This window comes from Cytobacillus solani (assembly GCF_006704205.1).
In the GTDB taxonomy this organism is placed as follows: domain Bacteria; phylum Bacillota; class Bacilli; order Bacillales; family Cytobacillaceae; genus Cytobacillus; species Cytobacillus solani.
Window position 1 is genome coordinate 57672 of the sequence record NZ_CP041305.1, and the last position, 461373, is coordinate 519044.

The 461373-nt window shown below is 36.6% G+C and carries 469 protein-coding genes, 1 tRNA gene, 10 pseudogenes, 1 riboswitch and 1 other annotated feature (2 of these 482 running past the window's edge); of the genes and pseudogenes, 134 read left to right on the top strand and 346 right to left on the bottom strand.

The genetic code is table 11. The features are described 5' to 3' along the window. The 3 genes from FI644_RS00320 to FI644_RS00330 all read right to left on the bottom strand — a co-directional run. Nucleotides 1-23, bottom strand: partial view of a TRAP transporter permease gene (locus tag FI644_RS00320; protein ID WP_181758201.1) — the 5' end (the start) only. It extends 1924 nt beyond the left edge of the window; 23 of the gene's 1947 nt are visible here — the first part of the coding sequence; its start codon is at nt 21-23; its stop codon lies beyond the left edge, outside the window. Between the two features lies 1 nt (nt 24). Further along, nucleotides 25-555 carry a DUF1850 domain-containing protein gene (locus tag FI644_RS00325; protein ID WP_142107853.1) on the bottom strand — a complete coding sequence of 177 codons (531 nt, stop codon included), beginning with the start codon at nt 553-555 and terminating at the stop codon, nt 25-27. Nucleotides 556-679: 124 nt separating this feature from the next. Further along, nucleotides 680-1687 carry a TAXI family TRAP transporter solute-binding subunit gene (locus tag FI644_RS00330; protein ID WP_053475289.1) on the bottom strand — a complete coding sequence of 336 codons (1008 nt, stop codon included), beginning with the start codon at nt 1685-1687 and terminating at the stop codon, nt 680-682. Between the two features lie 395 nt (nt 1688-2082). Between FI644_RS00330 and FI644_RS00335 the strand changes: the two genes are divergently transcribed. The 3 genes from FI644_RS00335 (at nt 2083) to FI644_RS00345 (ending at nt 3991) form a co-directional block, all read left to right on the top strand. Further along, on the top strand, nt 2083-2808 hold the full coding sequence (locus tag FI644_RS00335) for an alpha/beta hydrolase (protein WP_053475288.1): 726 nt from the start codon (nt 2083-2085) through the stop codon (nt 2806-2808). Nucleotides 2809-3049: 241 nt separating this feature from the next. Continuing rightward, nucleotides 3050-3562, top strand: a complete 513-nt coding sequence (locus FI644_RS00340; protein ID WP_053475287.1) for a YjcG family protein — start codon at nt 3050-3052, stop codon at nt 3560-3562. Nucleotides 3563-3568: 6 nt separating this feature from the next. Then, a complete protein-coding gene (locus tag FI644_RS00345; RefSeq protein WP_053475286.1) occupies nt 3569-3991 on the top strand; it encodes a GNAT family N-acetyltransferase in 423 nt (140 codons plus the stop codon). Nucleotides 3992-4049: 58 nt separating this feature from the next. On the opposite strand, the gene FI644_RS00350 is transcribed toward FI644_RS00345, so the two are convergent. Next, complete coding sequence (locus FI644_RS00350) at nt 4050-4337, bottom strand: hypothetical protein (protein WP_053475285.1); 288 nt, start codon at nt 4335-4337, stop codon at nt 4050-4052. Between the two features lie 122 nt (nt 4338-4459). Between FI644_RS00350 and FI644_RS00355 the strand changes: the two genes are divergently transcribed. Next, nucleotides 4460-6766 (top strand): UvrD-helicase domain-containing protein, encoded by a 2307-nt coding sequence (locus FI644_RS00355; RefSeq protein WP_053475284.1) that lies wholly within the window; start codon nt 4460-4462, stop codon nt 6764-6766. 38 nt (nt 6767-6804) lie between these two features. Here the strand turns inward: FI644_RS00355 and spoVIF are convergent, their stop codons facing one another. From spoVIF to FI644_RS00390, 7 genes are all read right to left on the bottom strand, one after another. Continuing rightward, complete coding sequence (gene spoVIF / locus FI644_RS00360; RefSeq protein WP_053475283.1) at nt 6805-7059, bottom strand: sporulation-specific transcription regulator SpoVIF; 255 nt, start codon at nt 7057-7059, stop codon at nt 6805-6807. A 112-nt stretch (nt 7060-7171) separates the two neighbouring features. After that, nucleotides 7172-7309 (bottom strand): YjcZ family sporulation protein, encoded by a 138-nt coding sequence (locus FI644_RS00365; protein ID WP_075209115.1) that lies wholly within the window; start codon nt 7307-7309, stop codon nt 7172-7174. Between the two features lie 86 nt (nt 7310-7395). Continuing rightward, a complete protein-coding gene (gene spoVAE, locus FI644_RS00370; RefSeq protein WP_053475282.1) occupies nt 7396-7752 on the bottom strand; it encodes a stage V sporulation protein AE in 357 nt (118 codons plus the stop codon). A gap of 15 nt (nt 7753-7767) precedes the next feature. Then, the gene (gene spoVAD, locus FI644_RS00375; protein WP_053475281.1) at nt 7768-8781 is read right to left on the bottom strand and encodes a stage V sporulation protein AD; all 1014 of its coding nucleotides are present in this window, start codon (nt 8779-8781) and stop codon (nt 7768-7770) included. After that, nucleotides 8781-9260 (bottom strand): stage V sporulation protein AC, encoded by a 480-nt coding sequence (gene spoVAC, locus FI644_RS00380; protein WP_053475280.1) that lies wholly within the window; start codon nt 9258-9260, stop codon nt 8781-8783. The genes spoVAD and spoVAC overlap by 1 nt, the downstream gene beginning before the upstream one ends. Nucleotides 9261-9275: 15 nt before the next feature. Continuing rightward, nucleotides 9276-9743 carry a YhcN/YlaJ family sporulation lipoprotein gene (locus FI644_RS00385; protein ID WP_053475279.1) on the bottom strand — a complete coding sequence of 156 codons (468 nt, stop codon included), beginning with the start codon at nt 9741-9743 and terminating at the stop codon, nt 9276-9278. 371 nt (nt 9744-10114) lie between these two features. Then, nucleotides 10115-10471 (bottom strand): DUF1360 domain-containing protein, encoded by a 357-nt coding sequence (locus FI644_RS00390; RefSeq protein WP_053475278.1) that lies wholly within the window; start codon nt 10469-10471, stop codon nt 10115-10117. 140 nt (nt 10472-10611) lie between these two features. On the opposite strand from FI644_RS00390, the gene FI644_RS00395 reads away from it, so the two are divergent. Beyond that, nucleotides 10612-11118, top strand: coding sequence for a CotY/CotZ family spore coat protein (locus tag FI644_RS00395; protein ID WP_053475277.1), 507 nt, complete (start codon nt 10612-10614; stop codon nt 11116-11118). Between the two features lie 54 nt (nt 11119-11172). Here the strand turns inward: FI644_RS00395 and FI644_RS00400 are convergent, their stop codons facing one another. The 4 genes from FI644_RS00400 to mgtE form a co-directional block, all read right to left on the bottom strand. Next, nucleotides 11173-11751 (bottom strand): CotO family spore coat protein, encoded by a 579-nt coding sequence (locus FI644_RS00400; protein ID WP_053475276.1) that lies wholly within the window; start codon nt 11749-11751, stop codon nt 11173-11175. A gap of 123 nt (nt 11752-11874) precedes the next feature. After that, on the bottom strand, nt 11875-12645 hold the full coding sequence (gene fabI, locus FI644_RS00405) for an enoyl-ACP reductase FabI (protein ID WP_053475275.1): 771 nt from the start codon (nt 12643-12645) through the stop codon (nt 11875-11877). A gap of 145 nt (nt 12646-12790) precedes the next feature. Next, entirely contained in the window at nt 12791-14653 is a 1863-nt protein-coding gene (locus tag FI644_RS00410) for a monovalent cation:proton antiporter family protein (RefSeq protein ID WP_053475274.1), read from the bottom strand. A 74-nt stretch (nt 14654-14727) separates the two neighbouring features. Then, a complete protein-coding gene (gene mgtE, locus FI644_RS00415; protein ID WP_053475273.1) occupies nt 14728-16104 on the bottom strand; it encodes a magnesium transporter in 1377 nt (458 codons plus the stop codon). Between the two features lie 226 nt (nt 16105-16330). Between mgtE and prpE the strand changes: the two genes are divergently transcribed. Beyond that, complete coding sequence (prpE, locus tag FI644_RS00420) at nt 16331-17068, top strand: bis(5'-nucleosyl)-tetraphosphatase PrpE (protein ID WP_053475272.1); 738 nt, start codon at nt 16331-16333, stop codon at nt 17066-17068. A gap of 303 nt (nt 17069-17371) precedes the next feature. Here the strand turns inward: prpE and FI644_RS00425 are convergent, their stop codons facing one another. The 4 genes from FI644_RS00425 to FI644_RS00440 form a co-directional block, all read right to left on the bottom strand. Further along, nucleotides 17372-18256 (bottom strand): RluA family pseudouridine synthase, encoded by an 885-nt coding sequence (locus FI644_RS00425; RefSeq protein ID WP_053475271.1) that lies wholly within the window; start codon nt 18254-18256, stop codon nt 17372-17374. A gap of 189 nt (nt 18257-18445) precedes the next feature. Beyond that, nucleotides 18446-19240: an NAD kinase gene (locus FI644_RS00430; protein WP_053475270.1), complete on the bottom strand. Its 795-nt coding sequence runs from the start codon at nt 19238-19240 to the stop codon at nt 18446-18448. 47 nt (nt 19241-19287) lie between these two features. Then, a complete protein-coding gene (gene yjbM / locus FI644_RS00435; RefSeq protein ID WP_053475269.1) occupies nt 19288-19920 on the bottom strand; it encodes a GTP diphosphokinase in 633 nt (210 codons plus the stop codon). 80 nt (nt 19921-20000) lie between these two features. Then, complete coding sequence (locus tag FI644_RS00440) at nt 20001-20372, bottom strand: UPF0738 family protein (RefSeq protein ID WP_053475268.1); 372 nt, start codon at nt 20370-20372, stop codon at nt 20001-20003. 124 nt (nt 20373-20496) lie between these two features. Between FI644_RS00440 and FI644_RS00445 the strand changes: the two genes are divergently transcribed. The 5 genes from FI644_RS00445 (at nt 20497) to FI644_RS27530 (ending at nt 23822) form a co-directional block, all read left to right on the top strand. Beyond that, nucleotides 20497-21084: a CYTH domain-containing protein gene (locus FI644_RS00445; protein WP_053475267.1), complete on the top strand. Its 588-nt coding sequence runs from the start codon at nt 20497-20499 to the stop codon at nt 21082-21084. Nucleotides 21085-21102: 18 nt separating this feature from the next. Continuing rightward, a complete protein-coding gene (locus FI644_RS00450; protein ID WP_053475266.1) occupies nt 21103-21741 on the top strand; it encodes a lytic transglycosylase domain-containing protein in 639 nt (212 codons plus the stop codon). A 313-nt stretch (nt 21742-22054) separates the two neighbouring features. Further along, the gene (locus FI644_RS00455) at nt 22055-22462 is read left to right on the top strand and encodes a globin domain-containing protein (protein WP_053475265.1); all 408 of its coding nucleotides are present in this window, start codon (nt 22055-22057) and stop codon (nt 22460-22462) included. Continuing rightward, nucleotides 22459-23346, top strand: a complete 888-nt coding sequence (locus FI644_RS00460; RefSeq protein ID WP_053475264.1) for a ClpXP adapter SpxH family protein — start codon at nt 22459-22461, stop codon at nt 23344-23346. The genes FI644_RS00455 and FI644_RS00460 overlap by 4 nt, the downstream gene beginning before the upstream one ends. Nucleotides 23347-23720: 374 nt before the next feature. Next, on the top strand, nt 23721-23822 hold the full coding sequence (locus tag FI644_RS27530) for a hypothetical protein (protein WP_501162001.1): 102 nt from the start codon (nt 23721-23723) through the stop codon (nt 23820-23822). Between the two features lie 165 nt (nt 23823-23987). On the opposite strand, the gene pepF is transcribed toward FI644_RS27530, so the two are convergent. The 6 genes from pepF to FI644_RS00495 all read right to left on the bottom strand — a co-directional run bounded on the left by pepF (nt 23988) and on the right by FI644_RS00495 (nt 31194). Continuing rightward, a complete protein-coding gene (pepF, locus tag FI644_RS00470) occupies nt 23988-25805 on the bottom strand; it encodes an oligoendopeptidase F (protein ID WP_142107854.1) in 1818 nt (605 codons plus the stop codon). A 132-nt stretch (nt 25806-25937) separates the two neighbouring features. After that, entirely contained in the window at nt 25938-27134 is a 1197-nt protein-coding gene (locus tag FI644_RS00475; protein WP_053475261.1) for a competence protein CoiA, read from the bottom strand. A 95-nt stretch (nt 27135-27229) separates the two neighbouring features. Further along, nucleotides 27230-28747, bottom strand: a complete 1518-nt coding sequence (gene cls / locus FI644_RS00480) for a cardiolipin synthase (RefSeq protein ID WP_053475260.1) — start codon at nt 28745-28747, stop codon at nt 27230-27232. An 83-nt stretch (nt 28748-28830) separates the two neighbouring features. After that, the gene (gene mecA, locus FI644_RS00485; protein ID WP_053475259.1) at nt 28831-29493 is read right to left on the bottom strand and encodes an adaptor protein MecA; all 663 of its coding nucleotides are present in this window, start codon (nt 29491-29493) and stop codon (nt 28831-28833) included. A gap of 392 nt (nt 29494-29885) precedes the next feature. Further along, on the bottom strand, nt 29886-30281 hold the full coding sequence (gene spxA, locus FI644_RS00490) for a transcriptional regulator SpxA (protein ID WP_053475258.1): 396 nt from the start codon (nt 30279-30281) through the stop codon (nt 29886-29888). 337 nt (nt 30282-30618) lie between these two features. Next, on the bottom strand, nt 30619-31194 hold the full coding sequence (locus FI644_RS00495; RefSeq protein WP_053475257.1) for a GNAT family N-acetyltransferase: 576 nt from the start codon (nt 31192-31194) through the stop codon (nt 30619-30621). A gap of 183 nt (nt 31195-31377) precedes the next feature. On the opposite strand from FI644_RS00495, the gene FI644_RS00500 reads away from it, so the two are divergent. Continuing rightward, nucleotides 31378-31563 carry a hypothetical protein gene (locus FI644_RS00500; RefSeq protein WP_053475256.1) on the top strand — a complete coding sequence of 62 codons (186 nt, stop codon included), beginning with the start codon at nt 31378-31380 and terminating at the stop codon, nt 31561-31563. A 207-nt stretch (nt 31564-31770) separates the two neighbouring features. Here FI644_RS00500 and FI644_RS00505 read toward each other — a convergent pair whose 3' ends face one another. From FI644_RS00505 to FI644_RS00525, 5 genes are all read right to left on the bottom strand, one after another. Then, on the bottom strand, nt 31771-32706 hold the full coding sequence (locus FI644_RS00505) for an ABC transporter ATP-binding protein (RefSeq protein ID WP_053475255.1): 936 nt from the start codon (nt 32704-32706) through the stop codon (nt 31771-31773). 2 nt (nt 32707-32708) lie between these two features. After that, nucleotides 32709-33776, bottom strand: a complete 1068-nt coding sequence (locus FI644_RS00510; protein ID WP_053475254.1) for an ABC transporter ATP-binding protein — start codon at nt 33774-33776, stop codon at nt 32709-32711. Between the two features lie 139 nt (nt 33777-33915). Next, complete coding sequence (locus FI644_RS00515) at nt 33916-34833, bottom strand: ABC transporter permease (RefSeq protein WP_053475253.1); 918 nt, start codon at nt 34831-34833, stop codon at nt 33916-33918. Then, the gene (locus tag FI644_RS00520; RefSeq protein WP_053475252.1) at nt 34834-35769 is read right to left on the bottom strand and encodes an ABC transporter permease; all 936 of its coding nucleotides are present in this window, start codon (nt 35767-35769) and stop codon (nt 34834-34836) included. It abuts the gene before it with no gap. Between the two features lie 216 nt (nt 35770-35985). Then, on the bottom strand, nt 35986-37632 hold the full coding sequence (locus tag FI644_RS00525; RefSeq protein WP_053475251.1) for a peptide ABC transporter substrate-binding protein: 1647 nt from the start codon (nt 37630-37632) through the stop codon (nt 35986-35988). Between the two features lie 574 nt (nt 37633-38206). After that, nucleotides 38207-38423: a binding site (T-box leader), on the top strand. Between the two features lie 134 nt (nt 38424-38557). Here FI644_RS00525 and trpS point away from each other — a divergent pair. After that, entirely contained in the window at nt 38558-39547 is a 990-nt protein-coding gene (gene trpS / locus FI644_RS00530) for a tryptophan--tRNA ligase (RefSeq protein WP_053475250.1), read from the top strand. Nucleotides 39548-39577: 30 nt separating this feature from the next. Here the strand turns inward: trpS and FI644_RS00535 are convergent, their stop codons facing one another. From FI644_RS00535 to FI644_RS00575, 9 genes are all read right to left on the bottom strand, one after another. Continuing rightward, nucleotides 39578-40324, bottom strand: coding sequence for a YjbA family protein (locus tag FI644_RS00535; protein ID WP_053475249.1), 747 nt, complete (start codon nt 40322-40324; stop codon nt 39578-39580). 164 nt (nt 40325-40488) lie between these two features. Next, complete coding sequence (gene opp4C / locus FI644_RS00540; protein ID WP_053475248.1) at nt 40489-41403, bottom strand: oligopeptide ABC transporter permease; 915 nt, start codon at nt 41401-41403, stop codon at nt 40489-40491. 12 nt (nt 41404-41415) lie between these two features. Then, a complete protein-coding gene (locus tag FI644_RS00545; RefSeq protein WP_053475247.1) occupies nt 41416-42366 on the bottom strand; it encodes an ABC transporter permease in 951 nt (316 codons plus the stop codon). A 139-nt stretch (nt 42367-42505) separates the two neighbouring features. Further along, on the bottom strand, nt 42506-44176 hold the full coding sequence (locus FI644_RS00550) for a peptide-binding protein (protein ID WP_053475246.1): 1671 nt from the start codon (nt 44174-44176) through the stop codon (nt 42506-42508). Between the two features lie 196 nt (nt 44177-44372). Continuing rightward, a complete protein-coding gene (locus tag FI644_RS00555; RefSeq protein WP_053475245.1) occupies nt 44373-45395 on the bottom strand; it encodes an ABC transporter ATP-binding protein in 1023 nt (340 codons plus the stop codon). Then, nucleotides 45392-46372 carry an ABC transporter ATP-binding protein gene (locus FI644_RS00560; RefSeq protein ID WP_053475244.1) on the bottom strand — a complete coding sequence of 327 codons (981 nt, stop codon included), beginning with the start codon at nt 46370-46372 and terminating at the stop codon, nt 45392-45394. The genes FI644_RS00555 and FI644_RS00560 overlap by 4 nt, the downstream gene beginning before the upstream one ends. A 326-nt stretch (nt 46373-46698) precedes the next feature. Then, nucleotides 46699-47478 (bottom strand): DUF2268 domain-containing putative Zn-dependent protease, encoded by a 780-nt coding sequence (locus FI644_RS00565; RefSeq protein ID WP_075209114.1) that lies wholly within the window; start codon nt 47476-47478, stop codon nt 46699-46701. Between the two features lie 341 nt (nt 47479-47819). Further along, nucleotides 47820-49058: a beta-ketoacyl-ACP synthase II gene (fabF, locus tag FI644_RS00570; protein ID WP_053475243.1), complete on the bottom strand. Its 1239-nt coding sequence runs from the start codon at nt 49056-49058 to the stop codon at nt 47820-47822. A 66-nt stretch (nt 49059-49124) separates the two neighbouring features. After that, entirely contained in the window at nt 49125-50057 is a 933-nt protein-coding gene (locus FI644_RS00575; protein WP_053475242.1) for a beta-ketoacyl-ACP synthase III, read from the bottom strand. A gap of 234 nt (nt 50058-50291) precedes the next feature. On the opposite strand from FI644_RS00575, the gene FI644_RS00580 reads away from it, so the two are divergent. Further along, entirely contained in the window at nt 50292-50633 is a 342-nt protein-coding gene (locus FI644_RS00580) for a hypothetical protein (protein WP_142107858.1), read from the top strand. A 194-nt stretch (nt 50634-50827) separates the two neighbouring features. On the opposite strand, the gene FI644_RS00585 is transcribed toward FI644_RS00580, so the two are convergent. From FI644_RS00585 to FI644_RS00600, 4 genes are all read right to left on the bottom strand, one after another. Further along, nucleotides 50828-51022, bottom strand: a complete 195-nt coding sequence (locus FI644_RS00585; protein WP_053475240.1) for a ComZ family protein — start codon at nt 51020-51022, stop codon at nt 50828-50830. Between the two features lie 22 nt (nt 51023-51044). Next, entirely contained in the window at nt 51045-52004 is a 960-nt protein-coding gene (locus tag FI644_RS00590) for a BMP family ABC transporter substrate-binding protein (protein ID WP_053475239.1), read from the bottom strand. 132 nt (nt 52005-52136) lie between these two features. Continuing rightward, entirely contained in the window at nt 52137-52637 is a 501-nt protein-coding gene (locus tag FI644_RS00595) for a hypothetical protein (RefSeq protein ID WP_053475238.1), read from the bottom strand. Between the two features lie 80 nt (nt 52638-52717). After that, nucleotides 52718-53461 (bottom strand): alpha/beta hydrolase family protein, encoded by a 744-nt coding sequence (locus FI644_RS00600; RefSeq protein ID WP_053475237.1) that lies wholly within the window; start codon nt 53459-53461, stop codon nt 52718-52720. A 214-nt stretch (nt 53462-53675) separates the two neighbouring features. Between FI644_RS00600 and FI644_RS00605 the strand changes: the two genes are divergently transcribed. Then, nucleotides 53676-53867 (top strand): DUF2929 family protein, encoded by a 192-nt coding sequence (locus FI644_RS00605; RefSeq protein ID WP_053475236.1) that lies wholly within the window; start codon nt 53676-53678, stop codon nt 53865-53867. A 228-nt stretch (nt 53868-54095) separates the two neighbouring features. Here the strand turns inward: FI644_RS00605 and clpB are convergent, their stop codons facing one another. Next, entirely contained in the window at nt 54096-56702 is a 2607-nt protein-coding gene (gene clpB / locus FI644_RS00610) for an ATP-dependent chaperone ClpB (RefSeq protein ID WP_053475235.1), read from the bottom strand. Between the two features lie 140 nt (nt 56703-56842). Further along, entirely contained in the window at nt 56843-57022 is a 180-nt protein-coding gene (locus FI644_RS00615) for a YjzC family protein (protein WP_053475234.1), read from the bottom strand. Nucleotides 57023-57199: 177 nt separating this feature from the next. Here FI644_RS00615 and FI644_RS00620 point away from each other — a divergent pair, with 177 nt between their 5' ends. Then, complete coding sequence (locus tag FI644_RS00620; protein WP_053475233.1) at nt 57200-58012, top strand: undecaprenyl-diphosphate phosphatase; 813 nt, start codon at nt 57200-57202, stop codon at nt 58010-58012. A 41-nt stretch (nt 58013-58053) separates the two neighbouring features. Here FI644_RS00620 and argF read toward each other — a convergent pair whose 3' ends face one another. From argF to argC, 7 genes are all read right to left on the bottom strand, one after another. Then, complete coding sequence (gene argF / locus FI644_RS00625; RefSeq protein WP_056683514.1) at nt 58054-59010, bottom strand: ornithine carbamoyltransferase; 957 nt, start codon at nt 59008-59010, stop codon at nt 58054-58056. Further along, entirely contained in the window at nt 59010-62123 is a 3114-nt protein-coding gene (gene carB / locus FI644_RS00630; protein WP_142107859.1) for a carbamoyl-phosphate synthase (glutamine-hydrolyzing) large subunit, read from the bottom strand. The genes argF and carB overlap by 1 nt, the downstream gene beginning before the upstream one ends. Next, nucleotides 62116-63198, bottom strand: a complete 1083-nt coding sequence (locus tag FI644_RS00635) for a carbamoyl phosphate synthase small subunit (protein WP_053475231.1) — start codon at nt 63196-63198, stop codon at nt 62116-62118. The genes carB and FI644_RS00635 overlap by 8 nt, the downstream gene beginning before the upstream one ends. A 74-nt stretch (nt 63199-63272) precedes the next feature. Beyond that, nucleotides 63273-64430, bottom strand: a complete 1158-nt coding sequence (gene argD / locus FI644_RS00640; protein WP_053475230.1) for an acetylornithine transaminase — start codon at nt 64428-64430, stop codon at nt 63273-63275. Next, nucleotides 64427-65200 carry an acetylglutamate kinase gene (gene argB / locus FI644_RS00645; protein ID WP_053475229.1) on the bottom strand — a complete coding sequence of 258 codons (774 nt, stop codon included), beginning with the start codon at nt 65198-65200 and terminating at the stop codon, nt 64427-64429. Before argB ends, argD begins: the two co-directional genes overlap by 4 nt. A 14-nt stretch (nt 65201-65214) precedes the next feature. Further along, nucleotides 65215-66447 carry a bifunctional ornithine acetyltransferase/N-acetylglutamate synthase gene (gene argJ, locus FI644_RS00650; RefSeq protein WP_142107860.1) on the bottom strand — a complete coding sequence of 411 codons (1233 nt, stop codon included), beginning with the start codon at nt 66445-66447 and terminating at the stop codon, nt 65215-65217. A 13-nt stretch (nt 66448-66460) separates the two neighbouring features. Beyond that, nucleotides 66461-67492, bottom strand: coding sequence for an N-acetyl-gamma-glutamyl-phosphate reductase (gene argC, locus FI644_RS00655; protein ID WP_053475227.1), 1032 nt, complete (start codon nt 67490-67492; stop codon nt 66461-66463). A gap of 192 nt (nt 67493-67684) precedes the next feature. On the opposite strand from argC, the gene FI644_RS00660 reads away from it, so the two are divergent. Next, on the top strand, nt 67685-68377 hold the full coding sequence (locus tag FI644_RS00660; protein ID WP_053475226.1) for a Crp/Fnr family transcriptional regulator: 693 nt from the start codon (nt 67685-67687) through the stop codon (nt 68375-68377). A gap of 45 nt (nt 68378-68422) precedes the next feature. Here the strand turns inward: FI644_RS00660 and FI644_RS00665 are convergent, their stop codons facing one another. From FI644_RS00665 to FI644_RS00675, 3 genes are all read right to left on the bottom strand, one after another. Further along, nucleotides 68423-69139: a YwiC-like family protein gene (locus FI644_RS00665; protein ID WP_053475225.1), complete on the bottom strand. Its 717-nt coding sequence runs from the start codon at nt 69137-69139 to the stop codon at nt 68423-68425. 124 nt (nt 69140-69263) lie between these two features. Then, nucleotides 69264-69785, bottom strand: coding sequence for a molybdopterin-guanine dinucleotide biosynthesis protein B (mobB, locus tag FI644_RS00670; RefSeq protein WP_053475224.1), 522 nt, complete (start codon nt 69783-69785; stop codon nt 69264-69266). Further along, entirely contained in the window at nt 69779-71044 is a 1266-nt protein-coding gene (locus tag FI644_RS00675) for a molybdopterin molybdotransferase MoeA (protein ID WP_053475223.1), read from the bottom strand. The genes mobB and FI644_RS00675 overlap by 7 nt, the downstream gene beginning before the upstream one ends. 211 nt (nt 71045-71255) lie before the next feature. Here FI644_RS00675 and ric point away from each other — a divergent pair, with 211 nt between their 5' ends. Further along, nucleotides 71256-71954 carry an iron-sulfur cluster repair di-iron protein gene (gene ric, locus FI644_RS00680; RefSeq protein WP_053475222.1) on the top strand — a complete coding sequence of 233 codons (699 nt, stop codon included), beginning with the start codon at nt 71256-71258 and terminating at the stop codon, nt 71952-71954. 141 nt (nt 71955-72095) lie between these two features. Here ric and moaA read toward each other — a convergent pair whose 3' ends face one another. From moaA to FI644_RS00700, 4 genes are all read right to left on the bottom strand, one after another. Continuing rightward, nucleotides 72096-73112: a GTP 3',8-cyclase MoaA gene (gene moaA / locus FI644_RS00685; RefSeq protein WP_056683489.1), complete on the bottom strand. Its 1017-nt coding sequence runs from the start codon at nt 73110-73112 to the stop codon at nt 72096-72098. A gap of 292 nt (nt 73113-73404) precedes the next feature. After that, entirely contained in the window at nt 73405-74532 is a 1128-nt protein-coding gene (locus FI644_RS00690; protein WP_053475220.1) for a TIGR04053 family radical SAM/SPASM domain-containing protein, read from the bottom strand. Between the two features lie 247 nt (nt 74533-74779). Further along, nucleotides 74780-76069, bottom strand: a complete 1290-nt coding sequence (locus tag FI644_RS00695) for a methyl-accepting chemotaxis protein (protein ID WP_053475219.1) — start codon at nt 76067-76069, stop codon at nt 74780-74782. A 129-nt stretch (nt 76070-76198) separates the two neighbouring features. Continuing rightward, complete coding sequence (locus FI644_RS00700) at nt 76199-76690, bottom strand: YajQ family cyclic di-GMP-binding protein (RefSeq protein ID WP_053475218.1); 492 nt, start codon at nt 76688-76690, stop codon at nt 76199-76201. Nucleotides 76691-76833: 143 nt separating this feature from the next. Between FI644_RS00700 and FI644_RS00705 the strand changes: the two genes are divergently transcribed. After that, on the top strand, nt 76834-77700 hold the full coding sequence (locus tag FI644_RS00705) for a CvfB family protein (protein WP_053477485.1): 867 nt from the start codon (nt 76834-76836) through the stop codon (nt 77698-77700). A gap of 36 nt (nt 77701-77736) precedes the next feature. Here FI644_RS00705 and FI644_RS00710 read toward each other — a convergent pair whose 3' ends face one another. Both FI644_RS00710 and FI644_RS00715 read right to left on the bottom strand, forming a co-directional pair. Then, the gene (locus tag FI644_RS00710; protein ID WP_075209113.1) at nt 77737-77868 is read right to left on the bottom strand and encodes a DUF3941 domain-containing protein; all 132 of its coding nucleotides are present in this window, start codon (nt 77866-77868) and stop codon (nt 77737-77739) included. 151 nt (nt 77869-78019) lie between these two features. Continuing rightward, nucleotides 78020-78880: a DegV family protein gene (locus tag FI644_RS00715; protein WP_053475217.1), complete on the bottom strand. Its 861-nt coding sequence runs from the start codon at nt 78878-78880 to the stop codon at nt 78020-78022. Nucleotides 78881-79004: 124 nt separating this feature from the next. Between FI644_RS00715 and FI644_RS00720 the strand changes: the two genes are divergently transcribed. Both FI644_RS00720 and FI644_RS00725 read left to right on the top strand, forming a co-directional pair. Next, nucleotides 79005-79835, top strand: coding sequence for a YitT family protein (locus tag FI644_RS00720; protein WP_053475216.1), 831 nt, complete (start codon nt 79005-79007; stop codon nt 79833-79835). 20 nt (nt 79836-79855) lie between these two features. Further along, the gene (locus FI644_RS00725) at nt 79856-80266 is read left to right on the top strand and encodes a Gmad2 immunoglobulin-like domain-containing protein (protein WP_142107861.1); all 411 of its coding nucleotides are present in this window, start codon (nt 79856-79858) and stop codon (nt 80264-80266) included. Between the two features lie 41 nt (nt 80267-80307). Here the strand turns inward: FI644_RS00725 and FI644_RS00730 are convergent, their stop codons facing one another. The 3 genes from FI644_RS00730 to FI644_RS00735 all read right to left on the bottom strand — a co-directional run bounded on the left by FI644_RS00730 (nt 80308) and on the right by FI644_RS00735 (nt 81593). Then, nucleotides 80308-80493, bottom strand: a complete 186-nt coding sequence (locus tag FI644_RS00730; protein WP_053475214.1) for a DUF3813 domain-containing protein — start codon at nt 80491-80493, stop codon at nt 80308-80310. 1 nt (nt 80494) lies between these two features. Continuing rightward, entirely contained in the window at nt 80495-80647 is a 153-nt protein-coding gene (locus FI644_RS26150; protein ID WP_162840473.1) for a hypothetical protein, read from the bottom strand. Between the two features lie 127 nt (nt 80648-80774). Then, a complete protein-coding gene (locus tag FI644_RS00735; protein ID WP_053475213.1) occupies nt 80775-81593 on the bottom strand; it encodes a Cof-type HAD-IIB family hydrolase in 819 nt (272 codons plus the stop codon). Between the two features lie 226 nt (nt 81594-81819). Here FI644_RS00735 and FI644_RS00740 point away from each other — a divergent pair, with 226 nt between their 5' ends. The 3 genes from FI644_RS00740 to FI644_RS00750 all read left to right on the top strand — a co-directional run bounded on the left by FI644_RS00740 (nt 81820) and on the right by FI644_RS00750 (nt 83362). Continuing rightward, nucleotides 81820-82587: an alpha/beta fold hydrolase gene (locus tag FI644_RS00740; protein ID WP_053475212.1), complete on the top strand. Its 768-nt coding sequence runs from the start codon at nt 81820-81822 to the stop codon at nt 82585-82587. Nucleotides 82588-82710: 123 nt separating this feature from the next. After that, nucleotides 82711-83019, top strand: a complete 309-nt coding sequence (locus FI644_RS00745) for a metal-sulfur cluster assembly factor (RefSeq protein ID WP_053475211.1) — start codon at nt 82711-82713, stop codon at nt 83017-83019. 4 nt (nt 83020-83023) lie between these two features. Then, nucleotides 83024-83362, top strand: coding sequence for a DsrE family protein (locus FI644_RS00750; RefSeq protein WP_053477484.1), 339 nt, complete (start codon nt 83024-83026; stop codon nt 83360-83362). A 59-nt stretch (nt 83363-83421) separates the two neighbouring features. Here FI644_RS00750 and FI644_RS00755 read toward each other — a convergent pair whose 3' ends face one another. Then, on the bottom strand, nt 83422-84921 hold the full coding sequence (locus tag FI644_RS00755) for an alpha-amylase family glycosyl hydrolase (RefSeq protein WP_053477483.1): 1500 nt from the start codon (nt 84919-84921) through the stop codon (nt 83422-83424). Between the two features lie 297 nt (nt 84922-85218). Between FI644_RS00755 and FI644_RS00760 the strand changes: the two genes are divergently transcribed. Further along, nucleotides 85219-85782 (top strand): DUF2777 domain-containing protein, encoded by a 564-nt coding sequence (locus FI644_RS00760; RefSeq protein ID WP_053475210.1) that lies wholly within the window; start codon nt 85219-85221, stop codon nt 85780-85782. 105 nt (nt 85783-85887) lie between these two features. On the opposite strand, the gene FI644_RS00765 is transcribed toward FI644_RS00760, so the two are convergent. The 4 genes from FI644_RS00765 to FI644_RS00780 form a co-directional block, all read right to left on the bottom strand. Beyond that, the gene (locus FI644_RS00765) at nt 85888-88809 is read right to left on the bottom strand and encodes a bifunctional diguanylate cyclase/phosphodiesterase (RefSeq protein ID WP_053475209.1); all 2922 of its coding nucleotides are present in this window, start codon (nt 88807-88809) and stop codon (nt 85888-85890) included. A gap of 150 nt (nt 88810-88959) precedes the next feature. Then, a complete protein-coding gene (locus FI644_RS00770) occupies nt 88960-89307 on the bottom strand; it encodes a DUF1516 family protein (RefSeq protein ID WP_053475208.1) in 348 nt (115 codons plus the stop codon). An 84-nt stretch (nt 89308-89391) separates the two neighbouring features. Continuing rightward, nucleotides 89392-90297 carry a fumarylacetoacetate hydrolase family protein gene (locus FI644_RS00775; RefSeq protein WP_053475207.1) on the bottom strand — a complete coding sequence of 302 codons (906 nt, stop codon included), beginning with the start codon at nt 90295-90297 and terminating at the stop codon, nt 89392-89394. Nucleotides 90298-90351: 54 nt separating this feature from the next. Further along, nucleotides 90352-91539, bottom strand: a complete 1188-nt coding sequence (locus tag FI644_RS00780; protein ID WP_053475206.1) for a DUF418 domain-containing protein — start codon at nt 91537-91539, stop codon at nt 90352-90354. A gap of 211 nt (nt 91540-91750) precedes the next feature. On the opposite strand from FI644_RS00780, the gene FI644_RS00785 reads away from it, so the two are divergent. From FI644_RS00785 to FI644_RS00810, 6 genes are all read left to right on the top strand, one after another. Then, nucleotides 91751-91972 (top strand): spore germination protein, encoded by a 222-nt coding sequence (locus tag FI644_RS00785; RefSeq protein ID WP_053475205.1) that lies wholly within the window; start codon nt 91751-91753, stop codon nt 91970-91972. A gap of 17 nt (nt 91973-91989) precedes the next feature. Next, nucleotides 91990-92214 carry a spore germination protein GerPB gene (locus FI644_RS00790; RefSeq protein ID WP_053475204.1) on the top strand — a complete coding sequence of 75 codons (225 nt, stop codon included), beginning with the start codon at nt 91990-91992 and terminating at the stop codon, nt 92212-92214. Nucleotides 92215-92286: 72 nt separating this feature from the next. Continuing rightward, complete coding sequence (gerPC, locus tag FI644_RS00795; protein WP_246066985.1) at nt 92287-92913, top strand: spore germination protein GerPC; 627 nt, start codon at nt 92287-92289, stop codon at nt 92911-92913. Then, nucleotides 92910-93086 carry a spore germination protein GerPD gene (locus FI644_RS00800; RefSeq protein ID WP_053475202.1) on the top strand — a complete coding sequence of 59 codons (177 nt, stop codon included), beginning with the start codon at nt 92910-92912 and terminating at the stop codon, nt 93084-93086. The genes gerPC and FI644_RS00800 overlap by 4 nt, the downstream gene beginning before the upstream one ends. Nucleotides 93087-93091: 5 nt before the next feature. After that, nucleotides 93092-93475 (top strand): spore germination protein GerPE, encoded by a 384-nt coding sequence (locus FI644_RS00805; protein WP_053475201.1) that lies wholly within the window; start codon nt 93092-93094, stop codon nt 93473-93475. Nucleotides 93476-93515: 40 nt separating this feature from the next. After that, nucleotides 93516-93734 (top strand): spore germination protein, encoded by a 219-nt coding sequence (locus FI644_RS00810; protein ID WP_053475200.1) that lies wholly within the window; start codon nt 93516-93518, stop codon nt 93732-93734. A gap of 63 nt (nt 93735-93797) precedes the next feature. Here the strand turns inward: FI644_RS00810 and addA are convergent, their stop codons facing one another. The 6 genes from addA to FI644_RS00840 form a co-directional block, all read right to left on the bottom strand. Then, a complete protein-coding gene (gene addA / locus FI644_RS00815; protein ID WP_142107862.1) occupies nt 93798-97562 on the bottom strand; it encodes a helicase-exonuclease AddAB subunit AddA in 3765 nt (1254 codons plus the stop codon). Next, nucleotides 97559-101047 carry a helicase-exonuclease AddAB subunit AddB gene (gene addB / locus FI644_RS00820; RefSeq protein ID WP_053475198.1) on the bottom strand — a complete coding sequence of 1163 codons (3489 nt, stop codon included), beginning with the start codon at nt 101045-101047 and terminating at the stop codon, nt 97559-97561. Before addB ends, addA begins: the two co-directional genes overlap by 4 nt. A 347-nt stretch (nt 101048-101394) precedes the next feature. Next, complete coding sequence (gene lepB / locus FI644_RS00825) at nt 101395-101949, bottom strand: signal peptidase I (RefSeq protein ID WP_053475197.1); 555 nt, start codon at nt 101947-101949, stop codon at nt 101395-101397. Between the two features lie 20 nt (nt 101950-101969). Next, on the bottom strand, nt 101970-102590 hold the full coding sequence (locus tag FI644_RS00830) for a TVP38/TMEM64 family protein (RefSeq protein ID WP_053475196.1): 621 nt from the start codon (nt 102588-102590) through the stop codon (nt 101970-101972). Between the two features lie 105 nt (nt 102591-102695). Then, nucleotides 102696-103631 carry an LCP family protein gene (locus FI644_RS00835; protein ID WP_075209112.1) on the bottom strand — a complete coding sequence of 312 codons (936 nt, stop codon included), beginning with the start codon at nt 103629-103631 and terminating at the stop codon, nt 102696-102698. Nucleotides 103632-103947: 316 nt separating this feature from the next. Then, entirely contained in the window at nt 103948-105939 is a 1992-nt protein-coding gene (locus FI644_RS00840; RefSeq protein ID WP_053475194.1) for a S9 family peptidase, read from the bottom strand. Nucleotides 105940-106131: 192 nt separating this feature from the next. On the opposite strand from FI644_RS00840, the gene FI644_RS00845 reads away from it, so the two are divergent. Continuing rightward, nucleotides 106132-106518, top strand: a complete 387-nt coding sequence (locus FI644_RS00845) for a YhjD family protein (protein ID WP_053475193.1) — start codon at nt 106132-106134, stop codon at nt 106516-106518. A gap of 33 nt (nt 106519-106551) precedes the next feature. Here the strand turns inward: FI644_RS00845 and FI644_RS00850 are convergent, their stop codons facing one another. Beyond that, nucleotides 106552-107130, bottom strand: a complete 579-nt coding sequence (locus tag FI644_RS00850; protein WP_053475192.1) for a competence protein ComK — start codon at nt 107128-107130, stop codon at nt 106552-106554. Nucleotides 107131-107316: 186 nt separating this feature from the next. On the opposite strand from FI644_RS00850, the gene FI644_RS00855 reads away from it, so the two are divergent. Next, nucleotides 107317-107553: an IDEAL domain-containing protein gene (locus FI644_RS00855; protein ID WP_053475191.1), complete on the top strand. Its 237-nt coding sequence runs from the start codon at nt 107317-107319 to the stop codon at nt 107551-107553. Between the two features lie 90 nt (nt 107554-107643). Here the strand turns inward: FI644_RS00855 and FI644_RS00860 are convergent, their stop codons facing one another. From FI644_RS00860 to FI644_RS00870, 3 genes are all read right to left on the bottom strand, one after another. Beyond that, complete coding sequence (locus FI644_RS00860; protein ID WP_053475190.1) at nt 107644-108924, bottom strand: M48 family metallopeptidase; 1281 nt, start codon at nt 108922-108924, stop codon at nt 107644-107646. 153 nt (nt 108925-109077) lie between these two features. After that, nucleotides 109078-109383, bottom strand: a complete 306-nt coding sequence (locus FI644_RS00865; RefSeq protein WP_053475189.1) for an AzlD domain-containing protein — start codon at nt 109381-109383, stop codon at nt 109078-109080. Beyond that, nucleotides 109376-110104 (bottom strand): AzlC family ABC transporter permease, encoded by a 729-nt coding sequence (locus FI644_RS00870; protein ID WP_053475188.1) that lies wholly within the window; start codon nt 110102-110104, stop codon nt 109376-109378. Before FI644_RS00870 ends, FI644_RS00865 begins: the two co-directional genes overlap by 8 nt. Nucleotides 110105-110249: 145 nt before the next feature. Here FI644_RS00870 and FI644_RS00875 point away from each other — a divergent pair, with 145 nt between their 5' ends. Then, entirely contained in the window at nt 110250-110801 is a 552-nt protein-coding gene (locus tag FI644_RS00875) for a helix-turn-helix domain-containing protein (RefSeq protein ID WP_053475187.1), read from the top strand. Between the two features lie 146 nt (nt 110802-110947). Here the strand turns inward: FI644_RS00875 and FI644_RS00880 are convergent, their stop codons facing one another. From FI644_RS00880 to FI644_RS00920, 9 genes are all read right to left on the bottom strand, one after another. Then, nucleotides 110948-111742: an ABC transporter ATP-binding protein gene (locus tag FI644_RS00880; RefSeq protein ID WP_053475186.1), complete on the bottom strand. Its 795-nt coding sequence runs from the start codon at nt 111740-111742 to the stop codon at nt 110948-110950. Further along, nucleotides 111717-112718: an ABC transporter permease gene (locus FI644_RS00885; protein ID WP_053475185.1), complete on the bottom strand. Its 1002-nt coding sequence runs from the start codon at nt 112716-112718 to the stop codon at nt 111717-111719. The genes FI644_RS00880 and FI644_RS00885 overlap by 26 nt, the downstream gene beginning before the upstream one ends. A 35-nt stretch (nt 112719-112753) precedes the next feature. Then, a complete protein-coding gene (locus FI644_RS00890) occupies nt 112754-113770 on the bottom strand; it encodes an ABC transporter substrate-binding protein (protein ID WP_053475184.1) in 1017 nt (338 codons plus the stop codon). Nucleotides 113771-113947: 177 nt separating this feature from the next. Next, the gene (locus tag FI644_RS00895) at nt 113948-114724 is read right to left on the bottom strand and encodes an enoyl-CoA hydratase-related protein (protein WP_053475183.1); all 777 of its coding nucleotides are present in this window, start codon (nt 114722-114724) and stop codon (nt 113948-113950) included. Between the two features lie 122 nt (nt 114725-114846). Then, a complete protein-coding gene (locus FI644_RS00900) occupies nt 114847-116397 on the bottom strand; it encodes a fatty acid--CoA ligase family protein (protein WP_056683449.1) in 1551 nt (516 codons plus the stop codon). Nucleotides 116398-116604: 207 nt separating this feature from the next. Next, nucleotides 116605-117492, bottom strand: a complete 888-nt coding sequence (rsiV, locus tag FI644_RS00905) for an anti-sigma-V factor RsiV (RefSeq protein ID WP_056683446.1) — start codon at nt 117490-117492, stop codon at nt 116605-116607. 1 nt (nt 117493) lies between these two features. Next, entirely contained in the window at nt 117494-118009 is a 516-nt protein-coding gene (sigV, locus tag FI644_RS00910) for an RNA polymerase sigma factor SigV (protein ID WP_053475180.1), read from the bottom strand. 140 nt (nt 118010-118149) lie between these two features. Further along, nucleotides 118150-119139, bottom strand: a complete 990-nt coding sequence (gene lplA / locus FI644_RS00915) for a lipoate--protein ligase (RefSeq protein WP_053475179.1) — start codon at nt 119137-119139, stop codon at nt 118150-118152. Between the two features lie 13 nt (nt 119140-119152). After that, nucleotides 119153-119887 carry an MBL fold metallo-hydrolase gene (locus FI644_RS00920; protein WP_053475178.1) on the bottom strand — a complete coding sequence of 245 codons (735 nt, stop codon included), beginning with the start codon at nt 119885-119887 and terminating at the stop codon, nt 119153-119155. A gap of 210 nt (nt 119888-120097) precedes the next feature. On the opposite strand from FI644_RS00920, the gene yhfH reads away from it, so the two are divergent. After that, nucleotides 120098-120232, top strand: a complete 135-nt coding sequence (gene yhfH, locus FI644_RS00925; protein WP_075209111.1) for a protein YhfH — start codon at nt 120098-120100, stop codon at nt 120230-120232. Nucleotides 120233-120539: 307 nt separating this feature from the next. Here yhfH and FI644_RS00930 read toward each other — a convergent pair whose 3' ends face one another. The 6 genes from FI644_RS00930 to hemE form a co-directional block, all read right to left on the bottom strand. Further along, the gene (locus FI644_RS00930; RefSeq protein ID WP_142107863.1) at nt 120540-121421 is read right to left on the bottom strand and encodes a helix-turn-helix domain-containing protein; all 882 of its coding nucleotides are present in this window, start codon (nt 121419-121421) and stop codon (nt 120540-120542) included. 1059 nt (nt 121422-122480) lie between these two features. Continuing rightward, nucleotides 122481-124646, bottom strand: a complete 2166-nt coding sequence (locus tag FI644_RS00935) for a YhgE/Pip domain-containing protein (RefSeq protein ID WP_053475176.1) — start codon at nt 124644-124646, stop codon at nt 122481-122483. Between the two features lie 66 nt (nt 124647-124712). Beyond that, the gene (locus tag FI644_RS00940) at nt 124713-125288 is read right to left on the bottom strand and encodes a TetR/AcrR family transcriptional regulator (RefSeq protein WP_053475175.1); all 576 of its coding nucleotides are present in this window, start codon (nt 125286-125288) and stop codon (nt 124713-124715) included. 150 nt (nt 125289-125438) lie between these two features. Further along, on the bottom strand, nt 125439-126875 hold the full coding sequence (gene hemY, locus FI644_RS00945) for a protoporphyrinogen oxidase (protein WP_142107864.1): 1437 nt from the start codon (nt 126873-126875) through the stop codon (nt 125439-125441). Between the two features lie 26 nt (nt 126876-126901). Continuing rightward, on the bottom strand, nt 126902-127837 hold the full coding sequence (gene hemH, locus FI644_RS00950; RefSeq protein WP_056683432.1) for a ferrochelatase: 936 nt from the start codon (nt 127835-127837) through the stop codon (nt 126902-126904). 87 nt (nt 127838-127924) lie between these two features. Further along, nucleotides 127925-128971 (bottom strand): uroporphyrinogen decarboxylase, encoded by a 1047-nt coding sequence (gene hemE / locus FI644_RS00955; protein WP_053475172.1) that lies wholly within the window; start codon nt 128969-128971, stop codon nt 127925-127927. Between the two features lie 231 nt (nt 128972-129202). On the opposite strand from hemE, the gene FI644_RS00960 reads away from it, so the two are divergent. Then, nucleotides 129203-129703 (top strand): antibiotic biosynthesis monooxygenase family protein, encoded by a 501-nt coding sequence (locus tag FI644_RS00960; RefSeq protein ID WP_053475171.1) that lies wholly within the window; start codon nt 129203-129205, stop codon nt 129701-129703. Nucleotides 129704-129922: 219 nt separating this feature from the next. Here the strand turns inward: FI644_RS00960 and FI644_RS00965 are convergent, their stop codons facing one another. Beyond that, entirely contained in the window at nt 129923-132163 is a 2241-nt protein-coding gene (locus FI644_RS00965) for an AAA domain-containing protein (protein ID WP_142107865.1), read from the bottom strand. 81 nt (nt 132164-132244) lie between these two features. Continuing rightward, nucleotides 132245-132877, bottom strand: coding sequence for a phosphatase PAP2 family protein (locus FI644_RS00970; protein WP_053475169.1), 633 nt, complete (start codon nt 132875-132877; stop codon nt 132245-132247). A gap of 118 nt (nt 132878-132995) precedes the next feature. Here FI644_RS00970 and FI644_RS00975 point away from each other — a divergent pair, with 118 nt between their 5' ends. Next, nucleotides 132996-134165, top strand: a complete 1170-nt coding sequence (locus tag FI644_RS00975; protein ID WP_053475168.1) for a M20 family metallopeptidase — start codon at nt 132996-132998, stop codon at nt 134163-134165. Between the two features lie 217 nt (nt 134166-134382). On the opposite strand, the gene FI644_RS00980 is transcribed toward FI644_RS00975, so the two are convergent. The 3 genes from FI644_RS00980 to FI644_RS00990 form a co-directional block, all read right to left on the bottom strand. Then, complete coding sequence (locus FI644_RS00980) at nt 134383-135108, bottom strand: EcsC family protein (protein ID WP_053475167.1); 726 nt, start codon at nt 135106-135108, stop codon at nt 134383-134385. Between the two features lie 79 nt (nt 135109-135187). Further along, nucleotides 135188-136399: an ABC transporter permease gene (locus FI644_RS00985; RefSeq protein WP_053475166.1), complete on the bottom strand. Its 1212-nt coding sequence runs from the start codon at nt 136397-136399 to the stop codon at nt 135188-135190. Beyond that, complete coding sequence (locus FI644_RS00990) at nt 136392-137132, bottom strand: ABC transporter ATP-binding protein (RefSeq protein WP_053475165.1); 741 nt, start codon at nt 137130-137132, stop codon at nt 136392-136394. Before FI644_RS00990 ends, FI644_RS00985 begins: the two co-directional genes overlap by 8 nt. Before the next feature lie 632 nt (nt 137133-137764). On the opposite strand from FI644_RS00990, the gene FI644_RS00995 reads away from it, so the two are divergent. Beyond that, nucleotides 137765-138184 carry an HIT family protein gene (locus FI644_RS00995; RefSeq protein WP_053475164.1) on the top strand — a complete coding sequence of 140 codons (420 nt, stop codon included), beginning with the start codon at nt 137765-137767 and terminating at the stop codon, nt 138182-138184. Nucleotides 138185-138313: 129 nt separating this feature from the next. Here FI644_RS00995 and FI644_RS01000 read toward each other — a convergent pair whose 3' ends face one another. Next, on the bottom strand, nt 138314-138664 hold the full coding sequence (locus tag FI644_RS01000) for an acylphosphatase (RefSeq protein WP_142107866.1): 351 nt from the start codon (nt 138662-138664) through the stop codon (nt 138314-138316). 354 nt (nt 138665-139018) lie between these two features. Between FI644_RS01000 and FI644_RS01005 the strand changes: the two genes are divergently transcribed. Next, nucleotides 139019-140434 carry a PQQ-dependent sugar dehydrogenase gene (locus FI644_RS01005; protein ID WP_053477482.1) on the top strand — a complete coding sequence of 472 codons (1416 nt, stop codon included), beginning with the start codon at nt 139019-139021 and terminating at the stop codon, nt 140432-140434. A gap of 64 nt (nt 140435-140498) precedes the next feature. Here FI644_RS01005 and FI644_RS01010 read toward each other — a convergent pair whose 3' ends face one another. Continuing rightward, complete coding sequence (locus tag FI644_RS01010; RefSeq protein WP_053475162.1) at nt 140499-140888, bottom strand: cupredoxin domain-containing protein; 390 nt, start codon at nt 140886-140888, stop codon at nt 140499-140501. A gap of 326 nt (nt 140889-141214) precedes the next feature. On the opposite strand from FI644_RS01010, the gene serC reads away from it, so the two are divergent. Next, nucleotides 141215-142294 (top strand): 3-phosphoserine/phosphohydroxythreonine transaminase, encoded by a 1080-nt coding sequence (serC, locus tag FI644_RS01015; protein WP_142107867.1) that lies wholly within the window; start codon nt 141215-141217, stop codon nt 142292-142294. A 121-nt stretch (nt 142295-142415) separates the two neighbouring features. Beyond that, nucleotides 142416-142952, top strand: coding sequence for a tryptophan transporter (locus FI644_RS01020; RefSeq protein WP_053475160.1), 537 nt, complete (start codon nt 142416-142418; stop codon nt 142950-142952). A gap of 34 nt (nt 142953-142986) precedes the next feature. Here the strand turns inward: FI644_RS01020 and yhzF are convergent, their stop codons facing one another. Next, a complete protein-coding gene (gene yhzF / locus FI644_RS01025) occupies nt 142987-143178 on the bottom strand; it encodes a membrane protein YhzF (protein WP_053475159.1) in 192 nt (63 codons plus the stop codon). Between the two features lie 207 nt (nt 143179-143385). On the opposite strand from yhzF, the gene FI644_RS01030 reads away from it, so the two are divergent. After that, on the top strand, nt 143386-143748 hold the full coding sequence (locus FI644_RS01030) for a YtxH domain-containing protein (protein WP_053475158.1): 363 nt from the start codon (nt 143386-143388) through the stop codon (nt 143746-143748). A gap of 304 nt (nt 143749-144052) precedes the next feature. Further along, a complete protein-coding gene (locus FI644_RS01035) occupies nt 144053-144628 on the top strand; it encodes an HTH-type transcriptional regulator Hpr (RefSeq protein WP_053475157.1) in 576 nt (191 codons plus the stop codon). Nucleotides 144629-144630: 2 nt separating this feature from the next. Here FI644_RS01035 and FI644_RS01040 read toward each other — a convergent pair whose 3' ends face one another. Next, complete coding sequence (locus tag FI644_RS01040; RefSeq protein WP_231690039.1) at nt 144631-144966, bottom strand: DUF1878 family protein; 336 nt, start codon at nt 144964-144966, stop codon at nt 144631-144633. 171 nt (nt 144967-145137) lie between these two features. Between FI644_RS01040 and FI644_RS01045 the strand changes: the two genes are divergently transcribed. After that, nucleotides 145138-145686, top strand: coding sequence for a DUF3267 domain-containing protein (locus FI644_RS01045; RefSeq protein WP_053475155.1), 549 nt, complete (start codon nt 145138-145140; stop codon nt 145684-145686). 158 nt (nt 145687-145844) lie between these two features. Continuing rightward, nucleotides 145845-146024, top strand: coding sequence for a hypothetical protein (locus FI644_RS01050; RefSeq protein WP_053475154.1), 180 nt, complete (start codon nt 145845-145847; stop codon nt 146022-146024). 92 nt (nt 146025-146116) lie between these two features. Here the strand turns inward: FI644_RS01050 and FI644_RS01055 are convergent, their stop codons facing one another. Next, on the bottom strand, nt 146117-146212 hold the full coding sequence (locus tag FI644_RS01055) for a YjcZ family sporulation protein (RefSeq protein ID WP_053475153.1): 96 nt from the start codon (nt 146210-146212) through the stop codon (nt 146117-146119). 22 nt (nt 146213-146234) lie between these two features. Further along, nucleotides 146235-146324, bottom strand: coding sequence for a YjcZ family sporulation protein (locus tag FI644_RS01060; protein ID WP_075209110.1), 90 nt, complete (start codon nt 146322-146324; stop codon nt 146235-146237). Between the two features lie 275 nt (nt 146325-146599). Between FI644_RS01060 and FI644_RS01065 the strand changes: the two genes are divergently transcribed. After that, on the top strand, nt 146600-147496 hold the full coding sequence (locus tag FI644_RS01065; protein WP_142107868.1) for a peptidylprolyl isomerase: 897 nt from the start codon (nt 146600-146602) through the stop codon (nt 147494-147496). 66 nt (nt 147497-147562) lie between these two features. Here the strand turns inward: FI644_RS01065 and FI644_RS01070 are convergent, their stop codons facing one another. From FI644_RS01070 to FI644_RS01095, 6 genes are all read right to left on the bottom strand, one after another. Beyond that, on the bottom strand, nt 147563-147739 hold the full coding sequence (locus FI644_RS01070; RefSeq protein WP_053475151.1) for a sporulation YhaL family protein: 177 nt from the start codon (nt 147737-147739) through the stop codon (nt 147563-147565). Nucleotides 147740-148008: 269 nt separating this feature from the next. Further along, on the bottom strand, nt 148009-148953 hold the full coding sequence (yhaM, locus tag FI644_RS01075; protein ID WP_053475150.1) for a 3'-5' exoribonuclease YhaM: 945 nt from the start codon (nt 148951-148953) through the stop codon (nt 148009-148011). Between the two features lie 84 nt (nt 148954-149037). Next, the gene (locus FI644_RS01080) at nt 149038-152037 is read right to left on the bottom strand and encodes an ATP-binding protein (protein ID WP_142107869.1); all 3000 of its coding nucleotides are present in this window, start codon (nt 152035-152037) and stop codon (nt 149038-149040) included. Between the two features lie 12 nt (nt 152038-152049). Continuing rightward, nucleotides 152050-153273: a metallophosphoesterase family protein gene (locus FI644_RS01085; protein WP_053475148.1), complete on the bottom strand. Its 1224-nt coding sequence runs from the start codon at nt 153271-153273 to the stop codon at nt 152050-152052. Between the two features lie 129 nt (nt 153274-153402). Further along, nucleotides 153403-154656 (bottom strand): ABC transporter permease, encoded by a 1254-nt coding sequence (locus FI644_RS01090; protein ID WP_053475147.1) that lies wholly within the window; start codon nt 154654-154656, stop codon nt 153403-153405. After that, nucleotides 154649-155548 (bottom strand): ABC transporter ATP-binding protein, encoded by a 900-nt coding sequence (locus FI644_RS01095; protein WP_053475146.1) that lies wholly within the window; start codon nt 155546-155548, stop codon nt 154649-154651. Before FI644_RS01095 ends, FI644_RS01090 begins: the two co-directional genes overlap by 8 nt. A gap of 159 nt (nt 155549-155707) precedes the next feature. Between FI644_RS01095 and FI644_RS01100 the strand changes: the two genes are divergently transcribed. Continuing rightward, nucleotides 155708-155893: a YhzD family protein gene (locus FI644_RS01100; RefSeq protein ID WP_053475145.1), complete on the top strand. Its 186-nt coding sequence runs from the start codon at nt 155708-155710 to the stop codon at nt 155891-155893. Nucleotides 155894-155952: 59 nt separating this feature from the next. On the opposite strand, the gene FI644_RS01105 is transcribed toward FI644_RS01100, so the two are convergent. The 4 genes from FI644_RS01105 to FI644_RS01120 all read right to left on the bottom strand — a co-directional run bounded on the left by FI644_RS01105 (nt 155953) and on the right by FI644_RS01120 (nt 161650). Next, the gene (locus tag FI644_RS01105) at nt 155953-156741 is read right to left on the bottom strand and encodes an enoyl-CoA hydratase (RefSeq protein WP_053475144.1); all 789 of its coding nucleotides are present in this window, start codon (nt 156739-156741) and stop codon (nt 155953-155955) included. A 136-nt stretch (nt 156742-156877) separates the two neighbouring features. After that, entirely contained in the window at nt 156878-158500 is a 1623-nt protein-coding gene (locus tag FI644_RS01110) for a long-chain fatty acid--CoA ligase (RefSeq protein ID WP_053475143.1), read from the bottom strand. Nucleotides 158501-158948: 448 nt separating this feature from the next. Next, entirely contained in the window at nt 158949-160460 is a 1512-nt protein-coding gene (locus FI644_RS01115) for a coproporphyrinogen III oxidase (protein ID WP_053475142.1), read from the bottom strand. Between the two features lie 323 nt (nt 160461-160783). Continuing rightward, a complete protein-coding gene (locus FI644_RS01120) occupies nt 160784-161650 on the bottom strand; it encodes a Cof-type HAD-IIB family hydrolase (RefSeq protein WP_053475141.1) in 867 nt (288 codons plus the stop codon). 343 nt (nt 161651-161993) lie between these two features. On the opposite strand from FI644_RS01120, the gene FI644_RS01125 reads away from it, so the two are divergent. Further along, nucleotides 161994-163769, top strand: a complete 1776-nt coding sequence (locus FI644_RS01125) for a methyl-accepting chemotaxis protein (RefSeq protein ID WP_246066987.1) — start codon at nt 161994-161996, stop codon at nt 163767-163769. 89 nt (nt 163770-163858) lie between these two features. Here FI644_RS01125 and FI644_RS01130 read toward each other — a convergent pair whose 3' ends face one another. Beyond that, nucleotides 163859-164773, bottom strand: a complete 915-nt coding sequence (locus FI644_RS01130; protein WP_053475139.1) for a TIGR01777 family oxidoreductase — start codon at nt 164771-164773, stop codon at nt 163859-163861. A gap of 157 nt (nt 164774-164930) precedes the next feature. Here FI644_RS01130 and FI644_RS01135 point away from each other — a divergent pair, with 157 nt between their 5' ends. After that, nucleotides 164931-165131 (top strand): alpha/beta-type small acid-soluble spore protein, encoded by a 201-nt coding sequence (locus FI644_RS01135; protein ID WP_053475138.1) that lies wholly within the window; start codon nt 164931-164933, stop codon nt 165129-165131. 74 nt (nt 165132-165205) lie between these two features. On the opposite strand, the gene FI644_RS01140 is transcribed toward FI644_RS01135, so the two are convergent. Then, the gene (locus tag FI644_RS01140; RefSeq protein ID WP_053475137.1) at nt 165206-165556 is read right to left on the bottom strand and encodes a YlbF/YmcA family competence regulator; all 351 of its coding nucleotides are present in this window, start codon (nt 165554-165556) and stop codon (nt 165206-165208) included. 75 nt (nt 165557-165631) lie between these two features. Then, on the bottom strand, nt 165632-166771 hold the full coding sequence (locus tag FI644_RS01145; protein WP_142107870.1) for a DUF445 domain-containing protein: 1140 nt from the start codon (nt 166769-166771) through the stop codon (nt 165632-165634). Nucleotides 166772-166897: 126 nt separating this feature from the next. On the opposite strand from FI644_RS01145, the gene FI644_RS01150 reads away from it, so the two are divergent. From FI644_RS01150 to FI644_RS01165, 4 genes are read left to right on the top strand one after another with little or no spacing between them, the layout of a single operon-like run. Then, nucleotides 166898-168271, top strand: a complete 1374-nt coding sequence (locus FI644_RS01150) for a YheC/YheD family endospore coat-associated protein (protein WP_231690037.1) — start codon at nt 166898-166900, stop codon at nt 168269-168271. Further along, on the top strand, nt 168271-169374 hold the full coding sequence (locus FI644_RS01155; protein ID WP_246066988.1) for a YheC/YheD family endospore coat-associated protein: 1104 nt from the start codon (nt 168271-168273) through the stop codon (nt 169372-169374). Before FI644_RS01150 ends, FI644_RS01155 begins: the two co-directional genes overlap by 1 nt. After that, nucleotides 169343-170704 (top strand): YheC/YheD family endospore coat-associated protein, encoded by a 1362-nt coding sequence (locus tag FI644_RS01160; protein WP_142107871.1) that lies wholly within the window; start codon nt 169343-169345, stop codon nt 170702-170704. Before FI644_RS01155 ends, FI644_RS01160 begins: the two co-directional genes overlap by 32 nt. After that, nucleotides 170701-171777, top strand: coding sequence for a YheC/YheD family endospore coat-associated protein (locus FI644_RS01165; RefSeq protein ID WP_142107872.1), 1077 nt, complete (start codon nt 170701-170703; stop codon nt 171775-171777). The genes FI644_RS01160 and FI644_RS01165 overlap by 4 nt, the downstream gene beginning before the upstream one ends. A 21-nt stretch (nt 171778-171798) precedes the next feature. On the opposite strand, the gene FI644_RS27070 is transcribed toward FI644_RS01165, so the two are convergent. Next, the gene (locus tag FI644_RS27070; RefSeq protein WP_256376276.1) at nt 171799-171930 is read right to left on the bottom strand and encodes a hypothetical protein; all 132 of its coding nucleotides are present in this window, start codon (nt 171928-171930) and stop codon (nt 171799-171801) included. A gap of 259 nt (nt 171931-172189) precedes the next feature. Between FI644_RS27070 and FI644_RS01170 the strand changes: the two genes are divergently transcribed. Together FI644_RS01170 and FI644_RS01175 are read left to right on the top strand one after the other, a co-directional pair. Next, entirely contained in the window at nt 172190-172402 is a 213-nt protein-coding gene (locus FI644_RS01170; RefSeq protein WP_053475132.1) for a YheE family protein, read from the top strand. A 60-nt stretch (nt 172403-172462) separates the two neighbouring features. After that, nucleotides 172463-172648: a hypothetical protein gene (locus FI644_RS01175; RefSeq protein ID WP_053475131.1), complete on the top strand. Its 186-nt coding sequence runs from the start codon at nt 172463-172465 to the stop codon at nt 172646-172648. A gap of 57 nt (nt 172649-172705) precedes the next feature. Here the strand turns inward: FI644_RS01175 and FI644_RS01180 are convergent, their stop codons facing one another. Further along, nucleotides 172706-172969: a hypothetical protein gene (locus FI644_RS01180; protein ID WP_380000142.1), complete on the bottom strand. Its 264-nt coding sequence runs from the start codon at nt 172967-172969 to the stop codon at nt 172706-172708. A gap of 269 nt (nt 172970-173238) precedes the next feature. On the opposite strand from FI644_RS01180, the gene FI644_RS01185 reads away from it, so the two are divergent. Further along, nucleotides 173239-173454 carry an alpha/beta-type small acid-soluble spore protein gene (locus FI644_RS01185; RefSeq protein WP_053475130.1) on the top strand — a complete coding sequence of 72 codons (216 nt, stop codon included), beginning with the start codon at nt 173239-173241 and terminating at the stop codon, nt 173452-173454. A gap of 59 nt (nt 173455-173513) precedes the next feature. Here FI644_RS01185 and fumC read toward each other — a convergent pair whose 3' ends face one another. From fumC to FI644_RS01235, 10 genes are all read right to left on the bottom strand, one after another. Beyond that, nucleotides 173514-174887, bottom strand: a complete 1374-nt coding sequence (fumC, locus tag FI644_RS01190; protein WP_056683394.1) for a class II fumarate hydratase — start codon at nt 174885-174887, stop codon at nt 173514-173516. 389 nt (nt 174888-175276) lie between these two features. Continuing rightward, entirely contained in the window at nt 175277-175591 is a 315-nt protein-coding gene (locus tag FI644_RS01195; RefSeq protein ID WP_053475128.1) for a YbjQ family protein, read from the bottom strand. Then, entirely contained in the window at nt 175572-175775 is a 204-nt protein-coding gene (locus FI644_RS01200) for a hypothetical protein (RefSeq protein ID WP_142107873.1), read from the bottom strand. The genes FI644_RS01195 and FI644_RS01200 overlap by 20 nt, the downstream gene beginning before the upstream one ends. Beyond that, complete coding sequence (locus FI644_RS01205; RefSeq protein WP_142107874.1) at nt 175775-175990, bottom strand: sigma-Y antisigma factor component; 216 nt, start codon at nt 175988-175990, stop codon at nt 175775-175777. Before FI644_RS01205 ends, FI644_RS01200 begins: the two co-directional genes overlap by 1 nt. Further along, nucleotides 175987-176334: a YxlC family protein gene (locus tag FI644_RS01210; protein ID WP_053475125.1), complete on the bottom strand. Its 348-nt coding sequence runs from the start codon at nt 176332-176334 to the stop codon at nt 175987-175989. The genes FI644_RS01205 and FI644_RS01210 overlap by 4 nt, the downstream gene beginning before the upstream one ends. Further along, nucleotides 176327-176851 carry an RNA polymerase sigma factor SigY gene (gene sigY / locus FI644_RS01215; protein WP_053475124.1) on the bottom strand — a complete coding sequence of 175 codons (525 nt, stop codon included), beginning with the start codon at nt 176849-176851 and terminating at the stop codon, nt 176327-176329. Before sigY ends, FI644_RS01210 begins: the two co-directional genes overlap by 8 nt. Nucleotides 176852-176953: 102 nt before the next feature. Then, entirely contained in the window at nt 176954-177421 is a 468-nt protein-coding gene (locus FI644_RS01220) for a helix-turn-helix transcriptional regulator (protein WP_053475123.1), read from the bottom strand. Nucleotides 177422-177556: 135 nt separating this feature from the next. Continuing rightward, on the bottom strand, nt 177557-177721 hold the full coding sequence (locus FI644_RS01225; protein ID WP_053475122.1) for a FeoB-associated Cys-rich membrane protein: 165 nt from the start codon (nt 177719-177721) through the stop codon (nt 177557-177559). 32 nt (nt 177722-177753) lie between these two features. Next, nucleotides 177754-179757, bottom strand: coding sequence for a ferrous iron transport protein B (gene feoB, locus FI644_RS01230; protein ID WP_142107875.1), 2004 nt, complete (start codon nt 179755-179757; stop codon nt 177754-177756). Beyond that, complete coding sequence (locus tag FI644_RS01235; RefSeq protein ID WP_053475120.1) at nt 179757-179981, bottom strand: FeoA family protein; 225 nt, start codon at nt 179979-179981, stop codon at nt 179757-179759. The genes feoB and FI644_RS01235 overlap by 1 nt, the downstream gene beginning before the upstream one ends. A gap of 235 nt (nt 179982-180216) precedes the next feature. Between FI644_RS01235 and FI644_RS01240 the strand changes: the two genes are divergently transcribed. The 6 genes and pseudogenes from FI644_RS01240 to FI644_RS01260 all read left to right on the top strand — a co-directional run bounded on the left by FI644_RS01240 (nt 180217) and on the right by FI644_RS01260 (nt 185485). After that, nucleotides 180217-181344 carry a histidine kinase N-terminal domain-containing protein gene (locus FI644_RS01240; protein ID WP_053475119.1) on the top strand — a complete coding sequence of 376 codons (1128 nt, stop codon included), beginning with the start codon at nt 180217-180219 and terminating at the stop codon, nt 181342-181344. A gap of 127 nt (nt 181345-181471) precedes the next feature. Next, complete coding sequence (locus FI644_RS01245) at nt 181472-182014, top strand: GNAT family N-acetyltransferase (RefSeq protein ID WP_053475118.1); 543 nt, start codon at nt 181472-181474, stop codon at nt 182012-182014. A 150-nt stretch (nt 182015-182164) separates the two neighbouring features. Beyond that, a complete protein-coding gene (locus FI644_RS01250) occupies nt 182165-183469 on the top strand; it encodes a hemolysin family protein (RefSeq protein ID WP_380000152.1) in 1305 nt (434 codons plus the stop codon). 248 nt (nt 183470-183717) lie between these two features. Beyond that, nucleotides 183718-183810, top strand: a pseudogene (locus tag FI644_RS26670) (MerR family transcriptional regulator); the annotation flags it as partial. Between the two features lie 21 nt (nt 183811-183831). Beyond that, entirely contained in the window at nt 183832-184077 is a 246-nt protein-coding gene (locus FI644_RS26675; RefSeq protein WP_053475117.1) for a MerR family transcriptional regulator, read from the top strand. 61 nt (nt 184078-184138) lie between these two features. Beyond that, nucleotides 184139-185485 carry a hemolysin family protein gene (locus FI644_RS01260; protein ID WP_053475116.1) on the top strand — a complete coding sequence of 449 codons (1347 nt, stop codon included), beginning with the start codon at nt 184139-184141 and terminating at the stop codon, nt 185483-185485. Nucleotides 185486-185729: 244 nt separating this feature from the next. Here the strand turns inward: FI644_RS01260 and FI644_RS01265 are convergent, their stop codons facing one another. Both FI644_RS01265 and FI644_RS01270 read right to left on the bottom strand, forming a co-directional pair. Next, nucleotides 185730-187139 carry an ATP-binding protein gene (locus tag FI644_RS01265; RefSeq protein WP_053475115.1) on the bottom strand — a complete coding sequence of 470 codons (1410 nt, stop codon included), beginning with the start codon at nt 187137-187139 and terminating at the stop codon, nt 185730-185732. After that, entirely contained in the window at nt 187129-187830 is a 702-nt protein-coding gene (locus FI644_RS01270; RefSeq protein WP_053475114.1) for a response regulator transcription factor, read from the bottom strand. The genes FI644_RS01265 and FI644_RS01270 overlap by 11 nt, the downstream gene beginning before the upstream one ends. A gap of 176 nt (nt 187831-188006) precedes the next feature. Between FI644_RS01270 and FI644_RS01275 the strand changes: the two genes are divergently transcribed. Next, entirely contained in the window at nt 188007-188633 is a 627-nt protein-coding gene (locus FI644_RS01275) for a hypothetical protein (protein ID WP_053475113.1), read from the top strand. A gap of 84 nt (nt 188634-188717) precedes the next feature. Here FI644_RS01275 and FI644_RS01280 read toward each other — a convergent pair whose 3' ends face one another. The 3 genes from FI644_RS01280 to FI644_RS01290 all read right to left on the bottom strand — a co-directional run bounded on the left by FI644_RS01280 (nt 188718) and on the right by FI644_RS01290 (nt 191680). Next, nucleotides 188718-190013 (bottom strand): NCS2 family permease, encoded by a 1296-nt coding sequence (locus FI644_RS01280; protein ID WP_053475112.1) that lies wholly within the window; start codon nt 190011-190013, stop codon nt 188718-188720. 136 nt (nt 190014-190149) lie between these two features. After that, nucleotides 190150-190251: riboswitch (purine riboswitch) on the bottom strand. 114 nt (nt 190252-190365) lie between these two features. Then, nucleotides 190366-191292, bottom strand: a complete 927-nt coding sequence (locus FI644_RS01285; protein ID WP_053475111.1) for a cyclic di-GMP-binding domain-containing protein, MshE-related — start codon at nt 191290-191292, stop codon at nt 190366-190368. After that, the gene (locus tag FI644_RS01290; protein ID WP_053475110.1) at nt 191285-191680 is read right to left on the bottom strand and encodes a response regulator; all 396 of its coding nucleotides are present in this window, start codon (nt 191678-191680) and stop codon (nt 191285-191287) included. Before FI644_RS01290 ends, FI644_RS01285 begins: the two co-directional genes overlap by 8 nt. Nucleotides 191681-191922: 242 nt before the next feature. On the opposite strand from FI644_RS01290, the gene FI644_RS01295 reads away from it, so the two are divergent. Beyond that, entirely contained in the window at nt 191923-192819 is an 897-nt protein-coding gene (locus FI644_RS01295) for a YitT family protein (RefSeq protein ID WP_053475109.1), read from the top strand. A gap of 45 nt (nt 192820-192864) precedes the next feature. On the opposite strand, the gene FI644_RS01300 is transcribed toward FI644_RS01295, so the two are convergent. Continuing rightward, nucleotides 192865-193302 (bottom strand): hypothetical protein, encoded by a 438-nt coding sequence (locus FI644_RS01300; RefSeq protein WP_142107876.1) that lies wholly within the window; start codon nt 193300-193302, stop codon nt 192865-192867. A gap of 255 nt (nt 193303-193557) precedes the next feature. On the opposite strand from FI644_RS01300, the gene FI644_RS01305 reads away from it, so the two are divergent. Beyond that, complete coding sequence (locus tag FI644_RS01305; RefSeq protein WP_053475107.1) at nt 193558-194424, top strand: YitT family protein; 867 nt, start codon at nt 193558-193560, stop codon at nt 194422-194424. A gap of 87 nt (nt 194425-194511) precedes the next feature. Here the strand turns inward: FI644_RS01305 and FI644_RS01310 are convergent, their stop codons facing one another. From FI644_RS01310 to FI644_RS01320, 4 genes are all read right to left on the bottom strand, one after another. Then, entirely contained in the window at nt 194512-195147 is a 636-nt protein-coding gene (locus FI644_RS01310) for an O-methyltransferase (RefSeq protein WP_053475106.1), read from the bottom strand. Next, nucleotides 195134-195481, bottom strand: coding sequence for a hypothetical protein (locus tag FI644_RS01315; protein ID WP_053475105.1), 348 nt, complete (start codon nt 195479-195481; stop codon nt 195134-195136). Before FI644_RS01315 ends, FI644_RS01310 begins: the two co-directional genes overlap by 14 nt. Before the next feature lie 316 nt (nt 195482-195797). After that, nucleotides 195798-195974, bottom strand: coding sequence for a hypothetical protein (locus FI644_RS26155; RefSeq protein WP_156319093.1), 177 nt, complete (start codon nt 195972-195974; stop codon nt 195798-195800). Between the two features lie 174 nt (nt 195975-196148). Continuing rightward, nucleotides 196149-197000 (bottom strand): VOC family protein, encoded by an 852-nt coding sequence (locus tag FI644_RS01320; protein WP_053475104.1) that lies wholly within the window; start codon nt 196998-197000, stop codon nt 196149-196151. 152 nt (nt 197001-197152) lie between these two features. On the opposite strand from FI644_RS01320, the gene FI644_RS01325 reads away from it, so the two are divergent. Then, nucleotides 197153-197485, top strand: a complete 333-nt coding sequence (locus tag FI644_RS01325) for a winged helix-turn-helix transcriptional regulator (protein ID WP_102271967.1) — start codon at nt 197153-197155, stop codon at nt 197483-197485. Nucleotides 197486-198001: 516 nt separating this feature from the next. On the opposite strand, the gene FI644_RS01330 is transcribed toward FI644_RS01325, so the two are convergent. The 18 genes from FI644_RS01330 to FI644_RS01410 all read right to left on the bottom strand — a co-directional run bounded on the left by FI644_RS01330 (nt 198002) and on the right by FI644_RS01410 (nt 219202). Further along, nucleotides 198002-199414 (bottom strand): SpoVR family protein, encoded by a 1413-nt coding sequence (locus tag FI644_RS01330; protein ID WP_053475102.1) that lies wholly within the window; start codon nt 199412-199414, stop codon nt 198002-198004. A 158-nt stretch (nt 199415-199572) separates the two neighbouring features. Continuing rightward, nucleotides 199573-201072: a UDP-glucose--hexose-1-phosphate uridylyltransferase gene (galT, locus tag FI644_RS01335; protein ID WP_181758159.1), complete on the bottom strand. Its 1500-nt coding sequence runs from the start codon at nt 201070-201072 to the stop codon at nt 199573-199575. A gap of 49 nt (nt 201073-201121) precedes the next feature. Further along, entirely contained in the window at nt 201122-202105 is a 984-nt protein-coding gene (gene lacD, locus FI644_RS01340; protein WP_142107878.1) for a tagatose-bisphosphate aldolase, read from the bottom strand. Nucleotides 202106-202120: 15 nt separating this feature from the next. Further along, nucleotides 202121-203056 (bottom strand): tagatose-6-phosphate kinase, encoded by a 936-nt coding sequence (gene lacC / locus FI644_RS01345; RefSeq protein ID WP_142107879.1) that lies wholly within the window; start codon nt 203054-203056, stop codon nt 202121-202123. A gap of 22 nt (nt 203057-203078) precedes the next feature. Then, nucleotides 203079-204227, bottom strand: a complete 1149-nt coding sequence (gene nagA, locus FI644_RS01350) for an N-acetylglucosamine-6-phosphate deacetylase (protein WP_142107880.1) — start codon at nt 204225-204227, stop codon at nt 203079-203081. Between the two features lie 45 nt (nt 204228-204272). Beyond that, nucleotides 204273-205439, bottom strand: a complete 1167-nt coding sequence (locus FI644_RS01355; protein WP_053475097.1) for an AgaS family sugar isomerase — start codon at nt 205437-205439, stop codon at nt 204273-204275. A gap of 19 nt (nt 205440-205458) precedes the next feature. Continuing rightward, nucleotides 205459-206325 carry an ROK family protein gene (locus FI644_RS01360; RefSeq protein WP_142107881.1) on the bottom strand — a complete coding sequence of 289 codons (867 nt, stop codon included), beginning with the start codon at nt 206323-206325 and terminating at the stop codon, nt 205459-205461. Nucleotides 206326-206597: 272 nt separating this feature from the next. Next, complete coding sequence (locus tag FI644_RS01365; RefSeq protein WP_082620698.1) at nt 206598-207356, bottom strand: carbohydrate ABC transporter permease; 759 nt, start codon at nt 207354-207356, stop codon at nt 206598-206600. Between the two features lie 89 nt (nt 207357-207445). After that, the gene (locus FI644_RS01370; RefSeq protein WP_053477479.1) at nt 207446-208366 is read right to left on the bottom strand and encodes a carbohydrate ABC transporter permease; all 921 of its coding nucleotides are present in this window, start codon (nt 208364-208366) and stop codon (nt 207446-207448) included. Nucleotides 208367-208451: 85 nt separating this feature from the next. After that, complete coding sequence (locus FI644_RS01375; RefSeq protein WP_142107882.1) at nt 208452-209696, bottom strand: ABC transporter substrate-binding protein; 1245 nt, start codon at nt 209694-209696, stop codon at nt 208452-208454. Between the two features lie 67 nt (nt 209697-209763). Further along, nucleotides 209764-211059 (bottom strand): Gfo/Idh/MocA family protein, encoded by a 1296-nt coding sequence (locus FI644_RS01380; RefSeq protein ID WP_142107883.1) that lies wholly within the window; start codon nt 211057-211059, stop codon nt 209764-209766. A gap of 85 nt (nt 211060-211144) precedes the next feature. Then, nucleotides 211145-212194: a LacI family DNA-binding transcriptional regulator gene (locus FI644_RS01385; protein WP_142107884.1), complete on the bottom strand. Its 1050-nt coding sequence runs from the start codon at nt 212192-212194 to the stop codon at nt 211145-211147. A gap of 374 nt (nt 212195-212568) precedes the next feature. After that, nucleotides 212569-213300 carry a GntR family transcriptional regulator gene (locus FI644_RS27225; RefSeq protein WP_053475091.1) on the bottom strand — a complete coding sequence of 244 codons (732 nt, stop codon included), beginning with the start codon at nt 213298-213300 and terminating at the stop codon, nt 212569-212571. A 150-nt stretch (nt 213301-213450) separates the two neighbouring features. Further along, the gene (locus FI644_RS26160) at nt 213451-213618 is read right to left on the bottom strand and encodes a DUF6903 family protein (protein WP_172797627.1); all 168 of its coding nucleotides are present in this window, start codon (nt 213616-213618) and stop codon (nt 213451-213453) included. Continuing rightward, nucleotides 213608-215779, bottom strand: coding sequence for a 1,3-beta-galactosyl-N-acetylhexosamine phosphorylase (gene gnpA / locus FI644_RS01395; RefSeq protein WP_053475090.1), 2172 nt, complete (start codon nt 215777-215779; stop codon nt 213608-213610). Before gnpA ends, FI644_RS26160 begins: the two co-directional genes overlap by 11 nt. Nucleotides 215780-215789: 10 nt before the next feature. Further along, nucleotides 215790-216671 (bottom strand): carbohydrate ABC transporter permease, encoded by an 882-nt coding sequence (locus FI644_RS01400; RefSeq protein WP_053475089.1) that lies wholly within the window; start codon nt 216669-216671, stop codon nt 215790-215792. Between the two features lie 12 nt (nt 216672-216683). After that, on the bottom strand, nt 216684-217574 hold the full coding sequence (locus FI644_RS01405) for a carbohydrate ABC transporter permease (protein ID WP_142107885.1): 891 nt from the start codon (nt 217572-217574) through the stop codon (nt 216684-216686). Between the two features lie 281 nt (nt 217575-217855). After that, nucleotides 217856-219202, bottom strand: a complete 1347-nt coding sequence (locus FI644_RS01410; protein ID WP_246067058.1) for a carbohydrate ABC transporter substrate-binding protein — start codon at nt 219200-219202, stop codon at nt 217856-217858. A 177-nt stretch (nt 219203-219379) separates the two neighbouring features. On the opposite strand from FI644_RS01410, the gene FI644_RS01415 reads away from it, so the two are divergent. Next, the gene (locus tag FI644_RS01415) at nt 219380-220237 is read left to right on the top strand and encodes an AraC family transcriptional regulator (RefSeq protein ID WP_142107887.1); all 858 of its coding nucleotides are present in this window, start codon (nt 219380-219382) and stop codon (nt 220235-220237) included. Nucleotides 220238-220302: 65 nt separating this feature from the next. Here the strand turns inward: FI644_RS01415 and galE are convergent, their stop codons facing one another. The 8 genes from galE to FI644_RS01455 form a co-directional block, all read right to left on the bottom strand. Continuing rightward, the gene (galE, locus tag FI644_RS01420; protein WP_142107888.1) at nt 220303-221274 is read right to left on the bottom strand and encodes a UDP-glucose 4-epimerase GalE; all 972 of its coding nucleotides are present in this window, start codon (nt 221272-221274) and stop codon (nt 220303-220305) included. A gap of 79 nt (nt 221275-221353) precedes the next feature. Further along, on the bottom strand, nt 221354-222460 hold the full coding sequence (locus FI644_RS01425) for an ABC transporter ATP-binding protein (protein WP_142107889.1): 1107 nt from the start codon (nt 222458-222460) through the stop codon (nt 221354-221356). Between the two features lie 107 nt (nt 222461-222567). After that, complete coding sequence (locus FI644_RS01430) at nt 222568-223485, bottom strand: PucR family transcriptional regulator (RefSeq protein WP_142107890.1); 918 nt, start codon at nt 223483-223485, stop codon at nt 222568-222570. Between the two features lie 90 nt (nt 223486-223575). Beyond that, nucleotides 223576-224121, bottom strand: a complete 546-nt coding sequence (locus FI644_RS01435; RefSeq protein ID WP_142107891.1) for a PepSY domain-containing protein — start codon at nt 224119-224121, stop codon at nt 223576-223578. Nucleotides 224122-224221: 100 nt separating this feature from the next. Beyond that, nucleotides 224222-224788 (bottom strand): PepSY domain-containing protein, encoded by a 567-nt coding sequence (locus tag FI644_RS01440; RefSeq protein WP_142107892.1) that lies wholly within the window; start codon nt 224786-224788, stop codon nt 224222-224224. A gap of 63 nt (nt 224789-224851) precedes the next feature. After that, nucleotides 224852-226204, bottom strand: a complete 1353-nt coding sequence (locus FI644_RS01445) for a sensor histidine kinase (protein WP_142107893.1) — start codon at nt 226202-226204, stop codon at nt 224852-224854. After that, a complete protein-coding gene (locus FI644_RS01450) occupies nt 226201-226896 on the bottom strand; it encodes a response regulator transcription factor (RefSeq protein ID WP_246066990.1) in 696 nt (231 codons plus the stop codon). The genes FI644_RS01445 and FI644_RS01450 overlap by 4 nt, the downstream gene beginning before the upstream one ends. 110 nt (nt 226897-227006) lie before the next feature. Then, a complete protein-coding gene (locus FI644_RS01455; protein ID WP_142107894.1) occupies nt 227007-227327 on the bottom strand; it encodes a DUF3889 domain-containing protein in 321 nt (106 codons plus the stop codon). Between the two features lie 187 nt (nt 227328-227514). Between FI644_RS01455 and FI644_RS01460 the strand changes: the two genes are divergently transcribed. Beyond that, nucleotides 227515-227766 carry a YhdB family protein gene (locus FI644_RS01460; RefSeq protein ID WP_053475079.1) on the top strand — a complete coding sequence of 84 codons (252 nt, stop codon included), beginning with the start codon at nt 227515-227517 and terminating at the stop codon, nt 227764-227766. Between the two features lie 80 nt (nt 227767-227846). On the opposite strand, the gene FI644_RS01465 is transcribed toward FI644_RS01460, so the two are convergent. The 3 genes from FI644_RS01465 to FI644_RS01475 all read right to left on the bottom strand — a co-directional run bounded on the left by FI644_RS01465 (nt 227847) and on the right by FI644_RS01475 (nt 231681). Then, on the bottom strand, nt 227847-228488 hold the full coding sequence (locus FI644_RS01465; RefSeq protein ID WP_053475078.1) for a response regulator: 642 nt from the start codon (nt 228486-228488) through the stop codon (nt 227847-227849). A gap of 12 nt (nt 228489-228500) precedes the next feature. Further along, nucleotides 228501-229616, bottom strand: coding sequence for a GAF domain-containing sensor histidine kinase (locus FI644_RS01470; protein WP_053475077.1), 1116 nt, complete (start codon nt 229614-229616; stop codon nt 228501-228503). Nucleotides 229617-229935: 319 nt separating this feature from the next. Next, entirely contained in the window at nt 229936-231681 is a 1746-nt protein-coding gene (locus FI644_RS01475; RefSeq protein ID WP_053475076.1) for a phospho-sugar mutase, read from the bottom strand. Between the two features lie 256 nt (nt 231682-231937). Between FI644_RS01475 and FI644_RS01480 the strand changes: the two genes are divergently transcribed. Continuing rightward, nucleotides 231938-232375, top strand: coding sequence for a disulfide oxidoreductase (locus FI644_RS01480; RefSeq protein ID WP_053475075.1), 438 nt, complete (start codon nt 231938-231940; stop codon nt 232373-232375). Beyond that, a complete protein-coding gene (locus FI644_RS01485; protein WP_142107895.1) occupies nt 232376-232846 on the top strand; it encodes a thioredoxin family protein in 471 nt (156 codons plus the stop codon). Nucleotides 232847-232894: 48 nt separating this feature from the next. Here FI644_RS01485 and FI644_RS01490 read toward each other — a convergent pair whose 3' ends face one another. Then, a complete protein-coding gene (locus FI644_RS01490) occupies nt 232895-233293 on the bottom strand; it encodes a YhcU family protein (RefSeq protein WP_142107896.1) in 399 nt (132 codons plus the stop codon). Nucleotides 233294-233466: 173 nt separating this feature from the next. On the opposite strand from FI644_RS01490, the gene FI644_RS01495 reads away from it, so the two are divergent. Next, nucleotides 233467-234372, top strand: a complete 906-nt coding sequence (locus FI644_RS01495; RefSeq protein ID WP_142107897.1) for an RluA family pseudouridine synthase — start codon at nt 233467-233469, stop codon at nt 234370-234372. A gap of 30 nt (nt 234373-234402) precedes the next feature. Here FI644_RS01495 and FI644_RS01500 read toward each other — a convergent pair whose 3' ends face one another. Further along, nucleotides 234403-234663, bottom strand: coding sequence for a GlsB/YeaQ/YmgE family stress response membrane protein (locus tag FI644_RS01500; protein WP_053475071.1), 261 nt, complete (start codon nt 234661-234663; stop codon nt 234403-234405). Nucleotides 234664-234962: 299 nt separating this feature from the next. Continuing rightward, nucleotides 234963-236027 carry a cytochrome-c peroxidase gene (locus FI644_RS01505; RefSeq protein WP_142107898.1) on the bottom strand — a complete coding sequence of 355 codons (1065 nt, stop codon included), beginning with the start codon at nt 236025-236027 and terminating at the stop codon, nt 234963-234965. A gap of 327 nt (nt 236028-236354) precedes the next feature. Here FI644_RS01505 and FI644_RS01510 point away from each other — a divergent pair, with 327 nt between their 5' ends. From FI644_RS01510 to FI644_RS01525, 4 genes are all read left to right on the top strand, one after another. Then, nucleotides 236355-236972, top strand: coding sequence for a DUF47 domain-containing protein (locus FI644_RS01510; RefSeq protein WP_053475069.1), 618 nt, complete (start codon nt 236355-236357; stop codon nt 236970-236972). A 13-nt stretch (nt 236973-236985) separates the two neighbouring features. Next, complete coding sequence (locus tag FI644_RS01515; protein ID WP_053475068.1) at nt 236986-237984, top strand: inorganic phosphate transporter; 999 nt, start codon at nt 236986-236988, stop codon at nt 237982-237984. Nucleotides 237985-238147: 163 nt separating this feature from the next. Next, nucleotides 238148-239449, top strand: a complete 1302-nt coding sequence (locus tag FI644_RS01520; RefSeq protein WP_142107899.1) for an NCS2 family permease — start codon at nt 238148-238150, stop codon at nt 239447-239449. A 573-nt stretch (nt 239450-240022) separates the two neighbouring features. Continuing rightward, nucleotides 240023-241396: a peptide MFS transporter gene (locus FI644_RS01525; RefSeq protein WP_053475066.1), complete on the top strand. Its 1374-nt coding sequence runs from the start codon at nt 240023-240025 to the stop codon at nt 241394-241396. A gap of 43 nt (nt 241397-241439) precedes the next feature. On the opposite strand, the gene FI644_RS01530 is transcribed toward FI644_RS01525, so the two are convergent. Continuing rightward, entirely contained in the window at nt 241440-242828 is a 1389-nt protein-coding gene (locus tag FI644_RS01530; RefSeq protein ID WP_056683364.1) for an L-cystine transporter, read from the bottom strand. Nucleotides 242829-243142: 314 nt separating this feature from the next. On the opposite strand from FI644_RS01530, the gene FI644_RS01535 reads away from it, so the two are divergent. Beyond that, on the top strand, nt 243143-243328 hold the full coding sequence (locus FI644_RS01535; RefSeq protein ID WP_053475064.1) for a hypothetical protein: 186 nt from the start codon (nt 243143-243145) through the stop codon (nt 243326-243328). 61 nt (nt 243329-243389) lie between these two features. Here FI644_RS01535 and proC read toward each other — a convergent pair whose 3' ends face one another. From proC to FI644_RS01560, 5 genes are all read right to left on the bottom strand, one after another. Beyond that, nucleotides 243390-244208, bottom strand: coding sequence for a pyrroline-5-carboxylate reductase (proC, locus tag FI644_RS01540; RefSeq protein ID WP_053475063.1), 819 nt, complete (start codon nt 244206-244208; stop codon nt 243390-243392). A 38-nt stretch (nt 244209-244246) separates the two neighbouring features. Continuing rightward, nucleotides 244247-244858: an NUDIX hydrolase gene (locus FI644_RS01545; protein ID WP_053477476.1), complete on the bottom strand. Its 612-nt coding sequence runs from the start codon at nt 244856-244858 to the stop codon at nt 244247-244249. A gap of 104 nt (nt 244859-244962) precedes the next feature. Continuing rightward, complete coding sequence (locus FI644_RS01550; protein WP_142107900.1) at nt 244963-245913, bottom strand: MBL fold metallo-hydrolase; 951 nt, start codon at nt 245911-245913, stop codon at nt 244963-244965. Nucleotides 245914-246197: 284 nt separating this feature from the next. Beyond that, entirely contained in the window at nt 246198-246830 is a 633-nt protein-coding gene (gene kynB / locus FI644_RS01555; RefSeq protein WP_142107901.1) for an arylformamidase, read from the bottom strand. A 117-nt stretch (nt 246831-246947) separates the two neighbouring features. Continuing rightward, the gene (locus tag FI644_RS01560; protein WP_142107902.1) at nt 246948-248564 is read right to left on the bottom strand and encodes an ABC1 kinase family protein; all 1617 of its coding nucleotides are present in this window, start codon (nt 248562-248564) and stop codon (nt 246948-246950) included. 228 nt (nt 248565-248792) lie between these two features. On the opposite strand from FI644_RS01560, the gene FI644_RS01565 reads away from it, so the two are divergent. Then, a complete protein-coding gene (locus tag FI644_RS01565) occupies nt 248793-249209 on the top strand; it encodes a hypothetical protein (RefSeq protein ID WP_053475060.1) in 417 nt (138 codons plus the stop codon). 38 nt (nt 249210-249247) lie between these two features. Then, entirely contained in the window at nt 249248-249637 is a 390-nt protein-coding gene (locus FI644_RS01570) for a RidA family protein (RefSeq protein WP_142107903.1), read from the top strand. Nucleotides 249638-249800: 163 nt separating this feature from the next. On the opposite strand, the pseudogene FI644_RS01575 reads toward FI644_RS01570, so the two are convergent. The 3 genes and pseudogenes from FI644_RS01575 to FI644_RS26165 all read right to left on the bottom strand — a co-directional run. Then, nucleotides 249801-249950 (bottom strand): annotated as a pseudogene (locus FI644_RS01575) (sporulation protein YhbH); the annotation flags it as partial. 86 nt (nt 249951-250036) lie between these two features. After that, nucleotides 250037-250504, bottom strand: coding sequence for a hypothetical protein (locus FI644_RS01580; protein WP_053475058.1), 468 nt, complete (start codon nt 250502-250504; stop codon nt 250037-250039). A gap of 127 nt (nt 250505-250631) precedes the next feature. Beyond that, nucleotides 250632-250790 carry a hypothetical protein gene (locus FI644_RS26165; protein ID WP_181758160.1) on the bottom strand — a complete coding sequence of 53 codons (159 nt, stop codon included), beginning with the start codon at nt 250788-250790 and terminating at the stop codon, nt 250632-250634. A gap of 528 nt (nt 250791-251318) precedes the next feature. Between FI644_RS26165 and FI644_RS01585 the strand changes: the two genes are divergently transcribed. Both FI644_RS01585 and FI644_RS01590 read left to right on the top strand, forming a co-directional pair. Next, nucleotides 251319-251645 (top strand): hypothetical protein, encoded by a 327-nt coding sequence (locus FI644_RS01585; RefSeq protein WP_053475056.1) that lies wholly within the window; start codon nt 251319-251321, stop codon nt 251643-251645. A gap of 53 nt (nt 251646-251698) precedes the next feature. Beyond that, complete coding sequence (locus FI644_RS01590; protein WP_142107904.1) at nt 251699-252052, top strand: hypothetical protein; 354 nt, start codon at nt 251699-251701, stop codon at nt 252050-252052. A 323-nt stretch (nt 252053-252375) separates the two neighbouring features. On the opposite strand, the gene FI644_RS01595 is transcribed toward FI644_RS01590, so the two are convergent. The 6 genes from FI644_RS01595 to queG form a co-directional block, all read right to left on the bottom strand. Continuing rightward, nucleotides 252376-252555, bottom strand: a complete 180-nt coding sequence (locus tag FI644_RS01595; RefSeq protein WP_142107905.1) for a hypothetical protein — start codon at nt 252553-252555, stop codon at nt 252376-252378. Nucleotides 252556-253023: 468 nt separating this feature from the next. Further along, the gene (yhbH, locus tag FI644_RS01600) at nt 253024-254193 is read right to left on the bottom strand and encodes a sporulation protein YhbH (protein WP_053475053.1); all 1170 of its coding nucleotides are present in this window, start codon (nt 254191-254193) and stop codon (nt 253024-253026) included. A gap of 1010 nt (nt 254194-255203) precedes the next feature. Further along, nucleotides 255204-257099 (bottom strand): PrkA family serine protein kinase, encoded by a 1896-nt coding sequence (locus FI644_RS01605; RefSeq protein ID WP_142107906.1) that lies wholly within the window; start codon nt 257097-257099, stop codon nt 255204-255206. Nucleotides 257100-257711: 612 nt separating this feature from the next. Next, on the bottom strand, nt 257712-258185 hold the full coding sequence (gene trmL, locus FI644_RS01610) for a tRNA (uridine(34)/cytosine(34)/5-carboxymethylaminomethyluridine(34)-2'-O)-methyltransferase TrmL (RefSeq protein ID WP_142107907.1): 474 nt from the start codon (nt 258183-258185) through the stop codon (nt 257712-257714). 58 nt (nt 258186-258243) lie between these two features. Continuing rightward, complete coding sequence (locus FI644_RS01615; RefSeq protein ID WP_142107908.1) at nt 258244-259122, bottom strand: amidase domain-containing protein; 879 nt, start codon at nt 259120-259122, stop codon at nt 258244-258246. 195 nt (nt 259123-259317) lie between these two features. Further along, the gene (queG, locus tag FI644_RS01620) at nt 259318-260463 is read right to left on the bottom strand and encodes a tRNA epoxyqueuosine(34) reductase QueG (protein WP_056683358.1); all 1146 of its coding nucleotides are present in this window, start codon (nt 260461-260463) and stop codon (nt 259318-259320) included. A gap of 98 nt (nt 260464-260561) precedes the next feature. Between queG and FI644_RS01625 the strand changes: the two genes are divergently transcribed. After that, nucleotides 260562-261230: a B3/B4 domain-containing protein gene (locus FI644_RS01625; protein WP_142107909.1), complete on the top strand. Its 669-nt coding sequence runs from the start codon at nt 260562-260564 to the stop codon at nt 261228-261230. An 82-nt stretch (nt 261231-261312) separates the two neighbouring features. Here FI644_RS01625 and FI644_RS01630 read toward each other — a convergent pair. Then, nucleotides 261313-261386: transfer RNA gene (locus FI644_RS01630), tRNA-Gly, on the bottom strand. Between the two features lie 183 nt (nt 261387-261569). On the opposite strand from FI644_RS01630, the gene FI644_RS01635 reads away from it, so the two are divergent. Then, on the top strand, nt 261570-262769 hold the full coding sequence (locus FI644_RS01635; protein ID WP_142107910.1) for an iron-containing alcohol dehydrogenase: 1200 nt from the start codon (nt 261570-261572) through the stop codon (nt 262767-262769). A 638-nt stretch (nt 262770-263407) separates the two neighbouring features. Here FI644_RS01635 and nagE read toward each other — a convergent pair. Beyond that, complete coding sequence (nagE, locus tag FI644_RS01640; RefSeq protein ID WP_142107911.1) at nt 263408-264856, bottom strand: N-acetylglucosamine-specific PTS transporter subunit IIBC; 1449 nt, start codon at nt 264854-264856, stop codon at nt 263408-263410. Nucleotides 264857-265042: 186 nt separating this feature from the next. Next, on the bottom strand, nt 265043-265501 hold the full coding sequence (locus FI644_RS27275) for a PTS glucose transporter subunit IIA (protein WP_369692290.1): 459 nt from the start codon (nt 265499-265501) through the stop codon (nt 265043-265045). 253 nt (nt 265502-265754) lie between these two features. On the opposite strand from FI644_RS27275, the gene FI644_RS01650 reads away from it, so the two are divergent. The 6 genes from FI644_RS01650 (at nt 265755) to FI644_RS01675 (ending at nt 273120) form a co-directional block, all read left to right on the top strand. Then, complete coding sequence (locus tag FI644_RS01650) at nt 265755-267983, top strand: YcdB/YcdC domain-containing protein (protein WP_181758161.1); 2229 nt, start codon at nt 265755-265757, stop codon at nt 267981-267983. A 475-nt stretch (nt 267984-268458) separates the two neighbouring features. Continuing rightward, nucleotides 268459-269436 carry an ABC transporter substrate-binding protein gene (locus FI644_RS01655; protein ID WP_380000235.1) on the top strand — a complete coding sequence of 326 codons (978 nt, stop codon included), beginning with the start codon at nt 268459-268461 and terminating at the stop codon, nt 269434-269436. A gap of 21 nt (nt 269437-269457) precedes the next feature. Further along, nucleotides 269458-270465 carry a FecCD family ABC transporter permease gene (locus FI644_RS01660; RefSeq protein ID WP_053477474.1) on the top strand — a complete coding sequence of 336 codons (1008 nt, stop codon included), beginning with the start codon at nt 269458-269460 and terminating at the stop codon, nt 270463-270465. Next, nucleotides 270458-271489 carry a FecCD family ABC transporter permease gene (locus FI644_RS01665; RefSeq protein WP_380000196.1) on the top strand — a complete coding sequence of 344 codons (1032 nt, stop codon included), beginning with the start codon at nt 270458-270460 and terminating at the stop codon, nt 271487-271489. The genes FI644_RS01660 and FI644_RS01665 overlap by 8 nt, the downstream gene beginning before the upstream one ends. A gap of 15 nt (nt 271490-271504) precedes the next feature. After that, nucleotides 271505-272305 (top strand): ABC transporter ATP-binding protein, encoded by an 801-nt coding sequence (locus FI644_RS01670; protein WP_142107914.1) that lies wholly within the window; start codon nt 271505-271507, stop codon nt 272303-272305. An 8-nt stretch (nt 272306-272313) separates the two neighbouring features. Next, nucleotides 272314-273120, top strand: a complete 807-nt coding sequence (locus FI644_RS01675; RefSeq protein WP_142107915.1) for an alpha/beta hydrolase — start codon at nt 272314-272316, stop codon at nt 273118-273120. Nucleotides 273121-273164: 44 nt separating this feature from the next. Here the strand turns inward: FI644_RS01675 and FI644_RS01680 are convergent, their stop codons facing one another. Beyond that, a complete protein-coding gene (locus FI644_RS01680; RefSeq protein ID WP_142107916.1) occupies nt 273165-274748 on the bottom strand; it encodes a bifunctional metallophosphatase/5'-nucleotidase in 1584 nt (527 codons plus the stop codon). 193 nt (nt 274749-274941) lie between these two features. On the opposite strand from FI644_RS01680, the gene FI644_RS01685 reads away from it, so the two are divergent. The 4 genes from FI644_RS01685 to phnE (FI644_RS01700) all read left to right on the top strand — a co-directional run bounded on the left by FI644_RS01685 (nt 274942) and on the right by phnE (FI644_RS01700) (nt 278305). Next, nucleotides 274942-275859: a phosphate/phosphite/phosphonate ABC transporter substrate-binding protein gene (locus FI644_RS01685; protein ID WP_142107917.1), complete on the top strand. Its 918-nt coding sequence runs from the start codon at nt 274942-274944 to the stop codon at nt 275857-275859. An 81-nt stretch (nt 275860-275940) separates the two neighbouring features. Further along, nucleotides 275941-276711, top strand: coding sequence for a phosphonate ABC transporter ATP-binding protein (gene phnC, locus FI644_RS01690; protein ID WP_142107918.1), 771 nt, complete (start codon nt 275941-275943; stop codon nt 276709-276711). Next, nucleotides 276708-277505 carry a phosphonate ABC transporter, permease protein PhnE gene (phnE, locus tag FI644_RS01695; RefSeq protein ID WP_056683347.1) on the top strand — a complete coding sequence of 266 codons (798 nt, stop codon included), beginning with the start codon at nt 276708-276710 and terminating at the stop codon, nt 277503-277505. The genes phnC and phnE (FI644_RS01695) overlap by 4 nt, the downstream gene beginning before the upstream one ends. Then, nucleotides 277502-278305, top strand: coding sequence for a phosphonate ABC transporter, permease protein PhnE (phnE, locus tag FI644_RS01700; protein ID WP_142107919.1), 804 nt, complete (start codon nt 277502-277504; stop codon nt 278303-278305). Before phnE (FI644_RS01695) ends, phnE (FI644_RS01700) begins: the two co-directional genes overlap by 4 nt. A gap of 67 nt (nt 278306-278372) precedes the next feature. On the opposite strand, the gene pdxR is transcribed toward phnE (FI644_RS01700), so the two are convergent. Beyond that, nucleotides 278373-279761, bottom strand: coding sequence for a MocR-like pyridoxine biosynthesis transcription factor PdxR (gene pdxR, locus FI644_RS01705; protein ID WP_142107920.1), 1389 nt, complete (start codon nt 279759-279761; stop codon nt 278373-278375). Between the two features lie 129 nt (nt 279762-279890). On the opposite strand from pdxR, the gene FI644_RS01710 reads away from it, so the two are divergent. Next, nucleotides 279891-280817: a DMT family transporter gene (locus tag FI644_RS01710; RefSeq protein ID WP_056683340.1), complete on the top strand. Its 927-nt coding sequence runs from the start codon at nt 279891-279893 to the stop codon at nt 280815-280817. Between the two features lie 47 nt (nt 280818-280864). Here FI644_RS01710 and FI644_RS01715 read toward each other — a convergent pair whose 3' ends face one another. The 4 genes from FI644_RS01715 to FI644_RS01730 all read right to left on the bottom strand — a co-directional run bounded on the left by FI644_RS01715 (nt 280865) and on the right by FI644_RS01730 (nt 285516). Continuing rightward, the gene (locus tag FI644_RS01715; protein ID WP_142107921.1) at nt 280865-281725 is read right to left on the bottom strand and encodes a YitT family protein; all 861 of its coding nucleotides are present in this window, start codon (nt 281723-281725) and stop codon (nt 280865-280867) included. Nucleotides 281726-282302: 577 nt separating this feature from the next. Further along, complete coding sequence (locus tag FI644_RS01720) at nt 282303-283466, bottom strand: DUF4317 domain-containing protein (protein WP_142107922.1); 1164 nt, start codon at nt 283464-283466, stop codon at nt 282303-282305. 185 nt (nt 283467-283651) lie between these two features. Continuing rightward, complete coding sequence (locus tag FI644_RS01725) at nt 283652-284911, bottom strand: mechanosensitive ion channel family protein (RefSeq protein WP_142107923.1); 1260 nt, start codon at nt 284909-284911, stop codon at nt 283652-283654. 26 nt (nt 284912-284937) lie between these two features. After that, nucleotides 284938-285516: a TetR/AcrR family transcriptional regulator gene (locus FI644_RS01730; protein WP_142107924.1), complete on the bottom strand. Its 579-nt coding sequence runs from the start codon at nt 285514-285516 to the stop codon at nt 284938-284940. A 157-nt stretch (nt 285517-285673) separates the two neighbouring features. Between FI644_RS01730 and FI644_RS01735 the strand changes: the two genes are divergently transcribed. Further along, nucleotides 285674-286435, top strand: a complete 762-nt coding sequence (locus tag FI644_RS01735; protein ID WP_142107925.1) for an SDR family oxidoreductase — start codon at nt 285674-285676, stop codon at nt 286433-286435. 1006 nt (nt 286436-287441) lie between these two features. Here FI644_RS01735 and FI644_RS01740 read toward each other — a convergent pair. The 11 genes and pseudogenes from FI644_RS01740 to FI644_RS01790 form a co-directional block, all read right to left on the bottom strand. After that, nucleotides 287442-288147: pseudogene (locus FI644_RS01740) on the bottom strand (DNA alkylation repair protein). A 119-nt stretch (nt 288148-288266) separates the two neighbouring features. Beyond that, nucleotides 288267-288662: a VOC family protein gene (locus FI644_RS01745; RefSeq protein WP_053475030.1), complete on the bottom strand. Its 396-nt coding sequence runs from the start codon at nt 288660-288662 to the stop codon at nt 288267-288269. A gap of 128 nt (nt 288663-288790) precedes the next feature. After that, nucleotides 288791-289246: an SRPBCC family protein gene (locus FI644_RS01750; protein WP_056683327.1), complete on the bottom strand. Its 456-nt coding sequence runs from the start codon at nt 289244-289246 to the stop codon at nt 288791-288793. A 161-nt stretch (nt 289247-289407) separates the two neighbouring features. Next, complete coding sequence (locus tag FI644_RS01755; protein ID WP_056683324.1) at nt 289408-290580, bottom strand: macrolide family glycosyltransferase; 1173 nt, start codon at nt 290578-290580, stop codon at nt 289408-289410. A 2-nt stretch (nt 290581-290582) separates the two neighbouring features. After that, nucleotides 290583-291017 (bottom strand): helix-turn-helix transcriptional regulator, encoded by a 435-nt coding sequence (locus FI644_RS01760; RefSeq protein WP_056683321.1) that lies wholly within the window; start codon nt 291015-291017, stop codon nt 290583-290585. Nucleotides 291018-291240: 223 nt separating this feature from the next. Further along, complete coding sequence (locus FI644_RS01765; protein WP_056683316.1) at nt 291241-291837, bottom strand: class I SAM-dependent methyltransferase; 597 nt, start codon at nt 291835-291837, stop codon at nt 291241-291243. A gap of 24 nt (nt 291838-291861) precedes the next feature. Then, on the bottom strand, nt 291862-293268 hold the full coding sequence (locus FI644_RS01770) for a sensor histidine kinase (protein ID WP_142107926.1): 1407 nt from the start codon (nt 293266-293268) through the stop codon (nt 291862-291864). Nucleotides 293269-293270: 2 nt separating this feature from the next. Then, complete coding sequence (locus FI644_RS01775) at nt 293271-293978, bottom strand: response regulator transcription factor (protein ID WP_053475024.1); 708 nt, start codon at nt 293976-293978, stop codon at nt 293271-293273. Nucleotides 293979-294050: 72 nt separating this feature from the next. Beyond that, nucleotides 294051-294413: a YxeA family protein gene (locus FI644_RS01780; protein ID WP_172797626.1), complete on the bottom strand. Its 363-nt coding sequence runs from the start codon at nt 294411-294413 to the stop codon at nt 294051-294053. A gap of 16 nt (nt 294414-294429) precedes the next feature. Beyond that, nucleotides 294430-296355 (bottom strand): ABC transporter permease, encoded by a 1926-nt coding sequence (locus tag FI644_RS01785; RefSeq protein WP_053475022.1) that lies wholly within the window; start codon nt 296353-296355, stop codon nt 294430-294432. Continuing rightward, complete coding sequence (locus tag FI644_RS01790; RefSeq protein ID WP_053475021.1) at nt 296356-297111, bottom strand: ABC transporter ATP-binding protein; 756 nt, start codon at nt 297109-297111, stop codon at nt 296356-296358. A gap of 192 nt (nt 297112-297303) precedes the next feature. On the opposite strand from FI644_RS01790, the gene FI644_RS01795 reads away from it, so the two are divergent. From FI644_RS01795 to FI644_RS01805, 4 genes and pseudogenes are all read left to right on the top strand, one after another. Then, on the top strand, nt 297304-297738 hold the full coding sequence (locus FI644_RS01795) for an NUDIX hydrolase (protein ID WP_053475020.1): 435 nt from the start codon (nt 297304-297306) through the stop codon (nt 297736-297738). A gap of 36 nt (nt 297739-297774) precedes the next feature. Continuing rightward, nucleotides 297775-297927, top strand: coding sequence for a hypothetical protein (locus FI644_RS26170; RefSeq protein ID WP_156319092.1), 153 nt, complete (start codon nt 297775-297777; stop codon nt 297925-297927). A 164-nt stretch (nt 297928-298091) separates the two neighbouring features. Then, nucleotides 298092-298418: pseudogene (locus FI644_RS01800) on the top strand (isocitrate lyase/phosphoenolpyruvate mutase family protein); the annotation flags it as partial. Nucleotides 298419-299243: 825 nt separating this feature from the next. After that, complete coding sequence (locus FI644_RS01805; protein WP_053475019.1) at nt 299244-300482, top strand: hypothetical protein; 1239 nt, start codon at nt 299244-299246, stop codon at nt 300480-300482. Nucleotides 300483-301247: 765 nt separating this feature from the next. Here FI644_RS01805 and FI644_RS01810 read toward each other — a convergent pair. The 3 genes from FI644_RS01810 to ltrA (FI644_RS01820) all read right to left on the bottom strand — a co-directional run bounded on the left by FI644_RS01810 (nt 301248) and on the right by ltrA (FI644_RS01820) (nt 304798). Then, the gene (locus FI644_RS01810) at nt 301248-302393 is read right to left on the bottom strand and encodes an MFS transporter (RefSeq protein ID WP_053475018.1); all 1146 of its coding nucleotides are present in this window, start codon (nt 302391-302393) and stop codon (nt 301248-301250) included. Between the two features lie 63 nt (nt 302394-302456). Next, a complete protein-coding gene (locus tag FI644_RS01815) occupies nt 302457-303053 on the bottom strand; it encodes a TetR/AcrR family transcriptional regulator (protein WP_053475017.1) in 597 nt (198 codons plus the stop codon). A gap of 416 nt (nt 303054-303469) precedes the next feature. Continuing rightward, complete coding sequence (gene ltrA / locus FI644_RS01820) at nt 303470-304798, bottom strand: group II intron reverse transcriptase/maturase (RefSeq protein WP_142107928.1); 1329 nt, start codon at nt 304796-304798, stop codon at nt 303470-303472. 613 nt (nt 304799-305411) lie between these two features. On the opposite strand from ltrA (FI644_RS01820), the gene FI644_RS01825 reads away from it, so the two are divergent. Next, entirely contained in the window at nt 305412-305885 is a 474-nt protein-coding gene (locus FI644_RS01825) for a hypothetical protein (protein WP_053475016.1), read from the top strand. A gap of 391 nt (nt 305886-306276) precedes the next feature. Here the strand turns inward: FI644_RS01825 and lepB (FI644_RS01830) are convergent, their stop codons facing one another. From lepB (FI644_RS01830) to FI644_RS01880, 9 genes are all read right to left on the bottom strand, one after another. Further along, nucleotides 306277-307062, bottom strand: coding sequence for a signal peptidase I (lepB, locus tag FI644_RS01830; protein ID WP_053475015.1), 786 nt, complete (start codon nt 307060-307062; stop codon nt 306277-306279). After that, complete coding sequence (locus tag FI644_RS01835) at nt 307049-307591, bottom strand: sigma-70 family RNA polymerase sigma factor (protein WP_053475014.1); 543 nt, start codon at nt 307589-307591, stop codon at nt 307049-307051. The genes lepB (FI644_RS01830) and FI644_RS01835 overlap by 14 nt, the downstream gene beginning before the upstream one ends. 318 nt (nt 307592-307909) lie before the next feature. After that, nucleotides 307910-308998 (bottom strand): DUF1835 domain-containing protein, encoded by a 1089-nt coding sequence (locus tag FI644_RS01840; RefSeq protein WP_056683286.1) that lies wholly within the window; start codon nt 308996-308998, stop codon nt 307910-307912. A gap of 885 nt (nt 308999-309883) precedes the next feature. Next, nucleotides 309884-311740, bottom strand: a complete 1857-nt coding sequence (locus FI644_RS01855) for an alpha/beta fold hydrolase (RefSeq protein WP_142107929.1) — start codon at nt 311738-311740, stop codon at nt 309884-309886. A 57-nt stretch (nt 311741-311797) separates the two neighbouring features. Beyond that, nucleotides 311798-312364 carry a TetR/AcrR family transcriptional regulator gene (locus FI644_RS01860; RefSeq protein WP_142107930.1) on the bottom strand — a complete coding sequence of 189 codons (567 nt, stop codon included), beginning with the start codon at nt 312362-312364 and terminating at the stop codon, nt 311798-311800. A 356-nt stretch (nt 312365-312720) separates the two neighbouring features. Then, entirely contained in the window at nt 312721-314049 is a 1329-nt protein-coding gene (gene ltrA / locus FI644_RS01865; protein ID WP_056683281.1) for a group II intron reverse transcriptase/maturase, read from the bottom strand. 586 nt (nt 314050-314635) lie between these two features. Then, nucleotides 314636-315238 (bottom strand): nucleotidyltransferase domain-containing protein, encoded by a 603-nt coding sequence (locus tag FI644_RS01870; protein ID WP_142107931.1) that lies wholly within the window; start codon nt 315236-315238, stop codon nt 314636-314638. Between the two features lie 435 nt (nt 315239-315673). After that, on the bottom strand, nt 315674-317245 hold the full coding sequence (locus FI644_RS01875) for a DNA cytosine methyltransferase (protein ID WP_053475009.1): 1572 nt from the start codon (nt 317243-317245) through the stop codon (nt 315674-315676). A gap of 552 nt (nt 317246-317797) precedes the next feature. Beyond that, on the bottom strand, nt 317798-318541 hold the full coding sequence (locus FI644_RS01880; protein ID WP_053475007.1) for a Cthe_2314 family HEPN domain-containing protein: 744 nt from the start codon (nt 318539-318541) through the stop codon (nt 317798-317800). A 211-nt stretch (nt 318542-318752) separates the two neighbouring features. Here FI644_RS01880 and FI644_RS01885 point away from each other — a divergent pair, with 211 nt between their 5' ends. Both FI644_RS01885 and FI644_RS01890 read left to right on the top strand, forming a co-directional pair. Beyond that, nucleotides 318753-319574, top strand: coding sequence for an ATP-dependent DNA ligase (locus tag FI644_RS01885; RefSeq protein ID WP_053475006.1), 822 nt, complete (start codon nt 318753-318755; stop codon nt 319572-319574). Nucleotides 319575-319720: 146 nt separating this feature from the next. Then, nucleotides 319721-320116, top strand: coding sequence for a hypothetical protein (locus tag FI644_RS01890; protein WP_056683264.1), 396 nt, complete (start codon nt 319721-319723; stop codon nt 320114-320116). A 50-nt stretch (nt 320117-320166) separates the two neighbouring features. Here FI644_RS01890 and FI644_RS01895 read toward each other — a convergent pair whose 3' ends face one another. Further along, the gene (locus FI644_RS01895) at nt 320167-320604 is read right to left on the bottom strand and encodes a YndA family protein (RefSeq protein WP_053475004.1); all 438 of its coding nucleotides are present in this window, start codon (nt 320602-320604) and stop codon (nt 320167-320169) included. Between the two features lie 151 nt (nt 320605-320755). On the opposite strand from FI644_RS01895, the gene FI644_RS01900 reads away from it, so the two are divergent. Both FI644_RS01900 and FI644_RS01905 read left to right on the top strand, forming a co-directional pair. After that, nucleotides 320756-321277, top strand: coding sequence for a zinc metalloprotease (locus tag FI644_RS01900; RefSeq protein ID WP_142107932.1), 522 nt, complete (start codon nt 320756-320758; stop codon nt 321275-321277). Nucleotides 321278-321287: 10 nt separating this feature from the next. Next, nucleotides 321288-321806 (top strand): hypothetical protein, encoded by a 519-nt coding sequence (locus tag FI644_RS01905; protein ID WP_053475002.1) that lies wholly within the window; start codon nt 321288-321290, stop codon nt 321804-321806. 179 nt (nt 321807-321985) lie between these two features. Here FI644_RS01905 and FI644_RS27280 read toward each other — a convergent pair whose 3' ends face one another. The 4 genes from FI644_RS27280 to FI644_RS26175 form a co-directional block, all read right to left on the bottom strand. Further along, nucleotides 321986-322078, bottom strand: a complete 93-nt coding sequence (locus FI644_RS27280; protein ID WP_369692261.1) for a putative holin-like toxin — start codon at nt 322076-322078, stop codon at nt 321986-321988. A 218-nt stretch (nt 322079-322296) separates the two neighbouring features. Next, nucleotides 322297-322536: a hypothetical protein gene (locus FI644_RS01910; RefSeq protein WP_053475001.1), complete on the bottom strand. Its 240-nt coding sequence runs from the start codon at nt 322534-322536 to the stop codon at nt 322297-322299. 137 nt (nt 322537-322673) lie between these two features. Further along, nucleotides 322674-323315 (bottom strand): Fic/DOC family protein, encoded by a 642-nt coding sequence (locus tag FI644_RS01915; RefSeq protein ID WP_053475000.1) that lies wholly within the window; start codon nt 323313-323315, stop codon nt 322674-322676. A 4-nt stretch (nt 323316-323319) separates the two neighbouring features. Continuing rightward, nucleotides 323320-323475, bottom strand: a complete 156-nt coding sequence (locus FI644_RS26175) for a hypothetical protein (RefSeq protein WP_172797625.1) — start codon at nt 323473-323475, stop codon at nt 323320-323322. Between the two features lie 261 nt (nt 323476-323736). Between FI644_RS26175 and FI644_RS01920 the strand changes: the two genes are divergently transcribed. Both FI644_RS01920 and FI644_RS01925 read left to right on the top strand, forming a co-directional pair. Further along, nucleotides 323737-323988, top strand: a complete 252-nt coding sequence (locus FI644_RS01920; RefSeq protein WP_053474999.1) for a hypothetical protein — start codon at nt 323737-323739, stop codon at nt 323986-323988. A 227-nt stretch (nt 323989-324215) separates the two neighbouring features. Continuing rightward, nucleotides 324216-324641: a hypothetical protein gene (locus tag FI644_RS01925; RefSeq protein WP_142107933.1), complete on the top strand. Its 426-nt coding sequence runs from the start codon at nt 324216-324218 to the stop codon at nt 324639-324641. Nucleotides 324642-324670: 29 nt separating this feature from the next. On the opposite strand, the gene FI644_RS01930 is transcribed toward FI644_RS01925, so the two are convergent. After that, nucleotides 324671-325936: a SpoIID/LytB domain-containing protein gene (locus FI644_RS01930; protein ID WP_053474997.1), complete on the bottom strand. Its 1266-nt coding sequence runs from the start codon at nt 325934-325936 to the stop codon at nt 324671-324673. A 383-nt stretch (nt 325937-326319) separates the two neighbouring features. Between FI644_RS01930 and FI644_RS01935 the strand changes: the two genes are divergently transcribed. Further along, nucleotides 326320-327114 carry a serine hydrolase gene (locus FI644_RS01935; protein ID WP_053474996.1) on the top strand — a complete coding sequence of 265 codons (795 nt, stop codon included), beginning with the start codon at nt 326320-326322 and terminating at the stop codon, nt 327112-327114. 87 nt (nt 327115-327201) lie between these two features. Then, a complete protein-coding gene (locus FI644_RS01940; RefSeq protein WP_053474995.1) occupies nt 327202-327879 on the top strand; it encodes a GNAT family N-acetyltransferase in 678 nt (225 codons plus the stop codon). A 281-nt stretch (nt 327880-328160) separates the two neighbouring features. Here FI644_RS01940 and FI644_RS01945 read toward each other — a convergent pair whose 3' ends face one another. Next, complete coding sequence (locus FI644_RS01945) at nt 328161-328577, bottom strand: topoisomerase C-terminal repeat-containing protein (RefSeq protein ID WP_053474994.1); 417 nt, start codon at nt 328575-328577, stop codon at nt 328161-328163. Here FI644_RS01945 and FI644_RS01950 point away from each other — a divergent pair. The 3 genes and pseudogenes from FI644_RS01950 to FI644_RS01960 all read left to right on the top strand — a co-directional run. Then, nucleotides 328576-329022, top strand: a pseudogene (locus tag FI644_RS01950) (isocitrate lyase/phosphoenolpyruvate mutase family protein); the annotation flags it as partial. The gene FI644_RS01945 and the pseudogene FI644_RS01950 sit on opposite strands and share 2 nt — an antisense overlap. Nucleotides 329023-329337: 315 nt before the next feature. Further along, nucleotides 329338-330096 carry a TerC family protein gene (locus tag FI644_RS01955; protein ID WP_053474993.1) on the top strand — a complete coding sequence of 253 codons (759 nt, stop codon included), beginning with the start codon at nt 329338-329340 and terminating at the stop codon, nt 330094-330096. Between the two features lie 175 nt (nt 330097-330271). After that, a complete protein-coding gene (locus FI644_RS01960; RefSeq protein WP_053474992.1) occupies nt 330272-330643 on the top strand; it encodes a VOC family protein in 372 nt (123 codons plus the stop codon). Between the two features lie 201 nt (nt 330644-330844). Here FI644_RS01960 and FI644_RS01965 read toward each other — a convergent pair whose 3' ends face one another. Further along, the gene (locus FI644_RS01965) at nt 330845-331903 is read right to left on the bottom strand and encodes an ABC transporter permease (RefSeq protein ID WP_053474991.1); all 1059 of its coding nucleotides are present in this window, start codon (nt 331901-331903) and stop codon (nt 330845-330847) included. A 6-nt stretch (nt 331904-331909) separates the two neighbouring features. Then, nucleotides 331910-333409 (bottom strand): sugar ABC transporter ATP-binding protein, encoded by a 1500-nt coding sequence (locus tag FI644_RS01970; RefSeq protein WP_053474990.1) that lies wholly within the window; start codon nt 333407-333409, stop codon nt 331910-331912. A 325-nt stretch (nt 333410-333734) separates the two neighbouring features. Between FI644_RS01970 and FI644_RS01975 the strand changes: the two genes are divergently transcribed. Then, the gene (locus FI644_RS01975) at nt 333735-334289 is read left to right on the top strand and encodes a hypothetical protein (RefSeq protein ID WP_056683247.1); all 555 of its coding nucleotides are present in this window, start codon (nt 333735-333737) and stop codon (nt 334287-334289) included. A gap of 102 nt (nt 334290-334391) precedes the next feature. On the opposite strand, the gene FI644_RS01980 is transcribed toward FI644_RS01975, so the two are convergent. From FI644_RS01980 to FI644_RS02005, 5 genes are all read right to left on the bottom strand, one after another. Further along, nucleotides 334392-335375 carry an ABC transporter substrate-binding protein gene (locus FI644_RS01980; RefSeq protein WP_142107934.1) on the bottom strand — a complete coding sequence of 328 codons (984 nt, stop codon included), beginning with the start codon at nt 335373-335375 and terminating at the stop codon, nt 334392-334394. 119 nt (nt 335376-335494) lie between these two features. Further along, nucleotides 335495-336490 (bottom strand): Gfo/Idh/MocA family protein, encoded by a 996-nt coding sequence (locus FI644_RS01985; RefSeq protein ID WP_142107935.1) that lies wholly within the window; start codon nt 336488-336490, stop codon nt 335495-335497. Between the two features lie 10 nt (nt 336491-336500). Continuing rightward, on the bottom strand, nt 336501-337307 hold the full coding sequence (locus tag FI644_RS01990; RefSeq protein ID WP_053474986.1) for a sugar phosphate isomerase/epimerase family protein: 807 nt from the start codon (nt 337305-337307) through the stop codon (nt 336501-336503). Between the two features lie 305 nt (nt 337308-337612). Further along, nucleotides 337613-338620 (bottom strand): Gfo/Idh/MocA family protein, encoded by a 1008-nt coding sequence (locus FI644_RS02000; protein WP_053474985.1) that lies wholly within the window; start codon nt 338618-338620, stop codon nt 337613-337615. Nucleotides 338621-338634: 14 nt separating this feature from the next. After that, the gene (locus FI644_RS02005; protein WP_053474984.1) at nt 338635-339624 is read right to left on the bottom strand and encodes a LacI family DNA-binding transcriptional regulator; all 990 of its coding nucleotides are present in this window, start codon (nt 339622-339624) and stop codon (nt 338635-338637) included. 376 nt (nt 339625-340000) lie between these two features. Between FI644_RS02005 and FI644_RS02010 the strand changes: the two genes are divergently transcribed. Continuing rightward, nucleotides 340001-340969, top strand: coding sequence for a sugar phosphate isomerase/epimerase family protein (locus FI644_RS02010; RefSeq protein WP_142107937.1), 969 nt, complete (start codon nt 340001-340003; stop codon nt 340967-340969). 428 nt (nt 340970-341397) lie between these two features. Here the strand turns inward: FI644_RS02010 and FI644_RS02015 are convergent, their stop codons facing one another. Further along, complete coding sequence (locus tag FI644_RS02015) at nt 341398-342063, bottom strand: putative endonuclease domain-containing protein (RefSeq protein ID WP_142107938.1); 666 nt, start codon at nt 342061-342063, stop codon at nt 341398-341400. A 472-nt stretch (nt 342064-342535) separates the two neighbouring features. On the opposite strand from FI644_RS02015, the pseudogene FI644_RS02020 reads away from it, so the two are divergent. Beyond that, nucleotides 342536-342707, top strand: a pseudogene (locus FI644_RS02020) (IS1595 family transposase); the annotation flags it as partial. Then, nucleotides 342700-342798: pseudogene (locus FI644_RS26690) on the top strand (IS1595 family transposase); the annotation flags it as partial. The pseudogenes FI644_RS02020 and FI644_RS26690, both read left to right, overlap by 8 nt. Nucleotides 342799-342968: 170 nt before the next feature. On the opposite strand, the gene FI644_RS02025 reads toward FI644_RS26690, so the two are convergent. From FI644_RS02025 to FI644_RS26180, 10 genes are all read right to left on the bottom strand, one after another. After that, complete coding sequence (locus FI644_RS02025; RefSeq protein ID WP_053474981.1) at nt 342969-343997, bottom strand: YheC/YheD family endospore coat-associated protein; 1029 nt, start codon at nt 343995-343997, stop codon at nt 342969-342971. An 87-nt stretch (nt 343998-344084) separates the two neighbouring features. Beyond that, on the bottom strand, nt 344085-345308 hold the full coding sequence (locus FI644_RS02030; protein ID WP_056683226.1) for an ATP-grasp domain-containing protein: 1224 nt from the start codon (nt 345306-345308) through the stop codon (nt 344085-344087). A gap of 430 nt (nt 345309-345738) precedes the next feature. Continuing rightward, on the bottom strand, nt 345739-346317 hold the full coding sequence (locus FI644_RS02035) for a hypothetical protein (protein WP_231690034.1): 579 nt from the start codon (nt 346315-346317) through the stop codon (nt 345739-345741). 784 nt (nt 346318-347101) lie between these two features. Continuing rightward, on the bottom strand, nt 347102-347467 hold the full coding sequence (locus FI644_RS02040; RefSeq protein ID WP_053474979.1) for a cupin domain-containing protein: 366 nt from the start codon (nt 347465-347467) through the stop codon (nt 347102-347104). A gap of 152 nt (nt 347468-347619) precedes the next feature. Then, nucleotides 347620-348516 carry a DUF2268 domain-containing putative Zn-dependent protease gene (locus tag FI644_RS02045; RefSeq protein WP_142107939.1) on the bottom strand — a complete coding sequence of 299 codons (897 nt, stop codon included), beginning with the start codon at nt 348514-348516 and terminating at the stop codon, nt 347620-347622. Between the two features lie 350 nt (nt 348517-348866). Beyond that, on the bottom strand, nt 348867-349889 hold the full coding sequence (locus FI644_RS02050; RefSeq protein ID WP_056683222.1) for an NAD(P)H-dependent amine dehydrogenase family protein: 1023 nt from the start codon (nt 349887-349889) through the stop codon (nt 348867-348869). Between the two features lie 97 nt (nt 349890-349986). Next, nucleotides 349987-350835 carry a MerR family transcriptional regulator gene (locus FI644_RS02055; RefSeq protein WP_142107940.1) on the bottom strand — a complete coding sequence of 283 codons (849 nt, stop codon included), beginning with the start codon at nt 350833-350835 and terminating at the stop codon, nt 349987-349989. Nucleotides 350836-351044: 209 nt separating this feature from the next. Further along, complete coding sequence (locus FI644_RS02060) at nt 351045-352292, bottom strand: Zn-dependent hydrolase (RefSeq protein WP_142107941.1); 1248 nt, start codon at nt 352290-352292, stop codon at nt 351045-351047. Between the two features lie 380 nt (nt 352293-352672). After that, nucleotides 352673-353839 carry an ankyrin repeat domain-containing protein gene (locus FI644_RS02065; protein WP_142107942.1) on the bottom strand — a complete coding sequence of 389 codons (1167 nt, stop codon included), beginning with the start codon at nt 353837-353839 and terminating at the stop codon, nt 352673-352675. 104 nt (nt 353840-353943) lie between these two features. Further along, nucleotides 353944-354087: a hypothetical protein gene (locus FI644_RS26180; RefSeq protein WP_181758162.1), complete on the bottom strand. Its 144-nt coding sequence runs from the start codon at nt 354085-354087 to the stop codon at nt 353944-353946. A 321-nt stretch (nt 354088-354408) separates the two neighbouring features. Here FI644_RS26180 and FI644_RS02070 point away from each other — a divergent pair. Then, nucleotides 354409-355541, top strand: a protein-coding gene (locus FI644_RS02070; protein WP_142107943.1) for an IS3 family transposase whose coding sequence is annotated in 2 segments (ribosomal slippage) — nt 354409-354643 and nt 354643-355541 — 1134 coding nt in all. Because the reading frame shifts where the segments join, the coding sequence is not laid out codon by codon here. Nucleotides 355542-355592: 51 nt separating this feature from the next. Here the strand turns inward: FI644_RS02070 and FI644_RS02075 are convergent. The 3 genes from FI644_RS02075 to FI644_RS02085 form a co-directional block, all read right to left on the bottom strand. Beyond that, nucleotides 355593-356252 carry a hypothetical protein gene (locus FI644_RS02075; RefSeq protein WP_142107944.1) on the bottom strand — a complete coding sequence of 220 codons (660 nt, stop codon included), beginning with the start codon at nt 356250-356252 and terminating at the stop codon, nt 355593-355595. Nucleotides 356253-356273: 21 nt separating this feature from the next. Next, nucleotides 356274-357026, bottom strand: a complete 753-nt coding sequence (locus FI644_RS02080) for a hypothetical protein (protein ID WP_142107945.1) — start codon at nt 357024-357026, stop codon at nt 356274-356276. Nucleotides 357027-357088: 62 nt separating this feature from the next. Continuing rightward, nucleotides 357089-358384: a reverse transcriptase/maturase family protein gene (locus FI644_RS02085; protein ID WP_142107946.1), complete on the bottom strand. Its 1296-nt coding sequence runs from the start codon at nt 358382-358384 to the stop codon at nt 357089-357091. Nucleotides 358385-358570: 186 nt separating this feature from the next. Here FI644_RS02085 and FI644_RS27075 point away from each other — a divergent pair, with 186 nt between their 5' ends. Beyond that, entirely contained in the window at nt 358571-358693 is a 123-nt protein-coding gene (locus tag FI644_RS27075) for a hypothetical protein (protein WP_256376277.1), read from the top strand. Nucleotides 358694-358704: 11 nt separating this feature from the next. On the opposite strand, the gene FI644_RS02090 is transcribed toward FI644_RS27075, so the two are convergent. From FI644_RS02090 to FI644_RS02150, 13 genes and pseudogenes are all read right to left on the bottom strand, one after another. Further along, a complete protein-coding gene (locus FI644_RS02090) occupies nt 358705-359082 on the bottom strand; it encodes a hypothetical protein (protein WP_212139247.1) in 378 nt (125 codons plus the stop codon). A gap of 310 nt (nt 359083-359392) precedes the next feature. Then, complete coding sequence (locus FI644_RS02095; protein WP_142107947.1) at nt 359393-359683, bottom strand: hypothetical protein; 291 nt, start codon at nt 359681-359683, stop codon at nt 359393-359395. A gap of 17 nt (nt 359684-359700) precedes the next feature. Continuing rightward, on the bottom strand, nt 359701-360486 hold the full coding sequence (locus tag FI644_RS02100; protein WP_246067059.1) for a recombinase zinc ribbon domain-containing protein: 786 nt from the start codon (nt 360484-360486) through the stop codon (nt 359701-359703). A 48-nt stretch (nt 360487-360534) separates the two neighbouring features. After that, nucleotides 360535-360639: pseudogene (locus FI644_RS26695) on the bottom strand (hypothetical protein); the annotation flags it as partial. A 272-nt stretch (nt 360640-360911) separates the two neighbouring features. Then, nucleotides 360912-361364, bottom strand: coding sequence for a RadC family protein (gene radC, locus FI644_RS02105; RefSeq protein WP_142107948.1), 453 nt, complete (start codon nt 361362-361364; stop codon nt 360912-360914). A gap of 118 nt (nt 361365-361482) precedes the next feature. Further along, complete coding sequence (locus FI644_RS02110; RefSeq protein ID WP_142107949.1) at nt 361483-364452, bottom strand: type I restriction endonuclease subunit R; 2970 nt, start codon at nt 364450-364452, stop codon at nt 361483-361485. Nucleotides 364453-364509: 57 nt separating this feature from the next. Next, nucleotides 364510-365847: a restriction endonuclease subunit S gene (locus tag FI644_RS02115; protein WP_142107950.1), complete on the bottom strand. Its 1338-nt coding sequence runs from the start codon at nt 365845-365847 to the stop codon at nt 364510-364512. Nucleotides 365848-365851: 4 nt separating this feature from the next. Then, entirely contained in the window at nt 365852-367978 is a 2127-nt protein-coding gene (locus FI644_RS02120; RefSeq protein ID WP_142107951.1) for a type I restriction-modification system subunit M, read from the bottom strand. A gap of 152 nt (nt 367979-368130) precedes the next feature. Then, nucleotides 368131-369642, bottom strand: coding sequence for a protein kinase domain-containing protein (locus FI644_RS02125; RefSeq protein WP_142107952.1), 1512 nt, complete (start codon nt 369640-369642; stop codon nt 368131-368133). A gap of 19 nt (nt 369643-369661) precedes the next feature. After that, nucleotides 369662-370201: a hypothetical protein gene (locus FI644_RS02130; RefSeq protein WP_142107953.1), complete on the bottom strand. Its 540-nt coding sequence runs from the start codon at nt 370199-370201 to the stop codon at nt 369662-369664. Nucleotides 370202-370284: 83 nt separating this feature from the next. Continuing rightward, on the bottom strand, nt 370285-370653 hold the full coding sequence (locus tag FI644_RS02135; RefSeq protein ID WP_142107954.1) for a GIY-YIG nuclease family protein: 369 nt from the start codon (nt 370651-370653) through the stop codon (nt 370285-370287). Between the two features lie 50 nt (nt 370654-370703). Continuing rightward, nucleotides 370704-371003, bottom strand: coding sequence for a nucleotide pyrophosphohydrolase (locus FI644_RS02140; protein ID WP_142107955.1), 300 nt, complete (start codon nt 371001-371003; stop codon nt 370704-370706). Nucleotides 371004-371665: 662 nt separating this feature from the next. Further along, nucleotides 371666-371890 carry a helix-turn-helix domain-containing protein gene (locus tag FI644_RS02150; protein ID WP_142107956.1) on the bottom strand — a complete coding sequence of 75 codons (225 nt, stop codon included), beginning with the start codon at nt 371888-371890 and terminating at the stop codon, nt 371666-371668. 204 nt (nt 371891-372094) lie between these two features. On the opposite strand from FI644_RS02150, the gene FI644_RS27460 reads away from it, so the two are divergent. Continuing rightward, nucleotides 372095-372358, top strand: coding sequence for a Spo0E family sporulation regulatory protein-aspartic acid phosphatase (locus tag FI644_RS27460; protein ID WP_379999777.1), 264 nt, complete (start codon nt 372095-372097; stop codon nt 372356-372358). A 257-nt stretch (nt 372359-372615) separates the two neighbouring features. Here the strand turns inward: FI644_RS27460 and FI644_RS02160 are convergent, their stop codons facing one another. From FI644_RS02160 to FI644_RS02200, 9 genes and pseudogenes are all read right to left on the bottom strand, one after another. Continuing rightward, on the bottom strand, nt 372616-373260 hold the full coding sequence (locus tag FI644_RS02160; protein ID WP_246066991.1) for a DedA family protein: 645 nt from the start codon (nt 373258-373260) through the stop codon (nt 372616-372618). A gap of 197 nt (nt 373261-373457) precedes the next feature. Beyond that, complete coding sequence (locus FI644_RS02165) at nt 373458-373757, bottom strand: nucleotide pyrophosphohydrolase (RefSeq protein ID WP_142107957.1); 300 nt, start codon at nt 373755-373757, stop codon at nt 373458-373460. A gap of 349 nt (nt 373758-374106) precedes the next feature. Next, nucleotides 374107-374409, bottom strand: a complete 303-nt coding sequence (locus FI644_RS02170) for a YjcN family protein (RefSeq protein ID WP_142107958.1) — start codon at nt 374407-374409, stop codon at nt 374107-374109. A 69-nt stretch (nt 374410-374478) separates the two neighbouring features. Beyond that, the gene (locus FI644_RS02175) at nt 374479-375240 is read right to left on the bottom strand and encodes a TraX family protein (protein ID WP_053474945.1); all 762 of its coding nucleotides are present in this window, start codon (nt 375238-375240) and stop codon (nt 374479-374481) included. A 41-nt stretch (nt 375241-375281) separates the two neighbouring features. Next, nucleotides 375282-375817: pseudogene (locus FI644_RS02180) on the bottom strand (DUF3267 domain-containing protein). Nucleotides 375818-375973: 156 nt separating this feature from the next. Beyond that, nucleotides 375974-377106 (bottom strand): IS3 family transposase gene (locus tag FI644_RS02185; protein ID WP_439952621.1). Its coding sequence is split into 2 segments (ribosomal slippage): nt 375974-376872 and nt 376872-377106, totalling 1134 coding nucleotides; the frame shifts between segments, so codons are not numbered across the junction. 386 nt (nt 377107-377492) lie between these two features. After that, nucleotides 377493-377711 (bottom strand): hypothetical protein, encoded by a 219-nt coding sequence (locus FI644_RS02190; protein ID WP_142107960.1) that lies wholly within the window; start codon nt 377709-377711, stop codon nt 377493-377495. Nucleotides 377712-378301: 590 nt separating this feature from the next. Next, nucleotides 378302-378598 (bottom strand): nucleotide pyrophosphohydrolase, encoded by a 297-nt coding sequence (locus FI644_RS02195; RefSeq protein ID WP_053474942.1) that lies wholly within the window; start codon nt 378596-378598, stop codon nt 378302-378304. A gap of 168 nt (nt 378599-378766) precedes the next feature. Beyond that, nucleotides 378767-379276, bottom strand: a complete 510-nt coding sequence (locus FI644_RS02200) for a hemerythrin domain-containing protein (RefSeq protein WP_142107961.1) — start codon at nt 379274-379276, stop codon at nt 378767-378769. Between the two features lie 462 nt (nt 379277-379738). Here FI644_RS02200 and FI644_RS02205 point away from each other — a divergent pair, with 462 nt between their 5' ends. Then, on the top strand, nt 379739-380950 hold the full coding sequence (locus FI644_RS02205) for a helix-turn-helix domain-containing protein (protein WP_142107962.1): 1212 nt from the start codon (nt 379739-379741) through the stop codon (nt 380948-380950). Nucleotides 380951-380975: 25 nt separating this feature from the next. Beyond that, nucleotides 380976-381125, top strand: coding sequence for a hypothetical protein (locus FI644_RS26190; protein WP_181758164.1), 150 nt, complete (start codon nt 380976-380978; stop codon nt 381123-381125). Nucleotides 381126-381237: 112 nt separating this feature from the next. Here FI644_RS26190 and FI644_RS02210 read toward each other — a convergent pair whose 3' ends face one another. The 25 genes from FI644_RS02210 to FI644_RS02330 form a co-directional block, all read right to left on the bottom strand. Continuing rightward, the gene (locus FI644_RS02210; protein ID WP_181758165.1) at nt 381238-383127 is read right to left on the bottom strand and encodes a carbamoyltransferase C-terminal domain-containing protein; all 1890 of its coding nucleotides are present in this window, start codon (nt 383125-383127) and stop codon (nt 381238-381240) included. Nucleotides 383128-383224: 97 nt separating this feature from the next. Then, entirely contained in the window at nt 383225-383983 is a 759-nt protein-coding gene (locus FI644_RS02215; RefSeq protein ID WP_142107964.1) for a phytanoyl-CoA dioxygenase family protein, read from the bottom strand. Between the two features lie 74 nt (nt 383984-384057). Beyond that, nucleotides 384058-385671, bottom strand: a complete 1614-nt coding sequence (locus tag FI644_RS02220; protein WP_142107965.1) for a carbamoyltransferase N-terminal domain-containing protein — start codon at nt 385669-385671, stop codon at nt 384058-384060. A 29-nt stretch (nt 385672-385700) separates the two neighbouring features. Further along, nucleotides 385701-387461 carry an ABC transporter ATP-binding protein gene (locus FI644_RS02225; protein ID WP_142107966.1) on the bottom strand — a complete coding sequence of 587 codons (1761 nt, stop codon included), beginning with the start codon at nt 387459-387461 and terminating at the stop codon, nt 385701-385703. Next, a complete protein-coding gene (locus tag FI644_RS02230; RefSeq protein ID WP_053474934.1) occupies nt 387458-389197 on the bottom strand; it encodes an ABC transporter ATP-binding protein in 1740 nt (579 codons plus the stop codon). The genes FI644_RS02225 and FI644_RS02230 overlap by 4 nt, the downstream gene beginning before the upstream one ends. A 27-nt stretch (nt 389198-389224) precedes the next feature. Next, complete coding sequence (locus tag FI644_RS02235; RefSeq protein ID WP_142107967.1) at nt 389225-390361, bottom strand: glycosyltransferase; 1137 nt, start codon at nt 390359-390361, stop codon at nt 389225-389227. A 13-nt stretch (nt 390362-390374) separates the two neighbouring features. Next, a complete protein-coding gene (locus tag FI644_RS02240) occupies nt 390375-391475 on the bottom strand; it encodes an aminopeptidase (protein ID WP_142107968.1) in 1101 nt (366 codons plus the stop codon). A gap of 4 nt (nt 391476-391479) precedes the next feature. Beyond that, nucleotides 391480-392436: a hypothetical protein gene (locus FI644_RS02245; RefSeq protein WP_142107969.1), complete on the bottom strand. Its 957-nt coding sequence runs from the start codon at nt 392434-392436 to the stop codon at nt 391480-391482. Nucleotides 392437-392454: 18 nt separating this feature from the next. After that, on the bottom strand, nt 392455-393234 hold the full coding sequence (locus FI644_RS02250) for a phytanoyl-CoA dioxygenase family protein (RefSeq protein ID WP_142107970.1): 780 nt from the start codon (nt 393232-393234) through the stop codon (nt 392455-392457). A 121-nt stretch (nt 393235-393355) separates the two neighbouring features. After that, nucleotides 393356-394348 carry a Gfo/Idh/MocA family protein gene (locus FI644_RS02255; protein WP_142107971.1) on the bottom strand — a complete coding sequence of 331 codons (993 nt, stop codon included), beginning with the start codon at nt 394346-394348 and terminating at the stop codon, nt 393356-393358. Then, nucleotides 394349-394543 carry a hypothetical protein gene (locus FI644_RS02260; protein WP_142107972.1) on the bottom strand — a complete coding sequence of 65 codons (195 nt, stop codon included), beginning with the start codon at nt 394541-394543 and terminating at the stop codon, nt 394349-394351. It lies immediately after the preceding gene. Further along, complete coding sequence (locus FI644_RS02265; protein ID WP_142107973.1) at nt 394536-396314, bottom strand: CRTAC1 family protein; 1779 nt, start codon at nt 396312-396314, stop codon at nt 394536-394538. Before FI644_RS02265 ends, FI644_RS02260 begins: the two co-directional genes overlap by 8 nt. Beyond that, nucleotides 396295-397326 carry a DUF1702 family protein gene (locus tag FI644_RS02270; RefSeq protein WP_053474926.1) on the bottom strand — a complete coding sequence of 344 codons (1032 nt, stop codon included), beginning with the start codon at nt 397324-397326 and terminating at the stop codon, nt 396295-396297. Before FI644_RS02270 ends, FI644_RS02265 begins: the two co-directional genes overlap by 20 nt. A 2-nt stretch (nt 397327-397328) precedes the next feature. Further along, nucleotides 397329-397568: an acyl carrier protein gene (locus tag FI644_RS02275; protein WP_053474925.1), complete on the bottom strand. Its 240-nt coding sequence runs from the start codon at nt 397566-397568 to the stop codon at nt 397329-397331. Between the two features lie 18 nt (nt 397569-397586). Next, on the bottom strand, nt 397587-398333 hold the full coding sequence (locus FI644_RS02280; RefSeq protein ID WP_142107974.1) for a 3-oxoacyl-ACP reductase family protein: 747 nt from the start codon (nt 398331-398333) through the stop codon (nt 397587-397589). Nucleotides 398334-398338: 5 nt separating this feature from the next. After that, nucleotides 398339-399571, bottom strand: coding sequence for a beta-ketoacyl synthase N-terminal-like domain-containing protein (locus tag FI644_RS02285; RefSeq protein WP_142107975.1), 1233 nt, complete (start codon nt 399569-399571; stop codon nt 398339-398341). Beyond that, nucleotides 399552-400256: a beta-ketoacyl-[acyl-carrier-protein] synthase family protein gene (locus FI644_RS02290; protein WP_142107976.1), complete on the bottom strand. Its 705-nt coding sequence runs from the start codon at nt 400254-400256 to the stop codon at nt 399552-399554. The genes FI644_RS02285 and FI644_RS02290 overlap by 20 nt, the downstream gene beginning before the upstream one ends. 10 nt (nt 400257-400266) lie before the next feature. After that, nucleotides 400267-401097: an RnfABCDGE type electron transport complex subunit D gene (locus FI644_RS02295; RefSeq protein WP_142107977.1), complete on the bottom strand. Its 831-nt coding sequence runs from the start codon at nt 401095-401097 to the stop codon at nt 400267-400269. 14 nt (nt 401098-401111) lie between these two features. After that, nucleotides 401112-402266 (bottom strand): beta-ketoacyl-[acyl-carrier-protein] synthase family protein, encoded by a 1155-nt coding sequence (locus tag FI644_RS02300; protein ID WP_053474920.1) that lies wholly within the window; start codon nt 402264-402266, stop codon nt 401112-401114. A 12-nt stretch (nt 402267-402278) separates the two neighbouring features. Beyond that, nucleotides 402279-403205: a tetratricopeptide repeat protein gene (locus tag FI644_RS02305; protein WP_053474919.1), complete on the bottom strand. Its 927-nt coding sequence runs from the start codon at nt 403203-403205 to the stop codon at nt 402279-402281. 15 nt (nt 403206-403220) lie between these two features. Beyond that, nucleotides 403221-403853 carry a helix-turn-helix transcriptional regulator gene (locus FI644_RS02310; RefSeq protein WP_142107978.1) on the bottom strand — a complete coding sequence of 211 codons (633 nt, stop codon included), beginning with the start codon at nt 403851-403853 and terminating at the stop codon, nt 403221-403223. A 209-nt stretch (nt 403854-404062) separates the two neighbouring features. Further along, the gene (locus FI644_RS02315; protein ID WP_053474917.1) at nt 404063-404983 is read right to left on the bottom strand and encodes a hypothetical protein; all 921 of its coding nucleotides are present in this window, start codon (nt 404981-404983) and stop codon (nt 404063-404065) included. A gap of 5 nt (nt 404984-404988) precedes the next feature. Beyond that, nucleotides 404989-405348 carry a cupin domain-containing protein gene (locus FI644_RS02320; protein ID WP_053474916.1) on the bottom strand — a complete coding sequence of 120 codons (360 nt, stop codon included), beginning with the start codon at nt 405346-405348 and terminating at the stop codon, nt 404989-404991. A gap of 13 nt (nt 405349-405361) precedes the next feature. Next, a complete protein-coding gene (locus tag FI644_RS02325) occupies nt 405362-406687 on the bottom strand; it encodes an aminotransferase family protein (RefSeq protein WP_231690033.1) in 1326 nt (441 codons plus the stop codon). A gap of 14 nt (nt 406688-406701) precedes the next feature. Beyond that, entirely contained in the window at nt 406702-407592 is an 891-nt protein-coding gene (locus FI644_RS02330; RefSeq protein WP_053474915.1) for a glycosyltransferase family 2 protein, read from the bottom strand. Between the two features lie 145 nt (nt 407593-407737). Here FI644_RS02330 and FI644_RS02335 point away from each other — a divergent pair, with 145 nt between their 5' ends. Then, nucleotides 407738-408586: a PDZ domain-containing protein gene (locus FI644_RS02335; RefSeq protein WP_053474914.1), complete on the top strand. Its 849-nt coding sequence runs from the start codon at nt 407738-407740 to the stop codon at nt 408584-408586. A gap of 306 nt (nt 408587-408892) precedes the next feature. Here FI644_RS02335 and FI644_RS02340 read toward each other — a convergent pair whose 3' ends face one another. The 37 genes from FI644_RS02340 to FI644_RS02515 form a co-directional block, all read right to left on the bottom strand. Further along, nucleotides 408893-409492 carry a 2OG-Fe(II) oxygenase gene (locus FI644_RS02340; RefSeq protein WP_142107979.1) on the bottom strand — a complete coding sequence of 200 codons (600 nt, stop codon included), beginning with the start codon at nt 409490-409492 and terminating at the stop codon, nt 408893-408895. A 70-nt stretch (nt 409493-409562) separates the two neighbouring features. Then, entirely contained in the window at nt 409563-409691 is a 129-nt protein-coding gene (locus FI644_RS27080) for a hypothetical protein (protein WP_256376278.1), read from the bottom strand. After that, the gene (locus FI644_RS02345; protein ID WP_142107980.1) at nt 409681-410313 is read right to left on the bottom strand and encodes a beta-sandwich domain-containing protein; all 633 of its coding nucleotides are present in this window, start codon (nt 410311-410313) and stop codon (nt 409681-409683) included. Before FI644_RS02345 ends, FI644_RS27080 begins: the two co-directional genes overlap by 11 nt. After that, nucleotides 410303-411778 (bottom strand): amino acid adenylation domain-containing protein, encoded by a 1476-nt coding sequence (locus FI644_RS02350; RefSeq protein WP_053474911.1) that lies wholly within the window; start codon nt 411776-411778, stop codon nt 410303-410305. Before FI644_RS02350 ends, FI644_RS02345 begins: the two co-directional genes overlap by 11 nt. 23 nt (nt 411779-411801) lie before the next feature. After that, nucleotides 411802-413019 carry an ATP-grasp domain-containing protein gene (locus FI644_RS02355; protein WP_053474910.1) on the bottom strand — a complete coding sequence of 406 codons (1218 nt, stop codon included), beginning with the start codon at nt 413017-413019 and terminating at the stop codon, nt 411802-411804. A gap of 51 nt (nt 413020-413070) precedes the next feature. Then, nucleotides 413071-414174, bottom strand: coding sequence for an aminopeptidase (locus FI644_RS02360; protein WP_053474909.1), 1104 nt, complete (start codon nt 414172-414174; stop codon nt 413071-413073). 16 nt (nt 414175-414190) lie between these two features. Continuing rightward, nucleotides 414191-414670 carry a glutathione peroxidase gene (locus FI644_RS02365; protein WP_053474908.1) on the bottom strand — a complete coding sequence of 160 codons (480 nt, stop codon included), beginning with the start codon at nt 414668-414670 and terminating at the stop codon, nt 414191-414193. A gap of 17 nt (nt 414671-414687) precedes the next feature. Further along, on the bottom strand, nt 414688-415632 hold the full coding sequence (locus FI644_RS02370) for a cysteine peptidase family C39 domain-containing protein (protein ID WP_142107981.1): 945 nt from the start codon (nt 415630-415632) through the stop codon (nt 414688-414690). Next, on the bottom strand, nt 415622-416170 hold the full coding sequence (locus FI644_RS02375; RefSeq protein ID WP_053474906.1) for a hypothetical protein: 549 nt from the start codon (nt 416168-416170) through the stop codon (nt 415622-415624). The genes FI644_RS02370 and FI644_RS02375 overlap by 11 nt, the downstream gene beginning before the upstream one ends. Nucleotides 416171-416302: 132 nt before the next feature. Beyond that, a complete protein-coding gene (locus FI644_RS02380; RefSeq protein ID WP_053474905.1) occupies nt 416303-416533 on the bottom strand; it encodes an acyl carrier protein in 231 nt (76 codons plus the stop codon). 23 nt (nt 416534-416556) lie between these two features. Further along, entirely contained in the window at nt 416557-417495 is a 939-nt protein-coding gene (locus tag FI644_RS02385; RefSeq protein ID WP_053474904.1) for a 3-oxoacyl-[acyl-carrier-protein] synthase III C-terminal domain-containing protein, read from the bottom strand. 18 nt (nt 417496-417513) lie between these two features. Next, nucleotides 417514-418371, bottom strand: coding sequence for a hypothetical protein (locus tag FI644_RS02390; protein ID WP_142107982.1), 858 nt, complete (start codon nt 418369-418371; stop codon nt 417514-417516). 5 nt (nt 418372-418376) lie between these two features. Continuing rightward, nucleotides 418377-418625: a phosphopantetheine-binding protein gene (locus FI644_RS02395; protein WP_053474902.1), complete on the bottom strand. Its 249-nt coding sequence runs from the start codon at nt 418623-418625 to the stop codon at nt 418377-418379. Between the two features lie 11 nt (nt 418626-418636). Then, a complete protein-coding gene (locus FI644_RS02400; RefSeq protein ID WP_053474901.1) occupies nt 418637-419668 on the bottom strand; it encodes a major tail protein in 1032 nt (343 codons plus the stop codon). A gap of 17 nt (nt 419669-419685) precedes the next feature. Further along, nucleotides 419686-420711 (bottom strand): LLM class flavin-dependent oxidoreductase, encoded by a 1026-nt coding sequence (locus FI644_RS02405; protein WP_053474900.1) that lies wholly within the window; start codon nt 420709-420711, stop codon nt 419686-419688. A 5-nt stretch (nt 420712-420716) separates the two neighbouring features. Then, nucleotides 420717-420974 carry an acyl carrier protein gene (locus tag FI644_RS02410; protein WP_142107983.1) on the bottom strand — a complete coding sequence of 86 codons (258 nt, stop codon included), beginning with the start codon at nt 420972-420974 and terminating at the stop codon, nt 420717-420719. Further along, complete coding sequence (locus tag FI644_RS02415; protein ID WP_181758166.1) at nt 420967-422520, bottom strand: class I adenylate-forming enzyme family protein; 1554 nt, start codon at nt 422518-422520, stop codon at nt 420967-420969. Before FI644_RS02415 ends, FI644_RS02410 begins: the two co-directional genes overlap by 8 nt. A gap of 23 nt (nt 422521-422543) precedes the next feature. After that, complete coding sequence (locus FI644_RS02420; RefSeq protein ID WP_142107985.1) at nt 422544-423266, bottom strand: phytanoyl-CoA dioxygenase family protein; 723 nt, start codon at nt 423264-423266, stop codon at nt 422544-422546. 14 nt (nt 423267-423280) lie between these two features. Continuing rightward, on the bottom strand, nt 423281-424066 hold the full coding sequence (locus tag FI644_RS02425; RefSeq protein WP_142107986.1) for a sugar phosphate isomerase/epimerase family protein: 786 nt from the start codon (nt 424064-424066) through the stop codon (nt 423281-423283). Between the two features lie 199 nt (nt 424067-424265). Continuing rightward, a complete protein-coding gene (locus FI644_RS02430) occupies nt 424266-425111 on the bottom strand; it encodes a serine aminopeptidase domain-containing protein (RefSeq protein ID WP_142107987.1) in 846 nt (281 codons plus the stop codon). A 15-nt stretch (nt 425112-425126) separates the two neighbouring features. Then, entirely contained in the window at nt 425127-425903 is a 777-nt protein-coding gene (locus tag FI644_RS02435) for an alpha/beta fold hydrolase (protein WP_053474894.1), read from the bottom strand. A 1-nt stretch (nt 425904) separates the two neighbouring features. Further along, nucleotides 425905-426348, bottom strand: a complete 444-nt coding sequence (locus tag FI644_RS02440) for an ApeI family dehydratase (RefSeq protein WP_082620636.1) — start codon at nt 426346-426348, stop codon at nt 425905-425907. Further along, the gene (locus tag FI644_RS02445) at nt 426278-426712 is read right to left on the bottom strand and encodes an ApeP family dehydratase (protein WP_142107988.1); all 435 of its coding nucleotides are present in this window, start codon (nt 426710-426712) and stop codon (nt 426278-426280) included. Before FI644_RS02445 ends, FI644_RS02440 begins: the two co-directional genes overlap by 71 nt. After that, a complete protein-coding gene (locus FI644_RS02450) occupies nt 426709-427461 on the bottom strand; it encodes a class I SAM-dependent methyltransferase (RefSeq protein ID WP_142107989.1) in 753 nt (250 codons plus the stop codon). The genes FI644_RS02445 and FI644_RS02450 overlap by 4 nt, the downstream gene beginning before the upstream one ends. A 4-nt stretch (nt 427462-427465) precedes the next feature. Next, nucleotides 427466-428845 (bottom strand): class I adenylate-forming enzyme family protein, encoded by a 1380-nt coding sequence (locus FI644_RS02455; protein ID WP_053474890.1) that lies wholly within the window; start codon nt 428843-428845, stop codon nt 427466-427468. Beyond that, complete coding sequence (locus FI644_RS02460) at nt 428832-429092, bottom strand: acyl carrier protein (RefSeq protein WP_053474889.1); 261 nt, start codon at nt 429090-429092, stop codon at nt 428832-428834. Before FI644_RS02460 ends, FI644_RS02455 begins: the two co-directional genes overlap by 14 nt. After that, nucleotides 429082-429975, bottom strand: coding sequence for a PDZ domain-containing protein (locus tag FI644_RS02465; protein WP_053474888.1), 894 nt, complete (start codon nt 429973-429975; stop codon nt 429082-429084). The genes FI644_RS02460 and FI644_RS02465 overlap by 11 nt, the downstream gene beginning before the upstream one ends. Beyond that, nucleotides 429975-431138, bottom strand: a complete 1164-nt coding sequence (locus FI644_RS02470; RefSeq protein ID WP_053474887.1) for an NAD(P)/FAD-dependent oxidoreductase — start codon at nt 431136-431138, stop codon at nt 429975-429977. The genes FI644_RS02465 and FI644_RS02470 overlap by 1 nt, the downstream gene beginning before the upstream one ends. A gap of 53 nt (nt 431139-431191) precedes the next feature. Continuing rightward, on the bottom strand, nt 431192-431710 hold the full coding sequence (locus FI644_RS02475; protein ID WP_053474886.1) for a hypothetical protein: 519 nt from the start codon (nt 431708-431710) through the stop codon (nt 431192-431194). Between the two features lie 92 nt (nt 431711-431802). After that, complete coding sequence (locus FI644_RS02480) at nt 431803-432429, bottom strand: AraC family transcriptional regulator (protein WP_053474885.1); 627 nt, start codon at nt 432427-432429, stop codon at nt 431803-431805. Nucleotides 432430-432447: 18 nt separating this feature from the next. Beyond that, nucleotides 432448-432825 carry a holo-ACP synthase gene (acpS, locus tag FI644_RS02485; RefSeq protein WP_053474884.1) on the bottom strand — a complete coding sequence of 126 codons (378 nt, stop codon included), beginning with the start codon at nt 432823-432825 and terminating at the stop codon, nt 432448-432450. Between the two features lie 14 nt (nt 432826-432839). Then, nucleotides 432840-434048, bottom strand: coding sequence for a glycosyltransferase (locus tag FI644_RS02490; protein ID WP_053474883.1), 1209 nt, complete (start codon nt 434046-434048; stop codon nt 432840-432842). Next, nucleotides 434049-434762, bottom strand: a complete 714-nt coding sequence (locus FI644_RS02495) for a glycosyltransferase family 2 protein (RefSeq protein ID WP_053474882.1) — start codon at nt 434760-434762, stop codon at nt 434049-434051. Further along, nucleotides 434759-435112, bottom strand: coding sequence for an HAD hydrolase family protein (locus FI644_RS02500; protein ID WP_053474881.1), 354 nt, complete (start codon nt 435110-435112; stop codon nt 434759-434761). Before FI644_RS02500 ends, FI644_RS02495 begins: the two co-directional genes overlap by 4 nt. A 5-nt stretch (nt 435113-435117) precedes the next feature. Further along, a complete protein-coding gene (locus tag FI644_RS02505; protein WP_053474880.1) occupies nt 435118-436068 on the bottom strand; it encodes a hypothetical protein in 951 nt (316 codons plus the stop codon). A 4-nt stretch (nt 436069-436072) separates the two neighbouring features. Beyond that, nucleotides 436073-437650 (bottom strand): gluzincin family metallopeptidase, encoded by a 1578-nt coding sequence (locus tag FI644_RS02510; protein WP_053474879.1) that lies wholly within the window; start codon nt 437648-437650, stop codon nt 436073-436075. Between the two features lie 418 nt (nt 437651-438068). Beyond that, on the bottom strand, nt 438069-438587 hold the full coding sequence (locus FI644_RS02515; protein ID WP_053474877.1) for a GNAT family N-acetyltransferase: 519 nt from the start codon (nt 438585-438587) through the stop codon (nt 438069-438071). 177 nt (nt 438588-438764) lie between these two features. Between FI644_RS02515 and FI644_RS02520 the strand changes: the two genes are divergently transcribed. Both FI644_RS02520 and FI644_RS02525 read left to right on the top strand, forming a co-directional pair. Next, nucleotides 438765-439436 carry an RNA polymerase sigma factor gene (locus tag FI644_RS02520; RefSeq protein WP_053474876.1) on the top strand — a complete coding sequence of 224 codons (672 nt, stop codon included), beginning with the start codon at nt 438765-438767 and terminating at the stop codon, nt 439434-439436. A gap of 76 nt (nt 439437-439512) precedes the next feature. Further along, a complete protein-coding gene (locus tag FI644_RS02525; protein WP_053474875.1) occupies nt 439513-439884 on the top strand; it encodes a VOC family protein in 372 nt (123 codons plus the stop codon). A 1151-nt stretch (nt 439885-441035) separates the two neighbouring features. Here FI644_RS02525 and FI644_RS27085 read toward each other — a convergent pair. The 3 genes from FI644_RS27085 to FI644_RS02535 form a co-directional block, all read right to left on the bottom strand. Beyond that, nucleotides 441036-441170, bottom strand: coding sequence for a hypothetical protein (locus FI644_RS27085; protein ID WP_256376279.1), 135 nt, complete (start codon nt 441168-441170; stop codon nt 441036-441038). 396 nt (nt 441171-441566) lie between these two features. Next, nucleotides 441567-441800 (bottom strand): DUF3953 domain-containing protein, encoded by a 234-nt coding sequence (locus tag FI644_RS02530; RefSeq protein ID WP_142107991.1) that lies wholly within the window; start codon nt 441798-441800, stop codon nt 441567-441569. A 122-nt stretch (nt 441801-441922) separates the two neighbouring features. Next, nucleotides 441923-442456, bottom strand: a complete 534-nt coding sequence (locus tag FI644_RS02535; protein WP_142107992.1) for a ClbS/DfsB family four-helix bundle protein — start codon at nt 442454-442456, stop codon at nt 441923-441925. A 184-nt stretch (nt 442457-442640) separates the two neighbouring features. Here FI644_RS02535 and FI644_RS02540 point away from each other — a divergent pair, with 184 nt between their 5' ends. Beyond that, entirely contained in the window at nt 442641-443129 is a 489-nt protein-coding gene (locus FI644_RS02540; RefSeq protein WP_053474872.1) for a pyridoxamine 5'-phosphate oxidase family protein, read from the top strand. A gap of 270 nt (nt 443130-443399) precedes the next feature. Here the strand turns inward: FI644_RS02540 and FI644_RS02545 are convergent, their stop codons facing one another. Further along, on the bottom strand, nt 443400-444005 hold the full coding sequence (locus FI644_RS02545; protein ID WP_246066996.1) for a TetR/AcrR family transcriptional regulator: 606 nt from the start codon (nt 444003-444005) through the stop codon (nt 443400-443402). A gap of 341 nt (nt 444006-444346) precedes the next feature. Between FI644_RS02545 and FI644_RS02550 the strand changes: the two genes are divergently transcribed. Both FI644_RS02550 and FI644_RS02555 read left to right on the top strand, forming a co-directional pair. Then, the gene (locus FI644_RS02550) at nt 444347-445273 is read left to right on the top strand and encodes a YiiX/YebB-like N1pC/P60 family cysteine hydrolase (RefSeq protein WP_142107993.1); all 927 of its coding nucleotides are present in this window, start codon (nt 444347-444349) and stop codon (nt 445271-445273) included. A 288-nt stretch (nt 445274-445561) separates the two neighbouring features. Continuing rightward, a complete protein-coding gene (locus FI644_RS02555; protein ID WP_053474870.1) occupies nt 445562-446761 on the top strand; it encodes a hypothetical protein in 1200 nt (399 codons plus the stop codon). 247 nt (nt 446762-447008) lie between these two features. Here the strand turns inward: FI644_RS02555 and FI644_RS02560 are convergent, their stop codons facing one another. Beyond that, nucleotides 447009-448028, bottom strand: coding sequence for an alpha/beta fold hydrolase (locus FI644_RS02560; RefSeq protein WP_053474869.1), 1020 nt, complete (start codon nt 448026-448028; stop codon nt 447009-447011). 144 nt (nt 448029-448172) lie between these two features. On the opposite strand from FI644_RS02560, the gene FI644_RS02565 reads away from it, so the two are divergent. Next, on the top strand, nt 448173-449081 hold the full coding sequence (locus tag FI644_RS02565) for a LysR family transcriptional regulator (RefSeq protein ID WP_053477465.1): 909 nt from the start codon (nt 448173-448175) through the stop codon (nt 449079-449081). Nucleotides 449082-449382: 301 nt separating this feature from the next. Here the strand turns inward: FI644_RS02565 and FI644_RS02570 are convergent, their stop codons facing one another. Continuing rightward, complete coding sequence (locus FI644_RS02570) at nt 449383-450105, bottom strand: class I SAM-dependent methyltransferase (RefSeq protein WP_142107994.1); 723 nt, start codon at nt 450103-450105, stop codon at nt 449383-449385. A gap of 152 nt (nt 450106-450257) precedes the next feature. Here FI644_RS02570 and FI644_RS02575 point away from each other — a divergent pair, with 152 nt between their 5' ends. From FI644_RS02575 to FI644_RS26195, 6 genes are all read left to right on the top strand, one after another. Continuing rightward, nucleotides 450258-450887, top strand: coding sequence for a TetR/AcrR family transcriptional regulator (locus FI644_RS02575; protein WP_053474867.1), 630 nt, complete (start codon nt 450258-450260; stop codon nt 450885-450887). Nucleotides 450888-450909: 22 nt separating this feature from the next. Beyond that, complete coding sequence (locus tag FI644_RS26710; protein ID WP_082620633.1) at nt 450910-451074, top strand: DUF2197 domain-containing protein; 165 nt, start codon at nt 450910-450912, stop codon at nt 451072-451074. Between the two features lie 136 nt (nt 451075-451210). After that, the gene (locus FI644_RS02585; protein WP_053474866.1) at nt 451211-451645 is read left to right on the top strand and encodes an SMI1/KNR4 family protein; all 435 of its coding nucleotides are present in this window, start codon (nt 451211-451213) and stop codon (nt 451643-451645) included. Nucleotides 451646-451751: 106 nt separating this feature from the next. After that, nucleotides 451752-452243, top strand: a complete 492-nt coding sequence (locus FI644_RS02590) for a type II toxin-antitoxin system HicB family antitoxin (RefSeq protein ID WP_231690032.1) — start codon at nt 451752-451754, stop codon at nt 452241-452243. Nucleotides 452244-452310: 67 nt separating this feature from the next. Next, entirely contained in the window at nt 452311-452712 is a 402-nt protein-coding gene (locus tag FI644_RS02595; RefSeq protein ID WP_053474864.1) for a hypothetical protein, read from the top strand. Nucleotides 452713-453200: 488 nt separating this feature from the next. Beyond that, nucleotides 453201-453377 (top strand): putative holin-like toxin, encoded by a 177-nt coding sequence (locus FI644_RS26195; protein WP_156319088.1) that lies wholly within the window; start codon nt 453201-453203, stop codon nt 453375-453377. A gap of 65 nt (nt 453378-453442) precedes the next feature. Here FI644_RS26195 and FI644_RS02600 read toward each other — a convergent pair whose 3' ends face one another. Together FI644_RS02600 and FI644_RS02605 are read right to left on the bottom strand one after the other, a co-directional pair. Beyond that, a complete protein-coding gene (locus FI644_RS02600) occupies nt 453443-453565 on the bottom strand; it encodes an FbpB family small basic protein (protein WP_142107995.1) in 123 nt (40 codons plus the stop codon). A 254-nt stretch (nt 453566-453819) separates the two neighbouring features. Continuing rightward, nucleotides 453820-455247, bottom strand: a complete 1428-nt coding sequence (locus FI644_RS02605; protein WP_053474863.1) for a dipeptidase — start codon at nt 455245-455247, stop codon at nt 453820-453822. 397 nt (nt 455248-455644) lie between these two features. Here FI644_RS02605 and FI644_RS02610 point away from each other — a divergent pair, with 397 nt between their 5' ends. Both FI644_RS02610 and FI644_RS02615 read left to right on the top strand, forming a co-directional pair. Further along, entirely contained in the window at nt 455645-456355 is a 711-nt protein-coding gene (locus FI644_RS02610) for an anthrax toxin lethal factor-related metalloendopeptidase (RefSeq protein ID WP_082620631.1), read from the top strand. Nucleotides 456356-456654: 299 nt separating this feature from the next. Beyond that, a complete protein-coding gene (locus FI644_RS02615; protein ID WP_053474862.1) occupies nt 456655-457143 on the top strand; it encodes a pyridoxamine 5'-phosphate oxidase family protein in 489 nt (162 codons plus the stop codon). 185 nt (nt 457144-457328) lie between these two features. Here the strand turns inward: FI644_RS02615 and FI644_RS02620 are convergent, their stop codons facing one another. From FI644_RS02620 to FI644_RS27285, 7 genes and pseudogenes are all read right to left on the bottom strand, one after another. Next, on the bottom strand, nt 457329-457664 hold the full coding sequence (locus tag FI644_RS02620; RefSeq protein WP_053474861.1) for a DUF6054 family protein: 336 nt from the start codon (nt 457662-457664) through the stop codon (nt 457329-457331). A gap of 137 nt (nt 457665-457801) precedes the next feature. Next, nucleotides 457802-457972: a hypothetical protein gene (locus FI644_RS26200; RefSeq protein WP_156319087.1), complete on the bottom strand. Its 171-nt coding sequence runs from the start codon at nt 457970-457972 to the stop codon at nt 457802-457804. 234 nt (nt 457973-458206) lie between these two features. After that, nucleotides 458207-458434, bottom strand: a complete 228-nt coding sequence (locus FI644_RS02625; RefSeq protein ID WP_053474860.1) for a DUF2651 family protein — start codon at nt 458432-458434, stop codon at nt 458207-458209. 233 nt (nt 458435-458667) lie between these two features. Continuing rightward, complete coding sequence (locus FI644_RS02630) at nt 458668-459432, bottom strand: DUF4085 family protein (protein ID WP_053474859.1); 765 nt, start codon at nt 459430-459432, stop codon at nt 458668-458670. Nucleotides 459433-459540: 108 nt separating this feature from the next. Then, a complete protein-coding gene (gene satA, locus FI644_RS02635) occupies nt 459541-460062 on the bottom strand; it encodes a streptothricin N-acetyltransferase SatA (RefSeq protein ID WP_053474858.1) in 522 nt (173 codons plus the stop codon). A 302-nt stretch (nt 460063-460364) separates the two neighbouring features. Next, nucleotides 460365-460823: a S4 domain-containing protein gene (locus FI644_RS02640; RefSeq protein WP_053474857.1), complete on the bottom strand. Its 459-nt coding sequence runs from the start codon at nt 460821-460823 to the stop codon at nt 460365-460367. 443 nt (nt 460824-461266) lie between these two features. After that, nucleotides 461267-461373: pseudogene (locus FI644_RS27285) on the bottom strand (hypothetical protein); its annotated part runs 193 nt beyond the window's last position; the annotation flags it as partial.

Consider the following 461373-nt stretch of genomic DNA (forward strand, 5'->3'; position numbering starts at 1 on the left):
TCTTCTAATGATAACGATTCCATATTATTGCTCAAGGATGTTCACTCCTTTCAATTGCTGAAAAAGACTTATTTTTTTAATTTTTATTCGTACCCAAGTGCCTGCTTCTAAATAATCAGCAAGCTGGTATTCTTTATTTTTGTATATAACCCGATGATTGGCCCTTACCTTGCCAATTCTAAGATCAAATAAGGGAAATATGCGTTTCATATTTTTGATATAATATTTGCCGTCTTTCTGTTCAAATATTTCTCCATCAAAGGCATTTTCAGGCATTCCAATCGCAAAATCCTCATACATAAGCTCATATTGCTTTATTCTTTTTTCTTTCGTTACAGTATAGCTTTCAACTACATCTGAAAGATGAATAGAATGAGTATATTTGATTTTAAAATTCTTTTCCTTAGAAAAGGGGATATATGCAAGCACCTTCCCAGTATTCTGGTATTCAAACACCAATGCTTGCTTAATAGGAATGAAAAGCATAATTGCGTTGGATATAAAGATGAGGAGGAGCAGGATTAATATCTGTCTGCCCAGCTTTCTGACTATCATGTAAACCCCACCTAATAAATTTACGTTTTACACAAAATGAATCTATGAAAGAGAACTTGACCGGTGTAAGAACCTCCTGAGGTTTTACAGCCGGTCAAGTCTTTACTTATTAGGTTTTACTAGTCTACTCAGCTTTAATGCCCTTTTCATCATAATATTTCTTAGCGCCAGGGTGAATCTCAATCCCTACACCTTTCACAGCATTTTCAGCTTTAATAAGTTTCCCTTTTGCATGAGTAACTTTATCAAGGTTTTCAAAAATTGCCTTTGTCACATCGTAAACAACGTCTTCAGAAAGGTCGCTTGAAACAACGAGCATCGCCTGAACAGCAACTGTTGGCACAGCATCTTTTAACTTGTATGTGCCTGCTGGAACCTCGTCTTGAATGTAGTAAGGATATTTCTCGATTAACGCATCTATTTTGTCTTGTGCAATAGGAATGATGACGATATCTTCTGTTGCAGATAATCCTTCAACAGCACCTGTTGGTGTTCCAGCAGTTACGAAAGCAGCATCAATCGTACCGTCTTGAATACCAGCTGTTGATTCATCGAAGGAAAGGTCTTGCTTATTAATATCATCAAAAGTCATTCCATGAACTTCAAGAATTTGTTCAGCATTTGGGTTTGTTCCAGAACCAGGAGCTCCGACAGAAACCTTTTTGCCTTTTAAATCCTCGACAGATTTAATGCCTGATTTAGCAGTTGTTACAATTTGGATCGTTTCAGGATATAGGGTACCAATCGCACTTACATTGTCTACTGCAGCACCTTCAAACATTAATTTGCCATCTTTCGCATATGACGCAATATCAGTTTGAGAGAAAGCGATTTCAGCAGAGCCATCCTTTAATGTGTTCATATTCTCTGCAGAAGCACCTGAAACCTCAGCATTTGTCTGAATGCCTGTTGCATCAGAAATAATTTCTGCAAATGCTCCACCAAGAGGATAGTATGTACCACCTGTACCACCTGTGACAATACTCATAAACTTAGGCTTATCTGAACCTTTCTTTTCACCATCGTCAGTGCCCTTTTCACCAGAACTTTCCTCAGAAGCCCCGCATGCAGCAAGAAACATAGAAAGTGCTAATAGTAAAACAGCTGTGAGAAGAAAACTTTTCTTTTTCATATTTTTGCCCCCTTTGATAGTTTTACAGATTCTCAGTCTATATATTAACACAAATATTTTCTAAATTGTTAATAAATACTCAATTTACTAAGTAGTTTGTATAACCGAATATTTTGTATTATCTGGTTTTTAACACTCTTTACGCTTTATTATGCAGTTTTTATACAAAAAACCTGCATCAAAAAAATTATATTTTTTTTCGAGCCTCAGTTTAAAGTTATCAATTTTCTAGGCATGTTTTTCCGCTATTATATCCATATTATAACAGACTTGTTTTTTTCTGGTGTTAAATGTAAATATAGCTCCTATTTTAGAATCTGAAAAAAGCATTTCCACTTATATTATGTTAAAATATCATGCAAAGCTTTACATATCATCAAATGGAGGAATCATCAATGGAAAATTCTAGAGGATCAATTAGAGATGTAACATTTTCAAGTAAAGAGTTGGGGGAAGATGTTGAATTGCTCATCTACTTGCCTGCTACCTTTACTCCTTTATATAAGTATTCAATTTTAATTGCTCCTGATGGCAAGGATTATTTTCAGCTAGGAAGAATTGGTAGAACTGCTGATGAATTATTAAAGAATAGAGAAATCGAGAACATCATTATTGTTGGAATCCCATACAAAAATGTAGACGATCGCTGGAAGAAGTATCATCCGAACGGAGAACAAAACAAAGCATTTATACGTTTCTTAGCACATGAGCTTGTGCCATATTTAGATCAGGAATTCCCTACGTATCAAATGGGAATGGGCCGTGCATTAATTGGTGATTCACTTGCTGCAACTGTATCAATAATGGCTGCTTTAGAGTACCCGCATACGTTTGGAAAAGTAATACTTCAGTCACCGATGGTTGATGAGAAAGTCATGAATGCTGTTAAAGAAGTAACTCAGCCACATTTAACAAGTATTTATCATGTCATTGGGAAGCAAGAAACCGCTGTTCAAACGACTAAAAAAGAAGAAAAGGATTTCCTTACACCAAATAGAGTGTTATCTAAGCTGTTTAGTGAAAAGGGGTTCCCTTACTTCTACGATGAATTTGACGGTGACCATACATGGACACATTGGCAACCTGATTTAAAACGTGCATTAAAGAAAATGTTTTCTTAATATAATCGCTAAGCAAGCTTAGGATGATATTTATTAAGGAATGAGCGAAGCCTCGCTTTTAGGCGTGCTTCGCTTTTCTCTAAACTTTTTTAGATATTCCTTCTACCTATATTTGAAAATTAAGCATTCCTATACTTTATATTTGGAAAATTTGTTATAATGGGCATATACATTTTTTTCATATTGATTGCTGTTGCCCATTCAAATGAAGATTATAAAATCTATTTATGGAGGTTATGTTATGAAGCTAGGTATCGTTATTTTCCCTTCAAAAAAATTGCAAGATGAAGCTAACTCATATCGAAAACGATATGACCCAAATTATTCGTTAATTCCTCCTCATTTAACTCTCAAACCAAGTTTTCACGCTTCCGAAGATCAAATTGAGCAGTTAACCGTCATTTTAGATGAGATTTCTAATCGTTTTGAACCTTTTCAAATAAAGTCCACAAAATTTAGTTCATTCAAACCAGTGAATAATGTCATTTACTTTAAATTTGAGGCTTCAGAAGTGCTTGAAGAACTGCAAAAAGTAATCAATGATAACATTTCTGGGGATATGCCTGAATATGCCTTTGTCCCTCATATTACCATTGGGCAGGAATTATCCAATGACGAGCATTCAGATGTATATGGATCGTTACGAATGAACCAATTTAATTATGAAGAAACAGTCGATCGTTTCCACCTGTTGTATCAGCTTGAAAATGGCTCTTGGACAGTTTATGAAACATTTCGGCTTGGAAAGGAATAAAAAATTGTGGAAGTAAAAATTGTATCAAATGATAATCAATTGCAAGAAGCTTTTTCTATTCGTAAAAAAGTCTTTGTTGAAGAACAGCAAGTACCGTTAGAAGAAGAAATTGATCAATATGAAGATGAGGCGGTTCACTTTCTTCTTTATGATCAGAACCTTCCAATTGGTGCTGGCAGATTTCGTCCAGTAGATGGCTTTGGAAAAGTTGAAAGAATTTGCGTTTTGGAAGATCATCGTAAATCAGGCTCAGGAAAAGCCATCATGGATAAAATAGAGGAATACGGAAAAAGGGAAGGTTATAAAAAATTAAAGCTAAATGCCCAAACTCATGCGATTCCCTTTTATAACAAACTTGGTTATGAAATTGTTTCAGAGGAATTTTTGGATGCGGGGATTCCACATCGCACAATGATAAAAAAGATTTAAAAAACTTCTGTCCAATGGGCAGAAGTTTTTTCATGTAAAGAAAGAGATTAAAAGTTGTTTATACAGACTCATTATAATAAATACCCTTTCCAGTTAGTTGGCTTTGCAGCTTTTCTATTTGTTCTTTTTTGTGCACACTTTTAGAATGAATTTGTTCTTGAACCATTTTTGTCCTTTTTATAGGAAGAATCTGCCCGTTTAGTGTCGGATGATCATATTCTCGAGGATTCGTTGTGGGTTTTATTCTATTGATTGGCACAAAACGATAAGGATCATACCCTTTGCTAATTACTCTCTCTACATACTGGCTATATTGATAATTTGTAATAGGTGCGATATACCCCATTAAACTCCCCTCCTGTTATATAGACATACGATCAAACATTTGATTTTATGTTCCCTTTCGTAATTTCTTTAATTTTGTTATGATAAGGTTTGTCTTAATTGTGTTGAAAAAGAGGAACTAAAATGAAAACAGCCATGTTACATAATAAAATCATAAATATTAATAGAGTTAGTAGGGAAATGTTTCAGTCCCTGTATGACAATGGAAAAAAGGGACACTTGCAATGCCCGGTTTGCAAAGAAAAAGTGCGATTTTATATAGGAATTAATCAGGAACCTCATTTCTATCATATTCCTGAGCTTAATCATACGTGTAAAGATCCAGATGATTCTCCTTCTATTCCACAAGAAAAAGTTGAGTATGAGGAGCGGAATGGATTTAGACTCCCTGTTTCGCGCACCATAACAGCCGTTCAAGAGTCAGATAGTAAAATTAAACAAGCTCAGATGGTGAAAAACATTCCTCCCTTCATCCCTGAAACTATGAGCAAATACAATTGTTCCTTCCATTATTTACGTACATTAGCACAATCCGGAGTTATTCTTGATAGTGAGCAAGCAGATGCAGTGTGTCGTACAGAGGGTCCGCTTCTTGTGCTTGCTGGGGCTGGCAGTGGAAAAACAAGGGTTTTGACAACTCGAACAGCATTCATGATTCAAGAAAAAGAAATTGACCCAAAATCAATTATGCTTGTTACTTTTACCGCAAAGGCCGCTGCTGAGATGAAGGAAAGACTTTCCCGTTACCCCAATATGGAAAGACTGCAAATCCGGCAAATTGTTTCCGGAACCTTCCATAGCCTTTTTTATCGGATATTATCCTTTCATGCCCCAGAGAAGTGGTCCTCTGATAAATTATTAAGCAAAGGCTGGCAGCGTGAACAAATGATTAAGCATGCTGGAAGAGAATTACATTTAGATGAAAAAGAGTTCGCTTACGATCTTGCTCTTCAACAAATAGGTTTTTGGAAGAATACGCTTATTTCCCCTGAACAGGTTAGGCCCACATCATCATGGGAGGAAAGTGTTGTTAACCTGTATAAGAAGTATGAACAAGCAAAGGAAAAAGAAGGTTTATTCGATTTCGATGATATGCTGACAGGGTGCTATGACCTTTTTCTGCATAATCCTGCTATTCTCGAAAACTATCAAAATCGTTTTCAGTATTTCTTAATTGATGAGTTTCAGGATATTAACAAAGTTCAGTATGAACTGATAAAAATGCTATCGGCCAAGTCGAAAAATGTTTGTGCTGTAGGGGATGATGATCAATCTATTTATGCATTTCGCGGCAGTGACCCCGAATACCTGCTAGATTTTGAAAAAGATTTTCCTGGTGCAGAGGTTATTGCTTTAAAACAAAATTATCGATCCACTCACGAAATCGTTTCGACAGCAAATCAAGTGATTTTACAAAATAAGAAAAGACGAGCAAAAAAAATGAAAGCTCAATATACTGGAGAGAAGTTCCCTTGCTTGTTTTTTCCTTTTGATGAAGAAGAAGAAGCAACATCCATTGTAACTGATATACAGGAGAAAATTGAGGAAGGCTTTGAACCAAAAGACTTTGCCATCCTGTTTCGAACGAATACAGGCAGCCGTGCTGTTTTTGAACGCCTTGCCAACTCAAGTCTTCCTTTTAGAATTGATCAGGATGCTGAATCCTTCTATGATCGGTTTATAGTGAGAAGTATGCTTTCCTTTTTGAAATTGTCTTTAAATGAAGATGAGAAGGGAGCCATGCAAAATATCCTTCCTGCCCTTTTTATGAAGCAAACCGTTATTAAGGATATGATGGCAGAAAGCATTTTAAATGACTGCACCCTTCTTGAATGCTTAAAACATGTAAAGACTGGCTTTGCTTTTCAAGAAAGAAAATTTAAAAAAGTAGTTCCCGTTATTCGCTCCATTGCCCACCTTTCTCCCATTATGGCGATTGAAAAAATTGAAAAAGAACTAGGCTTTCAAGACTTCATCAAAAAACGCGGCAATGAAGGGAATAAAATTGAAAAGGGCTCTGATGATCTTAAAGACTTGAAAGTAGCGGCTAAAAGCTTTACATCTATCCTAGACTTTTTAGAACATACGGAACATATGAGGGCCATGAATAAGGAGATTAAGCAACAAAGTAAGAAAAATCAAAACGCAATCACTTTAAGTACAGTTCACCGTGCAAAAGGGCTAGAATATAAGGTCGTTTATATAATCGGTGCTGTTGATGGCAGCCTGCCACACGACCATGCCCTAGAGGCATATAGAAATGGAGATTTTGCCCCGATTGAGGAAGAACGCCGCCTGATGTATGTTGCAATTACACGAGCAATGAATCATCTCTACATTTCTGTTCCTGAAAAAAACCGTGGGAGGAAAGCTTATCCATCCAGATTTCTATCACCATTAATAAGAGAAAAAGCAAACCAAAATCAATAAAAAAATAGACCTGGTATTTTGCCAGGTCCATTTTTTACTTACTTCTTATTAATCATTTTTGAAATTGTACCGAAATCAAGCTGTTTTCCTTCAGTAACAATTGATTTTACAATTTTATCTTCTGTTTCCTTAGAAACTGGTTTATTGGCAATTTGTGAAACCCTTCTAATAACACCTCTAACCGTTTTTTCATCTTTGAAATTAGCACTTTGCAGTGAATTAGCTAATTCAAACACATCATTCATATTCACGCCTGTTTTCTTTTCCAAGTTTTTAAAGAAGTTATTATCCATGTAAAGATCACGCCCCTTTTAGTAAGCTACTTTATATAGTATGAAGGAGCGTGAAAAATGTGAGAGGCAACTTACTATTATTACAGCCAGCTGCCAGCCCTTTTGAGTTCTGCTAATTATAGAAGCTCGCACCAACTATAATTAGAAGAATAAACAATACGACAATAAGCACAAATGTAGATCCTGCGTAGCCGCCACCGCCATATCCATAACCGCCGTAGCCGCCGCATCCTCCAAAGCCAAAGCCCATACCTATCACCTCACTTTTTCAAGTCTTTACAACATATGTAAAATAACTAAAAGGTGTATAGGCAAGCCCCTAAATAAGATATTTCTTTAGCCCTTTGGTTTAAAGATGAGTGCACCAATAAATCCAAAAACAATCGCTGCTGATATACCTGAGCTTGTTACTTCAAACATTCCGGATAGGACGCCAACTAGCCCATGCTTTTCTGCTTCAGCCATCGCTCCATGTACAAGGGAGTTACCAAAGCTTGTAATTGGAATCGTTGCTCCAGCACCTGCAAAATCAATTAATGGCTCATATAATCCAACACCATCTAAGATTGCACCGATAACAACAAGTAAACTTAAAGTATGCCCTGGTGTTAGTTTTGCGACATCAAATAATAATTGACCAATAACACAGAAAACCCCGCCAACAACAAATGCCCAAAAGAACATTGCAAGCATATATCTCCCTCCTTATTATTCCATCTCAATTGAGACCGCATGTGCGATGCAAGGGATGGTTTCGTTTTGCTGAAAAGTTAATGGGGATAGAAGCGCACCTGTGGCCACAACAAGAATTTTTTTATACACCCCTTGCCTCATTTGATTCAATAAATGGCCATAGAGAACGGTTGCGGAACATCCTGCACCACTTCCTCCAGCATTGACAGGCTGGTCCTCTTTATAAATCAATAATCCGCAATCCTGAAATTTTCCCCGTTCTATTTTCAAACCGGCGGTTGTTAATAATTCATAGGTAGTATTCTGCCCGATTTCTCCCAAATCCCCAGTAACAATGAGATCATAATAAGAAGGATCGATCTGTAAATCTTTAAAATGAGCAGTTATCGTATCAGCCGCCGCTGGAGCCATAGCGCCACCCATATTAAACGGATCAGTCAACCCCATATCAACGACTTTCCCGATTGTTGCTGAAGTTGTAACAGGCAAACTTTTTACCCCTCCGTTTGCTGATAATATTGCCATACCTGCTCCTGTTATTGTCCATTGTGCAGTTGGCGGCTTTTGTCCGCCATATTCAGTCGGATATCTGAATTGCTTTTCAACAGCCGCATTATGGCTTGAAGCTCCAGTCAAAATATGCTTGGCACCTTGATAATTAATCATAAAAGAACCGAGAGCAAGCCCTTCCATTGAAGTGGAACAGGCACCAAATATTCCGAAATATGGAATTTGATTTGTACGTGCACTCATACTTGATGGAGTAATCTGATTGATTAAATCTCCTGCGATAAAGAAATGGACATCTTCCTCCTGTAACTTTGCCCGTTGAAGCGCAACTTGACTAGCTTCCTCAATTAAAACACGATGGGCTTTTTCATACGTATCCTGTCCCATCCATAAATCGTCATGGAGAACATCAAAATCACTGGCAAGCTTCCCATTCGCTTCAAATGGACCGCCTGAAACTCCAGTTGCTGTGATCACAGGGCGATTATTAAAGATCCAGGTTTGTTTCCCTTTCAGCATTACAAAACCCCCCATTGGATTAATATTGTTTTGATCAGCGCCACGACAAATGCTGAAAATACACCAAATAGAATAACGGCACCAGCCAGTTTAAACATATTTCCCCCAACTCCTAGGACAAACCCTTCTGTGCGATGCTCAATTGCAGCTGAAATGACGGCATTTCCAAAGCCCGTAACCGGTACAGCACTTCCTGCTCCTGCATACTGCCCAAGATGGTCATAGATTCCAAACCCTGTCAGAAGCATAGAGAAAAACACCATTGTGGCCACTGTAGGATTCCCTGCTGTTTGTTCAGTAAAGTTAAAGAAATAAATGTAGAAGTATGTGACTGCTTGGCCAATTGTACAAATTAAGCCGCCCACCCAAAATGCTTTTATACAGTTTTTTAAAACGGGGCGTTTCAATTCATGTTTTTGTTGAAGCCCTTGATATTTTTGCTGAGCAGGAGTCAAATTTTTCTTTTTTTTATCCGCCATTGCCAGTTCTCCTTTCTATGCCATTTCATTTTTCAATTCAATAATTTCCTTTAACCTCTTATTTGCCTTTTTCTCAGAGTAATCCGGATTTTGCATTTTTTCATTTAGCTTAACAGCCTCTAAAAAAATCTTATAATCACTTGAAACAGTAAATTTTTCGTCCGGAAATTTCTTATCAAGCCTCCCCTTTATTTTCTTTTCAATCTTCTTCATATGAAAACGTTGAAGATGCTTTACCTTATACACAACAAGAGTGTCTTTTTTTCCTTTCACAACCGCCACATCATATATTTCCTTATACGATGCGATTTCTTCTTTAATGTTTGTAACTAAATCTAAGTTGCCTTCTGTATTTTCATCAATTAAAACGGGATTAGGATCCGTCTTTTTGATTAGAGCCAGTTCACTCTCTTTTGATTCATTTTGACTGCAGCCAGCTAACCCCAGCAAAATAAAAATAACGATATACACAGATATTCTCATGATTTAACCCTTCCTATTCAGAATTCATTTATGATTATTGTCCACGAAAAAATGTGAAATTATGAATGAATTCCCATAGGCTCTTATTTCCAATTTCAAAAAAAAATCAGCCGGCTTCTGCCGGCTGATTTTAGCTCATTTTCTTTTTTCCACATCCACAGCCTTTTTTCTTCTTTTTTACCGGCTGTGGCTTTATTTTGTCTGGTTGAACATATTTATTTAACAAAACTTTCGCCTCCCCTTATAATTGTTTATCACTTAAATTGCTGCGGCCAATCCAGATTAAATAAGTATTTATATTAATGTATGAAGATTGATTTTTCTTGTGTAACACAGATGCCTATGGAAACAAGTATTATTAGGTAGCAGGGCTAATTTTCCATCCAATTCTGTATAGCTGTTTCAATCAATGCTGCTAAGCCAGCAACAGCTAAAACAAGAAGGATTGGCAATGTAAGGGGCATATTGAATAAATACAATAAACATAAAATGATAGAGGACCATACACCCGTACACCAGTAACAGCTAAGCAAATTACCGAAGAATCCGCGAATGCCCCCTTTTTTAGGAACTAAATAAATTTCTACCTCCCCATCCTTATTTGTCTCTTCTAGTTCTTCAAAAAATGGCCGTCTAATAAATTCAGTTATTTTATCATAGACAAGCAGTCTTGTTAGGCGAAAGCTAGCCAATGCTAATATAAGCAATTCCATAAATGAAATATACATATTCAATACCTCCAGCACTTATTTATTTCGAAAAAACGCCTATTTTTTCATAAAACAAGGCGTTTGTCCGTTACCCATTGGGTACTTCGGCAATATGTTATTAGTGTAGTATCACAAGAATTAAACAAGGAGGAAATAAAATGGGTTGTGGAAAAAAAGGCGACTTCAAAGGCAACAGCTGTGTGTGCGAAGTAGTTCGTGCAATAAAAGATATTCAAGATAATGCAGAAGATGTATGTGAATGTCCTTCCAACTGTTTCTTAGAGCCACTTGGGCATATCTCACCTGGAAAAAAGAAACATAGACATCCAGATACTCGTGTTTTTGTTTTAAAAACTGCTGACGGATCACCGTTTCATGCATTTTTCACAGGAAACGAGTGTGCATGTGTTTCAATCTTCTTCCGAGTAGAAGATATCTTTGATAATTGCTGCGCAGTACTTCGTGTTCTTGAACCGGTAAATAGAATTCCTGGACCAGATAACGATAGAACAGTTGACTTAGCAAAAAATTGCTGCATTGATCTTGAAAAGGTTTGTAAAGTTGACTACTTCCGGGCTACAGATAGTTGTATTACTGTAGATCTAAGCTGCTTCTGTGCAGTTCAATGTATCGATGACGTCTTTCTTGGCATTTGTGAAGATTAAATTTCAATCGAAATGTAGCCAGTCGTTAAATATACGACTGGCTTTTTTCATCGATCATCTTCGTAAACCGATCATTTTGATATCCTCTAACTCACTTAACGAAATCTTCATAGTCTCTCCATTGAGCAGTTTAATTTCAATAAACTCATTTAATTGATCGTTTAGAAACCCCTTAACCGTATTCCCATTTGCAATAAATAAACACGGAACTGGCGGCAGCTGCTTTGGAAACTCCATTAAATATTGGAGCCGCTCCATAATATTCATTTCTTTAAAGCTTTTTACTCTTTGAAATGAAGGCTTTCGTTCTGTACGAAATGATAATGCAGTGTTTTCCTCTTTTTTTCTGCGATCTGTTTCAAACTCTTCCAGAGTATCCTGGATCTTTTCCTCTTGGAATAAGTCAGCTTTAATTAATTTTTCTCCATGGGCTTCTTTTTGAAACTTCGTGCCAGATAACTTTTCCTCTTCTACTTCTTGTTTTGCTTTCGTCTCTATCGATTCGTTCATTTGAGCCTCTTTTAGTGATTCAGCTCTTTTACTGGAGTAAGTTTCCTGCATTTTTATGGTAGGAAATTGAAAGGTAGGCTGTTGAATGTAAAACAATGGTTCCTTCTCTTTCCTTTTTGTCATTATCATCCACCTCCAAGACATATGTGTTCACCCTATATGTATGCAAAATGGCTGATGACGTTGCTTGAGGAATGAAAAAAACCTGCTTCACTATGTGAGCAGGTCGTTTTTTTGCTTTATTATTTAGACGATATGGAAACCAGAATCAACGTGAATATTTTCTCCTGTAATTCCTCGTGATAACTCACTAAATAAGAATACAGCTGTATCGCCAACCTCTTCAGGAGTGGTTGTTCTGCGAAGTGGTGAACGTTCTTCAATCTCTTTCAAAATTGAATTGAAATCACTTACCCCTTTAGCAGATAATGTACGGATTGGTCCAGCAGAAATTGAATTAACTCTGATTCCATCTTTTCCTAAGTCTGCTGCTAAATATTTCACACTTGCATCAAGAGATGCTTTTGCAACGCCCATGACATTATAATTTTTGATTGCGCGCTCCCCGCCAAGATACGTTAATGTCACAATACTTCCGCCTTCAGTCATTAACTTCTTAGCTTCCTTTGCAACAGCAGTTAAGGAATACGAGCTGATATTATGTGCCAGCAAAAAGCCATCTCGAGTTGTATTCATGTAATCGCCTTGAAGCTCTTCCTTATTTGCAAACGCAATACAATGTGCCACTCCGTGGATTATACCAGCCTTCTCTTTAATTTCCCCAAAGCATTTTGCAATTTCTTCATCGACTGTTACATCACAAGGAAGGACTAGAGATTGTCCATCCCCTAGTGATTCCGCTAGCTCTCGAACGCCTTTTTCCATTCTTTCACCTGCATATGTGAAAATTAAGCGTGCTCCAGCTGTATGAAGCGATCTAGCAATTCCCCATGCAATACTGCGTTTATTGGCAACACCCATAACAACAAATGTTTTCCCATTTAATGAAAGTGTCATTTTAAATCCTCCTGAATTATTACAAGTTATTAGTACCTAGTGCTAATTTTACTATACATTCGATAAAAAGAAAAGGAATCTTGCTGAAAAAAGACAGTAAAAAACTAGTCTGCCGTTTTATCTAGCAGACTAGCTCACAACAACTTTAACACCACTCGCAAAACTCCAGCTCACGTTTGAGCTCATCAACATATTCCTTCGTTCCTGTAACAATTAATCGGTCATTTATTTGAAGCTCTGTATCCCCATGCGGAACAATGGAGTCATGTCCACGGAATATCCGTACGAAAATAACATCACCAGTGAACGGGAATGCTCTTAAGGACATCCCTTCAAACTGGTTATTTAACAGCTTAATTTCATAAAGAGCGGTTTCCTGATTCGTTAATATATTCATCACGCTTGGTGATTCAATCAAAGCTCTTAGCAAGGTTTTTTGCGACATTAATACTGAAAATACTTCGATGTCATGGTCCCACAAACTTTCCTGCAAATCAGGACTTTCAAGACGGCAAATCACCCGATCCACTCCATATTCCTTAAATGCAATCGCAAGAGTGGCATTTGCCTCCTCTTCTCCAGTGGAAATAACAACAATATCGGAATGAATCGCCTCTGTTTGCTCGAGCGTTTGAAGAGAGTAATCCTCCAATTCGATAATTTCAAATAAGGAATCCGAGATACCCTTATCTGCCTTTTCTAGTTTTTTATGATACAGGATTGGTTCATATAAACCCGATTTCAGCTCGCTATAGACTGGCAACGTCAGCTGATTCGCTCCTATAAATGCCACTTTCAATTTCTTTTCAATATTATTTTCCTTAGGGAAAAACTTCTTAAAAACAATTGGTGTGAAAATACTTGTAATGACCGCTACCAAAATTAAAGTTCCGCTCATTTCAGAAGTTATGACCCCAATTCTTTCACCAATCGTTGCGGCTGCAATGACTAATGATAAGGTAGATGTTAATAAGAATGCCGAAGCGATAACAGTATTTTTGTCATACCACCGTTTTAATAAATAAACGGGAAGAATTTTCGATATTAGCAGTCCAATTAGTAATAGTGGAATTAACATCAGCATTTTTTTATCGCTTAATAAGGACCATACATCTAAATCTACGCCAACCATTACAAAGAATATTGGGATTAAGAAACCATAACCGAATGAATCCAGCTTATGGACGAGTTCTTGGTTTGGTGCTAATAAGGATACGAGTACTCCTGCAAGGAAAGCTCCCAAAATATTCTCTGCCCCTACTGTTTCTGAAAGTGCTACAAGGAAAATTATGAGTGCAAATACAGCCCTTGTTCCAATTTGCACGGTTCCAGTTGACATCGCCTCAATAAATTTACGATTTTTGAATCGTCTCCCGATAAAATACAGTAGGACTCCAGCTGCAAAGAGAATAAGCAACAACCATGTATTACCCTGTCCTCCATCATATAAAGAAACAAAAACAGCAAGTAAGATCATTGTTACAAGATCAGCAATGACCGCTACTAATAAAATAATTTGGCCAATTGTCGTTTTCATAAGATGTGCTTCCTTTAACGTTGGAACGACAACACCTAATGAAATTGTTGATATAATTAAGGTCATTAAGAATACATTATCGATAAAGCCCATCAGGACGAACAGATACGACAATCCTAATGAAACAGCAAAAATACCTGTAAAAATAATCGTTGATGCTAAGAAAGCATTCGGTTCTAATTTCCCACTCGGCAGCTTATCTCTCTTTTTCTTCCCAGAGAATGCAGTAAAATCTATTTCTAACCCACTGAGGAACATGAGAAAAATAAATCCAAGCGTTGATAAAGTCTCAAGCCACATATCGGGATGAACAAGATTAAATCCGCTTTTTCCAATGATTAAGCCCATTAATATTTCTGCTACAACGACAGGCAGAAAATTCATCTTCAACCGATGCAGCAGAATGGGAGTCAGAAAAGCAACAATAATAACTATTACTAATGATGCAACCGATGCGCCATGTTCTTCCATCAAATCTCCCCTTTCGAAAAAATAAGTAAATCAGTTTTGTCCACTAATGATGCTATGCGCCTTATATTAAAAACCTAAAGCAGATAACTCATGAATAAAGTAGCCATACCAAAATAAATTAATATGCTGATTAAATCATTTATTGTTGTAATGAATGGACCTGAGGCAACAGCTGGATCAATCTTAAACTTATGCATAATCAGTGGAATTAGAGCGCCAGCTAAAGTAGCTACAATTAAAGTACATAAAATAGAAATACCAACGAGTATGCCTAGAAAAATATTCCCCTTCCAAATAAAAATGATAATTGATACAAGAACTCCGCAAATCGCACCTGTTATCAGTCCGGTACCGGCTTCTCTTACAATCAACTTCCATTTATTTTCCTTTTCCAAATCACCTGTCGCAATCCCACGGACAGCAACCGCAAGAGCCTGGGTTCCAGTATTCCCAGCCATACCGGCAATTAACGGAATAAAAACTGCTAAAATAGCTACTTTATTTAAGGTTTCCTCAAATCGTCCAATTAAGCTTGCTGTCATCATTCCGAGAAACAACAAGATAATCAGCCATGGGAGCCGCTTTCGTGCCGCTGAGAGTGGATTACGGTCGATCGTATCCATATCCGATACAGCAGCAAGCTTGGAATAATCATCAGATGCTTCTTCTTCCATGACATCCATAACATCATCAACCGTAATAATTCCTAATAAGTGATTTTGAAAATCGACTACAGGCAAGGCTAAGAAATTATAATCCTTTATTTTACGGGCAACCTCTTCCTGGTCATCCCCAACCGAAACAGAAACAATTCGGTCATTGGTTATATCTGCAATCATTGTGTCATCATCATTAACAATTAAATCTCTTAATGAAATGACACCTAATAATCGTCTGTGCTCATCTAAGACATAGATATAATAAATCGTCTCCGCTTTTGGAGCCTCATTTTTTAAAATATACATCGCTGAACGTACCGTTTGATTGGCTGATATTGAAACGAAATCAGTTGTCATGATACTTCCAGCTGTATACTCTTCATAATGAAGAAGATCCTTTATTTCCTGGGCTGCTTCTTCATCCATAATGGTTAAATAGCTAACTACCTGTTCCTTTTCAAGCTCATTTAATACGTCTACTGCATCATCGACATACATCTTTGAAATCATGTCAGCAGCGTAATTCGGATTCATTTCTGCAAGGACATCTTTATATTCATCATCATCTATTTCTAGGTTTTCAAATAGTGTTGCCATTTCCTCAGGCGAGAGGTAATGATAAATTTTCTCACGATGCTCCTCATCCAATTCCTTAAAAAATGAAGCCTGGTCATAAGGATGCAATTCCAAAAATTCTCCACGAAATCCTTCAATATCTTCATTTTTTAAAGAATCGATTAGTATTTCCTTATTTATGTGATGGACCGCATGCTCTTCTTTTACTTCTTCCATCTCATTCCCTCCTTCCTTATTGCCTTCAATACCTCATAATACTAGCAAATCTTTACTTTTTTGTCGCTTACTATTAATTAAATTCCATATTTTTTATTTACTTTCCCCTGAAAAAGGCATTTAAATCATCAGGAGATTTAGGTCTTGTAAGACAATGGAATAGAACAATTGTAGAAATGAAATGATAAAATGGACTACATAAGAATAGCCAAGGTAGGTGTAAGTGATGGAATTAGATATTATTGGAGATATACATGGATGCTATCAAGAATTTCAGGAGCTAACAAATAAGCTCGGATATAAATGGGATTCTGAAGGGATTCCTATAAATTCTAATGGAAGAAAATTAGCCTTTGTCGGTGATTTAACGGATCGTGGACCCCATTCTCTGAAGGTTGCTGAAGCGGTTTCGGCCATTGTCAATAAAGGGTTAGGTTACTATGTTCCAGGGAATCACTGCAATAAGTTGTATCGATTCTTTTTAGGCAATAAAGTGCAGCACACACACGGTCTCGAGACGACAGTTGCCGAATATGAAGCACTTGATCAAAAAGAAAAGAAGAGGATTCGCGATAAATTTATTCATCTATACGAAAATGCCCCATTACATTTGATTCTTGATAACGGGAAGCTCGTTATTGCCCATGCAGGTATCCGCGAAGATTTAACTGGGAAACACTCAAATAAAGTCAAAACCTTTGTTTTGTATGGAGATATAACGGGGGAAAAGCATCCCGATGGTTCTCCTGTAAGGCGTGACTGGGCCAAACAATATAAAGGTGATGCTGTCATCGTTTACGGACATACACCAGTTAAAGAAGTTCGCATCGTAAACAATACATACAATATTGATACCGGTGCGGTTTTTGGCAACAAATTAACCGCTCTGAAATACCCCGAAATGGAAATCGTTTCAGTTCCATCAACGATACCGCTTGTGGAGGAGAAATTTCGAGAAATTTAACTTCTTTGAGTAATAGTTAATAATTTTTTTCTAAATTGAGTTTTAGAATAATTTTATGTGACCACTTTTCCTAGTTTTTTACTTTTTCGGGCTGTAAAATAATTTTATGTGACCGCTTTCCTAGTTTTTTTACTTTTTCGGGCTGCAAAATAATTTTATGTGACCGCTTTTTCTGGGTTTTTACTTTTTTAGGTGCTTAACGTATTGTACTTGACCACTTTATCTACTCAATTGGATCCTTCCGAAAACCTTTTTTTGAGCTATTTACATTACAAAGCAAAAAAGCCGGGAGCTCCGGCTTTTTCAAATTAATTGCCTCATATCCTCAGGCAGCTCTTGCTGAAAGGTTAGATGTTCTTCCAAAAACGGGTGATAAAAGCTCAGCTCACAGCAATGAAGTGCTTGTCTATTTATTAAGTCCACACTTCCACCATATAAATCATCCCCTAATAATGGATGGCCTAAATAAGATAGATGAACACGTATTTGATGCGTTCGACCTGTTTGTAATTGCAGTTTTAAATGGGTAAAAGTCGGATAACAGGAAATCACTTCATAGCGCGTACAAGCATACTGACCATTCGGGCTGACTTCTCTTTCAATGATGCTGTCCTTTTTACGTGCAATTGGCTGTTCAATTACTCCAATACGATTCGTCAAAACCCCTTCAGGAAACGCCTCATATATTCTTTTCACACCTTTAGCTTTCTGCTGTTCACTTAATAAATGATGGACATGCCGGTGTTTTGCAATAAGTACTAATCCAGATGTATCACGATCAAGTCTGGTAACAATATGGGCTGTTGCTTTTAGACCTTTTTGTTCGTAATGACCAATCAAAGCATTGGCCAAGCTTCCAGCAGGATGTTCTCTTGAGGGAATCGTACTCATACCTGCAGGTTTATTCACAACGAGTATAAAATCATCCTCATATAAGATATGTAATGAAATCCTCTCACCTTCCATTCCTTCACTGGGATATTCTTCAGGAAAGCCGATGGTGAGACAATCACCCTGCTTGAGCGAGTACCTGACCGTTTGTTCCGATCCATTTACTGTAATAAAACCGCCTTTAAACTTTATATCTGTTAATGCGGCTTTAGAAATTTGCTTTTCTTTTAAAAAATCCTTAATGATTTTATTGGCATCGGACTCAGTTACTTGCCATTGTAATTGAAATCTTGTCATAACATACCTCTTAACAGCTCGTCTTATACTTGTCGCCGATAATCGGGCGTCTTCCGCTTTTCCTTGTCTAGCTCCAGACGCCATCGGCTCGAGGTCATAAGTCATCTCGTCATGAAGGTTAAAGTACAAACCTTCCTGACGATCTGTCTTATGCTTGTCGCCGATAATCGGGCGTCTTCCGCTTTTCCTTTAGTCCGCAACAAACGAGTCATGAACCCTTTTCCAGAATGGAAATGGCCGGAAGCGGGCAAAGCGAATTTTTTCATCGGCTACGCGAAATTGGATGGACTTCACATCTTTATGGAGCATGGTTAAATGGTCGACAGCAATTAAAAAGTCCGGTGCATTTACTGGTTTCAGCGTACATGTATGATGCGCCGGGAGGACAAGCGGGGAGCCAACTGTCCGGAAAACCTTATTATTGATTGAGGCCATTTCAGCAAGCTGAATTGCCGGTATTGAAGGATGCAGGATGGCGCCACCGAGTGCCTTATTATAGGCAGTACTCCCTGAAGGTGTTGAAACACAAAGTCCATCTCCTCTAAACCGTTCAAAGTGCTGACCGCGAATGTCAACATCCATAACGAGTGTCGCATCAACAGCTTTTACAGTGGCTTCATTTAATCCAAGGAAGCGTGTTTCTCGGCCTCCATTTTGATAGCGGATAATTACCTCTACTAATGGGTATTCAATCACCTGAAATGGAGTTTTGGCAATGGCGATCACAAGCTTTTCAATTTCCTCTGGGACCCAATCCGCATAAAATCCTAAATGACCTGTATGAACGCCAACAAACGCGGTTTTGTCTAGACGTCCCGTATAGCGGTGGAACGCATACAGCAGTGTTCCATCCCCGCCTACTGAGATAACAATGTCAGGCTGCTCTTCGTCATATATTAGATCAAAATCTAATAAATACGTTTTCATTTTATGCATGAGCGTATTCGATTTAGTATCACCTTTCGATGTAATAGCAAATTTCATTCGTATCATGCTCCTCTATATTAGAAATGCAATTGACCTCTTGAATATTATGTATTTTCCTGCTGTTCCTTTTTCTTTGTAAAAAATGCTTGAGCATCCTGGATTTCTCCTCTGATAAGCGACATTTCCTCATCAAGCCTGAAAGCTGCTTCTGCTGCACGCTGCAGTCTCATTTTAATATCCTCAGGGAACTGGCCTTTATATTTGTAATTTAAAGAATGCTCAATCGTTGCCCAAAAATTCATTGCTAATGTCCGAATTTGAATTTCAGCAAGAATCTTCTTCTCCCCATGAATAGTCTGAACTGGATAACGTATAACCACATGGTAGGAACGGTAGCCGCTCACCTTTTTATGGGATATGTAATCTCTTTCTTCAACAATTTCAAAGTCATTTCTATTTCTCAGCAGTTCAACGACCCGCTTAATATCATCAACAAACTGGCACATCATTCGCAGTCCTGCTATATCCTGCATTTCTGTTTCCAGCTTATCCAAAGGAATTCCTTTTTGGTTGGCTTTATCTAAAATACTCGCTATTGGCTTCACTCTGCCAGTAACAAATTCAATTGGAGAATGAGAGGATGCTTGCTCATACTGCTTTCTCATCCCTTTTAGCTTTACCTTCAATTCTTCTACTGCTTGCTTATATGGACTTAAAAATTGATCCCAATTCTTCATATGTAAAACACACCACCTTATCCATTTTATATTTATGTAAGATAGCCTGAAAAATTAGGCTTGGGTGGATGATCTAAATTTTATACAAATAGTGCTTCGACTTTTTCTACCATTACTTCCCCGTAATTGCTATTCCCTTTAATATTTTCAATTAAGTAGCTTAGTTCTTCGTGAAAATCTGTTAAAAGCAACTGTTCATTTTGGTCAGTTATGTATATTGCTGTACAATTCTCAAGCGCATTTTTAAGCTTAGGCCACGTTGACTCAGGAATGGAAATATAGGTATATTCGTCATCCTTATCAACAACATATATAAAAGCCAATTGGTCAGAATCAACAAGCATTTGTCCCATTGGCTTCATTTCCAAAATCGAAACCCCTTCTTCAACATGCAATACCAATTCCTCATTTTTATTCCATTCAGCATTGATAATTTTAATTTTCTTTTTCATTTTTTCTACCTCCAAACTCTTTTATTATTCTATCACACGGTGAGAAATAATCTAAAAAAAAATTGCTGATAAATGAGAAGAAAGCGATAATAAGATGATGACTGATTGAAAGGATGAATAATCTTTGTCTCAAAATATTGAAATTGAATTTAAAAACTTACTTACAAAACAAGAATTTAAAAGGCTAGTCAACCATTTTAGATTGAATGATACTGACTTTTTCACACAGGAAAATCATTATTTTGATACACCCGATTTTGCTTTAAAGGAACAAGCTTCCGCCCTCCGTATCCGAAAAAAAGAAGAGAAATATGAACTAACATTAAAACAGCCCTATCAGGATGCTCTCCTAGAAACAAATGAATCAATTGAACCTTTAGCTGCGGAAAAAATATTCGAAACAGGAAAGATTATGAATGAGACAATTATTAAGCTAATCAAAGAGATGAATGTCGATCCTGATAGGATTCAATATTTTGGCTCATTAACAACAAAAAGAGCTGAAGTGGAATATGAGAATGGACTAGTCGTTATAGACAATAGTTTCTATTTAAATATAGAAGATTTTGAGTTAGAATATGAAGTAAGCAACAGAAAAGACGGTCAGAAGAAGTTCTCCGCCTTGCTTGAACAATTAGAAATCCCTGTTCGAAAGACAGAAAACAAAATTAAACGTTTTTATAACATAAAGTATATGCAGTATAACGATTGATAAAGGAGAAAGTATTTTATGAACGTAGAGCAGTTGAAAGTTATGCTTGAATTACAAGCATTGAAGGGTTTTAATAGCTCCCAATCAGGGACTGATTCAAATACAATGTTTCAAGATCTTCTTACTGAATTATTAGCAGATTCAAGCCTATCTTCGGCTGATCCATCTTACAATCAGCAAGGAACAGTTGCATCATTACAATCTTATTTGAATACTTCATTTTCTCCGTTAGCAGGTACAGCATTACCGCCTGTCAATCTAACAAAGTTTTCCGGATCTAATAAGAACTTTAATGAAATTATTGAAAAGGCTGCAGCACTTTATAACATTCCCGAAAAACTGCTGCATTCTGTTATTAAGCAGGAATCAAACTTTAATCCGAATGCAGTTAGCTATGCTGGTGCATCTGGTCTTATGCAATTAATGCCTGACACAGCAAGAGGATTAGGCGTCAAAAATGTATTTGATCCTCAGGAAAATGTATTTGGCGGTGCCAAGTACTTGCGCCAAATGTTAAACAAGTATGATGAGAATATTGAATTAGCACTAGCTGCCTACAATGCTGGACCTGGTAATGTAGATAAATATGGGGGTATCCCTCCATTTAAAGAAACTCAAAATTATGTACAAAAAATCAAATCTCACTTTCTCGCATAAAGGGAAACTTCAATACGTGGGGTCCATCCCCACTGAATTTACAAGCTGTAGCCTACTTTAGTTTTCCTCAATTCCTAAAGTGGGAGTCATACAGTCCGTTAAATTTCGATATTACAATTATATTCAAAAGCCGTCTAAAGAAAGGACGGTTTTTGCATGTAAAGAATGCCATCGTGAACCATACACTCTTAAAAAACATGTATAAATTGCCATTGTAAGCTATTTATTTGAGATATAAAGCACTCATTGATAGAATAAAGGTAATTCAACAGAGGTATGGAATGTCTTGCATTCCATAAAAAGGAGTATTAGTATGGTCGAGAAAATGAATACACCTTTCGATATCATCGGTGCGGATAAGCTTCACAAGCTTGTTGAGGCTTTTTATAATCGCGTTGGGCAGCACCCAGATCTTATTCCCATTTTCCCTAATAATCTTACAGAAACAGCTAGAAAACAAAAGCAATTTTTAACTCAATATTTAGGTGGCCCCCCCTTATATACAGCAGAACATGGACATCCTATGCTCCGTGCCAGGCACATGCCTTTTGAAATAACTGAAACAAGGGCGAAGGCTTGGCTGTCATGCATGAATGAAGCAATGGATGAAGTTGAACTCTTTGGACCAATAAGAGAAGATTTCTATGCACGACTCTTTTTAACTGCACAGCATATGGTTAATACATCTGAAAACGATATGATGAAAGGTGAGAACTTGTGAACAATCAGGAATCATTCAAATCAAAGTCGTCATCTCCTCACTGTCATGGCAATGAGAAGAAGCCGCTTGAATTGTACATGTTCATTGATCCTCTTTGTCCAGAGTGCTGGGCACTTGAACCAATTATTAAAAAACTAATGATTGAATACGGTCGTTACTTTTCCATTAAACATGTATTAAGCGGCAGGTTAGCGACATTAAATATGGCAAGAAAGCAAAACTATGAGAGTATGGCTGATCTTTGGGAAAAGACAGCAAGTCGAACAGGAATGTCATGTGATGGCAATCTATGGCTCGAGAATCCAATTTCTTCTCCACATCTTGCCTCCATTGCGATTAAAGCTGCCGAGCTTCAAGGAAGAAGAGCCGGCATCCGTTTTTTACGAAAGCTGCAAGAAGTTTTGTTTTTAGAAAAACAAAATGTTTCGAACTTAGATATTTTAACAAAGTGTGCAAAAACAGTTGGACTTGATGTCGATGAATTTATTTCTGATATTCATTCAGAAAGTGCATCAAGAGCCCTCCAATGTGATTTGAAAATCACTTCCGAAATGGAAGTTCAGGAAATTCCTACTCTTGTCTTCTTTAATGAACATATTGAGGAAGAAGGAATTAAGATTACTGGAAATTACCCATATGAAGTGTATGAACAAATCTTAGAGGAAATGTTAATGAAGAAGCCAGAACGATCTGTGCTTCCGCCGTTAGAGGTATTTTTACAATATTTTAAATTTGTTGCATCACAGGAGATTGCTGTTGTCTATAACCTAACAGTCAATGAAGTGGAAAAAGAAATGAAAAAGCTGCAATTAAAGCAAGTAGTTGAACAAATTCCCGTTAAATACGGAATGTTTTGGAAGTATAACGAATTAAATCAACCCTGACCTTTTAAATCAGATATATATATTATTTTCTTCAGAAAAAGACCATGCCTTCGTCAGCATGGTCTTTTTTCTTTTTATCGAACAAAGGGGATGGGAGAAATTTTTCACGGCCCAAACAAAGGGGTTAATGTTTGTTTGTGATCAACTTCATGTCATTACTATATCATTTTAATTTTTCATCGACAATAAGTTTGTGTGTTTCTTCACAAGATTGTCAAATCCATCGCATAAATCATGGACAAGCGCATACAATGTCATTAAACAGGACACTTCATTTTTGAGAGGAAGAGTGAAAGGTGAAAATGAAAAAGCTTACGATAGCCATGTTGATACTATTTATTCTTTTCTCCTTAGTACTAAATATTCTTGGCCTCATGAAACTATTTCCAATTTATATTAGTTCTCCTATCCTTTTTTTATCTGTATTTATTTTAATTACCTTTATTAACGATCAAAAAAAATTCAGGGGGTTTTAGAAATTGAAAAGCGAAGGCGACTGTACAGCCCTGACTAGCATAAGCCGAGCTGGATGGAAGGTCGTTCTTAAACCTTCTAGCCTGCATGGCTTATAACCTCGAGGAGTAGGAGCCACAGCTAGACAAAAAAGGAGAACGGAAGCAATCCGTTCTCCTTTTGTCCATTTAACCTAGCAGGTTTTCCATTTCAATTAATTTTTCCTCAAATACTTTACATGCATCCTCAATTGGTTTTGAGCTGGTCATATCTACTCCTGCTTTCTTTAATACCTCAATTGGGTAATCGGAGCTACCTGCTTTAAGAAATTCGATATATCGCTCTACCGCTGGGTTGCCTTCTTCTAAAATTTGTTTGCTTAGTGCTGTCGCTGCACTGAAGCCAGTTGCATACTGATAAACATAGTAATTGTAATAGAAATGCGGGATTCGAGACCACTCTAATCCAATTTCCTCATCAATAACAAGATCCTCTTCACCAAAATACTTCTTATTCAGCTCATAATATTCCTTTGTTAATGATTCAGCGGTTAACGCTTCATTATTTTGTACCTTCTGATAAATGAGATGCTCAAATTCTGCAAACATCGTTTGACGGAATACTGTTCCTCTAAAGCCTTCTAAATAATGATTTAGCAAGAATAAACGCTTCTTCTCATCATCGATCGTCTTCAGCAAATAATCATTAAGGAGCGATTCATTGCATGTGGACGCAACTTCAGCAACAAAAATCGAATAGTTTCCATACGGGTACGGCTGAGATTTCCTTGTATAGTAACTATGAACAGAATGGCCAAATTCATGTGCAAGGGTAAACAGATTGTTCACATTGTCCTGCCAGTTCATCAAAATATATGGGTTAGTTCCGTATGTTCCGGATGAGTAGGCACCGCTCCGCTTCCCTTTATTTTCATGGACATCCACCCAGCGATTATCAAAGCCTTCTTTTAGGACATTTAGATAGTCGTCCCCTAAAGGTGCTAATCCTTTTAATATTAATTCCTTTGCTTCATCATATTTCACTTCCATTTTCACATCTTTTACAAGAGGTGTATATAGGTCGTACATATGAAGCTCTTCTAAACCAAGTACTTTTTTACGCAGCTTGACATAGCGGTGTAATAGGTGAAGGTTATCGTTCACTGTTTTTACAAGATTATCATAGACAGATTCAGGAATATTATTAGCTGCAAGTGCGGCATGACGGGCAGAATCATAATTTCTTACTTTGGCATTAAAATTATTTGTTTTCACATTTCCGCTTAATGTACTTGCAAATGTATTGCGGAACTTGCCATATGTGTCATAGACAGCTTTGAACGCATCATGTCTTACTCGCTGATCATCGCTTTCAAGAAAGCGGATATAGCGCCCATGAGTAATCTCCACTTCCTCCCCATTTTCATCTGTAATAGACGGGAACTCAAGATCTGCATTATTTAGCATGCCGAACGTATTGCTTGATGCACCGAATACTTCAGAAGCTTGTGCAAGTAGACTTTCCGCCTCAGCAGATAAAACATGTGGACGCTGAAGATTAATTTCTTCCAACGAATGCTTGTAAACTTTCAGCTCTTCCTTTTCCTCTAAAAAGGCATTAATTTTCCCCTCATCAACAGCAAGTAGTTCTGGAACAATATAGGCAAGACTGCTTGCTGCTTTGGAGTATAAGCCTTTAATCCGGTCATCCATCCCCTGATAAAAGGAATTTGTTGTATCTTGGTCATAGCGCATATGTGCATATGTATAAAGCTTTGAGAGACGTTCTAAGAGGTGATCCTGATATTGAAGGGCTTCATACAATTGATTTGCACTTTCACCAAGTTTCCCTTGATACTGGCTTGCTTCTGGTACTAGAGCTTCTACTTCCTTGTATTCTTTATCCCATGCATCATCACTAGCAAAAATATCCTCCAGTTTCCATGTATCCTCTACAGAGATTTCACTTCTATTCGGAAGTTTTTTAACTGCTGTTTCGTTAGCCATTTTCTTATCCTCCATTCAACATTTCGTCATTCGAAAAAAATCCTCATTTGTTTATTTCTATCCTTACGTACAAAATCCTCCTTTTAATAGAAATTCACCTCCTCCTATTGTATTCAAAAGAGACGATTTCCATTATTGTAACTTATTTAAGTGTTTATAGATTATTTTTCCATATTCCTGATAAAAATCCGTTTGCATTTTTTCCTGCTCCGCATAGGTTTCAGCATATCGATTCCTTACTACTTGAAAATAATAATGATCAACCACCTTCAAATAATTTACTTTAACAAGCAGTTGGATATACTCTTTAACAGCTTCTAAATCATTGCCCTTTTTTACTAAAGGAAGCGTTCTAATTTGAATATCCCCTTTTTGCATTCTTTTTCTAAAAACATGAACAACTTCCTTCATCGAAAATGGCCGTCGATGGTGAAAAACATCCATTAATAAATAGCTTTGCCACTTTAGGACAGATGTTTCAATAAAAGGTGCATTGGTAACAGGAAGGCCGATTTCTGGTGGTAAAAGGGCTGGAATGAGGGAGTGTTTGTATAAATCCTGGAGGAATTTATTCTGAGAGGTTCCATATAGGGGACTAATATTTTTTTCCTTTCTGATTTCAATTTGCCAATCATTAAGTCTAACTTGTTGTTTCCAGCTCGGATTCAGCAAATCGATTAATTGAGCCTTATCCAGATCAATGATCGAAAATTTCGTAATGACATTTTTCACTGTAACAGGAAGAATGGAATGTAGGGTAATGAGGGTTTTGGTGTCAGGACAGAAGGACGGCATATGCCATTGCTCTGTAGAAGATTTAGAGAGAAATAAATAATCAAAGCTTGATAATGCTGCTTTATTGCTTCCTTTTCGTTTTATATTTTTTCCGGATATGATCCAAATCGGGGTTATGTTTGCTTGTAAATAATTATTTGTTCTTTTCACAAATAATTCTTCTGGAATGACTGAACATTGGTATTCGATTGCATATTGGACATCTTCATAAACAAAACTAATATCTGGCCGCTGGGAAAATTCTTGCCTGTAAGGCTCAAGTTTCGGCTTCAAACCTAATGAATCCAACCATTTATACAAGAGAAGTTTTCCTCTTAAATGGTAGTCTGATTCTCTCTCATAGCTTTCAGCACACACACTTCTAGCTTTATGAGCAAAATGAGCAATCCTTTTCGAACCGATTTTTAAAATCACCTGTTCGCCACATTCCGGGCAAAAGAAAATCTCCTTTCTTCTTATTTCCTTTAGCATTTCTTGGTTATGCTTCTCAGCCAAACTAACCCATTCGCCCTGTCTCGTCTTTGAAACAAGCAAAATCTCATCTCCTTTCTTTTATTATTTATTCATTCGACGAGAAATGACAAATACCTTTTAATTATTAAAAAACCTAGCCCAAAATGGACTAGGTTCTATAAAAACGGGGATAGCAATCTTGATGTTGATTCAATCATACGGTATCCAATATGTCTTCGCTTAAATTTATTAATATCTATTTTCCTTGAATTTTTCAGGTCATTTATATATTCTTTTACAAGCTTTTGGGTACTTCTTGTTCGATATAAAAATGCATTTACTTCAAAATTCAAATGAAAACTTCTCATATCCATATTAGATGTACCGATGGATGCCAATTCCTCATCAACAATGACAATTTTACTATGCATGAAGCCTTTTTTATATTCATATATTTTCACGCCTGCCTCCAGCAGCTCTGGAAAATAAGATCTTGAAGCATAGAATACAATTTTCTTATCTGGCCTTTGCGGCATAAGCAAACGAACATCAATTCCACTTAGTGCGGCTACCTTTAAAGCAGAAAAAATATCTTCATCCGGAATAAAATATGGAGAGGCAATCCATACTGATTTTTCTGCAGAAGTAATCATGGAAAAGAAGATATTTTTGATGACGCTCCATTCATTATCTGGTCCCCCAGCAACTAATTGAACCCCGCCATGAATATTCTCTTCCAATACAGGGGACAAATAGTCAGCAGATAAAATGTTTTGATTCGTCATATAATACCAATCCTGCAGAAAAATCAATTGAAGGCTTCTAACAGCTTCCCCTTTCATCATCATATGGGTATCACGCCAGAAACCAAAGCTCTCAACGCGACCTAAATATTCATCCCCAATATTCAACCCGCCAACAAAGCCGATACTTCCATCGATCACGATAATTTTACGATGATTGCGGAAATTAATCTTACTGTTTAGGAAAGGCAACCGGACGGGACCAAATGGAATCATTTCCACTCCAGCCTGCCTAAGTTCGGAAATGTATTTTTTGGATAATTGCAAAGACCCAACGGCATCAAATAGGAATCTTACCTTCACCCCTTCTTTTACCTTTTGAATGAGAATCTCCTTTATTTCCTGACCAATATGATCATGACGGACGATATAATATTCCAAATGGATATGGTGAGTGGCACTTTTTAATGACTCCAATATTTCATGGAACGTTTCGTCTCCATTTGTAAGCACTTGCGTTTGGGTAGCGAATGATATAGGACTATGTCCTAAGTTCTGTGCTAGATAGAATAATTTCCGCTGATGATCTGCCAATTGCTTAATTTTCTCTTCATTAATCAGATCATGTTCGCCTTCAAATCGTAAAAATGCCTGCTTATCAAGAATATATTTTTGTCTAAACATTTTCTCTTTTTTATAATTTCGGCCGAATAAAAGATAAAAGATAAATCCGACTAACGGAAAGCTGCCTAAAACAACTAACCAAGTTAATGTTTGTGCGGGATGACGATTTTCTAGGAAGATGACGAAAGCAATAAAAATTACTGACATCGACATTAATAAACTTATATAGCCTAAATATCCGCCTGATGGATTTACATAGAGATCATATACAAAAATAAATCCAACTAAAAGGCTAATAAATAAACCGATTCTTACTGTATTTTTCACCTTTGCACCTACTATCAACAATTCTTTCTTTTTCTATTTTCGCAAAAAAACCCGATTTCAAAAATTGAAATCGGCTTTTCTAATTAAAAATACTTTCTTATTTGTTCAAACACGTTTTCATCCATAATTTGAGTCCCGTATTCTTCTATAAAATGAATGGTTCTCTGTGTTTCAAGACCGTATTCCAATAGAATTGATAATAAATTATCAATATCTTCTTCTTCAAATTCCTCTTCAGGAAATTCAACAAATAAATAATATTTACCTTCAAAAGAGTATAATTTCGTAGGAATGTTGTCTAGTCCTCCACGTTTGGAAAGGGAGATAAGATCTTCAAAATCGGCGAACGTTAGAAGAAAGTCTAGATTTTCTTCGTAGTCTAATTCACTTTCTTCCATATTCGGATTAAAATGCTGGTCTAGAAGATCTTCAATCCGCTCGTCTACTGGAAGATGATTTAACTTTTCATCAGATACAGGAAGCTCTAGCTTTTGACCATCTTTAGAAAGCTGTGCTTTTGTAACTAAAATTTCTAAGCCCTTATCTAGTGCTTGAACTTGAATCCATAGCGGACCTTCTACAGAAAATTCTTCTTCCTGGTGAACTTCATCCATCATTTCCCAAAAAAGCTCTTCACTTCGTTCACGATTATACCATATTTCATCGCGTTCAAAGCCTCTTTCTTCTATATCAACGTATGAAATATAAAATTTAACTGTATGATCGTTAATACGCTCGATTTCCATATTGCAACTCTCCCTTCTGGAAATTGTTACTGCCTCTATAGTAAAGAGAAGCACTTGAAGGGAATATTCCCCCATATATACGTTTGTTAATTCTCATTCCGATATACGGTTATCCCTTTATAAGAAGGTAATTGATATTGCACCTTGTACATTTATTTTATGACAAAAAGAGTATAAAGGGAATGAAAATGTCACAACTTTATAAAAACCATTATATGCCCATATAATTTCTTGTATTTTATCAAAGTTTCAGCTCTTTCACAAATTAAAAACTTATCTAAAATTAAAAAGACCTTCCATCCGCAGAAAGAAGGCCTATTTTATACTAGATAGAAAGTAATCTTATTACTTAAGAAAACAATCTAGATAAATTAAGCTAAGCTATTTAGTTACTAATTGACTAAGCGCTGTGCCTCACGAAGCTGAAATGTACGAACTTTTCTTGGAAGGAATCGTCTAATTTCATCCTCATTATATCCAACCTGCAAACGTTTTTCATCAAGAATGATTGGGCGACGAAGCAAACCTGGATTTTCCTTAATTAACTCAAAAAGGTTTTGCAATGGCATTGCCTCTAAGTTCACATCAAGTTTTTGAAATATTTTTGAACGTGTTGAAATAATCTCATCTGTTCCATCTTCAGTCATGCGAAGAATTTCTTTAATTTCCTCAATCGAAAGTGGTTCTGAAAAAATATTTCTTTCTTTATAAGGGATATCATGCTCTTCCAGCCATGATTTTGCTTTTCTGCAAGATGTACAACTTGGTGAAGTGTATAATGTGACCATTTTACAATTTCACTCCTTTATTATTGACATATCTAATCACAATATATAGAATTTGGTTTGTTTATGAATGAACATACGAGCTAATCTTAAATTAAAATTACTTTAATTAAGTAATTTATATTGAGTATTATACACCAGATCCAGCTAATTTGGTATATGTTTTTCAATTATCGAGAAGCTGTCCCATTATCATGATTCAAATGTTCATTTTGTAATCCTATAATATAAGACGAATGAGGAGATGAAAAGTTTCATTTTTTTCATAAAAATTTTTAACTTTCTCAAGCAGGTTGATAAATGCAAACATAACATTCAAGAGAACAGCTGTGAGAGAGTCTTAGATTTCATCTAATATATTATTTGTATCTTTATCTTCTTCGAAAGTCAGTACTTCATCAACAGGCTGATACGATTCTCCATAAAAATGGGTATCACGATACGTATGAATCATTTCATATGTTTTTTGCATAGCGCTAAAAACTAGTTCTTCACTTTCATTATTCGGTGCCCAATAGAGAATTTCCATTTCATTGATTTCCTTTGTTGCGAGTGAACGTCTTCTGTAACCAATCGAACTCGCATGTTCAAACCCTTCTTTCTTGTAAAAGCGCAGCCTTTTTTCCGTGTCTGTATCCTCATAATCAACTGGCTCCACTTCCAAAATAATTGGTTTTTGCTTTTTCTTAAGCATCTCTAATAGCTTATGGCCAAGTCCCTGTCCTCGTGATTCTTTAGATACGTACAAGTAATCAATAAATACAAAATTATCAAGCTCTGCATACATGAGAACATGATAGGGTCCTTCATCCTTATGATATATGTCAGGACGATCCTTTAAAAGTGTCTCCATATGCTCTTTTGATTTCATTTCTTCTACAGGAAAATATTGATTTAGCTTTTCATACCAATTCATGTTTCGGCTCCTTTTTGTCAGTAATTTACATCTTAATAATTTAACATACGAAAAATTCATAATCAAATGAGCGAATCATTATTTTCCCCTTTAAATACTTGGGAACATCTACTACAATAAGAGTAGAGGTTATACATTCTTAATCCAGATGAATGCTGTAAAATAGAATGATGGGGGTTTATCATGGGAGGATACATATTCGATTTAACAGTTGTTGCTCTACTTATAATTGGATTAACTGCTACATTAGGTGTTCTTACGAATGGGATAGGCGAAAAGCTCTTCAGTGGAAAAAAAGGGTCTGAATTTGTTGATCAATCTTTAAAGATTCAGACTGGCTGGAAGCAAGTTGGAGGAAAAAGGAAATAGATTGTTTGGAGATGCTACTGTCCGTTAGCATCTCTTTTTTATTCTATAAAATAGAAAAGCGGAGCAGACTGTACAGCCCCGACAAGCATTAGACAAGCTGGATGGAAGGTCGATCTTAAATCTGCTAGCAAACTTGACTTAGACTAAAGAGGGGTTAGGAGCAGCAGTTAGACAAAAAAAACGATCTCACTCAAGAGATCGCTTCTTTTATTTCACATATTGCGCTTTAAAGGTTTGTGCTTCCTTTTCAGAACAATAAACATAATGACCCGGTACAATTTCGCGCATTTCAACTTGTTCCTTATCGCTATAATTATGAACTTTCGGATCATAAGACACACGCTTACGTGTACGCTCCGTATCTGGATCTGGAAGTGGAATAGCTGATAACAATGATTGTGTATATAGGTGCATTGGATTGTTATATAAATCTTCAGCCGAAGCAAGTTCAACTAACTTTCCGAAATACATTACACCGATACGATCACTAATATATTTTACCATTGAAAGGTCATGGGCAATAAATAAATATGTTAGACCTTTTTCACGTTGCAGCTTTTTCATTAAGTTGACAACCTGTGCCTGAATGGATACATCAAGTGCTGAAATTGGCTCATCGGCAATAATGAAATCTGGATCCACCGCTAGTGCACGGGCAATCCCAATACGCTGTCTTTGACCGCCTGAAAATTCATGCGGATAACGGTTAGCATGTTCCTTATTTAACCCAACAGTTTCTAACAGTTCATAAACCTTTTCAATCCGTTCTTTCTTATCTTTTGCAAGTCCATGAATATCAATGCCCTCGGCAATAATATCTGCAACAGTCATTCTTGGATTTAGAGAGGCATAAGGATCTTGGAAAATCATTTGCATTTTTCGATTGAATTTCTTCAGTTCCTTTGCTGATTTTTTTCCGTGAACGTCTTCTCCATTGAAAAGGACTTGACCATCCGTTGCATCGTAAAGGCGTATAATCGTACGGCCGGTAGTAGATTTTCCACATCCGGATTCGCCTACAAGACCAAGTGTTTCACCTTTATATATATCAAACGTAATTCCATCAACAGCTTTTACTGTATTGCCTTTGCCAACATTAAAATGCTGCTTTAAATTCTTAATTTCTAATAATTTTTCAGCCATGTTTATTTACCCTCCTTCATAAGGACAGCTTGATCAAATGTAGAGGATAATTGACGCATGCGCTTTTTCACAGCTTCTGGCGGCTCAACCTTTGGTGCATCTGGATGGAGAAGCCAAGTTTTTGCAAAATGAGTTTCAGAGATTTGATACATCGGTGGTTCTTCTTCAAAATCAATGGCAAGTGCATATTGATTTCTAGCTGCAAACGCATCGCCCTTAGGGGGGTTAGTTAAATCTGGTGGTGTACCAGGAATTGCAGCAAGATCTGCCTTATTATCATTATCCAAACTAGGCATGGAAGCTAATAATCCCCATGTGTAAGGATGACGCGGATCATAGAAAATTTCATCGACCGTACCCATCTCAACAATTTGTCCTGCATACATTACTGCTACACGGTCAGCAACGTTTGCAACAACACCAAGGTCATGAGTAATGAAAATAATCGATGTGTCCATTTTGCTTTGCAAATCTTTCATTAAGTCAAGAATTTGTGCCTGAATAGTAACATCCAATGCGGTTGTAGGCTCATCAGCAATTAAGAGCTTAGGATTGGCTGCAAGCGCAATCGCAATCATTGCACGCTGCCTCATACCACCTGAAAACTCATGCGGATATTGATTGACACGTCTTTCTGGCATTGGAATACCAACTAGATTAAGCAGTTCCACTGCACGTGTTTTTGCGGCTTGCTTAGACATATTTTGATGCTTAATTAAGCCTTCCATAATTTGAGTCCCGATTTTCATAGTTGGGTTCAAAGAAGTCATCGGATCTTGGAAGATCATGCTGATTTCTTTTCCACGAATTTTTTCCATTTGTTTTTCTGTTTTAGGAACAATATCGTCTCCGTTGAAAAGAATTTGACCGCCTGTAATTTTGCCAGGTGGCATTGGTATTAATTTCATAATCGTCTGGGAGGTCACACTCTTACCAGACCCTGATTCACCAACAATGGCTAGTGTCTCTCCTTTATGAAGGTCAAAGCTTACTCCACGAACCGCTTTTACTGATCCTCCATATGTTTGGAATGAGACTTCTAAATCTTTTACTTCAAGTATTTTTTCCATATTCTCACTCCCTTTTCAAGCTACGGCGTCTAGGGTCTCGAGGGCTTAAGTCAATCTGTCAGGAAGAAGAAAGAACAGTCTTCATGTCAGCTTGCTTTAAGCTTGTCGCCCCTAACCAAGCCGCCTCCGCATTCCATCATTATTTGCGAAGTCTTGGGTCTAATGCGTCACGTAAGCCATCTCCAACAACATTAAACGCAAAAATCGTTAAACTGATAAAGATAGCAGGGAAAAATAGACGCCATGGATAATATCGGATAGCTGGCAACCCATCATTTGCCATTGTTCCCCAGCTGGCAAGCGGCGGTGTTAAACCTAACCCGATAAAGCTTAAGAATGCTTCAGTGAAAATGGCATTTGGAATTGTTAATGTCATCGTAACAAGAATTGGTGCCATTGAGTTTGGAATTAAGTGTTTTGCCATAATTCGACTCGTATTTGCACCGAGTGTTTTTGCTGCTAGTACATACTCTTGACTCTTTAATGATAATACCTGTCCGCGAACAATCCGAGCCATATTGATCCATCCTGTGATGGTCATTGCTAGAATCATTGTCCCTAATCCTTGTCCAAGGACGACCATTAATAAGATTACTAATAGTAGGTAAGGAACTCCGTAAAGAACATCTGCAAAACGCATCATCATTTCGTCTGTACGGCCGCCTTTATAGCCTGAGATACCGCCCCATAATACACCGATGAATAAATCGATCAGTGCAGCAGCAACCCCAATAAAGATCGAAATTCGTGCACCTTCCCAAGTACGGGCGAAAACATCACGTCCAAGATCATCTGTACCAAACCAGTGCTCAGAAGATGGTTCTTGGTTTTTATTCGTTAAATCATTCGTTGCATAATCATATTCAGTCATATATGGTCCAAAGATTGCCATAAAGATTAATATAGCTAATAATACTAATCCAAACATAGCAAGCTTGTTTTTTCGGAATCGGATAAATACGTCTTTCCAGAACGAAAGACTTGGTTTTGAAATTTTTTCAGCTTCTGAAATTTTAGTACCAACGAGTTGAAATTTATCTTTCGAAATCTGCATAATTTACTCTCCTTTCTTCCCACCAGCAAGTTTGATGCGCGGGTCGATGATTCCGTATGCTATGTCAACAAGGAGAATAGATGCGAGCAATATAATACTATAGAACACGGTCACACCCATAATAACCGTATAATCACGGTTGGTAATACTAGTAACAAAGTGAGCACCTAATCCAGGGATACCAAAGATTCTTTCAATAACGAAACTTCCTGTTAAAATCCCTGCAGTTAATGGCCCCATATACGTTACGACAGGTAAAAGTGCATTACGGATCGCGTGCTTTACAGTAATAACCCCTTGGCTAAGACCTTTTGCCTTCGCTGTTTTGATATAATCATTGCTCATTACTTCTAACATACTTGAACGTGTTAAACGGGCAATAAATGCCATCGGTGTTGAAGCTAATGCCAGTGCTGGCAGAATGGTATGCATAAATGTTTCAAAACGTGCTACAGGGAAGATCCCCATTTTAATCGCAAGAAAATATTGTAAAAAGGTTGCCATAATAAAGGATGGTACCGAAATACCCGCTACTGCAATAATCATTGCCGTGTAATCCTGCCATTTATTATGCTTTAGTGCAGCAATAATTCCTAAAATGAGACCAAAAGCAACTGCTAGTAAAATTGCTTCCATACCAAGAATGAATGATACAGGAAAACCTTCACTAATTAGATCATTAACTGTTTGGCTTTTATACTTAAATGACGGACCAAAATCCCATTTCACTACCTTTAATAAATAGTCCCCGTATTGTGCGTACCAAGGCTTATCCAAGCCATAATGAGCATTCAGATTCGCTTCAATTTCGGGAGGCAGCTGTTTCTCAGATGTAAATGGGTTTCCCGGTGCAATGCGCATGAAGAAAAACGTCGCTGTAATGATCAACCAAAGTGAGATGAGCATGTACAGTAAGCGCTTTCCAATATATTTTGCCATTGACAAACACCTCCTATTTAATACGAAAAGCATAGAGCACACAATAATTGACAACTAGCATAAGTCAATTCCTTACAAAAGGTGTACTTTCCTTTGGAAAGGAATTAGCTTATGCACTCGAGCCATTGTCGCTCAGTGCTAGACAGTTTCTCTAAAGCCGAAACGAAGGTATACGGGTCATTAGTGTCCCATATACCTTTCGTTTATTAGCTATTTTTATTCAAAATGTGCCCATTTGTACTGAACATCACCAAGACCAGAAACAACTACATCTTTTAAGTTCTCAGCTTGTACCCAGTTGTTTGTATAGAAATAGATTGGTAATACTGGCATATCTTCCATGAATATTGCTTCAGCATCTTTTAACATTTGTTGACGAGCATCATGATCGCCTTCAGTTGCAGATTTAGCAAGTAAATCTTGGAATTCTTTGCTTTCCCAACCTGTATCGTTGTTACCGCCTTCAGCGTCACGGTACATTTCTAGGAAGTTAATTGCATCGTTAAAGTCACCTAACCAGCCCATACGAGCTACTTGATAATCTAATGAATGTACTTTATCTAGGTAAACAGCCCACTCTTGGTTTTCAAGAGTTACTTCAATACCAAGGTTTTTCTTCCACATATCTTGGATTGCTTGAGCAATCTTTTGGTGTGCCTCAGATGTGTTGTAAGAAAGCACGATAGCTGGAAGCTCAGAAGCTTCTTTGTAACCAAGCTCTTCTAACCCTTTTTGTAAAAATTCTTTTGCTTTTTCAACGTCATTATCAGGGAAGTATCCTTTTTCGTTTTCAGGGAACATTGACGGCGGTACGATACCCATAGCCGGTAATTGCTCACCTTGTAGAATATTGTCAATTACTTCTTGACGGTTGATTGCATGTGCTAAAGCTTTACGAATATTTACGTTTGCTGTTGGTCCTTCAGTTGTATTGAACTTATAGTTGTAAATACCTGCAATTGATTTAGTAACTAAACGGCCTTCATCTTTAAGTGCTTGCATTGCATCAGTTGGAAGTGCGCCAGTTGGAGCACCAGCCCAATCAAGCTCGCCATTATCAAACATAGATAATTCTGTATTTGGATCGTTAATCATAATCATTTCAATGTTAGTTAATTTTACAGTGTCTGCATCCCAATATTTTTCATTCTTTTCAAGAAGAATTTTATCGCTGTGAGACCATTCAGTCATAACGAAAGGACCGTTAGATGTATAGTTTTCACCAGCATCGTTAGCCCAATCAGGATTTGCTTCAGCAATTTTGCTGTTGATTGGCAGATAAGTATAGAATGCTGTTAATTCTAAGAAGAATGGAGTTGGGTTTGCTAATGTAACTTCAAGTGTTTTGTCATCTTTTGCAACAACACCTACAGCATCAAGAGATCCACCGTTAAGGTTTGCATCCTCAGCACCTTGAATATAGTAAAGCTGATATGCATACTCTGATTGGTTATTTGGATCTAATGCCCATTTCCAAGCATATTCAAAATCTTTAGCAGTTACAGGGTCACCATTAGACCAAGTTGCATCACGTAAAGTGAACGTGTAAACTTTTTGGTCTTCGGAAATGTCAATTTTTTCTGCTGCTGCTTCATGAGGTTGTCCATCTTCACCAATACGTGTTAACCCTTCGAATGTTTGACGAAGAACCGTACCGGAAGTAGCATCTTTCGCTAATCCTGGGTGTAAAGAAGGTGGTTCAGTGTTAATATTAACACTTAATTCTTGCGGAACATCAGATTTTCCAGCGTCTTTGTCGCCGCCCTTTTCGCCGCTGCCCGTATCGCCTTTGCCGCCACAAGCTGCAAGGAACATGCTAAGAACTAGCAACATACTAAAAAAGATCGATAGTCTTTTTTTCACGGATGAAACCCCCTATATATATTTACCCAAACGTTCTCTACATTTTTCTCTACGAAATACAACTGTACGCTCCAGGTATATTACTCAAATAGTCTGTAAATTTAGAGTGAAAAAATAAGCAGAATATCTGCTAGTAATTCAAAAAGCAAGTTTTTCTCGCCTCTAAGCAAATACGATATTGTACATGCTTTTTAACAAGCGGCAACTTACTCTTATTCTACTATAATAAATACCCCAAAATTCGAGTTGTTATTTTTTCGTAAAACTTGTAACAATTTCGTAAAGAATTCGTTTGTTAGGTTTATTATAAATAGTTTAAAAATTTATTGCAAGTAGGTTTTCTCTGTTATATATCAATCTAGTAATCCTAATTTTATAAAAATACTTGTAAAATAAGTGTTTCATAGACCTAAAAAAATTTTTGATTTCGTCAATTTTCGAGTTTTTTTGCATATTTTTGAATAATAATTTAAAAAAATTCGGTTTAATTTTGTGATAAATTTACTATCTTTTTTTTATGAAAATCTTGATTTTCATACCCATTTACTATAATATTACACTTAATATAATAAAAGCAATGGCTATGATAAAGAGTAGTACATTTATTTTTGGTTCCTAGAGAGCTTGTGGTGGGTGCAAACAAGTAACCAAGTAAATCGAATGGACTTTTGAGCCTTCTGTCAAAGACGTACCCTCACGTTATAGGGGTTCCATGTATATCATATGCATGGTTTCGAGTGACTCAAATACTTGAGTAATTAGGGTGGCAACGCGGACCATTCGTCCCTATTTTTTTAGGGGCGAATGGTCTTTTTTGTGTTTATTTTCTGTCAACCATGTTCAACTTATATGAAAGAAACACTTCTTTTACCCGATCGTCCATTTATTAAATGCCTTTATCAGCCAACAATTAGGAGGAAAGTTAATGAAAACAATATTTTCTGGCATCCAGCCAAGCGGAACTATTACACTTGGTAATTATATAGGTGCCCTTAAGCAATTCGTTGATTTACAAAATGAATATAATTGTTATTTTTGTATTGTCGACCAGCATGCCATCACTGTACCGCAGGACAAACTTGAATTGAGAAAAAACATCCGCAGCCTTGCAGCACTATATTTAGCTGTTGGGATTGATCCTGAGAAGGCAACTCTCTTTATTCAGTCTGAGGTTCCTGCTCATGCTCAAGCCGGATGGATGATGCAATGTATTTCATATATCGGTGAGCTCGAAAGAATGACCCAATTTAAAGATAAATCTGCGGGCAAAGATGCTGTTTCAGCAGCTCTTTTAACTTACCCGCCATTAATGGTTGCTGACATTTTGTTATATAATACAGATCTCGTACCCGTGGGTGAAGATCAAAAGCAGCATATTGAATTAACACGTGATTTGGCAGAAAGATTCAATAAAAAGTATAACGACATCTTTACAATTCCTGACGTACGCATTCCTAAAGTTGGCGCCCGAATTATGTCCCTCCAAGAGCCAACAAAGAAAATGAGCAAATCTGATCCTAACACAAAAGCGTCTATTCGCTTGCTCGATGATCTAAAGCAAATTGAGAAGAAAATTAAGAGTGCTGTAACAGATTCGGAAGGCATTGTAAAATATGATAAAGAAAACAAACCAGGTGTTTCTAACCTTCTATCTATTTATTCGATTTTCTCAGGAAAAGAGATTAGTGAAATTGAAAAGATGTATGAAGGAAAAGGTTATGGAGATTTTAAAGCTGATTTAGCAGAAGTAGTTATAAATGAAATCAAACCAATTCAAGATAAATATACAGAACTTATGCAGTCAAGTGAACTTGATGAAATCCTTGACCGAGGTGCTGAAAAAGCGCAAGCAGTTGCAAATAAAATGCTGAAAAAGATGGAAAATGCGATGGGGTTGGGGAGAAAACGGAGGTAATTAAAAAAGGAGCTAATTTTAGCTCCTTTTTTAATTTACTTTCGGTCCATGCTCCATTTCCCATAATTTCTCAAAAAATGGCTGACCTTTTATTAGGTTTTCACAAAATTGTTCATGCTTGCTTGTCCATCCGTATTTACTCTGATCGAATAAATGAAGCCAAGCCTCTTCAAAATCCATTTGTTGAATTTCATTATAAAATTCTGGACTCCATTCCGTATACCAATAACGCACTTCTGCAACATTTTTTGAAGAATACAATTGATCAAGTGCCATAAACATTAATTGTTTTAACTGTCTTTCTTTTCTTGTTAATCCATTCATAAGCTCTGGTGAAGGTGAAAGAATATGAAAGTCTTTTAATATCCTTTGATCATTGAAAGAATAAGTAATTTCATCATGATTTTCTAGCATTTCATAAGCAAGCTGTTCTTGCCGTGGAATTAACCTGCTCTTCCGAATCGGAATATTATAACCAATCGTATCAACTGCTAATATTCCTACTCCATCAGATACAACGAAACAATATTCCAGTTGAACACGTTCATGGTTTTTTCGCAAATAAGCTTTTTGATAGATGTCATCTAAAAGTTGTTGAGGAAGCTCTGATAAATCATTTTCAATGTAATTAAATAAAATGGGATCAATTTTTATTAGTGGTACTTGATCAAGTAATTCTACACCGTCGTCTTTACGCCATTCATGAAAGTGACAAACATTATAGCCATTTTCTTCACCTTCAAACCAGTTCACCCAAACATCATGAAGATATAACATCTTTTAACCCCCACTTCAACAAACTATTTGTCATTAAGTATGGGCAGTCAGCAGTAAAATTATTCCTACATTAGTAGATGGATATTTACTTATCAACTTTAACAATTGTTTACAAAAAAAAGCCTCCATGAATGAATTGACTTCAGGAGACTTTTTTCTTTATTTTAATCTAGTGATTTAGGATCTAATGCGTCACGAAGACCATCACCAATAAAATTGAAGGAAAGAACTGTTAGTAAAATGAGCAATCCTGGGAAGAACGGATACCATGGCGCGGTTAACATAACCGTGTAGTTTTGTGCATCCTGAAGCATATTCCCCCAGGTCGGTGTAGGCGGTGAAATCCCTAGCCCAAAATAACTTAGGGCTGCTTCTGCTAAGATAACACTACCGATTAGCAAGGTAGCGGATACAATGATTGGGCCCATTGCATTCGGTAAAATATGACTGAAAATAATCTTGTAAGACTTTGTACCAATCGTTTTTGAAGCAAGGACGAATTCTCTTGACCTTAGAGTCAAAAATTCTCCCCTCACAAGACGCGCTGTGCTTGTCCAGCTTGTTAATGCAAAAATAAGGATAAGATTTCCTACACTCGGTTTAAAAATTGTTACCACTGTAATTAAAAGAAAGAAACTAGGTATAGATATTACAATATCAACAACCCTCATGAGAATAGCATCAATGATCCCACCGTAGTACCCCGCCAGTGCGCCAATTGAAACTCCAACAATCAGGGCTCCCAACACGGCTCCAAAGCCAACAAGTAAAGAAACTCGTCCACCATAGAGTAGTCTTGTAAATATGTCCCTGCCATAACGATCCGTTCCAAGCCAGTATTCACTACTCGGCGGTTTAAGCTTGTCTATTAAATTTTGCTGTTCATAACTGTACGGCGCAATGAGCGGAGCGAATACTGCGGCCATAATAATAATGAACAAAATAATTGACCCTACTACAGCAAGTTTATTTTTTAAAAATTTCCGGAAAAATATTCTCGTTAATGTATCGGGTTTTTCCTTTAAATGGGGGTTTAGTTGTAATTCTTCTTGTGAAATTTCCACATTGCTTTGTGACATAGCTACCCCTCCTTAATATTCAATACGCGGATCAAATATCGCGTATAAAATATCTGCTAATAGATTTCCAATAACTACAAAGATGGCTGAAACAACAGTTAATGCCATTATAACCGGGTAATCTCTCTGAAAAGCAGAGTCAATGAATAAGGAACCAATCCCTGGCCATGCAAATATTTTTTCAGTAATCGCAGCTCCACCAATAAAAGAAGGAAGCATTAATCCGAATAAAGTAACAATCGGAATCATTCCATTCCTTAAACCATGCTTCAGAACTACCTTCTTCTCTTTAAAGCCTTTTGACAATGCGGTCCGGATATAATCCTGCTTTAACACGTCCAGCATCGAGGATCGTGTATAACGTGTTAATGCAGCCATATCTGCCGTTGCTAGTACGATTGCAGGTAGGATTAAATGATGAATCCGATCCCAAATACTAAACGGGGCATTTAATGTTGATACCCCTCCTGTTGGAAACCAGCCAAGATTGACGGAAAATAACATAATTAGCATTAATCCAAACCAGAAGTTTGGTGTTGCAATTCCTAAGAATGAACCTACCGTTACCGTATAATCGAGTTTGGAATAGGGTCGCATCGCAGAATATATCCCAAAAGGGATTGCTATTAACGCTGCTAACAAGGTTGACACGATCATTAATAATAACGTATTTGGCAGCCTATTCATGATAAGCTCACTTACAGGTACTCCGCGCTTGATTAATGAGTTTCCAAAATCACCCTTTGCCATATTGCCAAGCCACTTGAAATATTGAACATGCACAGGATCATTCAATCCATATTTCTCTTCAAACTTCTCTCGATCAGATGGTTTCATAGTAGGGTCCATTAGCATAGATACCGGTCCGCCTGGTGCTGCCTTAATAATCGCAAAGGATAATATGGTAATTCCTAATAACAAGGGAATAGCCATTAATGTTCGCCGAAAAATGTATGAGGCCATCGTCTATTCTCCCTCTCAATGTATTCATTTTATTCAAAATACATGGCTAACAAAACTAACCAGTAGAATTTTCAGTATTTAATAAAAAAAGTAAGGGAAGGGTAAACAATCCCTTACTTTTTTTATATTTTGTCAAATATTATTCAGTCTTTAACCACCAATCTTTAATGTGGTACATTTGGTCTTTCGCATGGAATTCATAGCCTTCTAGATTTTTAGGAAGTGCACGGAATTCCTCTGGATAGTAAAGGAAAGTATATGCCTGATCTTCAGCAAGACCTTGTTGAATCTTCCCAATCATTTCCTTACGTTTCTCTTTATCAAGCTCTTGAAGCTGCTCATCCATTAGCTTGTCAAGCTCTGGATTTGAGTAGCCAGTAAAGTTAAGACCTTTTTCTATTTCTTTAGTATGGAAAATACCACTTGGATCAGGGTCAATACCTAAACTCCAGCCAAGAACAATTCCCTCAAAATTCCATACACCTGGATCGATATCAGCAATTAATGCACTAAATTCTACGATTTGAGGGATAATTTCAATCCCTACTTCTTTTAGCTGCTGCTGAAGAATGACAACAATATCTTCACGAACTTTATTTCCTTGGTTTGTTTTTACTTCAACTGAGAATTTTTCTCCGTCTTTTTCAAGGATGCCGTCAGCACCTGGCTTCCAGCCAGCATCGGCTAACATTTTCTTCGCTTTTTCTACATCGTATTCAAACTTTGGTACATCTGGATTATAAGCCCAGCTTAGTGGACTTTCAGGTACATGTGCTACTTCACCAAGTCCTGCCATGACGTTTTCAACAATCGCAGTACGGTCGATTGCATGTGTGATTGCTTGGCGGACAGACTTATCTTGGAATTTCGGATCGCGCTGGTTAAAGCCTAGGAATGTATATGAAAGAGCTAAACCAGATTCTAAACGAAGATTTGCAGCATCTGCAAAACTTTCAACTGTTGGTACGTCAGGCTGTGCAATGCCTGCATAATAATGGATATCTCCAGCTTGTAATTGAGCTAAGATTGCATTTGCATCTGGTACAATTTTATAAGTAACAGAATCTAGGTTAGGACGGCCATCCCAATAATCTTCATTGGCAACTACTTTTACATATTCACCGTCTTTCCACTCTTCAAACTTGAATGGACCAGATCCAATTGGAGTTTTCGTATTAAATTCATGTTCTCCCATATCAGCAATTGGAACGTCACCTAAAATATGTTCAGGAAGAATTCCAAAACCAAGACTGACTACTGGGAATTGTGCATCTACTTGTTTTAAAGTAAATTTAACCGTGTATTGATCAATTTTTTCGACTTTATCAATATTCTCGAAATAAGATTTACGTACACCATCATAATCAGGGCTTAATGGAATGTTGTATGTAAATACAACATCATCAGCATCTAAAGGTTCTCCATCATGGAACTTCGCATTTTCTACAATTTTTATTGTAAATGTTAGGCCATCTTCAGAGGCTTCATATTTCTCTGCTAATCCTCCATCAGTTACTGGGTTAAATTCCAAATCAGAACCCATTAAACTGTCATAAAGCATCGTTTCAATATCAGAACTTGAAGCATCATTTGAAAAAAGTGGATTAAACATAGTTGGTGAACCTGTTGATCCAATAATCAAGTCTCCCCCAACTTGAGGCTCATCATTTGCAGTTCCTTCAGCTGCTGGAGTTTCTTCTTTTTCTGTTTCTTTTGCAGGTTCATTTGTTTTTTGACCGCCTGAACATGCAGCAAGGAACATTGATAATACTAGCATTAAGCTAATTAATAACCATGCCGACTTCTTCATTCGTTTCCCCCCTGGGTTTATTTTTTTGAATCTAAATCCTATTTCAGAGAACGTTTGTAATATACCGCCCCCCTTCTAAGGTTTTATATACTAAATGCTTGCCCCCTAAAAAAGGTCTCAAGTCATTTAATAGCTAGATAATTATTTTAATATTCTGATGTTAATGTATAGAGTTCACCTATAGCAGATTAAAAGTTTAATATAAGTGGCAAGCAACAAAGTGTTCCTTCCTAATCTCCTTAAAATCGGGAACCTGCTCACTGCACATTTGGGTTGCAACTGGACAACGAGTATGGAACACACAGCCTTGTGGAGGGTTTGCCGGACTTGGCAGATCACCTTTTAGAATGATCCTTTCCCTTACCTGTACACCTTTTTTCTTTGGAACTGGAACTGCTGACATCAGTGCCTGTGTATAAGGATGAAGAGGCTCCTCATACAAATCCTTTTTTCCGGCAAACTCCATAATTTTTCCTAGATACATTACGCCAACTCTATCACTTATATGGCGAACAACACTTAAATCATGAGAAATAAATACATATGTTAAGTCTAATTCATCCTGCAAGTCTTCCATTAGATTGATGATTTGAGCCTGGATGGACACATCAAGTGCAGATACTGGCTCATCGGCAATAATCATATCTGGATTTAATGCAAGTGCACGTGCTATACCAATCCTCTGTCTTTGCCCACCAGAAAATTCATGTGGATATCGGTTAATAAATAATGGGTTGAATCCAACTTTGTCCAAGAGATCCTGAATTTTTTCTTTTCTCTCTTTATGACTATATAAATTATGAGTTATCATTGGTTCACTAAGTATTGATTTTAATGTTTTTCTAGGATTTAATGATGCATAAGGATCCTGAAAAACCATTTGAATATCCTTCCGTACAGTACGGCGGAGTTCTCCATCATTCATTTTCGAAATGTTTTTTCCTTTGAAAATAATGTCCCCGCTTGTCGGTTCATATAATCGAATAAGTGTTCTTCCAGCTGTTGATTTCCCGCAGCCGGATTCACCCACCAATCCAATGGTTTCACCCTTTTTCACTTTAAATGTAAGACCATCTACAGCTTTTATTGACCCTACTGTTCGTTGTAAGAAACCGGCTTTTATTGGAAAGTATTTTTTTAAATCCTTAACTTCTAAAATATATTCTGAATCATTGTTTTTCTTCGAATGTTTAAGTAGTTCAGATGTTGTTCCGTTCATTTCGTTGCCTCCTTGTCATCATGTAAAAAGCAGCGAACTGACCGAGATCCTATTTCCCTAAGTACAGGCGCCTCATTTCTACATCGATCAAACGCATGGGGACAGCGTGGCGAAAATCTGCATCCAGCAGGAAAATGCTCTGGCGGAGGAACCGTTCCTTCAATTGAATAGAGTCTATCTAAATCCCCCTCCAATGATGGAATGGACCCCATTAAACCTATTGTATATGGATGCAACGGCTCTTCGAATAGATCATCCACTGAAGCTTCTTCCACAACTTGACCACAATACATAACGACTACACGATCAGCCACTTCTGAAACTACACCAAGATCATGGGTAATTAGAAGAATAGAAGTATCATATTTTTTGCTTAGTTCTTTCATTAAATCTAGTATCTGTGCTTGAATTGTCACGTCTAAGGCAGTTGTCGGCTCATCTGCAATGAGAAGCTTTGGGTTACAACTCATTGCAATTGCAATCATTACTCTCTGCCTCATTCCACCTGATAGTCGATGCGGATAATCATCAATAAGTTCCTTAGCACGAGAAAAACCTACCGTTTCAAGCATCTCAATTGCTTTCAAACTTGCTGCTCGCTTTGATAATTTTTGATGATACATAAGTACTTCAATGATTTGCTCACCTATTGTCAAAACAGGATTAAGGGATGTCATTGGTTCTTGGAAAATCATCGAGATATCGTTCCCTCGGATTTTACACATATCATTATCAGAAAGTCTTGCTAAATCTTGACCGTTAAAAAGAATTTCCCCATCAACGATTTCACCAGGTGGACTCGGAATTAACCTCATGATAGAAAGTGAGGTAATACTTTTACCTGAACCGGATTCCCCAACAAGTGCAACAGTCTCACCTTTATGTATTTTTAAGTCAACACCATCAACGGCCGGAATTGTAACTTTCTTTCTCTTAAAATGCGTTTTTAAGTTTTTTAATTCCAATAATGCTGTCATAATGCCCTCCGTCCATCAAAAAATAATTACTATTCAATTGTTTGATGCCATCCATTTCTTATGAATATCCAAAAAGCTATTTCACAATCAAATGAAACTATGTTTGTAAATAATTTCAATATATTCGCCAAATTGGAATTTCAATATTATTTAATAGTATATTATTACAGAAACATTACGAATACAAGATCTTTTTGAAATATTCACGTTTTTATAAATAGTCCAGTTAATTTGAATAGTCTATTATTTTTGTTTTTACACAATTTCTAACCAAAAAAAATCAAGCCTAAGAGTCGTTTCAATTGGCTTGATAATTAAATATTCACCTAATCCATTACTGTTAAAAAAAGGTCAGATTCCAAGATAAATGTGTCATTTGCCGTTAGTTTATACTTTTCATTAAACATGGCTATCATCTCACACCCGACTGCATATCCTATCATATTTGGATAACCTTTATTACCAAAGAGAATTTCATCATGTAACTTTTCATTTTTTTTTACTTCTAAGTTCTTTTGTAAAAATTGTTTCCAATACTTGCTGATTTCTTTTTTAGTATAATAATCACACCATTTCGCCTGATAGCTGCTCCCGCAATAAACAGCTACTGCATGCTCGGCAAGTCCCTCCAAAACAATTGAATCTAATAAGGTAAAATCCTTTATATGTTTTTTCTGCCTGTTCAACCTGCAAGTATGGTGGTATTCATGAACAATAAGTGCTTCAATTTCTTTTTCATCCTCTAGCGGTGGAATGAAAAGGAATAGTTTATCCTTGAATGCTACACCTGATTTTTCACTTTTCCCGTTATCGAAAAAACTGTTGCTGGCTGCCGCAGGAAATATATATACAGGAATATCTAACCCCTTCCACTTTTTTCTGTACTTTTGAAAAATCCTTTCAGCAGTCTCCCAGCAATTTAACTCTAGTAATTTTTTATACTCCTCATATGTCCTTCGATTCGGCCTATACATACCAAATCTCATTAAGTAATGATAAATGTTGGCCGGTTTCTTTTCCCCAAAGGTTTCCATAAAAACTTGACAAATTTCAACTGGATCATCAAATTTTTTTTCCAGCCATTTATCGGTTCTAACTACCCCCACATTCTCACCCGCCCTATTTCAGAATATCCGCTATGATATAGTTTATGATTTGGGGATTCATTTGTTTAATTGAAAAGGCTTAAGCAAATATGCCCGTGCAAATACTACGGAAAGACATAATAGGATTAGACGTTCTTAAGTGAATGTAAGTGTGGAAATCCTCGTGTGCTAGGCACCCGAGCTCAATTTTGGTTACCGTGTTTATCCTCAATTGCGGGCATCAGAACTAATCTTAAGTTACTTTGAAATGTTAAATTCCTCTTTCTAGGGTACAAGAACTAGTCTTTCGTTCCTGCGAAACACTAAAAAAGACCAAATCAATATGATTTGGCCTTTAATAATTACTCGTATTTTTTAAAAGCGATTGTTGCGTTGTGTCCGCCAAATCCTAAGGAGTTACTGATGACAGCTTTGACTTCTTGTTTCCTAGATTTGTTTGGCACATAGTCTAAGTCACACTCAGGGTCTGGTGTTTCGTAGTTAATCGTTGGAGGCAGTTCGCCATCCTGTATTGCCTTGACTGCGAAAATTGCTTCAATTCCACCAGCTGCCCCAAGAAGGTGTCCAGTCATCGATTTCGTTGAGCTTACCGCTAACTTATAAGCGTGCTCACCAAATACTTCTTTAATCGCCAATGTTTCAAATTTATCATTATAATCAGTGCTCGTACCATGAGCATTGATATAGTCAATTTCCTCCGGTTTTAGCCCAGCATCATCGATTGCCATTTTCATCGCTCTTGCTCCGCCTTCACCAGCTGGTGCAGGTGCTGTAATATGGTAGGCATCTCCAGTAGCTCCATAGCCGACGATTTCAGCATAAATATGAGCTCCGCGAGCCAACGCATGCTCTAATTCCTCCAGTACGACAATTCCTGCTCCCTCACCAATAACAAATCCATCTCGATTTTTATCAAATGGACGGCTTGCGGTCTTAGGGTCAGGGTTAGTAGAAAGGGCCGTATTCGCACAGAATCCTGCTACAGACATTCTTGTAATTGGTGCTTCTGCTCCTCCTGTGATCATTGCTACCGCATCACCACGTTGGATGACCTTGAACGCATCACCAATTGAATTCGTTCCTGTCGCACAAGCAGTTACAGTACAAGAGTTAAATCCCTTTGCACCTAACGTGATTGATACTTGTCCAGTAGCCATATCCGGAATCATCATCGGAACAAAAAATGGACTAACCCTTCTATATCCGCGATTAAGAAACGTTTCAAATTGATTTTCAAATGTTTCCATCCCGCCAATTCCAGATCCAATCCATACGCCAACCCGGTGTGCATTTTCATCATTAATCGACAGGTTTGCGTCTTTTACAGCCATTAAGGAAGCGGCTATCGCATAGTGAGTGAAGCGATCCATTTTTCGGGCATCCTTCTTTTCAATATAATCTTCAATATTAAAATCTTTTACTTCTGCTGCAACCTTAGCAGGATACTCATCCGCGTTAACCCTTGTTAACGGTCCCACTCCAGAAACACCTGCCAGTATATTTTTCCAAGTTGTATCTACATCATTTCCAAGTGGTGTCACGGCGCCAATTCCTGTAACAACAACTCTTTTTTTATCCATTTTATCGAATCTCCTTTTTAAGAAAAATTATCGGTATTACAAAATGTGTGAAGGCTATTATATTTTTTAACGTCCCCAGCGAAGTGCAATCGCACCCCAAGTTAAACCTCCACCAAAACCAACCATAACAATTAAATCATCATCTTTCACTCTTCCTGCCTCTAATTCTTCTACTAAAGCAATTGGAATCGAAGCGGAAGATGTATTTCCATATTTATGAACAGTCTTTGACATTTTCTCTTCTGGCAGTTCAAGCCGTTGTCTTGAAGCCTCCATAATTCTTATATTCGCCTGATGGGGGATAAGCAGGTCAACATCTGCTTTAGAAAGACCAGCCTTCTCCAATACTTTTACACTGCTTTCTCCCATTTGTCGGACAGCAAACTTAAAAACCTCACGCCCATTCATCACGATATAATCTTCTTGGTATAAATGCTTTCCGCCACTGCCATCTGCCCCAAGGTCAAATGATAGAATTCCTCTTCCTTCCGATACAGTACCTAGAACAACAGCACCGGCACCATCCCCAAACAAGACTGCTGTATTCCGTTCTTCCCAATCGGTAATTTTTGAAAGCTTCTCAACACCTACTACTAAAATATGCTTATATGAGCCACATTCAATAAATTGTTTTGCTGTTATCATACCATACATAAACCCAGCGCATGCAGCACTTACGTCCATTGCAGCTGCATTAACTGCTCCAAGCCTTTCTTGGAGTATCGTTGCCACGGATGGAAATGGCCGGTCAGGAGTTACAGTTGCTACGATAATCATACCAATTTCAGCAGCAGGAATATTTGCATGAGCAATCGCATTTTTGGCAGCCTCATATGCAAGATCAGATGTATTTGTGTCATCATCCGCTATTCGTCTTTCCTCAATACCTGTTCTCGTTCTGATCCATTCATCTGATGTATCTACCATTTTTTCAAGGTCTGCATTTGTAAGTATTTTTTCTGGGAGACATCTTCCAATCCCGATAATTCCTGCATTCATCCAACCTACACTCCTTTTTATTTCTTTATTGTCTATTCATATTACGTTCAAGTTATTTTATTATCAATTATTATGACTTGGTACTAATTTTATCAAATTTACATATAAATAATCAAGATTTAATTTAGTTCTCCCAGAACAACTAGGGACATCTATCTACACGGCTGTATTAAAAATTCATAAGCTAAAATACACGAATCTTATGGAGGTTGAGAAGATATGGGGGAAGATCACATGAAGCATTTAAATACAGAAGCAGATCCGCTAACAAGCTTTATGTTCGGAAAGGACAAATATAAAAGAAATCCAGTTGAAATGAATGATATAAGCGAAATGGAGGATAGAGAATTCGATCATCCTTTAATAAAAATAAGTGAGAGAGATTGGCTTTTTGGGACTAAAGAGGGTGCATTAGAAGAAAAGAAACAAGATCCAAGGGCTCTATCTTTTCTTAATAAGATTAACATAGGGGACCTTATTGAAAATATAGAAGTTCTCATCCATTCAGTTGATCAATTAAAGCCTTTATATAAAAAGGCTACTCCGCTTATTAATCAATTTTTAAAGAAGTCATAAGAAAAGCGTAAGCGCCTTGGTCATCGCCGTACAAACTGGAAGGGCCTAGACTGAGATATAAGAAACACGGTGAGCAAGAACGAACCGATATTGAATTATCGTAGGAAAGGGGGCCTGAAGTTTGATAGGCGATAGGACGCTTGCGCTAGACAATCATAAAAAAACCGGCTTATTTATCAGAGCCGGTTTCTTCATTATTCCATTTCTTTAATCGCGTCTGCTTTTCCCATTTCATAGGCTTCAGTCATAACCTTTGTAAATAAAGTCATAAATGGCTGAATCATTTCCAATGAAAGTTCGATCCCTGCTCCATCTAATTGCTGCTTTGCTTCTGGTATGTATTTCATTGCGATTTGCATAAATTCTAATGTTTTATCTGTCGTTTGCATTGATAGTTCCTCCAATTGTTAATCATTCATTAGGCAATCTTCCAGTTTTCTTATACTTTTCAATTGCGGCATTAATTAACTCAATATATTCTTTGTCAACATTAGGGCTAAACTTACCTAATGTAATTACGTCATCTTGAAAATCAAAAGAAAGGTTTCCTGATTTCAGCTTCCCTTCATTGAACTTTTTAGCGACTAATTCATAGAGTACATCAACATGCTGAATGGTACTTGTTAACACTGCTGATTCACCCAGGTCAGACTGATCTGAAATATATCCAATTGCATAATGCCCTTTTTCTTTCACCTTTTCAATGACTGGAACATTATATCCATCTCCTGCAGGGTATATAACATCTGCATTCTTGGCAAAAATCCTATCCAAGCTTTGAATTGCTTGCGTGCCATCATCCCAGTTGCCAACATATTCAATAATTACTTTGACATTTTCATTTTCATAATTTGCACCCTCATAGAAGCCTTCGATTTCAGGTTGCCACTCGTATGCGGCAATTATTCCAATTGTATCCGTTTTTGTCATATGCCCGGCAATCATTCCTCCGAAAAACCCCATCGCATAAGCTTCGAAATTTAAGCTTGTTGTGTTAGAATTTTCAGCGTCACCATTAAAACTCACAAAATGGATATGTGGATATTTGTTCGATATTTTGTTGAAATACTCCGAATACTCATTTCCATGACCAAAAATTATATTTACCCCTTTTTGATCAAATTCTTTAACCGCACGTTCCACAACCATTTGGGAGTTCATGCCCTCTTTATAGTAAACTTCTATATTATGATGGGACTGTATCTTTAGCATTCCTTTATAGCCTTTTGTACCCCAAACTTGATCATTTACTGTATCCGGGACTAACAAGCCAGCTTTCTTAAGATTTCCTGCAGACATTGCTTGTCCACAAGAGGCTAATAAAAGAAGGCATAAAAAGATCATCCCAAAACGCATTATCAATTTATGCATCTTCCAATACTCCGCCCCTCTGTAATAGCCACATCCATATTTCCCTCTTTCTCTCTATCCTGAAAAATACCCGACTATTTTTATTCTACCCTTAACAGATAAGAATTGAAAAGTGTTTTTTCCGATACTCAGCTAGAATCCGCCTTCTATCAAGTCTTTTATAGATTCTTTTTGTATATCCAGTTCCCTTGATAAATAAAGGTAATGATAATCATTAGCCTTCACATTTAGAATTATTTTATTAAATCGTTCATTTGTAGAAACATGGTCTTCTATAGGGAGAAGGCAAATCACTTTTGACTGTGTATCCTTTATTTTTTTATCATTATGGACAAGAAACTTCTCAAGATGTTCACTAATTTCCAAAGAACAGCCCGGTTTACGCAAGTAAAAATAATTAAAATCAATTATAATTAATGTTTGCTCTTGAATTTCTGCGGGGGGCAGCCACTCCATCTGAAGCACTTCTTGAAAATTAGCATTTCTGCCTATTTCCATTCGCTTTTCCTCAACAAGTTCCTCATCCATATTCCTATAATGAATCCCTGTTACCTCATATCCCTCCTCCAATAAGGAGGTACAAAAGCGAAACCCTAAACTTTCGTATGTCCCTATTATTACTGCCCTGTCCATTTCCAAGCCTCCCCTTTTTCTTAATGTATCCTATGCTAATAAACTATTAATTATTTCTTTTAATTTAAGTTAGGCTAGGATTATAAAAATCTTTCATTTTGTTTTAAAAAATTTACGATTTGACCGCCAATTCCTTGTCTTTTTTCAGGCAGTATATAACAAATAGAAAATGGCAATTCTTTCTCTCTCCAGTTTACTGTGAGACTTTTCAATAGGTTTGCTTGTTTATAGGCACGGCGATCAGATAATATTTGGATAACTTTTATAGGAATTGGATCATTTTCAATTAAAGCATTTGTGTTTACCTGCTTAATTTTAGCTTCTACTTGCTTCATTTCAGCATCATATGAAACCGATAATTCCTTTAGTAATTTCTTGTAAAAAAATTTATGTTCTTTTTCTAATTCTAAATGATGGGGTAGGGAAACAATTGGATTAATCAATACACAGGTTCGAATTTGGCTAGGACCCATCTCATTCATTAGTCTAAGTGCGATCAAAGCCCCCATTCCTTCAGCAATGACATGAATTTTCCCATTGATAATCTCTGTACGGATAATATGCTCATACAATCTTCTTGCAAGGTGGACTGCTTTGTCATTTCCCCAGTTCTTCCCGTAAAGATTTGAATAAAAGATCGTATATCCTTCTTCTTTAAATTGCTTTAATAAAGCTGATTTCCCCTCATTTTGTGTCCAAAAACTGCTCTCAGCATGAACATAATTCCTTTCATCACCAATTACAAGGATACCGAAACCACTAGGCTTTTCGGGATAATGAATCATATTCCATTCGGTATCCAGTTGAAAGTTTCGGCTTTCCATTTTAATTCTCCTTTCCAATGATCGTTCCTAATAATGTATGAAACGTCACATAAAATGATAGGGGGTTTGCCTATTGTTTCTAGTCAAATATCATTTAAGGAAAAGTATTACTCAATTTTGCGATTGATTCGAATTTATTGGCATAATAACGTTTATTAATTAATTAGCTTATGGTAATATGAAAAGGGATTTTAAAATGTAAGAGGTGAATACATTGAGATTCTTTTGGACTTTTTTCTGGACATTTCTTCTTGTGCAAATGATTAACTATGTTGTTAGTTCAATGATCGGTACTGCATTCGAATTGAAAACCGGGTTGATCCTTTCAGTAGCTGCGACAATTTTAATTTTCATCGTTGCTGCCATTATTCCTGAAGGGCCAAGTGAAAAGGAAGCTATTCATTAGAAAAGCGTAGGCACCCCGCTTAGCAACTTATGGACTGGACGGCTTCTGACTGAGATAAAGGAAACACAAAGAGCGAAAGCGTAATCGTGCTTGACTTATCGGGGAACGAAGGAACGGAAGGCAATAGCCGCAGGGTGCCAAAGCTAGATAGCTATCTAATTTCAAAAATTATCATTCGTACTTTTAATAATTAGTCATCCTGCCAATCGTCAGGATGACTTTTTAATTTCATTTAATTTCCAATGAAATGTCTTCATTTTCTATTGAGATCGTCACTTGGCTATGTTCTTTGATTTGCCCGGCGATTATTTTCTTAGCTAGTAATGTTTCAACATTTCGTTGAATGAAGCGTTTTAATGGTCTTGCACCATAAACTGGATCAAAACCGTTTTCTGCAATATATTCTTTCGCCTCTTCGTTTATACTAAGCTGAATATGCTGATCTGATAATCTTTCTTGAAGCTCTTTAATGAGTTTGGTAACGATCGCTTTTATTTCTGTCAATGCTAATGGTTTAAATAATGTAATTTCATCCACCCGATTTAAAAACTCTGGACGGAAATGTCCTCTAAGTGTACTCATCACTTTTTTCCGTGTTTCTTCATTAATATAGGAATCCATTTTCCCTTCAACGCGTTCAAGTAAAAACTGTGAACCAATATTCGATGTCATGATGATTACTGTATTTTTAAAATCAACTGTCCGCCCCTGAGAATCTGTAATTCTTCCGTCATCAAGCATTTGCAGAAGGATGTTAAAAACTTCTGGGTGGGCTTTTTCAATTTCATCAAGCAAAATAACAGAGTAAGGCCTTCTCCTTACTGCTTCTGTCAGTTGTCCACCCTCTTCATATCCTACATACCCTGGAGGCGCACCAATTAATCTTGAAACGGCATGTTTTTCCATATACTCTGACATATCAATCCGAATGATTTGTTCCTCACTATCAAACAATGATTGTGCCAGCGCTTTCGCAAGCTCCGTTTTCCCAACACCTGTAGGTCCGAGGAAAATAAATGAACCGATTGGACGATTTGGATCCTTTATTCCAGCTCGTGCACGGAGTACAGCATCAGAAACTAGTCCGACTGCTTCATCTTGTCCGACGACTCTTTCTCGTAAAATATTTTCCAGCCGAAGCAGTTTTTCCCGTTCCCCTTCAACCAGCTTAGCAACTGGAATTCCTGTCCATCTAGCAACAATCCCTGCAATTTCCTCTTCTGTTACTTCTTCTCTTAATAATCTGTCCCCTTCACTGTTATTAACTTCTATTTCTAGCTGTTTCAATTCCTTTTCCAGCTCAGGGATTTTTCCGTGGCGAAGCTCAGCTGCCTTATTAAGATCATAATTATTTTCAGCATCCTGAAGTTCATGGCGCAATTTTTCAAGCATCTCTCTTTTATGCTGAACCCTTTGTATTCCTTCTTTTTCAAGCTCCCATTTTGCTTTCATGGCATGGGCTCTGTCCTTCATCTCAGCTAGTTCCTTTTGTAAGGAAAAAAGTCTCGCTTGACTTGCCTCATCGTTTTCTTTTCTTAATGCTGCTTCTTCAATTTCAAGCTGCATGACACGCCGAGTCACCTCGTCTAATTCAGAAGGCATAGAATCTATCTCTGTACGGATCATTGCACATGCCTCATCCACCAAATCAATTGCTTTATCCGGAAGGAATCGGTCTGAAATATACCTGTCCGACAAAGTGACAGCAGCCACAAGTGCTCGATCATGAATATTGACCCCGTGGTGCACCTCATAACGTTCTTTCAATCCTCTTAATATGGAAATCGAATCCTCCACATTTGGTTCCTGGACAAGGACCTGCTGAAAGCGACGCTCAAGAGCTGGATCCTTCTCAATGTATTTCCGGTGCTCATCTAGGGTTGTCGCTCCGATACAATGCAGTTCTCCTCTTGCAAGCATCGGCTTTAACATATTGCCTGCATCCATTGCCCCTTCGGTTTTTCCAGCGCCAACAATCGTATGGATTTCATCGATGAAAAGCAGAATGCTGCCTTCGCTTTTCTTGATTTCATTCAAAACAGCCTTTAATCGTTCTTCAAATTCCCCTCTAAATTTTGCACCTGCAATTAAGGCACTCATATCAAGAGAAAAGATCGTTTTATTTTTTAAACCTTCAGGTACATCCTTACGTACGATTCTTTGGGCTAAGCCTTCAACGATTGCTGTTTTCCCTACTCCAGGCTCCCCAATTAGAACGGGGTTGTTTTTCGTTTTCCTTGATAAAATACGTATGACATTTCTAATTTCACTATCTCTTCCAATGACTGGATCAAGTTTCCCATCCTTTACTTCTGCTACAAGGTCTCTTCCATATTTCTTTAATGCATCATATGTTGCTTCAGGATTTTGGGATGTCACTTTTTGATTCCCCCTTATTTCAATTATCGCAAGTTCAAGCTTTTTCCTATCAGCACCAGCATTTATTAATGCAGCTCCTACCTCTGATTGTCCTGATGCAGCAGCTGCTAAAATTAGATGCTCTACTGACATAAATTCATCTTTTAATTTTTTCATTTCGGACTCTGCATCTGCTAAGAGACGCTGGAACTTATTTGTAATGTATACCTTGCCTTGCTCGATGCCACTGCCTGAAACTTGCGGCTTTTTACTTAGAAGATACTGTAGCTCCTCACTTATTTTTTCAATGGATACCTCAGTCTTTTTAAGGATTGAAACAATCAGACTATTTTCTTGTTCGAGAAGAGCCAAGAACAGATGAACTTCATCCACTTCTTGATGCTGTTCACGAATAGCTATTGTCTGGGCAGCCATAATTCCTTCCTGCATCCGCTCTGTCATTCGGTTTAAATCCATGATAACCTCCTTTTGACCTTTTTTGACCTTTATTCTTATTATAATCCATATGTAAAGCCATCCACAAGGGATGGCTCTAGTTAAAAACTATTTTCTTGTGAATTTTTTGGTACAGATTATTGCCAGGTTTCCATTTAAATTTATGGCTTTCTTTGATACGTCCACACACGGTTATGATTAGAGTTTTCTGGGAAGCGATCTCCTGCTCTTAACTTTAACAGTTGTGGATTATTTACATTGCTTCCAGTCTCCCCAACCTCGATATATACTCCATTATTTGGTGCCTTCTGTCCTGCTTTAAATTGGCGATTTTGTCCCATGACAAATACCTCCTTTAGGTTTCTCGAATCTTTTATATTATTTCCAATGAATATTTCCTCATGAATGAATTTGTTTCCAATTTCCGCTAGTAAATTTTAGTATTTTTCTTTACAGGGCAACCTCTTTATTGTTAAATGAGGGTTGTATGAAACTTTTTCTTTGGGGGATCTATAAAAGTGGAAGATATTTTCGAACTGCTTAAATATTTATTTCTTGGTCTTTTTCAAGGTATAACTGAACCAATTCCGATTTCGTCAAGCGGACATTTAGAAATAGCTGAATACTTTTTCGGATTAGAAATAGAAGGATTGAGCTTTGCCTTACTAGTAAATACGGCCTCTTTGTTTGCGGTATTGTTTATTTATCGAGAAGATATTATGAGGTTAATTCGAAATGGACTTCGTTTTGTGACAACAAAAGAGAAAAGTGCAGAAGCAGATTTTCGATTTATCATCTACCTAATCATTGGTACAATCCCTGCTGGTGTAATTGGCATATTATTCGAAGACTTCATAGATGAACATTTAGCGAGTATAAAAACCGTGGGTCTTACTCTCCTAGTTACTGGTCTTGCTTTATGGCTTATCCGTAATTTAAGGGGGAGAAAGAATGATGCAGACCTTTCTTATAGGGATGCAATCATCGTTGGACTCGCTCAGGCAGTTGCATTAATACCAGGAATTAGCCGTTCAGGTGCAACAATTGTTGCTGCCATGGCTCTTGGGATGAAACAAGAGACTGCGTTGAAATTTTCATTTCTCCTATACATTCCAGTAAGTGTTGGCGGCATGATACTAGGGTTTAGCGATATCCTTAATGATGAAAATTTAGCATCTCTGGCATTGCCGTACACGATTGCATTTATCGCTTCTTTAATTGCCTCCTATTTTTCTTTGAAATGGTTTATGAATATTATGGCTAAAGGAAATTTAAAGTATTTCGCGATTTATTGCTTTATCGTTGGTCCGTTAGTCTTCTTTTTTTCTTAATTAAATTGTTTAAGGCCCTCTCATTTGAGAAGGCCTTTTCTTTACAAAATCTCCGTCAGCAATGCTTTTTGAACATGAAGACGATTTCCAGCTTGTTGAAAAACGGCTGAATGAGGACCATCGATGATTTCTGCTGACACTTCTTCTCCTCTATGGGCAGGTAAGCAATGAAGGAAAACGAAATCATTCTTTCCATGTTGGACAAGCTCCTCATTCACTTGGAAGTTCGAAAATACTTTCTTCCTTTGTTCATTTTCTTTCTCCTGTCCCATACTCGCCCATACATCTGTATAAATTGCATCCGCTCCTTTTACTGCATCAAAAGGATCATTCGTTATCTCTATTTTCGATCCACTTGCCTTGGCAAATTCTAATGCCATTTTAGTAATAGCTGCATTTGGCTCGTAGCCTGCTGGACTGGCAATTGTTATATCCATTCCTACCTTTGCAGAGGCAATCATCAGAGAGTGTGCGACATTATTTCCATCCCCTACGTAGCATAGCTTCTGCCCAGCTAATGTTCCTTTTTCCTCTTGGATTGTTAATAAATCTGCTAAAACCTGACATGGATGATAGAGATCGGTCAAACCATTGATGACAGGGATGGTTGCATGAGAGCTGAGCTCTTCAATCGTTTGATGGGAAAACGTACGAATCATGATTGCATCCACATAATAAGAGAGCACCTTTGCCGTATCAGCGATTGATTCTCCTCTTCCAAGCTGCAAGTCATTGCTGTTTAAATAGAGCGCATGACCGCCAAGCTGCAGCATTCCCGCCTCAAATGAAACTCTCGTACGTGTGGAAGACTTTTCAAAAATCATTCCTAAGATTTTTCCTTGTAATGGTTTGGGGTCTTCACCTGTATAAGAAGCATTTTTCATTTTTTGTGCTTTTGTTACTATCCCTTTTATTTCATCGGCTGAGAAATCAGCTAATGTTAAGAAGTGTTTTCCTTTAATATTTAATTGTTTTTCAGTTGCTTGTATCGAAATCATTATATATGCACTTCCTTTAATTTAAAATTTTCCGTCCCTTCTCCAAGCCACTCTTCAACCGACTGTACATTCCAATCTTCAACCGTCAATCCTTCTAAAAATGCCTGAAGAGTTTCTACTTCTGTAAAAGTTAATATTCTTTTTTTTATCGCTTCTTCCCTTAGTTTTTTGCTCTTTTTTGAATCGTTTGGGCTAAAAAGAGCAACCGTTTCTTTCGTCATTTCCTCAGTTAAAACTAACTCAACTCCCGCTGCCACAGCAAGAGAACCCAGTTTACTATCGATTGTATGATCTAAAATAGCAATTTGCATTGTATCCGCTTTTTTCAACTGACCATTATAAAAGGCCTTCTTTAGCGCCTCCTCATAAGTTGAAGCTAAAGCAATTCCTTCTCCTGTCGATTTCATTTCCGGACCTACTTTCGCATCAAGACCCTTTAATGCATAGTTTGAAAAAACGGGATATTTTACACATACAAATGGATACTTCTGATAAACAGTTATTTCATCATTCGACAATTGATATTTCCCAAGCAATACTTTTGTCGCTATTTGCACAAGGGGAATACCCGTCACTTTACTTACAATTGGAACCGTTCTGCTTGCACGAGGATTCACTTCCAGAACGAAAACTTCATCCCCATTGATAATAAATTGGATATTCATTAGACCTTTGTATTGAAGTTTTTGAACAATTGCCTTTCCGTAGGCAATCATTTTTTTCTGGGCATCGTTTGAAAGGTTTTTCGGAGGAAGAATGGACATACTATCCCCTGAGTGAACGCCTGTTTTTTCAATATGCTCCATGATAGCGGGTATGCAAATATGATTGCCATCAGCTGCTAAATCAAATTCCGCCTCAATCCCTTGATAGAACTTATCTACAAGGATTGGGTAAGGGATATCTTTTTTCTGCAAATAGGTTTCAACTTCTGCCTGACAGCCAATTATCTCCATCCCTTTTCCCCCAATGACAAACGAAGGACGGATTAAAATCGGAAAACCCAGTTTTTGAATGGCTGAATACAGCTCATTTTTCGTATAAACAACCTCTCCATCAATATGAGGGATATTCAAATCATCCAATAGCTGATAAAAAAGCTTGCGATCCTCTAACCGATCAATTGTTCTTGACTCTGTCCCTAGTAATGTTAATCCGTAGTCTTCTAGTTTCTCGGCAAGATTAAGGGCCGTCTGTCCGCCTAATTGAACGATAACTTCTTTTATTCCTTCGGCTTCAATCACATTTAAGATATCCTCAAGAATAAGCGGTTCAAAATAGAGTCGATCCGCAATTGTAAAATCTGTGCTCACTGTTTCAGGATTGTTGTTAATCATAATCGTTTCAATATTTTCTTCCTTTAAAGCAAATACGCCCTGGACAGAGCAATAATCAAACTCGATCCCTTGCCCAATACGAATAGGACCGCTGCCAATGATTAATACTTTCCTCTTATTACTTTTCACAAGCTCATTTTCACCAAAATAACTGGAATAAAAATAATTGGATTGTGCCTCAAATTCTGCTGCACAAGTATCTACCATTTTATATACAGGCAGGACCCCAAGCATTTTTCGCTTATCACGAATTTCTCGCTCTGTTACATTCCATTCTTTGGCTAAATATTGATCACTAAAGCCCTTTTCCTTTAAAATTTGCATCTGTCCTTTTGTTACTGAATGAAAGGACAGATCAGCAACATGACTCTCTAGTTTTACTAACTCTAAAAAGGAATGTAAGAAATAATAATCAATTTTTGTTGTGTCATGCAGGGTTTCTACTGATTTTCCGCGGCGCAAAAGCTCCATTACAATAAAAAATCTTTCATCTGTTTGCTCTATTAACATTTTTTCTAAATGTTCAGTCGCTGCCTCTAAAAAGGATAGGTTTGCTAAATCTGATTCCTTCCCTTCTAGTGAATGGACTGCTTTTAAAAGAGCACGTTCTAGGTTTCGATCGATCCCCATCACTTCACCAGTTGCCTTCATCTGCGTGCCAAGTTTTCTGTCAGCCATAGGAAATTTATCAAAGGCCCATTTGGGAAACTTTACAATTACATAATCAAGAGCAGGTTCAAAGCTTGCAAACGTATCTCCTGTTACTGGATTAGTAATTTCTGATAATGTATAGCCCACCGCAAGCTTTGCTGCCATTCTTGCAATTGGATAGCCAGTAGCTTTAGAAGCAAGGGCGGAAGAACGGCTAACCCTTGGATTAACCTCAATTAAATAATAATTTTTACTTTGTGGATCTAAGGCAAATTGAATATTACAGCCCCCTATGATCTCCAATGCAGAAATTATTTTTATTGAAGCAGTCCGAAGCATCTGATATTCCTCATCTGTCAGCGTTTGTGAAGGAGCAACAACAATCGAATCACCCGTATGGATGCCAACAGGGTCGATATTTTCCATATTGCAAATCGTTATGCAAGTATTCATTGAATCACGCATCACTTCATACTCAATTTCTTTAAATCCTGCAATACTTTTTTCAATCAAGCATTGGTTGATTGCACTTTCATTCAAACCACCTTTTACGAGTGATTCTAACTCAGCAAGACTCGTTGCAATTCCACCCCCTGTTCCCCCAAGCGTATAGGCAGGACGAACAATGATTGGAAATCCGATTGTTTCTCCGAATTGAATCGCTTCCGCTACATCATGAACAATTATACTTTCTGGAACTGGTTCATTCAGTTTTTTCATTAGCTGTCTAAAAGCTTCTCTATCTTCGCCCTTTTTTATCGACTCCATACTGCTTCCTAAAAGCTTCACGCCATAGCGCTCAAAAACGCCTGCTTCACTTAGCTGAAAAGCTAAATTTAGCCCTGTTTGCCCGCCTAAAGTGGCAAGGATTCCATCCGGACGCTCCTTTTCGATAATTTTTTCTAGGCTATCTACGGTTAATGGCTCAAAATAAATGCGATCAGCGAAATTTTTATCTGACATAATAGTTGCTGGATTATTATTTACTAGGATGACCTTATAGCCTTCTTCTTTCAATGCTGCACATCCTTGCGTCCCCGCATAATCAAATTCTGCTGCTTGCCCAATCACGATGGGACCTGATCCAATGACAAGGATTGACTGGATGCTTGTATCTTTAGGCATATGCAATAACGCTCCTCTTCTCGACTTTTATGATATTCATGAATTCTTCAAAAATATATTCTCCATCTGCAGGTCCTGGGTGTGCTTCTGGATGGAATTGCACAGTCTGAATCGGCAAAATTTGGTGAATGAGTCCTTCGACTGATTGATCATGAAGATTAATAAAGCGCTTTTCAAATCCTGTTTTCAGGAGACTTTCTTCATCAACAACATAACTGTGATTTTGAGAGGACATAAATACCTTGCCATATTTCAAATCGGCTACTGGATGATTTGCACCTCTGTGACCGAAGGGAAGCTTTTTCGTGTCTCCCCCTAAAGCTAAGACAGCCAGCTGGTGCCCGAGGCAGATTCCTAATGTTGGATAATGTTCTAGCATCTTTTTAACATTTGGTAAAATACTTGTTAGCTCTTTCGGATCTCCTGGACCATTGGAAAGAACAATTCCATCTGGCTTAAGTTTTTTTATTTCTGGAAATGTTGTATTAAATGGAACGGTCGTCACCCGACAGTTTCTTTTTAGGAAAGAATGGATGATTGATTTCTTTAAACCATAATCAACAAGAACAATATGGGTTTCACCATCCCCATAGCACCCATTTGTACTTGCTGTAACCTTAGTAACCTTTTCCTCTTTTGGTAATACAAAATGATCCTTATTGTACAATTCGTTAGAAGACAAAACAGCCGGCATGGTGCCTTCCTTCCTGATTGTCTTAACAACTGCCCTTGTATCTAAATGACCCAACAGCGGAATGTCCCATTTTTGCAAATACTCTTTAAGTGAGTAAGTTGCTTGATAATGGGATGGATGATTCGTTGCTTCATAAACAACGACACCTGCCACATGTGGTTCCTTACTCTCAAAATCCAGTTCATTTATGCCATAGTTTCCGATTAGAGGATACGTAAAAACGATAATCTGATCCTTATAAGAAGGATCTGTCAGCACCTCTTGGTAACCCGTCATTCCAGTAAAGAATACTATTTCCCCTTCAATCTGCTGATTAGGGGGAGGTGTCAGCCATTGTCCAGTGAAACTTTGATTATTTTTCAAGTGTAAATATCCTTCCATATTTCCACCTCTTATAAAATGTATATTTATTTATTTAAATTAATTTTTATTCATTAATAAGAAAAAATATCAGCCTATACGGCTGCTTTTGAATAATTTCTTATTACAGATTGTAAAATGTGTATCGCTTTATCTATTTCAGCTTTCGTAACCGTTAAAGGCGGCAAAAGCCTTAACACATTGCTTCCTGCTGGAAGTGCCAGTAATCCATGATTTCTTAATTCCTTTAACAATATAGGCAGATCGATCGATGTTTCTAATCCAATCATCATTCCTAATTGTCTACTGTTTAATATGTCAGGAATTCCTTTCAATTCTTTACTAATTTGTTCAAACAGGTATACACTTTTTTTCTCTACTTCCTCTAAAAATCCTGCTTGAAAAATGACCTCCATCGTGGCTTTTGCAGCCGCAATTGCCAAAGGATTGCCACCAAAAGTTGACCCGTGGCTACCCGGTCCAAAAAAGTGAGCGAGCTCCTTTTTCCCAATCACAGCTCCAATTGGGAGTCCGCTGCCTAATCCTTTTGCAGAGGTAACAATATCAGGCATTAATTGAAAATGCTGAAAGGCGAAGGGTTTCCCTGTCCGGCCAATTCCCGTTTGGATTTCATCAATGATCAGAAGCGCACCATGATCCTCACAAAGTTGACTAACTTCATTTAAAAAGGCTTGCTCTCCAATATGAATGCCGCCCTCTCCTTGAACGACCTCAAGCATCACTGCTGCCGTCTCATCATCCACTTCTTTTTTAATCGCCTCAATATCATTAAATGGAAGGTAAACAAACGTTTCAAGCATTGGTCCATAACCCATTTTAATTTTATTCTGTCCAGTTGCTGACATCGTCGCAAAAGTTCGGCCATGAAAAGAGTTTTCAAAGGTAATGATTTTTTTTCTGCCAGTTGCTTTTCGAGCAAGCTTGATGGCTGCTTCATTCGCTTCTGCACCGCTATTAGCGAAAAAAACACAGTCCATTTTCGCACTTTCTGCCAATCGCTTCGCAGCATTCTCTTGTTCTTCCTGAATGAACAGATTGGAAACATGCCAATAGCGGTTAAGCTGACTAGTAATTGCCTCCTGAACTACTGCTGGACGATGCCCTAAATTGCAAACACCAATTCCTGAGGTAAAGTCCAAGTATTTTTTCCCATTTTTATCGATAATTACGCTTCCTTCTGACTGATCAGGCTCAACTTCCCAGCGGGAATATGTGGGAAATAAATAGCTCATCGTAAGATCCCCTCTTTTGCGAAAATTTCTGTTCCAATCCAATGACCTTGGTTGAAAAATGTTTCTTTTCCAGACACAATTCTCACACTTTGCAGCCCCTTTTCAATCACATTTACTGCTGAACGAACTTTCGGGATCATTCCACCTGTTATCTGATCGGCATGAATATACGACTCTATTTCTTCCTTACTTAGTTGCGAAACTAGCTCTCCATTAATAATAATTCCTTGTACATCAGTTACAAAAATACAATGGTCAACTTGGAGATTATTTGCAATCGCTGCTGCTGCAAAATCAGCATTGATATTTAATTTCTCTCCATTACTTGCTGTAGCAATAGGGGTAATGACTGGTGTATACTTCTCATTTAGCAGCATAGAGATAATCTCTGTCTTTACCTTGACTATATCGCCGACAAAGCCTAGCCTTTCTTGATCGATAAAATCAGCTTGTAAGAAGCCGCCGTCGCTTCCGTTTATTCCGAACGCATTAAACCCGTGAGAACTAAGCTTTGCTGTCAGTGTACGATTAGTTTTTCCAGCCAAGACCATTTCGACAATTTCCATCGTTTCAGCTGACGTTTTCCGAAGCCCATTTATATACTCTTGAGGAACTTGATAAAGTTCAAAAAGGTCATTTATATCTGGCCCCCCGCCATGAACAAACAGAAGATGGTAACCTTCGCTCTCCAAATCTTTTAAACTATTAAAAAATGCAGTTGATAAATCATCAATGACACTACCACCGCATTTTATTAAAATGGTTTTCACCCCTTCTTCCCTCCCTAAGTCCGATAACTTGCATTGATTTTTACGTAATCATAGGACAGGTCACAGCCCCATGCTTTACCGTTTCCATTCCCTTGATGAAGATCTACATGAATTTGAATCATGTTATCTTGCAAATAGATAGATGCTTCCTCTTCGGAGAATGGCTGTGGCTCACTGTTTTTTAACATTGTGATAGGCCCAATTGAAATATCAACTGTATCTGGATTTACCTTTGCATCGCTTTGCCCAATTGCTCCGATTATTCTCCCCCAGTTTGCATCTTCCCCATAAATCGCTGTTTTCACAAGATTAGAACCGACAATTTGCTTAGCAGCCATTCTTGCTTCACCATCATTTATCGCTCCATTCACTTCGACTTCAATTAATTTCGTTGCTCCCTCTCCGTCCTTAGCGATTTGCTTCGCTAGACTTTCACAGCTCTTTGCAAGTAATTGAACAAAATGATCCCAGTCTGCATGTGCAGGAGTTAATGAATTGGTTCCACTTTCTCCATTAGCCATTACAAGCACCATGTCATTCGTCGATGTATCCCCATCAACCGTGATTTGATTAAAGGTTGTATTCGTTATTTCCTTAAGTGCTACATGAAGATAATTGCTCTCTATATTTACATCTGTCGTAATAAAGGCAAGCATCGTGGCCATATTTGGATGAATCATTCCTGATCCTTTGGCTGCTCCACCCATATAAACCGTCTTTCCATCAATTTCTGTTGAAAAGCAACAGCTTTTCATAACTAGATCAGTAGTTAAAATCGCTGTTTGAAAATCTGCTGAAAATTCCTCTTCTTTTCCAGGTTCAAGCATTTGAATGCCCTTTTGAATTTTTCCCATTGGCAGAAACTCTCCAATCACACCTGTAGAAGCCACCGCCACATGATGTGGTTGAAGATGAAACTTTTCTGCGGTCCATTGTCTCATTTGAAAAGCATCACGCAAGCCTTGTTCACCTGTACATGCATTCGCACATGCACTGTTCACAATTACGGCTTGAATCTTTTGCTCTTCCGCAATACTTTCTTGAGTGACCTTAAGCGGTGCTGCTTGGAACTTGCTCGTTGTATAGACAGCTGCACAATTAGCAGGTACATTACTAATAATCAGACCTACATCCTTCTTTGAATATCTTAGCCCCGCGTGTACACCGGACGCTTTATACCCCTTTGGGGTTGTAATACTCCCTCCAGCGATATCTTTTATCGCTTGAGCTTGTGACATAGTATACATGAATTCTTCCCCCTTATGGAAACATCGGGACAAAATCAAGCCCCGTTGTTTCTTCTAAACCGCTCATGATATTCGCATTTTGAACTGCCTGCCCCGCTGCCCCCTTCATCAAATTATCAATGACAGAAATGATTGTCAGCCTTCCAGTTCTGCTATCCGCATGCAGGCCAATATCACAATAATTGGAGCCGGCTACTTCTTTAATTGATGGGAATGTATTTTCTGGCCGAATACGGATAAATGGTTGTTGATGATAGATTTCTCTATATAACTCTAGTATTTGGCTAGTACTTTGCTCTTCCTTTAATCGAACGTACGTTGTCGTCATAATTCCTCTTGTAATCGGCAATAGATGTGTGGTGAAGGTAACTGGCTGAACATCACTATTCCATTGGAGAAGCTGCTGTTCAATTTCCGGAGTATGCTGATGCTCATTTACCTTATATACTCTGAAATTCTCATTTGCTTCAGACAAGCTTGTATTTCTCGATAATGATTTCCCTGCACCCGAAACGCCTGACTTTGCATCAATGATGATACTTGCTGGATCAATCAAGTCTGACTTTACAACTGGGGCTAGACTTAAAAGTGACGCGGTTGGAAAACAGCCAGGATTGGCTATTAAATTTGAGTTTTTTATCATTTCCCTATTCCATTCGGGCAACCCATATGCTGCTTGGGATATCAAGCTTTCATGAACAGGCTCTTGTTTATACCAAGTCACATAATCTTTAGCAGGCAATCGTAAATCTCCTGAAAGATCAATTACTTTTATATTCTTGTTCATAAATTCACTTGCTAATTGCCCAGAAATGCCTGATGGAGTAGCAAGAAAAACAATATCCGATTGATTGGCTATTTGTTCAGCATCAATAGGTTCTAACTTTTTATCAAATAAACGATAAAGGTGTGGATATTCCTCCCAGATTGGTATTTCATCTTTCGTTGAATGGATGGACTGAATCTTAAATGTAGGATGCTGGTGTAAAATTCGCAGTAATTCAACTCCTCCATATCCAGTTGTTCCAATGATTGAGACTTTCATGATTTTCCCCTTCACTTTTTTGTATATTTACTCATTTTATTAAATATTTATAAATTTTATATTTCTCTTATTATAGAAAGTTAAGAATGGAAAATCAACTATTTTTTCTTGAAGTTTTTAATCTTTGCAATATAATAGTAGTATTATCTTATATACGCTGGACGGATGCATTACCGAAAGAGGAGGTAATACATGCAATCAAATATTGAAATTGCCGAAAAACTAAATGTGCTATTACAAGCCTCACACCATAACAGAAAAGTTGAAAAAGGATCCTTTTTATATCAAGAAGGAATGACCGCAAATGAACTATTCATCGTTCAAAGTGGATTAATTCAAATTAGTAAGATTGTACCTGATGGCCGTGAGCTTACATTAAGAATGTGTGGAGAAGGAGATTTAATTGGGGAATTATCACTTTTCTGTCCATCGCCTAAATATATGCTTAATGCAAAAGTTGTTGAGAGTGGAGTTGTAGCAATTATTAATAAGGAGGAGCTTGAAGAAAAGCTCAATCAAGATCATTCGCTTGCACTTGAATTAATGAAGTGGATTAGCCTCCAATATCGAAAAACACAAACAAAATTTCGGGATCTTGTCCTTCACGGTAAAAAAGGAGCGCTATACTCTACCTTAATCCGCCTTACAAATAGCTATGGAATTGAAACTGAGAAGGGAATTATGATCAATACCCCTTTAACAAACCAAGAGCTTGCAAATTTTTGTGGAACCTCACGAGAAGTTGTCAATAGAATGTTAGGCGAACTTCGTAAGAATGAAGTACTTTCAATTGAAAAAGGGATGATTACCATTCACGATTTATCCTATTTAAAAAACTCCATTGATTGTGAGAGTTGCCCAATTAACATTTGTAATATTGAATAATAAAAAAAGCTGCATCTCCATATTGAGATGCAGCTTCTTTATTGTTTAAATAACAACTATGACCATAATGATGAAAAAGAAGACGGAGTTTATTATTTCTTGAATGCCTAAATTTTTCATTGTCATTCCTTTGCCATAAAAGACAAATGCTCTGATCAAGCTTGGGATGAAAGCAACAGCAATTAGCCATTCCCCTAATAGAACCCAAATAAATGGAACAGCCAAATGAAATCCCCATGAAAGCCATTTAAAAGTTGGATTTTTCTTCTCGCGTATCATTGTTTTTACAAAAAAAGTACAACCAGTGAAGAATAGTATGGATGTAATAAATACTTTGATTGCTAATGAATTGATTTCAGCATTCGGCAAATAGCTGCTTGCTAAACCAGCAATAGCAAATACACAAATCGCACTAATATCATTCGTAAATGCCCTTTCACGGTTTTTTGATGAAAAATAGGCATTTAAAATAAAAAATGGAATCATAATGAAACCAAATATAATAATCGACGGCTGAACAAATAGCGGTATTAACAGCAATAAGATGGCCGGAACAAAATAGATGATTGTCCACTTCGTATAATACTGCATTTTTTTCTTTTTAAATAATAAAAGCATTGGATATGTAGCTAAATATAAAAATAACCAGCCAATAAAAAAGGCGATATGTGACCACAGAAACTCAGAAGCAACAACCCCGAGCCAAAATGGGATAATTAACATTGCCCATGCACCATGCTGTTTTGGTAAACAAATCTTCATGATTATCCCCCCTTATAGCATGTTACCTCTACTATATCTAAATTCAAAAGGTAAAAAAGTGAAGATCATCACAGAAAAAACCGTCAAATTGTGACGGTTTTTCGACAAATATCAACATCTATTTCTACTCATTAGTCAGATAATTGTATATCCATTCATAACCTAAGTCATTGTTAATATGGAAAAAAGGGACTGAGTGTAGGCTGCTTTTCATTTCCAAACATTCTTCATTCCAAAACAATACAACTTGAATATTCTTTAATTTCGACAAATGGTTAAGATCATCTACATTCCTTACTAAAACTATTTTTGGATAACCTTCCTTTTTGTGACCTTCAATAAGAATGATATCTGTTTGTAAAATTTCAAGAATTTTAATTTGCTCGCTTAAAGACCAGCTGTTTTTTTCTGCTTGAAGCAAAATACGTCCGTCCCCTTCAATTAAGGATGCGAGGGCACCTGAGGAAATATGCTGGCTGGAATCTTTGCCTTCCACTATATCTGGCTTCCCTCCGTGCCCATGATGCTTAATGGTAGCCACGTTACAATTATCAGCAGCAAGACGTTCAATAAGCTTTTTAACAACGGTCGTTTTGCCGCTGTTTTGAAAACCAACAATCTGAAGAATAATTGGTTTTCTTACCATGGCCACTCGCTTCCATTAAAGTCCTCAAGCAATAATACCTCTACTTCAGAACCTGCCTCAAAACCTCTCGTTCCTCCAGGCAATATCATTAATGAATTCGCCCCAGCAAGACTCATAACGATATTCGATTTATCAAGCCCGCTTGGTGAAGCAATCAGCTTGCCATCTGAAACAGTTACTGCACTTCTAACAAACCGGGTAAAAGGATTGGCCTTTAGGAAATCAACATCAAGAATAGCCTTTTCCTTTCGAAGATGCGGCTTTTCAGCAAACAGCATTCTCCTAATGATTGGCCTTGCAAATAATTCAAATCCCACATAACATGCAGATGGGTTTCCTGATAGACCAAATAAAAGCTTCCCTTCAAATTGCGCTACAGTTGTTACACTGCCTGGACGCATCGCTACTTTATTAAATAACACTTCTGCTTTCATTTTTTCATAAATAGCAGGCAAATAATCAAAATCACCAACGGATACACCGCCAGTAGTTATGAGCATATCTACTTTCCCAAGTGCATTTTTTACTGCCTCATAGCAAGTTTCAAATTCATCAGGAAGCTGTCCAAAATAATGCACATCAGCACCTGCTCGTTCAATTTGAGCTGCAATCATGTAAGAATTGCTGTTTCTTATTTTTCCTGGCTCTAATGCGTCGTGTACATCCAGCAGCTCTGTACCTGTTGCATATAATCCTACAATTGGCCGTTTTGCTACGGGAACCTGAGAGTAGCCAAAAGTTGCAAGGATTGCTTGAATTCCAGGATTAATTTTTGTCCCTTTTTTTATTAATACATCCCCATCTCTCGCGTCTTCACCTTTAAAGGAGACGTTGTCACCTGGTTTATATGTACGTTTAATAGACATATAGTGCTTGCCATCTTTTTCAAATGCTTTTGCCAGCTCAAGCATAACAACTGCATCACATTCTTTCGGCATTTGTGCACCTGTCATAATTCTAACCGCTTGAAAGGCACTGACCGTCTTCGTTGTTACCATTCCCGCACCGATATGATCAACGACTTCAAATTCCACTGGATTTGTTTGAGATGCATCCTTTGTATCGATTGTTCTTACAGCAAATCCATCATATGGAGCCCGGTCAAAATGAGGAACATCGCTAGTCGCTTTTAAATCCTCTGATAAATATCTTCCATAGCTTTCTTTTATAGAGACATTTTCTGTTTGTCCGCTCCATTCGTGGTTCATAATCCTTCTAACTGCCTCTCCAACCGGGATGGGTGTTCTTCTCTCTATCATTCCTATCAGCTCCTCAAAAGAAATGGGCTTATCTATCTTATATTATATATGTACAGCATCGTATTCAACATGACAAACCTCACAAACCCTTTTCTCTATTGTTTTTTCAAAAAAGAGTAAGAAGTGTGATAAGGGTCACCTGCTCAAAGTTTATTATCCGTTATGCTTATTATGAAATAAAGAATGAACTACTAAGGAGGATATTAATAAAATGGCATTGACTATTACTGAAACCACATTAGTTAAGGATATTGTAAATGAGCAACCAAAAACAAGCGATGTTTTTAAACGTTATCGTATAGATTTTTGCTGTGGCGGAAACATTCCGTTAAATAAAGCTGCTGCTGACCTTTCAATAGATATGGACAAATTAATGTCTGATCTGCAGGAAGTCTATATAAAAGAAGAAAATAATAAAGATGATATGGCTGTTTGGACAGATAGCAGTTCTGAAAACATTATTAAACATATTAGTGAACACTATCATGCCACTACACTTGATGAACTTGCACAATTAAGTCCATATGTCACAAAAGTATCAAAAGTTCATGGTGACAGCCATCCAGAACTATTAAAAGTTTATGAATTATTTTATGAGTTTAAAAAAGAAATGATCGAACATACAGCAAAGGAAGAAGAAGTTGTCTTCCCGATGCTTAAAAAACTAGAGGATCCGACACTCGAAAATCGCCAAGAAATTATTGATTATATAACTGAGCTTGAAAAAGAGCATGATCATGTAGGAGAAATATTAAGACAGCTTAGAGAAGTTACATCAGATTATGAGCTTCCACTTGATGCATGCGGAACATACACGCTAGTATACAAGCGTCTTGAGGCACTAGAAGGCTTTACATTCATGCATGTTCACTTAGAGAATAATATTTTATTCCCAAGATACTTAGGCTAAAATATTTTTCATAAAAAGGCTTTTGAGGCACGTCTTCAAACTCAATTAAAAAAGTGCCGTATGCCTTGCAAGACTATCTTTAGCACAATTTAAAACAAGGACAAAAATACCCCCCTGTCAATTAAAACAGGGGGGATATTTTTATCCGCCGATATAAGACATTTCGATTTTCTTTCTTGTCTTCACGCTTTCTTCCGTTCGCTCATCTGAGTAGCGATCCTTTCTTCCGCTCCAAATAGATGTAATTCGATCGGCAATCTCTTCATCTGTCACATCTTTTCGCATAAATTCTTTAATATCATGTCCTTCGCCATTAAACAGGCATGTAAAGATTTGACCATTTGCTGAAAGCCTTGAACGAGTACAGCTTGAACAGAAAGATTCGGACACAGATGGAATAAATCCAACATCCACATTTGTCCCTTCATATCGATATCGCTTAGCTACCTCTCCGAAATAGGCAGGATCTACTGGTTCTAAAAGATAATGTTCTTTAAGCAATTCATAAATTTCCTTCTTAGTTACCACATCATCCATTTTCCAGCCATTTGTGCTGCCAACATCCATATATTCGATAAAGCGAAGCTGCAATCCTTGCTCCTTACAAAACCTTGCCATCGGAACAATTTCTGAATCGTTTAAGCCCTTCTTCACAACCATATTAATTTTTACTCCAAGGCCAGCATCCTGTGCTGCTTTAATCCCTTCAAGAATAACGTCAACTCCGACGCCCCTGCCATTAATCTTTCCAAAAAGCTCACTATTTAGAGTATCCAAGCTGACGTTCACACGTAAAAGACCAGCTTCTTTTAACTCTTTTGCAAACTTTGGCAGCAATACCCCATTTGTTGTTAAACCAATATCCTTTAAGCCTTCAATTTCTGAAAGCTTCTTAACTAAAGTTGGTAAGTCCTTCCTTAACAAGGGCTCTCCACCTGTAAGACGAATTTTTTCAACACCTAGGCTGACAAATATTTTCGCTAGACGTTCGATTTCTTCATAGGTTAATAATTCACTTTTTGGTAAAAAAGCAAAATCAGGACCGAACTTTTCAGCAGGCATACAGTAAGTACAACGAAAATTACAGCGATCTATCACTGAAATTCGTAAATCTCTTAATGGTCTATTTAATTGATCTTTAATAATTGTTTTTTCCATTTTATCAACTCCTGATTAAGAGTGATCTCTTTAATATCTATTCTATCATACGTTCCTTTGAGAAACTGTACACAAACTCACATTAACGTTCAGATTCAAAATGAATGGATTGTATATATAATACCCATTACACCATATAACTACCTATATGTTAATAACATATTGAAAATGTCATGATGTTGTCATTATTCTCATTATATTAAAGGTATCATTTATCAATTAAGACTAAAGAAAGTGCAGCCTTAGAGCAAGACTGCACTTTCTGGTAAAACGACTGTTTGCGTATACTTATCTATTTGGCTGCAGATTTCTTTCTTAGTGCTTTAGGAATATAGACGCAGAATGGTTCGCTTTCCATATAATCTCCAGTCATCGCATATGCACGTGATCTTGAACCTCCACATACATATCTAAATTCACAAACCCCGCATTTCCCTTTATATTTATCAGGATTTCGCAAATCTTTAAAGATAGGAGATTCTCTATAAATCTCTCCTAGCGATTGTTCTCTAACATTCCCTGCTTTTACAGGCAGTAAACCACTCGGATACACATCACCTACATGGGAAATAAAGACGAAGCCATTTCCATCATTTACTCCTTTTGGCGCTCTGCCAAGCCCATCAATCGAGCCGGTTAAGCCTTGCTGCGTCAATGCATCTAAATATTGTATTTCATCTCTTTGATCTTTAGCCTCGCGCATTTTTTGCTGAATAACAACACGGCGATAATGCTGAGCGGCAGTCGTCTTAATGTCGAATGGCACCCTTTTGCTTAGCTCATACAGCCAAGTAAACACTTTTTCATGTTCAACAGGAGAAATCATATCAGATTCCTGTCCTCTTCCTGTCGGCACAAGGAAAAAGACGCTCCAAAGCACACATTTTAATCCTTCAACAACTTTAGCCATCTCATCTAAATAATCAATATTATATCTGGAGATAACCGTGTTGATTTGGATAGGTATTTCAAGTTCATGCAAATATTTAATTCGTTCCATTGTTAAATCGAATGAGCCCGTTGTCCCACGAAAATGATCATGAACTTCCGCATTAGGTCCATCTAAACTAAATGCCCATCGAGACAATCCAACTTCCTTCGCCTTCTCAATTGCTTCTTTCGTTACATTAGGAGTTGCACTAGGTGTCATCGAAACGCGTACACCTTTCTTGACAGCATATTCTGCAATGTCAAAGACATCCTCTCTCATTAATGGATCCCCGCCTGTAAATACAAGCATTGGATTATTCATTTCATAGATTTGATCAATTAATTTTTTTCCCTCTTCAAATGATAATTCACGAGGGTCTCTTCTATATTGAGCTTCTGCACGGCAATGTAAGCATTTCAGCTGGCAAGCTCTCGTTAATTCCCATATGACGATAAATGGGTCCTGGTTAAAATCACGATTAAAAGGCATGTAAAAATCCTCCTTCAACACTCTCTCATTTGAATTCTAGTCATGAAAAAATGTCGGATTTTATTTATCAATAGAACATCTCTATATTCAAATTATAGAGGAGTATTCTAAATAAATAAGTGAAGAATCTCACATTGACAAAATAATAATAGAGCAGAAAAGCTCTTTTTCGTTCCATTTCTTTCGCTTAATACAAAAAACACACTGTGATTGATAGAATCCAGTGTGTTTCTCCTTTATTAACGGCTTATGAAATTTTAAATATATGAGTTAGTTTTTGAAGATCCTCTGCTACTTCTTCTAACTCCTTTGTTGAACTAGCCACTTCATCAATAGAAGCAAGCTGCTCTTGTGAAGCTGCTGAAACACTCATCGAATTTTGACTGTTCAGGTTCGCAATGGAACTGACTGCAGAAACAGCTGCAGTTACTTCCGCAGCACTGCCAGAAATCATTTTCCCACCATTAAGGATTTTCTCCATTTGACCATTCATCTCAGCCATCGATTGAGAGATTCGATGGAAAATATCTTTTGTTTCGTTGGTCATAATAATTCCTTCTTGAACATCATCTATTACATGCTTCATCGTCGCAACGGAATCACCTGTTTGCTTTTGAATCTCATTGACAAGCTTTGCAATTTGCAGGGCAGATTCGTTTGACTGCTCAGCAAGCTTGCGGACCTCTTCAGCTACAACCGCAAAGCCTTTTCCTGCTTCCCCGGCACGTGCAGCCTCGATTGCAGCATTTAGCGCTAATAAATTCGTTTGATTAGCGATATCCGTAATAACTGTTAAAAATTGACCAATTTCTTTTGTCTGTTCTTGAAGCATTTGAATCGAATGATCTGACTGGCTGACAGAGTTTTGAATAAGGCTCATTTGCTTTACCGTTCTATCAACTGTTTTTTCCCCTTCTTCAGCAACTGCTGTATTCATTCTAGATTGATTGCTAATGACTTGTGTATTACGAGAAATATCATCAATCTCATTACTTACTACATTCATAGCAGCTGCGATTTTTTCCATTCCAGCAGTTTGTTCCTCAGATCCTGCAGCAACTCCTTGGATTGCAGCGGAAATTTGTTCAGAAACCAATGCTGTATTTTCTGAGTTTGCAGATAATTGATTAACTGACACTGTTATTCTGTCTGATGTGTGATTAATTTTGCTAACAACATTTTTAAGATGTTCAGTCATTTGCTGAAAGCCTTTTGCCAATTGGCTAATTTCATCATCTACACGTTTTGAAAAATCCACTTCAACACTTAAATCTCCTTCTGAAACCTTGTTCGTTGCTTCTAATAGTTTACGGAGCGGATTAATAATGATCCATCGAGTGAATACTGCAACAATAAATGTTGCTATTATGAGGTTAATAATCGTGTTAATATAGATACCAAAACTTTTATGTACATCTACGAAATCCATAACATACTCATTTAGCTTTGAAGAAAGTGGTGTACTAATAATTGATGCGATCACAATGACTGCAATCATTTTTAATCGAATACTTCTAAATTTAATTTTATCCAGCATAAAAGATCCTCTCCTAATGGCATTCAATGGTGCGGCTTTCCTAGATAATTATACCTACAAGACTTACGAAACGCCACTATAAAGTCATAGAAAAAAAGCAGCCTCATTAAGGACTGCCTTCCTATTCCATTATCTATAATTCACAAATTGTACATCAACAGTCAAGTCAGCTTCCTTCACTGCAGCAATAATCTTTTGCAGGTCATCACGATTTTTGCCTGTCACACGGACTTGATCATCTTGAACTTGGCTTTTAACCTTCAAGCCACTGTTTTTAATAAGTAAATTGATTTTCTTGGCATTTTCTTTATCAATTCCTTGAGCTATTTTTGCTCGTTGACGGACTGTACCGCCTGATGCCCCTTCTAACTTGCCATAATCCAGGTTTTTAACAGGAATTCCCCTTTTAATCATTTTACTAAATAGGACATCCTTAAGCTGATCTAATTTAAATTCATCATCAGAAATTAACACAAGCTCTTCCTTATCAAGCGTTACATTGCTCTTGCTGCCTTTGAAGTCATAGCGGGTTTGAATTTCCTTCATTGCAATATTAATTGCATTTGTTACTTCTGAAAAATCAACTTTGGATACAATATCAAATGAACTTTCTTTTGACATGGCTGCCTCCTTAAACTCCCTCTTTTACTAAAGAGGTTTCACTTTGTTCCTTAATTATAGTAAAATATAGCAGTTCACACAACTTAAGGAGATATTTTCGAGACTTTAAATATATGAAAGAAAAATTAAAGGAGCGTTTTTTAATGGCAATTAGTGATTATATTGGACAAACTGTAAAATTAAAGGTAGAAAGACTGGCTGAATTTGGCTACTTTTTATCAAATGGGGATGAAGATGTCCTATTACACAAAAACGATACGGAAATGGAATTAGAAGAAGGACAAGAGGTGGAGGTTTTTCTTTATACTGATTCAAGAGGAAGGATTGCAGCCACAACAACAATTCCTGAAATTACAACGAAAAACTACGGGTGGGCCCAAGTAAGTGATGTTAAGCCTGGAATCGGCATTTTTATTAATATTGGAATTAAAAAGGATATGCTGCTTGGAGAAGAAGATCTTCCTGTGCATCAATCGGTCTGGCCGAAGGAAGGAGATATGCTTTATATCACTTTAAGAGTAAACCGAAATGAGCGTATTTATGTTAAATTAGCAACAGATCCAATTATTGATGGAATAGCAATTAAAGCAACCAGACAAGATTTCAATAAAAACATTCATGGACATATATATCGAACGGCGAAAGTTGGAAGCTGGATTTATACAGCAGAAGGCTTTAAAGGATTCATTCATGAATCTCAGCGAAAAGAAGAGCCGCGTCTTGGTGAAAAGGTAGACGGTCGAATTATTGATGTGAAAGAAGATGGAACAATCAATGTGTCATTAGCACCGAGGAAACAGGAAGCACTCGATCAAGATTCGGAAACCATCATGAATTATTTAGCTTCACGTAATGGGGCCATGCCATATGGAGATAAAAGTACACCAGAGGATATACAAGAACGCTTTCAAATGAGCAAGGCTTCATTTAAACGTGCACTTGGGCGATTAATAAAGGAAGGACGGATTTATCAAGAAGAGGGCTGGACATACAGTAAAGGGGAAAAATGAACGAGCAGGCGGCCTTTAAACCGCCTGCTCGTTTTTTTATATATGGTCTGTCTTCTTAGAGTACTGGTTTTTGCCAGCCTTGCGATTTTTTTCACGCATCATATTTTTTTCATGTCGAAAGGCATTATTATCCTGCGCTTTTTTATCATTATCAGAAGTTCGGGGCATGCTATAAATACTCCTTCCATTTAATTCAAAATTTCAGCCTTCTTGAAGAGAGCTGCTACATGTTAGTGTCTGTAAAATGAAAAGGAGTATGTAAGATTAAATGTGGGAAATGAAAAAGCAATCGGCAGATCCGATTGCTTAAGAAATAGTATTATGATTGCACTTTATTAAGAAAAAATATGGCGATTGTTCCAGAACCAGTATGCGAACCAATTGCTGAGCCAATGGAAGAAATATAAAACTCTTTTGTATTAAATTCCTGTTTAATAAGTTCTTTCATTTCTATTGCTGTTTCTTCGTCGTCCGCATGGCTTATGCCAATTATTTGTTGATCTAATGATTGACCTCTTTCTTTCATTATTTCAATAATACGGCGTAGAAGTTTCTTTTTTCCTCGGTGCTTTTCGATCGGAACAAGCTTTCCATCTTCAACATTTAATAATGGCTTAATGTTCAAAAGACCTCCGAGAAATGCAGATGCTCTTGAAACACGTCCACCTTTAGCAAGATAGTCAAGATCATGAACTGTAAATAAATGCTCCATGTGCTGACAGCGGAATTCGATATCCTTTAAAATATCTTCCTTGGTAGTATTTTCTTTAGCTAGTCTTGCTGCTTCTTTAACAATAAGGCCAAAGCCTAGTGAAGCACATTTTGTATCAATGATTGTTAACTTAAAATCTGGATAAGCTTCTTTTACCTGATCCAGCATCATGACTGCTGTTTGGTAGGTCCCTGATAATTCAGAAGAAAATGCGATATAAATCCCATCTTCACCGTTTTCAGCCATTTTTGTAAATGCTTCCTCAAAGACTTGAGGTGACACTTGAGAAGTCTTTGGAACCTTTCCCTCACGAATCGCTTGATAGACCTTTTTTGAATCAATTGTTAATAGGTCTACATATTCAGTATCATCTAAGTGAACTTTTAACGGCAATAGCGTAACATTATTTTCTTCATAAAAGCTTAGCGGCAGATCACTTGCGCTGTCTGTCAATATTTTCACCGACATCCTAATTCACCTGCTTTCCAAACAATATATATTCTTTAAGTGTATATAAATTAGAAAAAAAAGACAACGAAAATTACTCGGCAGTTGAAATAATGCCAACAAAAAAAAACTGGGAGGGTCTATTTTGGTTTTGATTGAAGCTAAAAAGATATTTGTTGTGCTTATTGGTGCACTATTAGGTGCAATTTCTATGAATTTCTTTCTTATCCCAGCAAATATTTATGCTAGCGGATTCACTGGAGTAGCTCAGCTATTATCAAGTATTCTTGGTGGTCACGCTTCAACAGGTGTTCTTCTCTTCCTGTTAAATATTCCCGTTACAATACTCGGATGGCGGGAAGTAGGAAAATCATTTACCCTTTATAGTTTTATTAGTGTTTTTGCAATGTCATTCTTTTTGGAAATAATCCCTATTAAGCACTTTTCAGAGGATATTTTATTAAATGCAGTATTTGGCGGAGTCATTGCAGCCGTTGGGGTCGGCATGACTTTAAAATGGGGAGCGTCAACAGGTGGAATGGATATTATTGCTATGGTCCTTTCTCGCATGAAAGACAAACCTATCGGGACATATTTTTTTACGCTAAATTCGATCATTATTATTACAGCAGGTGCTCTATACGGATGGGAAAAAGCATTATATACGATTGTAACCTTGTATGCCTCAACAAGGGTAATTGATGCGATCCATACAAGACACGTAAAGGTTACTGCAATGATTATTACAAAAAAATCAGAGGAAATGAAAAAAATGATTCATGAGAGGCTCATTCGGGGTATAACTACTGTACCAGCAAAAGGAGCTTTTTCAAATGAAAGCAAGGAAATGATGATTGTTGTGATCACTCGTTATGAATTATTTGAACTTGAAAGAATAATTAAAGAAATAGATCCACATGCTTTTACTAATATTGTACAAACGGTTGGTATTTTTGGTTCCTTTCGCAAGGATTAAAAACTCTTTGGAGGGATATTATGCGAATGCTATTGGTTTCTATTATAATCAGCTTAATGCATGTACAGCCTTTTCATGCAGACAGTAAAGAGTTTTCTCAAATTGCTGGTGATTCCATAAAAAGTGATGTATTTAGAAAGGTTGAGGCATCGGGGGAAAATGGAGTATTTGAGGTAACAGGTGAAATCCGTTCAAATAAGAAAGAATTCTATTATATTGTTGAAGATGGCCATAATGAACTGATTTCTGAAAAAAAGCAGAATGTAAACACTAGTCACTCGCAATGGGCTAAATTCTCGTTTAAACTTACACTCCAGAAAGAAGATATTCCTGAAAATGGAACGATCATCCTTTATTTGTTTGAAAAAAACGACAAAAATCAAAAATCAAATACGTATCCGATCGTATTAGTACAAATGCCCACTCAATAAAATAGAGAAAAGCTGACACATCAAATGTCAGCTTTTCTCCTTTATTTCAATTCATCCAGATCCATCTGCATCTCACTGAGCTGTGCCTGCTCTGCTCTAGTTGCATTTGCGAATGCAGAACTTAAAGCATTTTGAGCGCTAATGATCCGTTGCTGCTGATCGACTGGTTCAACATTTTTCGTTTGTTCAACCAAACGTCTTGCTTCTTGAAACAGTCTATTGCCCATTTTATATTCCTCCAAGAGAAGATTCTTTCACATTCTTTAACTTTTCAGCTTCAGCTTCAGCATATGTCATGTGATACGGGATACGTTCTGCGTGCTTAGTAACAGAATCTACTCCTTGTTGTACAAAGCGCTTCGATTTCGTACGTTTACCCAATCGAATCCCCTCCAAATGAAGAAATGTTGAAACAGCTACCAACTGTTTCGTTTTATAGTATGTGCAATGTCTTCTCGTTTAAAAAGGGAATCATTTAACCGTTTTGAGAAAAAACGGCAGAAGGATATCAAAACATCTTTAAATTTAATAATTCATTTAAATAGACGCCAACACCATCTTCTTCATTTGTCAGTGTGGATTCATTTGCCGTTGTTTTTACTAAGTCGATGGCGTTCCCCATCGCTACGCCGAAGCCTGCATAATCAAGCATTTCAAGATCATTGTCTTCATCCCCAAAGGCAATAATTCTTTCAGAAGGTATTTGGAAATAATCTGCAGCTCTTTTAAGCCCTACTGCTTTATTCAAGCCAGTCTTTACAATCTCTATCACATGAAACGGGGCAGCCCAGCTACGGTGGTCGATAACCTCAGCATGTACAGCTGAAAGGTGGTCACGGATCGTTTTCACATGCTCTTCATCTGTGTGAATGAGCATGCTTGTTGGTGATGCCTTTAAAAAATTTCGAATATCACCCGTTGTAATGTTGGGATTCCCTAAGCTAAAAATATCAAGCAGCTTTTCATCATGATAATGAATGTATACATCATCGATGACCTCTGCAATGATATTGTGGAATTGAAATGAACTGCATGCCTCTACAATATCTTTCGCAATATTCACTTCCAGCGGAGAATGATAGATGCCCCAGTTAGGATCCTTTGGATGATGAGTAAAAGCACCATTAAAATTTACAATTGGCGTATCAAGATTCATTTCTCTATAATACATCTCACTGGACCTGAATGGTCTTCCAGTAGCAATCATAACGATATGACCTTGTTCACGAGCTTTTTGAATGACATCCTTTGTCTTTTTCGAGATGGTTTTATCATCCTTCAACAATGTTCCATCTAAATCTAATGCAATTAAATGTTTTTCAGCCATAATATGAACACCTGCTTTGTACGAATTTTTCTATTCTAAGTGTAAAGGTTTGGGAAAAAAAAAGTCTACATGGTACACTTATGAATGATGGAAATTATTAATAGTGAAAATAACTTTTTCTATAAACACTATGTTAACAAATATATTTAAATTTTGTTACTAAATATACTTTTTCCACTTATTTTTACATAATTTATAGATTCGCTTTACAAAAGGAGGTCTAAAATTGATTAGTATTGAAAATAAAATCATTAAGGAAATTCCAATCTTACATATTGCAGATCAAGGAAAATGGGGCGAAGAGCTTCCGCTTATTTTATTTGTACATGGATTTACGAGCATTTACGAAAAAAATCTCCATTACGCTTACTTGCTGGCGAAAAAAGGGTTTCGCGTCATTCTCCCTGAAGCGCTTTATCATGGGGAAAGAAATGAAGGCTTGTCTGGACATAATTTAAATTTTCGTTTTTGGGATATCGTCCTCCAAACAATTGAAGAACTTGATATTCTAAAAACTTCGTTTGAAAAGGATAAGCTGATTGACCCTTCCCGGATCGGACTCGCTGGTACTTCAATGGGTGGAATTGTCACTCTTGGTGCACTTACAAAATATCCATGGATAAAGGCAGCTGTTAGCTTAATGGGCATGCCTTATTATGAAAAGTTTGCTCATTGGCAATTAGATGAAATGCAAAAAAATGACTTACCTATCCCAATTGAGGAAGATGAGATTACTCATTTAATGGGGAAGCTAAGAGAACTTGATTTAAGCTTGCAAACTAATAAATTACAAAATCGGCCATTGCTTTTCTGGCACGGAAAGAAAGACCCTGTCGTACCTTTTAATTATACTTATCATTTTTATAAGAGCATCCAATCCCTGTATCATCATGAACCAGAAAAATTGAAATTTATTATTGATGAAAAGTCAGGGCATAATGTCAGCAATGAAGGTGTGGTTCAAACAGTAAAATGGTTTGAGCAATTTGTATAAAGTGAAACTTCGATCAGCGGGGGATTACAGCCCGTTAATCTGCGATAAAACAACTTTAATTCATTATCGCCCATATTTTTGTTATGATAAAAATAAGCACAAAGAAGAAGGAGATGTTTTCAAATGGATCAGGATTTAAAGGACAGTATTATGAGTGCACTAGAGCTTGTTGTCGATCCTGAAATTGGCATTGATATTGTCAATCTCGGATTAGTTTATGATGTAAAAATGGATGAAGAAGGAAAAACTACCATTGATATGACATTAACTTCAATGGGCTGTCCGCTTGCGGGTACGATTGTTGACAATGTCAAAAGTGCATTAACTGATATACCAGAAGTAAAGGAAACAGAAGTAAATATTGTTTGGAATCCTCCTTGGACAAAGGATAAAATGTCTAGGTATGCCAAAATCGCCTTAGGGATTAGGTAATATGATGAAAAATAAAGTAATCCTTGTTAGCTCAGATCAGCTTGGCACAGGTGATAAAGAACTCGGTGAAAGCGTGCTTGAAACCTTCTTTACGTTACTTAAACAAAGAGAAGATCTGCCTGCAGCCATTTTTTGTATGAATCGTGGAGTATTTACCTTAACTGATCACTCATTTGTTTCAGTCCACCTTAAGGAGCTCGAAGATAAAGGTGTCGAAGTGCTAGCATGCAAAACTTGTGTTGATTATTACAAAGTTGAAGAAAATCTTGTTGCAGGGAAAATTAGCGGGATGCCTTCTTTCATTGATCTGGCCTCAAAATATGAAGTACTAACTATTTCTTAATATGCACAAAAAACACACTTGAATTTTTCATTTATGAAATCAAGTGTGTTTTTCTAATTTTAATCCTGTTTTGCTCTTTTTTTCTTAGATCTTCTCCAAGCCAGAATGATAAAAGTTAAAAACGCTCCATACACAACAACTGTTGCAATGACATAGGGAATATTTAACCCAGACTTTTCAGCTAATATATACACCTCAGCCTCTTCACGATCTAAGAATAGCGTATAGCCTTTTTCACTGCTTTTAACCTGATCATCAGAAAGGAGGCCTCTTAACTCTTTATTATCCTCCAGTAGCTCACTCGGGATGGTAATATCTTGCGACGAAGATGAGTTATTGATGGCAATGACTGTCGTTTCACCTTCATAGGTCCGTTTATAAACAGAAAGTTCATTTTCCTCTGCTAAAAGTTCCAATGATCCCCTTGTAAGGCTTGGATATTTTTCGCGCAGTTCTCCAAGCTTTGTGATGTAATCAATTAGCTCCTTATCTGTACGAAAATCCATTTGCCTATGATTTGCTTCCCCTTCTCCGCCTTCTAATGCAATTTCACTGCCATAATAAACAATAGGAATCCCTGGGGTCGTATAAAGATAAGTAAGGGCAAGCTTCCACCGTGGTCCAGGATGCTGATTTTTCGTAACTGTATTATGAGTAAAGCGAATCATATCATCCGTATCCATTACACTTCCCATTAAGTATGGATCTGGGTAAACAGCCATTAATTTTTCCTTATTTGTAATGAGCTCACTTAATGAATTGTCAACCTCATCAAAAATTGGCCTTATATTTTCAGAAAGCGGGTAATCAATTAGACCATCGATGCCCATTTCCTGAAAATTTGCAATGGTCGCAGGATCATCAGATTTAACTTCTCCAAGCAGATAGAAATGATCCTTAGCCCCTTTAATTTCTTTAACAAATTCTTTCATAAATCTTTCTGATGCAAGATCTGCACGTTCTAAATAATACCCATCAATATTTGATTCTTTTATCCACCATTTTGCGGCATCTATTAAGTAATTCTTTACTTCCTGATTATCCTGATTCAAGGAAAGAAGTCCATCCTCTTTTTGCTCACGAAACCAATCCTTCTTGTCAGCTTCTGTTTGCCAAGGGTGGTTTGGCCCAACTTGGTTCAATTCAAAATTTAAGACAACCTTCATTTCTCTTTTATGAGCTTCTTTCACTAGCTTCTTAAATTCATCCATAGTGCCGTAATGTTCTTCGGTCTTATAGAAGTCTTGAATCCATTTCCCATGATAGCCATTCTCTTCATTATCAAAAATGGAGTTTAACCGAATGGCAGTAAAGCCCATATCTTTAATATAATCCAGCTTGTTAATAATCCCCAAGAAATCCCCGCCATGAAAAGCTTTAGGGTCTTGAACATTTACCTCATAATCATTTTTGTTATCGCCGTTATTAAAGCGATCTACCATTACATCATACATTGTTTCATCTTGCCATTTACGATCTTCCTTTTCAGCTGCTCCTGTAGGGAGGGCATAAAAAAGAAGAAACGGAATGAAGATGAGAGTCCACACTCTTTTTTTCATCTTTCTCTCCTTCAACTCCTTCAATATCAAAGCTTCCTCTATTTGCTTAGACATATGATCACAACTCTTTAAGAGTAGCCTTTTCTCTCCATATCGTCAAACAAAGTCTCCATTTGTAACTCAAAAAAATACAAATGTTGGATCAAATGCCTATTCTCATTTTGTATCAGAATATCGGCAAAAAGAATATCCTGCTATAGGGAGCTCTATTAAAAATAGGTATTTATCTCGCAAATGTTATAAAAAGAATGGAAACTGTCTAAAAAGAATGGTGAAGGATACAAATGGAGGTCTTTTATGAATAGACAGCAGCGTACAAAACTGATAGAGTATCAAACTCGAGCATTTACTGTAGGGACAATTGAATTTATTAATGATCAGTGGGTGTTCTTTGATAAAGAAACGGAAGAGGCAGCATTATTAGATGAATTCCTTCATCAGGAAATGGAAGTATACCGAATGAAACGCTGGAAAAAAGGCGTTCTATTTGAAGAAGGAAAAATCACTTCACCTGATGAGGTATTGATTCTCAAAGATAAGGATATAATTCGTATTCGCAAACTGCTTGTGTTCTCATTAGAAAAACTGCTAGAGGAAATAAACGATGATGCGTTCTTCCAATTTATCACAACGTTAAATTCCATGAAATTTTCTATTTACGATTGTATTTATTGCTACAATCAATTAAATTTTCTATCCACCTCTGAAAGAAAAAGCGGCGTGAACTTTATTGTTTTTGATAATCAAGAACAGATCTGCAATATCCAGCATCACTTTAGTTATTTTGAAAAAACGAACGATCGGTTCGAATTCACCTTAAACAGTGGGAAAAGAATGGTTATTGAGAAAATATCTTCTTAAAAGTAAATTGTTTTTAATTCTACAAACTTATTTTAAGTATATATCATTATAGAAAAGAGACTAAATAAAAAAGGGTTCTGCTTGACTGAACCCTTTTTCATTTATTTAATTTTCCAGTATCGCTGAATCTTTTAAGCCTTTTTCAAAATCCGTTATCAGCAGTGGCTTATGAATGTAGAAGCCTTGTGCGTAATGGCATTTTAATTCCTTCAGAAGCTCAATTTGTTCTTTCGTTTCTACTCCTTCTGCTAGAACCTTAACTGCTAACCCATGCCCCATTGTAATAATAGCTTTAACGATCGCAATGTCAGACGTATTGATACGAAGATTATTTATGAACGAACGGTCAATCTTCAAAGTATTAATAGGTAAATTCTTCAGGTAACTTAACGAAGAATACCCCGTACCAAAATCATCTATAGACACCTTCACACCAAGCTTTTGCAGTGACCTCATCGTATCGATGCTGTAATCAACATTCTTCAGCATGGTACTTTCTGTTAATTCCAATGTTAGATAGTGCGGCTCTAATTTCGAATCATTTAATGCTCTTTTTACTTCCTTCAAAAACCCGGGCTGCTGGAATTGAAAAGCGGAAACATTCACAGATACAGATATGCTATCATATCCAAGCAGCTGCCATTTTTTATTTTGCATACAGGCTGTTCTTAGCACCCAACTGCCAATCTCTTCTATTAATCCTGTTTCTTCAGCCAATGGAATGAAATCTGCTGGAGAAACAAGACCTAATTTAGGATGGTTCCAGCGGATCAACGCCTCACTCCCAAATATTTCTCCTGTCTCTAAATCAATTAAAGGCTGATACATTAAATAAAATTCCTTCTTTTGTAGTGCTCTTCTTAAATAACTTTCCAATTCAAGCCTTGTGATCGCTTGGTCATTCATTTCATTTGAGAAGAATGTAATCCGGTTGCCACCTTGATTCTTCGATCGATTTGTAGCAATGTCCGCATTTTTCAAGAGGGAATGTTCATCCTGCCCATCCTCTGGATAAAGGCTTACACCAATACTGGCAGTGACATAGAAATCTTGTCCTTTATGTTCCACAGGATTTGATATATCCTGAAGAATCATTTTGGAAGCTTTCATTACTTCCTCTACATTTACATCTTTTGATAGAACAACAGTAAATTTATCACCGCCAAATCTGCCAAGATAAGAACCATTCGGAAGTGCTTTTTCAATGCGATAAGCTAATTCCTTTAAAACCATATCACCAGCAAAATGTCCGAGGCTGTCATTGATTAGTTTAAAACGGTCAATATCAATGGAAAGAACCGCAAGCATTCGCTTTTTCTTTTTTGCTCGAGAAAGCATATTCTCCAGTTGCTCTGTAAACTTTACCCGATTAGGGAGTCCAGTATCATGGTCATAGTAGGCTAGCTCTGTTATCTTATCTTCGATTTTTTTTTGTTCTGTAATATTTCTGCCAATCCCATATATCCCCACACATTCATCATTCACTATGATGGGGATATTCTTTATTTGAAATAGGTTGGTTTCTCCAGAACTTGACTGTATATTCACATTGTAATACTGCTCTTTTCCTTTCAGAGCTTTAGAAAAATGCATTCTTACTCTCGGTACATCCTCACTTTTAATGAGTTTCATAGCAGATTTTCCAATTATTTCAGCCTTGCTGTATCCAAAGGCTTTCTCAAAAGCAGGATTCACATTTTTAATTTGGCCATTTAAATCTGTTGAAAATACAAGATCTGTATTCGTATTAAAAAGTGATTCATAGTACTGCTCTGATACCTTTAAGCTTTCATTTAGAAGATAGAAATCATTATGTGATGCCTGCATTAAATGAGTCAGTGCCGTAACATTTTTTAAATAAGCTGGGGTCGTGTATTTAAATGTCAGTTTACGATTTATTTGTTTTTGTTGACTATTTTCCGATAGAGCTAGATACGTTAATGCATGCCCTAATAACTGCGGTGATTTTGTATTTCCTCCAGCTAACTCTCCATAAGCAAAAAAACCATTAGTAGAGGAAATGCTTTGAAGCATGCCTAATTCCTTTTCTGTAAAGTCAGGGGCAAATCGCTTTCGGGCCATACAATCATAAACAAAAATCGTATCCACTTGTTTTTTTGCCAGCTGCTTCATATTTTCCAGCGAGCTTCCAACAATTCCCTCAATATCTGGGTAAGCAAAGGTGATTTCTGCCCCTTCCCTTATTTCCCGATTCACTCGAATAGCTCCATTTTTCAATATATCTAATATAAATAGTGGGACCTTTTCTCCCTTATCTTTCATAATAAACGGAAATTCATTCCCTGAATCAGGAAGATCATCAACAAAGCCTTTTCCTAAATATTGCTTTAAAATTTGTATAGGTTTCTTATGGTCGATTGAGTAAATATTCGTACCTTTTGCCTTCGTAATTGCAAAGGACTTCCCTATTTCCTGCCATTTATAATTACTATAAGCTTGGGCAACGAGCTGGTCACTTTGAAGTGCAACCGCTACTGCCCCTTGAGTGGTTAATTCTTCCCCTGTAAAAGCATAGGATTCTATCGATCTTTCATTACCGCCAGCCAATCCACCAGCTACAACTAATTCAGGGTTTCCTTCATAAAGACCGTTCAACAATTTTTGAGCATCTACATTCGCTCCAACTGGGAAAATAAGCATCGCTTTCGTATCAAAATCCACTAACTTTTGGGCGAAATCCTTCCCCATTTCAAAACTATTTTCATAATCATTTTGATGAAGCAAAACGGATTTTAGTTCTGTCTTTTCAAAAATGGTAAAAGAAATGACCGCTTTATTTTCCATCATTTGACCGTCGATAATTCCTCCTGCACCTGTACAGCCGATTACCGTTGCAAATGGTAGTATACTTCTGAACTCCGTTTGCAGCTGAAGAAGAAAAGACCGATCTATTTTACTTGAAAAAACTTGGATAAGAAGATTTGGATATTCACAGAGCTCATGATATTGGATAAAATGATCTAGCTGCTCATGATTTTCATATAAACAAGTAATTGTTTTAGCCATTAGAAGAACCACCATAGTTAAAGTTTAATTTTTTCACAATTCTCTTATGTTAAAAATAACATAAATATCACTATTATGGGATGACAAAAAAACGAAAAAGCTGTCTTTTCGACAGCTTTTTCAAAAAACCTTAACATGTTCGTACTCTTTTTAAAAAGTTAATGGAAGCTTAATGAAGCCTAAATATAAAACTAGAGCGAGAGAAATAATAAATAAAATCCAATAAACTGCCGTACTCTTGCCTTTTACTAACCCTACGATAATCATTTCGATCGCAGCAATTACTATTATGCCGACTATAGATTTAATTACGTACATCATATCAATATTAATGCTGCTTAATATCCAAATGCCTGTACCAATTGTTAATAAATAGAAGAGTCTCAAAATCATTTGTACGACTTTCAAGCCTCTTGCCTTCCCGCTTTTATGTAATCCAAGAGCAACGAAGAATAATATCAGTGTTAAAGCCCAAGTTGTTATGTGTGCATGTATCATCTTAAAGTCCTCCTTAACTAAAATCGATTACATCATACCATATTCACACTTAAAAAGCATAAATTTAAGGTTTAGGGCGTTTGATTAAAGTTCAATTTTATTATATAAAGTTCCAAGCTTTTCAACCGTGATTTCTATCGCATCTCCTGGCTGCAGGAAACGAGGTGGTTTGAAGCCTTTGCCTACTCCCGCTGGTGTACCAGTTGTAATGATATCTCCAGGTTCAAGCGTCATTCCCTGGGATAGTACAGAGATGATCTCTTCGATTGGGAATATAAAGTTTTCAGTATTGGATTTTTGTCTTGTCTCTCCGTTTACCATTGTCTGTATATCTAGCTTATTCGGATTTTCTATGTTTGAAGAGTGAACAATCCACGGACCCATCGGACAGGTAGTATCCAAGCTTTTGCCAATAAAGAATTGCTTATGACGGAATTGTAAGTCCCTTGCAGTAATGTCGTTTAAAATCGTATAGCCGAAGACATATTCAAGCGCTTTTTCTTTACTGATTCCTCGTCCCTTCTTACCAATAATAATAGCCAGTTCTCCCTCATAATCTAGCTGCTTAGTTATGTGCTGATGATTTAGTACGGTTTCTTTATGTCCAATTACTGTCGTAGGTGCCTTTGTAAAAACCAGGATATGCTCAGGTATATCATCCTTACTGCCCATTTCAATCGCATGTTCCGCATAATTTTTGCCTATACAAAATATATTTTTAGATGGCTTAGGGATTGGTGCCAAAAGTTTAACAGAATCTAACGAGATGAATAGTTCATCTGCTTCTCCATTCTCAGCCCAAGCTTGTAAGCTACTAACCTTTTGAATAAAAGAATCTCCTAAGGCAATGCATTCCTGCATGGTAGGTGGAACATCATTCTTTCCATCTTTCTTTTCTGCTGCTTTGCCTAGTGGCAGAATTCTTCTTGCATCCCCGCTAACTAGCCCTACAAATACTTCTCCATCTAATTCTGCTGTCACAAACTTCATTTGAACACCTCATTTATCAGATAATTGATTCAATTTTATTTTATCATGTATCGTTCAGTTTTCCCGCTTCCATTTCGGCCAGTTGAAATAGGTAAAGCTTCTCCATAACCATTCCACCGGACCATAATAAAAGCGGCTAATCCAAAAGCGGCTGACTCCGATTTGAAGAATATAAATAAGCACAACCATCACTGTACCTGTCACAACAGTAACTTTCCCATACAAGCCAAGCCCGTAATTATAGAAGATCAAGGTTGATACAATAGATTGAAACAAATAGTTGCTCATTGATAATTTTCCTACGAAAGATAAAGGAGAAAGGATCTTATAAAAAACTGTTTTCTCAATTGCTAATGCAATTGCCACTCCGTAGCCTATTGCGAGCAGCGGTCCCCCAAAGATATCTTGCACATACTCTGTTGCAAAATTCTTTCCCAAGATATAAGGAAGGAGCTTGAAAATGATCCCGATTAGTAATGACAAACTAGCTAGCAATGTTAGAAATTTTTTATGTTCTTTAGGCTTTTCTAGCCATTTTAGTTTGGCAGCACCACCACCTATTAAAAATAATGGAAAGATAGAAATAAGCATAAAAGGTGCGTTTTCAAGATTATTCGTTTCATACCAGTCACTCATTCTCTGAATCATAATTTCAGCAAAGCTGCCATTTTGATAGACTTGCAAGGTCATTTCTGCCTGTTCTGGGTCGTAAATTGTGATTTCCTCTGCGGGCGCAACTAATAAGCTAACAAATAATAAAAGAGAGACAAGCAGATTAGGAATAATATATAACAGGACCCCCGTTATTATTAAATTACGTCCCTTCATGCGAATAAATAGGAGAAAGAGGAATCCCATGACAGCATAAGTGATTAAAATATCCCCATGCCAAATAAACAATGCATGTAGAATCCCAATCATTAGCAAGAAGGATAATCTTCTAACCCCAATCAACCCGAACGTACTCCCCCGTATTTTCGACCTTTCCCACATAATAACTAGGCCATAGCCGAACAATAGTGAAAAAAGCGTATAAAAGCTTGCCTGTACAAAAATATCAATAAACGTATATATTGCCTGGTCTGCAGTACCGCTCCACCATTCATATGGATCAAAATTAGGGAACGGAGAGTGAAATGTTAGCATATTAACAAGAAAAATCCCCAAAATCGCAAAGCCTCTCATAATATCCAACGAAATAATTCTTTCCTGTTCAGAAATTGAATGTAATGATTGATTCATCAAATCCCCCTTTTCTAAATATTGCCATTTAACTTATCATAGGTGATTGCTCTTTATCTTGTCTAGTTTTTCTCAGCATCACTTGAACTTTTATTGGGCTTTATTATCACATTCTTTTATTAGGCACATAGGATAAAGAAAAGCGATGTCTATTTTTTAATGGGATTTCTTTTTGGAACAAGATAATCATTTTATTTGAAGGGTGTCATGTATGCCAGCTATTGTTGGAGTTGCACAGGTTATATCTGTCGGTAGCAGTTCTATTTTCAACATCGGGGATGTTTATAAAATGATGCCAATTTCTAATGCAAAAACTTTTTCTGGTGCTGGTTCTTTCAATACAGGCGATGGGATGAATGTATATAATCATTTAAGCACTACGAACACATATGATTCGGATAATATTGATCAAGGAATTTGGTTAAATGCATAATATAAAAGGTGATGTTTATGAATTATTATATTCAGCAATCCATTCATATCAATTTAATTAGAATCGAAGGAATTTCAAACTCTTCCGTTTTGCAAATTGGCAGTTCAGGTATTATCAAGCCTGCCTCTTATCTTTATAACACAGGTGGCTTCACAGAACCTGCACCTGAAGCGGAAGTTCCAACCCCAGGAGAATTAGCAGCTACTCCAGCCGTACCATTAATTGCTCCTTCCATTGCTTAACTGTCCTCTTCTCGTGGACAGTTTAAGGATATTTATCCACGAGAAGAGGACATATTTAAACAAAGGGGGGTGGTGTATTTGAGTCAGGAATTTTATTCTTATCTTCAAGGAATGCATTCCTTTATTGAAGCACAGGAAAGAAGAATTCAAAGCCTAGAAAAAATAATTAGTGAACTGCAAAAAGAAATGAAATCCCTTAAAGAGAGGCCTCCTATAAATATTGAAAGAATTGATTACAAGTTTGATCAGCTCAAGGTTGAAACATTAGAGGGAACACTTAACATTGGTTTGAATCCGAATGATTTGGAAAATATCGATGATTTTGCAGTTGATAACCAGAAAATTAATGCACCAGTCTCTCCAAAAAATTTCATGAAAAAAGCAATGGAAATTGAAGATGAAATGTATCGCTATTTAGAAAGTGATTTACCAAATATCATTGCTGAGGTACAGATGAGCTTAAATGTGCCAGCGGATGAATCCTATATTTCATTCATTAAAGAAGATATAAAAAAACAGCTGCCAAACAGAATTGATTACTATCTAAAACAATTTGATGACCCCTCCAATCAAAATCATGGGCAGGATCGCAGTTTGAATGACGAAGTGATCAATCAGCTTAAGATAGAAATCCGCAATGGTGTTCATGCCTTTATCAGCCATTTGCCTGAACATGTGAAAGGAATGAAGAAGGAATGAATTTTCAAGTATACAATAGAGACTTGTGTGTCGGAGATATTCGTGTAATTGGTGTAGCTAGTTCATCTCTACTAATGGTTGGAGATACACAAACGATCCAGCTTGCCTCTATCTTTGATACACCTGCAGAATCATTAATTATCGGACCATTTGTCCCTTTAACCCCGAAGTGACTCTTATGCTGCAGCGAACATCAGTTGTTAATTATTTAAAAGTAGAAACCTTATCCTTCTCATCTATTCTAGAAATTGGGGATGCAACCTATACTCAGGGATTCTCCCGTGCGATCGCAATACAGAGAGAGGCAGAAGCTTTTTTTGGATATGAGGCGGATTTTAAGTCTTATTCCACCTTCACTGATCCAATCCCTATTCCACCTATTACTGAAACCATCTCAATAAATACATTACAGCTAAATCCTATTATAAAAGTACAAAAAATAGATGTCATTGGTGTGTCTTCTTCCTCCATTTTACAAATCGGCAATGCCAAGCATATTTCAATGGAATCGAGAGTGGATCATATTCGTCATCTTCTATCTAATCACTCCGATGATAAATAGGATTCACAAGACTAAAGCCTACAAAAAAGGATGGTATGCCATGCCAGCAATTACCGGACCGGTGCAAATTATTAATGTTGATAGTGGCATTGTCCAATTTGGGGATGCCGTTTTTATTTCTCCTAAAAGCAGTTCAAAGTCAATTACAGGCTCAGGCGCAGGAAATACTGGGGGATTTATCATTACCAATAACGGTCTCAGTGCAAGCAATGTACTTGATACGAATCTTGTTGATCAGCCTATGGTAGGAAATAACTAAATTGGGTAATTTCAATGGAAAAGACCGGCTGGAAAAAGCGTTCCGCGCCGGTCTTTAAATATATTACATACGTATCACATGTGCGCCATCAAAGAAAAACAAATATTTCTCATTCACTTTTCTTTTCAAAATTTGTTCTAACGCTCTTCCATACATCTCGATCTGAACCCGATATCGTTCCTCGAGAACAGGCTTTGCCTCAGCAAAACCTCCTTTAAAACGGTCTGTTATTCCATCCGTTTTATAATCAAGCAGCACGAGTCCCTTCTCATCCTGAAAAACACAGTCAATGATTCCTTGGATTAGTACAGGCTCATTAGGTCCCTTCCAATCAGGATAAATTTCACTTGCCGGAAAAGCTAAGCTAAAAGGGATTTCTCGATTAATTACATTTGCTCGAGCCATCCGAAGCCCAAGATCTGTTTCAAAAAACATCATAATTTGTTCCGCTTCAATTTCTTCTCGCTGTTCTTCAGTCAAGAGTTCCTTTATGACCATCTCATCCATTTTTGTATGGATAGACTCCACAGTAACCGACTCCCGAAAATCAATATGCTGCATTACCATATGCATAGCTGTTCCACGTTCAGCAGGAGTTAACGACTTTTCCTGCATAAACCTTGGCCGACTTAGCAGTGTCTTTTGAAATTTACGGATCACTTCTGTCCCGCTCTCTTCAGCAGAAAATATTTCCTTTTGCCTCTTTACCTCGGATACAGATTGTTTTGAACGATAGCGTGATGCTGCTAATTCTGGGTATTTCCATGACAGTTGTTCCTCTACCGCACCCTTCCATTCAGATTGCACCGGAACTAGTTCCCCAGCATAAACCTTTTCCAATAAATCTTCCGTTTCAAGACTATCCTCTTCCATAATCATTGCTGCTTCTTGTGAATTTAAAATGGTTATCGCCCAGCATGATGGATGTTCAGTAATATCAGCCGAAACAAGCGAGCCTGCTGGTGATGAATCTAGCCTTAATTGCGTACAATCTTTATGCCTAACAAGGGATGGACCAATCCAATCCAAATAACTATTTACGGAAGCACGTTCATATTCATTTAAAAGCCAGTCCTGATGTTCAGTCATTTTCGCCCATTGTTTCATTTTCTTTGCCACACTTTTCAAGGATGAAACGAGGTATAATTTTTCCTTCGCTCTTGTTAAAGCCACATATAAAACACGCATTTCTTCCGCAAGCATCTCCATTTTCTTTTTCCTCTTGAAAGCTAACTGAGGAAGTGACGGAAAGGAGATTCTTTTCTCTGCGTTTACGTACTTTACTGCCAAGCCATAATCCTTATCAAGCATATAAGCTTTCTTCAGATCCATTGTATTAAAATTACGTGCAAGTCCAGCAATGAACACGAAAGGAAACTCTAGTCCTTTGCTGCTATGAATCGTCATTAAACGGACTACATCCTCTTGTTCGCCAAGCGCACGAGCAGCACCAAGATCATCTCCTCTATCTCGCATGCGTTCAATGAATCTCAAGAAACGAAACAATCCTCTAAATGAGGTGGCCTCGTACTGCCTTGCCCGGTCATAAAGAGCACGCAAATTGGCTTGTCTTTGCTTCCCTCCAGGCATTCCGCCGACAAAGTCGTAAAAATGTGTTTCCCTGAACAGCTGCCAAATAAGCTCCGAAAGAGAACCTTGTCTTGCCAATACACGCCATTCCTTTAATTGGTCAAAGAATGGACGAACCTTTTCAACAATTCCTTCCATTTCAAATGAAGGCTTATTCGTGCAAAAGGCAGTCAATGCTTCATAGAAGGAGCTCTTCTTATTTTGAATTCTTATTTGCGCTAATTCTCCCTCTGTTAGCCCAACAATAGGGGAGCGGAGCACAGCTGCAAGCGGGATATCCTGATATGGATTATCAATAATTTTCAACAGTGACATCATAATTGACACTTCTGTTGCTTCAAAATAACCTGATGAAAGGTTTGCATAAACTGGAATGCCCTGTTGCTTGAATTCCTCCATAATTTGCGGGGCCCATGTCATTGAACGAAGCAAAATAACAATATCCCGATACATCGCAGGGCGCCCTGACTTTGTTTTCGGATTGTATACTTCCTTTCGCTTCCCAATAATTTCTTTTATTTTCGAAGCCATATATCTCGCTTCCAGCTGGGACTGAGCAAGATCTGCAGCATCAAAACCATCCTGATCTAATGCTTCCTCCCTATCCTCCTCCTCTTTTTCTTCCATATCAATAATGGCTAGTTCAATCGGATAAGATTCATCTTCTGGATACGGCGCTCCTTTTACTAGTTCTGCCGCATCATCATAGTCAATTTCCCCAACAGTCGTACCCATAATTTGCCTAAAAATATAATTAGTTCCGTAAAGCACTTCTTTTCGGCTTCGAAAATTTCTTGCCAAATCAATTTTCAAGCCTGTTTCCTCACCAGTTGGAGTAAATCGAGTATACTTTCCTAAAAATAAATTCGGCTCAGCCAGCCGGAAACGATAAATAGACTGCTTCACATCCCCTACCATAAAGAGATTGCCTTCATGTTCTAAATCTTTTGTTACCAATTGAAGGATGGCTTCCTGAACCATATTCGTATCCTGGTATTCATCAACAAATACTTCTTTAAATTGCTCTCTGTAAGCAAGGGCAGCATCTGAAGGACTTATCAAACCTTCTTCATTTTGGAAAGAAAGAATTTCTAAGCAGTAATGTTCTAGGTCTGCAAAATCCACAAGCCCTTTTTCCGCTTTGACTTGCGTAAAACGATTAGAGAAAGCCTTAACTAAATAGACAAGTCCCTCGATATAATTCTTCATCTCCGCCATATCATGTATAAAACTTTCCGGTTTCCGCAAGAAAAGCTCGTCCTTCATATCCTGGATAACTTTTTTCACTTGATCCCTTTGCTTTTTTGCCTGATCGATCAGTTCCGGTTCATATTCATCGCCTTTGCAATTTTTTAGGCGGCCAAAGGAAGCAGCTTGAATAGCTGCATAAAGAGTGGTCCAAGAGTCTTTTTTTGCATCGATAAGAGTTTGGACAACATGAAGGTCATCGATAAAATTCTCAGCTCTTGGAGCAGGACCCCCTGGAAGCTTTGTCATTGCTAACCCTTGTTCTAATAGCTGTTTTGCACCTTGCAGCTGTAATTCAATATCATGCAATAACGACTGAACAAACGGCAGCTCTTCTATATTGGTTGTTTCATCCACATCATACATATGAACAATCGAATCTAAATACTGCTCAGGTGATGGGTTTGCTCTCGCAAAATCATATAGTTCACGGATGATGTCTTGAAGCGCTAAATCACTTCTATCATTTGTAAATGTATCAACAAGTTGAAAGAAGGCATCATTGCCTTCCCGTCCATATTCCTCTTCAAAAAGCTCCTCCAATACTTCATCCCTTAAAAGCTGTGCTTCCGTTTCATCTGCAATTCGGAAACTAGGATCCATATCGATTAAATAGTAATACTTTCGAATCAATTCCAAGCAGAAGGAATGCAAAGTGGAGATGGAAGCTCTATTTAATAGACTTAATTGTTTTCGCAAATGCACGGATTTTGGATTATGATCAATTGCTTTCTCTAGTGCCTCTCCAATTCTGTGCCTCATTTCTGCAGCTGATGCATTAGTAAAAGTTACAACAAGCAGTTCATCAACGTTGAGCGGCTCCTCTTCAGAAAGAATTTTATTGATAATTCTTTCGACCAATACAGCCGTTTTTCCCGAGCCTGCCGCTGCAGCAACTAAAATATCCTGTCCCTTGGCACAAATCGCCTTCCATTGGTCATCCGTCCATGTTGCATCCACCGGTTTAGGCGGGATAACCATTTTAGTCATTGTCCATCCACCTCCTTTTTAATTATGTTAATGAGTTCATCCTTTTGATGTGGGATTAGCAGGCGATATTCATTTGATTCCAGCGATTCATCAAATTGACAAACCGATTTATACGAACAAAATGTACAAGGGGTTTTCTCTTTCATTTTGTAAGGTGCGATATCCACTTGTCCACTTGTAATACGATTTCCAGTTTCCGTATACTTGCTGCGGACAAACTTACGCAAATAATCAAATTCTTGTTTGCTTGCTATCTTCGAACGTTTAGAAATCGATCCATCCTTATTAAAGCCTGCAGATATAATTGGTGAATCTCCTTTATCAAGCGTTTGGTCCATTAATTTGATTACCTTCTCATCGCCAAGCAAGAGCCCATTCATTTTAAACTTTTTAAATATTTCCTGTTCAATATCCTCAAGTGTCAGCATTTTTGATGTGCTGATCATCGGATTATGAACATGAAAATACAAGACACCGGCTGGATCCGCCTCTACACCGATCAGTTCTTTAGAATGAGCAATGATAATATCCAAATACGTAAGCATTTGGAGAGAAATTCCATAGTAAACTTCATTTATATTTAAATCCTTTGAACTGGATTTATAATCAATGACTCGCAAGAATACACCATGATCATCCTGTGCCTTATCGACACGGTCAATCCTGCCTACAAGCTCCATCTTCGTCCCATTTTTCAGCGGGAAGGCAAGCGATGGAAGATCCCCCTTCGGACCAAATCCAAGCTCCAGACCAATGGGAGAAAATCCGCTTGATCTAGCGTGCTCACTCAGAATAAATGAGGCTCTGCTTATAATTTGCTCTAGTTTTCTTTTTATATAAAAATGGCGGTTTGAGCTTAGCAATATTTCATTCTGCAATTTTGGCGCCAGCATTTCGACTGCTTCTTTTGCTAGAATTTCACATTGTTCTCTTGTTATATCCGTCCATGATTGATTATCTTTTATTACCGTTTCGGCAATATATTTTAAGGCTGCATGGAATAAATCGCCAATATCAGGCGCTTCTAGACGGAAAACCTGACGCTCCCTTAACTTCAGCCCATGCTGAACATAGTGCGAGAATGGACAGCTAGAAAAAAGCTCCATTCTGGATACACTTGCCTGAATGTGATCCCCATATAAATCCATGCTGATTTTTTCATCCAGCCGGCTTGTCCGATTCTCATAATTCAAGCTGGAAAGGACCTTAAGAGCAGGTCTTCGCAAGCTATCATTTTCCAAATAATAATTATAAATATCCCACCAAAAATCATAGATTGGATAATTTTGCTTTTTCAGCTGCAATTGAGATGTTAAATAAGATAGTGCAGTATTTTTATTTGAAGCGTAATGCAGCTGCTCCAGCTCCGGAAGTTCAGCTGGATCTGCCATATAAAAATGCTGGTTTACATTTGGAAAAATATCGCTCATTCGCTTAATATAAGAAGATGGAATCAACGCTTTCCCTTCTTCATTAGCAAGCGGATAGCTGATGTAAAGCGATTCTGACGGTGTCACAAATGCTTTATAGGCAAGAAATTCTTCATCAAGCAGCTTCGTTCGGCTTCCGTAAGCAATTTTCAGACCGATTGACAGAAGCTGTTCCCTGTCCTCATCAGCAAATACACCTTCCTCCGAAAATTTTGCAGGAAGGACACCTTCATTCAGACCAATAACAAATGCAGCCTTTATATTTGAAAGCCGCGACCTTTCTAAATCTGCAACCATTACTTGGTCCATAGCAGGAGGAACTAAGGTGAAGCGCATGGATTCCATCCCGGCATCAAGTACTTCTGCAAACCTCTTAGTCGTTACAGTTTCCTCTCCAATCATTTCTACATATTGATCAAGAAGCTCCATAATCGCATTCCATGCCTGTCCATGTTCTCTAGCTTTAATGAGGTTCCCGCGCTCTTCCTCATATCCTTGCCATGCTTCTAATTTAGCAGGAACATCTAACTCTTCCAGAAGCAAGTAAAGCGCTTCACAATATTGCCGTCCCGTTTCTGCCTTCTTCAAACGCCGCGTGAGTCTCAATAAGGGCGACGTAATCATTTCCCGAAAATCATTGAGCTCCTGCTCCGTTTTCTTTTCACTATCCGTCTGCGCGATGGCTTCAAATTCCAGCCCTCTAATCCTGCGGTAGCTCCATCTATTTTTCCTCGTCCATCGATCCCCTTGGATTCCATAGGCAAGAACGTAATTTTCAAGTCGATCCATTTGTTCACGCAACACACTTGCTTCTAATTTAACTGGAAACAATAACTCCGTCTTTACTGCTCTGAAAATCGGCTCGTATCGCCAATTCCCATTAATAATCTCAAGACTTGAACGAATAAATTCTACCAGTGGATGATTGAGCATCGTCCTCTTTTGGTCAATGAAAAAGGGAATTTCATAATCAGTAAAGATCGTTTCAATCATGTCATTATAATCTTGTACATTCCTTGTAAGAATGGCCATATCTCTATACCGATAGCCTTTTGTACGAACCAACTGATTAATATGTCTTGCCACGCCTTCTATTTCTGCTCTTCTATTCACTGCCTGTCCAATATGAATTGCCGCTTCTCCCTTATAGCTAACTGCAGGGCGAGTATCAAAATTCGCTTCAAGATGTGCCAAAGAGGTGTCTACCCATCTTTTCGGCTCTGTTAGAAACGTTTCTTTTATTTCAAGGCCATTTCGGACCGCCATTTCATATAGTGTCTGACAGTTTTCTCCTGACATGCGAAATAGATGAAGTTCATGTGGAGGAGTATGTGTAAAAGGCTGATCAAGAGTAAGAGATATCGTTACCTTTTTACAAAGCTTCATTAACTGCTCTATGATCAAATATTCCTGTGGGGTGAAGCTATGGAACCCATCAATATACACGACTGCCTTTTTCAAATAATCGGAGTCAGCTGCTTTCTCTATGAATAAACGGAAATAATCCTCTGAATCTACGTATTTACCAAAAAGAGAATCTTCGAATGATTGATAGATTAACTCAAGATCATGCAACTTATCTTGAAGTGCCTTATTCGTTTTCCCTCCAGAGGATAATTGCGCCTGTTTCTCGGCAAGCTCTTCTGGCTGAATACAATAGCGCTTAAACTCTGTCATCATTTGTTCCATTTGCTGAACAAAGCCATTTTTATCGGCTGCACGCTGGAATAACCTTAGTTCATCTTTTTTCTCTTCAATTATTTTTCGAATCAGCATGCTGATCCCAACGCTATTTAAGTGATATCGATTCATTCCACCCGTGTCTTGAAGAATTCGCCAAGCCAGCCGGGTAAAAGAATATACCTGGCTCCTAATCATCCCGCCTAAGTCAGGTGTTGTAATTAATTTATATTCAGATTGAAATGTCATTTGTTCAGGAACTAAATATATGATTGGGTCACCCTCAGGTGCTATTCTCAATTCATCACGAATTTCATTCAAGCAGAATTCTGTTTTCCCGCTGCCTGAGCGTCCAATTATTAAGCGAACGGACATAGTTTTACCTCTCTTCCTCTCCCACAATTCGGACTATCATTTATTTACTATTTTATCATAGAAGGATCGTCTTTTTTTGTTTGGTCTCTTGTTAAAACAATGGAAATAGGTTCTACTAAGAAAAGCGCAAGTGCCTTGATCATCGCCGTACAAACTGGAGGGGCTCTTCCTTTCGATAAAGGAAACACGGTGAGCGTGAGCGAACCGATGTTGACTTATCGTAAGGAGGAGACCTGAAGTTTGATAGGCGATAGGCGCTGGAGCTAGACAGTTCCCAAATTTGAAAAATGTTATTCTTTCTTATTCTTAAATTGAAAAAGGGCTCAAATTGAGCCCTTTTCTGTTTTTTAGAAAGAAATATCCATTTCATCAATTGGCCAATATCTTAAATTTACCTTCCCTACCACTTGATCCATTGAGATGAAGCCAAAGTGGCGGCCATCCCAGCTTTCAAGCCGGTTATCGCCAAGTACAAAAAGCTTTCCCTCAGGCACTGTCTCCTCGCCCCACAACTCAGGCAATGTAAAATCACCCGTTAATTTGCTTCCGAACGCTTCTTCCCGCTGCTTTTCAAGGTAAGGTTCCTCTATCTTCTCTCCATTGATGTAAAGTTCATCATTACGATACTCGACCTTATCGCCAGGAAGCCCAATAATTCTTTTCACAAAATCCTCTTCCTTATTATGATGAAAAACGATCACATCAAAGCGATTCAATTCTCCAATTTGATAGCTGATTTTATTAACAATAAGCTTATTTCCATTTTCAAGTGTCGGCTCCATCGATTTCCCTTCTACAACATAATTGGAAATGAAAAATGTACGAATAAATACAAATATAATTAATCCAATCCCAAATGCCTTGACCCATTCAATGCCTTCTTTTTTCACTGACTCTTTCACGTTTGCATTCACCAACCTTTTTATTTCTCATAATTCCGTCGTTTTTTTGTACTTATATTCATTTTTATTTCTATCCTTTTTCCAACATACCAAAGAATGAATATAATTACTCCTACGATAGCAGTCCGAACGGGCTGTGTAATTAATGACTTAATATCATAACCTACGAAGCTCATCGTAAAAATCATCACCATTTTTCCTGTTAATACAGCTAGCATATACTGGGCAATACTAATTTTTGATAAACCAGCTACAATATTTACAACGGCAGAAGGAGTAAAAGGAAAGCATAATAGGATAAATAATGGACCGAACCCATGTCTCTCTACCCATGCCATGAGCTTTTGCACCTTTGGGCTCTTTTTAAGAAACCGCAGTATTCTTTTCTGCCCATATTTCCGAACGAGCAGAAAGACTAGAAAGGCACCGACCGTTGAACCTATCCATGATAATAAAAATCCGAACCACAATCCAAACGCATTTGCATTTGCCATGACAAATATAAAGAGTGGAAGAAAAGGCAAAAATGCTTCAAGCATTGGAAGCAAGAGCCCTGGCAACGGACCAAAAGAACGATATTTTTCGATTAAATCCATAATATTTTCAAGTGTAAACAAATCTTTAAATAATTCGTAATCCATGTAGAATCTCCTTGAATAGAGCTAGACAATATTTAAAGTTATATTTCTAATATCTTGGCTTACCTCTTGTCCTCTTATTGTACACCTAATTTCTGAAAAAGAATTTTATTTAGTGAAAAATTCACGAATTGCTTGTTTATTTTCTTCAAAGTCTACTGCCAACACAGAACCGACCCCGCTTATTCTCTTATCTTGATAGGATCCATCTACCGGAATCCGCATTGTTTCAATGTCACGATTCTTCGCAGAAATAAATTCTTTACCAATATATAGAATATCCTTTGTAGCCATATTCGTATTGACAAACGGCGTCATCACACCTACTAATTTAGGGAGCTTCGCCACTGTTTGAAAACTCATCAATTGATCAGCCAAAGCTTGCATTGTCTTTTGCTGGCGTTCAACCCTGCCGAAATCACCAATGGCATCATGACGAAAACGGACATAGCCAAGAAGATGCTTCCCATCAAGCCTTTGTAATCCAGGCTCAAGCTGCACCCCGATTTTAGCTGACATGGCCTTCTCAACTTCAATTTCTACCCCTTTAGGAAATGCCTCATCTATAAGATGTATGAATCCCTCAAAGTCGATAATGGAATAGTATTGAAGGTCAATATCAAAATTCTCTTTGATCGTTTGCCTTAATAGCTCAGGCCCGCCTAAAGCAAAGGCTGCATTAATCTTATCTTTGCCATGACCAGGAATGTCAACATATGTGTCCCTCATAATAGATAGTATTTTATATGTCCCTCTATCCGGATGATATTGGGCAACCATAATTGTATCTGCTCTTGAATTTCCTTTTCCGGGATCGTCACTTCCTAAGAGAAGAATACTTGTCCCTCCATACGGATCTTTATCACCGTTAAATTCATATTCTATTGCTTGAGTGTCTACTTTATCTTTTGATTGTGAGACTCCTTGTTTAAACTGATAATACGAATAGGCTAGGGTCCCTGCAAATAATAGAAATAGAATAAGGACGAATGTCTTCCATTTCTTCCTTTTCGATTTTTTATGTTGATATCTTTTATCTCTCATATTAAAAATTCCTTCCTGTTTTTTTCAGTTTATAACCTTCAACAATATATGACTACTTATTTAGTAAAAAAGTTTCTTTTTGTTTACTGGTATTTCTTGTATACCTCATTATCGCCATAAATATCCAATAATTGCAATTGAAGAAATAAAAGAAATGCGGAAGCACCTTGCTCACCCCCGACAAGCACAAGACAAGCCTCACGGAAAGGTTGTTCTTTACCTTTCTGGGGGGCTTGTCTTGTGACCTCGAGGGGGTAGGCGCTGAAGCTAGACAGAAATAATACCGCAAACCTATTAAAGGCTTGCGGTATTATTTCTAGTTCAAATATTCATTAAACCAGCCAGCAATGTAATTTAAACGGCTGATTCGCAGATTGGGTTTTCCACTTCTTGAAAGTTCATGATTTGCTTCAGGAAAACGGATTAATTTAGCTGCTTTCTTCCGGTCTTTTAAGGCAATAAATAACTGTTCTGCCTGTTCAATCGGACAGCGGTAATCCTTTTCACTATGAAGGATAAGGAGCGGTGTTTCCATCTTATCCACATAGGCAAGCGGTGAATGCTTCCATAGTGTTTCAATATCGTTCAAGCCACTCTTAATTTGCCAATCAGTAAAATAATAGCCAATATCACTTACACCATAAAAGCTAATCCAGTTCGAAATGGAACGCTGAGTCACGGCAGCCTTAAAGCGGTTCGTATGTCCAATAATCCAGTTTGTCATAAAGCCGCCATAGCTGCCGCCTGTTACGCCTAAGCGATTTTCATCAATAAAATCAAAATTTGCTATCGCATAGTCCACCGCATCCATAAGATCCTCGTAGTCTTTTCCGCCATAATCCCCTCGTACTGCATCAACAAACTGCTGGCCATACCCATGGCTTCCCCTTGGGTTTATATACAATACAGCATATCCTTGAGCGGCTAGACATTGAAACTCGTGAAAGTACGTATTCGCATACATTGCATGTGGGCCACCGTGAATTTCAAGAATTAACGGAACCTTGTCCCCTTCTTTGAAATGAACTGGTTTCATGATCCAGCCGTGCAAGTCCCACTGATCCGAAGATGTAAATTCAATCGGCTCTGCATTAGCAAGCACTGTCTCCTGTAAAAATGCTTCATTAACGTTTGTCAGCTGCTCTAATTCACCTGATGTCACATGCAGGACAAATAGATCTCCCGGGTGCGAAGGCTTGCTTAAGGCTACGACCGCCCGATCAACTTTTCCGCCAGTGGAGAGACCATATACATGCTGAGCATCGAGCAAAGCCGGGTATAGCTCTCCTTCTAATGTTCCATAATAAACAACCGTATTGCCATGATCTGTAGCTAAGAAATAGAAGCTGTGATTATCCTCTCCCCACAGAATGCCTGGCGTGACTGCCCCCTGCTGGAAATCACCAATAGCATAATCACCAATTAGCAAATCAGAATCCTTTGTTAAGCAATCAAGCTTTTCAGCTTCCATGTCATAAATCCAAATTTTTGAGAGTGTCGCATTTTTATATTCCCTTTCATGTCCTAACATCCCAATGTATTTGCCATTAGGAGACCATGTTGCACTCCCGAAGTATCCTGTACTTTCTGTCAGCTTTCTAGCTTCTTTTGTTTCTGCATTGATGAGGTAGACATCACTCAAGAAGGACTGATCCTTTTCCTCACTTAAATCAGCGGTAACCGTCACATATTTTCCGTCAGGCGACCATGATTGCAGCTGATAGTCGTGTTCGCCTGAGGTGAGCAGACCCGTTTCCTCTGTTTGAATATCTACGAATGCGACCTGAGTGTAGTTTCCTTCCCAAAATCCATTAGCATCTGATTTATATTTCATTTTATCTACTTCAAGAGGAACAGGCCTTTTATCTTTCTTTTCTTCACTTTTATTAGATGATGATAAAGATTCACCATTTTTCAATGCCGCATTAAAGGCAATTTTTGTCCCATCAGGCGACCATACAAGGTTTGATGCACCATTTGGGCATGTGGTTAATTGCCGGGCTTCCCCCCCTTTTACATCTAAGACATAAATTTGACCCTTCTGGCTTCGATCTGATACAAACGCTACCCTCTGCCCATCTGGAGACCATCTAGGTGAGTGGTTTCGAGCTTCACCAAATGTCCATTGAACTGGCTTATTTTTTTCGCTTACATTTATATAATATAAATGTGAAGAGTATTTATTCTCTTCTTCCAGCATCACTGTTTCAATAAATACACAATCCCTTCCGTTGCTAGCCAGCTGGGGATCTGCTACTGATTTTAATTGGTAAAGATCTTCCGCTTGTATGGTCCGTTTTTCTGTCATTTTACATCACCCTCCTTATACATGTTCTTTTTTATTTCGACAATAGAATTAATTTCCCTGCTTCTCTTTTATTTTCATTTAAAGTATTGGTAAATCCGACAAAGAATGCCTCTTGCAATCGGAATAGATTATCAGTAAAATTAGAACAAATGTTCTTGTTTTGTTTTTGAATTTATGAAGGAGGAAGGGAATATGACAAGAATTCCTGAGGAAGATCGCAACATACTGGAGCAGGCTATTTATTTACCAATGGTGCTGACGATTTTAAATCGTGATCTGACTGTCATAAATAAAAGCTCTTTCAAACTCCCACAGCCTTATTTAAATTTAGTTGAGGAAACAATGAAGGTCATTCAAAAAGAATTGTCCGCAGTCAAACTTTATATGAGCAAAAATAAGCTTAAGGTACAGCAGCTAAAGCGGGATGAAGCTTTCACGATGTTCCTATTTCTTTATAAAGGTTATGAAGAACAGCACAATTACTTCAACCCACGTATTCGCAACAAAGTACAAGAGCTGATGGATTATTATTTATATAAACGGCATATAAGCAACTACACAAAGAGCCCGAAAAACTAAAGGTGAAGGAAGAGCACAAAAAATTAGGCCGCCTCAGCCCTTAAAACCTCTAATCCGATAATTGCTTGCCCTTTCTAATGCACTTATACTTCTTTTCCCATTAAAAAAATACAGTGCTTTCCGTTCCGATTCCTCAATTCTGCTGATTAGCGTTGTTCTTAAAAGAGCGGTTCTTAAAACCTGATTATTGAAGGAATTGAAGGATACCGGGATAATTTTTGACTGTTTATTTTTGAATTTCACCTCCGTATTGCCTCTATCGAAACGGTGGTAAGAAAGAATATGCTCCGATGAAATCCATATGCATTGTGAGTTGCTCGCTGAAGTAGTTGGAAAAAAATAAATGAAGTTTGTGGGGTCAATAGTAATTGGTGCTTTGTGGGTAATTCCAGTTAATTGACGGGTTCCTTCTTTGCGACCTTCATAGCTAGAACCAAAAAATGTACAGCTCTTTTTAATAATATCAATTGGTTTAAATGGTGATATAAACTCATCCTCTAGCTCCCAAATTTGCGAATAAATTTTTGAACCGTATGCCAGTGGCATGACAACCATCGTATTCGGGTTAATTTCATATTCATCAATTAAAGAGGATATTTCTTGGCCATTCATTTCTTCAACTCCCCTATATAATGTTTCGCCTCCATCATATCAGGTTTACAGTAAAATAATTCATTTTTTTCTAAATGTTACTAATTTGTTCAAATTCTCCATAAAAATATTTTCAAAAAATTCAAAATCAAGTTGAATAAATCGAAGTAACTCCATATAATAGTAAAAAGCATTGAGGTGATTTTCATGAATGAAAAATCATACACAGAGCTGATGAAAAAAAGCGCCATGAAGAAGAAGCACCTAAAAGAGTCTTTTGTATTAGATCTCTACATTGATATGCTGCTTTCAGAAATTTTACTCAAGAAAGAAAAAGCAAAGCTGATGGAAAAAATCGATGAAGCCATTGATACAAATAATAAACGAGCATTTAATCATCTATCTAAACAATATCAGGAACTTACTAGACGTTTCGGTAATTAGCTGCTATCGATTCATCCCCCGTCAATTACGACGGGGGATTTGTTTTTTTCAAGTACGCTGTAAGCAAAAAAACGAGCAGCAGCAAGCGGCCTACTCGTTTTCCTTTACTTTATGATTGATTTCATATTCCTCAAGCATCGAGATGCGTTCGAGCATCGTTGGGTGTCCATAACGGAAAATTTTTACGAGCAGCGGCGGGTTCACTTGACTTAATCCTGCTCGGGTCAATTCTTGAAATGTACCGATCGCTGCATCTGTATTCTTCGTCATTTCGATTGCATATTTATCTGCACGTGATTCCTGATATCGGGAGACGAAATTGGACAATGGGCTTGAAATAAATAATAGCATGGAAAGAATCATTAGAAACAACGGAAGAGAACGAATGTCATTTACCGCTGGAATCTTAAGCACTTTCCCCCATCTGCCAATTACATATTCCATGATCCTTGCAGTTAAATAAAGCCCAACGAGTGATAGCAGCAAATAACCGGCAATTCCGAAGTAAATATGTTTTTCAACATAATGAGCCATTTCATGCGCCATAATAAATAAAATTTGATCATCATTCAATCGGTTTAACGTTGTATCCCAAAGAACAATTCTCGAATTAGAACCAATTCCATTTACATATGCATTAAGGGAATTCGTCTTTTCCGCCATATTCACTTCAAATACATGTTCAGCAGGAATGTTCGCTTTAGCGGCCAATTCTAAAATTTTTGCTTCAAGCTCTTTGTTTTTCAATGGATAAAAATCATTGTAAAGCGGGTCGATAACAACGGGCTGAAGAAACATCATGAACAATGTAAAGGGGACAGACAGCAGCCATGCATAGAGCCACCATCTTTTCCGGCTTTTATTAATGAGCCAGTAAAGAACGCCAACAATAATGATCATCATCCCAAAGTTAATCCAGAAATCAATAAGCTCATCCTTCATCCAGCTGCTAAAGCTTTGCGTTGAAATATTATAGCTTTTCGAAAGAGAATAGCTAATGTAACTTAACGGAGCTGTCGCAGCAAACGCAAAGAGCGAAAGCCAGAAGAGATAAATAGCAGACTGAACAAACTTCAATTTAGTAGACTGCCCTGCCCACTTTTTAAAGGCATTCCCCAGTCCAAGCAGCAGGACAAATAAGTAAAATAACCATTCAAAAGGCGTCGAAAGGAAAAATAATAAATTTCTTATTTTTGAATATTCCTCACTTAGCATAAGCTCTCTTCCGTTTAAAAAGGTAGCAGGATCGGCCCTTGTGCCTTCATACTCAAACTGCAGACTTGTATCTGCAAAATGAAATAAATACCAATAAAAAAATAGCCCATATATGACATAAGCTAGAATCCCGTAAAAGCCAATTTTTCTCGCCATTCCACTCCCCCCAATTTGTACAGCCTTTCCATATTTAGTTTAGTATAAAAAATCATATTTAGAACTACTTGTCTACCGAAATCTATCGCTCACTTTATAGTTTGTACGATTTTTACATAGCAAAACCGGTTTTCGCGAAAACCGGCCTTTGCATTACATAATAAATGAGTAGACAGATAATACAGCTATTGCCCCCAGTACGACGACAATCACATTCGCACCTAGATAAGCAACAAGAAAAGCGGCAGCAGCACCAAGTATTCCAAACCAAATATCTTCTTGGATGAATAATACTCCAGGAAAAATAAGGGCACCTAATGTAGCAGATGGTACATTCTTTAATACACCTTGAAGAAAAGGGGGCAGTTCCTTCCCTTTAAAAAGGACAAACGGAAGCATTCTTGGGATATAGGTAACCGCGCCCATTCCAAGAATCATCCAAACGATTTCGCTACTCATGCCCTTCCCCCCTTTGCTTCTTCTTTACTCCTTCAATAAACTCAACCATTACAGCAGATAGCAATGTAGCAGCAACAATGGCCCATCCAGATGATAAGGCATTGGTTAACGTAAAAATTGTATTAAAGCAAGCAGCGAGAGCAGCTAGGTACACGACCTTGATGCTTCTTTTCATGGATGGAACGAGTAAACCGATAAACATCGCATAGAGGGCAACTGACATACTCTCCTGCAGTGTTTGCGGCAAACTAGCGCCAATTAAGAAGCCAATTCCCGAGCAAACGACCCAGCTCACATATGAAATGAGATTCAGCCCAAACATATACCCGGTTGTAACTGTTCCTTCCTTCATCGCCGCAACAGAAAAAGTTTCATCTGTTATCCCAAAAGAATAGATAGCCTTATTAACGAAATGATCCTCTTCACTTTTTTCATTTAATGCCGTTGACATCAGGAAATGCCGAATATTTACAATAAATGTAGTTAAAATGATTTCAAATATCCCCGTTCCGAGCGATAGTAAGCTTAACGAGATATATTGTGAGGCACCGGCAAAAACGACCAAGCTCATGAGTACTGTTTCTCCAATAGAAAGGCCAGTTGTTTTAGCTAACAGCCCAAATGTCAATGCTATCGGAGCATAGCCAATAGCAATGCTAATTCCTGCTTGTAACCCTTTCCTAAATTCTGATGCAGACCTATTTACTGCTAGTTCCGCCATGAAGTCACCGCCTTTTCCATCTGAAATTTCAAATAATTAGTTTTAAAAATATACTATAATAGCTATAATGGATAGTATAAAAGACATTTGAATAATTATAGTATACATATGTGCGTTATAATAAACAACCGTTCCGGAGGAAATAATGGAAAATATTCAAAAAAATATCGGAGTCAACCTAAAGAATATTCGTAAATCAAGAGGGTACAGTTTGGATACTGCTGCAGATATTACTGGCGTCAGCAAGGCCATGCTCGGCCAAATAGAGCGCGGAGAATCCAATCCAACCGTCACAACATTATGGAAAATTGCTACAGGACTTCAAGTCTCTTTTTCTTCCTTAATTAGTGAACAGCCTTCAGAAGTTCTTCATGTTGATTTACAGTCTATTTCACCAATTATCGAATGTAATGGAAATTATCGGGTATATCCCACTTTTCCATTTGATCCGCGAAAAAAGTTTGAAATATTCATTGTAGAAATTGAGCCTGGCTGTCAGCATACAGCCGATAAGCATAATGAAGGCGTGGAAGAGTACGTGACCGTGATGAGTGGCACACTCGAAATGCTAATCGGTGAACAGTATATTCAAATCGCGCAAGGGAACTCGCTTCGCTTCTTAGCAAATAAGGCTCATACGTATAAAAATAGCGTAACAGAGGTTATCAGACTTCAGGTAGTCATGTATTATCCATAATTGAAAGGCATATCACGAATGGCGTGATATGCCTTTTATTAGTTGAACTATTACTAGAGATCTTATCTAGCATTTTTATTATTTTATCTAGCACTGTTCAAATTTTATCGAGCAAGTTTAACATTTTATCAAGCATTTGCACTTTTTTATATGAGTACCGCCTTATCAGTGCTCATCTTCTCTCCACGAATCCGTTGAAATTCTTCTAATAGCTTTTCAACTGTTAAGCATTGTTTCTGTTCTTCATTTGCCTGAAAAATTAACTGTCCTTTATCCATCATGATCAAGCGATTGCCAAGATCCAATGCCTGCTGCATATTATGAGTCACCATCAAGGTGGTAAGCTGATAGGTTTTCACAATTTCTTTCGTTAGAGCGGTAATCAGTTCTGCACGAGCAGGATCAAGGGCTGCTGTGTGTTCATCAAGAAGGAGAATTTTCGGTTCAGTGAACGTTGCCATTAATAAGGATAGCGCTTGTCTTTCTCCTCCTGATAATAAACCAACCTTAGCCTGCAGGCGATTTTCCAAACCGAGATGAAGGGATTCCAGCTTTTCCTGAAAAAAGGTTCTTCTTGTTTTGGTCACGCCTTTTTTCAATCCGCGTGAAGCTGTCCGGGAAAAGGCAATAGCGAGATTTTCTTCGATCGTCATCGCTGGAGCAGTTCCAGCCATCGGATCCTGAAAGACACGTCCAATTAATCTAGACCGTTTATGCTCCTTTACCATCGTGACATCCTTCCCGTCGATGATGACTTCCCCTAAATCCGGAATCATTTTTCCGGAAATTAGATTCATAAGTGTTGACTTCCCTGCACCATTACTGCCAATTACGGTCATGAAATCACCAGGCTTTAAATGCAGTTCCATATTTTTTAAAGCCATTTTCTCATCAGGTGTACCTTCATTAAAGACTTTATGAATCTGTTTTAATTGCAGCAAGCTGTTCACCACCCTCATAAGCCTTTTGGACTGCCCTGCGCTTTTTTCGTTGTCTTTCCCTTTGCTTTTCAAGAATTTTAGGGATTACTAAGGCAAACACAACAATTAACGCAGTAATAAGCTTCATATCTCCTGCTTCAAGAAATTCAACTCGAAGTGCAGCTGTAACAATAATTCGATATAGAATGGCACCGCCAATGACAGCCAATGTTGCCCTAACGATTGTTTTTGCACCGAAAATCGCTTCACCAATAATGACTGAAGCAAGACCAATCACAATCATACCGATTCCCATCCCAACATCACTGAACCCGTTATATTGCGCAACCAATGCACCTGAGAATGCGACAAGTGCATTGGAAAGTCCAAGACCCATAATCTTCAGTAAATCTGTATCTGCCGAGAAGCTGCGAATCATTGTTTCGTTATTTCCAGTTGCCCGAATCGCAAGACCGATATCTGTTGTTAAAAATAGATCGATAATCACTTTAACTATAAATGCTAGGATTAGCATTAAGATAAGAATGCCCCATGTGTTCGGAACAAAGCCAGTCACTGATAATAACGCTTGCAGTGCCTCGTCCAAACCAAGACTTTGCCAAAAGGCAGTTAACTTTGTCATTACTGTCTCTTCAGCAAGTAGAGGGACATTTGATTTTCCCATTATTCGTAAATTAATCGAATACAAGGCAATCATCATAAGAATTCCTGATAGAAGCGGGTTAATTTTACCCTTCGTATGGAGAAGCCCTGTGATACAGCCAGCTGCAAATCCTGCAATTACGGCTATCAACGTCGCAGCAAATGGGTCTGTCCCTCCGACAATAAGGACAGCTGACACAGCCGCACCTGTTACAAAGCTTCCATCTACTGTAAGATCAGGGAAATCAAGTATTCTGAATGATAGATAGACGCCTAATGCCATTAATGCATAGATGGCACCTGCTTCTATCGAACCAAAAATAGCTGTTGGCATTGTTCTCATCCCCTCTGACTGAAGTGTAAATATTTCTACTGTTTACCTTCGAAAAATTCTGCAATTTCTGCCCACTCTTGTTTTACTTCAAGTCCTTGTGCTTTAGCAGCTTTTTTATTAATAACTAGCTTTAAACTTCCAGGCAGCTCAACCGGTATTTCGGATACCTTTTTATTGCCTTTTAAGATTTCGACAGCCATTTTTCCTGTTTGATAGCCAAGATCATAGTAGCTAAATCCGCTCGCAGCAATCGCACCGCGTTCCATTGAGTCTAATTCCCCAACAAATAATGGGATTTTTTCACTATTTGCGACTGAAATAACAGATTCTAACGCTGATACAACTGTATTATCTGTCGGTACATAGATAGCATTGACACGTCCGACTAAGGACTCGGCAGCCTGTTTTACCTCAGCAGAAGTTGACACTGATGCTTCGACGACAGTTGCACCTTTTTCCTCAGCAAGTTTTTTCACTTGATCCACCTGTACCTCAGAGTTTTGCTCCCCTGCATTAGAGATTACACCGATATTTTTTGCTCCTGCTTCTTCAACAATAAACTGTATTGTTTTAGCTGTTCCATCTGGATGGTTGTCTGTTGTTCCTGTAATATTGTTTCCTGGTTTATCTAAGGCTTCTACTAAACCGGCACCAATTGGATCTGTTACAGAAGTGAACAGAATCGGAATATCCTTCGTTGCATTTAGAACACTAACAGCACTCGGTGTTGCATTTGCAAAGATTAAATCAACCTTGTCACCAACAAAATTATTCGCAATCGTCTGTGTGTTATTCATATCTCCCTGCGCATTTTGGAAATCGAATTCAACATTCTCTCCCTCTTTAAACCCTTCATCCTCCAAAGCTTTTTTAAATCCTTCTGTTGCCACATCAAGGGATGGGTGTTCAGCAAATTGTGTTAAGCCAATCTTGTAGGTTTTTCCCTTTTCACCCTCTGCAGCATTTCCTTCCGTACTTTCACTGCCACATCCGCTCAATAACGTGACACCTACTAAACTAGCTACAGCTAGTATTTTTAATTGTTTAATCATTACTTACACCCCTTTTGCACTTAAACGCTTTTGTGCTTTTATTCACTAAATTATAAATCTACTAAAGATAGAAATTCAAGTACTTTTTTACTATTTTCAAAAATTTTTTAAAAATAACGATAAAAAAAGAACATGGCCCATATTGCCATGTTCTTTCTTTTTATAGCTGCTGTTTCCTTATTTTCCTTTAAATTCTGGCTTTCTTTTTTCTGAAAAGGCTTGAAGTGCCTCAATTCGATCTTCTGTCGGAATAATAACTTCATAGGCTTTTCTTTCTATTTGTAAGCCTGTCTGCAAGTCTACATTCATCCCTTGTTTGACTGCAAACTTAGCTTGCTGAAGAGCTAACGGACCGTTAGCTAACATTTGTTCAGCAAGCTCGAAGCATGTATTGAATAGGTTTTCCGCATTGACTACCTTTGTTACTAATCCGTAATTCAACGCTTCTTCAGCACTTAAACGTTTAGCTGTTAAAATTAATTCAAGTGCCTTTGCTTGACCGATTAAGCGCGGCAGTCTTTGGGTTCCCCCTGCCCCAGGAATGATCGCTAAGCTCGTTTCTGTCAGTCCCATCTTGGCACTTGAAACAGCAATCCGGAAATCACAAGATAATGCTAGTTCCATCCCTCCACCGAATGCGAACCCATTTATCGCAGCAATCGTTGGTTGAGGGAGCTGGTCAATCAGTGAAAACACCTCTCCAATCTTATATAAATTTCGGCGTACTTCCACATCTGATAACGTTTTGCGCTCCTTCAAATCAGCACCTACACTGAATGCCTTTTCACCTGATCCTGTAAAAATGACGACATGGACCTCGGGATTCGTACGTAATTTCTCAACTGAACCCTGAAGCTCGGATAAAGTTTCATAATTAAAAGCATTCAATGCATCCGGACGATTAATCGCAACGACGGCAATATGCTTTTTCAATTCAACAATGATTGAACTCAAGAATGATCCACTCCCTATTATTCGCTACATCTTCCAATTCGTGAAAATTGATGCAATTTCCTTCAAAATTCAGAAAAAAACAGGCAAGGATCCTTTGATGCCATGCCTGTACCAGTTAAAACCTATTGTAAAACTTGAGTTTTCAACGCTCTTCGCAAAATTTTTCCAGTTGTATTTTTCGGAAGCTCCTCTAAAAATTCTATGGAAGAAGGAAGTTTATATTTCGCCAAATGCTGTGTACAATAGTCCATCAGCTCATTTTCAGTTAAGCTTGGATTCTTTTTAACGACATAGCATCGTACAGCTTCGCCAAGATTTGGATCAGGAACACCGATAACCGCTGCCTCGACAACATCTGGATGGTCATAAAGCACTTCTTCCACTTCCCTTGGATACACATTATAGCCGCCAACGATGATTAACTCTTTTTTCCGGTCTACAATATAAAAATAGCCTTCCTCATCCATTCGGGCCAAATCACCTGTATAAAGCCAGCCGTCCTTAATGGTTGCAGCAGATTCTTCAGGCATTTTGTAATAACCCTTCATCACATTCGGACCGCGGACAATCAATTCCCCAACCTCACCAACAGGAACTTCATCCCCGAGCTCATTAACGACTTTATTCTCAACATTCACTATGGATTGACCAATTGAGCCTGCCTTTCTTGGTCTGTCCAGGGGGTTAAAGCATGTAACGGGGGATGCTTCAGAAAGACCGTATCCTTCAGATACCAGCACATTAAATTTCTGTTCAAAGTACTTTAATAGGGCAACTGGCATCGCTGATCCGCCAGAAATACAAAGCCTGAGCGAGCTTAAGTCTCCACCGTAGCTTTGCGCATATTGAAGAAGGAAATTATACATCGTTGGGACACCAGCAAATACGGTTGGCTTATACATCTCCACAAGCCTAAACATTTCCTTTGGACTGAATTTTGGATCGATAATAATCGTTGCTCCATTCATAAGCGGGGCATTCAAGGCAACAGTTAAACAAAATACATGGAACATGGGCAAGGTTGTCACGACACGATCATTTTCATTCATATGAAGATAATCGCTAACATCCTTCGCATTACTGTAAAGGTTTTTATGTGTCAGCATGGCGCCCTTTGGCTTACCTGTTGTGCCTGAAGTATAAAGGATGATTGCCACTTCATCATCTTCTAATTCTGGTCCTGTAAAGCTTAAATCACCCGATGCCAACACTTGTGAAAACGATTTCAATTTAGAGTATGCGGATAAAGCTGTTACATCAATGCCTGATTCCTTCCCTTGAGGTGTTTCACAAATAATATAGTTCTCTACTTTCGGCAAAGCTGGATGCATTTTTTCAACTAATGGAAGAAGTAAATCAAGGGCTACCACTGCCTTTACATCCCCATTATTAACGATATAGCCAATTTCATCAGGTGTATAAATCGGGTTGATTGGTATAACTGTTGCCCCAAGACGAAGCGCCCCATGTAGACCGATTACAAAGTGTGGAGAATTTCCTAACAATAAAGCAATATGATCCCCTTTTTTCACTCCTAATTGTTCTAGACCAGAAGCAAATTTCGTAACTGCTCCGTCTAATTCAGCATATGTACTTGATTGGTCCATAAAATAATAAGCCGGTTTGCTCCCCTTTGTTCTTGCGGTTTCATGGAGCTGTTTAGTTAAATTCATATCCCTTTCCCCCTTCTGATGAATGAATAATCATTCATTTTATTTAAATAATTTTCTAAATATATTATATTGAAAGAAAGTTATGTGTTCAAGCAAAAAAGTTTTTAATGCAAATATTCAAGTTATTCTTGATTCTAAGAATGGAAATTTTTATATTAATATAAAGTTATAAAAAAACCGAACGGATGCCACCGTTCGGTTTTCTCATTAATGAATATACTCATCGCTTACTAATATATCCGAAATCACTTCAGTCGGAATGATAAACTCAGCAACTCCCATATATCCAGGAGCCACCTCGTACTTATCAAAGGATATGACTAATTTTCCATCATTATTAATATAGAAGTTTTGCTCTTTATGAATGGTTTCGAAAAGCTCGAAAAGTTCTTCGTCTTCTAATCCAGCATTAGACACCCAATAGATTATATTCTCATCCGCCTTCATTTGTTCACGCATTTGTTCTTTTATATTTTCACTAATTGTATTCACATAGCTTTCATCTTTAAATAACATTGGTAAGCTTAATAGGATTTGATTTTTCTTATCGATGGTATCGTATGTCATGATCGTTGAAGATGATGCAACTGTATTTACAACATATCTGCCGATTGATAAGATCTGATCGTTATCTGTTTTTACCTCATAGCCGCTGTCCACACCTAGATGGCCGCCGCCATTCTTCTCTAAATCCTTCATCTCAACCATGAATTCATCATATAGTTCTTTTCCCTCTTTTAAATATTTATCATTCAGACTTTGAGCCAAATCTCCATTCTCTAAATCTGATACTGCCGGTACTTTTATATCTGCTTGGTATTTTTCTTTATCCACTTTATATTCTGTAAAAGTTAATACTTTTACTATACTCCCAACAACAGGCATATCTGCTAAAGTGCTAGCCATTGCTGGGCTAATATTCAAACCTCCGATAAAAAGAACAGCAGCTGCAGCCGTCCCAGCCATCCACTTATAACCGTTTTTCTTTTTCTTCTTTTTTCCTTTTAATAATGCCCTCTCGACAATGAAATTCAATTCATCAGGTATTTGTATATTTTTATACTCCGTTTTAAGCTGGTCTAATTTTTTGTCCATTCTAGTTTGCCCCCTTAATGATTTCATCGTTCAATTCAACACGTAATAGCTTTAAGGCTTTATACAATCGTGTTTTTATCGTATTTACATTTTCATTGAGAACATCAGCGACTTCTTCAATTTTCAAATCCTCGAAAAAGCGTAAAACAATAATACTTTTATATTCAGGCGCTAATTGATCCAAAGCCCTCTCTAAATCAATATCTTCATAATGGTCTTCACTGCCTGAACTAATAAATTCCATTGTTTCCGCATCCACAATACTGACGCGTTTATGTTTCCTGAGAAAATCTAAGGAGGTATTGACCACTATTCTATAAAACCAGCTTTTAAGCGTCTTTATATCCTGAAGAGAATCCATTGAGACGATCGCTTTATGGATCGAGTCTTGTACGATATCTAAAGCATCTTCAGAATTTTTCACATAGCTGTAGGCTAGCCGATAAAAGTTCTCTTTGTTCTCCCTAATAAAGCTTGTAAATAATTCATCATGATTACATCTACTTTTCTTTCCCATGTCGCAAAAAGGCTCCTTTATTGCTATTAATTTGTATACACATAAGAGACGCATAAACGGCAGTAAAAAGTTTTTACTTTTTATTATTCTCTTTTGCTCATTAAAAAGAGCGTTCCCCGTCAGGAACACTCTCATGAATTTTAGTATATTAATTGTAGGAAATCTTCTTTTGTAATATTACCAAAATAATGTTTAATATCAATTTCTTCAAGTGCTTTTTCTAGTTCTGCCTTTTCATAGCGAACACCAATTAGTTTATTTTCGATATCGCTAACATCACCTACACCGAAAAAGTCACCGTATATTTTGCAATTTTCCACTTTGCCTTTATCCACATCCAGTCGAATATCAATGCCGCCAACTGGGAAACGATGGGAATGCTGCAAATTAAATTTAGGAGATTTCCCATAATTCCAATCCCAATTTTGGTATCTTTCCTTCGATAACTGGTGAATTTTTTCCCAATCCTCATCTGTAAGAATATACTCCTCAATTTGATCCTTGCCGCCAAAAATATTTTTAAGCAATAAGGCACGGAATTCTTCAATCGTAATTTTCTCTTTTAAAAACTCAGAAATGTTTGCTACACGGCTGCGAATCGATTTAATTCCCTTCGATTCAATTTTATCCTTTTTCACCTTTAATGCTGAAACAACACTGTCAATTTCGGAATCTAACATAAGAGTACCATGGCTAAACATTCTGCCCTTGGTTGAGAATTGCGCATTCCCTGAAATTTTTCTGCCTTCAACAGTGAGATCATTCCTGCCGCTAAGTTCAGCATTAACGCCTAGCTTTCTCAATGCATCGACAACAGGCTCGGTAAACTTCCGGAAATTATGAAAGCTTTCTCCGTCGTCTTTTGTAATGAAGCTGAAGTTCAAGTTTCCTAAATCATGATATACGGCTCCACCGCCTGATAAACGGCGAACAACATGAATGCCATTGCCTTCTACATACTCTGTATTAATCTCTTCGATTGTATTTTGATTTTTACCAATAATAATAGATGGCTCATTTATGTAAAAAAGCAGATAGGTTACGTTAATATCTAAATTTTTTAATGCGTATTCTTCTATTGCTAAATTAATTCTTGGATCTGTTATTCCTTTGTTATCGATAAATAGCATGTTGGTTCACTCCTTATAATTTAACGGACCATTGATAGGCAGCTAGCGCAATTGGCCCGCTGTACATATCCGCAGCTTCTTCCTTTAATTGCTCTATATTCCCGTAATGCGGCAGATGAGTTAGCAGAAGTTTTTTGACATTTGCTTTCTGTGCTAACGTTCCTGCATCATAGCTTGTCATATGTCCAGCATTCTTGCCATTTTGATGCTTATAAAAATTACATTCACACACTAATAAATCCGCCCCATTGCAAAAAGGAACGAATTCTTCTTTGTATGATGTATCCGCAGTATACACGAGGGATTTTCCATCCGCCTCAATTCTCATCGCAAAGCACGGAACAGGATGATCCGTCTGTAAAAATTGTATCGCAAATGGACCAATATTTAAAGTTTGATCTGATTGATAGGCAATCCCCTTAGTAATCTCTTTATATGTTAATTTTGAAAATTCATATTCATCCATCCCATGACCATAAATAGGAAGGCATTCTGTCTTCTTGCCTAAAAAACCTTGAATAAGACGGGCATGCTGCAGCACACCTATATCTGCAATATGATCCGGATGATAATGAGAAAGAATGACCCCATTAATCTCCTCTGGCTGAAGAACCCTTTGCATTTTCGCCAGAACGCCGCTGCCGAAATCAATCATTAAATGAAATCCCTCATGTTCAAGTAAATAACCCGAGCTCGCTTCATCTGCATTTGGATACCCGCCCCAGCAGCCAATCACAGTAAATTTCATCATTTCTCCTCCTTCTATCTATTACCTTGTTATTTTCACCTAATAACGGGAATGAAAAACATTTTGTCATAACTAATATACCTGAATAAGCCTATTTTTTCACATCCATCAATTTGTATCAAGACAGTCATTGACACAAACAAACTGTTATAATACAATAAAAGAAACTTATTATTCAAAACAAACACAAATCATAGGGGGCTTTCAAAAATGATCCAAAACATTTTAGATTTCTTTAGAAATTTACCGGCAAAGCAATGTGTTGACTGCGGGAAGCCAATCGAAGAACAGCATGAATGCTATGGAAACAAATGTGATCATTGTATGGGAGTTTCGGATATATAGAATGAAAAGCGGAAGGCGCCTGCTTATCGGCGACAAGCACAAGACGAGCCGGCAGAGAGGTTGTTCTTTAACCTCCCTGTCGGCTTGACTTGTGACCTCGAGCCGATGGCGACTGGAGCTAGACATAGAAAAGCGGAAGGGGTTTGCCCAAGGGCATTAGCTACCCCTCTTTCCTTTCGTATGATTCTTAGTTTTTACCTATTTCATTATTAGGTGTTAGTGTCATTTATTTTCTTCTCCTTAAAAACAAAAAAGCACGCACACATAGAGAATTAACTCTAAGTGCGGTGCTTTCTTTTTGGATATTTTACGAAAGTTGTTTAATCCTACTTTTTATGTAATCATTGAAATGGTTATTTGCTCTTACTTTGAATATCTCTAATGAATCCTGATAAAATTCTCTTGCTTTCTTGCGATCTCCCATTAACTCATAGTTATAACCTATTTGATAAGTTAATTCTCCGTATAGATACATACAGCTATCTTCAATACATTGATTAATTCCTTCATTGCATAAATTAATTGATTCCGAGTACCTTTTAAGTCTTGTTAACACTTTTGCCATATTATAATCAATTCTAAGCAAGATCTTTGTATCTTTTAAAGCTTGATTTTTTAAAATACTCCTAGCATTTTTGAAATAGTTTAATGAAGTTTCGTGATCATTAATTTCTGAATAAATAACAGCAAGAGTATTTATTATTTCAAATTCTCTATCTGAATACATATGATATATTTCGGAAATAGGTCTACTCAATAACAAAGCATTCTCCAGTTCCTTAATTGCTAGCGAAGGATTATTATCAACGTAATATAAAACTATTCCCTTATGCCACCATAGAAACTGTTTTAATTCTACAAAATTTTGAAAATCAGGATTTGATTCTTCTAATAATACAAGTTCTTTAACCGTTTCATAATTTTTATTTCTGATTTCTTTTCGTATTGTATTAATAGTCTCTTTAATGTATTCGAAGTTTTTTAAATTTGCATCAACAAAGAAATATTCCATATCTACATTTAACCTTTGAGAGAGTTTATACAGAATAGGTGCCGATGGATAGGTTTCACCCTTTTCTATTTTACTTAACATTGATTGATGGCAAATTCCTTCACATAATTGTGATTGCGTAATCCTCATTTTCTCCCGTAATTTTTTCAATTCATACCCAATCCTATTATCATACATTGGACTTTCCTCCAACCTATTATTTGATTAAATAGAATCATTGACAATCTTACCTAACTTTTATCTTTTAATATTCCTATATTCATAAATTGTAATAGGATTTTGAAATAAAAGGCGAAATTAGGTAGATTCATTTCAAATTTCAAAGAAAATCGTAAGACCAAACAAATCATTAATGATGTATTATAACTTTATAGAAACAAATTAGTAAAAAGGAGGTATTGAATAACTCGTGAAAAAGTTCTTAATTTCAATTATTTCTCTAGGGTTGTTGGTAACTATTAACCTTACATATCCTGAAACTAGCAATAATGAAATTACCTCCCTAGAATTACCATTTGAACATTAGATTGTTAAAATTCGTGTTAAAGTCGAGCTGGCATTATCATGAATTTTTCCAGTAATTTTTTTCAAAAAGAGGCTATTTTTTTACTCCCATTTTTTCTTATAAGTAGTATTAACCTGATAAATACTACTTATAAGAAACCCCTTAATAAAAATATAGACCTACATTAGAAATTATATAAGAAATCGAAAAAATATAGTAGTATAATTCTAAAAAGTCCATAAATTTATAAATGATAGTAAAAACATTGCGATTGCTTTCTTTTTTTGCAGTTATCCCCAAAATTACTTTATCATAACATTAAAAGGTTTAACCAATCATCTCCTTAATTACTAGAATCTTTTCAAAATAACTTTTAATCCTTTTCTATAATATTCTTTTGTTTCTTCTAATTCTTTATAGTCTTGTTCTTCATTGAATAATCACTGATTACTGTTTCTTCAGATGATTTATAACTAATTAACAGATCCTTGAATAGTTCCTCAATTTCCTTTTTTTCTTCATGTTATGCCCCCGCCCCTAGCTACCGCAGCTAGACATAGAACAGCGGTGGAGGCTTACTTATCGGCGACAAGCATAAGGCTAACTGGATGGAAGGTTGTTCTTTAACCTCCTTGTCGGTTTGGCTTGTAACCTCGAGCCGATGGCGCCTAGAGCTATAAATATACATAGAAAAACCAGCCGCTAACATATAACGGCTGGTTTTTTGTGTTTTACTCTGATACAGCTGCAGCAGCAAAACGTTTTTTATGCATACCTGTGAAGAATGTAATTGTGCCTGCAATAAATAACACAATGAAAATCGCTAATATTCCTACATTATGCCACATAAAGCTGAAGTCACCGCTTGAAATTACTGCCTTAAATCCTGAAACAGTGTAAGTCATTGGTAAGAATGCGCTAATTGGCTGTAAGAAATTAGGAATTAACTCAAGTGGGAACGTACCTGCACTTGTTGTTAATTGCAGGATTAAGATGATAATCGCAATGAAACGTCCAGGATCACCAAATGTGGTAACAAAGAACTGAATTAATGTAATGAATGTCAGGCTTGTAATGATGGCAAAGAAAATAAATAATGGTACACTTTGCACTTCAATTTTTAAACCTACAAACATAATCAACACAGAGATTAATGCTTGAATAATTCCAATTCCCATGAGAATGAGGAATTTACTTGTAAACCAGCTCATTCCGTTCTTTGGCACGCCTGCTGGTTCACGTAATGGAAAGACTATTGACAGTAAGAGTGCACCGACAAATAGACCAAGTGATAAGAAATATGGAGCAAATCCTGTTCCATAGTTTGGAACTTTGTTAATCTTCTCATTATCCACTTTAACAGGTCCGGCCATCATGCTGAATGTATCATCATTTGCATTTACAGATGATGCTTTATCAGCACCGTCAGCTAATTTGCTAGCTAACTCCTCTGAACCATCATATAATGTTGCATTCCCATCTGCTATTTTTCCAGCACCATCTTTAAGCTGTTCTGTTCCATCTTTAAAAGCTGCAGATCCGTCTTGTAATTGTCCAAGTCCTCCAGCTAAAACAGTAGAACCATTAGCTAATTGATCTGCACCCGCTTTCGCATCTGCGAACTTCTCGCTAAATGTATTCATTCCTGCTTGGAATTCATTTTGCCCTTTCGAAATTTCCTGTGCACCGCTCTCAAGCTTTTCGCTTCCTTTTGCAAGCTCATTTACACCTTGCTGAAGCTGTTTCTGCCCTGTATTCAGTTCACCAATTTTGGCAGCAATTTCGTTTCCGCCATTCGCAAGCTGCCCAGCCGCACCGGCAAGTTCAGCTGTTCCAGTTTTGAGTTGATTCAATGCACCCTCTAATTCTAACCGCTCGGGTGAATTTTCAGGGAGCTGGCCAATCAGTCCTTGTAGCTTTTCTTGAAGAACTGCCATGCCACCATTAACTTTTTGTGCTTCTGATTGCCACTGCTGTAAAGAGGTTGATAGGGTTTTTGCACCGGCACCAATCTGCTCTGTACCAGCAACAACAGCTGGCAATTTCTCATTAACAGCCCCTAGTCCTTCTTTTGTCTGATGAATTCCTGCAGCCATTTGCTCATGGCCTGCTTTTAATTGATCAGAGGCTGACTTTAATGTATTCTGTCCTTCTTGCAGCTGACCAAGTCCATCTGCTAAAGTTTTCGAACCAGCAACTAACTCCTTAGAGCCGTTATTGATTTTTCCTACTCCATCATTAAATTCAATTGATTTATCAGCTAATAAAGAAAGCTTATCATAAATTAGCGATGAGCCATCCTTCAGTTCGGCTGCACCATCATTTATTTTAGAAGCTCCATCACTTGCTTGCCCCATCCCATCTGCAAGTTCAGTCACTTTATCAAACATTGTTTCTGCATATGTTTCGGTTATTTTCTCAGAAATAGATGATTTAATTTTTTCAATAGCTGTTTCACCTATTTGCGAAGAAAGAAAGTTATAGCTTTCATTCGGAACATAGACAAGCTTTAACTTTTCCGGATGATCATCAAGCAAAGTTGTTGCATTAGATGAAAATTCTGATGGAATTTCAATCAGCATATAATATTTTTGATTTTTAAGATCCTTATAGCCTTCCTCTTTGTTAACAAACTTAAAATTAAAATCTCCACTTTCCTTTAATTTATCAACAAGTTCATTCCCAAGCTGAAGCTCTTTCCCTTCAAAATCAGCACCTTTATCCTGATTAACAATAGCTACTGGTAAATCAGCCAAATGATCATAAGGATCCCAAAACGCCCAAAGAAACATACCGCTGTATAATACCGGAATAAATAGAACTGCAATAATTGGAATAAGAAGCTTTTTATTCCGCAAAACAGACAGCAATTCCTTTTTGAAAAGACTTTCTCTCAATGTTGTTGCCTCCTTGTTAAACTGACTGTTTTGTTCATTTAGTCAATATATTCCAAAAAACGAGGACTATCTGTTTGATAATCCCTTAAAGATATACTGTTCAAATAACTTCGCAATTTCTTCCTTTTCTAATGGTTCATTGCGCTTTTCCCAATCGAAGATGAGAGCAACATAGAGCTTCAACATAATAAATGCTGTTACCTCAGGGTTGCATTCTTGTATTTCTCCTTTATCAATTGCAGCAACGATTTTCTCCTTCAAATAACCAAGAATGGCATCCTCTAGTTTAATCATTACCTCCATAACAGCAGGAGTCCCCATCTCTTTCTCTTCTTGGAAGAGCTTAATTGTCAGCTGATGTTTTAAGCGGAATTCCAAGATTTGATAAAGCCCGCGATGAACCTTTTCATGAAAAGAAAGTGTAGAATCCATTGCTTCATCAGCTGCCCGCTTCATTTCACTAATAAGCGAGCTAATAATTTCATCAAACAGTTCTTCTTTATTTTTAAAAAAGGTATAAATCGTTCCTTTCCCTACGTTTGCAATCTTTGCAACCTGATCCATTGTTGTGGCCTTAAATCCAAATAATGAGAAAGATTTAGTAGCCGCCTCAATAATCAGTTGCTTACGATCGATTGCCATTCCCTCACCTCTTTAAGAATGCATTAGCGCTTGCACGCTGAAGCTAGAAAATAAGAACAATTGACTAAATGAGTAATTTGGTCATTTTGTACAATATGTAATTTAACATACATCCATTATAAATGCAACAAAAAATAGTAAAAAAAGCTATCACGAATGGATAGCTTTTTGATTTTTACTATATAGGAATGATAATACTTGTTGAACAGCTTTTTCACCTTGGTCAATACAGTCAGGCATTCCTAACCCATCATAGGAACTCCCTGCAATATAAACACCTGGGAGTTCAGCTTTAAGGTGGTTTATCACTTTGTCAATGCGACCCTTATGACCAACTGTATACTGCGGCATGGAATCCTTCCATCTAGATACTACTGCAAAGTCAGGAGCCATCGTAATATTCATCGTTTTATTTAAATCATTTAAGACGATTTTCACCATTTCATTATCCGAAACATCGACTATCTCTTCATCACCTGGTCTGCCAACATAGCAGCGCAGCAGAACTTTTCCAGCTGGCGCAGAATGAGGCCATTTCTTATGTGTCCATGTACAGGCAGTAATGGTGTAATCACTGTTTCGTGAGACGACAAATCCTGTTCCTTCTATATCTTTTTCAATCGCCTCTTTAGGAAAGGCAAGAGCAACTGTAGCAACAGATGTGGAAGGCATTTCCTTAAAAGCATCAAAAAAGCGATATTGTTTAAACATAGACTGGGTGATATGATGTGGGACAGATAAGACGACACTATCTGCCGTTAGCACCTCTCCATTACTTAACTCAAGTTCATACCCGTCCAGTTTTTTTTCAATCCCTTTGACCTGAACTCCTTTTATGACAGAATTCGGCTCCAATTTCTTTTCAATCGCATCGACAAATGACTGCAGCCCCGTCTTAAAAGTTAAGAACATCCCTTTGTCTTTCTTCTCATTTGAACTTTTTGGCTGAGATGGTGATGATTTTTTCATCCCCAAAATCAAACTGCGATATTTTTGTTCCACTTGATAAAACTGAGGGAAAGTTGACATTAAGCTTAAATGGTCAATATCTCCAGCATAAATTCCCGATAGTAGCGGCTCAATTAAGTTTTCAACAACTTCATCACCTAATCTTCTCCGGAAAAACTCCCCAAGTGCTTGATCTTCCTTAGCGTTTGACCGTGGCAGAACAAAATCTGCGGCAGCACGCAATTTACCAGGAAATGAAAATAATCCTGTTGTAACAAAAGGGGCAATCTGTGTCGGAATCCCCATTATGGACCCACCAGGCATCGGATGAAGACGCTCTCTCGCTAAAACAAACGATTTCCCTGCTGTATTTCGGATTAGCTCATTTTCCATACCAACCTCTTTCGCTAAACGCGTAGCACTTTGCTTTCTGGCAAGAAATGAATCAGGACCTCTTTCGATAACAAAGCCTTCCTTAACAACCGTTTGTAATTTGCCACCTAGACGTTGTGAGGCCTCAACAAGTTTCACATCAAGGGACAATCCCTTTTCACGTGCTTCTTTTTGCAAATAAAAAGCTGTTGTTAAACCTGTAATTCCACCGCCGATAATGATAACCTTCTTCTGTTCTTCCGACACAGTTCTCCGCCTTCTTTACATTAGTTTCATTTATTGGCTAATTTGTTTTGGATGACCGTTGCAAGGGCATCAATAAATTCTGATTGATCATTAGGCATTGCTGGACGATAATATGCAGCTCCAATTTCTTCTGTAACGACTTTACATTCATAATCATTATCATACAGTACTTCTAAATGATCTGAGATAAAACCAACTGGTGTATAAACAAAGGATTTATAGCCTTCTTTTTCAAAAAGTTCTCTCGTTAAATCCTGTACATCAGGTCCAAGCCATGGTTCTGGCGTATTTCCTGCACTTTGCCAGCCTACTGCGTAGTTTTTGACTCCAGCTTGCTTTGCAAGCAAATCTGCCGTTTCCTTCAGCTGACCCGGATAAGGATCTCCTAATTGTAAAATCTTTTCTGGCAAGCTATGTGCCGAAACGATGAGGACAGCCTTTTCTCGTTCTTCAGCAGTCATACTTCCAAATGTTGATTTCACACGATCTGCCCAATATTTGATGAATTTCGGCTCATTATACCAGCTCTCCACTGAATGAATGACTGGTCCTCCAAGCTTCTCTGCTTCTTCCTTCGCCCGTCCATTATACGATTTTACGCTGAAAGTGGAAAAATGAGGGGCAAGAACAAGACTTACTGCTTCTTCAATTCCATCTTCATTCATTTGTTTAACCGCATCCTCAATAAATGGCTCAATATGCTTTAATCCAAGATACATAACAAATTCATATTCATCTTGTATTTTATTTAGATAGGATTCAAGACCTTTCGCTTGATCCATCGTTATTTTTGCAAGCGGGGAGATACCGCCGATTGCTTCATATCTTCCACGTAAGTCTTCTAGCATTTCTGGGGTAGGTTTTCTTCCGTGTCTAATATGCGTATAATAGCGCTCAATATCCTCTTCTTTATAAGGCGTTCCATACGCCATTACAAGTAATCCCATCTTCTTTCTTGTCATACTTATCCACCTCTTGTTAATCTCTAGATCTATTCTTTAATAGTTTCAAAAAAACGCAAGATATCCAACTAATCTAATCGACAAGGCCTACTTGCTTAATTTTGAAGCTGAATACTCATGTACAAATGCAGTTAAGCGCTTTAATGTTTCTGGATTAACATCAGGGAATACACCATGTCCAAGATTAAAGATATACCCCGGACGCTCCATTCCTTGATCTAAAATTTCTTTAGCTTTCGCTTCGATCACTTCCCATGGTGCAAGAAGAAGTGCTGGATCAAGATTTCCTTGGACAGCCTTTGTAATTCCTCTTTCTCTCGCTTCTTTGATTGGCAATCTCCAATCTAAGCCGACAACATCAAGCGGCAGATCATGCCATTCCATTGCAAGATGGCTCGCTCCTACTCCAAACATGATTAGAGGTACATTTTCTTCTCTTAATGCAGAGAAAATTCTGTTCATCGTTGGTTTAATAAAAATGCGATAGTCTTCTACATTCAACGCGCCAACCCAAGAATCGAAAATCTGGATTGCTCTTGCGCCCGCTTTAATTTGCGCTTTCACATATGTAATGGTCATTTCACTTAGTTTGTCCATTAAAGCAAACCATGCTTTTGATTCAGCATGCATAAATGCTTTTGTTTTATTGTAATTCTTTGATGGACCGCCTTCGATCATGTAGCTTGCAAGTGTAAAAGGTGCGCCAGCAAACCCAATTAGCGGCACTTCTAATTGTTCTTGTGTAAGAAGCTTAATCGTATCAAGCACATATGGTACATCCTCTTCCGGGTTGATTTCACCGAGCTTTTCAACATCAGCAACCGAACGGATAGGATTAGAAATAACTGGGCCAATCCCAGACTTGATTTCAACTTCAACTCCAAGTGCAGGAAGTGGTGACATAATGTCTTTATATAGAATGGCCGCATCATTGTTATATTGATCAACAGGCAATTTTGTCACATATGCACAAAGCTCAGGCTGATGGGTAATTTCAAATAAAGTGTATTTCTCTTTTATTGCTCTATATTCGGGCTGGGAACGTCCTGCCTGACGCATATACCAAACAGGAACATGTTCAGTCTTTTCCCCTTTAGCCGCACGTAAAAAAGTATCATTTATCATTTTCACCATTTAAATTATCCACCTTTCAAACTGTCTGTTTTACATTTTAATATATAAGTAAGGATATTTGAAATTTTGACACCTAATCATCCATACTAACTGTATCGTTTTCAGCTATACTTGTATAGATAGCGGAGAAAAATGTCGAAATTTTGTCATAGTGTGTTAACCTTTTGGCAATGAATGTTCTACAGATAATTATCGTATAGTTCTAATAAAACAAATAAGGGGATGAATCATATGAATATTTACATGACAACCGGCACGTACAATTTCTTATATAAAATAAAAGAAAAGCATCCTGGAGAATCGATGTTTCTCATGCAAAATATCGACAATGCACTATTATTGCATGAATCGGATCAACCATCCGTATTTAAAACCCCACGTTCTTTTCAAGTGATCGAATCTAAAGGAGCTCTTGAAAATAAAGGCATTGTCGTCATGAATACGATTCCCGTAATTGAAGAAGAAAGACCTTTATTGGAATACCGTTTTAATCATTTAAAAAGCCTTTTCGAAAAACACAATGGATTTTCAGCTATTCGATTTCTTCGCCCTCTTAAATCCGATACGTACGTCATCCTTTCATTATGGCAAAATGAAAAGTCATATTTAAATTGGGAGAACTCCGCATCCTATACGACATTCAAAAAAGAAATCAGCACATCTGCCAATCCCGCTAACCTATTAATAGGTTCTGCCTATGTAACAAAATACTTCATTCCCGAGGATGAATAGAAGGATAAGAAAAGCGCAAGCGCCTTGGTCATCGCCGTACAAACTGGAAGGGCCGCGACTGAGATAAAGGAAACACGGTGAGCGAGAGTGAACCGATGTTGACTTATCGTAGGGAGGGGACCTGAAGTTTGATAGGCGATAGGCGCTGGAGCTAGACAATTCTCTAAGTACAAAATTGTACTTTCTTTTCTTTGAACAAAAAAATAAAAAACTTCCTTTTTAACCATTTATATATGATAAAAGAACATTTACAAGCAGTTTGGATTCAGCTCTTGCGGCAATAAATGGAGGAAGGGCCCTTACATTTGCTTCAACCGGGAGACCAAGCCAAATCAATTGATTATCAATGATAATAAACGGAAAAGGGAGCAACTCTGATGTTTGGTTTTCTGCCCTGAGACCATCTGCTCTCTCCTCTGCTAACAAGGTCAACATCACCCCTTTTCCTCTTCTATTTAAGATGTCAATCCATTCTTCCGACAAACTGCGACCCTTAGGCAGTGATACAGTGATGGTTTTTGCTGCCCCATCAATATCTGCCTTCACTCGTTCTAGCTTTCTTGCATGCATCCATTGGAGGCTTGGATGCTGATTTTTTATCCAAGTACCAACTTCACTTGGACCTACTGCTTTTCCTCCAGTCCGTTGATGTTCAGCAAGCTTTCGCCAAGTTTTATTTTGATACACCTGATTCCGCACAAACCCATAATCACATAAGTGAATGAACTTTCCTTTTGTCCTTGTGATTGCCACATTCAGCAGCCTGTCACTCTCTTTTCCAGTTAAAAGCATTCCTGCACGGTCCTGTGGATAGCTATCTACTGTATCAAAAATCATCATGTCACGTTCGCTTCCTTGAAAGCGATGAACCGTTGCAGCAATGATGTCTGCTTCATGAACAACAGTGCTTAATAATTCATCAAGCAGCTGTTCGAGCAGCATTGCTTGAGCGCGATAGGGTGTGACATACCCAATTGACTTCATCCCCCCGAAATAAGCTTCATGAATCAACTGAACAGATAAAAGCAAATGCCATACGTTTATTCGTGAATTAGACACTCTATCCTTCATGCAATAGCTCCCAGCCCCTGATGTATCTAATAAAATGGAAGCACTATCTTTAAAAGGCATTCTCTCAGAAATTTCTAATCTAGACTTCTGAACACTTCGATGGTCACCGACAAGCGAATGGTATATAAATCGATTAGTAAACGAAGAAATATCCGGGTGCATTCTCCTCTGCTCCTTTAAGAGAAATAAATGAGGATGCAGCTTCCCCTCCTTCACCCATTCTGACACACCAGATTGATAGAAAATATCTTCTCTCAGCCATTCACTCACGAGCGGATGCCGTGCTGCAGCAATCGGAGGAATCTGTTTAAAATCCCCGCAAATAATCGCACGCTTAGCAAGTGATACGGCAAAAGCTGCCTGTGGAACATAGGCCATACTTGCCTCATCCAAAACAACAAGATCAAATTCTTTTTCATAAATGGCTGGATCACTGGCTGCCTTTGCAAGTGTTGTGCCAACAATCTTTGCCTCTTTTAAAAACTCTAGTTCTTTTTGACGAACTTTCTCAAGGATTGCCGTTAATTTTTTTTCAATTTCAAGAAGACGATTAGAGTCACTTTTACTATAGGATTTAGATAAGTCTAGTTTAATGAACCGACGTTCTTCTAACAAAGCTTCTTTGTTTTCTGCCAAGTTTGTATGATGCTTTTCTATGAGATGGCTTGCTGTTAAAAACGGCCGATTTTGAATAGCTTCCCCTGCTTGTGATCCATATCTTAGCAGATCTCCCTCACGTAAATGCCCTTTATTTTCAACAAATAATGAAACTTCCGCCATTAATACATCAACAGCCTGATTGCTATGAGAGAGTACTAGCACCCGAGCATCCTTTACATATTTATTGGCAACCACTCTAGCAAGAGTGTAAGTCTTCCCCGTTCCTGGAGGTCCCCATACAAAAGTAACGGGATTGTACTTTGAGCGGAGAATAAGCTCGTGAACATTTGATTTAATGTTATCGGCTGGGTGTTTCGCTGGCATAGATGGATCCATCAGCTTTTTTATTCTCCCTCTTTTCCGCTTGTTTTCCTTCATATCCTCCAGACGTTGAAAAAGCTGATCCAGCAGCTCCCATGGGTCATACAGCAGATAACTTTCAGATAAAATAGGGCCTAAATTTTCTTTTACTTCAATGATGAGGTTTTTTCCTTCAGATGAAAGAATCCGCCCATCCGTGAGTTTTTTTCCCCATTCAATTCTGACAATAGAACCGACAGGCACTTTTATAGAAGAAGGCGTATCAAAAAAGTAGATATAGGCATTTTCTTTCGAAAGCAACCGCCCATTTAACATCAGGTATCTTGTACTGCCCTCTTTTTTTAAATGCTGAATCTCAGCTTTTAACGCTTTTTGCCAAGCCTTTATGTAAGTCAATGTTGTCGTCATTACTAAACTTCCTTTACTTAAATAAAATTCATTTATTTTTCGTACATATACTTGCGAGACATTGTAAGTAATCATTTCATATTATTTTCCCTTATATAGCATGCCATAAAGAGAAATCCAAATGAATACCCAAATAAAACCCATCGCAAATCCAGCTGCGACGTCTGAAGGATAATGGACTTGCATCACTACTCTGCTAATCCCCATAAGGAGAATCCATATTCCAGCAACTATTCCTATTAACCACTTTACAGCTTTTGATTCCAATCCACTAATAATAAAATAGGCAATCATCATATAAAGTATCATTCCCATCATGGCATGACCACTTGGGAAGCTAAGGCTTTTTACTGCCACCAAATGCTCCAAATCAGGACGGGGTCTTCCAGCTGCACTCTTCAGCCATTTATTGATTTCATTGCCAAAAGCCACAGCAAAAACAAATACAGCCATCGCTAAGTAATTCTTCTTTTTAATCCAAAGCCATAAAACAAAGAGCAGACTAACGATTCCAATCCCCAATCTAGAGCCTATTCGATCCATTAATGTAAAAAAGGGATAAGAAAACTCCGTAAAAATTCTCGTCATAAAATTTGTCATATTTTGATCAAAGCTTAATGGACTCCTACTTTTGACAGCTATCCAAAAGTAGATAGATAAGCCTGCTGCTATAAGTAAAAATAGATAAGTTATTTTTGATTTTCTGAATTCCATTTCCTAGCTCCTTCTTTTCACAAAAATCATCTTATTAATATTTACCAATATACCCCACATGGAACTAGATAAAAATGTTATAATAATCAAAAAATTATACTTAAGGGAGAGAAGAAGGATGAATGCATTATTTGATAAGCTAGAAGAGTATTATGAAGAAATGGTTTCGATAAGAAGACATTTGCATCAGCATCCAGAGCTATCCTTTAAAGAAGAAAAAACTGCTAAGTATATTCAAACATTCTATGAAAACCTAGAGATTGAAGTAAGAGGTCAAGTAGGTGGAAATGGTGTAGTAGCAAAAATCTATGGAAGCAAACCAGGGAAAACAATCGCTTTACGGGCAGATTTTGATGCCTTGCCGATTCAAGATGAAAAAGATGTACCTTATAAATCCCTCGTTCCTGGTGTTATGCATGCCTGCGGACATGATGGGCATACAGCTACCTTACTAGTGCTTGCAAAAGTACTCCATGAAATGCGGGAGGAACTAGAAGGAAATTATGTGATGATCCATCAGCATGCAGAAGAATATGCCCCAGGGGGAGCCATTTCCATGATTGAAGATGGATGCTTAGATGGGGTAGATGTGATTTTTGGAACCCATTTGTGGGCATCAGAACCAACTGGTACGATTCAATACCGTGTCGGACCGGTAATGGCTGCTGCTGACCGCTTTGAAATTACGATTCAGGGAAAAGGCGGACATGGGGCTCAGCCGCATCGGACAAAGGATGCAATTGTAACTGCCTCACAATTGGTCATCAATCTGCAGCATATAGTCAGCCGAAAAGTAAATCCAATCGATTCAGCTGTTGTCACTGTCGGTTCCTTTGTGGCAGACAATGCCTTTAATGTCATCGCTGACAGGGCTAAACTCATCGGTACTGTTCGTACCTTTAACGAAGAGGTTCGAGCCTATATAGAAGAAGAAATTGAGCGGGTCGTAAAAGGAACTTGCTATACAGCAGATAGTACATATGATTATTTGTATGCTAAAGGCTATCCTGCGGTCGTTAACCATATGGAAGAAACGAATTACTTAGTAAGATGTGCACAGCAAATTGATAGTGTAACGAATATCGAGGAAACAGAACCCCACATGGGCGGAGAGGATTTTGCGTATTATCTTCAGCATGTGAAGGGAACCTTTTTCTTTACTGGTGCAAAGCCGGTATATACAGATGAAAACTACCCTCATCATCACCCTAAATTTGATATTGATGAAAAAGCAATGCTCATCGCAGCTAAGACACTCGGAACAGCTGCACTTAAGTATCATTCTTAGAAAAGCGTAAGCGCCTTGATCATCGCCGTACAAACGCAGAAGGGCTCTTCCTTTCGATAAAGGAAACATGGTGAGCTTGAGCGAACCGATGTTGACTTATCGCAGGGAGGAGACCTGAAATTTGATAGGCGATAGGACGCTTGCGCTAGACAATTCTCAAACTTCAAAGTAAAAAATTCTGAAATTCTGAAAATGCAAAACAAAACAGCTCCTAATCTCATTCAGATTTTTGGGCTGTTTTGAATGTCCTTATCCGATAGGCATTTTTCGCTACTTCACCAAGATGTTCCAATAAATTATTATTAGCGTAAGCACCAACAGCCGCACCAATGCCTGGCACAAGCTGAAGCATTTTCACAAAATCGATATAATCCCGGTACTCCTGCTGAAACTCCTGCCAATCCATTTCAATAAATCCAGCTTTTCTTTGATCCCAATTCTCAACTATTTCCATTGTTTCCCTTCTCTTTTCATCACTTGAGAAGGCAAGCTTGAACACATGCAGAATAAAAAGCCTTTCTTCATATTCACTCGTATCATAGCCATAAATAGATGCAGCTTCAAAGAGGAATTTCATTTTTATGGAAAGCAGGAGCGGGAAATCGGCTAACCCGAGAAGAATGCCTCCTGCTCCTGTTCCTGCTCCTTCAACCACTGCTGTCTTTCGATAAATGGACAGTTTTTTCATTAATAGCTCATCCATCTCAGCCAGTGTGTTTAAGGTGTAATGACTCTTTTTTGTCGTCAGATTCGAGCCGATTAGTGTGGCTTTTACCATGTTTTTTATACTCTCTGTCAACATTTGATGGACCTTGTCTGGAATCCAATTATTTACCTTTGTCTGCGCTTTTTTCGAAAGTCTATTAAGAATACTAGAACGCTTCACCATTTGGCGTTTCCAATCCTCTATCTCTCGAATGACAAGTAATTCATACTCGTTCATAGGCTTCCCTTCCTTTACATTCTGTACTATTTTATACGTTAGACAGTTGGAAAGGTTTCACTTATCTAATATACAAACATTAGAAATTAAGCTTCTTCTTAATATAGAATTGAGTAAAAAGGTAAGTAAATCCAATGCCAGCTATAAATGAGAGCAGTGCGATGATCCCCTCACCCTTTGCTAAAACAGCTAGCGATAACAACAAGGCTTGTAAATATAATATTCTTGATAAAAGACTTTTAAACGATTGTTCCTTTAATCCTTCCTTAAGCGGATACAGGTTCACCCATAATTTATTTTGGTGATGATTCCATAGCGGAAGCAGTTGAAATCCTGTTAAATACATAAATAGTAAAACGAGCAGAATTTGACCGTATCCAAATGAAATGAAATAAATACCTGCAGCCCCGATAATCGTCAAACGGACGAATAGACCAAAATAATCACCAGCACGTAAAAAGGTTCTTACGAAAAGATGGCTAAACGTATTTTTCTGTACAAATGCTAGCCTGCTAAACAGCCAATCAAGCCATGAACGTCTCTTCACACGATCGCGTAAATGCGGTACGTCTGTAAACAGGTTCGCTAATCGGTAAAAGGAAGTCATCCTTCGTTCTTCCTGTTCAATTAAATACTCCCATTTCAAGCCCTTGTCCTTCGTGTTCTTGCCGTAATAAAAATACAAAATAAACAAAAGCAAGATTTCAGGCAGCAGATACAGCAAACCTTCATTAGAAAAAAGGAAAAATAAAAAGACCGCATTTACTGCATAACGGATAAAAGTATCAAAAAGATGAACAGATTTCTCAACATAGTACTGCACCTTCCAGCGAATAAGCAGATTAATCCCCTTCATCACCAAAACCGTAAGCAAAAATGGCAAAAACGGCTGAAAATCTCCATTATTTACACGTGCATACATCGGCATAAATACAGCCATGCCCATGATAAGCAAATAAGCATGCAGGAGGAAACTGACAGCTAATGAGCGTTTAAAAAAACTTTGAAGTCTATTTTCAAGCGGCAGAAGGAAAATCCGGTCAGCTTCAATAATAAACGTATAGATTGGTGTATAGGTAAGAATAAAAGCCAGAGCAATTGCCATGATAATAGCTGCAGGAAATTGCTCAGATACCGTTGTTAACCATTCCTGATAATAAAATGCCACCGTCCCAAGCAAGAAAACCAGCACTATGACATTATGTCCGTTAAAGATATACCGTAAGTAACGGCTCAGCTCTTTAATTCTCTGATTAAACCGCTCTTTCCATAATTTCTTCTCATCAAACATAATCTTCTTCCTTTGTCAGTTGAATATAGATATCATCCAATGTCGCTTCCGGCATCGAAAATTGTTCACGTAATTCAGCCAATGTCCCTTTTGCACGCACCTTGCCTTCATGTAAAATAACAAATCTGTCACAATATCTTTCAGCTGTTGCTAATATATGGGTCGACATTAAAATACCTGCCCCATTTTCTTTCATTTTTTTCATCAAATCTAACAAGGATTGAATCCCCAGTGGATCAAGTCCGACAAAAGGCTCATCAACAATATATAATGATGGCTGTACTAAAAAAGCACACATAATCATTACCTTCTGTTTCATTCCCTTAGAAAAATGGGCAGGAAACCATTTCAGCCTTTTTTCCATACGAAATTCCTTTAATAGTCTTTCCATCCGTTCCTTATATTCAGAAGGCTTTAGCCCATAAGCCATCGCCGTTAATTCTAAATGTTCTTTAAGCGTTAGTTCATCATAAAGAATCGGTGTTTCTGGCACAAAGGTGAATTGTCTTCGATACGCCTCCTTATCTTTATGAAACGCATTCCCATTAATGGTAATTTCCCCGCTATGCGGCTCCATCAGTCCAATGACATGCTTAATAGTCGTACTCTTCCCAGCTCCATTTAAGCCGATCAAGCCGACGATTTCTTTTTCCTTTACTTCAAAAGAAACATCCTTCAACACAGGATTTCTTGTATAGCCACCCGTTACTTTCTCTATTTGCAAAAGTGCCATATCCAACGTCCTTCCCTAAATGTCTACTTCTATTGTAAGAAACGGTGCATCTCCTTGTCCAATCTGGAGGAAGAATTTATATGTTGATCAAATTTTTTTAGTTCTTTTTTAAAATAATGTATATGAAATCTGAGTCCGGGAATTCTAATCTATGAAGGGGAACAAGTCATTTGATAACCTAAAGAATTATCAAAACTTGAAATGAGGTGTCTGTCGCAGACAGCTAAATTCACTTTCATAAATCGCTTCCATACGTTTAAAATCTAAGGGGATGGTTGCATTGGGCAATGTTGCTAAATGAACCGAAGATCTAGCGTTCTGATCGCCTACCCGTTGGTGGTCTAGCATGCACTTTGAAATGAGGTGTTTGTAAAAGACAATGACCTGCTTTATACGTTGTAAAACTTATAAAGATTAGGGGATGGTCAGCTTGAACAAAGATCGAAAGTCTCTAGAAGTAAACACAATCATTCATAAATGAGGTGTTTATCAAAGGGAATAACCTGAAGTAGAAACGTCATATAAGAAGCATTCCCCTTCACGAAGGCAGGATTCCACGCGGATCCTGCCTTTTAACCTTTTTTTAGATATGATAAAATAATGGAAAATAGAACAAACAGGAGTTGTTTCGAATGAGCGATTGTATTTTTTGTAAAATAGTAAATGGAGACATCCCTTCATCCAAGGTTTTTGAAAACGAACATGTGATGGCTTTTCTCGATATTAGTCAAATAACAAAAGGTCATACATTAATTATTCCAAAAATACATAATGAAAATATTTATGATTTAAGTTTAGAAGCGGCACGGAATATTTTTGAGGTTGTCCCGCAAATAGCTAACGCAATCAAGGAACAGTTTAACCCAATTGGGATGAATGTCATTACAAATACTGGGGAACAAGCTGGACAAACTGTATTCCATTATCATATGCACCTGATTCCTAGATATGGCAGCGGGGATGGCTTTGGCGCAGTTTGGAAATCTCACCAATCCGATTATACACCTTCTGATTTGCAAGAAATTGCGGATGGGATCAAAAAACATATCTAATATTATTTAACCGCAGCTTAAAACAGGGACGATAACAAAACTTTCTTTGAACCATATGGAGCAGCAAATAAACCGTTATTTTGAAAAAAGATCGTTCAAAATGACGGTTTTCTTTGATTGTAGAGTGAACTATCTCACTATTGTAAAATTTTCATCATCCTTAATAGATACATCAATCATGGTCACTTTTTTTACAGATGCCCGTTTCAATGACTGCATGCAATGAACCAGAAAATTAATTCTTGATTCCTCCCCTTGTATTTCAGCTTCAACACTTCCATCCTCTAAATTTTTCACCCATCCAGTTAATTTCATCCTTTGAGCAATACAATGGATTTCTAACCGAAATCCTACTTTTTGTACTTTTCCTGAAAAAATAACTTTTTTTCTAATGATAGTACCCGAACCAAAAGCTGGAAATTTAATACGATTTGCATGCCAAATGACATATTCTTCTCTAATTTTTTTCATAACACTCATTACTTAACGGACTCCTTTTAGTTTATTACTTAATCCTCATAACCAAAATACATCAAAAGGTTAACTCCCTCTAATAAGTAAAGCTAAATATATATTCTCGATTAATAACACTTATCCTTCCTATGAAAGCAAACTACTCGTTAACACCAAATGAAAAGCTGCCATAATGACAGCTCCTGATCTTGGACCCTGATTTAAAAATCATAATACGATTTATGATTGCTGCCATTCCTCCGACACTGAAGAGAAACATGGTCATTTCCCAGGTAGATTCCTCTGCTCTTAATTGGTATTAATAAAACCATTCCGATCATATGCTTTTAAAAGAAACCTGAGAAGGAGTGTGAAAGTTTGTTGGGAAAAGTTAAAGTTCGTTTACTGCCCATTGTAAGCAGGATAAATTTACCGACCGTTTTGAAGACAGCTATACTTCCAGGTGACTCAAAAGAAGCATTATTTATTGCAACCCAGGTAGGAGAGATTTTTTACATAAGAGACGGAAGTTTAAGGACTTTTTTAGATATTCGCCCGCGAATTATAAAACTAGGTGCTTCTGGTGGAGGCTATGATGAACGGGGATTGCTAGGGCTAGCGTTTCATCCGGAATTTTACTATAACGGTCTGTTTTATCTTCATTATTCAGTAGCTGGAACTCAAGGTCCAGGTGCTCTTCCTGAGTCTATTTCACCTAACCCATGTGATCCTAAAACTTTAAACCTAAAGTGGATAAATAGAGAAACTCAATATGATCATATTGATACTGTAGAAGAATGGATTTTACCAACGAATGGTCAACCTCAAAAACGACGGACATTACTTAACTTAAGAAGACCATTTTCTAATCATAATGGGGTCAATAGTTTAAACTTTTCACCTGAAACAGGAAAACTTGTTTTAACCACCGGGGATGGTGGATCAGGATATGATCCTTTCAACTTAAGCCAGAATGATATGGAAATCGCCGGTAAAATAATTGAGATTGATGTAAATAAGCATACATTTTTCCGGAATCCGCCCGTAGTCACACGCTTCAACGAACTTCCCGTACCTATTCAGGAAACACTTACGGTGATTGCCAAAGGAGTACGGAATATATCCGGCATTTCATTTCAAAGGTTTTATAATCAATATATCAAATATGTGGGAAATGTCGGACAGGATTTGGTAGAGTCCATTTTTTCATTCACTCAGAATAAACGAATACCGGTTACCCAGCTTGTTCAAGCATTTTTAATGAAGTCTGAAGCTGAGCTAGAAAGATTTATTAACTTTGGCTGGCGAGCGTGGGAAGGTGTTTTCCCTACTCAGATTATAAGGGGCTGCTCTGCAATTCCAACTTTGGAAGAGAAAACAATTGCTTATTATGATGAAGCAGTAAAATTTTCAGTAAGGCGTCTTCACCCTGTAACTTGTTATTTTCATGAAGATCCCCGACCCGATAAATTTGGAGGAACTGCACTCACAGGAGTGCAAGCCTACATGGGGAATAGAATCCCTGCTTTAACAGGAAGTGTTGTGTTTACCGATCTTGCCCGGAAAGAAGAATCCGGGACTCCAGCTAAAGGGGTTTTAGCTTATACTAGGATAAGAACAGATTGTAAACTAAACGACTTTAGTGTTATTGAAACCGATTATGATTTTGGGGCCAGGGCAGCTTATTATGTTAGTTTGGGAACGAATCTGAATCAGTCCACACTTTATTTAGGGGTTTATGGTTCTATGAAAGTGACAGATTTTAACCAAGGGACTATTTTTGAAATTATCCCGTGATTCAAGACACAGTTAATATATTAGAAAGGGAGCTGCTGCAGCAGCTCCCTATTAGCCCTTCTTGCTATTTAACTACTACTTTTCCAACCATTCCTTCCTGGAAGTGGTACCGACAGATTAATTCAAATGTACCTGGCTTTGTCGGTTTCAAAGTAATGGTTTTTTCTTTTCCCGGCTGGACTTCGACGTCAATTCCGAGCTTTTCCACTGTGAAGGTGTGTTCTTTCTTTCCTTTGTTTTTCAATATCAACTTTGTCGTTCTTCCAGTGGAAATAGTGATGACTTTTGGATTAAAGTAGTCATCGTTCAACTCGACCTCAATATCTTTCACCGTCTCCATAGGTGGTGTTACCACACCGGTTTCGGCAAATACGCCGAGAGAGCCTGCAGTGTTCCCAACCATAATCATCGCAAGCAAAACGACCAATCCTGTTAGACACTTTTTTCCAAACATTCGCAATCACTCCTTTCCTATTCATTATTTTTTACCCATTCAGAAAAAATTATCACTATAAATTGCGGTCCAACGTGCTTTCAAATAGTTATTCTTTTTATCTGAAACAGTGACAAGAAAAAAGATCGACTCGATGACGATCTTCTGGAAACTATTCTTATTCAATTAACCCGTTTACAAAGAAAGGGTTTCTATTTAGTTGGGAGCCTTTTTGTTGTATTTTTCATAATATTCACAATTAGTTGTGTACAAATACATTTAATTTGTTACCATAGGATTATCTTTATTTCATTACCGTATGACAGATACTTTTGGAGGAGAAACTGATGAATCGAGCACTTAATTTTAATGCAGGTCCAGCTGCTTTACCGGAAGCAGTATTAGCAGAGGCAGAAAAGAACTGGCTTAACTTTAATCATTCTGGCATGGCTGTCATGGAGCTAAGCCATCGAAGTAAAGAATATGAAACCATTCATGAGCAAGCTATATTGCTATTGCGAGATCTCCTGTCCATCCCAGACAGCTATGAGATTCTCTTCCTTCAAGGCGGAGCAAGCCTGCAGTTTTCAATGGTCCCTATGAACCTCCTCACAGAAGGGAAAGCAGGCAATTATATATTAACTGGAGTATGGGCTGAAAAAGCATTGAAGGAAGCGGAGAAGGTTGGGGAAACATTCATTTCAGCTTCAAGCAAGAATCAGCAATATAAGTCTATTCCTACTGTAAATGCCAAGACATCAGAAAATGCCGCCTATCTTCATATAACAAGCAATAATACAATTTACGGCACACAATGGCAGCATTTCCCTGCAAATGAAGGGATTCCATTAGTTGCGGATATGTCTAGCGATCTATTAAGCCGAAAGTTAACTATCGAGAATTTTGATCTTATTTATGCTGGAGCACAAAAAAATCTTGGTCCGTCTGGAGTAACAGTCGTTATTATTCAAAAGGAGCTCTTATCAAGATCAAGTAATCATTTGCCGACCATGCTTAATTACAACACTTATGCAACTCACAATTCGCTTTATAACACACCGCCAACTCTTGCGATCTATTTACTGAAGCTTGTACTCGAATGGGCAAAGGAATTAGGTGGTTTAACAGTTATTGAAAAAAGGAATGAGGAGAAAGCAAAGATACTATATGATGCCATTGATTGCAGTGAAGGTTTTTATTTAGGACATGCGGAAAAAGAAAGCAGATCAAAAATGAATGTTACCTTTAATCTTCCTGATGAAGAAATAGCAAGGAGCTTTCTGCATCAAGCTAAAAAAGAAGGCTTTATTGGTCTTAACGGTCACCGATCAGTTGGCGGGTGTCGTGCTTCCATTTACAATGCGATGCCAGTGGAGCATGTCTTTCAGCTAGCAGCATTCATGAAAAAATTCAGGAGATATAACTGAAAATTACTTCTTCTTTTTCAGTTGTTTTATGTTATAATAATTACAAGTTTTTCGCTGCAGGCATAGAGCGCACTGCAGGAGAAACAAAAATTAGTTGAGTCGAGAATAGGAGAGATGAGAAATGAATACGAAAAATCTTGTAGCCCTTTCCCTTTTAGTGGGAATGGGAGCGGTATTGCATGCAGTTATGCCAGGCTTTGGTGCTGGTATGAAACCAGATATGATGTTAACGATGATGTTTTTAGGTATTATCCTTTTTCCTGATCGGAAAAGTGTATTACTTCTATCATTAGCAACAGGACTTATATCAGGGCTAACAACTACCTTCCCAGGTGGTCTATTCCCAAACATCATTGATAAACCAATTACTGCAGCGATTTTCTTCGGGCTTTTCCTTTTATTAAAGAAATTTCATCATTCAATTATAAGCGCTTCTGTTCTAACTGCTATTGGAACACTGATTTCTGGGATTGTCTTTTTAACATCGGCTTATTTCATTGTTGGTTTGCCTGGTCCATTTGCTGCATTATTTGGTGCAGTTGTCCTGCCAGCAACCATTGTCAACACAGTCACAATGGTCATTCTTTATCCGATTGCACAATCCATTATGAAACGGACGAAGCTTACAAATCAACCAACGGTTGCTGCAAAGCAATAATAATAAAAACCCGCCTCAGCGGGTTTTTTCGTTTTCATTTAAAACTATGAATAATTACCCCAATAAGCAAAAATCCGATTCCCCCTGCTGCTAAAGCGGCTGCTCTCCTTCTTAGTATATATTTAGGAGGGTATACGACGGGTCTCTTTACCGCTAGATAGAAATGAACACCTCCGGCAATTAGTAAAGCCCCGATTGTAAAGATGCCTGCAGTTAACCCTGACATTTTTCGTCCCCACCCCTTTTTCTAATAAATTCAGGTTTTGTACAATTATTAAAATGTATGCTTGTTTTCTTATAGATATGAACGATACTCCTGTCATCATTTGGACAGATCCAGCAGTATTTGTGAAAAACCTTCATATTTAAATGAAGGAATTTTCTTTTCTTTGTAGTAAAATCTATATAAGTAGAATATGAGAGGTGAAGAATAATGAAAGTAAAATCATTGCTCATTGGATTTATTATTGGAGGGACTGTAGCAGGAATAAGCACTTTATTATCCACACCAGCATCTGGCAGAGACGCCCGACAGAAAATCCAAGAAAAGAAAGAATGCATACAAAATCAAATGATCGAATTAAATAAGAAATTAATTCGAGTAAAGGATGCGACGATCATCGCATCAAAAGAAGGAAAAAAAGAAATTCTAGCTTTTTCATCTGATGTTAAAAGCTCCATTAATAAATGGAAGGCCGATGTCCTCCCTCATCAGCAAGAACTGCAGAAAGAATTACAAGCCATAGAAATTGCAATTCACGAGCTTGAACAAAATATTAATATCAAGAAAGCCTAAAATTCTCATCATTTCATGCTTTCCCTAAAAAAATCCTTACTTTTTTAAAAAAAAGAAGGATTTTTCCTTTTCAAGCCGAAAACAAATATATTAATAAAGTGAAACGGTCTTAGCTGGAGATTTATTTTGTTGATTAAATGATTGCTAATCTCCTTTTATACATTTACCCAATTTCCGTTTTTACTCATAATAAAAATCATTATATGGTTCAATTTCTAAAAATTTTGTAAATTTATATCTTTATTAATTTTTGTTTTATTGGCATAATGTTATTAGATACTTAAAAAGAAGGTGATTTTTGAATATGAATGATAAATTGTATTCTATAAAGGAAGCAATGATCTTTAGTCAAAGGATTGCTCAATTAAGTAAAGCACTATGGAAGACGATTGAGAAGGATTGGCAGCAATGGATCAAACCGTATGACTTAAATATTAATGAACATCATATTTTATGGATTTCCTACCATTTAAAAGGAGCATCCATCTCTGATGTAGCTAAATTTGGGGTTATGCACGTGTCAACAGCATTTAACTTTTCCAAAAAGCTAGAGGAACGGGGGTTACTTAAATTTTCTAAGAAGGAAAGTGATAAGAGAAATACGTATATCGAACTGACTGCTGCAGGTGAAAGTATTTTACTCAGTCTTATGGAGACGTACGATCCTGATCAAAACGCTGTCTATTCGGGGGCAAAGCCATTGCGAGATCTTTATGGAAAATTCCCTGACATTATTGAAATAATGGCGATCGTCAGGAATATATACGGTGATGACTTTATGGAAATATTTGAAAAATCATTTGCAAACCTTGAAAATGACTTTGTAGAGGAAGAAGGCAAGCTAACCAAAAAGGAGTATACACTAAAGGAAAGTGTATAAAATCAAAGATACCTTCTTAATTCAACCATTAGAGGAAGGAATAGTTGCTGTTTTATACACGCATGAATAACATCATAAGCTGTAAGATTAGGATGTAAACGCTTCTCAAATTCTTTATAAAGCGGATGAAAGTTAACAAATCCTTCCGCTTTCTGTTCTTCCCACTTTATGTTCAACTCTTCACATAGTTGATTGAATGCCTTTACATCCTTTTGCCCAAGTGATTTTTCAACCACTAATTTATAGAAGGAATGATTCGGATTTTCAATTACCTTCAAAAGCAGCTTTTGCTGATATTCTAGTTTGTTTATTTTCTCCATCAATGTGTAAATATCCACCTTTTTCCTCCGTTTATCTATCATACCGGCCACATATATTATGGTGTATGTCCATGATTATTCTTCGACAAAATCTGTGTTTTTTCCCTATTGATTTTTTCGCCTTTTCATCGTAAAGTATCTTAGTAAGTTTTGTGGAAATTTATTTTCTCCTCTTGGAGGTATGATACAATGAATTGCTGGAAGACAATTAATATTAACAAGCATTATGGATCTCATAGACTTTTCTTTATGTCTTCCTTAACAATGTTGCTAACCTTTATTATTATTTATGTACCTGCTCAATATGTGTTTGGGGTTACTTCTTTTTATGATAACTATTTCTTTTTATTTATAATATGCTTATGGATCATGTACCCGTTTCATAAGCTGCTTCATTATTTACCGCTAGCCCGACACGGCCATAAAGTTAAAAAAATAGTAACAATTAAATATGGACTATTACCAATTATTCACATTAAAGTCAATGAACCGATAGCAAAATGGAAATTTATTGTCGCATTATTTACACCGTTTGTCACGATAAATAGTTTATTGATTTTGGCATGTTTTTGTTTTCCGCATTATGTTCACTATTCTACCATTTTACTAGCCTTTCATGTTGGCATTTGTTTTTCAGATTTCGTTTGTGCCAAAAATGTGCTGTCTGCTCCAAATCGATCATATATTGAAGAAAACGATGAAGGCTTTGAGATTTTGCTGAGAAGCCACTATTCTTAATTGTTAATTAGAGGAAATAACTTTATCACCTATCCATAATAATACTTATAGAATCTTAAAGACTATCTTTTTTCAGGAATTTTTGTTATTGTAAATAACATATCAAACTTGTAGGTCATTTTTAAATCATCTGACTGTTTAAAGGAGGGAATTTTTCTATGATCTCCATTTTTATAATTTTTGCTGTTTTTATTTTATATAATATTAACAAAATGACAAATTCCCTTTGCCTTCAAAAGGATATCCCTGAAGATCGGCAGCCTAAAGTATTTCGTACGATTAATATTTTGGTGACCATTCTTTTAATATCCTCATTTGTTGAAATTTTATATGCATAATTGACAAAGAAAAATGGCATACAGAAAAAGCGGAGGAGATCATCCCTCCGCTTTTCTACATTCTAGAGCGGATAACTTTATGTCTTTCGCCACTACAACCAAGATGCACCAATGATAATTAAAAGGATAAATAAAACGACTATTAAGGCAAAGCCTCCGCCGTTTCCATATCCAGCTCCACCAGACATATTGTTTCCTCCCTTCATTTTCTTATAGCCAAGCTGCGCCAACAATAATTAACAAGATGAACAACACTACGATTAGCGCGAAACCTCCGCCGTATCCATACCCTGCACCCATGAGAACACCCTCCTTTCATGTTGCTAACATATCCTATTCAATTGCCTCCGCGTGCGAATAGGCTCCTATCACGACTTATCCAAAATTCTTGCTCCATCTAATTTCTTCGAATGAAAGTTTTCTTTTTATCATATGACTAAACAAATACATTGGGATAGGTGAACACATATTTTCTTACCCACATCATAGGTTATTGTTTTTGTTCTTCCTTACATTTATGGTATAGTAAGTTTTGTGAAATCGAATATAAACAAATACAATTAGGAGTGTTCAACATGAAAAAATGGATAATTACCCTATCACTTACAGCTGGGGTTTTAGGATTAACTGCTTGTAACAGCACAAATGGATCTGGAGATGTTGTTGTTGAAACTAAAGCTGGTGATATTTCAAAGGACGAGCTTTATAATTCAATGAAAGAAAAATACGGTGAACAAGCACTAAGAGAGCTTGTCTATGAAAAAGTTCTTTCAGAAAAATATAAAGTAACGGATGAAGAATTAAATGAAAAGGTTGATGAGCTGAAAGAGCAGCTTGGTGCTAACTTTGAGCTTGCCCTTCAACAATACGGATACAAAGATGAGGATGATTTAAAAGCAACATTCAAAACAGGTTTAATGCAGGAAAAGGCTGCAATTAAAGATGTAAAAGTAACAGAAAAAGAAGTTAAAGAGTACTACGATAATTACAAGCCTCAAATTAAAGCCCGTCATATACTAATAAAGGTAGATGAAGATACAACAGCTGAAGAAGCAAAGAAAAAGATAGATGAAGTCAAGAAAAAGCTAAATGAAGGCGGAAAATTTGAAGATTTAGCAACTGAATATTCGGAAGACCCAGGTTCTGCAGCAAATGGCGGTGACCTAGGCTGGTTTGGAGCTGGACAAATGGTTCCTGAATTTGAAGAGGCTGCATATGCTCTAGATGTTAATGAGATTAGTGAACCAGTTAAATCACAGCATGGTTATCATGTTATCCAAACAACTGAGAAAAAAGAGAAAAAGCCTTTCGATGAAATGAAAAAGGACATGGAATATGAATTGAAGGTTTCAAAGATTGACGGAGCAACAATTGAAAAAGCGATGGAACGTGAATTGAAAGATGCAAATGTAAAAATCAACGACAAAGATTTAAAAGATATCTTAAAGAGCAGCACAGAAGTTAAACAGTAATTTCCTTTTCTTAAAAAATAGGTCCCAAGAAGGGACCTATTTTTACATTCGATAGCATGCTAACCTTTATACCCCTCTTCTTGCTTCCTTCTCCTTTTGGATTCTTTCCATGTACACCCTGCCTTCCAGTTCAATGCTTTCATCCTCTAGCTTTCGTTCCTCTTTTCCCGTCCTAAAAGCCATATAAGCACTAATAAGAATCCCTGCTACTACAACATAAGCCCAAAGTGGAATCGTCATCATCTTCATTTCCCCCCTTATTGAAGGATTGTCCAAGCTTTATTAAAATTTATGCCTTCAATTGGAATTTATGATTATCCTTGCATACTTTCTATTCATAAAGTAAACTAGCCGATTGGCAAGCATTGAAAAGGTGAGGAGAGAAGCATTGTTACACGTATACTTAATTCCCAGAATCTTTGACTACGTCAAACAAACTTCATACAAAAAATTCACTATTATATAACGGACAAAAATAAACAGCCGCTCCATCTAAGGAACGGCTGTAAAACTTAATTATGAAAAGTCGGCTTATAGAAGGAACGATTATCTAATGCAAATACTCTTTCCGTGTACTCACCGGGCTTCACTCTATCTAATGCACGGTCAAGCATATTCATCTTCGCATCAAGATTATCAATATAATGAAGAATCTCAGCTTCCTTAATCATCGGAGGCTTTGGACTGCCCCATTCTGCTTTTCCATGGTGGCTTAAAACTAAATGTTGCAGAATGAGTACCTCTTCCCCATTTATTGAAAGTTCATCAGCAGCTTTTCCGATTTCATTAACCATGATAGTGATATGACCAAGCAGGTTGCCCTCAATCGTGTACATGGTTGATATCGGACCAGATAACTCGATGACTTTCCCTAGATCATGAAGAATGACACCCGAATATAAAAGGTCTTTATCAAGGCTCGGATAGAGTCCTGCGATGGCTTTAGCTAAATCAAGCATGGAAACGACATGATAAGCAAGACCTGACACAAATTCATGATGATTTTTTGTCGCTGCAGGATACTCAAGAAATGCGTTCTGATGCTTTTTAATTAAGTGACGAGTGATTCTTTGGATATTCGGATTCTTCATTTCAAAAATATACTGCGTTATTTTCCCCATCATTTCATCCGTACTTAAAGGAGCTGTTTCAAGGAAATCTGCTAATTTAACTGGGTCAGTTGGAGATGCCGGCCGTATCTGACGGATTCGCAGCTGATTGCGCCCGCGGTAATTTAAAATCTCTCCAGTTACTTTCACAATCGTTTCAGGACTAAAGCTTTTTTCATCTCCATCAGACACATCCCAAAGCTTCGCCTCAATTTCTCCACTTTTATCCTGGAATATCAATGTTAAGAAAGGCTTCCCATTACTGGCAATTCCTTTCGTTGCATTTTTAATTAATAGAAACTGTTCAATTTGTTCTCCAACATCATAAAACATAATTCCCTTTGACATATATTCTGCCACTCTCCCTTCTATAAAAATAGTATACCATATAGATTTGTTTTTTCGTCTGATAAGGAGGGCGAGAAATCCATCCTATACTAGCAAACTGGCTGTATTATTTACGTTTAGAATTTGACTCTGTGAAAAATATGGCAGCATATGCTTGTGACATGTAAAAAATAGGATCTGCCTATTTTCAATGCTTTTTAATAGGCTCATAATCTTCTCTGTTCTTACATGGTCAAAGTTCACGAAGCTATCATCAATGATAATTGGAAAAGGGAGCTTCTCATAAATAGTTAATGCAAGAGATAGCCTAAATGCAACATAAACCTGCTCCATCGTAGCCTGACTGACTTCGTTCGCTTCAAATAATTGCTGATTGCTGCTTTCAATGAGAAAACCGCTGCTATCCTTCTTCGGATACAATCGGGTATATTTTCCATCTGTTAAGCAGGCGAGAAATTCTTCCGCTTTTTTCAGCATCCTTGGCATCCGCTCGGTTTTGAAACGCTCCACCGTCTTGTCGAGAATTTCTTTCGCAATCGCATACTTGGCCCATTCTTTTGCATCTTCCTCAAGCTCTGCCTTCATTTGTTTATATTTGTGAAGCAGCTCTGCATATGTGCCGCCTTCTTCTATGACTTGAATTTCATATTTCCTTTCAGCAAGGCCTTGTTGCAGGATTGGCATGATTTCTTTCAGTTCTTTCATCCTTATCGTATGCATTTGAATAGTTGAATCTATATTTGTAAAGCTCATATATGTTTCTATCTCTTCCCCATTAAACGATGAACGTTTCAGCTGACTTGCAACGTTATTAAGCTTTTCATTCAGCTTCTCTTTTTTCTCTGCCAATTGTCCTATTTCTCGGAAGTTCTCCATATTTTCTGCCTGTGCGAGCTGCAGGAGGTTTTGCTGCTCCATTAGAAAATGATCGAGTTCTATTTTTTTTCTTTCATATTCTTCTTCAAGCTCAGAAAGCTTCGACTGCTTTTCACTTTGTTTTATTTGTTTTTCTGTTTCTTCTTTTAGTAACTTCCTTAATAAGTATGCCGTTTCCTGGATATTTGACGGGGGCGTTTGCAAATACGCATCACTTAATGAAGAGATTCCTTCATTCATCTCTGCTATTCGCTTAGAAACAGTTTCACTGCGTTCTAGGATGTTCTTTCTTTCTCTGTATAGCTTCTTCAGTTGTTCGATAAGCTGAAAAGCATCTGCTAAATAATTTAAAGCAATATCCCGTGGAAGAAATAGTTCTTCCCCAAGTTCAATCATTCTTCTCTCTGCTTCCAATTTCGCCTTTTCCCATGATTCAAAAGCCGCTATAATTCTTTCATATTGTTCGTTTCCCTGCTCCCATAAAAGCTGATAATGGCGAAGCTGCTCAACTATTTCCCTATCATTCTCAAGCTTCATTTTATTAGCAGACATCTCATGATCATCATGATCATTCAGCTTTTGAATAAGCTGCCGCTTTTTTTCTTTTAACGTCTTCATTTCATCTGTAAAAACGTTACCATTTGACTTCGTTATTTTTTTATAATGCAAATAGAGAGTAACAATCATGCCAAGCATACCGGCAACAACTAGCGACCACTCGGTGTTTACAATCCCCAAGACAACAAGAATCATAAAAAGAATACTAAAGAGTATTAATTGAATACGATCTTGGGCTTTCTTTCTTCTTGTCTTTTCTATTTCTTTTTTTTCTGCTAATTGGAGAAACGCAAGTCTTTCTTCTATTTGTGTTCGTTCGTATTCAATTATTTCCCTTTGATCGGCATCTTTTATTTTTTCTTCAAGCTCGAGGCGCACACTTGCAGGAAGACGTCGATGTTCTAGACTTTTTATTTTTTCTTCCGTTTCTTCAAGCAACTGTCTCCCTTCATTAAATCGTTCGTCTAGATCCTGTTTTTTTGCCTTTACCCTTCGATACTGCTCTTGCGTATGAGTAATTTTCTCCTTCATAAAGACACTTGTATTAATGCTTAATAGCTCGTCTTCCTGTATGGGCAAATGAAGCTTTTCCTTAACAGAAAGTTCAGCTTGTGTTAATTCTTGTAGCTTTACTGTCAGTTCTTCCTTCTCCTGGTTAAGCTTTTCTAATAATGGGAGACCCTCAACTGCAGCCGTAATTTCTGGTTCTTTATTAATAATAGCTTCATTTGGTTTGCTGTTTTCCAGCTCAATAGTCAAACTGTTTTTTCTCTGCACAAGGCTAGCCATTTGCCCTTCAAGCGGTTTGATCATTTGCTCCAGACGGTCCATTCTTGTTAATCCGTCTATAGGAAAATGAATCTCTTCAAATGTCTTCAGCTCTTCTTCTATCTGTTGCTCTTCCATCTTCAAAGGCTGAATATGTCTCCATTCCTCTAAGCGAGTCTTTTTATCCTGAACAAGTAAAAGTTCCTCATGGCTTGCAGTAATCTGTTCTTCTAACTCCACTTTCTCCTTTAAAAATGTCCAGTACTGTTCATTTTGCTGTTCTGCTTTTTTCAGTTCTTGATGAAGCTGTTTAAGTTCCTTTAACTTGACGTTTATAGTTGGCTTTATCCCATTCGGTTTAAAGCGTGAATCAAGCTCTTTAAGAAGTATATTTTCCGCTTGAATAAGCTGATCTGTCCCTAATGTCCCTGCAGAAAATAAAAATCTTCCTAAATCCTCCCCTTTTAATTGATGGATATTTTGTAAACCATGAACATTGAAGGAGAAAATCGATTGATAAAGTGCTTTATCTACATTTGACAATAGTTCTCTTAAGAGCTCTTCCTCACCCAGCATCCCATCCTCAAGAGTGACCCTGACATCTCCTGTTGCCTTGCCTTTTACACGCTCAATAACAACCTTTCCATGGGTTGGGAATATGGCAGTAAGCTGACCTCCATATTTTGATCCATCCTTCGGTTCATATCTAAGCTCTGACTGCTGCTTAGTCGGAAAGCCAAATAAAATGCTGTGGATGAAAGACATAATAGTTGATTTGCCTGCTTCATTTTCCCCATAGATTACTTGAAATTCATTAAAATTAGATATCTTCAGGCTAGAAAGCTTGCCATATCCATAAATATGTATATCCGTTATTTTCATCTCTTCACCTCCTTAATATGGTTTGTAAAGTAAGTTCACCAGCAGCTTCTTCGCTTCTCCCGCTAAGCTGCTCTTTTCTTCATCAGTTAAATCTTCTAAATATTTTCTCGCAGATGGATGGTCATATAAAGAGGAAATACTTTGATTTAAATAGTGAGCATTGGATGCTGTCTGAAAAAGCTCCTGATAAAAGTCAGATTCACCCGACAATTGTTCATGCGTCCATTCAAGTTTTTCCTTAATCAATAAATCTGCAATCCATACAAAGGCCTCCTCCTCTTTTTCATCCTCCTGAAGGATTTCAAGAAGTTCACCATTTTCAAGGCTTTTATAATCTTGAAGTGGAATATTTACATTTTCAAGAGTTAGAGTAAGAATAATTCCTATGTGATCCAATCGAAATTGATCTACTGTTTTTTTGCATGCTGCATAAATTTCATGAAAGGATGATAAAGCTGCAGCATCGATTGTTAATTCTCGCCAAATAACTGTGGAGGACTCGATAAACGTCATTTCCACCTCTCCGTCCGTTAGCTGAACTAAATAACAGCCCTTCTCCCCCAGTTCTTTCCGATTTCGTCCTTGGATATTGCCCGGATAAATGACAGGCGGCTGGAAATTTAGTTGATTTCGTTTATGAATATGCCCGAGAGCCCAATAATCGAAGCCCTTATCAAGTAATTCCTTTAAAGTAAATGGTGCATACTTGCCATGATCGCTATCTCCTTCTAAATGTCCATGCAAAATACCGATATGAAAATCAGCCTTATCCTTTTTTGCATACTTTTGAATCATGCGCTCATAGACATGTCTTTTTGGATAACTGAATCCATAAAAATTAACAGAGGTTCCGCAATGATTCGTAAATGTTTTTGCTGTGACGTCATGAGGGAAAATATAAACATTTTCTGGCATAGGCAAGTGTGTCCATTTTCCTTCCAGATGGTCATGGTTGCCATGAACAACAAAGACGGGTATATGCTTATCTTCTAAGCGCTTCATTTCTTTCATAAACCGGATTTGTGCACGAATACTGCGATCCTCGCCATCGAATATATCACCAGCAATAATAACAAAGTCCACATTGTGAAGGATGGCCGAATCAACAATTTTCCCGAAAGCTTCAAAGGTGCTCTCCTGAAGCCTCTTGAAAATCTGCTCTGGTAAACCTTTGAGCCCGACCATGGGACTATCTAAATGCAAATCAGCAGCATGAATAAATGTCAATCTTTTCATAAAATAATCCTCTCGTCCTCTTTTTTACCATTTTAACTGATTTCGAAAGCGAATGCACGTTCTCACCTAATTCCATTTTTTTATTTAATGAAAAAAGCTCGCCAATTTGGCAAGCCTCTCTCATGATAATTATTTATTCTTTGTTAATTGCAATGCTTTTTTAATATCCTTAAACGAATTCGATTTTCCGTACATTAATACGCCGCCCTTATATACCCTTGCACCAAAGATAGCAAGCACTACAATCGTAACGAGAAGGATCGCTATACCAAGCAGTGGCTCCCATGCAGGTAATGTCAGCATTCCTACACGCATAAACATCAGCATTGGAGTAAAAAACGGGATGTAGGAGGTAATCGTAATAAAGGTTGTTTCTGGCTGATTAAGGCCCACCATTGCGATCATAAATCCTGCAACAATCATAATCGTCATCGGAGTGATCATCTGCTGGACATCCTCAATGCGGCTTACGAGCGAGCCAAGGAAGGCTGCTAATGTCGCATATAAGAAATAGCCTAGGATAAAGAATACAACCGCATAAATAATCGTTTGTACGGGAATATCCCCAAAACCGAAGAACTCAAAAAATCCGCCTTCCATTGATTCTAAGTTTTGCTTCACAAAATAATAGCCAATTAGAAGAAATGCAGCCATTTGAGTTAAACTAAGCAAGGCAATCCCCAATATTTTGGCAAACATTTGCTTAATTGGAGAAACACTTGAAATCAGAATTTCCATTACACGTGAAGATTTCTCTGTTGCAACTTCCATTGCGATCATATTTGCATACATAACAACGGCAAAATAAATAACAAATAGCAGAACGTATACAAGTCCTCGTGCTTGATTTAATTCTTCCTCTGTTTTTGCATTTTCCTCGAGAGCTGTTTTATTAAACGCAACGGGCTCATATAGTTTTCCTAATTGCTCTTGGGATAAATTAATCTGTTCTGCGGCAGCTTGTGTTTTTATTTGCTGCAGCCCTTGCTGTAATGTGGCAGGAAGGGTAGAATCAGCAATACTCTTTGCCTTGTAGGACGCTACTGGCAAATTCTCATTATCCTGAGATAAAATGAGCAGCCCTTTATATTCATCATTCTTAACAGCTTTTTCTCCCTCTGCTTCTGAGCCTTCAAAGAGCTGTAGGTGAACATCTTTATTAATTGTCTTTATCTGTTCCTTGAAAGGAGCAAACAGCTCACCTGATTGGTCAATGACTGCTACTTTTTCCCCTTGTTCATCATCACTGAAAACATCAATAATTTTTGACATATTTGTTAAACCAACAATTAGCACAAGTGTTATAAGTGAAGTAATAATGAAAGATTTCGTTTTAATTTTGCTAAAATACGTATGCCAGAAGATAATCCAAAAATTATTCATAGGAAGCACCTACCTTTTCAATAAAAATATCATTTAATGAAGGTTCTTCAAGAACGAATTTTCGGATAAACCCTTTTCCAACAATCTCCTTCAAAATGCCTTCAGCAATTTCTTCGCCCTCAATTTGCAGATGAATCCCTTCAGTTGTCTGCCGAGATCTTGTAACCCCTGGATAGTTCTTCAAGAATTCCAGGCTGAAATCTGCATGAATGACTAGATTTTTTCTGCCGAATGCACGTTTAATTTCTTTTAAAGCCCCTTGAACGACTGGCTTCCCTTTATGCATAATGCATAAGTGCTCACACATTTCTTCCACATGCTCCATTCTGTGAGAAGAAAAAACAATCGTAGTTCCATTATTCTTCAACTCTAGCACCGCATCCTTAAGCTGCTCGACATTCACTGGATCAAGACCGCTGAATGGTTCGTCCAGAATTAATAGTTTCGGCTTATGTATCACTGCAGTAATAAATTGAATTTTTTGCTGGTTCCCTTTGGAAAGCTCTTCTACTTTTTTCTCCGCGTACTCAGGCACTTTAAAACGGCTCAGCCAATAATCAAGCTCCTTTAAGACATCTTGTTTCTGCATACCGCGCAGTCTTGCCAAATAGACAATTTGATCCTTTACCTTTAACTTTGGGTACAGCCCTCTCTCCTCGGGCAAATAGCCGATAAGCGGGCTTGTCGAATAATCAATTGTTTGTCCATCCCACGTAATTTCCCCCTCACTCGCATCGATCAACCCAAGAATCATTCGAAATGTTGTCGTTTTCCCTGCACCATTCCCTCCAAGAAACCCAAACATCTCCTTCTCAGGAATAGAGATGGACAGATCATCAACAGCAGTAAAGTTTCCAAAACGTTTTGTTACATGTTCAAGCTGTAATCCCATTGTAGTATCTCCTTTCTTTCACCAATTACTTATACGGATTAGATTGGAAAAAGGTTCATTTTCTTACGATTCATACAATAAAATAATTCTTTGCACTATGATAAAAATTATGCAAGAATAATAGTAACAATCTGAATTTTAAAAACTGGAGGGGTTAGAATGAAAACTTATAAATTAACAGCTTTCGAAGCGAATGGGGAAAAAATATTAGATGAGGCCTTTCAAGCAGGAAACGATGACGAGGCAAAAGGAATGGGCGAAAAGCTTTTAAGCGAAAAAGGATTATCTGAAAAAACACATCGCTGCACATCGCCTGCGGGGAAACTTATTTTATTTCACCGGTAAACGGCATCATATAAAAAGCAAAGAGTAACTGGCTGCTCTTTGCTTTTTATATCTATTATCTACTTTCCTATGAAAACGGGTCTCCGTTTTTCCAAAAATGCTTGAATCCCTTCCTGATGGTCCTTCGTCTGCCGCATTTTATGCTGACCTTCTTTTTCTAGCTCAAGCACTCTCAGTAATTGCGGGCTGTTTTTTTCAGCAAAGATTGTTTTTGTTTCGATCATTGCTTGTAGAGGACTGTTTAGTAATTTCTGAAGCTTGGCTTCTAGTGCTTCATCCAATCCTTCAGTAACATCATGGATGAGCCCGAGCTGATAGGCTTCTTCAGCAGATAAAGGTTTTCCTTCCCAAATGAGATGCTTTGCCCTATCCTCACCAAGGCGCTTTTCTAAGAAGTAATGCCCTCCGCCATCTGGAATTAACCCTATGCTAATAAAGTTCATCGCCAACTTACTAGATTTATCAGCGACTATGTAATCAGTTGCTAAAGCTATGCTTAAACCAAGACCTGCAGCGGCTCCTGTTACAGCACTAATTGTTAACTTAGGCATCGTATAAAGAGTGGCAACCACCTCACTAATACAATCCATAACAATCGGGAAGTCCTCTTCTTTCGCTTCAAGTAGCATCGTCTTTATATCTCCGCCAGAGGAGAACGCTCGCCCTTTTCCTTTGAGAACGACGATATCCACATCACTAGATTGGCTAATTTCCTTTAAGACAGCGGCTAATCCTTTTAACATTTCTACATTTAAAGAATTTAATGATTCTGGTCTATTTAATTCAACTGTTGCTACTCGACCATTTACATGCAATTGCACTGTATCCGTTTTAAATTCAATTGTCACAATATTCCCTCCTTTAATCTTCCTTCTCCCATTATATAGAATATTATTATATTTAAAAAGTTTTATTTAAAAAATTCTAAATATTTAAATGAAAACAACCGCAAACATATTGTTTACGGTCAAGTTTTCTAGCCTATTAGTTCGTTCCAGCGTAATTTTTATGAACCTGATCTCTTAATGCCATTTTGAGGAACTTACCTACAGATGTTTTTGGAATCTCCTCAAGGAAAAGAATGTCGTCTGGAATCCACCATTTAGCAAATTGTGGTTTTAAGAATTCGTAAAGTTCTTCTTTTTCTATTTTTCCTTTATATGCTTCATTCAAAACGACACAGGCTACCGGACGCTCCTGCCATTGCTCGCTCGGAACAGCAATAACAGCCGCTTCGAAAACTGCTTCATGGGCCATAAGTGCGTTTTCAAGGTCAACCGATGAGATCCATTCACCGCCGCTTTTAATGAGATCCTTCGTACGATCGACGATTTTCATAAATCCTTCCTCATCAATCGTTACAACATCTCCTGTATATAGCCACCCATCATGAAAAGCGTCTGACGTTCTCTCATCCTTGTAATATTCTGAGGCAATCCACGGACCACGAATTGCAAATTCTCCCATTTCTTTTCCATCCCATGCGATTTCTCCATCCTTGCCGACTACCTTCATTTCGAGACCTGGCACAAGAATTCCCTGCTTCGCTTTAATCTCAACCTTCTCTTCATAGGATAGCTCTTCCTGATAGCTTTTGAGAGTAGATATAACAACTAACGGACTTGTCTCCGTCATCCCATACGCATGCATAAAAGGAATGTTATGCTTTTGCTCAAAAGCTTTAATCATGCCTTTTGGAGCAGCTGCCCCTCCACAAAGTACGGATCGAAGCGAACTCATATCATACGTATTTTCTTCCAGCTCTTTCAGAAGACCTAGCCAAATGGTTGGAACACCTGCTGTAATCGTCACCTTTTCATCCTGAATGAGCTCAGCAAGCAGCTTCGGTGTAAAATAAGGTCCAGGCATAACGAGATTTGTACCGAACCATACAGCAGCAAACGGCAATCCCCATGCATTCACATGGAACATTGGGACAACAGGCATGGCAATATCTTTTTCGCTCACAGCTGCACTATCAGCCATTCCTAATGCCATACTATGGAGAACAATGCCACGATGAGAGTAAACAACTCCTTTAGGATTGCCAGTTGTTGCTGATGTATAACACATACCTGCTGGAGCATTTTCATCTAAATCATCCGGATATTCATATACCCCGGTCGCTTCATCTAATAATTTTTCATAATGATAAACATTGGAAAGTGTTGTTTCCGGCAGTTCAGGCTCATCTGTCATAATGACATATGCCTTAACGGTTGGGATCTTATCCTTTACTGCCTCGATTAAAGGCAGAATATCCGCATCAATTAAGAGTACTTTATCCTCCGCGTGATTGATGATGAATACAATATGCTGCGGGGAAAGACGAATGTTAATTGTATGGAGAACTGCCCCGCTGCACGGAATCGCGAAATACGCTTCCAGGTGACGATGGTGGTTCCATGCAAGTGTGCCTACTTTATCTCCTCTTTCCACACCAAGCTTTTGAAGTGCTTCAGCCAGTTTTCTAGTTCGGTCAGCTATTTGCTTGTATGTAAATCGCTGGATGCCACTGGCTGTTCGTGAAACCACCTCTTTTTTTGGAAAAAACCTCTCTGCTCTGTTAATCATTTGCGTCATTGTCAAAGGTGTTTGCATCATCATTTTTGATTCCTCCCTTTTTAAAAGCGCTTACATCCCCAAAGAAGTTTATGAATATTTGTACCTACATATTCTCTTTTTATTAGGAAAACCCTTTATTTTTATTGAAGATTCTGAAATTAAGTTGATGCTTTCGATCGCTAGCTTTTTGATCACGTTTTTCTCCATCTATTACCATTTTCTGTTAGATAATTCTTTTTATGTTTGCCCATTTTCCTTTTTAAGGGAATTTTAGGTTCGTATTTATTTTTACGTCACTTATTTTTCCTGTTTAAGGAAATTAAAGGTTCATATTTCTTTTTACGTGACTTATTTTTCCTTTTTGAGGAAATTGCGGGTTCTTATTTCATTTTACGCACCTTCTTATTCCTATTTAAGGAAATTATAGGTCTGTATCTCTTTTTAAGTAATCTCCTTTATCTCCACTAAAAATAAAAAATCCCCGCCGCATTTAGGCAAGGGATTCTTTGGTATTAAATAATTCATCTAAGATGTTCATTTTATCTTCTGTATATTTTTCGAAGCTGTCATTATATGTTTTCGGATCCTTTGGATTGGCAAAATGAGTGATTTTTCCTGTTTGCGGATGAATGAATTTACTTGCCGCTCCACAGCCAAGACCAATAATTGTCTGCTGCTCTTCCATAATCATAATATTATAGATGCTATCCTGATTCGGCAGCGCATACCCGACATTTTCCAGGTTGCCGAGGATATTCTTCTGTCTATATAGGTAGTATGGAGTATATTGATGGTCTTTTGTCCAATCCTCCGCCATGTTCATCATTTTCTCAATCTCAACTCGATCTGCTACTTTATACTTTTCCTTATTACGCGTCATTTCTGATGCACGTTTGAAGGATAGTGTATGAACAGTGAGTGATTCAGGCATCAGTTTTTCAGTCTCATGCAAGCTATTAGCAAATTCTGATACACCTTCACCAGGCAAGCCAATGATTAAATCCATATTAATGTTATTCATGCCCATTTCCCGTGCTAGATGGAACTTTTCAATCGTTTCCTCTACAGAATGGTGCCTTCCAATTGCTTTTAATGTTTCTTGTGTGTACGACTGGGGATTAATGCTTATCCGATCAATTTTCCATTTTTTCAGGACCTCTAGCTTCTCAGGGGTGATCGTATCCGGTCTCCCAGCTTCTACCGTCACTTCTCGGATCTTATCTACATCAGGGAAGGAAGCATACATTTCCTCATAAAGCATATCCATCTCTTCAGCAGTAATGCTTGTCGGTGTGCCTCCCCCATAATAGACGGTTGTAATTCTAACGTTGTTTTCCTTCAACCATTCCCCAACTTTTCTCATTTCATAATGTAATCCGCCTAAGAAGGAATCAACAGATCCTTGGCGGCCATTAATCGCATAAGCAGGGAAGGTACAATAGGCGCACTTCGTCGGACAAAAAGGAATGCCGATATAAATACTTACCTCATTTTGCAGCTCGTAAAGGTCTGGAACAACGGAAAGCTGCCGATCAACGATTTGCTGCATAAGTTGAATTTTCTCATCAGTTATTAAGTACTCATCCTTCAGCTGCTGATGGGCAATAGACTTAGGGATTTTCTTTTGCATCTGGCGGTGAAGAAGCTTTGTCGGCCGGATCCCTGTAAGAATTCCCCATTTCTGCGTAATGCCAGTCCAATCCTGAAGCACGGTCAAATATACATGGGCAACCGCATGTTTCACCTGTTTGAAATGCTCTTTTTCTGTTGAAGCTGGCATAAGCTCTTTTTCATACTCTGATGACTTGCTTCTGCCCTCACTGTCTACAAGATTCCCATTCACCTTAATAGACTGACTAATTTCCACTTTAAATTCTATAGTAATATCTTTCTGAACAAGTGGCTGAAAAGAAATCTCACATTCCTCAAAAAATAAATTTGCGATCAGCTGAAGCGGACGCTGAAAGCGTTCATCCTCTATTCCTTTAATTGAAATTTGCAAAATAATCACCTTTTATTAGATATAATGAAACAACCATCATCTTTGTTAAGAGGATGGCAGCAAAGAATGACGTATATTAAACATCTTTAAGTGTACAGAAATGGCAAAACAAGGTCAATTGTTTATAGCTGGGAGATATTTTTGGAAAAATAATTGCGATTCATGCTTAATTATTTTCATACTGACGATTTATCAGCGAAATTTAAAATAAATCTACGAAATCAGCTGATTTATCTACGAAATCTCGATTTATCAATTTTTCGACAATAACAAACAAATTCAAAAAAAGAGTTAATCTCTAAGATCAACCCTTCGCTGGCCCATTATTTTAATATATTCATTTTCTTCAAAAATTCAATCGGATGCTGTTTTCTAAAGTGTTCCTTCACCATGTAAGTGACTCCCAGCTGGTCATTCGGACGTGTAATCCAGTCGGCAGCTTTTTTCACTTCAGCAGGAGCATTTCCCATGGCTACGCCAAGTCCAGCGGCCTCTATCATTTCTAAGTCATCAATTCCATCACCGATGACAACCATTTCATTTCGCCCAATTCCTAATTGTTCACCTAAATACAATAGCCCATTGAGCTTAGAAACACCAACTGGCATTATATCCATTCGGAACTCGTTCAATTGAATAATATCAACTTCCCCAAATGTTCCTTGGATGGCTGCTTTAGCATCCTTAAGATCTGTCTCATCCTCAAAATATACTTCAATCTTAGGAGGAGTTACAGGTTCTTCAAGAATGGTCTCACTAACGGAATCCACAAATTGCTGCGAATAAAAAATAGGGTCACCTGAAGAAAAGACCGTCTTTGCCAACATATTATGATTTAGCTTCGATTTATTTGCTAATGCAAATTTCTCATGCACTAATCGAATTTGACTTGGAAATCCCTCAAGTAATCTAACGATTTCATACGTAACATCCTCTGCTAACCGTTTAACAAATATCGGCTTATCCTCTTGCCCTGCAATATAGGCACCGCTATGGGCGACAAGAAGCGTATTTAGCTTTAAAGCTTTTGCCACCTTTTTCGCAGATGGGAAGCTTCTTGCAGTCACTAAGGTCACATAAATTCCTTTTTGCTGAACATATTCAATTGCTTCTTTTGTTGATTTATGAAGTCTTCCATTCGATTGAAGGAGTGTTCCGTCAATATTTATCGCTAACAGCCGATAGATCATCTCATTGCCCCCTATTCCTGATGTAAATATCTCTACTACACTTTTATGAAAAAACGAAAAGGAATAGAACGGACATGGACACAAAAATACCCCTGAGTTTTTAAATCACTCGAATACCAGCTGTTAAGGTTGGTAAAAATCACAAGGTTGGTGCCAGTAGTTTTTCGTTATTATTTATTTCTTAAATAGCATTGTACATAATAACAAAAACATTAATTTTTAAGAGATTTCATTAAAAAAATATAAAGATTGGAATATTTATACTCTAGTTAATTTATAGTTGAAATGTTAATAAATGAAAATAAATAGGACAATGAAACTAAAAAACTGGAGGGCAACTTTAATGAAAACTAGTAAGCTTCATTCCATAAAAAGCAAATTAATAGTTATCTCATTTCTAATTTTAACGGTTCCTTTAATTTCTTTAGGAATTATAAGTTATAACAAAAGTAAGGAAAGTTTAGATGAGCTTGGTACAGCAAATTTAGAAAATAGTGTCAAGATGGTTATAGAAATGATTGATGTTTTGAATAAAGAAGTTAAAAAAGGGAATCTTCCGTTAGAAAAAGCTCATGAACAGGTTAAAGTCACTATTCTCGGTGAAATGAATGCTGATGGAAGCAGACCCGTCAATAATAAAATTGGTGAATATGGCTATATTTTTGTATTGGATGATAAAGGAAATCAAATTGCACATCCACAATTAGAGGGGAAAAATAGTTGGGATTCTACAGACCCAAATGGAGTAAAGTCAACGCAAGAATTAATCAAAAAGGCGAATGAAGGTGGAGGACTTACCTATTTTGAATGGCCATTGCCAAATAATAAAAGCAAAATTGAACCCAAAGTAACCTATTCAGAAAAAGATCCTAATTGGGGCTGGACCATTAATGCAGGTACTTATTTGATTGATTTTAATAAACCTGCACAAGAAATATTTAATATTATTCTAATAATAATTGGCTGCACATTAGTCATCGGAATTTTAGTCATATGGGGTTTTGCCAATAATATTTCAAAGCCTATACAATTAGTGACAAAGCAAATGAATGATCTTGCTGAGGGTGATTTATCCAAGGAGATCGTACTGATTAAGAAAAGAGATGAAACTGGACAATTGGCATCTGCAATTAACTATATGCAGGAAAATTTGACGGTTATTATTTCCAACGTATCTAAAGCAACAGAAAGTATTTCAAAACAAAGCGAGGAATTGATGCAATCCGCAAGTGAAGTGCAGGAAGGCTCCATTCAAATTGCATCAACCATGCAAGAGCTAGCCTCCGGTACTGAAACTCAGGCAAATAATGTTAGTGATTTATCTTCAGCTATGCATACTTTTTCAAAAGACATTGAAGAAGCTAATACAAATGGGAAACAAATACAAGAGTCCTCGAGCGAAGTAATTATGATCACTAAAGAAGGAAGTCAATTAATGAATTCTTCAAAGGACCAAATGATAAAGATTGATCAAATTGTTCAAGATGCCGTACAAAAAGTTCAAGGTCTGGACGTTCACTCACAACAAATATCGAAATTGGTAGGAGTTATTAAAGATATTGCAGATCAAACGAATTTATTAGCGTTAAATGCGGCTATTGAAGCTGCAAGAGCAGGCGAACACGGAAAAGGTTTTGCAGTCGTTGCGGACGAAGTGAAAAAACTTGCTGAACAGGTATCAGAATCTGTACAAGATATTACTTCTATCGTTACAAATATTCAGAGTGAATCAAGTGTAGTAGTGAAATCGTTACAAAGCGGATATACAGAGGTGAAAAACGGGACAAACCAAATTGAAGCAACTGAAGAAAAATTCCAAGATATTGAGAAAGCTGTAATGGAAATGGTAAATAACATAAAATCGGTATCCGAAAAGCTGGCAAGTATTTCTATAAAAAGTCAAGAAATGAATACCTCTATTGAGGATATTGCTGCAATTTCTGAGGAATCTGCTGCCGGTATTGAGCAAACGTCTGCTTCTTCTCAGCAAACGAGCGCTTCAATGGAGGAAGTGGCAGACAGCTCTACTAATCTGGCTGACCTAGCAGAAGACTTAACTAGGATCATTCGTCAATTTAAACTACCGAAAATGCAGAAAAAGGACCACCACTTGGATTGACCTGCAGCCAATAAGTTTGACAAATTTATTAAGCAGCTATCAAGGATTGAATTCTGTAATGAACAGGACTCAATCCTTTTCGTTTTGCTTTATTCAATTATATCTCTTAAAGCCTCCTCTAAATCTGTATGCAAAAATTGAAACCCTTCTGCTTGAAGCCTTTTGGGGATGCAGTTTCTTCCGGTTAATGCAAGACTCGGATCAGCTCTCATAATGATATAGGCACCTAGCTTAACGAATGGGGCAGGTGCAGGCGGAGCCCATCCCTTATTCATCACCTTTCTTAGCGTTTTCATAAACTCTTTATTCGTTACTGGATTTGGTCCTGTTGCATTATAAATCCCTTCATAATGCTCATTCTCGATTGCCTTAACAAACATTTCATTTAAATCATCCATATGTAGCCAGCTAATATACTGCCTACCAGACCCAATGGTCCCTCCGAGTTTAAATTTTGCTAAATTCTGTAATGGACCAAGGGCACCACCGTTTTTCCCTAAGGCAAAGCCAATTCTTAATAGCACTTTTCGTGTGTGTGGCCAATCATTTTTGAAAAATGCCGCCTCCCACTTCTCACAAACCTCAACAGAAAATCCGATGCCATGAACGGAGTCTTCATGACAAATTTCAGTCGTATCACCGAAGATTGCAAGCGAGCCTGCTTGAATACATACTTGAGGAGGATTGTTACTCTTCAAAATAGCCTCCTGCAAAACTTGTACCGAAGCAAGTCTTGAAGAGATGATTTCCTCTCGATTCCTTTTTGTATAAAGACAGTTCACACTTTTACCAGTAAAATTGATAACCGCATAGCTTTCATCGATTCTGCTAGCCCATTCGTCTTCTAATCGAACGCCATCCCAATGAATATATTCAATTTGATCATTGGTGGCTGTTTTTCCCCTTGTTAAAATCGTCACCATGTATCCGCGTTCCATTAAATAGCTGGCAAGTGATTGTCCCAGAAACCCGCTTCCTCCTGCAAGTACAATTCTTTTTTTCAAGAAATCCCCTCCCCCATTTCTATTAAGTCAGAATACCAAAGGAAATAATTAATAAAGCTACTTATGAAAAATTTACCACTATAAACATTGAATAAATAGTGATAATTATTAAAAAAATAAAATTGTATTAACTATAACACCAAAGGAGATGATTTACATGGCAAGTAACAATAGTTCAAATCAGCTTTTAGTACCAGGCGTTTCTCAAGCAATTGATCAAATGAAGGTAGAAATTGCATCAGAATTTGGCGTAAATCTTGGCCCAGAAACATCTTCAAGAGCAAATGGTTCTGTTGGTGGAGAAATTACGAAGCGTCTTGTTCAAATGGCTGAGCAGCAGCTTGGCGGAAGATTTTAAATAAACCTATACTTAATGAACAAAAACAACCGTTCCTCCTAAAAGATGAACGGTTGTTTTTTTCCTTAGTTGGCTTATTGTACAGATCCGTACAGCTCTTCTAAAGGCTTCATGATAATTTTGTTCATTTCAGCAATGACCATGCTCATTCGCTGCTCTGCTTCCATCAGCTTTGAAATTTTTGCATTTTGCTGTACGAGTGCAACAGATTTTTGCGCCTGCATAACCTCTTCTTCTGAAATATCCTGTCCCATCATTTGTTTCTGCTGCAGCTGCAATTGAATGTTTCGGAAATTTTCAAACATATCCTTTGCTGATTGATCTGCGTTCACTTCATCATAAGCCTGTTTTAAAAGGCTGTATTCTTCACTTTGTCTAACCGCCTTCTCAAGCTCATAGGCTGAATCGTATAAATTAACTGGCATGTATGACACTCCTTATTCTTTTCGAGAATGACTTCACTATAACAAACTATGTTCATAAATGCGAGAAATGACATATTAGTTCATAAGAAGTGCAAGAATTCCTTGAAAAATTCCGATGATACCACCTAGCAAGGCACCTAAAAAGGTAATCATTTTTAATTCCTTGTTGATAATTGTCATTACCATTTCCTCTAGCTGCTCTAAAGAGAAAGTTTCAACCTGCTGACGAACAATTTCTTGAAGGCGAAGTCTTTCCATTAGATCATCTATACGGTTTGACAGCCATTCAACAAAAAACTGTACACCATTATGTGCAACGGTTTCAACGATTTCTTTTCGGAAGGATGCCGTTAATGTGGACAGCGGCGTTTGGAATACATGCTCCAAATTCAACAATTTCCTTACATTTGTTTTAATCATTGTGAGGATTTCATCTTTTTTAAACTGATTTTCAATCTTCTCAGCTTCCCATTCAAGAACATTGTTCCATTCCTTTTTAAGAAGCGCTGTTATCATTTCAGCAGTACCTTCATTTTTGAGAAACTTAATGATTTCTGGCTGTATTTTATCAGCGATATTCATATTCCCCATAAACATTTGCATCATGTTTCCAAGCACACCGCTTCGTTCCTTCAGGAAATCATCTGCCATTTTTTGGATCCGTCTATTCCCTTCATAGCTTGAAAAATAGTCGACCCCTTTTTGGATTATAAATTCGCTAATGGCTGGAAGCTTGGCTTCCACTTTTTCAATCATATTTTCAGGAATAATCATCCTTAAAGATTGATGACGATATTTATCGATCAGCCTTTCATATTTTTCATCTATCCATTCGTTTATACGAAATTCTGCTTTCAGATGTCCGTCTGTTATCCCTAACGTTTCAAGCAGCTCTGCTGGAGTCTTTTCGGAATCAAAAAAATTCTCCATTTCTCGTTGAACAAAGCTAGTCATCTCTTTTTGGAAGTTCTCATTTAGAAATTTTTTCTTTATTCCGTCCGGTGTTAATAAATGTCGAGTAACTACTTTTCCCATTTGCTCTGCAAGCTCACCTTGTCTCTTTGGAATTAAACCTGGTGTAAAAGGGACTCTCCATTTGCCGATATACAATGTTCTATATGGCCTAAAGAGCATTTTAATCGCTAGATAATTTGTAAAGCCTCCAATAATCGCCCCAATTGCGATCATCATAATAATTGTCAGTGCTATTTGCATAAATTTTTACATCTACCTTCCATCTGGGCTTCTCGCACCAATTTATCATTTTTTTCATATGATGCTGTTATCAGCTTTTGCCTATATAATAATGTACCATAAAGCCCATATAAATGAGGAATGATCATGACTTTTTCATTATTACCTATTACGATTATTCCAGCTAAAATGTTTCACCCTAATGATGAATGTCTAAAAATAAGCCACGCTCTCATTAATTATTGGGATATCGACACAAGTAAACCGATCACAATTTCTGTTGGCGGAAATCAAACACTAGCAATGATTGAAGGTGCAGCCATTTCAAAAAATGAAATTATTTTCGAGGAAGGGCTTTTTCAGAAACTATCAATACCCATACAAGAATCTCAATGGGTTTCCAGCTTTTCACGTACAAGTCATACACTCACATTAGGGCCAGTCATTGGCATTCTTACGGATTACACTGAATCTGAAAAAGAACCTCACTTTCGCAGTATACATGCTTTTTGTAAGGAACTGCACGACCTTGTTACCGAAATCGGCGGATTTCTATTTGTATTTCAACTAGCTGATTGGACGGATACTACGCTAGAAGGCTATTATTATCAAAATAATCATTGGCAAAAGTCTTCACTTCCCCTTCCTGCCGTTATCTATAATCGTATTCATTCACGCAGGCTTGAAGCAAGCCATTTGTTTGAAACATTTAAAACTAAAATAAAAGGGAAACAAATTTTGATTTTCAACGACCATTTTTTATCAAAGTCAATCGTCCATCATTTATTATATTCGGAAGAATACATGAAGCCATATTTACCTGAAACTTGGATGCTTACAGAGCATTCTCTTCAAGAAATGCTGAAAAAATATTCTTCTATTTTCATAAAACCGATTCATGGGAGCCAAGGAAGGAATATTATCAAAGCGATAAATGAAAACGAAGCCCTGCAAGTAAAAATATCGACTGGAACAAATAAAGATCGGACATTTCAATTTACTGACCATATCCAATTCTATCAGTGGCTGCTGCCGCATCTAAAAAAAAGAACCTATCTTATTCAACAAGCGATTCCATTAATGTCCTATAAAAACCGGCAGTTGGATTTTCGCATTCTCTGCCATAAAAACTTTCAAAATACATGGAAAGTAACCTCTGCAGTTGCCAGACTTTCAGATGACCAGCAATTTGTTTCAAATATTGCAAGAGGCGGAGAAATAATGAAACCGATTCATATTCTGTCCATACTATCAAATCGGGAGACAGCCATCCAACAGCTAAAGTTAATGAAAGAACTCGCGATTGAAGCTTCCTCAATAGTCAGCCAAATGTCCGATGGGTTCATTGGCGAACTTGGGGTTGATATCGGGGTTGATGAGGAAGGGAAGCTTTGGATCATCGAGATCAATTCAAAACCCTCCAAAAATTTCGAGGCAGAATCAAATAAAATTCGCCCTTCGGCAAAAGCTTTGCTGGAATATTGTACATTCCTATCCTTTAGCAAAGGGAGATATGACTAATGCTTTCATTCGGATTAATGACATTAAGCTTAAATAATGAAAAAGGCTATTTCTATGAACTTGCAAAACGAGCACAAGCCCACAATATTCTTTGTTTTCGTTTTGTCCCTTCTTCCATTCATCCGCTTACTCAAAAAGTAACCGGAGAACAATTTAACCCTACAACTAATGAGTGGGAACAAGGGGAATTTCCGATACCAGAAGTTATCTATGACCGATGCTTTTACATGGATGATCCACACTCTACTCAGTGTAAGGCGATTGTTAAATGGCTGAAGGCTAGAAAGGATATTTTGTTTCTAGGACATGGCCTTCCAAATAAACTTACATTATTTGAGGCCATTGTCAATACAAGCTTATCCCCGTATTTGCTGCACTCAAAGCCGGTGGCCTCAGGAAGAGAATTCATTCAAGGACTGTCACCACAACAAACAGTCGTGATTAAACCAGTAAACGGCTCCCAAGGAAGAGGAATTTACTTGCTTGAAAAGACATCTAATGAATTATTAGTTCAAACGGATATGCAGGATACTCATTTAACCCGAACATTTACTACCATTCAACATGCTATAGCTTGGATAAATAGTCTTACAAGCCAGCAAGACTATTTAGTTCAGCCTTATGTAAATCTAAGAAATGAAAACAACCATCCTTTTGATATACGGATACTCATCCAGAAAGACGAAAATGGAAACTGGCGGGAAATTTGCAGGGGAATTCGAACAGGAATGAAGGATGGAATCATTTCCAATTTAAGTGCCGGTGGTACGATAACAAGCTTTGAATCATGGATCCATACGCTTCCAATATCACAAAGTGAATTTATTAGCAAAGAGCTTGATGACTTATTATCAAAGATTCCAATCATTTTGGAGGAAAACTTCCCTCCTTTATTCGAAATAGGGGTCGATATTGGAGTGAGTGATAATGGGGCTATTTGGATACTTGATATAAACTCAAAACCTGGGAGAACCATTGCCCTCACATTAAAACCTGAAGTAACTGAAGCATTGTTCAATGCCCCCCTTCTATACGGAAAAACGGTAAAATTCGGAGAAAGGAGCCATTTTGATGAGAAAGTATTTTCCAGTAGAAATTCTTGAAAATAGTGTCCAAAAGGTTTGTATTCCTAGCCATTTTAAATCAAATATTAAATTATCAAAAATAGCTTTCGGCACGCATATGATGGAAACGGAGATTGAACTGCATAACCGGCAGACCATTGTATTAAGTAAAGATATAACAGAAAAACTTCTCATTCCTCCAATAAAAGTTCCCATGCATCTTTTTGTCGAGAATGACACAATCATCATCGGTCCCTTAGTGGGTGTATTCACATCTGGATTTACCCCATTTCTATTGCGCCCCATCGGTGAAAGAAGTCTATTCTTTGCAAAGCTCCTTTCTGTTAAAAAATCCATCGGTGCACTTCCTTTTGTATTCGGGGAACAGCATATCAATTGGGAACAGGGAACAATCAATGGCTTATTCTACCATCTCGATGGATGGAAGACATATGAAGTTCCTTTTCCGAATGTCATTTATGACCGCCTTCCAAATCGGAAAAGCGAAAGACAAACTGGGTTAAAACTTGTAAAAGACCGTTTGCAAAATGAATACATGATCCCATGGTATAACCCAGGATTTTTTAATAAATTGGATGTAAATGACCGGCTTCAGCAGAATGAAAATATTAATGCTTTCTTACCGGAAACATATGCCTTCTCATCTTTTTCAGACATTGAACAAATGCTTTCAAAATATGGTCATGTGTTTATTAAACCAATAAATGGCAGCCTTGGTCTTGGCATTCATCAAATCTTATTCGATAAAGTAGAGGGGACCTATTTTTGCCGTTATCGGGATCATGCTGGAGAAAATAAATTAATAAAATTCAGCAGCCTGGAAACATTAATGGGGCATGTCTTTAAAGGAAAAAAACTTAATCGCATGCTTATCCAACAGGGAATTTATTTGCTACGAGCAGATAAGCGGCCAGTGGATTTTAGGGTTCATACGAATAAAGATGCAAACGGAAGCTGGGTTGTAACGGCGATCGCTGCCAAGGTTGCAGGTGCAGGGAGTGTAACAACTCATGTTAAAAGCGGCGGAGTCATAAAAACGATTGGAGAAGTCTTCCCAACAATTGAAGAACAAAGAGAAGTAAAAGAAAAATTAGCGGATGCCGCCATTAAACTAAGCAAAGCGATAGAAGAAAGCATGGAAGGCATTATCGGAGAGATAGGATTTGATCTTGGACTTGACCGGAATGGGGCTGTTTGGCTGTTTGAAGCAAACTCTAAACCAGGAAGATCCATCTTTTCGAATCCTCAGCTGAAGGAGTACGATCACCTCACAAGGAAACTGTCACTTGCTTTCGCCATTTATCTGACCGAAAGAGCGATCTCACAGCCAGAGGAGATCTTCAAATGACGCATATTGACTTGAAGAATTCTACAGGTCCCTTAATTGGCATTTTAGCCGGCAAAGGAAAGAATCAGTCTGTTATCGGAAATGGACCATTTTTTAGAGAGTTGCAAAGGGAAATCATAAAAAACGGCGGGATCTCCGTCGTTTTTACTCCTGATGATATTAAAGAAAATACAATCGCTGGAGTTATCTATTCACCCGAAGATCATAATTGGACGGCTGTTACTTGCCCCATTCCGCATATTGTATTTAATCGTGTGCCGACCAGAAAGCTAGAATCCACAGATTCCTTTAAAAATGCCTTTCAATTTTTCCAAAGCAGGAACATCCCCTTTTTTAATCCAGGATTCCTCGATAAATATTCACTTTTTGAAATACTTTCACAAGATCCTATTCTTCAACCCTTTTTACCTGATACAATCAAGGTTGCTGACAAAGAATCTTTGTTTCGCTTTTTAGAAAGATATAAGTCAATCTATTTGAAGCCTGCTCAAGGGGCAAAAGGTATTGGCATACACAAGCTGTATCTACAAAAGAATCATTCAGTTGTCCAAATCAGTTTAAAAGATGAAATCACGTTTCAAGATGCTCTAACCTTTTGGAAGGAATGGGAACAAACTCTTTTAAAAAAAACATACATTGCTCAAGAATCGATAGAACCAGCTCTTTTCGAAGGAAGACGATTTGACTTTCGTATTCTTGTTCACTTCTCTGAAGAAGGATATCATGTGACCGGAGCTGGCATCCGTCAATCCCGTGATCAAGAAATTACTACTCATGTCCTAAATGGCGGCTGCATTGTTCCATATGAAGACATTCAAACAGAAGAGCATGATCGATTCTTCGCTATGATTGCTGATCGTGCTGGGAAAATATTATCAAAAGAAACGGGTTTTTTCGGTGAATTTTCAATTGATGCTGGGCTTTCAGCGAACGGAAAATATGTAATATATGAAATAAATTCAAAACCCATGCGCTTTGATGAAATGGCCATCGAAGAAAAACGCATTCAAACTCTCTCCAGATTATTCTTACACATGACAAAAAATGAATATTTGCCCGATAACAATCTATAATTGCTACCGGGCATTCCCCATTTAACTTCTTCTTTTCGAAGGACCTCCAAGTGCTTGGAATTGATTTTTTAATTTTTCTCTTGCTTTGCCATTTCTCATCAAATAGGCAGCCCCGAGTGCCAAAGCAGTCATTGCTAAATTGCCACGTTTCATGTCACTTGTCCCTCCTTATTTAAAAGCGTAAGCGCCTTGTTCAGCCCCGACAAGCATAAGACAAGTTTCACGAAAAGGTGCCCTTTTCCTTTTTTGGGGGCTTGGCTTATGACCTCGAGGGGCTAGGTGCTGGAGCTAGATATTATTTGTCTAACCGTACAATATATCTTTTCCCCTTTTAAAAAGAAAAAAAACATGAATTAAATGTTGTTGGGTTAATAAAGAAGAACAGGTAAAATAATAGAAAGGAGGAAGGGAAATGCTCACACACTTTCAGTACAAAAAATTATATGCTAATACAGAAATACCTGGATGGAATATCTCCTTTTACTTTAATAAGCAAAAGTTTCATGGGATTTACCATCAAAATGGGCAGATCGAATGGACTTCACAGATCCCAAGTGCTGAGGATGAAATTAGGCTGATTGAACAAATTCATGAGCTCATGCTTTTTCATGTATATGACCATTAGAGTTCCTTGTATTTTTTGCTGCTTTCTTGAGTAAAGTAACACGAAAAGGAGGCATTTACATTGCATAAGGACAAGTTTAAAGAAGACTCTCATCATGAAGGCAGAGACAAGGTCTTTTTGGATGTTGACCGCATAATCAATGAAGGTATGGCTAGAGGTTCTGTTCACATAAGGGGAGGACAGTCAAATATTGAAGAAGCTCGCAAGCTTAAGCAGGAAGAACCACCTTTTAAAGTGGATGTTTGATAGGCTAAATTCAAGGAAACCCGGTACTTTTTGGCAGCAACGGGTTTCTTTTTTTACTCATTCTTTAATCAAGCTCACCTCTTCATTCCCGCAAACGGTGCATTTTAATAGATGAGGGCACTCCTTGTCCTTATAATCATTTGGGTAGCCATCTTCCATTTTCATTTGATCAATGGGCATATAAGCACTGTAATCATCATAATAGTCCATAATTCTCCCGCTATCGATTAATTCATTTCCACACGAAGAGCAATTCGCCTTCATTTCTTCAAATCCATTACATATTGGACAAATAGCCATAAGATCAGCTCCATCATTCATTTAATGAAAACCCTTTTGACACTACACTCTTAACGTTCGTTTCTATCTCATTTGTTATGTAATAATCATTAGGAAACAATTCCCATTAAGAATATTGGAATATTAAAGTGAAAAACCAAACATAATAGAGAGTACACACAGCAACAACCGCTTCAACCTACTAACATCAATGGGTTAGACCATTAAGTGGTAGCAAGAAAGCTTGTACCGGTGCAATTCCGGATAACCCAGCCATAACCCAAAAAAATTTATGAGGAGATGAAGACAGAATGGCAAACCAATCAAACAGCAATTCCTCAAACCAATTATTAGTACCTGGAGTAGCGCAAGCACTCGATCAAATGAAGTACGAAATCGCCAATGAATTTGGTGTAAACCTAGGTGCGGATACAACATCTCGTGCAAATGGTTCTGTTGGTGGAGAGATTACAAAGCGACTTGTTCAATCCGCTCAACAACAAATGGCAGGCAAATTTCAATCATAATTAATGAACAATTAAATAGCATATGGCTTGGCCCCCTTCATTAGGGGGCCATTTATTTCTTAAATCATCTTTTTAGGATTAACCCATTCATCATATTGTTCACTTGAAATATAACCTGTTTTCAGTGCTGCTTCTTTTAAAGTCGTATGTTCCTTAAAAGCAAGCTTTGCTATTTCCGCCGCTTTTTCATAGCCAATATGCGGATTTAAGGCAGTAACAAGCATGAGAGAGCGGTCCACATGTTCATTGATCATCTCTTCATTTGCTTCCAAGCCTTTCATACAATTATCATTAAAGGAATTTATTCCATCCGTTAATAACTGTACACTTTGAATGAAATTATAAATAATTACTGGCTTAAACACATTTAATTCAAAATTCCCCTGGCTTGCAGCAAAGCCAATTGTCGCATCATTTCCAAATACTTGACTAGCTACCATTGTTAGTGCCTCACTTTGTGTTGGATTAACCTTCCCTGGCATGATCGAACTGCCCGGCTCATTTGCTGGAATGGAAAGTTCGCCGATTCCGCTTCTAGGTCCACTTGCAAGCCACCTGACATCATTCGCAATTTTCATTAAATCAGCCGCTAATGCTTTTAATGCCCCATGGACGTAAACAATTTCATCGTGACTTGTCAAAGCTTGGAATTTATTAGCAGAGGATCGAAAAGGAAATCCAGTTTGGGCAGCAATTTCCTTTGCTGCCTCATCCCCAAACATTGGATCAGCATTAATTCCTGTTCCAACCGCTGTTCCGCCAATTGCCAAATCAAGCAAATAGACAATGGCATCTGTTAGCATTCGTTCATTTTTATCAAGCATGGCTCTCCAGCCGCTGATCTCCTGCCCTAATGTTAATGGGGTTGCATCTTGCAAATGTGTTCGACCTATTTTTATGATATGCTTGTATGCTTCTTCCTTCGTTTGAATCGTTTCTTTCAACGCTCGAAGTGAAGGGATTAATTTCCGAGCAACTTCCATATAGGCAGCAATATGCATTGCTGTTGGAAAGGTATCATTAGAGCTTTGAGACATATTCACATCGTCATTCGGATGAACTTTAGAATCCTCTTCATTCATTTGTTCATTTGCCCTTCTTGCAATCACTTCATTTACATTCATATTTGTTTGTGTCCCGCTTCCTGTCTGCCAGACTGCAAGCGGAAAATGATCATCAAATTTCCCTTGTATGATTTCTTCAGCTGCTTCGATCATTGCAGCCTTCTTTCCTTCGTCTAACTTTCCAAGCTTGTAGTTAACAGCTGCTGCAGCTTTTTTAATTTTTGCCAGTGCATAAATGACTTCCATCGGCATCTTTTCAGAGCCAATTTTAAAATTTTGCTTGCTTCTTTCTGTCTGGGCTCCCCAATATTTTTCTGCAGGGACTTTTATCTCCCCAAATGTATCTCTTTCAATCCGAAACTTAGTCATTGCCATCCTCCTTCTAGAAATACTTGCGTGTCACAAGCTAAACAACACAAAGATACTATCTTTATAATCTATTCCCTCTTTTGCCAACAATTATTGTTCATCGAAAAACTTCTGGCATTGTTTAGCTTTTTTTCATAAAAAAAAACTGCTTTGCATATAGCAAGCAGTTTTAGTGATGAATGATTGTATATCCAACAAAGTAAGCTAGTACCATGACACTGGCAATAGCAAAAGTAACAGTTAATAATTCCATTTTGAAGCCTCCTAACAAATGCAATTTATACTTTAAAAGTACCACACAAGTTAAGGAGGACTCGTTGCATTCTGTGACAGGATAGTGAAAACTTTATGAACTTTTAATAAATATATTTTCTCGTTTTAAATCCCATCTATTCTACAACGACAGCCGTTCCATAGGCAATAATTTCAGCTGCATTTTGCATGACTGCAGATGTTTGCAAACGCATGCTAACTATGGCATTTGCCCCTTTGGCTTTGGCATCCTCAGCCATACGACCAATTGCTTTCTGTCTTGCCTCATCCATCATTTCTGTATACTCGCCAATTTCCCCGCCGACAATCGTTTTTAATCCAGCTAAGATGTCTTTACCGATATGCTTTGTTTGAACGGTACTTCCCCTAACAAAGCCTATTAATTCTTTAATTTCTTTTCCATGTACAGATTCAGTAGTTACGATAATCATTTCGATCGTCCACCTCTTTCTCTTTTATACGTTCAATTAATAATAAGATGACAATACCAACTATCAATAAAATATAGACGAGATAAAGAATAACTGCTGCCTTCAAATTGATGAATAGCAAGATGATTGCAAGAATTTGTCCAACACCAGCTACAAGAAGAAATATCCGCTTGATTATACCCATTACTCCGTCATTCCTTCAGGATTCTTTTTATGAAATACTTTTCGTACGAAGATGAGATAAGCAAGAGTCGGCATCGGTGCCTGAATAAGACCGACGATGCCCCAAAACCAATAATTATGGCCATATTTCCTTGCATGTATGAACAGATAGATGCTTTGACTTATCAGAATGACAGCAACAATGATGAGTAATGGAACCGTAATCTCTTCATTCATGTTTCTTTCACCTGCTTAATAAGTCGGATTGAAAAGTAACCAATTATAAAAATAGCCACCAATCCTTGTAAAGCAAAGAAAACTACTGGAATATTATATAACGTAAATAGGACTACACTTAAAACTAGGAGGGCAACAATAGAAAAAATGGATACATCGAAAATTAATTTTTTTCTTAATTGCTGTTTCTTTTCCACCACCATGTTTTCAAACCATTCTAGATTTGGTGTATAGACTGGTGCATATTGCTCTACTGATTCCAAGCCGACTTCAATTTCTTTAATAGTCGTAAAGAAGCTTTCATCTAAATTTTCCTTTTCTATTTCCTCTTTCCGTTCATCCATTTAGCCTCAGCTCCTTTCTAACAGCAAGGATTCCATTATGAACCCTTGACTTAATTGTCCCTGAAGAAAGCTTCATCATCTCGCCAATTTCATCATAAGAATACCCGTAATAATGTTTTAAAATAATTGGTATACGAACATCATCAGCCAGTTTGCCTAGTGCAGATAAGGCATCTGTCCATTCTTCGTTCCTGCTTTCGAGCTGCCACTTCAGCTTCCTGTAAATTTCTTCTTGCTGCTGCCAATTTTTTTCTCTTTTCTTTTTCCGCTGCTGGTCGATATATAAATTTGTCGCGATAGAGATGAGCCAGGAGGAAAATTTTGATTTCCCCTGATATAAATGGATTTTCTCAATACATCTCGCCATTGTCTCCTGGGCAAGCTCCTCTGCTGTATCAGGATTCATCGTTACTTTCATTAAATACTTGACCAAGAAGGAATAATTTTGATGAAAAAGCATGGCAAAAGCGCTTTTATCTCCACTTTTTGCGCTTCTTATTAGCTCTCCCTCTTCCATGGCTTCTATTCCTCTCTTTCCATCATCCCATTTCCGCAATTATTGTTTCAATGATTAGACGTTTATGTGCATGATTCGTTCAATTTTTTTATGAAAAATTCTTCACTTATTTTTTTCCTGCTCAACAACTAATTCCGTAAAACGTTCCTTTGACGAAGCTTCATCAAAACTGCTATAAATGCGAAAATGATCCTCATCAATAATTCGAAAGTGCTGACTAATGATATTTTGCTGTAATAGCAGTCCATTCTTCCGGTCAATTTCCTTCCACCAGATTTTCCCGCCCATTGTTTTTTCCCTGCGGTAGTCTATCCCTTCGCGAGCAATTGTTTCCAACACTTCTAACGGTTCATCCCCAAACAAAAATCGTACCGTTTCCGTTTCCCTAAACAGAGCACATACAACGACAACCGTAGACCATCCAGCATCCACTCGCCCCTTTTCAATTTGAACAAGTGTTTTTTTTGAAATTCCAATGATTTCTGCCATTTTATCTTGTGTATATCCTGCTTCCGTACGGATCAGGCGTATTTTCTCCGTTACTTTAGAAATAATTTCATCACGTGTCAAGGCTCACTTCATTCCCTTTATGTTATTCTTTTTGTGTATTATTACACTTTAATATAATTATAAAAGAGCAACAGTAAACATAGCAAATTTAAAAAAACTGCTGTCAGAAGCGACAACAGTTTTATATGCAAAAATTCACTTCTTTAATGGGACATCAGATATTGAATGACAGGAGCTTGAACAGGAATTCTTTGTCGAACATCCTGCACACTTTCCTTGCTTTGATTTTTTAATAAATTTTACTAAGGACCAGCTGGCATACCCAAAAATAACTCCGCCAATGAAAATGTTAACGATCATCTTACTCACTCCAAACTCATGGTAAAAGTGAATTACATAAATCCTAACAGCCTACCGCCTTGGTAAATAATAAGAGCTAACAAATAAGCGATAATAAGTGCATAGCCCATAGAAAATGCTGTCCACTTTTTCGAACCTGTTTCTTTATAAATCGTTGCCACTGTTGCCAGGCAAGGAATATATAATAGGATGAAAACCATAAAGCTGTAGCCTGCCAGAGGAGTGAAGTAATCTGACAGCAATCCTTGCAGACTCGCTTCATCTGGAACAAAATAAATAATGTTCATTGTCGAAATAATTGCCTCTTTTGCCAAAAATCCTGTTATAAGAGAAGCTCCAGCCTGCCATGTATTAAATCCAATGGGTTCAAAAAGCGGTGCAATGAATCCGCCAATTGCTGCTAAATAACTATCATCTAAAGCAACATCCGTACCACCTGGTCCTATGTAAGATAAAAGCCAAATGAATACAGAACCGGCAAAAATAAAGGTGCCTGCTTTTTTTACAAATCCCTTCCCCTTATCCCATGTGCTTCTCCACAAAGCTTGAAATTGCGGCAGACGGTATGGCGGCAATTCAATAACAAAGAAAGAAGTTTCGCCTTTTAAAATAGTAGATGAAAATAGCTTCGCTAAAACTAAGGCCACAACAATCCCTAATATATATAAGGATAGAACGATAAAGGCCTTTTGCTGCACAAAAAATGCACCCACAAACAGTGCATACACAGGTAATCGTGCGGAACAAGACATTAAGGGAGTTAATAGAATAGTTAACAGTCTTTCCTTTGGCGTCTCAATTGTTCTAGCCGCCATAATTCCAGGTACATTACAGCCGAACCCAATCATCATCGGAATAAACGCCTTCCCGTTTAACCCTACCGCCTCCATCAGACGATCCATAACAAGGGCAACTCTTGCCATATAGCCTGAGTCTTCAAGGAGTGAAATGAAAAAGAATAAAATAAAGATTTGTGGAACAAAAACAAGAACGCCTCCAACCCCGGCTACAATCCCATCAAGAATTAATGAATGGATAAAAGCAGAGGCACCGGCAGCATTTAATAGATTTTCAATCGTATTAGACAAGGTTCCTGTTATGAACGCATCCAGCAAATCTGATAATGGAAATCCAAGCCAATCAAAGGTTAGCATAAACATTAAATACATGAGCAGAAAGAAAATTGGCAGGCCAAGGATTTTATTCGTTACAATCGCATCAATTTTTTCTGATAATGGCGTTTTAATTTGTTCCCGCTTGATATACGCATCAGCCATGATTTGATCAATGGTTTCTTTCCTCTTTTGAAATATAAATTGATCGATAGAGACACCGGTGCTCCTTTTCACCGTATCTTTGATTTCAACTAAAAACTGATCGAGCTTCTCAGATTCTATATAATTTTCAACATATTTTTTTACATATTGGTTTCCCTCAAACATCTGCAAAGCAAGCCATCTTGCGGATCGACTCGATTTATTGTCTAATAATTGTTCAAATCGTAAAATGGCTTCTTCTATTTCTATTCCATAATTGACAATCCTTGCATTTGGTTCAGACATCCTCTCACTTGTTACAGCTTCAGCTAACAGGTCGCATCCCTTCCCTGTTCTTGCAATAACAGGTGTGAGAGGAATGCCTATTTGATTCGATAGATGATTTGGTTCAATCTGAAGGCCACGTTTCAGAGCAACATCTACCATATTAAGCCCAATAACTACAGGTTTCCCATACTCCAATAGCTGGATCGTTAAATGTAGGTTTCGTTCCAATTGTGACGCATCGAGTATATTGATCATTTTATCTACATGCTCTGATAAGAGAAATTGTGTCACAACTCCTTCATCCTTCGATAAAGGGTTTAATGAATAGATTCCTGGCAAGTCTATTAACTTATCTTTCTTATTTTTAAATTGACCAACCTTCTTTTCAACTGTAACTCCACTCCAGTTTCCTACATACTCATACGAACCTGTAAGGATATTAAAGAGTGATGTTTTTCCAGTATTAGGGTTACCGATTAGAGCGATATCCATTATAGTCTCTCCACTTCAATTTGGACGGCTTCTACTCTGCGTATCCCAATACATTGACCGCAAGATTCAACCATAATTGGGCCGCCAAACGGCATATAGCATTTAATACACACTTCAGTACCTTCAGTTATTCCTAAATCAAGCAATCTCCTCCGGACTAAAAGATCAATCCGAGAAATATCGAGAATCCTGCACTTTTCACCTTTTTTTAATTTCCCAAGCACGAAGTCCACCTGATTTCTTCTATTAATTCAATTGAGAATGATTATCTTTATTTATACCAAGTTTTTTTTATAAATTCTGCGATAAAAATCACATACCTTTTTGTTTCCTTTTCGACAGGGTCAGTGTAGTCTCGAAGTACTGTTTTTTTATTCGTACTTTTTCGACAAAGGAAATTTGCAAAATATAGCGAAGTTTATATGAATGATAGGTTATTTAACTAGTCTGGAGGTTAATATGGTAACGAGAATAAGTGAAACTGTTGTTGAATTTTTACAGAGGGAAAAAATTCAATTATTGAATGAATGGAGAAAGAATATTCTCGTCTCCCCAGAAGATCCTTATGAGGATCGAATGGAGGAAAATGGAGAAGTTATTTTTTATCTTGTCATTCAAAGTCTTACGAGGGAAAAAGAGAATTTAGATGGGGTTATTCGCAAGTTTTCTATTTCTATTGCAGATCAGCGAGTGAAAGCAGGAATGAATATTGGTGAGTTTGTCCACAATGTAAATTTAGGGCGGTCAATCTTTCAAAAACATTTAAAAAAAATGGATATAAGCTGGCAAGAGCTTCAAGCCTATTCAGAACGTATTCATGATTGTCTAGACCAATTTCTTTACTTCTCTGTCACCTATTATAGCGACGCAAAAAATCAAATTATCGAGGAAAAAACTAAATTTATCGATACGAGTCATAAGGATCGATTAACATTACTAGGGCAGATGACTTCCAGTTTTATCCATGAATTCCGAAATCCGCTCACTTCTGTACAAGGCTTTATTCAACTGCTTAAATCAGAATACCCAAACATGAAATATTTGGATATTATTTCAATTGAATTAGAGCAGTTAAATTTTCGCATTTCTCAGTTCCTCCTGCTTTCGAAAAAAGAATTAATCGGCAAGGAAAAAACAGCCTTTTCCTTAAATGAGCTGATAGAGGAAGTGCTCATATTTTTATATCCAAGTATTTTAGATGGAAAAGTAAAGATCCAGAAAAATTTAGAAGAAGATATTAACCTATTTGGTTATGCCGACGAAATTCGCCAAGTGCTAATAAATATTGTCTTTAATGCCATCGATGTACTGAATCCGAATACAAAACATCCGTTAATAGATATAAAGAGTTACACGACAGATAACAAATGGATCAAGCTGGAAATCGCTAATAACGGTCCAATGATTCCAGAGCATCTTGTACAGTCTATATTTGAACCATTTGTAACAACTAAAAAACTTGGAACGGGGTTAGGACTATTCGTTTGCAGAGAAATCATTGAAAAGCATAAAGGAAGATTAGCATGTGAAACACAAGCAGATTTAACTGTATTTACAATTACCCTTCCGATTGCTGACAAAAAATAAAACGAGGCTGGCTCATCCCATATTGAGTCGGCCTCTTGTTTTTTTCCTTTTTCAAAAATTCTGTGTACTTATTCTGAATTACCATTTATTATATAGAAATAATTCATGCAGAATAGGAGAGTTGTTTATGTTTACGTTAAAAGTTGACCAAGAAATTGAACTGCAATTATTTCAATTACATCATTCAGAAGAGCTTTATCATTTGGTAGACTCAAATCGCAATCATTTAAGGGAATGGCTGCCATGGGTTGATAGTATGTCTTCGCCTAGTCAGTATCATTCTATTATTCCAACATGGCTAAAGCAGTTTATGAATAACAACGGGTTTAATGCTGGAATTCGCTATAAAGGGACTCTTGTCGGTTCTATAGGCTTTCATCAAATCGACTGGAATAGCAGGCAAACGAGCATCGGCTATTATTTGGCAAGTGGCTATGAAGGGAAAGGAATCATGACTAGGAGTGTTCAAGCACTTCTCAACTATGCCTTCTTAGATCTTAATCTCAATCGTGTGGAAATACGCTGTGGGATTGGCAATTCGAAGAGCCGCGCGATTCCAGAAAGATTAGGATTTATTCAAGAAGGCATCATTCGAGACGGTGAATTTCTATATGATCATTATCATGATTTAGCCGTCTACGGCATGCTAGCACGAGATTGGGAAAATTAATATATAAGCACTTTTAAGGCTAAGAAAAGATAGCTCCGTTTCTAGGAGCCTTTTTTTATGGTAAGCAAAATTACTAAAAAGATAAATTTAAGGGAAAAGTACATTTTATAGGAGGTGAACGCTCCTTACATTATTTGTAAGGAAATAATTATGGCTTTAAATATTTTTTTACTCATTTTATTAATTACTTTGACGGCTTTTTTTGTTGCATCCGAATTTGCGATGGTAAAAGTGCGTTCATCCCGAATTGATCAATTAATTGCAGAAGGAAATGTCCGGGCACAGTCGGCAAGAAAAGTAGTCACAAATCTTGATGAATATTTATCTGCCTGTCAGCTTGGAATTACCATTACAGCCTTAGGGTTAGGATGGCTTGGTGAACCAACTGTTGAAAGGATATTGCATCCTCTGTTTGACAAACTGGAACTGCAGCCATCTTTAACCCAAGTCCTATCTTTCATCATCGCTTTCTCTGTGGTTACCTTTCTGCATGTCGTGATTGGTGAGCTCGCGCCAAAAACATTTGCGATTCAAAAAGCAGAGGAAATTACACTAACCTTTTCCGTTCCATTAATCTGGTTTTATAAAATTATGTTTCCATTCATCTGGGCTTTAAATGGTTCAGCAAGATATGTAACTGGATTATTTGGGTTAAAGCCTGTTTCTGAACAAGAAATAGCCCTATCTGAAGAAGAACTTCGAATTATTCTTTCTGAAAGCTTAAAAAGCGGGGAAATTAACCAATCCGAATATAAGTATGTCAACAGGATCTTTGAATTTGATAATCGGATTGCGAAGGAAATTATGGTTCCCCGAACAGAAATTATCAGCCTAGAAGAGGACGCGACTCTTTCAGAAGTACTGGAAATTATTATGAATGAGCGATATACAAGATATCCGGTAACTGGTGGAGATAAGGATAATATTCTCGGATTAATTAATGTAAAGGAAATACTGACAGATTGTATTAGAAAAAAATGTGAGGATGAAAAGCCGGTTGTTCAGTATATTAAACCCATCATACGAGTAATTGAGACGATTCCTATCCATGACCTCCTTGTGAAAATGCAAAAAGAACGCTCTCACATGGCGATTTTATTTGATGAGTATGGGGGGACGGCTGGATTAGTTACTGCAGAGGATATTCTCGAAGAAATCGTTGGGGAGATTCGCGATGAATTTGATGCAGATGAACTCCCCTTTGTTCAAAAAATGGGGCAGGATCATTATATTTTAGATGCAAAGCTCCTTATTTCAGAAACAAATGACTTGCTCGGAACAGATTTAAACGAAGATGAAGTGGATACGCTTGGAGGCTGGATTCTTACCCAAAAATTTGATTTAGAACAAGGGGATTCCATCATTCAAGACGGGTTTGAATTTATTATTAAAGAAATTGAAGGTCATCACATCTCCTATATTGAAGTAAAAAAGGAAAAAGAAATCACATCTTGAATTATAATAATGAGGGAATTGTTCTTCCAAAGCAGCAATCCCTCTAATTTATTCTATTGGTTCTCACTCATATTCGCACATAGTCAGGAATAAATATGGAAGTAATTCATATTATCAAACTGCTACGTTTGACTGTATGGTTTGAACTAACATATAATATGTATAAATACATTAAACTGGGGTGATAAGATGGGGCAGTTTATCGTATTGGCGAATTAGCAACTATAGCTAATGTATCCAAAAGAACCATTGATTACTATACAAATATCGGACTTATTCAAGCGGAGCGTACAAAGTCAAACTATCGAATCTACTCTGAGGACGTTCTTTCAGACTTACGATTTATTGAAGAATGCAAACTTATGCATATTCCATTAGATGAGATTAAGAGAAAGCTAGAATTAAAGTCCAAAACAGACATGCACACTGGGGATGTTGAAAAACAAATTGATTTGGTTACTAAGCAAATCAAGCAGCTCCATAACGAAATAGCTGTATTATTGCCGCTTATTAATCATCTTGATAAGGAACAGATCAGTGATTTATCAAGAAAACTCAATATGGAAGGCTCAACATTAATCAAATCCCTTGTAAGCTTAACGAGTTAACACATTTTTTAAATTATCAGGAGGTGACACCTTACCCGTTACTCGGGCTAAGGGAACTTATTTGGACATATTAAACTTGGTTATTATAGCCATTTTAATTGCTTTGACAGCATTTTTTGTAACTTCAGAATTTGCTATTGTAAAGATTAGAAGTTCAAGAATTGACCAGTTAATTGAAGAAGGCAATAAAAGTGCAATACCAGCAAAGAAAGTGATTAGTCATTTGGATGAGTATTTATCTGCTTGCCAATTAGGAATAACAATAACTGCACTAGGAATTGGGTGGCTTGGGGAACCAACAATTGCACATATGCTGCGTCCGGTTTTCTCGCAACTTGACATTCCAAGTTCAGCATCACATATTCTTTCCATTGGGATTGCTTTTGCTTTTATTACTTTTCTGCACGTGGTTGTCGGAGAGCTGGCACCAAAAACACTTGCCATTCAAAAAGCAGAGTTAGTAACGTTGATCACCGCTCGCCCATTGATTTTGTTCTACAAAATTATGTATCCTTTCATCTGGGCATTAAACGGATCTGCACGATTCCTAACAGGTTTATTCGGCCTAAAGCCTGCTTCCGAACACGAGTTGGCCCATTCAGAAGAAGAACTTCGAATCATCTTGTCAGAAAGCTATGAAAGTGGCGAAATCAACCAATCAGAGTTTAAGTATGTAAATAAAATTTTTGAGTTTGATAACCGAATTGCAAAAGAAATTATGGTGCCTCGAACTGAGATTGTTTCATTCTCAAAAGACGATACACTTGAAAGCTTTTTACAGACTGTGTATGAGGAAAAATTTACACGCTATCCAATCATTGATGGAGATAAAGACCATATCATCGGATTGGTGAATATTAAAGAAGTTATGACTGACCTGATTAAGAATAGAGAAATCACAACAAATACGCTTGATTCTTATACACGTCCGATTATCCGTGTCATTGATACCATTCCAGTCCATGATCTTCTCCTAAAAATGCAAAAGGAAAGGATTCATATGGCTATCTTGATGGATGAATATGGCGGCACTTCTGGACTCGTGACAGTAGAAGATATTCTTGAAGAAATTGTTGGTGAAATACGTGACGAATTCGATATGGATGAAATCCCTGAAGTTCGCAAAATTAAAGAGGGGCACTATATCTTTGATTCGAAAATTCTAGTAAGTGAAGTAAGTGACCTGCTAGGAATTGATATCGACGATGAAGACGTTGATACAATCGGCGGCTGGATCCTAACGGAGAATTACGAAGCAAAGCAGGGAGATACGATTTACCTTGACTCCTATGCTTTTAAAATTATCGATATGGAAGATCATCACATTAAATACGTTGAAGTCACACGTGTACAAGAAAATGAGCAGCAGTCGCAAACACTGCCGATAACTGAAACACAAGTTGTATAAGTTAACCTATGCGCAAGCGCCTTGATCATCGCCGTACAAACTGGAGGGACTGCGACTGAGATAAAGGAAACACGGTGAGCGTAAGTGAACCGATGATGACGCAATCGTTGCGGAGGAGACCCGAAGTTTGATAGGCGATAGGACGCTTGCGCTAGACAATTCTCAGACAAAAAGGTAGTTAAACTTCCTTATCTTTTGAAACACCCCAGCCTTTTCTCCATAAGGCTGGGGTGTTTCATTATTCCTATTTAATCTTTGGGAGACGGATGGTAAATTTCGTTCCTTCCCTTTTTTCACTGCTTACTTCAATTTCTCCATCATGTAATTGGACTAATTGTTTAACAATAGAAAGCCCAATCCCAAACTCCCCATATGCTTGGTTTGTCCTCGATAGATCTGCTTTATAAAACCGGAGCCAGATCGATTCAATTTCCTCAGGATCGATTCCTTCACCCGTATCCTCTATTTCAATAATTGTCTCATTCTCTCCTACCTTTCCTCTTAAAGTAATCATCCCACTGTCAGTGAATTGAATGGCATTCTTAACGATATTGACAATTATTTGAATGAGGCGGTCATAATCAGCAAAAACCGTAATCCCCTCGTCACATTCAATCACGATCTGATTATTTTTTTCCCCTGCCTGTAAAACAAGCTGTTCCTCCACTACCTCAAGTATCTCGGTTAATTCAATTTCTATTTTGTTTAATTTCAGTTGATTGGATCGAATTTTTTCATAATCAAGATTTTCATTGACAAGACGTATCAGCCTTTTCGCCTCTCGATCAATGAGGATCATTCCTTTTTCAATATCCCCTTCAGGAATCAACTGATCTTTAATTCCTTCTGCAAGTCCGCTAATCGTTGTTAATGGAGTCCTCATTTCATGAGAAACATCCGCAATGAACTTTCTTCGTCTATTTTCCAACCGTTCAATTTCTTCATTCGATTCTTTCAGCTTCGCAGCCATTTCATTGAAATCTGTTGCCAATTGACCAATTTCATCCGGATTTGTATCTTTGACATGCACATCATAATTTCCTGCTGATATCATTGATGTCGCATTGCGGAAGTTTTTGATTCTCCTAATAATGCTTTTAGATAAAATCAGACTGATCAAAATGGATGCTGATAAGGAAATCACAATCGTATACAATAAAAACCGGTTTAATTGCCGAATCATATCCATCGCCCCTGTAATAGGCGATAACAGCAAAACCCCTCCCGCTAAGCGATCGCCTTGCATGAATGGCAAAGCAACATACGTCACTTCCTGACCAAATCGTTTAATATCATGCTTCACTGATACCCGATTGCCTTTTGAAATGGTCTTCCACTCAGACTCCGTTAACTTTATTAAGGGTGCACTTTGTAATTGCGGATAAATGACATTCCCTTCATAGTTAAAAAGAATATATTGAATATGCCTTGTTTTCAGTATCTGGCTATATTCTTCTAAAAAACTTTCCGTTCCCTCTAGTCTTACAGTTAAATCTTTTAATATTTGTTCCCCGTAATCATCCAATTCCTCCACTTTGTTTTGAAAGATATAGTTTTCAACGAACTGTGAAAAGGAAAAGCTTAAAATAAGAAAGGCTAGAATGAGAATGCTGATATGACTTATAAGAATTTGATAAAAAAACTTAATCTTCATTCTTAACTTCCGTTTCATCAAATTTATAGCCGATTCCCCATACCGTTTGGATAAATGGCTGAGCAGGTGTGCCAATTTTTCTTCTTAATCTCTTAATATGTACATCGACTGTCCGCTCATCTCCATAAAATTCATAACCCCACACACGGTCCAATAATTGCTCCCTGGAAAAAACCTGCTTCGGATTTTTCACGAAATAATAAAGTAAATCAAATTCCTTTGGCGTTAAATTAGAAAGAATTTGCCCTTTAAAGGAAACCTCTCTTGAATCCTTGCTAATCTGAAAATATTGACTGGAAATCATATTTCCGTCTTCCTTCTCCGCTGCTTCCATTTGATAGCGGCGTGTGACGGCCTTAATTCTTGCCATTAATGTTAATGGGCTAAATGGCTTCGTCACATAATCATCTGCCCCCATTTCAAGACCAAGCACTTGATCGGATTCACTGTCCTTTGCTGTCAGCATAATAATCGGCACCTGACTCAAATCTCTGATTTTCCGGCATAGCGTGACCCCATCCATAATCGGAAGCATCCAATCAACAATAATTAAATCCCATTTCCCTTTATTAAAACGGTCAAATCCATCCTGACCATTATGCACAAATTCGCCTTCATACCCTTCCTTCATAAAAAACATTTCTAACATGGAACAAACACTTTCATTATCTTCAACGACAAGAATTTTCATCTTACACCATCCCTAACTAAAAACTGCTATTTACTCTATTTAATCGAACTGTCATTCATTTTTCAATTAAAATAACTTTTTAATAAAAGTCCCAATTTTTTCCTCATGTGTTTTCTATTTTTGGATATGCTAATAACCGGGACAAGTCTACCACAAAAAAGAAGGAGTGCATAATAATGAAGAAACTTTCAATGATCGTTTGTGCATTAAGTTTCCTGCTATTAGGCTCGGGATTTAATCAAGCACCTCAATTGACAAATGCAGAGGAAGGAAAACAACAGGAGAATCCTCACCGCCATTTTATGAATGAAGCTGATTTTCAGCGGCTCATAGATCAGGGCTATACAAAAAAGGAAATCCTTAAAGCAGCTCACATCGCAAAATTTGCTGATAAGAAGATTGATGATGTACTTAAAACATATAAAGAAAGCGATTCTTCCTGGGAGAAAACAGCTGCACATTACGGGTTAGATATGGAGAAGCTAAAGAAACAATGCCATGAGCAAAAGGAAAAATTCCTTGAAGAACATAAAGAAGACGTCATTGAAAATGTAGCTGAATATACTGGAAAAACAGAAACACAAATCAAAAGCTGGGTTAATGAAGGCATTCCACTAAGGTTTATCGTTGGCGGTGCAGCGATGGCAAAGGCGAGTGGTAAAGACATGGAAGAGCTCATCAAAATGAAAAAGAACGGCCAATCCTTTCAAGATATTAAGAAGAGCCTCCATCTTGATAAAGGAAAATTACATGAAGAAATGAAAGTTTTAATGGGAAAAATAAAAGAGGATATGAAGAACTGACTTTTCCTTCATACTTCCGTTGTATCCATTACGGTGATTTTTTCTATACTAAAAGGCTGTCCAGGGAATGGACAGCCTTACTAATCAGGATAGATAGATGAAATAAGCAATAAATGCGATACATAAACCATACATAATCGGATGAATGGCTTTCACTTTCCCTAAAGCAAGCATGGTAACAGGGTAGAGAATAAAGCCTAACGCAATGCCTGTAGCCACACTATATGTTAATGGCATCATTAAGATTGTTACAAATGCCGGAACAGCAATTTCAAGCTTGCTCCAATCGATTTGTTTCACTTCCATTGCCATTAAAGCACCAACAATAATGAGGGCAGGAGAAGTTACTTCAGCAGTAACGACACCTAGTAATGGTGAAAAGAATAGAGCCACCCCAAAACAAGCAGAGATAATAATGGAAGTAAATCCAGTTCTCCCACCTGCCGCAATCCCAGCATTTGACTCAATCATTGCTGCTGTTGTTGAGGTTCCTAGCACCGCTCCAACTACTGTCGCACTTGAATCTGCAAGCAGCGCCTTTCCCGCATTCGGAATCTCATTATTCTTCATTAACCCTGCCTGGCTTGCAATCGCAATCAAAGCACCAGCTGTGTCAAAAAAAGCAACAAATAAAAAAGTAAAAATAACGGCAATCATTTCAGGCGTAAATATTTGATCAAGATGTGAAAAAACCTCACCGAATGTAGGTGCCATGCTTGGAATGGCACCGATCATTTTTTCCGGTGTATCAATCACACCTACGACCATTCCGATTATGGAAGAGATGGCCATCCCTAAGAAAATAGCCCCTTTTATGTTTCTCACCATTAAAATAATGGTAAGGATAAAGCAAAAGATGGCAAGTAAAGTTGCGGGTGACTTTAAATTGCCGAGCGATACGAATGTAGCATCACTCCCGACAACGATGCCTGCATTTTTCAGTCCAATAAACGCAATAAAAAACCCAATTCCGGCTCCAATCGCATGCTTTAAATCTTTTGGAATCACGTTGATGATTTTTTCGCGGATCTTAAGCAAACTCAGAATGACAAATAGAATACCTGATACAAAAACACCTGTTAATGCAGTCTGCCACGGAATGCCCATCCCGATGCATACGGAAAAGGTAAAGAAAGAGTTCAAGCCCATACTTGGACCAATGCCAATCGGGTAATTTGCTAATATGCCTATCAATAAAGAACCAATAATAATCGATAAAGCTGTCGCAGTAAAAACTGCCCCTTTATCCATACCTGCTTGACTTAAAATAATCGGATTAACAATTAATATATAAGCCATGGATAAAAAAGTTGTAAAACCAGCGATTGTCTCTTGTTTATACGTTGTCCCTCTTTGCAGGAACTGAAAAAATTGTGACATTGAAGTATCCCCTTATTTGAAAATGACTGCCTGATACTAGTATTTACCGAAGCGATATAAATAAAAAAGCTCCGCTATAAGCGAAGCTGCCAAATTTTACATAAGAGAATGGATTGCTTTCTAGTTTACTAGAATAGCAACGCACTTTTTCCCATGTAGTCAAGCTATTTACGGCAGCTCGGTAGAAACGTCCAGTCCATATTACTGAACATATACAGGTAAATATGAGTCTAATATAATGTTCATCATTTTAGCAAAAAGGAGGATATACAGTCAATTTTAATATGTATTCTGTTTATTTGAATTATTACATAGGAAAAGCTGTCCAGCAAATGGACAGCTTTTCAAAGGATTATACCGTTTGGTTTTCTTTTCGTTTATCAGAAATTATCACATTTTCTGGCGAGTGTGAAAGAATGAGCTGGAACTTTCCTTTTGAAGTGTTGATGGATATACATAAGCTATTTTCCTTATGAACAGAAACAATAGAATCATGATCTACCTTTTGCGGTTTCATCTCTAATTCGGTTCCTTTGTTAGACATATTCACTAGAAAGATGCCATTATGTAAATTTAAAAACTCACTGACTGATGCTTGGGCTAGTTCATCTGCTTCTGTTAATTTCTCCTCTGCAAATACGGAGGCGATTTCTAAAAATACTTTTTCATCTGCTGCAAGGGCAGACCATAATGGTTTTTCCCCTATTATTTCTTGAGAAACGAGCCATTCAGCGTCTGCATTTTTTTCCTCACTTGCCTCTACATATACTTCATCATCGATAAACCGAACGATATTTTTAACAAATAAAGATACATATTCGGCATACCCCTCTTTTTCTGGATGATTCGTATGAAGGAGGCTTTCAACGATCGCATCAATATCACCGCTCTTAATCGCTTCAAATTTTTCATTAGATAAACTATGTATTCTTTTGTATTCATTGAGAGCATTCGTGAATTCTTCAATCGTCATATAGTTTTGGTCTACAACTGCTTGTGCTAAATATAAATGGTTTTTCTTTTGTGATGATAGCATGAGATCCACTTGTTCTTTCGTTAAAAATCCAAGGTCCACGGCAATTTCCCCGAATCGTTTATCCTGCTGCTTTTGTTTTTCATGGATTTCTTCTACTTGTTTTGAGGTAAGCAAGCCTTCATCAACAGCAATGACGCCGAACTTTACATGTGTTGTTTTTTGGAGGTCAAGTGCATGCTTCAGCTGGTGGGCAGTAATTAGCCCATTATTTAATAAGTAATGCCCAAAATATTGGCTAAACATGTGCGTTTTCCCCCTTTTCCCCTTTGATAACCTTCTCTATAATGGCTGTTACAGCTTCTAGTGTGATTGGCTTCTGAATAAAATCATATGCACCTAGATCAAGTGCTTTTTTCAGATGAGACTGTGTTCCAGCAGATGACGCCATAACGACCTTTAAAGCAGGGTCTTCGTTCATGATCTCTTCTAAAGCTTCAATTCCATCCTTGCCCGGCATGACAATGTCCATGAAAATCAAATCTGGCTTCATTTCCTTTGCCTTTTGGATGGCTGCAATTCCATCTTCCGCTTCCTCTATCGAATGACATTTACAAACTTCTAATATATTTTTAAGCTTTTTTCTAATAAGTGCAGAATCATCACAAATTAATACATTCAATTGTTTTTGCATTATTCACCACTCCTATTTTTTAGTAGTTTATAGGTTAAAAGTTCTACATATTATTACAAAATTCCTTCTTTAAAGTAAAATATATTACCATTTCACTATTACTTTTGTGATATTTTTGACATTTAATAAGCTTCTCTTTATAAGAAATAATTGAAAAAATGTTATAATAGAAGGAATAAATGAGTGCTAAATTGACAAGAGTAGTTCTTGTCATACAAGAATAAGTAATTGGGGGAAACCATATGATTGAACCATCAACAGAACATGCAGTCATCCAAACCGTTCATAAAGGCTTAACAAAAACTAAGCTAATAAAGAGCATCTTCTTTATTATTCTTGGCTCTATATTAATGGGTGTTGGAATTGAGGAGTTCTTAGTTCCAAACAAAATATTAGATGGCGGGATTGTGGGCATTTCTATTATTTTATCTCATTTAACACATGTGAAACTTGGCTTGTTTATCTTCATTTTAAATATCCCCTTCTTCTATATTGGATACAAACAGATTGGCAAGACCTTTGCCTTATCCACCTTATTAGGGATTGCCGTCCTTTCTGTTTCTACCATTCTTCTTCACGATGTTCCGGTATTTACAAAAGATCCCCTTCTAGCTACTGTATTTGGAGGAATCATTCTAGGGACTGGCGTTGGAATCGTTATCCGCTATGGCGGATCCCTCGATGGGACTGAAATTCTTGCCATCATTGTTAATAAAAGGCTCCCATTCTCAGTAGGAGAAATTATCATGTTTTTTAATATTTTCATCTTTGCATCCGCTGGTTTTGTATTTGGCTGGAATCGAGCGATGTATTCTGTGCTCGCCTACTTTATTGCTTTCAAAACAATAGATGTGGTTATCCAAGGACTTGATGAATCAAAATCGGCTTGGATCATAAGTGAAGAGCATAAATTAATTGGGGATGCCATTTTGGCAAGACTTGGTCGTGGTGTTACCTATTTAAACGGAGAGGGTGCTTACACCGGTGACGATAAAAAAGTTATTTTTTGTGTCATTACCCGATTGGAAGAAGCAAAGTTAAAATCAATTGTCGAAGAACTGGACCCAAATGCCTTTCTAGCTGTAGCCAATATTTCTGAGGTCAGGGGTGGGAGATTTAAGAAGAAATCGATTCATTAATATTTGCTAATAGAAAAAGGTGCAGGAACATTGCGGCACCTTTTTCTATTCTGGATATAAATTATGAAACATTCTCTTCATAAAGTAATCATCCTCACATTTTTCCCGGATATACTGAATCTTCTTCCCCTTTTTCACTTGTTCATCAAGAACTATCCAATCATTTTCTTCACGTTTTAAATGGATAACTGTGTTATTGTTACCCTTGTCTTTATAGAAAACATACGCAGTATTCGGATCCCCATGGAAAAAATAAATTCTCTTTTCCCCTATAGATTCGCCGCCTATATGATCCTTTAAATGCTCAAGCTGCTTATCCTGTTTTCCAGTTAGAACTGTATATTTCATTAAGTCAATCATATTTATATACATACTCTGATCAATAATTTCATCATACTTATGTCCAAAACTTGTAAAAATATCATTCATTACCTGTTCATTAAATTCCTTATTTCGAATATCTTTTTTTCGTTCACAATCCATTTCTTTTTCCTCTTGTGCAAAAACAGAAATCGTACTAATCATTATCAAGAAAAAGGTCAAAACTAATATAAATCTAATTTTCCTCAAAGAATCACCTCGGATTGTATTTTTCCAGTATCCAAGAAAAATATTCAAGGATCATAAAATTTTCAGTTGAACGATTGGGAAACTACATACAATCTAAGGGTTATCATTTGAAAAAACAGCTTTAAAACGGTATTATTTTTTTCGAGTCAAAAATTAGGATGGTGAAAGATGGAAAAGAAACATCGATCGGAAAGTAAGCTGCATATTATTTATCGTTACATTATGCTGCTAATCGGCGCAACGCTGGCAGCATTGGCAATTGAACTTTTTTTAATACCAAATTCAATTATTGATGGCGGAATTATCGGGATCTCCCTTCTTATTAATCATCTAACAGACATTAGTTTTGGGATCCTTGTTTTCGTATTTAATATCCCTTTTATCTACTCAGGGTATAAAAATATCGGAAAGAACTTTGCCTTTTCCTCCCTTTTCGGTATTGTCGCACTAGCTATCATTGAACCTCAATTGCATCATATTACTCCCTTTACAACCGAACCGTTATTAGCAACTGTTTTCGGCGGATTATTATTAGGAACAGGGGTTGGAATGGTTATCCGTCATGGTGGTGCTTTGGACGGAACTGAAATACTAGGTATATTATTGACAAAGAAGCTTCCGTTTTCAATTGGTGAATTTGTCATGTTCTTTAATGTTTTCGTATTTGGCTGGGCAGGCTTTGTTTTAGGCTGGGAACAAGCGATGTATTCAATCATTACCTATTATATTGCTTCAAAAATGATTGATTCTGTCGTCCAAGGACTTGAAGGAGATACGAAAGCAGTCATTATCGTTTCTGACCATTATGAGGAAATTTCCAATGCCATTATTGATCGCTTAGGACGAACAGTAACAAAACTAAAAGGCAAAGGCGGATTTAAAGATAATGAGAAAGAAGTCATTTATGTCGTCATTACTCGTTTAGAAATTTCTAAACTGAAAACGATCATCGGTGAAATTGATACAAATGCCTTTACGACGATTATGGATACGCAAGAAGCACATGGAAGCAAGTTTAAATCAGCGATACACTAGCACGAAAAATAGAAAAATGCTTGGAGCTTGTACTCTGAGCATTTTCTTTATTGATCGGCTTGTAACAAGCCGCTCGATTAAAATGTATTACTTTACTTTTGAAATGGTCATCCCATCACCAATTGGAACAAGAATGGATTCTAATTGAGGATGATTAGCTACCGTTTCATTGAATTTCTTCATCAATTCTGTATGACGTTTAGGAGGCGTCTCGTCATCGGCCACACTGCCGCCAGCAAGAACGTTATCAGAAACAATGATAGCACCTGATTCAGCCAGTCTAATGCAATAATCCAAATAATTCTCATAGTTATCTTTGTCAGCATCAATAAAGAAAAAATCAAATTGCTTATTGTCTTCTGCTAATTTTTCCAGGCTTTTCATAGCAGTGCCGGTCATATAGGATACTTGCTCACCAAAACCAGCTTTTGATAGGTTGCTGTATGCCAGTTTTGCGTAGCTCTCGTTTATTTCAAGTGAAGTTAACTGGCCTTCCCCACCAAATCCTTTCGCAAGACAAATGCCGCTATAGCCCCCTAGCGCTCCTATTTCTAGAACATTTTTTGCTCCTGAAATAGAAACAAGCATGGTTAAAAGTTTTCCGGATCCAGGGGATACCGAGATATTGCGCATCCCATTTTCTTTTATCGATAAAAGGACCTCATCCAAAAGAGGATCTTGATTAGGAAATAATGAATCGATATACATATTAATTGGTTTCATTCAAATTGATTCCTTTCTCCTCATGATCTAGTGACTCTTTATTGTCTATTTCAGCAGCTTCTATTGCTTCACTTTCATGTAGTTCAAACAATTGCATAAATTCATTGATGACCATATCAATGGCTTTTAATTCACCTACTAAAATTTGATTGATCGATTGAAACTCTGGTTTTTCTAATTGCTGCTTAATTGTATCCCGTTTGAGGTTCATCATTTCTAAAAAGGCAATCGCTCTCCCTCTGCGAAAGGTTTTGGGTCCGCGCTCTTTTCCTCTGTGACGCTCACCACGGTGGTGACCTTCTCTTTTATGTTCCTTCATTTTATCACTTCTCATAATTGAGCTCCTCCTTTTTTGTATACATTCGTATACAATCTACCACACTTTCGATTGTATACATTTGTATACAAAACGTCAATATAAAAAAAACCCATCTCAAAAGAGAAAGAGGTTTAATTTTTTTATTGAATTATTTAGGTTTTTTAAGAAAAAAGATAGAATAACCTAAATTTATAACAAATTTTTTTCTTTATTTCTAGTGTTTTATTACATCTTTTTTAGTCCTAAAGCGAGGGGAAAGTCTCCCAGCAAAAAAATAACAGTCCAATTGATATAAGATTGGACTGTTATTTTTTGCTATTCGAATGTTCGTTTAATTACACGCATTTTCACTTTCATTCCCACTAAGTACAATCGCATTTCTTCCGCGATCATACTCAATGACAAGCTCCTTCACATCATGTTCCAATTGTGGATCAATGGCAACTTGTATTCCATTAATAATTAATACTTTGTCCTCTGCATCAGGCTCATCCAGAGCCATTCCCATTTGGGGTCCGCCTCAGCCAAAGCCTGCAAAGTATATTCGTATCCCCGTAGAGTTTTGATCCCGCAATACTTGCTTTAGCAAGTCCCGAGCTTCGTCCGTAATGTTCATTTTATATTCCCCCAATTGATAAAATAACATTTTGAGGAGAATGTGTAAAATTATCTATTTTTGATTCTACAGGCTAAGCAGGATCCGATTCCCTGAGGGATCTTCCGTCATAAATTGACCGTTTTCTTGAAAAACAGCTGCCCCTATTTTTTCTAAACTGGCAACAGCAGCTTTTCTAGTTTCCTCATTAGGGTAAATAAGAGTAAAATTTTTCAATCCTACACTGTTCTCAGATGGGGCTGGGGCACCTATGCCATTCCACGTATTTAATCCTATATGGTGATGATAGCGGCCAGTTGAAATAAACAGCGCCTGTCCTCCATATCTCGTTACAATATCAAAGCCAAGCCCTTTGCAATAAAATTCCTCTGTTTTGTGTAATTCTGAAACATGTAAATGAATATGTCCCATTATCGTGTCTGAAGGAAGTCCGCTCCATGGCTTTCCATCCCCTTCAGCAAGAATGCTTTCAATATCCAACCGTTCAGTCGACATGACTACCTCGGTTTGATTCCATTTCCATGTTGTTGATGGACGGTCCGCATAGATTTCTATTCCATTCCCATCTGGGTCAGCTAAATAGAGAGCTTCACTGACTAGATGATCTGATGCTCCCTGTAATGGATAGCCAATTTTAATAAAGTGTTCAATCACTTTGGCCAAATCCGAACGAGAAGGAAGCAAAAGGGCAAAATGATATAGACCTGTCGTACGTGGCTGTTTCGGGCGAATATTTTCAGGCTGTTCAATCGTTACTAGCGCTGTTTTTCCATCTGCTGATAAACTCGCTTTGTTTTCTGTTTGCTCTATTAGTTGAAATCCAATGACTTGCTGATAAAAAGTGATGGACCTGTTCAAATCAGCTACCTTTAAATGTACCTGGCTAACGAACACATTTGGTTCACGGTGGAAATTCATAATTGTGTTCCTCCTTAACTATTTTATTCATAATTTCAATAATGTAAGTTAGTTACTTTATGTAAGTAATTATATTTTTATAAATTATATATGTCAAGTAACTTTATTATTTGCTGTAATGGAGGTTATAATGTAAGAAGGAGTGATACAAGATGAATAAATCTCTTATATGCCCAAGATTTGAAAAGGCAATGAGTATTATTAGCCAACGATGGACCGGTTTGGTTATCTATCAGCTGTTAAATGGCCCGCAGCGTTTCAGCACAATTGAAGCAGCAATTGGGATAAGCGGAAGAGTACTTTCTGAACGGCTAAAAGATTTAGAACAAGAGGGAATTGTGAAACGAGAAGTATTTCCTGAAACCCCTGTCCGGATTGAATACTCATTAACAGACAAAGGACTATCATTAGAGCCGCTAATGAAAGATATTGAAAAGTGGTCTCAGACTTGGCTAGATCCAGTTGATGCTGATTCCGAAAAATAAACAAGCAATGGAGCAAACAATCTCCATTGCTTTTTTATCTTTTTGCACCAATAAGTGAAGGAGGAAAATAGATGGACATGCAAACCGATTCAATACCTCCCATTGATGTTTGTAATTTTATAAAATCTCTAATTTGATACTCAATACCCCTTATTGGCGCCCTTATTCCTTCAAAATCCGCTAAACCGGTCACCAATACAGCTTATTGGCGACCTTTGTCCTCTAAAATCCGTTAATTCGGTAACCAATGCAGCTTATTGGTTACCTTATTCCTTCAAAATCCGCTAAACCGGTCATCAATACAGCATATTGGCGACCTTAACCTTCCAAAATCCGCTATTTCGGCAACCAATATAGCCTATTGGCGACCTTTGTCCTCCAAAATCCGTTAATTCGGTAACCAATACAGCCTATTGGCGACCTTATTCCTTCAAAATCCGCTAAACCGGTCACCAATACAGCTTATTAGTGAACTTAGTCAACAAAATTTAAAAAAAACTATCACCAATCAATGAATTATAAATACTTTCTATGAATGCTTTTCCCATCATACGTAAATAGCATATTTTTCCCCTCAACGATTGTTTCCATATGAACACTTCTGCCCCAGAGCTGCTGTACGTATGGGAGGACCTTTTCCAAATATTTCAGGTCTAGCTCGATGCCTTCAAACCAATGCTTTAAGTAAAGCTCGCCATTTTTCAAATAATCGCCGTCATTCACTGTTAAATAAGGGAAACCGCCATTAACACGCATACTGACTAGCTGATCACGAACATTTTCCCATTGCTTGTCAACTACCTTATAATCCTTGCCTTGTTTTTGAAATAAATACATATCCTCACGCATGACAAGGTCTTTTGTTAAATAGTTTCGCAAAAATGAGATGTCTGACTCAATTTCACGAACCTCAAACATTTTTTCACGTCCAGATCCTGGTTCCACTCCACGTTTCTTCATTTCTTCAGTCGGGTTATCAAATCTTTCTTCAATATCCTCGAAGATTTTCAAACCTAGATAATATGGGTTGATGCTTGTTCTTGATGGCTGGACGACTCCCGCATTTAACTTCGCAAATTCAAGTGCTTCGCCGCTAGTTAAATCCATTTCTCTTAAAATACGCTGGTGCCAGTAAGACGCCCAGCCTTCGTTCATAATTTTTGTTTCTAGCTGCGGCCAAAAGTACAGCATTTCTTCCCGCATCATCGTTAAAATATCTCGCTGCCAATCAGATAATTCCCTGCTGTAGCTTTCAATGAATAAGAGCAAGTCTTTTTCTGGCTGTGGAGGAAATTTCTTTTTCCTTTTTCGGACTGACTTTGGTTTGTTTCTTTCATCAAGATTCCATAAATCATCATAGGGGGACGAAGCTAATGTTTCTTCTTCCTCATATTCATCATCATTCAAATTCCATGAAAGCTTCGGTCTCATAAGGGAAGGATCAATATGCTCTTCAATTGCCAAAACGGCATCGAGAAACGTTTCCACTTCTGTTTTTCCATGTTCAATTTCGTATTGTCTAATACGTTCTGCTGTAGCAGCCATGCTTTCCACCATATCGCGTTTCGTGTTCTGAAAACGCATATTATTTTTAAAGAAATCACAATGGGCCAATACATGAGCGACGATTAATTTATTCTGAATTAGCGCATTCGAATCGAGCAAGAATGCATAGCAAGGATTTGAATTAATGACCAGCTCATAAATTTTTGAAAGCCCTAGATCATAGTGGAGCTTCATTTTATGAAACTGCTTGCCAAAGCTCCAGTGGGAAAAGCGCGTTGGCATTCCATATGCACCAAATGTATAGATGATATCAGCAGGGCAAATTTCATAACGCATAGGGTAGAAATCGAGTCCGAAGCCATTAGCAATTTCTGTAATCTCCTGAATCGCATAATTCAGTGCTTTCCTTTCGTCTTCACGCATTCACTACTCCCCCTTTTTCGTCTTATCACAATCTATGAGAAAAAGGCGGGAATGATGTATTATAAGGTCAAACTTCCAAGGATTACACAAAAAATCCCATAGGGGGATGCTCTAGAACATCACCCTATGGAATTACTAAAGATGCTACTAATCATGGACTATTCCAGGTCATTCTGACAGGCGCTGATAAAACGCTGAAATCCTACTTTTCCCTCTTCATCCCGCTTAAAAACAGCGGCATCTTCTAGTCCCTTTAAAAACTTTTTCCCGACTTCCCTGCTTATAAATAAATCAATATTTGTTTCAGGGTCAATCGATTGGTAACATCCTTTTAGTTCTTCAGCCCATGCAATATGATAGTCGGCAACCATATGAACTTCACCAAGTATATACTTTTTCACCTCTTCAAGTTCCACTTTTAAACGAGCCGGTAAAACAGCAAGCCCCATCACTTCGATCAGTCCAATGTTTTCCTTTTTAATATGATGAACATCTTCGTGAGGATGAAAAATCCCTAGTGGATGATCTTCGTTCGTGCGATTATTTCGCAGAACTACATCTAATTCAAAGAAGCTCCCGTTTTTTCTGGCAATAGGGGTAATTGTATTGTGAGGGATCTCACCAGTTCTCGCGATGATTTCAAGTGCTTCATCACTGTAATTTTGCCACTTCTCTAAAATATGCGCTCCTGCCTCAACAAGAGATTGGCTTTGTTTAGAACGAAGGCGAATCACGGACATCGGCCATTTGACAATAGAACATTCCACATCTGGAAACCCTGCCAGTTCAAAGGTATACTCGGAATCAGCCTTAGCCATCGCAAATTCGTAATGGCCCCCTTGGTAATGTTCATGGGATAAAATCGACCCGCCAACAATCGGCAGCTCCGCATTCGAACCTAAAAAATAGTGGGGGAACTTCTCCACAAAGGTTAACAGCCGTAAAAACGTCTCAGCGTTGATCACCATACCGGTATGCTTATCGGAAAGCACGATACAATGCTCCTGATAATAAACATACGGCGAAAATTGAAGATACCAGCTATCCCCAAGCAAATTCAAACGAATCATCCGATGATTAGAGCGGGCAGGATGGCCAATTCTCCCCGCATATCCTTCATTCTCAATACAAAGCAGGCATTTCGGGTAGTCCATTTTTATAGCCATCTGTTCAAGCTCGATACTTTTTGGATCCTTTTCTGGCTTCGATAAGTTAATCGTAATATCCAATTCTCCATATTCAGTATCGACCTTGTATTCAATATTTTGACGGATTCTCTTCATCTGAATGTATTGGCTATTTTTACTTAATTCATAAAAATACTCGGTTGCAGACATGGGGCTCTGCTGATATTTATCATAAAAAATCTGATTAACGGTTGATGGACGTGCAATCAAGACACTCATTAGTTTGCTTGAGAAGATTTCCTTTTCATGAAAAACATCTTCTATGATTCTATGAGCACATGCGTATTCAACTATTTTTTCAAGTAAATCAGGGATATCATCGTCATTTCCCCTATCTTCATTTTCATCCTTGAACTCAGCAAGATGCAGAAGTGATAAGATTTGATTGCGGGCATAGATCACATCTTCCTGCTCAATTAAACGGGCAGCAATAGCTTGATTGATTAATTGTTGAACCCATTGTTGAATCACTTTTTTCACCTCTATCTGCAGCATACATGACTAGTCACCGCTCATAAAATTAATTTACTTTATCAAACCAGGGGCTGGCAGTCTTCCTTAATACTGCATTTAATTCCTCAATATTTCTCTTTCCTGTATTCTGCAGCCAGTCGCGTCCTGCTTTTTCCCCATCAGCGGCAAATGGAGCCACGCCATCCTTCCAGGTTGCACGCCCACATAATACCCCATTAAAAGTAGATCCCGAATTTTTAGCAAATGTTAGTGTTTCTTGGAATAGCTTTGCACTTACACCAGCACTTAAGAAGATAAACGGAAGCCCAGTTGCCTGACTTTGTTCTTTGAAATAAGATGCTGCTTCTTCTTGACTATACACAGCCTCGCCTTTTGCATAGCCTTCTACAAAGTTCATATCTACAGGAACTTCTACTTTCAGCACATCCACATGATACTGTGGCTTAGAAAATTCCCTCATTGCTTCAATAACCTTATGAGGCTTCACTTTTGCATACTCCTTACTTTTCGCATCAGCAATTTCAGCATCATATGTAACAATTTCTAAGAAAAACGGAATGTCTTCAGCCACACACTCTGACCCAACACGCTCCATGTAAACATGTTTATAATCGTTAATTTCTTCAGACTGATCCACATCATAATAAAGCAGGAACTTAACGGCATCTGCGCCAGCTTCTTTCAAACGTTTTACTGACCATTCAGATAATAAATCCGGCAAACGTCCCACATCTGTTGCATCATAGCCCGTTTTTTCATAAGCCACTAATAAGCCGGCATTTTTATCGCGTACCTTTGCTGCAGGTAAACCATATTCAGGATCTAGCAAAATAGATGTGGAATATGGAGTTAATTCTTCAGAAATTAACTTTTTAAAGTTAATCACTCCTGTATCACCAATTTCATTCGAATGAGCAGCGATCATTTTTTTCAAAGATCCGCGCTGATCGATTGCTAATGCACCTATTACACCATTTTCATCTGATAAACGTTTTAGTGCTTCCAATTTATTCGTGGTAAGTTCCACCATCATCATTCTCCTCTATTAATCTATTTTTTCTACCTTCACTAAATCAAAGTATTGGTCAAACTTTTTCATATTAATAGAACCAGTTCCAGCTTCCATTGCATTTAACATTCCAGTCACCATCGCTGTTTTCAGCAGAGTTTCTGTAGATTTCTCCCGTTGCATGGCCACCGCAAAGCCCGCGACGGTCGCATCACCAGATCCTACAGGATTGATGACATCTATTTTTGGAATCGTCACCCGGTAATCGTCTGCCAGATGCCTGACGAAGGCACCCTCACTACCCATGGATACAATAATCCATTCAATTCCTTGGAACATAGCATGTTTCAAGGCTTGCTGAATACTATTTGTATCATTATTCACATCTGTACCAAGCAATTGAGATAATTCTGTTGTATTCGGTTTAATGGCAAATGGCTTTTCGTCATGCAGCAACACCTGTTTCAATGCTTCCCCTGAAGTATCCAGAATTACTGGGACGCCTCTTCCTTGGGTGATCCCCACCATCTTGCAGTAAAAATCAGGCGGTAAGCCTTTTGGCAAACTGCCTGAAATGGTCACAAGCGAAACCGAAGAAAGCAAATCTTCATATTTATCTATAAAAGCTTTCCCTTCTTCTTCAGATAATGTTGGACCTGTTTCTAAGATTTCTGTTTGCATGCCTTCATGAAGAATCGCAATACAATTTCTGGATTCCTTTTCGATTTTTAAAAAGCTGTTGGGGATGGAACTTTTGTTTAATTCTTGAATGATATAATCACCAATCGTTCCTCCCAACACACCGGTTGCTAACACGTTCTCACCCATTTGTACAATTACCCTGGCAACATTTAAGCCTTTGCCGCCTGCAGTTTTTCGAACATGTTCCACACGATTGACATCATCTAATTTAAATTGGTCAACCTGATAAGATATATCAACCGATGGATTCATTGTTACAGCTAAAATCATCGCAATCACTCTTTCTGGTTGTTTAGACTCGATAACGGCAGACACCATCCAAATAAGTTGCTATTAAATCCATGGAAGGATTCAATACGATAAAGTCGGCAGCATACCCTTTCGCAATCCTTCCGCATTCACTATCCATTTGAACACTTTTTGCCGGTGAAGTACTTGCCATATAAATTGCTTCTGACGGTGTGGCTATCCCCCACTGGACAACGTTTTTAACCGCATCCTTTAATTGCAAAATACTGCCTGCCAAACTCCCGCCTTCCATTCGGGCAGCGCCATCCTTCACCTCGACAGGAAATTCTCCTAGTTGATACATTCCCTCAGGCATCCCGCCTGCCATCATACAATCCGTTACCATAACCATTGAATGTCTGCCACGAGCATTCATTAAAATGTTTGCAGCCACAGGATGAACATGGTGACCATCACAGATAATTTCGGCAAAAACATCTTTAAGGCTCATCGCTGCACCAACCATTCCTGGCTCGCGATGGTGCAGTCCACTCATCCCATTAAACGTATGAACAAAAATGGATGCCCCTCTTTCGACCGCATGCTTCGCTTCTTCATATGTTGCATCACTATGGGCTAGCGCAACTGCAATCTTTTCTTTCACTGCATACTCAATAAATTCTGCTGCCCCTTTTCTTTCAGGAGCAATCGCAATTTTTTTTATTAATTGATTCGATCGTGCCTGCCAGATGTCCAGTTCAGCAATTGAAGGATCACGGAAATATTTTGTATTCTGAGCCCCTTTATGCTTTTCTGTAAAAAATGGCCCTTCCAAAAAGATTCCTTTAATTTTTGCCCCTTGCACCTTTGAATAATTGGCTCCAATCATTTCAACCACTTTATTTAATAATTCATGAGATGATGTTAGAGTAGTAGGCAAAAAGGAGGTGACGCCACAGGATAACAGACCTTCTGAAATCTGGTTCAATCCATCAAAGTTATGATCCATAATATCGTGATTCTTAAAGCCATGAATATGTGTGTCTACTAAACCAGGCGCAATCCAATGTCCACGATAATCGATGATTTCAGCTGCTGCATCCGGTCTCTTTTCTGTAAAAGCACCAAACTTCCCATTTTCAATTTCTAAGAAGCCTGGGCCTGCCACTTGATCATCAAGAAAAAACTGATCGGCACAAATGAATGTAGACATGTTTATTTCCCCTTACTTTTAAAAAGTTCTAGACTGCCAAATCTATTATTCATATCTATGAATAATAACGCCTTTCACTACACGGTTAACCGTTCCGGTTGGTGAGGGCGTGTCAGGGGTATTTCCTACTTTAATAGAAGCCAATAGCGAGATCGTTTGCCCCACCATCACGTATGGCAATGCCAAGTAGGCATCTGGAATGGATTGGCCATTCCCATCAAATGCAAAAGTGTCCCCATCATAATTCGTCATGCCCTTGACTTCAATGGCGCAGATATAGTCGGCAATTTCATCATGCTTTAATTCATTTAACATATCTAAGTCATATTGACGTGAATATGGATGATTTGAAACGAAAACAAAGGCTACTGTTTTTTCATTGACAAAAGATTTAGGGCCATGACGGAACCCTAGCGGCGAATCATATGCAGTAACAATTTTTCCAGCTGTTAGTTCTAAAATTTTTAATTGTGCTTCTTTTGACAAACCTTCTAAGCTGCCAGAACCAAGGTAAATAATTCGATCAAAATCGCGATCAATCATATGCTGAATGTCCTGCTCTCTATGAATGACACTTTCACCCATTCGACGAATGGCTTGAACAATTTCCATTTTTTCTTCCAAAGCTAACGAATCAAAAACAAGCAGCGCTGTTAATGTCATGCATGAGTAACTTCCAGTCATGGCAAACCCTTGGTCATTCGCTCTTTCGGGCATAAGCAATAACAGATTATTTTCGTCCCCTTTTGCTCTGCGCGCCAACTCTCCTCCAATCGCACAGGTAATTGTTAACTGATAAAGATTGGTTACAAGCTGTTCAGCTAATTCCACAGCTGCTACACTTTCCGGGCTATTGCCGCTTCGTGCAAATGAAACGAGCAAGGTTGGAAAATCCGCCTTAAAGAACTCATATGGATTGGACACTAAAGTAGTTGTCGGGATACTTGAAAATTCCCATTTATGCTCATCCACTTTCCCTTTTAAGTAAGGTGTAACCGTATCACCAACATACGCAGAAGTCCCAGCACCGGTAAAAATGACTCGAATTCGTTCATGCTTATCTGCTATTTTCTCTAAGAAAGCTTCAATTTCTTCTCGCCTCTGCTCATACAGTGTAAACGTTTCATCCCATAATTCAGGCTGCTGCTTGATTTCCTCAGTAGTAATGAACGCACCTAAGGTTGTTAATTTTTCTTTACTAAATGTAAACATTTCCGACACTCCTCTTTTATCACTTCTCAAATACTCGTAAGCCTGCGCCAACAATGCCATTATCTTGCTTTAATTTGCTGATGCTCATTTGCTCTAAGAGATGCTGCTGTTCTGGCAATTGAAGAATTTTCAGTTTTTCTTTTATTAAATCAAGCAAAAAAGGATTATTAACAATGACGCTGCCGCCAAAAACCATTCTATGCGGGTCTATTAAACTAGAAATAGAATAAAGTCCTTGGGCCAAGTGATTAGCCATTTCCTCAATGATTGGCTGACATTCCTCTGATCCATTTAAATAGCCAGTAAAGACATCTTTTGCTGGTATACCCGCTATTTTCTGAATCCCAGGGCCAGCAGAGATTTTTTCTAACCGTTCATTGCCCATCTTTGAAAGAACTGGAATGAGCCCTAGTTCCCCTGCAAAACCAGCTCCTCTGATAAAGGCTCCATGATGAATAATCGAACAGGCAATTCCTGTACTGATTGTCACGTAAACAAACGTTTCATTTGTGCTTCCTTGGCCTGTTTTCCATTCAGCAAACGCAGCCATATAGACGTCGTTATCCATGGCAATTGACTTTGTGCCAAAATATTCCTTTAATCTTGCAGCAACCGAAAACTGCTTCCAAGGCAGATTGTTTTGAAAAATAGCAATGCCATTCTCACGATCGACCTTCCCAGGCACCCCGACGCCAATACCTTCGATGTCAGAAAATGGTGTCCCTTCAAGTAGTTGTTCAACCGCTGTTACGACTTGCTTAAACATGTTTTCGCGGTCAGTTGAATCACTTTTCACCTCTACACGGTGAAGCAATTCTCCTGATTCTAAAACGATTCCCGCAGCAATCTTTGTCCCTCCAATGTCAATACCAATAGCTTTTTTCATCTTTTCACCCCTAAAACGAATACGTCCTCTACATTGTAAACACTTATTAAATGAATCCCACCTTCAGCAGAATCTACATTTTAAAGTTGGGTTGTTGGTACAAGTTATACTTAATAAAAACTCATAGCTAATGTACTATGAGTCTTTTTAATGTCATTTAATATGAAGCCACTAAAAGAAAAGCCAGTCTTCACAAACTTTCCTATTATCAATGTAATTTTATAATACTACTACTTGTTGGGTCAACCCGACGCAACAAAATATTTAGCTACTTATTTCCCTCCTGTTACTGCAATTCCTTCAATAAATTGTTTTTGCAAAATGATAAATAAAACGAGCATTGGAAGGATCGCTAAAAAGGAGCCTGCCATCAATATTGGGTAGTTTGTTAAATATTGACCTTGAAGCGAAGACAATCCGACAGAAAGTGTCATCGATTCTGGTGAACTATTTACAATCATTGGCCACATCAACTCATTCCAGCTCCAAAGAGTAGTGAAAATACCGAGTGCAACCAATCCAGGCTTCGCTAAAGGAAGCATAATCTTCCAATAAATTTGGAAATGATTGCATCCATCCAGTCTGGCTGCTTCCTCCAGTTCTTTCGGAAGCCCCATAAAGAATTGCCTTAGCAGGAAAGTGCCGAATGCACTAAACAAACCTGGAACTATTACAGCTTGTAATGTATTTAGCCATCCTAATTTTACCATAATCATATATTGTGGAAGTAAAAAGACTTGCCCTGGCACCATTAAAACAGCTAACGCTAGCAAAAACAGGAAGTTTCTGCCGGGAAATTCAATCCGAGCGAAGGCATAGGCGGCTAGCGAGCATAAAAATACTTGTCCTACCGTCCGTACGATCGTAATAATAAGTGTATTTAACATAAATTTTAAAAAAGGCAGGAGTTCAAAAATTTCTTTGTAGTTCCCCCACTGGAATTTATCGGGAAAAATAACAGGAGGAACATGAATAGACTCCGCGTACGTCTTTAATGAGGTTAAGATCATCCATAAAAAAGGAACAACCATTGCTACAGATCCTAAAATTAAGATGAAATGGATTAGGAATGTTTTACTTGTCACAAGCTGTCTTGCTCTTTCCAATGGTTCTCCCTCCTTTAATCATAATGAACCCATTTTTTCTGTAAGACAAATTGAATAGCTGTGATAATCAGAATAACGATTAATAATAGAACAGCAATTGCCGCTGCATAGCCCTTATCGTTTAATACAAACGCGTGCTGATAGAATAAATAGACAATTGATTGCGTATTTTCTAATGCAGTACTGCTCTTTCCAATCATCATGAATATTAAGTCAAACACTTGAAAAGCACCAATTAGTGACATGATACTCACAAAGAAAATAACAGGAGAGAGTAGAGGCAATGTAATCTTAAAAAACACTCTGATTGGGCCTGCTCCGTCCATTTCAGCTGCTTCATAATAAGTTCTCGGAATTCCCTGTAAACCGGAAAGAAATATAACCATGTTATAACCAATTCCACTCCAGATTGCTACTGCAATAAGCGAATATAGTGCAATTTTTGGATCACTTACCCACTGTGGACCTTTGATTCCGATTAATGATAAAAGATAGTTTAGCAGTCCATAATCAGAATTATAAAGCCATTTCCAAACCATGGCGATTGCCGCCGGCATGGTTATAACAGGCAGGAAATATAAGGTACGATAAACAGATTTCCCTTTGATTTTCTGATTCAGAAGCACCGCTACTAGAATGGATAAGAAAATTCCAATCGGGACCGTAAATATAATATAAATCCCCGTATTCTTAAATGATTTAATCAGGTTAGAATCCTCGAACATTCGCTTATAATTATCTAGGCCTGTCCATTCATACTGACCAAATGCTCCCCATTCAGTGAAACTATAATAAAAGGTTTGGAGAATCGGCCATAAATAAAAGATCATTAAGCCTAGCATAGTAGGGGCAATCATAAGATAAGCCCAAAAGTAATCTGATCGCTTCCTAGTATTTGCCAAATTAGAAACCTTAACCTTTGTATTCGCTTTCACTTCAGCTTGTTGAGGAATTCCCTTCACTTTATTCCCTCCTTTTAAGGAAAGTGAAGAGAAGAAATAGATTCTTCCCTTCACTTCTTTATTCATTAGATAGTGATTCATTCGCCTTCTTCGTTAACTCTTTTACTGCATCTTCAACACTTACTTCCTCACTCCAAGCTTTTTTAAGGACATCGATTTCATACTGCCAAATTTCCCCTGTGCTTTTCACACTAGGCAATGGAACAGAATATTCAATTCCATCAATAAATGCTTGAAGATTTATCGTTGGAACAGCTTGTTTCCAAGCATCTTGTGTACCATTGTAAGCAGGAATAACTGTACCAGTAGCAGCAAATATTTCTGCTGCCTCCTTAGAGCCCAGGAATTGAACAAACTTCCATGCAGCATCTTTATGTTTTGTATTAGCAGCAATTACATTGGCTAGTCCATGAATAGCGACTGCACGCTGTTTTCCTTTAGGGACAACAGCTACATCTACATCCGGATTTTTTTTATACTCTGGAACCATCCAAGGACCATCAAACATCATCGCAATTTTGCCAGATGAGAATAATTCAGAAGCAGCCGTTTCTGTCATTTGCGCTTGTGTTGGTGATAAGCCTTCCTCAATGAAACTAACATTGTACTTAAGTGCTTCTATTGCTTCTGGCTGATCAAATCCGACAGACTTTCCATCCTTAGAAATAATATATCCGCCATTTTGCCAGATGAAATCATAATAGCCGCCTTGGTTGCCCATTAAAGCTGCATAACCCCATATCCCTTTTTCTTTATTTGTTAATTTTTTTGCAACCTCTTTTAACTTATCCCAATCCCATGTATCATCTGGATATGGAACTCCAGCTTCATCAAAGATTTTTTTGTTATACCATAAACCAGTTGTATCCAAGTCTTTTGGAATACCGTAAATGTCTTCATTCACTGTATAGAGTTCGATTAATGATTCAGGGTAATTATCTAAGCTATAATTATCTTTTTTTGCAAGATCAGTAAGCGGAAGGATTACTTTTCCATCAGCATATTGATTCACATGAGCACCATTCATCCACATAACATCCGGCAATGCAGAACCTGTTGCAGCCGTTTCTAGCTTTTGAAAATATTGACCATAAGGAGTAATTTCCGTCTTCACTTTAATGTCAGGATATTTTTCGTTGAATGATTTGATAATTTCATCAATGGCAGGGACTTGTTTCTTATCCCAAAATCCATATGTAATTTCTACCTTCCCATCTCCAGATGCAGCGTCATCATTACTGCAGCCAGCTAACACGATGAATCCTATCATTACTGTTACTAGCATCATTAGCCACTTTTTCATCTTTTTCCCCTTCTTTCAATATAGTTTAATAGACTATTAAATCAAATACTCCAAAACATCTACGTCCTTATGAGCGGTACTCAATTGATATACTTGTGGAATTAGCTGCTAAACTTGCATAATAATCGTCAATATTAATCGATTGACCTTGTTTTAATCTTGACTCTTCCGCTGCAAATGCCATTAGATGGCTTCTTACTGAAGCAGATGCTGAAGAAACACTGCCTTCCTCACTTCCAGATCGAACTTCTCTTAAGAAAGTTCTGATTATGCCGTTATCACCACCCCCATGTCCGCCAATTGGATTGTCAAATTTTATGATCGTTTCATGTTTCGTAAGAAAATCAAAAATAGAAATTTGGTTTTCATCCATATTTCCACGTATTTCCCCTTTTGTTCCCATGATTTGAACAATGCGCGTTTGCTCTCTAGTGAAGCCGCACATGCTGAATGTAGCTGTTGCTCCACCCTCGAATTCCATATTGACTACTTGATGGTCTACTACATTATTATCTGAGCGATACACACATTTTCCGTATGAGGTTTCATTTAATGCTTTAATAATTCCTTCATTCGTATAATCCTCTGTAAACTTCTTTGCCCACCCTTTGCCTTCACCGAGGTAATATCTTCCAGCATGGAATGGGCATTCATGTTCAACTGGGCAGCCATCTAAACATCTCTTTGGTGCTCCAATTGGTGCATTCTCTTCCTTAAAATGCATAAGGGAACCATAAGAACTTACACGTTTGCAATCCTTACCAATCACAAAAGAAATAACATCCATATCATGACATGACTTTTGCAAAATCATTGGACTTGATTTTTCTTTATTATTCCAATTGCCTCGTACAAAGCTATGAGACATATGCATCACTTCTACATTTTCATTTAATTGAAGCGATACGATCTCGCCGATTTCTCCTGAGGAAATCACCTTTTTAATCGTGGCCCAAAATTCCGTATACCTTAATACATGGCATATGGTAAGCTGCCGATTATACTTTTTGGCTGCCTGTTCCATCACGATGCATTCCTTTGGATCTGGGGACATCGGTTTTTCCAGCAAAACATGATAACCCAGTTCCAGCGCTTTCATGGTCGGCTTAAAATGATTGCGGTCCAGTGTACAAATAATCGCGATATCTGCAATTTTTCTTTCCAGGCTGAATACTTCTTCCCATGATTCAAAACAAAATTCATCGGAAATCGTATGTGCTTGTTGTAATTTGGTTCTTCTTTCCATATTCGGCTCTGCAACACCGATGATTTTTAGTTCATTTGGGTAATTCTGCGCGTATGGTGCATAGGCTCTTACTCCTCTATCACCAGCTCCGATAATAATCGCTGTTAATGGTTTCATGTTAAATTCTCCTCATCTTTCGTTTTCCGATTATTTTCCTCATTTTAGCCAAACGTTTTCCACTTACTTTTAAAAAAAGAACCACTTAGGTTCGTTTTATGTTAGATGATTCCCGAAGGACTAATTCAAAAGGCATTATAATCTTTATTGGAAGGTTAATTTTCCCTTCTACCATTTCCATAATGGTTTTCGCTGCCATTCTTCCCATTTCATATTTTGGGATTTCAACCGTTGAGAGCTGTGGGGATGAATATTTACTCATTTCAATATTATCAACCCCAAAGAAAGCGATATCATCTGGAATTCTAAGCTCATTCTCTCTAGCAGCTCTCATCGCAGCGATAGCCATTAAGTCACTCGCACACACCATTGCGGTTGGCAAATGCAGCCGCTCTTCTTTAATCAAACTTCCCATTTTTTTATAGCTATTTTCCATTTTCCACTTTGTATGTATGATCCATTCGGGTCGAATGGTCAACCCTGCATCTTCCATGCCGTGTTGAAATCCTTTGAAACGGTGTTCAGCATACAGACCTTCTAACGTTTCATTCATGCCTCCACCAATAAATCCAATGTCTTTATGACCTTGATCAACTAAGTGCTTTACCACCATTGTGACCGCAGCCTCACGATCATAATCCACGGTCGCTATATTTTTATCCGTGTAAAAAAAATCTAATCCAACTACAGGTATATTTTGTTGAATATATTCGATAATACTGCAATCAATCTGATCGATAAGAAGCAGTCCTTCAATCCCCAACTCATGAATGGTCTTGAGAAGCAGAGCCTCATTTTCTAGCTCGTCCTTGGTAATACTAATCAAGCTGTAATCATTTTTGGCTAATGCATCACGAATACCTGTATAAATCGTTGCAAAATATGGATTCATTTCTGCTTGTTTTGGATTCGCTACCCATCCAATTTTCATTGTTCTTATACTATTCTTCTCTTGCTTGTTAGCAACTAAATTTCGAGCATGCTTATTTGGCACATACCCTAACTCCTTAACAGCTTCCCAAATTTTCGCTTTTGTTTCCTGGTTAACATTTCGAGTCTGATCGTTTTGAATGACTCTCGAAACAGTAGAGATAGAAACGCCTACATATTCCGCAATATCCTTCAATCTTGTCACTGATAAAACACCTCTTAATTATGTACTTATGATCCTTCTTAAATAGGATACCAAATTTTTATCCTATTTAAGAAAGATCTTTTGAATTTTATAAATATTTTAAGAGTCGTTTTATTTCTATGCATAATATGAATCTACTACCAATTTTGCTGTTGGGTTGTAGGTACAAGGTTAATAAAAAAAAATGAACTTCTACTTAATTAGTTTTTTAAAAAAAACCTTTTCTTGTTAACAGAAAATTTTAAGTAATATAAATATAAACTCTTCAATATTAACCTGTCAACCCAACAACTAAAAATAAACCATTTTTCCTCCACATTTTTAAGATCTCTTGATAAAAAAATACTCATAGCCAAAATGCTATGAGTATTCATTTATGTTAGCTCTGTGTAAAAACGGCAGCGGTCGCCTCGTACAATAGATACACAAAATTCAACAGGCACTCCATTCATATCATAGGCAGTTCGTTCGAGCAGCAGTGCTGGGCGGCCCTCTTCCGTTTGAAGGTACTCACTTTCTTCAGAACGAATAAGAACGGGTTCAAATGCCTCTTTTGCTCTCGTTACTACGATATTAAATTGCTGGGCAAATAAATCATATAAGGAGATTTCACCTACTTTTTTTAGGTGATCGATTTCAGAAACAATCCTTTTAGGAATAAAAGATGATTCCAAAATATAAGGCTCATTATTAGCGCAACGAAGACGTTTCATTTCTATCACATGATCATTTTTTCCAAGCATCAGCGCTTCTCTAATTTTTGCAGTTGGTTTAGATTCCTCTATTTTTAGAATGATATCCTTTGGGTTCATTCCTTTTTCTTTTAACACTTTGCTAAAACTATAAAATCCCATTAATGACTGCTGCAATTTTGGCTTTGCCACAAATGTACCTTTTCCTTGGATTCGATAAAGGATGCCTTCCTGTACTAGCTCCTCAATTGCTTTTTTCGCCGTGTTTCGGCTTACACCGAATTGTTCCATCAGTTGGTTCTCAGATGGAATTTTATCTTCATGTGTCCACTGACCGTCCTGAATCGCCCCCTTCAATCTCTCCATTAATTGGTGATAAAGCGGGATGACACTGTCATGCTGCAATGGTTCCATTATCCTAAGCCTGCCTTCCAAACATTCTTTTAACAAATTATATCATTGACCCTTATCGTGTCAACCCAACAAGTAATGGCAAATAAGAAGGTCTCCAAAAAAAGTAAAACTTTATTAAAGCGCTAGAACGCCTCAATAAAGTTTTACTCTCTAAATGTATTTTCGATTGTAATCATAAAGCAGCGCTAAAAGACCAGCTAATCCGATTAACATCATTCCTAATTCAAGCTTTCCGGCTGTCTTTTGGCCGATAATAATCAGTGCAAGACAGATGATAAATACAATCATTTTAATGATGACCAAAATATTAGCCTTCATTGGTAAAGCTCTCCCATCTGATTTCACTAGGTGCCAATGTTACTTCCTTCTTATTTCCTTGACCGTCATAGACAAGCGTTGTTTGTTCCTCCATCGAATTATTGACAATGGCCATTTTCTGAATAGATGGATAGACATGGATCTCACAATACATGTTGCTTGCATGCCATTTTTCGAATTCCTTTTCTTTATGGGCTGCATAATATAAGGCTCTCATTAATAGACGCGTATTTTCTTCACTATATGGCAAGCCCGCTATATAGACTGCTCTGCCTTCTCCAAATGGATGACTGGATAGATGAACTTCTCCATTGGAAAACTCAATAATTTCCGTTTCCTCTGATAATGCGTAGATATTTTTCATTCCCTCACCAAAATCGAATGTTGTGCTATCTGCTGAAATGAAGTGTTCTTTAACAGGAGTGATAAAATATTTATCTGTTGATAAACTGAATCCTAGTTCTTTGTCAACACCTAGGACATTCGCCAATTGGAAGTAATGTCCTTCATGCTGATACGCACTAGGTTCACCAATTCCTACGAAACCGCCACCATTATAAATCCAGGCTTTAATAGTCGTGACTACCTTTTCATTCATCCAATTAGCTCCCCCTGAAAAAGCCGTCCCCCCATCCCCGGCATTGATGATCACATCAACATCTTCAGGTACACCATCATTAATGATATCATCAAAACTAATGAACGTAACTTCCACAGCAGCTCCGCTCAACGATTCCAATACACCTAAATAAGAATAAATTTGTTTATACCACAATGCATGGGCAACCATATGTGTCTGCCACGTTCTAAGCTTGCCCCAGGAATTCAGTATAGCAACTTTAAGACCGCTGTATGGTTTAATTCCTTTGATTGTGTCATAAATTTCACGGAATTCATCAGTGACTTTTTCAATATAGTTGACAAATTCCGGGAATTGATAGGCTAGACTTAAATAACCACCATAGCCGATGCGATCAACAGGGTTCCGCAATATCGCTCTTCGGGCTGTCAGCCAGTTTTCATTTGCTTCAATTACCGGGTTATTTCCTTCATAGAAGGTATCCGGGAAGAAATATGGCAAGAAACGTCCTTCCGTATAACGGACATGTGGAATATCAGCAATCATTCGTAGTGTAGCCCCCCCACCGACACTGCCTACAACTGCATCTAAGCCTATATTTTCAAAATATTTCCCATAAGGCTCTGTGCCAATCCAGTTATCGCCAAGAAACATCATCGCTTCCTTGCCGCTTTCATGAACGATGTCCACAAGTTTTTTCGCTTCTTCAGCAACAAACTTTTGGACAAAATCCATATAATCTAAAAAGGCAGGTGTTGGAATTCGAAACGAAGTATTGTAATATCCCTGGTCAACAATGTCTTCCGGTCTTAAACGGTAGCCTTTTTCCTTTTCAAATGCTTCCAATGCAGCTACTGACACACTAGCCCCATACCCAAACCAATCAACAAATTTTTCTTTGCCGAGATTATTGAACACAAGGGTAAAATGATAAAAGAACGTTGTAAATCTTACTACATCAGTATCCGGATTTTCTGTCAGCCATTGTTTTAAATAGGTGCTCATAAATTCATTGGAGTACGGCTGCCTCACATCAAAAGGAATATCATGCGGCTTATCCCCCCAATTGTTCGTAATATGATTGTACATTTGAGTTGGATCCCAAATCGCAAATACGAGGAAAGAAACCGTATATTCGTGCCAAGGAATAGCATTCGTAATCACGACCTGATTTTCCTCTTCATTCACTTCCCAATCATTCACATCCACTATTTTTCCAGTTGTCCGATCAATGACTTCCCAATATTTTTTAGGGTCATGAAGATAATCAGGCTGTAACTGTTCTTCGAAATAGCCTTTCATAATATGAATCGCAAGCTTTTCTGATATCGCTGTATTGAATGTACTCATCAAGTACAGCTGCTGGCATTCATCCATATGGTTCTTAGCAAACTCATTTTGACCCCGTGCAACGAAATAAGTCGTATAGATCTTCGCATCTAATTGTTTAATATCTGAATCCAGCTTTGTTCCATCACTATCACGAATCGCATCTGCTCCCCAGCGCTCCATCAATTCCTTTGTTTCCTTTAAAAAGTTTTCTTCGCTTGGCAGGGTTACTTGTCCTTTTTTCATTTTCATGATATGCCTCCTAGTCCTTTAATCCGCCAAGGGTCATCCCTTGTGTCAATTTTTTTTGTACGATGATATATAAAATCAAGGTCGGCAGCATAACGAGAACCATTCCCGCATACATTTGGCCATAATTGGCAGCAGACTTCTGTGCCGCCATTAAATTCATAAGCCCAACAGGCAAGGTCTTGTTCGGACCGGGTATTAATGTAAGTGCAATGATGTATTCATTCCAAAAGGCAAGAAAGTTAAATAAAATAATGGCAATAATGCTCGGTCGAGCCATTGGCAGCATAATTTTAACCATTGTCTTGAAATAACCTGCCCCATCGACAAATGCAGCTTCCTCATATGTGGATGGCAGTGATTGAAAATAGCTGGAAAGTAAATAAATAGTAAATGGCAGTGCGGTCGCTGCATAAACGACAGCAAGTATAAATAGATTATCCAACAAGAAACTATCTCCAAATTGGCTGCGGAAAAACGTATCCCCATTCAATAGCATTAAAAAAATCGGAACAACAATATAGTTCACATTGATAAATAACCCTGCTTTGAACAATGAATTCATGAATCGGCTGCCTTTAAAGGTATATCTTGCTAATACATAGGCTGCCGGCAAAGCGACAATCAATAAAATCAGCAGTGCCAAAGCAGTCACAAAAATGGAATTAAACATGTATGTACCCATGTTTGCCTTTTCCAGCGCATCAATGAAGTTTTGGAAGTAGAAACCTTTAGGCATGGCCCAAGGGCTGCCATAGAACTCCGAATTTTCCTTCACCGAGGCTAAGAAAACCCATGCAACAGGGATTATGATTGAAATGGCTAATGTAATCAAAGCGACGTAGATAAACAAACGATATGCTGTTTCCGCACTCATTCCCTTTTGTTTTTTCATGTTTATCCCCCCTTAATACTCCAGCACTTCCCGTTTGGTAATATGGCTGATAATTGCAGATAATAGGAATGAGAATAAGAAAATGACCACGCCGATTGCCATTCCATATCCATAAGAAGAATTCGTATATGCCTGCTTATACATATAGCTTAAAAATACTTCTGTCGATCCATCAGGTCCGCCGCCTGTCATCGCTTGGACGAGCAGAAAGCTTAAATTAATCGTGCTGATAATAAAGAAAGTTAATGTTGTTCGAATGTTATTCCAAATGAGTGGCAATGTAATACTGAAAAACTGTCTAATGCGGCCTGCCCCTTCTAATGATGAGGCTTCATAAAAGCTTTCTGGAATGCTTGCTATACTAGACATATACATGACCATATAATAGCCAATCGCCTGCCAAACGAGTGCGCCTCCGATGCTGTAAATCGCTATTTTTTGATCGCCAAGCCACATCTTTTGAAGATTTTCTAGATTAAATAAGGCAAGCATATTATTCAGCAGCCCTGTTGTAGGATCAAAAACTGCAGAAAAGATCCCTGCAATAACTACAATAGACAAGATATTAGGAATGTAGAAAATCACTCTGAAGAAACTATTTCCTTTAAATTTTTCTCGCGTTAACAATGTAGCGAACAAGATGGCTAGTACCATCGTGATGAGTGTAACGATCACAATCAATACAATACTGTTTTGAAGTGAGCGAAGGAAATTCATATCATTCCATAAAATTTTGAAGTTATTTAGACCGACAAATACTTTTTCATTAGAAAATCCGCCCCACTTGTATAAGGACATTCGAAATACTTCAACTGTTGGCACAATCATAAAGATGGCAAACAATAGCAATGCAGGTGCTGTACAAACAAAGATAAAAATTCTTTTTTCTATTGTTTTACTCATTTTCATCACCCCTAATAAGAAAAGCGCAAGCGCCTTGATCATCGCCGTACAAACTGGAAGGGCTTCGACTGAGATAAAGGAAACACGGTGAGTGAGCGAACCGATGTTGACTTATCGTAGGGAGGAGACCTGAAGTTTGATAGGCGATAGGCGCTGGAGCTAGACAATTCCTTTCTCCAAAGCAATCCACAACATTCTTTTTATAATTTACTAGATTACTAATAAATATAACGGTGAGCAAAGATACTCACCGTTATACGAAGTGTAAACTATAATGCTAGTTATTTTAATGCAGAACGCAATTGGTCACTCACTTTTTCAGTGGCTTCTTGCCAATCTTTCACTTTTTTGTCACCAGAAACAATACTATTAACTGTTCCAAATAACGTATCAGCCATGCTTACACCTTCAACTGCTTCTGTTGCTGCAAAACCGCCCATTCCTGCTTTAGCTCCAGAATCATAGATGCTATAGAAAAGTTTGTTGTCGCCAGCCAGCTTTTCAGACATGCCGTCGATTGGCTGAATCGCACCAGCTTCAGCAAAAATGCCTGCTGCTTCATCAGAATATAGATAGGTCATGAATTCCTTAGCTGCCTGTTTATTTTTTGCTGCAGAAGGGATCCACATTTGCTCAAAGAATGTAAACGCATATTGGTCTCCACCATCTTCAATAGCTGGCAAAGCCGTCATTCCCCATTCAAAGCCTTCTGCTCTTGGTGCTTCTCCCATTTCACCGACAACCCATGTACCATTTGGCATAAACAGCGCTTTGTTATCAAGAATCATTTGTTGGTTTTTCGTGAAATCTTTATCATTTGCATTTGCAACTGTTGTCGGTTCTGTATATTCCGCTAATTTTCCAATCGTTTCAAACACTTTCGTTGCTTCTGGTGATTCCCAAATGCCATCTTCATATGTCATTGCTTTATTGTAGAAGTCAGGTCCGCCAGCTTCTAGTAATAGTGAATACATAAATGCATCAAAGTAACCTGTAGTAGGGTAAGTGAATAAGGAAATTCCCTCTGCTTTTGCTTGATCACCTAATGCCCACATTTCATCCCAAGTCTTCGGCAATTCCCAGCCTTTTTCTTTCAACAATCCAGCATTGTAGAACAATCCGGTTGGACTGTAGAACATCGGAGACAAGTACATTTTTCCGTCATTATAAGGGTTTGTTGCAAGAGTATCAGTGAAGCCCGGGACTAACTTATCCTTGACTTTCACGTCTTCCCCATACACGTTCATATCCAAAACATCGGTAATATCCTCTAATGCTTGGTCTTTAATTAATGTTTCAGTCAATGCCAGTTTTCTTCCAGTTGCCAATAAAACAACATCTGGATAGTTTCCAGCTTTCATATTTGGACTGATCACATCTTCAAGATTTTTATCCACAGTCAATTCCACATCAACATTTGGATTTGCAGCTTCATAGGCATCAATGACCTTCGTCCACATATCCTTCCCATAAGCTGATTCAAGTGCTGCAACATGTAAGGTTTGTTTTTCACCGGAGTCTTTTCCACTGCCAGATTCATCAACTTTTGCTGTTTCATTACTCTGACAAGCTATTAAACTAAAAGATAATAACGCTGTCATTCCAGTTAACCAAAGCTTCTTTTTCAACTTCATAATAATCCTCCCCCTTTTTCCCTTTACTTTATAGGTAAAGTATACGAAAGATAAAAGCGCTTCCACAATAAACATCTTGTTCAGTTTTTTAGGTATCTTGCTTTCCATTGTAATAATTTACTAATATCCTTATAATATGAATATTATATTTTTTAAGGGGAGGGAGTCACCTTGTCTAATGATATATATGCTGTTCCACAATCACGGAAAAGCCATCTTCCGGTTAAGCTTCTTTATGTAACTAAGTCAAAATATGACAAAGATTGGCATAGCACAAACCATACGCATCATTTTACAGAGCTGCTATATATAACCAAGGGAAAAGGAACATTTATATTTTCTAATGAAGAGATTCCCGTTAAAGAGCATGATTTAATTATCATCAATCCAAATATCGAACACACAGAAAAGTCTTGTGACGATTACCCGCTCGAATATATTGCACTTGGTATCCAAGGTCTTGCCTTTTCTTCTCCAGATCATCCGGGTCAGGTTACGATTTACAATTACAAAAAAGAACAGGAAATCTATCTCTTTTACCTCCAGCAATTGATAGAAGAAGTGGAGAATCAAAAAGAAGATTATGAATTGGTCATACAAGATATGTTAGAAATTTTGCTGCTAAAAATGATGAGAAAAAAAGCCTTCAACTTAGAGAAAACCTCCGCCCAAAAAATCAATAAAGATATTGCATTTATCAAAAACTACATTAAGCAGCATTTTCGCGAAAATATTAATCTAGATACTTTAGCAAAAGCCAGTCATATTAATAAATACTATCTAGCTCATTCCTTCAAGAAAATTGTCGGTGTTTCTCCAATTGAATACTTAATTAAAACCCGCATCAGAGAAAGCAAAATATTGTTGGAAACCACCAATTATCCAATTTCCAATATTTCAACTATAACCGGTTTTTCGTCCCAATCCTTCTTTGCACAGTCCTTTAAACGTGAGACAAATCTATCTCCTTCACAATACAGAAAGTCAAAAAACGCGAAAAAAAATAAAAGGAGAATCATAAGGCAATAGAAAAAACATATTCTATTAAAAATAGACCCTTGTTTACTTTTGTAAACAAGGGTGATTGCGATTGCTTAATATAATTGATTTTGATGCCATCTCCATGCATCAGAAATGATTTGTTCTAAATCCCGTTCTGCCTTCCATTCAAGCTCTGAAAAGATCTTTTGAGCAGAGGCTACAAGTCTTGCTGGATCACCGGCTCTGCGGTCGGCGATTTCGGCATTTACTTTTAGCCCTGTTATCTTTTCACATGTCTCAATCACTTCTTTTACAGAAAAACCTTGCCCATTGCCAAGATTATAAACTTCTGCTGATTTTTCCTTTGATAACAAGGCTTTAAGTGCAAGAATATGTGCACTAGCTAAATCATTTACATGAATATAATCACGAATACACGTTCCATCTGGTGTTTCATAATCAGAACCAAAAATGGAAACTTTCTCTCGTTGGCCTAATAGCTGTTGAAGAATGATTGGAATTAAATGTGTCTCAGGATGATGGCTCTCGCCAATCTTAGCAGACTCGTGAGCACCTGCTGCATTAAAATATCGCAAAATAACATAATTTAATCCGTACGCGGCTTTAAAATCTGCCAACATCTGTTCAATCAATAATTTAGAATGCCCATAAGGATTAATTGGAGATGCCGCTGTTTTTTCGTCTATGATTTCAACAGCCGGAATTCCATAAACGGCTGCTGTAGATGAGAAAATAAAGTTTTCCACTTTATTATTCAGCATTACTTTTAATAGTTTTAATGTAGAAGCCACATTATTTTCGTAGTATTTGAGCGGATCAAGTACGGATTCGCCAACTAAACTATAAGCTGCAAAGTGCATAACGGCTTTGATTGGGTAGCTTTTGAAGATCATTTGCAGCACTTCTTCGTTTCCAAGATCACCTTCAACAAATATGGCACGGGAATCCACTGCTTCTCGATGCCCTGTTGATAGATTATCAAGAACAATGACATCTTCGTTTTCTACAAGTTCCTTAACTAGATGACTGCCTATATAGCCAGCACCGCCAACAACAAGAATCAAGATTATCTCTCCTCAGCTACAATTTCTTTGACCTTGTGTAATAATAGATTTCCGTAATCTATTGTTTTTTGTTTCTTATCTATTTCTCCGGACGAATACGATAGTCGGTTTCCATATCAAAGAAGTGAGCCTTGTTCATGTCTAATGCTAATGTGATCATTTGTCCTGTTTTCACTTCCGTGCGAGAATCGATACGAGCAATAAATTGCTGGCCCTCCAATTGGGAATATAACATTGTTTCTGCTCCCATTAATTCAGCCACTTCTATTTTTGCATCAATTCTAGAAGCTTGAGAAGCCTCAATGAAAATTTGCTCATCATGTAGGTCCTCTGGACGAATGCCCATCATTATTTCTTTATTTATATACCCTTGTTCACGTAAATATCTCATTTTCCCTTCTGGAATAGCGATTGAAACCTTCCCAATATTTATTTTCCCATCTGAAAGAGTTCCTTTAAAGAAGTTCATAGCAGGAGAACCAATAAAACCGCCTACAAAAGCATTTTCAGGTGTCTCGTAAACTTCTTTAGGTGTACCCACTTGTTGAATAATTCCATCTTTCATAACAACAAGCCTAGATGCCATTGTCATAGCCTCTGTTTGATCATGAGTAACATATATTGTTGTTGTTTGTAAACGATGATGAAGCTTTGTAATCTCGGCTCGCATCTGTACTCTCAGCTTTGCATCTAAATTTGATAATGGCTCATCCATTAAAAAGACCTTTGCATCACGGACAATGGCACGTCCCAATGCAACCCGTTGACGCTGCCCGCCAGATAGAGCTTTAGGTTTACGGTTTAAATACTCTTCAAGACCCAGTATACGTGCAGCCTCATTTACACGGCTATTAATTTCAGCCTTAGGAAATTTGCGAAGCTTAAGTCCAAATGCCATATTATCATATACAGTCATATGCGGATAAAGGGCATAGTTTTGGAATACCATTGCGATATCTCTGTCCTTTGGCGGAACATCATTCATCCGCACTCCATTAATGAGAAGATCCCCTTCAGAAATTTCCTCTAATCCTGCAATCATTCGTAAAGTTGTTGATTTGCCACATCCAGAGGGGCCAACAAAAACAATAAATTCCTTATCCTCAATATCAAGATTAAAGTCTTTTACTGCTGTTACCTTATTGTCATATTTTTTATAAATATGCTCTAGTTTTAATTCAGCCATTTTTCTCCCCCTCATTTTTGTTGTATGGTATCAATATTGTTTATAGTTTAATAATCATTGATGAAGGATGTAAATATGCAAACTGCACAAAATATTCAGAATTGCAATTAGGCATCATGTACAATCAAAGAATTTTTCTTATTTATCAATAAGATTGCAAGCGTTACAAAGGTGGCATTTGAAAAAGAACGAATATCAATTCCTGTTTTTTCAATAAACTTATCCAATCGGTACTGAAGACTATTTCGGTGAATATACAGCTTTTTTGCTGTTAATGAAGCATTTAAATTATTTCGAAAAAACACTTGAAGGGTATGAAGCATTTCCTGTTCCTGAACACTCTCAATCAAATAATCCGATAAAATGCGTGGATCTGCTAGTGAAGGTGATTCAATGAGTAATAATGGAAATCCTTCATAAAAAGTCATTACTTTTTCTTGATGAGCGCCCTGATGAATGGCCTCTATACACTGATATTCGTAAGAGAACTTTTCTTTTAATGAATGATCGAATTTATTCAATTGACCGATATAACCGTGAATTTCAACAAAAAAGTCACTTGTTAATGTATTAATTAATTGATTAAATTCGATTTTAGTGAAAGCTTCTTGAGGTTTTTGATCAATAATGAATCCATGTGTACGGCTTTGCCAAAATAAAATGGGCTGACCAAATCCTCCGATAATTGCTTCTTCAAAGCTATTTGGATCTTCGAGCGGGGTCTTAAGAAAAAAATAAAAAAATCGTACAGTCCCGACTCCGCTTAAAATGGGGAGATCGTTTGTATGTTCATATAAAAATGCATGCCATTCTTGTTTTATGCGAGAGTTATATATTCTATCTTCATGATAATCAATGGAAGTAAATAAATGATTTAATAGGTTTAATTCATCATCGGTAAGGGCCGTTTTACTTATTCCAAATTTATGGCCATCATCCGTTTGAAACCAATTTCTATTTTTATCATTTGGATTAAATTGTTCCGTATAGGCTGTTTGAAAATACCTTTTTAGTTTCTCAAGCATGTTATCCCTACTTTATTTATATTGTTTGATTCTATTTTATAATAAAAATAGAAAAAGCAGGAGCTCTCATGTCTCCTGCTTCATCTATCATTAATCATCATATTCCACATTCAATACATTTCCAGTGATTGCATCCAGCTCAAGATCTACTTTTCCTTTGTTTGTCTTCAGCTCAAATTCGTAAATCATTCTGCCATCATCTTCATCTTTGTCCATTTCAGTTACTTTGCCATTCACTGTTTTTTCTGCAATTTCGATGGCTTTCTCAGATGAGAGGAGATTTTTGTTTGATGTATTTATTTTCTCATCAAAATTGTCATCATCCCAGTCATCATCCATATCCATTTGTTCTTTCACTTTCAGAACATCACCGCTAAATGCATCAATATGAATATCATAATCCTTATTTCTATTTTCAATATCCACATCAAAATAACGCTGTCCGAATCGATTTTCTAGCTCTACGCTTTCAACCTTGCCTTCTGCTTTTGTTAACGCTATTTTTTCTGCATCCTGAGCAGTAATCATTTTCCCTTCATTAACCATTGGTTCTTTTTTAGCTGCACTTACTGCAACAGTACCTCCTACAAGCAATGCTGCCGCAATTCCGCTTATGAATAGTTTATTTTTCATCATTCATTTCCTCCTTCATTTCCTCTTTCTTTGCTACATCTACAATATACCCCACAAATATTAGAGGAAATGGAAAGGAAGATTAGAATTTGATGAGAAACGCTTAATCATCCCATGAAACCGAGAGGATCTTTCCTGTTGTTGCGTGTATTTCAACAACCGCTTCCCTGTCATCAGCCGTCTCGATTTCCACAAGGTAGTAAGTAAGATCTCCAGAGGATTCCAAATCGATATCATCTACGATTCCTTCCACCTTCTTCAAGGCTATTTCCTTCGCATCTGATTCACTTAAAAGCTGCGGTGTTTGCTGCTCCCCATCTTTTTCTAATTCTTGTTGAATCTCTTGATCAGATTTTCCCTCTGATGGTTCTTTTTCATTCTCCTTCTTCCTGCTGCCGATTTTCGAAAAAGACAGGACTTCCCCATTTGAAGCATTTAGTTTTATTTCATAGATCATCTGATTTCTATCCATTTCAATGATATATTCATCTTTGTTTTGTGCTATTTTTGTGATATCACCTCTGTATCTTTTTTCAACAAGATCTGCTGCCTCCTCTTGGGACATAGAGTCGGCCGAAGTGGTTACTCTTCCCCATTGCTGTAATCCTATAAAAAGGAATGCAAGCAGGACAACACTACCTGCAATCCAGAGCCAAAGCTTTTTTCTCATTATTACACCTCACTTTACACCTATATTTTCTTACATAATAATGAGAATTTGCTGAGAAACCGCCTAAATTTGTAAATAAAGCGTGACTGTCGTACCGATGCCTTCTTTACTTTCAAGATCAATCTTAATGTCCAGAACCTCACCAAGCTCCTTTGCCAGTGAAAGCCCTAAACCTGATCCCCCGCTCTTTCTATTTCTTGCCTTATCCACTCGATAAAAACGGTCGAACACCTTCGGCAATTCATCCTTATGAATGCCAATCCCTTGATCAATCATTTGAATAAATACTTGACCATCCTTTATCCTTGCTGCAACAGTAATCGCCTTATCACTATATTTCCTTGCATTATCAAGGAAAATATACATCAGCTGTTTTAGCTTTTGTTCATCTGTATCCACCATAAGGGACGGCTGTAATTCATTATTAAATATAATTTTCCGATTATAGGCATTTTGAAAGGCATGAAGGGTTTGTTTAAGGAACTCGTTAAGATTTACTTCTGACATATGCAGATTCCATTGTTCATTATGTTTGGCAAGCAATAAAAGCTGCTCAGTCATATCCCTCATCCGAATCGCTTCTGAATGAATGGCCTCAATCGACTCTGCAAAAAGCTCGGGTTCCTGCATCCCCCTGCGTTTTAACAAGCTTGCATAGCTTTCAATAACAGTCAGAGGTGTTTTCAGCTCATGTGAGGCATTGGAAACAAATTGCTTTTGCTTCTCGAAGTTTGTTTCCAGCAAGTCAATCATATGATTAAACGTTTCGCCCATTTCATGAAGTTCATCCTTTGATTTCCCTTCAAGAGGAAGCCTTTTAAATTGACCGCTTTGCTTGATTTCCGTCATTGTTTTTATCATTGATGTCACAGGCTTGATCAATAAATCACTTAGAAGACGGCTTGATATAAAAACAGGAATGAGTGCAATTAGTGTGACAGTTATAAGGACAATTCGAAGAATTTTTAAATTCTCAATGGCCCTTTCAATATTTTTCATTATTTGCAAATTTGCCACATTGCCATCTGATAGAATGATTGGCATAGAGGCGAAAGCATATGTCCGATGATTGATCATCATCCTTTTGCTTATTTCTCCGGTATAATAAATGGCATCCTCTTTACTTAATTCGATTTCAGTTGGCGAGGTAGTTGTCAGGGTACCTTGCCTATTCGGCTTTATAATTCTTATCATGCCATCAATAGGAACATAGGCACGTAGAAATTCACCTTCTTCAGCCATCTTTGTTGATTGATTAAACACTTCTGCTATCTTTTCTGTTTCTTCTTTCACACCCTTTGTTTCACTTTCAAGGATCAAATTACTAAATAGAAAATAAATAGACAGATTCATCAATAGCAACAAAACAGAAAATAGTACCGCGGTATATAGATTAATCTTATTTCGCAGTTTCATTTTGCTTCCTTTAACACATATCCAACCCCGCGAATGGTATGAATAAGTGTTGGTTTATTTAAAGTATCTATCTTTTTCCTAATGTAGCGAATATAGACATCAACTACATTTGTATCGCCTAAAAAATCATATCCCCACACGGCTTCGATGATTTGATCACGGTTCAACACTTGCCGCTTGTTATGCATGAAATAAACGAGGAGATCAAATTCCCTTGGGGTTAACTCAATGGCATCTTCTCCTCTGATAACTTCTCTTGTTTTTTCATTCAATTTTAAATCAGCTATTGTCAGCCAATCGCTTTCTTCTTCCATTTGCTCTTTTCCCTTAAATCTTAAGGCTGCGCGAATTCTAGCCAGAAGCTCCTCAATTTGGAATGGCTTTGTCATATAATCATTCGCTCCAAGATCAAGTCCAGATACCTTATCCTCAACCGAGCTTTTTGCAGTTAATAAGAGAACAGGCGTATGCAAATCATGAGCACGAATACGTCTCAATAGCTCAATTCCGCTTAATCCGGGAAGCATCACATCCAATAAGATTAAATCCCATTTTTGTGATCGATATAATGCCAAAGCATCCAATCCATCCATTGCCTTTGTCACTTGATAGCCCTCATATTCCAGCTCTAATTCCAGCAGCCTGGCAATCTTTTCTTCATCCTCAACGACTAAAATAGACTCATTTGACAACTTAATCTCTCCTTCTCTTACGTCCATCATGTTAAAACAAGAGTAGCAGAAATCTTAAGGAAATTCATTATTTACCATGCAATGTTACACAAAAAAGAAGAAGAGTGGCTTTACCCTCTCTTCTCCTCAACAGTTAAACTAAGCGTTCTTTTATTATCAAGACTGTGGGTGACTTTTACAATTAAGGTAACCGGCTTCCCGGCTTCGTTTACTTGGAATGTAAATGAATCTGTCACATCAGATGCGGATACTTTTTTCCTGCCTGTATATTGGTATTCTACTACATCTTCACCAGGGAAATCTTCTTTCACAACGGCTGTTGCAATCCTTCCATATTTTTCATAATCTGGCTTTTCGCTAGCTGCAGCTGATAAGGTCCATGCGCCCATAAATAAACTAATAATTATAAAAACAAACAAGAGCCTCTTCATTCTATCCCTCCAAATGCAATTGTGATTACCCCTATTTTTCACGACTTTTTTAATATTATGCATTCAAACATTATTCAAGGTAAAACTTGAAAACCCCATCAAATCAACATGTCCAACATTTACAGTGCAATTTCCTCCTAAAGAACCGCAAACTATAATCAACTCCTGAAAGAGGAGGAAAGGACAAATGAATAAGTTGGATTATGACCGTGCTCTATTCTACACCCATCGATCAGAATGGGACAATTTGTTAATTTTGATGGTAAGAACGGAGGATCAATTTCTTTCAAAAAAAATTGAACATTTCCTCCATGCTTATCATTTTGAAAAAGATTACTCCGTTCTGGAAAAACATTTATATTCTTTACTCAGATACATCGACCATGCGAATGAATTTAATGAAACTGACGAGCTAGAAACTATTTCCATCCTTCCTTGAGTATCAAAAGAATTCCACCAATAAAAAACACGATCCATTCAACCGGGGATCGTGTTTTTTCTCATTTCGGCTCTCTAACATCATTTCGTTAAACCATTTCGTACAGCAAAAAGTGCAGCCTGCGTACGATCGGCTAAGCCAAGCTTAGAAAGAACATTTGAGACGTGGGTTTTTACTGTTTTTTCAGTAATGAATAAATCTGCTGCAATTTCTTTATTGCTTTTTCCTTTTGCGATTTCCTTCAGCACTTCTATCTCTCTTTTAGTTAACCCCTCTAATGGCTTTCTTTCCTCACTTTTATTCGATGTTAAATGAGAAAGCAGGTGGGAAGTCGCCTTTGGATGCAATTGGCTTTCCCCACTTTTCAAATGAATAATGGCCCGTACAAGCTCGTCTGGTTCAATATCCTTTAACTGAAAGCCCGAAGCACCTGCTTCAATGGCTGGAATCACATGGTCCTGGTCAGAGAAGCTCGTTAACATCATTATTTTTACATCTGGGCAACCTTGTTTTATTGCACGTGTTGCTTCGATTCCGTTCATATTTGGCATTTCTAAATCCATTAATACAATATCCGGCAGGAGCTTCATTGTCATTTCTACTGCCTCTTTCCCATCTCTTGCCTCGCCGATAATTTCTATATTAGGCTGTGTTTTGAGAAAAAATACTAATCCCCGTCTTACAACATGATGATCATCAGCAATAAGAACACGAATAGCCATGCATACACCCCCTTATATTGGAATGGTAATTACAATTTTTGTACCTTTTTGCGGGGAGCTTTGCAGTATAAACATACCATTCAAGCTTTCCGTGCGGTCCTTCATACTTTTTAAACCGAGTGATGGAATTCTCCCCGTCTTCCCATCATAATAAAATCCAGAGCCACAATCAGAGATCACCATAATTACCTTATGTCTTTCTATTGAAAGGCATAAATCAGCATTTGTCTGACCAGAATGTTTTTTGCAATTGGCCAATGCTTCTTGACCAATTCTCCATAGTGCCTCCTCCACTTTTCCTGGAAGGGAGATCACTCCGTTTACTTCTGTTTGCAGCTTGAGACCAAGCATCTCTCCATAGCCGATTAAAGCGCTAGTGAGCCCATTTTCCAAGCCACGTGGACGAAGCTGCCAAATAAGTGCTCTCATTTCACTTAGAGCTTCCTGTGCTAAATCTTGAATATACAAAAAGGTTTCCTTCGTATCCGCTTCTTTAGCCATTTCAGCTCCGCCTCTAGCTGTTAAGCTTAATGAAAAAAGCAGCTGATTAACAGAATCATGAAGATCCCTCGCTAACCGATTCCTTTCTGCCGTGAGAGCTGTTTCTTGTTCACCCTCGGTCAGCTTAATCCGTTTGAGTGCCGTACCAATCTGAAAGGCAATTGACTCCAGCAAAGCGAGCTCTTCTGGCTCAAAATGGGTTTTATTTGGGGCACCTACATTAAGAATGCCAAATTTTTCATCGCCTGCCCGTAAAGGTACAGTTGCATGATGGGTCAAGCCGTTCGTGTCATTTCTTTTCTCTAGCAAGGCTGCTTCAATTCTTTTACATTCAATAATATTGATGGCTTTATGAAGCCTGCCATTATTGTAACGATCTATACACCAGCAATCCCCTGAACACATCGGTTTATAATCATTACGCGAGAGTGCAGGCGGAAGGTTTTCTTTTGCTGCTAGCACATAGTTCCCATCAGGCTCGATTAGAAAAATCCACCCGCTTGTTAAGCCAGTCACATGAAGCAATTTTGCCAGAACCTCTGATAATATTCCTTTCACTTCTGTGCCTTCATTCAATAATTCAGCAATTTCCTTTAATATTCGGATTTCAGAATGACGTTTTTCCACCGTTTCTCCTCCAAAAACTAATTCCTCCCACTATTATAATACTTTTCAAATAAACATTCGTTAGAAATTAGAATGAGATTACGTACGACTAAAGTTGTAAGAAAAGCAGAAGCGCCTTGGTCATCGCCGTACAAACTGGAAGGGCCGCGACTGAGATATAGGAGACACAATGAGCGATAGCGAATTGATGTCGACTTATCGTAGGGAGGGGACCTGAAGTTTGTTAGGCGATAGGCGCTGGAGCTAGACATATCGAAAAGCAGAAGCGCCTTGTAAAAAAACACCGAAGAGATCCCCTCCCCGGTGTCATTGTTTTAACCTATTTTATCGATAATGATTTTATTTTTTCATCAATGATTTTCATGAATTCATTTTCTATTGCGGATAGCTTTTGCCTGCTTCCTTCTAATGATGGACTGTTAATGCCGAAATAAAATTTAACCTTTGGCTCTGTTCCCGATGGGCGCATACAAATCCATGTTCCATCCTCAAAGATATATTTAATGACATTTGATTTTGGTAATTCAATGACCTGTTCTTGTCCCTTGTTATCTGTTCGAACACCTGTTAAATAATCTTCAACTGCGATTATCTTCAGACTGCCAAGCGCTTCAAGCGGATTCTCACGGAACGAAGCTAATGTTTGCTGAATAATCTCGGCGCCTTCTTTTCCTTTTAATGTGATCGAGCGGAGTCCTTCAAGATAATAGCCATATTGTTCATAGATCGCTAATAGGGCATCATATAAGGACAATCCCTTTTTCTTATTGAAAGCGGCAGCTTCGGCTGCTAGTACAGCGGCTTGTACGGCATCCTTATCTCTGGCAAAGTCCCCAATTAAGTAGCCATAGCTTTCTTCATACCCAAACAAAAACGTGTATTTTCCTGTTGCATCATACTCTTTCATCTTCTCTGCAATAAATTTAAAGCCAGTTAATACATCAATCGTATCAACTCCATAGGAGGAAGCAATCTTTCTTCCTAATTCTGAGGTAACAATTGTTTTGAGGACGACCCCATTTTCCGGAAGTGCATGCTTTTCCTTTTTCTGTGACAGAAGATAGTCCAGCAGCAGCGCTCCTGTTTGATTTCCAGTCAGCAGAACATATTCACCCGTTTGATCCTTCACAGCTATTCCTAATCTGTCGGCATCAGGATCTGTTGCGATTAATAAATCTGCATTAGATTCCTTCCCAACCTTTATGGCCAGTTCGAAGGCGGATTTTTCCTCTGGATTTGGACTTTTTACCGTTGAAAACTCTGGGTCTGGGAGCTCTTGCTCTTTAACAACTTGAACATTTTTATAATTTAGTGCCCGGAAAGCATCCCTTACAGGCTTGTTAGCTGTTCCGTGTAATGGGGTAAAGACAATTGAAAGGTCTACCTCCTCACTAATAGCTGGATTTTCCGAAATCGTGACAAGCTTCTCTATGTACTTGCTGTCAACTTCTTCCCCAACCATTTTAATTAAGCCCTGTTCCTTGAGCATGGTTTCATCGTGAACAGCAATATGCAGTTCATTTTCAATTTCATTTACTTTAGAAATAATCACATCTGCAATAGATGGCGGCAGCTGGGCACCATCTGATCCATATACTTTATAGCCATTATATTCAGGCGGGTTATGACTCGCCGTTACTACAATCCCTGCAAAAGCTTGCAGATGCCTCACAGCAAATGATAACTCAGGGGTCGGTCTCAGCTCATTAAACACATATGTCTGAATCCCTCTTGTCGCTAACGTTTTTGCCGCTTCCATTGCAAAATCAAATGACATATGGCGTGAATCATAGGCAATAACAACCCCTCTTTTCATTGCCTCCGTTCCCGCTTCTTCTATGTATGCGGCTAGACCGGCAGAAGCTTTTCTAACGGTGTAAATATTCATTCGGTTCGTACCGACACCGATTTCTCCACGCATCCCGCCAGTACCAAATTCTAAATCTTTATAAAAAGCATCCTCCAGCTTTTTTTCATCTAACGCTAACTTTTGAAGCTCCGATAATAAATCTTGATCCAATTGTTCATGCTTAATCCAGCGTTCAGCTTTCGTTTTCCAATTCATATTCATCCCTCCAAAACTCCTTACATTAAAACATTTCGCTCTAAAAAAATCTACTAATCATCCAAATATTTCTGCAAAGATATATAACCTCTGCTCTTAATTGTATTCACCTATTCCTTACGATATTATTTGTATCAATGAATGTCAAAACTATGACGAAACTCAGAACAAACAAGGATTTTGTGATAATGTTGATTTACAAAGGCAGGACAGTAGGTCATAATTTTATCGTAATTATCTATTGGAGGAGTATAAGATGGAGAAAACAAAAAAAGATCAAAGGGAAACATGGTTATTTGTTTCATGGGCTGCATCCGTTCTTGCCATGTTCGGAAGCCTCTATTTTTCAGAAATCCGTCAATATGAACCTTGTACGCTATGCTGGTATCAGCGAATCCTTATGTATCCAATGGTCATCATATTAGGCATCGCTGTCGTTAAGAAGGATTTTCGGATTAGTATTTATACAATGGTGCTTTCTGCAATAGGCGGCTGCATCTCTCTATACCATTACTCAATCCAAAAGATTTCTTTTTTAGCAGACCATGCTGCTTCATGCGGAAGAGTTCCGTGCACTGGACAATATATAAATTGGCTCGGATTTATTACAATCCCATTTTTAGCATTAATCGCTTTTATCATTATTTTCATTTGCAGTTATCTACTATGGAAAAAGTCAAAGGAGGCAGCATAAGTGAAAAAGGTTTTTATTTTTTTAGCAGTAATCATCCTTTTATTCGGAGCTGTTGCATTACTAACAAAAATGCAAAATGAAGAAAAGATTACAGAAGAGAATCCATATGGAAAAAGCAACCTTCATCCTGAAACAATTGCACAAATGGATGATCCAAATTATCAAAATTTAATCCTTCCTGATCAATTAGAGAAAAAGCTTGATAAAAAAGAGGATGTAACGGTTTATTTTTATAGCCCGACTTGCTCTCACTGTCAAAGAACAACACCAGTGGTCTCACCACTTGCTAAGGATATGAATATAAATCTTACACAGTTTAATCTGCTTGAATTTGAAAATGGCTGGGATCAATATGGAATTAAAGAAACTCCAACCATTGTTCAATACAAAGCTGGTAAAGAAGTAAATCGCATAACTGGGTATCAGGAAGAAGAAGTATTTGAAAAATGGTTTGAAGAAAATACAAAGTAATCTACACTAAAAAAACGCCTGCAAAAAAATTTGCAGGCATTTTATTATTCAAATTAATAATTCATTTGCAGCCTTTGTGTACATGCTGAGCATATCATTCTTCATCACTTTTCCATGAAAAAAGTTACTAAAGGTAAATGGAAAAGACAAACCGAAATCTTGTAAAATATTTACATTTTTTTCGAAAATTTTTTCGTACCTTTCCTCCAGTTTCTCTGTTTCCAGAATAGCTGTGATAATTTGTAAGCTGACAATCACTTGATAGGCTTCCTTTAATGTGCCAAAATATTCAAAATGTCTAGTTGAAGTATATAACACATCTAATTGCTCAAATTCTTTAATATCTTCATCTGGAAAATAATTTGGAAAAATAGTAGAATACATTCTTTGTACAAGCTTCCTGATTTCTTCTTCTTGTTCAGGAGTTGATGCAAATACGATTTTCACCGATAAAACCCACCTTTATAATCCCTTGTAACTATTTTGTAATATACAATAAGAATATCACATCCACTTCTAGTTTTCGGGTGGTAATTAAATCCATGAAACGGTTAAAATACAGATAGGACAAGGGCAAACACGCACTGTAAATAATTGGATTGACTAAAAAGGAGAATAGAATGATACGGACAAAATGTTTTGGTGAATGGTTTGAAATGACATTGCCTTCGAAATGGGAAGGCTATTCTATAGATGATTTATTTAGGATTGTGTGGAAAGCACCAAAGAAACAAATACATACAATTAGAATGGAAATGCATGTAAAGGTAAATGGAGAACTGATTAATTGGAATCAGCCTCTAAAGGAAAGTGATCGACTTCAGCTTAAACTTTTTATGGAAGAGGATTTTGGTGTCATTCCAGCCTATCATGAGGTTGATGTTCTTTATGAGGACGAGCACATGATTGTGTTTAATAAACCGGCAAACATGGATACACACCCTAATTCACCCGAGCAAACAAACACATTGGCAAATGCTGCAGCGTTTTATTTACAGGCAAAAGGCGAGCAGCGAAAAATTAAGCATGTACACCGTCTAGATCGTGATACAACTGGGGCCATTTTATTTGCGAAGCACTCACTTGCTGGATCGATTTTAGATAAAATGCTTGAGAAAAGATCCATTAAACGAACGTATTTTGCACTCGTCCACGGCCGAATAAAAAGGAAAAAAGGAACCATTCAAGAACCTATTGGCCGCGACCGGCATCACCCCACGAAAAGGCGTGTATCTTCATCAGGACAGCCCGCTATAACCCACTACGAGCTGCTCGAATACAGTCCTAGGCAAGATCTTTCCCTCATCCAATGTCAGCTTGAAACAGGTAGAACACATCAAATTCGTGTTCATTTAAGTTTTATTGGACATCCAATCGTTGGAGATAAACTATATGGGGGAAAACCCTTATTCGAGAGACAAGCACTGCATGCAGGAAAGCTTGTCATTCCCCATCCATTTACAGATGAAAACATTGTTGTGGAAGATTTTATGACCATTCCTTTCCTGCATTTACTCAAAAAATAAAAGCCTTCCAGCTGGAAGGCTTTTATTTTATTAATCAGTCGATTTTCTAAATGCTCTCATCAGTAAGCTTAAAAGGAATACAAGCAGTACAGCACCTATAAGTGCAGGGATAATCGCAAAATCCGCAACAACGGGACCCCAGTTTCCAAAAATTAATGTCCCAAGCCATGCTCCGACAAACCCCGCAATAATATTGCCGAATACACCACCTGGAATATCTTTACCAACTACCATTCCTGCAATCCATCCAATAATTCCACCTATGATTAATGCCCATAAAAAGGTAAACATCTGATCCACTCCTTGCTGTTTTATCGTAGTTTTCGTTTTTTTTCTCTTTTTATTACAAAAACCGCTCAGGAATATTATGGAATTTTTTATGTGATTGTAAAAATGCAAAAAGCGATTGCTGTCTAAGCAATCGCTTTCTATATTAACGGCAATAGCCGGGATTCGTAATGAGTGGTTATTTCACTTTTACCCGTACTAAAATTGTCCTAAACAAGAGAATAATCATATTTATACAAAAAAAACCTATGGAACCCTTTCAATATTTCTTAGGAACTCCACAGGTCTTATCAATAAAGCTATTAGTTACTTGGAATTTCAGGCTTCTCAACCATTGGAAGTTCTCCACTTAAGCTTTCCAGGAATGCAACAAGTGAATTCATTTCTTTTTCTGTTAAATTAAGCGGTTTCATCAGAACGCTTTTATTCGCATGATCCCCGCCGCCTTCATTATAGTAGGTAATAACATCTTTCAAAGTTTCAAGGCTGCCATCATGCATAAATGGTGCCGTATGAGCCACTCCTCTTAATCCAGATGTTCGGAACTTCCCTTTATCATCCTCATTTCCCGTTACAGCAAAGCGTCCATCATCCCCACTCATACCTAAATTATGATAATTATAATCAGATAATAACGGACCTGCATGACAAGAAATACAGCCTGCCTTGCCGGCAAATAATTTCATTCCCTCTTTTGCATCGACACTAATGGCATCCTCTTCCCCTTGAAGATAGCGATCAAATGCTGTATCAGCGATAACGATCGTTCTTTCAAAGGCAGCAATCGCTTTTGCAATATTATCAGCAGATATTTTGTCATTAAAGACCGTATTAAATCGCTCTACATAGGTTGGAACCCCATTTAATTCAATCACTAGCTCATCTAAATTTTGATTCATTTCCACTTCCGATTGTATCGGCCCCAATGCTTGTTCCTCTAAGCTTCCTGCTCGTCCATCCCAGAAATTTGTTGGATAATAGCCAGAATTAATGATTGTCGGACTATTTCGCGGGCCATTAAAGCCCTCAAATCCAATAAACTTTGCCATCCCATCTCCATAGCCTGCTCCAGGCGCATGACAGGACATACAGCTTTGAACATTATTCCCTGATAGGCGGGGATCGAAGTATAACGTTTTCCCTAATTCTATTTTTTCCTCTGTCATTGGATTATCAGCAGGAACTGGTATTTCTCCTAACGGTTCAAATTTAGCTTTCGCATCTTCAAGCTCTTGATCAATAACATTTTCTTTCGCTGGCTCTTTCGCATTTTTGTCAGCAGGAGCTGCTGCATCCTCGTTGGCACCGCATGCACCGAGAATTGATAGTACAAATAGTAACAAAATCCCAAAACCCATTCTTCTCATAAATAGCTCCCCCTATTTATTTATTTAGATTCAGTGAAAGAAATGGGATGAATAACCATTTCTTCCATTCATCTTTAAAGTGATTATATAATTAAACTTATTCTTATTTACGTATCACTTTCGAAAAGTTTGTGACATTAATCACAAACTAAGTTTTACTCAGTTAGTATATTGGAAACATATTTGAATGAAAATAATCACATAATAAAAAAAAATGAGTGTTTTTAATACTTTTTTCAACTTTTTTAGGCATATAACTATCTAATTCGCCTTTTTTCGTATAAAATTATTTCGTTTGGATGATATTTTTTTCATGGGGGTAAAAAAATGGCTTTTAAGAAAAAGGACAAATTTAACACATTACTTAGCAGTATCGCACTAAATGTGAAAGAAGGAGCAAATTACTTTGCAGACTATAAACTAAAAAATGTGAGTGATCTTAAAATCTTCTCAGAAACAATGAAGGATTACGAAACAAAAGGGGATTCATATGTTCATGAGGTTATTAAAGAATTAAATAATGCCTTCATTACACCAATTGAACGTGAGGATATACTTGCACTAGCAATGAGCTTGGATGATGTCATTGATGGGATAGAGCACTGTGCGGCACTATTTGAAATGTACTCAATTACACAGGCAGATGACTTTATGCTTAAATTTGTGGATGCCATTAAACATTGTGCTGATGAAATTGAAAAATCAATTGAACTACTATCAAATAAAAAGTTGCAGCAAATCCGTGAACATGCAATCAAAATAAAAGATTATGAATCAAAATGTGATGGCGTGCTAAGACAATCTATTAAACATCTCTTCTCTGTTGAGAAGGATCCTGTACGCATTATTCAATTTAAAGAAATTTACGAAAATCTTGAAGAGATTGCTGACAGCTGTCAAAGTGTGGCAAATACTTTGGAAACCATTATTATGAAAAATGCGTAAGGAGTCTTAGCAAATGGATGGATTTTTAATTCTAACGATTTTAATTGTAGTCATGGCTTTAGCTTTTGATTTTATCAATGGTTTCCATGATACCGCCAATGCCATTGCAACATCTGTTTCAACAAAAGCACTAAAGCCCAGACATGCAATTATTTTAGCAGCAGTAATGAACTTTGTTGGAGCAATGACCTTTACAGGCGTTGCAAAAACAATCACTAAAGACATCGTTGATCCATTTACATTAGAAAATGGGTCACTCGTCATTTTAGCCGCACTTATATCTGCGGTTTTCTGGAATTTACTTACTTGGTACTATGGAATTCCAAGCAGTTCTTCTCATGCGCTTATCGGTTCAATTGCCGGTGCTGCAATTGCCGCTGCTGGCTTTGCCTCACTTAACTACCAAGGATTTCTAAAGATTATTCAGGCTCTTATTTTCTCTCCAATAATTGCCTTTGTATTTGGATTTATCGTCTACAGCATATTTAAAGTTGTATTTAAAAATAATAATTTAACAAAAACAAATCGCAACTTTCGTATCTTTCAAATTTTCACAGCAGCCTTGCAATCCTATACCCACGGGACAAATGATGCACAGAAAGCCATGGGGATTATTACAATGGCTTTAATTGCCAATAACTACGTAACAAGTACAGATATTCCTTTTTGGGTACAATTTTCCTGTGCTTTAGCAATGGGACTTGGAACATCTGTAGGCGGCTGGAAAATTATCAAAACAGTTGGCGGGAAAATAATGAAAATTCGACCTGTTAACGGAGTTGCTGCAGATTTAACTGGTGCAATGATTATCTTCGGCTCCACTTTAATTCACTTGCCAGTTAGTACAACTCATGTTATTTCATCTTCCATTCTTGGTGTTGGTTCAGCTCATCGCCTAAAGGGTGTAAAATGGGGAACCGCTCAAAGAATGCTTATTACATGGGTCATAACATTGCCAATTTCTGCTACAATCGCTGGACTTATTTACCTTTTATTGAATGCAATATTTTAAGTATGAGGATGGTCACATGGCCATCTTTTTTTATGTCCATATTTTTCAATGGAATGATTTTCGTACAATTTATAGATAATAGTAAATAAGGACTTGTAATCCATTCTAATAACGAATATTATATTAAATGTGCTTTTTAATGTTCGTATTTGGAGGAACTATCATGTTTAAATTAAAAGAGAATCAAACTAATGCCAAAACGGAGGTTCTTGCTGGGATAACTACCTTTTTAACCATGGTCTATATAGTCGTTGTTAACCCGGTGATCTTATCCGATGCAGGGGTACCCTTTGAACAAGTATTTACTGCCACAATCGTTGCGGCAGTTGTCGGAACACTTTGGATGGCCATTTTCGCAAATTATCCGATCGCCATTGCTCCTGGAATGGGATTGAATGCATATTTTGCTTATTCAGTCGTTGGCACGCATGGAAATATAGATTATCAAACAGCCTTCGCAGCTGTTTTTATCGCAGGTATTATTTTCATTATTTTATCTTTAACCCCTTTTCGCTCTAAGCTTATTGAAGCTATTCCAGACAATTTAAAACACGGGATTACTTCAGGGATTGGTTTATTTATCGCTTTTATTGGTTTACGCCAAACAGGAATTATTACAAGCCATCCGTCAAATCTTGTCGCACTTGGAGATTTACACGAACCATCTGCTATTTTAGCTTTGATCGGACTAACTGCTACATTAATATTAATGGTTTTGCGAGTGAATGGCGCATTATTCTTCGGAATGGTTGTTACTGGACTAATCGCTTTCTTTACAGGCCAGCTTTCGTTTGATCAGGGCTTCTTATCATTGCCCTCTCTTCCTGAGGGTCTAATGATTCTTAATCCGTTTCAAGCCTTAGGTGACGTTATTCAGCATAGCTTATATGCCGTTGTATTTTCATTTTTGCTAGTGACCATTTTCGATACAACCGGAACAATGGTTGGCGTTGCACAGCAGGCTGGATTAATGAAAGGAAAGACCATGCCAAGAGCCAGAGAAGCATTGCTGTCCGATTCAATTGGGACCACTGTTGGTGCTATGTTTGGGACAAGCCCAACATCCGCTTTCGTTGAATCCTCTGCAGGTGTTGCTGCTGGCGGACGAACAGGGTTAACATCGCTAACCGTTGCTATATTATTTATCGTTTCTGCCTTTTTTGGCCCGTTAGTGAGTGCCGTGTCTGGTCTTTCCGCCATCACTGCTCCTGCCCTAATCATTGTAGGAAGTTTAATGATGGGAAGTATTGCACAAATTAAGTGGGGAGAGCTTGACGAAGCATTCCCAGCATTTCTAATTGTTTTAAGCATGCCGTTAACATCAAGCATTGCAACAGGAATTGCGCTAGGGTTTATTTCTTATCCGATTATGAAAGTATTTAAAGGAAAATGGCGGGACGTTCATCCGCTGGTTTATATTTTTGCTGTCCTATTCTTCTACCAGCTGGCATTTTTACCGCATTAATAAGAAAAGCGAAAGCGCCTTGGTCATCGCCGTACAAACTGGAAGGGACTGAGATAAAGAAGACACAATGAGCGATAGCGAATGGATGTCGACTTATCGTAGGGAGGGGACCTGAAGTTAGGCGATACGACGCTTGCGCTAGACAGTAGAAAAGCGGAAGTGCCTTGCTTAGCGCCGTATGGACTGGACCTCCCCTGACGAGATAAAGGAAACACGAAGAGCGATAGCGATTCGATGTTGACTTATCGTAGGAGGGGGCGGGAAGTCCAATAGGCGTTAGGCGCTGGAGCTAGACACTTCTCAAATTTATAAAAATTTATACTTTCTTATCTTTTTAGTAAGAGGTTAAGCAATGAAGTCTATTTTGTTTAACCTCTTATCTATCTTTATTCCCTCTAAATTATATTACAAAAATTCCCCAGTATACTTTCCCATTATTTTATTAATAATAATATTTGATGAATTGCTAATTTATTAAGTTTTACCACTTATTTTGATTCTATTGCCACAAAATTATCATTACTTTACAATAATATAGTTGACTATACATTTTAAATATTGGAGGCATAGAAAATGGATGCAGCAGTAGACAATAAAGCCAGAAAAAAGCATCCCCCTGGTTTGTACTTATTATTCTTAACAGAAATGTGGGAGCGCTTTAGTTATTATGGTATGAGAGCAATCCTCGTTCTTTACTTAACTACCTCGTTTGTAAGCGGTGGTCTTGGGTTTAGTGACAGTTATGCCATGATGTTATATGGATTTTTCACTGGAGCCGTATATTTCACCCCAATGGTTGGAGGATATTTATCAGACCGCTTCTTAGGCCAGCGACGTGCAATAACTATCGGTGGAATTATGATGGCTGTTGGTAACATCGTTTTATTCGCACACCAAAGTGCAGGAGCATTATATTTAGGTCTGATCTTGTTAATAATTGGAAACGGTTTCTTTAAACCAAATATTTCAACAATTGTTGGAGAATTGTATGAAAATAATGATCCACGCAGAGATGCTGCCTTTACCATTTTCTATATGGGAATTAACGTTGGAGGATTTCTCGCACCACTTGTAATCGGATTCTTATACAATGATCTCTTTAAAACAACAACAATTGACGGAATCATTCAATACGGGTTTAAATATGGATTTTTAGCAGCTGCGATCGGAATGATTATTGGTCAAGTACTCTTTAACTTACTTGGCAACCGCTATCTTGGCGATATTGGGAAGAAGCCAACTGGAGCACCTGATAAAACAGTTGATGCTCATGCTAAAAATAAACCACTTACAAAGAAAGAAAAACAAAGAACAGCTGTTATCGTTATCTTAGCTTGTTTTGTCGTTTTCTTCTGGGCTGGTTTTGAACAAGCTGGAAGCTCATTAACGCTTTATACAGATCGATTTGTTGATCGACAAATTTTTGGCTGGGAAATTCCAACAGCTTGGTTCCAATCCGTAAACCCTTTATTTATTGTTCTTTTAGCTCCGCTATTCTCTATGCTTTGGATTAAACTCGCTTCTTCTAAACGCGGAGACATTAAAGTTCCTTCAAAAATGGGAATTGGGATGATCCTTCTTGGACTTGGATACATGATCCTCTTAATTGCGGTTATGAAGACTGGAAGCGATGAAGCAAACATTCAAGTAAAAGCAAATATTATGTTTATAGTCTTAACATATCTCATGCATACAATGGGTGAGTTAATGCTATCACCTGTAGGCCTGTCACTAGTAAGTAGAATTGCTCCTGTAAAGCTTGCTTCCCTATTAATGGGTGTTTGGCTAGCAAGTTCAGGTGTAGCAAATATCTTAGCAGGACAGCTTGCTGCATTTACACAAACTCTTGGTTACTTTGAAATTTTCGGACTAATCGGTCTAATGGCGATTGTGTTAGGATTAATTCTCCTTTCATTCTCGAAAAAACTTGTGCAAATGATGGACTAATTCAAAAAATCGGCAGGTTCAAAAGACCTGCCGATTTTTCTCTTTATGCTTCTGCTTCAATCTTCTCATTCATATCATTGTACACACTGCTATCTATCTCTCCAGTTATCCTGCTTGTTAGGATCCCTGACGCCATGGATCCACTGACATTCACTGCTGTACGCCCCATGTCAATCAGCGGCTCAATCGAAATGAGTAATCCTGCTAAAGCAACTGGCAGATTTAATGCGGATAACACTAATATTGCTGCAAAGGTAGCACCTCCGCCAACACCAGCCACACCAAATGAACTGACAGCAACAATGGCAATGACAGTGATGATGAAGGATGGCGTTAAGGGATTAACTCCTACTGTTGGAGCAATCATCACAGCCAGCATAGCTGGATAGATGCCTGCACAGCCGTTCTGTCCAATCGATAACCCGAACGAACCAGAAAAGTTTGCTATTCCCTCTGGCACCCCAAGTGACTTTTGTGTCTTAATATTTAACGGAAGAGCACCGGCACTTGTACGAGATGTAAAAGCAAAGGTTAAAACAGGAAAAGCCTTTTTCATATATGTGACGGGATTAAGTCCAGCAAATGTAAGCAGTAATAAATGGATTAAGAACATGACAGCTAGTGCAACATAAGATGCGACCACAAATTTCCCCAGTTTCAGTATTGAATCCACATCACTCACCGCAACCGTTCTTGTCATAATTGCCAATACTCCATATGGGGTTAAGCGCAAAATAAGAATGACGACTCGCATAACTACTGCATGGATAGTGTCCACTATTTTCGCGAAAAACTCCGCTTGCTCTGCTGATTTCCTCCTAACCCCGAGGTAAGCGATTCCTAAGAAAGCTGCAAATATGACGACTGCTATCGTAGATGTTGGACGCTGACCTGTAAAATCGAGAAAAGGATTGGCTGGAATTAAATCAAGAATTTGCTGTGGAAAAGTTCTCCCTTCTATACTTTGAAAGCTTTGTTCAAGCTGCTCTCCCCTTGCTGACTCTGCCTCACCTTGTGTAATTTCAACAGCTTCCAGATCGAACCCAACTGCTGCAGCAATACCTACAGCAGCTGCTATCGCGGTTGTGCCAACGAGCAGACCGAGAATAAGTGAACTAATCTTCCCCACATTATTACTTAATTTCATTTTTGTAAAAGCAGCTAGAATGGAGATAAAAACGAGCGGCATAACAATCATCTGCAGAAACTTTACATAGCCCCCGCCAACTAAATGAATCCACCCTGCAGATTCGGACACGATTTCAGACGCTGGTCCGTAAGCAAACTGTAAACCAAACCCAAATATGATTCCTAATCCTAACGCAGTAAAAACACGCTTAGAAAAAGAAATATGCTTCTTCTGCATGTAGAATAAACCGATAAGAAGAATGATCAAGATGGCAATATTCAATAAGACGAACCATGTTGTCACCATAAACCCCCTTAAAAATTTTTAATAGGTTGTTTAAATTGTGTATCCACATCAATCTAGTAGGAATTATCCCGCCTCTATCCCTCCCTCCTAGCAGGTTTATAGGATATATGCGTTTTTTTAAAAGATTATTCCACATATTATCATGCAAATTAATTGACCATTACTGACCATCTGAGTATGATGAAAGAGAGAAGAATTTGTTGATAAAAAATCTTTGTTTAGACTTTTTTTCATCTCATGTTTATTTTACAATTAAAAGGATATATTCTTTATAGGATTCCTTTACTAATTTTGGATGGGATGGTGTTAAGATGGCAGAAAATAAAAAAGACAAGAACGTAAAAAAGGACTTAAACATTGGCGCGAATGTTTCATTAAACGGCCTTGTAACTGCTGTTTTTGACAACATGGTCCACGTCCAAATAGGTGCTAAAATTGTTACTGTGCATATAAAGGATTTATATGCTGGACTGAACCATTCATTAATAAAAAATTAGCACATCAAATTGATATTTAATAATACAGGAGGAGCAGTAATCACTGCTCCTCCTGTTTGTTCTATCGTTCGTTTTTTTGAGAGAGAGAATTTGTTTTTGCCGTACAGCTTTCCATTGCCGACAAAATAGCAGACCTGAATCCCTTATTCTCAAGCTCCGCTACGGCTTCAATTGTAGCTCCTCCCGGTGTACAAACCTCATCCTTTAACTCTCCAGGATGCTTCGCTGACTCTAGGACCATTTTTGCCGCTCCGAGAACTGCTTGGGCAGCTAAATGATAAGATTGTTCTCTTGGTAATCCATTCTTTACTCCCCCATCGGCTAATGCCTCGATAAACATGTAAACATATGCCGGAGAGGATCCGCTAATTGCTGGTATGGCATTCATTAATTTTTCCTCAATCACTTCAATCTTTCCAAAGCTTGAAAAAACGTGAATAATGTTCTCTAACTCATCCTTCGTTACAAAGTCATTTGCACAAATAGCACTCATCCCTTCTCCAACTAAGGAAGGGGTATTTGGCATGGAGCGGACCGCTTTTATCGGCTGATTAAAGGATTCCTCTAGAAAATCCAAGCTTATCCCTGCTGCAATCGTAATGATGATCGTATCTTTCTTTATCGAATGCTTTATTTCTTCGATTATTTGAGCATGTAGATTCGGCTTTATCGCCAAAAATAAAATATCTGCTTGCTCAGCAACGAGCATATTATTTGCAGTTACTTGAATTTGAAATTTTTCTGATGCTTGATCGATTGTCTCCTGTGACCTTGCACTAGCTACGATTTGTTCTGGCTGAACGGTATTTGATTGAAGCATGCCGCCAATCATTGCCTGCGCCATTTTGCCGCATCCGATAAACCCAATTTTTCTTTTCAAAAAAAAGCACTTCCTCATTTTAAAGGTGTTAGGACAGTTTAAATGATCTCAGTAAAATGCTTGAGGATGCGAGCCGTCAGTCCCCATATCACTTTATCTTCATAGTAATAAAAGCACTCGTCCATCTTTCTTGTCTGCCAATTATAATTCTCTCCTCCTGGAATTTGATTCAAAGGGAAATTCTTTTCTGGCATTACTTTATATTCGACCTGAAAAATCTCAGGCTTATGTTCCTTTAGAAAGGATAGCGGAACAGTAAAAATACTGTCAACTTCACTTGGATTGGGTCGAATATCCTCTGGCTGTTCGATAAAACCGGCAAATGGGTAAATAATTGTACCAAAGGGAGAAATCATGTAGTCAAGCGGAACGATATTAACAATGCTTTTTCCACTGATTCCGAGCTCTTCTGATGTTTCGCGAACAGCAGTACTCTGCTCATTTTCATCAGATGGATCCATTCGTCCGCCAGGAAAACAGACCTCACCCGGCTGCCTTCTTAGCATACTAGACCGCACTTCAAATAAAACATGCAATTCATTTTCACTTTGAATGAGAGGCAATAATACGGAGTATTTGGAAAATCCTTCACTTCCTAGAATACCCGGTTTCCGGTTCTCAAGCCTTTGGATTATTTCTTGAACGTTCAACTTCTCACCCCATGTCATTAACACTTTTTTCCCATTATAATACGGATAGGGCTGAAAAACGAAATAAACAGGCCAGACAATTGACTCATCTGGCCGCCTATATCTTATTTGGTTTGTTTTTTTGCTAAATAATCGATGATTCCCATCGATCCAACACTTAAATCAAGCTTTATGATCTCAGTCATTTCTTGATCTAATGTGAACTCCTTTTCGGTTAAAAATGAGCTGACTTTAACAAATAACTCTTGAAATAGTCCTTCACTTTTCGTTTCAATAGAATCATCTTGTTTTTCTTTCCACACTTTTTCGCCAGTCTCCATAAATATTGGGAGCCATTTGTATATTTGCTCATACACATGAGAAGGATTTGTTGTCATTCCATAATGGGCAAAATAAATTCGTTCAACATCAAGTGCCTTTATTTTTTCGAGTGAATCGAGCATGGCATTAGGATCAAACTGATTTGGAGATGTAGATGGGAGATATAGTTCAAGTCCTTTCACAAATAGCTGTGGATAGAATACTCCGATTGTATCACCGGTAAAAATCCCATTGCTCATTGAATCATGGATTGAAAAGTGATGCTTCGCATGTCCTGGTGTATCAATAAATGTAAGTATACGATTTTCTCCGATTTGGAGCGTATCCCCATCTTCTTTAACAACTAACCGATTGTCTGGCACAGGCAAAATAGGGTCGAATAGTTCATCAAACTTCTCGCCATAAACAGCTCTTGCTCCGAGAATTAATTTTGATGGATCAGCTAGATGCCGCATTCCCCGTGGATGAACAATGACCTTTGCATTTGGACAGCTTTCAAGTAATAATCCAACCCCGCCTGCATGGTCCAGATGGATATGAGTAACAATAATATTTTTTATTTCTTTTGGATCAATGCCTAATCTCTTAAACCCCTCTAATAAAAATGGAATGGACGGACTTGCACAAGTCTCAACAATCGTTAACTCCTCTGCATGCAGGACGTAACAGCCTGTCCTTCTTTCTTTGCCTAAATCCATTGCATCTATGATTGATATTCCTCTGCCTAAATCCATTGGAAAGCCACCTTTCTAAAAACTTTTCTACTTTTATTTGTGAAATATCAGGTAATTTTGCAAATATCCTGCTTTTTTTTGCAAATACTCAGGGATTTTTGCAATTATCCTGTTTTTTTTGCAAATACTCAGGGATTTTTGCAATTATCCTGTTTTTTTTGCAAATACTTAGGGATTTTTGCAATTATCCTGTTTTTTTTGCAAATACTCAGGGATTTTTGCAATTATCCTGTTTTTTTTGCAAGTACTCAGGGATTTTTGCAATTATCCTGTTTTTTTACAAATTACTCATCCTCTATCTTTCTTAATACTGCTCGTACAGGGCTTCCATCGGCTTCAGAGAGAGGTAAAGGAAGAGCCGCTAGCTCATAGTTTCCCGGAGCGATTTCGTCCAGAACAAGCCCTTCTAAAATATGCACTCCATGACGGGTAAGCTCATGATGGGCAGGCAATTCCTTACTATCCAGCTTATCGACAGATGGAAGGTCAAGACCAAGCAGCTTTACGCCTTTTTCTGCTAAATAGGAAGCCACTTTTGGCTCAATATGTGGAATACTTTCAGGAAAGACTGACCGATTCTTCCATGCACCTGTATAAATTAGTAGACGAGTCACATTGGATAAATGATGAGCGCGCAAATCCTCGACACGAATGCAGTCCCTATCCGTAAGATGGATGACTTTTGCAGGACCGATATATAAATTTATATCCAAGTCTATCACGCGTTTTCCTTCATTATCGAAATGAAACGGTGCATCAATATGTGTACCTGTATGTGCACTCATTGTTAATTGGCCTACATTTACTGACCCGCTTTCCTCCTTGCTCCAGCTGACCTGAAACGAAAAAGGCGTATCACCTGGCCAAACAGGAATGTTATTATGTAAAGGCTGTGAAACATCAATCCATTTATTCATTTTACTCTCCTCCACCTATTCCTTATTATAAAATATATTGCACCAGTTTACATGCGGATCTATCTATCAAGAATTTCAGCAAATTCGACAGTATCGTCATCCTTCACATGACTTTATTTATCTTCGCTTTTCGTGCATATATTTCATCCATTTCCTGAGCTTCCAGCTCGTAATTATATAACCTGTAATTGCCAGAAAAGTTAAACCTAGTGATAGCTTTATAAGTACTGTATTTGAAAGAGAAATTCCTATTCCACTGCCTGCTAATCCTAGCAATAGCAATTGAAAGGACTGCTTTTTCCGATTTTCAAAGATTGCAAATTGGAATTGTCTTCTTTGTTCCGTTTCCTTTAATTGCTCCATTTTTTGCGGTGTCTTTAAGAACTCATTAACAGAATGAAAGATTTTGAATACTGGCTGTGACTGGATTACCTGCCATATAAACGACCATTTATTCCCTTGTCCTTTTAGCCATTCAATAAAAACTGGCTTACCCAAATCTATAATTTCTTCATCTGGTGCGAGATTAATTACAATCCCTTCAATTGTGATAAAAGAACGGCCAAGAAAAACAAATCGGGTTGGAACCTGAATGGGAAGTGCTTGAATCATATCATTCAATTCCATCTTTAAGGCAAAAAGGTCCATTTCTTTTAATTGAGATGGCTGGAAAGACATCCATTCAGCTAATAATTTTTCAATCGTTCTTGTATCCGCCTCGGGAAGCAAAAATCCTAAATGGGATAAGCATTCAACAGCCTTCATATAATTTTTTGCAAGGAAACATTCAATTAACCCTTGAAAGGCGGCCGCATCATTCTTTGAAATTTCTCCTGCCATTCCGAAATCAAGTAAAATGATTCTCCCATCCTTAGAAACCAGGACGTTTCCCTGATGCGGGTCTGCATGAAAGATTCCAGGCTCAAGCCATTGCGGCAGAAAAACCTTGATGAGCCGCTGAGCCATTTCCTTACGTGATATAGGTAACTGTTCAATCGCCTGATGGTCTGTTAATCTAATTCCTTCAATCCACTCCATTACCAGCACCTTCGACGTGCAAAGCTCTGAATAAACAGAAGGAATTTGAACGATATCACTTTCCTTAAATTTTTCTCTAAAATAAAGAAGTGTCTCCTTTTCCTTAGAAAAATCAAGCTCTCGTCCGATTACATGTTTCAGCTCTGAAAACAAAACTTTAAGATTAATAAATCCCTTTGGGAGGGGAACTAAGTAATTTGCTAACCAAATAACCATTCTCAATGTTCGAAAATCTGTTTGGACAATAGATTGAATATGTGGCCGCTGCACTTTAATAGCTACCTCTGCTCCATTAAGCAGCGTAGCTTTATACACTTCTCCAATAGAGGCGGATGCGATCGCCTCTCTCTCAATTGAATGCAGCTTTTCCGAAATTTTGCTGTCCCACTCCATTTCAAGAATCTCTTGAATATGACTCCATTCAGAAGGAGGAACCTTGTCTGTGAGATCTTCTATTTCACTAATGAATGCTTGTGGCAAAAGATCGGCTCGGGTACTAATGATTTGGCCGATTTTTATTAGCAAGCCTTCGAGTTCAAAAAGCGTCTTCCTCACTCTTTTACCGATAGCCCCCCACAGTTTCTCCCATTCAGCTTCTGGCTTTTTAGTTATCTTATACCAGTAAATCTGAACAAAAATGCCGAAGAACAAGGATAACACCTTAAACATCCGGTTCATTTTATTATTTTTTGCCATGTAGAAACCTCTCTCTTCTCTTGAACTGCTTCTATTGTACAGTTCAACAAACAGACACTGTACTCCTTCTAAGAAACTGAACTTATCACGATTAAGCCATTTAGAAACCTTTTTGATCATACTTAAAAGCAATGGAAATCACTAATGTTGTAATGTTATCCCTTAAGTAGTCCTCCATATTCGAGTTTAGCAAAACATGATAAAATATTCTTAAAAAGGTGATAGGTAATGAGATTTTATATTGCATCAAGCTTTAAAAATAGCACTTTAGTTAAGGAACTTTCACAGAAGCTAATCAACTATAATTATGAACATTCCTATGATTGGACGAAAAACCAGCGAGCAAACTCAATTGAAGATTTATCTACCATTGGCACGAAGGAAAAGGAGGCAATCATCGACTCTGATTTTATTGTCATTTTGTTACCTGCCGGAAAAGGCAGTCATATCGAATTAGGAATTGCACTTGGACTTGAAAAAAGAATTTATTTATATTCTCCTAATCAGGAGATCTATCATTTTGATCAAACGACCACCTTTTATCATGTAGAGGGTGTAGATAAATTTGTTGGGACCCTTGAAAATTTCACTAATTATTTAATTCAAAAAGAAAATAATTATCGGCTTCAATTTTTAAAGGTATAAATCATTTCAAAATAAATTAGACAAAAGGAATGGATCATATGAAAAACTCACGTAATCCTGAATCGATTCATGCGCCTGTTGCCCCTTATGTACATCAAATTGAAATAACAGGGCCATGTAAGTGGCTTACACTATCTGGACAATTAGGTATGAACCAAGATGGCACTGTTCCAGAAAGCCCTATTGAACAAATGAAAATATCCTTAGAGAATATTAGAAAAAACCTTGAAGCAGCGAACATGGAGATTAAAGACCTCACTAAGTTAGTATTTTATTTGGTTGGAGAATTCGAAGCGGCTGAAAGAAGAAAAGTGATTAGTGACTTTTTAGGGGATCATCTTCCATGTACAACAATGATTTATGTAGTTGCCCTTGCTGCCCCAGCATTTAAAATTGAAATTGATGCTTGGGCTTGTAAAGAGATGTAACAACTAGAAAATTGTCTTTGCACGAGTAGGATAACTTCGGGAAGCATAAACAACCTAGTTGATTAAAAAAGCCGACTCTAAAATTTGTTTTCAGAATTTTGGAGTCGGTATATTTTGAAATAATGACGTTTTCAGAGTCCCCGCCTATAAAAAATCAGCCCATTCATGCATACATTTTATCCCCTTGTTCCTTCTTGAAGAAACTCTTCATCGCATGGAATACATCCACTTTTTGCTTCAAAATATAGTACCGGAAATCTTCATGCTTAATATTTTTGTATGCTGTCATGAGGGTGGAGTGGCGGTTGTATTGCTTTGACGGTACATCATATATACATTATCAAACAGAAGTTATCAGCCTTACATAAAATAAATATTAATTTATTTCTCCCTTAAAATTTAAAGCATCTCCATTTTATTAATTCTTTCTATAGGAATACGAATTACTGATGAGATTTTATTAATCTCATTATTACTATCAACATGGCGACATTGTTTTAAAATATAATAACCTTTTTGTTCACCAATGAAGTAAGCTTCAATATCGTAATTTTCATCATTCAAGTAAAAAAGATATTTTTTTAGATCATGTAATAACGCAAAAGTCAAATAGTATCCTGACATTAAAAATAGGATAGCTGTATTAATGATAAAAAATAGATAATTAACCATGCTAGAACCAAAGAAAAAGAAAAGCAGTGCAGGTACTATTGAAAAAATTGATAATACCGCCAATGCATTCCTTTGGTTCTTTTTATAAATTGTTTTATTAGGAGTATATTCATTGTTAAATTTGTATAATTCCTGTCTTGTTAATTGACATTTTTGAGAATCATTGTTCATTTTTAAGAGTTTGAATCTTTTCATCTTAAAACTTCTTCTATAATTTGCATGCCCCTATAATGTTTGTACTAATCTCTATCTAATTTCCTTATCTCGTCTGCTTTGTCTGATAGCCTGTTAAAGTAGGCAGCTATTTCGTGTAAGTAATCCATTATTTTTCAATTACCATTTCTATAATGTTACTAATCTTCACACTCAATCGATCCAATATCTTAACCTGTTCATCTTTCTCAATTTCAGCTCCTTGATCTTCAGCTGAAAGTTTGATTTCCTCTACATACCAATTCAGAAAAGAATGCAGCATATTCATTTCTTTTTCATCAATGCTGAATTCATAGAATCCCTTCTCTTCCTCTTCTAAATCGCTTCCTAAGCGTTCTTTAATATCATCATAGACCTTTACTTTTCTTTCCCCTCAGAACGTCTATAGTTCGATTTAAAGCCCTATTTAATGTTGTGTTTCATGATGTTCATGTGCAGCACTAACGTCCCTTTTTGTTGATTCATCATGATAACCATCCTTTTTCAATGGTCCCCATGTCTTAAATTCTACCTAGTATAGTTTGTTTTTTAATCTTGCCTCATGGAGCCCTATCTCTTTGGGGCTTTTTTTGTCCTCCTTCCGCCAGGGAATGATTTGTATTTCTATATTATTAAACAATCCCATCCGGAAGTGCCAACATAAAATTTTACAGAAAACAACAAATAATACTGCCATTAATATTTGCAGCGGACAAAAGAAGGCTTTAAAAAGGGGCTAAAACACTTGGTAATATGTCCATACACTGTGTGTATATATGAATAGATTGTAATTAAGAAAGCGAAGGGAGGAATCTAAATGAGCAGAAGAAGGTATGACAATAATGGAAACCAAAGTTACTTTAGAGGGTCTTCTAGAAATAGAAGAAACAATGGTAGGACAGATGTGAATGTTGAAAGCGATATCGATTTCAGAAACGATATTGATAACAGAGCCGATGCTGATGCTGATGCAGATGTTCGAAATGTCGACAGGAACACTAATATATCTCGTTCTATAGTAAGTAATTCTGGGAATTCCTGTGTGGATATTCGTTTAAATAGCAGGAGTAATGCACGCGTTAGAGCTGATCAAGATCAGGAAAATGATCAAGAACAGAATACTGATGTTGATGTAGACTTTTAAGAGGTGGTGGGATATATTATATCCCACCTTTAAACAAAGGGGTGAAAAAAATAGTGAAAAAAAACAATGATATTTTTGTGAATGAAGACAGGTTAAAAGCATATGGGTTTACTAAAGAAAGAAAAACAATTAAAAATAATAATGATAATGATAATGATAATATAAATTCTATAGGAAATAGCGGAAATTCAGATATTGATATGAATTTGGAAGTATATATTGATAACTCAGCTATAGGCTTTGCTATTTTATGTTCTCTTCTTGCTACTGGGCAAATGAATGAAAGTGAATTTCAAAAATCCGTTAAAAAATTAGAAGAATTAACGAACAAAAAGATGAGTAATTTTTCTGGGTATGATATAAACAATCCTTCTAATGTAAGACTATATAATCCAAAAAGATATTAGAGCAGTATATTAAACTACGCTGCTCTAATTTACATATTGGGCCCTTTATGTACACCACCCTTTTTTCAAAAAAAGGCTCTATATGAGCCTCTTTGGTATTTAATTACTTTTTCAGAAAATGATCTAATCTAATTTCGGGTTGTATTCCAACTAGTTACTTTATTAAATACACAGAAATGTTATAAGTTAGATTTATGTTTGATTTCTCAAACCTAATATTTGTAAAATAAACTTCTAATATTATCTAGCTATATATAAAGAACCTATTTTTCAAATTCAGAAAATAGGTTCTTTATGGTTAATTTTCCGAATATATGTGTTATTTAGCTTATCTGATTCCAAATTCTGTCTATATTTAATGGAACATATACTGTATCTCCATGTATCTGCCTATGTATGATTGGGTTTCTAAATAGGTGTTCCATACTATCAACTCCTTTTTTATGCCTTGCTCTAGGACTTACTCCATAAAAATTGTATAAGCCTTCTTCAGATAATCTCATATCTCATTCTCCTTATTTGAAAATAACATTTAATAATATATCCAAATTAGTGAGAAAGATTATTCTAAAATTTATGGATTAAATTGAAAATTATAAAGGAAGTTGCATCGCAAAAAATAAACGTACTTTTGTATATCAATACCTGTATAATCTTCCAATGAGTATCGCAAGAGCAGCAAACAATATATTCTGATTGTTGCTACTTTCTTATTTTCAAATATTGCCTAATACATAATAAAAGCCATAATGAATCATTAGACCTTACAAACAACTCATTTTCTTCACTGTGAGAGCGACTTGTACTCCATAATTCCTGACCGTTGTACTGGACTTCCAACCTAATGGTTTTTACAAGTAAAAAAACAATTTAACATTAAAAGGGGGCTCAATTGTTATTCTAATTGAACCCCTAATTATAATTTACTATCCCAAAAACGAACCGATCGCTAAAATATGCAACCTTTTTATTTATAACTTAACAGTTTCCTTTTCTTTTTTAAAAAACGTCTTCATCGCATGAAACACATCCACTTTTTGTTTTAAAATATAGTATCGGAAATCTTCGTTTTTGATGTTTTTGTATGCTGTCATGAGGGTCGAGTGGCGGTTGTATTGGTTTACCTCCCCATATCCAAACATATTCGATACCTTCATCAGCTCCTCAACAAGCTTTACACAGCGTGCATTGTCTGATGTTAAGTTGTCACCGTCTGAAAAATGGAAGGGGTAAATATTATATTTTTGAGGATTGTATTTTCCATCAATAAGCTCGAGGGATTTTCGATAGGCAGATGAACATATGGTACCTCCACTTTCTCCCTTTGAAAAGAAATCTTCCTCTGATACAACTTTTGCTTCCGTATGGTGAGCAATAAACTCGATTTCGACCGTTTCATATTTTGTTCTTAAAAATCTGGTCATCCAGAAGAAGAAGCTTCTAGCCATATATTTTTCCCAAATTCCCATCGAGCCGCTCGTATCCATCATCGCTAACACAACAGCCTTTGAGTCTGGCTTTTTCACTTCGTTCCACGTTTTAAATTTTAAATCTTCTTGATAAATAGGATGGAAACTTGGCTTTCCTGTCATTGCATTTCGCTTAAATGCGGTCATCATCGTCCGCTTTTTATCGATATTTCCCATTAAACCTGTTTTTCGTATATCATTAAATTCAATGTTTTCAACAAGATTCTCAGCTTGCTCTTTTCGCTTTAAATTAGGAAGCTCCAGCTGCTTAAATAACGCTTCTTCAATCTCCATTAAAGATACTTCCGCTTCAAAGTAATCTTCTCCAGGCTGATCGCCTGCACCTTGCCCTTTTCCAGGTCCCTTCTGGCTTGCTGATCCGTCGCGCGCCACGACATCACCAATTTGACTGTCTCCATCTCCTTGGCCAACATGCTTGTTTTTATCATAATTATAGCGAATTTTATATTCGTCCAATGAACGAATCGGGATTTTTACTACTTCTCGACCATTCGACATCACTATACTCTCTTCTGTGATTAGGTCTGGTAAATTATTTCGAATTGCATCCTGTACTTTTTCCTGATGGCGCTGCTGGTCATCATGGCCTTTGCGATGGAGGGACCAATCTTCTTGTGAAATTACAAACTGATGATTATTAGCATCGGTCATTTCTTTTGCCCTCCTTATATTAAATTCTTTCGCACACATTGAACTATTCAACATACAATATCGAGAGTGTCATACTGCAATCATCCATAACTTCCTAAATCCCGTTTGCCAACTTCAATCTCTTCCAACAAAACTAACAAACTCTGGACAACTCTAGTCCATTTAGTGTTTATTACTCTATCCTATGCAAGAGGTCGAAATAATTTACACATAATTTCGATAATGGGGCAATCATATTTATTCCAAGGACAAGCTAAATGAAAAACGAATTCGGATAATACAAGCTGGAATTTGGATACGGATGTGTGTCGAATTTTTGACCACTTCGGACTGGTTCAGCTGAATTTTTGGTGTTGTTGTCCGAACTCGCAATCACTTCGGACTTGCTCAACTGAATTTTGGGTGTGGTTGTCCGAACTCGCTGCTTCTTCGGACTTCTTCAACTGAATTTTGAGTGTGGTTGTCTGAACCCACTACCACTTCGGACTTCTTCAGCCGAATTTTGAGTGTAGTTGTCCGAACTTGCTACCACTTCGGACTTCTTCAACTGGATTTTGATTGTTGTTGTCCAAACTTGCGACTTCTTCGGACTGATTCAGGTGGAATTTGAAGGCCGTTGTCCGAACTCGCTACTTCTTCAGACTACTTCAACTAGATTTTGACTTATGGTTGTCCGAACTCACTACCATAACCCCATAATCCACAAAAAAGTCTTCCTAAATTAAGAAGACTTCTTTAAGTTTTATTCCTTTTTTATCTATAATCACTTTATATTTCCAATTCCCTCTTGTAACACTTTAATCTGTCATCTTTTAGGTGCTCATTGAAAATTTTAATTACTCGATCATCTTCATTCCAATAAATATGATAAAAAAGAAAACAAATGGAAGATTGAAGACTATGCAGATGGAAGTTTTTTCTAAGGGAATCCAATGAGATTAGAAAATATGAAATAAGTTAAGGACAGTCTAAGTGACTGTCCTTTATCTATTCTTATAGAACCGCAACATTCATCGATTCAGCAAGCTTCCTACATAGCGCAGCAATTCATTGGCAGAGGTTGAATTATAGCCATGCTCATCAATTAACCGGGCGACCACTTCATTGACCTTCTTCAGCTGCTGTTCATCTGGTGTCTTCGTTGACGTTGTAATTTTGACAACATCCTTCAAGTCAGCAAATAATTTCTTTTGAATTGCTTCACGAAGCCGGTCATGGGAATTATAATCAAACCTTTTTCCTTTGCGGGCATAAGCAGAAATGCGGATTAGTATTTCTTCGCGGAATGCTTTTTTTGCATTTTCAGAGATGCCAATTTGCTCCTCAATCGAACGCATCAGCTTTTCATCTGGATTGATTTCTTCACCTGTTAACTGGTCGCGCAGCTTCGACTTATTGCAATAGGCTTCAACATTATCTAGGTAATTGTCCATTAACGTCTTCGCTGATTCTTCATAGGAATAGACAAAAGCCTTCTGAACTTCTTTCTTCGCAATATCATCGTATTCCTTACGTGCAAGTGAAATAAAGTTTAAATAGCGTTCCTTCAGTTCTGGCGTAATCGATGGATGCTGATCCAGCCCTTCCTTCAAGGATCGTAAAACATCCAGTGCATTGATCGATGATATTTCTTTTCTAATGATCGTTGAAGAAATCCGGTTGATGACATAACGAGGATCAATCCCGCTCATTCCTTCATCCGCATATTCCTTCTTTAATTCCTCTACATCTGCGCGATTATAGCCCTCCACATTTTCCCCATCATAAAGGCGCATTTTCTTTATTAAATCGATATCACCTTTTTTCGGTTCCTTCAAACGGGTTAATATCGTAAACATCGCGGCAACTCTTAACGTATGAGGAGCAATATGAACATCTGCTACATCGCTTTCACGGATCATTTTGTCATAAATTTTCTCTTCCTGTGTAACCTTTAAATTATATGGAATCGGCATGACAATAATCCGGGAATGCAAGGCCTCATTTTTCTTATTTGAAATAAAGGAACGATATTCGGTTTCATTCGTATGCGCCACAATCAATTCATCCGCAGAAATGAGGGCAAATCTTCCCGCTTTAAAATTTCCTTCCTGGGTTAAGGATAATAAATGCCAAAGGAATTTCTCATCACATTTAAGCATTTCCTGGAATTCCATCATACCACGGTTTGCTTTATTTAATTCTCCATCAAAGCGGTATGCACGCGGATCGGACTCCGATCCATATTCAGCAATGGTTGAAAAGTCAATACTCCCTGTTAGATCTGCAATATCCTGTGACTTCGGATCAGATGGACTGAACGTCCCGATTCCTACCCTGCGATCCTCTGAAAAAATGATTCTTTCTACTAGGACGTCCTCTATCCGGCCCCCATATTCCTGCTCAAGCCGCATACTATTCAATGGTGATAAATTCCCTTCAATTCGAATTCCATATTCATCATAGAAATCCTTACGGAGATGATGAGGAATTAAATGAAGCGGATCTTCATGCATCGGGCAACCTTTTATCGCATAAACCGCGCCTTTCTCGTGATGAGAGTAAGCCTCCAGCCCTCTCTTTAACATGGTAACTAAAGTAGATTTCCCTCCACTGACAGGTCCCATTAATAAAAGAATTCGTTTCCGGACATCCAGCCTTTTAGCAGCCGGATGAAAATATTCCTCTACAAGTCTTTCCAGCGCTTCCTCAAGACCAAATAGCTGATTGCTAAAAAATTGATATCGTTTCTGCCCTTTTACGTCTTCTACACCGGCATCTTTAATCATATTATAAACCCGGGAATGTGCGGACTGGGCAACCCATGGCTTTTCTTTAACAATTTCTAAATACTCTCCAAAAGTCCCTTCCCATTTCAGCTTTTCCTCTTCATGGCGATACATCTCAATTTTTTTTAGAATATCCATAAGGACCTCCCCCTGTCGCATGATCGCAAGACGTTAATATACTGTATGCGGCTGGACAAATGAACATGCTAATCTATGCCCTGTTTCAGTTGTCCTTTTTATAGGTAAAATCTGGTCATCTTTATTAATGAAGAAACGAATGGGATGATAAAGGGGAAATATGTCAATAATAGACATGTATTCTATGATGACTAAGTAAAGAAGTGTAGAAAAATCTCCACACATTTCATTCACAGTTTCTTGTAAATGGGCTATAATGGATTTGTTATTTATGCTTGACTATTATAAAGGGGGATACATAGTAATGAAGCTTATTCTCATTATCGGTGTTATGGTTGCATTTTTAACAGCTATTTTAACATCTGGGTACGAAGACAAGCCAGGGTCTGGTGTAGAGAAATAAGAAATGCAGAAGCACCTTAATCACCCACGACAAGCTCAAGACGAGCTTTACGGAAAGGTGTCCTTTACCTTTTTGGGAAGCTTGGCTTGTGACCTAAAACGCGACGTCCTGTCGCATTGTCGACACTCGTACGTCCTGTACGTCGGGGGTAGGTGCTGGAGCTAGACAAATAATAAGAAAAGCTGCTGTGGGTTACAGCAGCTTTTTTCTTATTTTAAATGGATATAATCCTGCTGGCGCAATGCTTCGTAAATAAGAATGGCTGCCGTGTTGGATAGATTTAAGGAGCGAACATTTCCGTTCATTGGAATCCGCAATGCTCGATCTTTATTGGATTCAATAACATCCTTTGGCAATCCAGTTGTTTCTTTGCCAAAGATAAAATAATAATCCTTTTCCTTGTTACTGTAATCAAAAGTAGAATGCGGCTGATGACCGAATTTCGTTAAATAGAAAAATTCACCGCCCTCATTTTTCTCGTAAAATTCATCTAGTGAATCATAATAAACAATGTTTACAAATTGCCAGTAATCCAAGCCAGCACGCTTTAACATTTTGTCATCTGTGGAGAACCCAAGCGGACGAATTAAATGTAATACCGTATCTGTTGCCGCACAAGTACGAGCAATATTTCCAGTATTCGCTGGAATTTCTGGTTGATATAATACTATATGCAATGCCACGATTTTCACCTCTAAATTCATGCTATCTATGTTATTATAGCACTGTTTTCTTCACGAATCATTCATCGTCCACTATCGAAAAAAACTTATATTTTATATTCGGAGTATATGCTGTTGAATCCTCATACGCCCAGTACCGCATCCGGCTATTTGTCGTATGAGCGTTCACATAGGGCATGCCATACGCATCCTTTGCCGTTACGATTGTTGTATGGTCAAAACGTCCATCTCCTTGAAAATCATAGCAAATCACATCCCCTAACAGCAATTCTTCCGGAGAAGAGACTTCTTTGGCCCTTAATCCCACTTTTGAACCCGGCAAATGCCAGCGAAATGAATTCGCGACCGTCCAGCTATAACTCCAATTATTACTTCTCATCCACCAGCCCTGCGAACGATTCGGGTATCCCCGCATGGGCGCTCCTCCAGCATGCAGGCATTGAGAAATATAATTGGTACAATCCACTTCAAATGATTTATATGCAGGATTATAGCTATTCCACCATCTTTCAGCATATTGGACCGCTTTCAACCGATCATACTGATAGGAAATTCTTGCAAGCGAAGCCTCTTCCTCGTCCATTGGTTCATCATCAGCTACTAACTCTTCATAAGGATTGATCTCTTTATCTTCAACTAATATGCCTTTATAAAATTCTGCTGTTCTAGTCTCGATTTCCTCTTCTATATGAAATAAGCTTTTTTGCTTGATCAAATATTTAAAATGGACATGATATTGAACTGTACGAACATCCTCTTTTTCTTCGCCTAGTGTAACAATCGTCCCGATTGCATGAGCTTTAATAATTTCACCTGAACGACTCCCCAATCCTGCTTTTTTCTGCTCAATTTTTTGACAAGAATGGATCGTGCTTCCTGTATTCGAAACACATTGTTGAACCCTTTTCTCCAAATGTGCTTGAAGCTGTTCTCTCACTGCCCAACACTCCTTTCACTATTATAGATATGAAAGAAGTCTCGATTTCACCTCATAAAAAATAAGGAAGCCCAAGGGGCATTCCTCATTTTAAATTAATTAGATTTGAAAAGTCTCCATGATTACCCTGTGCTTCGTTTATGGGTAATGAGGGAAAACATTTAACTCGTTTGATTCCGTGGTTCTCGTTTTTCGTTAAATGCGGGAATCATTTTTAAAAAACGCTAAACCTCGCTCGATTTCAACTAACACTTCTTCATCGCTTTCCGCTTCCCGTGCCTTTTCTAATGCCAATTTGGCTATTTCCCCGCCGATTTTCCCTAAAGCCCATGCGGCTGTTCCGCGAATCACTGCGCGAGAGTCCTTCATCATCACTTCAATTAATTCTTCCACAGAAGTTTCATCTTTAAAATGTGCTAGAGCGATTATAGCATTTCGCTGAATCGGCTTTTTCCCTCTCCAAGAACCAGCAAGCGGGCCAAATTTTTCTTTAAATTCCCGATTGCTTATTTGCAGAATTGGTTTTAAAAGCGGCTTAACAATTTCAGGATCAGGCTCCATTTCTTCATGAAAATGAAAGTTCTTTCCTTTGTTTTCAGGACAAGCTGTTTGGCAGGAGTCGCAGCCATACACCCGATTGCCAATTTTTTCGCGATATTGCTCCTCAATAAAGCCCTTTGTTTGTGTTAGAAAGGCAATACACTTCTGCGCGTTAATTTGTCCGCCTTGAACAAGCGCACCTGTCGGACATGCTTCTAGGCATTTATTACAAGTTCCGCATTGGTCCTCAATTGGCTGATCCGGTTCAAAAGGAATGGTCGTAATCATTTCTCCCAAATAAACATAGGAACCAAACTCCGGAGTGATAATGGAACAATTTTTCCCGCTCCAGCCGATGCCTGCACGCTCTGCAACAGCTCGATCCACCAGTTCGCCTGTATCCACCATTGACTTGCACTTGGCTTCAGGTACTCTTTCTATAATATAGGCTTCTAGCTTTTTCAGCCGATCACGTAAAATAAGATGATAATCCTCGCCCCAGGAGGCACGGCTAAAAATGCCTCTCCGCTCCCCTTTTTTACTCGTTACTCTTTCATTCATCTTAGATGGGTAGGCTAGGGCAATCGCAATAATTGAACGTGGGCTATCCATCAGCAATGCAGGGTTTACTCTCTTTTCAATATCCTTCTCCTCAAAACCTGATTGGTATTGGAGCTCCTGCTGACGAATTAATCGATTTCTCAATTCATCGAAGGTGCTTGCCGTCGTAAATCCGATTTTATCTATACCAATTGTCTTGCTATATTCTATAATCTCTTTTTTAAACTGCGAAAAGTCCATAAGCTTCTCTCTTTTCTACATATATATTAATGAAAGTATGTTAAAAGGCATCGACTATTATGATAAACTATTTTTAACTATTTTTGGAGGTGGAAAGGTTGGAAATTCATATTTCACCAGAGCTTTGTACACTTTTCCCAGTATTTAAAGTTGGTGTGATTCGTTATCAGAATATACGAGTAGGTGATTCTCCGCAAATGGTCAAAGGACGCCTGCAATTATTTCAGGAATCGATTTTTTTCGATTTAGAAGAGAAGAATGTAACGGATTTAGACGGGATTAAAGAATGGCGGCAGATTGTTACAGCCTGCGGGAAGGATCCGAACCGTTATCGTCATTCTGCTGAAGCTCTGTATAGAAGAGTGAAGAAGCAGGATTATTTAAAGCCAGTTAACAGTTCAACTGATATTAATAATTTCTTCTCCTTACAATATCAAATCCCAATTGGCATCTATGATGCAGATCAACTAAACGGCACGGTTGAAATTAGAAAGGGGTCTGAAGGCGAAGAATACATAGGGTTAAATGGACGAGTGAACTCTCTGCAGAATTTAATTTTGAGTGCAGATGAAAAAGGGCCATTTGGCAGTCCATTCGTTGATTCGGAAAGAACATGTGTAACGGAAAAAACGAAGAATGCTGTGCAAATTGTTTATTTGCGCCCTTCAATGAGCAGTGATGAAGCTTCTAGAATGGTGGAGTCATTAATGAATATGTTTATTCAAGTTCATGGCGGGGATGGGAATTTTGAGATTATCGGGTGCTAATTCAGCATCCTTTTTTCTATTAAAATGGAAAAAACGCAGCACCTCGTTTTCTTCGAAACGAAACACTGCGTTGTGATATGTATGGAGCGGGTGAAGGGAATCGAACCCTCGACAACAGCTTGGAAGGCTGTGGTTTTACCACTAAACTACACCCGCAAAATATAGGTTATTATGTAAAAAATTCTGTCATTCAATCAACTTCTATATAATACTCCTGTTCTATGAGCTGGTCAAGAACTTTTGTGAAATTTGTCGAAAAAAAAGTTAATTGACAGCTAGAAGAAATTTCCCCTATTAAATGATATAGATAGAATATTTCGAATTAAATGGAGGGCGATTATGTTCAAATTATATTGCCGGGTTTATCAAGGCGCTTTCAGACTGGCATCAAACTTTATGCCCTGGCGTAAACCCGAACTAATAGAAGGCAAAAACAGCTTAAGCAAGGTGCCAAAGCTCCTTTTGGACAAGGGAATTGATCGTGTACTAATCGTTACTGACAAAGGGATTACCTCACTTGGACTTATCGATGGTTTACTAAAAGGGTTAGAGGATTCAGACATTGAATATGTTTTATATGATCAAACGATTCCTAATCCGACGATTGACAATATTGAAGAAGCACTCGAACAATACAAAGCAGCCAACTGTAAAGGAATGATTGCCTTTGGCGGTGGTTCACCAATGGACTGTGCCAAGGGTGTAGGTGCTCGTGTAGCCAGACCTGAAAAAAGCATTCCGCAAATGAAGGGCGAACTAAAGATAAGAAAAAAGATCCCTCTTCTCATAGCTGTTCCAACTACCGCCGGTACAGGAAGTGAAGCAACGGTTGTTGCCGTTGTATCAAATAGCCAAACCCATGAAAAATATGCAATCAATGATATGTCACTTATTCCGCACTATGCTGTCCTTGATCCTTTGCTTACTGTTCAGCTGCCACCGCATATTACTTCAACAACAGGTATTGACGCGTTAACACATACCATCGAGGCATACATCGGCAAAAGCAATACATCAGAGACAATAGCGTATAGTCAAGAGGCGGTAAAACTGATTTTCGATAACATCTATGAAGCTTATTCTAATGGGACAAATATAGAGGCACGAATCAATATGCAAAGAGCAGCGTATCTTGCAGGTATGGCATTTACGCGTGCATATGTAGGGTATGTCCATGCGATTGCACATACATTAGGCGGATTTTATGGAGTACCGCATGGACTGGCAAATGCCATTATTTTGCCTTATGTTCTCACTTACTATGGCAAGTCTGTACATAAACCATTAGCCGAATTAGCTGATATTGCCGGAATTGGCGGGTCTGCTGATTCAATTGAGCAGAAGGCAGCAATGTTTATTGAAGCAATAAAGGATTTAAATCAAAAAATGAACATTCCCTCTAAGGTAACCGGGATAATTGACAGCGACATTCCCTTAATGGTCGAGCGTGCATTTAAAGAAGCCAATCCACTTTACCCCGTTCCGCAAATTTTATCAAGAAAGGACCTGCTGGCTCTTTATCAAATGATTAAAGACTAAGGAAATCTACTACATTTTCTTGGCGACTATTTTGCAGAGATTAATAAGGTTAAGGTCGCCAATAGGGTCTATTGGCGACCTTTTTATTGAAAATAGTTGAGTTTCGGGTACCAATACGCCTTATTGGTGACCGTTTTTTCAAAAATAGTTGAGTTTCGGGTACCAATACGCCTTATTGGTGACTGTTTTTTCAAAAATAGTTGAGTTTCGGGTACCAATACGCCTTATTGGTGACTGTTTTTTCAAAAATAGTTGAGTTTCGGGTACCAATACTACTTATTGGCGACCGTTTAATCAAATATAGTTGAGTTTCGGGTACCAATACGCCTTATTGGTGACTGTTTTTTCAAAAATAGTAGAGGTTCTGGAACCAATACTACTTATTGGCGACCGTTTTATTAAATATAGTAGAGATTCTGGAACCAATATACCTTATTGGCGACCGTTTTATTAAATATAGTAGTGTTTCGGGAATCAATGCACCCTATTGGCGACCGTTTTAATAAAAATAGGAGAGTCTCAGGTACCAATACACCTTATTGGCGACCGTTTCTTTGAAATCTATCAAGTTCGGGAAACCAATCCAATTACACTCCTCCACTTTGAGCCAAAACTCACATATTATGAAATGACCAATCTTACTTTTTCCGAATCTTTTCCACTTCATCTGCAACAAACTGGACATTTGTTCCGATGATGACTTGGATGCTTTGTGGTCCGATCACATTGATGCCAGGTACACCTGTTGATTTAATTTTCTTTTGATCGACTTTATCAACCGTTTCTACCTCTACACGTAAACGAGTGGCGCAATAATCAACGGATACAACATTTTCATCTCCGCCTAGTCCTTCATAAATAGTTGCTGCCATTTCTGAAAATTTATTCGTTGAAGTATTTCCAACGCTGCCTTCTTCCTCGTCTTCCATATCATCCCCTCTGCCAGGTGTTTTTAAGTCGAATTTCACGATTAAGAAGCGGAATAAGAAATAGTAAACGAGAGCAAAGCCTAATCCCTGCACCACTAGCATTAATGGCATGTTGGCAATGGGAATGCGCAGGCTTAAAGCAAAATCAATAAATCCTGCACTAAATCCGAAGCCGGCCGTCCATTGGAAGGCTGCTGCAATAAATAAGGAAAGACCTGTTAATGCTGCGTGGACGACATAAAGAGCTGGTGCTAAGAACATGAAGACAAATTCAATCGGCTCGGTTACACCTGTGAAAAATGAAGCAAAGCCTGCTGCTAGCATTAAAGAAGCAACCATTTTCTTTTTCCCTGTTTTAGCCGTATGATACATCGCTAATGCTGCAGCTGGTAAGCCAAACATCATAATCGGGAAAAATCCAGCTTGATACATGCCCGTTACACCCTTCTCCCCAACGCTTGCCCAGAAGTTCCCGATATCATTGATGCCAACTGTATCAAACCAAAAGACTGCATTTAATGCATGATGCAAACCAGTTGGAATTAAGAGACGATTGAAGAATCCATATATTCCTGCACCAGCAGCTCCTAAACTGCTAATCGCTTCCCCAAAGGATACCAATCCGCTATAGACAACTGGCCAAATAAAGAATAAAGCAGCTGAGACTACAAGCATGGATACGGCAGACATGATTGGCACCAGCCGCTTCCCGCTAAAGAATGCCAAAAAGTCTGGCAGTTTTACATGGCTAAATCGATTGTACATCCATGCAGCAATAAGTCCGGAAAGAATACCTATAAATGCATTATCAATTTTCGCAAATGCTGCATTGACACTTTCGGGATCGATCCCTTGTAATAAGGCTACCGTATCCGTTGAAAGCATGGTTGTTACAACTAAGAATGAAATCAGTCCGCTTAGTGCTGCAGATCCATCCTTTTCCTTTGACATGCCAAGTGCAACCCCAACCGCAAAAAGAATCGGAATATGATCAAGGATCGAACCCCCTGCTTTAATTAAAAATGCTGCCAGTGCATTTCCAGATCCCCAGCCGTCGTGGTCAATCCAATACCCAATCCCCATCAGGATCGCAGCAGCTGGCAATACAGCTACCGGCAGCATGAGCGAGCGTCCGAGCCTTTGTAAAAACTTCTTCATATTAGACCCAACCCCTATTCATTATTTGATTAAATGATTACATGACCACTATTCACTTCATCCTAATTCCCTTCCTTTAGCGCACCCTATGAAGGATCATCCTCCTCCACAGCAATTTTCAAATGCCTTTTAATCAATTGCAACCATCTCCCTGATAATCATCGTTAGCGAATCGTCTGACGCAAATCACCTCCTTTCAGCTTCATCGTGTGCAAATGATGGCGATACATCCCACTTCATCGATGGGCATCTCACCCCCACACGATTCTTAACAAGAACACGGAACCCCTGCCCGTTTAACGAAAACTCTTTCAAACCAACATGAATAAATACCTCTGTTCTGGCATGCTTCGTTTCAGCCACAAGGATAATGGTCCCTTCGGAAGGAGCATGAATTCCTCCATCCTTTGGTAAAATAGCTATGCCTTCTTCCCTCATTTTCTTACTGAATACTGATCCAATGAAAGCACTTGGAGAATATTTCTCCAGCCAACATTTCTCGAAAAATTTTGATACAAATGGACTACTCCTTATTTCAAAGGAACCTAAAAAGGCATGGGGTAATAAAAGAGGGTTTGTCTCTTTATTTTTACCACCATGCCTGATCGAATCAGTAACATGTGACCCAATATGAATGTATAAGATTACTTATTTATATACATCCCCTTAACTCCTCATGCTTGTTTTCTTATTTTTCTGAAAATAAATCTATGATTATTAAAAATATTATCAAAGTATGATTATACTGGTATATAAAACAACAGGTACAAAAAGGTCTATAAAAATAAATTAGAGCATTAGCAAGTAAAAAAGACTTTTTCCATTGTAGATTTTACACCCACAAAACTACCAATATAGGATATAATTATCAGGAATGCTAAATATTAGGAGGGATATCTTGAAAAAATTAAAGAAACTCGGAATCATCACACTTTCTACTGGATTATCGATTGGAATTCTTGCACCAGGAGCAAGTGCAACATCATTTGGGAATGAGAATCTTAACACTGCGCAAATTCAAATTGCTCAGTCAGAAAAGGTTGTTTCGAAAAGTGAGCTAATCAAGAAATTTAAAGAATTTTTCCCGCAATTTTCATTTTTAAATGATAGTGACTTCCACTTGGGGACAGGCTTGCAATTTCCTGGTGATGACACGATTCGCCACGACTTAAGCTTTCAGAAAAAGGTTAACGGGAAGAATCTATATGGAAGCGTTGGCTTTATTGGGGATAAGCTAGAGATTGAAAGCTATTATTATGACCCTGCCGATGCAGAGGATGCTTTATTTCCTGCAAAAGTAACAAAAGAAAAAGCAAAAGAAGTGGCGCAAGCATTTCTAAAAAAGTTCCCTAATAGTAGTGAATACCAGCTTGATAAAGACCTCATCGACTACTATCCAAGTAATCAAGTACTTACAGAACCTATCCGTTATACATTCTCCTTCGTAAAGACAAAAAATAAAGTTCCTATTTCAGACCAAAGTATTCAAATCACTGTGCTTGGTAATGGGGAGATTAGTAACTTTTACCGCAACTTAGGCAGCAATAGTTCACCATCATTTGATGATGCAGCAAAAGTTCTATCTAAGGATGAAGCAGTGAAGAAGATTAAAGAGAACCTTACAGTCGATTTGCAGTATAGCATAGAAGCGGATTACCAAACAGGTGAGAAACAGGTAAATCTTGTTTATTTGCCAACAAATAACGTAATCGGTATCCATGCACTTTCCGGTGAGTGGAAAAAATTAAACGGCTTTTCTCCTGATCTTTCAAAGGAAAGGAAAATTGAACACATCGTCACTCAGCCGCTCGCACCAAAGCATACTAAATTCTCCTTAAGCGATGCGAAAGCTTTTGCTCAAGAACTGCTCAAAATTAATTCAGATGAGATTAAACTAAATATCCAATCAATTGATGAAAGAAAAAATCATAATGGCCAAGAAGTGATTACCATTCAATATATGTATGAACACAAGAATGGCGGAACGGGAACAGACCTGGAACTAGATAAACGTACAGGAGAAATTATCCAGTACCACAACATCAAGAATGATTTACTTAGAGAGAATAACTTAAGCAAAAAAAATGGGCAAGCCATATCTAAAGAGGATGCGCTTAAACAAGCAGTAACGTATTTAAAACAGTATTCCCCATCTTATCTTCATAACTATGCCATGCCGATCGGGGAAACTTTTTACGAAGAAGAAAGTGAAACCTATCATTTCAGCTTCCCTAGAGTTGTAAATGGAATTCTCGTAAATGGGGATCAGCTTTCAGTCTCAATTGCAGCTGATGGCTCACTGCTTAGTCTAAATGTTATTCAGTCTGATATTCAAAATTGGCCATCCATTGATAAAGTTATCTCAAAGGAAAAGGCACAAGCGAAATTTCTTGAACAATTAAGCCTAAATCTTAGCTATGTGAGAGAAGGTCATAGCAAAAAATATAATCACTATCATCTTGTATATACACCTGAATTTAACAAAAATCCATTTAGCTATTTAAATGCACTCACAGGCGAATGGAATCATATGTTTGAGACTACTCAGCAAACCATTTCCCATTCACGAGCGGAAAAAGAATTAAACTATCTTATCCAATCAGGCATTATCGATGTGAAAGATTTAAAAACATTTAATGCAGATGCGAAGGTTACAAAGGGTGCAGCCCTTGAAATCATCATGAAGTCTCTCACTCGATTCTATAACGATTATTACCCAGGCAAACCAAATACAAGTCAATCATTTGATAATATCAAACCTGACCACCCATTATATCAAATTGTTGAACGTGCGGTTTCACTCGGAATACTTAAAAAAGACGGAGCAACCTTCAATCTTGATGAACGTCTGACAAGAGAGGAGTTAGCAGTTTGGTATATTCGTATATTAGGTCTTGAACAAGCAGCCAAAAATCAAGGGATTTATCAGCTGAAATTTGCGGATGCCAAAGATGTAAAGACTGAAAATATTGGCTATGTGGCACTGGCACAATCATTGGGATTATTAACAACAACGAATAACAAGTTCAATCCTAAGCAGGAAGTGACTTATGCTGATTTAGCCCTATCAGTCATTCCTTTAGCTCATGAGGCATATAAAAAAGGATTAGAATTCTACAATTTTTAAGATGATGAACGAAGCAAGTATCCGCCCGGAAAATGGGCGGATATTTTTTTTGAACAGCTATTAGATTCGTTTCCTATTTTCGTAAGCAAGTGCTTTTTCCAAAATTATCTAGCATTTCAAGCATTCTTCGGCCAAATTTCATTCATTTTTTAAACTTATTGAGCACTTTACCGAAGTTATCTAGTAATTTCTTCGATTTATCTAGCACGTTCAATCTTTTATCTAGCAACTTTCTAACTTTATCGAGTATTTCTACTATTTTCTTGTTTAGACTCTATTCCCATATGAATTTTTTGTGAATTTTTGTAAATCCGTTATGTAGTTTTTTCAAAAAATATGGTTGACATTTCCTGTGGGATGATTTAAATTGAGTTTGTAATTGAAATTGATAATCGTTATCATTGATTGCGTTTGTATAAGTAGGCCTACTTACACTAACAAGAAAGAAAGATGAAAAAGGGAGATTTATATAATGATTAAAAAAAATCTATTACTAATTGGAATGACTGCTGCATTTTTAGCAGCTTGCGGAAATAGTGAGGATGCCTCTACTAGTAATGAGCCTAAAGAGGAAAAGAAAACGGAAGAAGTAGCAAAAGAAGAAGCTGCTCCGACTGAACAGACGATTACATACTTAGGTGAATCCTATACATTACCAGGTGAAGTAAATAATATTATTGCGGCAAGCTTAGAAGCGATGGAGGATGCTGCCATTCTTGGAGTAAAGCCATTAGGAGCTGTAACCACTGCTGGTGAATTGCCAGCCTATCTGGCTGCTGATTTAGAAGGCGCTGTATCCATTGGGGAAAAAACAGAACCAAACTATGAAACCATTCTTTCTTTAAAGCCGGATGTTATCTTAGGTTCTTCTAAGTACAAAGAAGAAGTTATCGAACAATTAAATAAAATTGGGACAATGATTCCCGTATCGCATATTTCTACTAACTGGGAAGATAATTTACGCTTAATGGGAACTTTATCAGGTAAGACATCAGAAGCAGATAAAATCATCGCTGATTACAAAACAGATGCAGAGGAAGCAAAATCCAGCATTTCTGCTAATTTACAAGATAAAGAGGTTTTCGTCATTAGAGTTCGTCAAGGAAGCATGTTTGTTTATCCTGCCGAAGTCTATTTAAATCCAGTCATTTATAACGATTTAGGATTAAAAGTCCCAGAATTAATTGCGAAAACAGCTGCTCAAGAAGAGATTAGTCTAGAAACATTGGCAGATGTAAATCCAGATATCGTTTTCCTACAATTTGAGAAAAGTGAAAACAGCGATAACCCTGCAGCTTTAGATGATTTATTAAAAAATCCAATCTTCCAAAGTATTGACGCAGCAAAAAACAACCAAATATTCGTAAATGCTGTGGATCCTATGGCACAAGGCGGTACTGCATGGAGCAAGGTTAACTTCTTACGTGCTGCCGTCGAGAATTTATCTAAGTAATGGATGAAAGCTATGAAACGATTGCGGAAATCCCCCTCTGTGCCATTTCTAATTATTTGCGCATCACCGTTTCTCATCATTCTTACGGTCGCCTTATCCATTTTATACGGGACAAAAGGAATTGATGCATCAACCATTTGGCAGGCAATTGTACACTTTGATTCTACGAATGTCGATCATAACATTATCATGCAATCCAGACTGCCTCGCGTTTTAGCGGCTCTGCTGGTTGGTGCCTTCCTAGCCATTTCTGGAGCGATTATGCAGGGGATGACAAGAAATTATCTTGCCTCCCCTTCTATTATGGGAGTAACGGACGGCTCGGCTTTTGTAATAACCATCTGTATGATTTTTTTTCCTGCTATGTCAAATATCCATATGATCATGTTCTCAATGATTGGTTCAGCACTTGGAGCAGGAATTGTCTTCGGCTTTGGCTCCATCATGCGCAATGGCCTTTCACCTGTTCGATTAGCCATAATCGGAACGGTCATTGGAACATTTTTAAGCAGTTTGTCATCTGTGCTAGCCACACATTTTCAAATTTCACAAGACTTAACCTTTTGGTATAATGCGAAAATCCACAAGGTTGATCCAGATATTCTATTGCTGGCACTTCCTATCGGTCTCACAGGACTTGTCCTTGCTCTGATCATTTCTAAATCCATCACCATTTTATCACTTGGTGACGACATTTCGATCAGTCTTGGTCAGCGGACAAAATGGGTGAAGGCCATTAGTATCATCATCGTTATTTGTTTAACAGGAACAGCTGTCGCACTTGTAGGCAAGATCGGATTTGTCGGTCTCATTATCCCACATATCACTCGATTCATTGTAGGAATAGATTACCGATTCGTTATCCCATGTTCAGCGATTATCGGCGGTATCTTTCTTGCCCTTAGTGATGTGGCAAGCCGCTTTATTAATTTTCCATTTGAAACGCCAGTTGGTGTGGTTACAGCATTAATCGGTGTCCCTTTCTTCCTCTATTTAATTCGGACAAGAGGAGGCGAGCGTCGTGCATAAACAGAATCGCAGCCGTTTCTTCATCACCATGTCGGCCCTAATTGGAGCCATCCTATTTGCCATTTATATTCATATTACGAATGGTACTTTTGATATGTCAGTAAAAGATATTTTCACGACATTGCTGCGAATGAATCCAACAAATGATTTTGATTTGGTCATCTTTGAATTCCGTCTTCCTCGTATTGTTATTGCAGCGCTTGTCGGATTAGGGTTAGGAATAGCTGGTACTGTCGTTCAAGGCATTTCAAGAAATGGGTTAGCCGATCCTGGTATATTAGGGATCAATGCTGGTGCTGGTGCTTCCATCGTCATCTTTATGTTTTTCTTTCAAATGGAGCTTGCAGTATCTGGCAGCTCAAACTGGTTATCGATTATAATCATGCCTATTTTTGGCTTTGTAGGCGGATTGATTGCAGCCATTCTTATTTACATATTCTCTTGGACAAATGGCAAATTAGATACACAGCGGTTAATTTTGTCAGGGATAGCAATAAGCACTGGGTTTGGTGCGCTTTCATTATATATTTCATTAAAGATGCGTGAAAGTGACTTTGAGATGGCAACCGTTTGGATGTCAGGGAGTATCTATAATGCGAACTGGATATTTATTTTAGCAATGATCCCTTGGCTGCTCATTTTAGTACCTATCATTTATCGCAAAGCCTATCTATTGGATTACTTCCAGCTGGAGGAATCATCCATTAAAAGTCTTGGGATACAAGTTGAAAAAGAAAAGGCCATTCTGCTTTTAAGCAGCATCGGGGTTATTAGTGCATGTGTCTCCGTATCAGGCAGTATTGGTTTTATAGGACTGATCGCCCCACATATCGCGAAGCAGCTTGTAGGAATCCATCATCGATATGTGCTCCCAGCAAGTGCAGCAATTGGGATGTTTCTCGTTATCTTTTCTGATTATCTTGCAAAAACAATATTTGCACCTGCAGAAATTCCGGTTGGGATCATTGTGGCCATCCTTGGTGTACCTTACTTCCTCTATTTATTAATGAAAACAAAAGCATAGAAGGAGAATAAAAAGATGGTAACAACGGTTATTCGTGCTGAAAGACTAACAACTAAATATGAGAAGTTCACTGTTTTTTCGGAGCTAAGCACATCGATTAAAAAAGGACAAATTACGACAATTATTGGGCCGAATGGCTGCGGAAAATCAACATTATTGAAAACAATTGGCCGGATATTGAAGCAGCAGAGCGGAGAAGTTTTTTTACAAGAACAGGATATGAAAGGTATTTCAACAAAAGCAATTGCAAAGCAGCTTGCTCTTCTATCCCAGAACCCTGAGGCGCCATTACAATTAAAGGTGGAAGAGCTTATATCATACGGCCGTTTCCCGCATCGCAAGAATGTGGGAACGCTGTCCAGCAAGGATATGGAAGTAATTGAATGGGCAATGGACATTACAAAAACAACGGCGTTCCGAAACCGTGAAATTGCCCAGCTTTCAGGAGGTCAGCGCCAAAAGGTTTGGCTTGCAATGGCGCTTGCACAGGAAACGAGTATATTGCTTTTAGATGAGCCAACGACTTATTTAGATTTAGCTCATCAGCTTGAAGTGCTGCAAATCGTTGAACGTTTGAATAAGGAGCATCATTGTACAATTGTGATGGTCCTTCATGATATCAACCATGCAGCCCGCTTTTCCGATGAATTAATCGCGATGAAGAACGGTGAAATCATTACCGCTGGTCCACCTGAAAAAATCATTGCTAAGAATGTCTTAAAGGAAGTATTCAATATTGATGCACGTATAATGGTCGATCCAGAAAACGGATCCCCTGTGTGCTTCGGGTATGATGCACTTCCAGAGCGTGAATAGGAGGATGTATGGACACAACACAAAAAGTGGTATTAGACAATACAGAGGGATGGGTTCTCCATTCCCAAAAGACGGGTTATTCATACAACATTAAAGTTGCTTTCCCTCCCTCCCCTCCCAATGAGGATGGGTATCCGATTATCTATATTCTTGATGGCAATTCTTATTTTCAGTTCGCTAGAGATGTTGTCCGTTTGCAATCTAAGAATGCACGTAAGACCTTAGTCAATGAAGCGATCATTGTTGGAATCGGGCATTCAGGAGAAGACAAAGATGCCTCCAAACGCCGCTTTCTTGATTTTACTGCTCCCGCGGAATCCTATACATATCCAGATCGGTTAAATGGCAAGGATTTAGGCGATCATGGCGGTGCTGGAAGATTTTTAGAATTTATACAAGAAGAATTGAAGCCCGAAATTGAAAGCCGCTATTCCATTAATAAAGAAAAACAAGCTTTATTCGGACATTCACTCAGTGGACTTTTTACCTTATGGACATTGTTTACAGCACCAAATACTTTTCAAACCTATCTTGCTGTAAGTCCCTCCATTTGGTGGAACAATCATGAAATGCTTGGCTTTAAAGACTGGTTCTCCCATCAGGCAAAAGAAGACAAGAAAAGGCGTCTGTTTATGTCAGTAGGTGAGCTTGAGGGCTTTATGGTTGAAGATGCAAGGAAAATACTTGAACAATTACGAGAAACACAGCACTTATTTGTGGACTGTGATTTATATGTGGCTCCTGAAGAAAATCATGCATCTGTTGTACCAACCGTTATGAGCAAAGCCATTCGGTTTGCAAATGAAATTAAATAAACGATGGTAGTGGAATGGGGTATACAAGGTAAATCTGCATACCCCTACCAAATAACCTGCCAGTTTTTATCGTTATCAGCATAGACCATTTTTCTTTTCAAAAAATAATCGGCAATGAGTTCTGTCATATCTGTTTGGATTTCTTTTATTACTGGCTTATTTTGAAACATGTGAAAGTCGCCGCCGCCACTCGCACGATAATTGTTCATGACGACCTCATACTCCCCTACCATTTCAATGGGTTCACCTGAAATCATGAGCTTCGTCACTCGCTCCCCTACAGGTCGCCTTATATCCAGCTCATATTCAATCCCCTCCCACATATCATAGTTATAATGCTGTGGCTTCGGCTCCAAATAGGCTGGATTTACCTCGATTTCCCTCGTACTGTCGATCATAAAATAACAAGCACACTTCTCAAGTGCGGCCTTCATCTCATAGCCAGTGATACAGATTACCTTTAATGTATTAGGATAAATATAATTGGAGACTATATCCCTCATTGTTACTTCTTCGTTAAACCCTTCGGAACCATTATCAAAAAGGGCAGTAGCTGAGATTCTTGCTCCAGATGCATCCATTTGCACTTGATTAAAAAATTTGATCATTGGATGAGCGCCTAAACGGACGGCAAACGCATCTTGAATGGTCAAATCGCCAATCACCCTCCCTATCGGCTGATCTAACCAGGCCTGTGTCCCGCGTTCCATCTCCTCGGTCATTTTCATCGTTTTTAAATCCGCTTCAACAGCTTCATCAATGGGTAGAAGCTCCACAGCTTTATGGCGAATAACCCATTGGCTGCGAACCTTTTCAAAAGTAATCTCCACTTTCCCGATTGCCTGCCCATTACATCCTGGCTGAACAATCGTCACCCCATTTACAGTATCTGCAATCATCCGATGTTGATGACCAGTGAGCAATATATCAATTCCCGCTATTTCCTTGCAAATCGCATAGGCTTGATTTTCTCCTGTTATGACTTCCGATTCTTCACCAGTAGAGGGCTCCCGTTCAAAACCCCCATGATAAGAAACAATTAACAAATCATATGTCTCATACTTTTGAATAAATTTCACCCATTTTTTTGTACTCATGAATGCATTCTCAAACTGAAGGTCTGCAATATGCTTCGGATTTTCCCAATTTGGGATGTAATGTGTTGTTATCCCTAAGATAACGACACGAAGACCATTATCATACTCTTTAACAACATATGGCCTTCCAAAAGCGCAATTGTTTGACCCAATTTGGATCGTATTTGCAGATAGCCACGGAAAATTAGAATCCTTTATTGCAGCCTGCAATAACTCTATTCCAAAATTAAATTCATGATTGCCAATCACGGCACAATCATAGTTTAAAGCATTTAAGATGTTCACCATTGGATGGATTCCCTCTTGCCTAACCTTTGCGTAAAAATAGGTCAGAGGGGTTCCTTGGATGAGGTCTCCATTATCAATGAGGACCGAATAATCATACCTTTCCCGTTCTCTGCGAATCATTGTGGCAAGCTTTGCTAGCCCGATAGAATCCTCCCGATTGTTCCGGTAATTATGCGGGAATACATGCCCATGAAGATCACTTGTTTCTAAAATAACCATTTGACATTGCTTATTTTCAAGCATCATCTTATCCCCTTTCAACCTTTAGCTAATCGTCCCCTTAATTATATACTCTATCAATAGTTGTAAATGTTCATCCGATTAAACATAACAATCCCTTTACAATAATTAACAACTACTTTACAAAAAAAACCATATTGCTTTGCTATAATTCAACTCGTAATGAAAATAACTTTCCCAATATGGAGGTAACACGATGTTTAAGAGGTTTGCTGGAATGGGCCTATCTTTTGTTTTGGCAGCAAGTATTTTAAGTGGATGCGGATCAAGCGAAGCTTCTGGAGGAGAGTATGAACCTGAAAGCTTAACGGTTCAATTCGTCCCATCACAAAACGCTGACACTTTAGAAGCAAAGGCAAAACCATTAGAGGGGCTGCTAAAGGAACAGCTAGGAATCCCTGTTACGGTTAGTGTGTCAACAAACTATAATACGATCGTTGAAGCAATGGCATCAAAAAAAGTAGATATCGGTTTCCTGCCTCCGACTGCGTATGTCCAAGCCCATGAAAAAGGGGCTGCTAACGTAATCCTTCAGGCACAGCGCTATGGTGTAAACGATGAAACAGGAGCACCCAATGATAAGCTAGTAGATTTCTACAAATCGATGTTTATTGTTAACGCAGATTCCGATATTGATAGTATTGAAGATTTAAAAGGCAAAAAAATCGCTTTCCAGGATGTGACTTCATCTGCAGGGTATGTTTGGCCGGCAGCAGCATTAATGGATGCCAATATTGATCCGCTTACTGATGTAGAAGGAATTACAGTAAAAGGACATGATCAAGCCGTTATTGCCCTCTTAAATGGAGATGTTGATGTAGCTGTTATTTTCCAAGATGCACGAAATGTTGTAAAAGGCGACTATCCAACTGTTTTTGAAGACACAAAGGTCCTGCATTTCACCGAACCGATCCCAAATGACACAATTGCTATTCGTCCAGACATGTCTGATGAATGGACGAAAAAAATCCAGGATGCCTTTATTGCCATTGGCAAGGATGAAAAGGGACACGAAATCATTAAGGATATCTATTCTCATGAAGGCTACACCCCTTCTGAAGATAAAATGTTCGAAATTGTCCGGGACTACGCAGAAAAAGTGAAAACAGAGTAACCGAATTGCAGAAACGCCAGCCAGTTTCCATCATGAACTGGTTTGGCTTTTTTTATCAAAACAATTGAAGGTGGAATCATAGTGATTGAATTTCAAAACGTCTCCAAGATCTACCCAAATGGAGTAAAAGGATTAAATGATATTAACTTAACCATTCATGAAGGGGAGTTTGTCGTCATTGTCGGCTTATCTGGTGCCGGGAAGTCCACATTATTGCGGTCAATCAACCGCTTAATTGAAGTGACTGATGGGGAAATTCTCATCGACGGACAATCGATTACAATGGCAAAAGGAATAAGTTTAAGAAGAATCCGGCGAGACATTGGCATGATTTTTCAAACCTTTAATTTAGTTAAACGCTCGACCGTTTTGAGGAATGTGCTGTCTGGCCGTGTCGGTTATCTTCCAACCTGGCGGACACTTCTTGGATTGTTTCCTAAACAGGATGTCCACTCTGCTTTCCAAGCTCTAGATCGCGTGAATATTCTTGAAAAAGCCTACTCACGGGCAACAGAGCTTTCAGGCGGGCAGCAGCAGCGCGTCTCCATTGCCCGTGCACTAGCCCAGGAGGCAAAAATCATTCTGGCAGATGAACCTGTTGCTTCATTAGATCCGTTAACGACGAAGCAAGTAATGGACGATCTAAAAAGAATTAACCAAGATCTAGGGATTACAACGATTGTTAATCTTCACTTTATAGATTTGGCAAGGGAATATGCAACAAGGATTATTGGCTTGCGTGCTGGAGAAGTGGTCTTTGACGGATCGGTCTCAGCGGCAACAGACGAGAGGTTCGCAGAAATCTACGGACGGCCAATCCATGAGAAAGAACTGCTAGGAGCAGAAGCATGATGAATCTTCCCTTAGAAAAAAGGAACTATCCTGAACCGCCTAGTAAGCTTAAAACCTATTTAACCGTTTTCATTCTGCTGCTGCTTTTTTTTGCCAGTGCTATGAAAACCAATGCATCTATTTCTGATCTCGTTGTTGGGTTTCCAAATATGCTGGAGCTTTTGAAACAAATGATTCCGCCAAACTGGCTTTATTTTGAAAAAATCCTCCCAGCCATGCTCGAAACGATTCGAATGGCCCTGTTAGGAACAACCTTTGGTGCCATTATCGCCATCCCGATTGCCTTGTTTTCTGCAAATAATATTGTTAAGAATTATTTCTTTTACTATCCAGCAAGATTTATTTTAAACATTATACGGACTGTGCCCGACTTGCTTTTAGCTGCCATTTTTGTATCCATCTTTGGTTTAGGAACACTGCCGGGCATACTTGCTTTAACGATTTTTTCAATCGGATTGGTGGCGAAGTTAACTTATGAAGCCATTGAGTCAATTGATACTGGTCCCTTAGAGGCCATGACAGCTGTTGGGGCAAATAAAATCCAATGGATCTTTTACGGAGTGATTCCGCAGGTCCTGCCGCATTATATTTCATATGTTCTTTATACCTTTGAAGTGAATATCCGGGCCGCAGCTGTTTTGGGTTTAGTCGGTGCAGGCGGGATTGGGTTGTATTATGATCGCACGCTCGGATTTTTTGAATATGATAAAACAAGCTCGATTATTCTATTTACCCTGGTCGTTGTTCTGCTCATCGACTATATTAGCACGAAGCTGCGGGAGAAATTACTATGAATAAAGCCGTGATCACCCCATTCAAACCAAGAAAAAATAGAATCCAGCATTTCATTATTGTTATTGCCTTACTCCTTCTATACATATGGGCATTTTCTGGCATGCCGATTGCGGGTGTAAAAGAAACAGCCGGTCAGATTTCCAAAGCCATTTTTGCCGGCATATTTAATCCAGATTGGGATTATGTATACTTACCTGATGGAGAGGACTTGCTGCGCGGTCTCCTTGATACATTAGCCATCGCCATCTTAGGCACGTTCATTTCTGCTTTTCTATGTATTCCATTTGCTTTCTGGGCAGCAGCGAATATGAGCAGCAGAAAAACAGCAACAAATACAGGAAAATTCATGCTAAGCTTTGTTCGCACCTTTCCTGAAATTGTCATGGCCATTCTGTTTATTAAAGCGGTTGGTCCAGGGTCCTTCGCAGGCGTGCTTGCTCTTGGATTACATTCCATCGGCATGCTTGGCAAATTATTCGCAGAAGAGATCGAAAGCATTGATCCTGGACCTGCAGAAGCATTGACGGCTACTGGTGCCACCCGATTGCAAATCATCTGGTTTGCCATCCTGCCGCAAGTCATGCCTGGCTTCTTATCCTATACGCTATACCGCTTCGAAATCAACGTACGTTCTGCCGCTATCCTTGGCATTATTGGAGCAGGCGGAATCGGCACCCCGCTCATTTTCGCCTTAAGCTCGCGAGATTGGGACCGGGTGGGGATTATTCTTCTAGGGATTATTGTCATGGTAACGTTAATTGATTTATTGTCTGGGTATATTCGGAGGAGGATTGTGTAGGTTTAATTTAATTCGGAAAAGGTTCTAGGATGATCATTCTAGAACCTTTTTTAGTCTATGCTATCAATTAAAACCAAGCCTCCGCCAGCATTTTAACTGCATCATGTATTTCTGCTTCCGATAAAGACGCATAACCAAGTAAAACGGTTTTATTATCATGGCTTCCATAGGCGAATAGTGGATAAACCTTACTATGAAAGCGGCCTGCTTGGTCGATTAGTTCTTGCTCTGTCATGCCATTATTGACACGTACTAACACATGCAGACCGGAGTCCTGGCCAATAATCTCAGCTGAATCAGGAAACTGTTTCATAATTTCTGTCACAAGAATATCTCTCTTTTTATGATAGATCACTCTCATTTTGCTTATTTGCTTCTCCCAATGCCCCTCTTCTAAAAACCTTCTAAGAAGATCTTGATCCATTCGCGATACTGTTTGTGCATAGAAAAAATATTCATTTTGATATATTTCAATAAGCGGTTTGGGGAGAACCATATAGCTTACTCGAAGGGATGGCAGTAATGCCTTTGAAAAGGTGCCCATATAAACCACTTTTTCATTCGTATCCAAGCCTTGTAAAGCAGGAATAGGCTTACCAGAATAGCGAAATTCACTATCATAATCGTCTTCAATAATGTATCGGCCCTCTCCCATATTGGCCCAATGCAACAGCTGCATCCTTCTTGAGATCGGCATAATCATTCCGCATGGAAATTGATGTGATGGTGTAACAAACGCTATATTCGCTCCACTTTCTTCAAGACGTGAAACCATCATCCCCTCTTGGTCTAATGGAATCATCTTCACCCGTTCCCATTTTTCAAAAGCGACATGTCTGCGGTGATAGCCAGGATCTTCAACAGCAAATATTCCCTCTTGAAGCAGCTGAAACAACAAGCGAATTAAATATTGTGTACCCGCGCCGATAATCATTTGACTTGGCGAACAGCAAACCCCGCGTGATTCATACAGATACTTTGCAATGGCTTTCCGAAAATCATAGTCACCCTGTGGATGGCCAAGCTTTAACAAACGGTCGTTCTCCGAGCGCAATATATCATTCGTTAATTTGCGAAATACTCCAAATGGGAAAGAACGTGCATCTACACCAATTTGGGTAAAATCATATAAAAATTTTGGATCTTGATATGGTTTTTCCTTTATAAAATTGGCTGACTGCTGACCATTGCTATCCGCTAAATTCTGATCCAGCTCGCATACATAGTAGCCCTTCCGCGGAATGGATAGTAAATAACCCTCAGCTATTAGCTGCTCATAGGCGGCTTCAATTGTGTTCTGACTTAGCGATAAATGTGCGGCAAGTCTTCTTTTTGATGGAAGCTTTATATCCGGAGTTAAGTTGCCCATTTTAATTTCTTGTTTTATATAATCGTAAAGCTGAACATATAACGGCTTCTCACTTTGATTATCAAGCTTTGGTGTGATCTCTAGCATCAAAACTGACCCCTTCTAACTTTTAAAATCTGATCCTTAATGTAGTATCAGTTATTCTATATAATACCTCTATGCTTAGCATTTTCAATCATAACATTCATGCAATCGAGTATTTAGGAGGTAGGCATCATGAAAACATCACGCCGTCTTGGATTAATAATGATCATAATTGGAGCAGCATTATGGGGAATTTCTGGTCCGATCATTCAATGGCTTTTTCAGCAAACAACGATTACATCTATAGACTTTTTAATTATTAGACTTCTGCTAGCAGGAATCCTCATATTAGCTGTTTTATCTATTAGAAAACAAAGCATTTTCGCTATTTGGAAGGAACCACACCAATGGATACAGTTAGTCATTTTCGCAATCATCGGGATGTTAGGCGCGCAATATGCCTTTATTGAAACAGTAAGAATAAGCAATGCGGTTACTGCTACCTTGTTTCAATTTCTTGGTCCAGTGCTGATTACCGTCTACGTTGCTGTCCAATATAAGAAGCTCCCATCTTTAATTCAATTGATCTCAATCATTATTGCGCTTTCAGGAATCTTTTTTCTTATTACAAACGGATCGATCGAAAATATTATTCTAACAAAGATCGCCGTCATCTTTGGCTTACTGACTGCGATTGGATTCACTTTTTATACGCTTCAGCCTGCTTCATTAATAAAAAAATGGGGATCGCCACTCATTGTTGGCTGGGGGATGCTGCTTGCGGGCATTGCTTTACTTTTATTTAATCGGCCATTTAGCTTCCAGGCCATTGCCAATACACTAACATTCGAAACCTCCACTATGCTATTTCTGGCCATACTCAGTGGAACTCTTTCATTTGTACTTTATATCGGGAGTTTAAAGCATTTAAGTCCTATGGAGACAAGCCTTCTATCAAGCATCGAGCCGCTTGTTGCCGTTATCGTTTCTATCACTTGGCTAAACGAATCATTTGGCGGCTACCAGCTGATTGGCGGGGCGCTTATTGTCGCAGCAGTTGTTGCTTTGAGTTTGCCGGAGAAGGAATTGGAGACTGTTGCGAGAGAAAGAGTTTCATAACATGATAAAAGCTGACACAATGAGTGTCAGCTTTTTTATACTCGAAATTACCCATTACTTTTTGATAAGGAAAACCCTCGTCCAAGAATTTCGGAAGCGTTAAGAAAGACAACAAATGAGGTAGGCTCTTGCTCCTGCAGCACCTTTTTTAAATAAATCGCTTCCTCCTGCTCAACCACACAAAGGATCAGTGTTTTTTCCTTGTTGGAGAAGCCTCCGATCGAGCGTACCTTCGTTAGTCCCCGATCAATTTCATCTTTAATAATCGTTTGGATCTGCTCTTCCTGCTCAGTAATAATAAGCACAAGCTTTGACGGAGAGGTTTGCAGCTGCACAAAGTCAATCACTTTGCTAGTCACATAAATCGCCATCATCGCATATAAAGCTAATTCTAAATTAAACACCAATGCAGAGGCTACGACAACAAATCCATCAACAATTAATTGGGAATAGCCGCTGGAGAATCCCGTATACTTTTTAACAATCTGTGCGACCGTTGCCAGGCCTCCAGTAGAGCCTTTTCCACGATAAACAATTCCAAGTCCAACCCCTAAGAGGATTCCTCCATAAATCGCAGCTAGAAGCGGATTATCAATGGTAAAAGGAATATCGGCACTAACCCATATCGTAAACGGAACAAAAAAGGTCCCTACTAATGTTTTAATGCTAAAATCCTTCCCAAGGAGGATGAGTCCAGCAAAAAACAGCGGAATATTAATCAACCATTGAACGTAAGCGGGATTAAACTGATAAAGCTCATACAGAATTGTACTAATTCCTGACACACCACCCGCCGCAAGTCTCGCTGGCAATAGAAATATATTATAAGATAAACCAACTAAAATCGAACCAATAACAATAAAAATGTATTCCTTCAGTAACTTCGTCTGAGTTGTTTGTTTATTCATTTATTCCGTTTCCTTTCTTTAATATATAACCTTGGCATTTTAACATACAATCAGGTGAAAAATCATTAAAATATTTATTGAAAACTTATAGGGACCGGATGTTACAATTGTTGGTAATTTCGGGTTCGTATATAATTAATAGAGATTGGATATTACATTTATTGGAATAAACGGGTTCATATATGATTAATAGTGATCAGATGTTACATTTATTGGAAAAATCGGGTTCCTATATGATTAATAGAGATCAAATGTAACATTTATTGGAAAAATCGGGTTCATATATGATTTTTAGAGACCAAATATTACATTTATTAGAAATTTCAAGGTTATATATGATTAATAAAGACCAGATGTTACATTTATTGGAATAACCAGTCACACAAACTAAAGTTAGAGCCCGTTTTTACCGATAAAAGGAAAAATTGGTTTCGTAAAAACAATCATTAGCATCGGCAAGCTAATATCGGTCTGGGTCATTTCAATGCGGGGGTTATTACTAGATTTGTTCTTTAAATCAGACTGATACAAGAAAAGGAGATAGCCATTTCAGTGAATGGCTATCTCTTTTTCCATTTTATTGATGATTAGACATGTTGGGCAAGCGGAAGCCTTCAACGACAACATCTTCATCCACTTCTAATAGCAGACATCTTTTTCCTTCATAGGTAATGTATTTTACATTTTTCAGTTCTTTCGGGTGGATGGATACGTCGGCAATCTTTGTGTTGATCTTAATTGATTTCGGGATGACACTGCTCGCTTTGATTTCATGATTGACATCATAAACAACACTTTTGAATGCATGTTCAACTTTGGCGGTATCGACATCTTCCACACCACTTACCTCTAAGATGCGTTCAATGTCCCGAGAATCGAGTTTAGGAGGTTCACTTTCTTCATTTTCTATACTCTCCTGTACCATCTTATCAATCTCTTCATACACATTAGAAATGACATTGGTAGCGACTTCTTCCCCTGCTACCAGTTTTACAATTTGTTCAAAGCTATCCTTCTCTTCTATTGCCGTAATAATGTCTTCACAATGGAGGACTTCTTCGATAAACATCGTATCTGGCTGATTCGCTTTTCCTCCATAATAGAGAATATGATTGACGTCAGCCGCATTATCATTAAAGGCCGGAAACATAAAGCCTGTTAACGGAGCAGTTAAATTGATAATCGGGTCGACTGCGTTATTTGATTTGAATTCCTTCTCGATATAATCAAATAGCAGCGCTTTTTTCGGCTGATCGGTTTTATTGAGCGTGCAGAGGGTAAATTCATTGGAATATACCTCATCGTCTCCGCCTTCTTCAGATTCCAGGTCGCGTTTTCTGGTTGCCTTTTGATATTCTCCCCGTATAAAGGTAACCACTGTATCGAATTCATAAACGGCATGAGCAAACATTTTCTGCACGATTCTCAGCATGCTCTCCATCCAATCTTCCGAATCTGCCCGCAATCCATTGTAGAGAATCATTTGCGTGCTATCTTCCACATCTCTTCTAAATTTCAATTCAAACAGCTTCGCATCAAGACTTCCTGTCAAAACCTTTTTAAAGTTGGTTAAAAATAATTCCTGTGCTTCCTGCTCCAGCATTTGAAACGGCTGGCTGACTTGATGGTAAATCTCACCTGATTCTTTCTTTATATACACATTAAATATTTCTCGGATATTCATATATCGATTGTTTAATTTAAATTGTTTTCGGACGTTTGCAATGTCTTTTTTATTCATCTGTCTCATCTCCCATTCCTGATTATACTGTTCAGACAAAAAAATAGTAATACTTGATATTTTACCAACTTTAATACCAAGTAGGGATTTCATATTTTTCATGAACATTTCTGATCTTCACAAACAAAAAGAACACTCATAAATACAAGATCCATGAGTGTTTTTACGATTTTTAAATCATTTTTTCAATGTGCTCTTTCTCCATCCCGTCTTGGTTCATCCATCATTGTTCTTAAATCATTCCCAGATGGATTCTGGAATAAGCGAAGCCCAAATTCTGGTGCGACTGCAAAGAGATGATCGAAGATATCAGCCTGAACGGATTCGTATATTGCCCATCTGACATCATTTGAAAAAGCATATATTTCTAATGGCAACCCGTGTTCTGTTGGAGCAAGCTGTCTAACCATTAAAGTCATGTCTTGATTGATTCCGGGATGTTTTTGCAGGTAATGGTTAATATACACGCGAAAAACACCTATATTCGTAAGAGCCCTTCCATTCACTGGATTGCTTCGGTTAATTCCGTGCTTCGTATTGTGCTCAACAATTTCATGTTCTCTATTGATCATATAGTCCGAAAGATAGTGGATGCTTTTAAACTTTTCAATCATCTCGTCAGTACAAAATGCAATACTATTTTTATCGATAAATAAAGAGCGCTTAATTCTGCGTCCACCAGAGGTTTGCATCCCTCTCCAATTGATAAAAGAATCAGAGATTAAAGCATAGCTTGGAATCATTGTAATCGTCTTATCCCAATTTTGCACCTGTACGGTATTTAAGGAAATATCAATCACATCGCCATCTGCTCCATATTTCGGCATTTGAATCCAGTCCCCAACCCGTACCATATCATTAGATGACAGCTGGATCCCAGCAACAAGACCTAATAACGAATCTTTAAAAACTAGCATGAGTACAGCTGAGAGAGCCCCAATCCCGCTTAAAAGGATAATCGGACTTTCCCCCATCATGTTTGCAATTATCACAATCACGCCAAGTGTTATAACGATAATTTTAACGACCTGAATATATCCCTTTATCGGTCTTGTCTTAGATATTTCATAGGTTTGATAAATATCAGTAATCGCATTTAATAAGCTATTCATAATCATTAGTCCCACAATGATTAAATACGTAATTGCACCCTTTTCTATCAAATGCTGAAAGTACTGAAAGGTAGAAGAAAAGTAGTAAATAATCATCGCTGGAACAATATGGGATAATTTATGAAAAACCTTTCGATCCAAAAGGATATTGTCCCATTGGTACTTGTTATTATTCACGATATGAGTGATGATTCTAATGACGATCTTTTTTGTGATAAAATTCGCGGCAATACAGATAATCGCGATAAAAAGAATCATAATAATAGTTGAAAGATACTTAACTACCGTAGGATTCAAATCATATTCTGACAGCCATTCACTAATAAACTCCATATGATCCTCCAATATATAAAAGTGGTTTACTGCATTTTACGGACGGGGCTATTGATCGACAAGATGGTGATAAGGTGCTGATTCAGCTCATGGATCGATGTTTCGTATCCATGACGGTGCCATTCAATTAAGATGCCAAGGATCGCGTTGGTCTGATAACTAATGAGATAATCTAGCTGGATGCTGTGATCTAATTCGAAATGTTTTTCTATCGATTCCTTCATAAATGAACGGACCGTATCAAATAGAAGATAATAATACATCATCGGAATGCGCTCATCAAATATTATTTGATAAAAATCTTTATATTTCTTCACATGATGAAATATTTTAATCATATCTGCTTCAAGATTCTGGATATGATAATTCGTTTTATAATAAGGTTCTTCGTACGATTGCTTTAAATCCTCGACAATAACCTCTAAGTATTCACGAAACACTTCATGGACCTCTTTATAGTGCAAATAAAACGTTCCGCGGTTAATCGTAGCTTCCCGGCACAATTCAGCGATTGTGATCGTTTCTAATGGCTTCTGTTTCAATAATGCCAATAACGCATGGCGTAAACTATCCTTAGTCTTAATTATTCGAAGGTCCTGCTTCAATTTTTTTCACCCCATATTGAACACTAATTGAAATAAACGTCTATTACTCAACATTACTCAGATTTTCTGTCGATTGTACTGCATTACCTTCTCTAGTATAATTTTTATTGTACAGGTGTTCAATATATATTCTTTTATACTAGTGGAGGGATATGGGATGAAATTAAAAGACAAAGTAGCAATCGTAACAGGCGCAGCTTCAGGTATGGGGAAAGCCATCGCAGAATTATATGCGAGTGAAGGGGCAAAAGTAATCGTTTCCGACCTTAATCTGGAAGGTGCTAAAGCAGTCGTTAAATGGATTACAGAAAAAGGCGGAACTGCCAAGGCAGTTCAAGTCAATGTGGCAAAACAAGTGGACATTGATCATATGATTGATACAACTGTTAGCGAGTACGGAACATTGGATATTTTAGTAAATAACGCGGGGATAATGGATGGTTTTGAACCAGTTGCTGATATTCTTGATGAACGCTGGGATTTAATTTTTGATATTAATACTAAAGGCGTTATGAGAGCGATGCGCAAAGCACTTCCCATCTTCTTAGAAAAAGAAAGTGGAGTGATCATTAATACCGCTTCAACTGGTGGATTAAATGGAGCTCATGCAGGTGCAACATATGGAGCATCCAAGCATGCAGTCATTGGTCTTACGAAAAATACCGGTTATATGTATGCAAATAAAGGCATCCGCTGTAATGCCATTGCCCCCGGCGGTGTAGCAACGAATATCGCTTCTTCGATGCAGAACTTTAATCAATTCGGTATGGAGCGTACGAAAGCAGTACAGGGAGTAATGCCAAGAATCGGACAGCCTGAAGAAATCGCACAAGTCGCGCTTTTCTTAGCTTCTGATGATTCAAGCTTCGTAAATGGCACTGTTATTACCGCTGACGGCGGCTGGACAGCAGCATTCTAATAAAATCCTAAAACTAAATTTCGTTTTTTATAATAACGGGTTACTTTATTTAAATGGAAAAAGAGAAACACACGATATTTCTTATATGAAATATCATGTGTTTTTTTATTGTTTTAGCAAGGGGTGATGTGCATTTTTTCGTTGTTTAAATTTGAAAGGATGGAATTATTTAATGTGCGGTAGATGAATTTTGCTGTGATATGAATTTGACAGAAGAACTACCTATAATGTGAATTTTTTTGGATAAATGATGGTTTTATTCGGATAGGGCTTACTGAAAATCGACTGGGCTTGTCCGAACTCGAGCATTATTCGGACAAAGTTTGCTGAAAATCAACTATGCTTGTCCGAATTCGACGGCTATTCGGACAAGGATTGCTTAAAATCATCTGGGTTTGTCCGAACTTGAGGGCTATTCAGACTAGGATTGCTGTAAATCGACTGGGCTTGTACGAACTCGAGCACTGTTCGGACTAGGATTGCTCAAAATCACCTGGACTTGTCCGAACTTGAAGGCTATTCGGACTGGGATTGCTTAAAATCAGCTGGGCTTGTCCGAACTTGAGGGCTATTCAGACTTGGATTGCTGTAAATCGACTGGGCTTGTCCGAACTCGAGCATTATTCGGACAGAGTTTGCTGAAAATCAACTAGGCATGTCCGAATTCGACGGCTATTCGGACAAGGCTTGCTCAAAATCACCTGGGCTTGTCCGAACTCGAGCATTATTCGGACAAAGTTTGCTGAAAATCAACTATGCTTGTCCGAACTGGACGGCTATTCGGACAAGCATTGCTCAAAATTACCTGGACTTGTCCGAACTCGCGGGCTATTCAGACTAGGCTTGCTTAAAATCGCCTGTGCTCGTCCGAATTCCACGGCTATTCGAATAGGAATAACATGGAACTACCTCTAACAAACTTTCCAAAAACAGAAAAAAAGATTGCACGGAGTTTACTTTTAACCATTCTTTATGTGTATTATTACTACGTTCACTTAGGGAGATATCAACAAATACATGTTTTCCGCTTCATACCTATTCTATTCTTCTCTTCTACTTTCTTAATATAATCTGAAGCGAGTGGGACCTTACAAGCGGTATTTCCAACATCAACATGCACCTTGCCGATATATTCTGCGACTTGCTTTGCTTCCTCCTTTAATTCAGCCACATAGGTGCCGACAGATATAACAAAGCCGTTCATCACATATCGGACCCGATTACGCTCATTATGTATCGTACTTTTCACTTGATTTAGCAGCATTCTTATTTCAGGTATATCCAATTTTTCATCAGGGGTAATGGATAGGTAGTTAGCATATGTACTCCAGCCACAAACCGCTATCATCTCTTCCTCAGATTTCATCCATTCCCTCGCTAATTCGAGGGCATAGTCGCTTTCTGCCGCCACTTGCGCAACTGTATATTCCGCAGCCAAATACCAGTAGGCTTTCTTTGCCCAATCCTGTAAAGTCTCCTTAGAGATAATCTTTGGATTAACCGACACCTGCCAAATACATTGCATCATGATTATCAGAATCATATAACTTTAATGCTAATTCATGATCCTTCTTTACAAATTTGACCAATTTCTTCATATCCCCTATTTTTACGCCAAAATGTGGCTCCCTCACACCATGATTTTTATAAATTTGCTTCGTTTGCTCAGAGCCTAATTCTTCAAGTTTCTGCATAATTTCTTCATATGTCATTTGATCCAACCCCTCATAATATGAATATTTTCACTTAGATTATATATTTTTGAAATTTAAAAAGGCACTTTTCCTATTAAAAGAAAAGCACCCCATTATTTAAAGATAGCTGGCTAATCCTACTTAGCGTTCTCATCTGGCTGATGAATTCCAAATACATTTCCTTCTGTATCCATATAGTATCCCTGCCAAGCCATCCCAGGCAGCGCATGTTTTGGCAGTGCCACCGTGCCTCCGCTGCTCATGATTTTCGCTTCAATCGCATCGTAATCTTCTACTCCCATTGTACAAGCATAGCCATTCATCGCTTGACCAGGCTCCGGGGGTGGGCTTTGACGCTGCATCAATGCGCCATTAATTCCAAGCTCACTTGCATCGCCAGTTACAGCTCCGAAATATGGCATTCCCGCATAGTCGCTCCAATCTTCAAAGGTCCAGCCAAATACATCCCCATAAAACTTCTTCGCCCGTTCCATATCATCCACATGAATTTCGAAATGAATTAATCTTCCCATGTTTACCTCCTTTTTTTTCTGAAAATAATTTCTCTTATATATTCAACCTGTATAAGCAGAACACCTTTTTCATTATTGCAAAACATTGGAAAAGTTATTCATTTTACAGCCGCGGTTTTAGAAAATATTCACTCATTTTCCATATAGCTTATTAGCCCGTCCAAATCTTTCGCACATGCTTTTTTAAAGGTTCCAGCCATCATTTTTCCAAAAATTTTCGTCAAACCGGTAAGTCCCCTTATTTCTCCATTCAGAGTAATCACTGTATGATCATCCTCTGAAGCGATTATGTATGTGAACACAAATTCTCCTTTTCCTGTTGTTCCTTTCGTTCCATCACAGCGGAGCACAATTTTCTTGGGTTCCGTAAGTTCAACTACCTCAAAATGTTCAGTAGCTTCTTTTCCAAACATCTTTCTCGTTTCCATCCACTGACTTCCTGCCTGCATTGGCCCCTCATCTAATCGCTCTATTCTTACTAATCCTTGCATCCAGCGTTTTGCCGAATCAAGATCAAGCAGACCTGTATAGGCTGTTTGTTTGGATACCTTCGTCGTTCTTTTCACTTCAAAATGAATGCTCAAGCCCAATCGCTCCTCGTAAAACTTTTTTAAAAGTATATCATACAATGATACTTGTATTTTTAATTATAGACAGAATTATCAAATAAAATATAACAGATTCCATTAAATTAAAAAATAACACATGATCTCATCAAAATGATTGGAATCATGTGCTCGTTTTTTCATTTTATCTTATCCAATATAACATTAGCTGCCTCTACAGCTCCACCGGCATTCCTGAAGTCTTCAGAGAGATCTCGGGCGTTTTCTAAATAGGTTCCATTGGCCAGTACTGCTGATACAGCTTTCTCCAGATGCTTTGGCTGTTTTCCTTTTAATTTTATACCCGCACCAAGTTCAGCGACACGTTCAGCCACTGCCCTTTGCTCGCTATGCAACGGAAATAATACCATTGGAACGCCATAATACAGACTTTCATTCACACTATTCATTCCGCAATGTGTAATAAATACATCTGCCTTCTGTAATATTCCTAGCTGGTCTACTCTGTTTTGAACGGTAAAATTGTCTGGTAGACGGCCAAGAGAATCAATCTCCGTTTTGTCACCAACCGACATTAGAATATCATACCTATTGTCCGCAAATGCATGGATGCAATTTTGGTAAAAGTCCTTATTTTGATTAAGTACCGTTCCTAATGAAATATAGATGAACTTCCTGCCTTCCCTTCCTTCGAATGCCTCAGAAGACTGCCGGATGGAAGGGCCGACGAAGGAATATCTGTCGGAAAATGTTTCGGCCATCGGCTGGAATTTTTTTGATGTATAAACAATGGTGTCTGTTTCATTGTCATTTTGAATAATCGAAATAAAGTTCTCTACTTCATACCCGTGGGACCGCAGCAGCTCTAACTTCTTATTAATTCTTGGCATTCCAGTTATCATGCCCAATATTTCCTTTATACTGCGTTTCATCAGCTTGGCTGTATGGCGATTAAATGCAAAGGTAGTTGTTGAACAAATGTAGGGGATTCCTAATTTCTTAGCAAACAACTTCCCCCAAAAGCATAAAGAATCCGATACAATGCAATCCGGCTGAATATCTCTTAATTCCGTACATACTTTTTCATCTAAAGCAATGGTCGTATCGACAATCATTTCAATCAATGCCGCAAAATCTTTTCCAGCTTTGCGATCCAATTCCTCTTGTGAAATCGGGGGGAGGAATTCATCACAGGGAATAAACTTGGCACCGAGACCTTCAATTTTTCCTTTAAACTCTAAAAAAGAGTAGTACCAAACATCATGCCCTCTATTTACAAGCTCAGCTACTACCGGTAAGGTCGGATTCGTATGCCCGTGTGCAGGGATCGAAAAGAATACAATTTTAATCATTCCTATTCATCCTCCGCTGCTTCTGCCTTACGGATCAAATCTGCAAACTCCAGGAAACTATCTGTTTTTAAGATAGCTATTCCTTTTGTTGCGTCTTCCCCTAAAACAACAAGCTTATCGCCAGCATGAATCTGATACATATCCCGCGCTTGCTTTGGAATAACGATCTGCCCGCGCTCGCCTACCTTCACAACACCGAAAAACTGTTTCCCTTTCGGACCAAGATGCTCTACCTCTTCTTCACTCATACTGCCGGATAATTGATCCAATGTTACTTGAAAGAGTTCGGCTAACATTTTACATTTATGAATATCAGGCAACGCCTCTTCATTCTCCCACTTTGCAACAGTCTGACGAGAAACATTTACCCGCTCAGCTAATTGTTCCTGGCTCATTTTATTTTTCTTACGCAACACACGAATATTCATACCAATCATATCTTCAACTCCTATATGATTAAATATAAGTGGGAGCTTGAATAAAGTCTATCAACATTCCACGTCATTTTATGTTAAAAATTGTGGCAAAAGATAGGATTAACTTGAATTATTAAAACTGCCACATACAAAAATAACCCCGTTCTTATTTTAGAACGAGGTCTTACATATGTGAATGGTTCTATTTTGAGATTCTACGCACTAAGAAATAAAAATTAAGAAATCACTTTATACTACTGGATATAAACATTGAGGCATCTTGATTCATAAAAATACGATTTCCCTGATAGAATGTCTTAATTTCTATTGATTTAAATCCAGCTTCTGATAGTCTTTTTTTCAGTTCTTCATGCGAAAAACCGTTATGGACTTTCGGATGATTTATTTTATCGTTTTTGTCAAAATCAATAATAATCAGCTTGCCGCCAATATTTAAAATGTTGAACAATTCTTGCAAGATTTTTTTAGTATCCGGAATATGAAGAAGAACTAGTGACATTAATACTATGTCTGCCTTAAGTTCAGGCGTTTCTTGAATAAAATCTGAATAAAGCACTTTTGAGTTAGTAATTCCTTTGTGAGAAATTTTAGCTTTCGCAACCTCCAACATTTGCTTTGATGAATCCACCATCAAAACAGAATCAACTAAATCTGATAATTCTAAACTAATTAGACCCGTGCCGCTCCCATAGTCTATTAAAGATTTTGATTTGCAATTTTGCAATTCTTCTCTTACAGCTTTGACTATAACTTGAGCTAGTTCCATTCTATCTTCTGTATCATATCTTTTTGCCATCTGTTCAAAAACGTTATTGTCCATATTTCACTCCCCTATTTATTTAATTTAAGTTTGAATTTCAATGGCTGTTCCGCAGCCAATTTCACTATGAATGGTAATTTGACCGTCATGGGCTTTTATAATGTCATGTGCTATGGCCATTCCAAGCCCTGATCCTTTATGAGCAGCCCCTGTATTTGTGCCTCGATAATACCGGTCAAAAATCCTTTCAAGTTCCTTCTCATTAATCCCCTTCCCATCATCTTTAATCAAAATATGTGTATGTTCTTTCCTTTCAATGCTTACTTCTACCTTTACTTGATCATTGTTATGAACAATCGCATTGAGAATCAAATTATTGATTGCCCGCCGGAAAAGAATTTCATCCACTTCTGCCATTATGTTCTCCTCGTTTACATGGAACTGGATATTTCGGTCGGTATATTTCGGATCATTCAATAGATCAATCACAATCTTCCGCAACAAAGCAACAATATTTACCTCTTTTTTATTTAACGATAGTTCTTTATTTTTTAATCTAGTTGATAAATTTAGATCTTCCATTACTTCTTTGATATAGAGAGACTTAGCTTCAATAATTCCTGCATATTCCCTTATTTCTTCCGAAGAAAAGTCATACTCCGGATCTTTGATCATTTCTGCATATCCTTGAATCGAGGACAGCGGAGTTTTGATGTCGTGAGAAATGTTGGCAATCCATTCCTCCTTCATTAAATCTAACTTTTTTCTTTCTCTTTCGCTGATCTTTAATTGGTCAGCTAAATGATTTAAATTATAGAATACATTTTTATATAAACCTCTTGATTCAGTATGGTGATTGAATTCATGATTGGCCAATTTTTTAATGCCGTCAATTAGCGTATGTAATGGCTGGGTAAGCCTTTTGCTAAAAAGGTAGCCAATCAATAGCGCGATTAAGATATCTATTAGTAAAATAACCATACCTATTTTAATGACTCTAAAAATATCCTGATTATTATAGGAGATAACTTGCCGACCTAAATTCCAATTTTCAATTCCAATCAAATAGCTGAACTGACGGCCATTTTGTTCCTTTTCCCCAACATAAACGACCGTAGTTGCGTTTACTTCTTTATATTTATACATTTGAATCATATCTGCTGGGGTATATTTTTTCTTCCTATTTGCAGGTGCTCCCAGGCTGTAAACCTCTTTGCCGTTTTCATCTAAAATTTGAATCCAGGCATCCTTTTTCACTAACTTGTTTTGTCCTTTTTCAGAAATGGCTACATCATGATTCAATGTGATAATTTCTTGTTGAAAATTTCTCGTGAATTCTTCCGGAGATATTTCTCGGTTTTGAAAAATTGGAACATCGAAAGCAATTTGTGCCGTAAGCAGCGCTAACCCAATGATAAGATTGATGAAAATAATCAGAACAACAACCAATACAACAGAAAATAAATACCTTCCCGTTAGCCTCCACTTCATCCCTATTCATCCTCTATAATCAGCTTATACCCTAAGCCTTTTACCGTCACTAGATATTGAGGATGAGAAGGCTGGTCCTCAATTCTTTCCCGAAGTCTACGGATATGAACCATGACTGTATTATCCATGCCGAAGAAGTCTTCTCCCCAGACAGTGTCGTAGAGCTGTTCTTTACTGATTACCTTGTTCTTGTTTTGAAGGAATACCTTCATTAACCCAAGTTCCTTTGGCTTCAATTCAATCACTTGCCCATTCTTTGTCAGCTGTGCCTTTTCCTCGTTTAATTCAAACGGGCCCGCTTTGAATTTTGTCTCTTTCTGCGGTTCAGCCTGCATGTATTCTGCCCGGCGCAAATGCGCTTTTACCCGATAAGCAACCTCTTTGGGGCTAAATGGCTTCGTAATGTAATCATCGCCGCCGATCGCAAAGCCCAATATCTTATCAATCTCCTCGTTTTTTGCTGATAAAAATAAAATAGGCACCTTGGAAATATTTCTGATTTGTTTGCAGACATCATAGCCTTCCCCATCCGGCAGCATAATATCTAGCAGCACAATGTCTGGATGATAGGTTTGAAATTGATTAAACCCATCTTTAGCAGTAGCTGCAGTTACCACATGATCGATTCCTTCCTTTTTTAACACCGTTTTGATCAGCCGTAAAATATCTTCTTCATCATCTATAATTAAAACCTTCTTGTTCGTTGACAAAATACTTACCTCCTTGCTTTCCTATTACATTATAGTAAAAAGGAATCCCCTTTCAAAAGGATTCCTTCATTATTACTTCGATAACTTCTCACTTGCTTTTTTAGGAAGTTCTTCCTTTTTCATTTCCTGATAGGAGGTAACCCCCTTACTATCTTTTACAAATAAAGATAAATACGCATTTTCACGAAGCTGTTTTTGAGCAGTAAAGGTCAATGTCTTTTGTCGGCCATCCTTGTCATATGCCGGAAGTTTATATTCATAGCTTACATACTTTCCCCCACTATCATCTTTACCTTCCAGCATCTTTCCTTGACCAATAATTTGAGTATAATATTGTTCTGCTCCCAGCCTATTAAAGTTTACATTTTGAAGAATAACCAATCCGCCAACTAAAATCACTGCGATAGCTGCAATCAATCCTATAAATTTTTTCATTATTTTCTCCTCTTTTCTATTTGATAATTATTTTGTAGTAGTTCCTTACTGTTAAAAAGTAATAAGCAATGTAAATACAAACATAAACGCCTATACAGATGAGAACAGGAGTCATCAAATTTGTTTGCATTAATTTAGATAACGCAGTTAAGGCCACTATTGAGTGGGAAACACCAGCTAGTAATGGCAAGGCAAAAATAAATAAGATCTGTTTTGAAATGGATTTTTTTACTTCCTTCTTATTCACACCAATTTTGTATAAGATCACATAACGGTCTTTATCCATAGTCGCCTCTGTCAGCTGTTTAAAATAAATAATGCTTCCTGTAGCAGCTAGGAATACTAATCCTAAAAAGCCGCCAATAAAAATGAGTAAACCTGATGCCTCCATTCCTCGCGCATAATCGGAATAAAAGCTTGAGAAATTTGCTTCCTCCGGCAACAAGGATTGAATCTCTTTCGTAACTGTTTTTGCATCCTCTTCATTTTTCAGTTTGTAAGCTTCCATGTTTACAAGGTCTGTTCTGCTTGCAAGCTTGGAAAATAACTCATCACTAATAACAACTGTCATACCAGCTGTTTGGAGATTGAGGACATTATATTTCTTCAATTCTTTAAAGGTAATATTCTCGCTGCTGTCATTTGCTTTTAACGAAATCGTTGCCCCAACATACTTCGGTGAAAAATCTTTGGAATAGCCGGCTTCTAGTACGGCTGCTTCATTTCCGTTTAATGATAGAGATTCATCTCTATTCTGCGATTTAGCTAATTGGTTAAAGGTTTTATTGTCGATAATGCTGTATTCCATTTCATCTGGATAAATCTTGCTATGAAGATTTGTAATATCGGCATCCATCATCATTGTTGGGACGGTCAAGTGATAGACAATTTTATGCACTTTGTCCCTTGATATACGCTCTTTGATCTGTTTAGATACATTTTTGTCTTTTGCTATAAACATTAGGCTATTAGGATTTGCTAGGTCAGCATTACTTCTGTTGTTATAGTAAAAACTATATGCCGCTCCAACCGCAGTTAATGTAGTTGCACTTAGTACAGCAATAATGGTTAATGTACGTGCATTACCCTTTATTCGGTAGAGAAGCTGGGATGTGCTGATTAAATTGATTCCATTCCAAAAATGAGGTTTATTTTTTCTTAATAGCTTTAATAAATAAACCGTTAATGTACTAAATAATAAATATGTTCCAAGAATTACTGTGACTAAGATGACGAGCGGGGTTATCAAAAAGCCTATTTTTCTCCACACTTCTGACTCCAGCATATTTTGCAGTGCAAGCCAGTATCCCACTCCAACTAACAGAACGGAGATCATCGCGGTGATGACAGAAGCCTTTGGTTCTTTTTCCCCTTCCTGCTCCGCTTTGAATAACTCAATTAACTTAAAGCGGTAAATTAAGCGATATCCGTGTATCGAAGTAATCGCCGTCATTACCGTGAATACGATAATGGTATTTACGATTGCTTGCGGGGAAATAGCAAAATTTCCAAGTGCATCATACCCCATGACCTTCATCAAAATGGTGACAAAAAACTTTGACAAAATGGAACCAAGGATAATCCCAATCAATAGAGCGATAATCCCCATAATAAAGTTTTCATAAAATAACATCCGCCCGATTTGCTTTTTACGAACGCCTAGCAAAGAGTAGAGTCCGACTTCTTTTTTGCGTTTCTTTGTAAAAAAAGAATTGGAATACCAGATAAATACAGCTACAAAAATCATGAGCACAACAGATGCACCATTAAAGACGGAGCTAATTTTGGTGGACGAATCAGTTGTTTCCTGTATTGCTTGATCATATTTTAAAGAAACAAAGGTAAAGTAAATAACAATACTAAAAATCATTGATCCGATATATAAAAAATAGTTGGTAAAGTTTTTTCGGATATTTTTCCTGGCGATGCTAAATAACGTCATTTAATGTCCACCCCCAAGTGAAGCAAGGACATCTAGTATTTTTTGAAAGAATTCCTGACGGGAATTTTGCATTTTTTGAATTTCCGCGTAGATTCCGCCATCTTTAATAAATAAAATTCGTTTACAGAAGCTTGCTGCAAAGGCATCATGTGTGACCATCATAATCGTTGAGTGATTCTGCTCATTAAGTGCTGTTAAGCTTTCTAGTAAATCAGCTGCGGATTTTGAATCCAAGGCTCCTGTAGGCTCGTCCGCCAATATAAGGCTCGGTTTCGTCACCATCGCCCTCGAAGCAGCTGTTCTTTGCTTCTGGCCCCCAGAGATATGATAGGGATATTTATCAAGTATTCCTTGAATTCCAAACGTATCTGCGATTTTCTCGACTCGGTTTTCTATTTCTTTTGCCGGCACTTTTGATAATGCCAGTGGCAGTAAGATGTTTTCCTTCACCGTTAAGGTATCAAGCAGATTATAATCTTGAAAAATAAAGCCGAGGTTGTTACGGCGAAAATCTGATAATTGCTCTTCCTTCATAGTGACAATATTTTGATCGGCAATAATAATTTCTCCTGAAGTTGGCGTATCAATGGTCGATAATATATTGAGTAATGTGGATTTACCAGCACCCGAAGGCCCCATAATGCCGATAAATTCTCCTTCTTTTATTTCTAAATCTATATCTTCCAATGCTTTATATTGATTTCCCTTCGAACCGTATACTTTTTGAACGTTTTTTGCACGTAAGATAGTTTTCATTGAAAAGTCCTCCTTTAATGACTACAATTCAGAGTATATTGGTCCAACCTTACATCGTTTTAATCTAAACCTTACATAAACCTTAAATATCGAGGGAGCATCCGAATGTTGTTAAAATAACTGATGGATGCTTAGCAGCAATTCTCTACTCTGAAGCGAAATATTTAATAAACAATATAAGGGGGGCTTTAAATGTTTTATGTTAATGTCGAAGGAGCCGTTTATAAGGAAAACAAGTGGCTGGTTATTGAACGAAGTTTGAAAGAAGGACATGCAGGCGGTCTGCTTTCTCTAGTGGGAGGAACAGTTGAAAATGAGGGTGATTCTAAAGATATTTTAGAAAGAACGTTAAGACGCGAATTATTTGAAGAGGTTGGAGTGAAGGTACAAGAAAAGATGGAATATGTCAGAAATACCTCTTTCAAATTAGACGATGGCAGTGAAGTCATTGATATTGTTTACTTATGTGAGTTGGAAGAGGGTGAGCCTTTTGCTAAGAGTCCAGAAGAAGTGAATGCTGTCTATTGGATGACAGCAGAGGAAATCGGTAATCATCCGAAGACGCCCATTTGGTTAATCGATAGTATAAAGGAAGCTGAAAAGCTCCTTAAAAATAAAACTGCCTGAATCCAGGCAGGTTCGTACAGCATTGGGGGGAACATTTTGAAGTCGTTCATTAAGAAAAACAAGATGACAATATTATTTTCTACCATCATTATCTTTTTCATCGCTGGTCTGCTTGATATTAAATATGAAGGATTATTTTTTCAGCTCTTGCCAGCATCCATACAGTCATTTTTAGCTGATCTATTATAATCAGTTGGACTACTAACATAATGATAGGAAAGCGTTAAGGTGAAGCATAAAATGGCTTCACTTTTTTTGTTGTCTAAAATACAGACCATAAGAGCAAGAATGAGGGCGAAATGGAGGTCGATTACTTGTTAGAATGTGATCATTACAAATGAGGAGGAATTAAAATGAACAAGATTCAAACATTCAATGAACTGCACTTTTCAGGGGAACTATTATTTCTTGGGAACGCTTGGGATTTACTCTCTGCCTTAACACTTGAAAAAGTAGGCCTCAAAGCAATTGGTACGACCAGCTGGGGGATTGCGAACTCACTAGGATATGCGGATGGAGAATTAATCGATTTTAACAGACATTTAGAGATCATCAAAAATATCGCACAGAATGTGAAGGTTCCCGTTTCAGCTGATATTGAAGCTGGTTATGGAGAAGATACCCAAACAATCGTTGATCATGTTTTGAGGACGGCGGATGTAGGCGTTGCTGGTATTAATAACAAAAATTTGTTGTTTTTTGAATGCTTTTTTCTCTTTTTTTTATTTTTTTCTCCTTCTATTTGCATTCCGAATAGCAGGAGTTCCCAAAGGGGATCATTTTTCCCGATTGGCATGTAGAACGAATCATGAGCATAGGCAATGGGTCAAGGGAGTAGCACAAAAAGTTTTTCGTTGCGAAGCGCCTTTAGAAAAAGTTTTTTGCCCCTTGACCTATTGACTCGTTTCTTAGCTTGGAATCGGTTGGGTTCGGGGTCCCGACCGATTGGAAGCTTAGAAACGCTGCGTGATGATACGATTCGGAATGCAAATGGGCGAAAAGGAGAAAATAAATAAAAAAGCCGGTGGGAACCGGCTATCCTTTTTTGCTCTTAGTTTTTTGTCTTTATTCTTTTAAGGATTTTCGGCTCGTTCGGTATGGCCGTAAGGTAAATGGAACAGGAACTTACCAGGTGTAGCTATGCGTACAGCTGGTTGTTATCGGGGCATTTAATACCGAAGCGACACTTACAGCATCCTGGATAGCGTTGTTGGCTGTCCTGGATGCTGTTGTGCTGCCGCCCGAATTGTGAGGTTATTATTAATAAGATTTTGAAAGGACTTTAAAGCTACTTCGCTAGTAAGTTTACAGAGATAATAAAGGTGGATTCTTGAATAACACTCTGTGGTAAATCTGGTTATTTATGAAAAAGAGATTGTAAAGGAATACAATACAAGTAACGGTTAGTTTTGTTGAAAAAAATGATATTATACAGAATAGAGGCTATAATTGTTTATTCAAGTCTAATTTAGTATCGTAGATTTGTATTAATAGGAGGCAAGAGAATGGCTGTTAGATTTGTTTCCGAGGAATTTAAACAAGAGGTAATTGAGCTATTAAAATTTTTCGAAAAATACGGAATCGATTATGACTTCGAGTATCTATCTGACGATTATGATGATGAAGTCGAGAATGCAGATAATGAAGAAGATTTAATTATCGATGAAAATTATGTGTTACCTGCTTGGTTTCCCCATTCCTATTATGATGCGAATCATACAATCAGTGATTTACTTGAAGTAGTGTATGATGCTACGAAAGTCGTTGAATTTGATGAAAACAAATTAATTGGTAAAAAAGTAGCTTTATTTTGCATTGATAACCAAATACAAGAATTGATGCATAACTTTGATCTTGATATTCCTACTATTAAAGAGTCAATAGATGAACAGGAGTACTCAATAAATATTGTAAATGGCTTAACAAGTTATGGAATAAAATTAATAATTGATGATCTCTTTGACAAGCATTTACCTCCAGTGGACGATTATGATTTCTTTATAGAAATTTCTGCCGAGGATACGATAGATGTTAATCTAATTGAAAGCCTAGTTGATGCTTATTTATTTGAGCTAAAATCAACATTAGATATTAGTATACAATTGTCTCCAAGGCTATCCTATCTTACTTTAGAGGACGAACCTGAGTTCAAAGTAGATACAACAAGGCTCAGACCATTGTTACGAGGTAAAGGCGTACATGAATTGTTAAAATTATATAATTCTTCCCTTTCTAGTACGAATTATGAAATATTAGTTCTTACTTATACCAAGGTGATAGAATACGTATCTCAAACAGTTTTACAGCAAGATCTTATTAATTCTGCCACCAAGAAATTATTTAGTTCTAGAGCATTAAATCCGGACGCAAACTATATACTAGAATTAGGTAAAATCTTCGAAAGTAACAGAAATAATCAAAAAGACTATTTTGCTATAAAACTAACTATTGAGACTTGTTGTGACCTAAATGAAATTGTCACAATAGCACCTCCATTCTTAAGATTTACAAAGAGATTGAGCCCAGAAAGTAAAAATGACGATAAAATAAAAGCTTTTGAAGAGGTTGCTAATGCTATAAGTAACACCCGAAACATGTTTGCTCATGCAAAAACTAATTATGAGAAAAAGGGCATGGAATGTCCAACCGAACAACTAGAAGCGTTTTCTAAATGCTTAGATATTCTTGCACAGCAAGTTATAAGGTGGTTTGCTAAAGAACATGAAGATAATAGGGTAATTTAACTTATACCTTCTTCAACAAACAGGCGCTATTGTTGCAGAAACCTTAGATTTATAAACGATTTTATAATTATATTATTTAGTATATTAAAGTGTTTTACTTCAAACATCAAAATTTAACTTAGCTAATAATATATCTGCTGTTATGAGTAACTTGTAAGTATAGTCTGAAGATAGTCGAGTAATGATATAACAAGCAACAAATACAAGGAATAATGAATCAGAATATTTTATAAATGATTGTATGATTTTTTGTGTGTATGGTATAATGACACTTGAAAGGGAACTTTATTAGCTTCCCTATTCAAGTTTTAGTATGGTTTATCGGTGTTGCCTTCTTCTAGTCCTAGTCCGACTCGGAGAAGGTTTTTTATTTTGTTGTTCTATTTGCTTTACTATATTTTTAACCCCGTCCTAATGTCTCCAGACAACTCAGTCGTGACTCAGACAACTTAGTCGTGACCTAAACAACTCAGTCATGACTTAAACAATTCAGTCGTGACCTAGTGTTTTTTTAAAATTATGTTGTACTCTTGAAAATCTAAAGGAATGTCTCAATTTTGAAGACATTCCTTTTTTCTAACTTATAATATTTAATTCCTTATTCAACAATCGCGCCCGATTGTGGAATATCATAAGTACATGTCTTGTTAAACTAAAGCACCTGTTAGTTGAATAGCAACTATCTTTTAGAAAACAGCCATAAACTAAAACAGTTATTTAAGTTTTTCAAACTAACCGGAAGAATGGTATCTATTAGTTCCTATGTTAAAAATCAGTATTTCTCTTACGCAAATATGGTATTAATGAAAGTAAACCTAAGGTGGCTAAACAAGCCCCCACCCACAAAGGAGATACAAACCCATAACCTTTGTTGATCACTATGCCACCAAACGACGAACCGATGACAATACCTAGCGTAATAAAAGAAGTATGGACAGTGTTTACCATAGTCCCACTTCCCGCTTCATTCATTACTCGTGTGACCATGGCCGGATTCATCGCTACACCAGTCATTCCAATAAGAACAATGGAAATGACAGCAATGTATTTATTTGCGGCACCCAATGCAAATAGAATTAACCCCGTGAGTAATAATATTAATCCAGTTACTAGTATTCTCATTGTAAAACGATCAGCAAATCTACCAATCAAAATGTTTCCGATTACTGTGGCACTGCCGTAAATGGCAAGTAAATACGGAATACTTGTATTCGAAAATCCCGTAACATTTGTAAAAATAGGAGTAAAATAACTAAACGCTGCAAACGTACCGCCAATGATCAACATACTCGTTAAATACGCTGCCCAGAGATGACGATTCTTAAAACTAGAAAATTCATCCTTCAGATTCACCAGATCTATTTTTGAGGATGATGGTAACAACACTTGAATCATTATTCCTGATATTAATACAAGAATCGTAACGAACCAAAAACTAATCCGCCAACCGAAATTTTGAGAAATAATTGTTGTAACTGGTAACCCTAATACCGTAGCGATCATTAAGCCCGCAAGGACAATCGAAGCTGCTTTTCCTCTTGTGTTAGGATGAACTAAAGTTGCTGAAATAGAAATGGCAACTCCAAAAGCTGCAGATGAAGCAATGCCGGTTATAACACGCGCTAACATCATAATATTATAGCTCCAAGCAACTGCGCCTAGCGATTGGCCAATCAAAAAGACAACAATTAAAACCATTAGTGCTTGTTTTCGACGAATTTGAAGGAGTGTAGCAGTTAGAACAGGGCCTCCTACCACCATAGCTCCTGCATAAGCGGTAATTAAATACCCAATGGATGAGATCGAAACACTAAATTCATTAGCAAGTTCGTTCATCATACCCGCCACCATAAATTCAGATGTGGTCATAGAAAAAATTGTTAAAGCTAGTAAATATATTATAGATGGCAAAATTGACACTCCCTATTTATTATTGTAACAATCAGTACAAAAATTATCTAAAAAAAGAGCGCTTTAAGCGCCAAAAATAGATTCCATTGTTCCATTTATAACTTGTTCAGCCAATGTTCGATTTTGAATGGATGTAATAAGTACACGAAGTCCGTAGTAACTGCTTAAAAAAAGGCTTGCTAAATCAACAGCTGATTGTCTTTTTTTGATTTCACCGGTTCGTAAGCCTTCCTCCATTACTCTTTCCAAAGCTTGTAAAAGAAGTTCAACATGCTTTGATACAATTTCTTCAACCATTGGATCGTGATTAGCCCGTTCCAAACCGGCGTTAATAAGTAAACACCCTTTATGATCGGTATGTTTAAAATCTTCCTCCAATGCCCAAGCAAAAAAATTACTTAGCCGTTCTTTAACTGAGATTGGGTTTTCTAATATTTCCTTTTGGTCTCTAATCCCATTTTCATGGTAGCGTTCTAACACTTGTTTATAAAGCTCATGTTTACTTCCAAAAGTATTATATAAACTACCTTTACCAAGACCGGTATCACTGCATAAATTTTGCGTAGAACATCCCTCATATCCATTTATCCAAAATGTTTTCATCGCAACATCTACGATTGAGGAGTAATCGAAGTCTCGCGGTCTGCCACGTTTGCTCAATGATATCTTCCTTTCATTTCGAAGTTACTATTAAAAGAATACATTTTTTGTACCATTCGGTCAATAAAAAAGATATATTAAACCAACCTCCACTGTTGATTATCTAGTATCTACCAATAAAATTGGATGGAAAAGAGATATTCTTGTAGGTTTTGAATAAAGTTTGAGTAAAAGTATTGAACCATTCATTATTTAGTAACAAACAAAAAGAAGCCATTTAAAAAAATTGCAAAATGGCTTCTTAGTTTGTAATTTGGCATTCCGTCTTCATAAAAAAAGTTTGCACGTTTTTTAACGGTTCTTATTGAACTAGTCGAGTAGAAGGGAACCTCTCTACCTCTCGGTAGATTGTATTCCTCCCCCCTCACAGAACCGTGCTTGCGCAATTAACGCACACGGCTCCTCCTAATTATCATTCACATAATGTAGCTAGTTTCTTTTCTTAAGTCATATATGTTAACCTTAATTCTTGCATAAGGTAATGGGTATTTATTAAGAAAGAGTCTGAATTTATCCCAAGTAAATGATTTCCTTTGACTTCTTCTATTGAGCCATTTAAACAGTAAGTATCCGATTTTGTCTCTGAATTTATTTACACTTTGGGTATTATCCGTTATGCAATAATAATTGTAATAACCTACAAGAGAGCGTCTAAATCTATCAATAATTATATGAATATTTTTATTTCTATTAATCTTCAACCATTCTTTAGATTCTTTAAGTTTGCCTTGGACTTTCTTCCTGCTTGATTTCCGTTTCACTCGAAAGTTTCCTTGTTTACTTTTCCCACAATAGTGTGTAAAACCAAGGAAATCAAAGGTTGTAGGTTTACTATTTCCCTTTTGTTTTGCATCTTTCTCCGCAAACCTTCCAAAGGGAATAATTTTGGTTTTATCCTCAGCTATTTCTAAGTTAAATTTCTTTAATCTCATTTTTAATGATTGGAAGAATTGTTGAGCTTCACTTTTAGATTGAAAACAACAAACAAAATCATCTGCATATCTCACTATGAATGCTTGTCCTTTACACTGTTTTCTAACCCTTTTCTCGAACCAAAGGTCGAGGACATAGTGGAGATATACATTGGCTAATACTGGAGAAATCACTCCACCTTGCGGTGTGCCATTATCTGTCTTGTATTTCTTTCCTTCCTCCATATATCCACCTTTAAGAAACCTACCAATAATTCTAAGTAAGTTAGGGTCAGCGATTCTCAGTTTTAAGAACTCCATCATCCATGTGTGGTCAACGTTGTCAAAGAATCCTTTAATATCTACATCTACTACATAATTTACTGACCTCTTTTCAATATAGTGGTTCAGTATTTTCAAAGCATCGTGACAGTTACGATTTGGACGGAATCCAAATGAGCAGTCTAGAAAATCATTTTCATAGATGGTATTTAATATTTTCGTAATGCCTCTTTGTACAATCTTATCTTCATATTCCGGTATTCCCAATGGTCTTTTCTTGTTTGAATTGAGCTTTGGAATATACATTCTCCTTACTGGAACAGGGCGATAACTTTTGCTTTTAAGTCTACTTACTAACACCTCTATATTTTCTTCTAAATTTTCACCGTACTGCTCCTTAGTTGTACCGTTAATCCCTGTTGCTTTCCTATTGGGTAGTTCATGATGACATTGAGCTAGTGCTTGCTTGTTTAATAGATGTGCAAGAGATGTAAACTTTATTTTAGGATCAGACTTTGCTAATTCTGCTATCCTTAGTAGTTTTGTTTCCATTTAAAATACCTACCTCTGTGTGTAGTAAATGTGTCTCTAGTAAGGGTGATAATTAGGTAGCAGCCTTTCCTCCATCGGTGTTACCCAACTTCATTGGTACTACGCTGCTATCCGACTCCCTACAACGGCATTTGGTTTCCTAACTTATTATCGCTTGTACACCATACTTTTCTAAAAGAAGAGACCGGTAGGGTCTCCCGAGTTGCCGCATCATATCCATGTGTAACGTGCCAAGGTCTCTGACCCCAGAGAGGTTTCATTATTCTTGCCATTGCGAACAATGAAATATTGCTTTCTGCTGCAGGTAAAGCATCAGCCCTCTCGATTTACTAACTTTATGGGGCTCAATCCCTTCAACCATTTGGCTTTCGGCCCGTTACCTAACTGTCTACGCTTAAAGACTAAAGTTACCTTTAGCCCTCCAAGACTCGCTACGAGTGAATGGCTAGTTCTTGCTCGACGGGAATCCCACCCGCTATATGATACGACCTAGGCTCGGCCGCACACCTGCCCGTTAATAAAAAATATTCCATAGTTACATTGTAAAAATTTAGTGTTTAATTAAAATTTTACAAAGTATAATGAATATATTGGTAATTTTCGAGGTGAGGAAATGTTAAAGAGAAAAATAATATCGGCTTCTATATCAGGTACTTTGTTCGCAATTTTATTAGGATTTGTTATGCCAAATCCATTTAGAGAGCAAGTTGTTGCAGAACAAAACTATTTTTATTCGGCTACTAATATTATAAGTTTGTATTTAATGTATAGCTTACCTGTAATTCTTATTTATGGAGTATTGGCTTCCATCATAAGTGATAAGGTAGCAGAATTTATGTCAAAAAAGAGCGAAATAAAAAATATAGAAATAATTGTTTCTGGAGTGTTACACATTGTTTTCGGACTCGTACTACTACCTTATAGTTTAGGAGCTTCTGTCTTGTTTTTTGTTACAGATAGAATACTGCAAAAACAAAACAAAAACTTTTATTGGTTACAAGTAATAAAGAGTTTTGTAATTCCATTAACTGTTTGGATTATCTCTTTGAGTATTAGTTGGATTGAGCATTTTATTAACAATAGTTAAACATTAGAAGGGGAGCCTTCGTAGTAAAGGCTTCTCCTATTTTATATCTTATATCAACATTAAAGATTAACAGAGCCTTACTTTAAAAAGTTCCAAAAAACCTTTGCTTCATTAAATGGCCCTAAAATGAAAATAAGCGCTTCCTTGTTACAGGAAAGCGCCCTATATGGAATAAATAAATATAATCTCAATAATCAAAAATCAAATTATTACTTGTTTCACTAGAGCACTCTGTTAGTGAAACAAGTAATGCAATTCTTATAAAGAATGATCTTCTTATGATACGGTTCTCCGTTACTAGCCTAAGTGCAGTTTTTAACAACTACAATTTACTTGCCCCTTTTGTACAATAGGATCAACGTCCCTGTTAGTTTAATTGCTAATAAGGGGATTACTTCTTTTTCTGATAACCCATAACCTGACCATTAATATCACTTTGTTTAATTAATTTTACATTACCTCTTAGCCAATCATCAGTCATGACTAAAAATTCATCGTTCCCAACAGTTACTTCTATCTCTCTAAAAAAGCTTTCTTTTATTACATCAGCCTCATAGTCAGCACCATTTTGGTCTAATACCTTAGCATAGTCTTCGAATGTTTCATAACCCCTGACATGTGCTTTTCCGTAAAACGTATCTAAGATTTGATCGTTAATGTAAACTTGACCATCTTTTATTTCTATATTTTCTCCTGGTAAACCTATTACTCTAGACACAACGGTTCCCACCGATCCATCAAAAAATTTATCGTCATATATAATTACATCCCCCCTGGAAACAGGCTTGCCCTCATAGGCTAATGGGTCAATAACAATGGGATACGCTGAATAATCACGGTTCCCCCGTTCCATTCCATCATGCAAGTATTCAACAACAGTCATATTTTTTTCAAAGTCATCAACAAATGGAATATCTGGAGTAGTATTGGGATCGGTTATGGTATTTACTTCATTATATGATTCGGGATTTATGACAATAGAAAGGATAAATGTAACAGCAACAGTCGTACAAACTACAAAAAGAAAACTTAATCTTAGCTTGTTAAAGAGGTTATTCTTTCTGTTCCTTTTACCCCCTAATGTAGACACTTCATCTATTATTTTATTTTCTAAGGAAAACGTAAACCGAGGAGTTTCCCCAACATAATCATCTAATCTCTTTTTAATGTTGTTCACGTAGGATTACCTCCCATTCGATTCCTTCTAATTTACTTTTAAGAATAGACTTTGCCCTCGATAAACGTGTTTTCACTGTATTCTCGGAACAGTTAAGTATTTTACTAATTTCAAGGATTGTAAATTCTTGATAGTAATAAAGCAGAATAACTTCTCTGTACTTTATGGACATTTCTAAAATTTCCTTAATCAACATATCATTCTTGTCTTTATTAATTACTAATTGCTCTGGTGATTCCTTATTAGATATTGACTGTCCCAAAAGCAAATTAGAGTAGAGATAAATCTTATTCTTCCAACTTCGCAAATAATCATGGCACTTGTTTACGGTTATCTTAGCTAAGTATGTTCTTATCGAAGATCTATTTTCAAATTGGTCAGATTTTTGACAATAAGTGACAAATACTTCCTGTACTATATCTTCTGCTGTAGACCAGTTCTTAACATAATAAAAAGCTAAACGAATTAAATATTCACCATTTTCCTTCATTATCTTCTTAAATTGAATGGAATCTATCTCAATATCCATAACGAAATGAAATCCCCCTTCCAAATTCACCCTATTGACGGTACTTTTTTGAAAAAAGTTTCAATAAGTTTAGAAACAAAAAAATCCTAGTGTACCTTCGGATTCTAATTAGAACAAATATTGGTCAAACGTTGTTATTCAACTAAACTGCACCGAGTTTAAGTACATTTTTTTCACAAACACCATACTATCATTACCATAAGTATTCAATTTTTCTTGATATTCTTCCTCCATTAAATGGCCCGATTACTGAAAAAGGCACAATTCCTCTTCAAGAATTGCGCCCGATTATGGAAGATATGAATTGATCATTACTCCTCACCGTAGTTTAACACTATAGTGTCTCATTGATTTTGGTATTCCTTTTAGTTCAAGTAACCCACTATATATTAAATTCCGAATCCTATACTCTAAGAAGAAAGCATTAATCAATTCGTTTGTCCCCGATAGGATTTCTCCAATCACCATTCCAGCCTTGATAAAGTCCCTTTTTTCCTGCTTACGATGGAGCATTTTAATGGTATTTATGATCAGTGGATCAAAGTGATTTTCTTTAACGCCCTTTATTTCACCCTTCATCCATAGACGCAGGACTTCTTTTGTTTGTGCCAAGGAATTCCACTCTTCTTGAAGCTGCATCCGTTCCTGTTCAGATATAGGTGGGGCCTTTCTGCCCTTTTCAAATAGGAGTCTTAAATCTTTTGGTTCGATATGGCCTGTATGTGAAATCTTTTGACCTCTAACTTCAGGCATTATGTATCTTTCATAGAGTTCGGTGGAATTCATGAGAAAAACATCATTTGTTTTGTCGCGCAGAAAAAAGAGAAGAAACCGCAGACCAGTTTGTTCATCGGCATTATTTCCATACCAGATGTATATTGGAACCTGCCGGGGAATATCTTCTATCTCCCGCAATGTATTGGCAAATTTATTTTCATACTCAAAATCATCCTGTTCATAATTGATATGTTCATATAACCATTGATTTCGAAACGTTTGTCCTGCTTTTTCAACTAATTTCCACAATGGTCCAATTGAAAAGGAATCTGGAAAACCAATCACAACCTTGGGTCTCTCAAGTCCTACTCTTAAAGAACCTGCTGCAGATTCTGAGGAAACGATATGTACAGCCTCAACTTGATCACCTGCCTCAACCGAGCTGGATGAAAAAGGATGTCGGTATTTTTGAATGCATCTATTAACGACTTCTACCATTGTGTTCACATCGCTTTGTTTAATTGCATATCCTTTGCCTTCAAGCGGATTGCTCTCTTCATGATTAAACATCTCAAATTCATTTTCATGTTCTAATTCATATGTTTGCCATTCCCCATTTTCATTCAAGTCTGAAACGGTTACATAATTTTGTGTTTCTATTTTATAAACGAAAACTACATTGGGTTCCATAAAGAAATAAATAAATGGATAAATAACTTTAGTTTTTATTACGAACAGCTCCTTTTATCTAAAATTCACTATTTTTTACCATCATGGCCAACGACTTAATTAATAAGCGTCCTTTCTGCTCAGGAACGGCACCTTTTTATTAAACATATTAAACGCTAAAGCAATTAGATAAAGTGGGAATCCAACAATTAACATCCCTACAAAAAGGTAACATATACTTTTGAAAATAAACTTGCAGAAATCATAGATTGCCCCAGCTAAATAGCCATAAACCTTGCCAATACTCACCCTTTACCTGATTAGGATACGGTTAGTTAAGTACGAGTCTTTACAATCTCTTCTATATTTTAACATTAATATCGATTTTATTTTAAAGTGTAATTCGACAATCTGGCCCAATTCATTAATAAGGGCACATTTCTTGCTCAAGAAATGCGCCCGATTATGGAATATTGAAAAATATAAAAAAGCTGCAAATACAGCTTTCTAAATTTTTCCTTCATTTTGAAAAAAAGATGGATTAAAATGGATTTAATCTTTTTAACTAAATATAAGATTTTTTAAAACTAAAGTATCCCGTTAGCCATCCATGTAGCGTACAATCAACACTACACCACAGAAAATGAAAGATTATTACTTTCTTTCATGGGAGTTTAAGTATATTTCTTCACAAGGTGATTACTTGCCATGCGTAAGGAGCAATACTTTTGTTCAATTCTCATTTTACTACCTCAGGATACTGATATGTACGCTGTATTTGATTAGCTGTTAGATTCTTAAGTAAATATATCCAGCGTTCATGTAGACAATCTTTTTTTTCAAACAGTACGACTTTATTTCAAAGACACAACAATCTTATACACGCTTTTTATTTATCCCACACTCTCATCTGCTAGTACTACTATTTTTTATTACCAAATTAGCCGTTTCACTCGGATGGTTAAGAGGAAAATGATGACCATATGGAACAAAATCAACCTTACCAAGATGCGAAGGAGCAGAATAGCCTCTGTCATAATCCCCCCAAATAATGCGAAGATTATACTTTGTTACTTCATTGAAATCACCTTGAACGTTTTTCAATAGTAAATTGTTAAGCTGAACCGTAGTATTTAAAATTCTAGGAGAAGTAAAACTGTTACTTATTTTTTCAATATAATGTTTAGGGATACTCTCCGTACTTTCAAATAAACCATTACTTAATAAATAACGCTCTATCAAATTAGTAGTTGCCAATTTCAATGTCCATTTGTTCATAAATTGAGGAACATTTATCGATTTAGCATTTTTTTTAGCAACAGGTGGCTGAAGTAAAGTAATTGTATACTTCTTATCTATGTACTTTTGTACTAATGCTACCAAAAGAATATACGCGCCAAATGAATGGCCAATTAGATGGGCACCATTAGTAGCTTTCTCCAATAAATTTTTCAATACATTCAAATAGATATTTAATAGATTTTTCTCTCGTTTAAAAGGAGAACGTCCCAAACCTGGAAGGTCCATGATCCATACAGGTCGACCCGTTTTTTCATGAAGCTCTTTCCCTAAAGGAAATAAATCCTCTCCATCACTTAATAAACCATGTAATAAAATAAACGGTTTACCCTCTCCTTGTGATTGGTAAATGGTAATATTATTACATAATGTTCGTTCAAATAAATGACTGTGCTGGCCATTTTGATACATCATGCGATAATCCAGATCAGCTATTACGGCTGGGAAAAATTTCATTACATTTGTCTCCTTAAACCAATCTTCTCCCATAATCTTTTTCGCTGAACCATTTGAAAATGTTCGATTTGTAATAAAGTTCAGCCCATCAGCAGGAATTTGGGTTATTTTGCTTACGCCACTATTCATAAGTGCTTTCATAAATGGCAATGGGGCAGAAATTTTAGGTGCAGTCATATTCATACTTTCTGACATAGCATCTAATAATTCTGAAATATTTTGATCATGTTGTTTATCTTCAACAAGTGTATATGTTTGTATAGTTGGTTGCTCCAATCTGAAAACCTGCACAATAAACTTTGCTAGTTCCTCGTTTGCAATAAGTGGTAATCTATATTTCTTACCTCCAGGGATCACTGGCAAGAGCCCTTTTCGCATACTCATCACAAGCAAGCCTAAGCCTCCTGTTTGCTCCGTACTCCCTGTTTTACTACTACCAACTACAGTTGGTGGATTAATTACTGAAAGCGGATAACCTACTGTTGATGCCTGCTGACGGATATAAAGATCTGCTAAAAACTTTGTTCTCTCATATGGATTTTTTATTTTCAAAAAATTGTTTCCTTCTTTAAACACATCTATCGCAACCTTGCTATTTTTATCATCAAAGGGACTCATATAGCCTACAACATGAATAAATTGTTGCAATCCCTTCAATTGATGAATATTTTTAGCGAGTTCACTAATATGTTGGGCACCATTCAAAAATACGGAAGCTGCCTCTTTGCTTGTCGCTTGAATATCCATGGGGCCTCCTGCGTGAATAATTACATCCGTTTTCAATACCAACTCCTTATCTTCAGCACTTAGACCTAAGTCTATTTTTGTCAAATCACCTTCAATAAAGTGCATAACTGCCTCTTTTAAGATGCCTCTTTCTTGATAAATGCGTGTTGCTTTACTTTTCGATCTCACTAATAGAAGAATTGTAACATGCTCTTTGGCTAATTCCTTCACTAATTGCTTTCCAATAAAACCTGTTCCACCAGTTAAAAATACTGTTCTCATAAAAATCCTCCTTGTAGTACTATTCAGTACTAATTTGATGTAAAAAAAATGCTTCTTTTATCGAAGCAAGTTAAAAAAATGATCTGCTGTTTTCATAATTACAGTTGCATCCTCCAGTATTTCTGAAATAAATAGCGCTCCTTCAAGATTTGTAATAAAAAGAGATGCAACCTCGTCAATATTAATTGTCTTTCTAAATTCACCATTCTCTACCCCTTGTTTAAGTAATAGAGAAACTTTCGTTTGTAATCCTTTAAAAAAAAGACCTATTTTTTCTTTTACTTTTGTGGCATTTGTAGGACTTTGAATATAAAGCGTAATGAACGGACAGCTCCCCTTATATTCTCTCGTCTGAACTCCTTGTGATAATTGCTTTAAAAACAGTTGGATACGATCTTCAACTAATAATTGGTTTTGAGATAGTAAGCCATCAATTGCAGATTGATACATTTCAATCCAATAATCAACGACCCCTTCCAACAATTCTTCCTTATTAGAGAAGTGATAATACACATTAGACTTTGAAACTTTGCTTACACGAACTAATTCATCCATGCTTGTATAAGCAAACCCTTTTTCTAAAAATAATGATGCAGCTACTTCAATCACACGTTTTTGATTCATTAATTTTATCCTTGTCATAATTAGTACTGTACAGTACTACAATAGGTGTTGTCAATTATTTTTGTTAGTTTAATAAAAAATTGATCAAAAAAGCTATACTTTAATTGATTTTACTGCTAAAAATTAATTTCATTTTGAACAAAGTTGAACTGAACCCCGAAATTGTTTTGGATAGCTTGCAATTTTTCACTTTAATCTGCACCCCAAATGTTAGACACGACTCTAACATTTGGGGTGCAGATCAATTACAGAAGTCGAGTAGAATGGAGCCTTTTTACCTTACGGTAAATTGTGCTCCAGACCCTCACAGAACCGTGCTTGCACTATTAATGCACACGGCTCCTCCTAGTCATCATTCACAGAATGTAGCTAATCTTTTTTCTTAAATTGTATATATTCACTTTAATTTTTGGTGAAGGTAGTGGATATTTATCAAGAAATAGTCTGAATTTGTCCCATGTAAAGGATTTCCTTTGACTTCTTCTATTGAGCCATTTAAACAGTAATTCCTCAATTTTGCACTTGAAGTTGCTGACATTTAGGCTATTATCAGTGATGCAATAATAGTTGTAATAACCAATAAGCGAGCGTCGAAATCTATCCATGATTATATGGATATTCTTATTTCTATTCTTCTTCAGCCATTCTTTAGATTCTTTTAATTTATTTTGGACTTTCTTTCTACTCGATTTCCGTTTCACACGAAATTTCCCTTGTTTACTTTCCCCACAATAGTGTGTAAAACCTAAGAAATCAAAGGTTGCTGGTTTACTATTCCCCTTTTGTTTTGCATATTTCTCCGCAAACCGTCCAAAGGGAATAATTTTGGTTTTATCCTCAGCAATTTCCAAATTAAATTTCTTTAATCTAAGTTTTAATGATTGGAAGAACTCCTGAGCATCGCTCTGATATTGAAAACAGCACACAAAATCATCTGCATACCTTACTATATATGCCTGTCCGTTGCATTGTTTCTTGACCTTTTTCTCAAACCATAGGTCGAGAATATAATGGAGATACACATTGGCTAATATCGGAGATATGACACCACCTTGCGGTGTGCCATTGTCTGTTTTGTATTTCTTTCCTTCCTCCATATATCCACCTTTAAGAAACCTGCCAATTATTCTTAGTAAGTTAGGGTCTGCAATTCGCAGTTTTAAGAACTCCATCATCCATTTGTGGTCAACGTTGTCAAAGAATCCTTTAATATCAACATCTACTACATAATTTACTGATCTCTTTTCAATATAGAAGTTCAGTATTTTCAAAGCATCATGGCAACAACGGTTTGGACGAAACCCAAAGGAACAGTCTAGAAAATCATTTTCGTAGATGGTGTTTAGTATCTTGGTAATGCCTTTTTGAACAATCTTGTCTTCGTGTTCCGGTATTCCTAATGGTCTTTTCTTGTTTGAATTGAGCTTTGGAATATACATTCTCCTGACTGGAACAGGACGATAACTTTTGCTTTTAAGTCTACTTACTAACACCTCTATATTTTCTTCTAAATTTTCACCGTACTGCTCCTTAGTTGTACCGTTAATCCCTGTTGCTTTCCTATTGGGTAGTTCATGATGACATTGAGCTAGTGCTTGCTTGTTTAATAGATGTGCAAGAGATGTAAACTTTATTTTAGGATCAGACTTTGCTAATTCTGCTATCCTTAGTAGTTTTGTTTCCATTTAAAATACCTACCTCTGTGTGTAGTAAATGTGTCTCTAGTAAGGGTGATAATTAGGTAGCAGCCTTTCCTCCATCGGCATTACCCAACTTCATTGGTACTACGCTGCTATCCGACTCCCTACAACGGCATTTGGTTTCCTTGCTTTTTATCGCTTGTACACCATACTCTTCTAAAAAAAAAGAAAAGACCGGTAGGGTCTCCTGAGTTGCCGTATCATATCAATGTATGACGTGCCAAGGTCTATGACTCCAGAGAGGTTTTATCATTCTTGCCATTAACGAAAGATAAAATGTAGCTTTCTGCAGCGCTTAAAGCATCAGCCCTCTCGAACTACAATCATTATGGAGCTCAATCCCTTCAACCATTAGGCTTTCGGCCCGCCACCTCACTGTCTACGCTTAAAAACTAAAGTTACCTTTAGTCCTCCAAGACTCGTTACGAGCGAATGGCTAGTTCTTACTCGACGGGAATCCCACCCGTTATATGATACGACCTTGCTCAGCCGCACAAGCGCCCGATTGTTGAGCAAGATCCCTAAGTTTTTGGAATTAATGATAACTTATGTTTTAAATCATTTTTCACTCTTAGATATAGTCAAGCCACGAATGACCAGTCGGAAATTGTCTTTTCAAAGTCATTTTTAACCAATCCCTTTGTTCAGGCAGTAAATATGGAAGCATAATTTGTAAATCTTTAAAATCTTTTTCTCTAACCTTTGAGCTACCACCTTTATAAAGGAGTTGAATCTCGGGTCTCAGGTAAGGTATCTCATCATCTGTTCTTAAAAATATATCCTCTAATCTTCTTCGAATAGATTTTTCTCTCCTGTAAATCCAGGATTGTTGCTCTGTCTCTACTAACATAATTTGAAAAGCCCAGGGAGAACTACTGCTTTTTGTAACCCAGATATCATTTGTGGTTTTTAAAAACTCACCTTCTTGCCAAGGAACAAGTTTCCCATTCTCTGCTTTGTATAACATCCAATCATCTGACAAATGATTATAGGCAGTCAATTGTTCCTCTCGAAGTATTATTACATCAATATCATCATGTGCCCTTGACTGTTTGCCTAAATGTAAATCTAAAGCCCATCCCCCTGCAATACCCCATTTAATCGGAATAATAGAAAAGAGCTTATTAATTTCTGTTATGGTGATTGATTCCCAATTATCTATATCAGTCTGCAAATAAATATCCTCCCATAGCGTTGAAATATAATTTGAATAAAAGTATCCTGTAAACTTTGATTTTCGTTATAAAACCCACCGTTTTAAATTTAACGTTGGGATTCTATTGATTAGCGACCTTCATTATTGAAGAATCACCATCCGTTATATCTCTTCCAAAGTTTCCAAATTTCAAACTTATGATTTATTAATTTAATGGCAACCTTGTAGTTTTCGTAGCTATTAAGTCACACTTAGTTGTCTGTAAAAGTACAAGGGAACAAATAATGGGTCATATTTGAGTTGTATAATATTAATTTTTTTCCAGGAATTATCAATGTTTCAAAAGACTTTAGATCACGACTGAGTTGTCTGAGAACACCTAAATTTAGAACGGGGTTTTGCTTATTTGGCTTTTTTAATTAAACTTTATTATCATTTTATAGTAACGAGAGCCTAAACTAACTCTAATTTATCTGAATGCATCCTAATGTTATATCGCATGATAGCATGTTTAACTACTCGCGCAACAGCTCTTGCTAATTTTACAGGAACCGCATTACAAACTTGCTGTTGCATTGAGGACAAACTTCCTTTGAATATAAAATCATCCTTCAGGCCAAACAATCTAGCGCACTCTCGAACGGATAATATTCTATTTTCGGTTGGATGTGTAAGATTGCTTTTACGCGGATTCGCTATCGTTATTGATGGATGGTCCCATGCTAAACGCCTGTAAACAGAGCTATGAGTCTTACCAGTGAACATACTAGTTGTTTTAAATTCATCAGGAAAATCACGCCAATTTCCACCTTCCGGAACCGTTTGCATACGTTCTATAGTTGATGGTTTTGGCTTTGTAAAATCCATTTGATTAGGAACATCTTCATGAAGCCCTTCTAATGCTTTTCTAACTGTTACATAATGATCAGGAGAATGAGTAGGTTTAGGTAAATCTATTTTTCCGATTTTCGAACCTATAATAAAAGCTCGTTTTCGTTCCTGGGCTTCACCAAAGTCTGTCGCAGTTAAAACTCCTGAAGTAATTTCAAAATCACTTAATTCATCGTAAATTTCTTGTTTGAACTTTCCATCACCAGCCGATAAAAGTTTTGGAACATTTTCTAAGACAAAGACCTGACAATTAGAATTAGCTTTTATCGATTCAATAAATTCTTTCACCAGTAAATTATTAGGATTATCTAAGAAATTAGAATGTCTATTAGCAGGAGAAAATCCCTGGCAAGGTGATCCCCCAATCATGATTGGTGAACCAATCTGATTAAGACGCTCTTTATCAAACTTAGTTATGTCTCTTTGTTCCACATGGTTGCCGTGATTTGCTCGATATGTAGCAACTGCATCTTCGTCCAATTCAAGAGCAAATGAAATGTCAAACCCTTCTTCGACAAAGCCCTTATCCATAATACCTGCCCCACTGAACAAACTAATTACCTGAAGGGGGATTTTTATGTTTTTTAATCCCTTTTCAATCGTTTGAATCGATTGAGAAGAATATGAATGAGTATCCCCAATTACATCAAATATCGACAGCTGTACAAATTGCTGGGCATGGCCAACAGCTTTAGCTAATTCATCGGATTCTAACCTAAATTCAAATTTTTTCCGGACATCTAAAAGAGAAGTAATATCCAGGACGTTTGATTTTTTTGAAAATACACTAGCAATTTTCTTTGACACTTTAGCAAGAGCTGAAGAGGACTTTTCTTCATATCCAGAAACAATAATTTGATCTTCTTGGATCTCAACTTGTAAATAATCAGCTTCTCTAAATATGCTTAAAGCTTCTTTGTTGCGAATATCAATAACTGGTTTAACACCCGACTTTGTTGCACGCTTTGAAACGGTATTTACGCTTGATTCTGATGGAATAATAACCATCTTTTTGTTTTTAGTATCTATGACATATTTAAAATTGGTTCCTGGTTGAAATGCTGTTTGCTTCAGTTCATTATCTTGTAAATAAAGACCTCTTTTAGAGTTTTTAGCTTTTCGGGATTTAATCATTTTGGTTTCGCCCCTTTATTTTTGGTTTGGTGCAAGCGCAACTGATTTCCCAGAGGGGATAATTTTTCCCTTTGGATGCGTAGCTTTTACCGCCGAAAGCAGAGCGAAGCAAGGGTTAACAGCGCAAAAATTTTTTCTGCCTTTAGGCGTGATTAGAAAAAATTTTTCGCCCCTTGCTGTAGCTGTGCTACGGATGCACGGGAAGGAATTGGGAAGAGTTCGAGGCTCGCCCAATTCAAGGCCGATGCAGCCGTTTAGGTGGTAAAGTGCGTAGCGCCAAAGGAAAAATGACCAAAATAAAAAGCAGACGTTTGTCTGCTTTCCTTTTTTTCAGTTCTTATGTAGTTGATCTCTCTTTTTTTGCACTCGTTCAGTGCGGCCGGATGGCAAAACGAACAGGAACCAACGGATTGTAGGCGATAGCCGTACAACCCGTGGTTATCGATCGTTTTAGTGCTGAAGCGACCGTTAGAGACCGTTAAAGGGTTTGCAGCGCGCTGCAGGGACTTTTATGGTTTCTTATGGCAGTGCCTAGAAACAACTTAGAATTTTTCATACTATTTTGGATCTAATGTTATCAATAATTTCAGCCATTAAATCAACAGTTTCTTCTATGTTAGTAATGAATTCAGTGGTAGTAGTATATTCACCAAGACCTACAGAAATGATGATTTCATCTCCCTCATGACTCTCACTTATACCTGAATCTATAAAATTTGGACGATAATTATGTGTTAAATCATTTCTAAATCGTTCAGCTTTTTTATAAGCTTCATCTTGCCAACATTTTTTTAATGCTTTAAACAGTATATTATCTTTAGCTTGCAACTCCTTCATAACCCTTTGCCTAAATCCCGGATCCGGTTTAATTCCAAAATTATATTTAATATTGATTAAATGACAAATAGTATCTATTAAAGTAGCAAATCTTTTATAATAGCCCTCCAAGTAAAAATCAAACCAATATTTATACGCATCATGTTTATCCTCCATACGAGGGAAAAACTTATATTTACCTTCATCCTCAATTACCCATTCTGTATCGGGAATTCCCTTATCGTAATAATATCTTAACAAGACATAATTATTAATCAGATCAAATGCTTTATTATTATGTTCATTAATCCAAAAACTTAAATTCGAAGCAATAATTCCCTCTCTAGTATTAATCAAATAAGTTCTATTACCTGCTTCTTCAAACAATTTAAATCTAACAAAAGCTTCCTTTTTCATATCATATAACGTATTCCAAACTTCAGCTGTTGGATATTCTGCATAATCAATATAATGTTCCATAAGTCTCCCTCCGTCTAAATATTTCCATATACAAATGATTATAATGGTACAAGAAGAAAAAAACGCGGTAATTATGCAAAATAAACCAAAGCATTAATTTAACGAATTGTTAACCTAATCAAATTGCTATAGAGAAATATTCCACAAATGACAATTAGTCACCAATGAATTCATAAGGGTGGCATCGTATACTTAAATAGAGGTGTTATACATGTTTTTTTCACCAATGCTATTACAAAAAGAAGATACACCCTTTGATGATGATTCTTATATAACCGAATTAAAACTAGATGGGATTAGATTAGAGCTTTCAAAGTTTGATGAAAAAGTAAAATTATATACACGTCACAATAACGATGTAACTACTAAGTTTCCGGAGTTACTGAAAGTTGATATACCTTCTGGAACTGTATTAGACGGTGAAATTATAGTTACAGATCCAGAAGGAAAACCAGACTTTGAAGCAATGATGAGTAGATTCATGTCAAAACGGAACATTTTAGAAGAGAACACTTTAAGTTACGTGGTTTTCGACGTAATTCAATATAAAGGAAAGGCAGTAAGTCGACTCCCATTAACGGAGAGAAAGCAACTGCTTAATGAAATTATCCCCCAGGATACAAGCTTAATTAGTAAAGTAAAATATATCGAAGGTAACAGCACTGCATACTTTGATCTAGTCAAGCAGCTGGGATTAGAAGGTATAGTAATGAAAAGAAAAGACTCACGATATGAGGTAGGTAAACGTAGTCATTCTTGGCTTAAAGTGATCAATTATCAATATGAAGATGTGCTGATTACAGGAATTAGAAAAGGCGAATTTGGGCTACTGCTAAGTTTTCCAGATAACAAACCAGCTGGATTAATGGAGTTTATGCCTACTAAGGAGCGTAAAAAACTTTACCAAAGTCACCAGGTTGTTTCAGAGAATGATAAATATATTTGTATTGATCCAATAAAGGTAAACGTAAAATATAGGAACTTAACTAAAAGGGGCTTCCTTCGGATACCGTCTTTTGTAAAATGGATCTAAGATAAGTTTTTTAGTTTCTTTCAAAATTGAGCTAGTTCTAATGAAGAGGAAATGCACAACTTTTATAGAATATCTAAAAATAAACAAAACTGAATAACTTTTGTTTCAATGTATTATCATATTATTTTAAAAAGGAGAATGATTAAATGAAAAGAATTCTACTTTATAGTTTTATTATTCTTACTTTCCTAGCACTATTTGGCTGTAATAATAGCTCAAATGTCGAAAAGATATCAATTCAACATTTAAACTCAGATGGAACTATTGAAAATTCATTTGAAATTGACAACAAGGAAAAAATCACAAACATCCTTAAAATATTAGATAATATTAAATGGGAAAAAAATACAAAAGTTGAAATGTCGAGAAAAGAAGACATAATAATTACTCTTTACTATAAAAAAGAAAAAGAAGTTGAAATTAAACACGAATTACGAGTTTGGTTTTCAGGTAAGGCAGAAATAAAAAGTTCTGAAGAAGGCTACGGGAAACTAAGTGAAATCGATGCAAAAAAGCTTAAAGAATTAGTTTCAAATAACTAGTAATATTGATACCACAAAAAAAGGACACAAAAAGTGTCCTTTTTTAATTATCAGTCAAAAAATTGAATTGTTACATCATCCTCAACGGAACCATATCCAATATGAGCAAATATTTCGGCCTTTCCATCAGAACCATCAGTAAAACCAGAAACGTCCCATGTAATCTCATAATCTCCATAACCATACTTAGCATAAGGTACTACTGGATCGTATCCATCATCATCCTTTTCGTATAACCAAACTCTATAAACATTATCAGGAGAAGCGTTTGATATTCTAATTTTTATGTTACCTCCTCCAGAACTAACAGTTTGCGTTGTTGCAAAACCATTAGTAGGAATACGTATTGATTGTGCGTATCCAATAGAATCCCACTCTCCTGGTCCACGTTCTGGTCCTTCTTCTGCAAAAACTGATGATGGGATTAAAAGTGTAGTAACTATACCTGCAAGTAACATCTTAAACTTTTTACTAATAGATTGAGTCATTGCTTTCATCCTCCCGTTTACATATTTTTATATTTATACCATAATTGTAACAAATTTTTACAAATATTTGAATATTTAGTTGAATTTTCCAAAAATGAAATGGTAGAATAAACCTGTAAGTATTAAGAAAAAGGGAGAGGGTGTGTTTTTATTGAAAGTTTTAGGAAATGTTTTACTATGTGGTCTAGCAATATTTATTGGTACTAGTTTTTGGGTTTATTCTGGTGTTCTAGCAGCCACTGGTGCGGGACATACATTGACTTATTCATCTGTTGATAACGGAGAAATAAGATATGGGGGTTCAACAAAATATAGTACTAATAGGACCCATGCAAACTCTCAATGGAATTCACTCAGTTCTGTAGATATTCTTCCAGATTCAGCAACAGCCATCCAAGATTTAACTTATTCGGATGTATACTCTACTGAAACTTTCAGTGGAACATGGTCCTATAATGCAATTGGTGCTGACTCAATTAAATTTAATGACCGTGTTATGCAAGATAGAAAGTCAACTTGGAATAATAAAACCGCGACACATGAATTAGGGCATGCACTAGGACTAGATGATCATGATAGTTCTAGTTATAGTGGGATTATTATGTATGGTTCTTCATCAGAAGTTCAGAATATCCAAGCCCACGATAAAGAAGACTATAATGATAGATGGTAGGAGGATGAAAATGAAAAAACTTAAACTCTTTACTTTTACCACAATTTGTTCGTTTGTTATTGCTGGATTCTACTATGTATATTTATTTAAACCAGATAGAGTTGTAGTTGCAAATGCAGAGTGGTCGATTGATATTACCGATAAAAACCAAGTTGTTGACACAGCTGAAAATGTCTTTGTAGGGACCGTACTAGAACAAAAAGATTTAGTAGAGGATGAAATTGGTGTTTATACTCCTTTTTTAATAAAGGTTGATTCAAATCTAAAAGGTGAAATCGAAACTGAAGAAGTTCTTATAGCCCAAAGAATTGGATATGATAATCAACAAAAAGCATTAGTGAAGTGGACGGAAAATGACCAGTTCTTAGAAGTTGGTAACTCCTATGTATTTTCTGTAACTTATGACGATCAAGAAAATATTTACAGAATTATTGCTCCTGAGTACGGTAATGTCAAAGTAAAGGATAAGAAAGAGAAAAAAATGGACTCCTTAAAAATTGAGGAATATAAGGAAGTTGTAGAGAACTAGATTATACTAAAGTTGAAAATAACGTCTAGTCAAAGTATAATATTCATATAAACGAATATAATTAAAAAGACCGTCTGGTGCTAGTAACACCAAACGGCCGTAATAAAATAGCGTCGCCTCAAAGGCGATCAGCAACTCAGAACGGTAAACCGCCAATTGCTTGCAGGCTCAAGGGCGGTTTACTTTTTTTGTGATAACGCGATAACAGCAACAATCAAGCTTGAAAAGCTTATCATAATTACTAACGCTTGAAATACGCTCACACGCAGCACCCCCTTTAATTCTTAGATTCTCTATAAAAGAGGAACAAGAAACGGGAATGCTGACCACCCTTGAGTTATTCTATTCTATTACCCTATCATTCTATCACAGCTCCTTCTAAAAAACTCTCCTATTCTAATGCTTTGTATGTAAACAACGCCTCAATATCGTTCTTTGCTTCTTGCAGCAATCGATAAAATTCTTCCTTCTTCATATCTATTCCAATTGTTCACACTTTCAATAATTTTGTATACTCCGGCATTTTCGATATGGGGAGTTCAATTAATTCAGAATATATAGGTTTCATACTTTTAAAGATTTTTGAATCACTATCCATTCGATATTTCTTTATAATTAGAGCAGCATGTAAAAATAAGATTTCTTCTTTATTCCTTTCCTTAATAATACTTTTTGTTCGTGTATACAAATATTCATTCCCAAGTAAGTAATCTATCTCTTTTTTATCCATCGTTTTCCCTCCATAAAAAAAGAACACCCTCATACGATCCCAATAACCATAGTTAATGGGATTCGCATGAGGGTGTTCCTCTTCAAAGTGTATTATTTTATATCTATATAATAACAAATAAACCAGATAGTGTACATTTATCTTTCAAGAAAACGGTCACGATTTACAGTTCTAACAAATGATTGCACTAAAGATTGTTCAGGCTTTTCATTCAATATGCACTTACTAATTAGTTGTGCTAAAGGGCTTTCATTTACAACAGCTTTAACTGAAGCATCAAATAACTGTTTTTCGCTTACTTTACTCCAGTCTAATTCGTATCCATTTCGGCCGGCTAATGACCGAATAAATTCTCGCTGCGTTCTTCCATTCCCTTCTCTAAACGGATGAAGAATATTAATATCAGTAAAATATTTAGCTGCTTTAATTGAAAATTCTTCTTTAGAAAGCCCTTTTAAGTGTTTATCTTTCTTCAGATCCATAAATATTTGCATAGATGAACTTTGGATATACTGAACATTTGCGAATTGAAAAGAATCTTTTGCAATATTAACATCGCGTATCTGGCCAGCAAATGGATAAATATCTTGAAAAATGTACTTATGAATTTGTTTAAGGTGAGACAAATCAAAAGAGCCAATAATTGGCTTTACCGATAATTCAGCAAGACGGAGACCCGTAAATGCTACTTCAAATGCTTCTAGCTTTTTAGGATCCCTTTCATCAAACAGATTGATTAATACATTCGTCCCAGGATAAACATATTTATCTGCAGACATATGTTTATTTTCCTGTTACTCGATATTTGAATTCTTCTTCTGAAATTTTGTTTGTCATTTTCATTTCAATTAACTTTTCAATTTCAGGCTTCATGTAAAGCCCCTCAACTGCTAATGACGCTTTTGCTTCTTTGATTGCTTTTGATACTGATTTTGTCATTTTGACAGCCCCTTTAGTAACTTATAAGTAAGAACCTTATATACATAATTATACCATAATTATATATACAATTCAATGACACTATATACTTCTTTTTTCTAGACTAAAGTAGATTAGATCTTTTACTATTGACCTTAATTAAAACTCAAAGTATATTGATAATATAACAATATATTACAAAAAACCAATTAAGGAAGCACCTAGTTGGGGTATTTAATTATACCTTCAACTAGGTGCTTTTTTTGGTGATAGGAGGAAATTATGATTGTTTATGTGTTTAAAAATCAAGTTACCCCACAGAACATGATTTATTCAATTGTGGCCGAAAATGAATTTGCAGCAATAGCAGAAATTGGAGACAGTGACTTTATATTGGATTTAAAAGTGCCATATTATTTTATTGACATGGAAAAGTTACATTCCCCTCGTCCTTTTATTAAGGGATATTGTTACTTAGAAATACAAAATACTATGCAAATTGTTCATACCGACATTCCAGTTATAACAAGCTAAGATCAATACCCAAGTCCTTAAGGATTTAAGACCTGCAGCTGATATATTCAGCTGCAGGTCTTAAATGTAATGGTCCTACTAACAAAATGAATATCGGCTTTTATGCTTTATTCTTTTTTGTTACAACAAATAAAACCGTACTTAAACAGACCACATTTGAGAACAATGAATAAATTTAATAAAAAAATAAAAAAATAAAAAAATAATTAGTAATAAGGGGGTTGCACATGAACACAATTTATAAAGTAATATTAGTTATGGTTTTTCTTTTAATTGGTAGTCATTTATTAGGTATAAGTCAAATAACAAATGCTGAAGCAAATATATTGGAACCAAAAATCATTGAATATAAAACTTTTCCTTATGAAATTAAGGATAGATGGGTATGTATTCCAAAAGGCGAAAAAGAACTTACTGTTGAAGTAATTGCTAAAAATACTAAAGAAATGTTGTTTTATCTTACTCCTACAGGAACGGGGACAGCTTCTAAAAAATTTTTAATAGGTAAAACTAACGGAAAGAATGATGTGTTTACAATTAAACATAAATTTAAAAAAGATGAGAGTATTTTGTACCATCTTTCAGTTGATGCCTTTAATAAGGAGGGATATAGGGTATCTGGTATTTTATTTAATATTAGTAGGTGCGGATAAAAAAGCAGAGGAAGAAAACCCTCTGCTTCTTAGTAATTGAAAAATTCAAATTCTTTTCCTGAACCTCCAACTTTACTGGAGCCGTTATAGTAGTAGCCTAATATTTCATACGGTAACCAACCCTTGTCAGCCCAATATTTGCTTCCCCATTGGGAAACTCTACCAGAAGATTGCGTACCAGGGGACCCAGATGTTCCAGCAACATATTCTGTTAGGAAAAGAGCTTTATTGTCTTTTCTGTGCAATCCTATACCATCTACTTCAATTACAGCTGTTGTTGTTGCTGCTCTTTCAGTATTATAGAGATATACTTGACTTCTAGTATCATCATATACATGAGCACCTACTGGACTAGCTAATGGATAGTATACTCCATACCATCCGTACATTTTAGCAGCCAATGCACCAGTCTTTAACGAATTGGATGGCCATTCTATTCTCCATTCATTTGGAAGTACGTTCTTTACATAGCTACTAAAGTTTACAGATTTAACACAACTGGCACTGCAACCATATGCATTTGTGTTGGTATACTGTGTCATATATACCTTGATACTTGATGGTGCAACATGATCTGCGGTTGTAGCAATTGAAACTAATGATTGGGAAGTAGAACTCGTTTCATCTAATCCAACTTTTTCAGATATTTGTTCTTTTGTTAAAGGTTCCTTACCACGGATCTTAGTTAATTCATCTTCAGATAATCTATTAATTTCAAGAACTGTATTATTTCTATTTAAATATTCCCCTTTATAACGCTTATTAATTACATCTAACATTGCCTTTTCATCTTCTGAGTTAAATCCTAGTTCATAACTTTTTAGTATGTCAATTGGAGCATTTTGTACTTGTTTAATCTTCCAATCATTATTTTCGTTAACTAATTCTACTAAAAAATAATTAACACCATTCATATGAAAAACATCTTCTTCAAAAACCTTATAGTCTACTGCAATGTAGTATAAAAGAGAAGATTCATCCATATTAGGAAATAACATTTTATATTCCTCGGGTATCTCTTTTTGTGCTACTAAAGATGCTTTTTCAATATTGAATAGACCTATGTGTTGTTTCTTATTCTCAGGATTATTTAAGAATTCACTTATTGTATCTCTCATATCAGCCGACCATAAATTAGAAAGGTTAGTCCAGTCCTGATTATTTTCAAATTCGACAAGTTTTTTTACTACGTCGGTAGGATTCAATACTGGATCATCCTGTGCATAGATTCTCCCATTTGATACGGAAAACAGAATAATCATAAAACTGAACAAATAAAACAAAAATTTTTTCATGATTTTCCCCCATATAATATATTTGTTACTGTTGTAATTATCCATTTATTCCAAATATCCTCTTTAATAATTACGACTAAAAATGACTGTTTTTGCAATTTGAGCACTGCATAACTAGTTTCATAGTAAATATTTTAAAGTTATTTTATATGCAATCTTCTCTAGATAGATATACACATGATGTAGTCTTATAAAAAAGATTGATCATTAAAAACAAAGTACGCTTATTTAAAATAAAGATTGATCATTTATAATAAAGTTTGATTAAAATCCTGTTTTTACAGGATTTTTTTCTTTAACTATAGAAGCAGTTTACTTTAAGAAGGGATATTTTACTAAAGAGAGAATAAGTGAATATAAAATAGTTTAAAGTGGGGTCTAAAATGGAGAAAGTTCTTGATAAATTAAAGGAAATTGAATCAGGTGAAGTAGGAATTATTATTTATTCACAATTAAAACAGGATATAGTTTGTTCATTGAACAAAGAATTACTTGTACCTCTTGCTTCTGCTGCTAAAGTTGCAATTGCTTTTTGTGTAACACAATTAGTAGCAGAAAGAAAATATAAATGGAATGACATTGTACAAGATATTAGTTTTAATCCAAAAGAAGATAGTAATGAACTATATCCTCACTTTCAGAATAGAGAAACATTGGCACTGCAAGATGCCGTTGAAGTGATGATAGCCTGTCACGATAGTTTCATTGCGAATAAAATTGTTCAATTTTGTGGCGGATGGGAAAAGATTAATAAAAAAATTAAATCAAATTTTAAAAATATAAATATTACTCGAAATCCAATTGATTTAGATAACAATGGTGAATTGAGTCAGATGTTAGAACTTTTGCGTTTTATATTTCTAGGATACAAAAATAATCCTGAGTTATGGATTCCAATTATTAATGGGTTAGTTAGACAACAAGGTGAAATAGAAGGAATACCAACCCATCACTTAAATCATATGACAGGTGGATTAGAAAATGTTGTATTAGATATTGGGATAATTGGAGAGTTCTCTCAAAATCCATTATTGTATGTTTTGGGTGCAAAAGACTTGCCTAGTCGATATAAAGAGAAAGTAGCGGATGAAAAAATTATAGATGCTATGAAATTACTTTATGTTGAGTATTCAAATCAAGAAACCGAAACGAAAAGTGAATGGACGGCTAATTCATAATGCTTATTAAACTAAAGGGTGCGTTTAATACAGCAAAAGATAAAAACTAAGCCTAGATTGATACGTTAAAATTCTGGAGGAATGTTTATGTTATCTGATTTAGAATTGATGGAACATCATGTTAATGTGTTATTTAAACACGATACTGAAAATCGAATAACAGTCGTAAATGAACCACCGTATGATAATGCACCTAGAATTTTCGTTGGTATCACCAACATTGGAAGTGTTATAAGGTTTTCAAATGCGCTGGATGAGAGTCTTGTAGAGAAGCTAGAACAGGTTATAGCTACAGATCCTGGTGCTAATCTAGGAGAAGTAATCAATGTTTTAAGTATATACCGTCCATTAAGTAATTTTTGGATTGGACATGCGTATGTGTTTCCTAATAAAAGGGACACGGCTCATGCTCAAGCAATACAAGTAACTCATGAAAATAAAGAACTTTTAAAGCCTTATTATCCATATACATTTGAGGATTTTGAGTATAAGCAACCTTGTTTTGTAATAGTTGAAGACAATTTTCCTGTTTCGATTTGTTGTAGTGCAAGGAAGACTACAAAAGCAGACGAAGCAAGTTTATTTACACATGAAGATTATCGAGGAAGAGGATACGGTATAGATGTTACAAATGCTTGGGCAGCAGCAGTACAAAAACAAGGACGAATTGCTCTATATAGTACTTCGTGGGATAATTTCGCATCCCAATCTGTGGCAAAAAAACTAAAATTGCTTCAGTATGGAACAGTCATTCACATGAGTTAAAGTAACCGTAAAGAGTAAGAATAATTCTTATTCAATTAACGGGGGCTTTAGTTCAATAAGAAATGAACAAACTTTATTATAAAAATTTATATTTAATCAAACAAAAAACCGTCATTTTGATCAATCTCTTTTCAAAATAACGGTTTTTTGATTGCTGTTGAATGTGAAGAGAAATGAGTTTTTTTATCAATCTTTATTTTATAGCTACACATGACCAGAAGATCGATTAAATCATATTGTAAAAGACCCATTCTCAGTGAGAGTGGGTCTTAAATAAAGTTTTACTGTGATTTTTTTATTTTTTTTTCAAAAATATACTTTAATCTTTTTTCTTTTGTATCGTAAGATAATTTAGCATCAAATGTTTTAGATTCATCTTTATTTCTAAAACCTTTTATAGTATCGGTAATATTCTTTTCTAAAAGCTTTGACACTTGTTTTACGGGAATTTGTTTCTTTCCAAATGTAGGAGATAAAATAAAATCACAAGATTGTCTATAGTTTTCGCATAGATAATAGGATTTTCCTATTAATACGCTTCCCTGGCACAATGGACATTTTCCTATCGTTTTATCTTCTTTAGTAGGAAAAATTAGATGAATGCTGCTATCCTCCTTTAGTGCAACTCTTGCAGTAAATTCTTTATCCTCTTTACTTAAAAATCCATTCATAAAATCAGTTGTTCTTTGCTGAAGCAATTTTGAGGATTCTTTAAAAAAACAAAATGGATTAAAAGAGTTATCTGTGCACAGTGATCTTTTAAATAGGATAAGAACAGCATTAGAAAATCAAGGGTATAAGGATTTTTATATAAACGCCAGAACCGATACATACTTGCAAAAGCAAAGTCCTCTACCGGAAACAATTGAACGTGCAAAGGCATATGTTGAAAGTGGTGCGAGTGGGATATTTGTTCCTGGTTTAATGGCGGATGATGAGATTAAAGAAATCACGATACATGTGAATGCACCTTTAAATGTGCTGTCTCTGCCTGGCCTAACAAATTGTAATAAGCTTAAAGAATTAGGAGTGAAACGCTTTAGTTTTGGAAATGCCCTATCTGATAAAATGATTGCTTATTTAGAAAGGAATGCTGCCAAACTAATAGAGGTTATGGATACCGCTCATTTGTATGAGAATTAGCACCAGTGTATAAAAAGGAGAGTAACATGGTAACTTTAGCAAAATGCTAAACCCAAAAGTAACTACCTTTGTTTATTATTCACCTAAAATCACGTTAATTCATAGAAGGATTAACGTTTTTTCATTTTAAGTTATTACATTTATACACGGAAAATTTTTGCTGTAAACGGATGTTTTTTCAACATATTTTATAAGAACACATTGTAGACTAAAATAACCTCAAATGTTTAAGCAATATTTTCTAGGATTACCTGTGGTTTATTAGGAAATTCTATAGCTAGAAAAACAATTTTAGTGTTAAAAGGAGAAAAACGGATGGACTCAATATGGCTAGAATATGCTTGGACATTGTTAATTCTAATTGGATTAGAAGGGTTGTTATCGGCCGACAATGCTCTTGTATTAGCTGTCATAGCCAAGCATTTACCTAATGATCAGAAAAAAAGAGCGATTAATTACGGAATTATTATGGCATTCGCATTCCGCTTTGCTGCACTTTTTGTCATTTCATTTATTGCAAACGTCTGGCAGATTCAAGCGATAGGAGCGGCTTATCTTCTTTACCTCGGATTAAAGCATGTCATACAGGCAAGGTTCGGTAAGGAAAATAAGAACATTCATAAGGACGATGCAAAAGAAGCAGCAGGTAAAGGTTTTTTGCCCACCGTTGGGAAAATTGCGTTAGCAGACCTCGCTTTTGCAGTTGATTCTATTCTAGCTGCAGTTGCACTTGCCCTAGGTCTTCCAGATTCACCTCTTGATGATTTCGGGGGGATGGATGGAGGGCAGTTTATTGTTGTTCTTCTTGGGGGTATTGCTGGCCTAATCTTAATTAAGTATGCAGCAACTTGGTTTGTTCAACTTCTTGATAAGCGACCAGCTTTAGAGACAACAGCATATGCAATTGTAGCCTGGGTCGGTGTCAAACTTGCGGTAATTACCCTAGCACATGAGGATATTGGTTTTTTAGAACATCATTTTCCCCACAGTACCACTTGGACTCTTATTTTCTATGGAGTGTTAGTAGGTATTGCTCTAATTGGCTGGTTTGCACCAGGTAACAAGAAAAACTAATTCCTTAGTTAAAGCAAATGGATGGTTTTGTTGAAGATTACGGGTACATGTAGGTCTAATAAGATTGGACTTCCATCTATCCCAGCCAAATAGTAATAAAAAGAACTCTAATTGAGTTCTTTTTATCGTTTACTCCTTTATACTAAATTTATCATTAATAAAAGGTGGTAATAAGATGAAACTAGGTGCATTTTCTGTAAGTTTAACTGTAAAGGACATTCATATTTCAAAAGCATTCTACGAAAAACTAGGCTTTCAAGTGCTAGGGGGCAATATTGACCAAAATTGGCTTATTATGAAGAATGAAAACTGCATCATTGGGCTATTTCAAGAAATGTTTGAAAAAAACATCCTGACTTTTAATCCTGGCTGGGATCAAAATGCTGAAAATCTAGAATCATTTACAGACATTCGCGACCTTCAAAAGCAGCTTAAAGAAAAAGGAGTTAACATACTTTCTGAAGCGGATGAATCAAGCGAAGGGCCAGCACACTTTACAATAGAAGATCCAGATGGCAATCAGATTCTAGTGGACCAGCATCGGTAGGGCGAAGAGTTACATAAAGGATACGAACAAAGCGCCTGCCCAGCCTATTTGGTGGGCAGGTGCTTTGTTCGCAATAGATATCTCCTTAAACATATCCTTTGTATAGGTGAAGCATTTACTGGTTTGCTAATTCAATTGCACATGGACTAGTGTTCAAGCCAGCCAACTTTACTTCTGTTAATACTATCTAGGTAAGCTTACTCACGAAGTCCTCTCCTTCTTCTGCAAAAGCACGGCAGCAATAACGATCACGCCTTTAAAGGCTTCTCGTAAAAATGGAGGGACACCAAATAGGTTTAAGAGATTATTCATCACCGCAATGATCAGCATTCCATAAACAGTTCCAAGGATAAAGCCCCTTCCGCCCATCATATTGGTTCCGCCGACTACGGCTGCTGCAATGGCATCCATTTCCATGCCTCTGCCTGCATTTGAGAAATCCATTGAGCCAATTCTGGACACTTGAATGATCGCTGCAATTGAGACAAGGAGCCCCATGAGCGCATATACACGCAGCTTTACCTTTTCGACATGGATGCCAGAAAGCTTAGCCGCTCGTTCATTTGAGCCAACCGCAATAATTTGTCTTCCGAACGTCGTTCGTTTCGAAACATAGTATAAGATGAAAGCAATGATGGCCCAATAAACAATGGGCATAATCATGAAGCTGCCAATCTTAAAACTAGCAATCTGTAAAAACTCTGTTGGCACTTTCGGATTATACCCTTGCATAAAATGCTGTGTCACACTACGAAAGATCATCATCGCACCTAAGGTAGCAATGAATGGCGGCACTTTTCCTTTTGTAATCGATACGCCAATTAAAGAGCCTAATAAATAACCAAAAAGTAGAACAACGAGAATCGTAATCGCAAATGCTGGGACTCCAGTGATCCCCATTGCCAGCAAGAACCCTTTCGTTCCTGTATCAAGTAGCATCATCGAAAGCGCACCAGTTACAACGAGGGTAGAGCCGACAGCTAAATCAATCCCGCCTGTCATAATCACGAAAGTCATCCCTAAAGCAACGATCGCTGTTGCGGCATTATTTCGTAGGATGTTGATCCAGTTGTTAATCCATGCCTGAAACCAGCTGCCAAAGGAATCATAATCAAATCCTAAAACTAATGTCTGCAGGATAATCATGATGATGAGTGCAATCGCAATGCTAAAAAGCGGGTCACTAGACCACTTGTATTTAAACCATTGAAAAAAGCTGCGCTTATTTTTTATCGCGGCATGATTCAGACTAGGTTTCATTCCTATTTATCCCTCCTTTGCGATAGTCAGCTGACCGCCAGTAGAAAGCTGCATAATCGAATGCTCGCTCATCTCTTCGTAAGCCACTTCCCCTTGAATGACACCATGATACATAACATGTGCCCGGTCACATAGACGTATAATCTCATTCGCTTCACTTGAAAGCACGATGATGGCGATATTTTCTTCCGCAAGCTTCAAGATAATGTCATAGATATCTTCCTTCGCCCCGACATCCACCCCTTGAGTAGGATTGTCCAAGATAAGCAGTTTAGGCTTCGCCGCCAGCCATTTAGCCAAGATTACCTTTTGCTGATTTCCGCCTGAAAGGCTCGTAATGCTGTCCGTCAGCTCCCCCATTTTTATTCGTAGAGCTTTGCGCTGTTCTTCAAATACCTCCTCATGCTTTTTTCTATTGATCGTGCCATTGTTTGAAAAAGCTGACCATGTAACGATGGAGGCATTCTCGATAATATCCATATCCTTAATAATCGCATTTTCCTTGCGGTTCCTAGGTAGATACGCAATGCCCTCTTTAATTGCCTGTTGGGTACTCGTCACTTTCACTTCTTTATCATTCAGATAGATTTTTCCGGACGAGATCTTTTCCGCTCCAAAAATCGATTGAAAGAGTTCGCTTCGTCCATCGCCAAGAAGACCTGTAAAGCCAACAATCTCCCCTTCTTTAATCGAAAAGCTAATGTTTCTAAAGAAAGGGCTATTTGAAAGACCTTCTACTCGCAAAATCTCTCTGCCGATTTTTTTCTCTCTGTTTAACGGCTCAGTCCTTACGTCATGGCCAACCATAAAACGGGCAAGATCATTCGTATTCACTTCATGAACATTTCCTTCTGCGACAAGGTTTCCATCTCGGAGTACGATATAGCGATCACAAATCTGCATGACTTCATTCAATTTATGAGAGATAAAGATAATTCCTACATCATGCTCGCTTAATGTTTTCATCATTTTAAAGACCCGTTCAATTTCTTGATCTGTTAATGACGTCGTGGGCTCATCCATAATAATGAAGGAGGCGTTCGTCATCATGGCACGGCAGATTTCAACGATTTGTTTATAGGAAGCATCTAGCTCGCGAACCATTATTGCAGGATCGAGATTTACATTCATTTGTTTAAAAATCTTTTCTGTTTCTTGCTGCATTCTTTCTAAATCCAGACTCCCTCTTTTTGTTTTCAGCTCTCTTCCTAAAAACATATTTTCGTAAATGGGCAGGTCGTTAATCAGGTTTAATTCCTGATGGATGAAGGCGATTCCGGCTTCCTGTGATTGTTTTGGGGTATGGAATGCAGCTTCCTTTCCATTGACAAGGATAGCGCCTGAATCCATTTGATGGATGCCGCCGAGGATGTTCATTAATGTTGATTTTCCTGCGCCGTTTTCGCCTAGTAATGCGCAGATTTCACCGCTTTTAATTGTAAAAGAAACGTCCTTTATGACATCGTTGTTTCCAAAGGATTTCTTGATATTTCGCATTTCAATCATGCAATCACATCCGGATAGGTTTTTTAGATAGGTTGATTTCCGCTCCAGGATGCTCGCTTTCCGCAGGGTGGGCGGTGAGCCTCCTCGACGCTAAAGCGTCTGCGGGGTCTCACCTGTCCCACTACTCCCGCTGGAGTCTCGCACCTTCCGCTACAATCAACCGAGATTTTTTTCATCAGTATACAATCTTAAAAATAACAATTAATTTGAAACGCTGTTTTTAATAGGGGTTCGGAATTTATGCCGAATGCTATAACCAGAATATTGAAACATTTTTAGAGTAAATTCGTATTGAACAGTAACGAATTGAATGGGGGCGACTTTTGTGAAGAGAATTATTACTGTATCTGCATTTGTTTCATTCTTACTTGTCGGCTGTCAATTTAATGAAAGCGGAACTCTCGATACGTCTAAATTAAAGGAGATTGAAATGAATGATGTGACAGATACACAAAAGGAAAGGATGCCAATTATTTATCAAGCACCTTCTGTTAAAGAAGGACTTTCAGCTATTCCATTCAAAATGACATTACCGGAAATTCTGCCTTTTAATGCTGAACCTTTTCAACCGCCTACTATTAATGATATGTCCCATGATGGCAAGCAATTAATGGTTGAATTTAAAACCTCCTCAAAAAGCAACTCTGGAAAATCAATTATTTTAATGATTACTGCTATTAATAGTGAAGTAGAATCCGATCATTCTAGTTCAGAAGGGGTTAAATTAAGCAGTGATGTAATTGCTTTTTATACAAATAAATCCCTATCCTTCCACTTAGATGGAGTCTCTTACACGGTCACTTATATGAACGATGAAATTCCTAAAGAACAACACAAAAATGAAATCATAGATATTGCCAAACAAATAATTGAACAATGAAATACGCAAGCACCTTTTACTTGCCTCTCCTTACAAAAGAGAGGCTACAGCAAGTGCCATACCCCCTCTTTGATCGTTATTGCTTTTCTATGAAATTAAGACTTAGTATGGGGAGTTTTCGTCTAGGAATTCTTTATAGTTTTCTCTGTCTACGATGGTTGTTGGGATGATTGTTTCTTTTTCTACGTCTTCTCCTTTTAGTACTTTAAGGGCGACGTCTACAGCGTCTTTGACCATTGCAGGACTGTATAGGGCCGATTGAATCCAGATGTCTTGATTTTCAGGCATCATATTGAAATACTCCTGCATACCGCCTCCGCCTGTTACGACTTTAATATCGGCTCTGCCCGATTCTTTGATTGCTTGCAGGACACCGATAGACGTTTCATCATCCATCGAGTAGACGGCATCAATTTTATCGAGGCTTGTTAAAATATCTGCAAAATCCTTTAAGCCGTCTTCGCGTGTAAACTGTGTCGCATACGTGTGAAGCTCGATATCAGGGGCAATTTCTTTCATTGTTTCAGTAAAGCCCTTCCCTCTTAGTTCTGAAACGGAGCCGGATGAAGGCACTTCAAGAATGACGACATTTCCCTCTGTCCCGATTTTGTCTACAACATATTTCGCCCCTTGAATGCCCATATCTTCATTGTCACCGGCTACACGATAGACATCTTCTGAATCGATGACGATATCAAAATTCACAATCTTAATTCCTTCATCGATTGCTTTTTGAATCGGCACTTCCATTCCTTCCCACTGCGGGAAGGCGACAATGGCTTCTGCTCCCCAGGTCATGAGATCGTCTAGCTGAGTTGTCATTTCCTCTGCATTGCTGCTTGTTTGGATTTGATACTCAATTTCACTGTTAAGCTCTTTTGCACGTGCTTCCGCATGGTAAGCAACCGCCGCGACCCACCCATGTGTAACGGCTGGTGCGAGAATCCCTACCTTATACTTCTTCTCTCCTGAATCATCTTCTGAGCCAGTACCGCCGCCTTCATTTGTTTTTTCTGAGTTACAAGCACTTAAAACTGGAATCAAGCACAATACAAGCAGCAAAAAGAGATAGAACGTCTTTTTCATTCAATAACCCCCTTAATTTCACATTTTTGTAATCTATCACAGGATAAAACCAATAGGAAGAGGAACAACACTCACATGTAAGAGGAATTTTTGCTGGGTATGCAGGTATGTTTGAATAGTTAGTAGAGAGAGATTTTCTGTCCGGTTTCTAACGATGCTTCAATCGCCTTTAACAGCTTAAGCGTATAAAGTACATCTTCTAGAGGAATCACATCGTTTTCTTGATTCGTTACCAGGCAGTGGACAAAATAAGATAGTTCATTTTGAAAGGCATCCCCATCAACAATATCTATGGAAGAATTGGCTTTATCATTGTAGTAAACAAACTGTTGATGATTGATTTGCTCAATATTCTCACCTGCTGCCACACGATATTCTAGTGTGCCCTGGACAGCCTGTGCTCTTAACGACATTGTAAACGGATAGCCGTTTGGCATTCGATGAGAGGCTTCAACAAATGCCTTTCGATTATTTTTAAAAAGGAGGGTTGTCATGATATGATCCCAGGCACCATAGTTGTTTTTCGTGCCTACTGCATAAACGGATTCTGCTTCGCCGAGCAGATATGAAATGAAATCGATATCATGAATATGGAGGTCAAACAAAGCACCTCCGCTTTTTTCTGGATGCTGAAACCAATCACTCCATGCCGGAGCCTGCCCTAACCTCTGCGCATGAACGATTTCGATATCCTTTAATTGATCGGATTCGCTATAGGATTTAATGATTTGATATTCTGGCCAAAAGCGGAGCAGGTGGCCGACGAATAATCTCACGCCATTATCCTGAACCTCTTTAAAAATCCGTTTAGCAGATTCCAAGGATAACGTTAGCGGTTTTTCGCAAATAATATGCTTCCCCGCCCTTGCCGCCTTGACAATATATTCTTCGTGTAAAAAAGTAGGTAAACAAATATCAATGATATCGATATCCATGCGACGCAATAACTCATCATAGTCAGATACAAAGGGCACATTAAAAAGACCGGTGATCTCCTTGTCTTCTACTTCACTTCTCGTACAAATTGCCGCAACCCGACAGTTTTCAAGTGAATGATAAGCTTTCAGGTGCATGTTGCCGATAAATCCCAAACCGACGAGGCCAATGGTTTTCATATGGTCCTCCTTACTCTAGTAGTCTTGAAAGATAGGTATACGACCTTTTTACTGCTTCGTTAACTTCATCTAGATTGGCTGGACCTGCTGGGGTAAATTCAATTTCTACACTGATTGGTCCACTGTAATTTACATTTTTTAATATACGAAAGATTTTCCGAAAATCTAAATAGCCATCCCCTATCGCAGGGAAGTTCCATTCATTAAAAGCACCGCGTTTATCCTTAAGATGGATAAATGCCACACAATCAGCGGAGGCTTCTAAATCCTCATAGGGCATGGTATTTCCGTAAAAAATTACATTTGCGGTGTCATAATTTATTTTGACGCGGTTATTTAGTGAAGCAGCTAGTTTCTTCAATGCAACACCTGTCGCATAGTTGTTTCCATGAGTTTCTAATACAAGGGTTTTATTTAACTTTTCACATTTTTGAATGACAGGTTCTACATTCTCAGCTAGCACCCTTTCGTCCTCAATGGTATCGGAGTCATGATGGGAATTACCTGTGGCTGTAATGATATAGGGGCAATTAAATTCAACGGCCAAGTCGATGCTTTTTAGTAAGTTGTCGATTCCTTCTGCTTTTATGACGTTGCTATGGGCGCCAATTCCTATGCATTGCATGTTATATTCCTGAAGCAATTCTTTGATTTCTCGAAGCTGTTTGGATGACATTTCCGGCAGGACATGAGCGGTATGGTCTTTGACAGCAGATAATTCAATTTGTGTGAATCCTGCTTGACTGGCGCCTTTGGCTGCCTCTTCTAGTGAAAAGCCGTGATACGTGTTGGAGTTGATTGCAAGCTGCTTCAGCATTCTTAAACCTCCTGTCTGCTTAATAGATGACATTGAAACAGATACTTAAAAATATGAAATCCATTACATGTTTAGTATGAAATTTTACTTTTTTATAGGTAAAAAGTTTGTGGGTAGGGGTTGATTTCCGCTCCAGGTGGCTCGCTTTCTGCGGGGTGGGCGGTGAGCCTCCTCGTCGCTGACGCTCCTGCGGGGTCTCACCTGTCGCACTACTCCCGCCGGAGTCTCGCACCTTCCGCTCCAATCAACTAACTAATTTTACAGTTTTACTAGAATCCTGCAGAAAATAGTTTTTTTAATTGTGTCTACAAACCTAGTATTTGATCAATGACTTTAAGACAAGAAAGTGCTTGCTGACTTGTAACTGGGGGTTCGAGGTTATGGATGATGCAATCAATGAAGGCATCGATGACGCCGGAATTTGTTTGGTTATTGTTTGTTTGGATTGGTTCTAGTTCGTATTTAATGATGGAGCCGTCTTTTTTTTCGATGATGAGCGGGGCTTCTGGATGTTGATAGATTTTGATTATTCCCTCTTGGCAATAGATTGTGGTTGAATTGTCTTCTGAACCGTAGTAAGTCCATGAAAAGGAAGCTGTTCCTAATCTGCCTTTTTTCGTTTTTAAGGCACAGACCACATTGTCGCATACCTCGATTAACTTTCCTGTTTCGTCTACCTTATCGAGTGCCCCATGAAAAGCATGCACTTTATCGATCTCATCGTCCAATAAGTAATGGATTAAATCGATTTTATGAATGCCGAGATCACCTGCTACGCCAGAGTATGAACGGTCTTTTTTGAAGAACCAGGTCGCATTTGATTTATCTACTCCCCAGTTTTCAGGGCCTTGATGGCCAAAAGAGGTTTTAAAAGTTAACACTTCGCCTAGTTCCTTTTTATCTAGAATTCTCTTTGCCATTAGATGTGCCTTTGTAAAGCGCTGGTTATGGTCAATCATTAATTTCATTCCTGATTTTCGTTCTGCATCAATTATTTCCTCGGCAAACTTTTCGTTAATTGCTAACGGCTTTTCACAGAGAACATGCTTGCCGCTTAACAGTGCATTTGATGTATTGATATGATGAACTTCATTGGAGGAGCAATCACTGATAGCTGTTATGGCTGGGTCATTGAATAATTCTTCCACTGTTTTAACAACACGACCGCCAAATTCAATCGCTAATTCCTTCGCTCTTTCCTCATTCCGGTCATAAAAAACGATTTCCTCCACATGGGGATTGGCTTTATACTCTGGTGCATGACGAAATTTAGCGATCGAACCGCAGCCAATGATTCCAACTTTTATTCCCAATCCTAAAAACCTCCTTACCCCATTGTTGACTCACGAATAATTAAATCATGATCAAGCACAACGCTTTCCACCTGTTCCCCCCTAATACTCATGATCAGCATATTTGCAGCAGTCACCCCCATTTTGTACATCGGCTGAGAAACTGTTGTCAGTGTTGGATTCGTCATGTTGGAAAAGCTAATATTGTCAAAACCGATAATGGCCAGATCGTTTGGTACATGCAGCCCGCTTCCGTTGATGCCTTTTAACGCGCCAATCGCTAATGTATCTGAAACAGCAAATACGGCAGTTGGCTTCTCTTCTAGCTCAAGCAACATTCTCATTGCCTGAACACCATTTTGAAATTCCAGATCTCTTGTATGGTAAATCCATTCTTCACGGATAGGTAGGCCGAACTCCTTTAGGGCTCTTTCATACCCGCTTCTGCGTTGTCTTGCATATAGGAACTTTTCATCCGAATTAATAAGCGCAATTTTCTTATTGCCTAAGCGAATGAGATGCTTAACCGCTTGATAAGCAGCCAGCTCACTATCAATCGTGACAAAGGGAACACTCCCGCCTTCGTCATACTCACTACAAAGGATAACAGGGTGGCTTTCCGCTAATTCAGTCAGCTTCTGTCTATTGACTGTCGGGTCCATTGAGATGACCCCGTCAGCCAATTTGTTTTTGATCATGTTGAAGTAAATATTTTCCCGCTGCGGGTTCGAATCTGTTTCGCAAAGAAGAATATTGTAGCTGTTCGAAATCGCTGTATTTTGAATCCCGTTAATAATTTCGGTGTAAAAAGGATTGGAAATGCTAGGAAGCAAGACTAGTAAAAGCCGGCTTTCAGAGTTTCTTAGGTTCCTCCCCAGCATGCTCGGCTCGTAATTTAGTTCCTTAATTGCATTTTCCACCTTTAGCCTCGTTTTCGTGCTTACTGATGCCGCATGATTTAGCACTCTTGAAACGGTTGCAACGGAAACACCTGCTTTTTCAGCTACCTGCTGGATATTTGCCATGATCATTTCCCTCTTTCATACTCTATGACAGCAATTTGTAATCGATTACAAAATGATTTTAGAATTTATTGGATTGTTACCCAATATATTATGGTAACGCGATAAATATGGCTGTTTTCTTAAAAAGTAAACTTAGTTGGTAGAGGTTGATTTGCGCTCCAGGTGCTCGCTTTCCGCGGGGTGGGCGGTGAGCCTCCTCGTCGCTGGCGCTCCTGCGGGATCTCACCTGTCCCACTACTCCCGCCGGAGTCTCGCTTCCCTCCGCTCCAATCAACTTAACATTTTTGCAGTTTGCACTCACATGACTAATTCAAATTGCTTTTTATATTTGGATGTAACGGATTACAAATTTCATTTTTGAGGATGGTGTTTTTGTATGAAACTAGGCGTTTTTACTGTTTTATTTTCAGATAAAAATGTGGATGAGATGCTTGATTATGTTGCTTCGACGGGGATTGAAGCGGTGGAGCTGGGGACGGGGGGATATCCTGGGGATGCACATTGTCAGGTGGATGAATTGCTTGCGGATGAGCAGAAGCAGAAGGATTTCTTAGAAAAGATTGCTGGCAGAGGATTAATGATAAGTGCCCTCAGCTGCCATGGGAACCCGCTTCATCCGCAAAAGGCAATGGCTGAGGAAGCTAACACTGTATTTATAAAAACACTGCAATTAGCAAGTAAGCTTGGTGTGCCTGTCGTTAATACATTTTCGGGCTGCCCTGGTGATCATGAAGATGCGAAATACCCAAACTGGCCTGTAACCCCTTGGCCAAATGAATACCAGGAAATTTTGAAATGGCAATGGGAAGAGAAAATCATCCCCTATTGGAAGGAAAAAGCAGCCCTTGCTGAACAGCTCAATGTAAAAATTGGTCTTGAATTGCATGGCGGGTTCTCCGTACATACCCCTGCCACACTCTTACGTCTAAGAGAAGCATGCGGGCCAGCAATCGGTGCTAATCTTGACCCAAGCCATATGTGGTGGCAAGGCATTGATCCAGTTGAATCTATTAAAATACTTGGACGTGAAAATGCCATTCATCACTTCCATGCGAAGGATACGATCATTGATCAGCCGAATACAAATCGAAATGGTTTAACCGATATGACCTCTTATAGCGACATGCAAAACCGGTCCTGGTACTTCCGCACGGTTGGATTTGGGCATGACGCAAAGGTATGGGCGGATATCATTAGTACGCTTCGGCTATACGGATATGATTATGTGGTTAGCATTGAGCATGAGGATGGGCTGATGTCTGTGGATGAAGGGTTTGCGAAGGCGATTCAAACATTGAAACCGGTAATGGTTAGAGAGTCAGTTGGGGGGATGTGGTGGGTTTAGGTGAAGCATTGCCGGGAATTTTGATTGAACCAAAAAGTATCTGACCCCCAGTAGAGTATAACAATACCACACTGGGGGTCAGACACCAGATGATGGAAAAGGAGCTATTTTTCAATTAAATCAAGGCTTTATCAAGTCTATGTGATACGGTTTCCGTAACGGATTAAGATGAGGGACTCTTGAAATTAAAATCAAAGCACCCGTTTTCAATTCTTATCCTGAATCAAGTAACCAGCGAAAGCAATAAGCGGAGATTTTCCGGTTAAATGCAAAATAGAGCTCGTTTTGGGGTAAATAAGGGGAGAAATTCCGACTATGCAAAGCAAAATCCCCAATTTTCACGTTTTTTGAATCAATAGACGGAATTTCTCCGTCTATTTTTGGTATCTTTTTTATATTTACTAATTAAGCGGAATTTTTCCGACTATTTATCTGATCGGGTGCTTAACCTGATTCCCCAATCGATAAGAGCGGACCCTTTTGATCCCAGATGCTGGAATCAACAGCTTTTTATCAACTAGTTGAGAAAGTACTTTTTTTACCGTCTTGTCACTCAGCTTCAAATAATTCTCCACTTCTTTAGGGGATATAGCTTCTCCATTTCGAACTGCTAGCCGCAGCACTTCCTTTTCGGCAAAGGACAAAGATGTCTGGTCCAGTTCATCACCCAGCCATTGGGCGATCACTTGCTGAACAATCTGTTGGCATCGACGAGGCTTCTCTTTCACTTGGTCATAAGAAAAGCGGATGACGGTCCATCCGTCAATCACCAACTGGTTTTGACGTTCCAAGTTGTCGGAAAATTGCCATCTGCTTATGTTCTTTAGGTGAGGACCATACCCGTCGACCTCAAAACAAAGCCGGATGGCGGGACGAATATAAGCAAAATCTAAGTATCTTTTGCCATCCTTGAAATCATCGACTTCATATTCTGGATGAAGATATTTGAAATGGTAAAATAAAGGCCACCATACTTGCTTCAAAAACAACATTTCAGCCTGATTGTGACCTTCTTGTAAGCGCCGCAGCCGTTCACCCGTTCTTGCCTGCAAGTGAGAATTCAAAAAGGCCTGGTATTCTTCTTCAAATCCCATAGCATCCTTCCTCCTTTCCAATGATTATGTATTTTCAGCACCCACCCTTTATATACTAAAGCCGATCTATCATTTTAAAAATTTTGTGGACAATCTTAACTAATTTGGAATCATCCATTTCTTCTACTATCTAACTTTGCATACATATTCGATGGCACAAATGAATCATCTCTACTTTAAACTTCAGACAATTTTTTAAATTAATGAGTGCTTATGTGAGTAAAAAAAGAGGTTTAATATGGCTTCAATTGGAGAAAGTAAAAGGCAAATAAAGACTTGCGGAGTAGCAAATATAAAAAGGAAATTTAGAGAAGCGTTTAGGGATAGAACTATTTTTAGTTTAATAGAATTCTTAAATTAGTCAATCTATTTTCGCAATACCCTCTTATCATTTCACTGTTTTCTTATAGATTGTTGCTATTTGACCATACTATAAATAGGCTGATAATGCTATTTATGGAGGTGTTCAGAAATGTGGAAACACGTTTATCGTGATTTTGATGACCTATCAAAATCAGAGCAATTAGCTCTATTTGAAGCAATGAAACAAGATTTATTCCCCGAAGAACGACAAATATCGTGCGAGACAACGATATTTGTCCAAGGACTGCGGTAAGACCTTTAACGATATGACCAATACGCCACGTCAACGTCTATCACAAACGACTAAAGCAATTTATGGAACGTTTTCAAGGTGTGACAACCAAATATCTTGATAACTACTTATTTTGGTTCAGATGACCCTTGAACAAATTGCTCTTTAATAGCATTATTGTAAAAGCCGTTAGCGGTTAGTAACAATTTCAATATAATCAACCCCATTCTATTCCCTATTTTGTATTAGTTATATCCTTGTTTTAACATAAAAGTAGGAATCAGGGATTTTCATCTAAAAACAACAATCTTTACGAAAACAGCCTTTTGTTTTTATCAGCTAAATACCTAGCATATTGAATCGTATTTCTAGCTACATCTAATTCAAGATTAAAAATATTAGGTGGACCTGGTCTCCAATTTACTTCAAACAGCCACAATTTTTGGTTTGCATCAATTCCAACATCAATTCCTAATTCATCAAGTGATCTATCATATAAAGAATCAAAATGGTTAGAAAAGCTGATCGCAAATTGCTCAAGATACCTTTTAATATCGTACCAGGAGTCATCAAACTCTGTTTTTAAAAAAGAATCTAAATAAGTGGTATAACCACCACTACCCATATTTGATGTAATGCTCCCCAATCGGCCTATCCTTGGAAAAATGGAAGTGATGACCCATTTTCCTTCCCCATTTTTTTGTACATGCAACCGGAAATCATAAACATGACCAGATTTCATTTGACATAAAATAAACTGTTGAACTAAGTAATCTTGTTCTTGTAATTTAGATACAAAGTCAAGCAGTTTCTTTTCACTCATTGAATAGATTTTTCCTGCCACATTCATTTTGTAATGGTATTTTCCTTTTTCAATAAAAATGACGCCCACGCCTTGATGCCCAGACAGCGGTTTAAGAATAAGTTTTTCATAACGCTGGATCATTTCAAAAAAATGCTGAGCTGATAATTTTTGAAAAGGAATAAGGTATGGTTTAAATTCTTTTGCTTTTTTAAGTCTGTTATAAACACTTAATTTATCTCCAATCGAATGACTTGTAAAAGGAATCCTATCATATAAATAATCAAAAATTTCCTCAGCTTTATCACTTATAGGATAACTTGAATTATAAATGACATCAGGAAAGGGAAATTCCATTTCAATCCACTCGCCGCCTTCATAGACTTTCCCTAAAATTTTTTGCTTTTCTATATTTACTTTCCCTGGGGTAAAGTAAAAAAAATTTACACCTTCAGCTTTTGCTGCAGCGGCATAAGCATATGATTTCTTTACATTGTTGGGGTCTGAGCGATGATGAAGCATACCAATTAGGGTCATGATCCTACTATTCCACCTTTCTTTACATTCCTTCCCGAATTAAAATCGTTTAGAAACATTTCCATTATTAAATAAAGTCATAGGTTATCACTCCAAAGCTTCAAGATGAAAACGCAGCTCTCTTTTCGCTTTCATGACGATTCTTTTCGCTTCTTCTTTATCATCGGATGATGCCAAAATGTAGCCGTAACGATCTCCCATGGATAAAGGCGGCCGTAATATCTGTCCTTTTCGGGGTTTTATATAAACCTTCTCTACACCAGGATATTGCGAACAGCGATTTTTTCCTGTCACCTTAAGTAATTTTCCTTTAGAGTTAATTGTTAAATAATGAGCATAGGCATACTTGTTTTGTTTTTTAATGAGACAAGGCTTATTTCCTAAAAATAGCTGAATGGTTTCCTCTACTAAATTAATACCGAATGCAGTTTCAATGATTTGATTCATCGCCCCGCCTGAGATTCTTGGGTTGATCTCAATTAATTTCCATTCTCCTTGTACTAAGCGCATTTCCAAATGACAAGCACCATTTTTCATTTCAAAAGCTTGTAAGATGGAACTTACTTTCTCATATATTTTATTGTAAAAGTCTCGATCAGTATCTGCTAATAGACAATATCCGGTTACGATAAATCGTTGGAAAAACGTAATCTCTTGTTCAATTATTGCGACAATATGAACTTCTCCATTGTGTACTAAAGCTTCAATTAAATATTGGGGTCCTGTTAAATATTCTTCCAGTAAAATTGGTTCCTTTTCATATTTTCTCAATAGATATTGCATCGAGCGCTTTAATTGGTACTCGTCATTTGCTAGTAGTACGTCTTTCGAACCAGTAGATAAAGGAGATTTTACAATAAGAGGTAAAAATCTATTGATTTTATTGATAAACCCCTCTAAAGAATGATTTGGTGTATAAATTGCATAACGAGGGGACATTGAGAGGTCTTTGAGAAGCTCACGAGTTAAAACTTTATCCTCCATTTTTTGAATTGGAATGGAAGAGACAACACCTGGACAAAATTCTTCTGATAAGGATGCTGCTACATGAACAAAAGGATCTACAAAACTTAAAATACCCTTTATTTGTTTCCCTTGTTTTATTAATTTGATGATCTTTTCGCTTAATTGATCGTAATCAAATATTTCCACTAATATCATTTGATGAACATCGGGAAATTCTGTTCTTTGATCAATGAATCTTCGTTTGTTAGTTAGTAATACAGTAAAAAAGCCGAGTCGCTCTGCAGCTTGGATTGCTTCTCTACTCGAACCAGATTTATTAGTTTCAATAAAAACAATGGTTTTCATAAGCTTATGTCATCCTATCTTCAGTGATTTTTATTAAAAGGTTTTATTTATTTCGTTCTAAGTTATAAAAACGAAGCAAAAGTTTTTCTTTGTCTTTTGAGAATTTTTCGATATTCAAATAAAAAGAGCGTGTCAATAGCTCTCCTTTCTGGTTCTGGTGAAAAAACTTCAAGATCATTGCAAGTAATCTCTAACTCTGTGACAATCTGATACGATTACTCAAAAAAGAGGATAGGTATGGAAAAGGAAAATTTGTTTAAATGGAAGCACGATCATTTATTAAGGGTCTAATAGTACCTCCTTAAGGTACACCCTAGTTTCTGTGATTTGGTGGCAATTATAGGGGAACGAGATTTGTTTATCGCTCTCACCATCATTATTTATGGGTGCATCAATATGGGGTCTGAATAGGCGTAAGAGTACGAAGTGATTAGACTTCCTCTTGATTCCCGTTCTCACCATCGTTTACTGCAATACCCTCTCCTCCGCCAACTGCATGCTGCTGTTTGGTATTGGAACTTTCGATTGCGGCATTCGTTCCCGCTGTACTGTCTTTTCCAGCACCACTTGCAACCTGAGTAGCCCCCGCTTCTTCTCCAGCTTGATTGATCTGATTATTGATGACAATCACAAGTTCTGAGTCATTATCACAATGTCCATGCTTGACGTGTGGCTCAGACTGATTCCCATTCATACCAAAGTTTTTGGCTTCCCCTCCGGCTCCCACACTCTGCTGCTGTTCGGTATTCGACGAATCTAAGGCGGCATTATTCCCTGCTGCGCTGTTTCGCCCAGCACCACTCGCAATTTGCGTAGTATTTGGTGAACTGGTGAACTGGTTGTTGATGACAATCACAATTTTGGATTTGTCAGAGATAAGAGATCTAGAGACAATTTCGTCTCCGTCTCTTTTGACAACGACACTGATCGTTTCATTCACATTTGTCCCCTGTTCTGTTTCATCAGAAGAATACTCAGCATTTTCTTCAAAGAAACTCATCTTCGTCATTCTCTCCTTTTTATAAAACTAAAAGGGGCAGCACAATCGTTTAACGTTTGTATGTGTCGAAATTTGTTTAGCTTTCATTAAAATGTAAATAGCATCCCTTTTTACTTTATAAAATGTCGAGCCAAAAAAACTGCTTGGACAAATGTACAAGGTCATAAAATTTTCTAAATAATCGATAACTTTACGCTGTTTAACTTGATAGGATATTTATTCACTAAGAAGAAAATGAACATCAGCAACTTCCTCTATAGCTCCCAAAATGAACTTGGACAGCTCTCATTCATTTTTTCATAAGAATTTATCAAAAGGAGCTGACACCATGAAACGCACACATCCATCCAAACAGTTTTGTAAAGAGACTACATGGTTAATCGTTGGGTAAAAGAATACAAGGATGGGAAATATGATGGGGTAAGAGCTGGCGTACGAGTCTACCCTACTTAAAATAGGAGTTCTGTCCAGAGACAAAAAAGTATGTACAATAAGATAAAAAGATCTGTACAACTCCCTTCGATTGATTGTCCGGGATACTTCAGAGACGCCCTGTCAGATATTCCAATGGGGATGACGATGAATTGATTGGGGGTTAATAGGTGTTCATTTATGGGAGTGGATTAGTTTTACTTAAGATTTACTAAAGGAAAAAGCGTATTTTGAACAAGTTTGATCAAAATACGCTTTCAATATATCTCAGTAAGGGATTCGTTTATAATAAAGAATGATACTTTCAACCTGTGTTGGACACAATCGCGCCTTTTTTAAAGATAAATTTTGCGGATTGTTGTTAAATCCATACATCGTTTTCAGCAGTTAATTCTCCTTTTGTTTCACCCGTATTAACGACACCTCTTGGCTCCACTATCATTACGTGACATTCCTTTTCAGCATAGGGCTTATGCTCCACACCTTTTGGAACTACATACATTTCTCCTTTTGATAGCTTTACCTCACCATCACGGAATTCAATGACCATCTCACCGTCAAGTACGAAAAATACCTCATCAGTATCTTTATGTGAATGCCATACAAAATCTCCTTGAATCTTGACTAGCTTAAACTGATAGTCATTCATTTCGCCAATGACTTTAGGAGACCAGTGATCAGTAAATTTCGACAGCTTTTCGCTTAGATTGATTGGATGATACTTCATTTATATTCCTCCTCATTTTCCGTACAATTCTATATTAACAGAGTACTATCAAACGTAGTTTCAAAATAATCAATCTTTTTTTAACCCACAGATTGCTCATTTGGTGAAACTGAAAAAAGTATGTGAAATGCGGAGTCAGCTATACAAACAGATTATTTAGAAAACAGTCCACAATTATTTAGTATTTCATTTGTACTAAGTAAAGATGCTTCTCTTATGCCCAAGTTATTCTCTTTCATAAAAGACTGTACTGCTTGGTATCCTACCGCATAGCCTGCAAATGATGATAAGCCAACAGGTTGATAACCTTGTTCCTTTGCAATGGTGTCACCAAACATATAACTGCTGACCTCAGCAAAACCTTTAACATCTAGTGCATCTTTTATTACTTCTTTTGAGTATTCTAAGTCCTCCTTATCAAGAGAAGTTACCCAAGGCCCTAAAAAAGCTTCTCCATAAAGTTCTTTTGCAAAGGACTCCGCTAAGCCTTCTATAATTAAGTAATCACCAACCGTTACGTTCCCATGATCCCAATCAAAATAGGAAAAACGAATGTTATGATGAAATTCATGGGCAATGACGGCAGGAAGTCTTGGAATATTATAGGAATTAGGATATATAGATACTTGAATAAATCCTGGAATTCCTCCAAATCCACAATACCCTGTTTGTAATTCGAGCTTTTTCGGATCAGCTATGTACATACCAAATCTCAATTCATCCGCATTTACCTTTAAATGATTCTCTTCAATAAAGGCAACGCAATCATTCAAAGTGTTTTGTGCAGTTTGAAGAGCTTGAATTTCTTTTAATTTCTCTAGTGCCCTTCTCCCCATTTCAGTATCCGATACGCTAAGATACCCAAGCATATTTGTAGCCATCATTACATCATACCCATTCGGTTGCTTTGCTTTTAATGGAACATTAATCGTATTCCACATTTTTTCAAAAGGCTTCATCATTGAGTACCGGTAAAAATGTTCTCTATCTTCCCCCATTGAAAACAAATTTTCATATTGTTCCATTGTATCCTCTATTATTATTTTCATGACTGCCACCCTTTTTTTGATGATTTATAAATATCTTAATTGCCTTACTCATGCATATCGTCAAAGTTTGACGATACAATTGCCACTATAAAGTATTACGCAGCGTAATAGTCAATAGATAGAGGATATTAATTTTCTATATGAATGAGATTAATTGGGGACAGGTTTTAAAAGAAGCGTTTTAATTGAGGGGACTTTCACATAAGATTTCTACGCTATTATCCGGTTTAAAGTATGGTAGGTGTTATCTATGAATAAAATGATGGATGACAAAAAGGAGTGCTATTCAATAAATGAACAACTCTCCTTAGTTTTTCATATCTATTAATCTAGTGTCTGCAAAACTAATCTTAATAAAAATGAAGTGGATAGGTGCGATAGCTTGCCACTGGCATTTTTTCAGTTGTATAGAAGCCCGGAGCAGCTTTTAATAAATCTGGGATTCGATTCACAACTGTTGCGCAGGTTAATTCGACTGTTGCTGGATTTGAAATTTTCACCACTGTTTCTGGCTCTCCTTGAATGACCCAATCATTACAATCCGTTTCACCTTCAGCATACACTTTGCCGATACATTCGCTTACAATCACCGGTCCTTGATGGGTTACAGTAGTCACAACAGCTGACATTCCTGTTGCGTGTCCAGCAGGAATTGTTTTTCCTAATGTTTCTGAATATAAATCTTCGTTATGTGTCATTGGCACTAATTTCTGATTCTGAGATTTAATCGTCCAGCCAAATTGGGAACATAGCCATTCATTTGAATTTCTCATAAAAGATGGAAGATCATTATTGCTAGCAATTTTTTCCTCAAATTCTTCTAATGATAAACCTGCTCCATGCACCTCGGCGAGAGCAATTCCGTAATGCTCAACATTATAGCTGGATTTTCCTTCAATGCGAATAATATTATGTGTAGCACCAGCTACAGTTGTGATTAAGTTCCCCCAGAATACATCCTGATAGCCAGACCCTGTTAATGTACAATGATGATCTTTTGCTAAGCGGTCTAAACGATTCGTTATTTCGGGTGAAGTTGTCCATGGATAAAAGGCTTCTTCACAAGTAGTGATTGCATTTACGCCGTGACGAGCAGCCAATTCAAATGCATCAACTGTGTCTGTCATTAAGCTCTTCGTCATAATAATACAAACATCAGCATCCGTTTCTTTAAATACTTCCTCAGCATTACTTCTAATAGGGATATTTAGTTTAACATCTAATCCAGCAACTTCACCCACATCCTTACCGATAATAGCTGGATTCGAATCAATTGCTCCAACAATTTCTGCACCTTTTTCATATAAATAACGCAAGCTAACCATACCCATTTTTCCACAACCATATTGAATAACGCGAACTTTTTCTAACATCACTTATTCCTCCTTGGTTTGCTCAGTATTTCACATGTTGTTATACATGTAAGAGAATTTCTATAGTTTTATCGTAAACCTTATTGTTACAATAAGGTCAAGCACTATTTGATTTTTTTTTCACAGGAATTTGCAGTTTCATAATCATCTGGCGTTCATACTGTGTCCAGCACGGCAATTCCACTATAACTTCACAAATATAATCTCCAGCAATTTCAAGCTGATTTTCCACTATATAATCGATTAATTTAAAGGCATACTCTTTCTCCTGCGAAAAGTGATCACAGTAAATCGATACATATTCATGTGCAGGCAGACGCTCTATTCCCTTTACGTCGGAACAAGTTGCATCAATAAACATGAAAATCTCTGTAGACGTTAGCTTCCGTTGTTTAATGGTTTCCATACGAGTAATCGAGCCTACATTACAAAAATACGAAGTTGGGAACTGATGAATAAGGGCTAGATCCCTTAGCTCCCTTAATATATATTCATATGTTTCTAACTGATCTTCATAAATATCTCTTTTACCGTCATAGCAATAAATGAATCGTTCTGGGAGATATCCCCTCTCAACTACTCCCATTTTCGGGATTTGCTTATATGTCCTATAGTTTTCGGCTGCTACCTTCAGCGTTTTTTTCACTTGTGCAAGCTCATTCATTTTTTGATCAATCAATTGAATTTGTTCATCAAGAAGCTTAGGAATTGAATCTGCATCTTTTTCAGCAAAAACTCCTTTCATTTCTTGCAGTGTAAAACCCATATTCTTTAAATACTTTATAAAATCAAGACATGCGCATTGCTTAATACTGTAAAAACGATAATTTGTTTCTGGATCAATATAGCATGGTGACAGTAGACCGATTTTATCATAATGATGTAAGGTTTGAATCGTAATATTGTTTAGCTTCGCCATTTTCCCAATTGGAATCTTTTCTTGCATTTTTAAACCTCCTAGCTGTCTATCAAAGTAGAAAAGATAATTACTTTTATTATGACAGCTAAAGAGTATAATTTTACCATATTTTTTTGAACATTTTATGGAATAGAAACATCACAGAGTACTAGTTATCGGACAAGTAGCAGAATGACAATCTCAATTATTCCCGCTACCCGCTTTTGTGACATATACTTTACTTCAATTAAAATTTACTAAGAAATGACAGAATCTATCACTGCAAGGTGAAGCACTGCCTCCTCCAATACATCAATCCCCAATAGAATATCATCAAGTTCAGTGAATTCATCAGGATGATGGCTAAGACCATCTACTGATGGGACAAAGATAAGACCTGTGGGGCATAGTGTTGTCATGTTCATCGCATCATGACCTGCTCCACTTGCCATTACCTGGTATGTAAGACCTTTTCTCTCACAAATGGCTTGCGTCATATCACTTATTTCTTTGGATAGTAGTACTGGTTCTTCAGAAATAATTTCCTTACTAATAATCTCGAGTTTTCTTTTCCTTTCCACTGTTTGAATGGTTTGGAATAGATGGTCTAACACCCTCTGTCTTGAATCTACTGAAGTCGATCGAATGTCCACCTTAATTTCTACTTCACCTGGTACCACGTTCATTGCTCCAGAAGGAATATCGACAACACCAACAGTAGCAACCGTTCCATAATTTTGTTCATTTACCGCTATTTTCTCAAGTTCCAGCGCGATTTCGGAAGCACCAAGAAGAGCATCTTTTCTCATATTCATTGGAGTTGTACCCGAATGTGAAGGGGTTCCAATTATTTTTATAGAAAACCTAACCGGGGCCGCAATTCCGGTAACAATCCCGATCTTTTTATGATTGCCTTCCAGTACCGGACCTTGTTCGACATGCAATTCTAAAAAAGCCTTGATTTTTTCATCTTTCCTATTCGCATATTCAATACTATCAATATCAAGCGCACAAAAGGATAGAGCCTCCTCCAATGTGATGCCATCACGATCTTTTAAATCTCTCACTTTTTCCTTGTCAAATAGACCTGCCATTGCTTTGCTTCCTACGGTTGATACACCAAATCTAGAAGACTCCTCACAAGCAAATGCAATAACCTCAATAGGATGGTCTGTTTCAATGCCTTTTTCATTGAGTCGTTTAACCACTTCCAATGCAGCAGTCACACCGACTGCTCCATCGTACTTCCCCCCTTGATAAACAGTATCCAAATGGGATCCCATTAACACAGGCGGAAGACCTTTTATTCTTCCTTCTCTTCTAGCAATCACATTTCCACACTGATCCATCCGAATGTCTAATCCCTCTGCTTTACACATACGCATAAAAGCATGTGTACATGACTGTTCTTCATTTGTATACGCAACTCTTGTAATTCCCTTATCCCCTGCGTTATATTGATTGATTTTATCAAAAAGTATCTGATATCTTTGCTTACTATCCATACAGATATCTCCTATCTTAACGTTTATAGATTCTATTTCTTCTATTATACAAGCTTCATCATACTATTATCGTATAATCATTCCAATGGGAAGTGTGTTTTATTGTACAGCATGAAATCGGATATCATTACCCCAATATTGGTTTGATAAATGAACTGCAACCAACAATAAAAAAAGTAAAATCCGGCACTCGATTCATAGGGCCGGATCAAATATATATGAAAAACTGAAATTACTTCCCTTCGTTTAACAAACATTGCTGGAATTTCAATCTGCGATGTTTACCGCAGGTTCATACACTAACTCATACTGGTCATAAACTGAATCTAAACCATTCTCTTTAATCAATGAGCTGTCTGGTATACCTTCTAATTAATCGTCTACTTTCTTCCGAGTAATTCGATCGACTGATCTTTATGTAAATGATATAAATGATTAGTCGGATCATGTTTGATCGCATTTTCAATTGCTTTAATCGCCTCTTCATGTCTCCCTAAAGACCTAAGACTGTTAGCTTTATGGAATGAAAAGTCGTACCGATGCGGTTGGAGAGCTAAAAGCTTATCCATCTCATTGACAGCTTCCTCGTGTCTGCCAAGTTCTCTTAAATAATTTGATTTATGATAACGGTAAAAAGTCTCATTCGGATCAAGGTTACAAGCTTTATCGTATTCAGCAAGTGCTTCATCCTGCAGATTCATGAGCCGTAAGCAATTCGCTGTATAGAAATAAAAGTCTAGATCAGTAGAATCTATTGTTAATGCAAGATTGTATTGTTCAAGAGCCTCTTCATATCTCTTTCGTTCTTGTAATACATATCCTTTATAAAAATACAAATCTAGGTTTTCCCGATCCGTTTCAAGTGCATTACTAAGGATCGTGATCGCATCTACATATTTATTTTCTTTATAAAGCATTTTCACTTGCTGAATGCTAGCATTCGTTTCTACATACTTTTTGGTAAGGATCTTTACAACCTTTTGTTGATTGAGCTCTTTTGCATGCTGAAGGGATGACTTCCCATCTCTATCCTCAAGGTGTATATCTGCACTAGCGTCGACTAGAAGTTGGATCACATCAGAATATAATCGTCCACCATTCCCTAAGATGACTGCCTCTAATAAAGCGGACCAACCCAAATCATTCACATGATTAACTGGAACGCCAGCATCTAAGCAAACTTGAACGGTTTTCAAATAACCTTTTTCACTAGAGGGCAGCAAGGCAGTACCACCAAATCGATTGACGCTTTTAAGATCAGCACCATAGTCGAGCATCATGCTTAATATTTCATGAAATCCGTTTGCACCCGAGCAAATAAACGGAGTTAACTTGGTAATGTCTCTTGTATTCACATCACTTCCAGCTTCTAATAAAAGCTTCACTACAGCAATTTGATTTTTTTGTGTGGCAGCCATTAAAGCTGTACTCCCATTCACATCTTTATAATCAACACTTGCCCCTTCTTGTAAAAGACGTTCTACTTCTGCTGCATTTCCACTTTTACTAGCACTAATAAGGTTCTCGTGTAAGGTTTGATCATGCATAGGTTCTATCTCCCTTATCATTTTTCAAAATGCAGGAAGCTCGTAAATCTTTCTAGAATGAAAGATACACGTGCATCCCAAATTGTTTTTATTCATTTATGTTTTCATTTAAAGCAAGCAGTGTCTTTTCTAATGCTTGGAGGATTAGTCATACCCGTTCCAATCATTCTAATACCAGCGTCTTTATAAGCAATTAATGTATTGATAATCAGCATCATGCCTGTTTGCAGTACTTTTCGAACATCCATTCTAAACACACTTTGGTTTTTTAGGAAAGCTAAAATAGAAAAAGATGACTCTAAAATCATCATCTAAGAATAGGTGGTTATTTTTATTATAGATGAAGTTTAGTTAACTTGGATATACTTCACTGAGTTGGACATAATTCTTAAGGTCAAGTTGACTACAGATCACATTTGAGGAGAATCTACATGTCAATTTACTAACTGAATATGTCTCTCTACATAAGTAACTAGATAAGTATATATTTAGAGGTGGAGCTAGTATAGAAGTATGGACACATTTTAGTTAAGTCCTTATCCTAGAAATTAAGAGAGGACGTGTCCGTTATGAAACAAAAACGTTACAATCAAGAATTCAAAGAAACGATTGTTGAACTTTATCGTGCTGGTACTCCCGTCAACCAGCTTGCTAGCGAATATGGTGTTTCAGAAGTAACTATTTATAAATGGATTAAAGTGCATTCTCCTATTGGGGGAAATGAGTCACTAACACCCGCTGAAATCGCAGCTATTCAAAAAGAAAATTTACGTTTAAAACAAGAGGTAGAAATATTTAAAAAGGCTATGACCATATTCGCGAAAAAGTAATGGATCAAGAAATTATCGAACATATCAATGAAGAAAAGGCACACTATCCTGTTAAAACCATGTGTCGTGTATTAAAGTTGCCTAAAAGTACTTATTATCAAGCTGCCCATAAAATGCCTTCGGCCTATCAAATAGAAAATAAGGAAATAACCAAACGTATCCGAGAAATCCATAAAGCAAGTAAGGGTCGTTATGGAGCTCCTAAAATTCATTACTTATTGCGTAAAAAAGGATTTCAGGTGAGCATCAAACGTGTACAACGCTTAATGAAACAGGCTGGAGTTCGTTCTATTATTGTTAAAAAATATCGTCCTGCATCATTTCAAGGTCATATAGAAGAACGTGAAAACAGATTAGAGCAGGATTTTCAAACAACCTCTATTAATGAGAAATGGGTAGCTGATATTACATATATTCACACACATAAAGATGGCTGGTGTTACTTAGCTTCAGTGCTAGACCTTCATTCTAAGAAAATCGTAGGATATAACTTTGCCCGACAAATGACGGTTGAATTGGTTACACAAGCACTAGACAATGCCATTCAAAATCAAGACCCTAATGAAGGGGTTATTTTGCATACGGATTTAGGCACACAATATACGAGTGAAGCATTCCAAAAGCAGTTAAAGCAACATGGATTCATTCAATCATTTAGTCGAAAAGGTTGTCCGTATGACAATGCATGTATGGAATCATTTCATGCAACATTGAAAAAAGAAGAGGTTTATAGGAACCGATATCTGGACTTTGAAACTGCAAAAGTAGCCTTATTTACTTACATTGAAAGCTGGTACAACCGAAAGCGAATTCATGGCGCAATAAACTATTTAACACCAGATGAAGAAGAAACATTATGCCGAGCAGCATAAGGAATGGGACTTAACTTTCATTTACTTATGATAAGGTTCACCGTGTTGTATCTAAATGAGGTTTTTTAAACTCTCAGTTAATTGCATACTTAGTCCTTCGACTCTTCTGTAAGCTAAATTCCCCATCTCAAGATTGTAATCCAAATTTTGCTTTAACTCTGATTCAATATGAACGGTGTTACGATATTTGTATAGTTTTATTAAGTCGTCTTTTAGTTGAGTATCAATTAAGTTTAATTTATAACAAGCCTCAACTTTTTGGTCATATCTTATCTTTGTTTTATCCACTGGTTTCTTTTCTTTGTAAAAAGAAAAAATCTCTTTCCCATCATGAATTAACTCTTTTTTTAATTTCTCTTTTTTGTGACTCGGAATCATAATTTGAGTGTTTCTATCTTGAAATAGAAGGTCCTGAACAGGTCTCTTAGCTCCGAATAAATCGAAAAGAACATAATTTATTACTGCTTCTTGAATAGAAACATACATAATCACTTGAGTTTTAATTTGTGCTAGCAATAATTCATCTTTCGCTTGTAGCCCCTCGAAAATTTTATATATAACACGACTATTTTTATACTCAACAATTAGTCTCTGTTGTAAACTATCGTTCTTTATAAATGTGTAAAAATTTTCATCGTACCACTTTTCACTAGGTAAGTGTCCATAAACATAATCAATAATTTTTTCTTGTAATTCCTCTGAAAAAGGCATTTATCTATCTCCTTATCTTAACTATTTAACGATATATTCCATTTCTTTTCTTACCCATTCAGATAATAATTTTATGGAATCTTTTCCTGAATATTTTATGTATGCGTTCCAACCAATGAGTTTTATAGTACGCCCTATTTTCACACCTAAGATTTCATCAGTATGTGCAATATATCCTTCAATTTTATTGTAAGGACGTAAAAGTATTACCTCATGCTTTATCCCAAAATATTTTAGAATTTCTTTTGATGTTGTTACTCCATTTAGAAATAGAGTATGTATTTGGCTATGTTTAATAATTTCCGCTAGTAACTCTAAATCACCTGTACTAGTGAGTGCTTTTTTTTGCTTTGAATTCAGTTTTCCCCAGATATTTGATGTTGCCCATTGACTTAAATCGAGATGACAGGCAGTTCCATCATAATAATCATAATCTGTGCTTCCTTTTAAAAAAGAAGATATACTATTAAACCACTGTTTATATACAATTCCCGGTCTTTCAAAATACCTTTCACAATAGTCCAACACTTGATTCATATGATTTTCATTAATATCTTCATATCTAGATAATCCTAGGCTTTTGAGATTGTGGAATCTCCTTTTATCTTTAACTATATCAAACTCTCGATAACTTGGATTTAGACTTATAGTAGCTACTTTTGCACTTCTAAATCTCCCGAATGCAACAACTGGGGTGCTCCCTGGTACTACAGTACAATCTAATGGTGGCATTGTCTTTAACCGTTTTAAAATTATTTCATTTAATTTTTCCATTATTTCATCCCTTAGTATAAAATAAGCCTGCTCTACTTAGAAAAGTGAACAGGCTTTACCGTCTATGGTTTTGGGTTTTCTAATCGTGACTGAATGTTTTTCCAGTGCTTCTTCACTTGAGTTTCCATAAGGTTTAAAGTTTTAGAATCTTCATCAAATATCTTCTGTGCCCTTTCAGCATAACTAAGAAAATTCCCATGTCCTTTCTTATTCTTACCAAAGTGAGAGTAATTCTTATATAATTCTCTCCTATATGACTTACGACCGAATTCTTTTGATTTACGGTTACATATCCTAATTTTACGGTACGTCCTCGTGTAATACTTAAAAAGACTTTTTTCTCTGATTCTTACTTCTTTTCCATTAAAGCTAAATCCGAGGTAATCTAATTTTGTATCATTAAATTCTAAATCGGTTATCTTATTATTAGAATAAAAATAATTTCCTGTCTTTTCAGGTTGAATTTCTAAATTTGGAACCTGTTCCTTTATTTCTCCCACAATTTTTTGGTGAATTTGATAATCATAGCCTTGTACGTCTCCTTCAATAGGAATAACTATAATTAAATCATCACAATATCTTCTATATAGTCCTTTTTGTTCTTTAACATATTTTTGTATTTTTTCATCAAAATCTAGCAAATAAATATTAGAACAGACTGAACTGATGCCTGCACCTTGAGGAATTCCATAGCGCTTAGAATTTTTGTATATATTTTTATGCTTAAAGGCTCTGAATTCCTCTTCTGTGAAATATTTATAACTATTTTTAATTTCACTTTCAGTGTACTTAGTCATTAATTCTGCTTCAATAGTATCTTTAATAAAGTAACTAAATCTTGTTATATTCTTAAAGACATTATAATAATCGTCAGGTAATGTATCCTTTTTTAGAACGTAGCGGATTTTCTCTTTAAGATACCTATGGTCCAATGTATCAAAGAAATTAGTAAAGTCAGCAACAAAAATATATGCACTTTGCTGCGCTTTTATAAAATCAATAACTTCTTTAGCGAAGTTAATATTACTTTTTCCAGATAAGTTATTTCTATATGCAGTTGCAACTTCCTTAATATCTAGTTCATCTACAACAGAATTGTAGTGGTTATTAAGCTTGTCACCATAGTACTTATATATAAAGCTATCAATGTGAGAAGCATAAAAAATTTTACGGACTTTTTCTTTTGGTTGTTTTTCTTTCCTACTATACTTTTGAAATTTAATCTCAAAATGCATAAGTGGATAAAATCCATGCTCAGCCACCCATTGGGGGTTCTGGATTTTACCCTTAACTTTTTCAATTGATTTCTTATTATCGAGATGTTTATACCCTTTAACACGATACTTTTTTTTATTCATTTTTGGCAGAGCTAGCAAGGGTATGTAATCGCAGCCTATTACTCTATCAAAGAAACCCTTGCAAGCATACTCTCCTTTCGAATTATAGACCATTGCTAGTCTATAAAGAGGCTACTAAATGCACTAATAGCTTATACTATAATTAGTATATTGAATTGGTTGATTATGACGATTGGAGGAGTCCAAATGCCAAGTTATTCAGAAGCGTTATCGATTGTAATTAGCTGGGGCAGCCTTGTGATTACAATTGAGATAAAGCTTGACAGAAATTCACCAATTTCCCTCATAACTACTTTTATGAGGCTTTAACAATGATAATTTTACCATTTATTCTCTAAAATTGTCAAAAATATCTGATTAAATTTTGTTGTCCTTATATTATATGATTTAATTACATAATTGAGTTGGATATCTTCTAGACTATTAATCCCTATTCTCTTAATCGTCATATTTACTAAACTTATTTCATCAACAAATTCTAGCTCCCAAAATCTTTTTAGTAACGTATTGAGTTCTCTCTGAGATTCAATTATCACCATAACTTGATATGCTGGTAACATAAATTCTTCTATCTTCTGTCCATTACTTAGATATTCGTACAGACTATAAAATTCATTCATTAGATATTCTATTAAAGCATCTGGAAATTCACCTTTAATTTCATTTAATTCTTTTAAACACTGAATTTTTTTCATCATCGGTAGCTCCTAGACGTATTTTGTGAAAGCTCTGATACTAAACAAGCTACGATTCCAACCACTGTTCCCATTAAAAAGTATTGCATCCCTTTTACCCCCTTTTTATTTTTCATGATTAATGTTTTTCTTAACGAATACGGAGATGGATACGCCAAACGCCACTCCTGCTTTAAATAGGTCAATTGGTGTCATACGCTTACCTCCTTTACCGTAAAATTAGGCACGAAAAAAGAGACAAAAACTCTTTTAGAGCTAACCTCTCTGATGTGTAAACAAGTTTATTTTTGCTACCTTTACGGCTGCCGGTTCTTTACACAAAGCTAATGGGCTTAACAAGTTCCCCATCTTTCAAGAGACCTATTCCGATATCCTTTAGACCTTGCTTATCTTGTAACAAGTACACAACGTTTGATGCACCGCCATCATAGAAGAATACCCAGCAAGTCAGTTTTTGTTTGTGTTCTTCTGGAATAATAGCCTTAATCTCTTCGTTGCTTATGTCATCCATTGAAAGGGTTTTAACATCTGCTTTCCAATCCTTCAATTCTAAATGTGGGTGATATTCACTCAGGTAATTTCTGAATACATTAATAATACTCATAAATGATTTGCTCCTTTTCATAGGTTAATTAAAATAGAAAAAGGGGGAGAAAACTCATCCGTAACAGATGAATCCTCTCCCCCTTTAAAGGTGAAGTGTTTCGCAACTTCTTTATTTAGTTGTACTTGTATGGACTCAATTTGTCGTTCCTCATTGATGTTGATTTGACGGATGAGCAGATGCATCAGCCTTTTCCTTTGCTCCCTGGTCAATGATTCTTTATAGGCAGCTTTGAAGTTTTGCATGACCTGTTTGACCATGGAGAAGTTTATGTGTTGCGTACCACCTTGCCCCATTTGAAGTTCAATAGGAGAAAGTCTCTCTTCAAGATGTTCTTTTTCTTCATTCAGAGTAGATAAGCGTTGTACAAGGTCTTCTTTTTGAATCAAATCATCTTCGTACAAACCAAGGACTTTTTCTTTTCTTTGATGATTGGCTTCTAGTGCCTTTTTCAACGTCTCGTATTCATGTTGAAGTGGTGAGGAATCTCTCTCCTTCTTGTTGTTAATCCTTTTAACAATCTGCTCTATAAGAACTTCATTTGTAGCGATGGTGGATAGTTTTTCGAGTACTTGTTTGTCTGCATAGTCAGTTCTTACTCCATTAGAACGACAAACTGCTGAACCTTTGTTCTTCCAAGCTCCACAAACATAATACTCCAAAACCTTTTTTGTTCCGTCTTTGAGCGTATTCGTTGTCCGCCCAATCACCATTCCAGCCCCACAGGCAGGACACTTCATGATGCCAGTGAGCGGGAACTCACCGTCATGTATTCGATTAGGCTTGCCGCTTCTGCTCGCCATGATATTTTTTGCTTTTTCCCATGTTTCTTCTGAAATGATGGCTTCGTGCTGCCCCTTTTCAATAACAGGATTAGGGTTGAGATTGTTTCTTCTCTTTTCATTCCAATCTCTACGAACGTTGTATCGTATGAATCCTGCAGGAGGGGATTGCATAGAATCGTTTTCACACCATTGATCGTATCAGCATTAGATGCTACACAAACCAACCACTCATGTTCTTCATTATTGTAAACACAAGAATGTACCATTACCATTTCCGGAGTAATGGTAAGAAGTCCTTCTGAAACAAGATTTTCATCAAGTTCCTCTTTAGATAAAAGAACTGACTCTTCTCCAACTTGTTCTTCCTCAACATCGATGCCAAATTGCAACGACATGAAGATTGCAAAATGTTCGGAGTTATAGTAACACATTGACCTTCCTCCTTAAATATAGCCTTTTTCTTTCATGGATGTATATTTTCCATCTCCTATGATTAGATGGTCCAATAGTTCAATACCCATCAACTTTCCTGCTTCAGCAAGTCGTTTAGTAACTTCCACATCTTCCCTGGATTCAGTAGTTTCACCAGTGGGATGGTTATGGGCTACCATTATGCTTGCTGCTGAGGACAATATGGCTGACTTCATGACCTCACAAGGACTAAATATATTTGCATTCAAACTACCAATGTGATAAATGTTGATGGAAACAGGCTGGTTCTTAGTGTCCAAGGACACGACTATGAAGTGCTCACGGTCTTTATCTTCTAAGAAACTCTTAAACAAATCGTACGCATCCTGTGGTGAACGGATACTTCTTCTTTCATAAAGAATACTAGACTCTCTAACCAATTTAACCGATACAATACTCACTCTCTTTGCAGATGATTTCGTCATTTATTATCTCTCCTTAGGCAAAATAAAAAGAGAATGCCCTACGTCTAATTGACTTGGGAACATCCTCTTTTAAACTCATAACTATAATATATATTTAAATTCGCTCTCATTACGCTTATCAGCTAATTTTCGGACTTCCGGAGTACACATCACCATCTGTATTGTATGTTAGTGTAAACACCATATCTGATAACCATTTCTTAAAAGAGTCGTTATCATTGTACTGCTTAAACACTTCCATGTTGTCAGACATAAGGTTAATGACAGCTCGATTTAAGGCTTTTTGGCTCTCAATTTTTGCATTTTGCTTATCAGAGTTTTTCATCGCATTTTGATAATCTTTATCTTTTGCGACAATTTCCGGGATAGCAGCAATATGTTTCTTAACCTGGTCTTCGTCCCTCCAAGGAATATTTCCAAAGAGGTCATGGAAGGTTTCGAGAATATTGCTCAGTAAATCTAACTCTACTTCTGATTTCCCACCCATTGCCGAAGTAGGTACTGGTGCAATTTCATACTCTTCCTTATCCTCTAGTACAATGGACATTTTAGCCTGTGCTTCCGCCCTGTAACTATCTAAGTCAATCGCTTCGAGGATACCAATTGATAGGTCTTCTTCTTTTGGTGCAGGTAGCTTTGGTATCAAGAAGTTTAGGAAGATTGAAAGTCTTTCCCACTCGGGGTTCCCATAAGGCAAGATGGAGGCCAAGAATCCGTACGTCCGAACAAATGCCTTTGCCTTGCTCTTGAAGTCAATTTGACCATCTTCATCCAAATCATCTTCATAATGCTTTGCACAGACATCAAGAATTGGGTCTAACTTATCTCGTTCCGCTCCATTAAGGTACAGCTCGACTAGGTTTTCAATATGTGTATCTGTGAAAACATGATATCGTCTGATGTCACTTTCTAAGTCATTCAACTTATCCGGGTCAGTCTCTTCTGAAAGAACTGTTGTTTTATAATACTTGGAAAAAGCATCTTGAATCGTAATTGTTTCATTTGCAAAGTCAAGTACGAACGTATCATGTTTCTGTGGGTGAGCTCGATTCAAACGAGAAAGGGTTTGAACTGCTTTAATGTCTGTCAACACCTTATCAACATACATCGTATGAAGAAGCGGCTCATCGTAACCTGTTTGGAATTTATTTGCCACAACAAGGAGACGGTATGGGTCCTTTTTGAGTTTTTTCTCAATCTCATTACTCGGGAACCCATTAACTGAGCTCTCTGTTACCTTTTTCCCACCGTACTCGTGCTCACCTGAAAAGGCAACAATCGGTTTAAACTGACTTTTACGTTTTTCCAAATATGCAGATATTGAATAGTAGTACTGGATTGCTCGTTCAATGCTGCTAGTTACAACCATAGCACGCGCATGACCGCCAATTTTCCCTTTTGCAATCACTTGGTCATGAAAATGGTCTACCATGATTTCAGACTTTAGTTCGATTGCCTTTTCATTGGACTCAACATACTTTCTCAGCTTTTTTTGTGCCTTCTTTTTGTCAAATTTCGGGTCATCTTCTACTATCTTGGCAATCTTGTAGTAACTCTTAATTGGCGTGTAATCTTTCAATACGTCCAAAATGAAACCTTCCTGAATGGCTTGTTTCATAGTATAGACATGGAACGGTCGATGTTTAATCTTTCCGTCCTTTGGATAAGGAACACCAAACATTTCAAGCGTTTTATTCTTCGGGGTTGCTGTGAATGCAAAGTAACTCGCATTGTTAAGCATTTTTCTCCCCTCTAGTATCTTTAAAATCTTATCTTCTGTGCTTTCATTTTCCGCATCTTCATATTGGTCAGAAAGTGCCATATTCATTTTGGCCGACATGTTTCCACTCTGACTAGAATGAGCTTCGTCAATGATGATAGCAAACTTGTTTTTTCGGTGTTCGTTTCCGATGTCATCAAGAATGTACGGGAATTTATGCACAATGGTAATAATGATTTTCTTACCGTCCTGAAGTAGTTTCCTTAAGTCTCCGGAGCTTTCTGCATGCCCCACCGTATTCGATACCTGCATAAATCCCTTGATGGTATTCTTAATCTGCTTATCGAGGTTAATTCGGTCAGTGACAACGATAACTGAATCAAAAAAATTCTTACCGTCTTTTGACAATGAAACTAATTGATGAGCAAGCCAAGCAATCGAATTCGATTTTCCACTTCCTGCACTATGTTGGATAAGATATTTTTGACCGACACCCTTCTCACTGACATCAGCTAGGATAGATTTCACACCAGACAACTGATGATATCGAGGGAAGATTTGGGTGCGCTTTACCTTTTTAGTTTCTTGGTCTTTTTCCTCAAGAATTTGTGCATAGTTCTCAATGATATTTGCAAGTTCACTCTTCACAAAAATTTGTTTCCAAAGATAATCCGTCTTGATTCCATCAGGATTAGGAGGATTCCCAGCTCCATTTTTATATCCTTTGTTAAAAGGTAGGAACCAGGATTTCTTACCGTCAAGTTTCGTACACATTCGAACTTCATTGTCATCAACTGCAAAATGAACCATACATCTTCCAAATTGAAAGAGTAATTCACGAGGGTCCCGGTCTATCTTATACTGATAGACCGCATCCTCAACATTCTGCTTCGTCAGTTGATTCTTAAGTTCACATGTAATGATAGGAAGACCGTTGAGAAAGATGACGAAATCAAGAGCAAGTTTCATGTTGTCTCTCGAATACATCAACTGTCTAGTTACACTAAATATATTTTTTGCATACAGTGTTTTGGCTGTCTCATTTGCTTTAGAAGGAGTCAGATAAAATAAATCGAGTGTGACTGGATAGATTTTTAGTCCGGTTCTTAAGACTTCAATCACACCATTTTTCGTAATATCACCCTGCAAGCGATTCAACAACTTTGCCTTGTTGCTATCGCTTTTATAGACACCTAACATCTCTAACTTTTCTTTTTGAGTATCCTCTAAAAATCGAAAAAAACGTGTCTCATCTATTGCATAGTCTTTATTGTAGTCATTGTTTTGCCCCTGCTCATACCCATTCTGATTTACTAGATGTTTAACAATCAATGCTTCTAGTCCTGATTCTTTGGTGTTGGTTGCCATTAAACCTCACACTCCTCGACTTTTAAGACTGCCTCCAATTCTGCAGAACTTTCATTTTCATATGTGTTGATTTTGGTTTTCTACATACCTTACATCATACTTACCTGTTACAACCTCTGAAATAAGAGTAACCCTATATTCGTTAATTAGGTTTATTTCTTTCTCATAAGCTTCAATTATACTATCGATTCTCTCAATCTCATTATTCAGGAATTGAACAATCGATTGTTGTTCATCTAATGGGGGTGTGGCAATAAGTAGATTTTGTAATATACCCATACCAATATTAGGCTGTGTACCAAAAGACCATTTATCTTGAACCTGTTCTTGAAAGTATGTCGCATTAATAGCATAAAAAAGAAAGTAAGGGTCATTTTCTTCATTACTACGAACCAAGGCAAGAGGTGACCAAACACTAAATTCTTCATCAAAATCTACAATGCAAGATTTACCTGTTGTAGAGCCTGATTTTACAATAAAAATATCATTCCTCTGAGGTTTTAATTTTTCACAATATTTTCTATGGTCTTCTTCAGAAATATAGCCCCGCATACTATCTAAATTAATTTTACCGTTATATACAGCTTCTGCAGAAACAAAAGGAACCCCTTTATCAACAAATACTGGTGTTTCATGGGGACCATCCGACATTTTAGTTGATGTCAACCTTTTTAATGCTCTAAACTCCCAATGTTCAGGTATCTCTTTAATCCATGAAATGGAAGACTGTTTATAATTAATATCAAATCTAGTACCCCTTGTTACTGCATCATTAATAACTGCCTGTTTTTGTTCTTTCAATACAGCTATGAGCTCTTTTTTTACTTTAATGAACTTATTAATTTTTTCAAGTTGGTTATCAAGATATTTAACAATCTGATTTTGTTCAGCAATTGGAGGTAAGAATAACTTAATGTTTTTAAAATCATCATAGCGCATATCCCATTGTCCAACACGTACTCCGTAAGAAATTCTATTATATATTGTCTTAAATTTAGCAGACCTCATTAAATAATGAACATAATCACTATTCAAATCCCCTAATAATCTACACACAATATAAGCAGGACTCACTATTCCTTTATACTTAGAAACCCCTAGGGAACCTTGCCACATCTTCATCTTATTTAGTACCAGATATCCCACATCTACAAATTTATAGTTAGATAGGTCTTGGCTTTCAACATTATGATTATCATCTCGGGAAGATTTTCTAATAACACCGTATTCTCTATATACTGATAAAAGTTCCAAATCATCTCTAGTTCCGTTTCTTTCACTAGATAGCTTAGTAATAGACCTCACTGTATGTTCCTGCCAATGGCTTGGTACAGGTCCTAACCAATCATATTCTGTTTCTTTATAAACTTCATAGGGTTTAAGTTTATTCCCCATTTCCTTACCCCCTTATGATTTCTTGAAGCAAGCCTTCTGTTTGTTCTTCAAGTAGTTTAATATCAGAGGAAATTTCTTCAAGAGAACGCAGTTGAATAGGTTTATAAAAATATTTCGTAAAGCTGATTTCGTAACCAATCTGCGTTTTACTTTCATCTATCCATGCATCTTTTGCGAATGTAAGTACTTCATCCTTAAAAAACTTTTCAATTCCACCTTCATGGAGTAAAGGTATTTGCTCTGTACCTCTTAAATTACTGTCTGGTTCATATTCTACAACACATTTTTTTCCTTCAATAATAGAACTGAATAACCCCAATAGAGGATTAGCTTCAACTTTTCCAGCCTTGTTAACTTTTTTGATAACCTTCTCAGCATTCTCATCGACCTGCGCTAAATAATTTTTAATCAAATTAACCCGTTTTACTGGAAGTTTTTCGCCTAAACCTTTTGCAACTTTACTTAGTTCAGCAATGAATTCATTAAAATCTCGTACAATTGAATGATTGTAATTTTCCGCAGCTTTTTCAATAATCGTTAAAAGTTTTTTATCTTTTTGCTGCACACATACTTCTTCAAACTCGGTTAACTTCTCTTTAGCTAAATCCACACTTAACCGTAATGGTCGTTCTACGGTTATCTTGTGATAACCAAATTCTTTATTATCGAATATTTTCGAGTTTTCTGTTTCATTAAAATTAATAAGCATGTCAGTGATTTGCTTTCGCAAACCAGGCGTTAATTCACAATTTTTATTACCAAGATTTTTGCGAAGTGGACTTTTTAAACTTGTTGCGTCAATAAGTTGGACTTTTCCACTACGATGAGCTGCTTTTCTGTTTGTAACAACCCAAATAAACGTTGCAATTCCAGTATTGTAAAACATATTTTCTGGTAAAGCTATGATTGCCTCTAGCCAATCGTTTTCGATAATATATCTTCTTAAATTACTTTCTCCTTGTCCAGCATCTCCAGTAAATAGAGATGAACCATTATGAACCTCAACAATACGACTTCCAAGTTCTGTATCATGTTTCATTTTGCTTAACTTGTTTGCTAGAAATAACATTTGACCATCACTTGAACGAGGAATCATTTTAAAATCCGGTTCCCCATCATGAGTTACGATGAAACGTGGGTCTGAAATATCCGATTTTCCACCTAATCTCTCCAAATCAGTTTTCCAGCTCTTACCGTAAGGAGGATTGGATAACATAAAATCAAAGTTTAGTGTAGGATATCCATCATTTGATAAAGTAGACCCGAAGGCTACGTTATCATCCTGAAGTGATTCTCCTTTAATTAGTAAGTCCGCTTTTGTAATTGCATACGTTTCTGGGTTGATTTCCTGTCCATATAGATATGTGTTGATTTCCTTATCATGTTCTTTTGCCAATTGGTGTAGTCGTTCATCCGCAATTGTCAACATGCCTCCAGTTCCACAAGCTCCATCGTATACAAGATAAGGTGCATTTTTGATTTTATCTGCAATAGGTAAGAAGGTAATGTCAGCCATCAGTTCTACTACATCACGTGGGGTGAAATGTTCTCCAGCTTCTTCATTGTTTTCTTCATTAAAACGGCGAATAAGTTCCTCGAAGATGACACCCATAGTATGATTATCAAGTCCCGGTATCTTCACATCATCATTATCGTCTAATACTGGTTTTGGACTTAAGTTAATAGTAGGACTTACAAACTTCTCAATAACAGCACCTAAGATATCCGCTTCAATCATCGTATCTATCTGATTACGAAATTTAAACTTTTCAAGGATTTCTTGGACATTCGGTGAAAAACCATCTAGATAGGCAATAAAGTCAGCTTTCAATTGTTGCTGCTTAGCACGTGACTTCAAGTCTTTAAGGGTAAAAGGTGACGTGTTACAAAACGATTGCCCTGCTACACTACATAGAGCATCCGTTTGATTAATTACACCAGCTTCATCTAGACTTTTTTTCATCTGTAGAACTGCATCTTTTGTTGGTTCTAAAACAGCATCCAAACGACGAATAACGGTCATTGGCAAGATAACATCTCGATATTTTCCACGTACATATACATCTCTAAGGCAATCATCAGCAATGCCCCATATAAAACTAACAATTTGATTATAAGTTTGATTATTCACGTTGTTTCCTCCAAAAAATAGTACTTAGGACCATTTTATCATATTAATGACTAGTCTTTAATCCAATAAATTGGTATTTTAAAGTAAAAAGCAATCACACTTGTGATTGCCCTTTAATATCAGGAGTTATAATACTGATTATAAGCTTTAAACTATACAGAAAGAATATCTTCAATACTAGGTTCTAATCCACCTTCTATTAATCTTTCAATTAATCTTTGCGATTCAAATCGGTTTACATCGGTAGCAATTGTGTTTAAAACCCTTGCAGCAGTTTCTTTAGTTAAGTATGAAAACCCATTAGATTTTAAAATCCGATATGCTAGGTCCGAGAATACATCGTATGAAGAAAATGAGAAGCCGCAATACTCTCGAAAGGAATCTTCAATCATCTTCATTATTTCTAAACTGCGTTTATCATTGTTTTCGATAAATTTCATAATTGAACTAATAAATTGAGGAACATTATCTAAATCCTTACATAACTCCATCGCACTTAAACCATAAATATAATTTTCTACATCTTCATCGTAATAGCCATTTTTGATTTTTTCTTTTACTTCTTGAATTTTTTCATTGTTTTCATGGTAAGAGATTGTTTTTTCTACAGCTTCTAATAGCTCTTTTGCATCTTCAAATCTGTATAATGGATTTTCATTCGTAGCTTTTTCTGTAACGCTTCTGAGTATGTGATTATAATTTCGAGGGTCGCTTCCTACTATATAATTTATAAGTCTCCCTAGAGAATAAACATCACTTTTTTTATCCCCCTCTTTCAGCTGCATAAACTGTTCAGGTGCACAATAAAATAACTGTCCAAATGAATTTGTGTAGGCAGTTCTATGTGAATGAAACATATCTAAGTCTTTACCTAATCCAAAATCAGAAATATGTAACCTTCCATTAACTATCAAGATGTTATGTGGGCTAATATCTCTATGTACAATATTCCTTTCATGTACCTTACCCATTACAAAAAGTATTTGGCGAATCATAGTCTTTTGGGTATCAAAGTCGTGAGAATAATTTGAAACATAGTCAAACAATGATTGCTCCGCGAATTTCATTGTGTAGGAATAGTCATCTAAATGAAAATCGTAAACTTCAATAATTCCTGGTACATCATTTAAGGATTTTGTTATATTGTACTCTCTTTTAAAGCGGCTCTTAATATCCTGCTTTACAAGAAACTCTTCTTTTAACTTCTTAACTATTAGTCCGTTAGATTTTCTTCTATAAACTGTTGCAAATCCGCCTTCTCCTACGTACACCAAATCTTCATCTTCACTCACAAGTTCAAATCTGTCTTCTTTTTTTATAATAACTAATCCATTTGGCTTTAAAAGATTATTCATATTTTGATGTATCTTTTCACTTGAAACCACTGCATTAACCTCTGAAATTTGCTTTTCAACCATCAGGTATCTTTTACTTAGGATTAAGCTAAAGAATCTATCAATCTTTTTCTTATTTATTAGGTCTACAAGTTTATCTACAGTAAAATACCATCTTGATGGAAAACCTTGTCCATATGAATCTTCATAACCAAAATTGGTATTAAAAAAATCTACCAATTGAGGTCCTGACTTATATTTAAAAAACTCTTCCTCTGTATCTCCATTAAAAAGGTCAGCTATACTTCTTAAAATTTCTTCAGAAATCAACTCTACACCCCCATAATAGTTAAAACTTCACAATATAATAATCCTGAAATTCACCCTTCATATAATATTCAATTTCTACAAGTCTTTTTTCAAGGTTAATTTCATAATAAACACCAAGTTGATAACGGCAAACATGTTCCGGAAATGTTTTTCCATCGTAACTCCAAATATTATCAAAAGAATCTTTTGTGAGGGCTATTAATCTTTCTCTATCTTTATCTTTTTCTGCTTTACTATTCGAAGATTTTTTCATCTCAATTGCAATTAAATTATCTTGATTTATATTTTCCCCTCTACTATGCACGATAATATCACATGTAATAGGAATGACTACCTCTTTATCATTCTTAATTGTCTTAAGCTTTCCTCCTTCATTTCTATTGTACTCTACATCAACATGATACTTAGAAAAGTTAGTTTTACTTATTTCTTTTGCTAAATATTTCATTAGCTCTCCACATAAAGACCGTTCAGATACACCACTTAAGATAAAGGCTTTCTGCTCCTGCAGAAAGCCTTTACTTGCCTTCTCAAAAATTCCAACTATCTCCTGTATCATAATACACACCCACTAACTTATAAATTGTAAAAATACCTTAAAAAAACCTCATTTACTTATGGTACGGTTCACCGTATCACATGCTAAAACAAGTCCTCATTAAAGTACTTTTTTTCATAATAATTGTGCATCACACTATTGACGGTTTGACTCTTGTTTTGTAGTTTGTATCGTTCATCTGCTAAAAAATAATTAATCAGCTTGGTTTCAATATTGTATGTGGCTGATCGATTAAACTTTTCATGAATGATCAGGGACATCTTCTTTAATGCTTTTCTCTCACTATTATTTAAGTGGTCCCTCATCCGATTTCTTACTGCTACTGTCTCACCAATATAGACTGTTGTATCGTTATTGAGAAAGTAAACTACTGGATAATCGGTATAGTAACCGTTCATTCTATCTATTGATGATCTGTCAAAAGGCATTGTTTTTATCTCTATTTTACTCATATTGATTTCTACCTACCTCATGATTAACTGGCATATTAAAGAATAATCAATTACTTTTTATTCACCGGATATTTTAAAGCATTCTTCTCCATTTTTTTAAATGCTTCCTCTTCTAAATCTATATTCATTTTATCCGCTAACTGCAGTAGATAAATAAATACGTCCGCCATCTCTTCTTTAATATTCTGTTTGGATTCAGCAATCGCTTCTTCACTCGTTCTCCATTGAAAATTTTCTAACAGTTCATTCGCTTCTAGAGAAATAGAAAGAGCTAAATCTTTTTCATTATGATAAGGACTCCACCCTCGTTCATCTCTAAATTCAATAATTTTTTGCATGAGTTCTTTCATTTCTAGCCCACCTAATTTGAATATTTTTTTGTAAATATCTACTATTTTAACATTTGATGTTATGTAATTAAATAGAAGCAGGCACCCGTAGTGGACACCCGCTTCTCTAATAAACTAGTAGTGATGCAATTTCAACATGTATCCGCTGCTAGTCCCTGCTCTCACCATCAATATCTAATTGACTTTTCCTTACTTCAGTACAGCAGGACCTGATTCGAATTCTATCTCTTCTGTGATTTCATAGAAATGAGCCCCTAACCGTTTAGTAGTAGTTTCTTTTTCTGCTTTTATGATTACGGCCGTTTTTCAGTCTCCGGAAATTATTTGGAACGGTACGCTGTTTAATAAAGGACTTTGGATATTTGGATTGGTATTAGGGTTATTTGGCATGATTATCCCTGTTTTCTTATTCACGATCGCCGTTCCTAAAGTTGGGTTAGGGATGTCATCGATCTTAAGTATAAATTATTTAAAAAGAAGGAACCACTCTGACCTAGGGCAAGACGAATGGTTCCTTCTCTTTGTACTGACTTAATTAAATAAAGATTGTTACAACACCTATTAAAACTAAAGCTATCTTCCTTTTACAATCGACTATATCTTAACTAACAAGTTTATCCTGCAAGATATTTTTCAAGTCTACTAAATTCCAAGATAGCATGCTAATATAATTCCTTTTCAATTTCTCCTAAAAACTCAGAAGGTTTCAATCCTAAGGGTTTACACAAGGCAAATAATGTATTGATAGTTGGACGACGTTTCCCTCGTTCCAATAAACTGATATAGGTTCGATCTAGCTCTGATAAATGAGCGAGTTGTTCTTGGGATAATTTTTTATCTTCTCGAATGTTCCTTAACACCTTACCGAAAATGACCTCAATACTCAAATTAACCCCTCCTAGTTGTGGTCATTATCGACTTTTTTGTGACAAATAGTCTACGGACTATAGTCTACAAAGAAAATAAATGCTAATATTAATAAAAGTATTAGTGTTATCAGAAAAGTTAAAATACAAAAAAACCACTTTCACAAATGGAAAAAATAATATCTAATAGGACCGAATAGAATGATAATTAAGGTGGCGGGATAAGTGGGTTTACTACGAAAAGCAATAGAAGAAAAAAGAGAGCAAATGATAGCAAGCGCTAAAATATGGGGTATAAACTCAAAAATAACCATTCAATATAGTCAAGAGCTAGATCTGCTGTTAAATATCGCCCAGAATTCAGGTAACATACACTCACCAAATAAAATACATATTAGCACCGGTCCTATATCCAAATCCCACAATATTAAGAGTGCCTATCGTAAATCCAGACGTGACGATGATTCTATACGAAAAGAAACTGAATGACAGACAGCATTCTATTATTTTTTCAAAAAAAAAGGCTTTCATATCAAAGGGTGTTCCAGCTTTCACTTTAGTAGATATAAGATAACTAAAAACAAATGAACAGAAAAACGAAAAAGTCCTCCCCTATATAACATAGAAAGACGACTTTTCTTTTTTTAAATAAAATTTATATAATAAGTTTAAACTCCGCTTTACTATCACTTGTGGTACGGTTCTCCGTGACTATTCTAAGTGCGGAGACTACATCTTTTGAACCGTCATCCTTTTTTCAATTTTCCCCGAATCACCCCAATAATAGCTGGCAACACAGATACAAAAATAATTGCTAAGAGAACCGTTGAAAAGTTATCTTTTATAATTGGGATATTTCCAAAAAAGTAGCCTAAGATCGTACAGATGCCCACCCATAAAGCAGCACCTGTCACATTATAAATCAGGAAATAACGGTAGTTCATCCGGCTTGCCCCTGCAACAAAAGGAATAAACGTGCGAATAAACGGCATAAAACGAGCGATCACAATTGTTTTTCCTCCATGCTTATTAAAGAAATCTTCAGCCTTCTTCATTTTATCTTGGTTAATCAATTTTCCCATAAAACTACGATTTGAGATGGTTGTCCCTACTGTCCTGCCGATATGATAATTTACCGTATCCCCAATTACCGCAGCGAAAAAAAAGATAATGAGAAGTAAAACAATGTTAAAAGCTCCCATCGCAGCAAGAGCACCACTAGCAAACAATAAAGAATCACCTGGCAAGAAAGGGAAAATCACAATTCCCGTTTCCACAAATACGATTAAAAATAAGATTCCATATGACCAACCGCCAAAATTTTTGATGATTTCAACTAGATGTTCATCAATATGTAGGATGAAATCAATGATATTTTGAATTAATGTCAAAGCTGTACCCACTTTCATTTTTATATACATTCACATTATCTTTTTCTTAAAGCCATTAAGAATACTCTTTTTCCCTCTTCGGCTTGTAAATAATATTGATCGTTTGCCAACTGCCGCGTCGAAAGTCACCTTCCTGATTGACTTGTAATTTTCAAAATTCCACCTAATGATCTCTGTCGTTCGAAAGGAATACCCCATTACTTCTCTTTATTTACCGGATATTTTACCGCATTCTTCTCCATTTTCTTAAAGGCTTCCTCTTCCAAATCGATATTCATTTTATCCGCTAACTGCAAAAGATAAATATATACATCCGCCATCTCTTCTTTAATATTCTGTTTGGATTCAGCAACCGCTTCTTCACTTGTTCTCCATTGAAAGTTTTCTAACAGTTCGTTCGCTTCTAGAGAAACAGAAATAGCCAAATCCTTTTCATTATAAGGACCCCAGCCCCGCTCATCTCTAAACTCTATTATTTTTTGCATTAATTCTTTCATTTCAAGCCCACCTAATTTGAATTCTATTTTTGCAAATATAATCTATTTTAACATCTGCTGTGATGTAATTAAATAGAAGCAGGCATCCTTAGTGGACACCTGCTTCACGTATATAGTACATATCAATTGGCTGTAAAGGCAATGTTGCTATCAACCTCGAAACCGTCTTTCAAGCGCCTCCATCTCCCCAGCCGACAGTATTTTCTCTGCCGATGGGAACAGCACTTTTTCTTCTCTGTCAAAGTGCAGGATTAAGGTTGCATATGCTTGGACAGCATATACGGCAATTGCCTGGGCTTCTTCTATATCAATAGCAGGTCCTGCTTGTTCCGCTTGAAGTGATATTATGTTAAATGTCTTTAATAAAATCAGCGAAATACAAAATTCCTATCCTTTTTACCCGATAAGTGTCTAAATGACCTTGCGTTGCTTTTTCTATTGGAGGGTTTGTAAAAGCGTATCCTCTACTGCCTTTTTCCTTAAATTTTATATTTTGATACTCATAATCAATAATCTCGGATGTAAGAGCAGCCTTTGGATATCCCTTGAAAAATACTTGTGTTCTTAACGCCATTTTGGGAGTTGAGTGTAGTAAATAAAATAAAACTACTATTATCACTGATATAAAGATGATCAACTTTATCTTATTCAAGAAATCACTCCTTTGTTGTGCCGTTACTTCAAAAACATGCTTCGATATTTTTATAACAACCCCAGCATATTATTGTAAGCTTCTCCCGATAAAATAAAGAACAATTATATGTATGGGATAGAAGAAATAGAAAAAGTATTTTAATCCAACCCCTTTTTTGCCGTTATAGAGCAATAATAAGGGGAGTGCCAAAAGCATTAGCCACTGAATATCTCCAAATTTAAAAAAGAGTCTATTATGAAGTTCAAACATATGGCCACGCTTTATTGTTATCACGAAAATAAGTGCAGAAAATAATAGATAGTATAGCGTTAATTGTTTTTTAGTTTGAAAGTAATAAAACCCAACACCTAACAAAACAAATAAAATGCCACCTTCAACAAATAACGAATTCCCTAATACTGCTCCAAGGAAATACTCATCCAATAGCTTATTAGTAACAACGAATTCAATGAAAAAAATAATAGGCACAGCACTAATTAACTGCCAAAGGAGAATATAGGTAAACTTCTTTTTCTCAATGGCGTAAAGAAAAAGACCTATTAAAAATAATGGCGCAAAAAAATTATAGTTGTCATTATAGTTTGATCCTGGCATTGCTATTAATACAAGATTAACTAATGCCATTCCAACACTAGCAATATATAAACGTAATAAATACTTCTTTTTATTCGTGGTATGGCGATAGCCAATCGCAACGAAATAAATGAATATAGGTGCTGCAATACGCCCTATCCATCTTAAATATTCTGGCATATTGGGTATGAAGACACCGATATGGTCAAGTAGCATTGCGACTAAGGCAATGATTTTTAGCGTGGTAGTAGTCACTTAAGGGTTCTCCTTTTCAACAAATGGTTACATGCCTCATACTATTGCAATCGGTAATAGCCTTTGCAAAATATAGAGTTCTTCGGTTTCATAGCAATTAAAAATGAATTAATGATATCTGAGCCAGAAATCACAGCGTTTATCCAGCTCACAAATAATAAGATTGACTTGATATCTTCAGATAAAAAAAATGATGCAATGGCAGGAACTACTGATAAAACAATGAGGGGCAAGCTCATAAAGACCCAAAATCTCGGTTTTGATAGAATTGCATTAGTATGCAGCAAAAAAAATATCCCGTTAAACGTTAAACTAATGTCACCTTTTTTGTTTATGACTATGATGTGAAGGGTTTCATGAATGATGAAGACAAGGATACCTATTAAAACAAGAGCAAATATAGGGATCGGGGGGGGGGGAACCATTCTCTAAAGAAATATGGAATCAGAAATATCATGACCTGGAGTAGATAAACAAACTTCATATAGTGCGTTTGTAACCATTGATTCCGTATAAAAGGGGTCCATTCTGACAAATCATTCCTTACTTGTGGTAAAGGTCTAAACCACAATATCATAAGATTTCACTCCTTCTATCAAGCTATTACCGCACTCCATAATTTAACGACCTTGTTTAACCCTTAATAATTTTCTTAGCAATTAAGCTACCAACGAAAGCAGATACTATGGATCTAAGTCAATATCTTGGACATAAAAAAGTTAAGTCCCATTCCTTATGCTGCTCGGCATAATGTTTCTACTTCATCTGGTGTTAAATAGTTTATTGCGCGATGAATTCGCTTTCGGTTGTACCAGCTTTCAATGTAAGTAAATAAGGCTACTTTTGCAGTTTCAAAGTCCAGATATCGGTTCCTATAAACCTCTTCTTTTTTCAATGTTGCATGAAATGATTCTATACATGCATTGTCATACGGACAACCTTTTCGACTAAATGATTGAATGAATCCATGTTGCTTTAACTGCTTTTGGAATGCTTCACTCGTATATTGTGTGCCTAAATCCGTATGCAAAATAACCCCTTCATTAGGGTCTTGATTTTGAATGGCATTGTCTAGTGCTTGTGTAACCAATTCAACCGTCATTTGTCGGGCAAAGTTATATCCTACGATTTTCTTAGAATGAAGGTCTAGCACTGAAGCTAAGTAACACCAGCCATCTTTATGTGTGTGAATATATGTAATATCTGCTACCCATTTCTCATTAATAGAGGTTGTTTGAAAATCCTGCTCTAATCTGTTTTCACGTTCTTCTATAAGACTTTGAAATGATGCAGGACGATATTTTTTAACAATAATAGAACGAACTCTAGCCTGTTTCATTAAGCGTTGTACACGTTTGATACTCACCTGAAATCCTTCTTTACGCAATAAGTAATGAATTTTAGGAGCTCCATAACGACCCTTACTTGCTTTATGGATTTCTCGGATACGTTTGGTTATTTCCTCATTTTCTATTTGATAGGCCGAAGGCATTTTATGGGCAGCTTGATAATAAGTACTTTTAGGCAACTTTAATACACGACACATGGTTTGAACAGGATAGTGTGCCTTTTCTTCATTGATATGTTCGATAATTTCTTGATCCATTACTTTTTCGCGAATATGGTCATAGCCTTTTTTAATATTTCTACCTCTTGTTTTAAACGTAAATTTTCTTTTTGAATAGCTGCGATTTCAGCGGGTGTTAATGACTCATTTCCCCCAATAGGAGAATGCACTTTAATCCATTTATAAATAGTTACTTCTGAGACACCATATTCGCTAGCAAGCTGGTTGACGGGAGTACCAGCACGATAAAGTTCAACAATCGTTTCTTTGAATTCTTGATTGTAACGTTTTTGTTTCATAACGGACACGTCCTCTCTTAATTTCTAGGATAAGGACTTAACTAAAATGTGTCCATACTTCTATACTAGCTCCACTACTGCTATTATTGGGATAAATAGTGTTGAGTTACTATACAATGTAGTGAAATAACCACAACTAGGAACTAATACTAAAACAAATAAAACTGCAAAAATAGATTGTCGAAAATTTAATTTCATTATGTTCATATAAATCCCCCAATTATTTAGTACAAGCAACAATCTTAACCGTTTAGGTTAAGTACACGTATTAACAATCTATTTATAGAGTTTTGAATAGGCTAGACTAAGAATGGATGCATCGGTTTCAATTCCTACCGATAAAACTGAAAAATTTGAAGCAACTGCCACTGCGGTTCTAACTACTTCTATTTTATGTTAAACTCCACCTTGGTTTTTGCATAATTCGAATAAAAAACAACACCTTCGCCTTCAATCCATTTAGCCTGATTAATCCCTAATACTTCCAAGTTGTCGTCGTAGGTTCCTCTGGTTACAATGCTTACCAGCTCTTTATTTAATTTTTTTATTACCATTGGAAATGTGGTATTCCGATAAAAGTTATAAAAATGATTAGTTTCACCCATTGTTGCATCCCGTTGTTCTATGATTAAAGTTACATCTCCATTTGGAGACGGAATATATTCATAGGAAAAGACTGTGAAAATATAAAATACAAATAATTTACCTAAGAAAATGAATGTCACAACAGTTGCAGCAAATACCCAATACCCTTTTTTTTTGACCCCAAGCTAATAAATAAAAAGAAATGACTGTAAGAATGGTAGGAAAAATAAAACCAGTCGGCTTAAGAAAGGTAAAATAATAATCATTACTGCCTAAAATGATAATAAGCAAGTCGAATACTAAAACGAAAATAAATAATAGCTTTATTAATCTTCTAATCACCGTCAAAATCTTTCCCCTCCATTTCTTTTAGCCATTAAACAAAACCACTAAAATGACAGCTTCATTATTCAAAGAAAGTACCGATATTGAAATATGTCATTTCTCTTTCAATATTGAATATCATCTGACTCTGAACCATGTGCCTTTTCTTCATCTATGAATAGTACGTTCAACCAAAGCCTGAATAATGGTCTTTTCACTAATTAATTGAGGGATGCAAGGAGACGGTTCTACTGCTTCATTGAAAGCATGAGGATCATTATCTATCTTACTTTTTATTCACCGGATACTTCACCGCATTCTTCTCCATTTTCTTAAATGCTTCCTCTTCCAAATCGATATTCATTTTATCCGCTAACTGCAGTAGATATATAAATACATCTGCCATCTCTTCTTTAATATTCTGTTTGGACTCAGCAACCGCTTCTTCACTCGTTCTCCATTGAAAATTCTCTAACAGTTCATTGGCTTCTAGAGATATAGAAATAGCCAAATCCTTTTCATTATAAGGACCCCATCCCCGTTCGTTTCTAAACTCTAATATTTTTTGCATTAATTCTTTCATTTCTAGCCCACCTAATTTCAATTCCATTTTTGTAAATATATTCTATTTTAACATTTGATGTAATGTAATTAAATAGAAACAGGCATCCATAGTGGACACCTGCTTCTATTATTTAGTAAATATCAATTGGCTGCATCGAAATCTTTGCAGCGATTGGCCACTATGTTCCTAACACGCTTGAAACCGTCTCTCAAACTCCTCCTTCTCCCCCACCGACAGTATTTCCTCTGCCAATGGAAACAGCACTTTTTCTTCTCTATCAAAGTGCTGGAATAAGGTAGCGTATGCTTGGACGGCATATACGGCAATCGCTTGGGCTTCATCAATATTAATAGCTGGTCCTGCTTGTTCTGCTTCAGTCAGAAAAACTCTTATATGCTGTTCAGCCTTCTCATGTTCAAATTCCATCACTTCAATCGTTTTGTCATTCTCTCCAAGGTGGCTAGCCATCATAGGGAACAGCCAGTCATCCTCTTTATTTGAATGTGTATTCAGCTTTACATGAAAGACCGAAATCTGCTCATATAATCTCGCAAACTCTTGAATGACAGCAGGACCTGATTCGAATTCTATCTCCTCTGTGATTTCATAGAAGAGATTCATTTCTTCCCGGAGTGACACATGCTCGTCCTTTAATTGCTGCAGTGGAGCACTTAATACAACGTTTGAAGCCTCCATCCTCCCATTCCTCCTTCATATCCTTCACCCATCATCAGCAATCCTTATCATCCATGTTGGGTCTGTCTAATTCTTAGTAAAATAATACCCCAAAAATGCTGACAATTTTGTGTGGAAAATCACTAAGAAAACAATGGAGAGTAGGATGGGGCGACTCCCCCCCTCGACCTCTCATACAACCGGCATTCTATTAAACCGACAGTTGGCATAATGCCAGCTACAGAGTTTTGAATGGCTAGACTAAGAATGGATGCATCTGTTTTATTTCACTCGTTCTCCACCGGAAGTTTTCTAACAGTTCATTCGTTTTTAAATGAATGGATTGCTTTTTATTAACCATTATGGTGTCAATTCAATTTTTTGTTGGGAAATTTTTTTATAATTTCAATTTATCTGTTAAAAGAGTTTCCCAACTAAGTTATAATAGATTGGAAATGAATACAGAATGGTGTGAATGCTTCTATGAAAATTGGCTCAGTTATTAAGTATTTAAGGACGAAGTCAAAAATAACTCAAAATGAATTAGCTAGAGGTATTTGTTCGATTCCACATCTCAGTAAGATTGAAAATAATAATAAAGATGCAAATAAAGAAACGATAGAGCTACTACTAGAAAGACTAGGGGTATCTTTAGAAAATATTAACAATAAAGACTATGAAATAAAAAAACTATTAGATCAGCTCATTGATAATATTCACTACCATCAGAAACCTGATGCTATGGAAACATTTAAAAAGCTGGAAACAAGTAATGAATTTATCCCATTTACCCCCTATTTATATTTATATGAACTTTATATCATGCGTTATTTAATTTTTATTGGTAATTTGGATGGGGCTGGTGTGCAAAAGAAATGGTTAAATAAGCACAAAAAAAATTTTTCCCAATATGAGACCTATTTATTTAACTACTATTCTGCGTTATTTTTAATTATGAGAGGTCAATATATTGAGGCGGATGAAGCTTTAGAAAATTTACTTCACGAAGATCATACGAATAATGAAATATTACAAGGTGAATATTTCTACCATTTATCTTTAGTTAAAGGGAATTTAGAACTTTCTGGCCAGGCAATATTTTATGGAATAAAAGCTCTTCAGTTTTTTAAAAATCAATTTAACTTCAAAAGGATCCTGCATACATTAATGTTATTAGGTATCAATTATACCCATTCCAAACTCTATCAAGAGGCATATGATTGCTATAGGCACTTGTTGAGAAATGTAGATATTTTAGAAAATTCTAACTTCGAGCCTCAAATTTTTCATAATATTGGCTATCTAATGGATAGAATGGGGAATTCTAATGAATCAATTTTATATTATCAGACATGTTTAGAATTACTTCCTGAAGACTCTGCCCATTATTTAATAAACCATTATACTTTAGGTGAATTAAACTTTAGGCTCGGTAATGTAAAGGAAGCAATGAGATACTTTAATAAGACTCTTGAATTATCAGGCAATCATTCAAATCAAAAGTATTCAATGTTATCGCAGTACTATCTTTTAGAGCTTATGGGATTCTATGATGAAGCGGCAATCTTCTTAGAAGAAAACTTAATCCCCTTCCTTGAATCTATAGGTGAGCATCAAGATGAACTTCAGAACTTCAAAAATCATTTGATAAAATATTACAAGGAACAGCGCATATATGAGAAATCATTAAAGTAAATTAAATAACTAGGAGTGAAGATTTATGAAGAAGATTCTCTTATCGTTTATTGTATTAATTAATTTGGGTACTTTAAATGTTCAAAAAGGACATGTTCAAGAACTGGATTCAGCACCGATCATTTCTGAAAACGGTGGACATCCTATTTTCCCTCCTTTAAATATTGAATACTAATTTTGCTGCATCTTAAAAAACATAAAAACACTCTGGAAGAAAATATCCGGAGTGTTTTTATTTACCTATCCTATTTTTATTTTAGATAATGTCCAACATATGTAGGGTAATCCTAATTATATACTTTGTATGCAACCTTTAACATTCTTATATCGGCTTTATTATTGATATTAATCTCCATATTGTTAGCTTTAACATAAAACTCTAAAATATTTTTCTCTAATCCATACGGATTAAGTTTCTCTAACCACTCATTCTTTTCTTTTGTACTAACATATGAATTAAAATCAAATTTTCTTTTCAAAGGTTTATTCTCTAAATAGCTCTCATGGTTTTTAAATTCAACACGATATCCATTCACATATGCAACCTTGAACTTTTTTCTTAAGGCGAAATTAATCATTTCTTCAATACTGTTAATGATGGGTTCACCGCTATCATTCAGTGATGTATTACAGACAATAGGTATATTGTATTTTTTATTAAAATGACTGATTATTTTATATAATTTTGGATTATCTCGAGAATTTATTGTTTGAATTCGGGCACTATTATCTAAATGAGCTATAGCAGGAACTTCACACTCTCGTCCCTCTATAAGCTTAAACGTGTTAAGCATATATGGAGATTCATATGCATGCTGGAACCAATTACTTACTTCTTCTTCTAAAATAATTGGCGCGACAGGTCTCCACCATTGACGTTGTTTAATTTTATTTAATTTTTCCTTAGCATCTTTACTTCTTGCATCAGCAAGAATACTGCGATGCCCTAGAGCTCTTGGACCAACTTCTGCACGTCCATCGAACCAAATGATAGGACTATTTACGATATCATCAACTACTGTGTCTGAATCTATGTTGCTTATGTTTGATACAAAGTTCTTATACCTTTCAATTGTTTCATAAAACGATAGATCCTCATCCCCGTAATATGCATTCTCAAATTTAAATTCAAACTTTTCTTTTCCTAACTTTTTATAAAAGGAATAAAGGGCAATACCAAGAGATAGACCACTATCGTTGATATAAGGTGGTGCGATTAACCCCTTAAACTTGTACTTATGCATTAGATGAGAATTTGTTGGACAATTTAGTCCATATCCACCACTAATTGCTAGATAGGTATTCGAAGGGTCTATATTATATTTGTTAATAATCTTTTCAAGATTTTTTTCCATGATTTCAATAGACATTTTTTGAATTGCCTTCACTGCCATACTAGCTTTATTTTCCTTCTTGGAAAACCGTTTGTCGAAATAGTTAAATAATACCCCTTCATCAGAATCTGAAATGAATTCAATATTTCTTAAAATATTCTCAAGATTTTTCCTAACGGTTTGATACGATTTAATATCATGTATACTTCCTTCTAGCTCAAAATCTCTATTTAACTCGCTTTTACTTGCAGAAGCAAGGGCCATTAATGTACCTTCCTTCAAATTGTAAAATTCACTGGCGCCATCCCATAAACCTCCTGGAGAATTTATTGGAAATACATCAATTATATTCCCCTTTGTGGAGAAGGCTCCCGAATAAAATTCTTTTTGAGTAATTTTCTTGTCTACTAAACTATCAGGACCACCATCAACAGCAAGTGCAATTATATCTTCATTATGAAATAATTCGGTATTAAATAGAAGCGAAGAGAATAAATGGGATATACTGTGATAACATAAATTTGGATATTCATAATTACTATGGTAATCTTCGCAAGTATCAATACCAGGAGTTCCCCAAATTTCTACCATATCGTTTAAAGACAAATCATACTGTTTTAACAAGTTATTTATTAAATTACATGCTTGGTTTAGATCAAAAAAGGCGATATCATGCTGTTTATTTCCCGTTAATCTTTCTAATTCCCAGTAATGTATTAACTTTATATTTTTACCTTCTTTTTTCCATAAAGACAAATTCATATCATGACGTACCGTTAACTCTTTTAAATAAGATAATTTGTCTATACAAGCATAGATTGATAAATAATATCCATTTTTCATAATAAACTCTCTCCAAATCATTTTATTAAGCAAATTAATAAAGGAATATAATTTATATATTCAAATAAAAAATTCAGCGAGAAAACAAAAACACATGTTAAAAAGGGGTGAGTATGGGGTTTAGATAAGTTTCAGCTTTATCACCAGGCTTCAACCCGGGAAAAAATCGATTTAGATAATAGGATTTTGTTTCATGATCTCTAGGATCAATAATACAAGAGTCATCCTCATAATAAGTGATGGTTATTACTTCCCTTGTAATAGAGGTTTTATTTTCCGCAGCGTTATGAAGGGTCAAACCTGAATGGAAGGTAACATCTCCAATATTCAAAGCACCATAGCTTTCCTCCTTATACCTTTTTAATATTACCTCTTTCATTATTTGTTTTATGGACTTATTTTCATAATTTAGTAGATGTGAACTTGTTATAAAATTCATTGAACCAATTTCTGCCGGCAAATCAAGTAGAGGAATCCATGCTGTCACTACGTTTGAAGTATTTAAAGGATAGAAATCGAGGTCATAATGCCATTTCGTTTGTAAATTATGAGGCTTTTTAAAATATGCAGCATCATTTAAAAGTCTTACCTTCTCAACGCCCATTAAGTCAGCGGCAATATTAGCAATTTTTTCGTTAAATATGAACTTTTTAATTATATTATTCCGCTCCCATAAATTCATATCAAATAAGAAAGTTTTTAAGTATTGATCCTCAGCAAGGTTACGAGCTGATAGATATACCTCATCCCTTATTTGCTGTCTTATATTTAATACCTCGTCTTTTAGCAGGGCTTCTTTAATTAAAACATGTCCTTTTTCTCTATAGGAACGAATTAGATTAAGGTTTACCTTCATTTCAAATGCCCCTTTCCACAAATAATTCACATTTAAAAATGAACATGTATCCTAATACACAAGATTTATTTTTTTCAGGTTCTTTTTATTAAATAATCATCCATTACCAAAATGTCCATTTTAGAATTTAAAAATAATTTAACTGCATCGATAGGAGATTCAACAATTGGTGCATGATTATTACATAAACCCAAAGTGTATATATAGGGAATATTAGTTTTATTATAAAATTGTGAAACTAGCTTATAGAACTTATAATTAATAGATTTATTAATTGTATGGATAGGGAGAGCTCTTGGCATTCCGGGGATACTTATTATATCTTTTTTTAATGTGGATGATAGCATACCATAGTGAGAAGTGGATTCTAATTCAAATATTTGGTGATTTTCCAGAGCTGATATTGTGTATGGCTTATAAGGATCGTATTCTTTTCCTTTAAAGTCATGTTCCAGATTTTTGTTCCTAGATTGTGGACTAATCAGAATACTTCTATTGCCTAAAGTATTGGATCCAAATTCTGCTCTTCCTTGGAACCAGCCAACAATTTTACCGGAAGCCAATAATTTTGATACTTCTTCATATAACTTTAAAGGTTTATGATAAGAAATAAAAAAATTGTTTTCCCTTAAAGCAGTTTGTATTTCAGTCTCCTCATATTCCTTTCCTAAATAGGGGGAAAATGGGCGGATTATAGTTTTCGGCCTGTTATTTAAAACATGAAAACCGTACAAAGCACTTCCTATGGATAGTCCAGAGTCTCCTGCTGCTGGGAAGATATAAACATTCTTAAACGGTGTCTCTTTTAAGACTTTTGTGTTTACGAAATTGTTTAAAAAAATGCCGCCGCTTAAGCATATATTCCTAGTTTGCGTTTTTTTATAGACCAAATTGGCAAGTCCAATTACAATCTTTTCTAGATGATATTGACCTGCAAAGGCAATATTTGCCCTTTCCTGCAATAATCTATCATTTTTAGCTCCATTAAGTGTACGCCTAATAAATAATTTCATTTTTTTTATTTGGGCAATCGTCCTTTTAAATGTTCCTGTTTTACTATTAAAATTGTAAAACTCCTCAAATGCTTGAACATACTTGTTATTTCCATATGAAGATAATTCCATGGTTGTACGAATATTTAAAAAGTCGAAACCGAGTTCACGAGTTAAAGTGTCGTAAAACTCCCCTATTGAATTTGTTGGATAATAATGATCGATCATATGCCCTGACGTTTTGCCTATTTCCTTGATTTTATTATTATCACCATAATAATAGGAAATTGTTTCAACTGAATCTTTTGATTGTATACGCTTTGATACACCATTATTACTCCCACGACTATCAATTACTAATATTGCAGATTCATCAAATTCTGAGGTGAAATAGCAGCTGCTAGCATGGGAAAGATGGTGATTTATTAGTAAAATTTTTTCTCTGAATTTTGAATAATAAAGCTCATTCATTAAATCATTGCCAATAATTAAATCAACTTGGTTTATTGGGATGTTTGCTGTTTTTAAGCAATAAGAGGAAGCTCGTGATCTTGCAATGTGGATACTTTCATCAGGCAGCAGGGAATAATTTACTCGATTTAGCCTCTCTTCTTCAATGGCATATTCTATTTCACCATTTTTTAAAAGGCATGCTGAAAAGCTATGACCACTCCCCCCTAAACCTAAAATATTCATTCCTTCGCCTCCTTCTTAATTCCATCACTTTACTGTTTTTGTTGATTAACTCCCCATAGATATTGCATTTCCTCCGATGAGGACAGCAATTCCTCTAGCTCTCCTTCAGCAGCTATCTTGCCTTCTTTAAGAACTATAATCTTATCCGCCTTTCTAAAAGCCTCTTTGTTTTGTGAAGCAACAATAATTGTTTTGTCTAATTTTGATAGATTCTCCCATAGTTCTATTTCTGTATGTGAATCTATCGCACTGGAAACATCATCTACAACTAATAAATCTGCGTTTCTAGCAAACATTCTGGCTAATGATGTTCTCTGGATTTGTCCTCCAGAAAGTTTAACACCTTTTGATCCTATAACTGTGTTAATTTGATCCGGCATTTTAACAATATCCTCTTTTAGTACAGCTAAATCTAATGAGCGATCTAAATGTTTATCTCCTATCCCTAATAAGATATTCTCTTTTAAAGTTCCATTAAATAATACTGGCGTTTGTGGACTATACGCGATATTGGGTGCGCCCAGTTCCATTATTTGATTTTTTATTGGTCTGCTATTCCAATAATAAAAACCTTGCTTAAACTTTAATGCCCCAATGATCACTTTTAAAAGCGTAGTTTTGCCCGCTCCTGTCCGACCAGTAATTACAACTGTTTGGCCACGCTTAATATCCAAATTGATATTTGAGACACCATTTTGGCTATTAGGGTATCTATAACTAATATTTTTCAAGGATAAGGTTTCTAAAGTTTCAAGGGAAGAATTAAGTGGACCAGCAACATCTTGATGTTTTTCAGGGGAAAGCGGGTAGTGTGCAAGAATTTCCTTTGGTGAAGCCTGTGGCAATAATTTAGAAATCCTTTGAAGAGAAACACTGGTTATTTTTGCACGTGCTAAAAATAAGCCTATTGTATCTATGACTTCTGTAATAAATGGAAGTAAATAAGTAAATATTACAAAGTCTCCAATTGAAAAGCTCCCATTTTTTAAGCCTTCTGCTGCAACAATTATAAGTATTCCCGTTCCTATTAAATTTATATTAGAGAAAAACGTTTCTATAAGTTTAGACAGTAGTACATCCTTAATTATTTTCTTTCTTCTATTGTTACTTAAATCTTTTAATTTTGCTGCAACTCTTTCTTCTGCAGACCCTAATATTATTGTTTGGATTGAGCCAAAGATTTCACCAATAAAGCCTGAAACTTCACTTGTTGCCTGTCTGTTTTGTGACCTATATTCCTGGAGTTTCACTTTTAATATATTTAAGCTTATAGTAATAACCACAAGTGGGGTAAAAACCCATATAGCTACTAAATTATTAATACTATATAATGTTGCAAAGGATATCATGCTAAATAGTATGCATCCAGGAATAAGCATAGAATTCCCTACCAGTCTTGCACAAATATTGACATCATCACGGAAGTGGTTAAGAATTTCGCCAAGGGATCCGGGAACGTTTAGACGGCTAACAGAACGGAGTGTTTGGACAAACAGGTTTCTTCTCAGTAAACCAGTAGAATAGTAATCTAAATAAATGTGACTAATTGAGGCTAAAAAATAGAGGAATGACCTTAGTAATACAAATCCCCCCCAAATAGCTATCAAGCCCCAAAGATAACTAAAAGAAACATTCGATCTTTCAATTGAATCAAAAATTTGCTTTGTTAGTAAGCCTGTAGCTAGAGGTGAGAAAATAAAGAGTGACCAAAAAAATACGTTCAAAATGTATATACCTGGATTAAAACTTATTAATGATTTTAGGAGTTTACCTGTATAAACTTGGTTCATTCCGCTTCCTCCCCGCTGTGGATTAAAAGCTCTCTATAGTAAGAATTTGATTGTAATAAAGATAATTTATCCCCATATTCTTTTATTTTTCCATCATCAAGAATTAATATTTTATCTACTTCACTAATAGTACTCATTCTATGTGCGATTATAATTGCACTCTTTCCTTCAATTAGCTTATTTAGCGCACTTTGTACTTTCTTTTCTGTATACCGATCAATTTTAGATGATGTTTCATCTAAAATTATTAATTTAGGATTTCTCAAAAAAACACGAGCAAATGCAAATAGCTGAGCTTCTCCCAAAGACAACTTTTTGAAGGATATTTTTGTATCTAAACCATTGGGCAAACGTTCAAACCAAGGACGGAGCTCCAAGTGTTCTAGAACATTAATCAAGGTTTGATCATCATACCTATTGTCAAAAAGAGTAAGATTATCACGCACTGTTCCATCGAAAATGTGAATTTCTTGAGAGACTAATGCAATCTCTTTGCGGAGAGAAGAAATAGAAATATCAGTTAATAAATCATCATTTATTAGTATTTTCCCTTTATTCGCCTCATAGAGTCGCAATATTAGCTTTGCTATTGTAGACTTTCCACTTCCTGTTTTTCCAATTAATCCAAGCTTCTCTCCTGCATTTAATCTAAAACTAATATTACTCAAATTATTGATGATATCGCCATATCCAAACTCTACATTATTAAACTCAAGAGTAATAGCAGAAGAATTAATTTCCTTCGTCCCATCCTTTATTTTTGATTTTAATGATTGCAGCTTATTAATGCGGGTAATCGATGCATCAGCAATCTGCAGGTCCTCAAATTGGCTGCTAATCTCCTCAATTGGCTTAGAGAGTAATCCCATATAGAAAAAAATCATATAAACAGTTCCAATCGATAATTCATTTTGAAACCAAAAATATGTACTCATTAATAGAGCAATCGTGTTTCCTAATCCAATTAATAAAATGGTAGAGGTGGCAATCGCTTCTTGTGATAGCCATGCTCTTTTATGGTAATGAAACCATTTTTGAAGCAAAGTGTAAAATCTATAAATAATATGTTTCGCCGCTCCATTTTTATTAATATCTTCCATTCCTTCGATTGCTTCTCCGATAAAGCCAAATAAGTTTGAATTAGACTCAAGATATTTTTCCCAAAATGGCTTAGAGATTTTTCTAATCCTCTTAATCGTAAGGAGGGATATAATCACAAAAACGGTTGTCACTAATCCTATCGTTATATTTTTCATAAATAGAATAACTAAAATACCAATGAGCAGTAAGGAATGAGTGATGAGCAATATTGAGAACTGAGAAAAGAAATTTAAAAGCCTCTCAATATCCCCATCTATCTTTTCAATCATCTCACCAGCACTGTTTTCATTATGGAAATCCATTTCCATTTTTGAGCATTTTAAGACTACATCATTTCTTAGCGCATTGGTACATTTCCACCCCAGATTCACACCCAAGGTTTCTACTATTACTCTTAATGATTGGCTGACAATTGATACAATAATGAAGGAAACACCTATAATTACTAATAGATTTATAGGCTCTCTTGCTACTGCCTTATCAATAAAACTAGCTGTCATTTGAGGAATAGCAAGTTGAAAAGCTGTATGGAGGATGACCAAAAATAACAAGAGAAGTACCGTCTTTTTTTCGTTAAATAAATAGGTTGATAATAACTTGTGGTATTGCTTTACCGTTTGAATATATTTTTTCATCAGTATCCCCTTAGACCTTAATGATTTTTATAAGCTAAGAATTTTATTTATAAATTTTTCTGCCGTCTCAATAGGTTTATACTTATTTATAATGACTGACAAGTTATTGGCCCTTCTTTTAAAATCATCGTTATTTAGAATTGCGTCCCTATATTCATTTAATCTAGTTATCTTTTCTGGCAGCATCATCCTGCCCACTCCAAGATTTTCTACGATGCTCCCTAAATATTCATGATCTGCACCCATAGGAAGGACTATCATCGGAACTCCATATTTCATGGATTTTTGAAGAGTTCCGCAACCGCCATGTGTAATTACTAAATTAGAAAATTTAAACAATATGTTGTGATTAGGGAATTCTCTGATTATATGAGTATGTTTTGTCATTTTATAGTTAAACTTAATCTCACTATTTAATGATAGGAAAAGAGAATACGGCTCTTTATCGAAGACGTCGAGGGAGTTTTCTATGAGGGATTTGGTTAGCTCCTGAAATTCAAATCTTGGAACTGATGAGGTGCATACAGTTATTGTGGGATATGTTGCAGCTTCACCTATACGCTTTTCTAATGCTGCATTCGCCTCCTCAAAAGAACAGTCACCAACTACCTGGCAGGATGGAGGTAAAGCCGATGGATCCATGATTAGCTCAGGATAAACTAAAACTAGATGCAGATAGGGTGAAAGTCCAAAATAATCTCCTCTCGTTCTATTAAAATCCATCAATGGACTTAGCATATACTTTAGTCTGATTCTGTTTAAATCTTTAAGGAGAAGCTCCCTGACTTTTCTATTAACAGCAGGCTTACCTGGAACATCCTTATCATGGACTGGAACTGTTGTTTGGAAGCTTATCCATGGAATATCTAACATTTCAGCTATATATGACGGTGCACATAGAGAGGAGTCATTTATTATAAGGTCGACAGGTCTATCCTTTAATTTTGTATATAAATCATCTAACATTTCTTCTATAAAGGTATCTGGGTACTTATCCCATCCTAATTCTTCATATCTTAGACCTAAGCGATCTATTAATGGTTTTAATGATCTATGAGAATAAATGGTTACATTATGTCCGCTCTTTTTCAATTGAACACCAATTCCAATTGCAGGTACTATGTGCCCTAATAATCTTTGAGAAACAATTACAATATTAGCCAAACCCTCACCTCCTTTATAAATGATTAAGATGCTTTAGATCATGTGTAATAAAAACTCCATTTTTTTGAATCAGCTGATTATCAAAAAATAATTCACCTTTACTATCTTTATCCATGGTTTTTGTTAAATCCCAATGAATTTTAGAATCATTTTTATTATAAGATTCAGGATATGATTGTCCCAATGCTAAATGTATGCTTCCTTTTATCTTTTCGTCATAAGGTAAGAGCTTGAGCGGTTCTATTAATGCGGTATTTAGACCTATACCAAATTCACCAATTCTGTTTGCCCCTTTATCGATCTGAAGAATTTTAAATAATTCTTTATCATTGTTACTTCTGGCATTGACGACCTTCCCATTTCGAAAAGTTAATTCAATAAATTCAAAATCAATATTTTTAAAAATACTTGGGGCATCAAACCGTATATAACCCTCAGCAGAATCCTTATTAGGGGATGTAAAAATCTCTCCATCTGGGAGGTTATGCTTAGCATCGCAAACTACAACTGGATTCGCTTCTAAATTAAAACGGAGATTGGTATCAGATGCCTTTATTTGAACTGTTTTTGCTTTTTGCATTCTCGCCTGCAATGAATCACAAGAAGACTCTAATAATTTATAGTTAAACTCACACGCCTTAATAAAAGTTCTAACAAATGCATCGTAGCTCAATTTTGCTCTTTGCGCATAGCTTTCTGAAGGGTAATTAAAAGTAAGCCATCTTTTTTTACTCAGTATCAAACGTTCTATTGGGTTATCATACAATTCTTCATATACTTTTCGTTTTTGTGGAGGAATATCACCAAACTCAAATAGGTTATTATCTATTGTTATAGTGATTATTGCATCCATTTTAGCAATTGTATGGTAATTGAAATCAAAAATCCTGAGAATTTGGTAGGGTGTAGAATGATTCACTGTTGATTTGAGTATTTCAGGAGGGGTAATCTGCAAAAAGGGAATCGCACCTATTTGATAGATTTGTTGATGAAGCACTCCAATAAAATGATTATAGCTGCCAATAAGATGAATAAGGACCTTCTCTTTTCTCTGAATTTGGAGCGAGTGTCGCAATATAAGGTTACAAATCTTTAAAATATGCTCTTTATTCATCTGACTAACAAATCATATGCCTTAGATTGTTATAGAACTTATATTCATGCAAAAGAACTTTCTCAAGATTATAGTTCAGTTTATCTTTATAATCTCGATCACTTTGCCGTTTCCATTTCATTAATATACCCAAAACTAATGACCAAAGGTTACAAATCGTCCACAATTCTTCAACCCACTCTGAATGAAAGAAAGACTTTGGTACTTCTTTTTGAATAACAGCTAATTTCCAAAGCTCTCTTAGCTTTCTATAATAATTTATATCAAACTCAAGTTGTTCTAACCTTGATACTAACTTATCTCTTGGAGTTTTGCCTACTGATAGTATAAATTGTTCTAAACTGTCTATTCCTCCATAGTAAAGCATATTCTCTACACTTTCACGAAGCAGTTTTTCAAAATCTTCTTCCCAACTGTTGATTGGATTCGTACATTCTAAATAAGAAGTACCTATAGTATCTGATTCTTTTAATGAGTTGAAGAAAATCTTGGCAGGGATCGTACCAACGTTCCTTTGGAAATATTTTCTTATGCCTATGTCATCAATTATGTTTACGCAGTCATTACTGATTTTAACTACAAGCGACCAATGTATCACATCATGCAGTTTATAATACTCAGTTATTGATACATTTAAAGTATCAAAGTAAATTAATGAATATCCATTTTCGCCATACACCTCTTCAATGCCTTTTTTAAAGGAGTTAACATCGGGGTAATCATATTTTTTTAAGCTCCACCCCTTTCCTAAAATAGGCTCCTTTCTTCGAAGTAAGATATCATTACTTTTACAATCGAATGCATTTAGGAAAACTCGAATTAACTTAGTCTCGCCTTTTAATCCTAGAATTTCTTTAATACTTAATTGTCTACAATCAAGATTTCGCTCACAAAGTCCATAACTGTCGGGAAACTTCCAGTTAATCCCCTTCTCTAAAAGGCTATTTCCAATATTGTTCAACAAGAAATACCTCCTTTTTTATAATATTAGAGGATTACTCTTACTTTTAGCTGTATCCCCTGGTTTTAAGCCTGAAAAAAAATCCGTAAGGTGGGATTCTAAAATCTTGTTTCCATTCGGTTTATTTAAAGATTCACCATCAGCATAATAAGTAATTGTTAGTACTTCTCTCATTTTTTTTGTAGGGTTATCCGGTGCTCCATGGACAATTGATCCTATATGGAAAGTTGCATCCCCTCTTTCCATACCTTCATAGCTTTCTAACGGGAGATTCTTTCTAATTGCCTGATTAATAATCCTTATAGGGGGAATCCCATTCTCAAAGAATTTATGAGAGGCTGTTAAAAAAATTAAGCTTTTTAGCCCTTCATCTAAATTAATCAAGGGCATCCACATTGTAATGACTTTATGAGGATTAATCAAAAAAGGATCAATATGAATAGGGGTCGCATCCCCACCAGGCTCTTTGTATAATGCACTATCGTAATATAATCTAACATTTTCTGTTTGTAATAAAGCGGCTGCTATACCAGCAAATCTTTTAGCCAGTATAATTTTTTTTAGGCTTTCGTCCTTCCAAAGATTCATAGATTGCAGAAATGCTCTTTTATAAGTATCGCTTCTTTGGGAAAGTGGTAAACTTTGTTTCTCGATTTCTTTCATAATGTTAAATATAATAGGCCTGTATGTTTCCACCATACTTTTACTTGCGACACCTCTTAATAAAATATGTCCTTTGTTAGTAAATTCCTCGATATTATTAGGAGTTAGGCTGTAATTTTCCGAAACGCTCTTCATATAACTTCAACTCCACTCGCTGTATATAAAAAAGATATTTAACCAAGTAACCGACTCTGTGTTTTCTGTAAGTTTACTCTTTTTAAGAAACAAGGAGAGGGCACCCCCCCTCCCGGTTAAATTAATTAGAGGTATTTGATAATCTAATTATTGTTTCTAGTGAATTTTCTACTTCTTTATCTGAAATAAAAGAGTGGCATCTGCAGGATATTTCATTGATAAATTGGTCTATCACTCCGGAATTGGAAAAACCATCGTTTCGAAGATTCGGTTGAACTTCTATATTTTTCTTCATTCCATTATGATAAAAAATTTCGATTCCATAATAGGACTCGCCAAATACTATTGTTCCCTTTTTACCGTATATTACAGTTCGATGGTCTTGTGATGGGTTGTTCCAGCTAAGGCTAATTGTGCCAATGACTCCTTTGCTCATTTTAAGAATAATAACAGCGTTCTCTTCTGTTGAACTACTGTCTTTATCGGTTGTAAAACATTTTGAGTCTTTAACCAAATCATCTAAAAACCACTGGAAAAGATCGATCTTGTGTATACCCAAATCCCCAAGCACACCAAAGTGTGCAGAGTCTTTATGCAAAAACCAAGTGTTATTTCCCTCTACGCTCCAGTTTTTTGGCCCGCCATGTTTAAAGTTAGTTGTAAATTGGATGATATCCCCTATTTCTTTCTGATCTATCAATTTCTTTACTCTTTTATGCACAGGACTAAAACGCTGATTATGCCCTACCATGACAACTTTATTATTTTTAGCAGCTAACCTATATATTTCTCTGCATTCTTCAGTAGTTGTGGCTATGGGTTTTTCAATCAAAACATGCTTTCCAGCATTTAAAGCTTTAACCGCTATAGACCAGTGTTCTTTATTAGGAGTGCAAATTGAGATGGCATCTATTTCTGGGGAATTTACAATATCGAGGTAATTATCTGAAACATGAGGGATATTATGTTCCTTTGCAACATCAACTGCTCTTGATATTGTCTTATCACAAATCGCAAGTAGTTCAGCTTGTCCATTATTTATATACTCTGGTATATGTCTCACCTGAGCTATTTTTCCAGCACCTATTATACCAACTGAATATTTTGTTGACATTTATTTGCTATCTTTCTTTTTATTATAATAATAAAATTTTCGTCCAAACATTGGATAAAATGGATAACCGAGCCTCCATGGCTGATTATAAAAATATTCATTTTCGTCACTATAGTTATAAAAAGGTTCCCGCTGCTCATTATGTTGTTTTTCTTCAACTTCTTCCTTTTTCGACTTATCCTTCTCATTAGTCATTTGATGTTTCCCCCTCATTAATCATTTTTAGTTCTCCGGTTCCTTCTTTTAAATAATAAATAGTATTTGCCTTAACATTTTTAAACTCTTCCACTTTTCCACTAGGCCACTCCACCTCGATTAATTGAACAACTGCAGAGTCTTTAAGCCCTAAATGTATACGAGGATCACTCTGAGCGCCGTGGCTGTTTCCGCCGTCTCTTTCTATAACTGTTTGTACCCCATTATTAGTGAATGTTACTCTGGTGCCAACAGCGTCGCGGTTGCTGCCTTCAGATCCCTCTAAAGAAATTTTAATCCAATTATTTCCTGAGGTTTGTTTATTCTGATATACTCGAGCTTTAGATCCTTGGTTAGCAAATATTAAATCCAAAGTCCCGTTATTATCAAAATCAACTGCTGCTACTCCGCGTCCATCTTCTTTAAATGTAATCCCTACATCTTTAGCCACATCAATAAATTTTTTCTCTCTAAAAAGGAAAAGAGATTTTTGTTCGTATCCTGACATACTTTTATCTTTAAAATTTGGCCAGTTTTTGGCATCTTGGACTACAAACCCTGGTGTCGTAGCAAGAGTTCCCATATCAAACCAGTAGTCTTTATCCTTATTCGCTGAGATAAATCCATTAGTCACTACTATATCTAGGTCACCATTATTGTCAGCATCAAAAAAACGTGCTCCCCACGACCAGCCCGATTGTTTAACACCTAATTCTGGAGCTAAATCTTTATAATTTTCCCCGTCTTCGGCTATCCAGAGCTGATTCCCTTCGAGAAGGTATTTTTCTTTACTGATATTTGATACATAGTTGGCAAATCTTCCGGTATGAAATATGTCGCCAAAATCAACATTCATTCCTTTAAATGTATCATCACCAATCCCTCTTTTATGAACTATCTTTTTAAAACCTTTCCCTTCTTGATTAATATATAGAGAGTCAGGTCCAAAATCATTAGCATTGTAGATATCTGGCCACCCATCATCATTTAAATCAACAGATCCCGTGGCTAAGGTCCAGCCTGTATCATCAACACCCATTTCTTTAGCCACATTAGTGAATGTCCCGTCGCCATTATTTTTTAATAGTATGTTTACTCCACCATTCTTGGCTTTTTCAAAATCATCATGAAAAATTTTCGTATCCTTGAGGTCCCATAGGTCATCTTCCTCATCAAAATAGGCGCCTAAGTATAGATCCAAGAATCCATCTTTATTGTAGTCAAGTGCTATTACTTTAGATATATATCCCCATACATCTACTTTGGCACTTTTTGTAACATCGGTGAAAGTTCCATCTTTATTATTCTTGTAAAGGGAACTCTCTCCCCATGCTCCTATAAATAGGTCAGAGTATCCGTCATTATCATAGTCAAACCAGACTGCTGTCTCTGAAATTCCATTCTTATTAACATTAGCTAAACCAGCCTCTTTTGCCACATCAGTAAAAGTTCCGTCGCCATTATTTTTATATAATTTGTTTAAACTATCTTCCTTTGAATTGATAAGGTATATATCCATATAACCGTCCCGATTAAAATCAGCAACGGCTACCCCTGCTCCCGTGGAAGTAAGCCAAGGCATGACGTTCGTGACTTTACTATCGAAAGTTGGTTTTTCATGTTTAAAATCAATTCCTATTTTGTTAGGTGACAGCTCTTCAAAATGAAATCCAAGGTCAGAGTTTTTAACATCATTTTCAGATGCAAAAGTACAGCCGCTTAAGAAAATGATTACAACAATAGGTATAAACTTATTTAGTAGGGATATCATACATGTCTCCTTTAGACAAAATTTCTTTTCTTACTTCATACATCCAACTCAAGTAGAAAGTATCAGCTTCTTTTTGAGAGGACAATCTATTCTCTACATTATGAACAATAGCTAACCAAGGCTGAATATAATTACTATTTAACTCAGGTAAAGCACTAATCGTTCTTTCCCAATATGAAGGATCTTGCAGCCTTCTTGCTTCTAAACCAAAAGCCATACCTTGTGCAAATGATGGTTTGTAACTGTTTGGGATAGATTTGTAGATGCTAAAAGATGTTTCTAATTGGTCAAAGAATGAGTACGCAACGGCTAACCCTAGCCCGCTAAGAGTATCTTCTTTATATTCAACTGGTACATGCTCAAGTTTTTTTAAACTATCTTCAAATCTAAATTCGCTCTGGAACCAAATACTTCTCCCGAATCCTTGGAAACAAACCCTTTGATATTTAGTTTTGAAATGATGAAACTTAGAAAAACTATTATTTTGATTCTTATCAGAAAACAGACCTGTTCGAAAACCAACACCGTCTAATGCTATTAGACTATACTTAGGATTAAGCCGTCTTAACCATCTATCATACTGATCTTCCTTATAGCCATATCTTATGAGAAGCCACCATCCTAACCCTACGTAATATTGATATTTATGAAGGGGGGATAATTTTGTAATATACTTTTCAAAGGTCTTCCCATTATTTATGGATAGACTCGCTCTAATACCAAACCCCATTCCAACGCCCTCATACGCAAAGCCTTTATAATAAGAGGGGAACGTATTTTCTAAATATTTTCTGAGCCTATTCATGCATAAAATGAAACTTAATGCAGCGTTGCTTCCAGAAAGAAAGGATCTTAATATGATTGGAAATCTTTCAGCATAGATTGGATGAGAGTAGGTGAATTGCAGAAGGTTTTTCGAGATATCTTGTTTTCCAAGAGTAAAAAAGGAAAGTCTGAGGAAAAAAAACACGCTTAATCCAAGGAATAAGTATATATGAATGTTTGCAAACATGACTACAACCTATCATTAATGATTAAAAAAACATCGTTAATACAAGTGAGCGTCATTAAGTCATCTTCATCCAAATATACATCATACTCTCTTTCGATGTGAACTGATAATTCCAAAGCCATTAATGAATCTACCCCTAATTCAGTAAAAGGTGTATAAATGTCAGAGTAATTAATGTCCTGCTCAGAAATATCGGAGATTAATTCAATTATTTGGGTTTCAATTTCTTTTTTTGTATACATGGCATTTATCCTTTCTATTTATATTAGTCCACCATCAACAATAATGGTTTGTCCAGTAATATAAGATGACTCGCTGCTAAGGAGAAATAACGCAGTTTTTGCCACTTCTTCAGTCACCCCGAATCTATTTAGACTGATAGATTTACATATTTGTTTGACTTGTTCCTTTGAAAAATTCAAAGTCATATCTGTTTGAATGTAACCTGGAGCTATCGTATTCACTCTAACACCAGACCTCCCTAATTCCTTTGATAGCGATTTAGAGAATGCAATTACCCCCCCTTTAGAGCTTGCGTAGTTTGTCTGACCAGCTGTGCCTGTCATTCCAGCAACTGAAGAGATATTTATAATTGAACCTTTTGTGACTAATAGCTGTCTTATAAATTTCTTGCAAAGGTATATGGATGCCACTAAGTTTATTTGTAATACGGAGAGGAAATCTTCAGTATTTAACTTATAGAGTGGATTATCTTTTGTTATTCCTGCATTATTAATCAAGTAATCTATATTACCTTCTTTTTGCAGCAAGTCATATAATCTATCAATCGAATCAAGCTTTGAAAGATCACAATAATATGATCTAACTTGACCTTTATATTTTTGGCATTCTTCTACAAGCTCATCAGCTTTTGCTTTACTGCTATTATAGGTGAAAAAAACTTGACAGCCTGCTAGCGAAAGCTGTTTCACTATTTCCGCGCCGATACCTCTTGAGCCTCCAGTAACAAGCGCTATTTTCTTTTCAAAATTGTATTTAACGTTCATATCCTCTATACCTTTCTAATAATTGTCGCTGCATTAAATCCACCATATGCGGAGACGGTTTTTAAAACGGTATTGATTTGCTTTTTCATTGTTCTCTTCTCAATAGATAATCGTATCCCAGAATCCTTTTTTGAAAAGTTATAGGCAAGGGGAACAGTATTTGATAGCATACTTTGAATCCCTACACATAGTTCTAACAAGCTGTTGGCTCCAAGGGTATGGCCAAAATATCCTTTAAGAGCTGTTACTGTTGGAACATTTTTATTCTTAAAGGCATTTACTATTTCTATAGATTCATACTTATCCCAAATGGAGATGCCCGCACCATGAGGAATTAATAAGTCAATTTCCCCATCAAAATTATTGATTACACCACTAATAGTTTTTGAGTATTGGTGTGAAGTTACATCAGGTAAATTCAATCTCCAGTTATCATGTTGAAAGCGTGATCCGGAATATTCACAAAGTGCCTCTGCTTTTCTCTCAATTACACTTTGTTCGGATTCTAAAACTACAGCTGCAGCTCCATCACCTAACACAGAGCCGTCTCGATTCTTGTCAAACGGCCTTAAAATTCCTTGTTTACTACTAAAGCCTTTCTCGCTTAACCACATATGCTCAGTAACATGAGCATAATCTGAGCAGACTATTACAGCTCGGTCTACCTGTCCACTTTTTATAAGGCAGCTACCTAGCTCAATAGCATGAAGTCCGGAAGCACATGCATTATTAATAATGAAATGTGCTCCATTAAGTTCAAGTGCTTTAGCTAAGTAAAATAGGTATGGGAAGGTCTGCAACTTAAAATAATCATTTTTATATTCATTAAATGAATCAACTGGTGCTGGTTTTGTTGGAGGTGCTTGGCCTTGCAGAACCTTATTTATCAGATTGTTAACTCCTACATTTTCATGGCCGATAATTAAAGCTACATTCTCGCCACTGCTTAAATTAGAACTTTTTAATGCCAAGCTTGCAGCAACGAACATTAGAACAATATCCATATCCTTATTAAGACCTTCATTAGCCATCCACGAGAATTTTTCTTTAGTCATCCAGTCCCTTAGATTTATAGGAGGCATTGGATATACTGGATATTCAATTTCAGTGCCATCATAAAGTTGATATTTTCTCTCTTTTACAATTACGTTCTTATTTAAAATAGAGTTCCATACATTTGTTGTCCCTACTCCGCCAGAAGAGATCATTGAAGTACCACTAATAAATACTTTTTTCATTCAATACTCCTGGTACTTTTGCAGAATATTCTTCTAAAATCTGAGATAAAATGGATTTCTGGGCTGAATATTTAAATTTATTTAAATTAAGCGGAGGAAGATTAGCAGCTTTGTTTTGTATAACTAAAGCATTTACATATTCCCCCTTTTTGCTTTTATCAAATTCATAGTCAGACGAATTTGTTGCCAGCAATTCGAGTTCACAAATTATCACTCTTTTAATGTTACTATGGGTTAATAGATCTTCTGCAAAAATTAGGGGTAATAATCCGCTATTCTCTTCATTAGAAAGAGTATAATTCATTCCTCTAATGTTGAAATAAATAGAGGCAAATCCCCCGATTACATTCAATACAGTCCATGGGAATAATCCAGGGTTAGACTTACCAACTCCATATTTCTGTATTTCCGTATACATTTCTTCAATAGCTAATAGATTTGAATCTTTTGTAAGGATTAAGAGGGCCGTGTTTTCTGCTGCCGCAGTAAGCGGCCATTGAACTTTCGCTTCCTTTAGAGCCTCCCCTATTGCCATACAGGCAAGCTGTGCAGGTCGGAAAGCCCTATCTAACTTCTTCCAGCCTAGTAATGATGGCTTGATAGGAGGTATTCTTCTCTTATCTCCTGTTGGCTCGATTGCCTTAATACTTTCTGGAGAAATTTTAAAAGCTCCAGTTATATACATAAAGATCACCTCACACTACTGCATTTGTTTTTTTTGATGCCCAGAGTCTAAAAGGTATAATACTTAAAGCACTAATAATGAAGAGGGCATAAAATTGAGGGTTTGGTATTGCATTAATTCTAAAAATAGCATCAATGAATGCTACTGAAATACCAAAGAATATGCGGGCTTTTCTCGTTGTGGGGGTTGATTTAGGATCAGTAATCATAAAAAAGGCAAACAGTTGAAGGGAAGCGCCTAAAAGAGGGCCTAATGCAGCGAACAAAGGGGCTCCAAATACAAAGTGCCGAATTAAAGCAAAAGCAACAAATCCAACGAGGAAAGATGAAACAATATCTAAACGGTTTGCCATATAACATGCAATAACCCCTAATAATAAAACTAGTGCCATAATAGTAAATCCATTCGTCCATTGTTTTGGAGTACTAACTGCGTACGAAGGAATTAAAAACAACACTAATACCATTGCGAGATTGTTCGGATTAAATACATGACCCCCTTTAAATCTAATTGTGAATTTTAAGAGAATGGCTATAAATGAAGTTAAAGCGTAAACGGCCAATACATGCGAGCTTAGAAGAAGTGAGATTCCTAACCCGGTTATGAATGCGCTTAAAGGGAATGTGAATTTCTTATATACCATTTTCACTATAATAATTTCAGTTAATACAGTAGTAGCAACTGATACTATTACAGCATCCCATTGTTGGAAAAAACCTAAGAAGAGTTGTCCTGCACATACAAATGTAAATAAAAAAGCGAGAATAAAATATCTAGGATCGATATTGTAATCCTTCCAAGATATAACTGGTTTAATCATCTGTTTTTTTTCGTTTAACATTATATTATTTTCACCTAGACTTTCTCTAAAATTAGGGAAGAATTCACTCCACCAAAGGCATAAGAATTAGACATAATGTACCTAGAAGTAAACTCCTGTTTTTCAGTTATAACATCTGCGGTTATCACGGGATCTTTTTTTATCAAATTAATGGTTGGAGGAAGTTTCATTTCGTTGAGGGCCATAATACAGACAACAGCTTCTATCGCACTTGCTGCACCCAGGGTATGTCCAATGTTCGCCTTAATTGAATTAGTTTTGATTCCTTTACCGAATACATGATTTAAAGAAATAGCTTCCATATAATCATTTGATGGTGTGCCAGTACCATGGGAACTAACAAATTTTATATCTAAAGGTGTTATACCCGCCATTTTTAATGCTAATTCCATTGCGCTTATAGCCCCTCTGGCTTTTGGGTCTGGCTTAGTCACATGGTATGCATCAGCGGTTAAACCAAACCCAGATATACTTGCTAATGCTTGCCCATTCTTTCTTTTTAAAAAGTGTTCCTCACTTTCCAAGATGAGAATACCTGCGCCCTCTCCTAATACTAAACCTTTTCTATGCTGGTCAAACGGTCTGCATAATTCTGGAGTGATTGCACGTAAGCTATTGAAGCCGGCATATGCAGTAAGTGAGAAAGCATCCACTCCTCCAGCGATCATAACGTCTGCTCTTCCACTTTTTATATCCTCATATGCCTTAGCTATTGCATAATTACCTGCAGCACAAGCATTTGTTACGGTCCATATAGGACCGCTTATCTTTAGATAGGAAGCCACTTTATCAGTCATCATGTAAGGTCTTTCTATTTTCATAGATTTTAATGGAGAGCCAAAAACAATATCTTCATGTTTCCCTAGCTCCCCCATAGTTGTCCCAATGCTGATTCCAATTTTCCCCGGATCAACATCAGCAAAATCAAGCCCTGAAGAAAAAACTGCATCTTCTATGCAAGTTAGTAATAGAGAAGTTGCTCTGCCCAAATCTTCAGTACCAGGAGCAATGTGTTTTTCGAAATCATTGACAATGGCATATTTGGTTTTTACATTATACTTTGTATATTCGGTGATACCGGATTTACCCAGAAGAAGATTATTCCAAAAATCATTAATATTGGTTCCGATAGAATTTATAGTACTTAAACCACTAACTAAAACCCGCATTGTTAACACCTACTATTTATTATTTGTCCATAAAATATCTAGGTCAGTAATGGATTCATCAGGTCTCTGAAAAATATCAATACCTCTTATTTTTTCAACAATCTTCAATGATTGACTATCGTCTGCAGTTTGCCGTATTTCTAATTCCTTGCTTGCTGGAAATTGCTTATAGCCTCTTTCCCAAACTGCTCTTCCCTCTTTAAATTTTCCCTCTTTAATTAGGGCATCTCCATAGGTAATATAAAAGTCTTCAAATAGTGGAAACTTTAAATCTGCATATTTTTCTGCTATTGCTACGCAAAATGCTAGATCTTGAATTGCCTTTTCAGTTCTTTTTAAACCAGATGGCCAATATAGATTGTTTACACCTCTAGCATACCTAGCCAATAAATTGTTAGGATTCTCATCCAATATTTCATTTAGAATAATAATCGACTGGGTTGACCGCTGTCCTAATGCAGCAGTTCCTAGATCCGGATCTTGTAACAAATCTACGTATGCTAAAGCTAAGTGAAGTTTAATGTTTTTGTTTGTTTCAAATTGCTTTACAAAATCAATGTACTCATTAGTAAGCCCCTGCTTTAACATGACCATTCTCAATTTATTAAGCAAGACATGGTTATCAGGAGTGATTTGTATTCCATTTTTTAAATACTTTATTTGCTCTTTTTCTGATAAATTCTCAACCTTAGAGACTAAGGAAGGAAGCTTTTTTTCGTTTAACGCATCTAGGCTATTTGTTGTATTATTTTGATGCTTTTCTTTATCAGCCGAGCGAATAAATGCCTTTTCTTTACTGAAGTCTATATTTAATTCTTCTAAGGATACTTTTGAAATGTCCGGAACATCATAGGGTTTCAAATAAATCTTATTTATCACAAAAAATACTAATAATATTGTAAAAGCTAGGCCGAATATGATCTTAATACTATTTTTCAACTTCTCTCCTCCTGGTTATTTCCTTAGTCGATATTGGGAAGGTTTCTCACCAACTATTTTCTTGAACATCCTTGAAAAGTGGGTTAAATCAGTGTATCCAATGTTAAAACAGACATCAGTTACTGAGCATCCTTGATCTAGTAGCATTTTAGCTTTTTCAATTCTTCTGTGAATTACATACTGTTTAAAGCCCTTTCCAATAGCTCTTTGAAACATTCTTGAATAATGGCTCTTACTGACAAAGATATGTGATGCTACAGTATCCAAACTCAGCTCGCTATCATATAGATTTTCTTCAATAAAGCTCAATGACTTATAGAACAAACTGTTTCCTTCAATAGAACTGGCATAAATACCTAATGATTCTAGAAAGTTATGGAACAAGTTTATATTTGGTTGAGTAGATCCTGTTAATATTAATAATGGGTTTTGCGATTTAAGTTCACTCAGTTTCCAATTACTAGGGAAAGTTTCTTCTCCTGTTATTAGCAAAAATAGAGTATTCGTTTTCTGTCTTATTGCAAAAACCACGGATTCAAAACTTTCTACTAAAATAGTTTTAATCCTTCTAGAATGAATGGGAAACGTTGCAAACTGATTTACATAGTTAATGTCTTTATATACTAATATGACAGCCTCTGTTAACATATTTTCCCCTCCAAAATCTCTTCTTTTCACAATATTAACAAAGTAATTAGGTTGATTAATCCGCAGAACTTGTTGAATATTCGTACTTTTTTGACCATTTCTGTAAAATTATGATAAATCGCTATTTTAGCTGTGGAAGAATGCATATATCAAAAAATTATCTTAATAAATTTTTTAATCGGCAGTAATGGATAAATGAATTTGAGGCTCTATGCAAAGATTTTTAGGAATTCCCGCACAGAGTTTAGATTATTAATTTCTATTTCTAAAATGGTATTGAACTGTTTACGAAGCAAGGATAAGTCAGGTTGAGGGTGGTATTGGATGGTGTTGAACACATCAAGCCAAAGGTCTGATGCATGGAGAAATTGCCTGGATAATTCTTCTTGGGAAAAACCTTTCAAAAAAGAAGAGAATTGCTGTCGAGAATTAGAAAATTGTTTAGCAGAATATGAAAGACTCTTTACATCTAAATCGGGTAAATCAAGAATCACTTGTTTTATTGCCGTGATGCCTTGCTCAAAACCTTCAATCCCCTTAGAATTTAAAGGTTTTATATTCTCATATATTCCGACATATTCTTTTAATTGTCTTAATAAATCTGAAGTATTTTGTGGATAGTAGGTATCTGAAGACTTTTCTAATGCTAATATGGTGAACTGACAGGCCCTTTCATTTGAAGCAATCTCACCTAACATCTCTTTTAGGCATTCTTCTGTGTAGTGTCTTAAAACTTTCTCCGAATGATTAACCAGTACATATTCCTTGCTTTCTAAATTGACCCCTAATAACTCCCAGTAAAGAATTCCCTTTTCAACATTTTTTTGGTCCCCAATTACAATACCAACTGACTTGTACTCTTCTATTAGTTCCTGTAGCTTATCTATTGTGTGGTTTATAGTGAAATAACGAGATTCCTTCATATTAATATTATGAACTTGCAGTAGGTTTTCTTTTAAATTACGATAATAGGGCGTTAATGTAAATTGGGAAATATTCCTGTTGAAATTATAGAATAGTCCACATTCGTTCCAAATAAAGTCATTATATAATTCACTTCTTTTTAAAATTGCTTCTATAAGCAGCTGATAGCAATTTAAAGATTTGTTTTCATAGATGGAGTAGTCCAATCTGTTCACCCCTTAGTAGGTTCTACTTTCACGATTTGGTTTTTTTTAGGATTATAGTCAATATATATAAAGAATGTACAGCCAGTTTCTGTGTAGACATCATGATCTTGCTCCCCCGCCGCAACCAATAGATCTCCTGCCCTCATAATATCGTCATTAAGCTTTACTTCTCCTTCCACTACATATGCGATCTCTCTACGATAATGATTATGTAAAGGGATCCTTCCGCCTGGTTCAACCTTAACTAGAAAAACCACACGACCAGTTTCTGGCTCTTCCCATAAGTAACTCATGCTTGTTCCCTTGTACATCCCTTCGTCCCACTTCATATTTTCTTTATGAACAATATAATGTTTGGATTCCATGATTGATTTCCTCCTATTCCATGCTATCAAGAGCAGCCTGGATCCCTTTTAGTATGAACTTGCATTCGTTTTCACTAATTATTAGCGGGGGATACATTAATAAAGTGGAGTTAAAGAAGTTTCCTAAGATTCCCTGTCTGTGAAGATTCTTATTGAATTGATGACCCCATTCAAAGGATACTGGGGTTTTTAATGTTTTATCATCCGTAAACTCTATTGCTAACATTAAACCTTTCCCTCTAATATCACCTATATTAGGATGATCAATTAGATCCCTTTTTAAGGATTCAAGTAACGATGCTCCCTTTTTACGCGCATTTTCTACTAAATTATGTTTATCCATATAATCCAATACAGCTAATGCAGCCGCACATCCAACTGGGTGTCCAGATTGTGTAGACCCATGAAGAAAAATACCGCCATTTCCAAATAAAACTTGAGAGATTTCTTTTGATATTAGAGTAGCTCCCATAGGGAAATACCCTCCAGTAAGTCCTTTTGATAATGCTAAAAGGTCAGGAGTAACATTAAAGTACTGGGAGGCTGTAAATTCTCCAACTCTTCCTACACCTGTAGTCACTTCATCCATTATTAGCAAGACATTGTATTTCTTTGTAATATTTCTTACCCCTTGAATAAACTCTCTTGGAAATGGTACGATTCCATTTACTCCTTGTACAGGTTCTAACAATACGGCAGCTATCTCATCAGGATTATTATCAAGAATACGAATCTCTAGTGCTTCTAAGCAGTAGTTGATATTTTTTTCTGTAGTATCGTGTAACTTAGGTTTATACAAATTAGGAGAAGGGGAGATGATGCAGCCTTCGAGAGCATTGCCAAACTGTTCTTTTATCCCTAAATTAGTTACAGAACCAGAGCCAAATGTTGTACCATGGTAACTACCTTCAAAGCTAATGAATTTCCATTTTTTCATTCCCTGCTGTTTAAAAAATTGCCTGGTGAGTCTCATAGCAGTTTCCACAGCTCCTGAACCATCATTAGAAAAGGAAACTAAATTGAAATTCGTTCCAGCTTTTTGACATAACTTTTCAGCGAGTGGCTGTACAAGATGATGGCTTTGCTCACAGGTTGAAAAAAAGCTTAAAGTCTTTAACTGTTCGGTAACTTTATTAACTATTTCCTCATTTGAGATTCCAACCGTAGGTACAGCAGTTGTTAAATAAAGATAAGGTTTTTCCTGATCATCATATACCCAGCAGTCCTTCCCTCTATTAATATGAATGAAGCTTTTTTGAATGCTGTCTTTTAAACTGTCATCAATCCCAGTTGAATACCTCGGCATCATACTGAATGGGTGTAAATAATTGTAATTCACTATTTTTAACCCTCCTAAAAGTTCGTGATTTTAACAAATGATTTATTTGCCAACTGATTTTCAACGGTATGTCCATGTCTGCTAATTTGTTCTAGCTCTTCCATGCTAAGCTTACCTAACATAAAATCAAGTAAATATTTTATCTCTCTTTTATTATGTTTCTTGTAAAAATAACTATGGCTTTTTCTCATGGAGTCAATATAGTTATTTAATCTTCTGGGATGTGCTAAATGGACATTTTGGGCTTCCTTTTGGTAGTAGAAATTTGCTCCATTTAAGTAAGCTCTGAATCCTAGCTCGAAATGCTCAAATCCCCATTCTTTAAATCCCTCATCAAAGTTCCCAATCTTATTTAGGAGGGATTTTGGGATACTTAAATTTCCAGAAAACATAGATAGCCATGCAATTTGTGAATCCGTATTCCCGTCTTCATTGTATAAGCCATATACAAGTCGGCAATATTGTGGAATTCTATCTCCTTTTTTATGATTAAATCGATCTAAAATATGTTTTCTATTCTGTTGTCCAGCCAAGTATAAATCTCTAACTTGTCCTACAATTACGTAGTTATCTCCGAGTTTCTTAAAAGCTTCATAATGTGCTTTAATAAAGTCCTTCCTAGGAATTCTATCAGCATCGTTAAATATTATTAGCCCCTCTTTGATTTGCTCAATCCCTTTGTTTCGTGCTCTCGATCTTCCTCCCTGAGGAATAGAGATATAATTAATGTTTAATTCATTTGCATAGGTCTCTACTATAGCCCCTACTGGTTCTGTCGATCCATCATCTACTACAACAATTGGCACTTTATTAAATGGTGTCTCCTGTTGTGTAAATCCATGAAGGGTTAGAGACAATGCAAAAGCCTGATTGTAAACCGGTATCACAACTGTAATATCATCCATTTATCCACCTCTATTAAATTTTGTTAAGTCTATTTTACTTCCTTACTTTTTAATATTCTCGGCTTTAGTACGATGAATATAGCAAAAAAACCCAAGAAATGGATATTTATTTTTTATATAGTAAGGACAAAGGGAGTGTGAAAAAATGTTAGGTAAAAATTTTACAAAAAATGAGGAGTACTTAGCTGCTCCTATCGAGAAAGTTTGGAGTTTTCTTTCTACGACAGAGGGATGGAAATCATTTTTATGTGATATAGCTTCAAACTCAAATGGATCTTCTTCTATTAATCTTGGTGATAAATTAGAGTTTGTTATTGGCGAGTTAACGATTCAATCTAAATGCAGAGAATTCATTGAAAATGAACTTGTCTGTTTTGATGAGAAATATATAGCTCTTTTTCCAAATGGACAAAATCAGGTATACCACTTGAAAACTAGTTTTAATTTACATTCAATAGAACAGAATATTACCAAGATAACTGTTGTCTCAAGCGGGTATAAATCTAATGAAATGATGCAATGGATAAAAGAGTGCGGTGAAATGGGTTGGAGGCAGACATTAATTAATTTAAAGAGCGTCATTGAATTAGGCTTAGATTTAAGGAATGAAATTTTTAATTACCCAAGGCTCGGAGTCTTTAATTATACTGCCAATCCTAAGCAATTAGCCCAAAACAAGCTAAATGGAATAAAGGGGAACTACCTCGCAAAAGTTTATAATAATAGCCCTGCATCCAATGCGGGACTTAAAGACGGTGATATTATTACACATATTAATGGACATGAAGTTGGATCCTACTATGATTTTGTACGCGTATTATCAAAACATACAACAGAAAAGGACAACCTAATTATTCGTTATATAAGAAACGGAAAACACATCGAAACAAATGCAGACTTAACATTTGATGAAAGATTTACTGGGATGATTGATCCTAGTGTGACACCTTTAGAAGATGTAGCAAAGGAAAGGAGGCATAATGAAAATTTATAACTGATTATCAACCAAAGAAAAATGTTAAAGAACAGAATAAACAAGCGGAAACCTACTTGAACATTGAGGTTTCCGCTTTTTATATTACAAAGATAATTTATTATATTTGAATCTACTCTACAGCGGTTTAGAACAGAAAATCTAGACCGTTAATAGACCTTTCAATTTCGTAATAGAAGATGCTTCAATGTAATTTATACCAATTTAATAATCAGCAGCCGTCTAGTCCCTGCAGCATATTTCTTTTCTAATTGCATCCTATTTAATAGGAGGGAAGATAACACTTTAAACACTTTTACAGCTTTACTACTTTTTTGATGATAGTGAAAAAACCAGACTATAACGGACTCCATTTCGAACAGCTCCTACGGCATGGTGGGAATCTGGCCCAAAGACTAACCCTGCTCCTGTGTTATGAATAGGATTTATTACTTTAACCAGGCTTTCAATATTTTCAGAACTAAATAAGCCTAGTGCTCCTCCATCTTGTTCAGACCATCCGTCGTTAAAATATATTATAAATCGGTGTGTAAAATTTGCATCTGCTCCAAAATCATTGTGTATTGCAGTCCCTTCCCCTTTTTTATGTTTAAAAGCAGAAACAACCATTTTATTGTTAAAGGACTCATTAAATACTTGCTCAAATTTATTTAATAATTTTAACAATGCAGTTCCTGAAAATACCCGGCTAAGCTCTTTAGGAATAATGGATGACTCAAGATTAAAGGCCATGGATTTATTATTAGCAGTATCTTGCACTTCCCATAATTGAGTTTTCTTAAGCCATTCAAGAATTTCATTGGCAATTGAAGGTGTAAATACATCATTAACTAGTACATGGGGGAATGGGAGTTGGTGAAAATTGACACCCGCAAAATTTATTGCTTTAGTTGAATCCTTTTCCATTCGATTTCACTCCAATATTCTTTTTAAAAAAAGGCTTAGTCAAGCGACTAGGCCTTTCCTTTAAAAATTATTACTTGCGCTCTTCATTTTCTGCAGATTCTGCTATAAGGAACTTTTCGGAGCTATTTTTTGCACTGATAGTCTTAACTGCTACTCTGTTTTTTGTTACTTGTTCAAATGGAACTAATTCAAAACTCATTTTGATCACCTCCTTTCAAGGATGTTTCGATTGTTATTGCAAATATATGCATAAATGGATTATCTAAGAGAATGATATTCTGTAAGTCAATGTTTTCCTCAAAACTAAGCGTTTGTTTCCATAAGCTCCCCTTCAAAGCAATGGGCCCTTTATTATTAACCTTTGAAAATCTATAGAAGAGCTTATTCTCTTTAAATAATGGTTTTTCTAGTATGAAATCTGATAGTTTTAATTTATGAGTTACGATTCCTCCATTTCTATCCTTAAAAATAATGTTGTCAAAATAGCTCCCGGAAGTAGAACTCCCTACAATATGTACCTTGTTAACATTCAACGAATCAATCTCTATTTCTTGACCTTCCATCGCTACGTTGTCAAATTTCAACTTTTTTTTCAAATAAAAAGGTATATTTTCAAAATAAAAAACTTCTTCGTTAAATGGTCCCTCTTTGGGAAGAGAGGAGCCGAATAATGTTAAGTTGCCTTCATCGATATTCTCTTCTGAGGTCACACCTATATTATTGAAATAGTTATACAAATTTACTGGTAGAAACAATATGGCTCCTCCTTTAATTTGAAAATTAAACTCATACATGTTGTCGTTTCTTGTTTTAGTTAACATTACTATCTGAACTATCCTTTAAAAGATTCAGAAGCTTTTGTTTATCAATCTTTCCATTAATATTTATTGGGATATCATTTATAGGGATAATCCGGTATGGCACCATGTAGTCAGGTAGTTTATCTTGTAAAAAACGCCTCAGATCAGAGAGGTCTATGGCATGCTTTCTTTGAATAAATGAGATAATTCCTTTACTGTGTTGGTCTTTATTCACAAAAAGAACGGCACAATTAATAATTGCAGAATGGGTAAGTATACAATTTCGAATTTCATCCAACTCTATCCGATACCCGTTTATCTTTATCTGATCATCACTACGTCCTAATATTACAAGATCTCCTTCATCGTTAATGAACCCATTGTCCCCAGTTAAATAGCTCCTATTTTCGTTTATTAAGACAAAGGGGTTAGATTTGCTGGATACCGAATTCAAATATCCCCTCCCAACATTTTTTCCAGTAATACAAACTTCTCCTATTTCACCTTTGTTTACATGAGAATTGTCTTTTATGATTGAGATAAAGTTTCCCGGAAGCGGTTTTCCTGCAGTTATCTTCTTATGTCTATTAATTTCCTTATACGTAACCCATACTGTGGTCTCTGTAGGACCGTAAACATTAAATAATTTGGTTTCCATTGGCGTGTTTAAATTATTTAAGAAGGAGTCATGTAATTTCTCCCCGCCTATCAACATTAGTTTTAGGTCCTCGAAAAATAGTTTAGGAATGCTATGGGTAACTTGAAGTAATTTTGAAGGGGTAATTTGAATGGACTCTATTTTATTTTTCATTAGGAATTTTGCAAACAAACGAGGGTTATTCTTAATTGGGTAAGGGATAAGAAATATTTTGATTCCAAGTATGAGAGGTAGAATAGTTTCAACAATGAAAATATCAAATGAAATACTAGTATAAGCTGCCATGGATGATGGTTTTGTGAGGAAAATGCTTTTCTCTAGTCCGTATATTAAGTTAGCTAATGACAAATGTTCAATGAGTACACCTTTCGGTTTACCTGTCGAACCCGAAGTGAATATACAATAGCAAATATCATCTTCCTTAATCTCTATAATAGGTGGACTATTATCATACATACTAAACCCTTCAATTGTAGGAATAACTTGTTGTAAATTTATCGGTAATTGTACATTGCTGATAATTAGTTTAGCTTTGCAATCAGCTAGTATTTCGTTCATTCTTCCAATCGGAGTCGCAGGATCTATGGGCACAAATCCACAGCCTGACTTTAAAATGGCTAGTAATGTAATTACTAAGTTTATATCATGTTTCAAAACTAGTGCTATAAAATCCCCTCTATTTATACCTTGGGATATCAGAAAATGGGCAAGCTGATTGCTGTAATTATTTATTTCTTCATAGGTATATACACCATTAGTATCTTCAGCAACAATTTTAAAAGGATTCTTAATAACCTGTTCGTAAAACAATGATATTATATTTTTCATTTATCTCACCCATTTTAAGATTACTAATTGTAAGAGACTTTAAAGCTTCTATCTAAGAAATCGAGCCTTTCAATTAATTGTCTATAGTTTGGAGATTCAATTAGAAATATTGCAAGGCTATCAGTAATAAATTTTGAAGGGGTTGTGGTATCTCCAATTTTTGCACTGATCTCATACATTAAGATCCATTTATAATCCCCTATTTTCGGATAGGACAGTTCAACAATCCTTCCCTCACTGTGATTGAATATGACAAATCCTGAATAAATTGTTTCCTTCTTACTTAATTTGACTGGTTCATTTAGTTCAGATTGTATTGCAGCCGCATTCAAATTAATGCCATAACTATTTTCTAAAGCTTCTTTAATGTAGCCGCCGCCTGGGCGGGATGCTATCTCACAAAATATAATGTCGTTAGTGCTTGTAACAAAAACTTCCAGATGGACTGTTCCTTTTGTAACTTTTAAAAATTTTATTATCTTTTTTGTATACTTTCTAATTTTATTTGTCAGTTCATCCTCTTCTGGAGTGATGCAGCAAAAAACATTTCTGCTGTTTTGAAAATTTAATGTGCTTGTTCGGTATTTCATAATTCCTGAAAAAATAATAGAGCCATTACCAATAACACTATCAACGCTATACATTTCTCCTGAAATGTACTCTTCTATATAATAATTTTCTATAACATCTGAATATTTATTGCATAGATCGATTAATTGCTTTTCGGAATTTACTATTATGGTATCCATAGATCCTGTAGCTGATCGGGGCTTAAAAACGACTTTTTTATGATTTTTTAAAAATTCTAGTGCTTCCCATATTTTTGTTTTATCTAATAAAGTAAAAGCAGGTAAGGGAATATTTAATGATTTTAACTTTTGTTTCATCATTACCTTATCTCTGAAATAAAATGACTCCTTATACGAAATGCCATCAACTTTACACAAAGTACGAATTTTACCAGCCAAAGTCTGCTCTTTTTCTGTTAATGTTATGACTGCACTTATCTCACAAATTTCTCGAATTAATTTCACAGTCTGAATTACATTGGTATGGTTATCGAAGTCTATTAACATTTGACCTAAGAATTCCTTCGTAATCTTCTGAGGAAGAACCTCATTGTTAATGTGATTAAACATTATTATGTTATATTTGTCGGTATCTATAAGAAATTCCTTCTCTTTTGAGGAGAAATAAACATGAGAATTTGATCTATTTAAAATTAGGACAGCCGGTTTCATATCATTCACCTGCCATTTAGATTATTGAGAATGCGCAGACATGTTCACACCCTATATTTCATTTAAGCTCTTCAAATCTGGGTGAACAAATAATCCATCTTTTCTTACCAATACACCATCAAAATATAATTCTCCCCCTCCGTAACTCTTTAAATGGGACTGAACTAAATCAAAATGGATATTAGATTCGTTTTGATTATCTGCCATTGGGAAACATTGACCTAAGGCCAAGTGAATGCTTCCTACCATCTTTTCATCAAATAATATATTTTGGTAAGGTTGCGTTATGTGCGGATTTAATCCAATTCCAAACTCCCCTATTCGGGCAGCACCTGGATCTGAGTTGATTAAATCACTAAATTCAATAGAATTGTCGCTTTCAAATTTTATTACTTTGCCTTCTTCAAATACCAGCTTTATATTATTAAAAGTTTTTCCCATAAGAGATGACGGTACATTAAAAGATATATATCCATTAACAGATTCTACATTAGGAGCAGTAAAGATTTCCCCATCAGGCAGATTGTATTTTCCATCACATATATAACTGGAAATATCTTTTTTAGTAAACTCTAGATCTGTTTCAGGAGCTATAATTCGAATGTGTTTAGTATCATTTAATAATTTTTGTAGGGGTTGGGCTTTTGAATGGAGTTTTTTATAATTTAAAGTAGTAGCAGAGTGATATGTGAGGAGTAGTTGGTCAAAACTTATATTTGCCTGTTGGGCCATTGCATATGATGGATATTTTGTAATAACCCATTGTTTTGTATTGGCCATTGTAATTTGTAATGGCTGCTGATAATATTTAGTGTATATTTGAAACTTTTTCGGCGGGAGATCGTCGAATTCGTAAAGGTTATGATCTTCTCGAATGCTGATATATGCATCCATTTTGCTCATTAACTTTTGTTTATTTTCGGCAAGTCTTTTCATCTGCTTGATATTGCAGTTTTTAATTATTGTTTTTAAGTGCTTTGGGTTTGTTTTAAAAAGATATGGAACTCCACCAGCAGCATAAACTTTCTGAATTAGAATTTCGGTAAACTCTTCACATTCACCATAAACATCTATAAAAACGTTGTCCCCTTTGTTAATGACTAGTGAACGATTCAATAACTGATCAGACAAATCTGCGTTTAATTTTTCTATCATTTCTATCCTCCATTTCTTAAAGGAAACGTTCAATAAGATTAATCACCTTAGAATTTGTCGGGTTAATATGACTATCGAACCTTCCAACAAGTTTGCCATCACGAGATATAATAAATTTCTCAAAGTTCCACTTAATAGCCTGTTTATTCTCTGACTGATCGACAAGCCAAGAAAAAAGTGGGTGAATATTAGGTCCGATTGTATGTGTTTTTTGATAGATATCAAAGCTGACATTGAACCTGGATACACAAGATTCTATGATATCTTTAATGTCACCGGGTTCTTGTTGTCCATGATCATTAGATGGAAATGCGAGAATTTTAAGTCCCCTGTCCTTATATCTCTGATTCAGATCTTCTAAATTTTTATATTGTTTAGTGAACAAACAATTAGATGCTACATTTACAATGAAGAGAACTTTTCCATGGTAAGATTCTAAGCTTTTTATCTCCATATTGCTGTTTACAACTTTAATATTATAAGGGGTTACGTGCATTATATCAGTATCCCTCCCTAACTATTTATTTCATTTTCTAGCAGCTCTAATAATCTTAATTCATTTTCTTTTATCATCGTTGCTCTATAAGTTAGCTTTTCAGCAACTGTACTTTTATCTTTCAAAAATAAATACCTTAAAATAATATTAGCGAAGGCCATCCAATTTTGAAATAAAGTTTCACTTATTTCAGCAGCGTCTTCCAGATGATAATATTCGAGGTATTTTTTGAAATTATATCTAGAATCGGCAACTCCCTTTAATTTATTATAATAGTCAGAAAGTACACCCATGCTTTCTTGAACATCTTCTGTCTTTATTATTTTTATAACATCGTTTTCTATTACTGTTATTGCTTTTATTCCGGATACACCTGAATTATCAGTTCTACTAAAGTTTATTTCCCCCTTAAAAGCTTTAATATTCTCTTTAAGACATTCCTTTAAAGGTTTTATCTTTAGTTCTCCGCTTTTTTTTACTGTGAATAGGGATGGTCCTGTTTGAAAATGTTGTAAAGTGGATTGAAATGCTTTACTTACTGTTTTCCAATCTATACTTCCTTTATATCGATAATAATGATCTACTACTATAATTTCCTTTTCATTAAAAGACTCGATTTCGAAGGTGTGTAGTAAATGCAGACTTTTATAACATAAGCAATATGGTAATTCATAAGCATCTACTTCTAAACCAATAGATATACCTCTTCTTAAAAAATTTTTTATATCTATAAGAAAATTTTCTTCGGAATTATAATAGTTCTCATCGATTATTAACCCATGTCTCGGAAGGCTTTCCTCATAAGACCTGTATGAAGAAATTAATGTAAGATTTTCTTTCTCTTTTTTATAATAAAGGCCTACCTGATTCCAGAATAAAGATTCATTCATTCCAAATCTTTTTAAACAACTATCGATAATAATGTCAAAACAACTATGATTTAGGTTTGTATTAAGTTGCATGATTAGGTTCCTCCTCGATAGTTATTGCAAAGATATGTATAAATGGATTATCCTCAAATTTCAATATATCTACTTCCATAGTGTTTGGTAAATATAGTGAATGAAGCCATAGAGAACCTTTGTAGTGGGAAGGTCTATTATTTACTGATTGAAATCTATACACTAATAGATTACTAAAGGAAGAGACTTCTGATAAAAAGTCTGTTAAAGAAATTAAACCTTTATGAACTATATCTCCCTTTGCCATCAGAAATACAGGTTCAAAATAACTTCCTGATTCTGAGTTCCCAACAAAATGGATCGCTTTTAGGGATTTTGAATTTATCTCTACCTTATGGGATTGGAGTGAAATATTGTCATATTCAGTTTCTTTTTTTAATCTGAAAGGTATATTATTACAGTAATATTCATTTTTCTTAAAAGGGGCTTCGAAAGGCAAGGAAGAACCTGCTAGAGATAACATCCCCTTTTGTTTATTTTCATTGGTTGCAATTCCAATATTATTAAAATGGACTGTAAGGTCTAAGGTTTTATACATGGGTAATTGCACCTCTTTTCCATTAATATAAGGTAGGAGCACCCGGATCTAAGCCCGGATCCTCCGTACTCTATTACATTTTAACTGATGGCATTATTAACCACCTCCTTTAGATTAGGCTAAAGAACTATTTTAAGTGGTTAAGTTTTCAATGTAATTTATAATATCCTCAACAGTAGTAAAATCATCTAAATTCAAATCATTATCAAGAACATCGATATCAAATATTAATTCACACTCAATTAGAATTTCTACGATGTTAGTAGAGTCTAGACCCAGTTCCTGTAAGTTGCTGTATATATTGAGTTCAACTTCATTATCTTCTATAGTTTCACTTATTATTTCTAGGATTTTTTGTTCCATGCACTTTCAACCTTTCTTTTTAATTATTTATCCTGATTAAATTTGCACAAAATACAACCAGCTGCTCCTTCACTTCCAAGACCAAGAAGGATAAAGTAGCCTTCTCTTAGCAATTTATTTTTGAGTATATATTCCAAATTCAAAGCAATGTCGGACATGAAATAATGTCCAAAAATCTGTCTTCCTTCGATAAAAAAATCTTCTATCGGAAATTTTATTAAATTTGCTAAATAAGTCCACATTTCTGTTGGTGCGTTATTAGGAATGATTTTTTGAATATCTTCAATAGATAAGCCACTTTCCTTTAGTACATCTTTAATGATAGAAACCATATTTACCATATAGGAGATATCCCACCTTGGGCCCCCTTTTTTATTTTTGGTAGATATTGTCCTAGTATCCGTAATATTTTTAATAGCGATAATTTCCTGTCCTTTTTTCTCTGTACTCAGATGTATAGCAACAGACGAGTCACCTGTAATATATACTCCATCAAACCTATTTTCAGGTAATACGCTTTTGCCTATTGATATAACGATGGCTTCAGGATAAGAATGGTTACCTTTCTGGGATTGCGTTTCTATTAATGTATTGGCTACTTCTATTCCCATCAATAAAGTTGAACAATGCTGCTCTCTTACACTAAATGTTGTGCAATTAATTAACTTAAATCTATTTTTTAATTTATTCAAAATATCAACTTCAAAAGGGAATGAATAAAGCTGATAAGTTAATATTAAATACCGTATGTTAGATGGATTTACTTGTTTCCTTGTAAAAAGCTGGTCTAATATATTTGAGATTATTTCTAGACTTGTCGTATCATCAACTGCTATTGACTGATAACCTTGTGATTGCAGACGAGTATATTCAGTATTATTAAAATCCCCTTTGCCAATAAAGTGATCGAGAGAGACGCTTTTATTCGGAATATAACTAACAAGATTTTTAATATATGCCACTCAATTACTTACCACCTATCAGGTTCTTTTTATTAAAATTAAGCCTAAATTTCCAGAATTAGAAATTACTAAAAGGAGAAGGTGTTTTAATTCTTCCTTATAATTTGATTTCATTTCGTTTAGAGAATAGAAAACGTCTGCAGTATAAAGGTTCGTAGCTGTTTTTTTATAGTAGATGTGCGGGAATAATTTATTCATCTGATAAAGGAATTGGAAGTTTTTACACTGGGGAATGCAAATTATTTCTTCTGGAGTTAAACTAAATTTGGAGAGAAATGAATTAATAGAGTTTTCCAAAAGAGACTGCGGTTGAAATATATTAATTTTGGTAGAATATCCTCTTATTTCAAAGGATTGTTTTGAATGACTAATTTGAAAAAGGGCTGCTGCATCTTGAATCGCAAATTCATGTGACTTAGTAGTCCGCCATTTGTCATAAACTTGCTCCAGGCATATAACAATACCGTTCGACTTTGTACTTTTTATCCAATCAATCGCATGGATAGGTGCCAATGCATCTGAATCACATATCGAAAATGCTAGTGCTGTTTTATTTTTTAGTAGTTTTTTATTGTAAATGGCTGTACTTGATTCTTCTAGTAAAGGATATGAGTGATAAGTAGTAATAATATAATCGATTTTCTGAGAGGTATCTGCTTGTTCTTTATAAAGTTCTTGCACAAATTCCCTTGGATTATCAGAAAAGCAGTACTCCGATTGTCTAATGGGTATTCTCTTAACACCGAAATCAGATAACGATTTTTGGTACGATAAATAATCAATGTTTGTCACTTTACGCACAAGTCTGGAATAATCTTTTTTTACTGTAGGCAAAGACATAAATAGAGTATTTTTCTCAATTTTTACAATCTCCAACTCAATCACTCTTCTACTTTATATTTATGAATTAGATTACAAATCATATCTATCGAATGAAAGTTTTCTAATAGAATATCATCGTCTTCAATTTCTATATCCAGCTCATCCTCCAAAAGAACGATAATTCTAATAAAGCTAATAGAATCTAGCCCCTTTTCAAATAGATCATCGCCGACATCTCCTGAAACCTTTTCAAATAATACTTCATTTACTTTTTCAGTCACTATATTTTTTAACTTTTCTTTATCCATATAGTACTCCTTTAATCTTTTACTAAGTATTCCAAGATTTGATATGTTCCTCTTAATTCATATTCGTGTACCTTTCGGAATTGAGCTGCAATATTAAGAAGATATTTTAATTCCTTTGTTTGGTTAAACTTATTTGTAAGAGCTAATATTACTTTTAGATGGGTTAAACACTTATTAAATTTCTGTTCAATCTTTAGTAGCTCAGGATCATTGTCACTCTCTTTTAATAATCCTATACGAGAAATCATTAAATACTTATGAAGAATCAATTTTAGATTCATTATTTTCCAGTAATCTAATTGATTAGTGAACTTCTTAATATGCTCATGATTATCCTCATTGCACATTTCAATAAATAACTCAGACAAATAAGAATTTATACTGTACCCTGTGGCATATTCCGCATTATCTTTGTAAGAACTATTAAATCTACTTTTATCAAGAGAAAAAAATAGTTTATGTTTATTTATACTTTGAATGTTGAGATTCTTTTTAGTTACCTTTGTTATAGGAAAGCCATAATATTTAAACCATTTTTGTTTCGCTAGTTGGGATTGAGATTCAATTAACTGATCAAGCTCATTGCTAATCAAATAGAATGGAATTTGTATGGTTGTATAAGGAAGATTGTTTACGTCAAAAGCTAACATTTTAAAGTGCTTTGTTCGATCGCAATAACCATAAATTAATCCTTCATGAATCATGTCTTTTTCTTTATTAAAATACTTCGATCGAGGGATATTTTTCCAATTTAGAAATACTATTACATAGTTATTGCTATCCACGCATTTTTTTATGCTAGATTCCCAATTTCCCCTTTTATTTAACGGTTTTTCAATTAAAATATCAGAATATACATCAATATGGTTTTCAAACCTTATATAGGGAATTATCTCCCTTTTGTTTCTAAATAGAACGAGATTTACGAAATTTGAATAGAGCCAGTATTTATAATGTTCATCTTTCTTAAGTATACTTAACCTTAAGTTATGGTAGCATTCAAGCTCAAATCCAGGATTTAAATGAACCTCAAGAAATTTCATAATAGCACCTTCGTAATTTAAAGTTGATATACCAATACTTCTTCACCGATTCGATGAATTTCCTCATTGTTATCAATGCTAGAAAGAATAAATCTGCTTACTCCAAGGTCAACATACCTCTTTAAGGTACTTCTTACATCTTCTGGAGACCCAATAATAAATGGAACATTTCCAATTTTATTGCCGATAGCTCCAGTATAAAGTGCCTGATCATGTAAATTGGATTCGCTGGACAAGGATATCATTCTTTTGTACCCTATTGAATCATTGGAATGCTGCATTAATGGCAATATTAATTTTGGATCATGTTTTAGGTCTTTTAATTTCTTTTCTAAGACATTTATTGCTTGGGCTTTATCTTTTCGTATTAGAATATTTACTCTTAAACCTATTTCTACCTTTCTTGAGCGTGCCACATTATTAAAATTATTAATATTTTCCTTTACTCTTTCCACCTTATCCCCCCAAAAAATATATACATCACCATATGCAGCTCCAACTTTTTGAGCCTCGATAGAACTACCCGCTACATAAGTTAAAGGGGACCCACCACTAACTTCGGGAAAAAGAGTAGAATTTTTTGTGTGGAAGTGCTTTCCATTAAAAGAGTATGGTGTATTTCCTTCTAATAGATTTCTCATGATATCCAAGAATTCGTATGTTCTATTGTATCTATCCTCATGATTTAAATGGACATTTTCTTTTTCCATCTCTACTTTTGAACTCATGGAAACAATATTTAGGTGCACTCTGTCTTGAAATAATTGAGTTAAAGTAGAAATCATTCGAGAAGTGTATACGGGTTCTAAGGTAGACGTTCTCACTGCTATAATCGTTTTTAGTTTTTGGGTGTTTCCTAATATATACGAGGATAAGATCCAGGGGTCATATGCTGCAGAATCGGTTGCTGTCAGAATCGAATCAAAGCCGACTTCTTCTAAAAGTAGTGAGGCTTTTAAAATTTCTTCCATTCCATACTCAACATTTTGTATGTTAGCAAATTTACTATAACTCGGACAGAAATAAGCATAATTGATATTCAAATGTTCTAACTCCTCTTACTCTGATTTAGGACATAATCTGTTAGCGTATTTATATTTTCAAGATCTTCATATGTTAAACCTGCTATATTGAGCTGAAGAAGCGGATCATTTTCAAAGGCAACTAATAGGTTTACTAGCATTAGGGAATCTAATCCTAAAGTTTCTACAAAATTATTTTCATGGTTTAAAACAAAATCATCATTCAAATTTAGTTCTTTCTTAATTACTGCATCTATCTTTTTCGATATACATTTTTTATCCATACTCCTTCTCCTCTTCTTTCTTATTTTCAAATAAAGTACGGATTTTCTCTCTGTTAATTTTGCCTGAATTTGTGAGAGGCAGTTCACTTGTTATTATTAGCTTAGAGGGTCTTTTCCAAGGTTCCATTTTATTCTTAACTACTGTTTCTACTTGTCTTTTTAACTCTTTAATGTCGGTATGACTGGTTCGTATACAATATCCAATCTTAACTGAGTTATCTTTTTTATCATGATAATCAACAGCAACCATGTCATGTATTGCTTCAATATTTCTTTTTAGTTGGGACTCTATTTCTTCTGGTTCTATTCTGAATCCCTTACTTTTAAACATCAAATCTTTTCTGCCTACAAAGTATAGAAGCCCTTCACTATCTTTGTAAAATATATCACCTGTTTTTAAATAAGTTTCTCCATTCTCTACAGCGTATCGCTTTTCCGTCTCGGGTATATCCTTCCAATACCCTCTTGTGACATGAGGACCTTTTACTAGCAATTCTCCATTAATATATGGTTTACACTCATCACCTTTTTCATCTACGATCTTCACTTGAGTACCTGGCAATGGATAACCTACAGATTTGTAGTGCGTTTCAAGAAGCTTTGGCGGTAAATATGATACCCTTTTGCACTCGGTAAGTCCGTACATTAAAAAGATATCAGCTTTAGGAACTAATTTTTTTAACTCCTTTATAGTGAATAAGTCTAAATACTCTCCTGTGTTTGTGATGTATCTAATATTATTTTGGGTATGAAAGTTTCTAATTTTACAAAAGGTAGTTAAAAGGTTTCTTACACCCGCTATCCCGGTTACATTATGTGCTTTAATGATTCTTGGCGCTTCAAAGGCAAAATACTTAGAATTTTTGATTATAAGAGTTGCGCCTTTCGAGAAACATAGGAAAATTTGATACAGCCCATAATCAAAAGAAAGTGGAAGAAAACAAAGTATTGTATCACTGGAGGTGTGCATTAGATAATTATTGATAGTTTCTGTGGAGAAGATAATGTTACCGTGTGTACTTATAACACCTTTTGGCTGTCCAGAACTTCCAGAAGTATATATTAAAGCTGCAGTATCAGTGGATAACAGCTCAAGTGAAATGAATTGACTTCTACTATAATTTAATAAATTTTCGATTGACTCCCAATTTTTCGTATTCCCTTTAGGAGCTGAATGAATTTTCAACTTTAATTGATCTGACACACGTTTTTCTAAATTTATCACTTTATCAATTAATATTACAGACGCACCAGAATGAGCAGCATAATACTGAATCATATCCTCTGGGGTTTCAGGATGAATTACCACAAAAATTACACCGATTTTTAAAGAAGCAAAAATTGCAGATATTACAAGTTGAGGTTCGTTAGTACAAATTAAAAATCGTTCCCCTTTTGTAATTCCTCTGTCTTGTAAGTGGTGCGCAATTGAACTAGACATCATTTCCAAATGGTTATAAGAATATGAACCTTTATTTGTAATTAACGCTGTTTTGTCCTGATATCTATTACTACTGATTTCCAGCCAATTGGCGACGTTTGTCATGGTTTCACCTGCCATTTATTTGATTAATAGTGATAACGAGGAGATAGGTTGTACTTTCTTCTTACCTTATTCCCGTATTTATCAATCAAACCATGATGGTTTATTGCAATCTTTTCTACTGATTTTCCTACATAGTGTGTTAAAAAAGTTCTACGAAAATGATTTGATGTATTACTATATGATCCGTGATAAATATTCCCATTAAAGAAGACCACATCCCCTGGGTTGGTAGAAACATCTACAGATTGTAAGTTGGGGGGAATGGTTAATTCTGATTGATTATCCGCAATCGGTGAATCTTGGGTTCCTGGTACGAAAAATAGGCCTCCACTATTGGCATTTGAATGGTCTAAGCTAATCCATGCTGCAAAAGTTGTTCCTGGTTCTGCACATGTTTCCCAATTATCCTGATGCATAGGAATAGTTTTTCCTCCTGGTGGTTTAAAGTAGTAGTTCTGTAAGAAAGCCAATACTTCTTCACCAGCTATAGTTTCTATGACTTCTATTACTCTTGGGTCGAGCATATATTTTGTCAGGTTTGCATCTCTTTTGTGAATTCCAGTTATTGTGGGGAAGAACTTGTCGAGCGAACTAGATTGTGGTATCTCATTGGAGCAGACCATTTCTGACCAGACTTGAGAACAGTCCTCAATAATCTGTTTAACTTCATCCTTTGAGAATAGATTTTGCACAACAAGATATCCATTCTCTTTATAAAACTGCAGTTGTTCGGTAGATAAAAGCATAACTTACCCCCTATTTAAATAGTATTAGCTAGCAATAAATGATAACTTTCACTTAATGTTTCATTGGAAATATAGTTCTCTTCTATTTCCAGTGTAATCCATTTGTTATAATTGATATCTCTAAGCATGGACAGGATTTGAGGAATATTCAGATCACCTTGAAATAATGAAGTAAACTTTCCCTTGCGAAGTTGGGAAGAAAGTTTGAGGATATTTTTAAAGTGGATATTACTGATTATACTTTGATGTGCTTTAATAAATTCTATGGGTTCAATGGATGCTTCATACAGATGACCCAAATCAGGAACTAATGATATTTTCATATTTCTTCTAGAGCACAACTCTATTAATATGTCTATTTCATTTTGATAAAAAATAGGTGAACCAATATGAGGGTGTATACCTACAGTGATTCCTCTGTTTTCATACCTTTGATAAATCTTCTCAATAGTTGTAACTATTTGGCTATTAGTTATAGGGCTTCTTCTTTGGAGTCCCGGATGCAGGACAACATTTTTAATTTTTAAACGCTCTAAACAATACGATAATTGTTCGTGATGAAAAAGCAGCATTTTTATATCTTTATATCTATTAAAATTCCCAATCGCAAATACTGCTGAGGGAAGAACATTATATCTATCAAACAAATATGATAAATAGTCCAATTTATCTTTGTAATTAAACACAATACTGGACCCTATTTCGCAATGAGTAAAGCCTATACTTGATAGTTTTAATAAGCCTTCCTCTAGATTTCTGCACCAAGGAAAAAGCTGAACTGAAGTTTTCCATTTACTCATTTTGCTATCACACCTTTTATAAAATTAGACTCGGTAAGGGAGGCTCACCGAGCTAATTCTATGATCATATGATCAAGTTCAGGAACAAACCTGAGGGGTGATCTGTTCCTTATCGGGGATGGGGATATATAACGAAGGGCCGTTATATATATAGAATTATCTCAAAATACATTCATTTTAACTCTGCTATACTTAACACTTACTTGTTTTTAATTGTCCTTTTTATCATTTGAATTAAATGTCCAATTAGCTGATCCATCGCTGCAGGGTGCTGATGATAATATTTAACATTATCTAACGAAAAGGTGCTGATCTGTCTAATATTATTTAAAATAAGTAAGGTTTCTTTATCTTTTTCCCCTACTATGATTTCAATTTCTGATTTAACATTAATAATTTGGCTTAATATGTTTACCTCATCAATTTCCTGTATCATGTTATAAGAGATAAATTGACCATGAAGATATAAAAGGTGACTGCCCAGCTTTGTGATAAAATCATATTGTTTTTTGTCAAAATCACTTAATGTGTAGTAGTCGTAACCAGGGATGAGTTGCTGGGAATCGAGCTTCCCTTCATGCTTAAGAGCTTCTAACGTTTCACTAGAAAAGATCCTATTGGCTGGAGGAATATTTACTGGAGGAGAAATCAGAATGGGTTTAACTTTGAACCTATTTTCATAAAATGAGGTGAGGTTTAATGCAATTACTGCGCCTAAAGCGTTTCCAATTAAAATCAATTCCTCAACAGATTCGTACTCTTTAAGTAAAGAGTTAATCACTTCCTTCGCATCACTTGTCATTGTAGTAATAGATGCATCTCCCAATTCCCCATAGCTATCTCCATGCCCATAATAGTCAAATTGAATATGCATTACATTATATTCTCCCAGACATTTTCTTAGATTTGAGAATATATAATTCTTCTCACTCATTGCCTGACCTAGACCTGGCAATGTGACAACCAAAGTAGTGGGATTCGTATCTTCGAAGCAGGACAATATACCAAATATTTGATCATCATTAAATCTTACTTGTTTCCACAATTGTTTATCACCTCGCTAATTTTTTAGTCGTTCAAATGAGTTAGACATTAAAATCTCTTCAAAAGCACTGGATGTAAACAAATGCCCTGCACCTATTACTTCCTGTACAAGATTATTCTTATTATTAGAATAGATTTCATACTTCTCTGTGTTTAAGTATTCAAACTCCTCTTTGATTAATGGATCATCATCCCCATATAATATAAGCGACTTACCATTGTACTCTCGCAATTCTTTGTCTATATTAATACTGTTTAAATCTTTATAAAAATCTAATCCAACCCATAACCCCGCCCAAGGCATTACTAAAAAATCTTTATGCAGAGTGTGTCTAATGAAACGTGGCCTTTTCCCATTAGGAAAGTTGCCGCCAAACTCAGAAAATAACGGGCTCCAGAGTATGAGGTTTTTAATATCACATTTATTTGCAGCCATCAAGGCAATTCTTGCTCCGTCACTAAAACCTAATAGTGATATCTCTGAAAAACTATAACCAATACTTTTAATAAATTCTACAGCTTTTATTACATTTGATACTTTCGTAGAAGTAGTCATTTCATGAAAAAATCCATCGCTTAACCCTAAACCATAATAATCAAATCGAAAAAAAGCTATACCCTTTGATGCTAAAAAACGTGCAAATTTGACTGCTAAACGATGGACTTCATATCTTTCACCATTTTTACCAGGACAATAGACAACTAAAGGACATGATTGTTTAATATCATATGGAAGATGAAGTACACCGGCAATTTTCCCTTTATCATGAAACTCTAAAGTTTTTTCAAGCATTTTAGTTCCTCCTGAACATCATCTTACATTTTACAAGATTTGTAGAATCATCACTGACGCCTTCTGCTTTTAATTCAATTATATTCTCATCTTTTTTTATATTTATTTTATAAGTTACAATCATTCCAGGTAAGGCAGGCTTTAAAAACCGAGCTTGAATTTTATATGGATTCTGATTTTTAATACAATCGAGTTCCATTGCAGACTGCTTGATTCCTTCTACCAGTAAAACACCTGGATATACACTGTAGCTTGGAAAATGTCCTATTAAAAAGTAATCTGAATGTGATATAAGTTTCATGGTAACAACCATATCACTTTCTTTACTTATAATTTTGTCTATTAATATCCATGGTTTGTTTTTCTCAGTTATCTTAATCCCCCCTAATACTAACAGCCACCGCAACAGAAATATTTGCTGAAAGGATTTTTTGAAGGCGAACATTCATAATTTCACCAGAAAGTATAGCTTGCTTGGATAATAGTTTTACAATATTTACTTTTATTAAATATTCTTCATTGGGATCTAGGCACTCAGAATGAATATGAACATCTATACTTCCTAAAAGAGGAATTTCATCATTAGAAAGCGGACTAGTTTCTAACTGTGTTAACAAAATTGCAGATTGGGCTACGCTTTCAACAAATATAGAAATTGGAACTTCACTTAAATGAAAGAATGGTATATTACTGGGAGAGAACATAATAGCCAAAGACTTTCCACGAATATACTCTGTAATTTTGTCAACAAATCTAAGAGGAGATTGATGCGGCAGGAGGTCTAGCAATTTATCCAAATTTTCTATCACATTGATTCTCCGGGCTTTTCGGAAACAAGTAGTAATCTTTCGCTGTTCATGTCAAGTGGTGAAAAATCAAATCCACCAAATAATGAAGTATATCTAAATCCAGCTTCCTTATGCAAACTTATCAGTTCAGTTGCTGCATATAATCGTACATTTAAGATTTTTTCTTTAAAAACTCCATCTGCAAACCATGAAATTTTTTCTTCCCACCTTCCGGTGTTAACATCAAACCTTCTGTCGGAAAAAACGGGAACCCCCCCCATTTCATGCCAAACCTTTCCTAATGAGTTTTTTAGTTTAAGTTCTCTATTCTCCGTTTCTTGTATAAACACTCCGTTTGGTTTTAGAGCACTGAATACCTTTGAAAGAATTTCCTTTTCCTCATCTGAGCTTTCAATATAGCCAAAAGCAGTTCCCATATTAATAATGACATCAAACTCATTTTCAAAGGATAGATTTCTCATGTCTTCATTTATGAATTTTACCTTAGACTTTCCTTCCTTAGCCCTTTTAACCGCTGCATCAAGGAGTGCCGGCGAAGCATCTAAGCCGACAATTTTGTATCCTTCGTTTGCAAGCGGAATAGATATTCTCCCTTGCCCACAACCCAAATCTAAAATTGATGCACCTTCTTTAGGTATTAGGCTCTTTAACTGCTTGACTTCAAAATTTGTTCTTTCCTGGTGTAATATTACTTCCGAAAAACCTAAATAATCTTCAGAAAAAAAGTCTTTCCAAACTTCATTTTTCATATAATCACCTCATGTTTCTTGAAATTTTTCCAGATTGTGTGAAAGAAAGATCTGCTTCAAAAATAACGTTGTCTATCCAAAGCCTAGAATCTTTATAATTTGAAACCATATAGCTTAAGAGATTTTCTGCAGTTAGATTTGATTCTGGAGATTTAATAACTTTTGCATTAATAATCACCTGATCATTTCGATAAGTCGGAAAAACAATTGCGTGGGATACCTCAGGATGTTTAGTGAGTGCTTCCTCGATTTCTTCAGGGAATATGTTCATGCCCCATTTTATAATCATATTATCCTTCCTGCCTTGAATAAAAAGCTCCTGTTTATATATATAAGCTAAATCCCCAGTTGCAAGCCAACCATTGACCAGCTTTTTACGTGTAAGTGGGTCATTGAGGAAATACCCAGACATAATATTTGGACCCCGAACTAATAACTCACCTGTTTGCCCTTCTTTAACTGGCCTTCCCTGTTCATCAATTATTTTGATTTTGACATCCTTCAATGGCCTTCCTACACAACCTGTATCAAAACAATTGTTTTTTATCTTTTTAACGCTAATACGCGGAGAAGCTTCAGATAAGCCATAAGCATTCCAAACCTTCATCTTAGGATGATGGGCAATTATTTTTTTTAATAACTCCTTAGTTAGCCGCTCACCACTCAAGACTATTAAATCAATACTATTTAATTTATGATTCTTATCAAAAGAAATCATTTTTAGTGCTAATGAGGGAGTAGTAAATACAGTATTTATCTTAAAGTCAGAAATAATATTTAGTGAAGACAGCGGGGATGATTGGGGATCTTTAATATATATACTCGAGCCAGCTAGCAAACTGGGAATTAACTCACCCGTGATTGCCGAGATATTTGTAAAGGGTCTTATAATTAATACGTTATCTTCACTATTAAGCTCAGAATAACGTAGGATACTATTCACATTTGATAATATATTGTTTATAGTCAATTTTATCCCTTTCGGGTTTCCTGTTGTACCAGATGAAAACATAATATATGCTACTTCCTTTAAGTCGGGCTCTTTCGGTTTAACTTGTAAATGCTTACTAACATCATAGACTATTTCGCCTACAGCATTTACGTTTGCCCCTGTTAATACAAAAGAGTTGTGAAAAATATTAGCAATTGAAGGATTTCTGTTATAATCAACAGGAACAATTGTAATTTTAGCTGTTAAGGCTCCTATTATAATAGGAACAATTCTCCATCCTAATGAAATATCTAAAAGTATAATTTGATCCTTAAAGTATTTATTAAGAATAGTGCAATTTTTTTCAGCATACTTAGCTATTTGCTCATAAGACACCCTAGTATTTAGAATACAAATCTTCTTTTCATACGCCTTTATTCTAGTTAAGATCATTTTGGTATTCATCCGAAAGAATAGCATCAATAATTTTTCCTACTGTCATTGAAGCATCAATATCCAATAAGTTATCTGGGTATTCAATTTTAAGTACCTCTTCAACCAGCACGATAAATTCCATATAACGTACAGAGTCAAAGCCGATTTCGAATAAAGTCATGGAGTCATCAATGCGATCAGCAGAGAATATTCCACAGTGTTTATTACTTAGTAAAGTTTTAACTATAAATTTTTTATTCTCCATTTTGATTTTCCTCCTTTTCTCCGCCCCATATCGAACCAGATGCAGAACGTTGCCTAGCAATTTTCTCTCTCTTTTGTTTTATATCATCAAAAGTTTCTCCTTCAAAATCTAAACCTGTAAGATAATCTTCAATTGAAAGATCAACAACAGTGCTTTGTTTTTGTTTATTTCTAGAATATAAAATTTCTGCTGGCCTCTTAACCCCATAAAAAGTAGAAATTACTTTTACAAAATCTTCATAGTTGTTGACAGGTTTATTATCAATTTCAAGAATGGTATCACCCTTTACCAGACCAGCTCTTGACGCAGGACTATTAGGAAATACTTCCAGGAGATAATTTCCTTTGCCTGCTTCTACTCCGGTGACCTTACTTTGTTGATTATTTACTGTACAATTAAGTACACCCAGTCTAGGATAGCTAAATAACTCTGTCCGTAAATCCAACCCTAGTTCTAAAACTGACTTTAAATTAAATAGAGAGCGCCTCCATCCCATTTCGATACATTCACGGAACCATAGCCCATAGGTATCATTTGTAAATCCACTTACTTCTAAAGTCAACTTTACTTTCGATTCAACTTTTTCTAAATAGAACCTGGTATTAACGTTAAAAACATCTACACTCCCATCTGGAGCTATTGATTCATATCTATCGCTGATGGAAAATAACTTGTCATGTTCTATAGCGGTGATTTGTGTTTTATTAACAATATCACCATAATTTAATGTATAAACATCACCCACCTGAGGGTCATTAACATGGCCAGTCGTCTCCGAAGAATAGGTTAAATATGTATCAGTCCCTTTTATAGTTGATATTGACCACCATACTTCATGAAGTGGAGCATCAAAATATACCACATTAATAGCCGTATTTCTCATTATCGTTCTTCACCTCTCAAATTTTTTATAACACCCTCTGAATTTAGGCATAACTTTTTGATAAGACTAGGAAAAGTACAAAGCATACTTGTGTGGAAGCTTGTATGATCATCTAATTGGTGTTGTGTAACATCAAGTGTGCTTAAAGAATTTTTGTATTGGGGAATAACTTGTTTATCACGAGATAATTGGTAATCCTCCATGGCTTCTGTCCATGATTTTTCTTTATTAAAATAATGGTCAAGTTCGATAGACAGAATATGAGCTAAACCGACAGCATTATCGATCCCTATACCACTAATAGGATGTAAATGGTTAGCAGCGTCTCCAAGTAATACCCACCCATCTCCATAGGTATTTTTAATAAAATTTCTAACCATTTTTAATCCTTTTATTGGCTTAGTCAACTCAATATTTTTCAATCTCGGCTTTAAAGTTCTTATTTCAGAAAGAATATTAATAAAATTTTCTTTGACTAATTTAGGTTTTGTATAATTGGGTACTATTAATGCTATACAATGTAAAGATGAATCAATAGGGTTTATAAGAGTTACACTTTGTTTGTGCCAGAACCACTCAAAAGTAGGTAGATGTGTAGGTTTTAATCCTTTTACATAGGAATAGTAAATGGAATGCAAATCATCACTTTCAATCAAAGTCTTTGCATTTACTTTATTGGCAATTAAGGAGTCCTTCCCATCCGCTCCAACTACTATTTCAGCATACTCCTTATGAAGGTTTCCTTGACTGTCTTTGTATAAAACCCCTATAGCTTTATTCTCTTTGAAAATTAGATCCACAACAGTAGATGAGGTTTTAATCTCTATATTTTCATTGGCTTCTGCGCGTTGCAATAATAATGTATCTAACACATCTCTTCGAACCCCAATTATCCTTGAAGTAACTATGATATCAGATTCAAATACATGGCCTTCAAAATCTACCTTCATTCTTTTAATAATTGGTGAGCCACAGCTATCAATTTGTTCTCTTATATCTAGATATTCATAAATTTCTTCTCCCCCTAAAATATGAGTGGAAAGAACAGGATCTTTAGGACTCTTATACTTATCAATGAGAAGAACCTTGTATCCTAAATTCCCAAGGAAGGAAGCCAAAGAGGCTCCAGCACATCTTGCGCCGACAATGATAACGTCTCTCATGTTTTTTCTCCTAATTTATTAAGGAGGGACATAATAATGTCCCTCCCTCTTTTTTAGTTAGATTGAAGGCAACCGTATAGTGTACCTACTTGATCGTCACGATCATTATAAAGAGGGATAACACTCTCAGATGTGAAAGTAGCATCTTTTGGCGGTAATCCTTTAATTAATCCCTTCATATGGATTGGTTGCTTATTTGTTAGTTCCCCATCTGGAGTTTCAATCACCCAGTAAAGGAAAGATTCACCTTGAACTCCATCAGTAATCTTCTTGTTCAATGGAATGGTCGCTTTCGCTTTAATTGGTTCACCTTGACCATGTACTCCACCGCGTACTTTAATTACCTGACCTGGCCACAAAACTTTAGAAGTTGCAACAAGATCGACATTTTTAATTTCAAGCTCAACATTAATACCAGATTTAATATTGAATTCTGAATCACTAACAGTAAATTGTGTTGGGTTTGCTTGCTCAAACTTTAGTTCTTCAAAGCGACCATCTGCAAGTTCAAGAGTAGTGGAACTAGAAGATGTTTCAAGAGTTAATGTTTTTTGTTTTGTAAGATTTTTCACTTTACAAAACCTCCTATAATTTTTTTGTATCCCGGGATATCTTCATGATATAACAATAAACTCTTCTATACTCTGCTTTTGGTATAGCTGTTCTATGCTTTTTTACGCTTCTTATATTTGGAAGGAGTTATCCCATATTTCTTTTTAAACATTCTTGAAAAATGAGTTAAATCCTCATATCCTGAATCAAAACAAACGGATGTTACCGGAATATTTTGATTCAGCAGCTTTTTTGCTTGAATCATCCTTGCCTTTATTAGAAATTCTTTAAAATAGATTGAAGTGTACTCCTTAAACCTTTTTGAATACATTCGAGGGGCTAGTGAAAATTTTGATGACACATGATCTATTGTAAGATTAGGGTTGTTTAGGTTTTTTAATATATAAGTAATAGAATCGGATATGAGTGTATCTCTTAGTAAATTTGTAGAATTAAAGCTGTTTGTAATAGAAGTGAGATAGAGGATTATTTGTGGTAATTCAAATTTATTAACATTTTGAAATAAGATATAATTCGTTTTCTTCGGAAGCCTCTGATCCCAATCTTTAGGATTTGTCGAATCGAAGTTTATGAAGATAGCAAGGTCTGGCTTTTTTTCATCGATATAGTTAATTAAATTTTCGGATACCTCTTCTTTTAATAGAACGAGATTATATCCTATCTGAGTTGCACAAGGTGTCATTATACTATGTTCTTTTACCACGATTATAGTTTTCAACGATTTATCAGTTCCTTTTTATCCTTTTCGCGAAAGAATGACTTGTCCTATAGCGTAATCCCCTGAATGAGATATACTCACATTTATTGACAAATTTTCTTCTTGAACATATTTTTTAATGCTGCCTGTCAAGTGTATTTCTGGCTTCCCATTTGCTTTTAATTTCACACTGACTTCTTTGAATTGTGACTGTTTAGTAATTCCAGTTCCTAGCCCCTTAAAAAAGGCTTCTTTTACTGCCCACCTAGCTGCATATGACTGATAATTTGACTTTCGTTTGCAGTAAGAGATCTCTTCAGGGGTAAAAATACGATTAATAAACCTATCACCGTACTTTTCGATCATCTTTTCAATAGGCTTTACTTCTTGTATATCTATTCCGATGCCAACTACCATTTCATCACTCCAAACTATTTATAGGAATACGATTTAATTAGAGAATAGGCTAATTTATAGATATCAGAACTTGATTGGAAATCCCCACTTTGAATTTTTAATTTTAACTTTGACATGTTCTCATGATAAGAATCTTCGTTAATCATATAATTTGCCAGCTGAAATAGATGCTCCCCTATGAAAGTATCCGGAATTATATAGTCACCCACGCCTAATTCATAAACCTGTCTTGCATTAAAAAGCCTTTCCCTATGCGTTGGAATGATTAATTGAGGTACACAATGTTCAATGGCCGATAGGCAGCTGCCATGGCCGCCATGGTGTATAAACAATGTAGCATTTTTAAGTAAATTTGCGGAATAGTATTCAACAAATTCAATATTGTTTGATGCTTCCTCAAGAAGTTCGGAAGGTATATCTCCTGAAACAGAAATGATGATTCTCTGCTTTTTGTTTTTCCATGTATTTATTATTGACCTTACTATTTTTATTCCTGAATCTCCTGCTGAATCTTTTAATCTTCCAGGATAAACAAGTATATATGCCCCAGAAATGCTTGGAGACTCTTTATTAATTACTAATTCATATCCACAGAGACCGGTGTAATATACATTTTTAAACTCTTCTGTGTTAATAGGATCTAGTTCAGGTATCCCTGGGACAATGGATAGATCTCCATTCAATAACTCTTCAATTCTTGTAATTTTCGATAGGTCTAACTCCTCTAAAATTCGGTTAAAAATAGGTGTAACCTTACTCATATTCCTCCATATACCTGATAAACTATTTAAAGAAAGACCACCAGGATGGTAGGAGGATTGAACGAATGTTATTAAAGGTATATTTAGAAACCTTGCCGCTATTACTGAATTTATGCTCATATCAGCAAAGATAATATCAGGTTTATATTCACTTATCATTTTAATACGATGATGCACCCAAGATCGGGTGAAATTTAAATCAAGGAAACCCATCTGTGAATAATAATGATCTAAATTATAAAAGTCTCCTCCTGAGGGAGTTACTAGAAATTTTTCATCCGGTACCGTTGGGTCGTCATCAATTAGGACTTCAAAACCTAGTTCTTTAATTAAGTTTTCACTTTTCTGATCATAAATAGAAAAACTAACTTCATAACCCTTATTTTTAAACTCATGTGCTACGGGTAAACACCTTAAAACGGGCCCTAATCCCCCACTTAGGCCAAAAAACACTTTTTTCATTTACTTCCTCCTTATTTTTATTTTCTCAAAAATCTCTTTCTCTTCAGGTGTGCCCAATGGATAAAATTCATCCGCTAGATTTATCCCTATTTTTAAACCTTTTTTTATTAATTCTTCATATACCTTAGATATATAATACTCACTATTAGTGTTCATTTTTTTCTGTATAATATCGTTGCAAACTTCAATATAAAGCTTTGTTGATTTAAAATAATAAAGACCTACTGTGGCATTATCCGATATTAACTCTTTTTCTGCTATTTCCACAACTAAATCAGATTTGTTTATTTTTACATAACTAAGACTTGGATTGTTCGATTTAAAAACAGTTATTTGTCCATCTAAATCTTTATTAAACGAGAACCTTGTACATTTAATGTAGGTGTCACAATTAAATATCAGAAGTTCTTTATTATGATCAAGATTTATTGCTGCTTTGAGAGCAGTTTCAGCTTGTCCTCGGGTATATTCCTGGATAGTGACAATACTGGAACCTTGCGCAAATTTTCTAATTTCCTCTTTTAGATTGGTGGTTTGCAAGTGTTCCTCTAAACATACGAAGGTAATATCCGATACATCGAAATGATCCATTAAACCTTTTATGGCCCAATAAAACATCGGCCGACCTTTTACTTTTACTAGCATTTTAGGTTCCTTATAACCAGCATTTACAAAACGGTTTCCCTTACCAGCCATTGGGATTATTATATTCATTTAATTTGTTCCTTAATGGTTTCTTGGATTAGCTCCCAGCTTTCAAATTTTAAAGCCGAGTCATCTATATACAAATCTCCATAGGGCTTTCCAAACACGATCTCATCAAAAGGAATATTATAACTCTTTAGCCAATCGAGAGTAACTTTGCCTACATTTGCGTTGACCTTACCGATATTTCCCTTGCACGTAAGCATATTCCGTGCAGTGTAAATAATAATTTCATGTCCATCTTCTTTTAGTTTAAATAGTGTTTGAATGGCCCCTGGCTTTGGCCTAACATCAGAATAAGTTTGATTTTCCTTCTTCAATTCACAGATAGTACCATCCAAGTCAATAACAATTCGCATGTTTGTTAACCTCCTAATTCTAGTGCATTTACTAATAGTTCAGTACCTAATGAATATAAAACTAATTGCCTCTTCGGATTTTCATAATGAAGCGGCAGCATAGACAAATAAAGCAATGCTTCTATGATCTTTATTTCCTGTATTGAATTTCCTAAATAAATATCCCAGTATTGCTGAAGTTTTCGATCTTCTTTAGTTGAAAATAATAAGTAATCTATTTTATTTTCATTGTATTGAATATCGAATTTGTTATTTATTATTTTTTCATATCCTGAAAGACTATGTCTTATTTTAGCTAGATCGTATCGGACATCCCCTTGTATTCCTTTTGTGCCAAAATCTCCTCTTGGGTCCAAAATATAAATTTTATCTCCAACTGCATCATATAACATATTTGAGAAACATAGATCTCCATGGATTAGGCGAACTCGTGCTTTATAAATTATCTTTTCAATACTTTGTTTATTTTCCTCAAAGGTTATAAAAGGACATTTCATAACTTTTCCATTTAGAATAAAGGATTTCTTATTATATATTTTTCTTGCAATATCATTTTGATTTAAAAATAATTCGTTACGTTTTTCTGTCTTTGAGATATACATTTTTCTCATATCTTCTACCCTAAATATTCCTAAGTACCTTGAAAAATTATCAAAAAGCTTTTCAATTTGTAAGAATATTCTTTCCCAAAGTGAATCATCTTCTGAATGGTTTAGTAAAAATTCGGAAAGAGTTGGGTGAGGGATATAGGATATTGTTAGATAAGGATTTTTGGGGTCTGTAGAGTAATCAATTAAACTAGGAGTGTAACTTTTTATAGCCTCAGGAATATTTCGATACCAGTTAATTTCGTCGATTAATATATTTGTTTGGGTAGTAGTTTTTAAAACAGTATTTTTTTCACAATTTAAAGAAACTGTGTTAAACTGCCGAGAAATAAATTTTGATGTGTTCAAGTTCCTACTCCTTTTTCTCCGCTAATTGTTCAAGCTCTCTTACTAGAAACTCAGGGGAAATACCTTTACCTGTACTTTTTAATACAACATTTTGCCAAGGTAATAATTTTCCTGCACTAAACACATTTCTCTTTAAATTTTCAATACCAGCTGGTGAGAACCAATTATTATCAGTAATTTTATTTAGAGTGAACTCAAACTGGGAAGCCAATATTTGGCCAAGCATATAATTTTGATAATATACTGGGAGAGTTGTAAGATGGGACTTCGTTGCCCAAACTGGAAGATTAGAGATTCCTTCTTCTGAAGGTCGGGGAATTTGCTGCACATCTTCTACCAGGTCCCACCATAATTTATTTAAATCTTGGTCAGGATTCTGATAGAGCTCCTGTTCAAATTTTATTACTGTCATAGTCCAATATAAGTTTATTATGATATCTTCGAGATGATCCCTTTTGATATTAAATCCCTTTAATTTTAGATTGTCTTGGATTGACATGTTAGTTATTAGCCTTTCAAACAACAGTGCTATACTTTCACTTAAAAAAACACTCGCAGGTTGCTTTAAAATAAACGGTAATTCATTGCCCAGGCACTTTTCATAAACCGCATGTCCCAATTCATGCAGCATAATCTTTATACCTTTTATATCTGGACTAGTGTTACAGGAAATTCTTATGTCTTTATTTCTATCAATATTTAAACAGAAACTTTCTGGACTTTTATTATGATCTAAAGTAAGGTTTGAACAGTCTCCTAATCCTTCCAGGTTTATACCATTGACATTGAAAGTACTTAAAAGATGATTGAAGAAACTTTTAGGTTCAAAAGAATCTAGAAGTTGATAACTGTTGGAGTAATTTTGAAAATACGGATCTTGATAATGCCAAGGCTCCAAACAAGAAATATCCTTAAGTTTAAACCGATCTTTTTGCCTTTTATCAATATTGCCTTTAATAACGGTGTAAACTGAATCTAAACTTTCTCGTAAATTGTTAATAATTTGGTTCAAATCATTTAAATCTAGTTCCTGGGAAGCCATCTTTAAATCGTAAAAATTCTTAAATCCCTTCTCAATAGCAATTTTGTTCCTTAATTTTACTAATTTGATTAAATCGGCAGCAATATTCTCTCCGGTAGCCATGTAATTTATCCATAACTCTTTTCTATCTGTACTACTAATACTTTCTCTCCATATATTAAGACATTCTTGTTTAGATATTTTTCTATTTTTATATAAAATTTTATCTGAAATAAGCCTATAGTGAAGATTATTCCATAACATCTGACTTTCCGTTTGAGTATCATTATTATTGGAAATTTCCATAACCTCATAATTTAATACTTCTTTTTGCCTTAATTCAATCCTATTCTCACTATTTAGTACTCTTTTCTGATTCATTTCTAGGAATTTATAAAATTGCTTAGAGAGCCTAAAATAGCTATCTTCATCACTCTCAAATTGCCCAATCCACGATGAGCCTCTGTTTGTTAATACCATCCACAAGGAATGCATCATATTAGAATAACTATCCTCGAGCTTCTGGTTTATTATTGATAAGAATACATTGTTATTTACCATAATAATCTCCCTCCATGTATATATGATATATGTGTTTCCTTTCGTTTTACTCTGCTTATTTTGTCAATAACAGTGTAAAAAACAATAAAAAAAACCTCTCAAATAAGGAGGTTAAAATTGGAGTACGGAATGGTTATTGTTTTCAATAAAATATAGTCAAAATCATACATTTATTTGCATTACTTAATAATTATCTGTACCAATAATAATTACATGTGAATATTCAAGCTCTATAGGAATTAATTCTACAGGAATCACCATATAACACCACCTTATCTCATTTCGTACTTCCTGTTTCAAGGATATATAAAATTTGTCCCCTAAGGTTAGTCTTTTATTGTTTAATATTACAACTAAAACAAAGCCAGAAGGTGAGCAAAGGTAAAAATCCATTCCAATGATGGAATGGACCTTAATCTTATAAAATTTTTTGAAATTTAGAATGTTCATCATTTGTTCCAACTTTTTCATAACCATTATCTTGATAAAAATTATTTAGCTTTATATTGTTTTCTACACAATCTAATCTTAAAGTATCTATTCCTTTATCTCTAATATATGATTCTAACCAGTATAATATTTTCTTTCCTAGTCCAGTACCAATAGCCTTGCTAGTCAATGCTAACCTATGAAGGTAAACCGCTCCATCATTTAACTTGCCCCAAATATGTTGATCCCATTCACTTTGGGTTTCATATAAAGTAAAAGTTGCGACTAATGCTTCGCCTTTTTTAACAACATATGTTTTCTTATTAAGAATAGCTTGTTTAATTTCTTCATCTTCTCCGCCCTCTGCTAAATATCCCCATTGATCTATCTCATTAGCTTTTAACCAGCCTGCAACCTCTTTCAAGAGAGAAATAACTTGTTCTTCATCTTTACTCGTTGCTAACGTGATATCATAACTACCAATAATGTGCTCCCGATTCTTAATCATTAAAGTTCCTCCTCTTTTTTCAAAAAATTCACACTTTAACGATTCGACATATTTTAAAAATTACCTTTTTTCTCTTTAAGTTTCCCTTTAATAATTCGTTTTAATTACATAAAATAAAATATATTACCAATTTTCTGTTTTTTTATATACTACTTAGAATTTATTGGAGGACTATTAATGGAATTCAGTGAATGGATATTACCTTATCAAACAGATCTTACTCGCTACTGTTTTCTTTTAGCTGGTACAAAGTGGGATGCAGAAGACCTGGAACAAGAGACTTTGATTAAAGCTTATAAATATTATTCTAAGGTAGTGGTGCACCCGGCCCCAAAGGCATACCTTTTTAAAATAGCATCTACAGTATGGATTGATTTTCATCGAAAAAAAACAATAGAAATAGATGAATATACTGATATTTCATATGATGAAAATTATGAAAAACCATTTCTTCTTGAGGAGGCAATGGAAACTCTTATAAGTATTTTACCGCCTATGCAGGCTTCCATATATTTATTGATTGATGTATTTGGTTTTACCCCAAAAGAAGTAAGTATTCTTTTAGAGAACACAGAAGGAGGAGTTAAAGCAGCATTATTTAGAGCAAGAAGAAAGTTAACTCGCTTAACAGCAAAATACAAAAGGAAAAACAAATTAATTACTGAAAGTAAAACAATGTTGATTAAGGAGTTTATAAATGCATTTAAAACAGATAATCCATTATTAATACGGGATGCTTATATTAATCTATCTTTAATTAATATAAAAACAGACCGAAAAATTCTTGGCAGACAAATTTCATTTGAGTTTACTGACATTGAAGGAAATATTTTAGTAATCGCTGTTTAAATTTTTCCTTTTAGCGTACCTTATAGAAATTCCTATACGTTATATATAATGAATACAAAATTAAGGGAGGAAGAAAATGTTAAAAATAGGGGCAGTTTTTATTCCAGTTACTAATGTAAACAGATCTGTTAAATGGTATAAGGATGTTCTTGAATTAAATTATGTTGGTACTTGGCCAGAAAATGAAGGTGCGGATTTTTATTTCAACTCAGAAAAGCAATATTTGAGCCTAGTAAGGGTTAACGAAAAGCAGCCAACAACATTTACAGCTAATCCTGAGTACCAAAATACCTACTATAACTTTACAACAGACAATATTGAAGAATCACACAGGAGGTTAACAGATAAAGGAGTAAATGTAACCGAGATCTATGATGATGGGGCTATTATAGGGTTTGATTTTTACGATTTAGATGGAAATAAATTAGGGGTTGTAGTTGATAAATAAAAGACAAATATTAGCAGAATCCTATATCATCCTTATAATACAATACGACCTTTTTATTTTTGCATACCTAATCTATTTACATCTTAGTAGTTATCATTGTAATAAAATATATAACACAGTTGGTGGTTACAACCAAAGAAGTATGCCACCATTTTCATCGTTCTTACCACCTAGTGTCTAATAATGTACCACTAATTAACAGGGAATACTCCATTTCGCCTTTTCGTATTATGATTGTGTGCCCCCTCAAATGTGCCATTGTTATTGGAAATGATTGAGGATTTAGGTTCAATCTAGAAAAATTCTTGCAATTATAGGTAAATCTCGTCAAAAAGTAATCATTGGATTTGCTGTGTAGAAGGGATTAATCTGTTCCTTTGAGGAAGTATTGGGGAATATTTTGAATTAGGAGTTTCTCTTTCCGGAGAAGAATATGAAGGCTTCAGACATACAACAATAGAATTTTAATTATATTCATGAAGAGCTGGTAAAACCAATGTGACACTATCCCTTCTCCATCATAAGTATGAATCAGGTAACCGGACACCGTAAAAAATCTCTTACTCGTATCACAGTTTTGTGCTTCATTATAGCAAATACGTGAAAAAGTACAGAACACGCTTCTACATTCATAGAAAAAACCTTAAGAAATCCTAGAAGTTTCGGCGCCCCATTAAGGGTCTCGTTTGTCTGAATTTTAGAAGATGAGAAATTCTAACTTTCTCCCCTTCCAAACACATCTTATGTCTAAAGTGAAAAGTAGCGAATGTGGTAAACTATTGGACGTAATCAGTTGGTGAGAATTCACCTTTTAAGTTTAATTTATTATAGGTAATTCATTTAATTCGTTCCCTTTGTATTTATTCTGTTTATTATAGATTTTTGAAGTGTGTATGAATCAAAACTCTTAAAAGATGTATTGATTCATATACACTTTTTTATTTACCTGCATATGGTAATTCCCTATAATCATGTCAACTTTTGATCCCAGTTTAAAAAGTTTTTAGCCTAGGATTTAAAAAATTTAATATTTTTATCCTAACTGGGCTGCAATCTTCAAATTATATTAATCAATCAAAATCCTTTAAGATATCTATATTAATTTGGTTATTATTAGAATAATTGATAACTATACCAACCCTTAGACCTTTTTATCGAATGACATCTGATTCGAACGCTATTTCTTCTGTGATTTCATAGAAACGATTCATCTCTTCCCGGAGTGACACATGCTCGTCCTTTAATTGCTGCAGTGGAGCACTTAATAACCTATTTGAAGCCTCCATCCTCCATTCCTCCTCCATATCCTCGACCCATCAACAGCATTCCTATCATCCATGACGTCGTTGGTCTCGTTCTTATTAAAAGAATACGCCAAACGTGAAGACAATTTCGTGACGATCATCACAAAAAACAATGGAGATTGTAATGGCGAGGTTGAGTCGATTCTTTTCTCGAATACAGAAATTAGTTGGAGGTATACAATAACAATCAGTTCGTCTTCATGAGGAAATGCATGCTGCACTTTTATGAAGCTCTTAGATAGGAGACTGATTCCAGAGGAAGTCATGGAAGACACCTAATGCGGAAGTGGTTTTGCAGGGATTTTCTTCTTGTTCCCCTATTCTGCACCACTATTTTCAATAAAAAAATGCGATTACATGATTCTGCAACCGCACCCTTCAGCTTAATAGGAATCCTTTTATTGATACAAAAAATAAAAATAAAAAAACAGCAATTAGAAGACATCCCATTCCTTTGTGTCCTTTTTTAAATTCTTCTAACCCCATAACCAGCATGGTTAGAGCTAAGAAAAAAATCATAAAACTCCCAAACGTAAAATCTTCCGTAAACAGTCCATATGAAGCAATTAAAATGGTTATTCCAGAAAACACATAACGAAGAATTTTTAACAAAAGATCATTTCCTTTCTGCTTAAACAACAACAGTTGGAACTCTTATTACAGCGATTACAAAAGTAATGAGCATTATTCTGTTCCATTTATCCATCATACCATATTAAAAAAGTCCCTTTAAATTAATTCACAAAATGCTCCTCTTTCCTTTCTTTTATAGACTTTGCGATTGCTTCACATTTCTTTATTGCCCAAATGTAATGATCGGAAGTATTTGCTGCAAAGTAACTGTATAAATTACTAGTTTTTGTCCATTTATAGTATTTCTTTGTCATGATTTCTTCATTGGTATGTGATTGAATGAGTTCCATCACTCTTTTATGGCTTAGCTTCAATTTTTTTATCGCTTGATTGAATGTTACATCTTGATAGCTTTCCCAAATTTGCTGATTTAATAGATTAATTGTTCGCCATTTGTACCCAGGTGCCGGGATAAAAGGGGGATCTCCATCCATCCCTTCTCTAGACCACCTCTCAAGCATTGCGTGCCATTCATACAGATGCATCAAGACATCGCGAAAGTTCTTATCTCTTTCTTGCGTTTCAATAGAAATGTCCCTTTTTCTGCTAGGGATGGATTCAATGATTTCAAGCAAAGCTTTAAAATTTTTATCGCTATTCAGTAATAGATTTTCTTTTTCACTTGTTGTTATCATGAATATTCCTCCTTTACTATGACATCGACTGGTCCAACTTGACTATATAAATTATTCGGCCCTAGTATTTTCGCCATTCAATCATATATATCCTCTATTTGTTAGCTTAGTGAACCCCCATACCTGAATAAAAGCTGGTATGAAGGGTAGTATACCTCTATAAACATGAATGAGGGTGATGGAGATGTCTAGTATGATAAATCAAGAAGAAATGGAAACATTAAGAGAGTTAATCAAAGAAGTAGACACGGCCATGCTGACTACGGTAACGGAAGAAGGGCTAGTTTCTCGTCCTATGAAAACACAAGAAGTAGAGTTTGATGGGGACTTATGGTTTTTCACTAAAAAAGAGACGAATAAATATGAAGAAATTCTACATGATCAGGATGTGAATGTGGCTTATGCAGGTAAATCCTATGTTTCCGTCCGTGGAAGAGCGGAAATCGTTGAAGATTTAGACAAGAAAAAGGAATTGTGGAGCAAAGTATATGAGGAAATTATGCAAACCTCTTATGATGATCCGAATGTTGTCCTGATAAAGGTAAAAGCGGAAGCAGCCGAATATTGGGAAACCGGTAATTTCACGAAGAAAATCGCCTTTCTCTATAAACGCATGACAGGGCAAAGCTCTAGATCTACAGATGTGAATGAAACGGTTGAATTGAATCATTAACAGCAAAAATGGGTTGTCTGGTTATAGGGCAATCCATTTTTGTAATTGCTGAAATGCCGAAATTTCAGGTGTTGATTTAAATCCACATTAGGAGCGAGAGCGTATTTCTATTGGTAAATGTCTGCTAAAAATTTCCTTATAATTTATATATTAATTGAAATATAATTCCAGGGATTTAGCCCCAAGCTTTGCATGGGGCTAAATCTCTGGAATTATCCTATTAAAGTGTCGATTGATTTGTGTTTAGAATAGATGGTAATAGTTCCATCATTATTTTTTATTAGGGTCTTGTAATTGAAACAGTTCAATAATCACAGGTACTGCATCCTCAATTTGAATTCGATTGTCAATAAAATGCTGTACATTAAATCCATTAAATAGAGCCATGCCTGCTGTTGCTAATGTTCTTGCATCTAAAGGACTTCCGACAATCCCTTCATTTTTCATTTCTTGAATAAAATGCGTAAGGAATGTTCTCCATTCTTCCATTTGGAGAATAAGCATTTCTTTTATCTGTGGTAATTCATTCGAAATCATACATCCTTGAAGAAGCATCGGTGAAGATCCCTTTTCATAAGCTTCATTTAACAAACGCTTTGAATATTGTAAAAAAACATTAAGCAAATCTCGATCTTTTTTATTAAGAACTGCCTGCAGATCTTCAAAGAAGAAATCAATACCTTCTTTTATCAACTTTAGAAAAAATTCCTCTTTATTAGAAAAATGAGCATAAAAACCCCCTTTAGAGTAACCAGCGTGTTTTACAATCTGATCAATGCTCGTCGCAGAATATCCCTGTTTAGAAAATAGTTCAATTCCTGATTGCATTAATTTGTTAATTGTGTCTTCGGATTGTTTCTGATAAAGATTCATCATAATAAACTCCTTTTTTAGGAAATTCTTACTATTGATTATAACATACTTAAAAGTATATGATAAAATTAAATACCGACTAGTTGGTATTTAAATAATGATTATTTCATAAAGGGGTTGGTTATTATTAAATATTTTAGTCAAGAGAAATAAGTAAATGACAAAGTTTGATACCTAGGGATACTGCACTACAAATCAGCTTACAATCTTAAATTAACCTCAATTAAAACCCCATTCTAAATCCTACAAGATATCTGGCAAAGTAAATCTGTTTGTTGCTACAGACCAACTTCTTTCATTTCTATGTATTTTTTATTTTTCAATAAACAAAGGAGGAAAGAGAGATGAAACTTAAGCCAATATTAGCCTTAATGTTAAGTGGTATTTTGATAATAAGTCCGCTAGAAGGAAATGCACAAAGTAATGAAGTAAATGAAGAGGTATTAAGTGTAATTGAAGCCAAGATTCAGGAGATAGATAATTTACTTTTATCAAGTCCGGATAAAGTACAATGTTATGATATATGTACTCAGGCAGAGATTGAAAAACAAAAAGAGACTTTTTTAGATCAAGTTAACAATATACATGTTGTAGTAGAGGAATACTTTAATTCTCTTGATGAGTCTGTGCAATCATACGAATATGAGGCACTGGCTGAAAAGTTAGATGAATTAGACTTAGAAGCAAATAAAATTCAAGGTGAAGGAGAGGATAGCGACTCTATTTTAATGGATGGTACGGAGGAGTCTAACTCTCTTTCGGCTACTAAATACTGGCGTTACGGTGATATTTTGTATTACGGAATAGGCAGCGACAGTTCTGCTGGAGAGCCTTCTTTTACAGGTCATACAGCTGTGCTGTCAACCACTGATTATTACGTAATTGAAGCCTCTAAAACATCAAGATCAGGAAATAAAGTTCATCATTGGAATAGAGATAAATTATGGAAAGGTGCTTCTGGCATTAAGCAATATAAAGTGACTACTCTATTAGGAAGAAACGCTACTGCTACAGAAAGAAAAAATGCAGTTACATTTGGTTTAAACCAAAAAGGTGAGCCATATTCACTTAAAACTGCTCTTTGGAATAACAATTATTGGTATTGCTCTAAGCTTACGATGAGACAGTGGCATAATGCAGGATATGATCTGCGAGGTGCTAGAGGTTTACATTGGAGCGGATATTTACTTGTCATTCCATTTGATATTAGAATTGATGCAAATACTCGTTTAATAAAGAATTGGGGCACTTCATTACCTGGAAAAATTTAAGGATTAGAGAAACTAACAAAAGATACTAGATTATTCTTGTATTTTGCAAAGAGAAAAAAACATAATTTCAATTCTAGTATAGAGTATTGCAACTTGACATGAAGCTTCGTTGGCATGCTCCTTTAGCCAAGAAGCCAGCAGCCATAAGGATTGGCTATGACACGTAGGCTAGCATGCTCACCTCTCATGTAAAGTCGAAGCATAATTTTACCAATGCAATACTCTGTACTTTTATTTTACAAAACACCATTCTATTAATAGTAAAGAATAAGGGTATCTGGAGGAATTATGAAACGAAAATTACTCTTTGTTGCGACCATAACAATATTGTTTGGGATCATGATTACTATTTATGCATGGAATAAATCAACAGATAATAGTAACCGCATAGTTGTTAAAGGAATTGAAAATTTTAGTCCTAAGATAAAAGATCAAGAAGAAGATCGTTATTTATTATTCTATCCAGCCGATCCAAGAACCTCTCAATCATTTACACTAGTTAAGGAAGTATCCATAACAGGAGAGGTGCTTAAGGAGTATGAAATTAGAGATGACCAATTTTTCCGAATGGAAATTCATCAAAAGCCAAATGAAATCAACCAATTGTATGTTTCTTTTTTCGGTGAGGCAGCCATTGATAATTGGTTTTATACTTATGATATAGATCAACGCAAATTTAAAAAGGTTAATTTAACCTATTTTAACTATGATGTAGGAGTTGATCATATTAAACATTTTGGTCAAGATGTTTTATTCCAAACCATTGTCTCGCATAAGACAGGGGATCAAAATACAAATGAAAATGGCCAATTTAACATGTCTATTTCAAACTTTTCTAGAGAGAAGAGTTATGAAACTGAATATGGATATCCGCCAAACTGGTCTCCGCTATTACAGCTGGGAGAAAAAATCATCTATGCAGGAAACGGTCAGGTGAATGATGAAGGAATTGCTGATCAAGCTTTTATAGCGATAATTGATAGCCAAAATGATTCCGCTGAATATACAAACTTCAATAAACAATCGACAGAATTTTATCCCGTATATGCAAATGAGGACCATTCATATATAATTGGCAATTATGGAAAGCTCTTTGTAATTGATAAAGACGGTGATTTTAAAACATACGAACCTTTTAAAGAGATACCGCCTCAAGAATTCTATTATAAGATTGAAGGCGGCGGTACACTTTTGCTAAATGAAGAGGCTGCTTTGCACAGTGTATATAATGAAGGCTCAGGAACCACGTTAGGTTTGTTATCATTCAAAGAGAAACCGACTTTCACTGTTCTAGATAAAGATTATATAAAAAAAGAAAACTCGTATAGACTATTATATCAAGACATAAACAAACAAGAAATTTACTTACTTGAAAAAGAAGGCGAAAAACAAGGTAATTTACTAGTTCTAGACAACCATTCTTTTGATTTAGTCCATAAAATCCCTGTCGATTATGAGTATTTACTGGATTTTGTTATTAAAAAATGATTGTGAACTGATTAGTTTAGAAGAGACACCCATGTACAACTTTTGGGACAGCCTCTTCTTTTTGTTTTAACTTGTCCACCAGGTATTCATTACTTCAAAAAGCCTCATCGAAGTCATTGAAAAAATACAGGACAGTTAATGTTAGGAAAATCAAAATACATCCGCTGCCCTATAATTTAAGGTCATTCCCTCACAATTGCTTTAAGTTAGAATCGAGGACAACAAACAATATAAAGCTACTTTTCATCTACTCATTTGTACTAAGTGCTAACAAGCGTTTAAGTTTGTCATCAATAAATTGATTATCCGCACTGTTGATTCCGCGACCGGCAAAATGGCCCCAAATCGACTCGATAGGAGTAAAATCAGCATTAGGTATAAGCTTTGCCTCGTATTTATTATCGTCCGCCGTACAGAATAGATCACTGCTCCCTGGCATGATGCAAGCAAGCGCTTTAATACTTTTGAGCGCCTCATCAAATTCTCCGTTATAGGCGGGGTTTGCACTAATATCTGCAAATTGACCTGTCCATAGCATAGCGAGGACATTGTGCGGGTCCATCTTCATAAAGCTATCTTCCCAGACGCCAACCCCAAACTCTGCCAATGATTCAAATCCCATCTCACGATAAAGTTCCTCTCTGTAAAAGGCCTGCGATACACCCCATCCCGCATACACACGTCCAACAGCGCGCATGTCTGCAGAAGTCAACTCGTTTAGTTTACTTGAATCGAATCCAACTGCAGCCATGAGGGCAGCTTTCATTCCATCCAGGACCACATACGTTTGCGGCCAAGTCTTTGCACCTCCGCAGAAAGGGGCAATTCGTTCCACCATGTCGGGATAACTTGCTCCCCATTGGAATGATTGAATGCCGCCCATTGACCATCCAACCACGAGTGCAATTTTTTGAATGCCGAATTTTTCGGTAACAAGCCGATATTGGAATGTAACGTTGTCATAAATGGTTACCTGCGGAAAATTAGCCTTGTCGAATGGAGGAGGCGTATTACTAGGTGACGAAGATAATCCGTTTCCCAGCAGATTTGGAACGATAATGAAATATTCTCTCGGATCTAGTGCCATGCCGTTTCCAATCAACCATTCATTTTGAACATGCTGGTCGCCAAAAGCAGTTGGATAGACAATGACATTATCTTTCTTTTCATTCAATTTTCCATAAGTCTTATAAGCAAGAAAAGCATTCGGTAACGTCACACCCGACTGCAAGGTTACGTCTCCTAAATCAAAAATTTCATAATCCATTGTTCGTATCTCTCCCTTCAAAATGAAACACAGACATAAGAATGTATTTCTTGTTGTCAGTATAAAGCTGTGTTACTCTCAATAAAAGTGAATAAAATTCAAAGCAGTATTCAATATTATTGAAAGTAAAAGGGGGAAATGATGGTGGAACTGCGCCAACTGATTACATTCCGAACGGTTGCTTCAACTTTAAATTTCACCCGGGCTGCGGAAGTACTGAACTACGTCCCCTCCAACGTCACGATGCAAATAAAAGCATTGGAGGATGAGCTTGGTGTTCGTCTCTTTGACCGCTTGGGCAAGCAGCTAGTTCTCACAGCTGCAGGTAAGCGCTTTTCAATTCATATCCAAAGCGTTCTAGACAAATTGGACGAAGCTCGCAGTACCGTTCATGACAACGAAAATCTTAGCGGCACCTTGACAATAAGTGCCAACGAGGTTCTTTGCGCCTATCGCCTCCCAGTTGTCTTTAAGCGATTTCGTTCCCGCCATCCAGGAGTTCGTCTGATCTTCCGCTCTGTTCCAAATCAGGAACTCAAGCAAACACTCTTTGATGGAACCGCGGATGTCGTCTTTATGCTGGACGAAACCATTCTCTCAACGAGACTTGCTGTAGAACCGTTACTGGAAGAAACGTTCCGCTTGTTCGTTGCTCCTGACCATCCACTTGCGAAACTGCCTGTACTACAGCAGGAAGATTTTCACGAAGAGGTATTCCTGGTGAATGAAAAGGGCTGTACCTATCGAACCATGTTTGACCGGTCATTTGAGAAAAAGGGCATTGATAGTATTACTTATTTAGAGTTTCAAAATGCCGAAGCCATTAAACAATGTGCAATTGCGGGAATCGGAATTGCCTTTCTTCCTGAAATCACAGTGGAAACCGAGGTTGAACGGGGTGATCTTGTTGCTCTTCCATGGCAGCTTTCGGACTTGCACGTATATACTCATATGGCATGGCATAAAGACAAGTGGCTTTCACCAATCATATTATCTTTCATAGAAGCAGCAAGAGAGGTTATTGCTGTTGAGGAGGGGAATAAAACGGATTAGCCTTATTCAGCGATATTTCCAAACGTCTGTTGCCAATCTTATTGGTACTTTCTATTAGGAATTTAATACAGCAGACAGCAGGAAGGCATCTTGGTGTGATAACTAAGGTGGCTTATTTATGCTCTCTATAAACCATGAGCGATTTCTTGCAGTTTTATATAAGAGAAGAAGCTAACAGCTAGTTACACGAAACAACACCCCCGATTTTAAGTGAACTTTATATTCAACCTTTATTCCCCTGCCCCTTTAGCGCTGATGCGATCTATAAATTTAAAGGATTATCCCTACATACACGTAGAAGCTAGTTTTCCATAGACTTTTTTGAAGCAGACTTTACGATAAGGAAATGAGGATTGGTCATGAGGTAGTCATAAGCTGTTTCCTTCACTTCTTTCATCTTTTCTTGCGGTTGGGGTTCAATCAGCTGATTAAGAGTGAAATATTCGGTGGTTTCATTTACGATGCTTTGCAAAGGTCTTCTGTAAAAGCTGACATCAATGGTTATATTAGGTTTGTCCCATGTTTCTGATAAGACTTGGGTTTCAAAGTAATCTTCACACTTGAATCGGGTATAGTCTCTAAATGGGTGATGAACGGAGAATAAAAAGGTCCCGCCTGCTTTAAGAATGCGATTGAATTCTTGAAAAGTGTGAGTCCAATCCTCTAGATAATGAAGCGTAAGTGAGCTGATAATTACATCGAAGGAATCATCGTTAAATGGTAGGGCTTCTTGAAGGTCATGACAAAGAAATGCTGCTGCATCCCCTAATCGATCCTTCGCTGCTTTCACCATTTCGGGACTTACATCTATCCCCGTCACAGCTGCCCCTTGGTGTAATAATTGAGAAGAATACCATCCAGCCGCGCAACCAGCATCAAGTACCTTTTTTCCTTTTAATTCAGGAGGCAAAGCTGCCATCATAGCCGGGCGTTCATAATAGGCATTATAGGGACTTCCTTCATCCACATCGTATCGATAGGTATTCGCTAACTTATTATAAATCTCTCTAGCAGAATCTTTCATTTCATTCCCTCCTTTAATGATACGTTCACTTTTTTCATGAAAAGTCCTCTTTTATTCTATTAAATAGCATTCACATGATGAAATATTTAGGTAATCTCCACCTAAATATTTTTTCGTTTGAAATATTCGTACGACTGTACTAAAATTAAAACATGAGTAAAAAAAATAAACCAACTAACCAAAAAGAAATGTCGTTCATTGAAAAAGCCCGTAGAACTCAAATTGTGGAATGTGCGATTGAAACGATCGCAGAAGTAGGTTACGCTCAAGCATCATTAGGACAGATTGCAAAACGTGCAAATATCAGTAAGGGGGTTATTTCTTATCACTTTGCAAATAAAGAGGAATTATTGGAGCAAATACCTATCGAATACTATTTGGCTTGGCAAGCCTATGTTGCTCCAAGAATAGAAGCTCAAACATCTCCTAAAGAAATGCTACGGGTGTATATTGAATCCAACCTTACATTTATAGATGAAAATCGTCAGCATGTTTTTGCTGTTATAGAAGTGGTTTCTAATAAGAGAACGGACAATGGCAAACTTCAGTTTGCAGCAGACCATGATGAAGCTATTTTACTCCCGATTGAAAATATTCTTACCCTAGGAATGCAAGAAGGTATTTTCCGAGAATTTACCAGACCAGCAGTAAGGGTGATAGCGTTAACAATAAGACATGCTATTGACGGGTTCACCTTGGAATTAGTGAGAAAGCCTCATTTAGATGTTCAAGAATATGCTAGAGAACTGGTTACGATCTTCGATAAATCAACTAAAAAGTAATGTGCGGCTTAGGGGGATAACAATGATTTACTATGAGATACTTTGTTATAGCTGTAAAAGAAAATTCAAAGTATATGAAGATTCACTAAAATATAAACAATTTAAGGAAAGCAGGAGTAGGATTTTTTGTTGCGACAATTGTAGTCTTAAAATACGCCTTGATGCCATTAAAAATTTCTTTAGATAGTTATTTTGCGAGTGTCTTTCTAATAGATTGTGAAATAATGTTAAAGTAATTGGGGCTTTTGTTGAAGAAAGTAAACATATTGATAGGTTGTATATTATAACCGGTAAGATAACTGTAAAAAGGGAGGAATCGAAAAATGTGGAAAAATTATATTGAGACCATATCGAAAGATTATCATTTCAAAGCACCCGCAACCAATGCTCAAATCACTCTTATTAAACAGCAATTAAATGTTGAATTGCCCTGCAAATTATTAGAATTATTCAATGAAACAAACGGGATATTTGATAAATATGATTGTCCTCTAATTTGGTCAACAGAACAAATCGTTGAAGATAACTTATTTTATAGAAATTTTGAGGAATACAAAGACTGCTATATGCCTTTTGATCATTTATTATTTTTCTCTGATGCAGGCAATGGTGATTTATTCGGTTTCTCCATATTAAACGGGTCTATCCAAAAAGACGACATATTTGTATGGAACCACGAAGACGATAGCCGAAGCTGGATTGCTTCTTCGTTAGACGCATTTATCAAAGGATGGATTACTGGTGAAATTTCGGTATAATTAGCAACTGACAAATAGTTCGTATAATAAGTAGATGGGATGTATATCTATGATAAATTCCAATAAATTTGTTTATCCAGCATTTATACAACAGGAGGAGGAAGGAATGTTTTGTGTTTATTTCCCTACTCTTTTTCCTGAACACGGGTGGGACTATCCTTTATCAAGAGGAACATCCAAACGTATAGCCTTAAAGAATGCACAAAAGGATTTAGCTTATTCTTTGGCAGGAATCTTATATGATAATGAAGAACTTCCTGAACCTATCCCGATCCATGGCAATCATCTATCCCAAGGGATGGAATTAATTGAAGTGGAAACATCGTTTGAACCGTATGCAGACGAAATAAAGGAACATGTAAAAGGTCGACATTGGCATATTAATTATTATGTCGAAGATACGGATGACTTTATAGAAGCAATTGGGTTTAAAAATGACCAAGGAATGTGGGACATTTTTTATGAAGATTATCTAGAGGAAGAGGAACATCCTGATGATCATTTACTTTTTACCGTCAAATTTCGGACTGAAGCTGAGGAGAAATTTAATCAATTTGTTGAAGAGATCATACTGAAGCAAAAAAAAGATAAAAAATGAACCAAACCCTATTTAATAAACGGGTATCTTCTTGAAGATATTGTTATTTATGAAAGGGATATTTACGATGACAGCTCATTATTTTATTGCTACATTAAAGCCTATTCCTGAATATCATACAAATGGAAATAATTATCCATTTCTAAATGGTGAAGCATATAAGGAAAGATTACCTTTTTCCTTCCCTTATATTTATGAACTTGGAAGAGATGACATCGAATTTATTACATTTTTGGATTCAATTATGGAAATAGGGGACGTTGTAGAATTATATATATTTGAAGAAGGACGGAAGGGTTATCCTTTATCACATAATTATCCAGAAGAGGCTAGAACGATAAATCTATTAAAAAAAACTTACAAAAATCAATACGGTGAATATCAATTAGACTCAAAGAAATGGATAGAAGAGCTTTCAAGACGTACGATTGCATCAAAACGAAGCGTTATCACCTTCGTTAAATACTAATGACCTACTGATCTCAAGGGGATTTATTGAACTAATGGTAGCTTTTGTTCAATTTAGTTAGTAAAGATATGCCAAAAAACGCTCAGAAAAATCTGAGCATTTTTACTTACCGATAATAATATAATAACTTTTTTCTATGTAAACAAAACTTGTCTGTGAGCAGATGCTCATAAATGTTTTTAATTACTTTTAAAGGAGACTTGATCCGCTGAAATAATAAAGTCAATTAATCCCATCTTGCTATTTTGAAGCAAGACATGAAACTCGTTAAAATAGATAGTAGTTCATCAAAATAAGTTCACTCCATCTGTCTTGGTGCTTTTGTAATACATCAAAAGTTGAATTATTCATGACTTGTACATATCCCTCAGAACAGAACCAGTCACTTGCCCGGCATCAATAAATTGGGTACAAACAACCAACTTATTTTCGTTTGTATAGGACAAGTTGGGACCAGGGAAGGCTGAATATAGGGAGGCGATGTATAGATGGGTACATTTGAAGCACTATCTCTGATGATTAGCTTTGGGATGTTGGTAATCGCATTTTGCAATTTAACGATAGGGATAAAAATTCTTGAACACGCTGAAAATAGCGTGTTTTTCTCTGCAAATTGTGATTGCTTCGTAAGGGTAGTTAAGCAGGGGCCAAAGGGCTGTGAGTGATTCAGATGAATAACATGCAGCCCTTTTTATAAAAAGTATTTCACCTGTTCAGAAAATCTTAAGATCTATGCAAGCCTTTTTAATTCATGCCGTGCTTCTATCCGTTTTTCAATTTTCTCTAAAGCCTTTTTGTCATTTAATAGCTCTTGTTTATTTTCTTCAATAAGCTTCTTCATTGTTTTTCGCATTTTCTATACACCCTTTATTTGTATTTAGTCAGAATATTCTTCACTTATATGATACACCTATTTGCATGTTTTAAAACTTAATAATTTGAACATTTTGTGAAGATTTGAACTTATATGCTGATCTCAAAATAGAGAGGAATATTTTATGCTTACTTACTTGTTTGAGGGATTGATGCCTGGTTTATTCATAAAAGAAGAACACAATGCATCTGCACGTGTTCTTCTACCTTTTTCTTTAAATGACACTTCCAGTTTTATTGATTGACATAGAATATTCTAGTTTCTCTGGTGATTTTACCAGCATGATTAGCAACTTCGAACGTAACTACATGGAATTTTTCTTTTAAATCTTCTTTCACCTGGAAGGATAAAGTTGAATTTTCTTTGTCAAAGGTTGGCTGATATTCCATGCCATCGACGATCACACGCATACTGGCCTCATCTAATTTAGATCCTTTATCGCGTACGATAGCAGCTTTCAAAAGAGGCGTATTGCTTTGAATCACTTCACCCATTTTGAATGCTGGGATAATAGAAAGCTTTTGGCCGACATTGTTAGGGTTATGGGCTGCCGCCTTTTCTACTTCTTTTAAAACACGCAATGTATTTTTTCCTAATAACTTCTCAAGATCTTGTTTTGAATAACCTCTTTTAACTAATTCCTCTGTTACCTTATACAATTCCGAAGAATCTTTTATATCGGCTGGCAGTGGCCCTCCATCAAAATCAGAGCCTAGCGCTACATGATCGATGCCAATTAACTTAACAGCGTAATCAATATGATCAACATAGTCCTTTATATAGTTTGGTTTAGTTGGATACCCATACGTCAAAAATTCAGGGTAAAAAACAATGCCTACTACCCCACCATTTTTTGCTAATGCCTTAAGCTGATCATCTGTTAAGTTTCGTTGATGATTTCTTAATGAATGGACGGCTGAGTGACTTGCAATAATTGGAGCTTTAGAAACCTCTATAACATCCCAAAAGGTATTTTCAGACATATGTGATACATCAATGATCATTCCTAGTCTATTCATTTCTTGTGCGACCTTTTTACCCAGTCCAGTTAGCCCGCCTTGAGAAGGGGTTCTGTTTGGATCCCCATATACTCTGTTTGCTCCTTCTCCTAAGGCATTTGAATAGTTCCACGTAAATCCAACTGCTCTTATCCCAAGGTCGTAATATTGATGGAGTAATCCAATTGCATTATGTTCCTCTAAGGAATAGGCACCTTCAACAGTTGGCACAGCTGCGATTTTTCCATCGCGAACAGCTTTCTCAATTTCCTTTAAAGAAGGAGTGATACTGAAAATATCTGAATTCCTTTCTTCAGTCCAATAAAGTGCATTAATTAAAGCTAATGTTCTGCTTATGCTGCGCTCATTATTTCCGTAATAGCCTGATGTATAAGCTGCAAAAAACGGAACTTTAAGCCCTCCCTCATGAAGTTTCGGTATATCAATGTGGAATGGTGTATTATTTTTAATATCGGTCGCTGGCAGCCATGTATTTGGATCAACAACCTTCATCATCGTATCATTATGGCTATCTACGACTGTTGAGTTAAAATGTATATCTATTGCCGTTGAATCCATTGCAGATACATTACTTTGTTGATATGTAAGTGTGCAAGAAAATGCTAAAATGACAGCCGCAAGTAGAACAGACAATTTTTTCATGAAAAACCTCCTCGTAAGTTCGTACACTATAAATCTTGCTATGATCGTTTTCACTAGATGAGTTACTATTTAGAAGTAAATCCCTCCATTCATTCCTATGATTTAGAAGCAAGTGATTCTTGTCGTTTAGATCATTATATAACCGTTCTTTGCCATTTTCAAATATTACTGAATATTCAGTAATATAGTCCTGTCCTTATATATTCCTTTAATCATACGTAAGAAAAAAGAATGTTACAAAGTACTTAATCCCTTCGATAATGCAATAACTCTATGAAATTATTAAAACAATAAAAATATCTTAGGTACTTTAACCTGAAATTAACAATAATGAAGGGAAATTACTGATTTCATTAGAATATTTAACTTAAAAATCACCAAATTTAGGAGGAGTAATATGAAGAATATCTTACTGAAAGGAAAAAGGGCATTTTCCACGCTATTATTGGCGACTATTTTAACATTCTCTTTTTCTACTGGTGCTTTAGGGGAATCTGGAAATACACCATCACTTAAAATGAATCATGTCCTTGAAAGGGTTGTGATTGTTGAAACAAAAGGAGATTATGATCAGGAAGAGGCTTTAAATATGGTTAATCGTATCTGGAGCATTCCAACTAATATTTTGAATGTTATGTATAAGCAAGGGGTTCAGGTTAAACTTATCAATTTTCCTCTTACTGATTTGCCTGAATACGAATATTTAAAGGGAGAAGTTCCTAGGGGATGGGAACATACTCCATATACTTGGGATGATGTACCTGGTGTAGGAGGGCAGACAGTTGTTGCACGAATTGGCTACAGTTATAAAAAAATGCATAGCTCTGTAAACCTTGAGCTTCATGAGACAGCACACGCCATTGATAATTATGTATTTAACAATATTAGTTATTCAGATGAGTTTACCGAAATTCACACTTTAGAGCATGATGATTTTAACGACAATCCCTATTACGATTACAAGGAAGAATATTTCGCCGAAGCTTTTGCCTATTTTTATGCTGGCTCAGATACTAATGAGGAGTTAAAAGAAAGTGCACCATTAACTTATAAATTTATTAATGAGCTTCAACGAAATATCCCGTCAGAGAAGCATTCAAATAAGTAGAAATATAGAAAAGACCATTCGATAAGTCCTGCTTCATGGATAAACAAATCACGATGCGTGCATGGTGATTTGTTTCTATTGCTTTACTATTTAAAACCTCATTCAAAGATGATCAACAAGGTTCCGAAAGGGCCGCGCGTGATTCGGAAGTGATCTTGTGTAATTTCTTAGGCCCTAGATTTTCGCCATTCAATCTTTTAAATCCTCTATTTGTTTGTTTAGTAATCCACCAAACCTGCATAAAAGTTGGTATAAAGGGTAGTATACCTCTATAAATATGAATGAATGAGGTGATGGGGATGTCTAACATGATAAAACAAGAAGAAATGGAAACATTAAGAGAGTTGATCAAAGAAGTAGACACGGCCATGCTGACTACGGTAACGGAAGAAGGGCTAGTTTCTCGTCCTATGAAAACACAAGAAGTAGAGTTTGATGGGGACTTATGGTTTTTCACTAAAAAAGAGACAAATAAATATGAAGAAATTCTACATGACCAGGATGTGAATGTGGCTTATGCAGGTAAATCCTATGTTTCCGTCCGTGGAAGAGCGGAAATCGTTGATGATTTAGACAAGAAAAAGGAATTGTGGAGCAAAGTATATGAGGAAATTATGCAAACCTCTTATGATGACCCGAATGTTGTCTTGATCAAGGTAAAAGCGGAAGCAGCCGAATATTGGGAAACCGGTAATTTTACGAAGAAGATCGCCTTTCTCTATAAACGCATGACAGGGCAAAGCGCTAAATCGACTGATGGGAATGAAACGGTTGAATTGAATCATTAACAGCAAAAATGGGTTGTCTGGTTTTAGGACAATCCCTTTTTGTATGTTGAGTGATGTTGATCCATTAGTACCTATATTAAAAAGTGAAATAAGTGTCTTCAGATTACAAGGAAATCTTCTCCATTATAAATGATAGGATATTATATAATCCTTCTATATCGTTCATCCAACCCTTAGACATGATATTATTTCATTTGTTCTACACTTTTTTGCACGATTTCCACCATATCGTCTTCAGCCCCAAGACTAAAGTTAAATAGAACTCCACTTCCTCCGCCAGCCCCAATGGCTGAAATAAAAATATTACTCTTATCACCAACTACAGTTAGGCTCAAACTTGCTCTGTTGCCATTTCTCATAAAATATTTATCATACACTCGCACAGCTATTTTAGTAGTCCCAATCGTATAATTGCTTTCATCAACTAAATTCATGCTAATTCCACTATTGCCAATATCGTTTTCCAAATGCTTAACTACTTTCTCAAATTCACCAATCAAAGTGTTTTCATACTTTGCCATGATTTCATCTCCCCTTGCTAATTATTTCGCTATATATAAGTAAGTTTTCAAATATCCCCCGTAAAGAATAATCAACATCCCACTTACACGGACCAGTATCTCGTTCGTACAAATAGTGAATTTCCTTATTAAACGATTTAGAATCCGGCAGGACCATCCCCACTATTCCAATCACTCCCCACTTTCCCTTTGTTTATACTAGGATCAATGATCTTGGTATGCTTATCATTTCTTCTCTTCTTCCTTCTGTAATCGATCCATAAAGAAAACAACAAAATTCCCACAGTTAATTTAATAAACCACCACATATAATCCCCCCTTTCTTTATTATACGATTATCCCATTATAAAGTTTTAATTTTCAGTTATTTTAAATATGGAACACCCAAGTCTAAACAAAAATCTGAACCGAAGAGATATAATAATACTTCTTCATCTCAGGAATACTTTTTTGCTAAAAATAAAAAAGCTGCTCTTCCTTTGGAAGAATAGCTGTCATTAAGTGAGAATTGTCGGTATGTCTCCCTATCAAGAAAAACAAATTTACTTCTTAATAAATTTCATAAGTAAACTAACTATAACTGATAGTATTATATAAACTATAACCCAAATAAAGAAAGATTCATTGAAAACGGTGAAAGTTAAAATAGTGAATACAACGAAAGTGAATAGTGGCATTACAAACCACCTTCTTCCAACCAAAAAGAAACCGATAATTGATGCTACAAGAACAATAATAGGAAATATAAATAATACTAAAAGAAATTCCATATCTTATCACCCCTTTGTAAATTACACCATTGTATCCAAACCTCTCCAATTTATATCCTAAAAGAAACAAAGTTTACGAAAACAGCCTAATATAATGCTACTTTTCATCTAATTATTTGTACTAAGAGCCAACAAGCGTCTTAGATTGGCATCAATAAATTGATTATCAGGACTGTTGATTCCGGGACCGGAAAAATATCCCCAATTCGACTCGATTGGATTAATGAATGTCTTTAGTTACTTTTAAAGGAGACTTGATCCGCTGAAATAATAAAGTCAATTAATCCCATCTTGCTATTTTGAAGCAAGACGTGAAACTCGTATTGGTCATTCACTTGATAAACTTCCTCATACAGCCACCATGAATCATCCAACAAATCATCTTGTTTGATAATCGTACAATTTTCAAAGGTGACTTCATCTATATTTGTAAAACCTCCTGATATATCAAGGAGCAATGTTAAGGACTTCCCATTCTGAACTGATTTGATAATCGTACAATCATGAAAGCCAAAATTCTCAACCATTTCATTATCAAATGATAGGGAGGCTTCTTTAAAGTATCTTCTATACTTCTCACTTGTGGCAGCTATAGATCTTTCATTGTTCTCACAAAAATTAGTTACAGCGTTAATAACCGAACGAGTTGCTTTATTTAAAGCAAACACCCTTATATCGGCTATTTCTTTTACTATCGCTTCTGGTAATTCCTTTTTTAAACACGCTTGATTATATAGAAAAGACTCATGAAATTGTTCTATTGCCTGCTCTCTATTAAACGATGTATTTTCATTATCATTCTCTCTATTTCCTGTTTCTGTTGTTTCCGTTATAGAAGCAACTTCTTCTTGAAAATCAAGCCAACGAATCAATTCGGTGTTGTAAAGTGTTTGAAAATATTCTTCTGAAAATGTTTCAACTTGCTTTTCTTCTTCTAAAGGCAGATGGAAACTTGTTTTTTGACACAGTTCATACCATTCTTTAGTAAAATACTTCATTTTATTCCCCTCGCCTCTCTCTAATGTAAAAGGGTAGTTTTTCTCATTCTTGAACATGCTCCGCTGAAGAAGCTAAAATATTGGTAAGAGTTTAAGTGAAATTTATCATTAAAATTTATAATACCAAAAGATTGCAATTTCATTAGCAGTTGGAAAGTTTGAATAAAGCATCGTATCAACTGCACCGATTACAAAGTTATTTTTTGCATAAAAATGGCAAGCGGAAACATTAATATCTTGTGTTTCTAGCATAAGACCACAAAGGTTATTCTCCTTTGCCCATTCAATCGCTTTATTCAATAATGCTGTTCCAACTCCCTTTTTTCGATATTCTTCAGCGACAGCAATATCTTCTATAAAGGCATATCCATTCCAATTAGAACGTATTCTAATCTGACCAATGCAAGTATTTTCAACATAAAAGAAATAAACAACCTTCCCTTCTTCTTCAATATAGCTGTCATCCATTTCTTCATCTTCATATTTCTTGAAATATGGCTCAGAAAAGACCTCCTCCGTAAATTCCCAAACATTGTTTTCATATGTAGGTAGAATTCTCCCAGTAACAATGAAACCTTCATTCGATTTATTAAAATCATTCATATTAGATTTTGTCATTTTAATGATCATAGTAATCCCCTTCTCTTGGAAAATAGATGTAATCTCTCATCAAGCATTGCTAGGAAAATTTATAACAAAAGCTACTGCCTTTTGTACAATAATTTCTACGAAAATAAGCGTAAAACCTTCTTAAAGTAGTTCTGGATATAAATAACGAAGCAAACTCGCCAATACTGTGGCGAGTTTTGCTTTTTATATACAAATTATGCGACATGACTGTCATTTCAGTCTATTTTTTAGAAAAGCTAAATTGCGTTTTTACATGGTATTCATTAATTTTAACGTTTAGTTCGGCTGCTAAATGTTTTTCATCAAATGAAAATGAAAATGCGTTTTCCCTTTGACAATCTTGAACTAGGTTTAATGACTCGTTCATTTATTTGAATGGCTCCTTTTTCAATCTTTTCTATGATCTGTGACCGACTCCAATCCTCAATTTGGTTTGCAAGCACTTTATCAATTCGGTGTGTTCCTATCACTTCATCTAGTACAATGTGGATCACCTTTACTCCTTGTTCTGCTAAGCTGGTTATTGAAATGGCTGACATAATTGGAGCTTCTTCTTTCTGCTTCTCAATTTCAGCAACATGCTCTGAGAACGTTTTATAGATTGCTAACTTTTTGTTCCATGTATGATTTTTTTCGCATTTATAGATCGCATATTTGTATATACTTTTTCCGTTTGCGTTATGCCTTCGCACATTGGTGTCCGTAAAAACTGATAATTGGCCACACATTTTGCAGTGTTTCTTTACAGCGCGTTCTGGAATTTGAGAAAGTTTTCAGTGGAATGTTATATTTAGCATTAATCCTTCACCTCTTAATAAGATAAAGGAACGCAAGCATCTATTTGGATAACTTGCAGCGCAGTATAAAATTAAATGATAAAAAATAAAAAGGAGATCCTACACAAGGATCTCCTTTCGCATCAAGACTACAGGGTTGCTTGGTTCCTTTGTAATGAGAAAAATGGGCATACTACCCCCTTAGAAAAAAACAATGTTTTTTGAGGGTGATGTGATGCTATCCAATTTATTGATCATTACAAAGTAAATATTGGCATACTTGTTCTCCTGTGTCCTTTCTATCCAAATAGAGTTATTCCCATTTTACCACATAATCCCATTTAAATACAAACGTTTACTTCCTTCTTTTCCAAGTACCATTCGTACAATAAGTTGGCATACAAAGATATATTGAATAATTTAATGTTTTCGATACTCATTGTCAGGCAGGCATAATCCACTAAATATAGTTGGTTTTCCGTTACTTCTATATATCCTGCAGCTTTCCTAAAGCATGTATCAGCTATTTCTTATG

Bases quoted from the DNA above. Each gene is read 5' to 3' on its own strand.
- FI644_RS00535 (WP_053475249.1), bottom strand. From the start codon at position 40,324: ATGTTATATCTTCATGATGTTTGGGTGAACTGGTTTGAAGGTGAAGAA.
- FI644_RS02300 (WP_053474920.1), bottom strand. From the start codon at position 402,266: ATGCGGGTTTTAGTTAGTGGTTTAAGTACTATAAATTCTATCGGAACC.
- FI644_RS00750 (WP_053477484.1), top strand. From the start codon at position 83,024: ATGAAAAATAAAGTAATCCTTGTTAGCTCAGATCAGCTTGGCACAGGT.
- FI644_RS00335 (WP_053475288.1), top strand. From the start codon at position 2,083: ATGGAAAATTCTAGAGGATCAATTAGAGATGTAACATTTTCAAGTAAA.
- FI644_RS00785 (WP_053475205.1), top strand. From the start codon at position 91,751: ATGCCAGCTATTGTTGGAGTTGCACAGGTTATATCTGTCGGTAGCAGT.
- yhbH (WP_053475053.1), bottom strand. From the start codon at position 254,193: ATGACCGATGCTAATAATCATCAGTTTGTAATTTCACAAGAAGATTGG.
- FI644_RS01270 (WP_053475114.1), bottom strand. From the start codon at position 187,830: ATGAAAATTCTTGTCGTTGAAGATAATGAAAGTGTTTGTTCCATGTTA.
- FI644_RS00410 (WP_053475274.1), bottom strand. From the start codon at position 14,653: ATGGAAGAACATGGCGCATCGGTTGCATCATTAGTAATAGTTATTATT.
- FI644_RS27070 (WP_256376276.1), bottom strand. From the start codon at position 171,930: ATGAAACGTGGCAATTTAGCAATGACTGCTTTGGCACTCGGGGCTGCC.
- FI644_RS00440 (WP_053475268.1), bottom strand. From the start codon at position 20,372: ATGAAAAAGAAAATTAAAATTATCAATGCTGAATGGAATAAAAATGAG.
- FI644_RS01020 (WP_053475160.1), top strand. From the start codon at position 142,416: ATGAATACGAAAAATCTTGTAGCCCTTTCCCTTTTAGTGGGAATGGGA.
- FI644_RS02225 (WP_142107966.1), bottom strand. From the start codon at position 387,461: ATGAACCAAGTTTATACAGGTAAACTCCTAAAATCATTAATAAGTTTT.
- FI644_RS01780 (WP_172797626.1), bottom strand. From the start codon at position 294,413: ATGAAAAAATTTATAGGATTGATTGCAGCTATCGCAGTGATTTTAGTT.
- addB (WP_053475198.1), bottom strand. From the start codon at position 101,047: ATGTCCGTTCGCTTAATAATTGGACGCTCAGGCAGCGGGAAAACAGAA.
- FI644_RS02620 (WP_053474861.1), bottom strand. From the start codon at position 457,664: ATGGCAAAGTATGAAAACACTTTGATTGGTGAATTTGAGAAAGTAGTT.
- FI644_RS02590 (WP_231690032.1), top strand. From the start codon at position 451,752: ATGTTTTGTGTTTATTTCCCTACTCTTTTTCCTGAACACGGGTGGGAC.
- FI644_RS00390 (WP_053475278.1), bottom strand. From the start codon at position 10,471: ATGTATATTTCATTTATGGAATTGCTTATATTAGCATTGGCTAGCTTT.
- FI644_RS01100 (WP_053475145.1), top strand. From the start codon at position 155,708: ATGAAAACTTATAAATTAACAGCTTTCGAAGCGAATGGGGAAAAAATA.
- FI644_RS02085 (WP_142107946.1), bottom strand. From the start codon at position 358,384: ATGAATAAAAAAAAGTATCGTGTTAAAGGGTATAAACATCTCGATAAT.
- FI644_RS01755 (WP_056683324.1), bottom strand. From the start codon at position 290,580: ATGATTAAAATTGTATTCTTTTCGATCCCTGCACACGGGCATACGAAT.
- FI644_RS00800 (WP_053475202.1), top strand. From the start codon at position 92,910: ATGAATTTTCAAGTATACAATAGAGACTTGTGTGTCGGAGATATTCGT.
- FI644_RS02470 (WP_053474887.1), bottom strand. From the start codon at position 431,138: ATGAGAGACGTTATCATTGTCGGCGCAAGATGTGCTGGAGCCTCTTTG.
- FI644_RS27080 (WP_256376278.1), bottom strand. From the start codon at position 409,691: ATGAGTTTTGAATTAGTTCCATTTGAACAAGTAACAAAAAACAGAGTA.
- argD (WP_053475230.1), bottom strand. From the start codon at position 64,430: ATGAGCTATTTATTTCCCACATATTCCCGCTGGGAAGTTGAGCCTGAT.
- FI644_RS01500 (WP_053475071.1), bottom strand. From the start codon at position 234,663: ATGTTTACCTTTTTATGGGCATTAATCATAGGTGGAATTATTGGATGG.
- mgtE (WP_053475273.1), bottom strand. From the start codon at position 16,104: ATGGAAGAAGTAAAAGAAGAGCATGCGGTCCATCACATAAATAAGGAA.
- FI644_RS02435 (WP_053474894.1), bottom strand. From the start codon at position 425,903: ATGCTTGAAAAAACTTTAGAGTTTCATGATAAAGGGAAAATTGCCGGT.
- FI644_RS00975 (WP_053475168.1), top strand. From the start codon at position 132,996: ATGAATGCATTATTTGATAAGCTAGAAGAGTATTATGAAGAAATGGTT.
- FI644_RS01240 (WP_053475119.1), top strand. From the start codon at position 180,217: ATGGTAACGAGAATAAGTGAAACTGTTGTTGAATTTTTACAGAGGGAA.
- FI644_RS01150 (WP_231690037.1), top strand. From the start codon at position 166,898: ATGACTTTTTCATTATTACCTATTACGATTATTCCAGCTAAAATGTTT.
- opp4C (WP_053475248.1), bottom strand. From the start codon at position 41,403: ATGTCACAAAGCAATGTGGAAATTTCACAAGAAGAATTACAACTAAAC.
- argF (WP_056683514.1), bottom strand. From the start codon at position 59,010: ATGATTTCGATACAAGCAACTGAAAAACAATTAAATATTAAAGGAAAA.
- FI644_RS02200 (WP_142107961.1), bottom strand. From the start codon at position 379,276: ATGGAGGCTTCAAACGTTGTATTAAGTGCTCCACTGCAGCAATTAAAG.
- FI644_RS02195 (WP_053474942.1), bottom strand. From the start codon at position 378,598: ATGAAAGAATTAATGCAAAAAATATTAGAGTTTAGAAACGAACGGGGA.
- FI644_RS02555 (WP_053474870.1), top strand. From the start codon at position 445,562: ATGAAACGAAAATTACTCTTTGTTGCGACCATAACAATATTGTTTGGG.
- hemE (WP_053475172.1), bottom strand. From the start codon at position 128,971: ATGGTGAAAATGATAAATGATACTTTTTTACGTGCGGCTAAAGGGGAA.
- FI644_RS02570 (WP_142107994.1), bottom strand. From the start codon at position 450,105: ATGAAAGATTCTGCTAGAGAGATTTATAATAAGTTAGCGAATACCTAT.
- FI644_RS01290 (WP_053475110.1), bottom strand. From the start codon at position 191,680: ATGCAAAAACAATTGAATGTATTAATTTGTGATGATTCTGCACTTATT.
- FI644_RS02360 (WP_053474909.1), bottom strand. From the start codon at position 414,174: ATGATAGAAAAATTAAACGCAGATTTGTCTGATCAGTTATTGAATCGT.
- FI644_RS01315 (WP_053475105.1), bottom strand. From the start codon at position 195,481: ATGAGAAGTGATAAAATGAAGGAACATAAAAGAGAAGGTCACCACCGT.
- FI644_RS02220 (WP_142107965.1), bottom strand. From the start codon at position 385,671: ATGAATATTTTAGGTTTAGGGGGGAGTGGTCATAGCTTTTCAGCATGC.
- FI644_RS02560 (WP_053474869.1), bottom strand. From the start codon at position 448,028: ATGGATTATGAAATTTTTGATTTAGGAGACGTAACCTTGCAGTCGGGT.
- acpS (WP_053474884.1), bottom strand. From the start codon at position 432,825: ATGGTAGTTGGCATCGGAATAGATATACAAGAAGTAAAGCCTATTGAA.
- FI644_RS00775 (WP_053475207.1), bottom strand. From the start codon at position 90,297: ATGAAGTTTGTGACAGCAGAATTAGATGGAGAAGTATTTGTAGGGCTA.
- prpE (WP_053475272.1), top strand. From the start codon at position 16,331: ATGGAATTAGATATTATTGGAGATATACATGGATGCTATCAAGAATTT.
- FI644_RS01095 (WP_053475146.1), bottom strand. From the start codon at position 155,548: ATGGGATTACAGCTTGAACATGTAACAAAACGTTTTGGAAACTTTACT.
- FI644_RS02080 (WP_142107945.1), bottom strand. From the start codon at position 357,026: ATGGAAAAATTAAATGAAATAATTTTAAAACGGTTAAAGACAATGCCA.
- FI644_RS00545 (WP_053475247.1), bottom strand. From the start codon at position 42,366: ATGGCCTCATACATTTTTCGGCGAACATTAATGGCTATTCCCTTGTTA.
- FI644_RS01070 (WP_053475151.1), bottom strand. From the start codon at position 147,739: ATGATGACGATTCCACTTTGGGCTTATGTTGTAGTAGCAGGGATTCTT.
- FI644_RS00510 (WP_053475254.1), bottom strand. From the start codon at position 33,776: ATGGAAAAAATACTTGAAGTAAAAGATTTAGAAGTCTCATTCCAAACA.
- FI644_RS00990 (WP_053475165.1), bottom strand. From the start codon at position 137,132: ATGGCACTTTTGCAAATAGAGAAAGTAACGGGTGGCTATACAAGAAAT.
- FI644_RS01890 (WP_056683264.1), top strand. From the start codon at position 319,721: ATGAAAAGAATTCTACTTTATAGTTTTATTATTCTTACTTTCCTAGCA.
- FI644_RS00495 (WP_053475257.1), bottom strand. From the start codon at position 31,194: ATGAATTGGTATGAAAAGCTAAATCAATATTTTCCTGTAGAAGAAATG.
- FI644_RS00810 (WP_053475200.1), top strand. From the start codon at position 93,516: ATGCCAGCAATTACCGGACCGGTGCAAATTATTAATGTTGATAGTGGC.
- FI644_RS01435 (WP_142107891.1), bottom strand. From the start codon at position 224,121: ATGATGAAAAATAAACTATTCATAAGCGGAATTGCGGCAGCATTGCTT.
- FI644_RS00900 (WP_056683449.1), bottom strand. From the start codon at position 116,397: ATGAATTTAACTAAACAGCTCCATGAAACCGCAAGAACAAAGGGGAGC.
- FI644_RS00425 (WP_053475271.1), bottom strand. From the start codon at position 18,256: ATGACAAGATTTCAATTACAATGGCAAGTAACTGAGTCCGATGCCAAT.
- FI644_RS02490 (WP_053474883.1), bottom strand. From the start codon at position 434,048: ATGAAAAAAGTGTTTTTTGGCCTAAGTGGGGGATTAGGGCCCGTTTTA.
- FI644_RS00850 (WP_053475192.1), bottom strand. From the start codon at position 107,130: ATGAATGGCCAAGAAATATCCTCTTTAATTGATGAATATGAAATTAAC.
- FI644_RS02265 (WP_142107973.1), bottom strand. From the start codon at position 396,314: ATGATATCCCTACTAAATAAGTTTATACCTATTGTTGTAATCATTTTC.
- FI644_RS01925 (WP_142107933.1), top strand. From the start codon at position 324,216: ATGAACACAATTTATAAAGTAATATTAGTTATGGTTTTTCTTTTAATT.
- FI644_RS02255 (WP_142107971.1), bottom strand. From the start codon at position 394,348: ATGTCAACAAAATATTCAGTTGGTATAATAGGTGCTGGAAAAATAGCT.
- FI644_RS02515 (WP_053474877.1), bottom strand. From the start codon at position 438,587: ATGATTAAGAATCGGGAGCACATTATTGGTAGTTATGATATCACGTTA.
- FI644_RS01080 (WP_142107869.1), bottom strand. From the start codon at position 152,037: ATGAAAATAACGGATATACATATTTATGGATATGGCAAGCTTTCTAGC.
- fabF (WP_053475243.1), bottom strand. From the start codon at position 49,058: ATGGATAAAAAAAGAGTTGTTGTTACAGGAATTGGCGCCGTGACACCA.
- FI644_RS02350 (WP_053474911.1), bottom strand. From the start codon at position 411,778: ATGAAAAATATAATATCATTGTTTTACGAACAGGTTATTAAGAATCCT.
- sigY (WP_053475124.1), bottom strand. From the start codon at position 176,851: ATGGAAGAGGGAGAGCTAATAAGAAGCGCAAAAAGTGGAGATAAAAGC.
- FI644_RS00430 (WP_053475270.1), bottom strand. From the start codon at position 19,240: ATGAAATTTGCTATTACATCGAAAGGTGATACTAAATCGAATACGCTC.
- FI644_RS01325 (WP_102271967.1), top strand. From the start codon at position 197,153: ATGAATAAATCTCTTATATGCCCAAGATTTGAAAAGGCAATGAGTATT.
- kynB (WP_142107901.1), bottom strand. From the start codon at position 246,830: ATGAATAAATGGATTGATGTTTCACAGCCTTTACATAATAACATTCCT.
- FI644_RS00920 (WP_053475178.1), bottom strand. From the start codon at position 119,887: ATGAAATTTACTGTGATTGGCTGCTGGGGCGGGTATCCAAATGCAGAT.
- FI644_RS02280 (WP_142107974.1), bottom strand. From the start codon at position 398,333: ATGAACGTTAAATACAATTTTGAAAAGAAAATAGCGCTTGTTACTGGA.
- FI644_RS00600 (WP_053475237.1), bottom strand. From the start codon at position 53,461: ATGGAAAGCCGAAACTTTCAACTGGATACCGAATGGAATATGATTCAT.
- FI644_RS00705 (WP_053477485.1), top strand. From the start codon at position 76,834: ATGGCAATTAGTGATTATATTGGACAAACTGTAAAATTAAAGGTAGAA.
- FI644_RS00715 (WP_053475217.1), bottom strand. From the start codon at position 78,880: ATGTCGGTGAAAATATTGACAGACAGCGCAAGTGATCTGCCGCTAAGC.
- FI644_RS02410 (WP_142107983.1), bottom strand. From the start codon at position 420,974: ATGGATAAAAAATGTATATCGAAAAAGATAGATGCAGTAATTAAGAAA.
- FI644_RS01355 (WP_053475097.1), bottom strand. From the start codon at position 205,439: ATGTTTACATTTAGTAAAGAAAAATTAACAACCTTAGGTGCGTTCATT.
- FI644_RS01760 (WP_056683321.1), bottom strand. From the start codon at position 291,017: ATGATTGGTATGAATATTCGTGTGTTGCGTAAGAAAAATAAAATGAGC.
- FI644_RS02215 (WP_142107964.1), bottom strand. From the start codon at position 383,983: ATGAAGGTAAACCTTAATCTAATTCGTTCCTATAGAGAAAAAGGACAT.
- rsiV (WP_056683446.1), bottom strand. From the start codon at position 117,492: ATGGACAAAAAATTAGACCAGCTTAAAACGGAGTATAAAAATATACAA.
- FI644_RS02330 (WP_053474915.1), bottom strand. From the start codon at position 407,592: ATGGATGATATTACAGTTGTGATACCGGTTTACAATCAGGCTTTTGCA.
- FI644_RS01035 (WP_053475157.1), top strand. From the start codon at position 144,053: ATGAATGATAAATTGTATTCTATAAAGGAAGCAATGATCTTTAGTCAA.
- mobB (WP_053475224.1), bottom strand. From the start codon at position 69,785: ATGGTAAGAAAACCAATTATTCTTCAGATTGTTGGTTTTCAAAACAGC.
- FI644_RS02040 (WP_053474979.1), bottom strand. From the start codon at position 347,467: ATGAAGTATCATCCAATCAATCTAAGCGAAAAGCTGTCGAAATTTACT.
- FI644_RS00865 (WP_053475189.1), bottom strand. From the start codon at position 109,383: ATGAGTAGCGAAATCGTTTGGATGATTCTTGGAATGGGCGCGGTTACC.
- FI644_RS01300 (WP_142107876.1), bottom strand. From the start codon at position 193,302: ATGGATTGTGAACGAAAAAAAGATATTCGAAATAAGGAATTTAATGAA.
- FI644_RS00595 (WP_053475238.1), bottom strand. From the start codon at position 52,637: ATGGACAGGGCAGTAATAATAGGGACATACGAAAGTTTAGGGTTTCGC.
- FI644_RS00330 (WP_053475289.1), bottom strand. From the start codon at position 1,687: ATGAAAAAGAAAAGTTTTCTTCTCACAGCTGTTTTACTATTAGCACTT.
- FI644_RS02520 (WP_053474876.1), top strand. From the start codon at position 438,765: ATGGAATTCAGTGAATGGATATTACCTTATCAAACAGATCTTACTCGC.
- clpB (WP_053475235.1), bottom strand. From the start codon at position 56,702: ATGGATTTAAACCGAATGACAGAGCGGATGCAGGAAGGAATTATGGCT.
- FI644_RS02320 (WP_053474916.1), bottom strand. From the start codon at position 405,348: ATGGAATCCAAACATTATATTGTTCATAAAGAAAATATGAAGTGGGAC.
- FI644_RS01790 (WP_053475021.1), bottom strand. From the start codon at position 297,111: ATGAAAACTATCTTACGTGCAAAAAACGTTCAAAAAGTATACGGTTCG.
- ltrA (WP_056683281.1), bottom strand. From the start codon at position 314,049: ATGGAAACAAAACTACTAAGGATAGCAGAATTAGCAAAGTCTGATCCT.
- FI644_RS26200 (WP_156319087.1), bottom strand. From the start codon at position 457,972: ATGTGGTGGTTTATTAAATTAACTGTGGGAATTTTGTTGTTTTCTTTA.
- FI644_RS01880 (WP_053475007.1), bottom strand. From the start codon at position 318,541: ATGGAACATTATATTGATTATGCAGAATATCCAACAGCTGAAGTTTGG.
- spoVAD (WP_053475281.1), bottom strand. From the start codon at position 8,781: ATGCTGAAAGGGAAACAAACCTGGATCTTTAATAATCGCCCTGTGATC.
- FI644_RS01765 (WP_056683316.1), bottom strand. From the start codon at position 291,837: ATGGACAATAACGTTTTTGAACAGATGGCAAAAAGATATGATACAGAA.
- FI644_RS02460 (WP_053474889.1), bottom strand. From the start codon at position 429,092: ATGGAGAATAAAAAATTTATAGTTAAAACTTTACTAAGTAATAAACAC.
- FI644_RS00870 (WP_053475188.1), bottom strand. From the start codon at position 110,104: ATGGCGGAACTAGCAGTAAATAGGTCTGCATCAGAATTTAGGAAAGGG.
- FI644_RS01465 (WP_053475078.1), bottom strand. From the start codon at position 228,488: ATGGCTATTCGTGTTCTTATTGCTGATGATCATCATGTTGTAAGACGG.
- ric (WP_053475222.1), top strand. From the start codon at position 71,256: ATGGCATTGACTATTACTGAAACCACATTAGTTAAGGATATTGTAAAT.
- FI644_RS01155 (WP_246066988.1), top strand. From the start codon at position 168,271: ATGCTTTCATTCGGATTAATGACATTAAGCTTAAATAATGAAAAAGGC.
- FI644_RS02575 (WP_053474867.1), top strand. From the start codon at position 450,258: ATGAGTAAAAAAAATAAACCAACTAACCAAAAAGAAATGTCGTTCATT.
- FI644_RS00575 (WP_053475242.1), bottom strand. From the start codon at position 50,057: ATGAATGCAGGAATTATCGGGATTGGAAGATGTCTCCCAGAAAAAATA.
- FI644_RS02240 (WP_142107968.1), bottom strand. From the start codon at position 391,475: ATGAATAAAGAGCATATTTTAAAGATTTGTAACCTTATATTGCGACAC.
- FI644_RS02090 (WP_212139247.1), bottom strand. From the start codon at position 359,082: ATGATGAAAAAAATTCAGTGTTTAAAAGAATTAAATGAAATTAAAGGT.
- FI644_RS27085 (WP_256376279.1), bottom strand. From the start codon at position 441,170: ATGGAGGCTTCAAATAGGTTATTAAGTGCTCCACTGCAGCAATTAAAG.
- FI644_RS01430 (WP_142107890.1), bottom strand. From the start codon at position 223,485: ATGCTTGAGAAACTAAAAAGGTATTTTCAAACAGCCTATACGGAACAA.
- FI644_RS01110 (WP_053475143.1), bottom strand. From the start codon at position 158,500: ATGATGATGCAAACACCTTTGACAATGACGCAAATGATTAACAGAGCA.
- FI644_RS01595 (WP_142107905.1), bottom strand. From the start codon at position 252,555: ATGAGATTATCTGAAGAAGGCTTATACAATTTTTATGGAGTAAGTCCT.
- FI644_RS01135 (WP_053475138.1), top strand. From the start codon at position 164,931: ATGGCAAGTAACAATAGTTCAAATCAGCTTTTAGTACCAGGCGTTTCT.
- FI644_RS02525 (WP_053474875.1), top strand. From the start codon at position 439,513: ATGTTAAAAATAGGGGCAGTTTTTATTCCAGTTACTAATGTAAACAGA.
- FI644_RS02545 (WP_246066996.1), bottom strand. From the start codon at position 444,005: ATGATGAATCTTTATCAGAAACAATCCGAAGACACAATTAACAAATTA.
- trpS (WP_053475250.1), top strand. From the start codon at position 38,558: ATGAAAACAATATTTTCTGGCATCCAGCCAAGCGGAACTATTACACTT.
- FI644_RS01915 (WP_053475000.1), bottom strand. From the start codon at position 323,315: ATGTCTGCAGATAAATATGTTTATCCTGGGACGAATGTATTAATCAAT.
- addA (WP_142107862.1), bottom strand. From the start codon at position 97,562: ATGACTAAAATGGTTATCCCGCCTAAACCGGTGGATGCAACATGGACG.
- FI644_RS00855 (WP_053475191.1), top strand. From the start codon at position 107,317: ATGAATGAAAAATCATACACAGAGCTGATGAAAAAAAGCGCCATGAAG.
- FI644_RS01715 (WP_142107921.1), bottom strand. From the start codon at position 281,725: ATGAATAAACAAACAACTCAGACGAAGTTACTGAAGGAATACATTTTT.
- FI644_RS02550 (WP_142107993.1), top strand. From the start codon at position 444,347: ATGAAACTTAAGCCAATATTAGCCTTAATGTTAAGTGGTATTTTGATA.
- ltrA (WP_142107928.1), bottom strand. From the start codon at position 304,798: ATGGAAACAAAACTACTAAGGATAGCAGAATTAGCAAAGTCTGATCCT.
- FI644_RS02335 (WP_053474914.1), top strand. From the start codon at position 407,738: ATGTTAGGTAAAAATTTTACAAAAAATGAGGAGTACTTAGCTGCTCCT.
- FI644_RS01770 (WP_142107926.1), bottom strand. From the start codon at position 293,268: ATGAAGTGGAGGCTAACGGGAAGGTATTTATTTTCTGTTGTATTGGTT.
- yhzF (WP_053475159.1), bottom strand. From the start codon at position 143,178: ATGTCAGGGTTAACTGCAGGCATCTTTACAATCGGGGCTTTACTAATT.
- FI644_RS02015 (WP_142107938.1), bottom strand. From the start codon at position 342,063: ATGGGATTTGAAGAAGAATACCAGGCCTTTTTGAATTCTCACTTGCAG.
- FI644_RS02400 (WP_053474901.1), bottom strand. From the start codon at position 419,668: ATGAAATTTCTTGAGGTTCATTTAAATCCTGGATTTGAGCTTGAATGC.
- FI644_RS02030 (WP_056683226.1), bottom strand. From the start codon at position 345,308: ATGAAAACCATTGTTTTTATTGAAACTAATAAATCTGGTTCGAGTAGA.
- FI644_RS01735 (WP_142107925.1), top strand. From the start codon at position 285,674: ATGAAATTAAAAGACAAAGTAGCAATCGTAACAGGCGCAGCTTCAGGT.
- phnE (WP_056683347.1), top strand. From the start codon at position 276,708: ATGATGAATCTTCCCTTAGAAAAAAGGAACTATCCTGAACCGCCTAGT.
- FI644_RS01535 (WP_053475064.1), top strand. From the start codon at position 243,143: ATGGCAGAAAATAAAAAAGACAAGAACGTAAAAAAGGACTTAAACATT.
- pepF (WP_142107854.1), bottom strand. From the start codon at position 25,805: ATGGCTAACGAAACAGCAGTTAAAAAACTTCCGAATAGAAGTGAAATC.
- FI644_RS01160 (WP_142107871.1), top strand. From the start codon at position 169,343: ATGAGAAAGTATTTTCCAGTAGAAATTCTTGAAAATAGTGTCCAAAAG.
- FI644_RS02190 (WP_142107960.1), bottom strand. From the start codon at position 377,711: ATGGGTGAAACTAATCATTTTTATAACTTTTATCGGAATACCACATTT.
- FI644_RS01515 (WP_053475068.1), top strand. From the start codon at position 236,986: ATGGATGGATTTTTAATTCTAACGATTTTAATTGTAGTCATGGCTTTA.
- FI644_RS02510 (WP_053474879.1), bottom strand. From the start codon at position 437,650: ATGGTAAATAACAATGTATTCTTATCAATAATAAACCAGAAGCTCGAG.
- FI644_RS01920 (WP_053474999.1), top strand. From the start codon at position 323,737: ATGATTGTTTATGTGTTTAAAAATCAAGTTACCCCACAGAACATGATT.
- FI644_RS00765 (WP_053475209.1), bottom strand. From the start codon at position 88,809: ATGGCTAAAACAATTACTTGTTTATATGAAAATCATGAGCAGCTAGAT.
- FI644_RS01720 (WP_142107922.1), bottom strand. From the start codon at position 283,466: ATGAATAAAAAAGACATTGCAAACGTCCGAAAACAATTTAAATTAAAC.
- argC (WP_053475227.1), bottom strand. From the start codon at position 67,492: ATGAAAGTCTCAATCATTGGAACAACTGGATATGGAGGAGTTGAATTA.
- FI644_RS01785 (WP_053475022.1), bottom strand. From the start codon at position 296,355: ATGACGTTATTTAGCATCGCCAGGAAAAATATCCGAAAAAACTTTACC.
- FI644_RS01970 (WP_053474990.1), bottom strand. From the start codon at position 333,409: ATGATTGAAATGCGAAATATCAAGAAATCCTTTGGAAACAACGATGTC.
- FI644_RS00970 (WP_053475169.1), bottom strand. From the start codon at position 132,877: ATGGAATTCAGAAAATCAAAAATAACTTATCTATTTTTACTTATAGCA.
- FI644_RS00400 (WP_053475276.1), bottom strand. From the start codon at position 11,751: ATGACAAAAAGGAAAGAGAAGGAACCATTGTTTTACATTCAACAGCCT.
- FI644_RS02025 (WP_053474981.1), bottom strand. From the start codon at position 343,997: ATGACCCTAATTGGTATGCTTCATCATCGCTCAGACCCCAACAATGTA.
- FI644_RS02600 (WP_142107995.1), bottom strand. From the start codon at position 453,565: ATGCGAAAAACAATGAAGAAGCTTATTGAAGAAAATAAACAAGAGCTA.
- FI644_RS02035 (WP_231690034.1), bottom strand. From the start codon at position 346,317: ATGACGAAGATGAGTTTCTTTGAAGAAAATGCTGAGTATTCTTCTGAT.
- FI644_RS01250 (WP_380000152.1), top strand. From the start codon at position 182,165: ATGGCTTTAAATATTTTTTTACTCATTTTATTAATTACTTTGACGGCT.
- FI644_RS01445 (WP_142107893.1), bottom strand. From the start codon at position 226,204: ATGAAACTGCGAAATAAGATTAATCTATATACCGCGGTACTATTTTCT.
- FI644_RS00450 (WP_053475266.1), top strand. From the start codon at position 21,103: ATGAACGTAGAGCAGTTGAAAGTTATGCTTGAATTACAAGCATTGAAG.
- FI644_RS02345 (WP_142107980.1), bottom strand. From the start codon at position 410,313: ATGTTAACTAAAACAAGAAACGACAACATGTATGAGTTTAATTTTCAA.
- FI644_RS02380 (WP_053474905.1), bottom strand. From the start codon at position 416,533: ATGGAACAAAAAATCCTAGAAATAATAAGTGAAACTATAGAAGATAAT.
- FI644_RS00635 (WP_053475231.1), bottom strand. From the start codon at position 63,198: ATGGAAGGATATTTACACTTGAAAAATAATCAAAGTTTCACTGGACAA.
- FI644_RS01210 (WP_053475125.1), bottom strand. From the start codon at position 176,334: ATGGATGAACGGAAAGAGGAAATAGAAAAGGAAAATTTAGATGAAAGC.
- FI644_RS01055 (WP_053475153.1), bottom strand. From the start codon at position 146,212: ATGTCTGGTGGAGCTGGATATGGAAACGGCGGAGGCTTTGCCTTAATA.
- FI644_RS00840 (WP_053475194.1), bottom strand. From the start codon at position 105,939: ATGACAGAAAAACGGACCATACAAGCGGAAGATCTTTACCAATTAAAA.
- FI644_RS01855 (WP_142107929.1), bottom strand. From the start codon at position 311,740: ATGAGAACAGTATTTTTAACTGGTGGAACAGGTTTTATTGGAAAGCAA.
- FI644_RS02110 (WP_142107949.1), bottom strand. From the start codon at position 364,452: ATGGCAACCAACACCAAAGAATCAGGACTAGAAGCATTGATTGTTAAA.
- feoB (WP_142107875.1), bottom strand. From the start codon at position 179,757: ATGGATATCGCTCTAATCGGTAACCCTAATACTGGAAAAACATCACTC.
- FI644_RS01710 (WP_056683340.1), top strand. From the start codon at position 279,891: ATGAAAACATCACGCCGTCTTGGATTAATAATGATCATAATTGGAGCA.
- FI644_RS01505 (WP_142107898.1), bottom strand. From the start codon at position 236,027: ATGAGAAGAATGGGTTTTGGGATTTTGTTACTATTTGTACTATCAATT.
- FI644_RS00885 (WP_053475185.1), bottom strand. From the start codon at position 112,718: ATGCCAACAGCTATTTTTGGTTCGATAGAAGCAGGTGCCATCTATGCA.
- FI644_RS26160 (WP_172797627.1), bottom strand. From the start codon at position 213,618: ATGAAGGCTAATATTTTGGTCATCATTAAAATGATTGTATTTATCATC.
- FI644_RS26165 (WP_181758160.1), bottom strand. From the start codon at position 250,790: ATGAATATGCTGCATTCTTTTCTGAATTGGTATGTAGAGGAAATCAAA.
- FI644_RS00615 (WP_053475234.1), bottom strand. From the start codon at position 57,022: ATGGGACAAAATCGCCAATTTAAAGCAGGACAGAAGGCACCAAATAAT.
- FI644_RS00455 (WP_053475265.1), top strand. From the start codon at position 22,055: ATGGTCGAGAAAATGAATACACCTTTCGATATCATCGGTGCGGATAAG.
- FI644_RS01165 (WP_142107872.1), top strand. From the start codon at position 170,701: ATGACGCATATTGACTTGAAGAATTCTACAGGTCCCTTAATTGGCATT.
- FI644_RS00745 (WP_053475211.1), top strand. From the start codon at position 82,711: ATGGATCAGGATTTAAAGGACAGTATTATGAGTGCACTAGAGCTTGTT.
- FI644_RS00760 (WP_053475210.1), top strand. From the start codon at position 85,219: ATGAATAGACAGCAGCGTACAAAACTGATAGAGTATCAAACTCGAGCA.
- FI644_RS01280 (WP_053475112.1), bottom strand. From the start codon at position 190,013: ATGTCACAATTTTTTCAGTTCCTGCAAAGAGGGACAACGTATAAACAA.
- FI644_RS01050 (WP_053475154.1), top strand. From the start codon at position 145,845: ATGATCTCCATTTTTATAATTTTTGCTGTTTTTATTTTATATAATATT.
- FI644_RS02585 (WP_053474866.1), top strand. From the start codon at position 451,211: ATGTGGAAAAATTATATTGAGACCATATCGAAAGATTATCATTTCAAA.
- FI644_RS01380 (WP_142107883.1), bottom strand. From the start codon at position 211,059: ATGAAACCATTAACAGCGATTATTATCGGAGCTGGTGATAGAGGAGTA.
- FI644_RS02205 (WP_142107962.1), top strand. From the start codon at position 379,739: ATGAAAATTGGCTCAGTTATTAAGTATTTAAGGACGAAGTCAAAAATA.
- FI644_RS01885 (WP_053475006.1), top strand. From the start codon at position 318,753: ATGTTTTTTTCACCAATGCTATTACAAAAAGAAGATACACCCTTTGAT.
- hemH (WP_056683432.1), bottom strand. From the start codon at position 127,837: ATGACAAGAAAGAAGATGGGATTACTTGTAATGGCGTATGGAACGCCT.
- fumC (WP_056683394.1), bottom strand. From the start codon at position 174,887: ATGACTAAGTTTCGGATTGAAAGAGATACATTTGGGGAGATAAAAGTC.
- FI644_RS00350 (WP_053475285.1), bottom strand. From the start codon at position 4,337: ATGGGGTATATCGCACCTATTACAAATTATCAATATAGCCAGTATGTA.
- FI644_RS00735 (WP_053475213.1), bottom strand. From the start codon at position 81,593: ATGGCTGAAAAACATTTAATTGCATTAGATTTAGATGGAACATTGTTG.
- FI644_RS00505 (WP_053475255.1), bottom strand. From the start codon at position 32,706: ATGGCTGAAAAATTATTAGAAATTAAGAATTTAAAGCAGCATTTTAAT.
- FI644_RS02230 (WP_053474934.1), bottom strand. From the start codon at position 389,197: ATGAAAAAATATATTCAAACGGTAAAGCAATACCACAAGTTATTATCA.
- FI644_RS02005 (WP_053474984.1), bottom strand. From the start codon at position 339,624: ATGGCAAATATCCAGCAGGTAGCTGAAAAAGCAGGTGTTTCCGTTGCA.
- FI644_RS01835 (WP_053475014.1), bottom strand. From the start codon at position 307,591: ATGGATATTGAGATAGATTCCATTCAATTTAAGAAGATAATGAAGGAA.
- FI644_RS00665 (WP_053475225.1), bottom strand. From the start codon at position 69,139: ATGAAGATTTGTTTACCAAAACAGCATGGTGCATGGGCAATGTTAATT.
- FI644_RS02250 (WP_142107970.1), bottom strand. From the start codon at position 393,234: ATGAAGAGCGTTTCGGAAAATTACAGCCTAACTCCTAATAATATCGAG.
- FI644_RS00730 (WP_053475214.1), bottom strand. From the start codon at position 80,493: ATGGGCAATAGACTGTTTCAAGAAGCAAGACGTTTGGTTGAACAAACG.
- FI644_RS00365 (WP_075209115.1), bottom strand. From the start codon at position 7,309: ATGGGCTTTGGCTTTGGAGGATGCGGCGGCTACGGCGGTTATGGATAT.
- radC (WP_142107948.1), bottom strand. From the start codon at position 361,364: ATGACGAAATCATCTGCAAAGAGAGTGAGTATTGTATCGGTTAAATTG.
- FI644_RS01310 (WP_053475106.1), bottom strand. From the start codon at position 195,147: ATGAAACCAATTAATATGTATATCGATTCATTATTTCCTAATCAAGAT.
- FI644_RS26175 (WP_172797625.1), bottom strand. From the start codon at position 323,475: ATGACAAAATCAGTATCAAAAGCAATCAAAGAAGCAAAAGCGTCATTA.
- FI644_RS02595 (WP_053474864.1), top strand. From the start codon at position 452,311: ATGACAGCTCATTATTTTATTGCTACATTAAAGCCTATTCCTGAATAT.
- FI644_RS01670 (WP_142107914.1), top strand. From the start codon at position 271,505: ATGGTAACAACGGTTATTCGTGCTGAAAGACTAACAACTAAATATGAG.
- FI644_RS01195 (WP_053475128.1), bottom strand. From the start codon at position 175,591: ATGATTATCGTAACTACTGAATCTGTACATGGAAAAGAAATTAAAGAA.
- FI644_RS00995 (WP_053475164.1), top strand. From the start codon at position 137,765: ATGAGCGATTGTATTTTTTGTAAAATAGTAAATGGAGACATCCCTTCA.
- FI644_RS00755 (WP_053477483.1), bottom strand. From the start codon at position 84,921: ATGAAAAAAAGAGTGTGGACTCTCATCTTCATTCCGTTTCTTCTTTTT.
- FI644_RS01375 (WP_142107882.1), bottom strand. From the start codon at position 209,696: ATGAAAAAGTGGCTAATGATGCTAGTAACAGTAATGATAGGATTCATC.
- FI644_RS01065 (WP_142107868.1), top strand. From the start codon at position 146,600: ATGAAAAAATGGATAATTACCCTATCACTTACAGCTGGGGTTTTAGGA.
- FI644_RS01185 (WP_053475130.1), top strand. From the start codon at position 173,239: ATGGCAAACCAATCAAACAGCAATTCCTCAAACCAATTATTAGTACCT.
- FI644_RS02295 (WP_142107977.1), bottom strand. From the start codon at position 401,097: ATGTTAAACGAAAAAAAACAGATGATTAAACCAGTTATATCTTGGAAG.
- FI644_RS00385 (WP_053475279.1), bottom strand. From the start codon at position 9,743: ATGAGAATATCTGTGTATATCGTTATTTTTATTTTGCTGGGGTTAGCT.
- FI644_RS01725 (WP_142107923.1), bottom strand. From the start codon at position 284,911: ATGGAGTTTATTAGTGAATGGCTGTCAGAATATGATTTGAATCCTACG.
- FI644_RS01570 (WP_142107903.1), top strand. From the start codon at position 249,248: ATGAAAAACTCACGTAATCCTGAATCGATTCATGCGCCTGTTGCCCCT.
- FI644_RS02370 (WP_142107981.1), bottom strand. From the start codon at position 415,632: ATGCAACTTAATACAAACCTAAATCATAGTTGTTTTGACATTATTATC.
- FI644_RS26675 (WP_053475117.1), top strand. From the start codon at position 183,832: ATGCATATTCCATTAGATGAGATTAAGAGAAAGCTAGAATTAAAGTCC.
- FI644_RS02275 (WP_053474925.1), bottom strand. From the start codon at position 397,568: ATGTATACAAAAAAAGAAATTGAAACCCAAATAATTGAATTAATCTCC.
- FI644_RS01085 (WP_053475148.1), bottom strand. From the start codon at position 153,273: ATGAAAAGATTGACATTTATTCATGCTGCTGATTTGCATTTAGATAGT.
- satA (WP_053474858.1), bottom strand. From the start codon at position 460,062: ATGATCATTAAAATGACAAAATCTAATATGAATGATTTTAATAAATCG.
- FI644_RS27075 (WP_256376277.1), top strand. From the start codon at position 358,571: ATGCCAAGTTATTCAGAAGCGTTATCGATTGTAATTAGCTGGGGCAGC.
- FI644_RS00985 (WP_053475166.1), bottom strand. From the start codon at position 136,399: ATGTTTGATGAGAAGAAATTATGGAAAGAGCGGTTTAATCAGAGAATT.
- FI644_RS00395 (WP_053475277.1), top strand. From the start codon at position 10,612: ATGGGTTGTGGAAAAAAAGGCGACTTCAAAGGCAACAGCTGTGTGTGC.
- FI644_RS00700 (WP_053475218.1), bottom strand. From the start codon at position 76,690: ATGTCAAAAGAAAGTTCATTTGATATTGTATCCAAAGTTGATTTTTCA.
- FI644_RS01560 (WP_142107902.1), bottom strand. From the start codon at position 248,564: ATGGCAAAAAATAATAAAATGAACCGGATGTTTAAGGTGTTATCCTTG.
- FI644_RS01935 (WP_053474996.1), top strand. From the start codon at position 326,320: ATGGAGAAAGTTCTTGATAAATTAAAGGAAATTGAATCAGGTGAAGTA.
- FI644_RS01365 (WP_082620698.1), bottom strand. From the start codon at position 207,356: ATGGTTGTTCCTTTTTTATGGATGATCTTAACCTCATTAAAGACGTAC.
- FI644_RS00520 (WP_053475252.1), bottom strand. From the start codon at position 35,769: ATGGCAAAATATATTGGAAAGCGCTTACTGTACATGCTCATCTCACTT.
- FI644_RS00845 (WP_053475193.1), top strand. From the start codon at position 106,132: ATGACAAGAATTCCTGAGGAAGATCGCAACATACTGGAGCAGGCTATT.
- FI644_RS00555 (WP_053475245.1), bottom strand. From the start codon at position 45,395: ATGAACGGAACAACATCTGAACTACTTAAACATTCGAAGAAAAACAAT.
- FI644_RS02615 (WP_053474862.1), top strand. From the start codon at position 456,655: ATGTCTAACATGATAAAACAAGAAGAAATGGAAACATTAAGAGAGTTG.
- FI644_RS02290 (WP_142107976.1), bottom strand. From the start codon at position 400,256: ATGTATATAACTGGAGCTTTTAAAATTTCTCCAGAAAGTATTAAGGCA.
- FI644_RS01635 (WP_142107910.1), top strand. From the start codon at position 261,570: ATGTTCAAATTATATTGCCGGGTTTATCAAGGCGCTTTCAGACTGGCA.
- FI644_RS01245 (WP_053475118.1), top strand. From the start codon at position 181,472: ATGTTTACGTTAAAAGTTGACCAAGAAATTGAACTGCAATTATTTCAA.
- lacC (WP_142107879.1), bottom strand. From the start codon at position 203,056: ATGATTTTAGCTGTAACAATGAATCCATCGGTTGATATATCTTATCAG.
- FI644_RS01460 (WP_053475079.1), top strand. From the start codon at position 227,515: ATGAATAAGTTGGATTATGACCGTGCTCTATTCTACACCCATCGATCA.
- FI644_RS26195 (WP_156319088.1), top strand. From the start codon at position 453,201: ATGGGTACATTTGAAGCACTATCTCTGATGATTAGCTTTGGGATGTTG.
- FI644_RS01795 (WP_053475020.1), top strand. From the start codon at position 297,304: ATGTTTTATGTTAATGTCGAAGGAGCCGTTTATAAGGAAAACAAGTGG.
- FI644_RS02050 (WP_056683222.1), bottom strand. From the start codon at position 349,889: ATGTTAGAAAAAGTTCGCGTTATTCAATATGGTTGTGGAAAAATGGGT.
- FI644_RS26155 (WP_156319093.1), bottom strand. From the start codon at position 195,974: ATGGGAATGGCTCTGGATGAGCCTGATGCAGAGGACAAAGTATTAATT.
- FI644_RS02450 (WP_142107989.1), bottom strand. From the start codon at position 427,461: ATGAAAAATGAAGTTTGGAAAGACTTTTTTTCTGAAGATTATTTAGGT.
- FI644_RS01840 (WP_056683286.1), bottom strand. From the start codon at position 308,998: ATGGAACCCAATGTAGTTTTCGTTTATAAAATAGAAACACAAAATTAT.
- FI644_RS01825 (WP_053475016.1), top strand. From the start codon at position 305,412: ATGTTAAAGAGAAAAATAATATCGGCTTCTATATCAGGTACTTTGTTC.
- FI644_RS01010 (WP_053475162.1), bottom strand. From the start codon at position 140,888: ATGTTTGGAAAAAAGTGTCTAACAGGATTGGTCGTTTTGCTTGCGATG.
- FI644_RS02270 (WP_053474926.1), bottom strand. From the start codon at position 397,326: ATGTTTGCAAACATTCATATATACTTATTCCTTGGATTAAGCGTGTTT.
- FI644_RS02500 (WP_053474881.1), bottom strand. From the start codon at position 435,112: ATGCGAATTGTTATTGACTTGGATGGTACTATCTGTGAATTGAAGAAG.
- FI644_RS26190 (WP_181758164.1), top strand. From the start codon at position 380,976: ATGAAGAAGATTCTCTTATCGTTTATTGTATTAATTAATTTGGGTACT.
- lplA (WP_053475179.1), bottom strand. From the start codon at position 119,139: ATGCTATTTATCGATAACAAAGGAATAACAGATCCAAGAATTAATTTA.
- FI644_RS00960 (WP_053475171.1), top strand. From the start codon at position 129,203: ATGAATATTTACATGACAACCGGCACGTACAATTTCTTATATAAAATA.
- FI644_RS02355 (WP_053474910.1), bottom strand. From the start codon at position 413,019: ATGAAACCGGCTGTCCTAATTTTAAATAGATCAAATTCTCATGTTTAT.
- FI644_RS01675 (WP_142107915.1), top strand. From the start codon at position 272,314: ATGGACACAACACAAAAAGTGGTATTAGACAATACAGAGGGATGGGTT.
- FI644_RS02625 (WP_053474860.1), bottom strand. From the start codon at position 458,434: ATGGAATTTCTTTTAGTATTATTTATATTTCCTATTATTGTTCTTGTA.
- FI644_RS01585 (WP_053475056.1), top strand. From the start codon at position 251,319: ATGAGCAGAAGAAGGTATGACAATAATGGAAACCAAAGTTACTTTAGA.
- FI644_RS00325 (WP_142107853.1), bottom strand. From the start codon at position 555: ATGATAGTCAGAAAGCTGGGCAGACAGATATTAATCCTGCTCCTCCTC.
- FI644_RS01905 (WP_053475002.1), top strand. From the start codon at position 321,288: ATGAAAAAACTTAAACTCTTTACTTTTACCACAATTTGTTCGTTTGTT.
- FI644_RS00500 (WP_053475256.1), top strand. From the start codon at position 31,378: ATGGGAGGATACATATTCGATTTAACAGTTGTTGCTCTACTTATAATT.
- FI644_RS02100 (WP_246067059.1), bottom strand. From the start codon at position 360,486: ATGGCGAGCAGAAGCGGCAAGCCTAATCGAATACATGACGGTGAGTTC.
- FI644_RS01480 (WP_053475075.1), top strand. From the start codon at position 231,938: ATGGAGAAAACAAAAAAAGATCAAAGGGAAACATGGTTATTTGTTTCA.
- spxA (WP_053475258.1), bottom strand. From the start codon at position 30,281: ATGGTCACATTATACACTTCACCAAGTTGTACATCTTGCAGAAAAGCA.
- argJ (WP_142107860.1), bottom strand. From the start codon at position 66,447: ATGTATACTATGTCACAAGCTCAAGCGATAAAAGATATCGCTGGAGGG.
- FI644_RS00835 (WP_075209112.1), bottom strand. From the start codon at position 103,631: ATGAGAGATAAAAGATATCAACATAAAAAATCGAAAAGGAAGAAATGG.
- FI644_RS01285 (WP_053475111.1), bottom strand. From the start codon at position 191,292: ATGTTTAGCCAATATTTTGGGCATTACTTATTAAATAATGGGCTAATT.
- nagE (WP_142107911.1), bottom strand. From the start codon at position 264,856: ATGAAGAAGTTTTTACAAAGGCTCGGACGCTCGCTCATGCTGCCGGTA.
- FI644_RS01120 (WP_053475141.1), bottom strand. From the start codon at position 161,650: ATGATCTATCGGCTGTTAGCGATAAATATTGACGGAACACTCCTTCAA.
- FI644_RS02535 (WP_142107992.1), bottom strand. From the start codon at position 442,456: ATGATAACAACAAGTGAAAAAGAAAATCTATTACTGAATAGCGATAAA.
- FI644_RS27530 (WP_501162001.1), top strand. From the start codon at position 23,721: ATGAAACTATTTCCAATTTATATTAGTTCTCCTATCCTTTTTTTATCT.
- FI644_RS02010 (WP_142107937.1), top strand. From the start codon at position 340,001: ATGAAACTAGGCGTTTTTACTGTTTTATTTTCAGATAAAAATGTGGAT.
- FI644_RS02455 (WP_053474890.1), bottom strand. From the start codon at position 428,845: ATGATCTTAACTAGAATAAAGGCGTATGAAAAGAAGATTTGTATTCTA.
- FI644_RS02310 (WP_142107978.1), bottom strand. From the start codon at position 403,853: ATGTTAACAGAGGCTGTCATATTAGTATATAAAGACATTAACTATGTA.
- FI644_RS02605 (WP_053474863.1), bottom strand. From the start codon at position 455,247: ATGAAAAAATTGTCTGTTCTACTTGCGGCTGTCATTTTAGCATTTTCT.
- FI644_RS00695 (WP_053475219.1), bottom strand. From the start codon at position 76,069: ATGCTGGATAAAATTAAATTTAGAAGTATTCGATTAAAAATGATTGCA.
- queG (WP_056683358.1), bottom strand. From the start codon at position 260,463: ATGGACTTTTCGCAGTTTAAAAAAGAGATTATAGAATATAGCAAGACA.
- FI644_RS00830 (WP_053475196.1), bottom strand. From the start codon at position 102,590: ATGGATTACGAATTATTTAAAGATTTGTTTACACTTGAAAATATTATG.
- FI644_RS01425 (WP_142107889.1), bottom strand. From the start codon at position 222,460: ATGGCTGAATTAAAACTAGAGCATATTTATAAAAAATATGACAATAAG.
- FI644_RS01320 (WP_053475104.1), bottom strand. From the start codon at position 197,000: ATGAATTTCCACCGTGAACCAAATGTGTTCGTTAGCCAGGTACATTTA.
- FI644_RS01525 (WP_053475066.1), top strand. From the start codon at position 240,023: ATGGATGCAGCAGTAGACAATAAAGCCAGAAAAAAGCATCCCCCTGGT.
- FI644_RS01360 (WP_142107881.1), bottom strand. From the start codon at position 206,325: ATGAAAAAAGCTATTGGTATTGACATTGGAGGGACAAAGATTGCTGCG.
- FI644_RS00940 (WP_053475175.1), bottom strand. From the start codon at position 125,288: ATGGCAATCGATCGTAAGCAACTGATTATTGAGGCGGCTACTAAATCT.
- FI644_RS00550 (WP_053475246.1), bottom strand. From the start codon at position 44,176: ATGAAGAAGTCGGCATGGTTATTAATTAGCTTAATGCTAGTATTATCA.
- FI644_RS01895 (WP_053475004.1), bottom strand. From the start codon at position 320,604: ATGACTCAATCTATTAGTAAAAAGTTTAAGATGTTACTTGCAGGTATA.
- FI644_RS01605 (WP_142107906.1), bottom strand. From the start codon at position 257,099: ATGGATATTCTAAAAAAAATTGAGATGTATCGCCATGAAGAGGAAAAG.
- FI644_RS02340 (WP_142107979.1), bottom strand. From the start codon at position 409,492: ATGGAAAAGGATTCAACTAAAGCAATAAATTTTGCGGGTGTCAATTTT.
- FI644_RS26710 (WP_082620633.1), top strand. From the start codon at position 450,910: ATGATTTACTATGAGATACTTTGTTATAGCTGTAAAAGAAAATTCAAA.
- FI644_RS00585 (WP_053475240.1), bottom strand. From the start codon at position 51,022: ATGCAAACGACAGATAAAACATTAGAATTTATGCAAATCGCAATGAAA.
- FI644_RS01565 (WP_053475060.1), top strand. From the start codon at position 248,793: ATGAGATTTTATATTGCATCAAGCTTTAAAAATAGCACTTTAGTTAAG.
- FI644_RS01805 (WP_053475019.1), top strand. From the start codon at position 299,244: ATGGCTGTTAGATTTGTTTCCGAGGAATTTAAACAAGAGGTAATTGAG.
- FI644_RS00725 (WP_142107861.1), top strand. From the start codon at position 79,856: ATGCGAATGCTATTGGTTTCTATTATAATCAGCTTAATGCATGTACAG.
- yjbM (WP_053475269.1), bottom strand. From the start codon at position 19,920: ATGAAGAATTGGGATCAATTTTTAAGTCCATATAAGCAAGCAGTAGAA.
- yhaM (WP_053475150.1), bottom strand. From the start codon at position 148,953: ATGTCAAAGGGAATTATGTTTTATGATGTTGGAGAACAAATTGAACAG.
- FI644_RS27225 (WP_053475091.1), bottom strand. From the start codon at position 213,300: ATGGAACCATTGCAGCATGACAGTGTCATCCCGCTTTATCACCAATTA.
- FI644_RS02130 (WP_142107953.1), bottom strand. From the start codon at position 370,201: ATGATACAGGAGATAGTTGGAATTTTTGAGAAGGCAAGTAAAGGCTTT.
- FI644_RS01875 (WP_053475009.1), bottom strand. From the start codon at position 317,245: ATGATTAAATCCCGAAAAGCTAAAAACTCTAAAAGAGGTCTTTATTTA.
- FI644_RS02375 (WP_053474906.1), bottom strand. From the start codon at position 416,170: ATGTATAAAACCTTAGACCTTACAGTCCATTTTAATAATATTGGAATT.
- FI644_RS00965 (WP_142107865.1), bottom strand. From the start codon at position 132,163: ATGACGACAACATTGACTTACATAAAGGCTTGGCAAAAAGCGTTAAAA.
- phnE (WP_142107919.1), top strand. From the start codon at position 277,502: ATGAATAAAGCCGTGATCACCCCATTCAAACCAAGAAAAAATAGAATC.
- FI644_RS02210 (WP_181758165.1), bottom strand. From the start codon at position 383,127: ATGAAAAATGGATATTATTTATCAATCTATGCTTGTATAGACAAATTA.
- FI644_RS00780 (WP_053475206.1), bottom strand. From the start codon at position 91,539: ATGAATCAATCATTACATTCAATTTCTGAACAGGAAAGAATTATTTCG.
- sigV (WP_053475180.1), bottom strand. From the start codon at position 118,009: ATGGGAAAGAAAAGTAGATGTAATCATGATGAATTATTTACAAGCTTT.
- yhfH (WP_075209111.1), top strand. From the start codon at position 120,098: ATGATCCAAAACATTTTAGATTTCTTTAGAAATTTACCGGCAAAGCAA.
- FI644_RS02465 (WP_053474888.1), bottom strand. From the start codon at position 429,975: ATGAGAAATACGGCTATTAATGTGGTATATTTTGATGCTCCACTTCAT.
- FI644_RS01060 (WP_075209110.1), bottom strand. From the start codon at position 146,324: ATGGGTGCAGGGTATGGATACGGCGGAGGTTTCGCGCTAATCGTAGTG.
- FI644_RS00560 (WP_053475244.1), bottom strand. From the start codon at position 46,372: ATGACAGCATTATTGGAATTAAAAAACTTAAAAACGCATTTTAAGAGA.
- FI644_RS01980 (WP_142107934.1), bottom strand. From the start codon at position 335,375: ATGAAAAAGACGTTCTATCTCTTTTTGCTGCTTGTATTGTGCTTGATT.
- lacD (WP_142107878.1), bottom strand. From the start codon at position 202,105: ATGGTGGAACTTACCACGAATAAATTGGAAGCACTAAAACGTTTATCA.
- fabI (WP_053475275.1), bottom strand. From the start codon at position 12,645: ATGACACTTTCATTAAATGGGAAAACATTTGTTGTTATGGGTGTTGCC.
- FI644_RS02425 (WP_142107986.1), bottom strand. From the start codon at position 424,066: ATGAGTAAATGGAAAACTTCAGTTCAGCTTTTTCCTTGGTGCAGAAAT.
- FI644_RS02610 (WP_082620631.1), top strand. From the start codon at position 455,645: ATGAAGAATATCTTACTGAAAGGAAAAAGGGCATTTTCCACGCTATTA.
- moaA (WP_056683489.1), bottom strand. From the start codon at position 73,112: ATGGAAAAAACAATTATTAAAGATCAATTAAATAGACCATTAAGAGAT.
- FI644_RS02415 (WP_181758166.1), bottom strand. From the start codon at position 422,520: ATGACAAACGTCGCCAATTGGCTGGAAATCAGTAGTAATAGATATCAG.
- FI644_RS02395 (WP_053474902.1), bottom strand. From the start codon at position 418,625: ATGGATAAAGAAAAGTTAAAAAATATAGTGACTGAAAAAGTAAATGAA.
- gnpA (WP_053475090.1), bottom strand. From the start codon at position 215,779: ATGAAAATGAAAAAAGGACAAGTAACCCTGCCAAGCGAAGAAAACTTT.
- FI644_RS02095 (WP_142107947.1), bottom strand. From the start codon at position 359,683: ATGAGTATTATTAATGTATTCAGAAATTACCTGAGTGAATATCACCCA.
- FI644_RS02260 (WP_142107972.1), bottom strand. From the start codon at position 394,543: ATGACTAATGAGAAGGATAAGTCGAAAAAGGAAGAAGTTGAAGAAAAA.
- FI644_RS02075 (WP_142107944.1), bottom strand. From the start codon at position 356,252: ATGCCTTTTTCAGAGGAATTACAAGAAAAAATTATTGATTATGTTTAT.
- pdxR (WP_142107920.1), bottom strand. From the start codon at position 279,761: ATGCTAGAGATCACACCAAAGCTTGATAATCAAAGTGAGAAGCCGTTA.
- FI644_RS02065 (WP_142107942.1), bottom strand. From the start codon at position 353,839: ATGCATGATCAAACCTTACACGAGAACCTTATTAGTGCTAGTAAAAGT.
- FI644_RS01510 (WP_053475069.1), top strand. From the start codon at position 236,355: ATGGCTTTTAAGAAAAAGGACAAATTTAACACATTACTTAGCAGTATC.
- FI644_RS01550 (WP_142107900.1), bottom strand. From the start codon at position 245,913: ATGGATTTAGGCAGAGGAATATCAATCATAGATGCAATGGATTTAGGC.
- FI644_RS02420 (WP_142107985.1), bottom strand. From the start codon at position 423,266: ATGCTTTTATCTACCGAACAACTGCAGTTTTATAAAGAGAATGGATAT.
- FI644_RS01090 (WP_053475147.1), bottom strand. From the start codon at position 154,656: ATGAATAATTTTTGGATTATCTTCTGGCATACGTATTTTAGCAAAATT.
- FI644_RS01495 (WP_142107897.1), top strand. From the start codon at position 233,467: ATGATACGGACAAAATGTTTTGGTGAATGGTTTGAAATGACATTGCCT.
- FI644_RS02055 (WP_142107940.1), bottom strand. From the start codon at position 350,835: ATGCAAGAAAAGATTCCAATTGGGAAAATGGCGAAGCTAAACAATATT.
- FI644_RS01200 (WP_142107873.1), bottom strand. From the start codon at position 175,775: ATGGGTATAATCAAGCGGATATTTCTTCTTGTAGCTGGTGTTGGACAA.
- FI644_RS01405 (WP_142107885.1), bottom strand. From the start codon at position 217,574: ATGAGTAAAACAATAGAAAAAAGAATTTTTATCTTTGTTTGTACAGCA.
- FI644_RS00790 (WP_053475204.1), top strand. From the start codon at position 91,990: ATGAATTATTATATTCAGCAATCCATTCATATCAATTTAATTAGAATC.
- FI644_RS01265 (WP_053475115.1), bottom strand. From the start codon at position 187,139: ATGAAGATTAAGTTTTTTTATCAAATTCTTATAAGTCATATCAGCATT.
- FI644_RS01045 (WP_053475155.1), top strand. From the start codon at position 145,138: ATGAATTGCTGGAAGACAATTAATATTAACAAGCATTATGGATCTCAT.
- FI644_RS02115 (WP_142107950.1), bottom strand. From the start codon at position 365,847: ATGGGGAATAAACTTAAACCCTATGAAGTTTATAAAGAAACAGAATAT.
- FI644_RS00890 (WP_053475184.1), bottom strand. From the start codon at position 113,770: ATGATTAAACAATTAAAAATACTAGCTGTAGCTAGTTTAGTAGGTGTC.
- FI644_RS01030 (WP_053475158.1), top strand. From the start codon at position 143,386: ATGAAAGTAAAATCATTGCTCATTGGATTTATTATTGGAGGGACTGTA.
- FI644_RS01745 (WP_053475030.1), bottom strand. From the start codon at position 288,662: ATGGGAAGATTAATTCATTTCGAAATTCATGTGGATGATATGGAACGG.
- FI644_RS01940 (WP_053474995.1), top strand. From the start codon at position 327,202: ATGTTATCTGATTTAGAATTGATGGAACATCATGTTAATGTGTTATTT.
- FI644_RS00805 (WP_053475201.1), top strand. From the start codon at position 93,092: ATGCTGCAGCGAACATCAGTTGTTAATTATTTAAAAGTAGAAACCTTA.
- serC (WP_142107867.1), top strand. From the start codon at position 141,215: ATGAATCGAGCACTTAATTTTAATGCAGGTCCAGCTGCTTTACCGGAA.
- FI644_RS00860 (WP_053475190.1), bottom strand. From the start codon at position 108,924: ATGGCGAGAAAAATTGGCTTTTACGGGATTCTAGCTTATGTCATATAT.
- FI644_RS01140 (WP_053475137.1), bottom strand. From the start codon at position 165,556: ATGCCAGTTAATTTATACGATTCAGCCTATGAGCTTGAGAAGGCGGTT.
- FI644_RS01475 (WP_053475076.1), bottom strand. From the start codon at position 231,681: ATGAATTGGAAAACGAAAGCTGAACGCTGGATTAAGCATGAACAATTG.
- FI644_RS02140 (WP_142107955.1), bottom strand. From the start codon at position 371,003: ATGAAAGAACTCATGCAAAAAATTATTGAATTTAGAGATGAACGAGGG.
- FI644_RS01985 (WP_142107935.1), bottom strand. From the start codon at position 336,490: ATGAAAACCATTGGCCTCGTCGGTTTGGGATTTATCGGCAACATGCAC.
- FI644_RS01960 (WP_053474992.1), top strand. From the start codon at position 330,272: ATGAAACTAGGTGCATTTTCTGTAAGTTTAACTGTAAAGGACATTCAT.
- FI644_RS00770 (WP_053475208.1), bottom strand. From the start codon at position 89,307: ATGATACATGCACACATAACAACTTGGGCTTTAACACTGATATTATTC.
- carB (WP_142107859.1), bottom strand. From the start codon at position 62,123: ATGCCTAAAGATACAAGCATCCAGTCAATCCTTGTCATTGGATCAGGT.
- FI644_RS01990 (WP_053474986.1), bottom strand. From the start codon at position 337,307: ATGCTGAAGCAGCTTGCAATCAACTCCAACACGTATCACGGCTTTTCA.
- FI644_RS01930 (WP_053474997.1), bottom strand. From the start codon at position 325,936: ATGAAAAAATTTTTGTTTTATTTGTTCAGTTTTATGATTATTCTGTTT.
- FI644_RS01225 (WP_053475122.1), bottom strand. From the start codon at position 177,721: ATGATCGTTAACATTTTCATTGGCGGAGTTATTTTTGGGTATGCCAGC.
- FI644_RS02165 (WP_142107957.1), bottom strand. From the start codon at position 373,757: ATGAAAGAATTAATGCAAAAAATAATAGAGTTTAGAGATGAGCGGGGC.
- FI644_RS01520 (WP_142107899.1), top strand. From the start codon at position 238,148: ATGTTTAAATTAAAAGAGAATCAAACTAATGCCAAAACGGAGGTTCTT.
- FI644_RS01965 (WP_053474991.1), bottom strand. From the start codon at position 331,903: ATGAAACCTAGTCTGAATCATGCCGCGATAAAAAATAAGCGCAGCTTT.
- FI644_RS01275 (WP_053475113.1), top strand. From the start codon at position 188,007: ATGAAGAAACTTTCAATGATCGTTTGTGCATTAAGTTTCCTGCTATTA.
- FI644_RS01000 (WP_142107866.1), bottom strand. From the start codon at position 138,664: ATGAGTGTTATGAAAAAAATTAGAGAAGAATATGTCATTTGGCATGCA.
- spoVAC (WP_053475280.1), bottom strand. From the start codon at position 9,260: ATGGCGGATAAAAAAAAGAAAAATTTGACTCCTGCTCAGCAAAAATAT.
- FI644_RS01685 (WP_142107917.1), top strand. From the start codon at position 274,942: ATGTTTAAGAGGTTTGCTGGAATGGGCCTATCTTTTGTTTTGGCAGCA.
- FI644_RS01680 (WP_142107916.1), bottom strand. From the start codon at position 274,748: ATGCTTGAAAATAAGCAATGTCAAATGGTTATTTTAGAAACAAGTGAT.
- FI644_RS02630 (WP_053474859.1), bottom strand. From the start codon at position 459,432: ATGAAGTATTTTACTAAAGAATGGTATGAACTGTGTCAAAAAACAAGT.
- FI644_RS02495 (WP_053474882.1), bottom strand. From the start codon at position 434,762: ATGAATATAATAATCCCAATGGCTGGTAAGGGAAACCGTTTTGTAAAT.
- spoVAE (WP_053475282.1), bottom strand. From the start codon at position 7,752: ATGCTTGCAATGTTCTTTTGGGCATTTGTTGTTGGCGGGGTTTTCTGT.
- FI644_RS00690 (WP_053475220.1), bottom strand. From the start codon at position 74,532: ATGCCTTTTAATCGTGATTTTAACCAGGACCCATTTATCGTCATATGG.
- nagA (WP_142107880.1), bottom strand. From the start codon at position 204,227: ATGTCTACATTCATTTGTGCCGATCAGTTTTTTCTTGATGATCAAGTG.
- FI644_RS00875 (WP_053475187.1), top strand. From the start codon at position 110,250: ATGGAAAATATTCAAAAAAATATCGGAGTCAACCTAAAGAATATTCGT.
- FI644_RS00980 (WP_053475167.1), bottom strand. From the start codon at position 135,108: ATGAACGAGTATGAATTACTTGTCATTCGAGAGATAGAGGATTGGAAA.
- FI644_RS01170 (WP_053475132.1), top strand. From the start codon at position 172,190: ATGCTCACACACTTTCAGTACAAAAAATTATATGCTAATACAGAAATA.
- spoVIF (WP_053475283.1), bottom strand. From the start codon at position 7,059: ATGGATAATAACTTCTTTAAAAACTTGGAAAAGAAAACAGGCGTGAAT.
- FI644_RS01910 (WP_053475001.1), bottom strand. From the start codon at position 322,536: ATGGATAAAAAAGAGATAGATTACTTACTTGGGAATGAATATTTGTAT.
- FI644_RS01295 (WP_053475109.1), top strand. From the start codon at position 191,923: ATGATTGAACCATCAACAGAACATGCAGTCATCCAAACCGTTCATAAA.
- FI644_RS02440 (WP_082620636.1), bottom strand. From the start codon at position 426,348: ATGTTCGCCTTCAAAAAATCCTTTCAGCAAATATTTCTGTTGCGGTGG.
- FI644_RS01580 (WP_053475058.1), bottom strand. From the start codon at position 250,504: ATGAAAAGATTCAAACTCTTAAAAATGAACAATGATTCTCAAAAATGT.
- FI644_RS01145 (WP_142107870.1), bottom strand. From the start codon at position 166,771: ATGCAAATAGCACTGACAATTATTATGATGATCGCAATTGGGGCGATT.
- FI644_RS01305 (WP_053475107.1), top strand. From the start codon at position 193,558: ATGGAAAAGAAACATCGATCGGAAAGTAAGCTGCATATTATTTATCGT.
- FI644_RS02135 (WP_142107954.1), bottom strand. From the start codon at position 370,653: ATGAGTAAAATAGAGATAAAAACAATGCCTTTTGACAGATCATCAATA.
- FI644_RS01330 (WP_053475102.1), bottom strand. From the start codon at position 199,414: ATGCGTGAAGACGAAAGGAAAGCACTGAATTATGCGATTCAGGAGATT.
- FI644_RS26180 (WP_181758162.1), bottom strand. From the start codon at position 354,087: ATGGATGTTCGAAAAGTACTGCAAACAGGCATGATGCTGATTATCAAT.
- FI644_RS02365 (WP_053474908.1), bottom strand. From the start codon at position 414,670: ATGCACGTAACCCCTTATAATATTAAAGTTGTAAACAGCAATATGGAG.
- FI644_RS02285 (WP_142107975.1), bottom strand. From the start codon at position 399,571: ATGAAAAAAGTATTTATTAGTGGTACTTCAATGATCTCTTCTGGCGGA.
- FI644_RS01455 (WP_142107894.1), bottom strand. From the start codon at position 227,327: ATGAAGAGGCTCTTGTTTGTTTTTATAATTATTAGTTTATTTATGGGC.
- FI644_RS00660 (WP_053475226.1), top strand. From the start codon at position 67,685: ATGCAATCAAATATTGAAATTGCCGAAAAACTAAATGTGCTATTACAA.
- FI644_RS00675 (WP_053475223.1), bottom strand. From the start codon at position 71,044: ATGATAGAGAGAAGAACACCCATCCCGGTTGGAGAGGCAGTTAGAAGG.
- FI644_RS01205 (WP_142107874.1), bottom strand. From the start codon at position 175,990: ATGAATGAAGAGATTACGGTTCCATTACTCATCATTGTTGCTGTCATT.
- FI644_RS02060 (WP_142107941.1), bottom strand. From the start codon at position 352,292: ATGGATAGTAAGCAAAGATATCAGATACTTTTTGATAAAATCAATCAA.
- FI644_RS00930 (WP_142107863.1), bottom strand. From the start codon at position 121,421: ATGTATGATAATAGGATTGGGTATGAATTGAAAAAATTACGGGAGAAA.
- FI644_RS01125 (WP_246066987.1), top strand. From the start codon at position 161,994: ATGAAAACTAGTAAGCTTCATTCCATAAAAAGCAAATTAATAGTTATC.
- FI644_RS02540 (WP_053474872.1), top strand. From the start codon at position 442,641: ATGTCTAGTATGATAAATCAAGAAGAAATGGAAACATTAAGAGAGTTA.
- mecA (WP_053475259.1), bottom strand. From the start codon at position 29,493: ATGGAAATCGAGCGTATTAACGATCATACAGTTAAATTTTATATTTCA.
- FI644_RS01860 (WP_142107930.1), bottom strand. From the start codon at position 312,364: ATGAATCAAAAACGTGTGATTGAAGTAGCTGCATCATTATTTTTAGAA.
- FI644_RS01955 (WP_053474993.1), top strand. From the start codon at position 329,338: ATGGACTCAATATGGCTAGAATATGCTTGGACATTGTTAATTCTAATT.
- FI644_RS01440 (WP_142107892.1), bottom strand. From the start codon at position 224,788: ATGAGAAAAAAGCTTTGGCTCTGGATTGCAGGTAGTGTTGTCCTGCTT.
- FI644_RS00710 (WP_075209113.1), bottom strand. From the start codon at position 77,868: ATGCCCCGAACTTCTGATAATGATAAAAAAGCGCAGGATAATAATGCC.
- FI644_RS00590 (WP_053475239.1), bottom strand. From the start codon at position 52,004: ATGCATAAATTGATAATGCGTTTTGGGATGATCTTTTTATGCCTTCTT.
- FI644_RS00355 (WP_053475284.1), top strand. From the start codon at position 4,460: ATGAAAACAGCCATGTTACATAATAAAATCATAAATATTAATAGAGTT.
- FI644_RS02045 (WP_142107939.1), bottom strand. From the start codon at position 348,516: ATGAAAATAATAATAGAGGATACAATGGAACAATATGAAAATTTGTTT.
- FI644_RS00580 (WP_142107858.1), top strand. From the start codon at position 50,292: ATGAAGCATTTAAATACAGAAGCAGATCCGCTAACAAGCTTTATGTTC.
- FI644_RS01180 (WP_380000142.1), bottom strand. From the start codon at position 172,969: ATGAATGATGGAGCTGATCTTATGGCTATTTGTCCAATATGTAATGGA.
- FI644_RS00340 (WP_053475287.1), top strand. From the start codon at position 3,050: ATGAAGCTAGGTATCGTTATTTTCCCTTCAAAAAAATTGCAAGATGAA.
- FI644_RS01400 (WP_053475089.1), bottom strand. From the start codon at position 216,671: ATGAAAAAACAAAAGGGAATGAGTGCGGAAACAGCATATCGTTTGTTT.